This is a genomic window from Mesoflavibacter profundi, from assembly GCF_014764305.1.
GTDB classification, from domain to species: Bacteria; Bacteroidota; Bacteroidia; order Flavobacteriales; family Flavobacteriaceae; genus Mesoflavibacter; species Mesoflavibacter profundi.
In genome coordinates this window covers 447,501-908,873 of record NZ_CP061703.1, presented here as the reverse complement: position 1 = coordinate 908,873, position 461,373 = coordinate 447,501, and the positions used below count along the sequence as shown (strand labels likewise).

427 protein-coding genes, 7 tRNA genes, 2 rRNA genes and 2 riboswitches (1 of these 438 cut by a window edge) are annotated in these 461,373 nt (G+C 31.3%); of the genes, 226 read left to right on the top strand and 210 right to left on the bottom strand.

Annotation, left to right across the window (positions count from 1 at the left end; all coding sequences use genetic code 11):
* Positions 1 to 215: 215 nt before the first annotated feature.
* A complete protein-coding gene (locus tag IFB02_RS04255; RefSeq protein WP_106686760.1) occupies positions 216 to 506 on the bottom strand; it encodes a GIY-YIG nuclease family protein in 291 nt (96 codons plus the stop codon).
* 310 nt (positions 507 to 816) lie between these two features.
* On the opposite strand from IFB02_RS04255, the gene IFB02_RS04250 reads away from it, so the two are divergent.
* Both IFB02_RS04250 and IFB02_RS04245 read left to right on the top strand, forming a co-directional pair.
* Positions 817 to 1,527, top strand: coding sequence for a zinc metallopeptidase (locus tag IFB02_RS04250; RefSeq protein WP_106686761.1), 711 nt, complete (start codon positions 817 to 819; stop codon positions 1,525 to 1,527).
* A 96-nt stretch (positions 1,528 to 1,623) separates the two neighbouring features.
* Positions 1,624 to 2,349: a Bax inhibitor-1/YccA family protein gene (locus IFB02_RS04245; protein ID WP_106686762.1), complete on the top strand. Its 726-nt coding sequence runs from the start codon at positions 1,624 to 1,626 to the stop codon at positions 2,347 to 2,349.
* Positions 2,350 to 2,526: 177 nt separating this feature from the next.
* Here IFB02_RS04245 and IFB02_RS04240 read toward each other — a convergent pair whose 3' ends face one another.
* Positions 2,527 to 2,997 (bottom strand): Lrp/AsnC family transcriptional regulator, encoded by a 471-nt coding sequence (locus IFB02_RS04240; RefSeq protein WP_106686763.1) that lies wholly within the window; start codon positions 2,995 to 2,997, stop codon positions 2,527 to 2,529.
* 191 nt (positions 2,998 to 3,188) lie between these two features.
* The gene (locus tag IFB02_RS04235) at positions 3,189 to 4,553 is read right to left on the bottom strand and encodes a saccharopine dehydrogenase family protein (protein WP_106686764.1); all 1,365 of its coding nucleotides are present in this window, start codon (positions 4,551 to 4,553) and stop codon (positions 3,189 to 3,191) included.
* 110 nt (positions 4,554 to 4,663) lie between these two features.
* On the opposite strand from IFB02_RS04235, the gene IFB02_RS04230 reads away from it, so the two are divergent.
* Both IFB02_RS04230 and pckA read left to right on the top strand, forming a co-directional pair.
* Entirely contained in the window at positions 4,664 to 5,056 is a 393-nt protein-coding gene (locus IFB02_RS04230; protein WP_106686765.1) for a DUF423 domain-containing protein, read from the top strand.
* 63 nt (positions 5,057 to 5,119) lie between these two features.
* Positions 5,120 to 6,736 carry a phosphoenolpyruvate carboxykinase (ATP) gene (pckA, locus tag IFB02_RS04225; RefSeq protein WP_106686766.1) on the top strand — a complete coding sequence of 539 codons (1,617 nt, stop codon included), beginning with the start codon at positions 5,120 to 5,122 and terminating at the stop codon, positions 6,734 to 6,736.
* A 77-nt stretch (positions 6,737 to 6,813) separates the two neighbouring features.
* Here the strand turns inward: pckA and IFB02_RS04220 are convergent, their stop codons facing one another.
* Both IFB02_RS04220 and IFB02_RS04215 read right to left on the bottom strand, forming a co-directional pair.
* A complete protein-coding gene (locus IFB02_RS04220; protein WP_106686767.1) occupies positions 6,814 to 7,563 on the bottom strand; it encodes a uroporphyrinogen-III synthase in 750 nt (249 codons plus the stop codon).
* 22 nt (positions 7,564 to 7,585) lie between these two features.
* Positions 7,586 to 8,230, bottom strand: coding sequence for a DUF4271 domain-containing protein (locus IFB02_RS04215; RefSeq protein WP_106686768.1), 645 nt, complete (start codon positions 8,228 to 8,230; stop codon positions 7,586 to 7,588).
* A gap of 107 nt (positions 8,231 to 8,337) precedes the next feature.
* Here IFB02_RS04215 and IFB02_RS04210 point away from each other — a divergent pair, with 107 nt between their 5' ends.
* Genes IFB02_RS04210 through IFB02_RS04200 form a run of 3 tightly spaced genes read left to right on the top strand, consistent with a single transcriptional unit; the run spans position 8,338 to position 10,895 of the window.
* Entirely contained in the window at positions 8,338 to 9,063 is a 726-nt protein-coding gene (locus IFB02_RS04210; RefSeq protein ID WP_106686769.1) for a polyprenol monophosphomannose synthase, read from the top strand.
* A gap of 6 nt (positions 9,064 to 9,069) precedes the next feature.
* The gene (locus IFB02_RS04205; protein ID WP_106686770.1) at positions 9,070 to 10,419 is read left to right on the top strand and encodes a dihydroorotase; all 1,350 of its coding nucleotides are present in this window, start codon (positions 9,070 to 9,072) and stop codon (positions 10,417 to 10,419) included.
* Between the two features lie 2 nt (positions 10,420 to 10,421).
* Positions 10,422 to 10,895, top strand: coding sequence for a DUF4296 domain-containing protein (locus tag IFB02_RS04200; protein WP_106686771.1), 474 nt, complete (start codon positions 10,422 to 10,424; stop codon positions 10,893 to 10,895).
* Here the strand turns inward: IFB02_RS04200 and IFB02_RS04195 are convergent.
* Positions 10,860 to 11,864 (bottom strand): NAD-dependent epimerase/dehydratase family protein, encoded by a 1,005-nt coding sequence (locus tag IFB02_RS04195; protein WP_106686772.1) that lies wholly within the window; start codon positions 11,862 to 11,864, stop codon positions 10,860 to 10,862. The two genes, IFB02_RS04200 and IFB02_RS04195, sit on opposite strands and share 36 nt — an antisense overlap.
* A gap of 86 nt (positions 11,865 to 11,950) precedes the next feature.
* Between IFB02_RS04195 and tyrS the strand changes: the two genes are divergently transcribed.
* On the top strand, positions 11,951 to 13,261 hold the full coding sequence (tyrS, locus tag IFB02_RS04190; RefSeq protein ID WP_106686773.1) for a tyrosine--tRNA ligase: 1,311 nt from the start codon (positions 11,951 to 11,953) through the stop codon (positions 13,259 to 13,261).
* 32 nt (positions 13,262 to 13,293) lie between these two features.
* Here the strand turns inward: tyrS and IFB02_RS04185 are convergent, their stop codons facing one another.
* Positions 13,294 to 14,274, bottom strand: a complete 981-nt coding sequence (locus IFB02_RS04185; RefSeq protein WP_106686774.1) for a long-chain-fatty-acid--protein ligase — start codon at positions 14,272 to 14,274, stop codon at positions 13,294 to 13,296.
* A gap of 73 nt (positions 14,275 to 14,347) precedes the next feature.
* Positions 14,348 to 16,675, bottom strand: coding sequence for a T9SS type A sorting domain-containing protein (locus tag IFB02_RS04180; RefSeq protein ID WP_158256252.1), 2,328 nt, complete (start codon positions 16,673 to 16,675; stop codon positions 14,348 to 14,350).
* A 272-nt stretch (positions 16,676 to 16,947) separates the two neighbouring features.
* Between IFB02_RS04180 and IFB02_RS04175 the strand changes: the two genes are divergently transcribed.
* Positions 16,948 to 17,631 carry a response regulator transcription factor gene (locus IFB02_RS04175; protein WP_106686776.1) on the top strand — a complete coding sequence of 228 codons (684 nt, stop codon included), beginning with the start codon at positions 16,948 to 16,950 and terminating at the stop codon, positions 17,629 to 17,631.
* An 83-nt stretch (positions 17,632 to 17,714) separates the two neighbouring features.
* Positions 17,715 to 18,677 (top strand): sensor histidine kinase, encoded by a 963-nt coding sequence (locus IFB02_RS04170; protein WP_106687036.1) that lies wholly within the window; start codon positions 17,715 to 17,717, stop codon positions 18,675 to 18,677.
* Here IFB02_RS04170 and IFB02_RS04165 read toward each other — a convergent pair.
* Entirely contained in the window at positions 18,658 to 19,713 is a 1,056-nt protein-coding gene (locus IFB02_RS04165) for a glycosyltransferase (RefSeq protein WP_106686777.1), read from the bottom strand. The two genes, IFB02_RS04170 and IFB02_RS04165, sit on opposite strands and share 20 nt — an antisense overlap.
* A 184-nt stretch (positions 19,714 to 19,897) precedes the next feature.
* On the opposite strand from IFB02_RS04165, the gene trmB reads away from it, so the two are divergent.
* From trmB to IFB02_RS04130, 7 genes are all read left to right on the top strand, one after another.
* Positions 19,898 to 20,572: a tRNA (guanosine(46)-N7)-methyltransferase TrmB gene (gene trmB / locus IFB02_RS04160; protein WP_106686778.1), complete on the top strand. Its 675-nt coding sequence runs from the start codon at positions 19,898 to 19,900 to the stop codon at positions 20,570 to 20,572.
* 3 nt (positions 20,573 to 20,575) lie between these two features.
* A complete protein-coding gene (locus IFB02_RS04155) occupies positions 20,576 to 21,205 on the top strand; it encodes a LysE family transporter (protein WP_106686779.1) in 630 nt (209 codons plus the stop codon).
* Positions 21,202 to 21,531, top strand: coding sequence for an MGMT family protein (locus tag IFB02_RS04150; protein ID WP_106686780.1), 330 nt, complete (start codon positions 21,202 to 21,204; stop codon positions 21,529 to 21,531). The genes IFB02_RS04155 and IFB02_RS04150 overlap by 4 nt, the downstream gene beginning before the upstream one ends.
* 207 nt (positions 21,532 to 21,738) lie before the next feature.
* Entirely contained in the window at positions 21,739 to 22,878 is a 1,140-nt protein-coding gene (locus IFB02_RS04145; protein WP_106686781.1) for an Mrp/NBP35 family ATP-binding protein, read from the top strand.
* Positions 22,879 to 23,118 carry a NifU family protein gene (locus tag IFB02_RS04140; protein WP_106686782.1) on the top strand — a complete coding sequence of 80 codons (240 nt, stop codon included), beginning with the start codon at positions 22,879 to 22,881 and terminating at the stop codon, positions 23,116 to 23,118.
* Positions 23,119 to 23,301: 183 nt separating this feature from the next.
* Positions 23,302 to 24,354, top strand: coding sequence for an NAD(P)/FAD-dependent oxidoreductase (locus IFB02_RS04135; RefSeq protein ID WP_106686783.1), 1,053 nt, complete (start codon positions 23,302 to 23,304; stop codon positions 24,352 to 24,354).
* A 1-nt stretch (position 24,355) separates the two neighbouring features.
* Positions 24,356 to 24,688, top strand: a complete 333-nt coding sequence (locus IFB02_RS04130; protein ID WP_106686784.1) for a 2Fe-2S iron-sulfur cluster-binding family protein — start codon at positions 24,356 to 24,358, stop codon at positions 24,686 to 24,688.
* Between the two features lie 57 nt (positions 24,689 to 24,745).
* On the opposite strand, the gene IFB02_RS04125 is transcribed toward IFB02_RS04130, so the two are convergent.
* From IFB02_RS04125 to IFB02_RS04095, 7 genes are all read right to left on the bottom strand, one after another.
* Positions 24,746 to 25,639, bottom strand: coding sequence for a metallophosphoesterase (locus tag IFB02_RS04125; RefSeq protein ID WP_106686785.1), 894 nt, complete (start codon positions 25,637 to 25,639; stop codon positions 24,746 to 24,748).
* 9 nt (positions 25,640 to 25,648) lie between these two features.
* Entirely contained in the window at positions 25,649 to 26,344 is a 696-nt protein-coding gene (locus tag IFB02_RS04120) for an SGNH/GDSL hydrolase family protein (RefSeq protein WP_106686786.1), read from the bottom strand.
* A 1-nt stretch (position 26,345) separates the two neighbouring features.
* Positions 26,346 to 27,134: a DUF3050 domain-containing protein gene (locus tag IFB02_RS04115; RefSeq protein ID WP_106686787.1), complete on the bottom strand. Its 789-nt coding sequence runs from the start codon at positions 27,132 to 27,134 to the stop codon at positions 26,346 to 26,348.
* 98 nt (positions 27,135 to 27,232) lie between these two features.
* On the bottom strand, positions 27,233 to 28,411 hold the full coding sequence (locus IFB02_RS04110; protein WP_106686788.1) for an acyl-CoA dehydrogenase family protein: 1,179 nt from the start codon (positions 28,409 to 28,411) through the stop codon (positions 27,233 to 27,235).
* Positions 28,412 to 28,519: 108 nt separating this feature from the next.
* Positions 28,520 to 29,233, bottom strand: coding sequence for a tRNA1(Val) (adenine(37)-N6)-methyltransferase (locus tag IFB02_RS04105; RefSeq protein WP_106686789.1), 714 nt, complete (start codon positions 29,231 to 29,233; stop codon positions 28,520 to 28,522).
* Positions 29,226 to 29,756, bottom strand: coding sequence for a ribosome maturation factor RimM (gene rimM, locus IFB02_RS04100; protein WP_106686790.1), 531 nt, complete (start codon positions 29,754 to 29,756; stop codon positions 29,226 to 29,228). The genes IFB02_RS04105 and rimM overlap by 8 nt, the downstream gene beginning before the upstream one ends.
* A 69-nt stretch (positions 29,757 to 29,825) precedes the next feature.
* Positions 29,826 to 30,326, bottom strand: coding sequence for a 30S ribosomal protein S16 (locus IFB02_RS04095; RefSeq protein ID WP_106686791.1), 501 nt, complete (start codon positions 30,324 to 30,326; stop codon positions 29,826 to 29,828).
* 177 nt (positions 30,327 to 30,503) lie between these two features.
* Here IFB02_RS04095 and IFB02_RS04090 point away from each other — a divergent pair, with 177 nt between their 5' ends.
* The 14 genes from IFB02_RS04090 (at position 30,504) to IFB02_RS04025 (ending at position 43,933) form a co-directional block, all read left to right on the top strand.
* Positions 30,504 to 32,048 (top strand): DUF6252 family protein, encoded by a 1,545-nt coding sequence (locus tag IFB02_RS04090; RefSeq protein WP_106686792.1) that lies wholly within the window; start codon positions 30,504 to 30,506, stop codon positions 32,046 to 32,048.
* A gap of 148 nt (positions 32,049 to 32,196) precedes the next feature.
* Complete coding sequence (locus tag IFB02_RS04085) at positions 32,197 to 32,886, top strand: DUF6252 family protein (protein WP_106686793.1); 690 nt, start codon at positions 32,197 to 32,199, stop codon at positions 32,884 to 32,886.
* 279 nt (positions 32,887 to 33,165) lie between these two features.
* A complete protein-coding gene (locus IFB02_RS04080; RefSeq protein ID WP_106686794.1) occupies positions 33,166 to 33,615 on the top strand; it encodes a ferritin-like domain-containing protein in 450 nt (149 codons plus the stop codon).
* Positions 33,616 to 33,764: 149 nt separating this feature from the next.
* A complete protein-coding gene (gene dnaE / locus IFB02_RS04075) occupies positions 33,765 to 38,150 on the top strand; it encodes a DNA polymerase III subunit alpha (protein WP_106686795.1) in 4,386 nt (1,461 codons plus the stop codon).
* Between the two features lie 125 nt (positions 38,151 to 38,275).
* Entirely contained in the window at positions 38,276 to 38,593 is a 318-nt protein-coding gene (gene trxA / locus IFB02_RS04070; protein WP_106686796.1) for a thioredoxin, read from the top strand.
* A 72-nt stretch (positions 38,594 to 38,665) separates the two neighbouring features.
* Positions 38,666 to 39,595, top strand: a complete 930-nt coding sequence (locus tag IFB02_RS04065) for a DUF58 domain-containing protein (protein WP_106686797.1) — start codon at positions 38,666 to 38,668, stop codon at positions 39,593 to 39,595.
* A gap of 66 nt (positions 39,596 to 39,661) precedes the next feature.
* Positions 39,662 to 39,735 (top strand) — tRNA-Asp (locus IFB02_RS04060).
* 416 nt (positions 39,736 to 40,151) lie between these two features.
* Positions 40,152 to 40,322: a hypothetical protein gene (locus IFB02_RS04055; RefSeq protein WP_158256253.1), complete on the top strand. Its 171-nt coding sequence runs from the start codon at positions 40,152 to 40,154 to the stop codon at positions 40,320 to 40,322.
* A 32-nt stretch (positions 40,323 to 40,354) separates the two neighbouring features.
* Positions 40,355 to 40,525, top strand: a complete 171-nt coding sequence (locus IFB02_RS04050) for a hypothetical protein (RefSeq protein WP_158256254.1) — start codon at positions 40,355 to 40,357, stop codon at positions 40,523 to 40,525.
* A 32-nt stretch (positions 40,526 to 40,557) separates the two neighbouring features.
* Complete coding sequence (locus IFB02_RS04045) at positions 40,558 to 40,728, top strand: hypothetical protein (protein ID WP_165569184.1); 171 nt, start codon at positions 40,558 to 40,560, stop codon at positions 40,726 to 40,728.
* 33 nt (positions 40,729 to 40,761) lie between these two features.
* Positions 40,762 to 40,932: a hypothetical protein gene (locus IFB02_RS04040; protein ID WP_158256255.1), complete on the top strand. Its 171-nt coding sequence runs from the start codon at positions 40,762 to 40,764 to the stop codon at positions 40,930 to 40,932.
* A 32-nt stretch (positions 40,933 to 40,964) separates the two neighbouring features.
* Complete coding sequence (locus IFB02_RS04035) at positions 40,965 to 41,135, top strand: hypothetical protein (RefSeq protein WP_158256256.1); 171 nt, start codon at positions 40,965 to 40,967, stop codon at positions 41,133 to 41,135.
* 100 nt (positions 41,136 to 41,235) lie between these two features.
* On the top strand, positions 41,236 to 43,251 hold the full coding sequence (locus tag IFB02_RS04030; RefSeq protein ID WP_106686798.1) for a tetratricopeptide repeat-containing sensor histidine kinase: 2,016 nt from the start codon (positions 41,236 to 41,238) through the stop codon (positions 43,249 to 43,251).
* Between the two features lie 4 nt (positions 43,252 to 43,255).
* The gene (locus IFB02_RS04025; RefSeq protein WP_106687037.1) at positions 43,256 to 43,933 is read left to right on the top strand and encodes a response regulator; all 678 of its coding nucleotides are present in this window, start codon (positions 43,256 to 43,258) and stop codon (positions 43,931 to 43,933) included.
* Positions 43,934 to 44,180: 247 nt separating this feature from the next.
* Here the strand turns inward: IFB02_RS04025 and IFB02_RS04020 are convergent, their stop codons facing one another.
* Positions 44,181 to 44,678, bottom strand: coding sequence for a DUF456 domain-containing protein (locus tag IFB02_RS04020; RefSeq protein WP_106686799.1), 498 nt, complete (start codon positions 44,676 to 44,678; stop codon positions 44,181 to 44,183).
* A gap of 119 nt (positions 44,679 to 44,797) precedes the next feature.
* On the opposite strand from IFB02_RS04020, the gene IFB02_RS04015 reads away from it, so the two are divergent.
* From IFB02_RS04015 to IFB02_RS04000, 4 genes are all read left to right on the top strand, one after another.
* The gene (locus IFB02_RS04015; RefSeq protein ID WP_106686800.1) at positions 44,798 to 45,157 is read left to right on the top strand and encodes a BlaI/MecI/CopY family transcriptional regulator; all 360 of its coding nucleotides are present in this window, start codon (positions 44,798 to 44,800) and stop codon (positions 45,155 to 45,157) included.
* 2 nt (positions 45,158 to 45,159) lie between these two features.
* Positions 45,160 to 46,905: a M56 family metallopeptidase gene (locus IFB02_RS04010; protein WP_106686801.1), complete on the top strand. Its 1,746-nt coding sequence runs from the start codon at positions 45,160 to 45,162 to the stop codon at positions 46,903 to 46,905.
* A 127-nt stretch (positions 46,906 to 47,032) separates the two neighbouring features.
* Positions 47,033 to 47,725: a PDZ domain-containing protein gene (locus tag IFB02_RS04005; protein ID WP_106686802.1), complete on the top strand. Its 693-nt coding sequence runs from the start codon at positions 47,033 to 47,035 to the stop codon at positions 47,723 to 47,725.
* A gap of 55 nt (positions 47,726 to 47,780) precedes the next feature.
* Positions 47,781 to 48,257, top strand: a complete 477-nt coding sequence (locus IFB02_RS04000) for a hypothetical protein (protein ID WP_106686803.1) — start codon at positions 47,781 to 47,783, stop codon at positions 48,255 to 48,257.
* 55 nt (positions 48,258 to 48,312) lie between these two features.
* On the opposite strand, the gene IFB02_RS03995 is transcribed toward IFB02_RS04000, so the two are convergent.
* From IFB02_RS03995 to IFB02_RS03980, 4 genes are read right to left on the bottom strand one after another with little or no spacing between them, the layout of a single operon-like run.
* Positions 48,313 to 49,053, bottom strand: a complete 741-nt coding sequence (locus tag IFB02_RS03995) for a Bax inhibitor-1/YccA family protein (RefSeq protein WP_106686804.1) — start codon at positions 49,051 to 49,053, stop codon at positions 48,313 to 48,315.
* Positions 49,053 to 49,925, bottom strand: a complete 873-nt coding sequence (locus IFB02_RS03990; protein ID WP_106686805.1) for a hypothetical protein — start codon at positions 49,923 to 49,925, stop codon at positions 49,053 to 49,055. Before IFB02_RS03990 ends, IFB02_RS03995 begins: the two co-directional genes overlap by 1 nt.
* A 49-nt stretch (positions 49,926 to 49,974) precedes the next feature.
* Positions 49,975 to 51,099 (bottom strand): glycosyltransferase, encoded by a 1,125-nt coding sequence (locus tag IFB02_RS03985; protein ID WP_106686806.1) that lies wholly within the window; start codon positions 51,097 to 51,099, stop codon positions 49,975 to 49,977.
* Entirely contained in the window at positions 51,099 to 52,109 is a 1,011-nt protein-coding gene (locus tag IFB02_RS03980) for a lysylphosphatidylglycerol synthase transmembrane domain-containing protein (protein WP_223878870.1), read from the bottom strand. Before IFB02_RS03980 ends, IFB02_RS03985 begins: the two co-directional genes overlap by 1 nt.
* A gap of 1 nt (position 52,110) precedes the next feature.
* Here IFB02_RS03980 and IFB02_RS03975 point away from each other — a divergent pair, with 1 nt between their 5' ends.
* The 18 genes from IFB02_RS03975 to IFB02_RS03890 all read left to right on the top strand — a co-directional run bounded on the left by IFB02_RS03975 (position 52,111) and on the right by IFB02_RS03890 (position 67,131).
* Positions 52,111 to 52,740, top strand: coding sequence for a cell envelope biogenesis protein OmpA (locus tag IFB02_RS03975; protein WP_106686807.1), 630 nt, complete (start codon positions 52,111 to 52,113; stop codon positions 52,738 to 52,740).
* Positions 52,740 to 53,294 (top strand): crossover junction endodeoxyribonuclease RuvC, encoded by a 555-nt coding sequence (ruvC, locus tag IFB02_RS03970; RefSeq protein ID WP_106686808.1) that lies wholly within the window; start codon positions 52,740 to 52,742, stop codon positions 53,292 to 53,294. The genes IFB02_RS03975 and ruvC overlap by 1 nt, the downstream gene beginning before the upstream one ends.
* 75 nt (positions 53,295 to 53,369) lie before the next feature.
* Positions 53,370 to 53,876 carry a hypothetical protein gene (locus IFB02_RS03965; protein ID WP_106686809.1) on the top strand — a complete coding sequence of 169 codons (507 nt, stop codon included), beginning with the start codon at positions 53,370 to 53,372 and terminating at the stop codon, positions 53,874 to 53,876.
* 5 nt (positions 53,877 to 53,881) lie between these two features.
* Complete coding sequence (gene hemW, locus IFB02_RS03960) at positions 53,882 to 55,009, top strand: radical SAM family heme chaperone HemW (RefSeq protein WP_106686810.1); 1,128 nt, start codon at positions 53,882 to 53,884, stop codon at positions 55,007 to 55,009.
* A gap of 4 nt (positions 55,010 to 55,013) precedes the next feature.
* Positions 55,014 to 55,760 (top strand): cyclase family protein, encoded by a 747-nt coding sequence (locus tag IFB02_RS03955; protein ID WP_106686811.1) that lies wholly within the window; start codon positions 55,014 to 55,016, stop codon positions 55,758 to 55,760.
* Positions 55,761 to 55,762: 2 nt separating this feature from the next.
* Positions 55,763 to 56,107: a DUF4260 domain-containing protein gene (locus IFB02_RS03950; RefSeq protein WP_106686812.1), complete on the top strand. Its 345-nt coding sequence runs from the start codon at positions 55,763 to 55,765 to the stop codon at positions 56,105 to 56,107.
* On the top strand, positions 56,107 to 56,718 hold the full coding sequence (locus tag IFB02_RS03945; protein ID WP_106686813.1) for a DUF4230 domain-containing protein: 612 nt from the start codon (positions 56,107 to 56,109) through the stop codon (positions 56,716 to 56,718). The genes IFB02_RS03950 and IFB02_RS03945 overlap by 1 nt, the downstream gene beginning before the upstream one ends.
* A gap of 109 nt (positions 56,719 to 56,827) precedes the next feature.
* Positions 56,828 to 56,965, top strand: a complete 138-nt coding sequence (locus IFB02_RS03940) for a hypothetical protein (RefSeq protein WP_158256257.1) — start codon at positions 56,828 to 56,830, stop codon at positions 56,963 to 56,965.
* A gap of 15 nt (positions 56,966 to 56,980) precedes the next feature.
* The gene (locus tag IFB02_RS03935) at positions 56,981 to 57,346 is read left to right on the top strand and encodes an MmcQ/YjbR family DNA-binding protein (protein WP_106686814.1); all 366 of its coding nucleotides are present in this window, start codon (positions 56,981 to 56,983) and stop codon (positions 57,344 to 57,346) included.
* A 114-nt stretch (positions 57,347 to 57,460) separates the two neighbouring features.
* Positions 57,461 to 57,739, top strand: a complete 279-nt coding sequence (locus IFB02_RS03930) for a hypothetical protein (protein WP_106686815.1) — start codon at positions 57,461 to 57,463, stop codon at positions 57,737 to 57,739.
* A 132-nt stretch (positions 57,740 to 57,871) separates the two neighbouring features.
* Positions 57,872 to 58,285, top strand: a complete 414-nt coding sequence (locus IFB02_RS03925; RefSeq protein WP_106686816.1) for a response regulator — start codon at positions 57,872 to 57,874, stop codon at positions 58,283 to 58,285.
* A 1-nt stretch (position 58,286) separates the two neighbouring features.
* A complete protein-coding gene (locus IFB02_RS03920; RefSeq protein ID WP_106686817.1) occupies positions 58,287 to 58,826 on the top strand; it encodes a heme NO-binding domain-containing protein in 540 nt (179 codons plus the stop codon).
* Positions 58,826 to 61,174: a PAS domain S-box protein gene (locus tag IFB02_RS03915; protein WP_106686818.1), complete on the top strand. Its 2,349-nt coding sequence runs from the start codon at positions 58,826 to 58,828 to the stop codon at positions 61,172 to 61,174. The genes IFB02_RS03920 and IFB02_RS03915 overlap by 1 nt, the downstream gene beginning before the upstream one ends.
* Positions 61,175 to 61,176: 2 nt before the next feature.
* The gene (locus tag IFB02_RS03910) at positions 61,177 to 62,310 is read left to right on the top strand and encodes an FIST signal transduction protein (RefSeq protein ID WP_106686819.1); all 1,134 of its coding nucleotides are present in this window, start codon (positions 61,177 to 61,179) and stop codon (positions 62,308 to 62,310) included.
* Positions 62,310 to 63,374 (top strand): sensor histidine kinase, encoded by a 1,065-nt coding sequence (locus tag IFB02_RS03905; RefSeq protein ID WP_106686820.1) that lies wholly within the window; start codon positions 62,310 to 62,312, stop codon positions 63,372 to 63,374. Before IFB02_RS03910 ends, IFB02_RS03905 begins: the two co-directional genes overlap by 1 nt.
* Positions 63,361 to 63,678, top strand: a complete 318-nt coding sequence (locus IFB02_RS03900) for an Hpt domain-containing protein (RefSeq protein ID WP_106686821.1) — start codon at positions 63,361 to 63,363, stop codon at positions 63,676 to 63,678. The genes IFB02_RS03905 and IFB02_RS03900 overlap by 14 nt, the downstream gene beginning before the upstream one ends.
* 13 nt (positions 63,679 to 63,691) lie before the next feature.
* Positions 63,692 to 64,399: a LytR/AlgR family response regulator transcription factor gene (locus tag IFB02_RS03895; protein WP_106686822.1), complete on the top strand. Its 708-nt coding sequence runs from the start codon at positions 63,692 to 63,694 to the stop codon at positions 64,397 to 64,399.
* Positions 64,400 to 64,683: 284 nt separating this feature from the next.
* Positions 64,684 to 67,131, top strand: a complete 2,448-nt coding sequence (locus IFB02_RS03890) for a DUF4114 domain-containing protein (RefSeq protein WP_191073065.1) — start codon at positions 64,684 to 64,686, stop codon at positions 67,129 to 67,131.
* Positions 67,132 to 67,230: 99 nt separating this feature from the next.
* Here the strand turns inward: IFB02_RS03890 and IFB02_RS03885 are convergent, their stop codons facing one another.
* Positions 67,231 to 69,300 carry a tetratricopeptide repeat protein gene (locus IFB02_RS03885; protein WP_106686824.1) on the bottom strand — a complete coding sequence of 690 codons (2,070 nt, stop codon included), beginning with the start codon at positions 69,298 to 69,300 and terminating at the stop codon, positions 67,231 to 67,233.
* 157 nt (positions 69,301 to 69,457) lie between these two features.
* On the opposite strand from IFB02_RS03885, the gene IFB02_RS03880 reads away from it, so the two are divergent.
* From IFB02_RS03880 to IFB02_RS03870, 3 genes are all read left to right on the top strand, one after another.
* The gene (locus IFB02_RS03880) at positions 69,458 to 69,733 is read left to right on the top strand and encodes an STAS domain-containing protein (RefSeq protein WP_106686825.1); all 276 of its coding nucleotides are present in this window, start codon (positions 69,458 to 69,460) and stop codon (positions 69,731 to 69,733) included.
* 29 nt (positions 69,734 to 69,762) lie between these two features.
* Complete coding sequence (locus IFB02_RS03875) at positions 69,763 to 71,028, top strand: oligosaccharide flippase family protein (protein WP_106686826.1); 1,266 nt, start codon at positions 69,763 to 69,765, stop codon at positions 71,026 to 71,028.
* Positions 71,029 to 71,140: 112 nt separating this feature from the next.
* Positions 71,141 to 72,364 carry a glycosyltransferase gene (locus IFB02_RS03870; RefSeq protein WP_106686827.1) on the top strand — a complete coding sequence of 408 codons (1,224 nt, stop codon included), beginning with the start codon at positions 71,141 to 71,143 and terminating at the stop codon, positions 72,362 to 72,364.
* Here IFB02_RS03870 and IFB02_RS03865 read toward each other — a convergent pair.
* Genes IFB02_RS03865 through IFB02_RS03855 form a run of 3 tightly spaced genes read right to left on the bottom strand, consistent with a single transcriptional unit; the run spans position 72,351 to position 78,165 of the window.
* Positions 72,351 to 73,865, bottom strand: a complete 1,515-nt coding sequence (locus IFB02_RS03865; RefSeq protein ID WP_106686828.1) for a glycoside hydrolase family 2 TIM barrel-domain containing protein — start codon at positions 73,863 to 73,865, stop codon at positions 72,351 to 72,353. The two genes, IFB02_RS03870 and IFB02_RS03865, sit on opposite strands and share 14 nt — an antisense overlap.
* Positions 73,859 to 75,076, bottom strand: coding sequence for a hypothetical protein (locus tag IFB02_RS03860; protein ID WP_106686829.1), 1,218 nt, complete (start codon positions 75,074 to 75,076; stop codon positions 73,859 to 73,861). Before IFB02_RS03860 ends, IFB02_RS03865 begins: the two co-directional genes overlap by 7 nt.
* Complete coding sequence (locus IFB02_RS03855) at positions 75,076 to 78,165, bottom strand: hypothetical protein (RefSeq protein ID WP_106686830.1); 3,090 nt, start codon at positions 78,163 to 78,165, stop codon at positions 75,076 to 75,078. Before IFB02_RS03855 ends, IFB02_RS03860 begins: the two co-directional genes overlap by 1 nt.
* A 167-nt stretch (positions 78,166 to 78,332) precedes the next feature.
* Here IFB02_RS03855 and IFB02_RS03850 point away from each other — a divergent pair, with 167 nt between their 5' ends.
* From IFB02_RS03850 to IFB02_RS03840, 3 genes are read left to right on the top strand one after another with little or no spacing between them, the layout of a single operon-like run.
* On the top strand, positions 78,333 to 79,514 hold the full coding sequence (locus IFB02_RS03850; RefSeq protein WP_106686831.1) for a response regulator: 1,182 nt from the start codon (positions 78,333 to 78,335) through the stop codon (positions 79,512 to 79,514).
* Between the two features lie 17 nt (positions 79,515 to 79,531).
* Positions 79,532 to 80,026 (top strand): family 2 glycosyl transferase, encoded by a 495-nt coding sequence (locus IFB02_RS03845; protein ID WP_106686832.1) that lies wholly within the window; start codon positions 79,532 to 79,534, stop codon positions 80,024 to 80,026.
* Between the two features lie 43 nt (positions 80,027 to 80,069).
* Positions 80,070 to 80,648 (top strand): PhnA domain-containing protein, encoded by a 579-nt coding sequence (locus tag IFB02_RS03840; protein ID WP_106686833.1) that lies wholly within the window; start codon positions 80,070 to 80,072, stop codon positions 80,646 to 80,648.
* A 53-nt stretch (positions 80,649 to 80,701) separates the two neighbouring features.
* Here IFB02_RS03840 and IFB02_RS03835 read toward each other — a convergent pair whose 3' ends face one another.
* The 5 genes from IFB02_RS03835 to IFB02_RS03815 all read right to left on the bottom strand — a co-directional run bounded on the left by IFB02_RS03835 (position 80,702) and on the right by IFB02_RS03815 (position 86,951).
* On the bottom strand, positions 80,702 to 81,802 hold the full coding sequence (locus tag IFB02_RS03835) for a DUF4407 domain-containing protein (RefSeq protein ID WP_106686834.1): 1,101 nt from the start codon (positions 81,800 to 81,802) through the stop codon (positions 80,702 to 80,704).
* 111 nt (positions 81,803 to 81,913) lie between these two features.
* The gene (locus IFB02_RS03830; RefSeq protein WP_106686835.1) at positions 81,914 to 84,118 is read right to left on the bottom strand and encodes a M56 family metallopeptidase; all 2,205 of its coding nucleotides are present in this window, start codon (positions 84,116 to 84,118) and stop codon (positions 81,914 to 81,916) included.
* Positions 84,119 to 84,120: 2 nt separating this feature from the next.
* Positions 84,121 to 84,486, bottom strand: coding sequence for a BlaI/MecI/CopY family transcriptional regulator (locus IFB02_RS03825; RefSeq protein WP_106686836.1), 366 nt, complete (start codon positions 84,484 to 84,486; stop codon positions 84,121 to 84,123).
* Positions 84,487 to 84,572: 86 nt separating this feature from the next.
* On the bottom strand, positions 84,573 to 85,433 hold the full coding sequence (locus IFB02_RS03820; RefSeq protein WP_106686837.1) for a DMT family transporter: 861 nt from the start codon (positions 85,431 to 85,433) through the stop codon (positions 84,573 to 84,575).
* Positions 85,434 to 85,562: 129 nt separating this feature from the next.
* Entirely contained in the window at positions 85,563 to 86,951 is a 1,389-nt protein-coding gene (locus tag IFB02_RS03815; RefSeq protein ID WP_106686838.1) for a dipeptidase, read from the bottom strand.
* Between the two features lie 120 nt (positions 86,952 to 87,071).
* Between IFB02_RS03815 and IFB02_RS03810 the strand changes: the two genes are divergently transcribed.
* The 4 genes from IFB02_RS03810 (at position 87,072) to IFB02_RS03795 (ending at position 91,743) form a co-directional block, all read left to right on the top strand.
* Positions 87,072 to 87,153: transfer RNA gene (locus IFB02_RS03810), tRNA-Leu, on the top strand.
* Between the two features lie 114 nt (positions 87,154 to 87,267).
* The gene (gene pgmB / locus IFB02_RS03805) at positions 87,268 to 87,924 is read left to right on the top strand and encodes a beta-phosphoglucomutase (RefSeq protein WP_106686839.1); all 657 of its coding nucleotides are present in this window, start codon (positions 87,268 to 87,270) and stop codon (positions 87,922 to 87,924) included.
* A 14-nt stretch (positions 87,925 to 87,938) separates the two neighbouring features.
* Complete coding sequence (locus IFB02_RS03800) at positions 87,939 to 90,224, top strand: glycoside hydrolase family 65 protein (RefSeq protein WP_191073064.1); 2,286 nt, start codon at positions 87,939 to 87,941, stop codon at positions 90,222 to 90,224.
* Between the two features lie 94 nt (positions 90,225 to 90,318).
* Positions 90,319 to 91,743, top strand: a complete 1,425-nt coding sequence (locus IFB02_RS03795; RefSeq protein WP_106686841.1) for an alpha-amylase family glycosyl hydrolase — start codon at positions 90,319 to 90,321, stop codon at positions 91,741 to 91,743.
* Between the two features lie 42 nt (positions 91,744 to 91,785).
* Here IFB02_RS03795 and IFB02_RS03790 read toward each other — a convergent pair whose 3' ends face one another.
* From IFB02_RS03790 to IFB02_RS03765, 6 genes are all read right to left on the bottom strand, one after another.
* Entirely contained in the window at positions 91,786 to 92,046 is a 261-nt protein-coding gene (locus tag IFB02_RS03790; protein WP_106687039.1) for a heavy-metal-associated domain-containing protein, read from the bottom strand.
* Positions 92,047 to 92,151: 105 nt separating this feature from the next.
* On the bottom strand, positions 92,152 to 93,501 hold the full coding sequence (locus IFB02_RS03785) for a glycosyltransferase 87 family protein (RefSeq protein ID WP_106686842.1): 1,350 nt from the start codon (positions 93,499 to 93,501) through the stop codon (positions 92,152 to 92,154).
* Between the two features lie 358 nt (positions 93,502 to 93,859).
* Complete coding sequence (locus IFB02_RS03780; RefSeq protein ID WP_370520724.1) at positions 93,860 to 95,293, bottom strand: cellulose synthase family protein; 1,434 nt, start codon at positions 95,291 to 95,293, stop codon at positions 93,860 to 93,862.
* Between the two features lie 56 nt (positions 95,294 to 95,349).
* A complete protein-coding gene (locus IFB02_RS03775) occupies positions 95,350 to 96,054 on the bottom strand; it encodes a glycosyltransferase family 2 protein (RefSeq protein WP_106686844.1) in 705 nt (234 codons plus the stop codon).
* Between the two features lie 42 nt (positions 96,055 to 96,096).
* The gene (locus IFB02_RS03770) at positions 96,097 to 97,680 is read right to left on the bottom strand and encodes a 4Fe-4S binding protein (protein WP_106686845.1); all 1,584 of its coding nucleotides are present in this window, start codon (positions 97,678 to 97,680) and stop codon (positions 96,097 to 96,099) included.
* Position 97,681: 1 nt separating this feature from the next.
* Positions 97,682 to 98,986, bottom strand: coding sequence for an NAD(P)/FAD-dependent oxidoreductase (locus tag IFB02_RS03765; protein ID WP_106686846.1), 1,305 nt, complete (start codon positions 98,984 to 98,986; stop codon positions 97,682 to 97,684).
* Between the two features lie 94 nt (positions 98,987 to 99,080).
* Between IFB02_RS03765 and IFB02_RS03760 the strand changes: the two genes are divergently transcribed.
* The 3 genes from IFB02_RS03760 (at position 99,081) to IFB02_RS03750 (ending at position 102,205) form a co-directional block, all read left to right on the top strand.
* On the top strand, positions 99,081 to 100,085 hold the full coding sequence (locus tag IFB02_RS03760) for a glycoside hydrolase family 113 (RefSeq protein ID WP_106686847.1): 1,005 nt from the start codon (positions 99,081 to 99,083) through the stop codon (positions 100,083 to 100,085).
* Positions 100,086 to 100,088: 3 nt separating this feature from the next.
* Entirely contained in the window at positions 100,089 to 100,847 is a 759-nt protein-coding gene (locus IFB02_RS03755; protein WP_106686848.1) for a metallophosphoesterase family protein, read from the top strand.
* A gap of 98 nt (positions 100,848 to 100,945) precedes the next feature.
* On the top strand, positions 100,946 to 102,205 hold the full coding sequence (locus tag IFB02_RS03750; RefSeq protein ID WP_106686849.1) for a POTRA domain-containing protein: 1,260 nt from the start codon (positions 100,946 to 100,948) through the stop codon (positions 102,203 to 102,205).
* Here the strand turns inward: IFB02_RS03750 and IFB02_RS03745 are convergent.
* From IFB02_RS03745 to IFB02_RS03705, 9 genes are all read right to left on the bottom strand, one after another.
* The gene (locus IFB02_RS03745) at positions 102,202 to 103,011 is read right to left on the bottom strand and encodes a TIGR04283 family arsenosugar biosynthesis glycosyltransferase (RefSeq protein ID WP_106686850.1); all 810 of its coding nucleotides are present in this window, start codon (positions 103,009 to 103,011) and stop codon (positions 102,202 to 102,204) included. The genes IFB02_RS03750 and IFB02_RS03745 overlap by 4 nt on opposite strands.
* The gene (locus IFB02_RS03740) at positions 103,004 to 103,783 is read right to left on the bottom strand and encodes a DUF547 domain-containing protein (RefSeq protein WP_223878869.1); all 780 of its coding nucleotides are present in this window, start codon (positions 103,781 to 103,783) and stop codon (positions 103,004 to 103,006) included. Before IFB02_RS03740 ends, IFB02_RS03745 begins: the two co-directional genes overlap by 8 nt.
* 67 nt (positions 103,784 to 103,850) lie before the next feature.
* A complete protein-coding gene (arsM, locus tag IFB02_RS03735) occupies positions 103,851 to 104,819 on the bottom strand; it encodes an arsenosugar biosynthesis arsenite methyltransferase ArsM (protein ID WP_106686852.1) in 969 nt (322 codons plus the stop codon).
* Between the two features lie 349 nt (positions 104,820 to 105,168).
* Positions 105,169 to 105,981 carry a purine-nucleoside phosphorylase gene (locus IFB02_RS03730; RefSeq protein ID WP_106686853.1) on the bottom strand — a complete coding sequence of 271 codons (813 nt, stop codon included), beginning with the start codon at positions 105,979 to 105,981 and terminating at the stop codon, positions 105,169 to 105,171.
* Positions 105,978 to 106,586 (bottom strand): TIGR04282 family arsenosugar biosynthesis glycosyltransferase, encoded by a 609-nt coding sequence (locus IFB02_RS03725; RefSeq protein ID WP_106686854.1) that lies wholly within the window; start codon positions 106,584 to 106,586, stop codon positions 105,978 to 105,980. Before IFB02_RS03725 ends, IFB02_RS03730 begins: the two co-directional genes overlap by 4 nt.
* Positions 106,587 to 107,078, bottom strand: a complete 492-nt coding sequence (locus IFB02_RS03720) for a rhodanese-like domain-containing protein (RefSeq protein WP_106686855.1) — start codon at positions 107,076 to 107,078, stop codon at positions 106,587 to 106,589.
* Between the two features lies 1 nt (position 107,079).
* Positions 107,080 to 108,150 (bottom strand): arsenosugar biosynthesis radical SAM (seleno)protein ArsS, encoded by a 1,071-nt coding sequence (gene arsS / locus IFB02_RS03715; RefSeq protein WP_191073063.1) that lies wholly within the window; start codon positions 108,148 to 108,150, stop codon positions 107,080 to 107,082.
* Between the two features lie 3 nt (positions 108,151 to 108,153).
* Positions 108,154 to 108,489 carry an arsenosugar biosynthesis-associated peroxidase-like protein gene (locus tag IFB02_RS03710; protein ID WP_191073062.1) on the bottom strand — a complete coding sequence of 112 codons (336 nt, stop codon included), beginning with the start codon at positions 108,487 to 108,489 and terminating at the stop codon, positions 108,154 to 108,156.
* 132 nt (positions 108,490 to 108,621) lie between these two features.
* A tRNA-Phe gene (locus tag IFB02_RS03705) sits at positions 108,622 to 108,697 on the bottom strand.
* A gap of 185 nt (positions 108,698 to 108,882) precedes the next feature.
* Here IFB02_RS03705 and IFB02_RS03700 point away from each other — a divergent pair.
* The 7 genes from IFB02_RS03700 (at position 108,883) to IFB02_RS03670 (ending at position 116,609) form a co-directional block, all read left to right on the top strand.
* Complete coding sequence (locus tag IFB02_RS03700) at positions 108,883 to 109,614, top strand: type III pantothenate kinase (RefSeq protein WP_191073061.1); 732 nt, start codon at positions 108,883 to 108,885, stop codon at positions 109,612 to 109,614.
* A complete protein-coding gene (locus IFB02_RS03695; protein ID WP_191073060.1) occupies positions 109,611 to 110,927 on the top strand; it encodes a hypothetical protein in 1,317 nt (438 codons plus the stop codon). The genes IFB02_RS03700 and IFB02_RS03695 overlap by 4 nt, the downstream gene beginning before the upstream one ends.
* 22 nt (positions 110,928 to 110,949) lie before the next feature.
* Positions 110,950 to 112,275 (top strand): tetratricopeptide repeat protein, encoded by a 1,326-nt coding sequence (locus tag IFB02_RS03690; RefSeq protein ID WP_106686860.1) that lies wholly within the window; start codon positions 110,950 to 110,952, stop codon positions 112,273 to 112,275.
* Entirely contained in the window at positions 112,275 to 112,829 is a 555-nt protein-coding gene (gene lptC, locus IFB02_RS03685; protein WP_191073059.1) for an LPS export ABC transporter periplasmic protein LptC, read from the top strand. Before IFB02_RS03690 ends, lptC begins: the two co-directional genes overlap by 1 nt.
* A 52-nt stretch (positions 112,830 to 112,881) precedes the next feature.
* Entirely contained in the window at positions 112,882 to 113,061 is a 180-nt protein-coding gene (locus IFB02_RS03680) for a hypothetical protein (RefSeq protein WP_106686862.1), read from the top strand.
* Complete coding sequence (locus tag IFB02_RS03675; RefSeq protein ID WP_191073058.1) at positions 113,061 to 114,350, top strand: hemolysin family protein; 1,290 nt, start codon at positions 113,061 to 113,063, stop codon at positions 114,348 to 114,350. Before IFB02_RS03680 ends, IFB02_RS03675 begins: the two co-directional genes overlap by 1 nt.
* Before the next feature lie 132 nt (positions 114,351 to 114,482).
* On the top strand, positions 114,483 to 116,609 hold the full coding sequence (locus IFB02_RS03670) for a peptidylprolyl isomerase (protein ID WP_191073057.1): 2,127 nt from the start codon (positions 114,483 to 114,485) through the stop codon (positions 116,607 to 116,609).
* A gap of 96 nt (positions 116,610 to 116,705) precedes the next feature.
* On the opposite strand, the gene IFB02_RS03665 is transcribed toward IFB02_RS03670, so the two are convergent.
* Positions 116,706 to 117,614 (bottom strand): GYDIA family GHMP kinase, encoded by a 909-nt coding sequence (locus IFB02_RS03665; RefSeq protein WP_191073056.1) that lies wholly within the window; start codon positions 117,612 to 117,614, stop codon positions 116,706 to 116,708.
* On the bottom strand, positions 117,615 to 118,913 hold the full coding sequence (locus IFB02_RS03660; RefSeq protein WP_106686866.1) for a hydroxymethylglutaryl-CoA reductase, degradative: 1,299 nt from the start codon (positions 118,911 to 118,913) through the stop codon (positions 117,615 to 117,617).
* 150 nt (positions 118,914 to 119,063) lie between these two features.
* Here IFB02_RS03660 and IFB02_RS03655 point away from each other — a divergent pair, with 150 nt between their 5' ends.
* From IFB02_RS03655 to IFB02_RS03645, 3 genes are all read left to right on the top strand, one after another.
* Positions 119,064 to 121,250, top strand: coding sequence for a S9 family peptidase (locus tag IFB02_RS03655; RefSeq protein WP_106686867.1), 2,187 nt, complete (start codon positions 119,064 to 119,066; stop codon positions 121,248 to 121,250).
* Positions 121,251 to 121,271: 21 nt separating this feature from the next.
* Positions 121,272 to 122,867 (top strand): peptide MFS transporter, encoded by a 1,596-nt coding sequence (locus tag IFB02_RS03650; RefSeq protein ID WP_106686868.1) that lies wholly within the window; start codon positions 121,272 to 121,274, stop codon positions 122,865 to 122,867.
* Positions 122,868 to 122,972: 105 nt separating this feature from the next.
* On the top strand, positions 122,973 to 123,512 hold the full coding sequence (locus IFB02_RS03645) for a thioredoxin family protein (RefSeq protein WP_106686869.1): 540 nt from the start codon (positions 122,973 to 122,975) through the stop codon (positions 123,510 to 123,512).
* Positions 123,513 to 123,519: 7 nt separating this feature from the next.
* Here IFB02_RS03645 and IFB02_RS03640 read toward each other — a convergent pair whose 3' ends face one another.
* The 4 genes from IFB02_RS03640 to surE all read right to left on the bottom strand — a co-directional run bounded on the left by IFB02_RS03640 (position 123,520) and on the right by surE (position 128,077).
* A complete protein-coding gene (locus tag IFB02_RS03640; RefSeq protein WP_106686870.1) occupies positions 123,520 to 125,544 on the bottom strand; it encodes a ComEC/Rec2 family competence protein in 2,025 nt (674 codons plus the stop codon).
* A 61-nt stretch (positions 125,545 to 125,605) separates the two neighbouring features.
* A complete protein-coding gene (locus IFB02_RS03635; protein ID WP_106686871.1) occupies positions 125,606 to 126,163 on the bottom strand; it encodes a C40 family peptidase in 558 nt (185 codons plus the stop codon).
* A gap of 7 nt (positions 126,164 to 126,170) precedes the next feature.
* Positions 126,171 to 127,286, bottom strand: coding sequence for a lipid-A-disaccharide synthase (lpxB, locus tag IFB02_RS03630; protein ID WP_106686872.1), 1,116 nt, complete (start codon positions 127,284 to 127,286; stop codon positions 126,171 to 126,173).
* An 11-nt stretch (positions 127,287 to 127,297) separates the two neighbouring features.
* Entirely contained in the window at positions 127,298 to 128,077 is a 780-nt protein-coding gene (gene surE / locus IFB02_RS03625) for a 5'/3'-nucleotidase SurE (protein WP_106686873.1), read from the bottom strand.
* 154 nt (positions 128,078 to 128,231) lie between these two features.
* Between surE and IFB02_RS03620 the strand changes: the two genes are divergently transcribed.
* On the top strand, positions 128,232 to 130,367 hold the full coding sequence (locus IFB02_RS03620) for a carboxy terminal-processing peptidase (protein ID WP_106687040.1): 2,136 nt from the start codon (positions 128,232 to 128,234) through the stop codon (positions 130,365 to 130,367).
* A gap of 7 nt (positions 130,368 to 130,374) precedes the next feature.
* Positions 130,375 to 131,469, top strand: a complete 1,095-nt coding sequence (locus IFB02_RS03615) for an ABC transporter permease (RefSeq protein WP_106686874.1) — start codon at positions 130,375 to 130,377, stop codon at positions 131,467 to 131,469.
* On the opposite strand, the gene IFB02_RS03610 is transcribed toward IFB02_RS03615, so the two are convergent.
* On the bottom strand, positions 131,466 to 132,089 hold the full coding sequence (locus IFB02_RS03610; protein ID WP_106686875.1) for a hypothetical protein: 624 nt from the start codon (positions 132,087 to 132,089) through the stop codon (positions 131,466 to 131,468). The two genes, IFB02_RS03615 and IFB02_RS03610, sit on opposite strands and share 4 nt — an antisense overlap.
* Positions 132,090 to 132,238: 149 nt before the next feature.
* Between IFB02_RS03610 and IFB02_RS03605 the strand changes: the two genes are divergently transcribed.
* On the top strand, positions 132,239 to 134,620 hold the full coding sequence (locus tag IFB02_RS03605) for a GAF domain-containing protein (RefSeq protein ID WP_106686876.1): 2,382 nt from the start codon (positions 132,239 to 132,241) through the stop codon (positions 134,618 to 134,620).
* Here the strand turns inward: IFB02_RS03605 and IFB02_RS03600 are convergent.
* Complete coding sequence (locus IFB02_RS03600; protein WP_106687041.1) at positions 134,601 to 135,857, bottom strand: Pycsar system effector family protein; 1,257 nt, start codon at positions 135,855 to 135,857, stop codon at positions 134,601 to 134,603. The genes IFB02_RS03605 and IFB02_RS03600 overlap by 20 nt on opposite strands.
* A gap of 56 nt (positions 135,858 to 135,913) precedes the next feature.
* Between IFB02_RS03600 and IFB02_RS03595 the strand changes: the two genes are divergently transcribed.
* Positions 135,914 to 139,624: a metallophosphoesterase gene (locus tag IFB02_RS03595; RefSeq protein ID WP_106686877.1), complete on the top strand. Its 3,711-nt coding sequence runs from the start codon at positions 135,914 to 135,916 to the stop codon at positions 139,622 to 139,624.
* Positions 139,625 to 139,634: 10 nt separating this feature from the next.
* Positions 139,635 to 140,906, top strand: a complete 1,272-nt coding sequence (locus tag IFB02_RS03590) for a DUF2254 domain-containing protein (protein ID WP_106686878.1) — start codon at positions 139,635 to 139,637, stop codon at positions 140,904 to 140,906.
* On the opposite strand, the gene IFB02_RS03585 is transcribed toward IFB02_RS03590, so the two are convergent.
* Complete coding sequence (locus IFB02_RS03585; RefSeq protein WP_106686879.1) at positions 140,895 to 141,701, bottom strand: hypothetical protein; 807 nt, start codon at positions 141,699 to 141,701, stop codon at positions 140,895 to 140,897. The genes IFB02_RS03590 and IFB02_RS03585 overlap by 12 nt on opposite strands.
* Positions 141,702 to 141,787: 86 nt before the next feature.
* Here IFB02_RS03585 and IFB02_RS03580 point away from each other — a divergent pair, with 86 nt between their 5' ends.
* Genes IFB02_RS03580 through IFB02_RS03570 form a run of 3 tightly spaced genes read left to right on the top strand, consistent with a single transcriptional unit; the run spans position 141,788 to position 144,212 of the window.
* Positions 141,788 to 142,465: a glycerophosphodiester phosphodiesterase gene (locus IFB02_RS03580; protein ID WP_106686880.1), complete on the top strand. Its 678-nt coding sequence runs from the start codon at positions 141,788 to 141,790 to the stop codon at positions 142,463 to 142,465.
* The gene (locus IFB02_RS03575) at positions 142,462 to 143,673 is read left to right on the top strand and encodes a BaiN/RdsA family NAD(P)/FAD-dependent oxidoreductase (RefSeq protein ID WP_106686881.1); all 1,212 of its coding nucleotides are present in this window, start codon (positions 142,462 to 142,464) and stop codon (positions 143,671 to 143,673) included. Before IFB02_RS03580 ends, IFB02_RS03575 begins: the two co-directional genes overlap by 4 nt.
* Positions 143,674 to 143,675: 2 nt before the next feature.
* Entirely contained in the window at positions 143,676 to 144,212 is a 537-nt protein-coding gene (locus IFB02_RS03570) for a DUF1697 domain-containing protein (protein WP_106686882.1), read from the top strand.
* Here IFB02_RS03570 and IFB02_RS03565 read toward each other — a convergent pair.
* Entirely contained in the window at positions 144,209 to 144,766 is a 558-nt protein-coding gene (locus IFB02_RS03565; RefSeq protein ID WP_106686883.1) for a TetR/AcrR family transcriptional regulator, read from the bottom strand. The two genes, IFB02_RS03570 and IFB02_RS03565, sit on opposite strands and share 4 nt — an antisense overlap.
* A gap of 204 nt (positions 144,767 to 144,970) precedes the next feature.
* Here IFB02_RS03565 and IFB02_RS03560 point away from each other — a divergent pair, with 204 nt between their 5' ends.
* The 4 genes from IFB02_RS03560 to IFB02_RS03545 all read left to right on the top strand — a co-directional run bounded on the left by IFB02_RS03560 (position 144,971) and on the right by IFB02_RS03545 (position 148,898).
* The gene (locus tag IFB02_RS03560) at positions 144,971 to 146,050 is read left to right on the top strand and encodes a diphosphomevalonate/mevalonate 3,5-bisphosphate decarboxylase family protein (RefSeq protein WP_106686884.1); all 1,080 of its coding nucleotides are present in this window, start codon (positions 144,971 to 144,973) and stop codon (positions 146,048 to 146,050) included.
* 27 nt (positions 146,051 to 146,077) lie between these two features.
* On the top strand, positions 146,078 to 147,007 hold the full coding sequence (locus IFB02_RS03555) for a mevalonate kinase family protein (RefSeq protein WP_106686885.1): 930 nt from the start codon (positions 146,078 to 146,080) through the stop codon (positions 147,005 to 147,007).
* A gap of 55 nt (positions 147,008 to 147,062) precedes the next feature.
* A complete protein-coding gene (locus IFB02_RS03550; protein WP_106686886.1) occupies positions 147,063 to 147,983 on the top strand; it encodes a geranylgeranylglycerol-phosphate geranylgeranyltransferase in 921 nt (306 codons plus the stop codon).
* 72 nt (positions 147,984 to 148,055) lie between these two features.
* On the top strand, positions 148,056 to 148,898 hold the full coding sequence (locus IFB02_RS03545; RefSeq protein WP_106686887.1) for a pseudouridine synthase: 843 nt from the start codon (positions 148,056 to 148,058) through the stop codon (positions 148,896 to 148,898).
* A 35-nt stretch (positions 148,899 to 148,933) separates the two neighbouring features.
* Here IFB02_RS03545 and IFB02_RS03540 read toward each other — a convergent pair whose 3' ends face one another.
* Entirely contained in the window at positions 148,934 to 149,800 is an 867-nt protein-coding gene (locus tag IFB02_RS03540) for a sterol desaturase family protein (protein WP_191073055.1), read from the bottom strand.
* Between the two features lie 407 nt (positions 149,801 to 150,207).
* Between IFB02_RS03540 and IFB02_RS03535 the strand changes: the two genes are divergently transcribed.
* From IFB02_RS03535 to IFB02_RS03510, 6 genes are all read left to right on the top strand, one after another.
* Positions 150,208 to 151,605, top strand: a complete 1,398-nt coding sequence (locus IFB02_RS03535) for an arginine decarboxylase (RefSeq protein WP_106686889.1) — start codon at positions 150,208 to 150,210, stop codon at positions 151,603 to 151,605.
* Positions 151,595 to 152,533 (top strand): agmatinase, encoded by a 939-nt coding sequence (speB, locus tag IFB02_RS03530; RefSeq protein ID WP_106686890.1) that lies wholly within the window; start codon positions 151,595 to 151,597, stop codon positions 152,531 to 152,533. The genes IFB02_RS03535 and speB overlap by 11 nt, the downstream gene beginning before the upstream one ends.
* A complete protein-coding gene (locus tag IFB02_RS03525; RefSeq protein WP_106686891.1) occupies positions 152,523 to 153,497 on the top strand; it encodes a deoxyhypusine synthase family protein in 975 nt (324 codons plus the stop codon). The genes speB and IFB02_RS03525 overlap by 11 nt, the downstream gene beginning before the upstream one ends.
* 53 nt (positions 153,498 to 153,550) lie before the next feature.
* Positions 153,551 to 153,874, top strand: coding sequence for a hypothetical protein (locus tag IFB02_RS03520; protein ID WP_106686892.1), 324 nt, complete (start codon positions 153,551 to 153,553; stop codon positions 153,872 to 153,874).
* Positions 153,875 to 154,651, top strand: coding sequence for an RMD1 family protein (locus IFB02_RS03515; RefSeq protein ID WP_106686893.1), 777 nt, complete (start codon positions 153,875 to 153,877; stop codon positions 154,649 to 154,651).
* Positions 154,652 to 154,787: 136 nt separating this feature from the next.
* A complete protein-coding gene (locus IFB02_RS03510; protein WP_106686894.1) occupies positions 154,788 to 155,126 on the top strand; it encodes a hypothetical protein in 339 nt (112 codons plus the stop codon).
* Positions 155,127 to 155,162: 36 nt separating this feature from the next.
* Here the strand turns inward: IFB02_RS03510 and yihA are convergent, their stop codons facing one another.
* Positions 155,163 to 155,774 carry a ribosome biogenesis GTP-binding protein YihA/YsxC gene (gene yihA / locus IFB02_RS03505; protein ID WP_106686895.1) on the bottom strand — a complete coding sequence of 204 codons (612 nt, stop codon included), beginning with the start codon at positions 155,772 to 155,774 and terminating at the stop codon, positions 155,163 to 155,165.
* A gap of 33 nt (positions 155,775 to 155,807) precedes the next feature.
* Entirely contained in the window at positions 155,808 to 156,572 is a 765-nt protein-coding gene (locus IFB02_RS03500) for an alpha/beta fold hydrolase (RefSeq protein ID WP_106686896.1), read from the bottom strand.
* A 271-nt stretch (positions 156,573 to 156,843) separates the two neighbouring features.
* On the opposite strand from IFB02_RS03500, the gene mraZ reads away from it, so the two are divergent.
* The 17 genes from mraZ (at position 156,844) to IFB02_RS03415 (ending at position 174,532) form a co-directional block, all read left to right on the top strand.
* Positions 156,844 to 157,311: a division/cell wall cluster transcriptional repressor MraZ gene (mraZ, locus tag IFB02_RS03495; protein WP_106686897.1), complete on the top strand. Its 468-nt coding sequence runs from the start codon at positions 156,844 to 156,846 to the stop codon at positions 157,309 to 157,311.
* Positions 157,298 to 158,194, top strand: a complete 897-nt coding sequence (gene rsmH / locus IFB02_RS03490) for a 16S rRNA (cytosine(1402)-N(4))-methyltransferase RsmH (RefSeq protein ID WP_106686898.1) — start codon at positions 157,298 to 157,300, stop codon at positions 158,192 to 158,194. The genes mraZ and rsmH overlap by 14 nt, the downstream gene beginning before the upstream one ends.
* Positions 158,195 to 158,196: 2 nt before the next feature.
* A complete protein-coding gene (locus tag IFB02_RS03485; RefSeq protein WP_106686899.1) occupies positions 158,197 to 158,514 on the top strand; it encodes an FtsL-like putative cell division protein in 318 nt (105 codons plus the stop codon).
* Between the two features lie 64 nt (positions 158,515 to 158,578).
* Entirely contained in the window at positions 158,579 to 160,522 is a 1,944-nt protein-coding gene (locus IFB02_RS03480) for a penicillin-binding protein (protein WP_106686900.1), read from the top strand.
* Positions 160,522 to 161,985 carry a UDP-N-acetylmuramoyl-L-alanyl-D-glutamate--2,6-diaminopimelate ligase gene (locus IFB02_RS03475; protein ID WP_106686901.1) on the top strand — a complete coding sequence of 488 codons (1,464 nt, stop codon included), beginning with the start codon at positions 160,522 to 160,524 and terminating at the stop codon, positions 161,983 to 161,985. Before IFB02_RS03480 ends, IFB02_RS03475 begins: the two co-directional genes overlap by 1 nt.
* Positions 161,986 to 162,027: 42 nt before the next feature.
* The gene (gene mraY / locus IFB02_RS03470; RefSeq protein WP_027881023.1) at positions 162,028 to 163,260 is read left to right on the top strand and encodes a phospho-N-acetylmuramoyl-pentapeptide-transferase; all 1,233 of its coding nucleotides are present in this window, start codon (positions 162,028 to 162,030) and stop codon (positions 163,258 to 163,260) included.
* A 48-nt stretch (positions 163,261 to 163,308) separates the two neighbouring features.
* Positions 163,309 to 164,640 (top strand): UDP-N-acetylmuramoyl-L-alanine--D-glutamate ligase, encoded by a 1,332-nt coding sequence (gene murD, locus IFB02_RS03465; RefSeq protein ID WP_106686902.1) that lies wholly within the window; start codon positions 163,309 to 163,311, stop codon positions 164,638 to 164,640.
* 6 nt (positions 164,641 to 164,646) lie between these two features.
* Entirely contained in the window at positions 164,647 to 165,849 is a 1,203-nt protein-coding gene (locus IFB02_RS03460; RefSeq protein ID WP_106686903.1) for an FtsW/RodA/SpoVE family cell cycle protein, read from the top strand.
* A gap of 4 nt (positions 165,850 to 165,853) precedes the next feature.
* Positions 165,854 to 166,960: an undecaprenyldiphospho-muramoylpentapeptide beta-N-acetylglucosaminyltransferase gene (murG, locus tag IFB02_RS03455; RefSeq protein ID WP_106686904.1), complete on the top strand. Its 1,107-nt coding sequence runs from the start codon at positions 165,854 to 165,856 to the stop codon at positions 166,958 to 166,960.
* Positions 166,960 to 168,315 carry a UDP-N-acetylmuramate--L-alanine ligase gene (murC, locus tag IFB02_RS03450; RefSeq protein ID WP_106686905.1) on the top strand — a complete coding sequence of 452 codons (1,356 nt, stop codon included), beginning with the start codon at positions 166,960 to 166,962 and terminating at the stop codon, positions 168,313 to 168,315. Before murG ends, murC begins: the two co-directional genes overlap by 1 nt.
* A gap of 16 nt (positions 168,316 to 168,331) precedes the next feature.
* A complete protein-coding gene (locus tag IFB02_RS03445; RefSeq protein WP_223878868.1) occupies positions 168,332 to 169,024 on the top strand; it encodes a cell division protein FtsQ/DivIB in 693 nt (230 codons plus the stop codon).
* A 3-nt stretch (positions 169,025 to 169,027) separates the two neighbouring features.
* The gene (ftsA, locus tag IFB02_RS03440; RefSeq protein WP_106686907.1) at positions 169,028 to 170,353 is read left to right on the top strand and encodes a cell division protein FtsA; all 1,326 of its coding nucleotides are present in this window, start codon (positions 169,028 to 169,030) and stop codon (positions 170,351 to 170,353) included.
* A gap of 68 nt (positions 170,354 to 170,421) precedes the next feature.
* On the top strand, positions 170,422 to 172,413 hold the full coding sequence (gene ftsZ, locus IFB02_RS03435) for a cell division protein FtsZ (protein ID WP_191073054.1): 1,992 nt from the start codon (positions 170,422 to 170,424) through the stop codon (positions 172,411 to 172,413).
* A 114-nt stretch (positions 172,414 to 172,527) separates the two neighbouring features.
* Entirely contained in the window at positions 172,528 to 172,977 is a 450-nt protein-coding gene (locus IFB02_RS03430; protein ID WP_191073053.1) for a GatB/YqeY domain-containing protein, read from the top strand.
* A gap of 8 nt (positions 172,978 to 172,985) precedes the next feature.
* Positions 172,986 to 173,059, top strand: a tRNA-Arg gene (locus IFB02_RS03425).
* Between the two features lie 107 nt (positions 173,060 to 173,166).
* The gene (locus tag IFB02_RS03420; RefSeq protein WP_191073052.1) at positions 173,167 to 174,039 is read left to right on the top strand and encodes a zinc-dependent peptidase; all 873 of its coding nucleotides are present in this window, start codon (positions 173,167 to 173,169) and stop codon (positions 174,037 to 174,039) included.
* A gap of 73 nt (positions 174,040 to 174,112) precedes the next feature.
* Positions 174,113 to 174,532: a CBS domain-containing protein gene (locus tag IFB02_RS03415; RefSeq protein ID WP_106686911.1), complete on the top strand. Its 420-nt coding sequence runs from the start codon at positions 174,113 to 174,115 to the stop codon at positions 174,530 to 174,532.
* Positions 174,533 to 174,589: 57 nt separating this feature from the next.
* Here the strand turns inward: IFB02_RS03415 and rpe are convergent, their stop codons facing one another.
* The 7 genes from rpe to rpsO all read right to left on the bottom strand — a co-directional run bounded on the left by rpe (position 174,590) and on the right by rpsO (position 182,175).
* Complete coding sequence (rpe, locus tag IFB02_RS03410) at positions 174,590 to 175,252, bottom strand: ribulose-phosphate 3-epimerase (protein WP_106686912.1); 663 nt, start codon at positions 175,250 to 175,252, stop codon at positions 174,590 to 174,592.
* A gap of 172 nt (positions 175,253 to 175,424) precedes the next feature.
* Complete coding sequence (locus IFB02_RS03405; protein ID WP_053971370.1) at positions 175,425 to 176,288, bottom strand: sigma-70 family RNA polymerase sigma factor; 864 nt, start codon at positions 176,286 to 176,288, stop codon at positions 175,425 to 175,427.
* Positions 176,289 to 176,390: 102 nt separating this feature from the next.
* Entirely contained in the window at positions 176,391 to 177,593 is a 1,203-nt protein-coding gene (locus IFB02_RS03400; RefSeq protein ID WP_191073051.1) for a glutamate-5-semialdehyde dehydrogenase, read from the bottom strand.
* Positions 177,594 to 177,605: 12 nt separating this feature from the next.
* Complete coding sequence (gene proB / locus IFB02_RS03395) at positions 177,606 to 178,382, bottom strand: glutamate 5-kinase (RefSeq protein ID WP_106686914.1); 777 nt, start codon at positions 178,380 to 178,382, stop codon at positions 177,606 to 177,608.
* A 1-nt stretch (position 178,383) separates the two neighbouring features.
* Positions 178,384 to 179,190 (bottom strand): pyrroline-5-carboxylate reductase, encoded by an 807-nt coding sequence (gene proC, locus IFB02_RS03390; RefSeq protein WP_191073050.1) that lies wholly within the window; start codon positions 179,188 to 179,190, stop codon positions 178,384 to 178,386.
* 301 nt (positions 179,191 to 179,491) lie between these two features.
* On the bottom strand, positions 179,492 to 181,741 hold the full coding sequence (locus IFB02_RS03385; RefSeq protein WP_106686916.1) for a polyribonucleotide nucleotidyltransferase: 2,250 nt from the start codon (positions 181,739 to 181,741) through the stop codon (positions 179,492 to 179,494).
* Positions 181,742 to 181,905: 164 nt separating this feature from the next.
* Positions 181,906 to 182,175, bottom strand: a complete 270-nt coding sequence (gene rpsO / locus IFB02_RS03380) for a 30S ribosomal protein S15 (RefSeq protein ID WP_106686917.1) — start codon at positions 182,173 to 182,175, stop codon at positions 181,906 to 181,908.
* Between the two features lie 223 nt (positions 182,176 to 182,398).
* Here rpsO and IFB02_RS03375 point away from each other — a divergent pair, with 223 nt between their 5' ends.
* Positions 182,399 to 183,496: a sensor histidine kinase gene (locus IFB02_RS03375; protein ID WP_106686918.1), complete on the top strand. Its 1,098-nt coding sequence runs from the start codon at positions 182,399 to 182,401 to the stop codon at positions 183,494 to 183,496.
* Between the two features lie 53 nt (positions 183,497 to 183,549).
* On the opposite strand, the gene accD is transcribed toward IFB02_RS03375, so the two are convergent.
* From accD to tamL, 3 genes are all read right to left on the bottom strand, one after another.
* On the bottom strand, positions 183,550 to 184,407 hold the full coding sequence (gene accD, locus IFB02_RS03370; protein ID WP_106686919.1) for an acetyl-CoA carboxylase, carboxyltransferase subunit beta: 858 nt from the start codon (positions 184,405 to 184,407) through the stop codon (positions 183,550 to 183,552).
* A gap of 228 nt (positions 184,408 to 184,635) precedes the next feature.
* Positions 184,636 to 185,703, bottom strand: coding sequence for a class II fructose-bisphosphate aldolase (fbaA, locus tag IFB02_RS03365; protein WP_106686920.1), 1,068 nt, complete (start codon positions 185,701 to 185,703; stop codon positions 184,636 to 184,638).
* A 111-nt stretch (positions 185,704 to 185,814) separates the two neighbouring features.
* Complete coding sequence (gene tamL / locus IFB02_RS03360) at positions 185,815 to 188,343, bottom strand: translocation and assembly module lipoprotein TamL (RefSeq protein WP_106686921.1); 2,529 nt, start codon at positions 188,341 to 188,343, stop codon at positions 185,815 to 185,817.
* A 146-nt stretch (positions 188,344 to 188,489) separates the two neighbouring features.
* Here tamL and IFB02_RS03355 point away from each other — a divergent pair, with 146 nt between their 5' ends.
* Positions 188,490 to 189,206: a TrmH family RNA methyltransferase gene (locus IFB02_RS03355; protein WP_106686922.1), complete on the top strand. Its 717-nt coding sequence runs from the start codon at positions 188,490 to 188,492 to the stop codon at positions 189,204 to 189,206.
* A gap of 58 nt (positions 189,207 to 189,264) precedes the next feature.
* On the opposite strand, the gene porT is transcribed toward IFB02_RS03355, so the two are convergent.
* Together porT and ubiE are read right to left on the bottom strand one after the other, a co-directional pair.
* Positions 189,265 to 189,984 carry a type IX secretion/gliding motility protein PorT/SprT gene (gene porT, locus IFB02_RS03350; protein ID WP_106686923.1) on the bottom strand — a complete coding sequence of 240 codons (720 nt, stop codon included), beginning with the start codon at positions 189,982 to 189,984 and terminating at the stop codon, positions 189,265 to 189,267.
* A gap of 7 nt (positions 189,985 to 189,991) precedes the next feature.
* Positions 189,992 to 190,723 (bottom strand): bifunctional demethylmenaquinone methyltransferase/2-methoxy-6-polyprenyl-1,4-benzoquinol methylase UbiE, encoded by a 732-nt coding sequence (gene ubiE / locus IFB02_RS03345; RefSeq protein WP_106687042.1) that lies wholly within the window; start codon positions 190,721 to 190,723, stop codon positions 189,992 to 189,994.
* 117 nt (positions 190,724 to 190,840) lie between these two features.
* Between ubiE and trkA the strand changes: the two genes are divergently transcribed.
* Positions 190,841 to 192,190 (top strand): Trk system potassium transporter TrkA, encoded by a 1,350-nt coding sequence (trkA, locus tag IFB02_RS03340; protein WP_106686924.1) that lies wholly within the window; start codon positions 190,841 to 190,843, stop codon positions 192,188 to 192,190.
* 7 nt (positions 192,191 to 192,197) lie between these two features.
* Complete coding sequence (locus IFB02_RS03335; protein WP_106686925.1) at positions 192,198 to 193,703, top strand: TrkH family potassium uptake protein; 1,506 nt, start codon at positions 192,198 to 192,200, stop codon at positions 193,701 to 193,703.
* On the opposite strand, the gene IFB02_RS03330 is transcribed toward IFB02_RS03335, so the two are convergent.
* Positions 193,704 to 196,427: a T9SS type B sorting domain-containing protein gene (locus IFB02_RS03330; RefSeq protein ID WP_106686926.1), complete on the bottom strand. Its 2,724-nt coding sequence runs from the start codon at positions 196,425 to 196,427 to the stop codon at positions 193,704 to 193,706.
* A 762-nt stretch (positions 196,428 to 197,189) separates the two neighbouring features.
* Between IFB02_RS03330 and IFB02_RS03325 the strand changes: the two genes are divergently transcribed.
* Entirely contained in the window at positions 197,190 to 197,453 is a 264-nt protein-coding gene (locus IFB02_RS03325) for a hypothetical protein (RefSeq protein ID WP_106686929.1), read from the top strand.
* 49 nt (positions 197,454 to 197,502) lie between these two features.
* Here the strand turns inward: IFB02_RS03325 and IFB02_RS03320 are convergent, their stop codons facing one another.
* Both IFB02_RS03320 and IFB02_RS03315 read right to left on the bottom strand, forming a co-directional pair.
* On the bottom strand, positions 197,503 to 198,693 hold the full coding sequence (locus tag IFB02_RS03320) for a pyridoxal phosphate-dependent aminotransferase (RefSeq protein ID WP_106686930.1): 1,191 nt from the start codon (positions 198,691 to 198,693) through the stop codon (positions 197,503 to 197,505).
* Positions 198,694 to 198,700: 7 nt separating this feature from the next.
* Entirely contained in the window at positions 198,701 to 199,801 is a 1,101-nt protein-coding gene (locus IFB02_RS03315; RefSeq protein ID WP_106686931.1) for a fatty acid desaturase family protein, read from the bottom strand.
* Between the two features lie 134 nt (positions 199,802 to 199,935).
* On the opposite strand from IFB02_RS03315, the gene rsmG reads away from it, so the two are divergent.
* On the top strand, positions 199,936 to 200,565 hold the full coding sequence (gene rsmG / locus IFB02_RS03310) for a 16S rRNA (guanine(527)-N(7))-methyltransferase RsmG (protein WP_191073049.1): 630 nt from the start codon (positions 199,936 to 199,938) through the stop codon (positions 200,563 to 200,565).
* A gap of 45 nt (positions 200,566 to 200,610) precedes the next feature.
* Here rsmG and metK read toward each other — a convergent pair whose 3' ends face one another.
* Positions 200,611 to 201,864, bottom strand: a complete 1,254-nt coding sequence (gene metK, locus IFB02_RS03305; protein ID WP_191073048.1) for a methionine adenosyltransferase — start codon at positions 201,862 to 201,864, stop codon at positions 200,611 to 200,613.
* A gap of 341 nt (positions 201,865 to 202,205) precedes the next feature.
* On the opposite strand from metK, the gene IFB02_RS03300 reads away from it, so the two are divergent.
* The gene (locus tag IFB02_RS03300) at positions 202,206 to 204,785 is read left to right on the top strand and encodes a phosphoenolpyruvate carboxylase (protein ID WP_191073047.1); all 2,580 of its coding nucleotides are present in this window, start codon (positions 202,206 to 202,208) and stop codon (positions 204,783 to 204,785) included.
* Between the two features lie 232 nt (positions 204,786 to 205,017).
* On the opposite strand, the gene IFB02_RS03295 is transcribed toward IFB02_RS03300, so the two are convergent.
* Together IFB02_RS03295 and IFB02_RS03290 are read right to left on the bottom strand one after the other, a co-directional pair.
* A complete protein-coding gene (locus IFB02_RS03295; protein ID WP_106686934.1) occupies positions 205,018 to 206,322 on the bottom strand; it encodes an ammonium transporter in 1,305 nt (434 codons plus the stop codon).
* A 28-nt stretch (positions 206,323 to 206,350) separates the two neighbouring features.
* Positions 206,351 to 207,331, bottom strand: coding sequence for an outer membrane beta-barrel protein (locus tag IFB02_RS03290; protein WP_106686935.1), 981 nt, complete (start codon positions 207,329 to 207,331; stop codon positions 206,351 to 206,353).
* A 441-nt stretch (positions 207,332 to 207,772) separates the two neighbouring features.
* On the opposite strand from IFB02_RS03290, the gene gltB reads away from it, so the two are divergent.
* The 8 genes from gltB to azu all read left to right on the top strand — a co-directional run bounded on the left by gltB (position 207,773) and on the right by azu (position 221,460).
* A complete protein-coding gene (gltB, locus tag IFB02_RS03285; protein WP_106686936.1) occupies positions 207,773 to 212,278 on the top strand; it encodes a glutamate synthase large subunit in 4,506 nt (1,501 codons plus the stop codon).
* A 4-nt stretch (positions 212,279 to 212,282) separates the two neighbouring features.
* Positions 212,283 to 213,749 (top strand): glutamate synthase subunit beta, encoded by a 1,467-nt coding sequence (locus tag IFB02_RS03280; protein WP_106686937.1) that lies wholly within the window; start codon positions 212,283 to 212,285, stop codon positions 213,747 to 213,749.
* Positions 213,750 to 214,120: 371 nt separating this feature from the next.
* Positions 214,121 to 215,800: a dihydroxy-acid dehydratase gene (gene ilvD / locus IFB02_RS03275; RefSeq protein ID WP_106686938.1), complete on the top strand. Its 1,680-nt coding sequence runs from the start codon at positions 214,121 to 214,123 to the stop codon at positions 215,798 to 215,800.
* 30 nt (positions 215,801 to 215,830) lie between these two features.
* Entirely contained in the window at positions 215,831 to 217,564 is a 1,734-nt protein-coding gene (gene ilvB, locus IFB02_RS03270) for a biosynthetic-type acetolactate synthase large subunit (protein WP_106686939.1), read from the top strand.
* A 2-nt stretch (positions 217,565 to 217,566) separates the two neighbouring features.
* Positions 217,567 to 218,094 carry an acetolactate synthase small subunit gene (gene ilvN / locus IFB02_RS03265; RefSeq protein WP_191073046.1) on the top strand — a complete coding sequence of 176 codons (528 nt, stop codon included), beginning with the start codon at positions 217,567 to 217,569 and terminating at the stop codon, positions 218,092 to 218,094.
* Positions 218,095 to 218,105: 11 nt separating this feature from the next.
* Positions 218,106 to 219,605: a ketol-acid reductoisomerase gene (ilvC, locus tag IFB02_RS03260; RefSeq protein WP_106686941.1), complete on the top strand. Its 1,500-nt coding sequence runs from the start codon at positions 218,106 to 218,108 to the stop codon at positions 219,603 to 219,605.
* Positions 219,606 to 219,615: 10 nt separating this feature from the next.
* The gene (ilvA, locus tag IFB02_RS03255) at positions 219,616 to 220,878 is read left to right on the top strand and encodes a threonine ammonia-lyase IlvA (protein WP_106686942.1); all 1,263 of its coding nucleotides are present in this window, start codon (positions 219,616 to 219,618) and stop codon (positions 220,876 to 220,878) included.
* Between the two features lie 69 nt (positions 220,879 to 220,947).
* On the top strand, positions 220,948 to 221,460 hold the full coding sequence (gene azu, locus IFB02_RS03250; RefSeq protein ID WP_106686943.1) for an azurin: 513 nt from the start codon (positions 220,948 to 220,950) through the stop codon (positions 221,458 to 221,460).
* Between the two features lie 72 nt (positions 221,461 to 221,532).
* Here the strand turns inward: azu and IFB02_RS03245 are convergent, their stop codons facing one another.
* From IFB02_RS03245 to IFB02_RS03230, 4 genes are read right to left on the bottom strand one after another with little or no spacing between them, the layout of a single operon-like run.
* Positions 221,533 to 222,978 (bottom strand): Gfo/Idh/MocA family protein, encoded by a 1,446-nt coding sequence (locus IFB02_RS03245; RefSeq protein ID WP_106686944.1) that lies wholly within the window; start codon positions 222,976 to 222,978, stop codon positions 221,533 to 221,535.
* Between the two features lie 20 nt (positions 222,979 to 222,998).
* Positions 222,999 to 223,814, bottom strand: coding sequence for a 3-keto-disaccharide hydrolase (locus IFB02_RS03240; protein ID WP_106686945.1), 816 nt, complete (start codon positions 223,812 to 223,814; stop codon positions 222,999 to 223,001).
* Positions 223,815 to 223,817: 3 nt separating this feature from the next.
* On the bottom strand, positions 223,818 to 224,417 hold the full coding sequence (locus IFB02_RS03235; protein WP_106686946.1) for a gluconate 2-dehydrogenase subunit 3 family protein: 600 nt from the start codon (positions 224,415 to 224,417) through the stop codon (positions 223,818 to 223,820).
* 10 nt (positions 224,418 to 224,427) lie between these two features.
* Positions 224,428 to 226,152, bottom strand: a complete 1,725-nt coding sequence (locus IFB02_RS03230) for a GMC oxidoreductase (protein WP_106686947.1) — start codon at positions 226,150 to 226,152, stop codon at positions 224,428 to 224,430.
* Positions 226,153 to 226,266: 114 nt separating this feature from the next.
* Here IFB02_RS03230 and IFB02_RS03225 point away from each other — a divergent pair, with 114 nt between their 5' ends.
* The 15 genes from IFB02_RS03225 to argH all read left to right on the top strand — a co-directional run bounded on the left by IFB02_RS03225 (position 226,267) and on the right by argH (position 242,127).
* Positions 226,267 to 227,286, top strand: coding sequence for a helix-turn-helix transcriptional regulator (locus IFB02_RS03225; protein ID WP_106686948.1), 1,020 nt, complete (start codon positions 226,267 to 226,269; stop codon positions 227,284 to 227,286).
* A 114-nt stretch (positions 227,287 to 227,400) separates the two neighbouring features.
* Positions 227,401 to 228,381 (top strand): sugar phosphate isomerase/epimerase family protein, encoded by a 981-nt coding sequence (locus IFB02_RS03220; RefSeq protein WP_106686949.1) that lies wholly within the window; start codon positions 227,401 to 227,403, stop codon positions 228,379 to 228,381.
* Positions 228,382 to 228,403: 22 nt separating this feature from the next.
* Positions 228,404 to 229,633: a nucleoside permease gene (locus IFB02_RS03215; protein WP_106686950.1), complete on the top strand. Its 1,230-nt coding sequence runs from the start codon at positions 228,404 to 228,406 to the stop codon at positions 229,631 to 229,633.
* Positions 229,634 to 229,640: 7 nt separating this feature from the next.
* A complete protein-coding gene (locus IFB02_RS03210) occupies positions 229,641 to 230,786 on the top strand; it encodes a Gfo/Idh/MocA family protein (RefSeq protein ID WP_106686951.1) in 1,146 nt (381 codons plus the stop codon).
* Positions 230,786 to 231,841 carry a sugar phosphate isomerase/epimerase family protein gene (locus IFB02_RS03205; RefSeq protein ID WP_106686952.1) on the top strand — a complete coding sequence of 352 codons (1,056 nt, stop codon included), beginning with the start codon at positions 230,786 to 230,788 and terminating at the stop codon, positions 231,839 to 231,841. Before IFB02_RS03210 ends, IFB02_RS03205 begins: the two co-directional genes overlap by 1 nt.
* Before the next feature lie 10 nt (positions 231,842 to 231,851).
* Complete coding sequence (locus IFB02_RS03200; RefSeq protein ID WP_106686953.1) at positions 231,852 to 232,655, top strand: 3-keto-disaccharide hydrolase; 804 nt, start codon at positions 231,852 to 231,854, stop codon at positions 232,653 to 232,655.
* Between the two features lie 511 nt (positions 232,656 to 233,166).
* A complete protein-coding gene (locus tag IFB02_RS03195; RefSeq protein WP_106686954.1) occupies positions 233,167 to 233,790 on the top strand; it encodes a GNAT family N-acetyltransferase in 624 nt (207 codons plus the stop codon).
* On the top strand, positions 233,783 to 234,970 hold the full coding sequence (locus tag IFB02_RS03190; RefSeq protein ID WP_106686955.1) for an argininosuccinate synthase: 1,188 nt from the start codon (positions 233,783 to 233,785) through the stop codon (positions 234,968 to 234,970). The genes IFB02_RS03195 and IFB02_RS03190 overlap by 8 nt, the downstream gene beginning before the upstream one ends.
* Entirely contained in the window at positions 234,967 to 235,941 is a 975-nt protein-coding gene (gene argC / locus IFB02_RS03185; protein WP_191073045.1) for an N-acetyl-gamma-glutamyl-phosphate reductase, read from the top strand. The genes IFB02_RS03190 and argC overlap by 4 nt, the downstream gene beginning before the upstream one ends.
* 52 nt (positions 235,942 to 235,993) lie before the next feature.
* Positions 235,994 to 236,794, top strand: a complete 801-nt coding sequence (gene proC, locus IFB02_RS03180) for a pyrroline-5-carboxylate reductase (RefSeq protein ID WP_191073044.1) — start codon at positions 235,994 to 235,996, stop codon at positions 236,792 to 236,794.
* Positions 236,791 to 237,921 (top strand): aspartate aminotransferase family protein, encoded by a 1,131-nt coding sequence (locus tag IFB02_RS03175; protein WP_191073043.1) that lies wholly within the window; start codon positions 236,791 to 236,793, stop codon positions 237,919 to 237,921. The genes proC (IFB02_RS03180) and IFB02_RS03175 overlap by 4 nt, the downstream gene beginning before the upstream one ends.
* A gap of 67 nt (positions 237,922 to 237,988) precedes the next feature.
* The gene (locus tag IFB02_RS03170) at positions 237,989 to 238,927 is read left to right on the top strand and encodes an N-acetylornithine carbamoyltransferase (RefSeq protein ID WP_191073042.1); all 939 of its coding nucleotides are present in this window, start codon (positions 237,989 to 237,991) and stop codon (positions 238,925 to 238,927) included.
* Positions 238,924 to 239,700 carry an acetylglutamate kinase gene (argB, locus tag IFB02_RS03165; protein WP_191073041.1) on the top strand — a complete coding sequence of 259 codons (777 nt, stop codon included), beginning with the start codon at positions 238,924 to 238,926 and terminating at the stop codon, positions 239,698 to 239,700. The genes IFB02_RS03170 and argB overlap by 4 nt, the downstream gene beginning before the upstream one ends.
* A complete protein-coding gene (locus tag IFB02_RS03160; protein ID WP_191073040.1) occupies positions 239,697 to 240,761 on the top strand; it encodes a M20 family metallo-hydrolase in 1,065 nt (354 codons plus the stop codon). Before argB ends, IFB02_RS03160 begins: the two co-directional genes overlap by 4 nt.
* A 91-nt stretch (positions 240,762 to 240,852) precedes the next feature.
* Complete coding sequence (gene argH / locus IFB02_RS03155; RefSeq protein WP_106686961.1) at positions 240,853 to 242,127, top strand: argininosuccinate lyase; 1,275 nt, start codon at positions 240,853 to 240,855, stop codon at positions 242,125 to 242,127.
* Positions 242,128 to 242,199: 72 nt separating this feature from the next.
* Here argH and leuB read toward each other — a convergent pair whose 3' ends face one another.
* The 4 genes from leuB to IFB02_RS03135 all read right to left on the bottom strand — a co-directional run bounded on the left by leuB (position 242,200) and on the right by IFB02_RS03135 (position 246,683).
* Positions 242,200 to 243,318, bottom strand: coding sequence for a 3-isopropylmalate dehydrogenase (leuB, locus tag IFB02_RS03150; RefSeq protein ID WP_106686962.1), 1,119 nt, complete (start codon positions 243,316 to 243,318; stop codon positions 242,200 to 242,202).
* A 175-nt stretch (positions 243,319 to 243,493) separates the two neighbouring features.
* Complete coding sequence (leuD, locus tag IFB02_RS03145) at positions 243,494 to 244,081, bottom strand: 3-isopropylmalate dehydratase small subunit (RefSeq protein ID WP_106686963.1); 588 nt, start codon at positions 244,079 to 244,081, stop codon at positions 243,494 to 243,496.
* Positions 244,082 to 244,084: 3 nt separating this feature from the next.
* Positions 244,085 to 245,485 (bottom strand): 3-isopropylmalate dehydratase large subunit, encoded by a 1,401-nt coding sequence (gene leuC, locus IFB02_RS03140; RefSeq protein WP_106686964.1) that lies wholly within the window; start codon positions 245,483 to 245,485, stop codon positions 244,085 to 244,087.
* A gap of 22 nt (positions 245,486 to 245,507) precedes the next feature.
* Complete coding sequence (locus tag IFB02_RS03135) at positions 245,508 to 246,683, bottom strand: 2-isopropylmalate synthase (protein WP_106686965.1); 1,176 nt, start codon at positions 246,681 to 246,683, stop codon at positions 245,508 to 245,510.
* A 148-nt stretch (positions 246,684 to 246,831) separates the two neighbouring features.
* Between IFB02_RS03135 and IFB02_RS03130 the strand changes: the two genes are divergently transcribed.
* The 18 genes from IFB02_RS03130 to IFB02_RS03045 all read left to right on the top strand — a co-directional run bounded on the left by IFB02_RS03130 (position 246,832) and on the right by IFB02_RS03045 (position 269,684).
* Positions 246,832 to 248,379 carry a hypothetical protein gene (locus IFB02_RS03130; RefSeq protein ID WP_106686966.1) on the top strand — a complete coding sequence of 516 codons (1,548 nt, stop codon included), beginning with the start codon at positions 246,832 to 246,834 and terminating at the stop codon, positions 248,377 to 248,379.
* Between the two features lie 95 nt (positions 248,380 to 248,474).
* A riboswitch (SAM riboswitch) is annotated at positions 248,475 to 248,599 on the top strand.
* Positions 248,600 to 248,721: 122 nt separating this feature from the next.
* Positions 248,722 to 250,014: an O-acetylhomoserine aminocarboxypropyltransferase/cysteine synthase family protein gene (locus IFB02_RS03125; RefSeq protein WP_106686967.1), complete on the top strand. Its 1,293-nt coding sequence runs from the start codon at positions 248,722 to 248,724 to the stop codon at positions 250,012 to 250,014.
* Positions 250,015 to 250,096: 82 nt separating this feature from the next.
* Entirely contained in the window at positions 250,097 to 253,501 is a 3,405-nt protein-coding gene (gene thrA / locus IFB02_RS03120; protein WP_191073039.1) for a bifunctional aspartate kinase/homoserine dehydrogenase I, read from the top strand.
* A 2-nt stretch (positions 253,502 to 253,503) separates the two neighbouring features.
* Positions 253,504 to 254,670: a trans-sulfuration enzyme family protein gene (locus IFB02_RS03115; RefSeq protein WP_106686969.1), complete on the top strand. Its 1,167-nt coding sequence runs from the start codon at positions 253,504 to 253,506 to the stop codon at positions 254,668 to 254,670.
* Positions 254,671 to 254,700: 30 nt separating this feature from the next.
* Positions 254,701 to 255,108: an RrF2 family transcriptional regulator gene (locus tag IFB02_RS03110; protein WP_106686970.1), complete on the top strand. Its 408-nt coding sequence runs from the start codon at positions 254,701 to 254,703 to the stop codon at positions 255,106 to 255,108.
* 144 nt (positions 255,109 to 255,252) lie between these two features.
* On the top strand, positions 255,253 to 255,879 hold the full coding sequence (locus IFB02_RS03105; RefSeq protein ID WP_106686971.1) for a phosphoadenosine phosphosulfate reductase domain-containing protein: 627 nt from the start codon (positions 255,253 to 255,255) through the stop codon (positions 255,877 to 255,879).
* 9 nt (positions 255,880 to 255,888) lie between these two features.
* Positions 255,889 to 257,985 carry a HEPN domain-containing protein gene (locus IFB02_RS03100; RefSeq protein ID WP_191073038.1) on the top strand — a complete coding sequence of 699 codons (2,097 nt, stop codon included), beginning with the start codon at positions 255,889 to 255,891 and terminating at the stop codon, positions 257,983 to 257,985.
* On the top strand, positions 257,982 to 258,752 hold the full coding sequence (gene cobA / locus IFB02_RS03095; protein WP_191073037.1) for a uroporphyrinogen-III C-methyltransferase: 771 nt from the start codon (positions 257,982 to 257,984) through the stop codon (positions 258,750 to 258,752). Before IFB02_RS03100 ends, cobA begins: the two co-directional genes overlap by 4 nt.
* 2 nt (positions 258,753 to 258,754) lie before the next feature.
* The gene (locus tag IFB02_RS03090; RefSeq protein WP_191073036.1) at positions 258,755 to 259,351 is read left to right on the top strand and encodes a precorrin-2 dehydrogenase/sirohydrochlorin ferrochelatase family protein; all 597 of its coding nucleotides are present in this window, start codon (positions 258,755 to 258,757) and stop codon (positions 259,349 to 259,351) included.
* Positions 259,344 to 260,393 (top strand): NAD(P)/FAD-dependent oxidoreductase, encoded by a 1,050-nt coding sequence (locus IFB02_RS03085; RefSeq protein ID WP_191073035.1) that lies wholly within the window; start codon positions 259,344 to 259,346, stop codon positions 260,391 to 260,393. Before IFB02_RS03090 ends, IFB02_RS03085 begins: the two co-directional genes overlap by 8 nt.
* Positions 260,394 to 260,480: 87 nt before the next feature.
* The gene (gene epsC, locus IFB02_RS03080) at positions 260,481 to 261,212 is read left to right on the top strand and encodes a serine O-acetyltransferase EpsC (protein ID WP_191073034.1); all 732 of its coding nucleotides are present in this window, start codon (positions 260,481 to 260,483) and stop codon (positions 261,210 to 261,212) included.
* A complete protein-coding gene (gene cysM, locus IFB02_RS03075) occupies positions 261,209 to 262,099 on the top strand; it encodes a cysteine synthase CysM (RefSeq protein WP_191073033.1) in 891 nt (296 codons plus the stop codon). Before epsC ends, cysM begins: the two co-directional genes overlap by 4 nt.
* Before the next feature lie 59 nt (positions 262,100 to 262,158).
* Positions 262,159 to 262,275: riboswitch (SAM riboswitch) on the top strand.
* Between the two features lie 48 nt (positions 262,276 to 262,323).
* Complete coding sequence (locus tag IFB02_RS03070; protein ID WP_191073032.1) at positions 262,324 to 263,337, top strand: homocysteine S-methyltransferase family protein; 1,014 nt, start codon at positions 262,324 to 262,326, stop codon at positions 263,335 to 263,337.
* 3 nt (positions 263,338 to 263,340) lie between these two features.
* Positions 263,341 to 266,025, top strand: coding sequence for a methionine synthase (gene metH / locus IFB02_RS03065; RefSeq protein ID WP_106686979.1), 2,685 nt, complete (start codon positions 263,341 to 263,343; stop codon positions 266,023 to 266,025).
* Positions 266,026 to 266,154: 129 nt separating this feature from the next.
* On the top strand, positions 266,155 to 267,108 hold the full coding sequence (metF, locus tag IFB02_RS03060) for a methylenetetrahydrofolate reductase [NAD(P)H] (RefSeq protein WP_106686980.1): 954 nt from the start codon (positions 266,155 to 266,157) through the stop codon (positions 267,106 to 267,108).
* A 32-nt stretch (positions 267,109 to 267,140) separates the two neighbouring features.
* Positions 267,141 to 268,235 carry an acyloxyacyl hydrolase gene (locus tag IFB02_RS03055; protein ID WP_106686981.1) on the top strand — a complete coding sequence of 365 codons (1,095 nt, stop codon included), beginning with the start codon at positions 267,141 to 267,143 and terminating at the stop codon, positions 268,233 to 268,235.
* 153 nt (positions 268,236 to 268,388) lie between these two features.
* A complete protein-coding gene (locus tag IFB02_RS03050) occupies positions 268,389 to 269,132 on the top strand; it encodes a head GIN domain-containing protein (protein WP_106686982.1) in 744 nt (247 codons plus the stop codon).
* Between the two features lie 45 nt (positions 269,133 to 269,177).
* On the top strand, positions 269,178 to 269,684 hold the full coding sequence (locus tag IFB02_RS03045) for a hypothetical protein (RefSeq protein WP_106686983.1): 507 nt from the start codon (positions 269,178 to 269,180) through the stop codon (positions 269,682 to 269,684).
* Between the two features lie 10 nt (positions 269,685 to 269,694).
* Here IFB02_RS03045 and gldA read toward each other — a convergent pair whose 3' ends face one another.
* Complete coding sequence (gldA, locus tag IFB02_RS03040; RefSeq protein ID WP_106686984.1) at positions 269,695 to 270,588, bottom strand: gliding motility-associated ABC transporter ATP-binding subunit GldA; 894 nt, start codon at positions 270,586 to 270,588, stop codon at positions 269,695 to 269,697.
* Between the two features lie 283 nt (positions 270,589 to 270,871).
* On the opposite strand from gldA, the gene IFB02_RS03035 reads away from it, so the two are divergent.
* The 4 genes from IFB02_RS03035 to IFB02_RS03020 are packed head-to-tail and all read left to right on the top strand — an operon-like array spanning position 270,872 to position 274,804.
* A complete protein-coding gene (locus IFB02_RS03035; protein WP_106686985.1) occupies positions 270,872 to 271,699 on the top strand; it encodes a prephenate dehydratase in 828 nt (275 codons plus the stop codon).
* Positions 271,696 to 272,838: a pyridoxal phosphate-dependent aminotransferase gene (locus IFB02_RS03030; protein ID WP_106686986.1), complete on the top strand. Its 1,143-nt coding sequence runs from the start codon at positions 271,696 to 271,698 to the stop codon at positions 272,836 to 272,838. Before IFB02_RS03035 ends, IFB02_RS03030 begins: the two co-directional genes overlap by 4 nt.
* Positions 272,838 to 273,689 carry a prephenate dehydrogenase gene (locus tag IFB02_RS03025; protein WP_106686987.1) on the top strand — a complete coding sequence of 284 codons (852 nt, stop codon included), beginning with the start codon at positions 272,838 to 272,840 and terminating at the stop codon, positions 273,687 to 273,689. The genes IFB02_RS03030 and IFB02_RS03025 overlap by 1 nt, the downstream gene beginning before the upstream one ends.
* Positions 273,690 to 273,721: 32 nt before the next feature.
* Positions 273,722 to 274,804 (top strand): bifunctional 3-deoxy-7-phosphoheptulonate synthase/chorismate mutase type II, encoded by a 1,083-nt coding sequence (locus IFB02_RS03020; RefSeq protein ID WP_106686988.1) that lies wholly within the window; start codon positions 273,722 to 273,724, stop codon positions 274,802 to 274,804.
* Between the two features lie 60 nt (positions 274,805 to 274,864).
* On the opposite strand, the gene IFB02_RS03015 is transcribed toward IFB02_RS03020, so the two are convergent.
* Entirely contained in the window at positions 274,865 to 275,335 is a 471-nt protein-coding gene (locus tag IFB02_RS03015; protein ID WP_106686989.1) for a hypothetical protein, read from the bottom strand.
* 160 nt (positions 275,336 to 275,495) lie between these two features.
* Between IFB02_RS03015 and IFB02_RS03010 the strand changes: the two genes are divergently transcribed.
* From IFB02_RS03010 to rlmN, 10 genes are all read left to right on the top strand, one after another.
* A complete protein-coding gene (locus IFB02_RS03010) occupies positions 275,496 to 276,125 on the top strand; it encodes a carboxypeptidase-like regulatory domain-containing protein (RefSeq protein WP_106686990.1) in 630 nt (209 codons plus the stop codon).
* A 46-nt stretch (positions 276,126 to 276,171) separates the two neighbouring features.
* The gene (gene rsgA, locus IFB02_RS03005) at positions 276,172 to 277,122 is read left to right on the top strand and encodes a ribosome small subunit-dependent GTPase A (protein WP_106686991.1); all 951 of its coding nucleotides are present in this window, start codon (positions 276,172 to 276,174) and stop codon (positions 277,120 to 277,122) included.
* A complete protein-coding gene (gene dtd / locus IFB02_RS03000; RefSeq protein WP_106686992.1) occupies positions 277,122 to 277,574 on the top strand; it encodes a D-aminoacyl-tRNA deacylase in 453 nt (150 codons plus the stop codon). The genes rsgA and dtd overlap by 1 nt, the downstream gene beginning before the upstream one ends.
* Positions 277,575 to 277,576: 2 nt before the next feature.
* On the top strand, positions 277,577 to 277,762 hold the full coding sequence (locus IFB02_RS02995; protein ID WP_146131239.1) for a hypothetical protein: 186 nt from the start codon (positions 277,577 to 277,579) through the stop codon (positions 277,760 to 277,762).
* A gap of 51 nt (positions 277,763 to 277,813) precedes the next feature.
* Positions 277,814 to 279,715, top strand: coding sequence for a DUF3857 domain-containing protein (locus IFB02_RS02990; RefSeq protein ID WP_106686993.1), 1,902 nt, complete (start codon positions 277,814 to 277,816; stop codon positions 279,713 to 279,715).
* A gap of 4 nt (positions 279,716 to 279,719) precedes the next feature.
* Positions 279,720 to 281,687, top strand: a complete 1,968-nt coding sequence (locus IFB02_RS02985) for a transglutaminase domain-containing protein (protein WP_106686994.1) — start codon at positions 279,720 to 279,722, stop codon at positions 281,685 to 281,687.
* A gap of 140 nt (positions 281,688 to 281,827) precedes the next feature.
* The gene (locus IFB02_RS02980) at positions 281,828 to 282,154 is read left to right on the top strand and encodes a nucleotide pyrophosphohydrolase (protein WP_106686995.1); all 327 of its coding nucleotides are present in this window, start codon (positions 281,828 to 281,830) and stop codon (positions 282,152 to 282,154) included.
* Between the two features lie 48 nt (positions 282,155 to 282,202).
* On the top strand, positions 282,203 to 283,426 hold the full coding sequence (gene aroA / locus IFB02_RS02975) for a 3-phosphoshikimate 1-carboxyvinyltransferase (protein ID WP_106686996.1): 1,224 nt from the start codon (positions 282,203 to 282,205) through the stop codon (positions 283,424 to 283,426).
* Positions 283,427 to 283,530: 104 nt separating this feature from the next.
* Entirely contained in the window at positions 283,531 to 284,580 is a 1,050-nt protein-coding gene (gene queA, locus IFB02_RS02970; protein WP_106686997.1) for a tRNA preQ1(34) S-adenosylmethionine ribosyltransferase-isomerase QueA, read from the top strand.
* Between the two features lie 236 nt (positions 284,581 to 284,816).
* Positions 284,817 to 285,860: a 23S rRNA (adenine(2503)-C(2))-methyltransferase RlmN gene (gene rlmN / locus IFB02_RS02965; protein ID WP_106686998.1), complete on the top strand. Its 1,044-nt coding sequence runs from the start codon at positions 284,817 to 284,819 to the stop codon at positions 285,858 to 285,860.
* Between the two features lie 42 nt (positions 285,861 to 285,902).
* Here rlmN and IFB02_RS02960 read toward each other — a convergent pair whose 3' ends face one another.
* Positions 285,903 to 286,721 (bottom strand): T9SS type A sorting domain-containing protein, encoded by an 819-nt coding sequence (locus IFB02_RS02960; protein ID WP_106686999.1) that lies wholly within the window; start codon positions 286,719 to 286,721, stop codon positions 285,903 to 285,905.
* Between the two features lie 160 nt (positions 286,722 to 286,881).
* Between IFB02_RS02960 and IFB02_RS02955 the strand changes: the two genes are divergently transcribed.
* The 6 genes from IFB02_RS02955 (at position 286,882) to IFB02_RS02930 (ending at position 293,094) form a co-directional block, all read left to right on the top strand.
* Positions 286,882 to 287,025, top strand: a complete 144-nt coding sequence (locus IFB02_RS02955; protein ID WP_158256258.1) for a hypothetical protein — start codon at positions 286,882 to 286,884, stop codon at positions 287,023 to 287,025.
* Positions 287,012 to 289,609 (top strand): alkaline phosphatase family protein, encoded by a 2,598-nt coding sequence (locus IFB02_RS02950; RefSeq protein ID WP_191073031.1) that lies wholly within the window; start codon positions 287,012 to 287,014, stop codon positions 289,607 to 289,609. Before IFB02_RS02955 ends, IFB02_RS02950 begins: the two co-directional genes overlap by 14 nt.
* Positions 289,610 to 289,682: 73 nt before the next feature.
* Positions 289,683 to 290,660: a polyprenyl synthetase family protein gene (locus tag IFB02_RS02945; RefSeq protein WP_106687001.1), complete on the top strand. Its 978-nt coding sequence runs from the start codon at positions 289,683 to 289,685 to the stop codon at positions 290,658 to 290,660.
* Positions 290,661 to 290,738: 78 nt separating this feature from the next.
* Positions 290,739 to 291,299, top strand: a complete 561-nt coding sequence (locus tag IFB02_RS02940) for an RNA polymerase sigma factor (RefSeq protein ID WP_106687002.1) — start codon at positions 290,739 to 290,741, stop codon at positions 291,297 to 291,299.
* Complete coding sequence (locus tag IFB02_RS02935) at positions 291,286 to 291,999, top strand: hypothetical protein (protein WP_106687003.1); 714 nt, start codon at positions 291,286 to 291,288, stop codon at positions 291,997 to 291,999. The genes IFB02_RS02940 and IFB02_RS02935 overlap by 14 nt, the downstream gene beginning before the upstream one ends.
* A gap of 27 nt (positions 292,000 to 292,026) precedes the next feature.
* Positions 292,027 to 293,094, top strand: coding sequence for a coiled-coil domain-containing protein (locus IFB02_RS02930; RefSeq protein WP_106687004.1), 1,068 nt, complete (start codon positions 292,027 to 292,029; stop codon positions 293,092 to 293,094).
* Between the two features lie 58 nt (positions 293,095 to 293,152).
* On the opposite strand, the gene IFB02_RS02925 is transcribed toward IFB02_RS02930, so the two are convergent.
* From IFB02_RS02925 to IFB02_RS14000, 12 genes are all read right to left on the bottom strand, one after another.
* Entirely contained in the window at positions 293,153 to 293,836 is a 684-nt protein-coding gene (locus tag IFB02_RS02925; RefSeq protein ID WP_191073030.1) for a CPBP family intramembrane glutamic endopeptidase, read from the bottom strand.
* An 18-nt stretch (positions 293,837 to 293,854) separates the two neighbouring features.
* On the bottom strand, positions 293,855 to 294,718 hold the full coding sequence (locus IFB02_RS02920; RefSeq protein WP_106687006.1) for a hypothetical protein: 864 nt from the start codon (positions 294,716 to 294,718) through the stop codon (positions 293,855 to 293,857).
* A gap of 32 nt (positions 294,719 to 294,750) precedes the next feature.
* Complete coding sequence (locus IFB02_RS02915; protein WP_106687007.1) at positions 294,751 to 295,569, bottom strand: alpha/beta hydrolase; 819 nt, start codon at positions 295,567 to 295,569, stop codon at positions 294,751 to 294,753.
* A 14-nt stretch (positions 295,570 to 295,583) separates the two neighbouring features.
* On the bottom strand, positions 295,584 to 296,141 hold the full coding sequence (locus IFB02_RS02910; protein WP_106687008.1) for a hypothetical protein: 558 nt from the start codon (positions 296,139 to 296,141) through the stop codon (positions 295,584 to 295,586).
* Positions 296,142 to 296,175: 34 nt separating this feature from the next.
* Positions 296,176 to 297,276, bottom strand: a complete 1,101-nt coding sequence (locus tag IFB02_RS02905) for a hypothetical protein (RefSeq protein WP_106687009.1) — start codon at positions 297,274 to 297,276, stop codon at positions 296,176 to 296,178.
* 144 nt (positions 297,277 to 297,420) lie between these two features.
* Positions 297,421 to 297,909, bottom strand: a complete 489-nt coding sequence (locus tag IFB02_RS02900; RefSeq protein ID WP_106687010.1) for a hypothetical protein — start codon at positions 297,907 to 297,909, stop codon at positions 297,421 to 297,423.
* A gap of 881 nt (positions 297,910 to 298,790) precedes the next feature.
* Positions 298,791 to 299,516, bottom strand: coding sequence for a hypothetical protein (locus tag IFB02_RS02895; protein WP_106687012.1), 726 nt, complete (start codon positions 299,514 to 299,516; stop codon positions 298,791 to 298,793).
* Between the two features lie 393 nt (positions 299,517 to 299,909).
* On the bottom strand, positions 299,910 to 300,947 hold the full coding sequence (locus tag IFB02_RS02890) for a mechanosensitive ion channel family protein (protein ID WP_106687013.1): 1,038 nt from the start codon (positions 300,945 to 300,947) through the stop codon (positions 299,910 to 299,912).
* Positions 300,944 to 301,309 (bottom strand): hypothetical protein, encoded by a 366-nt coding sequence (locus IFB02_RS02885; protein WP_106687014.1) that lies wholly within the window; start codon positions 301,307 to 301,309, stop codon positions 300,944 to 300,946. Before IFB02_RS02885 ends, IFB02_RS02890 begins: the two co-directional genes overlap by 4 nt.
* 19 nt (positions 301,310 to 301,328) lie before the next feature.
* A complete protein-coding gene (gene trxA / locus IFB02_RS02880) occupies positions 301,329 to 301,631 on the bottom strand; it encodes a thioredoxin (protein WP_317173492.1) in 303 nt (100 codons plus the stop codon).
* The gene (locus tag IFB02_RS14005) at positions 301,632 to 302,123 is read right to left on the bottom strand and encodes a J domain-containing protein (protein WP_191073029.1); all 492 of its coding nucleotides are present in this window, start codon (positions 302,121 to 302,123) and stop codon (positions 301,632 to 301,634) included. It lies immediately after the preceding gene.
* Positions 302,124 to 302,143: 20 nt separating this feature from the next.
* A complete protein-coding gene (locus IFB02_RS14000; protein ID WP_191073028.1) occupies positions 302,144 to 302,590 on the bottom strand; it encodes a DnaJ domain-containing protein in 447 nt (148 codons plus the stop codon).
* 357 nt (positions 302,591 to 302,947) lie between these two features.
* On the opposite strand from IFB02_RS14000, the gene IFB02_RS02865 reads away from it, so the two are divergent.
* From IFB02_RS02865 to IFB02_RS02850, 4 genes are all read left to right on the top strand, one after another.
* Positions 302,948 to 303,424, top strand: coding sequence for an Hsp20/alpha crystallin family protein (locus tag IFB02_RS02865; protein WP_106687015.1), 477 nt, complete (start codon positions 302,948 to 302,950; stop codon positions 303,422 to 303,424).
* A 90-nt stretch (positions 303,425 to 303,514) separates the two neighbouring features.
* Positions 303,515 to 303,949, top strand: a complete 435-nt coding sequence (locus IFB02_RS02860) for an Hsp20/alpha crystallin family protein (RefSeq protein ID WP_106687016.1) — start codon at positions 303,515 to 303,517, stop codon at positions 303,947 to 303,949.
* A 190-nt stretch (positions 303,950 to 304,139) separates the two neighbouring features.
* Positions 304,140 to 304,622, top strand: coding sequence for a hypothetical protein (locus IFB02_RS02855; RefSeq protein ID WP_191073027.1), 483 nt, complete (start codon positions 304,140 to 304,142; stop codon positions 304,620 to 304,622).
* Between the two features lie 67 nt (positions 304,623 to 304,689).
* Positions 304,690 to 305,475, top strand: coding sequence for a patatin-like phospholipase family protein (locus tag IFB02_RS02850; protein ID WP_317173491.1), 786 nt, complete (start codon positions 304,690 to 304,692; stop codon positions 305,473 to 305,475).
* 597 nt (positions 305,476 to 306,072) lie between these two features.
* On the opposite strand, the gene IFB02_RS02845 is transcribed toward IFB02_RS02850, so the two are convergent.
* The 83 genes from IFB02_RS02845 to xerA form a co-directional block, all read right to left on the bottom strand.
* Positions 306,073 to 306,720 carry a hypothetical protein gene (locus tag IFB02_RS02845; RefSeq protein ID WP_106687019.1) on the bottom strand — a complete coding sequence of 216 codons (648 nt, stop codon included), beginning with the start codon at positions 306,718 to 306,720 and terminating at the stop codon, positions 306,073 to 306,075.
* A 157-nt stretch (positions 306,721 to 306,877) separates the two neighbouring features.
* The gene (locus tag IFB02_RS02840; protein WP_106687020.1) at positions 306,878 to 307,378 is read right to left on the bottom strand and encodes a sortase family protein; all 501 of its coding nucleotides are present in this window, start codon (positions 307,376 to 307,378) and stop codon (positions 306,878 to 306,880) included.
* A 164-nt stretch (positions 307,379 to 307,542) separates the two neighbouring features.
* Positions 307,543 to 307,845, bottom strand: coding sequence for a type II toxin-antitoxin system RelE/ParE family toxin (locus IFB02_RS02835; protein WP_062623211.1), 303 nt, complete (start codon positions 307,843 to 307,845; stop codon positions 307,543 to 307,545).
* A complete protein-coding gene (locus tag IFB02_RS02830) occupies positions 307,842 to 308,084 on the bottom strand; it encodes a type II toxin-antitoxin system ParD family antitoxin (RefSeq protein WP_028284019.1) in 243 nt (80 codons plus the stop codon). The genes IFB02_RS02835 and IFB02_RS02830 overlap by 4 nt, the downstream gene beginning before the upstream one ends.
* A 188-nt stretch (positions 308,085 to 308,272) precedes the next feature.
* Positions 308,273 to 308,908, bottom strand: coding sequence for a hypothetical protein (locus IFB02_RS02825; protein ID WP_106687022.1), 636 nt, complete (start codon positions 308,906 to 308,908; stop codon positions 308,273 to 308,275).
* Positions 308,909 to 309,063: 155 nt separating this feature from the next.
* Positions 309,064 to 309,600: a YcxB family protein gene (locus IFB02_RS02820; RefSeq protein WP_106687023.1), complete on the bottom strand. Its 537-nt coding sequence runs from the start codon at positions 309,598 to 309,600 to the stop codon at positions 309,064 to 309,066.
* Between the two features lie 150 nt (positions 309,601 to 309,750).
* Entirely contained in the window at positions 309,751 to 310,620 is an 870-nt protein-coding gene (locus IFB02_RS02815) for a toxin-antitoxin system YwqK family antitoxin (protein ID WP_106687024.1), read from the bottom strand.
* Between the two features lie 152 nt (positions 310,621 to 310,772).
* Complete coding sequence (locus IFB02_RS02810) at positions 310,773 to 310,988, bottom strand: hypothetical protein (RefSeq protein ID WP_106687025.1); 216 nt, start codon at positions 310,986 to 310,988, stop codon at positions 310,773 to 310,775.
* 9 nt (positions 310,989 to 310,997) lie between these two features.
* Positions 310,998 to 311,336, bottom strand: coding sequence for a hypothetical protein (locus IFB02_RS02805; RefSeq protein ID WP_223878867.1), 339 nt, complete (start codon positions 311,334 to 311,336; stop codon positions 310,998 to 311,000).
* A gap of 165 nt (positions 311,337 to 311,501) precedes the next feature.
* Positions 311,502 to 312,215: a DUF6896 domain-containing protein gene (locus IFB02_RS02800; protein WP_191073026.1), complete on the bottom strand. Its 714-nt coding sequence runs from the start codon at positions 312,213 to 312,215 to the stop codon at positions 311,502 to 311,504.
* A gap of 264 nt (positions 312,216 to 312,479) precedes the next feature.
* Positions 312,480 to 313,037, bottom strand: coding sequence for a hypothetical protein (locus IFB02_RS02795; RefSeq protein WP_106687026.1), 558 nt, complete (start codon positions 313,035 to 313,037; stop codon positions 312,480 to 312,482).
* A gap of 196 nt (positions 313,038 to 313,233) precedes the next feature.
* A complete protein-coding gene (locus tag IFB02_RS02790; RefSeq protein WP_146131240.1) occupies positions 313,234 to 313,887 on the bottom strand; it encodes a hypothetical protein in 654 nt (217 codons plus the stop codon).
* A 230-nt stretch (positions 313,888 to 314,117) separates the two neighbouring features.
* Positions 314,118 to 314,564, bottom strand: a complete 447-nt coding sequence (locus tag IFB02_RS02785; RefSeq protein WP_106687028.1) for a hypothetical protein — start codon at positions 314,562 to 314,564, stop codon at positions 314,118 to 314,120.
* Between the two features lie 151 nt (positions 314,565 to 314,715).
* Entirely contained in the window at positions 314,716 to 315,156 is a 441-nt protein-coding gene (locus IFB02_RS02780) for a c-type cytochrome (protein ID WP_106687029.1), read from the bottom strand.
* A gap of 166 nt (positions 315,157 to 315,322) precedes the next feature.
* Positions 315,323 to 315,784 (bottom strand): hypothetical protein, encoded by a 462-nt coding sequence (locus IFB02_RS02775; protein ID WP_106687030.1) that lies wholly within the window; start codon positions 315,782 to 315,784, stop codon positions 315,323 to 315,325.
* Between the two features lie 172 nt (positions 315,785 to 315,956).
* Positions 315,957 to 316,535, bottom strand: a complete 579-nt coding sequence (locus IFB02_RS02770; RefSeq protein WP_191073025.1) for a hypothetical protein — start codon at positions 316,533 to 316,535, stop codon at positions 315,957 to 315,959.
* A gap of 155 nt (positions 316,536 to 316,690) precedes the next feature.
* Positions 316,691 to 317,239: a TlpA family protein disulfide reductase gene (locus IFB02_RS02765; protein WP_191073024.1), complete on the bottom strand. Its 549-nt coding sequence runs from the start codon at positions 317,237 to 317,239 to the stop codon at positions 316,691 to 316,693.
* Positions 317,240 to 317,397: 158 nt separating this feature from the next.
* Complete coding sequence (locus IFB02_RS02760) at positions 317,398 to 317,910, bottom strand: hypothetical protein (RefSeq protein WP_191073023.1); 513 nt, start codon at positions 317,908 to 317,910, stop codon at positions 317,398 to 317,400.
* A 645-nt stretch (positions 317,911 to 318,555) separates the two neighbouring features.
* Complete coding sequence (locus tag IFB02_RS02755; protein WP_106686641.1) at positions 318,556 to 319,089, bottom strand: hypothetical protein; 534 nt, start codon at positions 319,087 to 319,089, stop codon at positions 318,556 to 318,558.
* 159 nt (positions 319,090 to 319,248) lie between these two features.
* Positions 319,249 to 319,689, bottom strand: a complete 441-nt coding sequence (locus IFB02_RS02750) for a c-type cytochrome (RefSeq protein ID WP_106687029.1) — start codon at positions 319,687 to 319,689, stop codon at positions 319,249 to 319,251.
* Positions 319,690 to 319,853: 164 nt separating this feature from the next.
* On the bottom strand, positions 319,854 to 320,468 hold the full coding sequence (locus tag IFB02_RS02745) for a hypothetical protein (protein WP_191073022.1): 615 nt from the start codon (positions 320,466 to 320,468) through the stop codon (positions 319,854 to 319,856).
* 199 nt (positions 320,469 to 320,667) lie between these two features.
* Positions 320,668 to 321,594, bottom strand: coding sequence for a hypothetical protein (locus tag IFB02_RS02740; protein ID WP_191073021.1), 927 nt, complete (start codon positions 321,592 to 321,594; stop codon positions 320,668 to 320,670).
* Between the two features lie 158 nt (positions 321,595 to 321,752).
* Complete coding sequence (locus IFB02_RS02735) at positions 321,753 to 322,214, bottom strand: hypothetical protein (RefSeq protein ID WP_191073020.1); 462 nt, start codon at positions 322,212 to 322,214, stop codon at positions 321,753 to 321,755.
* Between the two features lie 175 nt (positions 322,215 to 322,389).
* On the bottom strand, positions 322,390 to 322,917 hold the full coding sequence (locus IFB02_RS02730) for a hypothetical protein (RefSeq protein WP_191073019.1): 528 nt from the start codon (positions 322,915 to 322,917) through the stop codon (positions 322,390 to 322,392).
* Between the two features lie 125 nt (positions 322,918 to 323,042).
* Complete coding sequence (locus IFB02_RS02725) at positions 323,043 to 323,864, bottom strand: leucine-rich repeat domain-containing protein (RefSeq protein ID WP_191073018.1); 822 nt, start codon at positions 323,862 to 323,864, stop codon at positions 323,043 to 323,045.
* Between the two features lie 157 nt (positions 323,865 to 324,021).
* Positions 324,022 to 324,432 carry a hypothetical protein gene (locus IFB02_RS02720; RefSeq protein ID WP_191073017.1) on the bottom strand — a complete coding sequence of 137 codons (411 nt, stop codon included), beginning with the start codon at positions 324,430 to 324,432 and terminating at the stop codon, positions 324,022 to 324,024.
* A gap of 491 nt (positions 324,433 to 324,923) precedes the next feature.
* Positions 324,924 to 325,718 (bottom strand): SseB family protein, encoded by a 795-nt coding sequence (locus IFB02_RS02715; protein ID WP_106687031.1) that lies wholly within the window; start codon positions 325,716 to 325,718, stop codon positions 324,924 to 324,926.
* 169 nt (positions 325,719 to 325,887) lie between these two features.
* On the bottom strand, positions 325,888 to 326,349 hold the full coding sequence (locus IFB02_RS02710; RefSeq protein ID WP_146131241.1) for a hypothetical protein: 462 nt from the start codon (positions 326,347 to 326,349) through the stop codon (positions 325,888 to 325,890).
* Between the two features lie 168 nt (positions 326,350 to 326,517).
* Positions 326,518 to 327,051 carry a hypothetical protein gene (locus tag IFB02_RS02705; protein ID WP_106686641.1) on the bottom strand — a complete coding sequence of 178 codons (534 nt, stop codon included), beginning with the start codon at positions 327,049 to 327,051 and terminating at the stop codon, positions 326,518 to 326,520.
* Between the two features lie 933 nt (positions 327,052 to 327,984).
* A complete protein-coding gene (locus IFB02_RS02700) occupies positions 327,985 to 328,230 on the bottom strand; it encodes a hypothetical protein (protein WP_106687048.1) in 246 nt (81 codons plus the stop codon).
* Positions 328,231 to 328,375: 145 nt separating this feature from the next.
* Entirely contained in the window at positions 328,376 to 329,407 is a 1,032-nt protein-coding gene (locus tag IFB02_RS02695; RefSeq protein ID WP_106687049.1) for an HNH endonuclease, read from the bottom strand.
* 147 nt (positions 329,408 to 329,554) lie between these two features.
* On the bottom strand, positions 329,555 to 330,001 hold the full coding sequence (locus tag IFB02_RS02690) for a hypothetical protein (RefSeq protein WP_146131332.1): 447 nt from the start codon (positions 329,999 to 330,001) through the stop codon (positions 329,555 to 329,557).
* 726 nt (positions 330,002 to 330,727) lie between these two features.
* Complete coding sequence (locus IFB02_RS02685) at positions 330,728 to 331,306, bottom strand: hypothetical protein (protein ID WP_106687051.1); 579 nt, start codon at positions 331,304 to 331,306, stop codon at positions 330,728 to 330,730.
* 157 nt (positions 331,307 to 331,463) lie between these two features.
* A complete protein-coding gene (locus IFB02_RS02680; protein WP_106687052.1) occupies positions 331,464 to 332,411 on the bottom strand; it encodes a tetratricopeptide repeat protein in 948 nt (315 codons plus the stop codon).
* Between the two features lie 188 nt (positions 332,412 to 332,599).
* Positions 332,600 to 333,097, bottom strand: a complete 498-nt coding sequence (locus tag IFB02_RS02675) for a hypothetical protein (protein WP_106687053.1) — start codon at positions 333,095 to 333,097, stop codon at positions 332,600 to 332,602.
* A gap of 144 nt (positions 333,098 to 333,241) precedes the next feature.
* A complete protein-coding gene (locus IFB02_RS02670; protein WP_106687054.1) occupies positions 333,242 to 333,652 on the bottom strand; it encodes a hypothetical protein in 411 nt (136 codons plus the stop codon).
* 124 nt (positions 333,653 to 333,776) lie between these two features.
* Positions 333,777 to 334,217: a hypothetical protein gene (locus tag IFB02_RS02665; protein WP_106687055.1), complete on the bottom strand. Its 441-nt coding sequence runs from the start codon at positions 334,215 to 334,217 to the stop codon at positions 333,777 to 333,779.
* A 446-nt stretch (positions 334,218 to 334,663) separates the two neighbouring features.
* A complete protein-coding gene (locus IFB02_RS02660; protein ID WP_106687056.1) occupies positions 334,664 to 334,951 on the bottom strand; it encodes a hypothetical protein in 288 nt (95 codons plus the stop codon).
* Between the two features lie 170 nt (positions 334,952 to 335,121).
* Positions 335,122 to 335,517, bottom strand: a complete 396-nt coding sequence (locus IFB02_RS02655; protein ID WP_106687057.1) for an Imm7 family immunity protein — start codon at positions 335,515 to 335,517, stop codon at positions 335,122 to 335,124.
* A 580-nt stretch (positions 335,518 to 336,097) separates the two neighbouring features.
* Positions 336,098 to 336,871, bottom strand: coding sequence for a hypothetical protein (locus IFB02_RS02650; protein ID WP_106687058.1), 774 nt, complete (start codon positions 336,869 to 336,871; stop codon positions 336,098 to 336,100).
* A gap of 352 nt (positions 336,872 to 337,223) precedes the next feature.
* Positions 337,224 to 337,637 (bottom strand): hypothetical protein, encoded by a 414-nt coding sequence (locus tag IFB02_RS02645; RefSeq protein WP_106687060.1) that lies wholly within the window; start codon positions 337,635 to 337,637, stop codon positions 337,224 to 337,226.
* 154 nt (positions 337,638 to 337,791) lie between these two features.
* A complete protein-coding gene (locus tag IFB02_RS02640; RefSeq protein WP_191073016.1) occupies positions 337,792 to 338,253 on the bottom strand; it encodes a DMP19 family protein in 462 nt (153 codons plus the stop codon).
* 203 nt (positions 338,254 to 338,456) lie between these two features.
* The gene (locus tag IFB02_RS02635) at positions 338,457 to 338,921 is read right to left on the bottom strand and encodes a hypothetical protein (RefSeq protein ID WP_106687061.1); all 465 of its coding nucleotides are present in this window, start codon (positions 338,919 to 338,921) and stop codon (positions 338,457 to 338,459) included.
* A gap of 623 nt (positions 338,922 to 339,544) precedes the next feature.
* Positions 339,545 to 340,066, bottom strand: coding sequence for a hypothetical protein (locus tag IFB02_RS02630; protein ID WP_106686623.1), 522 nt, complete (start codon positions 340,064 to 340,066; stop codon positions 339,545 to 339,547).
* 157 nt (positions 340,067 to 340,223) lie between these two features.
* Positions 340,224 to 340,466: a hypothetical protein gene (locus tag IFB02_RS02625; protein ID WP_146131235.1), complete on the bottom strand. Its 243-nt coding sequence runs from the start codon at positions 340,464 to 340,466 to the stop codon at positions 340,224 to 340,226.
* 139 nt (positions 340,467 to 340,605) lie between these two features.
* Positions 340,606 to 341,070: a DUF6896 domain-containing protein gene (locus IFB02_RS02620; protein WP_106686621.1), complete on the bottom strand. Its 465-nt coding sequence runs from the start codon at positions 341,068 to 341,070 to the stop codon at positions 340,606 to 340,608.
* 575 nt (positions 341,071 to 341,645) lie between these two features.
* A complete protein-coding gene (locus IFB02_RS13930; protein ID WP_223878866.1) occupies positions 341,646 to 343,277 on the bottom strand; it encodes a YecA family protein in 1,632 nt (543 codons plus the stop codon).
* Positions 343,278 to 343,443: 166 nt separating this feature from the next.
* Entirely contained in the window at positions 343,444 to 344,196 is a 753-nt protein-coding gene (locus IFB02_RS02610) for a hypothetical protein (RefSeq protein ID WP_106686620.1), read from the bottom strand.
* 636 nt (positions 344,197 to 344,832) lie between these two features.
* Complete coding sequence (locus tag IFB02_RS02605) at positions 344,833 to 345,291, bottom strand: hypothetical protein (protein WP_106686619.1); 459 nt, start codon at positions 345,289 to 345,291, stop codon at positions 344,833 to 344,835.
* Positions 345,292 to 345,730: 439 nt separating this feature from the next.
* The gene (locus IFB02_RS02600) at positions 345,731 to 346,156 is read right to left on the bottom strand and encodes a hypothetical protein (RefSeq protein ID WP_106686618.1); all 426 of its coding nucleotides are present in this window, start codon (positions 346,154 to 346,156) and stop codon (positions 345,731 to 345,733) included.
* Between the two features lie 155 nt (positions 346,157 to 346,311).
* Positions 346,312 to 347,082 (bottom strand): hypothetical protein, encoded by a 771-nt coding sequence (locus tag IFB02_RS02595; protein ID WP_106686617.1) that lies wholly within the window; start codon positions 347,080 to 347,082, stop codon positions 346,312 to 346,314.
* A 124-nt stretch (positions 347,083 to 347,206) separates the two neighbouring features.
* A complete protein-coding gene (locus IFB02_RS02590) occupies positions 347,207 to 347,953 on the bottom strand; it encodes a YqjF family protein (protein WP_106686616.1) in 747 nt (248 codons plus the stop codon).
* A 223-nt stretch (positions 347,954 to 348,176) separates the two neighbouring features.
* A complete protein-coding gene (locus tag IFB02_RS02585; protein ID WP_028284032.1) occupies positions 348,177 to 348,614 on the bottom strand; it encodes a PaaI family thioesterase in 438 nt (145 codons plus the stop codon).
* Between the two features lie 171 nt (positions 348,615 to 348,785).
* Complete coding sequence (locus IFB02_RS02580; protein ID WP_106686615.1) at positions 348,786 to 350,930, bottom strand: KAP family P-loop NTPase fold protein; 2,145 nt, start codon at positions 350,928 to 350,930, stop codon at positions 348,786 to 348,788.
* A gap of 156 nt (positions 350,931 to 351,086) precedes the next feature.
* Entirely contained in the window at positions 351,087 to 351,527 is a 441-nt protein-coding gene (locus IFB02_RS02575) for a hypothetical protein (RefSeq protein WP_106686614.1), read from the bottom strand.
* Between the two features lie 205 nt (positions 351,528 to 351,732).
* The gene (locus IFB02_RS02570) at positions 351,733 to 352,389 is read right to left on the bottom strand and encodes a hypothetical protein (protein WP_206078155.1); all 657 of its coding nucleotides are present in this window, start codon (positions 352,387 to 352,389) and stop codon (positions 351,733 to 351,735) included.
* Between the two features lie 155 nt (positions 352,390 to 352,544).
* Positions 352,545 to 353,261 (bottom strand): hypothetical protein, encoded by a 717-nt coding sequence (locus IFB02_RS02565; RefSeq protein WP_191073015.1) that lies wholly within the window; start codon positions 353,259 to 353,261, stop codon positions 352,545 to 352,547.
* A 159-nt stretch (positions 353,262 to 353,420) separates the two neighbouring features.
* On the bottom strand, positions 353,421 to 353,915 hold the full coding sequence (locus IFB02_RS02560; RefSeq protein ID WP_191073014.1) for a hypothetical protein: 495 nt from the start codon (positions 353,913 to 353,915) through the stop codon (positions 353,421 to 353,423).
* Between the two features lie 140 nt (positions 353,916 to 354,055).
* Positions 354,056 to 354,973, bottom strand: coding sequence for a hypothetical protein (locus IFB02_RS02555; protein ID WP_191073013.1), 918 nt, complete (start codon positions 354,971 to 354,973; stop codon positions 354,056 to 354,058).
* Positions 354,974 to 355,137: 164 nt separating this feature from the next.
* Positions 355,138 to 355,890 (bottom strand): DUF4365 domain-containing protein, encoded by a 753-nt coding sequence (locus IFB02_RS02550; RefSeq protein WP_191073012.1) that lies wholly within the window; start codon positions 355,888 to 355,890, stop codon positions 355,138 to 355,140.
* A 157-nt stretch (positions 355,891 to 356,047) separates the two neighbouring features.
* On the bottom strand, positions 356,048 to 356,932 hold the full coding sequence (locus tag IFB02_RS02545) for an energy transducer TonB (protein WP_191073011.1): 885 nt from the start codon (positions 356,930 to 356,932) through the stop codon (positions 356,048 to 356,050).
* A 159-nt stretch (positions 356,933 to 357,091) separates the two neighbouring features.
* Positions 357,092 to 358,042: a hypothetical protein gene (locus tag IFB02_RS02540; RefSeq protein ID WP_191073010.1), complete on the bottom strand. Its 951-nt coding sequence runs from the start codon at positions 358,040 to 358,042 to the stop codon at positions 357,092 to 357,094.
* Positions 358,043 to 358,187: 145 nt separating this feature from the next.
* Positions 358,188 to 359,024 (bottom strand): LapA family protein, encoded by an 837-nt coding sequence (locus tag IFB02_RS02535; RefSeq protein WP_191073009.1) that lies wholly within the window; start codon positions 359,022 to 359,024, stop codon positions 358,188 to 358,190.
* A gap of 162 nt (positions 359,025 to 359,186) precedes the next feature.
* The gene (locus tag IFB02_RS02530) at positions 359,187 to 360,005 is read right to left on the bottom strand and encodes a hypothetical protein (RefSeq protein WP_191073008.1); all 819 of its coding nucleotides are present in this window, start codon (positions 360,003 to 360,005) and stop codon (positions 359,187 to 359,189) included.
* A 158-nt stretch (positions 360,006 to 360,163) separates the two neighbouring features.
* Positions 360,164 to 360,589 (bottom strand): energy transducer TonB, encoded by a 426-nt coding sequence (locus IFB02_RS02525; RefSeq protein ID WP_191073007.1) that lies wholly within the window; start codon positions 360,587 to 360,589, stop codon positions 360,164 to 360,166.
* 182 nt (positions 360,590 to 360,771) lie between these two features.
* Positions 360,772 to 361,872, bottom strand: a complete 1,101-nt coding sequence (locus tag IFB02_RS02520; protein ID WP_191073006.1) for a toxin-antitoxin system YwqK family antitoxin — start codon at positions 361,870 to 361,872, stop codon at positions 360,772 to 360,774.
* Between the two features lie 159 nt (positions 361,873 to 362,031).
* The gene (locus IFB02_RS02515) at positions 362,032 to 362,709 is read right to left on the bottom strand and encodes a hypothetical protein (protein ID WP_191073005.1); all 678 of its coding nucleotides are present in this window, start codon (positions 362,707 to 362,709) and stop codon (positions 362,032 to 362,034) included.
* A gap of 144 nt (positions 362,710 to 362,853) precedes the next feature.
* Positions 362,854 to 363,627, bottom strand: a complete 774-nt coding sequence (locus tag IFB02_RS02510; protein ID WP_191073004.1) for a hypothetical protein — start codon at positions 363,625 to 363,627, stop codon at positions 362,854 to 362,856.
* Positions 363,628 to 363,786: 159 nt separating this feature from the next.
* Positions 363,787 to 364,368 (bottom strand): hypothetical protein, encoded by a 582-nt coding sequence (locus IFB02_RS02505; RefSeq protein ID WP_191073003.1) that lies wholly within the window; start codon positions 364,366 to 364,368, stop codon positions 363,787 to 363,789.
* Between the two features lie 144 nt (positions 364,369 to 364,512).
* Complete coding sequence (locus IFB02_RS02500; protein WP_191073002.1) at positions 364,513 to 364,920, bottom strand: hypothetical protein; 408 nt, start codon at positions 364,918 to 364,920, stop codon at positions 364,513 to 364,515.
* A gap of 151 nt (positions 364,921 to 365,071) precedes the next feature.
* A complete protein-coding gene (locus IFB02_RS02495) occupies positions 365,072 to 365,653 on the bottom strand; it encodes a hypothetical protein (protein ID WP_191073001.1) in 582 nt (193 codons plus the stop codon).
* A 139-nt stretch (positions 365,654 to 365,792) separates the two neighbouring features.
* The gene (locus tag IFB02_RS02490) at positions 365,793 to 366,329 is read right to left on the bottom strand and encodes a hypothetical protein (RefSeq protein WP_191073000.1); all 537 of its coding nucleotides are present in this window, start codon (positions 366,327 to 366,329) and stop codon (positions 365,793 to 365,795) included.
* Between the two features lie 837 nt (positions 366,330 to 367,166).
* Positions 367,167 to 367,802 carry a DUF3885 domain-containing protein gene (locus tag IFB02_RS02485; RefSeq protein ID WP_191072999.1) on the bottom strand — a complete coding sequence of 212 codons (636 nt, stop codon included), beginning with the start codon at positions 367,800 to 367,802 and terminating at the stop codon, positions 367,167 to 367,169.
* A gap of 159 nt (positions 367,803 to 367,961) precedes the next feature.
* Entirely contained in the window at positions 367,962 to 369,185 is a 1,224-nt protein-coding gene (locus IFB02_RS02480; RefSeq protein ID WP_191072998.1) for a DUF3883 domain-containing protein, read from the bottom strand.
* Between the two features lie 141 nt (positions 369,186 to 369,326).
* Positions 369,327 to 370,148 (bottom strand): leucine-rich repeat domain-containing protein, encoded by an 822-nt coding sequence (locus IFB02_RS02475; RefSeq protein ID WP_191072997.1) that lies wholly within the window; start codon positions 370,146 to 370,148, stop codon positions 369,327 to 369,329.
* A gap of 128 nt (positions 370,149 to 370,276) precedes the next feature.
* Positions 370,277 to 370,960 (bottom strand): hypothetical protein, encoded by a 684-nt coding sequence (locus IFB02_RS02470; protein WP_191072996.1) that lies wholly within the window; start codon positions 370,958 to 370,960, stop codon positions 370,277 to 370,279.
* A 158-nt stretch (positions 370,961 to 371,118) separates the two neighbouring features.
* Complete coding sequence (locus tag IFB02_RS02465) at positions 371,119 to 371,676, bottom strand: SMI1/KNR4 family protein (RefSeq protein ID WP_191072995.1); 558 nt, start codon at positions 371,674 to 371,676, stop codon at positions 371,119 to 371,121.
* Positions 371,677 to 372,312: 636 nt separating this feature from the next.
* A complete protein-coding gene (locus IFB02_RS02460) occupies positions 372,313 to 373,275 on the bottom strand; it encodes a hypothetical protein (RefSeq protein ID WP_191072994.1) in 963 nt (320 codons plus the stop codon).
* Positions 373,276 to 373,719: 444 nt separating this feature from the next.
* Complete coding sequence (locus IFB02_RS02455; RefSeq protein WP_191072993.1) at positions 373,720 to 373,959, bottom strand: hypothetical protein; 240 nt, start codon at positions 373,957 to 373,959, stop codon at positions 373,720 to 373,722.
* A 174-nt stretch (positions 373,960 to 374,133) separates the two neighbouring features.
* Entirely contained in the window at positions 374,134 to 374,694 is a 561-nt protein-coding gene (locus IFB02_RS02450; RefSeq protein ID WP_191072992.1) for a hypothetical protein, read from the bottom strand.
* Positions 374,695 to 374,869: 175 nt separating this feature from the next.
* Entirely contained in the window at positions 374,870 to 375,526 is a 657-nt protein-coding gene (locus IFB02_RS02445; RefSeq protein WP_191072991.1) for a hypothetical protein, read from the bottom strand.
* A gap of 150 nt (positions 375,527 to 375,676) precedes the next feature.
* Positions 375,677 to 376,282, bottom strand: a complete 606-nt coding sequence (locus tag IFB02_RS02440; protein ID WP_191072990.1) for a hypothetical protein — start codon at positions 376,280 to 376,282, stop codon at positions 375,677 to 375,679.
* Between the two features lie 39 nt (positions 376,283 to 376,321).
* Positions 376,322 to 377,506 (bottom strand): site-specific tyrosine recombinase/integron integrase, encoded by a 1,185-nt coding sequence (xerA, locus tag IFB02_RS02435; RefSeq protein ID WP_191072989.1) that lies wholly within the window; start codon positions 377,504 to 377,506, stop codon positions 376,322 to 376,324.
* A 121-nt stretch (positions 377,507 to 377,627) separates the two neighbouring features.
* Here xerA and dnaG point away from each other — a divergent pair, with 121 nt between their 5' ends.
* Positions 377,628 to 379,586 carry a DNA primase gene (gene dnaG / locus IFB02_RS02430; RefSeq protein WP_191072988.1) on the top strand — a complete coding sequence of 653 codons (1,959 nt, stop codon included), beginning with the start codon at positions 377,628 to 377,630 and terminating at the stop codon, positions 379,584 to 379,586.
* On the opposite strand, the gene IFB02_RS02425 is transcribed toward dnaG, so the two are convergent.
* Together IFB02_RS02425 and nadE are read right to left on the bottom strand one after the other, a co-directional pair.
* Positions 379,581 to 380,207: a response regulator gene (locus tag IFB02_RS02425; protein WP_191072987.1), complete on the bottom strand. Its 627-nt coding sequence runs from the start codon at positions 380,205 to 380,207 to the stop codon at positions 379,581 to 379,583. The genes dnaG and IFB02_RS02425 overlap by 6 nt on opposite strands.
* 106 nt (positions 380,208 to 380,313) lie before the next feature.
* On the bottom strand, positions 380,314 to 381,102 hold the full coding sequence (gene nadE, locus IFB02_RS02420; RefSeq protein ID WP_106686645.1) for an NAD(+) synthase: 789 nt from the start codon (positions 381,100 to 381,102) through the stop codon (positions 380,314 to 380,316).
* 86 nt (positions 381,103 to 381,188) lie between these two features.
* On the opposite strand from nadE, the gene gldB reads away from it, so the two are divergent.
* The gene (gldB, locus tag IFB02_RS02415; protein WP_106686646.1) at positions 381,189 to 382,160 is read left to right on the top strand and encodes a gliding motility lipoprotein GldB; all 972 of its coding nucleotides are present in this window, start codon (positions 381,189 to 381,191) and stop codon (positions 382,158 to 382,160) included.
* Positions 382,160 to 382,492, top strand: coding sequence for a gliding motility protein GldC (gene gldC, locus IFB02_RS02410; RefSeq protein WP_165569182.1), 333 nt, complete (start codon positions 382,160 to 382,162; stop codon positions 382,490 to 382,492). The genes gldB and gldC overlap by 1 nt, the downstream gene beginning before the upstream one ends.
* Before the next feature lie 140 nt (positions 382,493 to 382,632).
* Here the strand turns inward: gldC and IFB02_RS02405 are convergent, their stop codons facing one another.
* Positions 382,633 to 384,990, bottom strand: a complete 2,358-nt coding sequence (locus IFB02_RS02405; protein WP_106686647.1) for a T9SS type A sorting domain-containing protein — start codon at positions 384,988 to 384,990, stop codon at positions 382,633 to 382,635.
* A 98-nt stretch (positions 384,991 to 385,088) separates the two neighbouring features.
* Positions 385,089 to 386,717 carry an L-glutamate gamma-semialdehyde dehydrogenase gene (pruA, locus tag IFB02_RS02400; RefSeq protein ID WP_106686648.1) on the bottom strand — a complete coding sequence of 543 codons (1,629 nt, stop codon included), beginning with the start codon at positions 386,715 to 386,717 and terminating at the stop codon, positions 385,089 to 385,091.
* A gap of 164 nt (positions 386,718 to 386,881) precedes the next feature.
* On the opposite strand from pruA, the gene IFB02_RS02395 reads away from it, so the two are divergent.
* The gene (locus tag IFB02_RS02395; protein WP_223878865.1) at positions 386,882 to 387,871 is read left to right on the top strand and encodes a DUF6695 family protein; all 990 of its coding nucleotides are present in this window, start codon (positions 386,882 to 386,884) and stop codon (positions 387,869 to 387,871) included.
* Here the strand turns inward: IFB02_RS02395 and apaG are convergent.
* Positions 387,868 to 388,254 carry a Co2+/Mg2+ efflux protein ApaG gene (gene apaG / locus IFB02_RS02390; RefSeq protein WP_191072986.1) on the bottom strand — a complete coding sequence of 129 codons (387 nt, stop codon included), beginning with the start codon at positions 388,252 to 388,254 and terminating at the stop codon, positions 387,868 to 387,870. The two genes, IFB02_RS02395 and apaG, sit on opposite strands and share 4 nt — an antisense overlap.
* Before the next feature lie 90 nt (positions 388,255 to 388,344).
* Positions 388,345 to 389,601 carry a type IX secretion system plug protein gene (locus tag IFB02_RS02385; RefSeq protein ID WP_191072985.1) on the bottom strand — a complete coding sequence of 419 codons (1,257 nt, stop codon included), beginning with the start codon at positions 389,599 to 389,601 and terminating at the stop codon, positions 388,345 to 388,347.
* Between the two features lie 162 nt (positions 389,602 to 389,763).
* Here IFB02_RS02385 and IFB02_RS02380 point away from each other — a divergent pair, with 162 nt between their 5' ends.
* The 17 genes from IFB02_RS02380 to IFB02_RS02300 all read left to right on the top strand — a co-directional run bounded on the left by IFB02_RS02380 (position 389,764) and on the right by IFB02_RS02300 (position 414,956).
* A complete protein-coding gene (locus IFB02_RS02380; RefSeq protein ID WP_191072984.1) occupies positions 389,764 to 391,119 on the top strand; it encodes a Na(+)-translocating NADH-quinone reductase subunit A in 1,356 nt (451 codons plus the stop codon).
* Complete coding sequence (locus IFB02_RS02375) at positions 391,119 to 392,333, top strand: NADH:ubiquinone reductase (Na(+)-transporting) subunit B (protein ID WP_106686653.1); 1,215 nt, start codon at positions 391,119 to 391,121, stop codon at positions 392,331 to 392,333. The genes IFB02_RS02380 and IFB02_RS02375 overlap by 1 nt, the downstream gene beginning before the upstream one ends.
* 3 nt (positions 392,334 to 392,336) lie before the next feature.
* Positions 392,337 to 393,092, top strand: coding sequence for a Na(+)-translocating NADH-quinone reductase subunit C (locus tag IFB02_RS02370; protein WP_106686654.1), 756 nt, complete (start codon positions 392,337 to 392,339; stop codon positions 393,090 to 393,092).
* A gap of 2 nt (positions 393,093 to 393,094) precedes the next feature.
* Complete coding sequence (locus tag IFB02_RS02365; RefSeq protein ID WP_106686655.1) at positions 393,095 to 393,739, top strand: NADH:ubiquinone reductase (Na(+)-transporting) subunit D; 645 nt, start codon at positions 393,095 to 393,097, stop codon at positions 393,737 to 393,739.
* 36 nt (positions 393,740 to 393,775) lie between these two features.
* Positions 393,776 to 394,510, top strand: a complete 735-nt coding sequence (gene nqrE, locus IFB02_RS02360) for an NADH:ubiquinone reductase (Na(+)-transporting) subunit E (protein ID WP_106686656.1) — start codon at positions 393,776 to 393,778, stop codon at positions 394,508 to 394,510.
* Between the two features lies 1 nt (position 394,511).
* Positions 394,512 to 395,822 (top strand): NADH:ubiquinone reductase (Na(+)-transporting) subunit F, encoded by a 1,311-nt coding sequence (gene nqrF, locus IFB02_RS02355; protein WP_106686657.1) that lies wholly within the window; start codon positions 394,512 to 394,514, stop codon positions 395,820 to 395,822.
* 190 nt (positions 395,823 to 396,012) lie between these two features.
* On the top strand, positions 396,013 to 399,303 hold the full coding sequence (locus tag IFB02_RS02350) for a M43 family zinc metalloprotease (RefSeq protein WP_191072983.1): 3,291 nt from the start codon (positions 396,013 to 396,015) through the stop codon (positions 399,301 to 399,303).
* Positions 399,304 to 399,323: 20 nt separating this feature from the next.
* Entirely contained in the window at positions 399,324 to 400,148 is an 825-nt protein-coding gene (locus IFB02_RS02345; protein WP_191072982.1) for a T9SS type A sorting domain-containing protein, read from the top strand.
* 115 nt (positions 400,149 to 400,263) lie between these two features.
* Positions 400,264 to 400,641 (top strand): Na(+)-translocating NADH-quinone reductase subunit F, encoded by a 378-nt coding sequence (locus tag IFB02_RS02340; protein WP_106686660.1) that lies wholly within the window; start codon positions 400,264 to 400,266, stop codon positions 400,639 to 400,641.
* Between the two features lie 3 nt (positions 400,642 to 400,644).
* Complete coding sequence (locus IFB02_RS02335; protein WP_191072981.1) at positions 400,645 to 401,625, top strand: FAD:protein FMN transferase; 981 nt, start codon at positions 400,645 to 400,647, stop codon at positions 401,623 to 401,625.
* An 84-nt stretch (positions 401,626 to 401,709) separates the two neighbouring features.
* The gene (locus IFB02_RS02330; protein WP_106686662.1) at positions 401,710 to 404,610 is read left to right on the top strand and encodes a sensor histidine kinase; all 2,901 of its coding nucleotides are present in this window, start codon (positions 401,710 to 401,712) and stop codon (positions 404,608 to 404,610) included.
* A gap of 55 nt (positions 404,611 to 404,665) precedes the next feature.
* Positions 404,666 to 405,424 carry a LytR/AlgR family response regulator transcription factor gene (locus IFB02_RS02325; protein ID WP_106686663.1) on the top strand — a complete coding sequence of 253 codons (759 nt, stop codon included), beginning with the start codon at positions 404,666 to 404,668 and terminating at the stop codon, positions 405,422 to 405,424.
* Between the two features lie 97 nt (positions 405,425 to 405,521).
* Positions 405,522 to 408,059: a T9SS type A sorting domain-containing protein gene (locus IFB02_RS02320; protein WP_106686664.1), complete on the top strand. Its 2,538-nt coding sequence runs from the start codon at positions 405,522 to 405,524 to the stop codon at positions 408,057 to 408,059.
* A 334-nt stretch (positions 408,060 to 408,393) separates the two neighbouring features.
* A complete protein-coding gene (locus tag IFB02_RS02315) occupies positions 408,394 to 410,376 on the top strand; it encodes a tetratricopeptide repeat-containing sensor histidine kinase (protein WP_106686665.1) in 1,983 nt (660 codons plus the stop codon).
* A gap of 2 nt (positions 410,377 to 410,378) precedes the next feature.
* Positions 410,379 to 411,128: a LytR/AlgR family response regulator transcription factor gene (locus tag IFB02_RS02310; protein WP_106686666.1), complete on the top strand. Its 750-nt coding sequence runs from the start codon at positions 410,379 to 410,381 to the stop codon at positions 411,126 to 411,128.
* 98 nt (positions 411,129 to 411,226) lie between these two features.
* A complete protein-coding gene (locus IFB02_RS02305) occupies positions 411,227 to 414,100 on the top strand; it encodes a LamG-like jellyroll fold domain-containing protein (protein ID WP_158256248.1) in 2,874 nt (957 codons plus the stop codon).
* Between the two features lie 4 nt (positions 414,101 to 414,104).
* A complete protein-coding gene (locus IFB02_RS02300; protein ID WP_106686668.1) occupies positions 414,105 to 414,956 on the top strand; it encodes a hypothetical protein in 852 nt (283 codons plus the stop codon).
* 48 nt (positions 414,957 to 415,004) lie between these two features.
* Here the strand turns inward: IFB02_RS02300 and IFB02_RS02295 are convergent, their stop codons facing one another.
* From IFB02_RS02295 to map, 3 genes are all read right to left on the bottom strand, one after another.
* Positions 415,005 to 415,373 (bottom strand): DUF423 domain-containing protein, encoded by a 369-nt coding sequence (locus IFB02_RS02295; protein ID WP_106686704.1) that lies wholly within the window; start codon positions 415,371 to 415,373, stop codon positions 415,005 to 415,007.
* An 8-nt stretch (positions 415,374 to 415,381) separates the two neighbouring features.
* Positions 415,382 to 416,146 carry a class I SAM-dependent methyltransferase gene (locus IFB02_RS02290; protein WP_106686669.1) on the bottom strand — a complete coding sequence of 255 codons (765 nt, stop codon included), beginning with the start codon at positions 416,144 to 416,146 and terminating at the stop codon, positions 415,382 to 415,384.
* 109 nt (positions 416,147 to 416,255) lie between these two features.
* Positions 416,256 to 417,074 (bottom strand): type I methionyl aminopeptidase, encoded by an 819-nt coding sequence (gene map / locus IFB02_RS02285; protein WP_106686670.1) that lies wholly within the window; start codon positions 417,072 to 417,074, stop codon positions 416,256 to 416,258.
* A gap of 119 nt (positions 417,075 to 417,193) precedes the next feature.
* Between map and IFB02_RS02280 the strand changes: the two genes are divergently transcribed.
* A complete protein-coding gene (locus IFB02_RS02280; protein ID WP_106686671.1) occupies positions 417,194 to 418,465 on the top strand; it encodes an acetyl-CoA hydrolase/transferase family protein in 1,272 nt (423 codons plus the stop codon).
* Here IFB02_RS02280 and IFB02_RS02275 read toward each other — a convergent pair.
* The 4 genes from IFB02_RS02275 to IFB02_RS02260 form a co-directional block, all read right to left on the bottom strand.
* Positions 418,462 to 418,860 (bottom strand): BT0820 family HAD-type phosphatase, encoded by a 399-nt coding sequence (locus IFB02_RS02275; RefSeq protein ID WP_106686672.1) that lies wholly within the window; start codon positions 418,858 to 418,860, stop codon positions 418,462 to 418,464. The two genes, IFB02_RS02280 and IFB02_RS02275, sit on opposite strands and share 4 nt — an antisense overlap.
* A gap of 116 nt (positions 418,861 to 418,976) precedes the next feature.
* Positions 418,977 to 420,494: a 2,3-bisphosphoglycerate-independent phosphoglycerate mutase gene (gpmI, locus tag IFB02_RS02270; RefSeq protein ID WP_106686673.1), complete on the bottom strand. Its 1,518-nt coding sequence runs from the start codon at positions 420,492 to 420,494 to the stop codon at positions 418,977 to 418,979.
* An 84-nt stretch (positions 420,495 to 420,578) separates the two neighbouring features.
* Positions 420,579 to 421,337 (bottom strand): M48 family metalloprotease, encoded by a 759-nt coding sequence (locus IFB02_RS02265; protein ID WP_106686674.1) that lies wholly within the window; start codon positions 421,335 to 421,337, stop codon positions 420,579 to 420,581.
* A gap of 96 nt (positions 421,338 to 421,433) precedes the next feature.
* Entirely contained in the window at positions 421,434 to 422,372 is a 939-nt protein-coding gene (locus IFB02_RS02260) for a GNAT family N-acetyltransferase (RefSeq protein WP_106686675.1), read from the bottom strand.
* 53 nt (positions 422,373 to 422,425) lie between these two features.
* Here IFB02_RS02260 and IFB02_RS02255 point away from each other — a divergent pair, with 53 nt between their 5' ends.
* Both IFB02_RS02255 and IFB02_RS02250 read left to right on the top strand, forming a co-directional pair.
* Positions 422,426 to 422,851 (top strand): GNAT family N-acetyltransferase, encoded by a 426-nt coding sequence (locus IFB02_RS02255; protein WP_106686676.1) that lies wholly within the window; start codon positions 422,426 to 422,428, stop codon positions 422,849 to 422,851.
* A 49-nt stretch (positions 422,852 to 422,900) separates the two neighbouring features.
* Positions 422,901 to 422,973: transfer RNA gene (locus IFB02_RS02250), tRNA-Gly, on the top strand.
* 34 nt (positions 422,974 to 423,007) lie between these two features.
* Here the strand turns inward: IFB02_RS02250 and pepE are convergent.
* The gene (pepE, locus tag IFB02_RS02245) at positions 423,008 to 423,715 is read right to left on the bottom strand and encodes a dipeptidase PepE (protein WP_106686677.1); all 708 of its coding nucleotides are present in this window, start codon (positions 423,713 to 423,715) and stop codon (positions 423,008 to 423,010) included.
* 113 nt (positions 423,716 to 423,828) lie between these two features.
* Between pepE and IFB02_RS02240 the strand changes: the two genes are divergently transcribed.
* The 5 genes from IFB02_RS02240 to IFB02_RS02220 all read left to right on the top strand — a co-directional run bounded on the left by IFB02_RS02240 (position 423,829) and on the right by IFB02_RS02220 (position 428,849).
* Entirely contained in the window at positions 423,829 to 424,644 is an 816-nt protein-coding gene (locus IFB02_RS02240; protein WP_106686678.1) for a carboxypeptidase-like regulatory domain-containing protein, read from the top strand.
* Positions 424,628 to 425,422 carry a peptidase associated/transthyretin-like domain-containing protein gene (locus tag IFB02_RS02235; RefSeq protein WP_106686679.1) on the top strand — a complete coding sequence of 265 codons (795 nt, stop codon included), beginning with the start codon at positions 424,628 to 424,630 and terminating at the stop codon, positions 425,420 to 425,422. Before IFB02_RS02240 ends, IFB02_RS02235 begins: the two co-directional genes overlap by 17 nt.
* A 58-nt stretch (positions 425,423 to 425,480) precedes the next feature.
* The gene (locus tag IFB02_RS02230) at positions 425,481 to 425,981 is read left to right on the top strand and encodes a DUF6702 family protein (RefSeq protein WP_106686680.1); all 501 of its coding nucleotides are present in this window, start codon (positions 425,481 to 425,483) and stop codon (positions 425,979 to 425,981) included.
* A 63-nt stretch (positions 425,982 to 426,044) separates the two neighbouring features.
* The gene (locus tag IFB02_RS02225) at positions 426,045 to 428,354 is read left to right on the top strand and encodes a M1 family metallopeptidase (protein ID WP_106686681.1); all 2,310 of its coding nucleotides are present in this window, start codon (positions 426,045 to 426,047) and stop codon (positions 428,352 to 428,354) included.
* A 165-nt stretch (positions 428,355 to 428,519) separates the two neighbouring features.
* Positions 428,520 to 428,849: a thermonuclease family protein gene (locus IFB02_RS02220; RefSeq protein WP_106686682.1), complete on the top strand. Its 330-nt coding sequence runs from the start codon at positions 428,520 to 428,522 to the stop codon at positions 428,847 to 428,849.
* A gap of 33 nt (positions 428,850 to 428,882) precedes the next feature.
* Here IFB02_RS02220 and IFB02_RS02215 read toward each other — a convergent pair whose 3' ends face one another.
* From IFB02_RS02215 to IFB02_RS02200, 4 genes are all read right to left on the bottom strand, one after another.
* Positions 428,883 to 429,431, bottom strand: coding sequence for a DUF4136 domain-containing protein (locus tag IFB02_RS02215; RefSeq protein ID WP_106686683.1), 549 nt, complete (start codon positions 429,429 to 429,431; stop codon positions 428,883 to 428,885).
* An 18-nt stretch (positions 429,432 to 429,449) separates the two neighbouring features.
* Positions 429,450 to 431,444, bottom strand: a complete 1,995-nt coding sequence (locus IFB02_RS02210) for a urocanate hydratase (protein WP_191073165.1) — start codon at positions 431,442 to 431,444, stop codon at positions 429,450 to 429,452.
* A gap of 14 nt (positions 431,445 to 431,458) precedes the next feature.
* The gene (locus IFB02_RS02205) at positions 431,459 to 431,626 is read right to left on the bottom strand and encodes a DUF5522 domain-containing protein (protein ID WP_158256249.1); all 168 of its coding nucleotides are present in this window, start codon (positions 431,624 to 431,626) and stop codon (positions 431,459 to 431,461) included.
* Positions 431,627 to 431,690: 64 nt separating this feature from the next.
* Entirely contained in the window at positions 431,691 to 436,652 is a 4,962-nt protein-coding gene (locus IFB02_RS02200; RefSeq protein ID WP_106686684.1) for a GEVED domain-containing protein, read from the bottom strand.
* Between the two features lie 205 nt (positions 436,653 to 436,857).
* On the opposite strand from IFB02_RS02200, the gene IFB02_RS02195 reads away from it, so the two are divergent.
* Positions 436,858 to 437,181 carry a hypothetical protein gene (locus tag IFB02_RS02195; RefSeq protein WP_106686685.1) on the top strand — a complete coding sequence of 108 codons (324 nt, stop codon included), beginning with the start codon at positions 436,858 to 436,860 and terminating at the stop codon, positions 437,179 to 437,181.
* On the opposite strand, the gene IFB02_RS02190 is transcribed toward IFB02_RS02195, so the two are convergent.
* Together IFB02_RS02190 and IFB02_RS02185 are read right to left on the bottom strand one after the other, a co-directional pair.
* Complete coding sequence (locus tag IFB02_RS02190) at positions 437,182 to 438,738, bottom strand: hypothetical protein (RefSeq protein ID WP_191072980.1); 1,557 nt, start codon at positions 438,736 to 438,738, stop codon at positions 437,182 to 437,184.
* 155 nt (positions 438,739 to 438,893) lie between these two features.
* Positions 438,894 to 440,582, bottom strand: a complete 1,689-nt coding sequence (locus IFB02_RS02185) for a hypothetical protein (protein ID WP_106686687.1) — start codon at positions 440,580 to 440,582, stop codon at positions 438,894 to 438,896.
* 261 nt (positions 440,583 to 440,843) lie between these two features.
* On the opposite strand from IFB02_RS02185, the gene IFB02_RS02180 reads away from it, so the two are divergent.
* Genes IFB02_RS02180 through hemL form a run of 3 tightly spaced genes read left to right on the top strand, consistent with a single transcriptional unit; the run spans position 440,844 to position 443,864 of the window.
* Positions 440,844 to 441,770, top strand: coding sequence for a 1-aminocyclopropane-1-carboxylate deaminase/D-cysteine desulfhydrase (locus IFB02_RS02180; RefSeq protein ID WP_106686688.1), 927 nt, complete (start codon positions 440,844 to 440,846; stop codon positions 441,768 to 441,770).
* Positions 441,767 to 442,576: a glucosaminidase domain-containing protein gene (locus IFB02_RS02175; RefSeq protein ID WP_106686689.1), complete on the top strand. Its 810-nt coding sequence runs from the start codon at positions 441,767 to 441,769 to the stop codon at positions 442,574 to 442,576. The genes IFB02_RS02180 and IFB02_RS02175 overlap by 4 nt, the downstream gene beginning before the upstream one ends.
* Positions 442,577 to 442,580: 4 nt before the next feature.
* A complete protein-coding gene (gene hemL, locus IFB02_RS02170; RefSeq protein WP_106686690.1) occupies positions 442,581 to 443,864 on the top strand; it encodes a glutamate-1-semialdehyde 2,1-aminomutase in 1,284 nt (427 codons plus the stop codon).
* Positions 443,865 to 443,937: 73 nt separating this feature from the next.
* Here hemL and IFB02_RS02165 read toward each other — a convergent pair whose 3' ends face one another.
* The 3 genes from IFB02_RS02165 to IFB02_RS02155 all read right to left on the bottom strand — a co-directional run bounded on the left by IFB02_RS02165 (position 443,938) and on the right by IFB02_RS02155 (position 446,504).
* A complete protein-coding gene (locus IFB02_RS02165) occupies positions 443,938 to 444,294 on the bottom strand; it encodes a hypothetical protein (RefSeq protein WP_106686691.1) in 357 nt (118 codons plus the stop codon).
* Positions 444,295 to 444,431: 137 nt separating this feature from the next.
* The gene (locus IFB02_RS02160) at positions 444,432 to 444,920 is read right to left on the bottom strand and encodes a hypothetical protein (protein WP_191072979.1); all 489 of its coding nucleotides are present in this window, start codon (positions 444,918 to 444,920) and stop codon (positions 444,432 to 444,434) included.
* Between the two features lie 75 nt (positions 444,921 to 444,995).
* Positions 444,996 to 446,504, bottom strand: a complete 1,509-nt coding sequence (locus tag IFB02_RS02155; RefSeq protein ID WP_106686692.1) for a hypothetical protein — start codon at positions 446,502 to 446,504, stop codon at positions 444,996 to 444,998.
* 151 nt (positions 446,505 to 446,655) lie between these two features.
* Between IFB02_RS02155 and IFB02_RS02150 the strand changes: the two genes are divergently transcribed.
* The 3 genes from IFB02_RS02150 to IFB02_RS02140 are packed head-to-tail and all read left to right on the top strand — an operon-like array spanning position 446,656 to position 447,810.
* Positions 446,656 to 446,814, top strand: coding sequence for a hypothetical protein (locus IFB02_RS02150; RefSeq protein ID WP_158256250.1), 159 nt, complete (start codon positions 446,656 to 446,658; stop codon positions 446,812 to 446,814).
* A 1-nt stretch (position 446,815) separates the two neighbouring features.
* Positions 446,816 to 447,283, top strand: a complete 468-nt coding sequence (locus tag IFB02_RS02145; RefSeq protein WP_106686693.1) for a hypothetical protein — start codon at positions 446,816 to 446,818, stop codon at positions 447,281 to 447,283.
* A 44-nt stretch (positions 447,284 to 447,327) separates the two neighbouring features.
* Entirely contained in the window at positions 447,328 to 447,810 is a 483-nt protein-coding gene (locus IFB02_RS02140) for a hypothetical protein (RefSeq protein ID WP_106686694.1), read from the top strand.
* 60 nt (positions 447,811 to 447,870) lie between these two features.
* Here IFB02_RS02140 and IFB02_RS02135 read toward each other — a convergent pair whose 3' ends face one another.
* Entirely contained in the window at positions 447,871 to 449,427 is a 1,557-nt protein-coding gene (locus IFB02_RS02135; RefSeq protein ID WP_106686695.1) for a hypothetical protein, read from the bottom strand.
* Between the two features lie 21 nt (positions 449,428 to 449,448).
* On the bottom strand, positions 449,449 to 451,143 hold the full coding sequence (lysS, locus tag IFB02_RS02130; protein WP_106686696.1) for a lysine--tRNA ligase: 1,695 nt from the start codon (positions 451,141 to 451,143) through the stop codon (positions 449,449 to 449,451).
* Between the two features lie 165 nt (positions 451,144 to 451,308).
* Between lysS and IFB02_RS02125 the strand changes: the two genes are divergently transcribed.
* Complete coding sequence (locus IFB02_RS02125) at positions 451,309 to 451,467, top strand: YqaE/Pmp3 family membrane protein (RefSeq protein ID WP_106686697.1); 159 nt, start codon at positions 451,309 to 451,311, stop codon at positions 451,465 to 451,467.
* 39 nt (positions 451,468 to 451,506) lie between these two features.
* Positions 451,507 to 452,217: a lipoyl(octanoyl) transferase LipB gene (gene lipB, locus IFB02_RS02120; protein WP_106686698.1), complete on the top strand. Its 711-nt coding sequence runs from the start codon at positions 451,507 to 451,509 to the stop codon at positions 452,215 to 452,217.
* A gap of 36 nt (positions 452,218 to 452,253) precedes the next feature.
* Here the strand turns inward: lipB and IFB02_RS02115 are convergent, their stop codons facing one another.
* The 3 genes from IFB02_RS02115 to IFB02_RS02105 are packed head-to-tail and all read right to left on the bottom strand — an operon-like array spanning position 452,254 to position 456,355.
* A complete protein-coding gene (locus tag IFB02_RS02115) occupies positions 452,254 to 453,303 on the bottom strand; it encodes a nucleoid-associated protein (protein ID WP_106686699.1) in 1,050 nt (349 codons plus the stop codon).
* A gap of 8 nt (positions 453,304 to 453,311) precedes the next feature.
* Positions 453,312 to 455,720 (bottom strand): DUF3352 domain-containing protein, encoded by a 2,409-nt coding sequence (locus IFB02_RS02110; protein WP_106686700.1) that lies wholly within the window; start codon positions 455,718 to 455,720, stop codon positions 453,312 to 453,314.
* A 35-nt stretch (positions 455,721 to 455,755) separates the two neighbouring features.
* Positions 455,756 to 456,355: a ribonuclease HII gene (locus IFB02_RS02105; RefSeq protein WP_106686701.1), complete on the bottom strand. Its 600-nt coding sequence runs from the start codon at positions 456,353 to 456,355 to the stop codon at positions 455,756 to 455,758.
* Between the two features lie 125 nt (positions 456,356 to 456,480).
* Between IFB02_RS02105 and IFB02_RS02100 the strand changes: the two genes are divergently transcribed.
* The 5 genes from IFB02_RS02100 to IFB02_RS02080 form a co-directional block, all read left to right on the top strand.
* Positions 456,481 to 458,448 carry a putative porin gene (locus tag IFB02_RS02100; RefSeq protein WP_106686702.1) on the top strand — a complete coding sequence of 656 codons (1,968 nt, stop codon included), beginning with the start codon at positions 456,481 to 456,483 and terminating at the stop codon, positions 458,446 to 458,448.
* Between the two features lie 517 nt (positions 458,449 to 458,965).
* Positions 458,966 to 460,489, top strand: a 16S ribosomal RNA gene (locus IFB02_RS02095).
* 65 nt (positions 460,490 to 460,554) lie between these two features.
* Positions 460,555 to 460,628: transfer RNA gene (locus IFB02_RS02090), tRNA-Ile, on the top strand.
* A gap of 75 nt (positions 460,629 to 460,703) precedes the next feature.
* Positions 460,704 to 460,777, top strand: a tRNA-Ala gene (locus IFB02_RS02085).
* 105 nt (positions 460,778 to 460,882) lie between these two features.
* Positions 460,883 to 461,373 (top strand): 23S ribosomal RNA (locus IFB02_RS02080) (it continues 2,327 nt past the right edge of the window).
* The 16S and 23S rRNA genes sit together here with 2 tRNA genes alongside, the layout of an rRNA operon.

Below are 461,373 nucleotides of genomic sequence, written 5' to 3'. Positions count from 1 at the left end.
TAGATTTAATCCCAATACGTCAGTTCGAGTGGCGCGACCTAAGGAGCGTTGTGTAGAGAACTTTTGTAGTGGATAAAACTATTTAAATATTTAAGTCATAAAACTTCTCGATACAATTTGCTCGTACCTCACAAATCACTCGAAGTGACGGTAGGTTTAATTCCAATACGTCAGTTCGAGTGACGCGACATAAGGAGCGTTGTATCGAGAACTATTTATTTAAATTTCTTTTTAGCCAAATTAGGAAGCTTTTCAAATTCATCATTAATCAATGCTTCTTTTTTAGCTTTAGACCATTTTTTAATTTGCTTTTCTGTTTGAATTGCTATACTTATATCGGAGAATTCAGCATAAAACTTAAGTTCGATAGGTCTTCGTTTATAGGTATAACTTTCAATATGTTTTCCAAGCTTATGTTCTGTAATCCGTTGTTCTAAATTAGAAGTAATTCCTGTATAGTAGGTATTATCAGAACATTTTAAAATATATACATAAGAGATTTTCATGTATAAAAGATATGAAACTTCTCGATACAATTTGTTCGTGTCTCACAAATCACTCGAAGTGACGGTAGTTTTAATTCCAATACGTCAGTTCGAGTGACGCGACATAAGGAGCGTTGTATCGAGAACTTTCCGCAATAGTTGAGGCAACCTAAAAACTTATAGATACAATAATTCACTTGAAGTGACAAGCTTTCCTATTATGGTTGTCCGCAAAGTAAAATTAATCAAATACTAATCTGACAAAATTACCTAACACTAAATTGGCTTACTTTTTGTTATATTTAAATTCTAAATATAAAATTTAAAAATCATGTTTACAGGATATATGGGTTACTACATACTAATAGGTGTTATTGCTTTAGTAAGTGGTATGGTAAGTAGCCAGTTAAAACGAAAATTCGCACATTACTCTAAAGTGCACTTACGTAATGGGATGACAGGCGCTCAAATAGCAGAAAAAATGTTAGCCGATCATGGTATACAAGACGTAAAAGTAATTTCTACAAGAGGTCAGTTAACAGACCATTACAATCCGGTAGATAAAACCGTTAATTTAAGTGAAGTGGTTTACAATCATGCCAATGCTGCAGCTGCAGCAGTTGCAGCGCACGAAGTTGGTCATGCTGTACAACATGCAACAGCATATCAATATTTAACAATGCGATCTAAATTAGTACCAGTTGTGCAAGTAACTTCAAGTATGTCACAATGGGTTATTATTGGTGGTATAGCATTAATGGCTTCTAACGCTTTAGGTGGTAGCGGTTTTTATGTAGCAATAGCAGGACTTGTTATGATGGGATTTGCAACGCTATTTAGTTTTATCACTTTACCAGTAGAGTATGATGCAAGTAATCGTGCATTAGCATGGTTAAAAGCAAAAAACATGGTAACACCAGAAGAATATGCAGGTAGTGAAGATGCTTTAAAATGGGCAGCAAGAACCTATTTAGTTGCAGCTATTGGTGCTTTAGCATCGCTATTGTATTGGGCTTTACAAGTATTTGGAAGTCGAGATTAGAATTCTAAAATAAAATAGTTATAAATAAGCCGAATAAAATACTTTTTTGTTCGGCTTATTTGTTTACTTTTAAACTAACAATCAAACTATAATTTTATGGAAAACAATCAAGAAAGTCCGTTTAACCAATTTGAAAGTAGAGCATTGGTTAGTGCTGCTTCAGAAGTAGATCGCGTAGCATTTTACAAGAAAACTTACAGTCATGTTGCAGGTGGCGTTTTAGTATTTATACTTTTTGAGTATTTACTATTACAAAGTGACGCCATTGTAGAATTTATGTTATCTATGATAGATGGATACAAATGGCTATTAGTACTTGGAGGATTTATGTTAATTACTACCTATGCCGAAAGTACAGCAATGAAAACTGCCGATAAAAACAAACAGTATTTAATGTATGGCTTATACATATTAGCGCAAGCTATTATCTTTATTCCTATGATATATATTGCAGCTTTTTATATGGAAACTGGCGCTCAAATATTACAACAAGCAGCTTTAGTAACCTTATCCTTATTTACAGGATTATCTGCAGTAGTCTTATTAACAAAAAAAGACTTTTCGTTTTTAAGAGCAGGATTAACCATTGGATTTTTTATTGCTTTAGGATTAATTATTGCAGGAATGATTTTTGGTTTTGATTTAGGATTATGGTTCTCTGTAGGTATGTGTTTATTAGCAGGTGGATCAATCCTGTATCAAACTTCAGAAATTGTAAATAAATACACAACCGAAGATTATATACCAGCAGCATTAGGCTTATTTGCCTCATTAATGTTACTATTCTGGTACATTTTAAGAATATTTATGTCAAGAGACTAGATTACAATTTGGGCGTTACCCACTTTTGCTTTTAATGGCAAAAGTGAGTCAGGCTTTCGCAAGTCGCAATCAAAGATGTGCTCCGACAGTTGCTCAATCCTTAACGCAAAAAAACACCTCAAAATATTAAAATTTTGAGGTGTTTTTTTATTCGATTTATTCTAAAATTGTATCGTTTTAGATTTTAATTTGTCTTTCAATCTGTTGATCTAAAGAAATAAATGTTTCGGTTCTAGATACACCTTCTATAGATTGAATTTGACTATTTAATAAATGCATTAAATGCGAGTTGTCTTTACAAAGGATTTTAATTAAAATACTCCAGTTACCCGTTGTGTAGTGGCACTCTAATACTTCTGGTATTTTTTGTAATTGTTTTACGGCTTGCGGATTACTAATAGCTTTATCTAAATAAATTCCAACAAACGCCATAGTAGTATAGCCTAAAACTTTCGGATTAATAACAAACTTAGAGCCTGCAATAAGTTTAGATTTTTCTAGCTTACGCAAACGTTGGTGTATTGCTGCACCAGAAATACCAACTTGTCTAGCAATTTCTAATACTGGTGTACGCGCATCTTCCATTAGTGCACGAAGTATTTTTTTATCAATACCGTCTATAATAAGGTTGTTATTTGAAGTTTTCAAAAGAGTTAAGCTTATAGTTTAAAAGATAAAAGTAAGTATTTTGTTTTAAACTAAAACTTTATTTTGTGTAATTACCTTTGGCAAGCGCGTTAGGGATAGTATTGAAAATCCCACAGCGAGGTAAGAGCGAGGAATTGTAAAGAATAGCCCGACCGTACCGATTTGTTCGGTACGGTAACGCTATAATAATTTTAGATATTTAAAGGGTTGTAACCTAAATAAGGAACTTTGGTTTCTTTAAAAATAATACCGTAATCTTCTAATTCTTTTAAAATTGGTGTGTATACCTCTTTATGTATTGGTAATTGTACACCTGGTGTTGTAATTTTTTTATTCAAAATGGCTAATGTTGCGATAGCTACTGGTAAACCAACGGTTTTAGCCATAGCGGTATAGGTTTGGTCTTCGCCTACACAAACCATAGTGGCGTCTATTTGGTGTTTTTTACCATCTAATTCGTAACCAAATTTGTGGTACATCACAAGCATATCTTTATCTTCTTGTGCTAATGTCCAACTATCCATTAAAATCTTCTGTAGGATTTGCGCTGGTGTTGCTTTTTTAAGTTGTACCATTTTATTTGGGTTAAAAATATCAAGTTCTACAAATTTATCCCAAACAATATCATCTTGATCAATCTTTAACGCATGTCTAAATTTTAGCTCTACAGAATCTGTTGGACTATATGGTAAAAAAGAATTTACAAAGTCACGATAACTCATGTTTTCGCTATCATCTATAGTGTAGCTATCGTCTGTCATACCTAATAAAACAAATGCTTGCCAAGCACGAGAAAAACCTACACGACGCATTGTACCTCTGTATAATGTTCTAATATTGTCTAATCCGTAAACGCTTTGATATTTTAAAGAATCGCGGTTAGCATAAGCTTCAAAACGTCCAAAGCCTTCAACATCTAAAAACTCTGTACGTCTAAATAGTCTGTGGTAAGGAATATATTTATAGGTGTTTTCTTGTAAAAATTTTGCTGCGCCACCTTGTCCTGCAACAACTACGTTTCTTGGATTCCAAGTAAATTTGTAGTTCCAAAGATTGTTATCACTTTCTGGTGCTACAAGTCCGCCACAAAAGGACTCAAACAGTATCATTTTTCCGCCATTATCACGAATACGATCTATAACTTGCATAGCACTCATATGATCAATACCAGGATCTACACCAATTTCGTTCATAAATACTAAGCCTTTATCTTTAGCTTGTTGGTCTAGTGCTTGCATCTCATCACTTATATAAGATGCTGTAACCATATTTTTACCGTAAGTCAAACAATCTTTTGCTACTTCTATATGAAATCTAGCAGGTAACATAGAGATAACGATATCTGCATTTTTAACAGCATTTTCTCTAGAGGTTTTATCAAAAACATCTAACGTTATTGCTGTAGCATTTTGGTGATTGCCAATCATTTTTTTTGCATTATCTAGATCCAAATCACCAACTGTTATGTGTAAATTTTCAGAATCAGATTTATCCAAAAGATATTTAAATAAGTAAGAGGTTGATTTACCGGAACCTATAACTAAAATATGTCGCATATGTAGAAAAACTGTATTGTAATTTTTTGTAAATTATTTTTAAAGTAAATAGTATTTTAATACGAATTTAATAAATACTTACCGTATTTTTGCGTTAAGATTAAGTAATTATGAATAAAAGAATTTTAATACTTGCTGCTATTTTAGGACTAACTAGTGTAATTATTGGTGCTTTTGGTGCTCATGGATTAAAACAAGTATTAAATGCGGATCAATTACAAACCTTTGAGGTTGGTGTACGCTACCAAATGTATCATGCTTTATTTTTATTGTTTATAGGACTAACAGATAAGATTACACTAAAAGCAAAATCAGCAATATTTTATTTAATACTTGTTGGTGTTATCTTTTTCTCAGGTTCGATTTATGGTCTTGCTACAAATGATTTAACAGGATTTGATTTCAAAAAAATAGCTTTTATAACTCCTATTGGTGGTAGCTTATTAATTGCTTCTTGGATAATAATTTTACTTAATTTTTTTAAACTAAAAGAGAATAAATAGCTTTTAGTTAGCGTTAATTTATATTAAATTTTACCTTTGCACTTTAAACAACACAAACAAATTATGGTAAACCATACACAATCTACGAAAACGATTTCGTTAGAACAATACGGAATCAAAGATGCTCAAGTTAATTATCAACTGTCTCCAGATCAATTACACGACGTAACCATTGAAAAAGGTCAAGGTGTAGAAGCGTCTTCTGGTGCACTAGCTGTAAACACAGGAGAATTTACTGGAAGATCTCCTAAAGACCGATTTATAGTAAAAGATAGTATTACTGAAGATAAAGTTTGGTGGGGAAATATTAACATTCCGTTTGATTCTGATAAATTTCAAAAGCTTTACGACAAAGTCACTAATTATTTATCTGGTAAAGAAGTATTTGTAAGAGATGCTTATGCTTGTGCAGATGATAATTATAAATTAAACATCCGTGTGATAAACGAGTATCCTTGGAGTAATATGTTTGCTTATAACATGTTTTTACGTCCAACTGAAGAAGAATTATCTAACTTTTCTCCAGAATGGACCATTGTAAATGCTCCAGGTTTTATGGCAGATCCAGAAGTAGATGGAACACGCCAACATAACTTTGCAATTTTAGATTTTACACGTAAAATAGCTTTAATTGGCGGAACAGGTTATACTGGCGAAATCAAAAAAGGAATATTTTCTGCTTTAAATTTCATACTTCCGGTATTTAAAAACACGTTGCCAATGCACTGTAGTGCAAATGTAGGAGAGAATGGAGAAACAGCAATTTTCTTTGGTTTATCTGGTACAGGAAAAACCACTTTATCTGCAGATCCAAATAGAAAATTAATTGGTGATGATGAGCATGGTTGGACATCAGAAAACTCTGTATTTAACTTTGAAGGTGGTTGTTATGCTAAAGTAATTGATCTATCTGAAGAAAAAGAACCAGATATTTTTAGAGCAATAAAAAGAGGCGCAATCCTGGAAAATGTAATCATGGACGATGAAGGCGTTGTAGATTTTGAAAATACTTCAATTACTCAAAACACACGTGTTAGTTATCCAATTTATCATATTGATAACATCCAAAAACCGTCTATTGGTAAAAACCCAAAAAATATATTTTTCTTAACTGCAGATGCTTTTGGAGTTCTGCCTCCAATTTCTAAACTAACACCAGCACAAGCGGCATACCATTTTATTTCTGGTTATACAGCTAAAGTAGCTGGAACAGAAGCTGGAATTACAGAGCCTGTACCAAGTTTTTCTGCTTGTTTTGGTGCACCATTTATGCCTTTACATCCTACAAAATATGCAGAGATGTTAAGCAAAAAGATGAAAGAAGCTGGCGTAAACGTTTGGTTAGTTAATACTGGATGGACTGGCGGATCTTATGGTGTAGGAAGCAGAATAAAACTAAAATACACCAGAGCTATGATTAATGCTGTATTAAATGGTGATTTAGGATTATATAATTACAACGATTATCACATACATTCTGTATTTGGTGTAGCGCAACCTAGAAGTTGTCCAGGTGTACCAACAGAAGTTTTAAGTCCAAGAGCAACTTGGAATAATGATAAAGAATATTACAAAACAGCCTTTAAATTAGCTAATGCATTTAGATCAAATTTTGAGAAATTTGAATCTTATGCTAGCGAAGAAATAAGACGTGGCGGACCGCAACGTTATGCTGAATAGTAATAAATAAAGTGTTAAACAAAAAGCGCTATCTAATAATTTTAGATAGCGCTTTTTAATTTATTTTAAAAAGGTAATTACTTTCCTTTATTTACTTCTTTAATATATTTTTCTAAAGCCATAGTCATAGAAGGAGTTTCTGGTGTTGGAGCAGAAATATCTACTCTTAAACCTTTAGCTTCTACAGCTTTTATTGTGGTATTTCCAAACACAGCAATCCTAGTGTTGTTTTGTTTAAAGTCTGGAAAATTATGGAATAAAGATTCGATTCCAGAAGGACTAAAAAACACTAAAATGTCATAATACACATCTGCTAAATCAGATAAATCACTAATTACAGTTCTATAAAAAATAGCTTCTTTCCAGTTAACACCAAGTCCGTTTAAAGTTTCTGGTACTTCTGGTTTTAATTTATCTGTAGTTGGTAATAAAAATTTCTCGTCTTTATATTTTTTAATCAGTGGAGAAAGTTCAGCAAAAGTACGTTTACCAACATAAATTTTACGTTTTCTGTAAACTACGTATTTTTGAAGGTAAAAAGCAACAGCTTCAGATTGACAAAAATACTTCATTGTATCTGGAACTTTAAAGCGCATTTCTTCTGCAACTCTAAAAAAGTGATCTACAGCATTTCTACTGGTTAAGATAATAGCGGTATAGTTGTTTAAATCTACTTTTTGCTGTCTAATTTCTTTTGATGACACACCTTCTACGTGAATAAAAGGTCTAAAGTCGATTTTTACTTTCTGTTTTTCTGAAAGATCAAAATAAGGCGAATTTTCTATTTTAGGTTCTGGTTGTGAGACTAAAATTGTTTTCACTTTCATATAGCGTATCATTTATTTAGACCTACTTTATTGCTATAAATTGATAAACAATAATGTATGGTGCAATTTCGAGAGCGCAAAGATACAAAATAAAATAAAACAAGCTTTGCTTAAGTAGATTAAGATTTTTGCTATAGTATGTTAACAAAATAATTGTGTAAATCGCTAATACGCTTATTCCTAAAATATATAGCAGATTTGCGCTATAGTCAACGTAATAGATTAATATGGCATTAACAGGTAATAGGATAAGTCCTAAATAATTTCTGTAGCTAATTTTATTAAATAAGTAGCTGTTAATTAAATGGTCTATTTTAAAAACACTAGCTAACAATCTTTCAATTAATACTTTAACAATAAAAAAAGAACCTAGTAAAATAGCGTATTTTAATATTAAAAGTTGACTTAAAACAGTGCTAGACAAAGCTTTTTGAATTATATAAATAAAAATACCGCCATTAAGTATTAGGTTTATAAATAGTAAAGCGTCAAAGGTTTCAAAAAAGTGTTGTTCTTTAATATAGGCTTTAATATATCGATTAGTTAGTATAAGATTAGAAAATATATCAAAGCGTTTCCCAAAAAGTAATTTACTTATGGCAATACATAAAAGACAAGCAATAAAAATTGCTGTAATAATATCTGTATTATTAATTTGTCTTAGCATGCGGTAAAATTATTATATTTAATAGGTAAAATAATTAATTATTAAGGTTTTTTTATAAACATTTAAGGCTATAAAATGTACATTTGCTAAAAAATTAAAAGCTATTAATGCAGGACGCAATTGTCATTATCCCTACTTACAATGAGATTGAAAACATAGAAGCTATTTTAAAAGCTGTTTTTAATTTACCAAAACAATTTCATGTTTTAGTAGTGGACGATAATTCGCCAGACGGGACAGCAGCAAAAGTTAAAGATTTACAACAGCTTTATAAAGATCGACTTTTTTTAACGGTAAGAAAAGAGAAGTTTGGTTTGGGTACAGCATATATACATGGGTTTTATTGGAGCTTAGAAAAAGAGTATCAATATATTTTTGAAATGGATGCAGATTTTTCTCATAACCCAAATGATTTAGAAAAACTGTACCAAGCCTGTCACAATAACGGTGCAGATATAGCAATAGGTTCTAGATACGTTAAAGGTGTTAATGTTGTGAATTGGCCTTTAGGTAGAATAATTTTATCCTATGGCGCATCATTTTACGTGCGATTAATTACAGGAATGCGAATTAAAGACGCGACCGCAGGATTTGTTTGCTATAAAAGAAAAGTTTTAGAAACTTTAGATCTAGAAGATATTAGGTTTGTTGGTTATGCATTTCAAATTGAAATGAAATTTAAAGCCTATCTAAAACGTTTTAAAATTGTAGAAGTACCTGTGATTTTTGTAGATAGAACAAAAGGTGAATCCAAACTTAGCTCAAGAATAATATCCGAAGCTATTTTTGGAGTAATAACAATGAAATTAAAAAGTATATTTAATAAGAAATAAGGCAGTATGTACCAAAAAACCACTTTAATTAAGAATGCAAAAATTGTTAACGAAGGTAAAATTGTTAATGGCGATATTCTAATAGAAGGCGAGTATATATCAAAAATTGCCGAATCTATAAGCCCAAAATCTGCAGATGTAAATGTTTTTGATGCAGAAGGACAATACGTATTACCTGGCGCAATAGACGATCAAGTTCATTTTAGAGAACCAGGATTAACACACAAAGCAAACATAGAAACCGAGTCTAGAGCAGCTATTGCTGGTGGAATTACATCGTTTATCGAGATGCCAAATACAAATCCTCAAACTACAACAGTAGAAGCTTTAAACGATAAGTTTGATCGAGCATCTAAAACAGCTTGGGCAAACTATTCGTTTATGTTTGGTGGTACAAACGATAATCTAGATGAAATTTTAAAAATAGATAAAAAAGACGTTGCAGGATTAAAACTATTTTTAGGGTCTTCTACAGGAAATATGCTGGTAGATAATCCAGAAGTTTTAGAAAAAATATTTAAAAGCACAGATCTTTTAATCTCTGTGCATTGCGAAGATGAGGCTACAATAAAAGCAAATCTTGAAATTTATAAAGAACGTTATGGAGATGATATTCCTGTGCATTTTCATCCTATAATTAGAAGTGAAGATGCTTGTTATATTTCGTCTTCTAAAGCAATAGAATTAGCTAAAAAAACAGGAGCAAGACTACATGTTTTTCATTTATCTACAGGTAAAGAAACTCAGCTTTTTGATAACAAAACACCATTAAAAGATAAAAAAATAACAGCCGAAGTATGTATACATCACCTTTGGTTTAGCGATAAAGATTACGAAAATAAAGGCACGTTAATAAAATGGAATCCTGCAGTTAAAACAGAAAAAGATCGTGATCAATTACTTAAAGCGTTACTAGATGATAAAATAGATGTAATAGCAACAGATCATGCTCCGCATACTTTTGAAGAGAAATCTAACGTTTACACTAAAGCGCCATCTGGCGGACCATTGGTACAACATGCTTTACCTGCGTTATTAGAAATGTACCATGACGGCGATATTTCAATAGAAAAAATTGTTGAAAAATTTTGTCATAATCCAGCAATTCTTTTTGAAATAGAAAAACGAGGATTTATAAAAGAAGGCTATTATGCAGATTTAGTTATGGTAAATTTAAATAATCCATGGACTGTAAATAAAGATAATATACTTTATAAATGTGGTTGGTCACCATTTGAAGGAACCACTTTTAAGTCAAGAATAACGCATACATTTGTAAATGGAGGATTAGCTTATAAAAACTTTAAGTTTTATGATACTAGATATGCAAAACGTTTAACTTTTGATAGAGATTAGTCATGAAAATTAAATTAGTTGTTTTCTGTTTACTCTCATTAATATTATTGGGTTGTTATGGTATAGAAAAGCCTAAAAAACCTGATAATTTAATACCAGAAGATAAAATGGTAGATGTTCTAGTAGAAATTGCAATTGTTTCTGCAGGAAAAGGAATAAACAAAAGAACGCTAGAAAATAAAGGGATAACTCCTGTTGCATTTATTTACAAAAAGCATAATATAGATAGTCTTCAATTTGTAAACAGCAATAATTACTATGCTTACGATATAGAAACTTTTGATAATATCTACAGCAAAGTAAAAGATAGTCTAACTTTATTAAGAGATAAATACAAAGAACAGCAGAAAAAAGAAGACAAACAAAAGGCTAAAAATAAAGGCAAACAAAATAATAAAACAAGCAAAGAGAAAAGACCTAGGTTTATTAAAGACTCTTCTTTAATTACTAAGAAAAAAATTACAAGTAAGCTCTAAACTTTTATCTATAGGTTTAAAAGATATATCAATAGATTCTTTAAGTTTTGCATTGCTATAGTTAGAGATAGATACAGCGCTATTTGCGGTTTGCCTAGAAAGTATTCTTCTTTTATTTATCAATTTACCTAATAACCAATCCAATCGCCAAGCTAGTTGTAATAACCATTTTTTTGCTTCTATAGTTGGTGGTTTTACACCTAATACATTTGCTGTTTTTGTAAAAAAATCTTTAAAAGATAAATGCTCTGCAACTACAATAAACCGTTGATTAACAATCTCGCTTTTCATTAAAGTTACCATAGAATAAACGACGTCATTAACATCTACAAAAGCTGTTGTGCCTGTTGTGTAAAATTTTAATCCGTTATAAGTTTTAGAAATTAAAGATCCGCTACCTTCTTGCCAAATACCAGGACCAATAATTACTCCAGGATTAACAATTACTGCGTTTAAACCTTCTTGTGTACCACGCCAAACCTCTAATTCTGCACCGTATTTAGTAATGGCATAACCGCTATGGTCTAATTCTTTATTCCAATCGTTATCTTCTGTAACAATTTTAGAAGTTCCTGTGTCACCTAATGCAGCAATAGAACTTACATAACATAATTTTTCTACCTTATTACTAATGCAAAAATTTACAATATTAGCAGTACCTTTAATGTTAGTTTTTTTAAGTAAATCAAACATATTTGGATCAAAACTAACCAATGCAGCACAGTGGTAAACGTAGGTGATATCTTTAAAAGCTTCTGTAAGTTGAGGTATGTTATTTAAGTCGGCTTCAACCCATTCAATTTTATCAAATAAAGCATCTACATTTTTGGTATAATAACTAAAGATGCGTTTAACGTTTTCAAATTTAGAAGTGCTTCTGTAAATAGCGCGTACAGATTGGTTTTCATTTAATAAATGAAATAACAAATGCGCGCCAACTAATCCTGTTCCTCCAGTGACTAAAATCATGCTACTAAAGTAATAAATATAAGATATTGTACACTTTTTATAACACTATTTTTATCTTTGCGAATTCACTATTAAAATGAATTAAAATGGCAAACGCATTTGTAGAAGAATTACGTTGGAGAGGAATGGTACACGATATCATGCCTGGTACAGAAGAGCAACTTGATAAAGAAATGACCACTGCTTATATTGGATTTGATCCAACATCAGACTCTTTACATATTGGTAGTTTAGTGCCTATAATTTTATTAGTGCATTTACAAAAAGCAGGTCACAAACCAATAGCTTTAGTTGGTGGCGCAACAGGTATGATTGGAGATCCTTCTGGTAAAAGTGATGAGCGTAATTTGTTAGACGAAGCAACTTTAAATCATAATGTTGCTGGTATAAAAAACGTATTGTCAAGATTTTTAGATTTTAATTCAGATGAAAAAAACGCACCAGTTTTAGTGAATAACTACGACTGGATGAAAAACTTTAGTTTTATAGATTTTGCTCGTGATGTAGGAAAGCGTATTACCGTTAATTACATGATGGCAAAAGACTCTGTAAAAAAACGTTTAAGCGGAGATGAAGGTAGCGTTGGTATGAGTTTTACCGAGTTTACCTACCAATTAATACAAGGATATGATTTTTACCACTTGCATAAATCCATGAATTGTAAATTACAAATGGGAGGAAGTGATCAATGGGGAAACATAACTACAGGAACAGAACTGGTAAGACGTATGAATGTTGGTGATGATACAGCAAAAGCTTACGCTATGACTTGCCCGTTAATTACAAAAGCAGACGGATCTAAATTTGGTAAAAGTGAAGGTGGTAACGTATGGTTAGATGCCGATAAAACTAGCGTTTACAAATTCTACCAATTCTGGTTAAACACAACAGATGAAGATGCAGAAAAGTATATCAAAATCTTTACATTTTTAGATAAAGACACAATCGATACGTTAATTGCAGAACATAAAGAGAATCCAGGTTTTAGAGCTTTACAGAAAAAATTAGCCGAAGAAGTAACAACGTTTGTACATAGTAAAGAGGAATATGAAAATGCAGTAAAAGCATCACAAATCCTTTTTAGTAAAGACTTTAAAAATGAAATTAAGCAATTAAATGAAAATTTATTCTTAGAGGTTTTTGAAGGTGTGCCACAAGCCGAAGTTGGTAAAGATAAAATTGAAGCAGGATTAGACATGATTGCTGCGCTGTCTGCCGAGACTAACTTTTTAGCAAGTAATGGTGAAGCACGTCGTGCTTTAAAAGAAAACTCGGTATCTGTAAATAAAGACAAAGTTGGTGAAGATTATGTGATAACCACAGAAGACTTGATTAATGATAAATATGTTGTCATTAATAGAGGTAAGAAAAAAACATTTATTATTAAGATTGTATAAAAAAAAGGCTTGTTTACACAAGCCTTTTTTTATTATAAAACCATAAGATTACAACCTCTTATATCACTATTATCAAAACGACCAATAATTTCAAAATCGGAGTCTGTTAGTAGTCTTCCTAAATCTTGTGTCGCAATAAACGAACAGGAGTTAATATTTGCTAAGTCAATAACATTTATTCCACCAGTTCTTTTGGTGTGATGCACAGTAAGCGCATCTTCGGTATCTCTTGTTAAAGTTTTCATCCAAGGTGGACAAGTAAAAACACCATTGCCTTTAGAATAGGCTTGGCTTAAAAGTTCGGTCATACCATATTCACTATGTATTTGATCAACTCCAAAACCAGTTTTTAGTAGTTGATGTAATTCTTCTCTTATCAATTCTTTTCGTTTACCTTTCATGCCACCAGTTTCCATAATAATGGTGTTTTTTAAGTTGAATTGATAACGTTCAATCAAATCTAAAAGCGCAAAAGACACGCCAATTAGTAGCGTCTTTTTACCTTCATTTTCAAGTTGAAGTAAAGTGTCTTTTAATTCATCTAAATTGTTTAAATAAAATCCACTTTTAGGCTGTTTAGAGTCTTTAATTAAATGGTCAACCATGTAGACTAAAGAAGAGCCTTCGCGCTGTAAATAATTAGGTAATAATGCTAAGATGGTATATTCTTCTACATTACCATAAAAATGAGAGAATCCTTTTTTAAAGCTGTCTTCGTAAATTTTTAAATCGGTCACATGATGTTTACTGGTAATTTGTCCTGTTGTACCACTGCTAGAAAAAGTAATTTCAGTTGGCGCTTTACTACTTATTACCTCACGAGATTTAAAAAACTGAATAGGTAAAAACGGTATTTGATGTAATTGGTTAACATCACTTGGATTTTTATACAATAAATCACAAAAAGAACGATAGACGCTATTATTTTCATATTGAAATTTAAACACGTTTAATGCTTGTGTTTTAAAAGCTTCTTCTGTAGTAATGTTAAAAATGTCTTTTGTGAGATTCATAGGAATACAAAAGTATGTAAAATAAAAAAGCGTTGCTACTAGCAACGCTTTTTAAATTTATATCTAATAAAGATTATTCAATAACTAATTTCTTAGTAGTTGAAGCTCCGTTTTGTTCGATGTTTAATAAGTATACACCAGACTTTAAGCTAGATACATTTAATGTGTTGTTGCTTAATGTTTTAGTGATTACTTTTTTACCTAATAAATCAAATACTGTTACGTTTACAGCTTCATTAGAAGTAGTAACAATGTTAACTACACCTGTATTTGTTGGGTTAGGGTAAATGCTGAAGTTAGCTTTATTGAATTCTACATTAGATAAAGTACTTCCATCATTTGCTGCTCCTGGAGTAAATTGTACAGGATTAGTAGTATGAGATAAGTGAGGTACAAAAGCACCAGTATAATCTGGTTCTCTCGCAATAGATTGATTGTTTCCAGCTTCGCTACCATAAGTGTAAGTTGCAGCAGTTACACCACTAGCATTTCTAATAGTAACAGTGTCACCACCATTGTTTAAACCTAATCCACCAGTAGAAGCTACTTGAGTCATAAAATCTATTCCAGTTGGAGTACCACCACCAAATACAGTTATAAATGTATTAGGAGCTAAAATTGTTCCAGCAGGGAAAACGTGTCTATCTGAAGCACCATCAGCGATTACATAATCTGTTAAATCAATATCTGCAGCACCAATGTTGTAAAGTTCTATAAATTCATCTTGAGAAGTACTTACAGTACCATCTCCGTTAGCATCACCAGTTGTAGCATCAGGATCTGCTAAAATTTCATTTATTACTAAAAATGAAGGGTCACAGTTTGTAGCTGCAATTGTTCCAGAAATTGTAGTTCCGTCACAATCACCACCATTAATTGTTAAATCCCAAGAATCACCTTCTCCAAGACCTGTAATAGTAATTGTACCATCTGCAATTGTAGCAGGATCATCTCCTCCAATTGTTCCTGCAGAAGTAGTAGATAATGAAGTAATTGTTCCTTCAACACCAGCATAAGGAATTTCTACAGTTACCATATCGTTTCCAGCTCCAGTAGTGTTACCTAAACATACATAGTTTTCAGTACCTAAAGTTACATCACAAACAGCACATGTAGATGTAGGTCTTGTTCCTAAAGTTGGGCAAGCACCAAATGCTTCTAAAGCTACGTTAGAAAGACTCCATCCAGAGTATCCATCTGTACCATCATCTAAGTATTGTATTCCTACAAAAACATCTGTACCAGTAGCAGCAGATAAATCTACACTGTAAGATCCAGCAGTAGATATAGTTTGAGCTGTAGTCCAAGTTGATCCTGTAGGACAACCAGAATAAGCAGCAGTATAAGCTACATTTAAATCTGTAATACCAAAACTTTCAGCAGCATCAAAAGCTAAAGCTAAATCTGTTACACCTGTCATATCTAAAGGACCGAAGATTAACCAGCTTTCTACTGGTTCTGTACATCCACCACCACAATATGCGTTAGCAGAATAAGTTCCTGCAGATTCAGACCAAGTACCATTATTATTACTACTTGTATTTGTAGTAACAGCAACTAATTCAAATAATTCAGCACCAGCACTTAAATCGAAACAAGTATTAGGAATTGGATCACATTCTGCAGCAGGTACAGTTCCTGATGTAGATATTGCACCACAATCTCCACCTGTAAAGTTAATATCCCATGCATCACCTTCAGATAAACCTGAAATTGTTATTGTTCCATTAGATACAGTAGATGGATCATCTCCACCAACAGTTCCAGCAGATGTTGTAGTAACAGCAGTAATTGCAGCGTCTACACCTGTGTAAGGTATGTTAATAGTTACGCCATCATTATTGTCTCCAACAGTATTAGAGTTACATGTATATGAAGATGTTCCTAAAGTGATTCCACAAGCTGTAGAAAATCCAGTCCAAGAAATATCATCTATAATAACTTGTCTAGAAGTAACGTTAGCAATTTCAATAACAACATTACCAGCAATGTTTATACCAGTTACTGTAAAAGTTTGTTCATTAAAATCATCAAAAGGAGTAGATAATCCTTGAGAAACTCCATTTACAAATAATTCTACTTGTCTGTCTCCAGCACCAGTAAATCCTTTATAAAGTTTAACAGAAAAATCACCAATTCCTCCAGATATAGAACTTGAAGTTATTTTACTACCGTCAGAAACTCTTCTTAACATAAGAGCAGGTAAGTTAATTCCAGATCCATTAGTATCGTTATTACCATCTCTTGAAGCTACATAAGTCCAAGTGATACCGTTATTTCCAACAAAGTTGTTATCAGCATAACTTGATGTCGCGTTACTGTTGGTAAAATCTTCTAATCCTTGCGCATTAGCAAAGCTAAAAGATATTAATGTTAATAATAAAAAGTAAAGTTTTTTCATAATTATAATTGTAAAATTAGAACTACAAATATACATAGTTTTTTGGCATAGCAGTAACATTTGTGAAGACTATAACACTTTTTACAATTATATAACATTAAATCTTAACTTATTGGTTAGTAAAATATTGTATATTTCTGTTTATTAAAAACTTGAAACTGTATTAAGTTGTTTTATATATGTTATTTTATTGTTATCAATGATTAAAAAACAGCTTTTAATATTAATAATTTTATCTTTACGTTAAAATTTTCAATCTCAATACTATTCTAATGAATAAAAAGGACATAAAAATCTTATTAGTCGATGACGAACCAGATATTTTAGAAATCGTTGGATATAATTTAAGTGCAGAAGGTTACCAAGTTGTAACTGCCGAAAATGGTGTACAAGCCATAAAAAAAGCTAAAAAAGAAAAACCGCAACTTATCATATTAGACGTTATGATGCCAGAAATGGATGGTATTGAAGCTTGTGAAGCTATTAGAAAAGTACCAGAGTTAAGCAGTACTATTATTACTTTTTTAACAGCAAGAGGTGAAGATTATTCTCAAGTAGCTGGGTTTGATGCTGGTGCAGATGATTATATTACAAAGCCAATAAAACCAAAAGTACTAATTAGTAAAGTAAAGGCATTATTAAGACGATTAAAGCCAGACGAGGCAAACAAATCTATCCTTAAAATAGGAAAATTAACTATTAATAGAGACGAGTACAAAGTTATACTTGGTACAGACGAAATTATTTTACCAAGAAAAGAATTTGAACTCTTATCTTTGCTAGCCTCAAAACCAGGAAAAGTATTTAAAAGAGAAGATATTTTAGACCGTGTTTGGGGTAACGAAGTAGTCGTTGGAGGACGTACTATAGATGTTCACATAAGAAAACTAAGAGAAAAAATAGGCGATGATAGCTTTAAAACTGTAAAAGGTGTTGGTTATAAATTTGTCGAATAAAATATTTTTATTTGAAACTTAAAAAAACATACAAATTTGCATTAAAAACATCGTTTTTAATCACCATTTTTTTAACGCTCTTAATGAGTGTTTTTTTGTATATCTTCTATACAATAAACTTTAAGCATTTACTGTTTTTTGCAATATTTACTTACGGATTTTCTTTCTTAATCATTCAATATAGAGTAGAAAAATTTATATACAAACGTATAAACAAAATATATAAAGATTTAACGCTTTTAGAGTCTGCTAGTTTTAGAAAACATAGTATAACTACAGATATGGCAACGCTTACTAAACAAATAGATCAGTACGCAAAAGATAAAAAGTTAGAAATAGAGACTTTAAAAGTACGAGAAGAATATCGTAAAGAATTTATAGGTAACGTTTCGCACGAATTAAAAACACCACTTTTTACTGTTCAAGGTTATATAGAAACATTACTTGATGGCGCGATAAAGGATAAAAAAGTTGCCGAAAAATATCTTGAAAGAGCCAATAAAGGTGTAGAACGGTTAATCTATATAGTTAAAGATTTAGACATGATTACCAAGTTAGAAGTTGGTGATTTAAGATTAAATATTTCGACCTTTGATATTGTAGAGCTCGTAAAAAGCGTATTTGATCTACTAGAGATGAAAGCTGCTAAGAAAAAAATCACACTAACGTTTGATATGGATTACAAGCAGCCAATATTAGTAAAAGGTGATGAAGAAAGGATTCAGCAAGTATTAACTAATTTGGTTGTAAATTCTATTAAATACGGTTTTCAAAATGGAACGACTGAAATAAGTATTGAAAAGCTAATAAAAAACAAAGTAATTGTTAGAGTAACCGATAATGGTGAAGGTATTGGCAAAGAGCATTTGCCTAGATTATTCGAGCGTTTTTATCGTGTAGACAAAAGTGGATCGCGTAAAGAAGGCGGATCTGGTTTAGGGCTTTCTATAGTAAAACATATTATAGAAGCACACGACGAAAAAATTTATGTAGAAAGTGAAGTAAACGTTGGTAGCGAATTTTCTTTTACTTTAGAAAAAGCTTAAACAAACTCTCAAAGTCTGTATTACAATCTAAAGCATTAAAACCAGTAAAATTATTAAGCCTATCAAGTTGTTTTAAAGAAAAGTCTTTTTGATTACAACTAGGTATAATGCCTTGCTTTTCTAAATTTTCAGCTAAATATTCTTGTTCAAATTGTCCAGGTGTAGGTATAAAAAATGCTTTTTTACCCAACTTGGCTAGATCCATCACAGTAGTGTATCCAGAGCGTGATATAACTAAATCACAACAATTTAAAGCGTGTTGCAAATCAACGGAAGTCATAAAATTATAAATAGTAAACTGCTGTTTTTTTTCAATCTGTTGCTTATCTTCAATTTTACCTTTAACAAATAAGATATTACCTTCAAAATTAGTTAACTCTTCAAATAATTTCTTCTCTAATAATCCGCGTTGTGGCTCAGGACCAGAAAGTAAAACCATAATATCAAATTCAGAATTTAAACGTTCTTTTTCAAGTCTACTTAAAACGCCAATATATTTTATAGGCAACACTTTTTTATTAAAGTCGTGACCAAGTTTTCCGCTTAAATTAGGTGAGTTTTCAAAATCCGGGACCCAACACTCGTCAAACTTCTTTAAATAATAATCATGTAAAGATGTGCTTAATTTTGTAGTATTACCGCTAAGAACATTTAATTGATGCGTCATAAAAACAGAAGGGACAGATTTACTAAAAACACCCATTCTGTTATCAGTTATTATACCATCAATACAAAGCTCTTTAACAATGGTGTCAACAACTTTTTGTTCTTTATATATAGCAGATTTTATTTTAGGTAATTGCCTAAATAAGCGCCATTTAAAGCTATTTTTAGTTTTACTGTAAGTAACATTGTAACTAGGTAACTCAATAAATTTTAAAGCATTAAATTCTTTTTTAAGCAAATTTAAAGCAGCGCCATCACTAGCAATAATAGGTTCAAAATTTTGATCAATAAGTGCATTAATAATAGGTATGCAACGCGTCGCATGACCAATTCCCCAATTTAAAGGTGCAACAAGAATTTTTTTCTTCATTATAAAAATTTGGGCGTTACCACAAGGGTCAGGCTGTTCGTTATATCTTTTTTTGCCATTTATCGAAGCAAAAAAAGGATGTCACTACCATCCTTAACGCAAAAAGACTAATTTCAAAGATAAGTATAATACTGCTAAGGTATATTTCCTTAATTTTACGCCATAAATAACAAATAGTTAAAAAGTGGGAAGCAAGAATAAACTAAAACGATTTAAAGAAAACGAAACCTTTTCAAATGTATTTCAACCAACAAGATCAGAGTTAGTAGATCAAACCTACCAGTATAAAGGATTTTGGAACGAAAAAGTTTTTAAAAATAATAATCCAATAGTTTTAGAGCTTGGTTGTGGTAAAGGCGAGTATAGTGTAGCATTAGCACAAAAATTCCCAAATAAAAACTTTATAGGAATAGATATAAAAGGAGCACGTTTTTGGCGAGGCGCAAAAACCGCAGTAGAAGAAAATATTCCTAACGTTGCCTTTATACGTACACAAATAGAATTAATAGAATACGTTTTTGCAAAAAATGAAGTAGACGAAATTTGGATAACATTTCCAGATCCTCAAATAAAATATAAACGTACAAAACATCGTATGACAAATTCGGCTTTTTTACAGCGTTATAAAAATGTTTTAAAACCAGACGGTATAATGAATTTAAAAACAGATTCCGAATTTATGCACGGTTACACCTTAGGTCTATTACATGGCGAAGGTCATGAAGTTTTATATGCTAACAACGATGTGTATAGACAAGAAGGAAGTCCAGAAGAAGTTACAGCGATACAAACCTTTTATGAGAGTCAATATTTAGAACAAAACAAACCAATTACGTATATTAGATTCAAAATTAATTAACCTTTGGACCTTACTATCACATTTTTTTTAAGTCTTCTAATCGCATTAGTTGGTGTAATTCCGCCAGGATTACTTAACATGACAGCAGCTAAAATAAGCCTGAAAGAAGGATATAGTCGTGGATTAATTTTCTCTTTAGGAGTTTGTATTGTCGTTATTTTTCAAACATTAATAGCTGTAATATTTGCTAGATACTTAAGCATGCATCCAGAGGTAATTAAAGTGCTGCAACGTGTTGCATTTGTATTATTTGTTCTAATAGCAATTTATTTTTTTGTACTGGCAAAGAAAAAACCACAACCAAAAATAGAACAATCAAAACGTAGTAAGCAAAGTAGGTTTTTTTATGGCATGTTGTTATCTGCATTAAATGTGTTTCCAATACCATATCAAGCATATATGAGTTTAACTTTAGCAGGTTTTGGTTGGCTTAATTTTAATAATATAGGTATCACTTCTTACGTAGCAGGCGCAGCTACAGGTACATTTGTAATGCTATATGTGTATGTGTTTTTATTCGAAAAAATAAAAAGTAAAAAAATAAAATCACAAAAAAACATGAATTATAGCATAGGAGCAATAACAGCAATTATAGCTATAGTAACACTAATCAATATTTTAAAAGATTTATGAAACCAGAAACCTTAAGTTTTTACGAAAAGGTTTATGAGGTCGCAAGATTAATACCTTATGGTAGAGTAACATCTTACGGTGCAATAGCAAGCTACTTAGGCGCAAAAAGAAGTGCAAGATTAGTAGGTTATGCCATGAATGGATCACACAACAAAGACGTGCCAGCACATCGTGTAGTTAATAGAAAAGGATTACTTACAGGAAAACATCATTTTGAAGGCACAAACCTAATGCAGCAGCTGTTAGAAAGTGAAGGTATAAAGGTAAAAGAAAACCAAATTCGAGATTTTGAAACAGTCTTTTGGGATCCACAAAAACACCTATAAAAATTGCTTATATGGCAATAAAAAAACTTCTTTTAAACTAGTATTTATCTTCACTCAATAAGTAGTATATTTGCAGTCTAAATAAAATTAGAAACTAATAAGCTGGTTTTTAGATTAATATTTATAAAATCTAATAAGAAAAGTAAATCTTTAAGATAAATTCCGACTTAATAATCATACAAAATCGTAAGACGATAAAATAGACTTATGAAATTAGAAAAAAAAGATATACTTAAAGCATTAGAAACAATTACAGTACCAGGAGAAGGACAAAATATGGTCGAAAGTGGCGCTGTAAAAAATATTGTAACATTTGGTGATGAGGTTATAGTAGACATAACCATTAAAAATCCATCCTTACAAGCACGTAAAAAAACAGAAGTAGAAATACTACAAGCTATTCATAAACACGTTTATGAAAAAGCAAAAATTAAAGTTAATGTTAAAGTAGATGCGCCAGAAAAGCCGCAAGCAAATACAATAAAAGGAAAGCCAATTCCAGGAATACAAAACATTGTAGCAGTAGCGTCAGGAAAAGGTGGCGTAGGAAAATCTACAGTTACCGCTAACCTAGCAATAATGTTAGCAAAAATGGGCTTTAAAGTTGGAGTTTTAGATGCAGATATTTATGGACCATCAATGCCAATTATGTTTGATGTAGAAATGGAAAAACCATTATCTGTTACAGTTGACGGTAAATCTAAAATGAAACCTGTAGAAAATTACGGTGTAAAAATATTATCTATAGGCTTTTTTACAAAACCAGATCAAGCAGTAATATGGCGTGGACCTATGGCTGCAAAAGCCTTAAATCAAATGATTTTTGATGCCGCTTGGGGAGAATTAGATTTCTTACTTTTAGACTTGCCACCAGGTACAGGAGATATTCACTTAAGTATCATGCAATCCTTACCAATAACAGGAGCAGTTGTAGTAAGTACGCCACAAAACGTAGCTTTAGCAGATGCTAAAAAAGGAGTGGCAATGTTCCAACAAGACAGTATTAATGTTCCAGTTTTAGGAATTATAGAGAACATGGCTTATTTTACTCCAGAAGAACTTCCAAATAATAAATATTATATCTTTGGTAAAGAAGGCGCAAAACATTTAGCAGAAGATTTACAAGTGCCTTTACTAGGAGAAATTCCTTTAGTACAAAGCATTAGAGAAGCAGGTGATGTTGGTCGTCCAGCAGCAATGCAAGTAGCAACACCAACAGAGAAAGCTTTTGAAAAATTAACGCAAAATGTGGTGCAAGAAGTGGTAAATCGTAACGAAAATTTACCAGAAACCGAAGCAATTAAAATAACAACTATGGCAGGCTGCTCTGCAGTAAATAAAAAATAGATGACAACACAAGAGTTAAGACTAAACGTAGAAAAAGCATTAGAAGAAATCCGTCCTTTTTTACAAAATGATGGTGGCGATATAGAATTAATTTCCATAGAAAACAACGAAGTTACAGTGCAACTACAAGGCGCATGTATCTCATGTAGTGTCAACCAAATGACATTAAAGTCTGGTGTAGAAATGACAATAAAAAAATACGCGCCTCAAATAGAAAAAGTTACAAATATTAGTGCTTAAGGCGTTACCACAAGGGTCGCGCTATTCGTTATATCTTTTTTTGCAAATAGATTTGTACGACAATCAAATTTTTAGAAGCAAAAAAAGGATGCCACTACTATCGCTAACGCAGGCGTAAAGCTGACAAAAATCATAAGCCACAACAGATTAACCTTTTACATTTGTGTAAAACAATTTTAAAAGATGATTAAAACAGATATACTAATCATAGGCGCAGGACCAACAGGACTTTTTGCAGTCTTTGAAGCAGGATTACTAAAACTAAAATGTCATTTAATAGACGCATTACCACAACCAGGTGGACAATGTTCAGAGATTTATCCCAAAAAACCAATCTATGATATACCAGCGTATCCAGAAATTTTAGCAGGAGATTTAACGCATAAATTAATGGAACAATGTAAGCAGTTTGAACCAGGATTTACGTTAGGTGAGCGAGCAGATACCATAGAAAAACAAGACGACGGTTCATTTATTGTTACCACAAATAAAGGCACAAAACACCATGCGCCAGTAGTTGCTATTGCTGGTGGATTAGGTAGTTTTGAGCCACGTAAACCTTTAATTGATAATCTAGCAGATTACGAAGATAAAGGTGTAGAGTACATGATTAAAGAACCAGAAATCTATCGTGGTAAAAAAGTAGTTATTGCTGGAGGCGGCGACTCTGCTTTAGATTGGAGTATCTTTTTAAGTGATGTTGCCGAAGAAGTTACGTTAATACATAGACGTAATGAGTTTAGAGGTCATTTAGATTCAGTAGAAAAAGTACAAGAATTAAAATCTGCAGGAAAAATTAATCTAATTACTCCAGCAGAAGTGATTGGCATAGAAGGTAACGGTAAAGTAGAAGCGGTAACCATCAAACAAGACGCAAAAACTTACAATAAAGAATGTGATCATTTTGTGCCTTTATTTGGTTTGTCTCCTAAACTTGGACCAATTGCAAATTGGGGATTAGAAATAGAAAAAAATGCCATTAAAGTAAACAATGCGTTAGATTATCAAACTAACATTCCTGGGATATATGCTATTGGTGATGTAAACACATATCCAGGTAAATTAAAGTTAATACTTTGTGGTTTCCATGAAGCTACTTTAATGTGTCAATCTGCTTATCAAATTATTAATCCAGGTAAACGTTATGTATTAAAATATACTACTGTTGCTGGTGTAGATGGTTTTGATGGTTCACGTAAAGAAGCACCTAAAGCAGTAGTAAAAAAGATTGAATAAAATGGAACAGGACATAAATATTAAAATTACTGATCGTGATGGTGTTACACACGAAGTGGTTGCGCCAACAGACATGGCTATGAATTTAATGGAAGTTGTACGTAGTTACGAGCTTGCTCCAGAAGGAACTATTGGTGTTTGTGGTGGTATGGCAATGTGTGCTAGTTGTCAATGTTATGTTTTAAGTGATACCGAATTACCAGAAATGCAAGATGATGAAGAGGCAATGCTAAGTGAAGCTTTTTACGTAAAAGATAACTCAAGATTAGGTTGTCAAATACAAATCACGCCAGAATTAGAAGGCTTAGAAGTAGAATTGGCTCCTGAAAGTTAAATACTTATTTGAGATTCAAAATTATAAAATAGATTCCTGCTTTATGCAGGAATTTTTTTATCTATAATCTATCAATCTTCTTGGTCCTTCTAGCAATACTCTAACAATTTGAAGTGTGCCATCTTCTTTGGTAGCAATTTGCCATTTTATTAAAGAGATTGAACCGTTTTCTATTTCAATACCAGTGATGCTTCTAGGATGTACGCAACTACCATCGTTAAAAAAAGCAATGTCACCAGGTTCTGGAAAACGCGGTCTATGTGTATGACCAACAATGGTCATTAGATTATTGTTGTCTGTAATCCATTTTTTGGTACGACGTTCTACTTTAATTAGTTCTTTGTAGTTTTTTGCAGGACTTGTTGGATCTGCTATTCCCATAACATTTAATGGTTTCCATAAAATTCTAACTAAAAACCGACTCCATTTCCAGAAATTGTAATTCCACCAATCTGCTTGATGACCATGTGTTAAAAAGATCTCTTGATTAGTGTCTTTGTGTTTTAAAACTATAGCTTCATGATATTTAATATCGCCAAAAAGTTCTACTTCTTCGCCAACTTTTGGGTCAAAATAAGTGGATAGATTTTTCTTAACCGTATCAGGATTACGATACACCATATCATGATTTCCCCAAATCATATGCAAACGATTCTTTTTGTGAAATAGTTGCATTAATTCATAAACGTTTTTATGTGCGTTTAAAATTGAAGAGAAAGATATGTTTTCCCAAAGCTCATCACCATCGCCTAGTTCGGCATAATTAAAACCTTCTACGTAGTAGTGTTTTAATGCGTGGTAATAGATGTTTCGGTTATTGGCAAAATCGTCTGCAAAACTATTATCGCCTCGATGACAATCGCTAAATAGTATAAATTTGGAGTTGTCATCAAAAGGAACAACGTGAGCATTTTGATAAGCTTTGTCTAATCTTTTCTTTGCTGAAAACATAATCTTACGCTAAAGTTTTTCTAAAGCGTAAGGTAATAAACGTTCAACAAATAAACTATAGGCTTTTTTGGAAGGATGTAAACCATCAGAAGCGACCAAATCTGTATCTTCTAATCCATTTCTAGTAATATCTGTAATGTTTACAAAAGTAATGTTATTAGCGTTGCAATAATTTTCCGCGAAAGCGTTATAAGTATCAATTTCTGAAGAAATAGTTGTGTTTTCTTTTCCAAAAGGAGTGTAAGTATAATCAGGAATTGAAACGACAATAACTCTTTTTTTATCGCCTTTCGCTTTAGTTATAGCTATGTCTACAAGTTCTGGAAATTCTTTTTCATAAATTGAAAAATCTTTTCCTTGATATTGATTGTTTACACCAATTAATAAGGTGACTAAATCGTAGTTGTTTGGTAGATTTTCATTGCTAATTCCGTTTAATAAATTGGTCGTAGTCCAGCCTGTTGTTGCTACAATCTTTAAATTGAAAGAAGTGTCTTTTGTATTGTTACTCAAACTGTCTTTGAGTTGCTCTGGAAATCTGCACGTTTCGCAAACACTTTCTCCAATGGTGTAGCTGTCACCAAGAGATAGTATATTATAATTGTTATTTTGCGATTTGGCTTCGTTCTTTAAAACTTTATTAGTTGATGTACAACTAAGCAATAGAATTACTGCAATACTAAAAAGATAAAATAGAAATTTCATACTATAAAGATACTACTTCTTTACTTTCTAAAATTTCACTTTCTATACCATTCCAAAGTGCGATACGCTTTTCTAGAGCTAGTATAGATGTTTCTTCTACTTCTTTCCATTTTCTTTGGTCATTTTCGCAAAGCTCTTCAATCATTTGCAACGCCATAGGACCATGTTCGTCTGCGTCTAATTCGATATGTCTTTCAAAGTAATACACTAATTTAGAAAGGTCTTTTTCAGGGAAATTTTGCTGAAAATTCTTTAAAATTTCTGTAAACATATTCGGGATTAAATCTTCGCGACCAAAGGTAAATGCAGCAGCAATTTGATGTGGTTGACCTTCGATAGCAACGTTAAACGTAAATTCTAAAAAGTCTTGTAGTGATTGAGGTAATTTGCTGTTTCTTATAGCAACAAATATGTTTCCTAAGCTTAAAGAAGATTCTAAGAATAGTTCTATTTGATTGGTTGATACGCCATAAGTTTTCATAGCGTCTAGATACATCTCGTAATGGCTTTTGTGATTACCGTTTATATCTACATCTGTTTCTTCGGCTAAAACAATTTCGTTTATTAAATACCTTGTTTCTGGATGTTTTGTTGGTATCCATGGTAAAGTCGTGCAAGTTAATTTGTTTTGCAAGGCTTTAAGAAGTGACATAAAATCCCAAACAGCAAATACATGATGCTTTAAGAATATCTCTAAATCTATATTTGTTGTTATGTTTTGGTATAAACTATGATTTAATAATTGATTTTGAAGCGGAGCAATTTTTTCTTTTACGTTCTTTATAGACATTTTCTTTTTCATTTTTTACAAAAATAAAAAATGCATCTTTAAAAAAAGATGCATTTCATATTTATTAACTATTTAGATTTATATAAAATCTATAGTTTTTATTTAAAAGCGTTTAATCCAGTGACGTCTAAACCTGTGATTAATAAATGAATGTCGTGCGTACCTTCGTAAGTAATTACGCTTTCTAAATTCATCATATGACGCATAATGCTGTATTCTCCAGTAATACCCATTCCGCCTAACATTTGTCTAGCTTCACGTGCAATTTTTATAGCCATATCTACATTGTTACGTTTAGCCATAGAGATTTGAGCAGAAGTTGCCTTACCTTCATTACGTAACACACCAACACGCCAAGCTAATAATTGTGCTTTGGTGATTTCAGTAATCATTTCGGCTAATTTCTTTTGTTGTAATTGAAATTGACCAATTGGCTTACCAAACTGCATACGCTCTTTACTGTATCTTAATGCAGTATCATAACAATCCATTGCAGCACCAATTGCGCCCCAAGCGATACCGTATCTTGCAGAATCTAAACAACCTAATGGAGCACCAAGACCAGATTTGTTAGGTAATAAATTTTCTTTAGGCACTTTTACATTATCAAAAATAAGCTCGCCAGTTGCACTAGCACGTAACGACCATTTGTTGTGTGTTTCTGGAGTAGAAAATCCTTCCATTCCACGTTCTACAATTAAACCGTGTATACGACCTTCTTCATTTTTAGCCCAAACAACAGCAACTTGTGCAAAAGGTGCGTTACTAATCCACATTTTAGCACCATTTAAAAGATAATGGTCACCCATATTTTTAAAATTAGTAACCATTCCGCCAGGATTAGATCCATGATCAGGCTCGGTTAAACCAAAACAACCCATCCATTCTCCAGATGCTAATTTTGGTAAGTATTTTTTGCGTTGCTCTTCGTTACCATATTTAAAAATAGGATACATTACTAAAGACGATTGTACAGAAGCAGTACTACGTACACCAGAATCGCCACGTTCAATCTCTTGCATGATTAAACCATAAGAGATTTGGTCTAATCCTGCGCCGCCATATTCCATAGGAATATATGGACCAAATGCGCCAATTTCGGCTAATCCGCCAATGATTTGTTCTGGGAATTCTGCTTTTTGTGCATACTCTTCAATAATAGGAGAAACATCACGTTTAACCCATTCTCTAGCAGCATCGCGTACTAATTTATGTTCGTCGCTTAATAAATCGTCAAGATTTAAGTAATCTGGAGCTTCAAATAAATCTGGTTTCATTAGATAAGTATAGTTTTAAACTGTTGCTTAATGATGTATGTAACAGTAAATTGTTTAAATTTTATAGTTAACAAAAGTAACGAAATCGTTTTCATTGCCCAATTAAAACTACATTTTTAAGTAGAAATCTTTAGTAAGATTTATGTAGTCTTCTGTGTATTGGTGTCTTTGGGTTTCTATAATTAATTCTTCTTTTTGTATTTCACTTTCGTGGAAACTAAAGCCAATCAAACTTCTTTTTATATCAGCGTTTGGGTTGCCTTTTACGTTAAGGATTTGGTTAGGAAATAAACCTACTTTTTGAGCAAGATTGATAAATCGGTCTTCTTCACTAAAAGGTATAATTACTGAAAATCTTCCGTTGTCTTCCAAAAGATGAGCTGCACAAACCACAAGGTGTTCAAAAGGCATCGCGTCTTGAAAACGCGCCATATCACGTTGCTTGTTATCGGTTTTAAAATGGTCTGCGTAAAACGGTGGATTACTAATTATTAGATCATATTTATCTTCAATTTCTTCAGCAAATTCTTGTAAATCTGCGTGATAACAAAATAATCGGTCTGGCCAAGGAGAGTTTTCGAAGTTTTCTACGCACTGTTCGTAAGCATTTTCGTCTATTTCTAAACCGTCAATAACTTGTGCATTACTACGTTGTGCTAACATTAATGATAAAATTCCTGTCCCAGCACCAATGTCTAAAATAGAAAATGGATTGTCTTTTAATGGTGTCCAAGCACCAAGTAAGACGCTATCTGTGCCAATTTTCATGGCGCATTGGTCTTGTTTAACTGTAAACTGCTTGAATTGGAAAGGGTTATTCATTGATATATAAATCTATAAGTCCTTCTGGTGTTTCTACAATAATGGTTTTGTTAGGTTTGTCAACTTTTATGATAAACTCATCATTCATTGGGATTAAAATTTCTGTCCCATTTCTATCAATTTCAAATAGTGCTTGAGCTGTGCTATCATTTACACCAGAAATTATCCCAACGTTTCCGTAGTTTTTATCTTCTACTTTAAAACCAATAATTTCATGGTAATAAAATTTATCATCTTCTAATTCTGGTAAAAAGCTTAATGGTAAGTATAATTCGCTTTTAATTAAGCTATCTGCATCATCTTCTGTATCTACATCTTCAAATTTGATACGTAATAATTCAGATTTGTGAAGTTGAGAGCTTTCTATAAAAAAAGGGACTAAGTTGCCTCTTAAATTTACAAGAATCGAGTCTAAATTTTCAAATTGTTCAGGCTCGTCTGTGTCTAATTTTGCAAGTATTTCGCCTTTAAAACTGTACTTTTTTACAATTTTACCAACGTAAAAGCATTCATTTATATCCATAAGGAAAGTTTTAAACATAAAAAACTCCGATAGTTATTATCGGAGTTTAAAAGTATAAAAAAATAATTTTTATTCTTCTTCGTTTGTAGCGTCAGCTTCTTCTGTAGCTGCCTCTTCAACAACTGGTGCAGCTGCTGCGATACGAGCTTCGTTTACTGCTTTTTCAGCTTCAAAAGCTTTTGCTTTAGCGTCTGCTTCAGCTTTAGCTAAGTTATCTTTCTTAGCGTCAACTTTTCCAGCTTTTTCTTCTAACCAAGCATTAAATTTCTCTTCTGCTTGCTCTTCAGTTAAAGCACCTTTTCTAACTCCGCCAGCTAAATGGTTTTTTAGTAAAGCACCTTTATAAGATAAAATTGCTCTAGCTGTGTCTGTTGGTTGTGCACCATTTTGTAACCATTTTACAGCACCATCAACATCTAAATCGATAGTTGCAGGGTTAGTGTTTGGATTGTAAGTTCCTATTTTTTCTAGGTATTTACCATCTCTTTTGGCTCTAGCATCTGCTGCTACAACCCAGTAAAAAGGTTTTCCTTTTTTACCGTGTCTTTGTAATCTAATTTTTACAGGCATAAAAAATTAATTTGTGAGGTACTCGACCTCTATTATTAATAAGTGCGCAAAGATACTATAATTTTTTATATGAGTATTCTTTATTTTCAATTATTTATATAGAAAAAATATTCTATTTTTGGTAGCTAAAGTATACTTTAACAAGTGTGCTGCTTATTAATCAATAAATTTATTAAAATGAAAAAAGTAATTACGCTGTTATCTTTAGCGTTATTAATGTTTAATTGTAGTAATGATCAAGAATTTAATGTAACATCTTTTCAAGCTGAAAAAAGTGGTGTTATTTGGGATGCAAATTTTTACTCAGCTCAAGTAGATGAAAATGGTGTAATTACAATTGAAGGTTCTACTGGTTTAGAGACAATAACAATTGTAGCTTATGGACAAGATGCAAGTGGTTGCTCTAATCTTTTTAATAATAGTCAAGGTGTATGTTATGATATGCAGTATAATGCATCTTTTGCTAATTTTACAGACCAAAATAATGTACTTTGGAGTACAAATAAAATACCAGATCAAAGTGTACAATTGTATAGACCAGATGGAGTAGTTAGTATAGTTGATGGTAGTTTAGAAGAAGGTAAGTTGTCAGGACATTTTTATTTTAATGCTTTTAACCCAACAGGATTAACTTCTATAAGTATTACTAAAGGTGTGTTTTATAATATTCCTTTTACTACAGGTCCAACTACCAATTATTTTACTTGCGTAGATGCAGAAGACCAAGTGCAGCAAGCTATGATAGCATATAATAATGCAGACTTAATGGATAGTGCATTATTTGAACAATTATGTAATGCATATGTCAATGCGTTATACACACAAATAGAATATTGTGGTGATGTTAATGGTACAATCCAAGCGACAATAGATCAAGTAAATGCCAACAATTGTCAATTAACTTGTGATCAAATAGCTTCTAATACATCTACTGCACAATCAGATTACAACAATGCGACTTTAGGAAACACAATTGATATGTGTACAAGATACATCCAATATTTAAACGAGCAGATTGATACTTGTGGTGATCCAAATGGAGATTTACAAGCGATTATTGATAATTTAGATTGTGGTGATGATGATGGCGATGGTGTACCAAACTCGGTAGAAGATTTAAATAATGATGGCGATTTATCCAACGATGATACAGATGCAGATTTAAATCCTAATCATTTAGATGATGATGATGATGATGATGGTATATTAACAAGTGACGAATTAAATCTTGATGCAAATGGTAATCCAGCAGATACAGATATGGATGGAATACCAGATTATTTAGATTTAGATGAAGATAATGACGGCATACCAACTGCAGATGAAGATGTTGATAACGACGGTAATCCATTAAATGATGATACAGATGGTGATGGAATACCAAATTATTTAGATAATGATGATGATGGCGATGGTATTTATTCTATTTACGAAGGAACTATAGATACAGATATGGATGGTATTGTTAATTATTTAGATAGCGATGATGATGGTGATAGTATTCTAACTCAATTTGAATTTGTAGACTCAAATGCAGATGGCAATCCAATAGATTCTCAAGATTTTGATTCAGATGGTATGGATGATTATTTAGATAATGATGATGACAACGATGGTTTGTTAACCATTGACGAAAATCCAGATCCAAACGGAGATGGTAATCCAGATGATGCACAAAATTCAGATGCAGATTCTGCTCCAGATTATTTAGATGCAAACTAATTATTTAAAAAGAAGCCTAGAATAGGCTTCTTTTTTTATGCGTTTATATCCCTAAATTTGTAGTTGGTCTAATATTACAAGTTTTTAAACCGTTTTATTACAAGTTATCAATATTAATTACAATTTTTGTTTGTATAATCCATTATAAATGAAAAAAGTAATAGTACTGTTATCTCTTTTTTTAACCTTCATCGCTTGCGAAGACGACTTAGTGTTTAGCAATCCGTCTTTTACTGCAAATAAAAATGATGTATCTTGGCAATCTACTAACTTTAAAGCGTCAATAGACGCTTTTGGGTTTTTAAGCATTACTGCAATTAATGGAGAAGAAATAATTAATCTTAAAACTGCAGGCGCATCTAACGGAACTTTTACAGTAGGTAATACAGCAACTCAAGCAGTATATCAAGATCAAAATGGTGTAACTTATTCAACCAATAATATACCAGATCCAAGTATTCAATTATATCCATCTGAAGGACAAATTAATATTGAAGAGTTTAATAGTATAGAAAAAACAGTATCAGGTACTTTTTATTTTCATGCATTTGATAATACAGGATTGCAATCGGTAGTTTTTAACAAAGGATTTTTTTATAACGTGCCAATACTATTTATAGCTCAACCAGATAATGGACAGCAAGACTTAGCTTGTCTAGCAGCTCAAGCTACAACATCTACAACTCTTACAAATCTTAATGCAGTAGATGTAAATGGGTCACAATATTCGCAATATTGTACCGCTTATAAAGTTGCACTTCAAATTCAAATTCAAGAATGTGGTGATGACGGAACTTTACAAAATATTATCACAAGTTTAGGCGACTGTTCTAATTAAAACTTAATAAAAAATTAAAATTTTAAAGCTAGATAAATTGTTATCTAGCTTTTTTTGTTAAAAGCTCTTAAGGTTATCACAAACCTTGTTAAACTGTTGTGTTACCTTAGTTTAGTGTAGTATCTTAATGGTAAGTAAGACGTAAATAACACGCCTTATCTAACCAAAACCAACCTGATTATTAAATTATTTAAATGTGTTTAATAATTTAAATAATCATTAGATTTTAAAATCTATAATATGTTAAACCAAACACATGAAATTTAAAAAGAAACGATTATGAGTTATAGTGAACAAATTTCAGAAAAGTTAAACGAATTACTAGTAAAAAATTATGATGCCGAAAAAGGGTATCTAAACGCAATGGACAATGTTGAAGACAAAAATCTTAAGATTTTCTTCAAAAGAAGAGCATCAGAGCGTAGTCAATTTGCTAAAGAATTAAGGACCGAAATTTTAAGATACGGTGAAGTGCCTGAAGATTCAGAAAGTTTTAAAGGAACAATGCATCGTAATTGGATGACTTTAAAATCTACTTTTTCTTCAAACAATGAAGAAAAAATTTTAGAAGAAGCCATTAGAGGTGAAGAAGCAAGTCTAGAAGAGTATGATAAATTAATGAAAGAAAATAATTTACCACCAACAATAGACGAGCTTATTTTTAGACATCGTAATGCAATACAAGCAGCGATAAATACAGAGAAAGTACATGAAGAATTAGTGTCGTAACTAAATTTAGTTAATTATAGTTTGAAAAAAGTCAGCATTTATGCTGGCTTTTTTTATTAAACTCATTCAAGTTTCATTTTAAAAAAGAGAAAATTCTACGTACTTTTATATGCTCTATTTTTTCAACAAAAAACATCAGATAACATCATATGTATTTAATCTTTGATACTGAGACAACAGGATTACCAAAGCGTTGGGACGCACCAATTACAGATGTAGATAATTGGCCTAGATGCATCCAAATAGCATGGCAATTACATGACGAGATGGGTAACTGTATTGACCATCAAGATTATTTAGTAAAACCTGATGGATTTGATATTCCTTATGATGCCGAACGTATTCATGGTATTTCTACCGAGTTGGCGCAACAACAAGGTATTTCTTTAGCAGAAGTGTTAGAAAAATTTAATATCGCGTTAAGTAAAACCAAATTTGTTGTTGGTCAAAATGTTGGTTTTGACTTAAACATTATGGGCGCAGAGTTTGTGCGTAATAATGTAGATAATGTATTACAAGAATTACCGGTTTTAGATACTTGTACAGAATCAACAGCACAACTTTGTCAGATTCCTGGTGGACGAGGCGGAAAATTTAAATTACCAACATTAACAGAGTTACATCAATTTTTATTTGACCAACCATTTGCCGAAGCGCATAACGCAACAGCAGACGTAGAGGCAACAACACGTTGTTTTTTAGAGTTAGTTAGACGTAAAGAATATACTAAAGAACAATTAGATGTTCAGCCAGATTATTTTGAGCGTTTCAATAAAGAAAATCCGCAACCTATAAAGCTAATAGGATTAAAGCACTTAAATCTTAAGAGAGAAAGTGATAAAATCCGTGAACAATTAAAAAAGCAGGAATCAGGCGGAATTTCTTCCACAGAAATAAAAGAAAACATAGAAGACCTTAAAGCAGTAGATTTTGCGCATTTGCACAATCATTCGCAGTTTTCGGTACTTCAGTCTACTATAAGTATAACAGATTTAGTCAATCTTGCAGCAAAACGTGATATGCCAGCTGTAGCGCTTACAGATCATGCCAATATGATGGGCGCATTTCATTTTGTAAGAGCAGTAAATGGGCATAACAAATCTGTAAAAGCAAAAAATAAAGAAGCAGAAGAACAGGGTAATCCGCCAGTAGCTAAAGAGATTAAAGCAGTTGTTGGTTGCGAGTTTTTTGTCTGCGAAGACCATTTGGATAAAACCAGAAAAGACAATGGTTACCAAGTTGTATTGTTGGCAAAAAATAAAAACGGATACCATAACTTGGCAAAACTATCGTCTCATGCATTTGTTAATGGGTTTTATTACGTGCCAAGAATTGATAAAAAACTAATCGAACAATATAAAGAAGATGTAATTTGTCTTACAGGAAACCTTTATGGTGAAGTGCCAAGTAAAGTGTTAAATGTTGGTGAAGTTCAAGCTGAAGAAGCGTTGCTTTGGTGGAAAGAAACCTTTCAAGACGATTTATACATAGAGGTAATGCGACATGGTCAAGAAGACGAAAATCGTGTTAACCAAACGCTTATCGAGTTTTCTAAAAAACATAATATCAAACTTGTCGCTACCAATAACACTTATTATGGCGATAAAGAAGATGCTAATGCGCACGATATATTATTGTGTGTAAAAGATGGCGAAAAGCAATCTACACCAATAGGTCGTGGTCGCGGTTATCGTTATGGATTACCAAATCAAGAATACTACTTTAAGTCTTCTGAAGAAATGAAGCAACTCTTTAAAGATTTGCCAGAAGCTATTACTAATATTCAAGAAGTAATAGATAAAGTAGAATCGTTTGATTTAGCAAGAGATGTCTTATTACCAGCGTTTGATATTCCTGAACAATTTAAACACGAAGAAGATGAAATTGATGGAGGAAAAAGAGGTGAAAACGCCTATCTAAAACATCTAACTTATGAAGGTGCAAAAAAACGCTATGGCGAAATCACAGAAGATATTAAAGAGCGTTTAGATTTTGAGCTTGAAGTTATTGAAAACACAGGTTATCCAGGATATTTTTTAATTGTAGAAGACTTTATTCGTGAGGCCAGAAATATGGACGTATCCGTAGGTCCAGGTCGTGGTAGTGCAGCAGGATCTGTAGTTGCCTATTGTTTATGGATTACCAATATAGATCCAATAAAGTATAATCTACTTTTTGAGCGTTTTCTTAATCCAGATCGTATTAGTATGCCAGATATTGATATCGATTTTGATGACGAAGGAAGAAGCCGAGTAATGGATTACGTTATCGATAAATATGGTGCAAATCAAGTAGCGCAAATTATAACTTACGGTACTATGGCGGCAAAAAGTAGTATTCGTGATACAGCTCGTGTATTAGATTTACCACTTTTTGATGCCGATAGAATTGCAAAGCTTATTCCAAATATGTCTAAACTAAATAAGATTTTTGGTTTAGATGAAAAACAACTGGGACAAAAATTTAGAGCCGAAGATTTAGAAAAAATCACACAACTTTTAAATATTTCTGAAGGATCAGATCTTGAAGCCGAAACAGTAAATACAGCAAGAGCGTTAGAAGGCTCTGTAAGAAATACAGGTATACATGCATGTGGTGTGATTATTACACCAGACGATATTACCAAGTTTGTACCAGTTTCTACCGCAAAAGATTCAGATTTATACGTCACTCAATTTGATAACTCGGTTGTAGAAAGTGCAGGACTTTTAAAAATGGACTTTTTAGGGTTAAAAACATTAACCTTAATAAAAGATACTGTAAAAATTGTAAAGGCAAAACATGATATTCAGTTAGATCCAGAAAGTTTTCCTTTAGATGATGAAAAAACTTTCGCATTATTCCAAAGAGGAGAAACCGTTGGCGTATTCCAATACGAATCTCCTGGAATGCAAAAACACTTAAAAGACCTTAAACCAACGGTTTTTGACGATTTAATTGCGATGAATGCATTATATCGTCCAGGGCCAATGGAATATATACCAAGCTTCGTAAGAAGAAAACACGGTGACGAAGATATCGAGTATGACTTACCAGCAATGGAAGAATACTTAAAAGAAACTTACGGAATTACAGTCTATCAAGAGCAAGTAATGCTACTGTCACAAAAGTTAGCCGATTTTACAAAAGGTGAAGCCGATGTCCTTCGTAAAGCAATGGGTAAAAAGCAAATTGCGGTACTGGATAAGATGAAACCTAAGTTTATCGAGCAAGCAAGTGCTAATGGTCATGATGCTAAAAAACTTGAAAAAATCTGGAAAGACTGGGAAGCATTTGCAAGTTATGCCTTCAATAAATCTCACTCTACATGTTATGCTTGGATCGCTTATCAAACGGCATATTTGAAAGCACATTATCCAGCAGAATATATGGCTGCAGTGCTGTCTAATAACATGAACGATATTAAACAAGTTACTTTCTTTATGGAAGAATGTAAACGAATGAAATTACAGGTTTTAGGACCAGATGTAAACGAATCGTTTTATAAATTCTCTGTAAATAAAGATAATGCGGTACGTTTTGGTATGGGAGCAATTAAAGGTGTTGGTCATGGTGCTGTTAAAACAATTGTAGAAAATAGAAAAGAAGATGGACCATATTTATCAATATTTGATTTAGCAAAACGAATAGATTTACGTGCTGCAAATAAAAAAGCGTTCGAAAACCTAGCGTTAGCTGGTGGATTTGACGAATTAGGTAATACACATAGAGCACAATATTTTTATAAAGATGGCGGTGATTTAACCTTTTTAGAAAAAGCTATAAAATATGGTGCAAAGCATCAAGAAAACGAAAATTCTGCACAAGTAAGTCTTTTTGGTGGTGAAAGTGAAGTTCAAATTGAAGAGCCAACAATTCCCGAATGTGAAACTTGGGGAACAATGGAAAAGCTAGCTAAAGAGCGAGAAGTAGTTGGTGTATATATATCAGGTCATCCATTAGATGATTTTAAAATAGAAATGAAAACCTTTTGTAATGCAGATTTATCGGTATTTCACGATCTTGAAAAATACGTTAATAGAGAATTAAGTTTTGGTGGTGTAGTTACAGATGTGCAACACCGCGTTAGTAAACAAGGAAAAGGTTGGGCATTATTTACAGTAGAGGATTATAACGAAACCTATGAGTTTAGAATTTTTGGGGAAGAGTATCTAAAATTTAGACATTTTTTACTTCAAAATAATTTCGTTTACGTGAAAGCATTTATTAGAGAAGGTTGGGTTAATAGAGATACAGGTAAGAAAAGTGATCCAAGACTTCAGTTTAATAGTTTTCAATTGTTACAGGATGTATTAGATAATTATGCTAAAAAATTATCTATTCAATTAAATATTAAAGAGTTATCTGAGGAAAAAATTAATAAGTTGCAACAGTTAATTCAACTGCATCCAGGTAATCAAGCGTTAAATTTTGTTGTTTACGATAATAGAGATCAAGTTAAATTAACTATGCCAAGTCGTAAGCAAAAAGTGAAAGTAAGTCAAGAATTGCTTGACGAATTAGAAAATGAGCAAGTTTATTTTAAACTAAATTAATATTTAAAATAATCTAAAACAATACAGTGATAAGTAAAACAAATTGTACAACTGTAAGGTTTGGCAAAATTTTTGACTAATTTTGTATATAAATTAGATAAAAAATTCAATTAAATTATAAGATTATGGCATTAGAAATTACAGATGCAAATTTTGAAGAGCAAGTATTAAATAGTGATAAACCTGTAATGGTAGACTTTTGGGCAGCTTGGTGTGGACCATGTCGTATGGTTGGTCCAATAATAGATGAATTAAGCACAGAATATGAAGGTAAAGCTGTTGTTGGTAAATTAGATGTAGATGCTAATCAAGAATTTGCTGCAAAATATGGAGTACGTAATATACCTACAGTATTAGTTTTTCAAAACGGAGAAGTAGTTGGACGTCAAGTCGGAGTTGCGCCTAAAAATGCATATGCTGAAGCTTTAGATTCTCTTCTATAGAATTTTAATAAATATTATACTCAAAGGTTTGTCGTAAAGGCAAACCTTTTTTATTTTAGAAAAAAATACCCAATGGAAATAAAAAAAGAGCTTAATAAAACTGGAGGATTTAAAAACCTTGAGCATTTAGCAAAACAAGTTGTAGAAGGTTTTATCTCAGGTATGCATAAAAGTCCGTTTCATGGGTTTTCAGCCGAATTTGCTGAACATAAAATATATAATTTAGGTGATAGTACTAAGCATATAGATTGGAAACTATTTGCGAAAACAGATAAGTTATATACAAAAAAATATGACGACGAAACCAATTTACGTTGTCATATAATAATTGATAATAGTAGCTCAATGCATTATCCATTAATCGAAAATTTATCCATTAAAAGATTAAACAAAATAGCATTTTCTGCTTTGGCAAGTGCATCTTTAATGCAAATTTTAAAAAAGCAAAGAGATGCAGTAGGTTTAAGTGTTTATAGTGATGTTTTAGAGTTTTATTCACCAGAAAAAGGTAGTGAAAGACATCACCAAATGTTGTTGAACACACTAGATGAATTGGTTAACAAAAAGCCTGTTAATTCAAACACTAATACGTATAAATTTTTACATCAAATAGCTGAGAAAATACACAGAAGATCTTTAATATTTGTATTTACAGATATGTTACAATCTGATATTGAAGAAGAAAATCTTTTTGAAGCATTAAGTCATTTAAAATATAATAAGCACGAAGTTGTATTATTTCATGTATTAGATTTGAAAAAAGAGCTGAATTTTAATTTTGAAAATTCGCCCAAAAAATATTTAGATTTAGAAACTAATGACTTTGTTAATTTATATGCAGATCAGGCAAAACAAAATTACATTTCTGGATTCTCGAAATACATTAATAAACTGAAAAATAAGTGTTTAAATTATAAAGTTAATTATGTTGAAGCAGATATTAATGGGGATTTTAATACAATTTTATCAACCTATTTACTAGAAAGACAAAAATTAATTTAAAAAAAAGTTTAAAAAAGTTTGTCATATTAAAAAAGCATTTTATATTTGCACTCGCAATAAAGCAACGGTCTGGTAGTTCAGCTGGTTAGAATATCTGCCTGTCACGCAGGGGGTCGCGGGTTCGAATCCCGTCCAGACCGCAAAAATTGCTTAAAGCTCCATTTCATTGGAGCTTTTTTTGGCAATAAAATTTAGTTGTGTTGTTTGATAGAGATCAATTCTCTATCAGTGGTTTAAGTAGTTAAACCGATGGAAAGCTTTCCTTTTTTCTTTTTAGAAAATAGGGATGCTTTTTTGTTTATACACGCTTTATCTTCATTTTTTGTATTTCATCGATTTATTTACTAATTTTAAGAGACTAATTTTACATTCGCATTTGCTTTTAAGTGTCCCTAAATCAGTAAACTACACTTAAATAATTATCCATTATACTAAATACAATATCCCTCATTGTATGTAATATTAGTACCTATTTCTATTAAGATATAGGTAAACAGTTATGCGTCAATTTAACTAATAACAAGTATAATAACATAAATCAATATTCACTAAAATTATGAAATCCCTTAAAATGACAGTAATCGTGTTAGTAGCAATCGTTTTATTAACCGGAGTAAGCACTTTAACTAGCGACACTACACCTACGAATAAAGAGGTTAAAAAAGTACAGGTAGATGTTACAGCAATGAAAGATAAAAAAGGAGTAACGCCACCAACAAACGGTTAAACAATTAATTAATTCAATAAAAAATAAAGAACATGAAATCCCTTAAAATCACAACAATCGCATTAATAGCAATCGTATTATTAACCGGAGTAAGCACTTTAACAAGCGACACTACACCTACCAATAAGGAGGTTAAAAAAGTACAGGTAGATGTTACAGCAATGAAAGATAAAAAAGGAGTAACGCCACCAACAAACGGTTAAACAATTAATTAATTCAATAAAAAATAAAGAACATGAAATCCCTTAAAATCACAACAATCTCATTAATAGCAATCGTATTATTAACCGGAGTAAGCACTTTAACAAGCGACACTACACCTACCAATAAGGAGGTTAAAAAAGTACAGGTAGATGTTACAGCAATGAAAGATAAAAAAGGAGTAACGCCACCAACAAACGGTTAAAAATTAATTAATTCAATAAAAAAAATGAAGAACATGAAATCCCTTAAAATCACAATAATCGCATTAATAGCAATCGTATTATTAACCGGAGTAAGTGCTTTAACTAGCGAGACTACACCTACCAATAAAGAGGTTAAAAAAGTACAGGTAGATGTTACAGCAATGAAAGACAAAAAAGGAGTAACACCACCAACAAACGGTTAAACAATTAATTAATTCAATAAAAAATACAGAACATGAAATCCCTTAAAATCACAATAATAGCATTAATAGCAATCGTATTATTAACCGGAGTAAGTGCTTTAACAAGCGACACTTCGCTTACAAATAAAGAGGTTAAAAAAGTACAGGTAAATGTTACAGCAATGAAGGACAAAAAAGGAGTAACACCACCAACAAACGGATAGAATTTTTTAAATAGATATATAAAACCCTTTTTAAACTTAAAAGGGTTTTTTTATTTACTATTTTTTTTATTTTTAGAATAAATTATCAATCCATTAAAATTTGAGATATTTTATCTTAATTTCATTTTTCCTCCTTAGTATAACTCTTGTTGCTCAGAATGATCAAGAATTAATAGACTCTGTTGTTAAGTTAAGGAAAGCTTCAAAAAATTCGCAAATAGAACTTAAAGACAGATTCAACTATGCAAGAAAAGCTATTGCTTTATCAAAAGAAATAGGTGTAGATTCAACTATTTTAGAAAGTAATAGATCTTTATCGTATTTATTTTTAGTAGAAGAAAATTACGATTCTTTATATCGAGTAAATTCAGAAAATTTAAAGTTAGCTTCAAAATTACAGGATTCAATAAAAATGGCTTATGCAAGTCATAATCTTGCGTTTCATTATTATAATAATAATAAAAACGATAGCTCATACTATTACTTTTATAACGCAAGAAAAATTTACAGTAATTTAAAAGATCGTGTAAATGAGGTTAGTACCATTTTAAGTATGGCTAACATACAGGAGTCTGAACGAGATTTTATTGGAGCAGAAAATAATGCAATTAATGGAATTAAAATTTTAGAAGCCTTACCAAGTTCTGATAATAAAAATTACAGTCTTTGGGCGTTAAATAATTTAGTAGGTATTGTAAATAGTCAAATACAACAATTTGATCGATCTATAGAATATCATGATAAAGCCTTAAGTTATGCAAACAAAATAAAAGATCCAGATTATCAAAATTTACAGGATTATTCTACAATGAATATTGCTTTAGCTTATCGCAGAAAAAAGGAATACAGTAAGGCAATTTCTATTTTACAAAGTATAAAAAACATAGGTCAACTAAAACTATCTGATCCATCTAGTTATGCTTCAATAATATCTAATATAGCTTATTCCAAGTTTTTGTTAGGCGAAACAACTACGCAAATAGAAAACACCTTAAAAGAGGCTTATCAAACTGCAGCAGACGAAAACGATGATATGGAGCAATCAAGTATCTGCGCATTTTTATCAGAATTTTATTTATCAAAGGAACAATCAGATTCAGCTAAAAAATTTGCAGATCTAGCTTATAAATTTGCAATTAAAGCAGACGAAAATCAAGATATTCTAAATGCACTCATTCTAAAGAGTAAAACTGAAACAGGAGCTTCTTCTAAAGATTATCTATATAAACACATAAAATTTAATGACAGCTTAGTTTTAAATGAAAGAGTTGCGCGAAATAAATTTGCTAGAATAGAGTTTGAAACAGATGCTATACTACAAGAGAAAGAACAAATCACTAAACAGAGACAGTGGTTAATCTTTATATCTATTGGATTATTAGCAACACTATTTTTCTTATATGTCATAAAATCTCAAAGAGAAAAAAATAAAGAACTTCAATTAGAAAAACAGCAACAACAAGCTAACGAAGAGATTTATGGGCTTATGCTATCGCAACAAGATAAAATAGACGAAGCTAGAACAATAGAAAAAAATCGAATCTCTCAAGAAATTCATGATGGTATTTTAGGTAGGCTTTTTGGTGCTAGACTAAGTTTAGACAGTTTAAATAATTTAAACACAGAAGAAGCTACATTAAAAAGAAGTAATTATATACACGAATTAAAAAACATTGAAGAAGATATAAGAAAAGTATCGCACGAGTTAAATACAGATTTTGTTAAATCAGGTTATTTAGATATGATTAAATCTTTAGTTGATGCGCAAATGATGGCTTACGGTATAGCATATACCTTTAATGCAGACTCCAATATAAACTGGGATAATTTAGATAATAAAATTAAAATTCATCTCTATCGTATCTTGCAAGAAACAATGCAAAATACCTATAAGCATGCAAAAGCCAGTAAAGTTGATATCACTTTTAGTTTAGAAAAAAATACATTAAATTTAAGCATAGTTGATAATGGAGTAGGATTTGATGCTAATAAGTCCAAAAAAGGAATTGGATTAAAAAACATTAGTGATAGACTTAAAGAAATTAAAGGAAAACTAGATATACAAACACAACTACAACAAGGAACAACAATACACATTTACGTCCCAAATGTCTAAACAAATGAAAAATCAAGAACTTAAAATATTAATGGTAGATGATCATCCAATGATCATAGAAGGATATATGCATACATTAATGGCTACAAAAAAAGAATCGCAAACTTTAGAAATAGATATAGCTTCAGATTGTGATTCGGCTTTAAAAGCTATAAATAGATCCAAAAACATAGGACAACCATATGATATCTATTTTTTTGATATAAGTATACCAGAATCTGAAGATGGATTATATAAAAACGGAGAAGATCTAGCAAAACGTGTTAAGCTTACAGATCCAGATGCAAAAGTTGTTATACTAACAATGTATGAAGAAGTTTATAGAATACACGATATTATTAGAACTATAAACCCAGAAGGCTTTTTAATAAAAAGCGATTTAACTTCTAGCGAATTAGCTAGTGCGTTTCAAGCCATTCAAAATAATCCACCATTTTATAGCGGTACAGTAAACAAAGTTTTAAGAAAAAGTCTTCAAAATCCTATTTCTTTGGATTTAATTAATCATAAAATGCTACATCTATTATCTTTAGGAATAAAGACAAAAGACTTAGTAAAACATTTAGATTTAACTTTAAGTGCGATAGAAAAAAGAAAGAAAAACCTTAAAGAACTATTTTTTGTCGAAGATGGAAAAGACGAAACTCTAATTAATATAGCGAAAGAAAAAGGCTACATATAATATTAATTACAATTTTTTTTAATTTTTTTCATCTAAAAAAAACGCCTCAAAACTCAAGCTATAGCTAAGACTTACGGTTTTTACCGTAATTATTATACGGTTAAAACCGTAAGTGTCTTAATTACAATTAATTATATTTGTATAACTATTAATTTTAGTATTTTTCCCTTTCAAACCTTAGTTTGATTAATAGCATTTACATTTACACACAGTATAAAGCAACATCGCCCGATGTTGCTTTATTATTTTAAAATAATAAGTGTTTGTTTTCCCAAAAAATGGACACAAAATATCCAAGATAAATTACAGCGACAGTAAACTTTAAAAAAGTTCCTGTAATAAAACCTAGAAAAGAGCCAAATGCAGCTTTTAAAGCTGTATTTGTGTCTGCTTTATTAGATAATTCACCTAAAAATGCACCTATAAAAGGACCTATAATAATTCCGCCAGGAATAGGAGTAAATAATCCAAAAAATAAACCAATAGTAGTTCCTATCATTCCAGCTTTAGAGCCACCAAATTTTTTAGTTCCAATTGCAGGAATAATATAATCCATTGCAAAAATTAATATAGCAATTAGTAAAGTAATACCTATAAATAAGGAATTATTTGGTACATATTCTGTTAGATGTAATAAAAGCAATCCAATCCCACTTAAAGGCGGACCAGGTAAAATAGGTAGCACACTACCAACTAAGCCTAAAAGTATAAAAGCAAAGCCTATAATGGTTAAAAATATATCCATAAGTTTTTGTTTATAAGACGACTATAATCTTTTAATGTTACATTTTTTAACTAAAAAATTAGTTCAAACTAAATATTTAGTTATATTTGTTTTATTCAACTAAAAGATTAGTTATAAAAATGAAAGCACTAACAAAAGCAGAAGAAGATATCATGCAAATACTTTGGCAACTACAAAAAGCCAACGTAAAAGATATAATTAAAGTACTTCCAGAACCAAAACCAGCATACAATACAGTGTCTACAATTGTTAGGATTTTAGAATCCAAAGGATTTGTAGATTATGAAAAAAAGGGGAAAGGTCATGTGTATTTTCCAATACTTAAAAAGCAAGATTATAGCAACCAAAGTTTAAATAAGTTAATGGAAAATTATTTTCAAGGTTCATTTAAAAGTATGGTTTCTTTTTTTGTGAAAAAAAATGATATAGATATAAAAGAACTAGAAACTATTTTAAATGAAATTGATAAAAGCAAATAGTTATGGTTACTTTCATTATTCAAATAGTAGCATTTCAATTTATATTTTTATTGGTTTATGAAGTGCTTCTAAAAAAAGAAACGTTTTTTAATTATAACCGTTGGTATTTATTATCAACTTCGGTGTTGTCGTTACTCTTGCCTTTAATTAAAATTGAAAGTTTTACCAAAACCATACCTAGTAAATATGTTGTTGTTTTACCAGAAGTTGTTTTAGGTACCGTTAAAAAAACACCACAAATAACTACAGAAGTAACAAGTGTTGCTAATCAATCATCAGTATTAACGCTAAACAATCTTATTATTTTAGGAAGTGGTATCGCATTTGCTTTTTTTGTTTTTAAGCTTTCAAAACTTTTAAAATTATGGTCTAATGCAAAACAAGTAAAATATAACGGCTACCAAATTTTATCCTTACCAAATACAACAGTTGCTTTTTCATTTTTTAACTATGTATTTATTGGTAATCAGTTAACAAACCAGCAAAAAGAAAGCGTTTTAGCGCATGAGCTAATTCACGTAAAACAAAAACACAGTATAGATTTATTATGGTTTGAAGTACTAAAAATTGCACTTTGGTTTAATCCATTAGTTTACATCTATAAAGGATATTTAACCCAAGTGCACGAGTATATTGCTGATCAAAATGCTATAAAAACCGTCAATAAAAAAGACTATTATCAACGTTTATTACAGCAAATTTTTGATGTAAACTCGTTGCCTTTCATCAATCCATTTTTTAAACAATCATTAATCAAAAAACGAATTATTATGTTACAAAAATCAAAATCAAAACCAGTTTATTTATTTAAGTACTTGCTACTTATACCAATGATTACAGCAATGTTGGTGTATTCTTCATGTTCTCAAGACGAAACCAATAAAGTAAATACAGAACAAACCACATTAACGGAAGAAGAGTTAGTGCAGAAGTATTTGAAAGAATTTGAAAATAAGTATGAACATCCTTTGGATGCAATTGTAAAAGAGGAAGTCTTGAAAAGTGAAAATTACTTAAATACTTTAGATAGTTATGCAAAAACAAAAGCTTCATTTATTTTGATGAATAATTATTTTGAAGAAAAAAATGGTAAAAAACCAACATATGCTGATAACTTTGAAAATGAAACCTACCAAGATTATTTAAATAGAAAACAAACACAAAAAGCTAAAGACCAATGGACAAACTCACCCAAAAGAGGTGCTTTAAGATTATTGGTAGAAGATTTAGACAATTTAACTAATGAAGAAGAGGCTTTTAAACAATCAAAATTAACACAGATTACTAACGAAGAATGGTATCATACTTTGGTAATATCAGATGGTTACAGACATATAAAAATTGAAGTTAGAGAACCAAATGAAGAAGATGTCGATATAGACAAAATAGACGTTCCATTCTCTGTTATAGAACAAGTTCCATTAATAGAAGGTTGCGAATCAGTGTATAATCTTAAAGAACAAAAAGAATGTTTTTCAAACAAAATTAACGAACATGTTATGAAAAACTTCAACATAGCACTAGCTAATAATTTAGGTTTAGAAAAAGGTGTAAAACGCATTTTTGTAAGTTTCAAAATCGATGTAAATGGAGCTGTAGTAGATGTTAATGCTAGAGCGCCACATCCTGAGTTAGAGACAGAAGCTATTAGGGTAATTAAATTATTGCCAAAAATGGTACCTGGAATACATAATGGAAGAGTAGTAAATGTACCTTATAGTTTGCCAATTACATTTAGTATAAAATAACAATTTTTAAATAAATGTTTTAAACCGAAGTTTAGACTTCGGTTTTTTTGTTGTGGTATATTATGAAGTCTAAATCTTTCATTTTCAACAATAAATCTTATTTTTGATTTAAGTAAAAATTAATTAGATGAAAAAATTACTATTTCTATTTATTTACATCGCTACAACTATACAAATATCTGCACAACAAGATTTAGATTGTAAATCAATATGCACTATAAATAAAACGGTATATGAAGACGCATATTTAGGTGTTGTGTTTGGTACACCATGTGACAGAGATATTGATAAAGGTGTAATAATTATAAAAGTAGTAGATCATACACCTGCAAAATCTAATGGCTTGCAACCTTATGATATTGTTCTTAAAATTAACGATCTAGAAGTTAATAGACGTGGCGATGCTATAAAAGCAATTGCTGCTTACCAACCATTTGATATGGTTAGATTTACAATTTACAGAGAAGGACGTACATTTATTAAAACCATAACTTTAGGAGCTAAAAACACAAAAATAGTTCAAGAAAAAGTATGTTGTGACAACACAATTACATCGTTATCTAGCGATAATATTAATGTTCATCCTGTACCTGTTGCTAAAGATTTGTATATAGATTTTAAAGAAGTAATACAAGATACGTATCAATTTTCAATTTATATGAATAATGGCGTATTGGTAAAATCTTATAAAAAACAGCTTAGCGATAGACAACTACAAGAAGTCATTAATGTAGAAAAGTTTGATGATGGCGTATATATTTTAAAAATTACACATAACAATCAATCGTATTCAAAGTTATTTGTTGTTAAAAGAAATTAGTGACTACTATAGATTTTTTTAAAAAAATTGTATTTTTCGGCTATACTAGTTTATTATGAAACAGATAGCTGTTTTACTAATGGCGTTTTTAATGGTGTCTTGTAAATATTTTGAAGCAAAAAAAACATCTAAAGACGCGATATTAAAAAAAGAATTAAAAACCTTTAATTGGAATGAGGTAGATACCTATCCAAGCTTTCCTATTTGTGATTCTTTACAAACATTATCCAACAAAAAACAGTGTTTTGAAACTACTTTAGCAAACCACATAAGTACACAATTAGCTAAGCAAACCTTTGTAGTAACTCAAGATATTAACGATACTATTGTTTTAGAACTATTAATTACAGAAAAAGGACAACTTCAAATAAAGCAATTTACAGCAGATTCTTTAACGCTTGCAGAATTACCTAACATAAAACAAGTTATAGAAACTAGTTTAGATAGTTTACCTCCAATTTATGCAGCAATAAAAAGGGGTCAACAAGTTAAATCACAATTTAAATTACCTATTATTCTTCAGGTTAATTAACACAGTCTTGTGAGTTTAAGACATTTAAAGTTTTAAGAATTACCAATTATAATTATCACTTCGGAAATTTTAAAGCAAACTTTTTCATCAGTCTTAAAATTTCAACATACAACCAAATAAGTGTTGCTAATAATCCCCAAGTCGCAAGCCATTCTTTGTATTTTGGAGCGCGATGTTTTTGTCTTTCAATAAAATCAAAATCAAGTAATAAAGATAAAGAAGCAAAAACAGCAGCAAAAATGTTAAAACCAATAGCAAACCATGATGTGCCCCAAATAAAGCTTTTAATACCAAAAAAACTTAGTATCCAAGAGATTAAATAAGTAACAAAAATGCTGGCACAAACTGTAATAATAATACTTCTTAATTTTTTGGTTACTACTATTATTCGTGTTTGATATAGTAATAACATGACAAAAAAAGTAACTATCGTAACACCAACAGCTTGATAAGGTATTTCAGGGAATTTAGCTTGCGCGTATGCAGTGATTCCGCCAAGAAAAAAACCTTTTGCAACAGCATATAAAGGCACTAAAATATGTGCCCAATGTTGTCTTACAGATAAAACTATACTAATAATTAGTGCTGCAATTCCGCCACCAGGAGCAAACCATTTTATGTTTGTTCCTTGCGTATGTAATTTCCAAATACCAACAACAATTGCGGTAATTACAATTAAACAATATACAGTTTTTAGCATTATGCCTGTTACTGTCATTTTTTTAGGGTTGGATTGGTTGTCTTCCCAAAAATAACGGTCAAAAACAGGATTAGAAGTTTTATCTAAAAAAGCCATTATAAGTTAAATTTGTAACCAAGAGCAAAATCTGTAGAAAAGTGATCACCGTTTTCTATAAAGGCAGCAAATAAAGAGTCGTAAATAAATGTAATATATCCGTTGCCAACTTTAAAGTCTGCACCAAGACCAAAAATTAAAGGCGCATCAAATTCTGTGTTAGACACTTCATTAGTTACAAAAGTTCCTGGGTTTTCTGGGTTTTCTATCACAAATGATGCATCTACCTTTGTTAAGGTTGCAAACTTGGTTTGAGCGTAAATATTAAAGCCATTTGTATTAACAAATCTAAATCTATAACCTAAAGCTAATTGTGCAGCTTTATAATCAAAATTATCGGTTTTAGAAGTGTATCTAAAATTAACAAAACCTGCATGTTTTGGTTGTGATTTATCTTGAACCAATTCTAACTCGGTACCAAAAAACACCGCGCTTTCATTTTCTGGATTGGAAGTAAAAGGATTGTTGGTTAACCCGCCAAAAACACCAAGTCTTGTTTTAAACTTAACTTTTTGTTCTGTAGATACATAAGTTTCATCTTGACTTACATTGTATTTATTGATAAACTGCTTTAAACTAAATAATGTAAATTTAGTTTTAGAAGCATTCATACCGGTTAAATCCGTTAAAGTTGCTTGGTATTCGTTTTGGTATTTGTTATCTGTACCTTTTGTGTTTTTTAGTTCAGTAATTTTGTTATTTGCGTCTTTAACAAAGTATCTAAATTGCCCATCAAAACTATTCCAAAGTAAATCTAAAGTACCATCAACTTCGGTATTAAGCTCTAAAGTTTCGTTTTTAATTGTATAAGATTGTTGTGCTATACATAAGCTAGCAAAACATAGGCTAAGTAGTAAGATTAAGTGTTTCATCTATAATTAAATTTGGTTCTACGCTAAAGTAGAAATTTTTAATTAAAAACTATTTCTTAAAGCGTCTGTTTTTCCATTTGTAGGTTGAAAACGAGCCAACAACAGCAACATAAACACTAAAAAAGGGATACAATAAACTTGACGGTAAGTAGTATTTTAATGCTTGTTCTTTGCTGAAAAACACACTTGTCTTATAGATTAGAAGAAAATCTATAAGCAGTTTTAAAAGAAACAAATAGGTAAACGTTTTAAACTGAAATAACCCTAAAGCTACCAACACAAAACCTATAACGACAACCGAATTTGCTAGCAATACTAACAGTCCAACTAATTTGGCGAAGTTGTTATTATAGTTAGACGTTTTATTTGCCCAACGTATGCGTTGCGCAAGTAAACTTTTAAAATTTGGTTGCGCAAGCGTTTGTACAGTAGCCTGTTTGCTTTTTAAATATTTAACCGAATTTTTATCTGTTTTCAACGCTTTTTCCATTAAAAAAATATCATCACCACTTGCAATGGTATCATTGCCTTCAAAACCGTTTATATCATTAAAAAAAGATCTTTTATACCCTAAATTAGCGCCATTACATAAAAACGGTTTGTTAATCCCAAAACCAGCAATGGTGCTTCCTGTTAAACTTAAAAAATCTAATAGCTGAAAGTGTTGTAAAAACCCATTAACTTGATGATAAGTAACTGGTCCAACAACCATTTTAACGTCATTTTGCTGAACAAAAACATCCAAACTATCTAACCAATATTTTGGCAAAACACAGTCGGCATCGGTAGTGATTATCCAATCGTATTTTGAAATTTTTATTGCTGAAGAAATCGCGTCTTTTTTAGGCGAATTGGATTGTCTTTCGTTTTCTATTAATGTAATATCTAAAGCTGAAGTTGACATAAACTTACTAACAATCTCTTTTGAAATATCTTCAGAATCGTCATTAACTAAGATGATTTCAAAAAGCGAATTTTGGTAATTTAACTCTGCAATAGAATTTAATAGCGCTGGTAAATTTTCGGCTTCATTTCTAAAAGGAATAATTACTGTAAATGTTGTCTTTGCAGGACTATCATTCAGTTTAAAAACAGTTACTTTATCAATAGCAAAAGCAAATTTTCCTATTAAAAACAAATACAAAAGCAATATAATAACAGCAATTACAAGCATTAATCTAGCGATTTTAAAACATTAAAATTTAGCACATAATAACTACCAAAAACACTTGGCAAAGCAAAGTTAAGTAGCCACATTAGTAAAACACAACTTAAAATAGGTAATTGGTTAATACCAGCTAAACCGAAAATATATAAGGCTACACTACCTTTTATTACTACATCAAACAGTGAAATGGAAGGTATAATAGATGCTAAAAGATACATGGATGTAATTAAAATCATAGCATCAAAATAATGTAAATCTACACCTAAAAGCGACAAAATAAAGTAAAACTGGAATGAAAATACAGCATATCGAAACACCGATAGTAATAGTCCAAAACCTAAATAATGTACACCTAAATTTTTAACATAATCAAGGACCTTTTCTAAAGAAAATCCTTTCATCTTAAATCGGTTTTGTTTGATGCCTAAAAACCCAAATAAAGTTATAAACGCAAGAATAGCAATGCCTCTAAGTATGCGATAACTAATATCTATTTCAAAATTGGAGTATAAAAAAAACAATCCAATGCTTCCAAAAATAACGGTAACACTCATTTGTAGCATATTGCTTATTAGTGTTAAAAGCAGTACTTTTTTACGATGCGTTTTTGCAAAGTAAATCGCTTTTGCGCCGTATTCTCCAATGCGATTTGGTGTAAATATAGACGCAGTAAGTGCGCCTAAACTTTGTTCGGTAGCTTCTAAAAAAGTTATTCTTTTAATTTTCGAGATTAAAAATCGCCATTTAGTGATTTCTAAAAACCAATTAAATACGCTTAAAACAAGTAAAATAATGATGTTTTTAGTTGAAAACAGTTCGTTTTTGTCTAAAAAACGCAAGAAATCTTCAAATTTTAAATCAGGATTATTAAGTAGTTTTTGGTAGATAAAGTAAAATGCGCCAACAACTATACTTAATTTGATAAGTACAAAAAAGAATTGCTTAGTTTTGTAAGGCAAGCTACTATTCATCTTAATTTTAGTGAAAGTAGTTGCAAAATAAACTAAAAAACACATAATGTTATCAAGATTTAAAATCATTTGTTTATTTGGCTTTATTGTTTTTGGATTAACCACAACAAAAGCACAAATAGAAACTAGTAGATGGAAAGCATTAATCGCTTTAGGTGTAAATAGTCCAAGTCAAGATGGATTTGTAAAACCTTTTGAAGCTAACGGACTTAATTTTCCTACCATTAATTTAGGTGTGCAACACATGTTTAATAAGCAAATGGGCGCAAAGTTGGATTTTGGATATAATAGATTTGAACAAGCCGAAAACACGCCAGAATTTAAAGTAAACTACACTCGTATAAATGCACAGTTTGTTTACGATGCTTCACCAGATTTTACATTTTTACCTTACGGAACAGGTATTGTTTTTCATGCTGGTCCTGGATATTCTATGATTAAACCTTTAAATGATTACGGTGATAACAAAATATCTTACTTAAATGTTATGGCTGGAACAGAATTTCATTATGCTTTAAGTAGGACTGTTTCTGCATATTTTGACGCATCTTATATTTTAGGTTTTTCTGATGAATTTGAGCCAGTTTCTACCGGTTATGGATCGTTTAATGGTAATCTATTAACTTTTACAGTTGGCGTTGCTGTATCTTTAAGTGGTTGTGCAACTTGTTATTAATGGCAAAAGAACAAATTATATTAGGTATAGATCCAGGTACAACCATTATGGGTTTTGGCTTGATTAAAGTTGAAAATAAAAAGATGTCTTTTCTTCAACTTAACGAGCTAGACTTAAAAAAATACGACGACCATTACCTAAAACTTAAATTAATTTTTGAAAGAACAATAGAATTAATCGATACGCATCATCCAGATCAAATTGCAATCGAAGCGCCTTTTTTTGGTAAAAACGTACAGAGTATGCTTAAGTTAGGTCGTGCACAAGGTGTTGCTATGGCGGCAGGATTAAGCAGAGAAATACCAGTTACCGAATATTCGCCAAAAAAAATTAAAATGGCAATTACAGGTAATGGTAACGCTAGTAAGGAGCAAGTAGCAAAAATGTTGCAAAGCTTGTTAAAGCTAAAAAGTTTGCCAAAAAACTTAGATTCTACCGATGGATTAGCAGCAGCAGTTTGTCATTTTTACAATCAAGGTCGCGTAGAAATTGGTAAAAGCTATTCGGGTTGGGCAAGTTTTGTAAAACAGAATGAAGGTAGAGTAAAGAAGTAGATCAGTCATTCCTGCGTAGGCAGAAATCCACTTTTAATTTTTTTTGATATGAAATATTTGCGACTATTTTTTTTAATGATTTTTCTGTCTAGTTGTAATAATGAAATAAAAAAAACAACATCAGAATTTAAAACTATTTCAATAAAATCTGGACTAAAAAATCAACATATAGATTCGGCGAGATTTAGAACTTTAGTTGAAGGGAATATAAAGAGATACGAGTACAAAACTTTTGAAAATGATAGTACTTTTCACCAATTCATTGAAAAAGAAATTGAAAATGATAGTGTTTTGATAGTGGCAGGAACTAATTGTAAATTAATAAGCTCTCATAATTATCAATTTAATTCAGAAGAAATAAAAATACAAGCTTATTTATATAACATTTCTAACCTTTCTGATGATGAGTCTATATTTTATTTTAACAATAAATATGGTGTAATTGCTGAGTATTCTCTTGCTTGGCCTGACACCAAAGTACTTTATAATCAGGAAGAATTGAAGCTTCTTCAAGATTCAATTCATAAAGATTTTAATAGATTTCTTTTAATTGATAAAATGGTAAAAATGTCTAAGTATTAACTGATATGTCCGGCATCTACATTCACATACCTTTTTGCAAACAAGCCTGTTATTATTGCGACTTTCACTTTTCGACGTCGTTAAAAAAGAAAGATCAATTAATTTCTGCTTTAGCAAAAGAGCTTCAACTTCGTAAAGATGAATTTAAAAATACAACCGTAGAAACTATCTATTTTGGTGGCGGAACGCCAAGTCTATTGTCTATTGAAGAGTTACAATTTTTAATAGATACGGTACATAAAAATTATGCAGTTGTAACTTCACCAGAAGTTACATTAGAAGCAAATCCTGATGATCTGTCTGAAGAGAAAATTATAGAATTATCCCAATCTCCAATCAATAGACTAAGTATTGGTATACAATCTTTTTTCGAGAAAGATTTAAAATTAATGAATCGCGCTCATAACGTAGCAGAAGCAAAAAAATGTTTAGAAATTGCGACGCAATACTTTGATAACATTAGCTTAGATTTAATCTACGGAATTCCAAATAGCACATCAAAAGAATGGTTAGACAACATTAAAACTGCACTAAGCTTTGGTGTGCCACATATTTCTAGTTACGCACTAACTGTCGAGCCTAAAACAGCATTGGCAAATTTTATTGATAAAGGAATAATTGACGATGTTGATGATGAGGTTGCACACCAACAATTTCATCAACTTATAGAACAATTAGAAGAAGCAGGTTTTGAGCATTATGAGCTGTCCAACTTTGCAAAACCAGGTTATTACAGTAAAAACAATAGTGCCTATTGGTTAGGCAAACCATATATTGGTATTGGTCCATCTGCACATAGTTTTAACGGTGATCAACGCGCTTGGAATGTGAAAAATAATTCTGTTTATATAAAAAAAATAGAAGCCAACCAATTGCCTTTAGAGATAGAAACCTTATCACAAAATGATAAGTATAATGAGTTTGTCATGACAGGTTTGCGTACAAGTTGGGGAATTTCATTAAAAACCATTAGCAGTCGTTTTGGTGATCATTATAAAGATTTCTTATTAAACCAAGCACAATTTTATATCACCAAACATTTATTGTATATTGATAATGACAGCTTAAAAGCTACCAAAAAAGGAAAATTTTTAACCGACGGAATAGCAAGTGAGCTATTCATGTTAAATTAATTAAATGAAAGCAGTAATTACAATTAATACCATAAAATATACAATAGATTTATCCAAGCCTTTAGATATATCCATGCCAATTCGCGCTTCTAAAGATAATGCAAACGCGTGGTACATAGAAGAACCTAAAATAGAGCCTGCGCAAATAGGCGAATGGACAGCAAGCGTAAAAGAAGGTGCAGCAATAAACTTTAATAACATTCAGTTTAATCCGCATGCGCATGGTACACATACCGAATGTGTTGGACATATTACAGATAAGGTTTACAGCATCAATAAATGCTTAAAACAGTTCTTTTTTAAAGCAGAAGTCATTACCGTTGCACCAGAAAAAATAGACGAAGATTACGTGATATCTAAAACGCAACTTCAGTTTTTGTTAAAAAAGCGAAAGCCAGAAGCTTTAGTGATTCGTACAATGCCAAACACTAAAGACAAATTGTCTAAGCAATACTCTAACACCAATTGGACATATTTAACTGAAGATGCAGCAGAATTTATAAAAAAAATTGGTGTACAACATCTATTAATAGATTTACCAAGTATTGATAAAGAGAAAGACGATGGTAAATTATTAGCACACAAAGCCTTTTGGGATTTAGACGGTAAGATTAGAAAAAATGCTACTATAACCGAGTTTATTTATGTGAAAAACAAAATAGAAGACGGTAAATACATTTTAAATTTACAAATTGCTTCTTTTGAAAACGACGCGACACCAAGTAAACCTATACTTTATAAAATAGAATAAAAATGAAATCCATTTTAAAACTAGAAGAGTTATTACAATTTGCATTAGGTATTTATTTGTTTTCTACCTTAAGTTACGCTTGGTGGTGGTTTTTGGTATTAATTTTGCTACCCGATATTGGTATGTTAGGCTATTTAGTAAATACAAAAACAGGCGCATTAACTTATAATGTGTTTCATCATAAAGGATTAGCAATTTTAATATTATTAATTGGAATTTATTTTGAAATCGAAGTCATGCAATTAATAGGAATCATTCTGTTTTCTCACGCTGCTTTAGACCGAGTTTTTGGTTATGGTCTTAAATATGCCGATAATTTTAAAAACACACATTTAGGACATTTATAATGGAAATTTTTATCTCTCTTATTATTGGTGGTTTAGTAGTTTTAGGCATAACTACCTATGTGAAGCATTTAAAAAACAAGAAAAAAGTAACATCACAATCGGTTATACTTTTAGATAAAATTAAAAAAGTATGCAAATTTATTACTGTAGAAGGCGATTTTGCCGAAATCTACCATTACGAAGATGTTAAAGAACGCTTTTTAAAACTAGTCTCAAGTCGTAAAAAAGCATTAGTTGTAATTAATGCGAAAGCACATGTTGGATTCGATTTTAATAAAATAAGTCTAGAAGCAGATCAAAAAACAAAAACAGTGATTATTAAAAGTTTTCCGCAACCCGAAATACTTTCAATAGAAACTAATATAAATTACTACGACAAAAAAGATGGTTATTTTAATAAGTTTGAAGCTGCAGATCTTACCATCTTAAATGAAGAAGCTAAGCAACATATTATTGAAAAAGTGCCTGAAAGTGGTTTATATAATGTAGCAAAACAAGAAGCGATAGAGTCTTTACAGCTTGTAGAAAATATTGTTCAAACCATAGGTTGGACACTAAATTATCAAGCCATAACGATAGATCAATCGTCTAAACCATTAATAGAAAAGTAAATTAGCAGTAAAATTTAATCTGCATTTTATCGAAATTAACAGTCCTGTTTTTTGAGGTTGCTTAAATTATCGTTATCTTTTAAGTATTAATAATCAAAACAATAGAGCTATGAATCGATTATTACTTTACCTAAATGATACTTTAGAAAGTTTGGATATTCCTCCAATAGTAAAGCAAGAACCAAAAAAAATAAGACGTACTTACAGGAAAACTTCAAAAAAAATTAATTTAGAAGAACTAAAATAAGTTTTTTAAAACCTAATGGTGTTAGAACAAATTTATCAACACTGCTTAAACAAGCCAAAAACAGAAGAAACTTTTCCTTTTAACCAAGATACTTTAGTATTTAAAGTGTGCGGTAAAATGTATGCATTATTGCCATTAGACAAATGGGAAGCAGGTGACGCTTCAATAACCCTAAAATGTGATCCAGAATTAGCATTACAATTAAGGGATAACTACGATTGTATTGTTGGTGCATATCACATGAACAAAACACATTGGAATACCATTTATCTTAAAGATAATCAGGTTTCTATAAAAACTTTGTTAGAATTAATAGATCATTCCTACAAATTGGTAGTAAGTAAATTACCAAAAAAGTTAAAAGCAACTATAACGTTGTAAAAATTCATTAATCTACACAAATTGTCCATTGGTCGACACTTATTTTTACTTTAAAGAAATATAAAAATCACTTCAAACAATGCTGTTAATTTTGTCCTGTAAATTAATAGTCAAATGCGTTTAAAACAATTTTTTAAAGTATTCTTTCATCATCCAGATTATGGCAAAACACCAGTTGTAGCCAAGGATAATGTTGTACAGCAGTGCAAAACAGAGATTTGTAATACCTTACATTTCAATTTAAAGCAATTAGAATTTATAAATTGTTTAGAACAGCATTTAGACAAAAGAAAAGAAAAAGATTATGCTTTAGAGTTTCTTTTAGAGTTAAAAGCATTAAAATTTTCGGTACAACAAAACACCATTAACTCTATTCGTTATTGTAAGAGTTAACTTATAAACACATAAAACCATTCGTCGACACTTAAACGCTACTCGTCTACACTTAATATTGTCTAAACGAAATTAGCACTACGTCTGTCTAACATTAAATTAATTTTCAGTCTGATAACAAAAACCCTCGTGATGCAACAAAAACTTAACGTGCTTCTTATAGAAGATGACATGATAGAGATTATGAAATTGAACAGAACAATTTCTACATTAAACTTAGATCATAATATTATAGAGGCTAATAACGGGGAAGACGCATTAAAAATTTTAGAAAAAAAAGACAACTTACCTGATATAATTTTATTAGATTTAAATATGCCAAAAATTAATGGTATAGAGTTTTTAAGCATTTTAAAAAACGACGATCTTTTAAAATACATACCTACAATTATTTTAACTACATCTAACAATCAAAAGGATTTGTTAGAATGTTACAAAATAGGCGTAGCAGGTTACGTAATAAAACCATTAAAATACGAAGATTATGTTAGTAAAATAGAAAAATTACTAGCCTATTGGAGTGTAAACGAGTTAATTGTAGTGTAAAATGAAAGGTATTGTATTTACAGAGTTTTTAGAGTTAGTAGAAGATAAATTTGGATTAGAAATGGTAGATAGTATCATTGCTAATTCTAACTTAGAATCTAACGGAGTTTATACCGCTGTAGGTACTTACAGTTTTTCTGAAATGCTGCAATTATTGCAAAATTTAAGTGATAATACAGGAATATCTATAGATAATTTATTGCTGGTTTATGCCGAGCATTTTTTTGGTGTTATAGAAGACAGTTATCCAGGATTATTAGCAACCTATAAAGATGCAATAGAAATGCTATCTTCTATAGAAAATCACATACATGTCGAGGTAAAGAAAATTTATCCCGATGCAGAGCTGCCTAAATTTGAAGTTGTAGAAAAAACAGACAAATCGTTAACAATGATCTACAAATCAAGTAGAGCTATGCATCATTTTGGATTAGGATTAATGAATAAAACCTTCGAGCATTTTAATCAAACAGCAACCATTGTTCTAGAAAAAATAAAAGACGATGGTACAGAAGTAAAGTTTATTATTAATAAAAATTGATGAGTCAAGATAATCAACAGCTTAAACTACTACAACGCGCTTTAGAAAGAGAAAAAGCTGCAAGAAAAGCTGCTGAAAAAATCCTTGAAGAAAAATCAAGAGAACTTTATACCACTTCACAACAACTTCAAAACCTTTTAGACGAAAAATCTAATCAGCTACAAGGTGTTTTCGAGAATATTATAGACGCTTACGTTGTAATGGATTTACAAGGTAATGTCTTAAAATTTAATGAAGCTGCAACAAAACTATTTGGTTATAACATAGAAGAAGAGCAAGTTAATGTTGTAGATTTAATCTATAAAGAAGATTATGAGTATGCCATGTCTTCTTTTTTTCAATTATATACAAATGGTTTTTTTAAAGATTATGAAGCTAGAGCATACACAAAATCTAAAGCAGTTAAATGGGTACACATTAATGCCAGTATAATTTACGATAAGCAAAAAAAACCTATTGCAGCTCAAGGTATTGTTAGAGATATTACAGAAGATAAACGACTAAAAAAACAATTTGAAGACCAAAAAAACCAATTAAGTATTATTATTAATAACTCTCCAATTGGGATTTCGTTATCCAGAACAGAAGATAAAGGATTATTACTTATAAATCAATCTTTATCCAATATGTTAGGTTATACTAGAGAAGAGTTTAATAAAATGCAAGTACAAGATATTACTCATCCAGAAGATGAAGAAGTATCTAGAAACTATAGAGAGCAGTTATTTAATGGAGACATAGATCGTTTTAATTTAGAAAAGCGCTATATAAAAAAAGACGGAAGCATACTTTGGGCTAAAACAAATGTTATTGCGGTAAGAAATGCATCTGGAGATATAGATTATCAAGTTGCTACAATCGAAGATGTATCTAAAGAATATCACGCCAAACAAAAGCTAATAGAATCTGAAAACAGACTGTTTACCCTAATTCAAAATCTAGATAGTGGTGTTTTATTGGAAGACGAAAACAGATCTATTGTACTTACAAATACTAAGTTTTGCGAGTTATTTAAAATTCCTTTAAAGCCTGAAGAATTAATAGGTCAAGATTGTTCTAATGCAGCACAACAAAGTAAAGGATTGTTTAAAAATCCAGAGCAATTTGTGCAAAGAATAAACGATGTTTTAAAATCAAAAGATACTGTACTAGCAGACGAGCTTATTATGTGCGACGGTAAAATTTTAGAAAGAGATTTTATCCCAATTATAGAAAACAATAAGTATCGCGGACATTTATGGTCGTATAGAGATGTAACTTTAAAAAGAACATACAGTAAAACATTAGAAGCGCAAAAACAAAAATACTACAGCATAATCGCTAATATGGATTTAGGATTAATCGAGTCTGATTTAGACGGTAGAATTACTATGGTAAATCAAAGTCTTCTAAAAATGACTGGTTATAATGAAGAAGAAATTCTTGGTAAAAGAGGTCGAGATATTTTTCCTGTAAATTCTAACGATCACAAAGTAAAACAGATTATAGATAAAAGAAATAATACAGAAACTACTACTTTTGAGCTTGAAGTAAAACGAAAAAATGGTGAAAAAAGATTTTGGTTTGTAAGTGGATCTTCAAATTTAGATTCAGAAAATAACAAAACAGGAAGTCTTGATGTGGTTTTAGATATAACCGATTTAAAAACATTAGAGCTTCAAAAAGAAAAACTGTTACAACGATTAGAAAAAAGTAACGACGAGTTGCAAGAATACGCTCATGTTGTATCGCACGACTTAAAATCGCCTTTAAGAAGTATTCATGCATTAATTAGTTGGCTAAAAGAAGATAATAAAGGTAAACTAGATCAAACCAGTCTTAACAATATAGATTTAATAGAAGGCACATTAGAGAAAATGGAGCAATTAATATCAGATGTATTAAATTACTCTAGTGTAGGATCAGAAATTTCTCAAAAAAAACAAGTCGACTTATGCAAAATGGTAAAGCATATTTTAGGTATGCTTTACATTCCGGAGCATATTACGATAGAAGTAAAACAAGACTTACCTACTGTAAATGGTGATGCGACAAAGCTTCAGCAATTGTTTCAAAATTTATTAAGCAATGCCATTAAGTTTATAGATAAACCAAAAGGTTTAATAGAAATAGATGTACAAGAAAAAGGTGCATTTTATCAATTTTCTATTAAAGATAATGGTATAGGAATAGAAAAGAAGTTTCATGAAAAGATTTTTAAAATATTTCATGCCTTAAATAAAAGTAAAGATTCTACAGGTATTGGCTTATCTATTGTTAAAAAAATAGTCAACTTACATGAAGGCGAAATTTGGCTAGAAAGTGAACCTAAGATAGGTACAACATTTTATTTCACCTTAAAAAAATAAAGATGAAAACTGTTCAGCTTAAAAAAAAAATACATCAAGATTGGCAATACTTATCACCTAAAATAACTTTAGTAAATCCTCTAGTTTTAGTATTTGGTAATAGATATATGTTAGAAAATCAAACAATCTATTCCCAAATAAGAGCTATGTTTCCTGATGGACATTTGGTGTTTGGATCTACAAGCGGTGATATAACAGCAAAAGAAGTAGACGATCAATCCATTACTATAACGGCAATACAATTTGAAAATACCACTTTTAATATTAAAACCTGTAACTTATTAGATTCGGGTTACGATAGTTTTAAAACAGGAGAACATTTAATCAATCAGTTTAATCCCGATAGATTAAAATATGTATTTATATTATCTGAAGGTAGTTTTATAAATGGTAGCGATTTAACAAAAGGGCTAAACGCCACAATCCAAAAAGACATATTAATTTCTGGCGGATTATGTGGCGATGCTGCACGATTTGAAAAAACTTTAGCCTCTTATAACGAAAATCCAAAACCAGGAGAAATTATTGCAATAGGATTTTATGGTGATACTTTTGAAGCGTCTTGCTCTATTTATGGCGGTTGGACACCATTTGGACCAGAACGTATTGTCACAAAATCTACCTCTAATATTTTATACGAATTAGACGGAAAACCAGCATTAGATTTATACAAAAAATATTTAGGCGAAAAATCAAAAGATTTACCAGGCGCAGCATTATTATATCCTTTAAACGTTAAAATAGAAAACGAAAAACAATCTTTTGTTAGAACAATTTTAAATATAAACGAGGAAGAAAATGCAATGATTTTAGCAGGAGATATACCAGAAAATTCTAGAGTCCAATTAATGATGACCAATGTAGATAATATTGCAAATGCATCAGAAATGGCTGCTAAACAAGCATTAGAACAAAGACAAAACAAACAACAATTAGCAATTTTGGTTAGTTGTATAGGCAGAAAGTTGGTTTTAGATCAACGTGTAGAAGAAGAAATTGAAGAAGTAGTAAATGTTGTTGGAAAAGATACAGTAATAACAGGCTTTTATTCTTATGGCGAAATAGCGCCATTTTATAAAGAAACCAATTGCCAATTACACAATCAAACCATGACAATTACTTTAATAAGCGAATAATGAACTCTTTATTAAAACGTCAAGTACGCAAATATTTATCAGATGACTTAGCTAATAGTCAAGATTTAAAAAAGTTTTTAGAAGCTATAAATAGTTCTTATTTAAACTTTGAAGATCAATTTGCAATGCAACAACGTGCTATGACTATAAGTTCTGACGAGCTTTTTGAGGCTAACAAACAATTACGCGAAGAAGCAATTGCACAGCAAGCAGTAATAGATAAATTAAAACGCGTATTAGACTCTTTAAAATCGTATAATTTACAAGACAAACTTAAGGTAGAACAAGTGGATTTTGACGGTTTAAAATTAATAGAATTTATAGATAATCAAACCACAGAAATTGTTAGGATTAACAAGCAAAGAGAAGAGTTGCTGTCAGAATTAGCCTATCAAAATCAAGAGTTAAGCGATTATGCGCACATGGTATCTCATGATTTAAAATCTCCTTTAAGAGCAATAGATACATTAACCGCTTGGCTAAAAGAAGATTTTAAAAATAGTATTGATGTAAACGGTAATAAACAACTTGATTTAATAAGAGAAAATGTAGAAAAAATGGATACCTTAATTAATGGTATTTTAGAATATTCTACCATTGGTAAAAATCAAGAACAAATTTACGATGTAGATACAAATCTAATAGTAGACGATGTGTTGCAAATTATACAAGCACCAAAACAAGTAACCGTTATAAAACACAATTTACCTGTAATTAATGGTGATAAATATAGATTGCAACAATTATTTCAAAATCTAATAAGCAACGCCATAAAGTATAATGATAAGGCTACTCCAAAATTAGAAATAGGCGCAGAAGACAAACAGCAGTATTGGCAATTTTATGTAAAAGATAATGGTAAAGGTATAGATCAGGCTTATTTTGATAAAATTTTTAAAACCTTCGAAAAGTTAGAAAACAATCCAGATTCCTCAGGAATAGGCTTATCCATAGTAAAAAAAATAATAGATTTATATGAAGGGAAAATTTGGTTAGAATCTACTTTAGGTGTTGGTACAACCTTCTATTTCACTTTAAAAAAAGATTTAAATGGAACAACCTAACTTATCTTACATAGATAGTCTTTCTGGCGGAGACAAAGACTTTAAACAAAAGCTTATAGATATTATAAAAAAAGAATATCCAGAAGAAAAGGATATTTACCTTACCAACATAAAAAAAGGCAATTATAAGCAAGCAGCAAGCAATGTGCATAAACTTAAACATAAAATTAGTATTTTAGGCCTAGAAAAAAGTTATGACATCGCTGCAAACTACGAAGCAAACTTATTAGAAGATAATACAGATTTAAAACAAGAGTTTGAAGCTTTATTAAATGTTATAACTAATTATTTACAACAGTTATAATTAGTTTACACCAATGAATTGTATTATTATAGATGATGAAGCTACAGCAAGAGCAATTATTAGTCAATTATGTAGTAACATACCAACTTTAAACGTTTTAGAAGAATTTCCTAATGCAATTCAAGCCATAAAATATTTAAATCAAAATGAAGTAGATTTAATATTTTTAGATATTCACATGCCAGATTTTACCGGTTTTGATTTTATAGATACTTTAAAAAATCCACCAAAAATAGTATTAACAACATCCGATGCTAATTTTGCAATTCAAGCTTTTGAGTATGATTGTATTGTCGATTATTTAGTAAAACCTGTTACACCTCAACGTTTTGGAAAAGCCATACAAAAGGCAAATGCAAAGTCTATTTCTACACCAAAAAAGGCGACTCCTAAAACAGAAGATTCTTCTGGAGACGATCTATATGTAAACATAGATAGACGATTAATAAAAATAGATATACCTAGCATTTATTTAGTCGAAGCTAAAGGTGATTATATTCACGTTAAAACCGAAACAAAAAATTATACCGTACATTCTACATTAAAAAAAATACAAGAAAAATTACCAGAAAATCTTTTCTTAAAAGTCCACAGATCTTATATAATCAATGTAGATAAAATTATAGATATAGAAGATAATAGTGTACTAATAAAAAAAGATGTTATACCAGTAAGTAGGTCTAATAGACCAGAGTTAATGAAGCGATTAAACCTTTTGTAAAACTATTAGTCGTAGCTTTAATGTCATTCGTCTAACCAAAAATTCCATTCAACGAAAGTTAAACCGTTTAACTTGTAAAGTAAAATATATTTGTACTCGTAATTCTCCCAAAGAATTATAGATTGATAGTTTGGATGGAGGCAAAAGAATTTTTCTTTTGTCTCTTTTTTTTTGTTTAAAATTTAAATACATACCATTGGTCTACACAAATACTTCAACTGGTCGAAAATCAACACATTAGAACTAGTTTCAAATCTAAATTTGTATAACAAACCTATTGGATTATGAAACAGTTATTTACCCTTTTAATTCTGACTTATACAATACAGTTACAAGCGCAGACGTACCAATATCTTGGTACTTACACAACAGATGGAACACCAAATTATTTAGAACCAATTGGCGATGTTGTTAGTGTAGAAACCTTAGAGATGATTAGTAATTCTTTACCAGAAAGTTATCCTGTACCAGAATACAATCCGCATTATATAACTTCTGGATATGACACCAATTTAGAAATTGAAGCTAATGCAGATGTTTGGGTTACTTTTGTGTCTGAAGGCGCAGGTTACAAAAATGTATTAGGATATTACACCTATGATGTAAATAATCCACCAACTACAACACCGCAACCAGAAGATATTACTATAATTTTTCCAAACGTATCTGCTTTAGGAAGTGGTGGCGGATTACTAGTCGGAGATAAAGTAAAAATAGGAAGTTTTACAGCAGGAACAGGAATTGGTTGGGTTTTATTAGCCAATGCTTGGAATAGTAATACAAGTACTGTTGGTAATGGTTTATGGCAATTATATTCTAATCCAGAATTTAATCCAGAAGCACAACCAGAATTACAACACCATAATGTATTATTAAACGATCCAGATAATCAAAGAATTATTTTAGGTTTTGAAGATATAAGAAGAGATTATGGTTCTTGTGATAACGATTTTAACGATGCTGTTTTTTACGTAACAGCCAATCCTTATACAGCGTTAAGAACGACTAATTATGCCGATGTAGCAAGTGCAACAGATGTTACCTCTGCAAATGATGGCGGATTAGAAAGTAATGGTAATCTTGCAACTTTAATAGCTAAAAGAAATTTTAAGCGTACTAAAACAGGCGAAGTTTATAACACTAAAAGATTACAAAATAAATTTGAAAAGTCTAGTAATATGCAATTGCGTAATAGTAATGCGCTAGTATTAGCTAATCTAATACCAGATACAGGCATGTATGGTGTAGAACAAGCTTATGAGTCTAGTCCAGAAGATTTACTAGGAATAACAAACGCTGTAAATATTTTTTCGGCAGATTTTTATAAAGAAGATCTAAGATTAGCAGCCGTACTTGCAACAGAAACAGAAGGTTCTATTTATGACCATTCAAAAGTGATTTGTGATAGGTTAAACAGTTCGGTTTTAGAAGATATAAGAACTGTAATGGTTAAAGGACATCAGATGATTAGTTCTAAAATATTAAGACAAACAGGAGAAACAGAATTCACGTTAAGTTTTTCTGTTAAAAAAGGAATGAATAATTATGAGCTGTTTAGCTTTTGGAATATTGACCAATATCCAGAAGGTGATTATTACAATTTTCAAATTTGGGGACATTCATTTTCTCAGGTTTTCTTCATAGCAAATTACGTGTTGGATCAATTAAATTTAGATAAACCAGTAGTTAGCCAAATGGTTAACGATGTATTACCTCCGGTTTTTGTAAGTTCTGGTTATTATTCTAATGGTCAAATTCATTTAAATCTTATAAACAAAACTGCAGCTTCTTCGTTAAATTTTAATGCTAGTATTGCACCAACAGAAGTTAATGAACGAGAAGATGTTTCGCAAACGGTTGCTCTTAATGGTGATTGGCATCAATCCATAACTTTACAAACAGGTAGTTTATTTGACATAGGTTTTTCTTTAAGTACATCGCAATCTGCACAAATAGATGCACTTTATTTAGCAGATGGACCTTGGGGAATAGATTATTTAGAGGATTATGCATCTATAGATTCGTTTACAATTACTAACCATTTAGATGAAACACAATTAGACGAACATTTTGTAGAAAGACAACCAACAATAACAGGAAACGTTACAGGAAATGTAAACCTATTTAGACATATTTTACCAGGTGATCAAACGTTAAATATTTTGCCTTTTCAAGCTTTAGAATTTGAAATACAAAACAATTTACCAATTGAAATTGTTTTGATGCCTAAACATATGGCAGATTGGAATAATAGATTAAGATATACTATACCTGCAAACGCAAATCCTAAAACGTATAATATTGCTTTTACAGAATTTAAAAACGCAAATAATCAAACAGAAAATATAGAAGATATAAAAACAGTTGTTTTTTCTGTGATTGGTGATTACAGTTCTAGCAAAGCATTTAATTTATCTGTAAACCATTTAAAATTTACCAGTAAGCAAGAAGCGATTAGTAAAAATCTAACTGAAGATCTTGATGTTGTAAAAGTTTATCCAAATCCAGTAAAAGATAAGACTAATTTAATATTTAATCTAAACACTTCTCAAGTAGTAAATATTAACGTTTACGATCAATTAGGTAAGCGTGTTTTTAGAAAAGAATTAGTAGGACAACAAGGTTTAAATACGATTAATTTAAACTTAAACAATCTAAATACAGGATTGTATATCTGTACAGTTACTAGTATTTACAAAAAATTTAATCCAGTAAAGTTAATAGTGAACTAATTTTAAAATTAGGTGTTAATTGTATGGTAACCTAAGAATTAATAATAGCGTATTTTGGTTGCATACATTTAGGGTAAAAACAATTGTTTTTACCCTTTTTTAATTGGTCTTAAATTTAAAAATAGGATGATTAAATAGTAACCATTTAAATCGTAAGCCAACTTCGGTATAAGTAAATCCTGCAGCAGTTGCAGATGCGATGTTACTTCGTGTTCCAAAAAGGTTTGCTAAACATCTATTAGAAAATTTGTAACCTAATTTTCCTTGAATTCTATATGTGCTTTGACTTTTATTATTGCCTATAAACTGTAAACCAGTTGCTGCAGTTAAATCGTAAAACCAAGTTTTTGGTTTTGTAATATATTCATCTTTATTAAGGTTAATAAAAACTTCGGTAGCATTAAATTGTTCTGGAGAAAAATATATGGTCGGAACTTGATTTTTAAATGTAATATATTGGTAATTTAATCCTGCTTTTAAGTTAGGTTTAGCTAGTAAATTATAGTACAAAGAAGTAAATAATAAATGCCTTGTGTTGTTGTCACTTTGGCTAGTATAAAAATATTGAGTAAACCATCCTAAATTAAAATTGGTGTTTAAACTATAGTTAAGATAATAGTTGTTTTGGATGATTTTTCGGTTAAGTAATTCTGCATTAAAATTTTGTAAATCTCTCTTATAACCAATTTTTAATTGTTGTAATTTAAAAGGTTTAATATCTAAAGAAACATCCGATAAAAATTCAGAATAATTTACGGTAGAAGCATTTGCATTAGTAAGTCCTGCAATTGCATTTGCTACAATTGTGTTGGTTAAATTATAGGACACGCCTAAAGTAAAATCGTTAGATGTAGCATTAAAATTAGTGATTGAATTGTCGGTGCGACGATAGGTGTAATTAGTGTTTAATTTTAGTTTTGTGCTTAAAGGAAAATTAATAATATTACTTAAACTAATTGCTTTGTTATCTCCGTTGTCAAAAGAATAAGAAGATTTTGCTTCATAGTAAGGCGTAAAATTAGTTTCGATAGTAGTTTTAAAATTTAATGCATCTTTCTGGTTGTTATAATATTTTAATGTTTGATCTGCATAATAATAAGCTTGATCAATTTGGTTTAGCGCTTTTAATGTATTGGCTTTGCCTAAATTACCATCAAAAGAAGTGCTATCGTTTTTTAAAATTGAATTGTAATCTTTTAAACTGTTTTTAAAGTCACTTTTATAAATATTTAATGTAGCATCTAATGCCAAAACCCAATTTTTATTTGGGTTTGATGCTTTAAGTGAAGTTATTAAGCGATTAGCTTCTTTATACTTTTTATTCCAAATTAAGGCTTGTATGTAACGCTCGGTAGTTTGATTACTTATAATTTGATGTGTTGTATCGGTTAAGCTTTGATAGGCAGTTTTACTAATGTTTAAAGCTAGTTTTTCTTTTCCTTTTAAGTGGTTTACTAATGCTAATCCGTTTAAGGCTTCTAAAGTATGTTTTGTATTATTTTTTAATTGATTGTAGGTAGCTTCTGCTTTTTCTAAATTATTAAGTATTAAATACAGATTAGCTAAATTTAATAAAGTGTCTTTATCGTTATCAAAAAGTTCCAGGTTTTTAAGTAATAAACTTTCGGCTTTTTTATAAGATTGATTTTGTTGATTTTGATACGCATAACCTAAATAGATGTATTTTTTAGACGTCAGCGCGTTGGGATTATTTACTTCGACTTCTAACGCTTTGTTTACATAGGTTATGGCTTGTTCGTATTCTTTTAAATTAGATAACGTATTTGCATAACTTAAAAGCGCAGGAAAACTATTTGGTTGTTCTTTAATTAGATTAGAAAAATAGGATTTTGCAGATGCGAAATTTTTATTCCATAGCAAAGCTTCGCCATAATTCAATTTTATTTCAAAATCGTTAGTATAATCTTTAGTTAATTGGGTGAAAATATCTAGCGCTTCTTCTGGTTTTCCGTTAAGTCCTATTGCTCTTCCATAACATAGTTTTGCTGTTTTATTGTTAGGAAATTGGTTTAAAATGTCTTTAAAAAATATTTCGGCTTTATTGTATTTACCAGTTTCTAAATAGGTAAAACCTTCTTGCATGTTTTGAGCAAATAGCAAGCTAGAAAACAATATAAAGGGAATAATGAAGTATAGTTTTAATCTCATAATTTTCATCTAAATAACTAGTTACAAGTTAAGTATAAAATGCGCTTCATTCATCTACAGTAAATGGCAATCCGTCGAAATCTAAAGGAGTTACATAGACTTACTTTAGATATTTGTGATATACAATAATCAAAACTAACAATTTAAATCTATTATTATGGCATTAACTATCACAAGACAAGAAAATACGTTTAAAGTAGAAGGACAATTAAACACTGCAACTGTAAGTAATTTTAAAACTCATCTTGTGTTAATGCTTAATTGCTTAAGTCAAATTACTATAGATATAGATAAGGTTTCTAAAATAGATACAAGCGGATTAGACGCAATTAAAACACTTTATAATAATGCAAAAGCATGGAATAAACATTTTGCTATTGTAGGCGAAGGTTGTAAAGATATTTATGAAGAGTTAAGATTAACTTCTGTTTAATTATAGTCTAACTATTAAATCTATTTGTTATGCAAGTCACTACCAATTTTAAATTAAAATCTATAGCTCCAGAACAGTTATTTATGTTAAGTGTATTGATTGTTAATGGTGGTAACTATTTGTATAATTTATTATTAGGTAGATTATTAGGTCCATCTCAATTTGCAGATGCAGCAGTTTTAATCACCTTTTTATTAGTCTTGTCTTTTGTAGCAATGACTTTTCAATTAGCGACTGCAAAATTTTCTGTGGTATTGCAATCTAATGTGTTGCAAAATTTTTTTTCTAAAGTCTACAAATACGCAACCATTATTGGAATAAGCTTTGGATTGTTAATCATCGTATTTGCAAAACAATTGCAGTTACTATTTAATACGTCTACTTCTAGTATGTTTACCATTTTTGGTATTGGTGTACCAATATATTTTTTGATGAGTGTAAATAGAGGTTTTTATCAAGGTAAAAAAGACTATAAATCTTTGTCTGTTACTTACCAATTAGAAATGTTAAGTAGACTTTTAATTACTTTAGGATTAATATTTGTGTTAAACATTCAATCTTCTGTAGTTATAGCGATAGGTATTTTATTATCCTTTGGATTTGGATTAGTGCCTTTTAAAAGTAAATATTTCACCTTTAAAAAAGTTGAAATTTTAGATCAAAAACTTTCTAAACAAGTCATTAGGTTTTTTGTAATAACTGCATTTTATGAGTTAACACAAATTATTATTAATAATAGTGATATACTTTTAGTAAAGCATTATTTTGATTCTTACCAAGCAGGACTTTATGCGTCTTTAGCATTAATAGGTCGCATAGTTTACTTTATAGCATGGATGTTTGTAATGTTATTGTTGCCAGAAGTTGTACAGTTAAAAAAAGATGGTAAATCTACTGCGCCAATATTATTTAAATACATTATGTATATAGCTATAATTGCTAGTGTAATAATAATAGCTTGTGCATTGTTTCCTAAACTAGCAATACTAATGCTTTTTGGTGATAGCTATTTAGCAATTGCGCCTTTATTATGGAAATACGCTTTAGCTACAGGCTTATTTGCAATCTCAAACATTTTTGCATATTACTACTTATCCTTAGATAAATATATACCAGTAATACTATCTGCAATATTTGGTATTTTACAAGTTGTGCTAATTGTAATTTATCATTCTAATTTACAAGAAGTTGTATACATGCAAATTATTACAATGGTTTTGTTGTTAATAGTTCAAGTCACATTTTTTTTTACAGATCAAGAAATTAAAGACAAGTATCAAAAGCAAAATCTATAGATAATTACCATTGGTCTACAGATAAGTGTATCCTATCTTAATCTAATGAAAATAAAGTAATTAAATCTTCAAATTTGTAGTGTAAACAATTAATAACTAAAATTAATTAATTATGAAACTAGCAATCGTAACCGCATATCCGCCAAGTAAAGTGACGTTAAATGAATATGCCTATCATCTGGTTAAACATTTTAGACAAAAAGAATCTATTACAGAAATTGTTTTACTTACAGATAAAACAGAAGGACAAAAAGATATAGATTTCGAAGAACAAGGATGTAAAGTTTCGGTGATGGAATGCTGGCAATTTAATAGTTATAAAAATGTGTTTACAGTGTCTAATGCACTAACACAATCTAAACCAGATGCTGTTTTATTTAATCTTCAATTTATGAAGTTTGGCGACAAAAAAATACCTGCAGCATTAGGCTTAATGTTACCATTAATTTGCAAACTTAAAGCGATTCCAAACATTGTTTTATTACACAATATTTTAGAAGAAGTAGACCTTGCAAAAGCTGGATTTACAACTAATAAATGGTTGCAAAAAGCTTATAATTTTATAGGATCGACGCTAACTAGATTAATACTTCAAGCAGATCATGTAGCAGTAACTATGCATAAATATGTAGATGTTTTAGAAGCAAAATATAAAGCAAAAAACATTATTCAAATACCACATGGTACTTTTGAAGTTACTAAAACTCACCCCAATTTTGATCTACCAGAAGGATCATTACAAATTATGACCTTTGGTAAGTTTGGTACCTATAAAAAAGTAGAACCAATGATCGAAGCTGTGCAACTGGTAAGAGAAAAAACAGGATTAGATCTAGAAGTTGTTATTGCAGGAACTGACAATCCTAACGTACCAGGATATTTAGAACAAGTAAAAAAAGCATACCAACATGTACCTCAAGTTAGGTTTACTGGTTATGTAGAAGAAAAAGACGTCCCAAAAATATTTAATGAAAGCGCAGTTGTTGTTTTTCCTTATACATCTACAACAGGAAGTTCTGGTGTGTTGCATCAAGCTGGAAGTTATGGCAAAGCAGTAGTTATGCCAGATTTAGGTGATCTTGCGTTGTTGGTACAAGATGAAGGTTATAAAGGCGAATTTTTTAATCCAACATCTGTAAACAGTTTAGCAAATGCTATTGAAGCTATCGTAACAAACCCAAATTATCGTATAGCTTTAGGACTAGCAAATTATAAAGCAGCAACAGCTTTTCCTATGCAAAAGGTTACAGATATGTATCTATCTGTATTTAATAATATAATGTGTAAATGTAATGCCCAAAAGCCAATAATTATCGAACCTACTACTGCGAAGTAATATGATTAAATGATAGCTTTTTTGCCCCATTTTTGTTAATAAATCCAAAGTGCTTTTGGGCATTTTTTCGCCAAGGAAGTTTACCTACAACTTCCTTTGGTATTTTTTTAAAATCATAAAGCGTCCAAGACATGTATTGTAAATTATTTTTTGCAATAATGTCTTGGGCTTTTTTGTGATAATTGGCTTGATCTTTCTCGTTATTTCCAAACGGATTCCAAAATCCGCTGTACGAAGACATTCCAAATTCTTGTAAAACAATAGGTTTTTCGGTTCCTTTTTTAAGCAGGTTTATTTTAGTGTCTAATTCAGAAAGATTTTCATAATAATGAAACGAAATAAAATCTACTTTATCCTCTAATAACAACGCTGTGTTTGTATTAGACCAGCCAATTGTAACGGGATGATTATTATCTGCAGATTTTACAATGTCTATCATATTAGTAAGCCAAGCGGTAACGTTTTGTTTTCCTCGACTTTCAAAATCTAAATTAGGTTCGTTTTTAATATCCCAAGCCAACAATGCTTTGTGGTCTTTAATTTTGTTTACAATACTTAACGCATGTTTTTGGTTTAAAGACCAGTTGATAATGCTGTAATCACCATAAAAATCAAAAAGCGTTACAATAACTTTTAATTGTTGTTGTTCGGCTTGATCTAAGGTTTCTTTTAGCTTTTTTAATTTTTCAGGGTTTACATGTTCTTTTCCAAAATCTTCATAAGGAACAAATATTCTAACCGCATTTAATCCTGTGCTTTTTATTAGTTTAAAATCTTTAGCAATAGTGTCTTTAGAAAATAATTCGCCATACATATCCCAAGCAGAATTTTGCGGATAATAATTTATTCCTTTTATATTTAAACTATCTGTATTTATTGTAACAGAAGAATTTTTAAAGGCTTCAGAATTTACTTTTTGTTTATGTCTAATACGCCAAAAACCATCTTCTAAAAGCATTATAAATTTATAGGACGTTACTTCTTTGGTTTTTGTTATTAGCGTGTTTGATTTGTAAACGTGTTTATATTCGATAACATTGTTATCTGTAATTACAGCAAGTTGTCCATCTTCACTAAAAAATTCTAATGTTGGATTGTGATTTAAGGTTGTAGCGTCTATGTAAATATTGTGTTTTGTATTGTAGGCTATAAAATCATAAATGTTTAATCGTGCATTTTTTGTGTAATAATCTTCAATACCTGTTGTTTTATTGGTTTTATAAGCCAGATGTTGCACAAACCAAGCATCTAAATAATCTTTTTCTAAAGATTTTAAATTTTCTTGATCTATTGGTCTGCCTAAGTTGTTTAAAGGATTCCAATTTAGTTGTGGCGTATAATTTGTGGTTTGCTTAATCTCAGTATGAAGCATATTGCTTCTATCTGCGCCAGTATTTAAATAACTAAATATTGCACTTATTCCTGCGATAATTAAAGCTACAACCATAATATATGATAAAATTAGTACGGTACGCATGATATGTTTATTTAAACCTACCATAGTTTTTTATTTTTGAAAGTGTAGGTTTTACCTGCAGCCTTAATTGTAAAATTATAATTGCTAGATTTATAAATTGCAGGATTTAACTCAAAACTTACAGTACCATTAAACGTGTTTTTTACTAGTTGATCTATGTTGTTATTGTTGTTATATATAGTTAGTGTTACTTGTAAACCATCAGGTATTTTTTGATCCATAAAACTTGTGATTGGTCCAACAGTAATTGTTCTATTTTGATTAGAAAATGTAACATCAAAATCGGTTACCGCTTGTAAGTATTTTAAAGTTATAGAATTGCTTTGTGCTATTCCTTCAATAAATGCTTGTATTTGCCAGTTTTGTTCGTGATCAGGACTAATCATTTTAGCACTTGCAATACCATTTATTGTAGTTCCAGAAGTATGTAAACTATTGTTGTTTTCATCTTTAATAAAAAATGAAACGTAAGTACCATCACTTACTATATTATTGTTTTTGTCTTTAATTATTGACGTGTAAAATGTAGTGATTTGATTTCCATCTGCATAAGGATGAGGTCTTTTTACTTCGATAGTAAAATTTGTAGGTATTGCAGCAGTAACATCTACTGTAAATTCTTTAGAATACGTGTGATCGCAATATGAAGAAATTAGCATACGACCACTTTCTTTTTCCGAATAAAAATTTTTGAAAGCAATTAAATTATTCGTCTTTATACTATCTGTTGTTATTGTCGTTAAAAATTGCTTTTTAGTTGTAACAGTTTTACCGTTAGATGCAGGATTGTCTAAGCTGTCTGTAGGTATTACGACTAACATACTGTAGTCTGTTTGACCAGCTTCTATACTTGGCGGACCAAGATAACTCTCTAAAGTTTTTGTATTAGATTGTGGTGTGATCTTAAACGATCCAGAAACATCTTTTGAAGTATTTATTATCTTCCAGTATAAAATTCCGCTTTTGTTGCACATCAATTTAGGTATGCTATAGTTTAAAGTAGAATTTTTTAAACTAGGCGTTATTACTGTGCTACCATAACTATTGCTACAGTAAAGTAATGGTTGCGCGTTATTGTTGGACTTAAATTTTAATACAATATCTTGCCCAGCGATATAGGATTTTTCTACTAGAACAATGTCTATATCTCCTTTTTTACTAAAGATTTTAACTTTAGTAAAAGCAAAGCAAATTACAACTATTACAAGTAGACTATATAGGCGTGTTTTCTGCATTAATTTGGGCTACCAACATAAGTATTGGTTTCAATTTTTATAAATTTAAAGTTAGTATTATTTACTTTTTGAAAGTGCGTTGTTGTGTGATTTTTTATTCTGTTAGGTACAATTTTTTTAGCAATAGATGCATTAGGCAATCCATTTACAAAAATATTATCCATTGATTGGTTAATTATAGTGTAATTAAAATGGTCTAATAAAGGATAATTAAAGTGTTGTTGTCTTTGCTGTCTTATACCTTCTTTTATAAAATGATGATCAACCCAAACAAGCTCTTTGTTAGCATTGTAATAAGAAATTAATAATTGCGGAATCGTAATTTCTTGTATGCCACTATTAAAAATATTTCCGCTAATGTTAGTATTATCTACAGTAATTTGACTAACCACAGCGTTTTTAAATAAATCATTTCCGCTAACATTACCAGCAACTTGAAGGTTAAACTTGGTAGGTTGTTCTTCAAATTCGATAGGCGTAAATTGATCAGGATTAAAGGTGTTTGGAATAGAATCTTTTGTTTTTGTCCAGGCTATACCTTCAAAATTAATTCTAAAACTTGACGTTTCTTTAGGTAATAATTTATGTTTTACAAGATACTTAGCGTTGTAAGTGGCTAGCATTTTGTTTGCATCGTTATACAATGTACCTTTTAAAGTAACATCTGCTGGAATATTGTCTATATTTTGGATTTCGCCAACAATAGCATAGCTGCCATTAGCTTTAATTAATTTGGCGGTTAAGACTTCTAAAACAGGTTGTTTTAAAATGTCTTCATGGTGAGTTTGTTCTGTAGTAATTCGTCTTCTTCCTTGATTAAAATATTGTGTTGTCGCGCTTGTGTAAAGTTGATCTGGCGGTAAATCGTTATTTAAATCTTCAGGTTGTAAATACCATTTTCCTTTCAATTTAATTAAAGATTTATATTCGGTTTTATTAATTTTTTCTAATGGTGTTATCCATTTTGTATTTACAATTGCAGTAGCAATACTATCGTTGTTATTAGTAATAGACGTAGAAATTGCATCTAGTTTTGCATAACTACTTAATAAGCCATCTGTAACAGAAATTTCTAACATGTATTGGGCAATATCTATATTGCTTTTTGGATTAATTAAGCTGTGAGCATCTTCAAAAGCTTTAAAATCTAAAGCATCGTAATACGCAAGGATTACATTTTCTGGACTTCGATGTTTATCATTTTTCAAATAAAAAACATACAAACTATAACAGGTTATTATTGCCAGAATAATGGACCAAATATGTGTAATAGTTAATAGTGGTTTGTTAAATGAGGTGTAATTTACCTCAAACTTTAAAAAGTCTGGAATAGGCTTAAATCTTGTTTTAAGCATATTAACCCAAAGCATTTGTATATTCAAGAAAAATGCTATTAAAACAGTAATAAAAGGGACAATTCCCCAATGTATTTTTAACCATTTTGCAACGTCTTGTTTTGGTAAAATAGAAGACATTGGCGGTATGTTTAACCGTTCCCAAACCATAATGCCATTTTCTAGTTGTCTTAAGCGTTGCCAACCACAAAAAAACAGGATAGGATCGTAAAACTTATCGTTGGAGAAAATATATTTAAGATTGTATTTTTCTGGAGTTGTTAAAAATTGTTGTAAAGAGCCAATACCAGCAACGCCTTTAAATTTAGAATTTTCTAATCGTTCTATTGGTCGTGTTGTGAGTTCTGGTAATCGTCTAGCTGAATGGTAATTACCATCTACCGTTAAAGCATTAGTTTGTGCGCTTAACCAAGCCATTTGATCGCCAAAACCAAGAGTTAAAAATCGCCATTTATCATGGTCGTCTTGATTTAAAAAATTAACTATTGGCAACATTTTTATTTTTTGAGGCTGTGATGGTCTAAAATAACCAAGACTCATCGTGAATATCGTCATAAACACAAATAACCCAGCTAGAATTCCGCCAATAATTCTATGATAAACAGCACCAAATTTAGATTGGATTAAAGTTTTTAAATCACCTTGAACAAACCTGTAAGCAAATTCACCTAATAAAGGTAAAGACATAATAGATGCCCAAAGTGTAAAACGGTCTAGTGTAAGAATATTAAAAGCAGTTTCGCCTAAAATTTTTCTAGGAATAAAGGTTGTGCCACCAGTTCCTAAAATAGTTAACAAAGTGATGGATAGACCAAAAAACAAATAGCGTTTACTATAAAATCTATAGAAGATATAAGGAAAAAGAATGAGTAAAATTCCCCAAGGAATAAAGAAGAACACCAAACCGGAAGATGTGACTTCTAAAAAATTATCTCTAGATCCATGTGGTATTGGTACTTGAGTAATAGGATTAGTTTTAGAGTTTAACCAATAGGGTAGAATACAACCAACTATTAATACTAAGGACGCTATTCCAAAAACAATAATTCGTTTAAAAAGCTTGAAAAAACTGTTTAAAAATACCTTGAATGTAACTTTTTTATAAGAACCAGTTTGCCCTTTAGACACATCCATTATTACCATTCCTATTAAAGGAAAAATAAAGAAGATCATTCCAAAAATTGGTGTTACATGATGCGAAGTAACGGTTACCGCAATTAAGGATAACGCTGTTGCTAAGTACCATTTTTTACCAGTTTTAAGCCATAAATATATTTCTGGTAAAGCGTGCATCAGTACAGATATACCAACAATACTTGGTAGTTGACCAAAAATATGTAAGGTTTCTAAAAAAGAAGACGAGAATACAGCCAACACAGTCGCATAACCAGCAACTGTTTTGTTAGAAGTAATTAATAGCGAAAAACGATAAACACCAGTAACAAATAAAATAATAGCAATTAAAGCTACAGTAAAAAGTCCAAATTTTAAACCGCCAATTAAAGAAAGTAATGCAATAGATTGGTGTACAAGTGGCGGATAACTTTGTACTGTAAAACCTGTGTACCATTTATAGTTCCAGGGTTCAAACCAACTATTGGCATAATGATCTGCAAAAAACAAATGTATTAACGCATCATAAGTAGTTTCTAGTGTAAAAAAAATAGCACTACCATGAAAAGCTAACGCCAAAAGTAAAGCAGAAATTAAATATTTATTAGAAGTTTCTTTCATTTAAATGTCTATGTTGTAAAGATATACATTTTATAAACGCCTAGTTTTATTGTCTATCTACAGTAATCTACCATTCGTCGACACAAAAGGTCAAGTCAAGACCAACTACAATTTCATCATAGCAATCTGCTGTAATTTTGAAACACAAACCTTTAAAACCTCATGTTATGAAAGTATTAGCAATAGACGATCAACAATTAGTATTACTACCGTTACAAAAACGATTAATACAATTAGGTTATGATGTTAACATTTTAACAGATGCTAATAAGGCAAAAGATAGTATTAAAAATTTTAAACCAGATTTAGTAATTGTAGATATAAATATGCCTACAGTTTCTGGGTTAGAAATTATAAAATTTATAAGAGAAAACTATCAAAATAACATGTCTATTATGGTGCTTTCTGGAGATACAAAAGATGCTACCATTACACAAGCTTTTGAGTTAGGTATAGATGATTACATGAAAAAACCATTAAGTCTAAACGAAATTTGTGCTCGTGTAAAGCGATTAATCGGCGCGCCAAAACAAGTTAAAACAGAATTACCTAATGTAATAATACAAGAAAGATGTGTTGGAGTTGTAATCCCTTGTTACAATGAAGAAGAACGCTTACTAAGTAAAGAATTTTTAAGTTTTGTTGAAGAAAACTCTGGCTATCATCTGTGTTTTGTAAACGATGGAAGTAAAGATAATACACTTCAAGTATTAAAAGCACTACAAAAAGGTAGGGAAGATTTTATAACAGTTTACGATTGTGATAAAAACGGTGGTAAAGCCGAAGCTGTTAGACTTGGTATGCTACATATGGCAAAAAAAGAAGATTTAGATTTTATAGGTTTTCTAGATGCAGATTTATCAACAGATTTAAAAGACTTTGATCAGTTAGTAAAAACTATAGAACAATCAGACTTTAAGATTGTAAGCGGATCAAGAATTTCTAGAATGGGCGCAAATATCACTAAAGAGTCTGCTAGAAAAATAATTAGCTTAACCATAAACTACATTATAAGAAAAATCTTAAAAATGGATTTTAAAGACACGCAATGTGGCGCAAAAATCTTTAGAAAGGATGTTATCAACATCGCCTTTAAAGACAAATTTGTAACACAATGGATTTTTGATGTCGAAATTTTTAAAAGAATGAGTTTGCATTTTGGATTAAAACAAGCAAAAGCAATGCTATGTGAACAACCATTAAGACGTTGGATACATGCAGATGGATCTAAATTATCAATGAAAGATTCTGTTAAAATCGTAATGCAATTAGCACAAATAGCATGGGTTTATAGACCTAAAAAAAAGACTTTAACAACAGCTAATACAATAGACTTAAAAATAGTTTAATATTAAAAAGAAAAAGAATGAAGATTGGCATTATTATTATTTTTCATAACAATGAAAATGAAATAGATACCAAATATTTTATCGAGAAGATTAACCAAGCTCCAGGATTAAAAATATGCTTTGTTAATAACGATAGTAGAGACTATACTTACAACAGATTAAAAATGGTTAAAGAAGCATGTGATAATGTGTCTTTAGTAAACATAAAAAAATCAAAGTCAGATATCTCTGCAGTTAGAGCAGGAGCACGATATATGAACAATAATTTTAATTTAGATTTCTTAGGGTATGTATCTATAAATCTTTTAAATACAAATTACCATGGTATAAAAGGATTAATAAAAACAATAACGCAAAATCAACAAGAAATATTAAATTTTAATTCGGAAAACGATTTAAAAAAACCAGTAAAACAAACATTATTTCAAAGCCTATTTTCATTAATAGATTATCTTAAATCTATAGAAGTAAAAGATAGCTTTATTAAAATACAAAGCATAAGTAGGTTATAATAACTAAGATAGTATATTTGCGCAATAATAATTATCGAAAATCATGAGCGTATTACAAATGCTTAAAGATCGAAGTAATGATACTTGCGAGCTTTGTTCATCAAAAACTAATTTAAGTCAATATACAATTCCGCCATCACTTAATGAAAGCGTAGATACTTGCGTTTTAATTTGTGATACATGTAAGTCTCAAATTAATGCAGATGTACCAATGGATCCAAACCATTGGCGTTGTTTAAACGATAGCATGTGGAGCGAGCATGTTGCGGTACAAATTATGGCTTGGCGCATGTTACAACGTTTACGTGCCGAAGGTTGGCCAAAAGACCTGTTAGATATGATGTATTTAGATGAAGACGCTTTGGCTTTAGCACGCGCAACAGGAGAAGATAAAGACGAAAGTGAAAAAATTATACATCGTGATGTTAATGGTGTTATCCTTGAAAACGGAGATAACGTTGTTTTAATAAAAGACCTAAAAGTAAAAGGATCTAGCATGGTTGCTAAACAAGGAACAGCAGTTAGAAACATACGTGTAGATCATGAAAATGCTAATTATATTGAAGGTAAAGTTGGCGGACAACAAATAGTGATTATCACAGAATATGTAAAAAAGAATTAAAATTTTTAATATGAAAAAAGCCCGATTTTCTAATTGAAAAATCGGGCTTTTTTTTACAATAATTTTTGCTGACTTTTATAAAATGCATCTGCTTGTAACTGCATAAGTTCCCTAGCTTTTTTGCGTTTAAATTGATATAATTCGTCTTCTTCAGACAAGTCTCTATATACTTTATCGTTAATTGTAAAATCGGTTTGTAAAGCTAGTTTACGTTCTTCAACACGTTGTTGTACTACTATTTTTACAGCAGTTTCTTGATCTTCTAATTTAAAATCATATTCACTTTTAGGTGAAATTAATTTTGCGAAAATTGGCGCAGTTTCAATAGCTAAAAACAACAAGAATATAAAAAACGAAGGTAACCAAGGTAATTTGTTTAAAGCATTAATACGAGCCATTAAACCATCAAAACCATCAATTATAGGTTGTGTATTATTAACTTGTGTTTGATAGTTGTTTTGAAGTTGTTGTAATTGGATTTCAATAGCTTCAATTTTTGTTTTGTTCTCTGTTTTTAGTTGTTGTAATTGGGCTAATGCAGCATCGTGTTTGTCTCGCTTTTCCTTGTAAACTGGACCTTTACCCAGTTTTTTTGTTCCTGCAGTACCTTCGGCTTCGCTAATGTAAGTGTCGTAAAGTGCATTGACTTCGGCTTCTTTGGTGTCAATTTCGGACTTTAAATCTTCGATGTTTTGCTTTAGTTCTGTTTCTTTAGGAGAAAATTGAAGCGCAATTTGTTCTTGATTTTCAAGTGTCATTGCATTTTTTTCTTCCAATAAAACCTGATTGATTTCTTTTTCAAAAATCTTCATCTCTAAAGGTTTTGATATAACTATAGCAATAATTAAAGCTAAAATTAGTCTTGGAAGTGCTTGCAAAAATTCATCTAAAAAAGAATCTCTTTTCTTTAGTGTAGACACGATAAAACGATCTAAATTAAAAATAAGTAATCCCCAAATTAGTCCGAAAAATATGGCTGTAAAAAGATTGTCAAAAACAGTATAAAGCGCATAACCAGAAGCGATAAATGCCATTAGCGCTGTAAAAAAAACTGTTGCGCCAATTCCTGCGAATTTGTTTTTTTCGTTTGAAGAGGCATTTTTTAAGATGTTAATATCTGCGCCAGAGCAAATAATAAAAAAGTGTTGTAACATGATGTGATTGTGTTTTGATTGATGATGATGCTAATTAGAACGTAAATTACACTGAAATGTTACATTAATTGATTAAAATACCATTCAATTTTATTGAATGTTTTTTTTATTTTAATCATTTACAACTTTGCCATTTACAATTTTTATGGGTTTATCTGAAATATGAACTATTGATACTCCATTATTAGTGCTTGAAGAAATATTTAAGTTTTTATTTTCTTTTAAAAGTTTTATTGCTTTATCAGAGGTTATTGTTTCATTATTATAATAAAAAGTGGCATCTTTTTTAGCCATTTCAATAACAATATCTAAAGGCGATTTTGGTTTTGGTGGCGCAGCTATTTTTATAGGTTTACCATCTACTATTTTGTATTTTTTGTAGTATTCTTTACTAATCTTTTTGTACTTTTCTTTTTGCTCTTTTGTCGCATTATGCGGAACTGGTGGCGGCGGAGGCGGAATTAATTCATTATCTTTTTTATTAGGTTTTTCAGTTACAATAACATGCATATGCGCAACTTTACTACCGTCTTCAAGTTCAATGTCAAAGTATTGTATAGTAGTACCATCTTTTGCTTCAAATAAATATTTTATAGCTTCTTTATTAAGCAAAGTGCCTTCAACTTTTATTGTTGGTTTACCAGGTACTTTAAATTTAAAATTTAGCACTTTCTTTTCTGTCGTTACAGCAACTTGACTTGCTCGTATCAATTTTTTATTGGCATAAATAGGATCACCTTTAAAAACTGAAAAACCTAGCATAGGGTATTGTTTGTCTTGTGAAGTTTCTTTTCCTACAATTTTAAAAGTATAGTCTTTATTTGATGCTACTTTATGTGTTTTGTCATTGATAGTAATTCCATGACTTAACTCTATTGATTTACATAAGCCTTCTAACTCTTCAGTTACCTTTTCTAAAATAGAATAATCTAGACTTTTACCTTTTGAATTTATCTGTAATTCAACTTCATCTTTACCAAACAAGTCTATAAAATCTGTTCTTATTTTTTCTAAACTAGTTGACTTACCATTTAGCCTAAGAAATAACGGATTTTGATTGATTTCTAAGGTTTGTTTATTATTCTTTTCTAAACCAATATTATCTTCTAATTTAAAAGGAGTATTTCTTTTAGACCTAATAATTTCTTGATTATATGCAACAATTCTATGGTAGCCATAATCTTGAACATTATTAAAAATAAACCAAACTTCTTTATCAGAGATTTCTTCTGGACTATCGACATGTATGTTTATTACTTTTTCTCTTTCACTTTTAGAAATATCTTGATGTAATTGATTTATGGTCTTTACAAAGTTTTTCTTGTTAGCTAGAAAACCATCTATTAAATATTGTCCTTCCTTAATAACTTTAATGGATATGCTTCTAGCATAAAGCTTTTCAGTTTCATTATATTCATTTTTGGGTTCAATATTTTTTTCAACCTCTTTAGTTTGACTAAAACTAAATAAAAGCAATGCCAATACAGGTAGTATTAATAGGCTTCTAAGCCATTTTGTTCTTTGTGTTGTTTGTGTGTTCATAATTGTTAAACGTTTTTTGATTGATGAATAATTAATAGCATTAACCAATGCTAACTCTTTTTGGTTTGATGAGAACTTTAACAAGAGATTTTGATAAATCTTTAAGTTGAAACCACTTTTTAAAACATGCTGATCGGCCAAAAATTCGTGGTTAAGTTTAATGTCTTTTTTTATAAAATAGAGTAGTGGATTAAACCAAAAAATAACCTGTAAGATTTCTAAAAACAAAATGTCTAAACTATGTTTTTGCTTAGCATGTGCTTGTTCGTGTAATAAAACTTCTTGTGGAATATCGTTATTTTCAAAAGCAAATTTATTAAGAAAAATATAGTTGAAAAACGTATGCGGAATGGCAAGTTTTTCAATTAGGACATTAATAAAAATAGATGTTTTAACCTTTTGATGCCTTTTAATTTTAGATGAAATTTTAATTAGATTTAAAATAAATCGCGTTGAAAATACAATTACACCAATTGCATAAAATGTCCATAAAAGAGTTGGTAAAAATGTGTTGGGTTGTTCTTCTGTAATTGTGGGTAATTCTGCACGAAAATATGGTGGTGTAGTCATACTTTCTGGATTGTAAACACCAAAATCTAAAGTTGGTTCTACATATTTAATAAATGTAATAAAAGGTATGATTGCCGATAGTAAAAGCGCAGCTAATAGATAAAATCTTTTAAAATGATGATGGTTTAACGGCTCTAAAACTATTTTGTAAAATAGCATTAAAATAGCCAAACATGCCGATGATTTTAATAGCAGAATACCCATGATTATTTGTTTTTAATTTGATGGTCAATAATTGCGCGTAGTTCTTCTAATTCTTCTTTAGTTAAATCTGTTTCTTGAGTAAAAAACGAAGCAAATTGCGTACTACTGTTATTAAAAAAGTTTTTAATCAAACCATTTACATGCTTAGAAAAATAGTCTTTCTTTTTAACTAAAGGATAGTATTGTCTAGAGTTTCCAAATTTGTTATAAGCCACAAAACCTTTGTCTGTCATGCGTTTTAATAGCGTCGCAACCGTAGTGTTTGCTGGTTTTGGTTCTGGATAAGCGTCTAGCAAGTCTTTCATAAACCCTTTTTCTAATTGCCATAAATAACTCATTAATTCTTCTTCAGATTTTGATAACTGCATGTTCTATGTTTTTAGAGTAACTTCTACAAATGTAGAGTATAAAAATGAATTCTACAAATGTAGAATAAGTTTTGAGTGAAAATATTTTATTTCTTTCGTGTTCTAAGACTTTCTATGATGACTGTAGAAAGGATTAATAATCCGCCAAAAAAGGTGTTCCAAGTAGGGATTTCATTTAAGAAAAAGTAAGCAATAATGATCCCAAAAATAGGCTGTGTACTACCAATAATACTTGCTGTACTCACTTTAAAATGATTTAAACTTTGTACAAATAAAGTATGTCCTAAAGCTGTAGTGACTAACGCTAAAATAATCACATAAGGATATTGGGTTACCATATTAGAGCTGTCTAAGAAAATTAATACAGGCGATAACATTATACCTATAATTAGTAATTGATAAAACATTAAATGACTACCATGATAAGTAGTTACATACTGTTTCATTATTAAAATTCGAAGCGCATAACACAAAGCAGAAACCAATCCGAAGAATATGCCTATAAATGCTTCGTTTTCAAAGTCTATTTCTGGAGATAAAATATAAATGCCTAAAAGTACCATTGCACCAAGTATAAGGTGCATGATATCAAATTTAGTTTTAGAATATAATGGCTCTAAAAGCGCTGTAATTATTGGGAATGTAAATAGTGATAACATACCAATTGCAACACTAGATTTTTGCAGTGCAATAAAGTAAGTAATCCAATGTAATGCCATAAAGATGGATGCAATTATAAAACCACCTAAATCTTTTTTTGAAAGAATGTTTAATTTGATGTTTTTATACTTGCAATAACCCAATAAAATAAGCATTGCCAAAATGCTTCGCCACCAAATTGTTACTGGAGCAGGCATATCTATGTATCTACCTAAAGCACCAGACGTACTTATTAAAAAAGTAGCAAAAGTAAGTTCTAAAACATGCTTAAAATGTTGGTCTTTCACTTTGGGTGAGTTGTGTTAGCGATTGTAATGACATCCTTAATTTTGCTGCCATATATGGCAAAATTAAGATATAATGAAAAGCGCGACCACCTTTTGCCATTAGAAGCAAAAGGTGGAAACACCCAAATTTTATTTATGTAGCTCTGTAAAATATTGATAGAAATACGGAATAGTTTCTATGCCTTTTAGATAATTCCATACTCCAAAATGTTCGTTTGGACTATGTATTGCATCGCTATCAAGACCAAAGCCCATTAAAATGGTTTTGCTTTTTAGTTGCTCTTCAAAAAGTGAAACAATAGGAATACTTCCGCCACTACGTTGTGGTATAGGTGTTTTTCCAAAAGTTTGTTCGTAAGCTTTACTTGCAGCTTGATAACCAACACTATCTATTGGCGTTACGTAACCTTGTCCGCCATGATGTGGTTTTACAATTACTTTTACACCTTCTGGAGCAATGTTTTCAAAATGTGTTTTAAATAGTTGGGTGATCTCTTCCCAATCTTGATTTGGTACTAATCGCATTGATATTTTTGCATAAGCCTTGCTTGCAATAACGGTTTTTGCACCTTCGCCAATGTATCCGCCCCAAATTCCGTTAACGTCTAAAGTTGGTCTAATGCTGTTACGTTCGTTAGTTGTGTAACCGGCTTCACCATAAACAGCATCAATATCTAATGATTTTTTATAAGCGTCTAAAGAAAAAGGTGCTTTTGCCATTTGTGCACGTTCTTCTTGGCTTAATTCTTCAACTTTATCATAAAAACCAGGAATGATAATGTGGTTATTTTCATCATGAAGTGAAGCAATCATTTTAGTTAACACATTAATAGGATTGGCAACAGCGCCACCATATAATCCAGAATGTAAATCGCGATTTGGACCAGTAACTTCAACTTCTACATAACTTAAACCACGTAAACCTGTGGTAATAGAAGGCACATCTTTAGCAATCATACCAGTATCTGAAATTAAAATCACATCGTTAGCTAATTTTTCGCGATTTTCCTTTACAAACTTTCCAAGATTAACGCTACCAACTTCTTCTTCACCTTCGATCATAAACTTAACGTTACATGGTAAGCAATTATTTTTGGTCATAAACTCCATTGCTTTTACGTGCATGTACATTTGACCTTTGTCATCACAAGCGCCACGTGCAAAAATTGCACCTTCAGGATGTAAGTCTGTAGGATTAATGACAGGCTCAAAAGGAGGCGAATGCCATAAGTCTAAAGGATCTGGCGGTTGTACATCGTAATGACCGTAAACTAAAACGGTTGGTAAATTTTTATCAATTATTTTATCTGCATAGACAATAGGATAACCATCGGTTGGGCAGATTTCTACGTTGTCACAACCTGCTTTTTTTAAACTTTCTGCTACAGCATCTGCAGTATTAAAGGTATGTTCTTTGTAAGCAGAATTTGCACTAATAGAAGGAATTTTTAAGAGTTCTATTAGCTCGTCAATAAAGCGTTGTTTGTTGTCTTTTACGTATGTTGAAATGTTTTGCATAAGAGAATTTTATGATTTATGTAAAAGTACAAAAAGCAAATCAAAAAAATCTGCTATTAACTTGTTTGTAAATTGAAACTATTGATTATATTTGCAATCCGAAATTAACGGAAACAAGTTGCAGGCGTGGTGGAATTGGTAGACACGCTAGACTTAGGATCTAGTGCCGCAAGGTGTGAGAGTTCGAGTCTCTCCGCCTGTACAGAGTAAAAAAGCTAACTTATTAAGTTAGCTTTTTTTGTTTATTAAAACATCCATAGGTTTATTGCTACACATATTTTCTTTTTTACCTAACTTTAACGACAAACTTTATTAAATGAATAAAAAAGGCTTCATATTCGATTTAGATGGTGTAATCGTAGATACAGCTAAATATCACTTTTTAGCTTGGCAAAAACTAGCAAAAAGTATTGGTATCGATTTTTCACACGAACAAAATGAACAACTTAAAGGTGTAAGCAGAGTTAAATCTCTTGAAAAAATATTAACATGGGGAAATAAAACTATTTCCGAAGACAAATTTAATGCCTTAATGGCATCTAAAAATGATGATTATTTAAGCTTTATCGCTAAAATGAATCACAACGAAATACTTCCCGATGTACCAAAAGTTTTAAATTATTTAAAAGAACAAGATCAACCTATTTCTTTAGGATCGGCAAGTAAAAACGCACGTCAAATTCTTGAAAAAGTAGATTTACTAAAGCAGTTTGATGCTATTGTAGATGGCAATGACGTAAGCAAGGCAAAACCAGATCCAGAAGTGTTTTTAGTTGCAGCAAAAGCATTAAACATAAAACCAGAAGAATGTATCGTTTTTGAAGATTCGGTTGCTGGTGTACAAGCAGCAAATACTGCAAATATGATTTCTATCGGGATAGGAGAACAAAACGTATTACATGAAGCAGATTATGTCTTTTCAGATTTTACCGAAATTGACACTGCGTTTATAGATAAATTAATAAAAAGATAAATTATTCATTAACAATGAATCAAGATTATATACAACCAAATAATTGGTCAATCATAGAAGAAGGTTTTGACGCGGATCGCGTAAAGTCTTCCGAAAGTTTATTTAGCATCGGTAATGGCGCAATGGGGCAACGTGCTAATTTTGAAGAACAATACTCAGGACCAACCTTTCAAGGTAGTTACATCGCTGGTGTGTATTATCCAGACAAAACACGCGTTGGTTGGTGGAAAAACGGATATCCAGAATATTTCGCTAAAGTACTTAATGCACCAAGTTGGATTGGTATTAACGTCACCATTAATGGTGAAGCTTTAGACCTTTTTAAAGCAAAACGCGTAGACCACTTTCGTAGAGAATTAAACATGAAAGAAGGCTGGCTATCTAGACGTTTTGAAGTAACACTTCAAAATGATTTAAAAGTTGAAGTTAACATCGTTCGTTTTTTAAGTTTAGATTTAGATGAAGTTGGCGCCATAAAATTTAACATAAAACCATTAAACGGAAGTGCAGCTATTCAGTTTCAACCTTATATAGATAGCGGTATTACAAACGAAGATTCTAATTGGGATGATAAGTTTTGGAATACCACAAATATTGAAGTTATAAACGACCAAGCATTTATAGAAGCGCATACCATGAAAACCAATTTTCATACCTGCACCTTTATGCAGTCTCATGCGTTTATAAATGATGAAAAGCAAGATATTACACCAGAAGCAACTTCAACTGAACATACAATTACATTCTCATACAATGTAAACGTTGAGCAAAATCAAACAGCGAGTTTAGTGAAATTTGGAGGTTACACCGTAGATAGATATCATGAAAAAGCTAAACTAATAGACGCTGCAAAAACGGCTTTATCTAAAGCAAATACAAAAGGTTTTGATGCGCTTTTAGAAGACCAAAAACAAGCTTGGACAGAGATTTGGAACATGTCAGATATCACGATTGATGGTGATGTAAAGGCACAACAAGGTATTCGTTTTAATATCTTTCAACTTAATCAAACTTATTTAGGTAAAGATTCTAGACTAAACATTGGTCCAAAAGGATTTACTGGCGAAAAATATGGTGGTAGTACCTATTGGGATACAGAAGCGTATTGTATACCGTTTTACATGGCGACCAAAGATCAAAAAGTAGCACGTAACTTATTACAATACCGTTATAATCATTTAGAAAAAGCTATAGAAAACGCTCAAAAATTAGGGTTTAAAAATGGTGCTGCGCTTTATCCAATGGTAACCATGAATGGTGAAGAATGTCATAATGAATGGGAAATAACCTTTGAAGAAATTCATCGTAACGGATCAATAGCATTCGCAATTTTTAACTATTACAGGTATACTGGTGATTTTTCATACATTCCAGAAATGGGATTAGAGGTACTTATCGGTATTGCTAGATTTTGGCACCAACGCGCAACGTTTTCAACACATAAAAACAAATATGTTATTTTAGGTGTAACAGGTCCAAATGAATATGAAAATAACGTAAACAACAACTGGTACACAAACTATATTGCAAAATGGTGTATAGATTATACTTTAGAAACTTTACAAAAAGTTGAAGATGGTTACAACGAAGATTATAAACGTGTTGTTGGTAAAACCAAAATTAGCGACCAAGAGTTAACACAATGGAAAAAAGTAGCAGACAATATGTACTTCCCGTTTTCTGAAGAACATAATGTTTATCTACAACAAGATGGCTTTTTAGATAAAGAATTAATCACTGTTTCAGATTTAGATAAAACGCAAAGACCGATTAATCAAAAGTGGAGTTGGGATCGTATTTTACGTTCGCCATACATCAAGCAAGCAGATACTTTACAAGGATTTTACTTTTTTGAAGACCATTTTACAGATGAAGAATTAAAACGTCATTTTGATTTTTATGAGCCTTTTACAGTGCATGAAAGCTCGTTATCGCCTTGCGTACATAGTATTCAGGCTGCAAAGCTAAATCAAATGGAACAAGCCTATACATTTTACTTACGTACATCGCGTTTAGATTTAGACGATTATAATAAAGAAGTAGAAGAAGGTTTACACATTACTAGTATGGCTGGAACTTGGATGAGTATTGTTGAAGGTTTTGGCGGTATGCGTATAAAGGATAATAAATTAACTTTTGAGCCTAAAATTCCTGAAGAATGGAATGCATATTCGTTTAAAGTAAACTTTAGAGATAGAATTATTAAAGTAAATATATCCAAAAACAACTTTGATTTTGAGTTGATTACAGGAGAAGCTATAGAAATAATAGTGAATAATCAAGCTAAATATTTACAATAATATGTCTTAAATTGTTTCTGTAAGTTCAATTTAAATCATGTGATAACTAATGTTATTTATCACGTATTTGCTAACAACATAAATAAAATTTTATATGAAAAAAATATTCTTACTATTAACCGTAGCATTGTTTTTTGCTTGTAAAGAAGAACAAAAACAAGTGGAGACAGAAGCTAAACAAGAAGATACATTTAAACCCATTACTGATGCAGATATTGAAAGCGGTGTAATCTATGAGGCTAACATCCGTCAATACTCTCCAGAAGGTACCTTTAATGCGTTTACAAAAGATATTCCTGTTTTAAAAGACTTAGGTGTAAAAGTAATTTGGGTAATGCCAATTAACCCGATTTCTGAAGTTAAAAGAAAAGCAACTGATGGTCAATTTACCAGCGATATTGAAGACGAAAAAGAACGTGCAAAATATTTAGGTAGTTACTATTCAGTGTCAGATTATAAAGCGATTAATCCAGAGTTTGGTAATCTAGAAGACTTTAAAAACTTAGTAGATACGGCACACGATAACGGAATTTATGTAATCGTAGATTGGGTACCAAATCATACAGGTTGGGATCATCCTTGGATTACAGCTCATCCAGATTGGTATACTCAAAATGAAAAGGGAGAAATTATAGATCCAATCAATCCTGATACTGGTGAATCTTGGGGATGGACTGATGTTGCCGATTTAAATTATGACAATATGGATATGCGTAAAGAAATGCTTAATGATTTAAAATACTGGTTAACTGAGGCTAATATTGATGGTTACCGTATGGATGTTGCGCACAAGGTTCCTAAAGAATTCTTTGATGAAGTAACAAAAGAATTAAAGCAAATTAAGCCTGTATTTATGCTAGCTGAAGCAGAGCAACCAGAATTGCTAGAAAAAGCGTTTGATATGCAATATGCTTGGGAAGGCCATCATTTATTAAATGAATTAGCTAAAGGCGAAAAAAATGCAGACGATTTTCAAGCGTATATTAAAAAGCAAGATACAGTGTTACAAGACGATGATATCAACATGAATTTTGTAACAAATCACGACGAAAATTCTTGGGCAGGTACTTTAAAAGAACGTATGCCAAATAAAAAAGAGTTGTTTACAGCTTTAACTTACACTATGCCTGGTATGCCTTTAATTTACTCTGGTCAAGAGTATGATTTAGATCATAGATTATTGTTTTTTGAAAAAGATAGTATTCCAAAAACTAAAGGAGATTACTTTACTTTATTACAGCGTTTAGGTGAATTAAAAAATACAAATTCAGCCTTAAATGGAGGTAAAGACGCAGCTGCTTACAATGCAATAGATGCAGGATCAAATGTCATTGCATTTAGCAGAACGAAAGGTGATGATGAAGTTGTTTTTATCGCAAATATTTCTAATGAAAGTGTTATAACAAACTTGCCTCAAAAAGGAAGTTATTTAGATTACATTGCTAATCAACCAACCGAATTAAAAGGAGATGCAATTGAGTTGGCACCAAACACTTATAAAATTTATGTAAAGCAATAGTATTTGCTTTGCTAATAACAAAAGCGCCTTTTGGCGCTTTTTTTATAAACTAAATAGAGATTTTGGAATGGCGTGAAAACCAGTTTTGTTAATCTCTTGTTCTATAGATTTTACATCAACAATCTTAGTAGTATGAATGGTGAATTGTTTAGGATATTCTTCTTCATTAATAATCACATCTTTTATTCCGTCTACATTTAAAATAGCATTCTTAATTAGTGATAAATCATCATGTGATTTTGCGTCGGTTTCAAATGTTTTTCCATGATTTCCAGGAATAACATTTTCAGATAATAAACTCATATTATGTATGTTTTTAATTAATTTTTTTGGTTTAATTAAAGTTACAAATTCAATAGATACCAAAGTCCTAATAAATTTAACACTTGCGTTAAATTGTTGTTATAATTACTGGTTTCGGGATAATTTAGGTTGTAATAATTCATATAGAAAGACAAGATAGACAATCAAGTATTCTATAAAAACAATCCAAAGGTTCTCGGTATTATTTGTGTTTATATAAGCTAGATAACTTAAAATAATAGTCACACTCCAAACTAACGGATATTTATAATTGGAGAAAATACTAAATAACACTAAAGTAGAAAGATACCATGGATGTACTGTTGTGCTTAAAAATAGATAAGTTGTAAAGGCTAATAAGCAAGTCGTAAATACTTGTTTAAGCGTTTCGGTTTTTCTAACAAAACTTAAAATAAGTATTATCAACAAAATAGTAATCGATAAAAATTTACCAATTATAGCAATTTGATTATAACCAGTTAATTTATAACCAATATGTCTTGCTATGTAATATATACTTGCATTAAATTCAAAATTATTAAACCATAAAGCTATAGTTTGGCTGTAATTATCTATAAACTGAGTAGTAATATAAGGAAGACAAGTAATTAGTACAGTTAGTGCAATTATACTATAAAATTGAATGGTTTTTTTAATATTATAATGTTTTAAAAACCATTTTAGTAGTACTGGTAAGAATATTAACGGAATTAATTTTATTGAAATTGATAATCCAATACACACTCCAGCAAGACTTATTTTATTTTTATAAATAAGATATATACCTAAAATGAAAAAGAATAACATAACACCTTCAAAATGAAGATTGCCTGTAAGTTCTATAATTATAAACGGATTTAATGCATACCAAAATATATTAGATTTAGGTAGATTAAAAGCCAACAATAGCTTGCTGCCAATTAGAATTATACCTAAATCTGCAAGTATAATTAGTAGTCGTAATCCAATTACTGAACTTAAAATACTTTGACCAGGACACAAATTAGCGATTATAAAACATAATTGATTTACTGGTGGATAATTACTGTAGTTTGCATTACTAAGCCAACCCATTTTGTTGTATAAAAGGTGTTTGTTAGGAATATTAATGGTTTGGTCAACAAGTTGCGTTGGTGTAAATAAATATGGATTTAGATTATTCAGGTTTAAATATCCGTCCCAAATAAAGCGATAAAAATCTTGAGAAAGGTTAGGTATGGCGACAATAAAAATTAGTCTACTTAATATTGAAACTACTAGTAAAAACTTAAAGTTGTATCCAATAATTTGGATTAATTTAAAAGCTAAATAACATAATGCAATAAATAATGTAATTAGCTTTACATAATCTGACCTTGTTAAATTATATGCAAAACTAAAATAAAATAACAAACTAGCTAACGTAAGTAGTATTGGTATTTTATTTAATTTGAAAAATGTCGTGTTAATTTGCATTAATCAAATATAGCTAATAAAGAAACCTGTTTAGCATTTTGATTTCAAAATCATAATAAAGCGTCAGTTCGAGTGATTTTGAGGAACGAAAAATTGTATCGAGAACTTGTTTAAATTAAAAAAAGCAATTCGGGATTCTGATTTAACTTATTTTGAAACGTAAAATCCACTATAATTGACAAATTTTATACTAATACAAAATAGCTAAAAGAGACATAAATTAATCCTTATTCTAGGTTTAGAACTTGTTGTTGGCAAGTATCTGCGTTAGCGATAGTAATGGTTAGCTTTTGGCGAGGCACGCATCGAGCCAAAACTAGTAATGGATAGCGCGACCACTTGTGGTAACGCCCAAAAACTAAGCTTTAGATGTTAAAGATTTAAAGAAAACAAATCCAAAACCAATAGTAAGCATTAAGTGGAAAGGAAATAATCCAAAATCGCCACCTTGATCACCAACAATAAATGCACTGTACATTCCAAAAGCAAAATAGATCATTAAAATACCTTCAAAAATAACATTTGTGCTAATGTTTTTACGTAGGTATTTGTTGCCTTTCCAACTGTCTTTAAGTGAGCTAATGTTAAATTTTGGCGTACGTACAAACTCGCTACGTTTACCAATATGTCCTTCTAAAACCGCAATAGAATTATGTAAAGAAAAGCCCATTGCGATAGAGAAAAACGTAAAAAACATACCAATATATTTGATGAAATCTTTAAACGTATTGCCATGACTACGTTTGTACATTATCCAATAACAAACAAAAAAGATGATTGTACTCATCACAAAAAAGCTCATAATGTAAAAATATGGTCTTAAATGAGCATATTCGTTTTTAATGTAAAGCATTGGTATACTTAAAATACCAACAATTAATACATTTAAAAACATGGTACTATTTAATAAGTGTAAAATACCGTGTAATTTGGTTTTAGCAGAAATATTCTTGCTAGTCAAAACGCGCCAAAGCATTTTTCTAAAGTTTTCTGCGCCACCTTTATTCCATCTAAATTGTTGTGATCTTGCTGCACTTATTACAACAGGTAATTCAGCTGGAGTCTCAACATCTTCTAAGTATTTAAATTCCCAGTTTTTAAGCTGTGCACGGTAACTTAAATCTAAATCTTCGGTAAGTGTATCGCCTTCCCAATTTCCTGCGTCAATAATACAATCTTTACGCCATACGCCAGCAGTACCGTTAAAGTTGATAAAATGACCTTTGCTATTACGACCTACTTGCTCTAATGTAAAATGCGCATCTAAAGCAAATGCTTGAATTTTTGTTAATGTTGAATAATCACGGTTGATATGTGCCCAACGTGTTTGTACAACACCAATTTTATCATTTTTAAAATACGGAATGGTTTTTTGTAACCAGTCGTGATCTGGAAGGAAATCTGCATCAAAAATGGCGATAAATTCACCTTTTGCAATTTCTAATCCTTCTTTTAATGCGCCAGCTTTAAACCCTTGTCTGTTAGTTCTGGTAATATGTTTGATGTCTAATCCTGTCGCTGCTAACTTATCTACGTGTGCTTTGGTTGTAATTACGGTTTCGTCAGTAGAATCATCTAAAACCTGAATTTCTAACTTGTCCTTTGGGTAATCTATCAAAGCAATGTTATCTAATAATCTATCCATAACGTACAACTCGTTAAATACAGGAAGTTGAATAGTTACGTAAGGTACTTCTTCTGGATTATTTAAATTGAATTTAGGGCATTTATCCTTTTTACGTTGAGCCGCTAGATAATTAAACATTAAGTTTAATTGTGCTAAGGCATACATGAAAATTAATATTAACGAAATGCTGTAAATGACTATTAATGTGGTTTCTAAAATCACTATTTAAAACTATATTTAAAGATCCAGGACAAAATTTTTACGCCTGCAAATATACTACCTTTTATCGTTCCTGAAACTTTTGAGACACCAATTCTATTTCTGTAGTTTACAGGTACTTCTGTATAACTTAGTTTTTGCTTTAATGCTTTTAACTGCATTTCTACTGTCCAACCGTAGGTTTTGTCAACCATATTAAGGGCTAGCAGCTTTTCATACTTTATGGCTCTAAAGGGACCAAGGTCTGTAAATTTAGCGTTAAAAAAAATTGACATTAATTTGGTTGCAAGCCAATTTCCGAAGATTTGTTGTGGCGTCATAGCACCATCTTCTCTTAATTCTTTAACACGACTACCAATAACTAAGTCAATATTATCTTCAATAATAGGAGCAATTATTTTAGTAAGTTCTTCAGGATAATCACTATAATCGCCATCTAAAAATACAATAATATCAGGTTTTTTTAATGGATTACTAAGCGAAGTGGAAGCAATATAATCCATACCTTTTAAACACGCATAACCGTAACCTTTTCTGTTTTCTGTTAATACGGTTGCACCTGCTTGTTTTGCATTAACTTCTGTAAGATCTGTAGAATTGTTGCTAACTACAATAACTTCTTCTACTAAAGAAGGAATGTCTTGTATCACTTTTGCAATTGAGTCTTGCTCGTTAAAAGCAGGAATAATGACTTTTATTTTGGGCATTTAGGCATTTAATCTTAGCGCAAAAATACAATTGTTTTTGGATTATTTGTTATTTATTAAATCCATTAAATCTACATCGTTTCCAAGAAGGATTTCGTTAGGGTTTATACGTCCTTTCATGCTTTCGTTTTCTAATTTTAAAACGCCTCTTGGGCAAACTGCACTACAAATACCGCAGCCAACACAACTAGAACGTACAATGTTTTCGCCTTTTTGAGCATAAGCACGGACATCTATTCCCATTTCGCAATAGGTAGAGCAATTTCCGCAAGAAATACATTGACCACCGTTGGTAGTAATTCTGAATTTTGAAAATAAACGTTGCTGAAATCCTAAAATTGCCGCCATAGGACAACCAAATCTGCACCAAACACGACTACCAAAAATAGGGTAGAAGCCTGTGCCAATTACACCAGAAAAAATAGAACCGATTAAAAATCCGTAGCTTTTTCTTAAGCTTTCTGATTTAAATAAAAATAACGAATTGTCTTTACTAAAATAGTGCAAAACAAATAAAGACATGATAATCACAAAATAACCAATCGCGCCATATTTGGCATCTTTAGCTAATTCTTCTCGTTTAAAAAGAAATGTTCCAACAAAAATCAAGGTCAAAAATGAAGCAACTAAAATTAAAAACGACGATTTTGTAAGCCAATATTTACTGGTGTCATTACCCAAATAACTATGAATAACTGCTGTAGTCATTAACACTACAAACACTAAAACCGAGTGAATTACCCAACGCTCAACTTTCCAAGCAAATTGAGATTTATCGCTTAATTGTCTGAAGTTATCACCAGCAGTTTCGGCTAAAGCACCACAACCACAAACCCAAGAACAGTACCAACGTTTACCATACTTATACGTTAAAATTGGTGTAATGACAAAAATTGAAACAATCCCAAAAATTAGCATGGCTAAACCAATATTTCCAGCGCTTATAAAAGCTTTAATGCGGTAACTTTCGAAGTTATAATAATTAAGAGGCCAAATATTTTTTAAATCGTAGTACGGTAAATCATTGTTCATAACGTACATAAATTCTGGGATTAAAAATGCAAAAGCTAATTGAAAAAACATAACCGATATAGTCCTGATTTGCTCATATCGATTGTGTCTATATTTTAAAATAAATTTGTAGCCAAAAACTAAAATCGCAACCGTGTATAGCGTACCATAAACAAACCATTGACTGGCATTTCTTCCGCTTAAAAGCTGACTTAAAGGATCAAATAGCGCAACTAAACCAGTGTTTTCTTCACCTTTTTGAGCTAATCCTAAATATTGAGGATAAAAATAAAGCACAATGTAAAATAAGGTTAAAACAACACCAATTAGCCAACCAATTAATCCTCTAGCGGATAAAGATTTAAACCAAACTCCATCATTTTTTATACCTTTAGATTTGTCTAAATACAAACTATTAGAAAACCAAATTGTACCGATAAACATTAAGGTTAAAGCGAAAGTTAGCGTCATTGCTTTATTAGGAAATTGAACGTTAAATAAAGCTAACCCCAAAATAAAAAGCCCTAACATACCAACTGCTGAAGCTATTTTTTGAGTTTTTGTTAACCCGTATGAATTAGCCAAAGACATACTGTAATTTAATTTTAAGCTCATGTTAGTTAGTTTGTAAGGTGTTATTATAGCTTGCTTTTATCTCGTTTTCAAATCGCTTGTAGAATTCTGGATCAAAATTCGCAGTTTCTAAATGATTAATCACATAGTCTAAATCGCGTTTTTCGGTAAGCCATTTGTTAAAAACTTCGTGTCGTAGCCTTATGCCAAAGGTGTTGATGCCTAAGAACTCGTTAGTGTCTCTGTGATAAGCTATGGTAATACATTTGGTGTCGTCTTCATGTTTCCAATGAAAATGAGATTCGTAATCCGGTTTCCCTTTTTTACCATGAACCCAACCGTAGGTTTGATATTCAATATCTAAAAATTTTGCGCTGTTAAACCAATGTCCTGGTTTGTATTCCGTTTTATTGCCACAAATGGTTTGCGCTAAAGTTTCGCCCATCATGCGACCTGTATACCAAACTGCTTCAACTGGTCTGCGATTACCAATAGCTTCGCGCTGTTCGGCACAATCGCCGATTGCATAAATATCTTTAATGTTGGTTTCTAAAAAACGATTGACTAAAACACCTTTGTTGGTTTCGATTTTACTTTCTTTTAAAAATGAAATATTAGGCGAAACACCAGCAGTTAAGCCTACAAAATCACAAGGAATTTCTTCGCCAGTTTCTTCAATAATGATGGATTTTACTTTTCCGTTGTCATCAGAAATGATTTCTTTTAAATTAGTTGAAAGTCTTAAATCGATATGATGATTTTTTATGTGTCTATTTATCATTTGGCTTTCGCCTTCTGGTAAAACGCTATTCCAAAAACTGCTTTCACGAACTAAAAATGTTACCGAAATATTTCTAGAATTCAGCATTTCTGCTAATTCAATTCCAATTAATCCGCCACCAACAATGATGGCGCGTTTACAGGCTTTGTTGTTAGGTGCATAAATTTCAAGGTTTTCTAAATCTTGTTTACTGTATAAGCCTTGCACGCCTTTTAGATCTTCGCCTGGCCAACCAAACTTGTTAGGTTTGCTACCTGTTGCGATCACTAATTTATCATAGGTCATTTGGTCGCCTTCAGCAAAATGAAGCGTTTTATTGTCGGTATCAATACTGTTGACGTAGCCTTTTTTTAAGTCGATATTGTTTTTCTTCCAAAACCAATTTTCGTAAGGTTGCGTGTGCTCAAATTTCATATGTCCCATATAGACGTACATTAACGCCGTACGCGAAAAAAAGTAATCACTTTCAGCAGAAATAATAGTGATTTTTTTATCAGATAATTTTCTAATATGTCTTGCTAAAGTTACGCCAGATATACCATTACCTATTATGGCTATGTGTTCCATACAATTAGTTTAGTTAGGCTTTAAGTCGAAGCATTTGTTAAAACCTTAATTACATTATTCAACTTTGTTTAAATTTATAAATAAATTAACAGTTATGAAGCACTTTTCACTTTTATGTATGGTCTTATTATTGGTTTCGTGTAGCATGACTTCGCCTAAAACAGAAAAAATTAATGGTGTAAGTTTTGTGGCGTCTCGTGATAGTATTTCAGAAAAACATACAAAACCAGTAGTAAATTTAAATGCTAATTATGCTGCGATTATGCCATTTGGATTTATAAAAAGTTTAGAACAACCAGAAATTATTTATAATACCGATAAACAATGGTTTGGCGAAACTGATAAAGGTGTAAAACAGTACGTTAAAGCACTTAAAAAACAACAAATTAAAGTAATGATAAAACCTCAAATATGGGTTTCTCATGGTGCTTTTACTGGTTTTATAAAAATGAAAAGTGAAGAAGAATGGCAAGAACTAGAACAAACTTACGAAAACTTTATTTTAGATTTTGCTAAAGTAGCCGAAGACATCAACGCCGAAATGTTTTGTATTGGTACAGAACTTGAATATTTTGTAGCACATAGACCAAAGTTTTGGACGCAATTAATTAAAAAAATTAGAACGATTTACAAAGGTAAACTTACATATGCAGCCAATTGGAACGAGTTTACAAAAACACCTTTTTGGGCAGATTTAGACTATGTTGGAATAGATGCGTATTTTCCTGTAAGTGATTTAAAAACACCAACTGTAGAAGATTGTTTACAAGGTTGGAATGCGCATTTACCAGATATTAAAAATGTACAAAAAAACACAAAAAAGCCTATTTTGTTTACCGAATTTGGTTACCGTAGTTTTGATTTTTCTGGTAAAAAACCATGGTTAACCGGTAATTACGACGCTAATCCAAACCTAGAAGCGCAAGTAAATACCACAAAAGCTTTATTTAAAACCTTTTGGGAAGAAGATTGGTTTGCTGGTGGGTTTGTTTGGAAGTGGTTTCATAATTACGAGCAATCTGGCGGCGCAAAAGACAATATGTTTACACCACAAAACAAACCAGCGGAAGAAATTATTAGGCAGTATTATAAAAAATAATCTATGAGAACATTAGTGTTTGGAGATATACATGGCGGATTAAAAGCGCTAATTCAACTTTTAGAACGTGCAAAAGTTTCAGAAGAAGATCGTCTTATTTTTTTAGGAGATTACGTAGATGGATGGAGCGAATCTGCTCAAGTAATTCAATATTTAATAGCATTGTCTAAAACTAATACTTGTATTTTTATAAAAGGAAATCATGACGCTTGGTGCGAAGATTGGCTTAGAGAAAACTTGATAAATCAATCTTGGTATCAACATGGCGGAAAAGAAACTATTGAAAGTTATAGTTTTTTTTCAGATGAAGAAAAGCAGCATCACTTACAGTTTTTTGAAGCAATGCAAATGTATCACTTAGATGAACATGATAGGTTGTTTATTCATGCAGGATTTACATCTGTTCATGGTGTTGAAAGAGAATACCAAATTGAAAATTTTTATTACGATCGTACACTTTGGGAAATGGCAATAACCATGGATAAACGCATAGAAAAACACTCAGAATTATACCCAAACCGTTTAAAACATTACACCGAAATTTTTATTGGTCATACACCAACCATAAGATTTTCTCAAGATCAGCCAATGCATGCTGTTAATATTTGGAATGTAGATACTGGCGCAGCATTTACGGGTAAATTATCTGCAATAGATTTGGATACAAAACAGGTGTTTCAAAGTGATGAAGTTTATAAAATGTATCCTAACGAATCTGGTAGAAATACTAATCCTTATCGTTTAATTAAAAGAAAAAAATAATTTAATGTTTACTTAGTTAGGTGCTTAAACGTAAGGTTGTATAAATAGTTAAGACTAATAATCATCAAAATAAGTGATACTAACTAAACATCTTTAATATGTCTATAAAATATTTACAAACCATTTTATTTTCATTGCTATTTACAACCGCTTTTTCTCAAAATGTTTCAAATTTTAAAATAGAAGGTAATAAAAAACTAAAGACTTCTTTTATAAATAAAGTCTCTCGGCTTTCAGAGCAATCTGTGTTAGATTCAACTTTAATAGAAGAAGATATTAAGCTTTTAAAACGACTTCCATCTATTGCTCATGCAAATTATACAACTAAAAAACTAAAAGACGGATCTTATGAAGTGGTTTATATTGTAGAAGAAAATTTTACAATAATTCCTTCAGTAAATGTGTATACATCTAATGATGATGAGTTTGCGTACAGATTAGGATTGTACGAGTTTAACTTATTTGGTCAAAACATGACCTTTGGAGGTTTTTATCAAAAAGATATTTATAGCTCTTATGGTGTAAATTTTAGAGCGCCTTTTTTGTTTAATAGGAAATTTGGTCTTGCAGTAAATCATATGGATTGGCAAACACAAGAACCAGTGTTTTTTAATTCAGGAACTGTAAATTATAAATATCAAAATACATCTTATGAAATACTTGGTTTATATCAGCCAGATTTTAATAATCGACTAGAACTAGGATTAAACTTATTTAAAGAGAATTACGATTATCTAGAGGATCAAACCATATCAAACCAATTTAAAAATATTAGTGCTAATAAAGTGATGATTAAAGGACTTTATGAGTATAATAACCTTGACTTTGAATACCAATACGTAACTGGTTTCAAAAGTTTGCTAAATCTGCAATATGTAATCTCTAATAATGATGTCTTGCCAACATTTTTAATAGGTTGGAACGATCTTAACTATTACAAAAAAGTAGGAGAAAAAGGGAATTGGGCATCAAGATTACGATTAGGTTTGGCTACTAATAATGATAGTGCTTTTGCACCGTTTTCTTTAGACAATAATTTAAATATTAGAGGTGTTGGTAACACCATAGATCGTGGTACAGGCGCAATAGTTTTAAATACAGAATACAGACGTACTTTATATGAAAAAGGTTGGTTTGTGTTGCAAGGTAATGCATTTGTAGATGCTGGAAGTTGGCGAAATCCTGGTGGAAATTTTAGTGATTTTGTGGCTTCAGAAAATATTAGAGTTTTTCCTGGTTTAGGATTACGTTTTATACATAAAACTATTTTTAATGCTGTATTTAGAATTGATTATGGTTACGGAATTTCTAAAAACGATGCAAGAGGATTTGTGTTTGGAATTGGACAATATTTTTAAGAAATGTGCTTCTTGTAATACTTGTGCAAATCTATAGCCGAAGCGCCAAACCACTTTTTTAAATATATCATCCAAAAATGATATTGAAGTTTAAACACACCATGTTTTTTATATAACCTTGAAGAGGTAATTATAGGAGAATTAATAACAGTAAATTGATTGCAATCATATAACTGACTTATAAAAATATTGTCTTCGTAAATGATATAAGACTCATCAAAACCACCAATTTTGTTAAACAATGCTTTTGTAACAAATAAACTTTGGTCGCCACCACGACACGCTTTAAAATTAAATTTTGTAAACCAACCAGCCAAACGTAGCCACCAATGGTTACTATCAAATTTTAATCTAAAACAACCAGCGTGATTATCCTTTTGTATCTCATTTAAAATGAATTGATCAAAGTGTTTTGGAGGAAATGAATCGGCATGTAAAAAATATAATATAGTTCCTGTAGCAGCTTTTGCGCCAACATTCATCTGTTTGGCACGACCTTTTTTAGAATTCAGTAAGACAATTTTTGTTTTATCTTCAGCGTCAGTTCGAGTGGAATTTTCTGTTGAAAATTTTGTATCGAGAACTTTTCCTGCATCTCGATACAATTCTTCATTACAATCAGAATCACTCGATGTGACGTTGGTTATTTTTTCAACTATTTCAACCGAATTATCAGTACTTCCGCCATCAACAATAATAAGTTCTAATTGTTTTTTTTGTTTAGCGTTTTCAATAAGATGTTGAAGCAATTTGCCAATGTGTTCTGCTTCATTTAGCATAGGAATTATGATAGAAATTCTATTCATTTAAATTCCAGTTATAATCTTTGTAGTTAATTTTTGCGTCTTCAGAAATTGTAGTCGTAGTATATCGATTTATAAAATCAATAACAGTTCCGTTAGTTTCAAAATCTTTGCTAAACCACTTGAAAATTTTAGAGAGTTTTAATTGATTTTTAGTGATTTCATTTTTAGTGTTATCCGTCAGAAATGTTTTAGTAGCTTTAGTTAATTGAGCATCTAAAGTATTTGCTTTAAAAGCTTTGTTTTGAAGTTTAGGACAAGAAATTGATGCGCAAACAATAGCAAAATGAATACGAGGTTCGTTCATTTTTCTTAGAATATCGTGTTCAATTTCATCTAAATTATAACTGAGATTTGCAGTTTTCCATAATCGTTGTTTCCAAGGATTTTTTATGTCTTTGATAGATTTGATTGGGTAGTTGCGTACAATTAAATCTACAGTTAAGGCATTATAAAGATTAATCCAATAGGCTAGTTTTTCGTTTTTTGAAAGCTTATTAAAGTTTTCATTTTTATTGACTAAACTCAAAACATAAATGTAATCCAATAGTTTTTTGTGGTCGGATTTAAAACCTTCATAATTTACATTTCCATTGTCTGAAACATACTTTTTTAATAGTTCATCCCAAAGTAGGTGAATGTTGTTTGAAGTAGTTTTTTTTAACTCTTGGTTAAAATTATCCACTTGTTTTATTGAATCATTTGCTTTCTCTTTTTTTTGTTCTAAATCTTGAGAAAAGCCAAAAAACGTCCAACTAAAAATAAATAGGTACATAAAACATTTCATAATAGTTTTTTATTTTTTAGTTAAACGTTTTTAATGGTTAAATGTCGATTATCGACTAGCAGCATCCGCCACCATCGTAATGGAAGGTAGATTCGCTAATAAAAATATCATCTCTGCCAAGACTAGCTAAAGCTCCAGCAGTTTTATCGCAAATTGCTAACGGTTGATTTTTTAATAAAACGTGACCAGCTTTATCATCAAAATAATCCTCTTCACCATAATAAATAGCAGCTTTACCAGTAAAAATACATGGTCCATCTGCAGGCATTGGATCTTTTATAGCTGCAACTTCTATAGATTCTATATAGATTAGCTCGTCTGTTGGGTAATGTTTAGGATCTAAAATACGGTAAGGTTTTCTGGCTCTAATTTCGATAGTCCCAAAACCAGCATCGGTTAAAGCTTTTACATACTCAGCAATTGGTAAACTACCGCTTAAGCAAAGAGCACGTAATCTTTCGTCATTACGTAACGTATCATTCATTGGTTGCTCACAAGTTGGATCACTCATCACTAAACGACCATGAGGTTTTAAAACACGGTACATTTCGTCTATCGCTTTTTTTAATTCTTCAGCTTTAAAAATATTGAATAAGCAGTTTTGCGCTGCAACATCAATGCTGTTATCTTCAACAGGTAAGTTTAAAGCATCACCTTTTTTAAGGTCTACAAATTCACTTTTAAACCAAGAGTTTTGTGCTTCGGCTTCTTTAAAATTTTTACGTGAAGCATCTAACATTTCATCTACAACATCTACACCAATAACACCATTTTTTTGACGAGAAAAATAGGCGAATTGTAATAACTCCATTCCGCCACCAACACCAACGTAAAGTATTTTTGGGCTGTTAGTTAAATCTCGAGGATGAACGGTTGATCCGCAACCGTAATTCATCTCTTGCATGATTTTTGGGATTTTTAATCCTGGTAATTCCCAAATAGGATTTGTAGTACAACATAAGCCAACATCTGGTGTTAGTGCAGCTTCTTTGTAAACGTCTTTTGTGGTGTTTAAGTAACTCATAATTTATTTTCCTGCGTATGCAGGAATCTTTTTAACTGTTAATATCTTTTAAACGTTCATTTTGTCTTGATACAAAGCGAACCAAAAAATCATATTGAAATGAGGAATTTTTTATTCCTTTTAGAGGAATAAAAACCTAAAATTAAATCTAAATTTTCTCCAAGGTTTCAAAAATTATTAACGCTTTAATTTTAATATTCTGCATTTCAAAACTCAATGTTGAACATTGAATAGGGACTAGACTTTTTATCAAAAAAAAGTTATCCCAATATTTTAAGTTTTCTATCTTTTATCTTCAGTATTCAGTGTTAGTTTTGAATGCAAACTTTCTGCTAAATACTACCAACTATTAAAGTGTTTCTATTAATTCTTTAAAGATTGTAATCATATCAGGTTCGGCTTTATTTGCCATAGCTATGATTTCTTGTATATCTACTGGTTTTAGATTGTCAGGATCACATTCGTCTGTCAACACTGAAACAGCAGCAGCTTTTAAATTTAAGTGATTAGCGACTATAATTTCTGGTACGGTACTCATCCCAACAGCATCTGCACCAATTAATTTTAGCATTCTGTATTCTGCACGAGTTTCTAATTGCGGACCAACAACGCTAGCGTAAACACCTTCGTGTAAATTAATGTTGTTACGCTTAGCAATGTCTTTAATTTTGGCGTTAATTTCTAGATTGTAAGGCGCACTCATATCTGCAAAACGCTCGCCAAGTGCTTCTACACCTTGAAAAGCTAATGGCGAACTACCTTGTAAGTTAATATGATCGTCGATTAACATTATCTCACCTTTCTTATAATTTAAATTAATAGCGCCAGCAGCGTTAGAAACTAATAATGTTTTAATGCCTAATTTTTCCATCACTCTAACAGGGTAAGTTACATCTTGTAAAGTATAGCCTTCGTAGATATGAAAACGACCTTGCATGACAATTACTTTTTTTCCAGAAAGTGTACCGTAGATCAGTTTGCCTTTATGAAACTCGACTGTTGCAGTTGGAAAATGCGGAATATGATTGTAACTAACTTCGTGTATTATATCTAAGTGATTAGGTAATTGTCCTAATCCTGTACCTAAAATGATACCAACTTCTGGGTTGTCAAAACCTTTGTCCTTTAGGTATTCTACAGTTTTTTTTAAACTTTTTATCATTTGTTGATTAATAATTTTAAATCGTTATGTTTTTCTAAATCCTCAAAAAAATCAATATCGTTAAGGGTTTCTAACAAAAATACAGATTCTTCTTTTAAATCTTTTAAAGTGTCTTTTAAAACGGAATCTGTTCCCCAATTTTTATTTCTGAATAATTTAGGGTGAAATTGTTTCATTCCTAACAAATAATAGCCACCATCTTCAGCTGGTCCAAGCACGACATCATTAGTTTCTAAATCTTGAAAAGCTTGGTTGATGTGTTCTGTTTTTAAATCGTAAAGATCGCTACCAACAATAATAATTTTTTGATAGTTGTTTTTGAAACCATGTTTAAACGCATTTGCCATTCTTGCGCCTAAATGCTCTCCGGTTTGTTGGTGTTTTTGGTAAATAGTGCTGTCCCAAATATCATTTTCTCTAATTTTCACAGAGTAATAGACGGCTTTATCGCAATTTAATGGTCTTAAAACACTTTCGGTATGCTCTAATAATTTTTTATATATCGCTAAAGCGGAAGGATTGCCAATAGTTTTAGCTAACCTTGTTTTTACTTTTCCTAATTCTGGATTACGTGTGAATGTTATGATGAGATTTTTCTGATTCATTTAAAAAACTTTTTCACCTTTGATTAACCATTTAGACCAATTTTTGTCGTAAACATGTACTTTTTCGGTTGCTTTTTCATTTAAATCAAAAACTGAAAAATTGTTATTTTTCCATTCAAAAATACCGCCGTACAGATTGAACACATTGGTGTAACCTTCATCTTTTAATTGCTGAGCAATTTTTGCAGATCGTACACCAATAGAGCAATACACGACAATTATTTCGTTTTTATCAGAAATAAGTTGAGCTGTTTTTTCTATGTCGAAATTTTCAAAATCTACAAATACAGCATCTTTTAGATGACTTACTTTATATTCTTCAAAACTTCTAGCGTCTAAAATTTTAGCTTTTGTTTTTGGCATCGCTAATTCTTGAACACTTATATAAGGGATATTGTAATGATTGTGTTTTTTTAATACGTCATCTAAAGTTTTTTGAGCAAAACTTTGAAATCCTATTAGTGTGAATATGTATAAAAAAACTACTTTCATTTTAAGCTACTGTACCTTGACAACTACTTCCTGCGCCAGCAGTACAGCCATAACAATGTTGAGAAATTATGATGTCTCTGTTTTGTAAAATCTCTTCGTTATAATCGCTAATATGTTTGGCTTTACTAGCGACTTTTAAATCTAGCATTTGGTTAAAATCACAGTCGTATAAATAGCCGTCCCAACTTACTGATATAGTGTTTGTACACATCACATTGGCAACAGCTGTAGGATTAAATGCGTCTACTAAAGCATACATGTAATCTTCGTAATTATCACTAGCAATAAGGAAATCTAAAAATCTACTAATTGGTAAATTAGTAATGGCAAATAAATTATGAAATTGAATCCCAAAATCTTCAAGTAAAGCTTTTTTAAAGTCCTTTTCCATCGCAGCTTGATTAGCAGGTAAAAAAGCGCCAGATGGATTGTAAACCAAGTCTAATTTTAGATTGCTGTTTGGCATACCATAACCAATTGCATTTAAGTCTTTTAATGCTTGTATAGATTGGTCAAAAACACCTTCGCCACGTTGCTTGTCTGTTTTTCCTCTTGTCCAATGTGGCATTGACGATACTACATGTACATTGTGTTTTTTAAAGAATTCTGGCAAATCGTGATATTTTTTATTAGCTCGAATAATAGTTAAGTTAGAGCGAACAATAAAATCTTTAATTCCTGCTTTGGCAGCTTCTTCTACAAACCATCTAAAATTAGGATTCATTTCTGGTGCACCACCAGTTAAATCCAAAGTATGAGCACCAGTTGTTTTTATCACATCTAAGCATTGCTGCATAGTTTCTTTAGTCATAATTTCTTTTCGATCTGGTCCTGCGTCTACATGGCAATGCTCACAAACTTGATTGCACATATACCCTACATTAATTTGTAAGATTTCTAAAGGTTTTGGTTTAAGAGGAAATTGATTGCTTTCGGCAATTTTATCTTTAAAAGTAGGTAATTCGCCATTAGCAAAAATGCCATTAGACAAAATTTCTAGCTGTTTGTTGGTTTTAGCTAATTCACTTTCACGTTTTTGTAAAGATTGGTTTTTTAATTTTTTTTTAGACATAAATTAACCTTCTAATTTATTTACTTTATTCATCATTTGTACACCATGCACTAAAGATGCACCGCCACGAATTGCGCCTGCAACATGTAATGCTTCCATCATTTCTTCTTTTGTAATCCCGCGTTGTAATCCGTCGCCAGTATAAGCATCTATGCAGTAAGGACATTGAATCGTGTGAGCAACAGCTAAAGCGATTAAAGATTTTTCTCTTTCAGTAAGTGCACCTTCTTGAAAAACAGAATTGTAATAATCAAAAAATTTGGCGCCAAGCACTTCATTCCATTCAGAGATTTTTCCAAATTTTCTTAAATCGGCAGGATCATAATAGGTTTTTGACATAGTTAGTGTTTAAAATAGTTACGTAAAAAGTGAAATTACAGTTTTATGTCGAAAAAAATAAATACTTATTACAATTTTGGAAAATAAATTGTCAAAAACCAAAAAACCCGAACAATTTGTTCGGGTTTTTAGTGGTGGTGCCTCCAGGAATCGAACCAGGGACACAAGGATTTTCAGTCCTTTGCTCTACCAACTGAGCTAAGGCACCAGTTGCATTATTGCGGATGCAAATATATGTTCATTTTTAATATTGACAAAACAATTTTAATAAAAATTATAAATCTATTTATTTTATTCTAGTTTAATGGTTATAAGGCGTTCTGTTTCAATATTATAAATTAATTAAGAAAATAATTGAATGCGTTTTGTATTTTTAGCACTTTATTTTTAAAGATGAATTTAATCGTAGATGTAGGTAATACCTATATTAAACTAGCTGTTTTTAGTGAATTAACTTTAGTTGAAAAAATAGTAGTTACCGAAGAAGACTTGATTGTTAAGTTAAATGATATTAAATCTAAATATGACGTTATATCGCATGCTATAATTTCTTCAGTCAATAATTTTTTAGAATCAGGATTAAAATTTTTGAAAGAAAATTATAGTGTTCTTGTTTTAGATCATAACACTAAAATTCCATTTAAAAATTTGTATTCTACACCTAAAACTTTAGGTATAGATAGAATTGCTTTAGTAGCAGCATCAGTAAACTTATATAAAGATAAAAATGTATTGGTGATAGATGCTGGTACTTGTGTTACGTTTGATTTTATAAATGATAAAAATGAATATTTAGGTGGTGCTATTTCACCAGGAATTAGAATGCGATATAAAGCATTACATAATCAAACAGCAAAATTACCGTTATTAGAAACAGAAGTGCCGCAATTTTTAATTGGAGATTCTACTTCAAATTCAATTCATAGTGGAGTAATTAATGGAATTGTTAAAGAAATAGATGGTGTTATTCAAGAATATTCAGAAAAATATACCGATTTAACAATAATTTTAACAGGAGGAGATACTTATTTTTTGTCTAAACAATTAAAAAGTAGCATATTTGCCAACTCAAATTTCTTGCTGGAAGGCTTAAATTTTATTTTATACAACAATATAAACGAATGATTAAAAAACTTTTAATAGTTTTTATTGCTTTAGTAGCAATTCAAAGTAATGCGCAACAAGGAGGCGGATCGCCTTATTCTTTTTATGGAATAGGAAGTTTAAAATTTAAAGGATCTGTAGAGAATAGAAGTATGGGAGGAATGTCTGTATATAAAGACAGTATCCATATTAATTTTGCAAATCCTGCTACATACGGAGACAATAATATAGCAACTTTTGCTAATGAAAGTCATCCAGTAAAATATACTGTAGGAGGAAGTCATAATACATCTTCTTTAAAATCTCAGTCAAGTTCGGATAATTCAACTACTACGTCTTTTGATTATTTGGCTTTATCAGTACCAGTAGGAAAATTAGGTTTTGGATTTGGTTTATTACCATATAGTACTGTTGGATATAAGTTAGAAACTACAAACGCTTCAGGAAATCCTGCAAATAGATACGAAGGAGAAGGAGGTATAAATAAAGTGTTTTTATCTGCAGGTTATCAAATTTCAAACGCTCTTAGTGTTGGAGTAAATGCAGATTATAATTTTGGAAAGATAGAGAATAGCGCGATAGAGTTTGCCTATAATACAGAAGGAGGAATATTATCTTACCAAGCCAAAGAATATAATAGGTCAGATTTAAGTGGTTTAAATTGGAACTTTGGATTGCATTACAAAAAACTATTCACAGATAAATTAGAATTTCAAGGTTCGTTAACGTATTCGCCTCAAGCAAATTTAGTCTCTAAAAATGAAAGAACATTCTCTACAATTGTGTTAGATTATAGTACAGGAGCAGAAGGAGAAGTTAATGCAATTGAGGCAGATTTAGCAAGTAACGGTCTTGATGAAACAACATTAATTTTACCATCTAAATATAGCGTTGGCGCAGGTATAGGAGAGCCACGTAAATGGTTTGCAGGTCTAGAGTATAGTGCGCAAAAAACAAGTAACTTCAATAACCCATTATACGATAATACAGGTACTACTTTTGAAGATGCTTCAAAAATATCTATTGGTGGATTTTATATTCCTGAGTATAATTCGTTTTCAAATTACTGGAAAAGAACAGTTTATAGAGCAGGATTGCGCTTTGAGAATACAGGTTTAAACATTAATGATCAAAGTATAAAAGAGTTTGGCATGTCTTTTGGAGTAGGATTACCAGTTGGAACACCAAGAAACCCATTCTCTAATGCTAATATAGGTTTAGAGTTTGGAAAACGAGGAACAACAGATGCTAATTTAGTTAAAGAAAACTTTGTTAATATTAACATTAGTCTATCGCTAAATGACAGATGGTTCCAAAAAAGAAAATACGATTAAAACAAGATAAATATTAAAGATTATGAAAACTAAGATTACATTAATCATCGCTTTGTTCTTTGGGTTAAGTTTAGGATTTGCTCAAAACGAGCAAGAATGCGGTACAAAACTGTCATTAATGGCAGAAGCAGCAAAAGCAGGTAGTTTTGATTCTGCTTATGAGCCTTATAAATGGCTAAGAGAAAATTGTCCAAAATATAATTTAGCGATATACCAATACGGAGAAAAAATATTAGAAAATTTTATCGAAACTAAAGCAGATAAAAAAACTTATATAATTGAGTTAACAGAGCTTTGGAATGATAGAGCACAATATTTTCCTAGTAAAACAAAGGTAGGAGATGTAATGGTAGATGCTTGTTTATTAAAGTACGATAATAAAGATGTTTTAGGTTTAAATTCTCAACAACTATATGATTGTTTTGATAACGCTTACAAAACAGATAAAGAAAACTTTAAAAGCACAAAAGGATTATATGTTTACTTTAAATTAATGGTAGATCTTTATGATGCAGGTCAAAAAACAGATCAAGAATTATTTGATAAGTATGATGATGTTGTAGAAAAAATTGAAGATGAAGTAGAGTATAACTCAATCCAATTAAATAAGTATTTAGCAAAAGAAGAAGCTGGAACAGCTTTATCTGCAAGAGATGCTAAGTATAAAAAATATCACGGACAGATGATTGATGCTTTTGATAAAGTAACTGCTGGTGTAGATAAAGAATTAGGAGATAGAGCAAACTGTTCAAACTTAATCCCTTTATATACTAAAAACTTTGAGGCAAATAAAGATAACTCAGTTTGGTTACAAAGAGCATTAAATAAAATGTTCCAGAAAGAGTGTACAGACGATCCTTTATTTATTAAAATAGTAGACAGAAAGTACGAATTATCTCCAGATGCAGATACAGCTTACTACTTATACTTAAAAACAGGAGAGCAAAAGTACTTAGATCAAGCAATAAGTTTACAAACAGATCCATTTAAAAAATCTAAGTTAGTTTACAAGATTGCTTTAGGATTAAAGAAAAAAGGAAGTTTTGGGCAAGCTAGACAATATTTTACAGAAGCTTTAAAATTAAACCCATCTAACAAAAACCCACATATGCATATTGCAGAAATGTATGCAAAAAGTGCAAACAATTGTGGTACAGATAGCTTTAATAAAAGAGCAGTATTCTGGTTAGCAGCTCAAGAAGCTAATAAAGCAGGAAACTCTAGTGCAGCGTCTAGATATAACGCATTAGCACCAACAAAGTCAGAAATCTTTAATAAAGATATGGCAGGAAAAACAATTAATATTGGATGTTGGATAGGTAGAAGCGTTTCAGTGCCTAAATTATAATGCAAAAAAGCAATATACATATTATCATAAACTCGGTCATAGCTTTTGCTATGACCTTGTTTTTTAGTTGTAAGGGTAAGTTAGACGATGTAAAAAAGTTAAATTTATCAGACAACGAGCCTGTAGGAATATCAGATAGTATAAATGTAAAATATACAGATTCTGGTAGATTAGCAGCCAATCTAGTTAGTCCTAAAATGTACGATTATAGTAATCTTAGTTTTTCTTACAGCGAATTTCCTGACGGAATGGTACTTTATCTTTACGATAAACAAAACCAGCAAACTACCATAATTTCAGATTATGCAATAGTATATAACGATACAGATTTAATCGATTTAAGAGGAAACGTTATTGCAGCAACTCCAGAGTTGGATACACTATATGCAGATCAATTATATTACGATCAAACTAAACAATGGTTATTTACTAATCTACCGGTTACTTTTAGATCTAAAGACTATGTGACTAATGGAGAAGGTTTTGACTCTGATAGAGATTTTACAAAAGCCGAAGTCTTAGGCGTAACAGGACAATTTGCTGTTACAGAATAGCCAATCGCCTTTTACTTTTTTACTATATTTACATTAAATTATAACTTGTTAGATGAAATTATTTAAAATATTTCAGTTTGCCTATCTTGTATTCGCATTGTTATTTCTGTACGATGCGATAACAAATTGGGGAGAATCTCGTGCTTATGCCTCTTTGTTATTAGGTGTATTAGCTGTTTTTATGTTTTTCTTCAGAAGAAAATTTAATAACAAATTTGATAAAAACAGATAATGGTTACGTCAATAATAATAATTATTTGTTCGTTACTGCTATCTGCATTTTTCTCGGGTATGGAAATTGCCTATGTGTCCTCTAATAAGATACATATAGAAATAGAAAAAAAACAAGACGGTTTTTTAGCCAATATACTCACTAAAATAACTGCAAAACCATCAAAATTTATAGCCACAATGTTAATTGGTAACAATATAGCATTGGTGATTTATGGTTTGCGTATGGGGGAATTATGGGATGAATGGTTGAAAAGTTCTATTTCGATAGATAATCCTTTTGTAACTTACATGCTTACAGATCTAGAGCTATTAACCCAAACCATAATTTCAACATTAATAATATTATTTACTGCCGAATTTTTACCAAAAGTTTTCTTTCAGATTTACGCAAATTCATTGCTAAAAATATTAGCCTTTCCGGCTTATTTGTTCTATTTACTATTCACATTTATATCAGATTTTGTTATTTGGATTAGTGATGTAGTATTAAAAAAGTTTTTTAAAACAGAAGGCGATCAAGTACAATTAGCCTTTACAAAAGTAGAGTTAGGAAACTATATTAGTGAGCAAATGGAAAGTGTAGAAGAGCATGAAGATATAGATACCGAAATCCAGATTTTTCAAAACGCTTTAGAGTTTTCAGAAGTAAAAGCAAGAGAAGTCATGGTGCCACGTACAGAGATTACTGCACTAGAGTTACACGATTCTGTAGACGATTTAAGTAAATTGTTTACAGAAACAGGCTATTCTAAAATATTAATTTATAAAGAAACTATAGACGAAATTTTAGGTTACGTTCATTCTTTCGACTTGTTTAAAAAACCAAAAAATATAGGCTCTATGATTATGCCAGTAGAGTTGGTTCCAGAAACTATGCTAATTAAAGACATACTAAATGTACTAATAAAAAAACGAAAAAGTATTGCTGTTGTAGTAGATGAATATGGAGGAACATCTGGAATAATGACTGTAGAAGACATAGTTGAAGAGTTATTTGGAGAAATCGAAGATGAGCACGATAGTGTAGATTTAATAGAAGAACAAAAAGATAGCGACAACTATATTTTTTCTGCAAGATTAGAAGTAGACTATATAAATGAAACTTACAAAATAGATTTACCTGAAGGCGAAAACTACGAAACTTTAGGTGGTTTAATTGTAGATTTTACAGAAGAAATTCCGCAACAAGACGAGATTGTAACCATAGACAGTTTTGAATTTAAAATCTTAGAAGCTTCTAATACAAAAATAGATTTAGTCGCCTTAAAAATTAAAGACCAAGACTAGCCTTAATTCCTTTTAAATCAGACAAAATAATATAAGTTCTAATTATTAAGGATTTATTATAAAAAGTACTTTTATTATTGAATAGAAAATGGTATTTTCGCCCACTATATTTCATAAAATTTATCATAAAAAATGGCAATTTTAAATAAAATAAGACAAAAGACAGTAGTATTAATATTAGTTATTGCGCTGGCTTTATTCGCATTTATCTTATCAAGTTTATTTGATAACAAAGACGTTTTATTCGGTAAATCACCAGACGTTGTTGCAACTATTAACGGTAAAGACATAAGCAGAGTAGAGTTTATGACACTTGTAGAGCAACAACAACAGCAAATGGGACCAAATGCAACTTCTTCTCAAGTTATGAATCGTGTTTTTGATGCAAAAGTAAGAGAAGCAGTAATGGAAGGACAATTTGATAAATTAGGATTATCTATAGAGACAGACCAGATGAGAGACATTTTAAAAAATGCACTTTCTACTAGTCCAGAATTTTTAAACGAAGCTGGCGTTTTTGACGAGTCTAAATTAAAAGTTTACATAGATAATTTAAAATCTACATCTTCTCAAGCTTACCAAAACTGGGTAAATTACGAACAACAATTAGCTGTTGGTGCTTTACAATCAGACTACTTTAATATGGTAAAAGCTGGTGCAACTGCTACGTTAGCAGAAGGCGAATTAGAGCATAAATTAGAAAATGATAAAGTAGATATTAAGTATGTACAAGTACCATTTAGCTCTATTGCAGATAGTACAATTACAGTGTCTAAATCAGAAATTAAAGACTATATTTCTAAAAACAAACAGTCTTATCAAACAGAAGCTAGTAGAAGTTTTCAATATGTGTTTTTTAAAGAAGTAGCTTCTGCAGAAGACGAAACGAAAATTCAAGAAGACTTAAAGAAGTTAATCAATGATAATGAAGTTTATGATGAAACTGCTGAAAACAAAAAACGTACAGAAATTGGTTTTAAAAACACAACAGATGTAGCAGATTTTGTAAACGCTAATTCTGATGATATTAAATTTAACGACAGATTTTTAAAGAAGTCTGCATTACCAGAAACATTAGCAGATACGATTTTTAACAAAGAAATTGGATTTATTTATGGACCTTACAAAGAAGGTAACTACTATAAATTATCTAAGTTAGTTGGAAGAACAACGTTACCAGATTCTGCAAAAACTAGACACATTTTAATACCATTTGTAGGTGCAGCAAGAGCACCAGAAGATGCAAGAACAAAAGAAGAAGCTGTTGCATTTGCAGATAGCTTATTAGCAGTGTTAAAATCTGATAAATCAAAATTCTCTCAGTTTGTTACAGATTATTCTTCAGATCAAGGAAGTGTAGAAAACGAAGGAAGATACGATTGGTTTGCTTATGATAGAATGGTTCCAGAATTTAGAGACTTTGCTTTTGAAGGTAAAACTGGAGATTTAGGAGTTGTAGAAACCACTTATGGTTTACATATCATGGAAGTAGAAGGTCAAAAAGGATCTTCAGATATGGTAAAAGTAGCAACAATAGCTAGAAAAATTGAACCTTCTGAAGAAACTAATGATAAGATTTTTAGAGACGCTTCTACTTTTGAAGTAGCTTTAGAAAACCAAAACTTTGCAGAAGTAGCAAAAGCATCTAATTACGATGTGCGTCCTATGACAGCAAAAGAATTAGACGAAAGTATACCAGGAATTGGTAATCAAAGACAAATTGTAAGATGGGCTTTTGAAGAAGGTACAGATGTTGGAGATTACAAACGTTTTCCTGTTTCTGGAGGTATAGTTATAGCGCAATTAACATCTAAATCTGAAGCAGGTTTAATGAGTGTTGAAGATGCTTCTGTAACAGCATTACCAGAAATTAGAAAAAACAAAAAAGCAAAAATGATAATGGATCGTGTTAATGCATCTACATTAGAGGATTTTGCTAAATCTGAAAACCAAAATGTAAGATCGTCTTCAGCGATTAATATGAAAAACCCAACAATTGCTGGAGCAGGTAAAGAGCCAATGGTTGTAGGTACTGCATTTGGATTAGAAGAAGGACAAACTTCTGGATTAATTAAAGGTAATACAGGTGTATTTATGGTTCAAACTACTAAAAAGACACCAGCTGTAGAATTAGAAAACTACCAGCCTTTTGCTAATCAAGTAAGTACTCAAAAGTTAACTTCTGTACAAAGTAGATTATACAATGCTTTAAAAGACACTGCAGAAATTGAAGATAACCGTGCTAAAACAGTTCAGTAATTATCTTTAAATAATAAAATAAAAAAGCCTCTTGAAAAACAAGAGGCTTTTTTTATTTTATAAAGGTTATAGAAAATTTATAATAAGGAGAATTGTTTATATAATCATATCCTTATAAGCTATGATAGTACTTAACCCTTTACTGTTAAAATAATCTGTAGGATTTGACTTTGATGCAACTAATATAAAATCTCCGCCCCAAGCGCCAAGACTTTTGATGCTACCTTTAAAGTCTTTAAAAAATTGGTCTTTTTTTGGAGTTTGGTTAGTGACTTTAGCTATTAATTGCTCATGTGCTGTTAGTAGTGATTCAAAATTGTCTAAAGTTTCACAATTAATAATTTGATTGGTAATATGATTAATACCGATTATAGTTTCGTCTAAATTCGTTCTATTAGCTTTGTAATGCGCAATACCATCTCGGCTATTTTGTTTCTTATTTAAATAAACAAAATATAAGTTGTCTTTAAAACTTGGATTAAAGTTTACGGTTTTAATAAGTCTTTGTTTATCAGTTAATTGGTAGGTTAATGGATTATCATGTTGTGCGCAGGCAATATCGTAACCACTTCCGCCAAAAGTTAATTCTAATAATTTGTAAGCATCTACTTTTGCCCAATTCGCAATATTATTTATTAAAGTAGAAGATGTGCCTAAGCCCCAATTTTTAGGGAATTCTAGTCTTGTAGAAATTGTATAACCTGTAGTTTTTAAAAATGAAGGATTCAGTTGTTTTACAGCTTCAAAAATTTGTAGCAATCTATCAGATACTTCTGGATTTGAAGTTTTTTCAACTAAAAAACTTTCATTATCAACAAAAAAAGTAGCATTAAACCAGGATTTGTTGTCATGGTCAAAGCTTTCCCAGATAATACTATTACGTTCTGTTTTTTCCACTTTAAGTGATTGACCAAAAGTGGTAGGAATAGCTAGCGCTTTTGCGCCATCTAAGACAACGTATTCTGCTGTTAGCAATAGTTTACCATGACTATTATAATTTTGCATTTATGCTCTTAGTTTTTCTATTTGTTCTACAACTGCACTGTGCGAAACGGTGTTTTGTTTAAAGTGATTAATTATAATTTCTTTTTCTTTTGTAGTCGCTTCATATTGATTTAAGATATTCATTAAATGCATTTTCATGTGTCCTTCTTGTATACCTGTAGTTGTTAAACTTCTTAACGCAGCAAAGTTTTGAGCTAATCCAGCAACAGCAACAATTTGCATAAGTTCTTTTGCAGTAGGATTATCCAATTGTTTAAGTGCCAATTTTACTAAAGGATGTAAACTTGTTAATCCACCAACAGTTCCTAAAGCTAAAGGAATTTCAATCCAAAAGCTAAATATTCCATTTTCTATTTTAGCATGTGTTAAACTAGAGTATTTACCATCTTTTGATGCATATGCATGCACACCAGCTTCTACAGCTCTAAAATCGTTACCAGTAGCTAAAATTACTGCATCTATACCGTTCATCACACCTTTGTTGTGTGTGACAGCTCTGTAAGGTTCGATTTCGGCAATTTTTACGGCTTGTACAAACTTTTCGGCAAACGTATTTGGGTTAATATCTTTTTCGGCTAATTCTTCAACTTTACAGCTTACTTCGGCTCTAACTAAACATTCTGGAACGTAGTTAGACAGTATGCTCATAATAATTTCAACAGGTACTAATTGTTGCTTTTCAGCTTCAGCTTTAAAAGTTTTTGCAAATTGTTCTAAACAAGAATTTATAAAATTTGCTCCCATTGCGTCTAAAGTTTCAAAAGTAGCGTGCAATTGGTAGTAATGATCTAAATCTACTGTTTTGTCTATTAATTTAATGTCTAAAATTCCTCCGCCACGCTTTTCCATGTTTTTAGTTATTGGTTTAGCGTCTTGGATTAGCTTAGGTTTTATGTGATCAAAAAAAGAAAAAAGCTGGTCTTTTTCGCCTTCAAACATAAAATGTACTTGACCAATTTTTGTAGTACTAATAACTTGGGTTTTAAATCCACCACGAGATTGCCAGAACTTGGCAGCTTTACTAGCAGCAGCTACTACCGAGCTTTCTTCAATAGTCATAGGAATTGTGTAAACTTTGTCGTTTATAACAAAGTTTGGAGCAACGCCAAATGGTAAATAATAATTAGTGATTGTATTTTCTATAAACTCGTCGTGTAATTGCTGAAGTTTTTCATCTTCATTCCAATACTGAGTTAGAGTTTGTTTTGCGTTTGTTGCATTAGAAAAATGATTGTTTACTAACCAATCTACCTTTTGTTCTTTAGATAATTTTGAAAATCCAGAAACAATTGTTGCCATCTATAACTTATTTTAAGAACTGCAAAGATAAGATTAAGCTTTTAAATTTATTAGCTATTTTAAATTATGCCTATTTAACTGTTAATATTTACGGTTTTTTGGCTATTTTTTAGTAAACTTGACATCCTATTATTAAATATTTAATTTTAAATGAAATTACTTAGAATTTTATCCCTATTTACGGTTTTAATAACTTCAACTTTAACCGCTCAAAACAAGCAAATTACATTAGAAGAAATTTGGAACGGAACTTTTAGAACCGATGGGTTACAAGCATTACACTCTTTAAACAACGGTAAACAATATTCTGTATTAAATTTTGACAGAGCAAACCGCGCAACTACCATAGATATATTTGATTATAAAACATTAGAGAAAACAAAAACTTTAGTTAGCTCGGCAGATATAGAACAAATTCCCTATTTTACAGATTACACGTTTAGTAAGGACGAATCTCAAGTTTTATTAGCTACAGAAGAAGAAGCTATTTTTAGAAGATCTTCTTTAGGAAAATACTATGTGTTTAATACAAAAACAGGAGAAACAACTTTAGTGACAGAAGATAAAATTCAAGAACCAACATTTTCTCCAGATGGAACCAAAATAGCATTTGGATTAAATAATAATCTATTTGTAAAAGATTTAAACTCTGGAAAAATTAGCCAGATTACAACAGATGGTGTTAAAAATAAAATTATAAACGGAATTACAGATTGGGTATACGAAGAAGAGTTTAGTTTTGTTCGTGCTTTTGATTGGAATGCAGATAGCAACAAAATTGCATTTATTAAATTTGATGAGACGGATGTTCCAGAATTTTCTATGGATGTTTATGGTCAAGATTTATATCAAACACAAACAGTTTTTAAATACCCAAAAGCAGGTGAGAAAAACTCTAAAGTATCATTACACATTTACGATTTAAAAACAAATTCTGCAGAAGTTGTAAAAGTGTCTAAAAACTATGAAGATTTTTATATTCCAAGAATTAAATGGACCAATGATCCAGATGTTCTAAGTGCTCAATTTATGAATCGTCATCAAAACCAATTAGATCTTTGGTTTGTAAATGCTAGCACAAAAGAAGCAAATATTGTTGTTGCAGAAAATGATAAAGCTTACATAGATGTTACTTTTGATCTTACCTTTTTAGACGATGATAGTTTTATTTGGACTAGCGAAAAAGATGGTTATAACCACATTTATCACTACGACAAAAACGGAAAGTTAATTAATCAAGTTACTAAAGGAAATTGGGAAGTAACTAGCTACTATGGTTACGATGAAAAAACCGATAGAATTTTTTACCAATCTGTAGAAAACGGAAGTATTAACCGAGATGTTTATGCTATAAAATTAAACGGAACTAAAAAGCAAAGATTAACAGATAAAACAGGAACAAACAATGCAGATTTTAGTGCAGATTTCACCTTTTTTATAAATACTTATTCAAGCTCTGACACACCATATCTTTATACTTTAAATGAATCTAAAAAAGGAGAAACTTTAAAGGTTATTAAAGATAATAAGGATTTAAAAGAGCAACTTAAAGATTATCAAATTTCAAAAAAAGAATTTTCTACTATTAATGTAAATGGTAACGATTTAAATATGTGGATGATCAAACCAGCAAATTTTGATAGTTCTAAAACTTATCCACTATTTATGTTCCAATATTCTGGACCAGGATCTCAACAAGTTGCTAATCGTTGGAATAGTGCAAACGATTATTGGTATCAAATGTTAGCACAGCAAGGATATATAGTTGCTTGTGTAGACGGAAGAGGAACAGGATTAAAAGGTGCTGACTTTAAAAAAGTTACTCAAAAAGAATTAGGAAAATATGAAGTTGAAGATCAAATAGAAGCTGCAAAATTACTAGGACAAAGAAACTACATAGATGCATCTAGAATAGGAATTTGGGGTTGGTCTTATGGCGGATTTATGTCAAGTAATGCATTGTTAAAAGGTAACGATGTGTTTAAAATGGCAATAGCAGTAGCGCCAGTTACAAGTTGGAGATTTTACGATTCTATTTATACAGAGCGTTACATGACAACACCTCAAGAAAACCCAACAGGATATGATGATAATTCGCCAATTAATCATGTAGAAAAATTAAAAGGAGATTATTTGTTAATCCATGGTACAGGAGATGACAATGTGCATGTACAAAATACAATGAGAATGGTAGAAGCTTTAGTACAAGCAAACAAGCAATTTGAATGGATGATTTATCCAGATAAAAATCACGGTATTTATGGAGGTAACACAAGACTTCATTTATATACAAAAATGACTAATTTTATAAATCGTACATTAGGCGATAAACTATAAAAACTAACTAAATTATATATTATGGAATTTAAATTTGGAGGTTCAGAAACCAATCAAAAGACCGTATTAGGTCATCCGTCAGGATTATTTGTGCTGTTTTTTACAGAAATGTGGGAACGCTTTTCTTATTACGGTATGCGTGCGCTTTTAGTATTATTTTTAATTTCCGCTTTATCTGATGGCGGATGGGGCTGGGAAAGAGCAGATGCAACTCTATTATATGGTTGGTATACTGGTTTAGTTTATATTACTCCAATTATTGGTGGCTATATTGCAGATAAGTTTACTGGTTACAGAAATGCAATTGTTATAGGAGCCTTTTTAATGACTTTAGGACATGCTAGTATGGCATTAGAAGGATTTACTAGTTCGTTTTTTTATCTAGGTTTATTTTTATTAATAATTGGTAATGGAATGTTTAAACCAAATATTTCTTCTATTGTTGGACAGTTGTATAAATCACAAGGGAAAGAGAAAGATGCTGGATATACTATATTTTATATGGGTATAAATGCAGGTGCGTTTTTAGGGATTTTACTTTGTGGATATATAGGAGAATCTCCTGATTGGGGCTGGCATTATGGTTTTGGACTTGCTGGTATTTTCATGTTTTTTGGTATGTTACAATTTTATTATGCTCAAAAAATATTTGGTAAGATAGGTTTGGCACCAAATAAAGTAGGAGACCTTGATGATACTGTAGAAAACAGCATAGAAAAAATTGGTGATGATATCGAAGAAGTAGTTGAAGATGCTAATAACTCTAAAGTTGTTAAAGACAGATTAATTGTAATTGGTGTATTTGCATTCTTTACTATATTTTTTTGGTGGGCATTTGAACAAGCAGGTAGTTCTATGACAATTTTTGCTAATGACTATACAGATAGATCACTTGAAGGTAGTGGAGCGTTAACATTTAAAATTATCAATACTATTTTAACTGTTGGCCCAATGCTAATTATTACTTATGTTTTATCTATGCTATTTAAGCAAACATTTGGTAAATATTCTCTTTCTAATATACTTTTAGCGTTTAGTTTTTTAATTATTTGGATTATTGTAATTTATATGCTTTACAAGCAATTTAATGATCCTGCTCCAGAAGTTCCTGCTTCTTGGTATGGGATTTTAAATTCCTTTTTTATAATTGCATTTGCTCCATTATTTTCTAAAATTTGGGAAAGTAAATACAATCCTTCTGGACCAATAAAGTTTGCTATAGGTTTAATATTATTAGGTATAGGATTTGGAATTCTTGCTTACGGATCGACAGGAATTCCGTTAGGAGCTAAGACAGCATCAGTTAGTATGGTTTTCTTAATATTAGCTTATTTATTTCATACATTAGGAGAGTTATGCGTTTCTCCAGTGGGATTATCTTATGTAAGTAAGTTAGCACCTTTAAAACTGGTTGGAATGATGTTTGGTATTTGGTTTGTTGCTAATTTTATTGCTAATTTAACCGCTGGTTGGACAGCTAGTTATTTAGATCCAATTGTAGAAGAATATGGGATGTCAAACTTTTTCTTAATTTTTACAGCAATTCCAATTTTAGCTGGAATAATAATGATGTTACTAAATTCTACATTAATTAAAAAAATGCACGGAGTTAAATAACTAATCGCATATTATTATAAAATAAAAGCGTCTCAATTTAGAGGCGCTTTTATTTTTTGTAAATTTGGTATGTCTTTTGCGACTAGAATTATAAATTTTTATTAAATGAAAAATATACTTACCGTTTTAATTTTTATTCTTAGCTATAATGGGATAGCTCAAGAAATAAACTGGATATCTTTAGATAAAGCTTTAGAATTACAAAAAACAACACCAAAAAAGATTTTTATTGACGCTTATACGGTTTGGTGTGGACCATGTAAAATGTTAGATCGTAACACCTTTAAAAATAAAGATGTTGTTGATTATATTAATAAAAATTACTACGCTGTAAAGTTTAACGCGCAAGGAGATGAAGAGGTAACTTATAAAGGGAAAACTTATACTAATCCTGGATATAATCCTGCAAAAGCAAAAACTAGAAATTCAAATCATCAATTATCAAATGCTTTAGGTATTAGAGCATTTCCTACATTAGTTTTTCTAGATGAAGACGCTAATTTATTAGCGCCAATAGTAGGTTATAAAGACGCAAAAGGATTAGAAATGTATTTAAAGTTATTTGCGCAAAACGATCATTTAGATATGAAAACTCAAGAAGATTTTGATACTTATGCTAAAAATTTCAAAGCAGAATTCAATTAAAATCCAATTAGTTAAATAGATATGCTCCCATTTTATCGGTTCGATAAAATGGGATTTTTTTTATCTCACAAGTAGTTTCCCATCTCTTTAAATAAGATTTATAATTACTACCATCAGCAATAATAAGTTTTGGTTTTATACTGTCTATTAATCTTTTCAAATTTACTTTTGGTGATTGTGTTAATAAGACAATATCAGGCTTTAATTCTTTTACATTATAAACGCCTAAACTATCAATTAAAAGTAAGGTTTGATCTTTAATACTATAAACAGATTGTAAGGGATAAGAAGCTTTTATAGATACATTATTTTTCACACTATAACTTCTAATTATTATGTTAGTTTTTGCGTCTTTTAAATTTGAATAAACCGATAAATCTCCGCCATTAATTTCACCAATTAAAGTGAATTTATTTTTATGAAACACATAAAATTTATCATCCTGCTTAACTCTATAATCAATAATGTAATTCATTTGAAATCCAATACATATTAATCCAATTCCTATAACCCAAACCAATTGCTTAGTGGTGATAAGTTTATAACAGAAAAAAAGAAGTATGTAACTTAATAGCACCTGAAAGCTATTAAACGAAATATCTTGAAAAAGAAATTGTTCTTGGCTAGAAATCCACTTAAAAAATAAGTTCATTAAATGTATAATAGAACCATAAATTTCAGCTAAAAAATGAGGTAAGATGTTAATTAATGCTAGAAAAATTATTAAAATACCTAAACCTAAAATTATGCCTAAAAGCGGAATTACAACTAGGTTTGATAACCAAAATAAACTTGGAAATTGATGGAAGTAGTATAAACTAATTGGGATTATTCCAAATTGTGCAGATACAGTAACGGTTAGTGTTTTCCATAATATATCTAGTAGTTTATATTTAAATGATAAAAGCGGTTCAATTAAAGGTTGTATACTAACAATAGAAAATACTGCGGCGTAACTAAGCTGAAATCCTACGTCAAAAAGAAAGTTAGGTTTAAATAGTAGAAGTATAAATATAGAAATTCCTAAAGTGTTGTAAATATTTGTACTTCGTTTTAAGTTTAATCCAATAGCTACAATACTAAACATGGTTGTTGCTCTAATAATAGAGGCAGATCCGCCAGCAATTAAAGCATATAACCAAAGCAGAATAAATATTAAAGCTGTTTTAAGATATAAACCATGTTTAAAACGCTCTAAAGGTTTTAATAAGAGGTTTAGAATTAGTAGAATAATACCAACATGTAAACCAGAAACCGCTAATATGTGTATCGCGCCTGCATTTGTGTAATTATCGTAAACGTCTTTTGTAATATATTGTCTTTGACCAAGAAGTAAGGCGTTAATAATAGATAATTCGTCTTTAGAAAAATTATATTCTTTAAGTTTCCTATTAATTAAATGTCTAAAATTAAAAGCTATACCTTTTAAAGTATACGTTTTAGTTTCTAATTGAATAATATGTGATTTAGAGACATAAAACTGATAGTGAACATTTTGATTTTTTAAGTAGTCTTTATAACTAAATTGATCAGGATTTAAAGGTGCTTTTATTTCTTCTAGGTTAGTTTTTGTTAAGTAAATATGGTCAATAGAAAATGGGTTAAGAACAGAATCTAACTTAATATTAAGTAATGCTTTTCCTGTTGTACTATTATTATCAATGCTTAAAATATCTACGTAATACCTTTCGTTAAACGCGTTAGGTTTTAAATAGGTATTAATTTTAAAAGTAACAGTGTTGGAAGCGTTTGGTCTTAATTTTTTAGAAAAATCACTAGATTTTAAACTGTTATTCTGTGCAGTAAATGTGAAAATTCCTAAACAAATTGTGGTTAAGTACGTAGCAAAATCAAACCAAAATGTATTTCTGAATTTAGTTTTAAAAATGAAATACGTTACAGTAAGTAATGCAAAACTAAATAGAAATAAACAGCAAGATTGAAGTATTGTAAGATGTAAAAATTTAGATAGAATAATTCCTGCAATTAATGCAATGCTTAATCGTATTATGCTGAAATTTAGAAGCTTCACTCTTCTAATATATAAAAAAACGAATATTTATTCTATTTTTTAGTAAGAAAAAAACTACTATTTAGAATACACGACGAGCTTGAACAAAAGCAAAATACCAGTATTTTTCAGATAATAAAGATTTAATAACACCTTTGCTTGTGCTAGAATGTATAAATTCTACTCGACCTAACCTAGAAGATGTTACTAATCCAACATGATTGACTTTGCGACTATTTTTTTTGGTTGCAAAAAAAAGCAAGTCACCTTCTTTAACGTCTTTTAAATCAATCCAATTACCATAAGTAGATAATTGTCCTGTTGTTCTTGGTAAGCTTATATTTTCTTCAGAGAATGCAGTGTAAAGTAATCCAGAACAATCCATACCTTTTTTAGTTGTACCTCCATATTTATATTTTACGCCTTTATAAGCTTCGGCATTAGAGATAATGTTACTTATTAAAGCACTACTATTGGTTTTACTGTGTCTAGGATAAGTTGTAACAGTCTTAGGTGTTTTAGTATTGCTCTTTACTGTTTTGGTTGTTTTAGTTCGTTTTTTAGTAACTACATGTCTTTTTTTGCTACTACCACAAGAAAACAGAAACAGAACAAGTAGGATAAGCGTTATTTTTTTCATCTAAAATTTAAGAATTTAGGGACTCAAATATAAGATTTGCTGTGTTTAAACTTGCGCCTTTTCCGCCTAATTTTTTTTCTAAATCATAGTAGTTGATAAAAAATTTAGTGCGTTCATACTCATCTAGAAGAAGATTTAATTCCGTTTTTAAACGTTTAGCGTTAAAGTCATTTTGTATTAATTCTGTGACTGCTTCTTTTTCTAAAATAAGATTTACTAAACTAATATAATCAAGGTTTACAACGCGTTTTCCTATTTGATAAGAGATCCAACTTCCTTTATAACACACAACTTGCGGTACTTTAAAAAGTGCAGTTTCTAGTGTTGCAGTACCAGATGTCACTAAAGCAGCAGTAGATAAACTTAGTAAATCGTAAGTACGATTACTTATAAAATGTACGTTTTTATTTTTAATAAAGGTTTTATAAAAGTCATAGTCTTGACTTGGTGCACCAGCAATAACAAATTGATAATCTTTAAAATCGTCTACAATACTAAGCATTACAGAAAGCATTTTTGTTATTTCTTGTTTTCTGCTACCAGGTAATAATGCAATGATAGGTTTGTCGCTTAAATTATGTGTTTTTCTAAATTCTATATCATCAATTTGAGTTCGGTTTGAAATAGCATCAATTAAAGGATGACCAACAAAATGAACAGGATAATTATGTTTCTTTTCGTAAAAATCTTTTTCGAAAGGAAGAATAACATACATCTGATCTACATCACGTTTTATAGCTTTTATTCTACCTTCTTTCCAAGCCCAAATTTGTGGCGAAATGTAATAATGAGTTTTAAATTGTTTCGCTTTGGCCCATTTAGCAATTCTTAGATTAAATCCTGGATAATCAATAAAAATAACAACATCTGGATTATAGTGTTCTATATCTTTTTTACAAAATGAAAGATTTTTGGTTATAGTGCGTAAATTCATTACAACCTCTATAAAACCCATAAAAGCAAGCTCTTTGTAATGTTTAACTAAGGTACCACCAACAGATTGCATTAAATCTCCGCCCCAAAATCTAAAGTCGGCATTAGTATCTACATGTTGTATAGCTTTCATTAAGTTAGACCCATGTAAATCACCAGACGCTTCTCCAGATATGATGTAATATTTCATGTTTAAATAGGTTAATTATCGTTTAATTGCCAAGAATTTAGTTGTTGCATATAGTGATGTGCAGTTAAATCAAACTGTACAGGAACAACAGAGATATAATCGTGTTCTAATGCCCAAATATCTGTATCTGTGCCATTATCGTAATTTACAAATTTACCAGTTAACCAATAGTAATCTTTACCATGTGGTGTTTTGCGTTTATCAAATTTTTCTTTCCAGTTAGCTCTTGCTTGTCTACAAACTTTTATGCCTTTAATATCTTTTTCTTTAAGGTCTGGAATATTAACATTTAATACTACACCTTCAGAAATGCCATGTTTTAAAGCATTTTTAGTAATCTGTTTTACATATTTTTTTGAAGCTTCAAAATCTGCATCCCAATTGTAGTTTAAGCTAGAAAACCCAATTGCAGGAATACCTTCTATACCAGCTTCTATAGCAGCACTCATAGTACCAGAATAAATAACGTTTATAGAGCTGTTAGAACCGTGATTTATACCAGATACACAAATATCAGGTCGTCTATCCAATACTTCGTTAATAGCAATTTTTACACAGTCTGCAGGCGTACCAGAACAGCTATATTTTACAGTTTTGTCACCTTTTTTAGATACTTTATCAAGATGTAACGTGTTATTAATGGTTATTGCGTGTCCCATGCCACTTTGTGGACTGTCAGGCGCAACAACAACTACATCTCCTAAAGACTCCATGACTTCAATTAGGGCTAAAATACCAGGAGCAGTAATTCCGTCATCATTAGTTACTAAAATTAGTGGTTTTTTACTCATAATTTAACTGTGTTTTACCTTATGCTAAAATACGTAAAAACTATCGTAACCGCCTAATTTATTCAGTTTAACAAAAAATTAGTTTAATTTGATTTTATTGGCATAGTTTTTTCTTTACTTTAGTAGAAATTTCCCAAAAATTTAAACGATGAAAATGAAAAGGAATTACAACATTTTACTACTAGTCTTATTGCTAGCATTTGGTTCTTGTAGTTTTACAACCAAAGTAGACGATAATCCAGATAAAGATAAATTACTAATACAAATAATAACGTTAGCACTAGATCAGCTTCATTTTGAGCCAAAAACAGTGGACGATAATTTTTCTAAAGAAGTTTTTGTAGATTATTTAGAGCAAGTAGACCCTTTAAAACGTTATTTTTTAAAGTCTGATATAGAAGATTTTAAAAAATACGAAACTCAAATAGACGATCAATTAAAAAATTACGACATCACTTTTTTTAATGAGGTTTATGAGCGTTTAATAAAACGTCAAGACGAAGCTAAAGCGTATTATCAAGAAATATTAGAAAAGCCTTTCGATTTTTCTAAAGATGAAACTTACGATGCGGATTATGAAAATCTACCATATGCAAAAAATAAAAAAGAATTAAAAGACCGTTGGAGACAACAGCTTAAATTTAATACACTGTCTAATTTTGAGGCATTAATGACTCAGCAAGAAGATGATAAAGCATCTAATAAAGAAGACCTTGAAATTAAAACACCTAAGCAATTAGAAGAAGATGCAAGAGCAGAAACTTTAAAAGCTTTAGATAATTATTTTACAGACTATATCAAAGATATGCAACGTAAGGATTGGTTTTCTATGTATGTTAATACTATTGTAGAAGAGTATGATCCGCATACATCTTACATGGCGCCTGTAGACAAAGATAGATTTGATCAACAAATGTCTGGTAAACTAGAAGGTATTGGAGCTAGGTTACAGAAAAAAATGGACTACATTAAGATTGTCGAGCTTATTTCTGGTGGACCAGCTTGGAGAGATGGACAAATAGAAGTTGGTGACTTAATTTTAAAAGTTCGTCAAGGTGATGAGAAAGAAGCTGTAAGCGTTGTAGGTATGCGAATTGATGATGCAATAAAGTTAATTAAAGGACCTAAAGGTACAGATGTTGTGCTTACAATGAAAAAAGTAGATGGTACTATAGAAGACATTAAAATTACTAGAGATCTTGTAGAATTAGAAGAAACTTACGCAAAATCTTCAATTGTAAAAAAAGATGAAAGAATGTACGGTGTAATCAATCTACCAAAATTTTATGTAGATTTTAATGATTATAAAGAGCGTAATGCAGCTTCAGATATCAAACTAGAGATAGAACGATTAAAAGAACAAGGTATAGAAGGACTAGTAATAGACTTGCGTAATAATGGTGGTGGATCTTTAAAAACTGTTGTTGATATGGCAGGATTATTTATCAAAGATGGTCCTATTGTACAGGTTAAAGAAACAGGATCACAAAAAGAAGTATTAAAAGATACAGATAAAAGCATAACTTGGGACGGACCTTTAGTAATAATGGTAAACGAGCTTTCTGCTTCTGCTTCAGAAATTTTAGCTGCTGCGATGCAAGATTATAAAAGAGCTATTATTATTGGTAGTAAGCAAACTTATGGTAAAGGTACTGTGCAAAATGTATTAGACCTTAACCGAATGGTTAGAAACAGTTCTCATGGAGATTTAGGAGCTTTAAAATTAACACGTCAAAAGTTTTATCGTATTAATGGTGGATCCACACAGTTAGAAGGTGTTAAAAGTGATATTGCGGTTCCGGATAGATATAGTTTTATAGATATAGGAGAACGTGATCAAGAAAACCCATTACCTTGGGATAAAATTACACCTGTTAATTATGAGGTTTGGGATAGTTATTTTGATTATGATACAACTATCCAAAATAGTAAAAACAGAATGTCTAATAACACGCAATTAAAGTTAATTGAACAAAGTGCTAAATGGGCAAAAACGCAAATGGAAGATAAAACTTACTCTTTAAACTATACTAAGTATAAAGCAGAGTTAGATTTAAATGAAGAGCAAGCAAAGCAATTTGATGCTATTTCAGATTACAAGACCAATTTAACTTTTAGTTCTTTACCATACGAGCAACAAATGTTTACTCAAGACACTGTTTTAAAGCAAAAAAGAGAAAGATGGCACGAAAATTTAAGTAAAGATGTATATGTAGAAGAAGCTTTAAACGTGTTAGACGATTTAAATAATACATATCGTATTAATAAAGTAGCTACAATAAAAGATTAAAAAATAAATGAGTAATAATACAGGCTCATTAACACAATTAGCGCTTCAAAAGTTTAAAAAAAACTTTTGGGGCGTTTTTAGTTTTCTATTTGTAATATTGGTTGGTATAATCGCTGTGTTTGCTTATGTGTTTGCACCAGATAATTCTGCAAATGCTAATCAAATGCATGTGTCTATACACTCTAAACAACCAGGTTTTAAGGTTCAGATGTTAACTATACCGTCAAATGTAGAGCAAGAACAATCTTTTTTAAGTAAAGTGTTTTTTGGTCATAAAACTTCTGATACAGAAGTTCCAATTTCATCTTACAAATTAGAAAATGATAAGCTTGTTTATACTGAATATGCCTCAGATGGATTAATTGGGCAACAAAAAACCATCAATTCAGACTTTATAATTAATAATCCCGAACAAAAGTTTATTTCTGAAAGAACTTTTTATTTAGGAACAGATAAATACGGACGTGATTTGCTTAGCCGATTGTTAGTTGGTGCTAGAATTTCTTTTTTTATAGGTTTTGTTGCAGTATTTATTTCGCTTTTAATAGGTGTTTTTATGGGAAGTGTTGCAGGATTTTATGGTGGTAAAATAGATGCTGCAATTATGTGGATAATTAATGTAACGTGGTCTATACCAACTTTACTTTTGGTAATTGCAATTACGTTGGCTTTAGGCAAAGGGTTTTGGCAAGTGTTTATTGCTGTAGGATTAACCATGTGGGTTGAAGTTGCAAGAGTAGTAAGAGGTCAAATAATTAGCACAAAGCAAATGCAATACGTTACCGCAGCAAAAGCTTTAGGTTATAACGATTTTAGGATTATAACAAAGCATATTTTACCTAATATTATGGCGCCAGTTATTGTGATTTGCGCAGCAAATTTTGCAGCAGCAATTTTAATAGAATCTGGATTAAGTTTTCTAGGTATTGGTGCGCAACCGCCTATGGCAAGTTGGGGCGCAATGATTAAAGATCACTACAATTATATTATTTTAGGTAAACCTTATTTAGCAGTTTTACCTGGATTATGTATTATGCTTTTAGTAATGTCTTTTATGTTAATAGGAAATGCGCTTAGAGATGCTTTAGACGTAAAAGTTTAATCTAAATAAGTAAAGCTATTCCAAATTGTAGAAATATCTAATTGGTCTTTAAAGTCTTCAAAACTACTAATACTTTGATCGTCTCTTGCAGCCATAATCATAATAATATGAGTGTTTTTATATGGGTTAGGTTTTAAAATTATATTAAAGTGATATGTGCCAATAAAACTAGGATCGTTTTTACCGTTAATATTACCAATCGCCTGTAATGCAAGATAATTATTGTTGTCAAAATTAACATTATCAATTTTAGATTGACTCATTTTATAACCACCACTTTCTAGTAAAGATTGTATTTGACTAAAAAAAGTTTTACCTGTGGTTTTTAGTGTTAAGCTATCTGCATTAATGTATCCGTAAGAGTACATTTGTACAACAATGCTATCTGAATTTTTTTTCTGAAACATGCCATAGGAAAAAGATTTTTTACCAGGTTTAGGTCTTTCAATTTGTAAATTTTCAGGAATTTCTGAAGTAAAATGAACTTCAGGTTTTTTTATTTGTGCGCAAAATTCTGGAGTGACCTCGTAAGTTATTGTCTTTTTTTCGACTTTATTTTTACAACTAAAAGTTGAAATTAATAGCACAAAACAAACTACTACAGATAAATTATTTTTCATTTTAAACTAATTTTATGTAGCAAAATTGGTTATTAAGCGTCGTACATTCAATACGCCATTTGTCGTATTTAAAGCTACAATAAACTAAACCAATGTTAAATCAAAGGTTTTAAATTTTATAATGATTAATTTTACATAAATAACTCTTTATGCTTAAAACTTTACAAAGTAATATTGTATTTCCATTTTCGGTTAAGATTAGCTTTAATAAGCTACTTAATCAATATGACCAATTGGCAAAGAGTGAAAATGCTTTAATTGCAAGTAAAGCAAATGAGATACTTAATGTAGCTAAACAGTCGCCTGTTTTAAGAGATGGTTTTACAGATTTAAGCTATCTAAATACATACGATCAAGACATAAGAGTAATTTTACAAGATGTTTTTAGTCATGTCCTTACGTTAAACGAAATTAAATTTGCAACTGTACCATTAGGAAATGCTGTTTTAGCTTCTACACAACGTTTTAAAAACATTGTTAAAGATGCTGGAGATAATTTTGATTTATTAATAAAAAACATGCCTGAAGAAGATTTGTACATCTTTGGTTGTACGATAATTATAAGCATGTATTATGGCTATACTCTTAATTTTAAGCGACCAATTTATTACGATATACCAGATAAAAATGGAATTTTAAAAACATATAAAGTCTTATACAACGCAGATTTTATAGAGATTAATCCAACAAAAGATGCGCCAAAATTTACGCATCAAGACTATGAAGAGCTTTTAGATAATTTTGATGATATCGAGTTGTGGAAACAAAAATTTCCGCCAAATAGTTATCAATTTAAAGGATTTGTAGTCTCTAGTTTATTTGATGTTACAGACGATCAATCGATATCAAACATTAAATCTACTTTAATAGAAATGAATAAACAGAAAAAAGAAAGTTTTATGGAGAACTTTCAAGATGTTTTTCAGCGATTGTTTAGTAGAAAAGATATAAATGTTGGATTTTCTGTGTTTAATAAAGAAAATAATGCTTTAGAGCAAGTTTATGGTTCTAATGTGAAAAGTTATTTACTAAACAAAGCAGATTCTATTTGTTGTAGCGATGCGCTATGCTTGTTTTCTTATGAAAAATTAATAGAAGAAAAAAGTTATTACAGTATATCAGATGTAAATAAACTGTATCAACAAACACAAGGTAAAGAGCCACAAATTGCAGCATTGCACGATCAAGGTATACAAAGTGCAATATTTGCGCCCATTGCAGAAGAAGGAAAATTATTAGCAGTTTTAGAATTAGTATCCAATCAAAAAGGCGCTTTAAATAGTATAAATGCTAATAAGTTGATAGATGTTATGCCTTTTATTCTAACAGCTTTTAAACGCGCAAAGGAAGAAGAAGAAAATCAAATAGAAGCTATTATACAAAGAGAATGTACTTCTATTCATCCTAGTGTAAGATGGAAGTTTGAAGAAGCAGCAAAAGCGTTTAGAAAAGAACAACAAGAAGGAAAACCTAATCCAAATTTCAAACGCATTAGATTTAAAAATGTCTATCCGTTATTTGGTCAAATAGATGTGAAAGGATCTTCTAAAGCAAGAAACGAAGCTACTTTAAAAGACTTGTTATTACAGTTAAAATTGGTAAAAAACATTATAGATCAGGCAATAGCTTTAGAAGATTTGCCAATTTATAATCAAATATTATTTCAGTTAAAAGATTTTGAAACCACTTTAAAAGATAATTTTAAGGTAGATACAGAACAAAAAATCACTCAATTTTTACATACTGAAATAGAGCCAATTTTTAAATTTCAACTACAACAACATCAATCCTTAAAAGAAGATATCGAAGATTACTTTAGTAAAATAGATGACAATCTAAATGTGATATACTACTACCGTAAAAATTTTGACGATACAATAAGCTTAATTAATAAAAATATGGCTTCGATTATAGATAGAAAACAAATCGAAGCACAGCAAATGTATCCGCATTTTTTTGAAAGATTTAAAACCGATGGTGTAGAGCATAACATGTATATAGGAGAAGCGATTACTAAAGAAAACTCCTTTAACGAAATTTATCTATACAATCTAAGACTTTGGCAAATGCAAGTGATGTGCGAAATGGAAAATGTATATTACAATTACCAGCATCAATACCCAAAAGCACTAGATGTAGCTTCAATGATATTAGTATTTAATCAACCATTAACTATACGTTTTAGAACAGACGAAAAACATTTTGATGTAGACGGAACCTACAATGCACGTTATGAAGTTGTAAAAAAACGTGTAGATAAGGCTAATATAAAAGGAACCGATCAAAGAATTACGCAAAAAGGGAAATTAACTATTGTATATTCTCAACAAGAAGATGAGGTAGAATATTTGCAATATGTAAAGTTTTTACAAGCCAAAAAACGCCTTGCAAATAATCTAGAAATTTTAGAGCTAGAAGACTTACAAGGCGTTACAGGATTAAAGGCTATAAGAGTAGATATCTTATATAGCGATCTTAATGAGGATAAATATTATACCTACGACGATTTAATTACGAATAATAAATCTTAGTTTTATTTTGTGTAATAATAGATGTAGTTGGATCTAAAACATCATCAATATTAGCAGCAGGATTATTTTTTACAGCAATAGCAAAAGCTATTAAAGAGGTAATTATACCTACCATAAATACTGTGTAAGTGATACGTAAAAGTCTGTATTTACGCTCTAAAACCTTACCTAAAAAATATAAGTCTTTAGTCAAAGATTTATAAACATAATCTTTGTCTTTTAGTAATTCTTCTATTGCCCATTCGTACTCTTTTAGGTCCATTTTATGAAAATTACCAAAAAACGTTAAGTTTACCTCTTTATTTGCGACATCTTCCTTAGTAAATTCGCCACTAGTTACATTTGGTCTAGTAGCAATAATAGACATAATCATAGAAATTACACTAAAAACAGTAAAAATTACAGTTGGCCAAGTTAGGTAAGGATTAGTGTCTAACTTAGAAATTAGATTAGCTAATACTACCGATATTATAATAGCATTTACAGATAATAATATGTTGGCTTTTGTATCTGCAATATCACTAAGTTTTATGTGGTTTCTTAATGCAACTCTATAAAAAGTTTGTATACCACGTTCTGGACTTTCGTTTTTATATTGTGCTTTATATTTAGCTTTTATTTCTTCTTTTTTAATCTTTCTGCGTTGTTTCTTTTTGGTTTTTATAAGTTTTGCAAGATTTTTCTCTTTTCTTGGTTGCCAGTTTTTTAAAGCATAATCTGTGTAATACTTGTGTTTTTTGGATAGCATTATGATGTTTTCATCTAACCATTCATTAGGAGAGTATTTTGCAATACCATTAATTTCAAGCTCTTTTCTTAAAAATTCACTAGCTTCGTTAAAGTATTTTTTTCCAAAATGAGAAGCGTCTGCATCACGTAAAATTTTATCTAATTGCGTTTTAGGTTCGTTATCAACCTTGGTTGCCATAATGCAGTCTTTTACACCATTTATAAGGTCTTGACTTGCGCCTTCTTCTTTTAAAAATTGTTCTGCAATTTTTACGCTTTCTTCTTCGTGTCCATCTCTAGTCTTTGTATAACCTGTATCATGTAGCAATGCAGATAGTAACAAAATTTCGGCATCATTAACATTAATTTCAGAATTTTCAATTATTTCTTTTGTACTTTTAAAAACACGTTTTGTATGGGTATGATTATGATATACTATTGTATTTGGTAGCTCATTTTTTAGCAATTCAAATACAAAAGCTTCGGCTTTTTCTACCAGTTCAGTCATAGTATTAGTTTTATTCATATCCAAATTAACCAAAAAAATTAACCACATTACTTTTTATGCCAAAAAATAACATAATTCTAACGTTTTTAGCTCTTGTAGTACTTTATGGATGTGCTAGTTATAAAGCGCAATACAAAGATAAAGATCAAGCTATCCAAGCCTTACCAAATAAACCTGTACATAAAACTTTTTACTTAATTGGTGATGCAGGTAAATCGCCAATAAATGGTTACTCTAAAGGATTAACAGCGTTTAAAAACTTTATTAGTGATAAAAATACTAAGGAAGATTTTGCGGTTTTTTTAGGTGATAATATTTATCCAGATGGTTTGCCAGATAAAGACGATAGTGATTATCCGGAAGCAAAAAATAATTTGCAAGCACAAGTCAATAGTCTAGATAATTTTAAAGGCGATGTGTTGTTTATTCCTGGTAATCACGATTGGTATGCAGATGGTTTAAAAGGTGTTAAACGCGAAGAAAAGTTTATAGAAGACGCTTTAGGTAAAAATTCGTTTCAGCCAGAAAACGGTTGTCCGTTGGAAGTGATAGAAGTTAGTGATAAGGTAGAAATGATTGTAATAGATACACAATGGTATTTAGAAAATTGGAACGACAATCCAACAATTAATGACGAGTGTGAAATCAAAACAAGAAAACGATTCTTTTTAGAATTAGAAGGCGAATTTAAAAAAGCACAAAACAAGCGTGTTATCGTAGCTATGCACCATCCAATGTACACTAATGGAACACATGGTGGTTTTTACGAAAAATCTAAACATTTGTATCCAACACAAAGCAAATTTCCTTTACCTATTTTAGCATCTTTATTAGTACAAGTTAGAACACAAGGTGGCGTTTCTATTCAAGATCGATATAACGAAAGGTATAACGAATTAATGAATCGTATCGAAACTCTAGCTTTAGAGTATAATAATATAGTATTTGCATCTGGTCACGAGCATACATTACAATACATAGAAAACAATGGGATTAAGCAAATCGTATCTGGTTCTGGAGCTAAAGAATCTGGTGCTGCACTAAGTAAAAATGGTTTATTTTCTTACGGTAAGCAAGGATTTGCAACCTTAACAGTATTTGAAGATGGAAGTGTTTGGACTAGTTTTTACGGCGAAGAAAACGAGCAACCAAAATTGCTGTTCACTCACGAAGTTTTTACACCTTATGAAACAGAATTTGATACAACTACATTACCAGATAGTTTTCCGCAAACCATAGAAGCATCGGTTTACAGTAAGGAAGAAACCGATAAATCTGGTGTTTACGAAGCCTTTTTTGGCGAAAGATATCGTGATTTATACAGCACAAAAGTAAAAGTACCTGTAGCTACATTAGATACGCTATATGGCGGATTAGAAGTTGTTAGAGAAGGTGGCGGACATCAAACAAGGTCTTTAAGATTAAAAACAAAAGATGGTAGAGAATTAAACATGCGTGCTTTACGTAAAAGTGCAACCCAATATCTGCAAACAGTATTGTTTAAAGACAATTATGTAGAAGACGATTTTGATAAAACAATGATAGAAGATCTTATCTTAGACTTCTACACAGCAGCACATCCTTACGCGTTTTTAGTAGTTCCAGATTTAGCAGATGCTGGAAAAATTTACCATACAAATCCAAAGTTATATTACATTCCAAAGCACAAACATCTTGGAGATTATAATACCAATTATGGTGGCGAATTGTATATGATAGAAGAACGTCCTGAAGAAAATTATACTAACGAGCGTAACTTTGGATATGCAGATGATATAGAAAGTACACATGATATTATTGAAAAAGTTAGAGAAGACGAAAAGTATAAAATAGATGAAAACGCTTACGTAAGAGCAAGGTTGTTTGATATGCTAATTGGAGATTGGGACAGACATCAAGACCAATGGAGATGGGCGCAATTTGACCAACCAAACGGTGATAAGTTATTTAAACCAATACCAAGAGATAGAGATCAGGTATTCTCTAATTTTGATGGTGCTATTTTAGACGTAACACGTTTTTTATCTGGCGCATCTAAACAACTACAAGTTTATGACGCAGAATTAAAAGATGTAAAATGGATGAATAGCGCTGGAGTAAAATTAGATAAAGTTTTAATTCAGCAATCAGATGAAGATGTTTGGATAAAACAAGCCAAATTTTTACAAGAAAACATCACAGATCAAGTGATTGAAAAAGCCTTTACTAAAGTGCCAGAAGCATCTAAAGATCAATCTTTAGAAGAAATTAAAAAACTATTAAAAGGTCGAAGAGAAAATTTAGAAGATATCGCTAAAAGATATTATAATTATTTAAACGAATTAGTGATTCTTACAGGAACAGATAAAGACGATTATATTGTTATTGATAGAATTGAAGATAACAAAACAAAAGTCTCTATTTACAGAATAAAAGATGGCGAAAAAGCAGATGTTATCGTAGATCGTGTTTTTGATAAAAAGACAACTAAAGAACTTTGGGTTTATGCATTAGATGATGACGATGTAATAGAAGTAAAAGGTAAAGCAAGTAACTTAATTTTTACTAGAATTATTGGAGGACAAAACAACGATAAGTATATTATTAAAAATGGAAGACGCGTTCATGTTTACGACCATAAAAGTAAGCCTAATGAAGTTGTAGAAAATAATGGCGCAAAAATTAGCTTTACAGATATTTACAATAATAATTTATTCGATTTTCAAAGAAACATAGTTAAAACAAACACTTTAGCACCAAGTTTAGGATATAATCCAGACGATGGTATTTTATTAGGTATTCAAAATGTTTATACAGTAAAAGGATTTAGCCGAAATCCTTACACGCAACAACATAAATTTAAAGCAGGTTATTATTTTGCAACAAGTGGTTTTAGTTTAGATTATTATGGCGATTTTGCCAATTTTACAAACGAGTGGAATTTACACGTCGCAGGTAAAATAACTAGTGAAAACTTTACTAATAACTTCTTTGGTTATGGTAATGAGACAATAAATTTAGACGACGATTTAGGACTAGATTTTAATCGCGTAAAAACCAGCACATACGCTGTAAATTTTGGATTATCTAAAAAAGGTAATTTTGGTAGCGATTATGGTGTAAGTCTTTTAGGTGAAGCAATAGAAGTAGAAGAAACTCCAGATAGATTTATAGAAGTTGTACAGCCGCAAAACACATCACAAGACTTTTACGGAAGACGATTTTTTGCAGGTTTACAAGGTGATTTTAATTACGAAAGTTTTGATAGTAAAATTACACCAACAAGAGGTATGACCTTTAATATTTCTGCAGGAGGAAAAACCGAAATTGATAACAGTAAATATACTTATGGTTTTATAAATAGTAGTCTAGGATTTTATAATGCGTTAATAACTAGTCGTAAATTAGTTTTAAAAACAGATATACGCACACAACTTAGATTTGGTGACGATCTAATCTTTTATCAAGCAGCAAATTTAGGAGGACAAACAGGATTAAGAGGATTTAGATTACAAAGGTTTACAGGACAAAATAGTTTAGCAGGTAGTGCAGATGTACATTACAGATTTGGATCTTTTAAAACTAAAACCTTACCATTACAAATAGGGATTTTTGGTGGTGCAGATGTAGGTAGAGTTTGGACTAAAAACGATAGTTCAGATAAATGGCATAACGATTATGGTGGCGGATTTACAATTACTGCAGCCGATAGTATTGCTGGTACTTTTAACTTTTTTAATAGTGTAGAAGGTTGGCGATTTTCGTTTGGATTTGGACTTAACTTTTAACCATTTCTAAATGAAAAATTACTTTGCAGGATTATTAAAATATATATATAATTTAGAAGGTAAAATAGCGTTCTATCCAACATTATTTAGTCTTTTTGGTCTCGCAATATCGTTTGCAACTTATCATGCAGAGTCTTTAGGTATTTCTTCTTATTTATTTGAAAACATACCGCAATTAGTTATCAATAGTACAGATACAGCACTTAATATATTAACCACGTTTATTGCTGGATTAATATCTATTATGGTGTTTAGTTTTTCTATGGTAATGGTGTTGCTTAATCAAGCATCAAGTAATTTTTCACCTAGAGTTTTACCAGGTTTAATATCTAATAAAAGACACCAAAAAATTCTAGGTATTTATAATGCAACCTTATTGTATTGCATTTTTACTTTGGTTCAAATAGAGCCTAATCAAGAAAAGTATCAATTACCAGGATTTTCAGTCTTGTTAGCTATTGGTTTTATGACCATTTGTTTAGCTGCGTTTATATATTTTATACACTCAATTTCGCAAGAAATTCAAGTAAATAATATTATTTTAAACATCTACATTAAAGCAAAAAATAGAATAGAAAAGCTTATAATTTCTGAAGAAAAGCATAGCGATTCATTTGTTTCAACAGACCAATGGAATAGTTACAAAACAGAACTTACAGGTTACATGCAAGATGTGGTTTTGGATTTGTTATTAGATTTTGCAAAAACAAACAATTGTAAATTTGAGGTAATCGCCATAAAAGGGAATTTTGTTTTTAAAGATGAAATTTTATTTAAAAGTGATACCAAATTAACAGAAGAGCAGTTAAAAAGAGTACATTCTTTTTTCAGGTTTTCTAACAGTCAACGTATTGAAGAAAATTACGTTTTGGCCTTTAAGCAAATTACCGAAATTGCTGTAAAATCTATGTCTCCTGCAATTAATGATCCAGGGACAGCATTAATCTGTATAGATTATTTAACACAGTTGTTTAGTGTGCGATTAAATAAAAAAGATCAGATTGTCTTGTGTGATAAAAATGATAGTTTGGTTAAGGTTAATTCTGTAGATTTTAAAGCGTTATTATATTCGGTTATAACACCAATAAGAACTTACTCCAAGCATGATACAATTGTAGTTTTAAAGTTATTTAAACTATTAGAAGTATTGTATAAAGACGCTAAATCAAACTATAAAACTAGTATTAAAGAAGAAGTTGTGACGTTGTATAACGATGCTAAAAATTCAATTGAAAATACAACCGATTTAGATAAAATAGAAACGGCTTATTTACAGTTTTAAGGTATAAATATTATTATCTTCTTTACCAGAGTCTTCGTCGGTAATCACTACAGTGTTATTATCTTTAAAACAAATACCTTCTTTTTGCGAGTTATGGTTAAATTCAATCTTCTCGATATCTCCTTCAAAAAAATGGTCATCTTTAAAATTTGAAAGTTTCCATAATTTATCGTGGTTTAACAGTACAACAGTTGCATTATCTTCACTTATAGCTGCAGATGTTATTCTATTGTTTTTTCCTTTTAGATTATATTCTGTTACTAAAGTTGCAACGTGTGTTCCAATAGTGTTTGGGACTTTTAAAACTTTAAAGTTTTTAGTTTCTTTTGTGAAAATATAAAACTGATTATTAAGCAGAAAAAACGATTCAAAATCCTCTGATTTTACATTGTCTGGTAAAGTAAATTGTATGGTTTTTGCAATAGTTTCATCTTCAACATTATTTATATTTTCAATTTTATAAATAAAAAAGTTTTTTCTCTTTCTGCTGTTATTACCAAAATCGCCTATGTAAAGATTACCTTCTTTATCGCTAGTTAAATCTTCCCAATCTACATTTTTAATGTTTTTTATATCAATATCTCTTACAATATTACCTTTAAAGTCCATGCCATAAACATTATTTTTATTACCAGCATCTTCAATTGTCCAGACTATATTAGGATTACCACAAATTTGTGCGGCAGATGCTTCGTCCAAATCACTGTCTATCGATCCAACAGTTGTTAATTTACCGCTTTGGCAAGACATAAAAAGTAAAATAAAAATGCTTACAGGTTTTAAGTTAAAAATCATAAATTGTCAAATATTATAAAGGCTTGTAATTATTAGTAAATTTCAGGTTTTTTAAACAAAATAGGTCATAATAATTTGATAAAATTATGTCAAAAATCCTTAAAATAGGTCATAGAGGAGCTAAAGGACATCTAGTTGAAAATACCTTAGAATCCATAAATAAAGCATTGCAATTAAATGTAGATGGAATAGAAATAGATGTGCATGTTTGTAAAAGTGGTGAGTTGGTTGTGTTTCATGACTTTACTTTAGACAGAATGACAAATGCAACAGGAGAAATAGGTAAATATACTTTAACCCAGCTTAAGCAATTTAAAGTAAACGATAACTATCAAATACCAACACTTGTTGAAGTATTAAACTTAATTGATAACAAGTGTTTACTTAATATCGAATTAAAAGGAGAATATACAGCAAAACCAGTTGTAGATTTATTATCTAAATATTACGATAAAAATATTGATAATATAGTGTTAAGTAGTTTTTTGAAAGAGGAATTAACGCTAGTAAGTAAATTAAATCCTTCTATTGCATTAGGTGTGTTAACTAAAGCCAGTGTTAATCAAGCATTAAAATTTGCAAAAACTATAAATGCGAAATCTATTCATCCTAATTTTGCATTATTAAGTCAATCCAATGTGGCTAAAGTACAAGAAGAAGGATTTAAAGTTTATACTTGGACAGTAAACGATCAAGATTCAATTAACAGAATGAAAACTTATGGTGTTAATGCAATTATAAGTGATTATCCAGATAGAATATGAAACAGTACGATGTAATAATTGTTGGTGGCGGCGCAGCAGGTTTTTTTTCTGCAATTAACATTGCTGAAACTTATCAAGATTTAAAAATTGCAATCTTAGAACGAGGAAAAGACGTTTTATCTAAAGTTAAAATTTCTGGTGGTGGAAGATGTAACGTTACAAATGCCGAGTTTATCCCAAAAGAGTTAACCTTAAATTATCCAAGAGGAGAAAAGGAGTTATTAGGACCGTTCCATACATTTATGACAGGAGACACTATGCAGTGGTTTGAGCAACGCGGTGTAGAATTAAAAATTGAAGATGATGGACGAATATTTCCGGTTTCAGATAGTTCTCAATCTATTATAGATTGTTTTCTGTATGAGGCAAAAAAACATAACGTAGATGTATTAACTAATCAATCTGTAAGCGACTTTACCCAAGTAGAAGGTAATTGGCAAGTCACAACAAAAACAGATGTTTTTAATTGTGAAAAATTAATAATTGCAACAGGAAGTAATCCTAAAATTTGGAATTATTTAGAGCAATTAGGTCATCATGTTATTGCTCCAGTTCCTTCCTTATTTACATTTAATATTAAAGATCAAAGAATAAACGATATTCCAGGTGTAGTTGCACAATATGTGACTGTAAAAGTTTTAGATACAAATTTAGAAAGTTCTGGTCCGTTATTAATTACTCATTGGGGAATGAGTGCTCCGTCTATTTTAAAGCTTTCAGCATTTGGAGCTTTAGAATTAGCAAAACTAAATTATAAGTTTCAAATAGAAATTAACTTTATAAATCAAAATTATGATATTGCAATATCACAATTAAAACAGTCAAAACAAAACAATCCTAAAAAACAAGTTGTAAATCAAGCTTTGTTTAATTTACCTAAAAGACTATGGAAGACTTTAGTTTTAGCTGCTGAAATACATGAAGATACCAAATGGGCAGATCTAAATAAACAACAACTAGAACAGCTTGGATTGCAACTAACAAAAGCAGTATTTGATGTATCTGGTAAAAGTACATTTAAAGAAGAATTTGTTACTGCTGGCGGTATAGATCTAAAAGAGCTTAACTTTAAAGATTATCAAAGCAAGCAATTAGATAATTTATATTTTGCAGGTGAAGTAATTAATGTAGATGCAATAACTGGTGGATTTAATTTTCAAAATGCTTGGACTGGAGCGTACATTGTTTCTCAAAATTTATACAATTAATTATGGCAACATACATCGCTTTTTTAAGAGGAATAAATGTTGGAGGACATCATAAAATATTAATGAAACAACTAACTAATGTATTAGAGAATAATCATTTTAAAAATGTAAAAACCTATATACAAAGTGGTAATGTTGTATTTACTTATAATAATAGTAGTTGTTCAGATTTAGAGATTATATTAAGTAAATTAATACTTCAGGCTTTTGGACATACTATTACTGTACTAGTAAAAACCGTACAAGATTTAAAGATTATTATAGAAGATTTTCCTTTGTCTAAAGAAGTAATAGAACAGTCTTACTTCTTAATGTTAAAAAACAAACCATTAGAACAAGATTTTGAAAAATTAAATTCAATTTCTTATCCTAATGAAGTGTTTAAATATTGCAATACTACAGTTTACCTATACTGTAGCCATGGTTATGGTAAAACTAAACTAACTAGTAATTTTTTCGAGAAACAACTTAAAGTTGCTATAACTGCTAGAAATTTTAAAACGATTAATAAAGTTTTACAATTAGCAGAAGCTATTTAGTGTTTTCTTACACAATCCCAAGCCATTTCCATGGTTTGATTAATAACATCGTTAGTAATTTCGATTGCGTTTTTCTCCTTTAATTTTATGGTAGAAGTAATACAACCAGCTGTAGTTAACATTAAATGTCTTAATTGAGCATCTTTTAAATAACCTTCTTCAATTCCTTTTAAGAAAAAGTCTTTAACATCTGTAATATATTCTCTAACAGATTCTGATAACTCTAAAGAGATTAATGGTGGTACAGCAACAAACTCCATAAACTTAAACGCTAAAGGATTACCAACGTAATAGTTAAAGAAGTTAAGGCAAACAGTTTCAAACTGTTTTCTGTACTCATCGTCAGGTAAATTTGCCATTAAAACAACACCAAAATCTTGGTTAATCATTTTGTAAATTTCTTCTAAAATTTCCTGCTTGTTGTTAAAGTAATGATAGATAGTTCCAACTGCAACATTTGCTTCTTTGGCAACTTGAGACATAGGTGTTGCATACACACCTTGTTTTACCACCAGTTCTAACATGGTGATAATTATTCGCTGTTTTTTATCCATAAGGATACTTAGTTTCTGTAGGTAGAAAGAAAGAAATTAGTCAATAGGGAGATCTTTCTACAGGGTTAATAAAACATTTACATTTACACATTTAATGGATAACCAATTTATTTAGAGTTAAATAAAATTGAGTGTCCATTCAGCGCTAAAACTACTAAAATTATAGAATAATAAAAACTATCTTTGTAAAAAATTTCGACAACTATGCTTATTGAGCAATTTAATACCTATTTAATAGACAGCGAATTACAGGACGGAAGTGTAAGTTGGCAATCGCCAAGTAATATAGCATTAGTCAAGTATTGGGGAAAAAAAGACGGGCAAATTCCAGCAAATACATCTGTTAGTTTTACCTTAAATAATTGTAAAACAATTACAGAACTTTCTTTTTCAAAAAAAGAAAATAATGATAAATTTTCTTTCGAAATTTTTCTAGATAATGAAGCAAAACCAGAATTTAGTCCTAAGATAGAAACCTTTTTTAAGCGTATAGAATCTTACGTACCCTTTTTAAAAGACTATCATTTTATTATTAAAACTGAAAATACATTTCCGCATAGTTCTGGAATTGCATCTTCAGCTTCTGGAATGAGTGCTTTGGCATTATGTGTAATGAGTATTGAAAAATTACATCATCCTGATATGCCAGAAGACTACTTTAATAAAAAAGCGTCTTTTTTAGCTAGATTAGGGTCTGGAAGTGCTTGCCGAAGCATAGAAGGCGATTTAGTTGTTTGGGGAACGCATCCAGAGATTGAAGGTAGTAGTGATTTATTTGGAGTGAAATTTCCTTATGCAGTACACCAAAATTTCAAAAATTTCAACGATACCATATTATTGGTAGATAAAGGCGAAAAGCAAGTAAGTAGTACCGTTGGACATAACCTTATGCATAATCATCCTTTTGCTTTAAAAAGATTTGATCAAGCACAAGAAAATATCACAAAAATAAAATCGGTTTTACAATCTGGAGACTTAGAAGAGTTTATTAAAATAGTAGAAAGTGAAGCACTTACCCTACACGCAATGATGATGACAAGTTTGCCGTATTTTATATTAATGAAACCAAATACTTTACAGATAATTAATAAAATTTGGGAATTTAGAACTAAAACCAAACTTCCTGTTTGCTTTACATTAGATGCAGGAGCGAACGTACATGTTCTTTATCCCGAAGCTTGCACAGATCAAGTTTTAGAATTTATTAAAACAGAGTTAGTTGCGTATTGTCAAAACGGACATTATATTTGCGATAAAATTGGTTTTGGAGCAAAAAAGCTTTAAATTTATATAACCATTGTATTAATAGCTATGAAAGGTCCTTTATTTTATTCTAAGATTTTACTTTTTGGAGAGTACGGTATTATTAAAGACTCTAAAGGGTTATCTATACCGTATAATTTTTATAACGGTGCGCTAAAAACCGAAAAAAATCTTACAGATCAAGCTAAACAATCCAACAATAGTTTAAAAAGGTTTGCAGATTATTTGGCAAACATTAATAAAGACTTAGTTGCGTTTGATATAGCTGCTTTAAATGCAGATATAGAAAATGGGATGTATTTTGACTCTTCAATACCACAAGGTTATGGTGTAGGTAGTAGTGGTGCTTTAGTAGCTGCGATTTACGATAAATATGCTGAAGATAAAATAACGGTATTAGAAAATCTAACTAGAGAGAAGCTATTAAAACTTAAAGCTATTTTTTCTGAAATGGAATCTTTTTTCCACGGAAAATCATCTGGGCTTGATCCATTAAATAGTTATTTAAGCTTGCCAATTCTTATAAATTCTAAAGAAAATATTGAAGCAACAGGCATACCAACTCAAAGTACTGATGGTAAAGGCGCTGTGTTTTTATTAGATTCTGGTGTTGTTGGAGAAACTGCGCCAATGGTTTCTATCTTTATGGAAAACATGAAGCAAGAAGGCTTTAGAAAGATGCTTAAAGATCAATTTATAAAGCATACAGATGCTTGTGTTGACGATTTTTTAAAAGGAGACATCAAATCTTTATTTAAAAATACTAAGCAATTATCCAAAGTGGTTTTAAATCATTTTAAACCAATGATACCTGCACAATTTCATGACTTATGGAAGCAAGGATTAGAGACTAATGATTATTATTTAAAGCTTTGCGGATCTGGTGGCGGCGGATATATTTTAGGGTTTGCTCCAGATTTTAATAAAGCTCAACAAGCACTTAAAGACTACAAATTAGAAGTCGTTTATAATTTTTAAATAAAAAATATTTTAACTCTTAGTTCTACTAGGAGTTTTTTATAATCTAAATCTAATGTTTACCAGAAAACAAAAACATGTACTGCTTAAGTTTTTTAGTATGTTTTCTGTGGTTAGAGGTTACAATATATTATTTGTAATAATAGCGCAATACTTGGCTTCAATTTTCATTTTTGCACATGATAAACCTGCAAAGCAAGTGTTGTTGGATCTTAATTTACTTATGCTTGTTTTGGCATCAGCAGCAGTAATTGCTGGTGGATATATAATTAATAATTTTTACGACTCTGAAAAAGATTTAATTAATAGACCAAATAAAACTATGTTAGATAGATTGGTTAGTCAAAATACTAAATTGTCTTTTTATTTTGTACTCAATTTTTCAGCAGTAATTTTGGCAAGTTATGTTTCTTTTAAGCCAGTACTGTTCTTTTCAGTTTATATTTTTGCTATTTGGTTTTATTCGCATAAGTTAAAAAAAATGCCTATTGTAGGTAATTTGGTTTCTGCTATTCTTACAGTAATTCCTTTTTTTGTCATATTTGTTTACTATAAAAATTTTGACACAGTCATATTTGTACATGCTTCATTTTTATTTCTTATTGTCTCTATTAGAGAGTTAACTAAAGATTTAGAAAACATTAAAGGAGATCTAACTTTAAATTATAGGACAATACCAATTGTTTATGGAGAAAAAATATCCAAACAAATGATATCTGCTCTAGTTGCATTAACATTAATTCCTGCCTATTTATTGGTTACAAAATATCAAGTTGGTAAAATGAATTTTTACTTCCTGTTGTGTGAAATTTTACTAATAGCTTACCTTGTATTATTATGGAAATCTAATACAAAAACACATTATTTATGGCTTCATAATATTTTAAAATTTATATTGATTGCAGGAGTTTTTAGTATTGTGTTAATAGATTACGATTTAGTTTTAAATAGGTTAACGTTTTTGTTTTCAGTTTAAAATAAGTTACTCAGTAAATATTATTGAATGTTTATATAAAAATTCGTTGTAGCTTTGCAAAAAAATAAAATTATGAGTAGACATCAAGGAGCAAATGATAAGAGAAAAAACTCAGGAAGAGGAAGAGGAAACTCAAAAACTAAAACTTACGCAAGAGGCAATGCACCGGTAAAACCAAAAAAGGTTGCAAATACGTCGTCTTCAAATTCTGATTTAATTAGATTAAACAAATATATTGCTAATTCTGGTATGTGTTCTAGAAGAGAAGCAGATCAACATATAGCAATGGGCTTAGTTAGTGTTAATGGTAAAGTTGTAACCGAAATGGGTTACAAAGTCAGTATTGATGATGAGGTTAAATATGACGGCGCAAGAATTTCGCCAGAAAAAAAGGCTTATGTATTACTAAATAAGCCTAAAGGATTTGCTACAACTACAAGTACAGATAAAGGTAGAACAGTAATGGATTTGGTAGCAAATGCAACTAATTCTAGAATTAAACCAATTGGAAGATTAGGAAGAAATTCTATGGGACTTTTATTGTTTACTAATGATGAAAAAATAGTAAAAAAGTTCACTAATTCTAAAAATGGCGTACCAAGATTGTTTCATATAGAATTAGACAAAAACTTAAAATTAGAAGACCTTAAAAAGATACAACAAGGTTTAAAAATAGAAGATAAAACTGTAACTGTAGAAGAGATTAGTTACATAGATGGATCGCCTAAAAAAGAAGTAGGAATTAAGATTAAAAATACAGGAAATACTGTGTTAAGAACTATTTTTGATCATTTAAAATATGATATTGTAAAAATAGATTGTGTTGCAATTGCGCATCTTACAAAAAAAGATATTCCGCGAGGTAACTGGAAAATCTTGACAGAACAAGAAGTAAATACTTTAAAAATGTTATAAAAAAAAGCCAACTGAAAAGTTGGCTTTTTTTAGTTCTATTTTTTAAATCCGTAAGTGTTTTGACCAATAAAATCTTTAGGAAATTGGTTGTCCCCTTCAAAACCAATTTCAATAGTGCCACTATCTTCAGGAATATAATTGGTTTTAAAAATATAATCCCAGACACTTAGGCTTATTCCATAATTAACTCCGTTTTTTCCTTTAGGAATTGTGTAAGCATGATGATAAAGATGCATAACGGGATTGTTAAAAATGTATTTAAATGGACCGTAAGTCAACTTAATGTTAGAATGATTTAAATGTCCAATGGTTATTGCTGCAAAATGAACAATGTAAGCTTGTTCTGGTTCAAAGCCACCAAGAATCATTACTCCAAAAACTTTTAAAGGTTTGTATAATACGTTTTCCATCCAATGGTAGCGCAAATGCGCTGCAAATCCCATTTCTTTCACGCTATGATGTACTTTATGAAAATTCCATAATACCTCGTAACGATGTAATAATACATGAGTAAACCATTGTACAAAGTCTAAAATCACAAAGAAAATAAGTAGTTGTAAAATAGGATGCCAATTAGAGATATTAATTAAACTTAAGCTACTTGCTGTAATATTAAATTCAGAAAACAGTACACTTAATACTTTGTAAAAGCCACTAATTATAATGCTAAACACAAAAAAATTAAAAAACATGTAAAATACATCTAGCCAAAAATCTTTTCTAAAGACAGATTGATTTTTACGCCAAGGAAACACAATTTCTAATCCCCAAACTATTAAAGATATAAGGATTAATCCCCAAAAATAGTTGTTGTACCAAGCAACATCAAAGATTATAGATTTATAAGTCCAATTTAATGTGCCATTAAATCCATTAATAAAAGCATCTAAATATTTAGTCATGTAAATTGTTTTACCAAAAAATTAGTCGTCTAAATTAATAAATCTTACAACTAAAGTAAGTTACAATGGTTACATAAAAATAATTTCAAAAAAAAAATCAAAAAAGTTTTGTGTGTCAAAAAATAAATTACATTTGTCACATATTTAGCTGAACATTTTGAATACTGTTTCTATGTTCGGGCTTTTGAAAATTAGGAAGTCATATTCAAAAGCTGCTTACAGATTAAGCGACCGAATTTTAAAGCTAACTTCCGCATTCACTTCAATTTATGCTAGTCAGCATGAGCTTGGCTTTGTGCCAACTTATGACTTGAAAATTCAAATCTGAATTGTATTCTTATTATTTTTTTAACAGTAATTAAACACTGTTTTAATCCTTTATTACATACTTTATTAAAAAATAATTAATGAATACTAAATACATAGATTTAATTAATCAGACTTTTGATTTTCCACAAGAAGAGTTTGCATTAAACGACAAGACATTACAATTTCATGATATCAACTTAATGGAGTTGGTAGAGCAATATGGTGCGCCATTAAAGTTTACCTATTTGCCTCAAATATCAAATAATATAAATCGTGCTAAGCAATGGTTTGCCAATGCAATAGAAAAGCATGATTACAAAGGAAAATATAACTATTGTTATTGTACAAAAAGTTCTCACTTTAAGCACGTTTTAAATGAAGCTTTAAAAAATGATATTCATATAGAAACCTCTTCTGCTTTTGATATTGATATAGTAGAAACCCTTAAAAAAGAAGGTAAAATTACAAACGATACTTTTGTAATTAGTAACGGTTTTAAACGCGAGCAATATGTAACAAATATTGCTAGGTTAATAAATAATGGACATCATAATTGTATACCAATAATAGATAATTATGAAGAAATAGATTTATTATCAGAAGAAATAAATACCAACTTTAAAGTAGGAATAAGAATAGCTTCTGAAGAAGAGCCAAAATTTGAGTTTTATACCTCAAGATTAGGTATTGGATACAAAAACATTGTACCGTTTTATAAAAGCCAAATCAAAGACAATCCAAAAGTAGAGCTTAAAATGCTTCACTTTTTTATAAATACAGGAATTAGAGATAATGCCTATTATTGGAACGAGCTTTTAAAATGTTTACGCGTATATGTAAGTTTAAAAAAGATTTGTCCAACATTAGATAGTTTAAATATTGGTGGTGGATTTCCTATAAAAAACTCTTTAGCTTTCGAGTTTGATTACGAATATATGATAGACGAAATTATTAATCAAATTCAACAAACTTGTGAAGATGAAGGTGTAGACGTACCAAATATTTTTACAGAATTTGGAAGCTTTACAGTAGGAGAAAGTGGCGGAGCAATCTATAAAGTATTATACCAAAAACAACAAAATGATCGTGAAAAATGGAATATGATTAATTCATCTTTCATAACTACATTACCAGATACTTGGGCAATAAACAAACGATTTATAATGTTGCCAATAAATCGCTGGAACGATAGTTACGAGCGTGTATTGCTTGGTGGATTAACCTGTGATAGTGACGATTATTATAATAGTGAACAGCACATGAATGCTATTTACTTACCAAAATATAATAAGGACAAACCATTATATATAGGTTTTTTTAATACAGGCGCATATCAAGAAACTATTGGAGGATTTGGCGGTTTACAACACTGTTTAATACCAAGTCCAAAACATATTTTAATAGATAAAGACAAGGATGGAAACATCAAAACACAATTATTTTCAGAACAACAAAAAAGTGAAGACTTACTTAAAATTTTAGGTTATGCAAACTAAAACGTATGCAGGAATTCCTGAGGAATTCGCAAAATTAGAACAAGCAAAGATTGTTTTAATACCAGTACCTTACGATGGTACAAGTACATGGCAAAAAGGAGCAGATAAAGGACCAGAAGCCTTTTTAGATGCTTCGGCTAATATGGAGTTGTATGATATAGAAACAGATACAGAAGTATATCAACAAGGTGTGTATCTGGCAGACGCTGTAACAGAAAACAGTTCTCCAGAAGCAATGGTAGATGCGGTACATGAGGTAACCAAAAAGTACATTAAGAAAAATAAGTTTGTAACTATTTTTGGTGGCGAACATTCAATTTCTATAGGTACAATACGTGCATTTAACGATATGTTTCCTAACTTAACCGTATTACAATTAGATGCGCATGCAGATTTACGTAAAGAGTATGAAGGCTCAAAATGTAACCATGCTTGTGCAGTTTATGAGGCAAGTCAAACCACAAATCTAATCCAAGTAGGAATTAGATCTATGGATGCTATAGAAAAAACTGTAATGGACGAAGAAAAAACATACTTCGCTCACGAAATGGTAGACGATAGCGCTTGGATGGACAATGCGATAGATCAAATGACAGAAAATGTATTTATAACAATAGATTTAGACGTGTTTGATCCTTCAATAATGCCAAGTACAGGCACGCCAGAACCAGGTGGATTATTATGGTACGAGACCTTAGACTTTTTAAAACAAGTTTTTGAAGAAAAAAATGTAGTAGGTTTTGATATAGTAGAACTTTGTCCAAATAAAAATGAAAAATCTTCAGACTTTTTAGCAGCAAAATTATATTATAAAATGCTAAGCTATAAGTTTTTAGATGAAGATGTAGACGACGATTACGACAATACTTACGAAAACAATAAACATAAAAGTAACAGTACAAAATATAACGAAGACGATGAGTACTAAAGGACCAATTTCACAATTTATACAACACCATTATTTGCACTTTAATGCAGCAGCTCTTGTAGATGCAGCAAAAGGATACGAAGCACAATTAGATAAAAAAGCTAAAATGTTAGTGTCTCTTGCTGGAGCAATGAGTACAGCTGAATTAGGTAAAAGTTTTGCAGAAATGATTCGTCAAGATAAGGTTCAAATAATAAGCTGTACTGGAGCAAATCTAGAAGAAGATATTATGAATCTTGTTGCGCATTCACATTACAAACGTGTGCCTAATTACCGCGATTTAACGCCGCAAGACGAATGGGATTTATTAGAAAAAGGTTTAAATCGTGTTACAGATACTTGTATTCCAGAAGAAGAAGCTTTTAGAAGATTACAAGAGCATATCTATAAGATTTGGAAAGATGCCGAAGCTAATGGCGAACGCTATTTTCCTCATGAATATATGTATAAAATGTTACTTTCTGGAGTTTTAGAAGAATATTACGAAATAGATTTAAAAGACTCTTGGATGTACGCAGCAGCAGAGAAAAATTTACCAATAGTTGTTCCAGGTTGGGAAGACAGTACAATGGGTAATATTTTTGCAAGCTATGTATTAAAAGGAGAACTTAAAGCTAGCACAATGAAGTCTGGTATAGAGTATATGACCTTTTTAGCAGATTGGTACACAGAAAATTCTCAAAACGGAATTGGTTTCTTCCAAATTGGAGGAGGAATTGCAGGAGATTTCCCTATCTGTGTTGTGCCTATGCTTTATCAAGATATGGAGCGTACAGATACACCGTTTTGGAGTTACTTCTGTCAAATAAGTGATTCTACAACAAGTTATGGATCGTATTCTGGAGCAGTTCCTAACGAAAAAATAACTTGGGGAAAATTAGACATAGATACACCAAAGTTTATAGTAGAAAGTGATGCAACAATAGTAGCGCCATTAATTTTCGCTTACATTTTGGGTTGGTAAAAAAATTAATTTACATTTAATAAACAATACAACACAAACAGTCAACTTATCCCATGAGAAAACCAGACAATTTAAAACGCGTTATCGTAGATTTTAAAAAGCTAACACCCGAAATATTAAAACTTTTAGTAGATAAATATCCAGATGGTTATGACGAAGATCATATTATCGAATTTAGAAATGCTAAAAACGAATTGGTAGAAGCTGTAGAAGTAACAACAGAAGACACAAAGTACTTAGTAAAAGTAAGTACTAAGCTTGTAAAAACTATGGAAAATTATGACGAAGATGATTACGAAGACTTCGATAATGACGATCCAGATGCAATACAAGATCCAGATATAGAACCTAGCGAAGAGCAGGATGATGATTTTTAAATGTACAAAGTAGTCGCATATCAAGTAGCTAGTAGTATAAACATAAAATCTTGCAAACAGCAACTGTCTTATCAGTTGCTGTTTCAGGATAGTGATGAGTTATTCTACAAATACCAAGACAATGCATTTGTCTATATGTTTCAATATGGTATGGTTAGCTTTTTTAATATGTCTTCTCAAAATATAGAAGATTTATTAAAACAAATTAAACCAAATACATCTAATTATTTTTCAGAAAAACTCTCTGAAGCAACAGAAGTATTGGTAAAGCCTAACACTTTAAAAGTACAATTTAATCATATAGAATTACCAAATCTAGATCAAGAAATGATAAGATTAGTAATGTTATATGCTTCGCAAAGTGTAGCGTTAGATAGATATTCAGAAATCACAGAAGAGCTTTTAGAACAAACACATCAACACACGTTGTATTTAGAAAATAAAGGTAAATTAGATATTTCTGGGCATAAATTAAAACGTTTTATTGGTAAAACATTAAACATAAAAAACAAAATCTCAGAAAATCTGTATATTTTTGATTCACCAGATATAACTTGGGATAACGAACAATTAAATAAGCTAAATACAGATTTAAAAAATTCGTTTGATTTAAAAGTTAGATACAGGGTAATACATGATAGAATAGAAATAATTAAAGAAAATTTAGAATTATTTAAAGATATCATGGATCATAGAGAAAGTAGTACTTTAGAGTGGATAATAATTATTTTAATTGTAATAGAAGTTTTTGATCTTTTTGTAGCCAAATTATGGTAATCTAAAAAGTATATTAAATACGTATAAAAATATAAATCACGTGTCATTACACTAGGTTGTAATACTAAAAGCAATCGGACTTGAGGTGATAAACTTCCGATCAAAAAACCAACAACAATTTTTATATTTTATTACAATGAAAACAAAATTTATCACTGCTATTATTGCATTATTTGCAGCAATATCATTTGGGTTTTATAATCCTTTTACTAATCAAACAGTTACTGGTGTTTATCAAGGAGAAGAAGATTTTAACTATCAATTTTCTGTAACACAAAACGGGAAATCGTCAACAATGACCTTTCATTATGTTAATGATGAAGTTTTAGATAAGTACGATTTAGATACAGAAGACTTTATTGGCGAAACCTTCGCTATTACTTTTGAAAAATCTATCGAAGTTTATGAAGATGAAGATGGTAACGAAGAAGAATCCGAAGTTTTAACAATCTTAGATTTAAAACTAAAAGAATAAAATAAAAGACCGCAAAATGCGGTCTTTTTTATAATTTTAATCTTCTTGATTTGATAATTTTAGGTTTAAATCGTCAATATAATTTAAGACATCATCCTGACCAATAGATTTACTAGACGATGTAATAAAGTAATTTGGCATGTCTTCCCAAGTTTCTAATAGAATAGTTTTGTAATCCTCTACGTGTCGTTCTATTGCTTTTGGTTTAAGTTTATCTGCTTTGGTAAAAATTATAGAAAATGGTATACCGTTAAGCCCTAAATATTCCATAAACTCTAAATCTATGGGTTGAGGTTTATGTCTAATGTCTACCAATACAAAAGCAGTTACTAATTGTCTTCGTTTATCAAAATATTCGGTAATAAACTTCTGAAATACTTTTTTTGTGCTTTTAGAAACGCGTGCATAACCGTAACCTGGTAAGTCTACCAAAAACCAATTATCATTAATTAAAAAATGATTGATTAATTGTGTTTTTCCTGGTCTTCCAGAAGTTTTGGCAAGACTTTTTCTGTTGCATAGCATATTAATTAAAGACGATTTACCAACATTGCTTCGTCCAATAAAAGCGTATTCTGGTAAGTTGTCTTTAGGGCATTTAGCAACATCAGAGTTGCTCATTACAAATGTAGCAGATTTAATATGCATTAGATTTGTTTTTATTTCCGCGAAAGCGAAAAATTAAAACTCGCGTTTTTTTAGCCAAGCATGTAAGATGTCGTTAAAAGTATCTGGATGTTCCATCATTGCTGCGTGACCACATTTATCTATCCAAAATAATTCCGAATCTGGTAAAAGACTATTAAATTCATCTGCAACTTCTGGTGGCGTTACAGTGTCGTTTTTTCCCCAAATAATACAAGTTGGTGTTTGCATTTTTGGTAAGTCTTTTGCCATATTGTGTCTTATAGCACTTTTAGCGATGGCTAAGGTTTTAATTAATTTATTTCGGTCGTTTACAGTTTCGTAAACTTCGTCTACAATTTCTTTTGTTGCTACTTCTGGATCGTAAAAAACGTCTTGTGCTTTTTTCTTAATCACTTCATAGTCACTTCGTTTTGTATAACCGCTTCCCATAGCGCTTTCATATAAACCAGAACTTCCTGTGATTACAAGAGCTTTTACTTTTTCTGGATGTAACTTAGTATGGTAAAGTCCAATATGACCACCTAAAGAGTTTCCTAATAAAATAACATTATCTAAACCCTTAAAGTCTATAAAATCATATAAATATTTGGCAAATGCCTTCACGTTTGTTTTAAGTAAAGACATCGTATAAACAGGTAATTCGGGAATTATTATTTTGTAACCTTTTGTACTAAAATAAGAGGTTACGGCGTCAAAGTTACTAAGTCCGCCCATAAGTCCATGAAGAATAATAATTGGTTGTCCTGTACCAACTTCTATGTAATTAAACTTTCCTTCTTTTTTAAGTTCGTGCGTCATTAACAGTTAGTCATTTGCTTAGCAACAAATATAGGTATTTCATTTAAAACAAAACCCAATATAGCTTTTTACTTCTAAAATTTAAAGCACTTAAAATTTATTTTTCTTTCCCACTTTTTGATAAGTTGTTTGTCTTGCTATTTTCAATTATTTACATGCTTTTTAAATGTTAAAAAACCATAACTTATTAACAATGTGGTAAAATGTGGTAAAATGTGGTAAAATTTTCAATATATTTGATTTTTAAATATTAACCCAGTTCTAAACTGTTGTGAACTCATTTATAGGAACATACGAATGTAAGGTAGACGCAAAAGGTAGGCTAATGCTTCCTGCTGCGCTAAAAAAACAGATGGATGGTGTCTTGCAAGATGGGTTTGTAATTAAAAGAGCTGTGTTTCAAGAGTGTTTGGAATTGTATCCAATGACCGAGTGGAATGCTTTAATGCAGAAAATAAATAAGTTGAATCGTTTCAAAAAAAAGAATAACGATTTTATTAGAAGGTTTACTGCTGGAGTAAAAATGGTCGATGTTGATGCAAACGGAAGATTGTTAATACCAAAAGATTTAGTGGTTTTTGCCTCTATCTCTAAGGATATTGTAATGTCTTCTGCGGTTAATATTATTGAGATTTGGGATAAAACGAAGTATGAAAAAGCTATTGATGATGCAACTGTAGATTTTGCAGATTTAGCTGAAGAAGTAATGGGACAAGATGACGACGATGGGCTATCATAATCCAGTTTTATTAAAAGAAACCGTAGATGGTTTGGCGATTAAAGAAGATGGTATTTACGTAGACGTTACTTTTGGTGGTGGCGGACATAGTAAAGAAATCTTAAGTCGTTTAGGTGAAAACGGAAAACTATACGCTTTTGATCAAGATAAAGACGCTCTTAAAAATAAAATAGACGATAGCCGCTTTACACTAATCAATGAAAACTTTAGATATATAAAACGATTTTTAAGGTTTTACGGTGTAAAAGAAGTAGATGGAATTTTAGGAGATTTTGGTGTGTCTTCTCATCAATTTGATGTGGCAGAACGTGGTTTTTCTACACGTTTTGAGGCAGATTTAGATATGAGGATGAATCAAAGTAATCAACTATCAGCCTATCATGTGGTAAATGAGTATAGTCAGGAAGATTTGCGTGATGTGTTGCTGCAGTATGGCGAGTTAAGAGCTGCGCCAGCTATGGCAAGAGTGATTGTAGAAACTAGAATGAATGGTGAAATAAAAACTTCAGAGCAGTTAAAATCTGCTTTAAAAAAGTTTTTATCGCCAAAGCATGAAAATAAAATTTTAGCTCAAATCTATCAAGCGATTAGAATAGAAGTGAATCAAGAAATTGAAGTCTTAAAAGAGTTTTTAATGCAAACGCCAGAAGTTTTAAAACCTGGCGGAAGATTAAGTCTAATTTCTTATCACTCTTTAGAAGATAGATTAGTAAAACGCTTTATGCGAAACGGACTGTTTGAAGGTGAGCCAGAACGCGATGTTTTTGGAAGATTTGAGGTGCCTTTTAAAAAAGTAGGAAAATTAATAGTGCCAACAGCGCAAGAGATAAAAGAAAATAATAGAGCTAGAAGTGCCAAACTTAGAATAGCAGAAAAACTATAAAAGTGAAAAAAAGCATCTATAGCATATTAAGAGGAACGTTTTTAGTTAGCGAAGACTCGTTTAAAAATTGGCGTGTCATCTTGTTTATTTCTGTGTTGGCAATAATAATGATAGCAAGTTCGCATAGTGCAGATAAAAAAGTGTACGAGATAGCAAGACTTAATAACGAAGTGAAAGAATTGCGATCGGCACTTTATGACGGAAGAACAAGATTAATGCAGTTGAAAATGGAATCTTCGGTTGTAAAAAAAATGAAAGAAAAAGGTTTGGCGCCTTCTGTAATACCGCCAACCAAAATAATTGTAAAACCACAAAATTAAGTTCTCTATCGTGGCAGTTAACGAAAAGAACATATTAAACAGATTGTATTTTGTAGCGGGATGTATGTTCATCTTCGCTATTGCTGTTGTGGTTAAATTGTTAAGCATTCAATTTATTCAAGGTGATAAGTATAAGGCTTTAGTAGAAGAAAGCAATATAAAAGAAGTGTCCATTCCTGCCAATCGTGGTAATGTATATTCTGCAGACGGAAGTCTTTTAGCAACTTCAATTCCAAAATACGATATCAGGTTTGATGCCATTACGCCAACTGACAAACGGTTTAAAGAGTATTTAACGCCTTTAAGTGAAGCGCTTTCAAAATACTCAGGTAAGTCAGTTTCTTATTATAAAAAAGAATTGCAAAAAGCACGTGCAAACAAGAATAGATATTATTTGTTGGCTAGAAATATTGGGTATTCAGAGTATTTGAAATTTAGAAGTTTCCCATTGCTAGAATTAGGTCCGTATAAAGGTGGTTTAATTGTAGAACAGTATGTAAAACGCGAACATCCTTTAGGTGAAGTTGCGCAACGTACCATTGGTTACGAGCGTGTTGATGACGAAGGAAATATAACACGAGCAGGAATAGATGGTGCTTTTGGAAGTGATTATTTAAGAGGAACAGACGGAAAACGTATCAAGCAAAAAATAGGTAAAGGACAATGGAAACCAATTACGGTTGATAATGAAGTTGAGCCAAAAGATGGTTACGATGTTTACACAACTATAGATGTAAATATTCAAGATATCGCACATCATGCTTTGTTAGAGCAATTAGAGAAATACGAAGCAGAACATGGAACTGTAGTAGTAATGGAAGTGAAAACAGGCGAAATTAGAGCGATTTCAAACCTTGGAAGAACATCTAAAAATACCTATTACGAAAAAAGAAATTATGCGGTTTACGAATCTCATGAACCTGGTTCTACGTTCAAGTTAATGGCGTTAATGGCGGCTTTAGAAGATAAAAAAATAGATACTTCAGATGTTGTAGACACAGGAAATGGATATAAAGTGTTTTACGGTCGTGGTATTAAAGATTCTCATGGTAACGGTAAAATTTCTGCAGCTAGAGCACTGGAAGTGTCTTCAAATATTGGATTAGCAACTATTGTGGATAATGCGTATGCTAAAAATCCTAAACGCTTTTTAAATATTTTAAGTCAATGGAATTTAGATAAAAAGCTAAATATTTCAATTAAAGGTGAAGGTGAGCCGATGATTCCTAAACCTGGTGACGATAGATGGAGTCGTAATGCATTGCCATCTATAGCTTATGGTTACAATTTAAAAATAACTCCATTACAAACCTTAACCTTTTACAATGCTGTTGCTAATAATGGCGTAATGGTAAAACCAAGATTTATAAGAGAAGTAAGGGATTTAGATAAAAAAATTGAAGTGTTCGAAAAAGAGATTATTAATGAAAAAATCTGTTCGGATGAGACGCTTCAAAAAGCAAAAATCATGCTGGAAAACGTTGTAAAACGTGGTACGGGATCGTCTTTATATTCAGATTATTTTTCAATGAGTGGAAAAACAGGTACAGCTCGTGTAGAATATTGGATGAAAGATTGGGCAGAAAACCCAAGATATATTTCGTCTTTTGCTGGTTACTTTCCAGCAGATAATCCTAAATATTCTTGCATTGTTGTTATACATAAACCTAGTGTGAAAAAAGGATTTTATGGTGCAGATGTGTCTGGTCCAGTATTTAAAAAAGTGGCTCAAAAGATATTTACAGATACACCAATTATTGACGAGGTTGAAACTTTAGAAGCAAAAACTGCTAAAGTTGAAAAAGAGTATAAAACCTATTATGATATTGCTAATAGATACAAAACTATAATGCCAGATGTAAGAGGTTTGCCAATTATGGATGCAGTAGCATTATTAGAAAATATGGGATTAAAGGTAAAAATTGAAGGTGTTGGTGTAGTAGAAAATCAATCCATTAGTAAAGGAACAAAAGTTAAAAAAGATCAAACCGTAGTTTTAAAAGCATAGTGATTACATTAAAAGACATATTATACAAAGTCACTTTAGATACTGTTGTTGGAAGCACAAATGTTATGGTACGCAATATTCATTTTAATTCGCGTAGTGTAGCTATTAATGATGTGTTTGTGGCAATTAAAGGAACTGTTGTAGATGGACATCAATATATAGAATCGGCAATTAATCAAGGTGCAATTGCTGTGGTTTGCGAGGTTATTCCTGCAATTACAAAAAAAGGTGTCACTTACATAAAGGTGGACGATTCTAGTCGTGCGTTAGCAATAATGGCATCTAATTTTTATGGTAATCCTTCAGAAAATTTAAAACTAGTTGGTGTAACTGGTACTAATGGTAAAACTACTATTGCATCGCTTTTATATCAGTTATTCAAAAAAGCAGGATTTAAAGTTGGTTTATTATCTACCGTAAAAATTATGGTTGATAATAATGAATTTCCTGCAACGCATACAACGCCAGATTCGTTAACAATTAACGCGTACTTAAAGCAAATGAATGATGAAGGTGTAGAGTTTTGCTTTATGGAAGTCAGCTCACACGGAATCGACCAAAACAGAACATTAGGTTTAAAATTTGAAGGCGGAATTTTTACCAATCTGTCACACGATCATTTAGATTATCACAATTCTTTTGCAGAATACAGAGATGTTAAAAAACGTTTTTTTGATGAGTTGCCAAACACTGCTTTTGCATTAACAAATATTGATGACAAAAACGGAAGCATCATGCTTCAAAATACCAAAGCGAAACAATATAGTTATGCCTTAAAAAGCTATGCGGATTATAAAGCTCAAATTTTAGAAAATCAATTTAACGGATTACTGTTAAAGCTGAACGATAACGAAGTTTGGGTAAGATTAATCGGCACATTTAACGCTTATAATATTTTGGCAATTTTTGCTTGCGCGGAATTATTAGGTCTTGAAAAAGATGAGTTATTAAGATTTATTAGCGAGTTAGAAAGTGTTAGCGGAAGATTTCAATTCTTAATTTCTGATGAAAAAATTACCGCAATTGTAGATTACGCGCATACACCAGATGCATTGCAAAATGTGTTAGAAACCATAAATGATATACGTACCAAAAACGAAGAATTAATTACAGTTGTAGGTTGTGGTGGAGATAGGGATAAAACCAAGCGTCCAAAAATGGGGCATATCGCTTCGGCTTTAAGTACAAAGGTAATTTTCACTAGTGATAATCCACGAACAGAAGTGCCAGAAACGATTATTGATGACATTGAAAAAGGCGTAGAAGCTCAAAATTTTAAAAAAACAATATCAATTGTAGATAGAAAACAAGCTATTAAAACAGCATGTCAATTAGCAAATCCTAATGATATCATTTTAATCGCTGGAAAAGGGCATGAAACTTATCAAGAGGTAAATGGCGTAAGAACAGATTTTGATGATTTCAAAATTGTAAAAGAATTTTTAAAACAGTTACAAAAATAGTGTTTGCTTAATAAAGTTTAAGCAGCAAAAAATAAATAAAGAATGTTATACTATTTATTCGAATTTTTAGAAGAACAATACCAAATGCCAGGTGCAAGTGTGTTTCAATTTATCACATTTAGAGCCGCTTTAGCAATCATTTTGTCGTTGTTGTTTTCTACTATTTTCGGAAAAAAAATAATCCTTATGCTTCAAAAAAAGCAGGTTGGAGAATCGGTAAGAGATTTAGGTTTGCAGGGACAAATGCAAAAAGCTGGTACACCAACTATGGGAGGAATCATTATCATTTTAGCGACTTTGATACCTGTGTTATTATTAGCAAGATTGGATAATATTTATGTAATCATGCTAATTGTTACAACACTTTGGATGGGCGCGGTTGGTTTTACAGATGATTATATAAAAGTCTTTAAAAAAGATAAGGCAGGCTTAAGCGGTAAGTTTAAAGTAATGGGGCAAGTAGGTTTAGGTTTATTTGTTGGTGCTGTGATGTATTTTCATCCAGGAGTTACGATTAAGCAAGAAAAAATTAATCCGCAATTTGAGACTGAAAAAATCACTCAAAATTCACCGCGAGAGTTTAATCCAGAAGAGCAATCGCTTTTAACAACTATTCCGTTTGTAAAAGATAACGAGTTTGATTACTCAAAATTAATTACTTGGCTTGGCGATGATTATGCAAAGTACGCGTGGTTAATTTTTATACCAATCGTAATTTTTATAATAACAGCAGTGTCTAACGGTGCAAATCTAACTGATGGTATAGATGGTTTAGCAGCAGGAAGTAGTGCGATAATAGTTTTTGCGCTAGCCATTTTTGCGTTTATCTCTGGTAATATTGTTTTTTCAGATTACTTAAATGTCATGTACATACCAAGGTTAGGCGAGTTGGTAATTTTCACCTCTGCTTTTGTTGGAGCATTGATAGGGTTTTTATGGTACAACACATATCCGGCTCAAGTGTTTATGGGTGATACAGGAAGTTTAACAATTGGTGGTGTCATTGCAGTAATAGCAATCGCTGTTCGTAAAGAATTATTGATTCCTGTGTTATGCGGAATTTTCTTTGCAGAATCTTTATCAGTTATCCTGCAAGTAAGCTGGTTTAAGTACACAAAAAAGAAATATGGCGAAGGTCGACGCATATTTTTAATGTCGCCTTTACATCATCATTATCAAAAGAAAAACTATCACGAAAGTAAAATAGTGACACGATTTTGGATTGTTGGAATTTTCTTAGCAATCATTTCAATAGTTACGTTAAAGCTGAGATAATAAATTAAAAATGTCACACTGAGCTTATCGAAGTGACTCAATAAAAAAATGAAACGATTAGTTGTATTAGGAGCAGGAGAAAGCGGCGTAGGAACAGCGCTTTTAGCAAAAGAAAAAGGCTATGAAGTTTTTGTTTCCGATAAGGGAAAAATAAAAGAAAAATATAAAGAAGTTCTTATACATAATGAGATTGAATGGGAAGATCAACAACATACAGAAGCTAAAATTTTAAATGCAGATGTAGTTATGAAAAGCCCAGGAATACCAGATAAAGTACCTATAGTAAAAGCACTTTTAGAGAAAAGTATTCCCGTAATTTCTGAAATAGAATTTGCAAGCCAGTTTACAGGTGCAACAATAGTTGCAATTACAGGTAGTAATGGTAAGACAACAACGTCTATGTTAACACATCACTTGTTAAAACAAGAACTTAATGTTGGGTTAGCTGGTAATATTGGCGATAGTTTTGCTAAGCAAGTTTTAGAGCATAATTATGATAATTATGTGCTAGAGATAAGTAGTTTTCAGTTGGATGGTTGTTTCAATTTTAATCCAAAAATTGCAGTAATCACCAATATTGTTCCAGATCATTTAGATCGTTACGATTACAAATTCGAAAACTATATCGCATCAAAATTCAGAATAGCTCAAAATCAAACAAAAGACGATTATTTGATTTATGATGCAGATGATGAAGTGATTTCAGACTATTTAAAAAAGCATCCAATTCAATCTACATTATTACCATTTTCATTAACAAAAACAATTGAAAATGGTGCGTATTTGAACAATGAAAATATAATAATAACAATAAATAACAACAAGATAATTATGCCAACAAAAAACATTGCTCTAGAAGGTAAGCACAACATTAAAAATGCTATGGCGGCTTCTACAGTAGCACATTTATTAAAAATTAGAAAACAAACTATTCGTGAGAGTTTAGAAAACTTTCAAGGTGTAGAGCATCGTTTAGAGCAAGTACTTAAAATTAACAAAGTGCAATACATAAACGATTCTAAAGCAACCAATGTTAATGCAACATATTTTGCTTTAGAAAGTATGGATGCGCCAACGGTTTGGATTGTTGGTGGCGTAGATAAGGGTAATGACTATACAGAGTTATTTCAATTTGTAAACGAAAAAGTAAAGGCTATCATCTGTTTAGGAAAAGATAATGTGAAGCTTATGCAAAACTTTAGTTCTATGGTAGATATTATTGTAGAAACTGAGTATATGAGTGAAGCAGTAAAAATAGCCTATAAAATTGCTGAATCTGGAGATAATGTATTATTGTCACCAGCTTGTGCAAGCTTTGATTTATTTGAAAATTACGAAGATAGAGGAAGACAATTTAAAGACGCTGTAAGAAACTTATAGTAAATAATGCAAAACGATTTATTAAATAACATAAAAGGAGATAAGCTAATTTGGGCAATAGTTGCGCTGTTGGCGATATTTTCATTTTTACCTGTGTATAGCGCTGCTAGTAATTTGGCATATGTTGGTGGTAGCGGCAATACATTTGCATTTTTGGTAAAGCATTTTATGCATTTAATTTTAGGTTTTGCAATTATGTACGGCGTTCATAAAATTCCGTATAGATATTTTAGAGGTTTGTCAATGGTAATGATGCCTCTAGTTTTTGTGCTTTTAATAGTAACAATGCTTCAGGGAACAACAATAGAAGGCGCAAATGCTAGTAGATGGATACGTATTCCGTTTATTAACATGTCCTTTCAAACATCTACCTTGGCATCAGTAGTATTAATGGTTTATATTGCTAGATACTTGTCAAAAATAAAAGATAAAACAATATCTTTTAAGGATTCTATTTTACCATTATGGATTCCAGTTTTTGTTGTATTGGCTTTAATATTACCGTCTAATTTTTCTACAACAGCAATCATATTTGTAATGTCTGTTATGTTGTTGTTTTTAGGAGGTTACCCATTAAGATATCTTGTCGTAATGGGAATGGCAGGATTGTTAGGGTTAGTCTTCTTTATACTTATAGCTAAAGCCTTTCCAGATGCAATGCCAAACCGTGTTGATACATGGATGAGCAGAGTAGAAAATTTTGCAAACGGTGAAGATACAGAAGAAGATTATCAAATTGAAAAAGCTAAAATAGCAATCGCTTCTGGTGGCGTTGTTGGATTGGGTTCAGGTAAAAGTATTCAGAAGAATTTTTTACCACAATCTTCATCAGATTTCATCTTTGCAATAATTATTGAAGAATATGGACTTATCGGAGGATTGTTTTTAATGGTGTTATACCTCTGGTTGTTATTTAGAATTGTCATCGTATCCCAAAAAGCAGATACTATTTTTGGCAAATTAGTGGTGCTTGGTGTTGGGTTGCCCATTATATTTCAAGCAATGATTAATATGGCTGTAGCGGTAGAGCTTTTTCCGGTTACAGGACAAACATTACCATTAATTAGTAGCGGAGGAACAAGTATTTGGATGACTTGTATGGCAATAGGAATTATATTAAGCGTTAGTGCAAAACGAGAAGAAATAAAAGAAAAAGAAGCGAAAGACGATAGTGAAAATCCATTAGAAATTCTTTCAGAAACGATTTAAGACAGTGAATCAAAAATCAAAAACATATAAATTTATTTTAAGTGGTGGCGGAACAGGAGGACATATTTATCCTGCTATTGCAATCGCTAACGAGATAAAACAGCGTTATCCAGATTCTGAAATTTTGTTTGTTGGAGCAAAAGACCGAATGGAAATGGAAAAAGTACCACAAGCTGGATATAATATTAAAGGGTTGTGGATTTCTGGAATACAAAGAAAATTAACGCTTAAAAATCTATCGTTTCCTTTTAAGTTAATTAGTAGTTTATGGAATGCTAGAAAAATTGTAAAACAGTTTAAGCCAGACGTAGCAATAGGTACAGGTGGATTTGCTAGCGGACCATTATTGCAAGTTGCGGCTTCTAAAGGAATACCATGTTTAATACAAGAGCAAAACTCTTATCCAGGAATTACCAATAAGTTATTATCTAAAAAAGTAGATAAAATTTGTGTGGCTTACGATAATTTAGAACGCTTTTTTCCGGAAGAAAAAATAATTAAAACAGGTAATCCAGTAAGACAAGATTTATTAGATATTTCTTCTAAAAAAGAAGAAGCAATAAAGCATTTTAATTTAGTTGAAGGTAAAAAAACACTTCTAGTTTTAGGCGGAAGTTTAGGAGCAAGAGCTATAAATCAATTAATCGAAAGAGAATTAGATTACTTGCAAACCTTAAACCTTCAAATCATTTGGCAATGTGGTAAGCTGTATTATCAAACGTATAAATTATACGGTAATACAAAGCATGTACAAGTACATCAGTTTATAAACAAAATGGATTATGCTTACGCTGCAGCAGATTTTATTATTTCTAGAGCAGGAGCAGGATCTGTTAGCGAATTGTGTATAGTTGGTAAACCAACAGTTTTTGTGCCTTCTCCATATGTGGCAGAAGATCACCAAACTAAAAATGCATCGGCAATTGTTAGTCAAAATGCAGCAATTATGATTGCTCAAGAAGATTTAAAGGTAGACTTTAAAAATAAGTTTGGACAATTAGTAGCTAACTTAGAAAAACAAGAACAATTAAGTAATAATATTAAGCAATTAGCATTAGTTAATGCTACTAAAGATATTGTAGGCGAAGTTGAAAAACTTCTAAATAAATAATGAATTTAAACAACATACATAACATTTATTTTGTCGGTATTGGAGGTATTGGTATGTCTGCAATTGCGCGATTTTTTAAGTCGCAAAATAAACATGTAGCAGGTTACGATAAAACTAAAACAGACATTACGGATGCATTATCCCAGATGCAAATAGATATAGTATTTGAAGATTCTGTAGATAATTTAGATGTAAAGTTTTTAAATCCAGAGACAACATTAGTAGTATATACACCAGCAATACCAAAAGACCATAAGCAATTAACGTATTTTAAAAACAGTAATTATAAAGTACTAAAACGCTCAGAAATTTTAGGAATTATAACAGAAAATACGTTTTGTTTAGCAGTTGCAGGTACGCATGGTAAAACTACAACAACAAGTATTTTAGGTCATTTATTAAAATCTTGTAATGTAGAATTAACAGCGTTTTTAGGCGGAATTAGCGAAAACTACAACTCTAATTTAATCCTAAACGGAAGTGAAGTTTCAGTTGTCGAAGCAGACGAATTTGATCGTTCGTTTTTAACCTTAAGTCCAGATATGGCTGCTATTACTTCAATGGATGCAGACCATTTGGATATTTATGGAGATGCTTCGCAATTAGTACAATCGTTTAAAGATTTCACTAAAAAACTAAAACCTAACGGAAAGCTTTTTGTTAAAAATGGTTTACCAATTGAAGGAATTACTTATGGAATTGAAGATGATGCAGATTATTCCATTCAAAATATAAAAATAGAAAACGGGACGTATGTATTAGATGTAAAAACACCAAATACAACACTTAAAAATATAGAATTTAACCTACCAGGTAGACATAATTTGTCTAATGCTTTAGTAGCTCTGGCGATGTCTGTAGAATATGGTCTCCCAACCAATCAGCTCGCCAAAGCTTTAGCAACCTATAAAGGTGTAAAACGCAGGTTTACGTATCAAATAAAAACAGAAAATTTTGTATTTATAGATGATTACGCACATCATCCTGAAGAAATCAATGCTGTACATCAAGCAGTAAGAGAAATGTATCCAGAAAAGAAAGTATTGGCGGTATTTCAGCCACATTTATTTTCTAGAACACAAGATTTTGCAGCAGAATTTGCTAAAAGCTTATCGCAATTTGATCAAATTATGCTGTTAGATATATATCCAGCAAGAGAGTTGCCAATAGAAGGTGTAACATCAAGTTGGTTGTTGAGTTTGATAGAAAATGAAAATAAAGAATTAGTCAGTAAAGTAGATTTAATTTCAAAAATAAAGCAAAGTAATGCAGATGTCGTTTTAACCATTGGTGCAGGCGATATTGGTGCAGAAGTTTCAAAAATAAAACAAGCACTATTAGTACATGAAAATTAATTGGAATTACATAAAAATGATAGTTCTACTAATTTTAGTAGTGTTTTTGTATGCATTTTCTTCAGCTAGAAATACAAAGCGCCAAGTGTCTAAACCAAACATTCAATTCTTAGGTAATAAAAACCTGTTTATCACGCAAGAGGCTGTTAGTAAATTGTTAATACAAAATCAAGAAGGTGTGACAAATACGTCTAAAGAAACTTTAGATTTGAATGGTTTAGAGCAGACGCTAAATGCAAATCCAATTATCGAGTTTGCAGAGGTTTACGTAAATGTTGAAGGCAAATTAACTGCCGAAGTAATGCAAAAAACTCCTATTGCTAGAGTAATTAGTAGTCAAAATTACTATATAGATAGCAATGGTGGCATTATGCCGCTTTCTAAAAACTATACAGAACGTGTTCCAATTGTTACAGGATCTGTAGATAAAAACAATCTTGATATGGTGTATCAAATAGCAGATTTTGTATTAAAAGATAACTTTTTAAAGCAAAATGTTATACAAATACATCAAACAAAACAAAATACCATCATACTAAAATTAAGACAAACAAAGTTTGATGTTATAGTAGGAGATTTAAAACGACTAGAAAATAAAATAAATAATCTTAAAGCTTTTTATATTAAAGCTTCAAAAGATAAAAGTTTAGATAAATACAGTAAAGTAAACTTGCAATTTGGCAACCAAGTTGTTTGTACAAAAGCATAAGTTATGGAACAAAACATTGCAGTAGGATTAGATATAGGAACTACTAAAATAGTAGCCATGATCGGTCGTAAAAACGAATATGGTAAAGTAGAAATTTTAGGCATAGGTAAATCCAAAAGCTTAGGCGTACATCGTGGTGTAGTAAATAATATTACGCAAACCATACAATCTATTCAAATTGCTGTACAAGAAGCAGAAGCAGCTGCAGCAACCAAAATAGAAGATGTTACTGTAGGTATTGCAGGACAACATATTAGAAGCTTACAGCATAGCGATTACATTACTAGACCAAATAGTGAGACTGTAATAGATGAAGAAGATATAGAGCGACTAATAAACCAAGTACATAAGTTGGTAATGCTTCCAGGAGAAGAAATTATTCACGTATTACCACAAGAATATAAGGTAGATGGTCAAGCCGAAATTAAAGAACCAATAGGTATGTATGGTGGTAGATTAGAAGCTAATTTTCATGTCGTAGTTGGTCAAGTATCGTCAATTAGAAATATTGGTCGATGCGTACAAAGTTCTGGTTTAAATTTAGACGGAATCACATTAGAGCCTTTAGCAAGTGCAAATGCAGTATTAAGTCAAGAAGAAAAAGAAGCTGGAGTAGCTTTGATTGATATAGGTGGAGGAACAACAGATTTAGCCATTTTTAGAGACGGTATAATACGTCATACAGCAGTTATACCTTTTGGAGGAAATGTAATAACAGAAGACATAAAAGAAGGTTGTTCTATTATAGAAAAACAAGCCGAATTACTTAAAATAAAATTTGGTAGTGCATGGCCAGGAGAAAATAAGGATAACGAAATTGTTTCAATTCCAGGATTAAGAGGTCGTGATCCAAAAGAAATTACCTTAAAAAACCTGTCTAGAATAATACATGCCAGAGTTGTAGAGATTATAGAACAGGTATATGTCGAGATAAAAAATTACGGTCACGAAGAACAAAAAAAGAAATTAATTGCAGGAATAGTACTTACAGGTGGTGGTAGTCAATTAAAGCATTTAAAACAGTTAGTAGAGTATATCACAGGAATGGATACTAGAATAGGCTATCCTAACGAGCATTTAGCAGGAGATAGTGACGATGCAATAACTAGTCCATTATTTGCTACAGCTGTAGGATTAGTAATGGATGGTTTAAAACGTCAAGACCGTAAAAAAGCAGAAGCAATAATAGAAGAAGAAATTCAGGCAGTAATTGAAGAAAACGAAGAAAAGCCTGAAGAAGAACAAATAGAAGTACCAAAAAAACAACGCAAGTCGTTTTTAGACAAGTTAACCGAAAAAGTAAAAGACTTTTTAGATAACGCAGAATAAAAAAAGAATAAAAAGCGAAAGTAAAAAGTCGCTATAAAATAAGAATTGATCCAGTAAAAATAGAATTTATGAGCAACAACGAATTCGAAAGCATCGCATTTGATTTACCAAAAAATCAATCAAACGTCATCAAAGTTATTGGTGTTGGTGGTGGCGGTAGTAACGCCATTAACCACATGTTCCAACAAGGAATTAAAGGCGTAGATTTTGTAATCTGTAATACAGATGCGCAAGCATTACAAAATAGTGGCGTACCTAATAAAATTCAATTAGGAGTAAACCTAACAGAAGGATTAGGTGCAGGCGCAAATCCAAACGTTGGTGAACAAGCAGCTGTAGAGAGTTTTGAAGACATACAAATGATGTTAGATACCAACACAAAAATGGTATTTATCACTGCAGGAATGGGCGGAGGAACAGGAACAGGAGCTGCGCCAATCATTGCAAAAATGGCTAAAGATTTAGATATCCTTACAGTAGGAATTGTAACGATGCCATTTCAGTTTGAAGGAAAAATGCGTAACGAACAAGCTCAAATAGGAATAGAAAGACTTCGTAAAGAAGTAGATTCTTTAGTAGTTATAAACAACAATAAATTACGTGAAGTTTACGGTAATTTAGGGTTTAAAGCTGGTTTTTCTAAAGCAGACGAAGTTTTAGCAACTGCAGCACGTGGTATTGCAGAAGTAATTACACATCACTATACACAAAACATTGACTTGCGTGATGCAAAAACGGTTTTAAGTAATAGTGGTACAGCAATCATGGGATCTGCAACAGCTGCAGGACAAAATCGTGCGCACGAAGCAATTTCAAAAGCATTAGATTCGCCATTACTTAACGATAATAAAATTACTGGAGCCAAAAACGTATTGTTGCTTATCGTTTCTGGAGCTCAAGAAATTACTATTGACGAGATTGGAGAAATTAACGATCACATCCAAAATGAAGCTGGTCATGGCGCTAACATTATTATGGGTGTTGGTGAGGACGAAAGTTTAGAAGAGTCAATTTCTGTTACAGTTATTGCAACAGGATTTGATGTAGAACAGCAAAACGAAATCTCTAATACAGAAGCAAAAAAAGTAATTCATGCATTAGAAGATGATCAAAATATGGAGCAAGATTTAACAGGAAACGATGCAAATCCTGCTATTATTTTGCCCAATATAGAACTTGAAGAGAAAAAAGAAAATCCTATTGTAAAACATACTTTAGAGATAGAAGACGAGGAAGAAGAAATTGCGCCAAAAGCAAATCCATCTCTTTCTACTTTTGAAATGGACCAAATCAAGAAACAAACCGTAGACGAAAGAGAAATAATTCCAACAAGCGAGTTTATAAAAAACTTAAACGTTACTTACTATGAAGTAGATGTTAATTTAGACGAAAATCAAGAGTTTAACATTACTTCAACAGCAAAAGAAACTGAAACTCCTGAAATTAAAGAAGACGCACCACAAAACAAACAACAAACAATGTTGAGTTTTGATATGCCAATTTCGGAAGAGCCAACAATTGCTCCGGTAACAGAAGAAGATGAAGGACCAATAATTATGGATTTATCTCAAGACGTTGCAAATGTAGAAGTTAACGATTTTGTAGAAGTTATTCCAGTTACAGAAAATACCGAAACTGGAGAAAAACGTTATGCATTAGATGATTACGAAACTGTAGAATCTGCAATTAATGTTACTACAAAAGTAGAGGAAGAAGAAGAGATTGTTTTTGAAAAAAAGACCTTAGAGACAGAATCTAATACAACAAAAGAAGTAGCTACAGAAACTGAAATAGATCCAATGAATACGCCTATATCAGAGCTATTAAAAAGTAGAGCAGAAGAGCGTAGACAAAAAATGAAAAGTTTTAACTATAAATTTAATACTTCAAAAATTGACGATATAGAAAAAGTGCCAGCCTATAAACGTCAAGGATTAGAATTAGATAATAGTCAACATTCTTCAGATAATAGTATCTCAAGAACAACTTTAGGTGTAGATGAGAATGACGAAATTCAATTAAGAAACAACAATTCTTTTTTACATGATAATGTAGATTAATGGACTAAGTTTTAATCTTTAAAAACCCGAAATGCTCTTAGGCTTTTCGGGTTTTTTTATCTTGTCATCTAATCACTTTTAGTATCTTCGTAAATCAAAAAAAAGTAAAAAATAATGAGTTTATCAGCAAAAGTAATGGTAGCCTTAAAAGAGGCAATGAAAAGTAAAGATCAAACAGCATTAACAGCATTAAGAGCTGTAAAATCTGCAATTCTTTTAGCTCAAACCGAAAGCGGAGCAAAAGAAGACTTAACTGAAGAGCAAGAGCTTAAATTATTACAAAAACAAGTTAAGCAACGTAAAGATAGTGCTGCGGTATATATAGAACAAGGTAGAGAAGATTTAGCAGAGCCAGAATTAGAAGAAGCTAAGGTCATTGAGCAATTTTTACCGGAAGCGTTAAGTGAAGAAGAAATTGCGCAAATAGTAGAAGATATAATCACCAAAACTGGAGCAGAAGGCATGAAAGATATGGGAAAAGTTATGGGAATGGCAAGTAAAGAATTAGCTGGTAGAGCAGATGGAAAAACCATTTCTACAATTGTAAAAGCAAAACTAGCTTAAAACAAAATGGCTGCGTAGCTCAATTGGATAGAGCACTGGATTTCGGCTCCAGCGGTTGTAGGTTCGACTCCTGTCGCAGTCACAATTAATTCGTAAATATAATTTTACGATGTAAAATATTGTGTTTTTTAAGCTAGTTTTACTCAGCTTATTCAAGGCAAAAAAAAACACCTCTAAAATCGCTATTTAATGCTATTGCAATTATTATTTCAAACCAAACAACAAGAAGAGTTTGAAGCCTATTTAATATATAAGTTTATAATACCAATTGGAGTCGTATTAATCTTGTTATTTATTATTTATAGATTACAACGTTTATTTCAATTTTTATATGTTTCAAAATATAGAAAACCAGTGTTTAATCATTTTTATTTTAGATTAAAAAGATTAACACCATTACAGCTTTCTATATTAAAAAATCAATATTCATTTTACTCTAAATTAAGTCCAAAATATCAATCGTATTTCGAACATCGAGTGGCTGTTTTTATTAATCAAAATCAATTTATAGGTAAACAGGAATTAAAGATTACCGAAGAGATGAAAATTATAATTGCAGCAACAGCAACGATGTTAAATTTTGGATTTAGAAATTATAAAATAGGCTTGTTGGATAAAGTGTTATTGTATCCTGAAGCATTTTTTTCTAAGCTTAATCAAAATTTACATAAGGGAGAATTTAATCCGTCGTACAAAGCAATTATATTGTCTTGGGAAGACGTATTACACGGGTATTCTATAGAAAACGATAATTTTAATGTTGCTATCCATGAGTTTGTCCATGCTATGCATTTAGATTGTTTAAACCAAAAAGGTTTAAAAGCAGCGATATTTATTAATGGATTTTCAGATATAGCTCATTTTTTAGAAACCAATCCAAACTATAAACAAAACGTTGTAAACTCTAAGTATTTTAGAGCTTATGCGTATACTAATCAATTTGAATTTTTATCTGTTGTTATAGAGTCTTTTATTGAAACTCCAGAACAATTTAACTCTCAATTTCCAGAATTGTATGCAATGGTGAAACGTATGCTAAATTTTAATTTTGCTAATTATTAGATAGCTGATATTTGTCATAATTTTAGTAGAAATAATAAAGTAATTTTAATAGTGAATTTAAAGCTCTATTAAGATGAAAAAACGTACGCCTGTTAAAGATATAATGACAAGTAATGTTATAGCATTACAGACAACAGATGATTTAGAAACAGCTGAAAGTTTATTTAAAAAGAATAAAATTAGACATATTCCAGTAGTATCAGGTCATCAGATTATTGGTATGTTAAGTTATACAGATTTACTTCGTATTAGCTTTGCAGATGCAACAGATGAGTATGCAACAGAAGTAGATACCATTGTATATAATATGTTTACAATAGAACAGGTAATGGCAAAAAAACTTGTTACTGTAACAAGTGAAACTACAATTAAAGAAGTTGCAGAGATTTTAGCAGAAAAAGAGTTTCATGCCTTACCAGTATTAGAAAACGGAATTTTAGTAGGGATTGTTACTACAACAGATCTAATTAAATATTTATTAGATCAATACTAAAGTTGGTTTTGGGTTAATAATGATAAAGGCTACCAATTGGTAGCCTTTATCTGTTTTTTATGAGTTAGCTAATGCTTTTAAATCTTTAATTGTTTCCAATTGATTATCACTTTTAAACACATAACTTCCAGCTACAAGAGCATCTGCACCAGCATCTACTAATTGTTTTGCATTTTTATTGGTTACGCCTCCATCAATTTCAATAATGACGTTGGTATTTTTATCTGCTATTAGTTGCTTTAATTGCTTTACTTTGTTGTATGTGTTTTCTATGAAGCTTTGTCCTCCAAAACCAGGATTAACACTCATGATTAACACTAAATCAATATCGTTAATTATATCTTCTAAGACATTTATGTTGGTATGCGGATTTAGCGCTACACCAGCTTTCATGCCTTCTGCTTTAATTGCTTGAATGGTTCTGTGTAAATGCGTGCAAGCTTCGTAGTGAACTGTTAAGATATCGCTTCCTAAATCGGCAAAGGTTTTTATATATCTATCAGGATCTACAATCATTAAGTGTACATCAATAGTTTTTTTAGCGTGTTTAGAAATTGCTTTTAATACAGGCATTCCGTAAGAAATGTTTGGTACAAAAACACCATCCATTATATCTATATGAAACCAGTCTGCTTCACTAGAATTAACCATTTCTATATCACGTTGTAAGTTGCCAAAATCTGCTGCAAGCAAAGAAGGCGCAATTAATTTTTTAGACATTATTGTTGTGTTGTTTTGTTTAGACAAAAATAGCTATTATCCAAGAAGCAACAAATATTTATGTTGATGTTACAGTAAAAAATAAACCCGAAGTAATCAGCTTCGGGTTCTTTCATCAATCAAAAAACGAACAGTTATGATTAACTGTTTGTTGAGGTAAAAAACGTACTTATTATCCTAAGTATGTTTTTAATATTTTACTTCTAGACGTATGTTTTAATCTACGTATAGCTTTTTCTTTAATTTGTCTTACACGTTCTCTAGTAAGGTCAAAAGTTTCTCCAATTTCTTCTAAAGTCATTGGATGTTGATTACCTAAACCAAAGTATAGTCTAATTACATCTGCTTCACGAGGTGTTAAGGTTTCTAAAGCACGCTCAATCTCTGTACGTAAAGATTCATGTAATAATTCTTTGTCTGGGTTTGGTGATTCTCCAGAGTTAAGTACATCATACAAGTTAGAGTCTTCACCTTCTACTAAAGGCGCATCCATACTTACGTGACGACCAGAGTTTTTCATAGACTCTTTAACATCGTTAATAGTCATGTCTAACTCTTTTGCAATTTCTTCTGCACTTGGTGGACGTTCGTGTGCTTGCTCTAAAAAGGCGAAGGTTTTATTAATCTTGTTAATAGAACCAATTTTGTTTAATGGTAAACGTACAATTCTAGATTGTTCTGCTAATGCTTGTAATATAGATTGTCTAATCCACCAAACAGCGTAAGATATAAATTTAAATCCACGAGTTTCGTCAAAACGTTGTGCAGCTTTGATAAGACCTAAATTACCTTCGTTAATTAAATCTGGTAATGTTAAACCTTGGTTTTGGTATTGTTTAGCTACAGATACTACGAAACGTAAATTTGCTTTAGTTAGTTTTTCTAATGCAACTTGGTCTCCAGCCTTTATACGTTGTGCTAACTCTACTTCTTCATCTGCAGTAATAAGGTCTACCTTACCAATTTCTTGAAGATACTTGTCTAAGGAAGCAGTTTCTCTATTAGTAACCTGCTTCGTGATTTTAAGTTGTCTCATCTAAAAATAAAGTGATAATTTCTATGTGAATATTTTGCTATCAATAGTTATACGTACAGATGTTTCTTTTTGTTACAAAAAAATATATTTTTTTTAAAAATATTAATTTATACGTATATGTCCATCGCCAAAGACATAGTATTTATTGGTGACTAATTGCTTTAATCCTAATGGACCACGATGGTGTAATTTGTCTGTACTAATGGCAAGTTCTGCGCCAACGCCCATTTGTCCACCATCTGTAAATCGGGTAGAGGCATTATGGTAAACAGCAGCACTATCTACTTGTTGCATAAATTTTTTTGCTATATTTTTATTTTCTGTAATAATTGCTGCTGAATGACCGCCAGAATATGTGTTGATCATTTCGATAGCGCTATCTTCATTATTAACTTCGGCTAGCATAATTTTCATTGCTAAAAACTCTTCATACCAAACGTTGTTATCTTTTACTTGAGTTTCATTTGGAAGAATTTCACTTACATTTTTATCAACTAAAATATCCACGCCAAGTTTGTGTAACATGGTTTCTAACTCGTGTACTTTCTTTTCGTATTCAGGAATATTTTTGTCAATTAAAACTTTATCAAGTGCGTTACAACCAGAAATTTTATCGGTTTTAGCATTAACAATTACTTTTACTGCTTTTAACCAATCTGCGTCTTCTGCAACGTATAAAAAGTTGTTACCTCTACCGCTAATTAATACAGCGCAAGTCGCATTGTCTTTAACAAATTTAATTAAGCGTTCTCCACCACGCGGTACGATTAAATCTATTTTTTCTGGTGGGTTTTTTAAGAAATCTTGAGTTTCTTCTCTTTTTAAATGTAATAATTTAATCCAATTTTTTGATAATCCATTGTCTTCTAAAGCTTGATGCCAGCATTTTTCTAAAATAATATTACTGTTCACTGCTTCCTTACCACCTTTTAATAAGATTTTATTATTGGCTTTAAAGGCTAAAACAGCAGCTTCTATAGTTACATCTGGTCTAGACTCATAAATGATAAGAATAGTTCCAAATGGCGCTGTTTTATTGGTGACTTTAAGTCCGCTATTTAAAGTTAAATCAGAGATAGTTTGTCCTACAGGATCTTCTTGATCTCTAACTTCTTTTATAGCTTTTATCATACCATCAACCTTTGCATTGTCAACAACTAAACGGTCGTATAATGCTTGGTCTTCTTTATCAAAAGCGTCTAAATCTTTTTTGTTTTCGGCTATAATTTGATGTCGTTCTTTATCAATAATATTAATCATTGAATCTAGAACTTTATTTTTTATGTCTTTATCTAATAATTTCATTTTTCAATTTTTTTAGTGAATAAACTTTGTTCCTATTTCTTTATCGTCTACAATGTCTACAATTACATTTTCTCTTTTACCATTGGCGATGTATGTAGGAATATCTTTTTTTGCGGTTCCTTTGGCTATTTTTAATTTTGAAGCCATGCCACCACGACCTTCGCCTTCTTTTTTACCAGAAGCTTTTACGTATTTTTCTACATTTTGATCAACGGTGACTTCGGTAATTTTTTCTGAATCTTCATCATCTGGATGACCAGTATATAAACCGTCGGTATCAGATAAAATAATTAATCTATCAGCATCAATCAATTCTGCTACTAAACTTGCTAACTCATCATTATCTGAAAACATAGACATGCTTAGTGAAACAGCATCATCCTCATTAGCAATTGGTGTAACTCCTTCAGCTAATAAGCCTTGATAACAATTAATCATATTTTCGCGGTGTTTACCAGCGTCAAAATCTCTTTTAGTTGCTAAAACCTGAGCGCAACGCATACCATAATCGTGGAAAATACTGTAGTAATGACGCATTAATCGTGGTTGTCCAACAGAAGAATATATTTGTCGTCGTGTAGATTTGTCTGTTGCTTTAATTTCTCCTAAAACTTCTTTTCCAGCTATTGCTGATCCTGAAGATACTAAGACGACATTGATATCTCTTTCATTTAAAACAGAAATTTGACGGACCAATTCTCTTAATACTGGACCTAAAATTCTGTTGTCTTTATTGGTCAGTACGTTCGTACCTACTTTTACTACAATCTTTTTAATATCGTCTTCCATTTTATTTGTCTTTACCTAATTCTACAGCTCTATCAAAAGCAGCATAAGCAGCATCTTGTATTAGCTGTTTTACATTATTGTCTTCCATGCTATCTATAGCAGCTTGTGTTGTTCCGCCTTTAGAAGCTACACGATCTATCCAGCCTTCTGGTGATAAATTGGATTGATTAAACAGCTCTATTGCTCCTTCAAAAGTGTTACTTACTAATACTTTAGAATCGTAATCTGAGAAGCCCATTTTTAATGCAGCTTCTAACATAGATTGCATAAAATAGAATACATATGCTGGTCCACTACCAGAAATTCCTGTAGAGGCATCGATAAATTTTTCGGTATTCACATGAATAGAAGTACCTGTAGTATCTAAAAGGTTTCTAACCATGATTAATTCAATTTTAGAAACAGCTTCAGATTCAGTATAAGATGTGACACCTTTACCAACTTTTGCTGGTAAGTTAGGCATTGCTCTTACTACTTTTTTTGCATTTAATTGATCTTTAATTGTATCTATAGTTACTCCAGCCATTAAAGACACAAATATTTGTTGGTCATTAATTAGTGGTTTCATTTTAGAAAATAAATCTTCACTATGATATGGTTTTACAGCAATAAATATGATATCTGATTTTGGAAGACTATCTTCTAAATTATCATAAACATCAAACTGAGGTTGTTTATTAAGCGTTTTTATTTTTTTAGGATCGGTATCGTAAATTTTTAGATTATGTTTTCCTAATAATGTCGAATTTGACATTCCTTCAGAATACGTTAATCCCATATTACCTGCGCCTATTACTAATACTTTCATTTTTTAATTTTAAATTTTTGTCAGTACTAATAAAGCCACAAACACTATGCGACAGTGCCAAATAGATTATTGGATTTAAATTTTTTTGAGTTTGAAAAGAATTATTACATATCCTTAAAGAATTAACAGTGTAATGTGTTAATAATTAAGGATATGTAAAATGTGTTATGTTAATTAATTCTTAAATAGTGACAGGTTGTCGGTGACAATTAGTGAATTTAATCGCTGTATATTTTGAATAAACCATAAAAAAACCTCGCAATTAGATTGCGAGGTTTTTTTATTAAGGATAAATTATTTGTTAATCTTCCTTTTTATTGTCTCTTGGTTTTTTATCGTCACGACGGTTATCACGATTGCGATTGTCACGTCCTTTGTTATCACGATTTCCACCTTTGTTGTCTCTTGGAGCTCTTTCTTTATAACCTTCAGGTTTTGGTAAAAGTGCTTTACGAGATACTTTGTCTTTTTTAGTTCTAGCGTCTACACCAAAGTACTTTACATCAAATACATCTCCCATATTTACAACATCAGATACATTTTCTGTGCGTTCCCAAGCTAATTCGCTTACATGTAATAAAACTTCGTTTCCTGGTGCTTCTGTGTATTCTACAACAGCTCCAAAATCTAACATTTTAATTACTTTAACTTCGTAAACACTTCCAACTTGAGGCTTAAATAACATGGCATCGATACGCGCTAAAACAGCATCAATTCCTTCTGATCCAACACCTAAGATTTCAACAATACCTTCTTCTGTAACAGGATCTTCGTTAATAACGATAGTTGTTTCTGTTTCTTTTTGTAATTCTTGAATATTCTTTCCGCCAGGACCAATAAGTGCTCCAATAAACTCATTAGGTATACGTCTTGTTACCATTTTTGGAGCGTGACCTTTAACATCTGCATTAGGTTCAGAAATTGTTTCTGTTAATTTACCTAAGATGTGTAAACGACCATCACGAGCTTGTTTTAGTGCATTTACTAAAATCTCGTAAGATAATCCTTTAACTTTTATGTCCATTTGACAAGCTGTAATACCATCTGCAGTACCAGTTACTTTAAAGTCCATATCACCTAAGTGATCTTCATCTCCTAAAATATCAGATAATACAGCGTATTTACCAGATTCTGTATCGGTAATTAATCCCATTGCAATACCAGAAACAGGTTTTTTCATTTGTACACCTGCATCCATTAATGCCATAGTACCAGCACATACGGTTGCCATAGAAGAAGAACCGTTAGATTCTAAAATTTCTGAAACTACACGTACAGTATAAGGACAGTCTTCTGGTACCATACCTTTTAATGCACGTTGCGCTAAATTACCATGTCCAACTTCACGTCTTGAAGTACCTCTTATTGGTCTTGCTTCTCCTGTTGAAAATGGAGGGAAATTATAATGTAAATAGAAACGCTCTTCACCTTCAAAAGATGGCATATCTATTTGGTTTGCTTCTCTACTTGTTCCTAAAGTTACGGTTGCCAATGCTTGTGTTTCACCACGAGAGAAAATAGAAGATCCGTGTGTAGATGGTAAATAATCTACTTCACACCAGATTGGTCTAATTTCGGTAGTTTTACGACCATCAAGACGTAAACCTTCGTTTAAAGTTAAATCACGTACAGCAGCTTTTTCTGCTTTGCTGTAGTATTTAGAGATTAAGTCTCCATAATCTTCAATTTCTTCTTCAGAAAAAGTTGCGATTATTTCTTCTTTAATTTGGGCAAATGCAGCACCACGTTCTTGTTTAGAAGATCCTGCTTTAGCTACAGCATATACTTTGTCGTATGCCATATCATGGATCTTTTTAGCTAAGTCTTCGTCTGCTCTTTCTGCTTCGTACTCTCTAGTTTCTTTTTTACCAAATGCTTCGGCTAATCTAGTTTGAGCTTCACACTGTACTTTAATCGCTTCGTGAGCAGCTTTGATAGCTTCTGTCATTTCTTCTTCAGAAATTTCATCCATTTCACCTTCAACCATCATTACAGAGTCTGCAGATGCACCAATCATCATATCGATATCAGATTCTGCTAATTGTGCTAATGTTGGGTTGATGATAAATTCGCCATTAATACGTCCAACTCTTACTTCTGAAATTGGCGCTTCAAACGGAATGTCTGACAACTGGATTGCAGCAGAAGCAGCTAATCCTGCCATAGCATCTGGCATAACTTCTGGGTCATGAGACATTAATTGTATCATGATTTGTGTTTCGCTGTGATAGTCTTTTGGAAATAAAGGACGTAACACGCGGTCTACAAGACGCATAGTTAATACTTCACCGTCGCTTGGTCTTGCTTCTCTTTTGAAGAATCCACCTGGATAACGTCCAGCAGCAGCAAATTTTTCGCGGTAATCTACTGTTAATGGTAAAAAGTCTACGTCTGCAGCTTTGTAGTTAGATACTACTGTACATAATAGCATACATTTACCAGATTGTACAACAACAGAACCATGTGCCTGTTTTGCTAATTTTCCGGTTTCGATAGAGATTTCTCTACCGTCACCAAGGTCTATGACCTCTTTGTAAGTTTGTGGAATCATAAATTTTTTAATTCTAATTAAACAATGGTCGTTGTGTTGTTGTTGTGTGTAGTTGTTGTTTTGACCAATGAAAAACTATAATTAGCTTCTTCAAAATCCGTTAGTTATACTCAAACGAATGAGTTGTTATAAATGAAAAAAAGAGGCGCGAAGCCTCTTTTTGATTATTTTCTTAATCCTAATTCTTTTACAATTGCACGGTATCTCATGATATCCTTTTTAGTAAGATAGTCTAAAAGCGCACGACGCTTACCTACTAATTTTACTAGAGAACGCTCTGTATTAAAATCTTTACGATTTTGTTTTAAGTGCTCTGTTAAGTGGTTTATTCTGTAAGTGAATAATGCAATTTGTCCTTCTGCAGAACCAGTATTTGTTTTACTGTTACCGTGTTTTGCGAAGATTTCTTCTTTCTTTTCTTTTGATAAATACATTCTAATATTATTGTAAATGATTGTTATGTACACGAAAGTCTATCTTTCGAGCGGCAAATATAGGTATTTTTATTGAAAACAATACTTAATAATATATAATATGTCTGTATTTGATAAAAAATGTTATGCTTTAATTTTTTGTGCTTGTTAAATAAAAATTAAAATAATTCTTTGATACTAATCTTACTAGCTTTAATTTTATATTGCTATAAATCAATAAATTATGACTAAGAGTTTAAAGTCTATAAAAGGAAAACTCTTTGAAAATATCTTTACTCATGCCAAAGAAGGCATTGCTATTGTAGGATTAAAAGGAGATTGGATAAAAGTAAATGGTAGTATTTTAAATACATTAGGCTATACTGAGTCCGAATTGTATGCAATGACTTTTAAAGAAATTACACATAAAGACGATCTTAAAAAGGATTTAAAAAAGATGAATTCTTTACTAGATGGGAAAATAGAAAATTACGCAATGAATAAGCGTTATTTTCATAAAAATGGTCATGTTTTATGGGCAAGACTTAGTGTTTCTTTAGTGAGAGATGATGATCATAGACCTATTTATTTTATTTCTCAAATTTCAGATATTTCTAAACTAATAAATAGTGAGTTAAAGCTAAAATCTATGTTAGATATAGCAAAAGAACAAAATGATAAATTAAGTGATTTTGCCGAAATCATAACTCATAATCTTAAAACTCATGCTTATAATTTAAATACTTTAGTTAGCTTTATTGCTCAAGATTTACCAGAAATAATTGATAAAGAAGAGTTTTTAATGTTAAAAGATTCTGTTATTAATCTAAGCGAAACGGTTAGTCATTTAACAGATATAGCAAAAATAAAATCTCATAATTATTCCGATTTACAATCATTAAACCTTAAAGAATATATTGACAAATCTATTTATAATGTTAGCGCCTTAGCAAAAAATGCGAATAGCAAAATTGTTAATAAGGTAACCGAAGATTTTAAAGTTAAAGCAATACCGGCTTATTTAGATAGTATTATCTTAAACTTTCTTACTAATGCAATAAAGTACAGATCCTTAAAAAGACAACTTCAGGTAAATATTGATTGTAAATATGAAGGTAAATATATTGTCTTAAAAATTTGTGATAATGGACTTGGACTTGATTTAAAAAAGTTTGGAAACAAATTATTTAGTTTATATAAGACATTTCATTATAATACCGATGCAACAGGTGTTGGATTATTTATTACTAAAAATCATGTAGAATCTTTAGGAGGATTTATTGAAGTTAAAAGTGTAGTAGATATTGGAACAACTTTTTTTATTTATCTACTTAGAGGTTAAAAAAAAGACCTTATTTAATAAGGTCTTTTTTTAGTTTTTCTAGATTTTGAACATTAAGCTCTTAAAGGCTGGTTTGTTATTAAATCTATGTATTTATTGACTTGATTTTTTAATTCTCTACGATGTGTAATAAAATCTAAGAAACCATGTTCTAATAAAAATTCTGAGGTTTGAAATCCTTCTGGTAATTCTTGTCCTGTAGTATCACGAACAACTCTTGGTCCTGCAAACCCAATTAAAGCACCAGGTTCAGCAATGTTTATATCTCCAAGCATAGCAAAAGAAGCTGTTGTTCCTCCTGTTGTTGGATCTGTACATAACGATATATAAGGTAAACCAGCATCTGCCAACTGACCTAGTTTTGCTGAAGTTTTTGCTAACTGCATTAATGATAATGCTGCTTCCATCATACGTGCTCCACCAGATTTAGAAATAATCATAAAAGGTAATTGGTGTTTTAGCGCATAGTCTGCAGCACGTGCAATCTTTTCTCCTACAACACTTCCCATAGATCCACCAATAAAAGCAAAATCCATACATGCTATTACTAGATCTTTACCTTTAGATTTACCAACTGCACATCTAACTGCGTCTTTTAAGTTAGTTTTCTTTTCGGCAGCTTTTAAACGATCTGGATATTTTTTTGTGTCTTCAAAATTTAAAGGATCTTTAGATGTTAAGTTTGCATCTAACTCTTTAAATTTATTATCGTCAAATAAAATTTCAAAATATTCTTTACTTCCAATTCTTACATGGTAACCATCTTCTGGACTTACGTAAAAGTTTTTTTCTAATTCTTTAGAATCTACAATTTTACCAGTAGGAGATTTATACCAAAGACCTTTAGGAGTATCTTTTTTTTGTTCTGTTGTGGTTTGTATACCTTTTTCTTTTCTTTTAAACCAAGCCATATTGATTTATAATTTTAGTTTGCAACTTAATTATTTTTATTAATTAAACTGCTTATGCTATTAGTTAGTTTTTTTGATAATTAAGCTTACAAAATTACTGTTTTTATTATTTAATCTCAAAAAATACAATTATTTAACCTTTTAAAATTTAATGTTTCACAAAAAAATCCTGCTAATTATCCATATTTAATAGGATTAGCAGGATTTAATAATTAAGTGTTTAAAGTCTTAAAGCGTGTTAACGTTATTTAAGTCTTCAAAAGCTTTTTTAAGACGTTCTACAAAAGTTTGTTCACCTTTACGTAACCAAACACGTGGATCGTAGTGTTTTTTATTAGGAGAATCTGGTCCATCAGGACTACCAATTTGAGATTTTAAATAATCTGCTTTTTCGCCCATATAGTCTCTAATACCAGACATAAATGCATATTGCATATCTGTATCGATATTCATTTTAATAACACCGTAACCAATAGCTTCTCTAATTTCTTCTAAAGTAGATCCTGATCCACCATGGAATACAAAATCAATATGGTTATGCGGTAAATTATATTTTTCTGAAATATATTCTTGCGAGTTTTTAAGGATTTTTGGTGTTAACTTTACATTTCCTGGTTTGTAAACACCATGTACATTACCAAAAGCAGCAGCTATTGTAAATTGGTCACTTACTTTGCTTAACTCTTCATAAGCATATGCAACTTCTTCTGGTTGTGTGTAAAGTTTAGATTCGTCTACATCACTATTGTCTACACCATCTTCTTCACCGCCAGTTATACCAAGTTCTATTTCTAAAGTCATACCCATTTTACTCATTCTAGCAAGGTATTCTTTACAAATTTCGATGTTTTCTTCTAAAGGTTCTTCACTTAAATCAATCATATGTGAACTGTAAAGTGGTTTACCTGTTTCTTTAAAATGCTGCTCACTAGCATCTAAAAGTCCATCTATCCAAGGTAGTAATTTTTTTGCACAATGGTCTGTGTGTAAGATTACAGGAACGCCATAAGCTTCTGCCATTAAGTGTACGTGTTTTGCACCAGCAATACTTCCAGCAATTGCTGCTTTTTGACCATCGTTGCTTAACCCTTTTCCAGCATTAAATTGTGCGCCACCATTAGAGAATTGAATTATAACTGGTGCATTTAAAGCTGCAGCAGTTTCTAAAACACCATTAATTGTATTAGATCCTATAACGTTTACAGCAGGTAGAGCAAATCCTTTTTCTTTAGCTAATTTGAATATTTCTTGAACTTCTTTACCTGTTGCAACTCCAGGTTTAATGTTATGAGCCATTTTAATTTAATTTGTTGAATTAGTAATGTTTGTAAAAGTAAGGAAATTAGATGTTATTTTTAAGTTTTTAGGTATAAAACCACGCAAACGTTATCGCAAAATTAAGCCTATCTAGAATGGATAATTTATACCAATATTATAGACTGCGTTTGAAAAATTATAGTCTTTAAACCAACGATTTCCTTTTGGGTAAGCAGGATTGTAAGTTTTAAAACCTATATCGCCACGTAATACAAAGAAGCCAAAATCGTAACGCAAACCAAATCCAGATCCTACTGCGATATCTTCTAAAGATTGTAACCCAGAAAAGGTTGCTTTTTCTTCTTCTATATCGTCAAATACATTCCAAATGTTACCAGCATCTACAAATAAAGCACCATTTAAATCTCCAAATAAATTAAATCTTTGCTCTGCACTTAATGCTATTTTAAAGTTTGCTTCGTTAAATTCATTTGTGGTTTCTAAACTTCCAGGACCTAAATTGTATGCTGTCCAAGCTCTATTATCGTTTGCTCCACCAGCAAAAAAACTTTTAGAGAAAGGTATGTTTGTAGAGTTGCCATATGGTATAGCAATACCTACAAAACTTCTAATAGCTAATACGTTTTTGTAGCCTAAACTCCAGTGTTTTATATAATCAAATTCTGTTTTTACATACTGAGAGAATGCTACATTGAAAAATTCATATTGATCATTTTCATTTTTTTGAGCGCCTAAAATAGCAGATGCTGTAGATAAAAAATTTCCTGCTAATTCTAATTTTAATCTTAAAATTGAAAAGTCTTCATCTAATAAGTTTTCTCTTCTGTCTTTAACATAATTAAAGTTTGTCGAAAATATTAAGTTGTCTTCTGTTAGTCTTGTTTTTCTTTCGCCTATAGCATTTGCAGCATCTAAATCGTCTTGCGATAAATTAGCGTTGTAAACCCCATTTTTAACTTCGTTTAAAAAGAAATTGGCTTGTCCAGGAATACCTAAAACTTCGTTGTTTGAAATATATCCGCTGTTTTGAGCAATTTGATTTAATGTTTCAAAAGAGTTTTGATAGACATTAAAATAATTTGCTGTGTTTAAATTTTTTACAAATTGCACATTAAATAAATCCAACCTGTTGGTTACCGATCTGCTAGGATACCATTGGTAATTAAATATTCCAGAAAATGTTTGTTTATCTAAACCTATGTTGGTTTGACTTGATGCAGCAAGTGTTATTTTTGTACTAGGCACCATGGATTTAGGTATGATTTTTTCTGTATTAAAAGGGAAAAATATTCTTGGAAAATTAAGTTTTAGGTTTGCACCAAGTTCGTTAATATCAAAAAATTGATCACTATCATTATTTGCATCTTTTGAAGCACCAATGGATGCAAATCCAGAGATTTCTAATGTTTCGGCACCATTAAATACGTTTCTTATCAAGAGACTTGGGTTAAAAGAAAATCCAACTGTTTGTATGTTACTTTGTAAGGCTTCTGCACTTATACCAAGTTCGAATTTTTTTAAAGGTGTTAAGTAAATATTTGCTGTTAAGGTTGTATCTGGATTTTCTACATACTCTATATTAGGGTATTTAAACGTACGTAAGTTACTTATTAATCTAGAGGTTAACGGTCTGTCTCTATCTTTAAACAAAGTGTTTGGCGTTATAAATACAGCATTTGTTATAGCTTTAGGTTTGTATCTTAATTTACCAATGCTGTATACGTTGTAATTGTCGTAAGTTACCGAGTCTGTTATTGCAATATTTCGGTTTTTATAGCTACTATTAGTATAAATATTTACATCTTTTATAGAGTATACTTTAAAAGGTTCTCTTCTTGTTGAGTCTTCTTCTCTTATTAATCTGTTGTCTATAACAGTTTCTAATGTCATCGTGCTATTACCTCTTAAAGTGTCTGATACATATCTTACATAATCTTGAGAGAAATGGTAAACACCATTGTTACGCATTAGGTTGGTTATACGATCTTCTTCATTATAAAGAATATCATCTTTAAACTGTTTATTTGGTTTTATTAGGCTTTGCGATTTGTGCGCTTCAAAAATTTTACTTACTTCTGGAGAAGCAATACTTGTAGAAACAGTATCTATTATAAAAGCATTACCTGTTTTAATTTTATAATCTACGGTACCTTTTTTGTCTTCGCCTCTATTAATGTTATAATCTGCAGTTACATTAAACCAACCGTTAGATTTATAGTAGTTTTCTAACTGCTTTACAGATTTTTCTGTAAGTTTTTCGTTAATAATTACTGGTGCTTCACCTGTGTTTTTAATCCATATATTAAAGTTTTTTCTAGAACTGATAAATTTATCAAGTTGTTTTCTAGATAAGACTTTGGATTTACGTTCTATTTTTTTTGGATTATTGTAATATTTATCCATTAAAATAGAGTCTATATTTGGTCTTGCAAGATTATAAAAGTATAGTCTAATAGGTAAGTTTACTAGAGGTAATCTTGTGTTAGGTTGTTGGTATATGATATTTGAGATTGTATCGTTTTTAACCTCTTCACCATTGATAATTAAATTATTTTTAATTAATAGATGTTGATTGTCTGCAACACGTTTAACCGAATTACAACTTGAAGCAAAAAGGGCTATTATTAATAGCGTAATTGTAAACTGAAAATGTTTCAAAAAGAAAAATTTAATAGTAAAGGATTAATATTTTGATACCTAGATTACTTGTTAAACTCAAAAATACATTAAATATTCAATAAAGATGAAGTATATAGTTTAAACTGCTTATTTTTCTGTTACTTTTATAAAAAAATTAAGATAAAGTGCTTTCTAAAAATCAGATAAAAAATATTACCAAATTACAGCAAAAAAAGTATAGGCTAGAAGACGGTTTATTTATTGCTGAAGGTGTTAAAGTAATCAACGAATTTTTAAATTCGACATTAGAATTGGTAGATTTATTTACAACACAATCTTTTAATACTAGTAAAGAAACTATAATTACAGCACAAGAGTTAAAAAAAATTAGTGCCTTAAAAACGCCAAACACAGCGTTGGCAATTTTTAAAATACCTGAGTTAACATTAATAGATAATTCTGGTTTAATTGTAGCGTTAGACAATGTTAGAGATCCAGGAAATTTAGGGACATTAATACGATTGTGTGATTGGTTTGGAGTAAAACAATTGCTTTGTAGTAAAGCTACTGTAGACTGTTATAACCCTAAAGTTGTACAAGCAACTATGGGAAGTTTAACACGAGTAAAAGTATTTTATATAGATTTAGAACATTATTTAAACGAAACAAAACTACCAGTTTATGGCGCTTTTATGGACGGAGAAAATGTGTATAAAACCAGTTTACAAGACCAAGGAATATTAGTTTTGGGTAATGAAGCTAATGGAATTAATAAAAATGTAGAAGGTCTAATTACTAAACGAATAAGTATACCACGATTTGGTGATTTACAAATTACAGAAAGCTTAAATGTAGCTACTGCAGGCGCAATATTGCTAAGCGAATTTAAACGAAACGATTAGATGATATAAGTTGAAAGACCAGAGTTATTCTATCTGCTAGTAGAAAGTTGTAAATTTTTTACTGAACAGTAAAATTAATAAAAAAGCCTCTAGTTTGCATACTTTCTATATTGCTAGTCCAAGGACTATTTGGATCTTTATCTCTAATAATTTCGTCATTAAGAGCAAATACACCTCTAATAGAAGGCGTAAATTTAAACCTATCAAGGTAAAAATCTATACCCAAACCTAATTCGTAAAACTGCATGTTTTTTTTCATTCTAAATTCTCCAGCAGAATTGTCGTCTGGATTTTTTTCGTTACTAGAAAGGTTGATTGCAGTAGACAAACCAGTTAATATAAATGGTTTAATATTATTAACGCGTTTTGTAGAAATTTTTAATAATAAAGGAAAGTAAACGTAAGTAGATTTTACTTCTCTTAATAAATCAGAATCAGAAATTTCGTCTTCAAAATTTTCAAAATTAGCCAAAGGATAATTTAGATTTCTTTGAGAGATAACTAAACCTGGTTCTAATCTTAAATCAAAATGATCATTTATTCTTAGATTACCTATTAAGCCTACATTAAACCCAATAGTTCTTTCGGTTTGAATATCTCCTAAATTGTCTTTGTAATCAAATTTAAAATCTAAATTATTAAACCCAAGATAATAGCCCCAACTTAATCTAGCTTTATCTACGGTTTGAAGATTTTGTACTTTTTCTTTTGTAAATAATTGCGCGTTTGTAATTGAAACACTACATATTGTGAAAAGTATAAAAAATAGGTATTTCATGTAATTGTTAAGATTTTGACGCTATATAAATTGTAGCAACACCAAACGTTTGAGGTTTATCTTGCACATTTATAAACCCAATATTACGTAAAATATTGTTTAAAGCTTCACCGTAAGGAAAAACAGATGCACTTTCACTTAAATATTTGTAAGCTGTTTTGTCTTTAGAAAATAGTTTTCCAATAGTTGGTAAAATGTATTTAGAATATACTTTATAACCTTGTTTAAAAGGAAACTTTGTAGGAACAGATGTTTCTAAAATTACAAAAGTACCACCAGGTTTTAATACGCGTAAAATTTCTTTTAAACCATTGTTTAAGGTTTCAAAGTTTCTTACGCCAAAAGCTACGGTAATTGCATCAAACGTGTTGTCTTCAAAAGGCATATTTTCAGAATCACCAATAATCATGTCTATTCTGTTGTCTAATTTTTTGTCTTTAACCTTTTGCTTACCTACGTTTAACATACCTGGACTAATATCTAGACCTATAATTTTTTCAGCAGAAGTTTGAGCAAGATTAATAGCAAGATCGCCAGTACCAGTTGCAATATCTAAAATAGATTTAGGTTGTTGCTTTTTTATAATGTCTACAACATTATTACGCCATTTAATGTCTATTCCAAAAGAAATTACGCGGTTAAGTCCGTCATACTCTTTAGAGATAGTATCAAACATTTGGGTAACTTGTTCTTTTTTACCTAAGTCGCTGTTTTTGTAAGGATTTACTTTAGTCAAAATCAAAAATTTTGGCAAAGATAATGCTTTAGACTTGGTATTAAAACTTCAAAAGCATAATTATTTAAGGCTTAAATATTTAAAATAATTATCTTTGTATCCCTTATTTAAAGATTATTTATGAAAATAATTATAGCTGGAGCTGGAGAAGTTGGATTTCATTTAGCAAAACTATTATCTTACGAGTCTCAAGAAATTACATTAATTGATACAGATAGAGAAAGCTTATCCTACGCAGATAATCATCTTGACATTAAAGTGTTAAAAGGTGATGCAACATCTATTGCAATATTAAAAGAAGCTCGTGTAGAGACTTCAGATTTATTTATTGGCGTAACAGCTTCTGAAACAACAAATATTACCGCTTGTGTCTTAGCAAAGCAATTAGGAACTGTACGTACCATTGCAAGAATTTCTAATACAGAGTTTATCAAGCATAAAGATGAGGTTGGATTTACAAGATTTGGAATAGATGAATTAATCTCGCCAGAAAGTCTTGCAGCTTCAGAGATTGAATTGCTGTTAAACCAATCGGCTTTTAGAGATAGTTACGAGTTTGAAGATGGTGCGCTTACAATGGTTAGTTTAACCTTATCAAGAACAGCAAGTTTTGTTGGTAAAACGGTTAAAGAAGCAGGACAATTATTTTCTGAAATTCATTTTGTGCCAATTGCAATACAACGATTTGGTACACAATATACTATAATTCCTCGTGGTGATACCGAGTTTAGAGAAGGCGATAGTGTTGTCTTTATAACCAGTGCTGGCGGCGATCAAGAACTATGTAAGATGACCGGAAAATCTAATACACCAGTAAAGGATGTAATGATTTTAGGAGGTAGTAAAATTGGTTTTAAAACTAGTAGAGACTTATCTACTAATGGTTTCAATATAAAATTAATAGAAAACAATAAAGATCGTGCTTTTGATCTAGCAGATGACTTACCAAAAGTGTTAGTGATTAATGGAGATGGACGTAATGTAGAATTGCTAGAGGAAGAAAGTATTAGCGATATGGATGCGTTTATATCTGTTACAGGAAACTCAGAAACCAACATCATGTCTTGTCTTGTTGCAAAATCTAAAGGTGTTAAAAAAACAATAGCTTTAGTAGAAAATATGGATTATTTTGAGTTGTCTCAATCCATAGGAATAGATACCTTAATAAATAAAAAGCTACTAGCAGCAAATAATATATTTAGATACATTAGAAAAGGTGAAGTTATTGCTATGACTAAGCTAAATAACATGAATGCTGAGTTGTTAGAGTTTAGGGTAAAAGCGACATCAAAGATTTGTAACAAGTTAATTAAAGATGTACAATTTCCAAGGTCTGCAATTGTTGGTGGAGTGATAAGAAATGGTGAAGGGTTAATTGCACTTGGTGGATTTAAGATAAAAGAAGGCGATTATATAGTAGTATGTTGTTTGCCAAGGTCTATTAAAGAAGTAGAAAAATTATTCTTATAAAATAATCATGGGAAAAGGACTGCGCCTTAATTATAAAATTATCTTCTATTTTTTTGGATTGTTATTAGTATTTAATGGAGGATTTATGTTGCTATCCAGTTTGGTAAGTTTGATTTATCAAGATGGTGTTACATTACAAATTTTCTTATCGGGTATCATAACATTAATTTTTGGTTTATTTGGAATGCTACACCATAGAAACCATAATAAAGAAATGAACAAACGCGAAGGTTATATAGTTGTTGCGTTTGGTTGGGTAGTCATGTCTCTATCTGGAGCAATTCCTTATGTAGCAACAGGAAGTATACCAAGTTTTACTAGTGCGTTTTTTGAAACCATGTCTGGGTTTACAACAACAGGTGCATCAATTTTAAATGATATTGAAGTAGTGCCAAAAGGTGTTTTATTCTGGAGAAGTTTAACACATTGGATTGGTGGTATGGGAATAATTGTTTTAGCAGTAGCAATACTTCCGTTATTAGGAATAGGAGGAATGCAGTTATTTGCTGCAGAAGCACCAGGACCAAGTGCAGATAAGTTACATCCTAGAATAACAGATACCGCAAAGCGATTATGGCTAATTTATTTTGGTTATACTGCTGCAGAAACTTTGCTTTTAAAACTTGCAGGAATGAGCTTTTTTGATGCAGTTAATCATTCTATGAGTACTCTATCTACTGGAGGTTTTTCAACTAAAAATGCAAGTGTTGCCTATTGGAATGATAATCCATTAATACAATATATTATTATTGTGTTTATGTTTTTAGCAGGAACTAACTTTGTATTAAGTTATTATGCGTTTAAAGGAAAAATAAGCAAGATTATACAAGATGAAGAGTTTAAACTTTACTTTAAGTTTATTACAATTTTTACCTTAATTGCAGCTGTTTTGATATATTTTAGAGCAGATATTTCGTTATCTAGTATTTCTCATCCTCAAGTTTTTGGTCCAGCCGAAAGTGCTTTTAGACACGCTTTATTTCAAGTGTTAACAGTGGTAACTACAACAGGTTTTATTAGTGCAGATTTTACCTTGTGGACTCCTTTTTTAACTGTAATGTTTTTTGGTTTAATGTTTTTAGGTGGTTCTGCAGGTAGTACATCTGGTGGCGTAAAAGTTGTAAGACATTTAGTTTTAATAAAAAATGGTTTTTTAGAGTTTAAACGTACATTGCATCCAAATGCAATTTTACCTGTAAGATATAATCGTAGAGCAGTTTCTGGTATTATTGTATTTAATATTCTTGGATTTTTTATCCTTTATATGATTTCTTTTATAACTGGAGCTTTAGGGTTTTCTATGATGGGATTTGATTTCGAATCTTCTATAGGTATTGCTGCTTCCAGTTTAGGTAATGTTGGTCCAGCATTAGGTGTTTTTGGTCCTGTAAATAATTATGCTGCACTACCGCCAATAGGACTTTGGTGGTCAAGTTTTTTAATGTTAATCGGTCGTTTAGAATTATTTACTGTTCTTATTTTGTTAACGCCTTTTTTCTGGAGGAATAGGTAGTTAATATTTTAGGGTGAAATGCCCTGTTTTATTTATAACTTTATTTTCTGTTGTGATTAATTCGGCTTTAAACCAGTAATCGTCGCTTGGTAGTTTTTTTCCATTGTAAATACCGTTCCAACCTAAATCTATAGTTTTTAAACTCATCGCGTAAAGTCTCTTGCCATATCTGTTATATATTTCTATATAAGCACTTTTGTAAGTGTTAGAGTTTATGCCCTTTACCGTCCAAATATCTTTTACTCTATCATTGTTAGGTGTAAAGTATTTTGGAAATTGAATAAATGAAATTTGCTTACTAATATCTGCCTCACAATTATAAATATCTCTAACATAAACATCTATAATACCTGGTTCTACATTGTAAAATGTATAAGCATTGCTATTACCATAAAAATTTACATTATCTAAAGAAAACTCATAGTTACTTTCGCCTATAACATCTATATTTAAAGTTGTTCCATCTATATTTAAATTATTAAATGTAGGATAATTTGGAGCTTGTATGTTAAAGTTAGTTGTATAATAACAGGTTAAATTATTTTCTGTTCTAGATACTTCAACATTATAATTTCCAGGTTGTGTTATTTGAATTATTCTATTATTAGATATAACGTTACCTTGATTGTCATACCATGTCCAAGTGTCATTTTCTATACCTGCATCTAGTTGTATATATTCATCTTCAAAACACATTTGATATGTTGGTAAAATATCTAAATTAAAAGCGCTATTAACAATTAAATCAAAATTAGCAATTGCTCCACAGCTACCATTAGATTGGTTAATAATTACCCAAATTGTATTATTTATACTGTCGTAATCAAAATTATAAAGCGGGTTATTATTGTCATTAATCACGTTGGTACCAGATAGTGCATCTTGATAACTAGGGTAAAAGTTTATTTGTTCAATTGTTGGTAAATTTAATAAAGAAGCTATTTCTTGAGCTTTGTTTAATAAATTAAATCTACCAATATTGTTGTATTGGATGTTATCCGAATCTTCACAAGAAACAAGTGGATCAAGTTCTATTAATTGTTGAGTGTTAACTTCGATATTAAAGGAGTCTATATTTTTACAACCATAAATTGATGTTATGTTTACAAAAATTTGCTCTGGATTAGAGTTGTTTTGGTAAGACTCAGGATTGTCTATTGGGTTAATCTCATTGTTGGCGTCTTGAAAAGTGTTGTAAAATTTGATATCGTAGCTAGAATCATCTCTTGGATCGCCATTATAGAAATTTTCGACTTGATATAAATTGAATGTAGAAGTACCTGAATTATTTATATCGCATTGAGAAAAAACCATATTATCGTCTATTTCTGGTAAAGGGTACGCTTCAACTATCTTGTATAACTTTATAGTATTATTATTTACTGTTATTTCAGCTCTAACTGTATAGATACCTGCATTTAGGTAGTTGTGAGAAGGGTTTAAGGCGTTAGATGTATTACCATCACCAAAATCCCAATTTACTGATGAGATTGTGTCATATGCATCAAGATTAAAATTAAAAGTTTGGTCTACACATCTGTTTTCTGTGATAATTCTATTTCTCATAAAGGATGTAACAAAGTTAGGAAGTCCTTTTGTGCTGTGATTTACTAATGTTATTGCATGATTAATGTAGCCTATATCATTGTAGTTGTCAGGTTTATTTATCACACTAATTTTTTTAAAATAATGAGGATCGCTATCTAAATAATTAGCTATATATATTTTAGAGTTACTAGCTAATTGTAAGCCTCCAAATCTATAATCAGAGCTATAATCTATTAGTTCTTTTTCTGTAAAAGGCGCTCCGCTATTTAGTTCAAATTTATGTAAATAAGAGTAATCGTTAAAATTACCTGTAAAATATAGTACTTCAGAATCTGCAGAAAACTCTATGCTATCTACAGAAACAGGAGTAAAAATATAACCAGCATTTAATCCTTTAAAATAAGTAACGGAATTGGATATTATATCGTAATTATATATTTTAATAGTTGAAGTGTCACTACTGTCGCCTATTGCTATATATTGTCCATTTGGAGAAATTTTTAATCCACAGCTTTTATTTATATATTCATACTGAAGTATTACAGTGTCTTCTAGACTAACAGTTGAAGTAGTAAAATTACCAAAAACACCAATATTTATAATAAACAAAGCCTGATATGTTGTGTCGTTAAAAGGGTTTATTTTACCTAATCCAATTGCTTTTACAGAATTTGTTTGAGGTGAATAAACTGCACTAATTCTTTCTGTAGAAGAATTTGTTAGCTTTACATTTTTAGAAGTTACTACACCGTCAGGATTTGCGTCATCAAATACAACAGTAGTATAATAAATACCACTACTAGTGTAATGAGTTCTTGTGGTTAAAACAAAAAATCTTAATTCGTCGTTTGGATCAGGAATTATAATACTAGATTGAAAATTTGTTGTTTCTGCATTTAAATCTTCACCATTTGTCATTATTTGATGATTCCTATTCCATATTGTTTGCCCATTTGTATAAAATAGTAGCATACCATTTTCGTCAGAAATAGTTGAACAACCAGCTGGAGTATCCATCGCGCTGTCAGTTAATTGCGAAACTTGTCCGTAATTAAAATTTAATCCTGATTTATTACCAAAATACCAATTGTTAGTTTCATTTTGACAAAACGAAACTTTTATTGTAACAATAAATAATATTAAGATAACCATCAGGTCTTTAGTAGAGTACCTCATGATCAATAGCAATTTATACGAATATACAAATTAACTAATTGATAATGTTAGTTTTGAATAATAATTTGTAACATTTTTGAAAAAACATCTACCTATATATAAAGCATGATTTTTAGAGATTTCCATATTAAAATATAATATTCTGATATAGTAATTTAATATCTAACCTCTAAATTTTCAGAATAAAATTAGTAATTATGGGAGGAGAAGGATCAATGATGGCAGCAAATAACTCTTTAAAAAATAACAGGAGTATGTTGTCTAAATGAAAGGGAAAGTCTTTAGGTTTAATTGCCAAGTCTAACTATAAAACAGAGTATAATTTACCAAAAGCAAAACCAGAAGATATAAAAAGATTAAGAGATAAATTACAACAAGAACAACGTTTAAGTAGAATAAAAAGCATCATTTTGTTTTTGGTCATTTTTATAATACTTATCGTTATATTAATATTCTTAAATAATTAATTATGCCTTTAGGAGAGTATATGCAGTCTGTTTTAAAATCAAATAAATCTATTAGATTGAATAAAACTAGTCGATTTAAAGGTAAACACTTTCTTGAAGGTAAAGGTGAGTTGGATTTTAGTGATTTGCCTAAAGCTAGTCCAAATCAGTTAAAAGAAATAAAAGAAAAAATAAAATATGATCTTGAAAAAAGGCAAATAAAACGATTTATATTGTTCGGATTTATTTTGTGTATTGTGTTAATAATCATCTTTAAAATACTTTGATGATTTGTTTCATCTAAAATCTACATATTATGTTTGGCGGTTCTCCATCTTCGGTATTTAAAAATAATAGAGACTTATTAAAAAATAATAAGAGGGAGAAATTTGTCTATAAAAAAAGTATACAGAATAAAGTAGAAAAAGAAAAGTTTGATCACTTAATTTTAAATACAGAATATTGTCAACAAATTAGAAAGCAACTTAAAAGAGATAATAGGATAAAACGGATAAAACAAGTTGTTTTACTTACAATTGTAATGAGTGTTTTAATCGGTATACTTTATTATTATTCATAAAAAAAGACCTTAATTAAAGGTCTTTTTTTATTTATTATATAAGCTATAATTAGCTTACAGCTTCTTTAATTCTTTTAATAGCTTCAATAATCTGTTCTTGACTTGCCGCATAACTAATTCGTATACAATCAGGATTTCCAAAAGCATCACCAGTAACCGTAGCAACTAACGCTTCTTCAAGTAAGAATAACGAAAAATCTGTGGCGTTATTAATAGTTTTTCCTTTTAATGTCTTTCCGAAGAAATAAGAAACATTAGGAAAAACATAAAAAGCACCTTCAGGTATATTTGCATTAAAGCCTTCAATTTCAGATAGCAGTTTAAGTACAAGATCTCTTCTAGTTTTAAATTCGTCTATCATGTATTTTACTGCAGAAGGACTTTCGTTTAAAGCTGTAATTACAGCTCTTTGCGCAATACAATTTGCTCCACTTGTTATTTGTCCTTGCATTTTGTTACAAGCTCTTGCAATCCAGTCTGGAGCACCAATATATCCAATACGCCAACCAGTCATAGCAAATGCTTTTGAAACGCCATTAACGGTAATGGTTCTGTCGTACATTCCATCTATACTAGCCATACTTGTATGAGGCGAATCTGTATAATTTATGTGTTCATAAATTTCATCAGAAACTATATAGATATTTGGGTGATTTTTTAAAACGTTTGCTAAGCCTTCTAATTCTTCTTTACTGTAAATAGATCCACTTGGGTTACAAGGTGAGCTAAACCAAATCATTTTGGTTTTTGGTGTAATTGCAGCTTCTAATTGTTGAGGTGTCATTTTAAAATCTGTATCAATACTTGTAGCGACTTCTACAGGAACACCATCATTTAATTTTACAATATCAGAGTAGCTTACCCAATATGGGCAAGGTAGAATAACCTCGTCACCTTCATTTAACATCACAGCAGCAACATTTGCTAAGCATTGTTTTGCACCTGTAGAGACTACTATTTGAGGTAATGTATAAGTTAGATTATTATCTCTTTTAAATTTTGTGATAACAGCTTCTTTTAATTCTTGATAACCATCTACTGGTGTATAAGAATTATAGTTTTGGTTAATAGCATTTATGGCTGCTTCTTTAATAAAATCTGGAGTATTAAAGTCAGGTTCGCCTAAGCTAAGTCCGATAATGTCTTTACCTTCATTACGTAATTCGCGTGCTTTTGCTGCCATAGCTAAAGTCGCCGAAGTAGACATGTTTAAAATGCGGTTGGAAAGTTGTTGGTCCATTGGTTTTTTAAGCTTGAATAGCTGGTCTTTGCCCCATTTCTTTTAAAAACTTAAAATGAGCAATTACAGCTTTGCGTGTTGTTTTGTATTCGTTATATGGTAAATTAAACTCTTTTGCTGTGTTTTTTACAATTTCGGCGATTTTACCGTAATGTACATGGCTAATATTAGGGAAAATATGATGTTCTACTTGATGGTTAAGTCCACCAGTAAACCAATTTATTAGTTTGCTTTTTGCTCCAAAATTAACAGTAGTTTTAAGCTGGTGTATTGCCCATGTGTTTTTCATTGTGCCATCTTTTTCTGGTAAAGGCATTTCGGCTTCATCCATTACGTGTGCTAGTTGAAAAACAACGCTTAAGATTAAACCTGCTGTATAATGCATAATAAAAAATCCTAAAAGAACTTTCCACCAAGCTAAATCAAAAAACACTAGAGGAATAACTATCCAAATTGAAACATATACTAATTTAGAGATTACTAATTTACTCCAATTCCAAACCGGATTAGGAAACTTACCGTAAGATAATTTTCTATGCATGTAACGTTTCATTTGTTGCCAATCTGTTGTGATAGCCCAGTTTATAGTTAGTAATCCATAAAGAAGAATTGAGTAATAATGTTGAAATCTGTGGTACCATTTCCATTCAGAATGTTTAGAAAATCTCAAAATTCTACCAGCTTCTAAATCTTCATCATGACCATGAATATTAGTATAAGTATGGTGTAAAACATTATGTTGTACTTGCCAATTGTAAACGTTACCGGCTAATATATAAATGCTACTTCCCATCAAACGGTTAACCCATTCTTTATTAGAAAAAGATCCGTGGTTACCATCATGCATAACATTCATTCCTACTCCTGCCATACCAACGCCCATAACTATTGTTAGTAGTAATTGTGCCCAACCAGGAATGTTTAATGTCATTATTAAAAAATATGGAGCTAAAAATAAGGTAAACATTACTATGGTTTTTAGCCAAATACGCCAATCGCCAGTTCGTTTAATATTATTCTCTCTAAAATATTTATTTACTCTTTTGTTTAAAGTTCTAAAAAAGTTTGCAGAATCTGTTCTTGAGAAAGAAAGTGTTTGCTTTGTCATTGCTATTAAATTAATTTATTTATTATAACGCAAAAGCGAAATAAATCATATCCGGTAAAGATAAATAATTATGTAAAAGCAAAACTAACTTTTTAGTGTTAAATGTCTATTTTTGCTGAAATTTTAAAGAAATTATGGAGTTAATTTTAAAATATTTTCCTGATTTAACAGAAAAACAAATCGAGCAGTTTACTGCGCTAGAAAATTTATATAAAGACTGGAATCTTAAAATAAATGTTGTTTCAAGAAAAGATATTGACGAACTATATCTTAGACATGTTTTACACTCTTTAGCAATAGCAAAAGTTATAAATTTTAAGGATGGAAGTTCTATGATGGACGTTGGAACTGGTGGCGGTTTTCCAGGTATACCTTTAGCTATTTTATTTCCTAATTGTCAATTTCATTTAGTAGATAGTATTAATAAAAAACTAAATGTTGTTAGAGAAGTTGTAGCAGGTTTAAATTTAGAAAATGTTAAAGTTACTCATACCAGGGTAGAAGATGTAAATGAAACTTATGATTTTATAGTAAGTAGAGCTGTTGCTGCTATGCCAACCTTTGTAAGATGGGTAAAAGGAAAAATAGCTAAAGCGCAAAATAATGATTTAAAAAACGGAATTATCTATTTAAAAGGTGGTGATTTAACAGAAGAGCTTAAAGATTACCAAACTATTACAACTTACAATATTTCTGATTTTTATGATGAAGACTTTTTTGAGACCAAAAAAGTTGTTCATCTTCCAATGAAATGGAAAGGATAACAAAAAAGCCTTTTTCAGTTTTCTGAAAAAGGCTTTTTAATTGAATTATAATTCAAATGCTTCTTTTACTTTGTCAACATAGTCAAGTTTTTCCCAAGTAAATAACTCTACGTCTAATGTTATGCTTTCGCCATTAGGTTGTTCAAAGGTTTTGGTAACAGTTTCGTTTACTCTTCCCATATGTCCGTAAGCAGCAGTTTCACTATACATAGGACTACGTAATTTTAATCTTTCTTCTATAGCAGCTGGACGCATATCAAAAATTTTAGAAACTTTTTGAGCAATCTCTCCATCGGTCATATTAAAAGGACAAGTACCGTAAGTGTCAATAAAAATACCCATTGGTTCTACAACACCAATTGCATAGCTTACTTGTACTAAAACTTCGTCACAAACTCCTGCAGCAACAAGGTTTTTTGCAATATGTCTTGTGGCGTATGCAGCACTTCTGTCTACTTTACTAGGATCTTTTCCAGAGAATGCGCCGCCACCATGAGCACCTTTTCCGCCATAAGTGTCTACTATAATCTTACGACCTGTTAATCCTGTGTCGCCATGTGGTCCACCGATTACAAATTTTCCAGTTGGATTAATGTGGTATTTAATATCGTCATTAAATAATCCTTTTAACTCTTCTGGTAAAGTTGCAACAACTCTAGGTATTAAAATTTCAATAATATCCTTTTTAATTTTCGCTAGCATGGTAGTTTCGTCTGCAAAATCATCATGTTGTGTAGAAACTACTATAGCATCAATACGTTGCGGTACGTTATCATCACTATACTCTATGGTAACCTGACTTTTAGAATCTGGTCTTAAATATGTGATGTCTTTATTTTCACGTCTTAATAAGGCTAATTCTTTTAAAATTTTATGCGATAAGTCTAAAGCAAGAGGCATGTAGTTTTCAGTTTCTCTTGTTGCGTAACCAAACATCATACCTTGGTCGCCAGCTCCTTGTTCTTCTTTGCTAGCGCGATCTACACCGCGATTTATATCGTCACTTTGTTCGTGAATTGCACTAAATACACCACAAGAATTGCCGTCAAACATGTACTCTCCTTTAGTGTAGCCTATTTTATTAATAGTGTCTCTTGCAATTTTTTGAACATCTAAATAAGTGTTAGATTTTACTTCACCTGCAAGCACAACTTGTCCAGTAGTTACTAGTGTTTCGCAAGCAACTTTACTGTCTTTGTCAAATGCTAAAAAGTGGTCTATTAAAGCGTCGCTAATTTGATCTGCGACTTTGTCTGGATGTCCTTCAGATACGCTTTCTGATGTAAATAAATACGCCATTTCAATTTTTTTTATAAGGGTAGATTTGACATATGCGTCACAAAGGAAGTCGTTTACTGCCTTTAGCATTTTTTATTGAGGTTGCAATCAGTCAAATCTTTCCTCTTGATTTTTAGAGCGACAAAAATAGTAAAATTATATAATTACTAAACTTAATAAACACTTAAATTTTTATTTACGTCTTTGTTTTGCTTTTAAAAATTATTAAAAAAAGTTTAAATAAATTAGGGTTAATTTAATGCGAAAAGGTTTTCATTAATTTTATCATAAAAAATCGCAAAGTAATTCTTTAAATTGTAAAAGCTTCATTAACTTTAATCGTAAACTAAATACTGCTTAAAATGCCATTACAACCAAAGTTGACTAGATTTAATCAAAACGTATTGTCTAAATATCAAATTTACAATAGTATTTTTATGACTTTGCCTTTTGATACTATTACAAAAACAGGTGCTTTGTTGCCATTATTTCATGAAACTTGTCAAAAAGGTTTTGAAAACGGACAAAACCCAACCCAGATTGTAGAAACGTTTTTTGAAAAATATCAAGCACGTCGTAGTGATGAAAGTCAGAAAAATTTATTGTTTAGGTTTATTCAATATATAGAGCGTCAAGTTGTTTTATTTGATGCTATAGAAGATGCTGCATTTTCTACAGTAAATAATATGGATGGAATAGGGACATTAAGAAGTCTTAAAGAGTCTACAACAGCAGATGGTAAATTGGAAAAATTACGCAAATCTTTAGAAGATTTTAAAGTAAGAATTGTCCTAACAGCGCATCCAACACAGTTTTATCCTGGATCTGTATTAGGAATAATCACAGATTTATCTGAAGCAATTAAAAACAATAATTTACTTAGAATAAATGATTTACTTGCGCAATTGGGTAAAACACCATTTTTTAAGCATGAAAAACCAACGCCTTATGATGAGGCTGTAAGTTTGATTTGGTATTTAGAACATGTCTTTTATCAATCTTTTGGTAAGATTTATGATTATATCCAGCAAAACATATTTGACGATCAAGAGATTGAAAACAATATTATTAATGTTGGTTTTTGGCCTGGTGGAGATAGAGACGGGAATCCATTTGTAACTCCAGAAATTACATTAAAAGTAGCTAACAGGTTAAAAGAAACCATTATCAAAAATTACTATCGTGATGTAAGACGGTTAAAACGAAAATTAACATTTAAAGGTGTAGAAGAAGTTATTAATTATCTTGAAACCGAGCTTTACAACATGGTGTTGAAGCAAGAAACTGATTTAACTTTAGAAGGATTTATTGATAATTTGAAACAAATAAAATCCACTTTAATTAATAAACATCAGTCATTATATCTAGAAGAAATTAATAGTTTGCTTAACAAAATAAAATTATTTGGTTTTCATTTTTCAAATCTAGATATACGTCAAGATAGTAGAGCACATGATAAAGTGTTTAATACAATGGTTGATGCATTAATTGAAAATGGAAGCGATATATTCCCTAAAAACTACCATGATTTAAGTGAAAAAGAACAAGTGCAGTTGTTGTCTAAAATTAAAGGGAAAGTAGATTTGTCCTTAATTAAAGATGAAGATGCTTTAAAGGCGCTAAAAACAATTGAGGTAATAAAAACCATACAAGAAAATAACGGAGAGCGCGCAGCCAATAGATACATTATTAGTAATAATCAAACCACATTAAATGTAATGCAGCTTTTTGCGATGTTAAAATTAGTTGCGTTTCATGATAAGCTAACGGTGGATATTGGTCCATTGTTTGAAACTATAACAGATTTAGAAAACGCGCATTTAGTAATGGAAGAGTTGTATACAAATCCAGATTATAGTGCACATTTACAATCAAGAGGAAATAAGCAAACTATAATGTTAGGTTTTAGTGATGGTACAAAAGATGGTGGATATTTAATGGCAAACTGGGCGATTTATAAAGCAAAAGAACGTCTTACAGAAGTATCTAGAAATTATGATGTAACCGTAATTTTCTTTGATGGTCGTGGCGGTCCGCCAGCTCGTGGTGGTGGAAAAACACATAATTTTTATGCTTCTTTAGGTCCAACAATAGAAGATAAAGAAGTTCAGCTTACAATTCAAGGACAAACAATAAGTTCTAATTTTGGGACTTTAGACTCATCACAATATAATTTAGAACAATTAATAAGTTCAGGTTTGCACAATAGTTTAAGTGATGCAGATTTAAGAATGGTACCACAAAATAGGAAAGTAATGGATAATCTAGCAAATTTAAGTTATCAAGCTTATTCTAACTTTAAAAAGCATGAAAAGTTTATACCTTATTTAGAGCATATGAGTACCTTAAAATATTATGCAAAAACTAATATTGGAAGTAGACCTTCTAAAAGAGGTAAATCTGAAGGATTGGTTTTTGAAGATTTAAGAGCAATTCCATTTGTTGGTTCTTGGAGTCAATTAAAGCAAAATGTACCTGGGTTTTTTGGTGTAGGCACAGCATTAAAATACTATGAAGATAATGATCAGTTTGATAAAGTTGTTACTTTATATAAGTCTTCAAGTTTCTTTAAAACATTAATAGAAAACAGTATGATGTCTTTGTCAAAATCTTTTTTCGATTTAACAAAGTATATGAGTGATGATAAAGAGTATGGAGAGTTTTGGAATATTATTTATGATGAATTTAAAACAACAAAACGATTAATATTAAAACTAACAGGTTATCAAGAGTTAATGCAGGAAGAGCCAGCAGGAAAAGCATCAATAAATGTAAGAGAGGCAATTGTTTTGCCATTATTAACTATTCAGCAGTATGCGTTAAAGAAAATTCAAGAGTTGGAAAAGCAAGGTGTTACAGAAGGTGAAGAAGTAGAAGTTTATCAAAAAATGGTAACACGTTCTTTATTTGGTAATATTAATGCTAGTCGAAATTCTGCTTAAAAAAATAGTACTACAAGATTTTAAAAGTCGTTTAGCGTTTAGTGTTATTCGGCTTTTTTTTTATGTTTATTTAAATGGAAAAACCTCAAGATAATTAATCTTGAGGTTTAACACTAACTAACAAACTAAATAAAAATAGTTACTTAAAACCACTTAAATTATTTTTATAAACTTAATCAAGTTTAATATGTTTTTGCTGTAAAAATTACTGTTAGTAAATAATTTTTACTTTTTATCCTCTGTTTCTTTTTCCAGGATATGCTATTTCTCCGTGTTCAGAAAGGTCAAGACCAACTTCTTCTTCTTCTTTAGTCACTCTTAATCCCATAGTAGACTTTAATATCTTTAAAACTATAAAAGATAGAACTACAGACCAAACAGCATAAGCTACAACGCCAATTGCTTGAGCGCCTAATTGGCTAAATCCACCACCGTTAAATAATCCAATTCCAGTATCTCCATCTATTCCCCAAAGTCCAATGACTAATGTTCCCCAAGCTCCAGCGACACCATGTACAGATGCTGCGCCAATTGCGTCGTCAATTTTTAATTTTTTCTCAATAAATTCTATAGAAAAAACTACAATTACACCTCCAATTAAACCAGCAAATAAAGCTCCAATATCAGACATGTTTCCACAACCAGCAGTAATACTTACTAAACCAGCTAGAGCACCATTAAGTGTTTGAGGTAAGTTAGGTTTTCCGTACCAAATCCAAGTAGTAACTAAAGCTCCAATTCCTCCTGCTGCTGCAGCAAGATTGGTAATCAAGACAACATTTGAAGCGCCTATTGCATCATCTCCGCCCCAAGCTAACTGAGATCCACCATTAAATCCAAACCATCCTAACCAAAGGATAAATACACCTAACGTTGCTAAAATTTGGTTGTGTCCAGGTATTGGGATTACTTTTCCATCTACAAATTTTCCAATTCGTGGTCCTACCATAAAAGCGGCAACTAATGCAGCCCAACCACCAACAGAATGGACAATTGAAGAACCTGCAAAATCTATAAATCCTAATTCTGTAAGCCAGCCAGATCCTTGCCACTGCCATCCACCTGCGATAGGATAAATTAAAGCGGTCATTACAATCGAGAAAATTGCATAAGTTGAGTATTTAGTGCGTCCAGCTATTGCTCCAGATACAATGGTTGCTGCTGTTGCGGCAAACATGGTTTGGAAAAATAGATCTGCGCCTTCACCTTGCATTAATCCACTCCAGAAAAACCAGCCGTTAGATGTATCTCCATACATTAAAGAGTAGCCAACTAGCCAGTACGTAATCGATCCTACGCAAATATCTAGAAGGTTTTTCATAGCAATGTTTGCTGCATTTTTAGATCTTGTCATTCCGGTTTCTACAAGTGTGAATCCTGCTTGCATAAAGAAAACTAAAACACCAGAAAGTAGCATCCAAAGCATTCCTAAGTCTCCGTTAATCGCATTTACAGCATTTTCAATGTCTTGTGTCGTAGCACTTGTGCTGTCTTGTATTGTTAAAAGTAAATTTGGAAATAGGGTTAAATAATTCATTTTGTTTGTGTTTGTTGTTTAGTTAGTTTTAATTGAATTTATAGATAGCTGCTACAAGAAAAGCAGCAAGGCTTTCTGTTGGTGCTAAATCTGTATCTATAAAAATGTCTTCGGATCCAGAATCTAATCTTAATTCTGGTTTGATAATTAAATCATCTTCTATTGTGTAGCTACCTGTTAATGTTACTGCAAATACATTTAAATCATCTTCAACAAATTCACTTTGTGTCTGAAAAAATTCACCTCTTAATCCAAGAGTAAATGTTTCTGAAAGGCTATATTGAGGATAAAGTGCTGCACCATAAAATCCTTCACCATCATTATCTGCATAAGCTGCGTTAATACCAATAAAAAATTCGTCTGAAGCATCAAAACCGCCAGTATAATCAACTTCAAATCCTAAACCTGCGTCGTCATAAAGAAGGTTTAGATATTGGTCAGCATATCCTAATTGAGCGCCAACTGCATAACTTCCGTCAGGGTTAAATTCGGTAACATCTGTTTGGTTAAAAACACCAAGCATTAAACTAAAATCATCTGAAAGAGTAAAATCTGCTTTTAATCCAGTATGCGAAAATGGTCCGTTTGAAAACAAATATGATGTTGAGTAGTTAAAGTTTCCAGCAGGAGCAATAACCTCGTAACCTAAAAATGTATTGAATTTTCCAAATGTTAATGTGGTGTTTTCAGAAATATTGTAATAAGCATACATTTGGTTAATAATTGTGCTACTTGCAGCTTCACCTCTTGGGCCAAATACTAAATCTGCAACTGCACCTATTTTTCCTTTTTCATAGTTTGCGATAATATTTGCCATTCCCAGAGAAAAACCGGCTGTCTCGGCAAATGATGTGGAAGGTGCAATCTGATTATCGTCATTTGGTGCAGTCAAATTTGTTCTGTAGTAAGCATCTATACTACCATCAAAACTAAATTTTTTCTCAGAAGCTTCTTGAGCGAATCCTAAAGTGACTACAAGTGTGAAAAATGATGTGATTAAAATTTTCATAAAAGTTAGTTTTTGGTTGGTTAATTCATGTAAATCTATATAAAAACATTTTAAACCCTCTAAAATTTAGGGTGTTATGAGTTATTTTTATGAAAATTATAATTTATACCCTTTAAAATTTAGGGTTATATTTTTTTGAGCTTTATTTTTTATGATATTCTCATATGGTATTTTGAATAATTATCAGATTTATTCAATTTGTAGTAAATAAAATTCATCTTTTAGTTAAAAACGAAATCGTTTTCGCAATAATTAGTTGGTTTTTATGATAAAATCATATTATTTGATTGGTAAAAAATAGGCTTTCATTTTATTAAAATCTTAGTATTAAAGCGTCATATTAATTATTTGAGAAAAATGCTAATACTTTTTTTATAATACATTATGGTACAATATCTTAGTAAGTGTAATAACTAACTAAACTCTCTAAATTTTAAAAATATGCTAGTACAACAAGGACTTTATTTTCCAGAATTTGAGCATGATAATTGTGGAGCAGGATTTATTTGTAGTCTTAAAGGAAATAAATCAAATAACATCATACATAAAGCACTAGAAATTCTTGAAAAATTAGAACATCGAGGTGCTGTAAGTAGTGACGGAAAAACTGGCGATGGCGCAGGTATTTTAATAGATATTCCGCATGATTTTTTTGTGAAAAACTGTGATTTTATATTGCCAAAACCAGGAGAATATGCAGTAAGTAATATGTTTTTACCTCAAAAGGAAAATCAACGCAATTATTGTATAGAAGTTTTTAAAAACTATATAAAAGGTCAAGACTTAGAAATATTAGGTTGGAGAGATGTGCCTGTAGACACTTCTGTTTTAGGTAAAATTGCTGCAGAAACTGAGCCTTTTGTAAAACAAGTATTTATTGGAAAATCCGATAAAAAACAGTCAGATTTTGATTTCAATTTAAAACTTTTTACAGCAAGAAAACAAGCAGAACATGCTATTAGAAATTCAAAGTTATCTGAAAGTTCAAGATTTTATTTGCCAAGTCTTTCAACTAAAACCATAATATATAAAGGGCTATTAATTCCTGAAGATATAAAACTGTATTACACAGATTTACAAGATCCAACACTAGTCACACGTTTGGCGTTAGTGCATCAACGTTTTTCAACTAACACATTTCCAACTTGGGATTTGGCACAACCATTTAGATATATGTGTCATAATGGCGAAATTAATACGCTTCGCGGAAATGTCTCGCGTACATTATCACGACAAGAATTAATGGAAAGTGATTGGTTTGGAGAAAATATAAAAAGTATTTTTCCAATTGTAATACCAGGAAAATCTGATTCTGCGTCTATGGATATGGTTGTAGAATTATTACTAATGACAGGAAGAACGTTACCAGAAGTTATGATGATGTTAGTTCCTGAAGCTTGGGAAAAAAACCCTGAAATGTCTGAGACTAAAAAGGCGTTTTACGAATACAATTCCTGTATTATGGAACCTTGGGATGGACCAGCATCAATACCGTTTACAGATGGTAATTATATCGGTGCTGTCTTGGATAGAAATGGTTTGCGACCATCAAGATATTCTGTAACTAAAGATGGTTATGTAATTATGTCTTCAGAAACTGGAGTGATAGAAATTGATCCTAAAAACATAGAAAAACACGGTCGTTTAGAACCTGGGAAAATGTTTTTGGTAGATATGAATCAAGGTCGAATTATTAATGATGAAGAAATTAAAGCAGATATCGTTACCAAACATCCTTACAAAAAATGGTTAGATAAAAACTTAGTGCATCTAGCAGATATACCTGCTAAAAAAGGACCAATAAAACATAAAGAAGATACATTAGACAAAAGACAAGTTGTATTTGGGTATACACAAGAAGATTTAAATACCATTATTAAACCTATGGCACAATTAGGAAAAGAGCCAATAGGATCTATGGGAAATGATACACCAATTGCTATACTTTCTCAAAAACCACAATTAATTTACAATTATTTTAAACAGCTTTTTGCCCAAGTTACAAATCCGCCATTAGATGGTATACGTGAAAAATTAATCACAGATATTAGCCTGACTTTAGGTAGCGATACTAACATTTTCAAAATTAACGAAGATCAATGCCGAAAGTTAAAAATTCAAAATCCTGTCATTTCAAAACACGATTTAGATAAGATAAAAAACTATAAAAACAATCCAGATTTTGTAGTTAGCACGATATCGATGTTATATGAAGTTGATAAAGGCTTAAACGGTTTGGAAGCAGCGTTAGAGGATTTGGTAAAACAAGCTTCAAAAGCTATAGATAAAGGTGGAAATATTATCATACTTTCTGATAGAGGCGTAAACAAAAAACTAGCACCAATTCCTGCATTAATGGCGTGTTCTTATGTTAATCACGAATTATATAAAATAGGAAAACGTGCCAAGGTTAGCCTAATTATCGAGTCGGCAGAGCCAAGAGAAGTCCATCATTTTGCACTACTTTTTGGTTACGGCGCAAGTGCGATAAATCCTTACATAGTAAATGAAATTGTTTACAATCAAGTTGAAAATAAAGAAATTGAAAATCTAGATTACCTACCGGCTATTAAAAACTACAATAAAGCAATAGGAATGGGTATTTTAAAAGTGATGAACAAAATCGGTATTTCAACACTTAATTCTTATCGTGGATCTCAACTTTTTGAATGTGTAGGATTAAACACCAAAATTGTAAACGATTATTTTCCAAATACCATAACAAGAATACAAGGTGTTGGCTTACGCGAAATTGAAAAAGAAATTTACAAGCGTCACAAAAAAGCTTACAAAACAGATGAAGTCGATGCAGATTTAAATTTAGAATTTGGCGGGCAATATAAATGGAGACGTCATGGCGAAAAACATACGTTTAATCCATTAACCGTTGCTAAACTTCAAGAAGCTGTAAGAAGTAACAAGCACAAGACTTATAAAGAATATTCCGATTTAATTAACGAGCAAAGCAAGCAGTTAATGACCATTCGCGGATTATTTGAATTTACTAACTACGATCCAATTCCTTTAGAAGAAGTCGAACCGTGGACAGAAATCGTAAAACGTTTCAAAACAGGTGCGATGTCCTACGGATCTATTAGTAAAGAAGCACATGAAAATTTAGCGATTGCGATGAATCGCATTGGTGGTAAATCCAATTCTGGTGAAGGAGGAGAAAATGAAGAGCGTTTTTATAAAGACTTAAATGGAGATTGGAAAAACTCGGCAATTAAGCAAGTTGCATCAGGAAGATTTGGTGTGACGTCAAATTATTTAACCAACGCGTCAGAGATTCAAATAAAAATGGCGCAAGGTGCAAAACCTGGTGAAGGTGGACAATTACCTGGTCCAAAAGTAAATCCAGATATTGCAAAAACACGTAATTCTACACCTTATGTTGGTTTAATTTCTCCGCCGCCACATCACGATATTTATTCTATCGAAGATTTATCACAATTAATTTATGATTTAAAATCGGCTAATCGTGATGCACGAATTAATGTAAAATTAGTATCCGAAGTTGGTGTTGGTACCGTAGCAGCAGGTGTTGCAAAAGCAAAAGGCGATGTGATTTTAATTTCAGGTCACGATGGTGGTACAGGTGCTTCACCTTTAACATCATTAAAACACGCAGGTTTACCATGGGAATTAGGTTTAGCTGAAGCACAGCAAACTTTAGTAATGAATGATTTGAGAAATCGTGTAGTTTTAGAATGTGACGGACAATTAAAAACTGGTCGTGATGTTGCTATTGCTTGTCTTTTAGGAGCTGAAGAATTTGGTTTCGCAACAGCGCCATTAGTGGCTTCTGGCTGTATTATGATGCGTGTTTGTCACTTAAATACATGTCCAGTTGGTATTGCAACTCAAAATCCAGAACTACGTAAAAAATTCAAAGGAAAACCCGAACATGTGGTTAACTTCATGTATTTCGTGGCGCAAGAATTAAGAGAAATTATGGCGCAACTTGGTTTTAGAACCGTTAATGAAATGGTTGGTCAAGTTCAAAAATTAAACAGAATTAATACTATTAAACATTATAAGGCTTTAGGTCTAGATTTAACGCCAATTTTACATCAAGTAGATGCGCCAAAAGACGCCAAATTTTATAACACCGAAAAGCAAGATCATGCTTTAGATTCGGCTTTAGATTTTAAAATTATTAGTCAAGCACATCCGGCGTTATTCCGAAAAGAAAAAACAGTACTTGAATCAAAAATCACAAATCGTAATCGCGCTTTCGGAGCGATTTTAAGTAATGAAATTTCAAAAATTTATGGTGCGCAAGGTTTACCAGATAACACGTTAAAAATCAATTTCACAGGTGCTGCAGGACAAAGTTTTGGTGCATTTGCAACCAAAGGTTTAACCTTGGTCATTAATGGTAACTCTAACGATTATTTAGGTAAAGGATTGTCTGGTGCAAAAATAGCGGTAAAAGTTCCTGACGAGTCGACTTTAGTACCTGAAGAAAATATTATTATTGGTAACGTGGCGCTTTACGGTGCAACGTCTGGCGAAGCTTATATTAACGGAAAAGCTGGCGAGCGTTTTTGTGTGCGTAATTCAGGCGCAAGCGCTGTTGTCGAAGGTATTGGTGATCATGGATGCGAATACATGACTGGCGGACGTGCTGTAATTTTAGGTGAAGTTGGTCGTAATTTTGGAGCAGGAATGAGTGGCGGAATTGCATATATCTACGATTCAAAAAATACCTTTGAACAACATTGTAATAAAGAAGGTTTAAATCTTGATCCAGTTGAAACTGCTGAAGATATTTCAGAATTAAAAGACTTAATTGAGAATCATTACAACGCAACATTAAGTCCGTTAGCGCAACGTATTCTCGAAAATTGGCAAACAGAATTACCAAAATTTATTAAGGTATTACCTGAAGAATACAAACAAGCATTAATAAGAATAGCAGAAGAGCAAACTGTAAAAGCTTAAGATTATGGGAAAGACAACAGGATTTTTAGAATATAAAAGAGAAGACGAAGGTTATTTAAAAGTAGAAAATCGTCTAAAAAATTATAAAGAATTTACAGTGCCTTTAAAAGAGGAAAAACTCAAAAATCAAGGCGCTAGATGTATGGATTGCGGTATTCCGTTTTGTCATAGCGGTTGTCCGTTGGGTAATTTAATTCCTGATTTTAACGATAAAGTCTATAAAGGACGATGGAAAGAAGCAGCACAAATTTTACATGCCACAAATAATTTTCCAGAATTTACTGGTCGTCTATGTCCAGCGCCTTGTGAAGAAGCGTGTGTTTTAGGGATTAATGAAGATCCTGTTTCAATAGAAAATATTGAAAAAAACATTGCTGAAATCGCCTTTAAAGAAGGTTGGGTAGAAGCGCATCCGCCAAAGCATCGTACTGGTAAAAAGGTTGCTGTTGTAGGTTCTGGTCCGTCAGGTTTAGCAGCTGCTCAACAATTAAATAGGGTAGGACATTTGGTAACGGTTTTTGAGCGTGACGCAAAAGTTGGTGGTTTGTTGCGTTATGGTATTCCTGATTTTAAGTTAGAAAAGAAAATTATAGATAGACGTATTAAAATTCTTGAAGACGAAGGCATAACATTTAAAACCAATGCTCATGTTGGGCAAAATTTAAGTGTTGAAACGTTAAAAGCAGATTTTGATGCAATTCTTTTATGTGGCGGCGCAACAGTTAGACGAAATATTCCTATTAAAGGAAATCATCTAAAAGGTGTACATCAAGCGATGGAATTTCTGAAGAAAAATAACCAACATGTTGATGGATTGATAGGTGAAGATGAAATTATTTCAGCAAAAAATAAAAAAGTAATTGTCATTGGCGGCGGCGATACAGGTAGCGATTGTATTGGTACTAGTAATCGTCATGGTGCAACATCGGTAACAAATTTTGAAATTTTAAGTAAACCAACTAAAGTTCGTCCAGCACATCAACCTTGGCCATATTGGCCTATGCGCTTAAAAACAACAACATCACATAAAGAAGGTGTTGAGCGCTTTTTTAGTATTTCTACTAAAGAATTTTTAGGTGATAAAAACGGAAATTTAATCGGTTTAAAAACAGTTGAAGTCGAATGGATTTTCAAAGAAGGCCAAAGACCAGAATTAAAAGAGTTACCAGATACCGAAAAAACTTGGGACTGCGATTTGGCATTGTTAGCACTTGGTTTTACTGGTGCCGAAAAAACTTTAGCAGAACAATTTGGTTTAGAAATGGATTTTAGAACCAACATCAAAGCAACCGAAAAAGATTATGCAACTAATGTAAAAGGTATTTTTACAGCAGGAGATATGCGTCGCGGTCAGTCGTTAATTGTTTGGGCAATTTCCGAAGGTCGTCAAGCAGCACATCATGTCGATGCTTTTTTAATGGGAAAATCTAATTTACCATTAAAAGAAGAAGGTGATTTACCTAGAGTGTAATTTGGATTTTAATTAAATAATTTCAATATTTGATTATCAAGATGAACAAACAAATCGTAAATATCATTTCAAATATTAGCATTGTGATTATTAAATCACGGTGGTAAGGAATGGTATATATTATTTTAGAATAAATAAAAAAGCCTTCCTTTTTCAGGAAGGCTTTTTTGTTGGGTTTATTTCAGTTTAAAGTAAAATATAAAGGTCAAATATTAACAATTGGGCATCATACTTGCTTTATTTTAAACATCTGAAAATCAATATATTAAATAATTAAATTGAGTTATGGCTTTAGTCTATAATTCAATAACTAAAAAGTCAAGCATAGTCAAATTAGTAATTTAGAAAATCATAAATAAGAAACGGACTAAATGAGTCAACTAAATAAATACAGTAAAACAGTAACACAAGATCCAACGCAACCAGCAGCACAAGCAATGTTGCATGCAATAGGATTAACCAAAGAAGATTTTTATAAACCCATTATAGGTATTGCAAGTACAGGTTACGAAGGTAATCCATGTAATATGCATTTAAATGACTTAGCAAAACTCGCTAAGCAAGGCACAAAAAATGAAGACGTAGTAGGCTTAATTTTTAATACCATTGGTGTAAGTGACGGAATTTCTATGGGTACACCAGGTATGCGTTATTCTTTGCCTTCTCGAGATATTATTGCCGACTCTATGGAAACTGTAGTGCAAGCAATGAGCTACGACGGATTAATAACCGTTGTTGGTTGTGACAAAAACATGCCAGGCGCATTAATGGCAATGATACGTTTAGATAGACCAAGTATTTTGGTGTATGGTGGAACCATTGATTCTGGTTGTCATAACGGAAAAAAACTAGACGTCGTTTCAGCTTTCGAAGCTTGGGGAAGCAAAGTCGCTGGTACAATGAATGAAAGCGAATATCAAAATATAGTTGAAAAAGCTTGTCCTGGTGCTGGTGCTTGTGGCGGAATGTATACTGCAAATACGATGGCGTCAGCAATTGAAGCTTTAGGGATGACCTTACCTTTCAATTCATCAAATCCAGCTACAGGTGAAGAGAAAAAACAAGAAGCCATAAAAGCTGGCGAAGCGATGCGATTGCTAATCGAAAAAGATATTAAACCAAGTGATATCATTTCTCGCAAATCTTTAGAAAATGCTATTCGTTTGGTGACTATTTTAGGTGGATCGACCAATGCAGTGCTTCACTTTTTAGCAATTGCTCGTGCGGCAAATATAGATTTCACTTTAAAAGATTTTCAAAATATTAGTGATAACACACCTTTTTTAGCCGATTTAAAACCTAGCGGAAAATACCTAATGGAAGACGTGCACGCAGTTGGTGGTATTCCTGCAGTTTTAAAATATCTATTGAAAAAAGGCTTAATTCATGGTGACTGTTTAACCGTAACAGGAAAAACACTAGCCGAAAATTTATTAGATGTTAATGATTTAACCGAAGGTCAAGATGTGATAAAATCCATCGAAGAACCTATAAAAATCTCAGGTCACTTGCGCATGCTTTATGGCAATTTAGCTGAAGATGGAAGTGTTGCAAAAATCACAGGAAAAGAAGGATTACGCTTTCGCGGAAAAGCAAAAGTATTTGAAGGCGAATACGCAGCAAACGATGGTATTAGAGATGGTAAAGTAGAAAAAGGTGATGTAGTTGTCATTAGATATGAAGGACCAAAAGGCGGACCAGGAATGCCAGAAATGCTTAAGCCAACTGCAGCTATTATGGGTGCAGGTTTAGGTAAAGACGTAGCGTTAATTACCGATGGACGTTTTTCTGGTGGTACACACGGTTTTGTGGTTGGTCACATTACACCAGAAGCTCAAGATGGTGGTACAATTGCATTAGTTAAAGATGGCGATTTTATTACAATTGATGCTGAAACCAATACCATTCAACTTGAAGTTTCAGAAGAAGAATTATCACAAAGAAAACAATCATGGAAAGCACCAGAATTAAAATTTAATCGTGGTGTCCTTTATAAATATGCTAAAACAGTGTCGTCTGCATCCAAAGGTTGTGTTACCGACGAGTTTTAGAATAGAAACCAATTAACGCCATACTAATTTATGGAAACAAAAACGATAAAAAACAACGAGCAATCTACTTCAAAAACTATCCGCATTTCGGGTAGCGAAGCGGTTGTTCGAAGCTTAATGGCTGAAGGTGTAAATGTACTTTATGGTTATCCTGGCGGCGCAATTATGCCAGTTTATGACGAGTTGTATAAATTTCAAAACGAAATTCATCATGTCTTAACACGTCATGAACAAGGTGCAACGCATGCAGCTCAAGGTTACGCACGCATTTCGGGTAAAGTTGGTGTCGCTATGGCAACTTCTGGTCCTGGCGCAACTAACTTGATTACAGGTATTGCAGATGCGCAAATAGATAGTACACCAATGGTGTGTATTACAGGTCAAGTTGGATCGCATTTATTGGGTAGCGATGCGTTTCAAGAAACCGATATCGTTGGTATTTCAACACCTGTTACTAAATGGAATCATCAAGTCACAAAAGCTTCAGAAATTCCTGAAGTCATTGCAAAAGCATTTTACATCGCAAAAAGTGGTCGTCCTGGTCCAGTTTTAATAGATATTACCAAAGATGCACAATTTGAAGAATTCGATTTTAAATATGAAAAATGTACAGGAATTAGAAGTTATAAGCCAATTCCTGAAACTAATCCAAACACTTTACAAGCTGCTGCAGATTTAATTAATAATGCAAAAAAACCTCTTGTCGTTTGGGGACAAGGTGTGATTTTAGGTGAAGCTGAAGCTGAATTTAAAGCGGTTATCGAAAAAGCTGGTTTACCATCAGCTTGGACTATTTTAGGTGCTTCGGCAATTCCTTCAACGCATCCATTAAATGTCGGAATGGTTGGTATGCACGGTAATTATGCGCCAAATGTGTTGACTAACGAATGTGATGTTTTAATAGCAATCGGAATGCGTTTTGATGATCGCGTCACAGGAAATTTAACAACTTACGCTAAACAAGCAAAAGTGATTCATTTTGAAATTGATCCAGCTGAGGTTGATAAAAATGTAAAAACAGATGTTGCTGTTTTAGGGAATTCAAAAGAGACTTTGGCGGCAATTCTTCCGCTTTTAAAAGAAAATTCACATACAGAATGGCATCAAAAATTTAAAGATTTATACCAAGTTGAATTTGATAAAGTCATAAAAAACGATTTACATCCTACAAAAGATGGCTTGACTATGGGCGAAGTGCTTATAGAGATTAATGCACAAACCAAAGGTGAAGCAGCAATAGTTAGTGATGTTGGTCAGCACCAAATGATTGCGTGTCGTTATGCCGATTTTAACGTTTCTAAAAGTAACATTACATCTGGCGGATTAGGTACAATGGGATTTGCGTTACCAGCTGCAATTGGTGCAAAAATGGGCGCGCCAGAACGTGATGTGGTGATGATTGCTGGTGATGGTGGTTATCAAATGACAATACAAGAATTAGGAACTATTTTTCAAACCAAAGTACCTGTAAAAATTGTGGTGTTAAACAACAATTTTTTAGGTATGGTTAGACAGTGGCAACAACTGTTTTTTGATAAGCGTTATGCGTCTACAGAAATTGAAAATCCAGATTTTGTTGCGATAGCTAAAGGTTATCATATTAATGCCAAAAGCGTGTCTAAAAGAGAAGATTTAGCCGATGCAGTAAAAGAAATGATGGAAACTGAAGGTGCATATTTCTTAGAAGTTATAGTTGAAAAAGAGGATAACGTATTCCCGATGATACCAACAGGTGCAAGTGTTTCAGACGTAAGATTAGAGTAATTATGAGTGAAAATAAATTATATACCGTTTCTATTTATACCGAAAATAATATCGGATTATTAAACCGTATTTCGGCAATATTTCAACGTAGACACATTAATATTGAAAGTATAAATTCTTCAATTTCAGAAATTGAAAATGTGTCTAAATGGACCATTGTGGTTAAGTTAACAGAAGACCAAATGAAAAAAATCATTGGTCAAATTGAAAAACAGGTTGAAGTGATTAAAGCCTATTATCACACCGAAGAAGAAACCATTTATCAAGAGTCTTGTCTGTTCAAAATCAAATCAGATTTATTATTTGAAGAGCGACAAATTCAAAATATTATTAAAGAAAGTAACGCTAGAATTGTCACTGTAAATAAAGCGTTTTTTGTGCTTGAAAAATCAGGACGACGTAGCGAAATAGAATTATTACACAGAGAATTAAGTGCTTTTGGAATTTTGCAATTCACCCGTTCTGGACGAATTGCAGTCACCAAAACACCAATGGAAATAACTAAAATGTTGGAAGCTTTTCAACACTAAAACAAACTAAAATGGCAAATTATTTTAACACATTACCATTAAGAAAACAATTAGAACAATTAGGGAAATGCAGATTTATGGAAGCTTCAGAATTTGAAGACGGCGTAGCTGCGTTAAAAGATAAAAAAATAGTCATTGTAGGTTGTGGCGCACAAGGATTAAACCAAGGATTAAATATGAGAGATTCTGGTTTAGATATTTCTTATGCTTTACGTCAGCAAGCTATAGATGAAAAACGAGCGTCGTACAAAAATGCAACCGATAACGGATTTAATGTTGGGACTTATGAAGATTTAATTCCAACAGCAGATTTAGTATTAAACTTAACACCAGACAAGCAACATACAGATGTAGTTAATCAAGTGATGCCTTTAATGAAAAAGGGCGCGACGTTAAGCTACTCGCATGGTTTTAATATTGTTGAAGAAGGTACGCAAATCCGTAAAGATATTACGGTAATTATGGTCGCACCAAAATGTCCAGGAACCGAAGTGCGTGAAGAATATAAACGTGGTTTTGGTGTGCCAACATTAATTGCTGTGCATCCAGAAAACGATCCAGAAAACAAAGGTTGGGCGCAAGCAAAGGCTTACGCAGTTGCAACAGGTGGCGATCGTGCAGGCGTTTTAGAATCGTCTTTTGTGGCTGAGGTAAAATCTGATTTAATGGGCGAGCAAACCATTTTATGTGGCTTGTTGCAAACAGGAGCAATCTTGTCTTTTGACAAAATGGTTGCAGAAGGAATTGAAGCTGGTTATGCTGCAAAATTAATTCAGTTTGGCTGGGAAACTATTACTGAAGCGTTAAAGCATGGTGGCATTACAAACATGATGGATAGATTGTCAAACCCTTCAAAAATTAAAGCATTTGAATTATCTGAAGAATTAAAAACCATCATGCGCCCATTATTCGAAAAACATATGGACGATATCATTTCTGGTCATTTCTCAAAAACTATGATGGAAGATTGGGCAAATGACGATGTTAACCTTTTAAAATGGCGAGCAGCAACTGGCGAAACTGCTTTTGAAAAAACCGAATTAACTTCAGATCATATTACAGAACAAGAGTATTTTGATCATGGTGTGTTATTAGTCGCATTTGTAAAATCTGGAGTAGAACTTGCTTTTGAAACAATGGTAAGCGCAGGAATAATCGAAGATTCTGCTTACTACGAATCGTTACACGAGTTGCCATTAATAGCAAATACCATTGCGCGTAAAAAGTTATTTGAAATGAATCGAGTCATTTCTGATACCGCAGAATATGGTTGCTATTTATTTGATCATGCATGCAAACCTTTGCTAGCAGATTTTATGAAAACTGTTGATGCATCAGTAATTGGAAAGTCATTTTCAACTAAAACAGGTGTCGATAATATCGAATTAATCAAAGTGAATAACGCTATTAGAAATCATCCAATCGAAACCGTCGGTAAGCGTCTTCGTGCCGCAATGACCGCAATGAAAGTAATAAAAACCGAAGCTAAAGAAGAAAGTGTTTTAGCTTAAAAACAAACTAATGCAAACGCAAACCATCTATTTTCCTAAATTAAAAGCAGTAGAAGCTGCAGCCGAAAAATTACGAGATGTTGCAGCGGTAACGCCATTAACATCAAGCTTTAGATACTCTAAAGAGTTTGACTGTAATATCATGTTTAAACGTGAAGATTTACAGCAAGTGCGCTCTTATAAAATTAGAGGCGCTTATAATAAAATGTCTTCGTTATCGGCTTCAGAAGTAGAAAATGGTATTGTTTGCGCTAGTGCTGGTAACCATGCGCAAGGTGTAGCGTTATCTTGTAAATTATTAAAAATTAAAGGAACCATTTATATGCCTGCTCCAACGCCAAGACAAAAGGTGGAGCAGGTAAAAATGTTTGGAGAAGAGTATATCGAAATTGTTCTTGCAGGCGATACTTTTGACGATTCTTATCATCTAGCGATGAAAGAATGCGAGCGACTTTCAAAAGCATTTATTCATCCATTTAATGACGAAAAGGTGATAGAAGGTCAAGCTACTGTTGGGTTAGAAATTATAGACCAAGCACTACATCCAATTCATTATGTGTTTGTGCCTGTTGGTGGTGGCGGATTATCAGCTGGGTTATCATCAGTGTTTAAAGAATTGTCACCGCAAACCAAAATTATTGGTGTCGAGCCTTTAGGCGCGCCATCAATGAAAACGTCAATTGAAAATCAAAAAAACACACAGCTTAACCATATCGAAAAGTTTGTAGATGGCGCAGCAGTACAACGCGTTGGCGATTTAAATTTTGAAATTTGTAAGTCAAATTTAGATCAAATGGTAACCGTTCCTGAAGGTAAAGTGTGCCAAACGATCTTAGATCTATACAATAAAGACGCAATAGTAGTTGAACCTGCTGGCGCTTTGAGTATTTCTGCTTTAGATGATTTTAAAGAAGAAATAAAAGGTAAAAATGTGATTTGTGTAGTAAGCGGAAGTAATAATGACATTACTAGAACTGCCGAAATTAAAGAACGTGCGTTATTGCATGCTAATCTAAAACATTATTTTATTGTTACGTTCCCGCAACGTGCTGGTGCATTACGCGAGTTTGTTGTAGATATTTTAGGAGAAAATGATGATATTACCCACTTTGAATATACCAAAAAAACAAACCGCGAAAATGGCGCAGCAGTAGTAGGAGTAGAGCTAAAATCGGCAGACGATTTACAACCTCTTATTACCAAAATGAAACTTCATAATTTTTATGGTGATTACTTAAATGATAAACCAGATTTATTTCAGTTTTTAGTATAATTTATACATGTTTTTTCTTGCTTTATATAGTCTAAATCGTGTAATTTAGTACAAATTAAAATTATAATAATGAAACTAGGTAGAATAGCATTTGCCACAATTTTAGGACTGTTTTTAGTAGTTAGTTGTGGAGAAGAAAAAAAGGAGAAAAAAGGGTTTTCTTATGAGAGAACTTCAGAAACAAAAACAGAATCGACTTCTGAAAGTGATGTTGCAGATTTAACTATTACAGGAAATGACTTAATGAAATTTAATAAGTCTGAACTTAAAGCTAAAGCCGGTCAAAAAGTAAAAATTACATTAAGACACATTGGTAAAGCAGATAAAATGGTAATGGGACACAATGTTGTTATACTAAAACCAGGTACAGATGTAGCTGCGTTTGCTGGTAAAGCAGCAATGTCTAAAGACAATGATTATATTCCAGAAGGTACAACAGATGTTGTTGCGCATACCAAAATGATTGGTGGAGGAGAAACAGCTGTTGTAGAATTTACTGCACCAGAAGCTGGTGAATATGATTTTATTTGTAGTTTTCCTGGTCACTTTGGTATGATGAAAGGAAAATTTATTGTAGAATAAATTTATTTTTTTGATATAAGAGAAAACCCATTTAAGTTTAGACTTAAATGGGTTTTTGTTTGTATGCTTTAATTATAAATTTAAAGACCAGCCATCTCTGTATTCTCTTTTTACAAATTGATTAGCAGCTTCAAAATTTGTGATTTTCATGTTATTTCCGTCCCAAAGTAACTTTTTTCTTCCTGGATAATTATATCCATTTTTAGTTTGTTCTCTTAGGTTATAACTTCTTATGGCTAAATTACCCATTAATATAGATTCTGTTAATGGTCCAGCAAAATCAAAAGAAGAGGTAAGGGATTTATGTTTTTTACTTCCAAAGCCATCTTTACATGCGTCTACCCATAATTGATGATGTCCATTTTCTGGTAAATTAAATTCTTTTGTAGTCTCTTCAGGTAATATAATTTCTCCGGAGTTAAGATACACTTTAGGATTCATTCCGTAAGTTCCACACGTCATAATACCTTTTTCGCCAATCATAATTACTCCATTAGCGCTATCTTCATCACCAATTGGATGATCTGCAGGAATTAAATCTGGATGAAATGGTCTTAAGCCACCATCGGTCCATTCAACTTTAACGGGAATAGGGTTTTTTTCAGTAGCTTCAAATTTTAATTGAGTTCTTGAAGATGGTGGACATGATTCTGGATAGTAATCTGGAGTCCAATCTTTAGTGAAAATAGCACCAACACTACTTTCTACTTCAGTTGGATAGCCTAAGCCTAAAACTCGGTAAGGAGGATCGACTAAATGACAGCCCATATCTCCTAAAGCTCCTGTGCCAAAATTCCACCAACCTCGCCATTTAAAAGGATGATAAAGCGGATGATAATCTACCCAACTTGCAGGTCCAACCCAAGTGTCCCAATCTAAATTATCAATTAGCTTAGGTTGCTCTGTTGGAGTTTTAATACCTTGAGGCCAAACAGGTCTGTTAGTCCAAATATGAACTTTACTTACATTACCAATTAAACCTTTGTTAAACCAGTTAATCATTGTTTTTACTCCATCTCCTGAAGCACCTTGATTACCCATTTGGGTTACAATTTTATACTTATTTGCAGCTTGAGTTAATACTCTTGCTTCATAAATGTTATGTGTTAATGGTTTTTGAACGTAAACATCTTTGTTGTTTTGCATTGCAGCTAAAGTAATTACTGCGTGCGTGTGATCTGGAGTAGAAATTGTTACCGCATCAAAATCTTTTTGATTTTCTAAAAGTTTACGATAATCTTTATATTTTTTTGCATTAGGAAATTTTTTAAAAGCAGCTTCGGCTTGATTCCAATCTACATCACAAATAGCTGTAATGTTTGAGGTGTTATTATTCCAGGTATGAAGCATATCTGTGTAGCCTTTTCCTCCGGCGCCAATTACTGCGACATTAAGTTTATCACTTGGTGGAATATAGCCTTTACCCAAAACGTGTCTAGGAACTATAGATATACCAAAGGTTGTAAGCGCAGTACTTTTTATAAAAGTACGTCTGCTTAGTTTGGATGATTTTTTCATTTTTAATTGACTTTTAGATGTTATAGTTCTAAAATTTCTATGTTTTTGAACTCTATTGGATGACTTTCGCTTTGTAATGAAATGTATCCTTTGGTTAAGGGTTGTCCTGATTTATCCTGAATTTCTTTAGAAGTAGTGTCTAAATATTCGCCTCCAATTGTTGGGTTTTTGTAGCTTATTACATTAACGCCATCTATGTAATGAGTTATAGAATCTCTGTTTACTTCAACTTCTGCAGTGATCCATTGTTCATCATAATAGGTTTTGCAATTTGCAGGTATGCAATGTTCTGTAATTAATTGGTCATTCATTACAACATGAGTACCTGGCGTACAAAGGTTTCCTGAAGGTCGGTTTTCACCTTCTGTTACTCCGCCTAATAATTGCACTTCTAAAGAAATAGGGAAACCTTGTTGTTTTAACATAGTCTCTGGAGCTTGACAGTGTATCATGATTCCGCTATTTTTCGTAGCCCAAGATTGTCCACCTTTAGCTTGTTGACCCTTAAACCTGTATTGAAGTCTTAGTTTGTAGTAGGAATATGGAGTTTTGTAAAACAAATGTCCAAATTGATCTGTAAAGTTATCGTATTGATCGTAGCTTACTTTTATTACACTGTCTTCTGCTCTAAAGGTGTTATTGTAATTATCACCAAGTAAAAAACCGTTTATTTTTGGTGTCCATCCGTCTAGATTATAACCGTTAAATAACGATTTCCATTCTTTTTTTGAAGAAGAAACGCTTTTATCAATTTTAGTGTTTGTTTTATCTGCGTCTTTGCAATTGAATAAAACAATAAAAATGATAAAAGCGCTTATATTATAAAGGAATTTCATGCTTTACAGCGAATATGATTTTCCTCCTGTTAACTCTTGTAAATCTCCACAAAAATATTGTGATGGAACTGGATCGTAAACATTTACGTTTTCTCCAATTTTTTCTGTTGTAACGTAACCGTTAATTGCCATCCATTTAAGGTTATTTAAAAATTCTGAAGTTGTAGGTGTTGTAGATTCTGGATCTGCTTCTCTGTCCGGATCAACTTCGTCTTCTAATAACATGTGTTTATCTAATAGTGCTTTAAAATCTTCATCTTTTAAATCGTTAACAGCAGTTTCTGCATTTGGTTTTAAAAGTGATTCTATTTTACTAAAAGCAGTTTTTGCATTGGCTTGACTTTCGTCATCAAAAACTTCATTAATGTATTTGTCAATAAATTGAGGTACGTTTAACTCTGTAGCAGACGGTAAATTATCAGTCTTAGGTAATATAACATCTACTAATTTAGTTAATACAACACCTTGGTCTATTGTTAAAAATTCTGGTGTCCAAGTTTTTACATCGCTAGTGCAGCTTTGTAGGATACTAACAATTGTTGGTGTTGCTACAAAGAATCCTGTTGCTAGACCAATATTTTTTAATGCTTCTCTTCTTTTCATGATAAAAATTTTAAGCGTTATTTTTCTTTAATTGTTCTGCAGCATGGTTTGCAGCTCTTGCTGTAAAAGCCATGTAAGTTAACGATGGGTTTTGGCAACCAGCAGATGTCATGAAAGATCCATCTGTTACATAAACATTTTTACATGCATGAATTTGATTGTACTCGTTAAGTACAGAAGTTTTAGGATCTCTACCCATACGTGCTGTACCCATTTCGTGTATACCTAATCCCATAGCTCTTCCGCCAGCGTTATCGTATCCAACTACGTCTTTAAATCCAGCAGATTCAAGCATTTTAACAGCTTGTTCTTTCATGTCTTTACGCATTGCCAGTTCATTTTCGCCAAAGTCTGCATCAAATGTAATTGTAGGTAATCCCCATTCGTCTAGTTTATCGTAGTTTAAATACATACGGTTGCTATGGTCTGGTAGAGTTTCTCCAAAACCTAAAAGGTTAATATTCCATTCACCTGGTTTTAAAATAGCTTCTTTAAGTTTAGGACCGTATTTAAGTTCTGCTACAGTTTCAGACATGTTTGAGCGTGTTGCTCCACCTTGATAACCGTAACCACGTTTGAAATCTTTCATTTCTGTATTGCCTCCAACGTTTCTAAATCTAGGGATATAAAGTCCATTTGCTCTTCTACCTTTATTTATTTTGTCGTCAAATCCAACAGCTTTACCCATTGCGCCAACATGAAAATGGTGATCCATGATATTGTGTCCTAATTCTCCGCTATCATTACCTAAACCGTTAGGGAATCTGTCTGATTTAGATTGTAACAATATTGAAGCAGATGCTATTGCAGATGCACATAAGAATATTACTTTAGCTTTAAAAACATGAGTTTCTTTAGTTTCAGCATCTATTACTTTTACACCAGTAGCTTGTTTTGTTGTATCGTCGTAAATCACTTCATGAACTATAGAATTTGGTCTTAAGGTCATGTTTCCTGTCGCTTCTGCTGTTGGTAAAGTAGAAGAGACACTACTAAAGTATGCGCCAAAAGGACAACCTCTTGCGCATCTATTACGGTATTGACAAGTACTTCTTCCTAATCCAGGTTTTGATCCTTCTGTTATATGTGCAGCACGACCAATGGTTAATAATCTACCATCGTCAAAGTTTTCAGCAATTTTAGATTTTAATTCTTCTTCAACACAATTTAAATTCATTGGTTTTAGAAGTTTTTGATCAGGTAATTGTTTAAGTCCTAAATTTTCTCCAGAAACACCAATAAACTCTTCAACTTTATCATACCAAGGTGCAATGTCTTTGTATCTTACAGGCCAATCAACAGCAATACCTTCTTTTTTGTTGGCTTCAAAGTCTATATCACTTAATCTGTAGCTTTGCCTTCCCCACATTATAGATCTACCTCCAACATGGTAACCTCTAATCCAATCAAAACGTCTGTCTTCGTTATAAGGATGTTTTACATCGTCTACAAAAAAATGTTCTGTATCTTGATTGGTTACATATCCTGTACGATGTTGCTTTGGCTTGCGTTCTATGATTTCTCTAGTAGGAACGCCACCATTAGGCATATCCCAAGGATCTAAATTTGCAGTTGGATAGTCTTCTACGTGTTTAACCATTCTACCTCGTTCTAGTACTAAGGTTTTTAAACCGTTTTCGCAAAGTTCTTTTGCTGCCCAACCACCAGAAATTCCGGTTCCTACAACGATTGCGTCATATTCGCCTTCAATAGGATTTAAGTTGTTTATATTCATTATTGATAAAGTTATGTTAGTTATTTTGCGTTTTTGATAAATAAATGTACCTAAAATTACACATTTATCGCCAAATTAATTAATTTGCGTGTTAAAGTTGTTCAAAATTTTTCAGTGAAGATAAATATACAAAACATAACGCCTTTTGAAGCAGATGGAATTGTCTATCATGCAGATACCTGTTTGCCTCTTATTGACGCAGTAAATAGAAAAAAATTAAAGTTTAAAGCGCTAGCACGTTATACCTATCCTGGTGATAGATTAACAGATGATACTTTAGGGTTAAATAGTGTAGGGTATTGGGATGCAAACGAAACTCAAGATTGGGGATTAGATTGGCATAGAAATGAAGGATTAGAAATACATTTTTTAGAATCTGGTACAATGCCTTATGCGCAAGGTAATAATCAATTGGAATTACAACCCAATTACATGACAATAACAAGACCATGGGAAGCGCATAAAGTAGGCGATCCAGAAGTTGGTGTTGGTAAATTTTATTGGGTGATTATTGATTTGGATGTAAGACGACCACATCAAAACTGGAAGTGGCCAGATTGGATCATGCTATCACCTTCTGACCTAGAAAAGTTAACCTTAATATTAAGACAAAATGAAAAGGTTGTTTGGAAAACCGACAAGCGTATTAGGGATTGTTTTCAAAGATTAGGTAAGGCTGTAGATGCAGATGAAAATGGAAGTAATGCTTCTAGAATTAGGTTACTAGTAAATTACTTATTGATTTTGATATTAGATCTATTAGTTGAAGATGAAGTAGAATTAAATGAACAATTAACTGATAGTTCTAGAAGTGTGCAATTGTTTTTAAAAGAATTAGATAATAATTTAACCGAAGCTTGGACTATCGAGAAAATGGCTCAATCTGCAGGTGTTGGATTGACAAGATTTACACATCATTGTAAGCAGATAACTAATTTAACACCAATGCGTTATTTGATGATGCAGCGTTTAAAACTTTCTAAGGATATATTGATTAATAACGAACAAATGAGTGTCTCTGAAGTAGCGTTTGCATGTGGTTTTTCTACAAGTCAATATTTTTCTACAGTATTTAAAAAGCATGAAAAATGTACGCCATTAGAATATAGATTAAAACATTTGGTTGCAAACTAAAAAAGAAACCTTAAGATTTGTTTAAATTCTTTCACTGGTTAAATGTAAACAAATTTAAGGTTATGATTTTATAAATTTCAAATTGAAAAAACTAACTAATAAACAATAATAACAATGAAATTAACGTCTTTATTTAGCCGATTAATACTTGCTTCTTGCCTTTTTTCATTAGTAGTACTAGTGTCTTGTAAAGAAGATAAAAAAGAACAAGTAGATCAACCAATTACTGAAACAAAAACCGAAGATCCATTTTTTAAACTATCTCTAGCGCAATGGTCTTTACATAGAACATTTAACGACGATGGCGTAAGTCCATTTAAGTTTGCTGAAATAGCTAAAAACAATGGTTTTGAAGGCTTAGAATATGTAAATCACATATATGCAAAGCAAATAGATTCTTTAGGTTTTGATAAAGTTATAGATACACTTAAAACGCTAAGTGATACTCATGGTATGAAAAACCTTATTATAATGATAGATGGTGAAGGTGATTTAGCAGATCCAGACGAAGCTGTTAGAGATAAAGCTGTAGAAAACCATAAAAAATGGGTAGATGCAGCTCAAAAATTAGGCTGTCATTCTATTAGAGTTAATACGTTTGGTACTAACGATCCAGAGCTTTGGGTTCCTTCGGTAGTAGATGGATTAAAAAAATTATCAACTTACGCAGCAACAAAAAACATAAATGTATTATGTGAAAATCATGGTTGGTTATCTTCAGATGTACCGGTTTTAATGGATGCTATAAAGCAAGTAGACATGGAGAATTGCGGTACATTACCAGATTTTGGAAATTGGTGTGTTAAGCGTAAAGATGGAGCAATTTGGGGAGAATGTTTAGAAGAGTATAAAGATAAATATGAAGGAATTGAAACCATGTTAACCGAAGCTAAAGCTGTAAGTGCTAAGGCTTACGATTTTGATGAAAATGGAAACGAAACAACTTTAGATTTTCCAAGAATTATTAAGTTAGTAAAAGATTCTGGTTACACAGGATATATAGGTGTAGAATATGAAGGTAATCGTTTAAGTGAAAAAGAAGGAATAATTGCCATTAGAGATCTTTTACTTAAATCTGCAAAGACTGTAAAATAAACTAACTAATAACAGATATTAAATGAAATCAATTACAAAAGCACAACTGTCTTTTATGATGTTCCTAGAGTTTTTTATTTGGGGCGGATGGTTTGTTACACTTGGATCTTTTTTAAGTAATAATTTAGGAGCAACTGGTGCAGAATCCGGTATGGCGTTTTCAACTCAATCTTGGGGCGCAATTATTGCTCCTTTCATAATAGGGTTGATTGCCGATCGTTTTTTTAATGCAGAAAAAATACTTGGTGTTTTACATTTAATAGGTGCATTTTTAATGTATCAAATGTCTCAATCTACAGAGTTTTCTACATTTTATCCTTACGTCTTAGGATATATGATCGCGTATATGCCAACACTTGCATTAGTAAATTCAGTATCATTTAATCAAATGAACGATCCTGCAGCCCAATTTCCTAAAATACGAGTTTGGGGAACAATAGGTTGGATTATAGCTGGATTAGTTATAAGTTTTGTTTTTAAATGGGATTCTATAGAAAACATAGGTAACGGTATGTTGTCAAACACCTTTACAATGGTGGCAATAGCATCTGTAATCTTAGGTGTTTTTAGTTTCTTTTTACCTAAAACACCACCAAAAATCTCTAAAGACGAAAAAGTTACTATCAGTGATATTTTAGGCTTAGACGCATTAAAACTATTAAAAGATAAAAACTTCTTAGTATTTTTTATAGCATCTGTTTTGATATGTATACCACTAGCATTTTACTATCAAAATATCAGTCCTTTTTTAACAGAATATAAAGTTGAAAATTCAACAGCTTGGGCATCTTTAGGACAAGTTTCGGAAGTAGCATTTATGTTGTTATTACCATTTTTCTTTAAAAAATATGGTTTTAAAAAGACAATTTTATTTGGAATGCTAGCTTGGGCAATACGTTATACTTTATTCGCTTTTGGTGATGCTGGAGATTTATTCTTTATGCTAGTTATTGGTATTGCGTTACACGGTATTTGTTACGATTTCTTTTTTGTATCTGGTCAGATCTATACAGATTCTAAAGCTGGAGATAAAGCAAAAAGTGCAGCACAAGGTTTAATAACTCTAGCAACTTACGGTGTTGGAATGTTAGTTGGTTTTTGGGTTGCAGGACAAGTAGTAGATAAAAATGTACTTGCAGAAGGAAATCACAGTTGGTTAGAAATTTGGGAATTTCCGGCGTTATTTGCATTAGGTGTATTTATCCTTTTTGCAATTTTATTTAAAAATGAAAAAGTAGAATATTCAGAATAATATATAAATGAGTAATAAAATTAGATTAGGAATTCTTGGTGGTGGAGGCGACTCTTTAATAGGTGTTTTACATCGCGTTGCTTCAGCAATGTACGATAAATATCAAATTGTTGGTGGCGTATTTAACCCTAATTGGGAAGATAATATTGGCTTTGCCAAACAAATAGGATTGCCAACAGATAGAATTTATAAAGATTTTGATACGCTTGTTGAGGAAGAATTAAAACTTCCTGAATCACAAAGAATGCAAGTTGTATCTATTTTAACACCTAATTTTTTGCATTTTCCTATGGCTAATAAACTCTTAGAAAATGGGTTTAATGTCATTTGTGAAAAACCAATGACAACAACATACGAAGAAGCAAAATTATTAAACGCAACATTAAAAAAATCTAAAACTGTATTTGCAGTAACTTACACGTATACAGGTTATCCAATGATTCGTCAAATGAGAGAAATGATTCTAAATGGCGAGTTAGGAAAGATTCAAAAAATAGATGCGCAATATTATCAAGGATGGATTAATCCAATAATTCATGATAAAGAAAAGCGTAGTGCAACTTGGCGATTAAACCCTGAAAAATCAGGAATAAGCTGTTGTGTTGGAGATATTGGTACACATGCTTTTGATATGTTAGAATATGTTTCTGGATTAAAAATAGAATCTATTCTTGCAGACTTAAACTATCTATACCAAGATAACAAAATGGATATAGATGGGACAGTTTTACTACGTTGTTCTAATAACGTAAAAGGTGTTATATGTACCAGTCAAATAGCAACAGGAGAAGAAAATAGTTTTATCGTAAAAGTTTACGGTGATAAAGCAGGTTTAAAATGGGAGCAAGAAAACCCAAATTATTTATACCTGATGGAAGATGGTAAACCACTTAGAGTGTTAAAACCAGGTCATTCTTACAATTCAGATTTATCCTTAGATGGTACAAAATTACCGCCAGGTCATCCTGAAGGTATATTTGATTCTATGGGAAATATCTATAAAGGTGTAGCAAAAGCAATTAATAAAGAACCATATAATCATGGTGAATTCCCAACTATAATAGATGGTACAAGAGGAATGAACTTTATCGAAAAAGCTGTAGAATCTCATCAAAATGGAAATGTTTGGGTGAATATTGAAAATTTAGATTAATGAAAACAATAAAAGGACCAGCAATATTTTTAGCCCAATTCATGGACGATAAAGCTCCGTTTAATTCTTTAGACGGATTATGTAAATGGGCTTCAGATTTAGGTTATAAAGGAATACAAATACCAACCTTAGACAAATCAATAATAGATTTAGATATTGCTGCAGATAGTAAAACCTATTGCGACGAGTTTAAAGGTAAAATAAATAGTTACGGACTAGAGATTACTGAACTTTCAACGCATATTCAAGGTCAGTTAGTGGCAGTACATCCTGCGCATGATATAATGTTTGATGTATTTGCTCCAGATCATTTAAAAGGAAAGTACAAAGAGCGTACAGCTTGGGCAGTAGATCAAATGCACAAAGCAGCAAAAACTAGTTCTAATTTAGGGCTAAAGGCGCATGCTACATTTTCTGGATCTTTACTTTGGCCTGCAATGCATCCTTGGCCTCAACAACCAAAAGGTTTGGTAGAATTAGGTTTTAAAGAATTAGCAGATCGATGGAAACCAATTTTAAACACATTTCAAGATAATGATGTAGCAGTTTGTTATGAAGTGCATCCAGTAGAAGATATTCATGATGGCGATACTTTCGAGCGATTTCTTGAAGCTACAGGAAACCATAAAGCAGTTAATATATTATACGATCCATCTCATTTTGTTTTACAACAATTAGATTATATAAAGTATATTGATCATTATCATGAATTTATAAAAGCATTTCATGTAAAAGATTCAGAGTTTAATCCAACAGGAAAAAAAGGAGTGTTTGGTGGTTATAACGATTGGAAAGATCGTGCAGGACGTTACAGATCTCCTGGTGATGGACAAGTAGACTTTAAAAAAGTGTTTTCTAAATTAACCGAATATGGTTGCGATGTATGGGCAGTTTTAGAATGGGAATGCGTTATTAAAAGTCCAGAACAAGGCGCTAAAGAAGGAGTAGATTTTATTAAAAACCATATTATAGAAGTTACAAACAAAAGGTTTGATGACTTTGCTGGCGGAAATAAAACAGACCAACAACAATTAAAAAATATTTTAGGTATTTAAAATTATTAAAATGAAAAAAATAATCACAATCATAACTATAGCAACTTTGGTTTCTGCTTGTAATCAAGAGAAAAAAGAGGTAGTTGTAGATGAAGAAAAGGTAGAAGTTGTTACAGAAACGCAAAAAAAAGAACCAACAAAACCTGAGGAAACCGAAATTTGGGAACCTAAACCTAAAACAGTAACAGTAAGTTTAGACACAGGAATTCCTTCAGACGCAATCGTATTATTTGACGGTACAAACTTTGACCATTGGATATCAAGTGTAGATTCTACTAATGTAAAGTGGGATTTAAATAAAGATGGAAGTATGACTGTAAAAGATAAAACAGGAGACATACAAACCAAACAAAATTTTGGAGACGTACAATTACATATAGAGTGGAAATCTTCTACAGTTAGTACAGGTTCTAATCAAAGTAAGAGTAATAGCGGTGTATTTCTTCAAAATAGATATGAAGTACAAGTGTTAGATAATAACGATAACGATACATATGTAAATGGGCAAGTAGCATCTATTTATAAGCAATCAATTCCGTTAGCAAAAGCATCATCTCCAACAGGAGAATGGAATACTTACGATATCATTTATCACGCACCAAAATTTGATGCAGAAGGTAACAAAACTCAATCAGGAACAATAACAGTATTACATAATGGTGTTTTAGTACAAGATCATTATGTATTAGAAGGAACAACAGAATATATAGGATGGCCAAAAAATAATCCACATGGTAAAGGTCCTATAAAGCTTCAAGATCACGGTGATAAAAGTGGTGTAAGCTTTAAAAATATTTGGGTAAGAGAATTGTAATCTTCTCAAATAGTAAATTTGGTTAAAAAGGAATGCTTAAATAGTGTTCCTTTTTTTTGTGTTATAATCAATTAGAAGTCAGTTTTTTATTAAAATCATAAAAATTATTTAAAATAAGAAATTTTTAAACCAGTGTATTTGTTTTATTTATAGTTTAGCACTATGAATTTAACAAAAAATAAAAATAGGGAAATCCAACCCACACGCTCAACACTTCGTGAGCGACGTCGCTAATGCTCAAAACCAAGCAAGTTAGTTACACATTTTTATTTTTTACCACATTGAACAACCCTATACAAATATCATTTTTAAAACATCAAGTTATTATTCTTAATAACCACGTTTTAGTACGTCGACGTTTTCCTCGTCGCCCGTAAGGGTATGTCTAATTTTTCGGAACTTTAGGTGTGTCCAGTTCCTCTTTCAAAAAAATAATTCCTGATAAAAGGAATCTCAAAAAAACAAAAAACTAGAATTATTAATAAATATAACCGTAATCACGGTCTGTATTATGGAAATTGTTATTGCTAACAAATCGCATAGCGTTTATGCAGAAATTATTTGCGATACCATTGCCGAAGCTGCAAAAGTGAGAGGTACAGGTATCGCAAAACGAAAACCAGAATACATCATTACCAAAATGGAAAATGGTAATGCTGTTATCGCATTAGATGGCGAAAAATTTGCTGGTTTTTGCTATATAGAACAATGGAGTCACGGAAAATTTGTAGCAAATTCTGGACTAATTGTCCATCCAGATTTCAGAAATATAGGATTAGCTAAACAAATCAAAAAGAAAATTTTTGAACATTCACGTACCAAATTCCCAAACGCAAAAGTATTTAGTATCACAACAGGTTTAGCTGTGATGAAAATGAATAGCGAATTAGGTTATAAACCTGTGACGTTTTCAGAATTAACAGACGATCAAACCTTTTGGAATGGTTGTCAAACCTGTAAAAACTATGATGTTTTACAACGTACAGAACAAAAAATGTGCTTATGTACAGGTATGTTATACGATCCTTTAAAAGAGGAAAAAACAAGCAATCATAAATTCGATAAAAAAGTTTGGACGCGATTAAAAAGCATTAAGCAAACCAGATTTCTAAAAAAAGAAAATCAAAATGAGTAAAAAATTAGTCATCGCATATAGTGGCGGATTAGATACATCGTATTGCGCAGTTAGCCTATCAAAAGCAGGTTATGATGTGCATGCAGTAAGTGTAAATACAGGCGGATTTACAAAAGAAGAAATTAAAAAAATAGAAGCAAACGCCTATAAAATGGGTGTTGCTACTTACAAAAATATCGATGCAGTTGCGTCCTACTATAATAAAGTAATTAAGTATTTAATTTTTGGCAATATCCTTAAAAATAATACGTATCCATTGTCGGTAAGTGCAGAGCGAATTATCCAAGCGATTGAAATTATTAAATATGCTAAAAGTATAGATGCTAAATATATTGCGCATGGTAGTACTGGTGCAGGAAACGATCAAGTGCGTTTTGATATGATTTTTCAAACTTTAGCACCAGAAATCGAAATTATTACACCTATCAGAGATCAAAAATTAACCAGACAGGAAGAAATCGATTATCTAAAAGAAAATGGTATTGACATGTCTTGGGAAAAAGCAAAATACTCAGTTAACAAAGGACTTTGGGGAACAAGTGTTGGCGGATCAGAAACCTTGACTTCGGACAAACCTTTACCAAGTGAAGCCTATCCTTCACAATTAAAACATTCAGATCCTGAAAAAGTTTCATTAACTTTTTTAAAAGGTGAATTTGTCGCTGTAAACGGAATCGAAAACAGTCCAGAAGTAAATATTGAAGTCTTAAATACGTTAGCATCTGCCTATGCTATTGGACGCGATATTCATGTTGGCGATACTATTGTTGGGATAAAAGGTCGTGTTGGTTTTGAAGCTGCTGCTGCCTTAATCATCATAAAAGCACACCATTTATTAGAAAAACATGTGTTAACCAAATGGCAATTACAGCACAAAGATTATTTGTCGAATTTCTATGGAATGCATTTGCACGAAGGACAATATTTAGATCCTGTAATGCGAAACATGGAAGCTTTTTTAGAAAGTAGCCAAGATAAAGTTTCTGGTGATGTTGTAGTGACTTTAAAACCGTACCATTTCACATTAGACGGTATTTCTTCTAAACATGATTTAATGAGTGCGAAGTTTGGAAGTTACGGTGAAGAAAATAAAGGTTGGACTGCAGAAGAAGCTAAAGGATTCATTAAAATCTTTGGTAATCAAAACAAAATCTATCAACAAGTAAATCAAGAGTTATGATTAAAGCAGGAATAATTGGTGGCGCAGGTTTCACAGCAGGTGAGTTGATTAGACTTTTAATCAATCATCCTGAAGTAAACATAGATTTTGTGTACAGCACATCCAATGAAGGTAATACTATTGGTAAAGTACATCAAGATTTGATAAGTGAAGATTTAGAATTTTCTAATAAAATCAATCCAAAAGTTGATGTTGTCTTTTTGTGTTTAGGTCATGGCAATTCAAAAGCATTCTTAAGTGAAAACGAGTTTTCAACCAAAACAAAAATAATAGATTTAAGCAACGATTTTAGACTTGAAAAAGATAAGATTTTCAATGGAAAATCATTCGTTTACGGTCTACCTGAATTAAATAAATCGGACATAAAACAAGCGGATTATATTGCTAATCCTGGTTGTTTTGCAACTGCTATTCAATTAGCATTATTGCCATTAGCGAATGCAAAATTATTACTTGAAGATATTCATGTAAACGCTGTTACTGGCGCAACAGGCGCAGGAACATCATTGTCTGCGACTACACATTTTACTTGGCGTGATAACAATTTTTCGTATTACAAACCTTTTACACATCAGCATTTAGGTGAAATTAATCAGTCAGTAAAGTCACTACAAAACAACTTTAATTCAAAAATCAATTTTATGCCGAATCGTGGTGATTTTTCAAGAGGAATTTTCGCAACGCTTTACACAAAATTTGGTGGTAGTTTAGAAGATGCCAAACAATTGTTTAGTGACTTTTATAAAGACGCAAAATTCACTTTGATTTCAAATGAAGATATTCATTTAAAACAAGTGGTCAACACCAATAATTGCATACTTCATTTACATAAATACGAAGATAAATTATTGGTCACAAGCATCATTGATAATTTACTAAAAGGTGCGTCAGGACAAGCCGTACAAAACATGAATTTAATGTTTGGTTTTGAAGAAACAACAGGTTTAAAATTAAAGGCGAGTTATTTTTAAAAAGTATGAGTGAGTACTAAACACTGCCAACTAAACACTAATTACTAAACAAATGAAAATAGCAATCATAGGAACAGGAAATTTAGGGAAATCGATAGCCAAAGGATTAATCACCAATAATGCGATTACGACACTGTATTTAACAAAACGAAATGTAGATAGTATATCTGAATTTGACGGTTATAAAAACGTAACGATTACATCTGATAACGTTTTGGCTGTACAACAATCAGATATTTTGATTTTTGCGGTTCAGCCAGCACATTTCGAATCGATTTTAAACGACATAAAACCTTTCTTAACCGAAAAACATGTGGTGATTTCTACCATTACAGGTTATGCCATTCCTAAAATTGAAGCACAAATTGGGACTGATCAGTTTATCATTCGCGCTATGCCAAATACAGCAATTGCAGTTGGTAAATCTATGACCTGTTTATGTAGCAATACACAAGGTGAAAAACGGATTAAAATTGCGCAAGCTATTTTTAATCGTTTGGGACATTCGTTAGTAATTCCTGAAGCGCAAATGCAAGCCGCAACAGTAGTTTGTGCTAGCGGAATTGCCTTTTGGATGCGTTTAATTAGAGCGACGACACAAGCGGCAATTCAATTAGGATTTGACTCAAAAGAAGCCCAAGAGTTAGCGATGCATACCTGCGAAGGCGCAGCTAATTTACTAATCACAAATGGTAATCATCCAGAAGAAGAAATTGATCTTGTCACTACACCAAAAGGTTGCACCATTGAAGGTTTAAATGAGATGGAACACAAAGGATTGAGTTCGTCTTTAATTCAAGGTATGGTCGCATCGTTCAATAAAATTAACAACATTAAAAAGGAACAAATATGAGTTTGTTTAACGTTTATCCACTTTTTGATATTACACCTGTAAAGGCAAAAGACGTCTATGTTTATGACGAAAATAATGTCGAATATTTGGACTTATATGGAGGACATGCTGTGATTTCTATTGGGCATTCGCATCCAAAATATGTATCAGCAATTTCTAATCAAGTTTCAAAATTGGGCTTTTATAGCAATGCGATTCAAAATCCGTTGCAAGTCACTTTGGCTGATAAGTTAGAGACACTTTCAGGTTGCAAATATTACCAATTATTCTTGTGTAATTCTGGCGCAGAAGCGAATGAAAATGCCTTGAAATTGGCATCATTTCATAACAGAAAAAGTAAAGTGTTAGCCTTTAAAAATTCGTTTCACGGTCGTACATCTGCAGCAGTTGTAGCAACTGATAATCCTAAAATTGTGGCACCAATAAATGCGCAACAAGAGGTAGAATTTGTGGAGTTAGGTGATTTAATTTCAGTTGAAAACATTCTGAAAGCAAATCAAACTTGCGCAGTAATTATCGAGTGTATCCAAGGTGTTGGCGGATTGGACGAAAGCACTACCGAATTTTATCAAGGTTTAGAAGTGTTATGCAAACAATACAATACGATTTTAATTGCAGACGAAGTGCAATCTGGTTTTGGTAGAACAGGCGATTTTTTTGCTTTTCAAAAACACAATATTAAGCCAGATATTATTTCTATCGCAAAAGGAATGGGTAACGGTTTTCCTATTGGTGGTATTTTAATTCATCCCAACATCAAACCTAGCTTTGGTTTGTTAGGAACAACCTTTGGCGGCAATCATTTGGCTTGTGCAGCTTCACTTTCGGTTTTAGAAGTTTTAGAGGAAGAAAAACTGCTTAAAAATGCAAATGAAATCTCAGCTTATTTTATTGAAAAAGCTAAAGGATTACCAAGCTTGAAAAGTATAAAAGGTCGCGGTTTAATGTTAGGATTAGAGTTTGATTTTCCTGTTTCAGAATTAAGGAAACAACTGATTCACAAACATCACATGTTTACAGGAAGCGCCAAAAACCCTAATCTTTTAAGAATTCTTCCACCATTAACCATTCAGAAAAAACACATTGATGTCTTTTTCGAGGCATTGAAAATTGAGTTAAATACATAAAAACCTCTCGACTGCGCTCGAGGAGACATTTTACTGTCAGGTCGAGCGCAGTCGAGACCTTATTATTATGAAAAAATACACCGAAATAAAAGACATTCCTAACCTAAACGAAACTATAAAAGAAGCTATTTTATTAAAAATGAATCCTTATGATTTTCAAGAATTAGGAAAACATAAAACCTTGGTCATGTTGTTTTTCAATGCCAGCTTACGTACCAGATTAAGTACAGAAAAAGCAGCAAAGAATTTAGGAATGGATGTGATGGTTTTAAACTTTAATGATGCTTGGCAGTTAGAATTTGAAGACGGAACCGTTATGAATGCTAACACATCAGAACACGTTAAAGAAGCAGCGCAAGTCATTTCGCAGTACGCAGACATTATTGCGGTTAGAGCCTTTCCTACATTAACCGATAAAGCTAAAGACCAAAGCGAATACATTTTAAAAAGTTTTGAAAAGTACGCTACAGTGCCAATCGTTAATATGGAAAGTGCGACAGCGCATCCGTTACAAGCGTTGGCAGATGCGATTACCATTACCGAATTAGCAGAAAAATCAAAGCCAAAAGTCGTATTGTCTTGGGCACCACATCCTAAAGCGCTACCACAAGCAGTGGCAAATTCGTTTGTAGAAATGATGCAGAATTTAGAGGTTGATTTTACCATAACTCATCCTGAAGGTTACGAGTTGGACAAAAATATCACTAAAGAAACACCTATAAATTACAACCAAGAAGAGGCTTTACAAGATGCCGATTTTGTGTATGTGAAAAACTGGAGCAGTTTTAACGACTACGGAAAAGTGTTAAACCAAGATGAAAATTGGATGATGACAAAAGACAAGTTAGGCAATGCTAAATTTATGCATTGCTTACCTGTAAGACGTAATGTTGTTGTTGAAGATGCGGTTTTGGACAGCGAAAATTCAGTAGTGATAAAACAGGCTAACAATAGAACTTATGCTGCTCAAATTGTGTTGAAGCAGATTTTAGAAGGTTTAAGATGAAAACACTAAAAGTCATAAAAATAGGCGGAAACATCATCGATAACGAAGATGCATTACAAACGTTTTTAAAAGAGTTTTCCAAGATTGAAGGACTAAAATTATTAGTTCATGGTGGCGGAAAATTAGCAACAAAACTTGCGAATCAAATGCAAGTAGAAGTTAAAATGATTGATGGTAGACGCATCACAGACGCTGAAACTTTAGATATTATAACTATGGTTTACGCTGGCAAAATCAATAAAAATATAGTCGCACAATTACAAGCGTTTAACTGTAATGCAATCGGGTTTTCTGGTGCAGATGGCAATGCGATTGTGTCAAACAAAAGACCTGTAAAAAATATCGATTACGGTTATGTTGGTGATGTAAAACAAGTGAATACAACAACTTTAGAATTACTTTTGGAAAATGACGTAACACCTGTTTTTTGCGCTATTACACATGATAAAAATGGACAACTATTAAACACTAACGCAGATACAATTGCTTCGGAATTAGCTATAGCATTATCTCAAATTTTCAAAACAGAATTATATTACTGCTTTGATAAAAACGGTGTTTTAAAAGATGTTAATGATGATCATTCAGTGATTGAATCAATAACTTCAGAAAACGTTCAGCAATTGATAGACGATCAAATTATATCAGAAGGTATGCTGCCAAAAATTAATAATTGCATATATGCTGTCAAACATAATGTACAAAAAGTATGTATTGGAAAACCAGAAATGCTTTTCGATAAAAAATCAATCTACACAACCATTTCAAAATGATATCAACGCTAACAGAACAAGCTATTTCGTTGTTAAAACAACTGATAGAAACACCTTCGTTTTCATCTGAAGAAGACCAAACTGCGCAACATATTGAGCAATGGTTTCAGCTTCAAAACATACCATATCAACGCACAAAGAATAACGTTTGGGCAATCAATAAACATTTTGATGTGACTAAACCAACGTTACTATTAAATTCGCATCACGATACGGTAAAACCAAATAATGGCTACACTAAAGATCCGTTTAAAGCAATTGTTGAAGATGGTAAATTGTACGGTTTGGGAAGTAACGATGCTGGTGGTTGTTTGGTGAGTTTGCTGGCAACATTTGCTTATTTCTATGAGCAAAAAAATCTGAAATACAATTTAGTTATTGTTGCTTCAGCGGAAGAAGAAAGCAGTGGTGACAATGGTTTAAATAGCATGTTAAATGTAATTCCAAAAGTAGATGTAGCGATTGTAGGTGAACCAACCTTGATGCATTTGGCAGTTGCCGAAAAAGGTTTAGTGGTGTTTGATGCTGTAGTAAAAGGTACGCCAAGTCATGCAGCTCATCCTAACGATGATAATGCGATTTATAATACAATTTCAGTGTTGGAATGGTTCAAAAATTATGAGTTTACAAAAACATCCAAAGCTCTAGGTGAGGTAAAAATGACTGTCACGCAAATCAACGCTGGTAAGCAACACAATGCTGTTCCTGCAAATGTTGATTTGGTAGTTGATGTTCGTGTAAACGATAAATATTCCAATAAAGATATTGTAGATATTTTACAACAAGAAGCGCCTTGCGATAGCATTATTCCACGAAGTACAAAGTTAAATTCGTCTTCCATTCCAATGGATCATCCTTTGGTAAAAGCTGGAATTGAAATTGGAAGAAATACTTACGGTTCGCCAACCTTATCAGATCAAGCGGTCTTAAGTTGTCCATCATTAAAATTAGGACCAGGTGACAGTACGCGATCGCATAGTGCAGACGAATTTATTTATATCAATGAAATTGAAGAAGGCATAAGGATTTATATAGAATTGTTGAATCGCGTTATTTTATAAGAGGTCTGTCATTCCGCACTTGATGCGGAATCCAAAAAAGAAAATTAAACTAAAAAGAAAGCAGAGATTCCTGCTTTCGCAAGAATAAATTATGAAACTCTGGGATAAAGGCATAAGCATAGACAAAAAAATAGAACAGTTTACGGTTGGTAACGATCGAGAAATCGATTTACACATTGCAAAATACGACGTGCAAGCCTCATTAGCGCATGCTAAAATGTTGCAATCGATTGGTATTTTGACTGTCGAAGAACTGAAGCAATTAGAAAAAGGACTTCAGGATTTAGCATCACAAATTGAAAACGGTACGTTTACTATAGACAATCAGTTTGAAGACGTACATTCAAAAATTGAATTTGAACTCACCAAAACCTATGGTGACGTTGGTAAAAAAATCCATACAGCACGATCTAGAAACGATCAGGTTTTGGTAGCATTGCAACTATTTTACAAAGCCGAATTAAGCAATATAAAATCTAAAACAAAAGACTTTTTTGAAACGCTTTTAGAATTAGCTGAAACACATAAAAAAACACTATTACCAGGTTATACGCATTTGCAAGTTGCGATGCCATCATCTTTTGGGTTATGGTTTTCAGCTTACGCAGAAGTCTTAATTGACGATATGTATTTGTTAGATGCAGCGTTAAAAACCATTGATCAAAATCCGCTTGGTTCTGCAGCTGGCTATGGAAGTTCATTCGCAATTGACAGACAATTAACTACAGAACTTTTAGAGTTTTCAACTTTAAAATATAACGTTGTTGCTGCACAAATGAGTCGTGGAAAAAGTGAACGTACTATTGCATTAGCATTAGGTAGTTTAGCTAATACATTGGCGCGATTTGCTATGGATATTTGCCTGTATATGAGTCAGAATTTTGGCTTCATAAGTTTTCCGGATGAATTAACTACAGGAAGTAGCATCATGCCTCACAAAAAAAACCCTGATGTTTTCGAGTTGATTAGAGGAAAGAGCAATAAAATTCAATCCTTACATCATGAAATGGTTTTGATTACCAACAATCTGCCAAGTGGTTATCACAGAGATTATCAATTGCTGAAAGAAAATATGATTTCAGCCATTATGAATATGCAAGATATTTTGGAGATTTTTAACTATTCTATTAAACAAATAGAAGTAAAATCTATTGACTTAAACGACAAGAAATATCAATATTTATTTACGGTTGACAACATCAATACATTAGTTGAAAACGGAATGAGTTTTAGAGAAGCCTATCAAAAAATTGGAGGTGAAGTTCAAAACGGAACCTACAATCCAGATACGTCAAAAGAACATACACACATTGGAAGTATTGGTAATTTATGTTTGGAACAGATTAAAAATAAATTTCCGTATTAAAAAAAGAAACACCTTTATAAAAAAGGTGCTTCTCCACTAACTGAATTTATAAAATAAAACTCAAAACTTACATTATATAATTGTTGATTGTCCTAAATGAATATTAGTAAAATTCAAATTACTATCCTTAGGATTATGGATAAAATCTTCTATAAAATCTCCAACTTTAGACGTTGTGATATGATCAAAATTATCATTTAAATCTGGAGTTGTCACATGTAATTGTAACGATTTTTCTACACCAGCTTTAATAACATTTGCTTCTTTGTAAAGACCAAAATGTTCAAGTAACATAGCAGCGCTTAAAATAGAGGCAATAGGATTTGCAATACCTTTACCAGTTGCTTGCGGATAAGATCCATGTATTGGTTCAAACATAGCATGCTTGTCTCCAACAGAAGCGCTAGCTAATAAACCAATGCTGCCACCAATAACGCTAGCTTCGTCACTAATTACATCACCAAATAAGTTTTCGGTTAAAATAACATCAAACTGTTTTGGATTTAAAATCATTTGCATTGCAGCATTATCTACAAATAAAAAGTCTAATTCTACATCAGGATAATCTTTAGCTAGTTCAGTAACTACTTTTCGCCATAAACGTGATGTTTCTAAGACATTCGCTTTGTCTACCAAAGTCACTTTTTTCTTTCGGCTTTGTGCTGCTTTAAATGCTAAATGCGCAATACGTTCAATTTCTTCCCGAGAATATTCGCATAAATCTGAAGCTACATTTCCATCTTCACTTAATTGTTTTTCACCAAAATAAATACCGCCAGTCAACTCACGATAAATACTAATATCTGTACCTTCAATAATACTCTTTTTTAAAGGAGATTTGCCTAATAATGTCTCGTAAGCCTTAACAGGTCTGATGTTGGCAAATAAACCAAGTTCTTTACGTAGTTTAAGTAAACCTTGCTCAGGTCTAACCTTTGCCGAAGGATCATTGTCGTATTTTGGATCGCCAATAGCGCCAAACAAAATAGCATCACTAGACTTGCAAAGCGCTAAGGTATCGTCAGGTAAAGGATTGCCGGTTTGGTCAATCGCAATAGCACCAACAGGCGCTTCTTTAAATCTAAAGCTATGGTCAAACTCTTGTGCGATAGCTTTAAGTACTTTTATAGCTTGATGCGTAACTTCTGGTCCAATACCATCACCAGATAACACTGCAATATTTAATTTCATAGTATATGTTTTAAAGCAATTAGCTTTATTAGTTATTATTAATTTATTGGCGTTTCCCTATCGGGTCGCGCTTTTCGTTAAATCTTTTTACTCTGTTTTCGATACAATGCTTCTATCGTCGCATCACTCAAACTGACGTAAAAAGGATACCACTGCAATCGCTAACGCAGGCTAACTAGCTACGTTGGTTTTCAAACTGAGTGATTAATTCTTTTTTGCTTAATAAATAGTCAATATCATCATAACCATTAATTAAGCATGTTTTTTTATAAGGGTCAATCTCAAAATGATCTTTAAACGAAGTGTTGGCAACGCTTATCGTTTGGTTTTCAAGATTTACAATTAATTCGGTTTTAGGATTCTCTTTAATTTCATTTAAAAGTACTTTTAAAAAATCGTCACTAACTTGCACAGGTAATAACCCATTGTTAAGTGCGTTTCCTTTAAAAATATCTGCAAAAAAACTAGAGACCACAACTTTAAAACCGTAATCTGTCAAAGCCCAAGCAGCATGCTCTCTACTAGAGCCACAACCAAAATTATTACCAGCAACCAATATACTTCCGCTGTATTCTTTTCGGTTTAACGTAAAATCTGTATTAACAGATCCATCTTTATTAAAACGCCAATCTCTAAACGCATTTTCGCCAAAACCGTTGCGATCTGTAGCTTTTAAAAAACGCGCAGGTATAATTTGATCGGTATCTATATTTTCTATCGCTAATGGAATAGCTGTAGATTGTAATGTTGTAAATTTTTCCATGACTTAAATTTCTTCAGCAACAAAATTGGTTGCAGTTACATCAATAATTTTTCCTTCAATAGCTGTTGCGGCTGCAACTAATGGACTAGCCAAAATAGTACGAGATCCTTGACCTTGTCTACCTTCAAAATTTCTATTTGAAGTCGACACGCAATATTCGCCTTCCGGAATTTTATCGTCATTCATTGCTAAACAAGCACTACAACCAGGTTGACGCAACTTAAAACCAGCATCTTCAAAAATACTTTTTAAGCCTTCTTCAATTATTTGAGATTCTACCTGTTTGCTTCCTGGCACTAACCAAGCTGTTACATTATCTGCTTTTTGTTTACCTTTTACATATTGTGCAGCAATCCTAAAATCTTCAATTCTTGAGTTGGTGCAACTACCAATAAATACGTAATTAATGGTTTTATCTATCAGACTTTCACCTTTTTTAAAATCCATGTATTTTAAAGATTTTTCAAAAGACGCATCATTTAATTGTGGTATGTTATCGGTGATTTTTATTCCCATTCCTGGATTTGTACCGTAGGTAATCATGGGTTCAATATCAGCAGCATCAAAAGTGTATTCTTTATCAAAAATAGCACCTTCGTCTGTAGGTAAAGTTTTCCAATAGGCTACTTTGTCTTCAAAATCTTTTCCTTTTGGAGCAAATTCTCTGTCTTTTACATAGTCAAAAGTAGTTTGGTCTGGAGCAATCATTCCGCCACGTGCGCCCATTTCAATACTCATATTACAAACAGTCATTCTGCCTTCCATAGACATGTTTTCAAATACATCACCAGCATATTCGCAGAAGTAACCAGTTCCAGCATTAGTGCCTATTTGAGCGATAATGTATAAAATAACGTCTTTAGGCAAAACACCTTTTTTTAGTGTTCCGTTAACGGTAATTCTTAAGCTTTTTGGTTTGGTTAATAATAGGCATTGACTAGCAAAAACTTGTGCAACTTGGCTAGTACCAATACCAAAAGCGATAGATCCAAATGCACCATGAGTTGAAGTGTGACTATCGCCACAAACTATGGTCATTCCTGGTTGGGTGATACCAAGTTCTGGTGCCATAACGTGAACAATACCATTGTATTTATGACCTAATTCGTAAAGTGTAATATCGTTAGCTTTACAATTTTCTGAAAGTTGTTTTAATTGCTTTCTTGATAAATCATCTTTAACTGGTAAATGTTGGTCAACAGTTGGTGTATTGTGATCTGCTGTTGCAACAATTTGATTAGGTCTAAAAATAGGAATGTTACGCGCCTTTAGCTCATTAAAAGCTTGCGGACTTGTAACTTCATGTATTAAATGTTTATCTATATATAAAATTTGCGGACCATTTTCTATTGCATCTACCACATGTGCGTCCCAAACTTTATCAAATAATGTTTTTTTAGTCATTATCTTTAATATTTACGCTGTATTAAGCGCTTATAATTTGTTGATATACGTTGCTAGTTGCAATAATCTCGTGTATATCATTATCGTTAATTTCTTTTTTCTTGTCTGCAAAACTTAAAAAGTTTGCATACACGTCGTCTAACTGAAGTTTTGTTAATTCATAACCAACATTTTTAGCTCGGTATGCTAAAGCAGCTCTTCCGCTACGAGCAGTTAAAACAATTGCGCTTTCGGTTACGCCAACGTCTTTAGGGTCAATAATTTCGTAAGTTTCACGATTTTTAATTACACCATCTTGATGTATTCCAGAGCTATGTGCAAACGCATTTGCACCAACTATAGCTTTATTTGGTTGCGTGTAAATACCCATATTTTCACTTACCAATTGACTGATGCCGTAAAGGTGTTTTGTATTGATTGAAGTGTCTAAATTAAGATATGGATGTTGTTTTAAAACCATAACAACTTCTTCTAAAGCAGTGTTACCAGCACGTTCGCCAATACCATTAATAGTACATTCTATTTGTCGCGCACCATTAATAACACCTTCTATAGAGTTTGCTGTAGCTAGACCTAAATCGTTATGGCAATGACAAGAAAGTATGGCATTTTCGATGCCTTTTACATTTTCTTTTAAGTATTTTATTTTTGCGCCATATTCACTAGGTAAGCAATAGCCTGTTGTGTCTGGAATATTTAATACTGTGGCGCCAGCTTTTATAGCAGCTTCGCAAACTCGTGCTAAATAGTCGTTGTCGGTACGACCAGCATCTTCGGCATAAAATTCGACATCTTCAACAAAGGATTTTGCATACTTAACCGCTTCAAAAGCACGATCGATAATAGCATTTCTGTTTGATTTAAATTTGAATTTTATATGAGAATCTGAAGTGCCAATTCCTGTGTGTATTCTTGGTGTTTTTGCAGTTTTTAAAGCTTCTGCAGCAACTTTAATATCATTTTCTACAGCTCTTGTCAAGCCACAAACAGTTGCATTTTTAACTATGTTTGCGATAGCTTGTACCGATTTAAAATCTCCAGGACTCGAGACGGGAAAACCAGCTTCTATTACGTTTACGCCAAGATAATCAAGTTGTTCTGCTATGGTAACTTTTTGCTCTGTATTAAGTTTGCAACCAGGTACTTGCTCTCCATCTCTAAGCGTAGTATCAAATATTTGTATTGAGTTTTTTGACATTTTAAGAGGGAATTATTTTTCTTTTGAATTACTAATTTATACTTTGGTATTACCAATGCATAATAGCTATTTGATACGCTACGATGTTCAGATTAAAAAACCGAATTTAAAACACTGAAAATCAATACTATAAATCAATTATTAGTTGATGACTAAAGACCAAAAAGATAATTTATTTGCACTAGTTAAATCTTTAACCAAGTCCGAAAAGCGTCAGTTTAAACTGTATGTTGGTCGATTAGGAGTAAACAGTGATTCTAAGTTTTTAAATTTATTTACTGTTTTAGATAAATTAAAACAGTATGATGAGGTTTCTATTTTAAAATCTACAAAGATTAAAAAGCAGCAATTAGCTAATGTAAAAGCGCATTTGTATAAGCAAATATTAGTTAGTTTAAAATTAAACCCATCACATCAAAATATTAGATCTCAAATAAGAGAACAGTTAGATTTTGCTTCAATTTTGTACCATAAAGGCTTGTATAAACAAAGTCTTAAAATTCTGGATAAAGCCAAAGAAATGGCTTTAGTTAACGAAGAAAAAAACTTGGCTTATGAGATTGTCGAATTAGAAAAAGTAATCGAGTCTCAATACATAACACGAAGTATTAGTAGTCGTGCAGACGAGTTAACAATTCAAGCCAAAGCTATTAGCGAACTTAATGTTATAGCTAGTAAGTTGTCAAATTTATCGCTACAACTTTACAGTATAATTCTTAAAACAGGTTATGTAAAAAGTGAAGCCGAAAGCAAAGAAGTCACCACTTATTTTAAAGCTAGATTGCCTAAATACAAAATTAAAGATTTAGGATTTAGAGAAAAATTATGGTTGTATAATGCTTATTTGTGGTACAGTTTTTTATTACAGGATTTTAAAAATTGTTATAAATACGCATTAAAATGGGTAAACTTATTTTATGAAAATCCAGCGATGATTACTTTAAATCCTGTATTTTTTTTAAAAGGAAATAATTATTTGTTAGAATCTTTATTCTTCATAAAAAGTAAAGATAAGTTTGATGAAGCGTTACAAAAACTAAAAAGCGTTATAGAAACTAATCAATTACCTAAAGACGAAAACGTAGAAGCATTATCCTTTTTGTACTATAACATTAATACAATTAATGGTTTTTTTATTGACGGAAGTTTTAAAGAAGGTGTTGCAATTATTGACCAAATAGATAAAGATTTAGAGCGTTACAAAGATAGAATAGACGAGCATCACACCATGATATTCTATTATAAATTTGCAAGTTTACACTTTGGATCAGGTAATAATAAACAATGTATTTTTTACCTAAATAAAATTATTTCTAATAAATCTTTAACCATGAGAGAAGACTTATTATGCTTCTCTAGAGTATTAAATTTAGTCGCGCATTACGAGGCAGGATTAGATTATCATTTAGATACTTTGTTACGTACAACGTATAAGTTTTTAATACAAATGAATGAGTTACACGAAGTACAAAAAGAGATGATAAAATTTATTAGAAAACTTCAAGATATATATCCGCAAGACATAAAAAAAGCGTTTAAATCTCTACTAGAAAAGTTGAAAACTTATGAAAATCATCCTTTTGAACGTCGCGCATTTTTATATTTAGACATTATTTCTTGGTTAGAAAGCAAAGTGAATAATGTACCTGTAGATCAAGTAATTAGACAGAAATATTTACAGCAAAATGCTATTTGAAAAATAACTTTTAAATAATTTTTATTGAAAATAATTTGGAAAATTAAATTTTCTAATTGAATATTTGTACTCACAAAGTTCAATAACTTACTGAAATGTTATCAAGAAAGGCAGAGGGAATAGACCCAATGAAGCCTTAGCAACCCTTAGACTTACTAAGAAGGTGCTAAATTCTACTTGAAAGTGCGAATCATTTCTCGCATTCTCGGATAGATAACCAACACGTAATTACCCATCTGTAATTACTATTTTTTCTTATAACATTTTTCTATTAAGTACGCTTCTTACGAGGCTTATTTGGCTTTTGGTTTAATTCATTTATTAACTCAAAAACTTAGAAAAATGAGTACACAAAAATTTGCAACCCAAGCGTTGCACGCAGGTCATGACGTTAGTCAACATGGAGGAACAAGAGCAGTTCCTATTTATCAAACCACTTCTTATGTGTTTGATAATGCAGATGAAGCAGCAGGAAGATTTAATCTTTCGGTTCCAGGATTTATTTACACTAGATTAAATAATCCAACAACCGATATTTTAGAACAAAGATTAGCTGCTTTAGAAGGTGGTATTGCAGCAGTAGCAACTGCTTCGGGTACATCTGCAATTGCAACAACACTATTAACTTTATTAAGAGCAGGAGACCATATTGTAGCGTCTAGCAGTTTGTATGGCGGAACGTACAATTTGTTAAGTGTTACACTGCCAAGACACGGAATTACTACCACATTTGTAGACGCTTCAGATCCAGAAAATTTTAGCAAAGCAACACAAGAAAATACAAGAGCTATTTTTGTCGAATCTTTAGGAAATCCAAAATTGGATGTGTTAGATTTAGAAAGTATTTCAAAAGCAGCAAAAGCACATAAAGTGCCATTAATTGTAGATAATACTGTTGCTACACCTTATTTATTAAACCCAATTGAATACGGCGCAAATATCGTTATTCACTCGTTAACAAAGTATATTTCTGGAAACGGAACTTCTTTAGGCGGAGTAATAATTGATGCAGGAACATTTGATTGGACAAATGGAAAATTTCCTGAATTTACAGAACCTTCAGCAGGTTATCATGGTTTAGTGTACAGCGAAGCTATTGGTGCAGCTGCATTTATAGCAAAAATAAGAATTGAAGGATTACGAGATTATGGTAGTGCTTTAAGTCCGTTTAATGCATTTCAAATCATTCAAGGCTTAGAAACGTTACAATTAAGAATCGAAAAACATAGTAAAAATGCACTTCAACTAGCTAAATGGTTACAAGAACAACCAGAAGTTAATTGGGTTAACTATCCAGGTTTAGAAACCAGTAAGTACAAAAACTTAGCAAATAAATATTTGCCAAAAGGACAAAGCGGTATAGTTACCTTTGGTGTAGATGGCGGTTTTGAAGCTGCTAAAAAAATAGCAGATACAACAAAACTATTTTCTTTACTTGCCAATATAGGAGACACAAAATCACTTATAATTCATCCTGCAAGCACAACACATCAACAATTAGATCAAGCGTCTCAAGAAGCAACTGGAGTTACAAGTGATTTAATTCGATTATCAGTAGGAATAGAAAATATCGAAGATTTAAAAGCAGATTTAAAAGCTGCTTTTAAACACATTAAAAAGCCTGTTTTAGCTTAATAGCATTCATTTTAATTTTAGTTATTTATTAAAAAGTGGCTTTGTGTTAAAAGCACAAAGCTTGCTTTTTATGTCAAATTTTATGAAACATCTTAACTACATAGAATTATCAAATTTTTTAACTTCTACTTCTGTAAAGCAAAATATAACCTTGTCTTATCAAGTGTTTGGAAAGACGCTACATACAGCTCCAATAGTAGTAGTTAATCATGCTTTAACGGGTAATTCTAATGTGTCTGGACATGATGGATGGTGGCAAAGTATTGTTGGCGAAGGAAAAACTATAGATACCACAAAGTATACCGTTATAAGCTTCAATATTCCAGGAAATGGCTATGATAATAAACCTGAAAACTTAATTGAAAATTATAAAGATTTTGTTGCTAGAGATATTGCTAAAATATTTTTACAAGGTTTAAATCAGCTTAATATCACATCTATTTTTGCACTTGTTGGCGGATCTTTAGGTGGCGGAATTGCTTGGGAAATGGCAGTAATAAAACCTAATTTGTGCGAACATTTAATTGTAATTGCATCAGATTGGAAAGCGACAGATTGGCTAATTGCTAATTGTCAAATCCAAGAACAACTGTTAACTAATTCTTCAAATCCAGTTCACGATGCAAGGATGCATGCGATGTTGTGTTATAGAACGCCAGAATCTTTTAAAGCTAGATTTAAAAGAAGTAAAAATGAAGATTTAAAAATTTTTAATGTAGAAAGTTGGTTGTTGCATCATGGAAAAAAACTCCAAGAACGTTTTCAGTTATCTGCATATAAATTAATGAATCAACTATTAAAAACTATAGATGTAACCAAAGGTAGAGAAGACGCTATAACGGTATTAGATAAAATAGAATCTAATATTACCATTATTGGTGTAGATTCTGATCTTTTTTTTACTGCTGAAGAAAATAGAGAAACGCAAAAAAAGTTAGCAGCAACACATCCAAATGTGACTTATAACGAGATACATTCTGTACACGGTCATGATGCTTTTTTAATAGAATTTGATCAGCTTAAAACAATTATAGAACCCATATTTAAACCAGAATTGGTTAATCAAAAAATGAAAATATTAAAATTTGGTGGCAAATCTTTATCCAATGAAAATGGTTTAAAAGAAGCGCTACAAATCATAGAAGATAAAATTAAAGAACATCAAAAAATAGCTATTGTAGTCTCAGCTAGAGGTAATTCTACAGACCAATTAGAAGCTATTTTAGAAAAAGCAGCAACTAATCAAGATTACAAATCAGACTGGGAAGCATTTAAAGCTTATCAAACTCAACCGTTATCTAAAATAGATTTTAATGAAGAATTTAATGCTCTAAATACACTTTTTGAAGGTGTTTCTATGTTAGAAGATTATTCACCTAAAATAAAGGATCAAGTATTAGCTTTTGGAGAATTACTTTCAGTAAAATTAATTTCAGAATTACTAAAAAATAAAGGAATAAATGCAAATCCAACAGATGCAAGATTGTTTATAAAAACTAACAATCAATTTGGTAACGCGTTACCTATTCATGATATATCAAAACAAAAAGTACAAGAATATTTTAATACGCATAATGGTTCTACGGTGAATGTTGTTACTGGTTTTATAGGAACAAATCTTAAAGATCAAACTACTACTTTGGGACGTAATGGTAGTAATTATACAGCATCGTTATTAGCAAATTATTTAGATGCAGAAGAATTGCAAAACTATACGCATGTTAATGGTATTTACACTGCTAATCCAGATATTGTTCAAGATGCTAAAAAAATAACCGAATTGTCTTACGCCGAAGCTAATGAATTAGCAAATTTTGGTGCAAACATCTTACATGCAAAAACGATTATACCTTTAATAGAAAAAAATATAAACCTAAGAATTTTAAATACATTTAATCCTAAAGATACAGGTACATTAATAACTGCAAAACAAAGCAAAAACCAAGTAACGTCGTTATCTGTTTTGGATCAAGTAGCTTTAATTAATTTAGAAGGAAGAGGATTATTAGGTAAGGCTGGTATAGATGCAAGAATATTTAAAGCTTTAAGTGTTTTTGATATTAGTGTTAGTATAATTTCACAAGGATCCTCAGAACGCGGAATAGGTCTTGTAATAGATGCAAATAAAGCTAATCAAGCAGTTATAGCATTAGAAAAAGAATTTGAATTTGATATAAAATCTCAAGATGTAAGTAAGATAAGCGTGCAAAAAGAAGTCGCTGTCATATCAATAATTGGTTTGCCATTATCTTCATTTAATAAACCATTTAATGCATTAATAAGAAATCAAATTACACCTATATTATTTAATAATACGGTAACAGGAAGTAATGTAAGTTTGGTGGTTAAAAAAGCGCAATTACATAAAGCATTAAATGTAATTCATGGAGAAATCTTTGGCATTTCTAAAACCGTTAATTTAGCAATTTTTGGTCATGGATTAGTTGGTGGTACATTAATAGATCAAATTCTTTCATCTAAAGAAGAAATTGAAAAAAGAAAAGGCATAAAACTTAATATTTTTGCAATTGCAAATTCCAAACAAGCATTGCTTAATAAAAACGGTGTGACTTTAGATTGGAAGTCTAAACTATCTAAAATCAATACTAATTTTACAGTAAACGATATTATAAGTTATGCTAATCAACATCATCTAGGAAATTTAATAGCAATAGATAATACAGCAAGTAATACATTTTATAATAATTATGAAGCTCTAGTAACTGCTGGTTTTGATTTAGTATCATCAAATAAAATTGCAAATACAGTCTCTATATCGTATTACGATAAATTAAGAGATTTATTAAGAGCAAACAACAAGCAATACTTGTATGAAACTACAGTTGGAGCAGGATTACCATTAATAGATACAATTAAACTTTTACATCAATCTGGAGAAAATATAACCCGAATAAGAGGCGTGTTTTCTGGGACATTAAGTTATTTGTTTAATAACTTTTCTTCCAAAGACGTATCATTTAGCACAGTAGTTAAAGAAACTATTGATAAAGGGTTTACAGAGCCAGATCCTAGAGAAGATTTTTCTGGAAATGATGTAGCCAGAAAATTACTAATATTGGCAAGAGAGCTAGATTTAAAAAACGAATTTGAAGAAGTTAACATTCAAAATTTAATACCAGAACAGTATAGAGATATCACTGTAGATCAATTCAAAAATCAATTAGATGTTTTAGATCCAATATTCAACAAAATTAAAAACGCTCAACAACCAGGTCATGTTCTAAGGTATGTAGGCGATTTGTCTGGAGATTTACAACAAGAAAAAGGAAATTTAGAGGTAAAACTAGTCTCTATACCAGAAGATAGCGCACTAGGTCAAGTTAAAGGCGCAGATGCAATTTTCGAAATATTTACTCAATCCTACGGTGATCAACCAATAGTTATTCAAGGTGCTGGAGCAGGAGCAAATGTAACTGCACGAGGAGTTTTTGGAGACATTTTAAGACTATCTAATTTAAAACAATAATCATGAGTCAAAACCATTTTGAAACTGAAGCCATACGACAACAATTAGAGAGAACCCAATACCAAGAGCATTCTGTACCATTATATTTAACAAGTAGTTTTGTGTTTGAGGATGCAGAAGATATGAGAGCGTCTTTTGCTGAAGAAAAGCAACGTAACCTTTACAGTAGATTTACCAATCCAAATACATCAGAATTTGTAGAGAAAATTTGCACATTGGAAGGAGCAGAAGCTGGATACGCTTTTGCAACAGGTATGTCTGCAGTCTTTTCAACATTTGCAGCATTATTAAATGCAGGAGATCATATAGTGTCCTGCCGAAGCGTTTTTGGATCTACGCATACTTTATTTACCAAGTTTTTACCAAAATGGAATATTGAAACAAGCTATTTTAAAGTAAATGAAATAGAAAAAATTGAAAGTCTGATTCAACCAAATACAAAAATTATTTATGCAGAAACGCCAACTAATCCTGCAGTAGATATTTTAGATTTAGAAGTGTTAGGTCAAATAGCAAAAAAACATAATTTGTTATTAATAATAGATAACTGTTTTGCAACACCTTATTTGCAAAATCCAATTCAATTTGGTGCAGATTTGGTCATTCATTCTGCTACAAAATTAATAGATGGACAAGGTCGTGTTTTAGGTGGTGTAACTGTTGGAAAAGCCAATTTGGTTAGAGAAATTTATTTGTTCTCAAGAAATACTGGTCCAGCATTATCACCATTTAATGCTTGGGTATTATCTAAAAGTTTAGAAACACTTTCAGTTCGCGTAGATAGACATTGTGAAAACGCATTAAAGGTAGCTACCTTTTTAGAGCAACATAGCAATGTAGAATTAGTAAAATATCCTTTTTTAAAGTCTCATCCGCAGTATCATATCGCAAAAAAACAAATGAAAAAAGGCGGAAATATTGTTGGGTTTCAAATTAAAGGCGGATTAGAACACGGTAAAACATTTTTAAACAAAATTAAAATGTGTTCACTATCTGCTAACTTAGGAGATACAAGAACAATTGTAACTCATCCAGCATCTACTACTCACAGTAAATTAAGTGTAGAAGATAGAGCAGAAGTAGGTATTACAGATGGATTAGTAAGGATATCAGTTGGATTAGAAAACGTAGAAGATATAATTAAAGATTTGGAACAAGCTTTAGTTTAAGATTTAATAAGTTTGGTTATCTTTGAAGTTATGCTTTCAAAAAAAACCAAATACGGCTTAAAGGCGCTTACTTATTTAGCAAAACAAGAACCAAATACACCAGTTCAAATTAGTGCTATTTCAGAAAGTGAAAATATTTCTAGAAAATTTCTAGAAAGTATTTTATTAACCTTACGTAAAAATGGTTTTTTAGGCTCTAAAAAAGGTAAAAACGGTGGTTATTATCTGCTTAAAGATCCAAGACAAATTAAATTAGCACCAATCATGAGAATTTTAGAAGGTCCAATAGCAATGGTACCTTGCGTAAGTTTAAACTTTTACGAAAAATGCGATGATTGCCCAGACGAAACTACTTGTGCTGTTCACAAATTAATGATAGAAGTTAGAGACAATACATTAAGTATTTTTAATAACAAATCATTATCAGATTTGATATAATTCAAATAAAATCAATAGTTTAAAAAAATAGGTTTTCAATTTTATTAAAATTTTAAGCCTAAAAAATAGAACTTCTAAGATATTTTTCTGTAGTTTTGTTTTAAATCCTACTATTCCGATAGGAATATAGTAAATATAAAAAATATGATAGCTAAAAATATAGATATAGCATACTGGAATAAGCAATTAAAAGATAAATCACCAAATCAAATTATAGATTGGGCATTACAGTTAACATCAAATAAAATAGTAACTACAAGTTTTGGAGTTTATTCAGAAGTATTGCTAAGCACTATTACAAAACAGGATAAAACCATAAAAGTAATTTGGTGCGATACACTATATAATCAGCCTTCAACTTATAAACATGCACAACAATTAATAGATAAATACCAATTAAATATACATAAGTATCAATCCAAATTATCTAAAGATGAGATAGATGCAACTATAGGATTGCCAACCTTAGAGGACGATAATTTTCAGCAATTTTCAGAAGTAGTAAAATTAGAACCTTTTAGAAGAGCCTTAAAAGAACATCAGCCAGAATTATGGTTTACAAATATTAGAGTTAGACAAACCGAGTTGAGAAATAAAAAAGACATTTTAAGTTTAAGTAAAGATGGCATATTAAAAGTAAGTCCGTTTTATTATTGGACAGATCAAGAATTGGATCACTACATAAAGTCAAATAAATTAACTAAAAATACAGACTATTTCGATCCTGTAAAGGCATTACAAAATAGAGAATGTGGTATTCATTTACAATAACAAATAATCATGCAAAGTTTTAGAACCGAAATAGAAAATCCAGTTGTAGAGAAAGATATTATCGAGTTAGCTCGTAAAATCGAACTTTTTAAACACGGTAAATTAGACGAAGAAAAATTTAGAAGTTTACGACTTGCTCGTGGTGTTTATGGGCAAAGACAGCAAGGTGTACAAATGATTCGTATAAAATTGCCTTACGGAAAGGTGTTAAGTAAGCAATTACGCCGTATTGCAGATGTTTCAGACGAATATTCTCGCGGAAGGTTGCACATTACAACTAGACAAGACATACAAATTCATTACGTAGATCTTGATAGAACGCCAGAGCTTTGGGCAGAATTAGAACAGGACGATGTAACCCTTCGTGAAGCTTGTGGTAATACAGTAAGAAATGTAACAGCAAGCGAGACTGCTGGAATTGACGTAAACGAACCTTTTGATGTGTCACCTTACGCAGATGCATTATATAAGTTCTTTTTGCGTAACCCAATTTGTCAAGACATGGGACGTAAGTTTAAAGTCTCATTTTCAGCTTCAGAAGAAGATACAGGATTGTCTTACATGCATGATTTAGGTTTTATCGCAAAAGTTGAAAACAACGTACGTGGCTTTAAAGTGATGCTTGGTGGCGGATTAGGTTCGCAACCACGACATGCAGATGTGTTTTATCAATTTTTACCTAGTGATAAAATTATTCCAGTAATGGAAGGTGTTTTGCGCATTTTTGATCGTTATGGCGAACGTAAAAGTCGTGCAAAAGCGCGTATGAAATTCTTAATAAAAGATATTGGTTCAGAAGAATTTAAGCGACTTGTAGCAGAAGAACAAAAAGCAATAGAATTTACATCTGTTCCAATTGATGCAGAACATTATCCAGTTTCAAAACCTGTAAATGTTACAGCTCCAAAAGTTGATATAAAAGATCAAAAAGCTTTTCAAACTTGGAAAAACACCAATGTTATCAAACAAAAACAAGATGGTTATGTCGCGATAGGAATAAAGGTGTTGTTAGGTGATTTTTACACAGACAAAGCACGATTGTTAGCTAATTTAGTCGAAGATTATGCAGTAGGAGAAATACGATTAAGCTTACGCCAAAACATATTAATTCCGTTTGTTAAGGAAGATTTGTTGCCATTTTTCTATCAAGAATTATCCAAATTGGGTTTTGCAGAAGCTGGTTATAACAAAGCAGTAGATATTACAGCTTGTCCAGGAACAGATACTTGTAATTTAGGAATAGCAAGTAGTACGGGAATAGCTGAAGAATTAGAACGCGTGATTAAAACTGAATATCCGCAATATTTAAATAACAAAGATCTTGTAATTAAAATTAGTGGTTGTATGAATGCTTGTGGTCAACACAATATGGCAAATATTGGATTTCAAGGTATGTCAATTCGTACGCCAGATAAATTAGTTGCGCCAGCATTGCAAGTACTTTTAGGAGGCGCAAACAAAGGTAATGGACAAGGTGTTTTTGCAGACAAAGTAGTAAAAGTACCAAGTCGTCGTGCGCCAATAGCGTTGCGTCGTTTGTTAGACGATTTTCAACTTAATGCAAATAACTTGTCGTTTGAAGATTACTATCAAGACAAAGGGCAAATGTATTTTTACGATATGCTTACAGACTTATCAGACGTAAGCAATTTAACTCAAGACGATTTTATCGATTGGGGAAATACCGAAGTTTACGAAAAAGCAATTGGTATTGGCGAATGTGCTGGCGTAGTTATCGATTTAATTTCAACTTTATTTTTAGAAAGCGAAGAAAAACTAGAGCTAGCAAAAGAAGCATTAGAGAACAATGTGTATTCTCACGCCATTTATCACTCGTATAATGCGTTTGTAAATTCTGCTAAAGCAATATTGCTAACAGAAAATAAATCTACCAATTCTCAAGCAGGAATTATTAAACAGTTTGATGAAGATTTTGTAGCAACAAAGCGTATTCCGATAGACGTGTCATTTTCAGAGTTAGTATTTCAAATTAAAGAAAATGCACCAAGTAAAGCATTTGCAGAGCAATATTTTAAAAGTGCCAATGCATTTTTAAACACAGTAAAAACTTATCGTGAAAACGATACAAAAGCATTAGGATTATGAAAATACTTATCCCTAGATTAACAATAGTTGGTGCTGGACCTGGTGATCCAGAATTAATAACATTAAAAGCGATTAAAGCAATTCAATCGGCAGATGTTATTCTTTATGATGCATTAATAAACAAAGATTTTTTGGACTACGCTTCAAAACATACCGAGCTTATTTATGTAGGTAAACGTAAAGGTTGTTATAGTTACCAACAAGAGCAAATTAACGAGTTAATCGTCCAGCGAGCAAAAACAAAAGGACATGTTGTAAGATTAAAAGGAGGCGATCCTTTTGTATTTGGTCGTGGTGCAGAAGAGATAGATTACGTGAAGCCTTTTGGGATAGAAACTTATGTTGTGCCAGGTATTTCTTCAGCTTTAGCTGTGCCAGCATTTCAAGGTATTCCATTAACAAAACGTGGTGCTTCAGAAAGTTTTTGGGTAATCACTGGTACAACAAAATCTCATAAAATGTCAAACGATATTGTCCTTGCGGCAAAATCTACTGCAACTGTGGTAATCCTTATGGGAATGGGCAAATTACAACAAATTATGGATGTATTTTCTTCTGAAGGCAAATCAAATACTGCAGTAGGAATTATTCAAAACGGTACAACAAAAGATGAAAAATTTGGTGTTGGAACTGTAAATACAATTTGCGATGTAGTTAAAAAACAGCAACTGTCTAATCCAGCAATTATTGTAGTTGGTGATGTTGTAAAACAACGCGTTGCACTTAATTCAATCGCTAAACAAGTAAAAACTTTAAAAGTAGCATAACCATGAATGAAAGAAATAATTTATACCCAATTTTTATAAAAATGCATAGCATTAATACGCTAATTATTGGTGGCGGTTATGTGGCTTTAGAAAAACTAACGTTTTTGCTAAAATCTAGTCCAAACGCTAAAGTGACAATGGTAGCTAATTTTTTTAGACCAGATGTGATAACATTAGCAAAGCAGTTTGATGTTAAGTTAGTTAAGATGTCTTATCATGATTCGTTTTTATTAGGTCAAGATTTAGTCATTGCGGCGACAGATAAACCAGAAGTAAATCAACAAATTTACAACGATGCAAAAGCTAATCATATTTTGGTAAATGTAGCAGATACACCAGAGTTGTGCGATTTTTATTTAGGAGGTATTGTAACCAAAGGTCATGTAAAAGTAGCTATTTCTACCAACGGAAAATCGCCAACAACAGCAAAACGTTTAAGACAGTTTTTTGAAGATGTTATACCAGAAAACATAGACGATTTGGTGCAAAATTTAAACCGATTTAGAAAAACAATTAAAGGTGATTTTGAGCATAAAGTTCAGACATTAAATAATGTAACTAAAACATTAATTTCAGATAAATATAGATATAATGATTAAAACAGATATATTAATAATAGGCGCAGGACCAACAGGATTATTTACTGTTTTTGAAGCAGGATTATTAAAATTAAAATGCCATTTAATAGATGCATTAGCGCAACCTGGTGGACAATGTTCAGAGATTTATCCAAAAAAACCGATCTATGATATTCCTGGTTTCCCAGAAATTTTAGCGGGCGATTTGACTAAAAATTTATTAGAGCAAGGCAAACAGTTTGAACCTGGTTTTACCTTAGGAGAACGCGCAGAAACTATAGAGAAATTAGAAGACGGTTCGTTTATTGTAACCACTAATAAAGGCACAAAACATCATGCACCAGTAGTTGCAATTGCTGGTGGATTAGGTAGTTTTGAGCCAAGAAAACCAATCATAGATAATTTAGAATTTTTTGAAGATAAAGGTGTAGAATATATGATTAAAGATCCAGAAGTGTATCGCGATAAAAAAGTGGTGATTTCTGGTGGCGGCGATTCAGCTTTAGATTGGAGTATTTTTCTAGCAAACATAGCTTCAGAAGTTACTTTAGTTCACAGAAGAAACGAGTTTCGTGGCGCTTTAGATTCTGTAGAAAAAGTAAAAGAATTAAAGCATTTAGGTAAAATTAATTTAATTACTCCAGCCGAAGTAACTGCAATTCACGGTGATTTAAATGTTGAAGCTGTTACAATTCAAAAAGATGATGAAAACATTCGCTTAGAAACCGATCATTTTATTCCCTTATTTGGTTTGTCGCCAAAACTTGGACCGATTTCAAATTGGGGATTAGAGATAGAGAAAAATGCTATAAAAGTAGATACGTTAGATTATCAAACTAACATTCCTGGTGTTTTTGCAATAGGAGATGTTAATACCTATGAAGGAAAACTAAAGCTAATTTTATGTGGTTTCCATGAAGCAACACTAATGTGTCAATCGGCTTATAAAATTATTAATCCTGGTAAAAAATATGTTTTAAAATATACAACAGTAAGTGGTATAGATGGATTTGATGGTACAAGAAAAGAAGCGCCAAAACCAGTTGTTCAGGCAATAGATTAATACATTTTTAATATAATTGTTGTAATAAAATCTTAAAGCTTATGAGTTTACAAAAAGGAATAGTAATTTTATTCTTATTTAAGAAGCATGCAGATAAATTTACGAATTAAAGAAACCGTTTCCGACTTAACTAAGCAACTATTCTATGCTTTATTTGATGATAATTCAAAGCAAAAAGAACAATTAAAATATTTAGAACCCATATTTAAAACTGTTGTAAAAGAAATCACAGATAAACAACCAGATAACATTTGGGATGCTTTTGAAAGTAAACTACCAGAAATAAAAAGCAAAATAGAATTAGACGCAATTGCAACAGAAAAAAACGATCCTGCTTGCAAAAGCTTACAAGAAATCTATTTAGCATATCCTGGTTTTCATGCAATTGCAATCTTTAGAATGAGTCACGAATTATTTTTACTAGATGTACCAATTATGGCAAGGATGATGAGTGAATGTATACATGGAAAAACAGGTATCGATATTCATCCTGGAGCAACTATTGGCGATTCTTTTTTTATAGATCACGGAACAGGAATTGTAATAGGAGAAACTAGTATTATCAAAAACAATGTCAAAATATTTCAAGGTGTTACTTTAGGTGGATTGTCGGTTAAAAAAAGTTTGTCGCAAACCAAACGTCATCCAACCATAGAAGATAATGTAACAATCTACGCCAATGCAACTATTTTAGGAGGCGATATTGTAATAGGAAAAAATAGCGTAATTGGAGCCAATGTGTGGATTACGCAATCCGTTCCACCAAACTCTTTAGTGACCTATAAGTCAGAAATTAATATAAGCACAAGACCATCATGATACAAAGTCAATCAATTACTAATTTAATAGGAAATACGCCGTTAATTGAAGTGCAAAACATCCTAAAAAAAGATGGTGTAAGACTATTTTTAAAACTAGAAGGAAAAAATCCTGGCGGAAGCGTAAAAGATCGTGCTGCATTTAATATGATAAGCGAAGCTTTAAAACGTGGTGATATTAAACCTGGCGATACTTTGGTTGAAGCAACTAGTGGTAATACTGGTATCGCATTAGCTTTTATTGCGAAATTATTAGGCGTAAATATGATTTTAATAATGCCTGAAAATTCTACCGAAGAACGAATAAAAACCATGCGTGCTTATGGTGCTAAATTAATTTTAACGTCTTCTGAAGTTGGTATTGAAGGCGCTCGCGACGAAGCCGAAAGACTTCATAAAGAAAAAGGCTATTTTATGCTAAACCAGTTTGCAAATGATGATAACTGGAAAGCGCATTACAAAACTACAGGTCCAGAAATTTGGCGCGATACCAATAAACAAATCACACATTTTGTCTCTGCAATGGGTACAACGGGTACAATTATGGGCGTATCTACTTACTTAAAAGAACAAAATCCAAACATAACTATAGTCGGTGCGCAACCTAAAGATGGTGCGAAAATTCCGGGAATTAGAAAATGGCCAGAAGCTTACAGACCTAAAATATTTAATCCTCAAAAAGTAGATCAAGTTGAAGAAATAAGTGAAGAAGACGCAAAAAACACAGCTAATTTACTAGCAACACAAGAAGGCGTTTTTGCAGGTATGAGTAGTGGTGGCTCTGTAGCATCTGCTTTAAAAATAGCGCAAACTATAGATAAAGGTGTTATTGTGGCAATTATTTGTGATATAGGTGATAGATATTTGTCTTCAGATTTATTTGAATAAATATTGCGATTCAATTTTTTATTACGTTACTTTGTCCCATAGTTCATAATTAATATTGTTTGTTATCACGAAAGGCAGAGGGAATAGACCCGTTGAAGCCTTAGCAACCCTTAATTTTCTTCAATAAGAAATTAAGAAGGTGCTAAATTCTACCCATTTTTTGGGACAGATAACCCGAGAATTATTCTTCTCTCTTTTCATGATGACATTTTAAAAATTATAAAATGTCAGACATTTTCAAAATATTACAACACCGAATTTTAGTTTTAGATGGCGCAATGGGAACCATGTTGCAGCGCTATAATTTTACTGAAGACGATTTTCGTGGTTTAAGATTTAAAGATTTTAAACATCCGTTAAAAGGAAATAATGATTTATTATCGCTAACACAACCAGAAGCTATTGCCGAAGTACATAGAAAGTATTTCGAAGCTGGCGCAGATATAGTTGAAACCAATACATTTTCTGGTACAACCATTGGTATGGCAGATTACCATATGGAAGATTTGGTGTACGAATTAAATTTTGAATCGGCTAAAATAGCCAAACAAGTTGCCGAAGAATTTACGAAAGCGAATCCTGAAAAACCGCGTTTTGTAGCTGGAAGTATTGGTCCAACAAACCGTACCGCAAGTTTAAGTCCAGATGTAAACAGACCAGAATATCGTGCAGTAACCTTTGATGAATTACGCATTGCTTACAAACAACAAGTTGAAGCTTTAATTGATGGCGGAAGCGATATTTTGTTAGTCGAAACTATTTTTGATACACTAAATGCCAAAGCAGCATTATTTGCCATTCAGGAAGTTAAGGAAGAACGTAATATTGACATTCCGGTTATGGTATCAGGAACCATTACCGACGCTTCTGGTAGAACATTATCTGGACAAACTGTAGAAGCATTTTTAATTTCAATATCACATATTCCGTTGTTAAGTGTTGGTTTCAATTGCGCGCTTGGTGCAGACCAATTACAACCGTATTTAAAACGCTTATCTCACGAAACCGATTTTTACACATCAGCACATCCAAACGCAGGATTGCCAAATGCTTTTGGTGAGTACGACCAAACAGTCAAACAAATGCAACAGCTAATTGAAAACTACCTAAAAGATGATTTAATAAACATCATCGGTGGTTGTTGCGGTACAACACCAGAACACATAAAAGCGATTGCGGAAGTTGCTTCAAAATATAAACCTAGAACTGTCGGTTCGAGCGCAGTCGAGAACTTTTAATGTATGAAAGAGAACAAAAACCGATATCTTAAACTATCAGGTCTAGAACCATTAATAATAACACCAGAAAGTAATTTTATAAACGTTGGCGAGCGCACTAACGTTACAGGTTCGCGTAAATTTTTACGATTAATAAAAGAAGAAAACTATGCCGAAGCATTAGATGTTGCGAGAGACCAAGTTGAAGGTGGCGCGCAAATCATAGATATTAATATGGATGAAGGTATGCTTGACGGAAAACACGCAATGGTAACTTTCTTAAATCTTATCGCATCAGAGCCAGATATTGCACGCTTGCCCATTATGATTGATAGCTCGAAATGGGATATTATCGAAGCTGGTTTGCAAGTCGTACAAGGTAAATCGGTTGTAAATTCTATCAGTTTAAAAGAAGGCGAAGCGACTTTTATTCATCACGCAAAACTTATCAAACGTTATGGTGCAGCTGTGATTGTTATGGCTTTTGATGAAGATGGTCAAGCCGATACCTACGAGCGCAGGATAGAAATCTGTAAACGCTCTTACGATATTTTGGTAAATCAAGTTCAATTTCCACCAGAAGACATTATTTTCGACCCAAATATTTTTCCTGTGGCAACCGGAATGGAAGAGCATCGTTTAAATGCATTAGACTTTTTTAATGCCACAAAATGGATTAAAGAAAACCTACCTTATGCCAGCGTTTCTGGTGGCGTAAGTAATGTATCATTTTCGTTTAGAGGAAACAATGTTGTACGTGAAGCTATTAACGCAGCATTTTTATATCACGCGATTCAACACGGAATGAATATGGGAATCGTTAATCCAACCATGTTAGAAGTGTATGACGAAATTCCGAAAGATTTATTAGAACACGTAGAAGACGTACTTTTTGACAAACGAGATGATGCAACCGAACGCTTACTAGAATTTGCTGAAACCGTAAAAGGACAGAAAAAAGAAGATGTAGCAAAGGTGCAAGAATGGCGAAGTGAACCTTTGCAAGACCGTATTACACTCGCTTTAGTAAAAGGTATTGATGCCTTTATTGTTGAAGATGTTGAAGAAGCGCGACAAGCGGTAAACAAACCTATTCAAGTAATCGAAGGTCACTTAATGACTGGAATGAATGTAGTTGGAGATTTGTTTGGAAGCGGAAAGATGTTTTTGCCTCAAGTCGTAAAATCGGCTCGTGTGATGAAAAAAGCAGTTGCTTATTTACAACCTTATATTGAAGCTGAAAAAGACGATTCGCAACGCTCTAATGGTAAAATTTTAATGGCAACCGTAAAAGGCGATGTACACGATATTGGTAAAAATATTGTGAGTGTAGTTTTGGGTTGTAATAATTACGAGATTGTGGATTTAGGCGTCATGGTTCCGCCAGAAAAAATCATTGAAACCGCTAAAAAAGAAAACGTCGATGTTATCGGATTAAGCGGTTTAATTACACCATCGTTAGACGAGATGGTTTACGTTTCGCAAGAAATGGAAAAACAAGGATTTAATATTCCGTTGTTAATTGGTGGTGCAACAACGTCTAGAGCGCATTCTGCGGTAAAGATTGCACCTCATTATTCTAATACTGTTGTGCACGTTAACGATGCATCGCGAGCTGTAACCGTTGTTGGAAATTTGTTGCAAAAGGATAACACTGTTTACAAAGAACAAATTCGTGAGGAATATGAAAAATTCCGTGAGCAGTTTTTAAAACGTGGTAAGCAAAAGGAATATGTTTCTATTGAAGAAGCGCGTGAACGAAAGTTTAAAATCGATTGGAACACAACCGACATTGTAAAACCAAAACAATTAGGTATACAAGATATTCAAGATTTTGATATTACGATTTTAGAAGATTATATCGATTGGTCACCATTTTTTAGAAGTTGGGATTTACACGGAAAATATCCAGATATTTTAACCGACGACATCGTTGGTAAACAAGCAACCGAATTGTTTAAAGATGCTAAAATCTTGCTTCAAAAAGTGTTTGATGAAAAGCTACTGAAAGCTAAAGCGGTTTTTGGGTTATTTCCTGCAAATACTGTAAATGATGATGATATTGAAGTAACGGTTGAAAACCAAATACCAAACACCAAACACCAATTCCTAACACTGCGTCAGCAACTCAAAAAAAGAGAAGGCGTACCAAACTTTGCATTAGCCGATTTTATCGCGCCTAAAGACACAGGAATTCAAGATTATATCGGTTGTTTTTGCGTGACTACAGGTTTTGGAACCGAGCAATTAGCAAAAGAGTTTGAAGCGAATCACGACGATTACAATTCCATAATGATAAAAGCATTAGCCGATAGATTAGCTGAAGCTTTTGCAGAATATTTACACAAAGAAGTGCGAACCAAACATTGGAACTACGCTTCTGAAGACCATTTAACCAACGAAGATTTAATTGCCGAAAGTTATAAAGGTATTCGTCCTGCGCCAGGTTATCCAGCTTGTCCGGATCATTTAGAAAAAAAGACCATTTGGGATATTTTAAAAGTCGAAGAAACTATAGGTGTAAAACTAACCGAAAGTCTTGCCATGTGGCCAGCAGCAAGTGTAAGTGGTTATTATTTTGCAAATCCAGAAGCTAAATATTTTGGCTTAGGAAAAATAACCGAAGATCAATTAGACGATTATGCCAAACGAAGAAACATTAGCAAAGAAGATGCTGCAAAATGGTTAAATCCAAACTTGGCAGATTAGCGCGCGTTAGCGATTGCAGTGGTATCCTTTTTATTTGTCTCTTCGAGCGCAGTCGAGAAGTTGTCAAATAAAAAGATATAACGGAAAGCGCGACCCGATAGGGTAACGCCCAAAAACTAAACACTAACAATGAAAGTAACAGAACACATAAAAAACGCCAACGGAAAAACTTTGTTTTCGTTTGAAATTATTCCGCCAAAAAAGGGTAATAGCATACAACAATTGTACAATAATATTGATCCTTTAATGGAATTTAAGCCACCTTTTATTGATGTAACAACCTCTAGAGAAGAGTATGTGTATATTGAAAAGGAAGGACTTTTGGACCGAAAAATTACGCGTATGCGACCAGGAACGGTTGGGATTTGTGCAGCTATAAAACATAAGTACGATGTAGATACGGTTCCGCATGTATTGTGTGGCGGATTTACAAAAGAAGAAACCGAATACTTGCTTGTGGATTGCCATTATTTAGGGATAGAAAATGTAATGGCGTTGCGTGGCGATGCGATGAAACATCAGCAGTATTTTGAGGCTTCTAAAGGCGGACACCAATTTGCTAAGGATTTGGTTGGGCAAATTCAGAATTTAAATAAAGGAAAATATCTTCATGATGTTATCGAGGTTGATGATAAAGCAGATTTTTGCATTGGTGTTGCTGGTTATCCAGAAAAACATATTGAAGCACCATCGTTAAAAACCGATTTAAAACGTCTTAAAGAAAAAGTAGATGTTGGTGCAGATTACGTCGTGACACAAATGTTTTTTGATAATAAAAAGTATTTTGAGTTTGTAGACGCTGCAAAACAAGAAGGTATAAATGTGCCAATAATTCCAGGTATAAAACCCATTGCAGTAAAACGCCATTTACAGTTATTGCCACAAGTATTTAAAATAGATTTACCAGAAGATTTAATAGATGCAATTGATAATTGCGCAACTAACGAGCAAGTACGACAAGTTGGTGTAGAATGGGCTATACAACAATCTAAAGAATTACAAAACGCTGGCGTACCTGTTTTACATTACTATTCTATGGGAAAAAGTGATAATATTAAAGCGATTGCCAAAGCGGTATTTTAAAAACCATTACTTTTGTTTCATTAATTGTTAAGATGAAACTAAAACTAGCCCTAATTTGTTGTTGTATTACAACGTTAATTTTTGCTCAGGAAGACAAGCGTCCGTTCTCTTTAGACGCTAATTATTTCTACGGAAATATAGCCGAACACAACAGCGATATTTCGCATTTAATTAAAGGTCATCCAACTGGCGTAATATTAAGTTATAACAAAAAAACCTTTGGCGATCAAGCTTGGCAAAGCAGATATAATTATCCAGATTATGGCGCGTCTTTTATCTATCAAAACCTTCAAAATAAAACTTTAGGAAACAATTTTGGGTTATACGCACATTATAATTTCTATTTTTTAAAAAGACATTTAATGTTTAGAATTGGTCAAGGTTTAGCCTACAACACCAATCCTTACGATAAAGTAGAGAATTATCGCAATAATGCATTTGGGACACATTTATTAAGCTCGACATATTTGATGCTTAACTACAAAAAAGAAAACTTGTTTAAAGGTTTAGGATTGCAAACAGGATTATCTTTAATCCATTATTCTAACGCTAATGTAAAAGCGCCAAACAGCTCGGTAAACAGTATTACGTTTAATTTAGGTGTAAATTATGTGTTGGATGCAGATCAATTACCAGAATATATTCCAAATACAGAAGACAAAGCATTTACCGAAAAAATTAAATACAACATCGCTTTTAGAACAGGTGTAAACGAAAGCGATATCATAAACTCAGGTCAATACGCATTTTACATTGTGTCTGCTTATGCAGATAAAAGATTAAATCGTAAAAGCGCCATTCAATTGGGAACAGATGTGTTTTTTTCAAACTTTTTAAAGAAGCATATCGAGTATAAATCAGTCGCTTTTCCTTTAGATAATGTTAGCGGAGACGAAGATTATAAACGTGTTGGCGCATTTGTGGGACATGAGTTGTTTATTAGCAAAACGTCCTTAGTGACGCAGTTAGGTTATTACGTTTACTATCCTTTCGATTTTGAAGGTCGTGTCTACAGTCGTGTTGGTTTAAAACGTTATTTTGGAGATAAAATTTTTGGAGCCTTAACCTTAAAATCTCACGGAGCAAAAGCAGAAGCAGTAGAATTTGGCGTTGGAATTAGATTATAAAATTTGGGCGTTACCACAAGGGTCGCGCTTTCGGTAGTCGCTTTTTTGTGTTGCATACGTGCAACAACACAAAAAGAGCTCCGACAAAACCTCAATCGCTAACGCAGGTAAAACCAATGGTTAGCGTTTGACTATAAAGTAAAGAGTAAACAAATGAAAAAATTACTATACATAATTATCCTATTTTTTGTTTTTGGATGCAATCAAGAAGATGCGCCAGACTGTTTTCAAAGTGCAGGAGATATTATTCAGCAAACTTTTGAAGTTGGTACATTTTCAAAAATCACGGTATATAAAAATGTCGAGTTATTTATAACACAAGGAGCAACGCCAAGTGTTTTAGTAGAAACTGGTGAAAACTTAATTAACGATGTTGAGGTTTATGTACAAAACGACCGATTGATTTTAAAAGATAATAATTCCTGTAATTTAACCAGAGATTACGGTATTACCAAAGTACACGTTACTGTACCAAACCTAACCGAAATTAGAAATAGTAGCACTTTAGATGTGCATAGTGTTGGCGTTTTAAACTTTGAGGAATTAAAATTACTATCTGAAGACTATAACGGTGATTTTTATAACGTAGGTAATTTTAATTTAGAAGTAAATTGTACTACGTTAAATGTGGTAATTAATAATCTAACTACAAACACAATTTCTGGTACAACAGAACATTTAAATATAAGTTACGCATCTGGAGATGGACGTTTTGAAGGACGATATCTTGTGGCTCAAAACGTGACTATTTATCATCGTGGAAGTAACGATATTATTGTAAATCCACAACAAGAACTTAAAGCAAACCTAGTAAGCACAGGAAATGTAATTGCAGTTAATACTCCGCCAATTATTGATGTGACAGAGCAATTTGATGGTCGTGTTATTTTTGAGTAACATTCCTGCGAAAGCAGGAATATTAATTTCTAGTTAGCTTTTATAATGAAAACATTGGCAATTTTAATTATAATTATTGGAGTTTTATTAAAAGTCCTTTTAATAAAAAAAATCAGAATTGACAAAAAATCAGAATATGATTCTTACTCAAATGATAGATATCAATGGGGAATTCTAACATCTTTTTTGGAATTTAAAATATTGAGTAAATATGCTGGAGAAATTCCTTTTGGACCAGTATTCATTCATATAAAAACTGAACCAAAAAATATTTTTGATAAGACGTTTTTTAGTGACTGGTTTTATAGAGTTGAAAATGGCGTGTTTTTACAACGATGGAGTCTAAACCCTTTAAAAAGATCAAATCTGTCAAATGCTGAACGAGAACTAATATTTATAGATTTTGAAACTAAAAAAATTAAAATTATCTATTCCGATATAAAAACATTTTGGATGGATATTGAAAAAAATGACAACGATCAATTAATATTAGTATTGAATAATGGTAAATTAGAAGAAAGAATAAAAATTCCTAATCTTAATAATTTATGAAAAACTTTGCTTAACTCGTCAATTCCCTAAATAAACTCTCCAAACTCGCATTTTTCTGGTTTAACTGAAGAATCTTCAACTCATTATCATGTGCAAAATCAAATACATGAGAGCGCATATCTGTTGTTGTATCAAACACAATTTCATAAATAAAATCGTGAACATTTTTTACACTTTTAGCATGTGGAAGTTTAAGTAAAAACGCATCTTCTACGCGGTAATCAAATTCGACAATAACGGTTTGCTCTTGTCCTTCGCGTAATTCGCTTAATTTTTTATCGGCTACAATTTCACCTTTATTAATAATAATAACACGGTCACACATGGCTTCTACTTCCTGCATAATATGTGTAGATAAAAACACAGTTTTGTCTTTGCCTAAGCTTTTAATTAATTGTCTAATATCAACCAATTGGTTTGGGTCTAAACCAGTTGTAGGCTCGTCTAAAATTAAAACTTCAGGATTATGCAATAGCGCATTTGCCAATCCAACACGTTGTCTGTAACCTTTAGAGAGTTGTCCAATAGTTTTATGTGCTTCTGGTGTTAATCCAGTAAGCTCAATAACTTCTTCAACTCTAGATTTGTCAACGTTATATACGTTTGAATTAAATTTTAAATATTCACGTACATATTGGTCTAAATACAACGGATTATGTTCTGGTAAGTAGCCAACACTTTTCTGTACGTTTTTTTTGTTGGTTAAAACAGCATGACCATTAACCTCTGCATGTCCTGAAGAAGGAGAAAGGTAAGTGGTTAAAATTTTCATCATTGTAGATTTACCGGCGCCATTTGGACCTAAAAATCCAACAATTTCAGGACGTTGCACACTAAAAGATACATTATTTAATGCTTTTTGTTCTCCAAATTGTTTAGTGATATTTTCAACTTTTATTGACATGCTAAAATGTTTCTTCAAAAATAAACAATCTTTAATTTAAAAGCTTATTTGCTTTAAAATCTTTAAAACTTGTTATAAAACTCATAATTTCAGGCTTTAGTATTTTGATTTTTCAATTAATTGTCTACTTTAGCAATAACAAAAAAAATAATGAACACAATTTTAAATACATATTATAACTGGTTTTACTTCTTTTTTAACGAAAAGAACGAGACGTTGTATATGTAATTTAAACAGCATAAATTTAATACTAAGTCTCGATTTTATCGGGACTTTTTTTTTTATGACAAAAACAATAGCAATACAAGGTATACAAGGCTCTTTTCATCATATAGTGTCGTTAGATTATTATGATAACACACATAAAGTGAAAGAATGTTTAACGTTTGACGAAACAGTTGCGTCCTTATTTAATAATACCGCAGAGACAGCAATTATGGCATTAGAAAACTCTATTGCTGGTTCTATTTTGCCAAATTATGCGTTAATAGATAATAACGATTTACACATTGTTGGCGAGCATTATTTGGATGTGCAACATCAATTAATGGCGTTACCAAACCAAACAATTGCAGATATAAAAGAAGTACACAGTCATCCTATGGCGCTATTGCAATGCAAATCGTTTTTTAAAGATTATCCGCATATTAAACTAGTAGAAGATAAAGATACTGCAGATGTGGCAAGAAAAATTGAAGCACAGCAAATAAAAGGTGTTGCAGCAATAGCAAGTACTTTGGCAGCAAAGATTTTTAACTTAGACATTTTAGCCGAAAGTATTCAAACCATAAAACACAATCAAACCCGATTTGCTATTGTAAAAACGCAACCAATTAACAATCATAAAAACGAAATTAATAAAGCGTCATTAAAATTTGAATTAGACCATAAAAGAGGAAGTTTGGCAACAATTTTAAATGTGATGAGCGATTGTAAATTAAACCTTACCAAAATACAATCCTTACCAAAAATTGAAACACCTTGGAAATATTCATTTTTTGTCGATGTCACTTTTGAAGCTTATGAAGATTTTGAAAAAGCAGCATCAATTATGACAATAATGGCAACACATTTTAAAATTTTAGGAACCTATAAAAACGCAAAACTATAATGAAAGTTGCAGATCGAATACATAGCGTTCAAGAATACTACTTTTCTCGTAAGTTAAAAGAAGTCAATCAATTAATTAAAGATGGTAAACCAATTATAAATTTAGGAATTGGAAGTCCAGATTTAGAGCCACCAAAACAAGTGGTTGATGTTTTGGTAGATAGTTTAGTACATCCTGTGGCACACAAATACCAGAGTTACCAAGGATTGCCAGAATTAAGAACAGCAATTGCAGATTTTTATAATACCGAATTTAATGTTGCAGTAAATCCAGATACCGAAGTTTTACCACTTATGGGAAGCAAGGAAGGTATTATGCATATTTCTTTAGCCTTTTTAAATGAAGGCGATGCAGTTTTAATTCCAAATCCAGGTTATCCAACTTACAGCTCGGTAACACAATTGGTACAAGCAACACCAATGCATTATAATTTAAATGAAACCAATAATTGGCTACCAAATTTTGAAGCTATCGAGCAGCAAGATTTAAGTAAAGTTAAATTAATGTGGACCAGTTATCCGCATATGCCAACTGGTGCAAAAGCGACAAAAGCCGATTTAGAAACGTTAGTCGCATTTGCTAAAAAGCACGATATTTTATTGGTTAATGACAATCCGTATAGCTTTATTTTAAACGATAATCCAATTAGTATTTTAGAAGTTGAAGGCGCAAAAGATGTCGCTTTAGAGCTAAATTCGTTAAGTAAAACATTTAATATGGCAGGTTGGCGAGTTGGAATGGTTTTAGGACATGCAGCGCATATCAATGCCATTTTAAAAGTAAAAAGTAATATGGATTCTGGTATGTTTTACGGAATTCAAAAAGGTGCGATAGAAGCTTTAAAATGTTCGTCTGCTTGGTACAAAAGTTTAAATAAAATTTATAAAAGCAGACGCGAACTTGTTTGGCAATTAGCCGATAAATTAGATTGCACGTACGATAAAAATGCAACAGGATTATTTGTTTGGGCAAAGTTGCCAGAAGGAAAAACATCTGAAGCATTTATAGATCAAATTTTATATAGCAACAGCGTGTTTATTACACCAGGAACCGTATTTGGTTCGCAAGGCGAAGGTTATATCCGTTTTTCGCTTTGCGCGAAAGAAACCCAAATTAAAGACGCAATTAGTAGATTATAATGAAACATATATACATCATAGGAACAGGTTTAATTGGCGGTAGCTTGGCATTAGATTTTAAAAATGCGTTACCAGATTGTATCATTTATGGTATTGATAAAAACGAAGCGCATTTAATAGAAGCGCAAGAATTAGGTGTTATTGATCAAAAAGCAACTTATGAAGATTTACCAAATGCAGATTTGGTCGTGCTTGCAATTCCAGTAGATGTTGCGGTAAATGAGTTGCCAAAAGTACTGAATAAAGTGTCTGATTTTTCGGTAGTGATAGATGTTGGTTCTACAAAACAAGCTATTTGTAAAGCGGTAGATAATCATCCAAAACGTCGTAATTTTTTAGCAACACATCCAATTGCAGGTACCGAGTTTTCAGGACCAAAAGCAGCCATTCAACATTTATTTAAAAATAAAACAAATATTATTTGTGAAGTTGAAAAAACCGCATCAAAACTACAAGAACAAGTGTTGGATTTGTTTGTGAAAATAGGCATGCGTATGCGTTACATGAATCCAGAATCGCATGATAAGCACATAGCTTACGTGTCGCATTTATCACACATTAGTTCGTTTATGTTAGGAAAAACAGTAATAGAAAAAGAAAAAAACGAACGAGATATTTTTGATATGGCAGGATCTGGTTTTGAAAGTACAGTTAGACTAGCAAAAAGTAGCCCAGAAATGTGGACACCAATTTTTGAGCAGAATAAACAAAATGTCGTAGAGACTTTAGAAGAGTATATTCAAAATCTTTCAATGTTTAAACAAATGATTGTAGAAGACGATTTTCAATCGGTTTACAAAACAATGAAAGACACCAATTATATAAAACAAATTTTAAACGGAATACATTAATACAACCTGGTAGGTTAAATTCAGAAAAAGAAATGGAAAACAAGAAAGAATTAAGAACATGGTTGGACGATTTACAATTAGATCATCCTTTAGTAATTGCAGGACCATGTAGCGCAGAAACCGAAGAACAAGTTTTAAAAATTGCTCACGATCTAAAAGATACAGACGTAAGCTATTACAGAGCAGGAATCTGGAAACCACGTACAAGACCAGGTAATTTTGAAGGTGTTGGTGCATTAGGTTTAAAATGGTTACAAAAAGTAAAGGAAGAAACAGGATTAAAAACAGCTACCGAAGTTGCCAATCGTGCACACGTAGAATTAGCGCTAGAGCATGATATAGATTTATTATGGATAGGAGCAAGATCTACAGTTAGTCCATTTATCGTGCAAGAAATTGCAGATGCTTTAAAAGGAACAGATAAAGTGGTGTTAGTTAAAAACCCTGTAAATCCAGACTTACCGTTATGGTTAGGCGCGATAGAGCGTTTAGCGAGTGCAGATATTAAAAAGTTAGGCGTAATACATAGAGGATTTTCAACGTATGAAAAAACAAAATACAGAAACAATCCAGAATGGCAATTAGCTATCGAGCTACAAACTAAGTTTCCGGATTTACCGTTAATTAACGATCCGTCGCATATCACTGGAAAACGCGATATGATTTTTGACGTATCACAAACCGCATTAGATTTAAACTTTGATGGATTAATGATAGAAACTCATTTTGATCCAGATAACGCGTGGAGTGATGCTGCACAGCAAGTTACGCCAAGCAGTTTAGTGCAAATTATGAAAGATTTACGCATTAGAAAAGAAACTGATCCTGAAGCAGAATATAATAGCGAGTTAGCTAATTTAAGAGCTAAAATAGATGTAGTAGATAATCAAATTATCGAGCTTTTAGGAAAGCGTATGCAAGTTGCAGATGGAATTGGCCAACTAAAAAAGCAAAAAAACGTAGCAGTTTTACAAAGTAAGCGTTGGAATGAGATTTTAGGAAAAATGGTGTTAGAAGGCGAGCAAAAAGGATTAAGCGAAGAGTTTATTTTAAAGCTATTTAAAGCTATTCATCAAGAATCTATAAATCATCAAGAAAAGATTATAAAATCTTAAAAAACTAAAAAGCCTTTTTCAGTAGTTGAAAAAGGCTTTTTTTATGATGTTGTTTTTATATTATTTTACACGTTTAAATGTATATCTAGTAATAAAAATACCTTTTCCGTCACCTTTTCCACCTTCACTTTCTACACCAGTATTTACAAAAGCTAATTCCCAACCTTCACTAATCATTGTGTTGATTTTTGAAGTCATTACAGCATCGTTAGCTGCAATATTTTGAAATCTAATTCCTCCTAAATTATAGAAGTTTAAAAGCTTAGTTTCTTCGTAATTTTTAACTCTAATTTCATCTCTTTTAGACTTGTTTTTTTCATCAGAATCTTTATCGTCACTTCTTAACGTAGTAAATTCTTGGTAGTCTTTGTCTTCTGTAGCCATAATCATTCTAGAACGACCAAACCCATTTGGTACGATAGATTCTACAGCAGTAACAACTTTGTATTCTACTTGAGCAGGTTTGTTAATAAATGAGATTGAGGTGAAAGCAATTGCTATAATTGCAATTAAGAATAAAGATTTTTTCATAATAGTATTAAATTGATTGTTTGTTCATTTGCGAATATACATTAATTTATAATTTTTAATCAATTTATTTCCCTCAATCAAAATGGTCTTTCCCTCAATTAAGGTTTTATAAATTTTAAGTTAGTACTAAGTTTGGTTGTCTAATTAAAATCTAAGAATTATGAAACTAAAATTACTCTTAAGTCTATTGCTTTTATCTTCAATAATAATAAAAGCACAAACAATAAAAGGAATTATTACAGATGGTGAAAACAAACTTGAAGATGCTAATATTATTGTTAAAAGCACAAAAAAAGGAACAACATCTGATGCTAATGGTGAATTTAAAATTGAAGCAATAAAAAATGATACACTTTCAATTTCATATTTAGGTTACAGTACTAAAAATATTGTAATCACTGATAAAAATTATGTTGAAGTAATATTAAAAGTTGATAATACTTTGGATGAAGTTGTTTTAATTGGTTATCAATCTACAACTTATAGATGTTGTTACAGTTGCTTTGTAAAAGTTACTAAAATTACAGAAAACAATAAAGCTATAGTCAAGTCTAAGCTTTTTCCAAATCCTTCATCTACAGGTGTTTTTAGTTTACAACTATTAAAGAATTATAATCAAGTTGAAGTACAGGTAACCAACTTATCAGGACAAATCTTGCAACAACTTCAATATAAGAATGTTTTACAACCGTTAAATTTAGATCTATCAAATTTTAATTCAGGGATATATTTAATAAATATCTTAGCAGATGGAGAAAAGTTGCCTGTTAAAAAAGCTATTAAGCCGTAATGTATTTTGCTATAAAAATTGTTATTTTGTGACTTAATTATCATGAATGACAGGACGCGTTTATAAATCTACAGGAAGTTGGTACACCGTAAAGACCGAATTAGGTCAAACATACGAGTGTAGAATAAAAGGTAAATTTCGATTAAAAGGAATAAAGAGTACTAATCCTATTGCTGTTGGTGATTTTGTGGATTTTGAGTTAGATACAAAAAGTGATAATGAAACTGGTGTGATCAACAAGATTCATGATCGAGACAATTATATAGTTAGAAAATCGGTTAACTTATCTAAGCAAACTCACATCATAGCTTCTAATGTAGATCAAGTATTTTTGTTGGTTACCATTGATAATCCACCAACATTTACAAGCTTTATAGATCGTTTTTTAGTAACTGCAGAAGCTTATGACATTAAAGCAATTTTATTATTTAATAAAATAGATGCTTATAATCAAGATACAATAAACGAGGTAAGATATTTAGCACATGTTTACAGACAGATTGGTTACGAGTGTATTGGTATTTCAGCAAAAACAGGAAAAAATATTGATAAGGTTAAAAGTTTAATGACAGGAAAAGTAAGCATGTTTACCGGTCATTCTGGTGTTGGTAAATCTACTTTGGTTAATACAATAGAGCCTAGTTTGGATTTAAAAACCAAAGAAATTTCTTCGCAACATATGCAAGGACAACATACCACAACTTTTGCCGAAATGTTTGACCTAAGTTTTGATGCGAAAATAATTGATACACCAGGTATTAAAGGCTTTGGAGTTGTAGATATGGAAAAGGAAGAAGTTGGTGATTATTTTCCTGAATTTTTCGCTTTAAAGCACAACTGTAAATTTAATAATTGTTTACATGTTGAAGAACCTAAATGCGCAGTAAAATTGGCTTTAGAAAACGACGAAATTGCTGCTTCACGATACAGAAGTTACCTTCAAATATTAGAAGGAGAAGAAGAGCATTACAGAACGGATAATTGGGATAAAGAATAATGAAAGTTGTTTTACAACGTGTAAAAGAAGCAAGTGTAACGATTAACAACCAAGTTGTTGCGCAAATAGATCAAGGACTATTAATTTTAGTTGGAATTGTAGAAGAAGATACACAAGAAGATATAAATTGGTTAGTCAATAAAGCACTTAATTGTCGCATTTTTTCAGATGAAAACGACGTGATGAATAAGTCTGTAAAAGATTGTAATGGTGATGTAATAGTGGTAAGCCAATTTACATTGCATGCAAGTACTAAAAAAGGGAATAGACCAAGTTATATAAAAGCTGCAAAACCAGATGTTGCAATTCCTCTTTACGAGAGTTTTGTAAAAACTTGTGAAGCAGATTTGCAAAAACCAATTCAAACAGGACAATTTGGAGCAGATATGAAAGTCGCTTTAGTAAACGATGGACCAGTTACAATTATCATAGACTCGAAAAACAAAGAATAAAAATGAAACTAAAAATTAGAACTTTTATCATAGCATTTATTTTTAATGCTATAATGTTTTCTTTAATACATTACTTGGTAGATAATAGTCATTCCTTAAGTCAATTAATTAAAATGGGCTTGTTTTTTGGATTATCAATGGGCTTATTTTATACATTTTTAATGCCATTAATAACTAATAAGAAGTAAGTTTTTTCGGATAAATTTTAATTTATATATTGCTACCCAAACTAATCAATAATGATACAACCAATTAAGTTAGTTAGTATTTTATTACTAATTATACCTTCTACTTTATTTTCTCAAAACAAATATTTGTCTCATAATATAGATCAAAATCTATTAGATAATGCAAATGCAGTAGTCAGAGAAAATACAATAAATATATCCATTGAGGCTATAGATAAAATTGTATATTCAGAAAAAAGAATTGTTACAATTTTAAACGAAGAAGGCCAGAGTAAAGCCAAAGCAGTTGCTTATTACGACGAGTCTAGTAGTATAAAAAATATAGAAGCTTACATATTTGATGCAAATGGAAAACAAATAAAAAAAGTTAAGAAAAGAGATTTTCAAGATGTTAGCGTAGCAGACGGTGTTTCTATTTTTAATGATAATAGAGCGATGTATTTGGATTATACGCCTAACAGTTATCCTTACACTGTTGCATTTTATTTAGAACAAATTCATACAAACACTGCTTTTATACATAATTGGTATCCATTAGAAGGTTATTATGTAAGTACAGAATTATCTACCTATAAATTATCAAATAACACAGATTTACAAATCGGGATAAAAGAAACTAATTTAGAAGATTTCCCGATTAAGAAACAAGAAAATTTTAAATACGAAGCATCTAATTTACCTGCAATAAAAAAAGAAGCGCATAGTCCTAATTTTTCTAGATTAGTGCCTTCTGTTAAACCAACATTAAGGCAATTTAGTATGTTAGGTGTAGAAGGTCTTAATACCAACTGGAAAGATTTTGGTAAATGGATGAATGATAAGTTATTGGAAGATACGCAATATTTATCTCAAGATGTTATAGATCATGTTAAAGACTTAACCAAAGACGCAAAAACTTCTATTGAAAAAGCTAAAATTATATACAATTTTATGCAAAATAAAACTAGGTATATAAGTGTGCAAGTAGGAATTGGCGGCTGGAAACCTATGCTAGCAGAAGATGTTGATCGTTTAGGTTATGGTGACTGTAAAGGATTATCAAATTATACAAAAGCATTATTAAAAGCAGTTGGTGTAGAATCTTATTACACTGTAGTATTTGGTGGAGCAGATTTAAAAAACATTGATAAAGATTTTTCTTCTTTGCAAGGTAATCATGCGATTTTATCTATACCAAATAATGATGATTACATAACCTTAGAATGTACTAGTCAAACCAATCCGTTTGGGTATATAGCAAATTTTACTGATGATAGAGATGTTTTAATATTAACTCCAGAAGGTGGTAAAATAATACATACAAAGCAGTATTTTCCAGAACAAAATAAGCAAGAGACCAAAGCAAAAGTACATTTAGATATAAATGGTGGTATCTCTGGTGATGTAACAATAACATCTACAGGAACACAATACAGTAAGTACGAATCTATAGAAGTTAAAACAGAAAAAGAAAAGCAATTATATTATAAATCTTACTTTGATAATATTAAAAATTTAACAATTGAAAGTCTTTCTATAAACAATAATAAGGATAGCATTGTTTTTACAGAAAAATTAAATTTAAAGGCAACTAAATACACTACCAAAGCAGGAAATATTATACTTTTTAAACCAAACCTGTTTAATGTAATGGGTTACGTGCCACCAAAATATAAGACAAGAAATCATCCTTTTGAAATTGATAGAGGATTTTTAGATGAAGATTCTTATACGATAACAATTCCTGAAACTATAGCAGTAGAAGCGTTATACGAAAACATTACAATAACTAATAAATTTGGAGAGTACAATCTTTCCATTAAGCAAGTTAATCCAACAACACTAGTGTTTAAAAGAAAACTATTAGTAAATAAAGGACAGTATAGTAAGGAAGAATACGAAAACTACAGAACTTTTAGAAAGAAAGTAGCAAAATACGATAATTCAAAAATAGCTTTAAAAATTAATCAATAATTAAATGAAAAAAATTACAACATTATTTATCCTATTATTCTCAATAATAGCAAGCGCTCAAGATTTTAGATTTGGTAAAGTATCTAAGGAAGAAATATTAGAAAAAGAACATAATTTAGAATCAGATGTAGATGCAGCAATACTATATAAAGAAGAAAAGATAAATTTTGAATATTCAAATGCAGATGGATTTACTCAAAATAGAAGAGTATTTGAAAGAATCAAAATTTATACTAAAGAAGGTTATAGTTACGCAAACCATTCAGTTAAGACTTATAATAAAAATTCATCTTCAAGAGAAAAAGTATCTAATTTAAAAGGATATACCTATAATTTGGATTCGAAGGGAAATATTCAAAAAACTAAACTTAAAAACGAAAGTATTTTTAAAGACGAGTTAAATAAATATTGGGCAAAAACATCGTTTACAATGCCTGATGTAAAAGAGTATAGCGTTATAGAATATGAATATATAATTAAAACACCATTTATGAGCATAGATGATATTTATTTACAGAATGATATACCTGTAAATAAATTAAATATATTCATTGCTACACCAGAATATTTTAATTACAATAAGGTGGTTAATTTAAAGTCAAAAGTTCAACCAAGTATTACAGAGGATAAAAGAGTAAGAAGAGAATTAATTGGACAAAATCAAATAACTTTTGATGAGAACATTCTTAAAATAGAAATGGATAATATATCAAGTCTTGAAGACGAACCATTTATAGATAATATAGATAATTACCGTGGTAAAATAGCATTAGAGTATGCTTATTACAGAGCACCTAACGGTAAAGTCACTAATTACTCTACAAACTGGACAGAAGTTACAAAAAACATATACGAAAGCGAAAATTTTGGAGATCAGCTAAAAAAAGATAACTTTTATCAAGAAGATTTATCAAGAATTACACAAGGGATAAGTGAACAAAATCAAATTATAGATGCAGTATTTAACCATGTAAAGGAAAAAATAAAATGGAATGATTTTATAGGGTACTCTACAGATAAAGGAATTAAATCAGCCTATCAAAATGGAGTAGGAAATGTTGCAGAAATTAACTTAACACTTGTAGCAATGCTTAGATCTTTAGGCATAAAAGCAAATCCAGTATTAATTAGCACTAGAGATAACGGCGTTCCACTATTTCCTACAAGAAATGGTTTTAATTATGTGATTTGTGCTGTAGAAGATTCGGATAAACTAATATTTTTAGATGCAACTCAAAAAAATGCAAAGCCTAATATTTTGCCTTTTAACGCAATAAATTGGTTAGGTAGAATAATAAGAGAAGATAACTCATCAGATTGGGTAGAGTTATCACCTAAATTTATTTCTAAAACAATAACTTCTGTAAATTATAATTTTGAAGACGATTTAAATCTTTTAGGAATGCTAAGAGAACGCGTTACAGATTATAATGCTTTTAGTTACCGAAATAAAAATGGAGATAAACCTCAAGAAGATATTATTCAGAAGGTAGAATCTGATAATCCTGGATTAACAGTTCTAGAGTATACACAAAAAAGTTTAAATGAAAATAATAAACCAGTTACGTATAGTTACGAATTTAATTATGATGGAGCAGTAGAACAAATTGGAGATAAAGTTTATGTGTCACCATTAACTTTTTTAATTGATGAAGAAAATCCATTTACACAAGAAAACAGAAGTTATCCAATAGATTTTTTAGTGCCATTTTCAGATAAATATATTGTAACATTTAATTTGCCAGATGGATATATAGCAGAATCTTTACCAGAAAGTGCATCAGTAAAATTTAATAATAATGGAGCAGGATTCACATATATAATCAAGCAACAAGGCAATAAAATAAACCTAATGATAGATTTTAATATTAATCAAACACTAATATTGCCACAAGATTATCCAGATTTTAAACAATTTTATCAATTTGTAAAAGATAAAGAAGCAGAGAAAATTGTGTTAGTAAAATCCTAACTAAAATCAAAACCTTCAAAATTTTAAATTGAAGGTTTTTTTATTAGGTTAAAACACATAAAACAGTCTTGCTACACACAAATTCTATGAAAGTATAGCTATATTTGAATTTTATCATAATTAGAGAAAATAAAAATTGTATGAATCTTAAAAACGCACAAAAGGACGTAGATAACTGGATAAAAAACCATGGTGTAAGATATTTTAACGAGCTTACAAATATGGCGCAATTAACAGAAGAAGTTGGAGAAGTAGCACGAATTATAGCAAGGCGTTACGGAGAACAAAGCGAAAAAGAAAGCGATAAAAATAAAGATTTAGGAGAAGAGTTGGCAGATGTAATGTTTGTCGTTTTATGTTTAGCAAACCAAACAGGAGTAGATTTGCAAGATGCTTTTGATAAAAAACTAGACTTAAAGACAAAACGTGATCATGATAGACATCATAACAACGAAAAACTTAAGTAAAAACTTAAATCCAAGGTTTTAAATCGTAACTATTAAAACGAAATTAAAATGAATTTGCATCTCCATAAATCTACCATTACAAATCATAAGCACGTACAAATTACAGGATCTAAAAGCGAATCTAATAGACTGTTATTACTACAAGCATTATATCCGGAAATACAAATAGAGAACATATCGCAATCAGACGATAGTCAAGTAATGCAGCAAGCATTACAATCTAATCATAAAATTGTAGATATACATCATGCAGGAACAGCAATGCGCTTTTTAACAGCTTACTTTGCTACCAAACAAGATAGAGAAACAAAACTTACTGGATCCAGTAGGATGAAAGAACGTCCTATAGGAATACTAGTAGAAGCCTTAAAGCAATTAGGAGCAAAAATCGAATATAAAGAAAACGATGGTTATCCACCATTGTTAATCACAGGACAACAGCTAACGCAAAATAAAGTGACGTTAAAAGCAAATGTAAGTAGTCAATATATATCTGCATTGTTATTAATAGCACCAAAATTAGAAAATGGATTACAGCTTACTTTAGAAGGAACAATTACATCTATTCCATATATTAACATGACGTTAGACTTGTTGGCTCAAATAGGAGTAGAAACGTCTTTTAAGGATCAAGTAATTACTGTAAAACCATTACCAGAATTAAAAGAAAAAAAACACTTAGTAGTAGAGTCCGATTGGTCTTCAGCTTCATATTATTATAGTCTTATAGCGCTTTCAGAAATAGGTACAAGTGTAACAATTTCATCTTATAAAAAGGAAAGCTTGCAAGGTGATTCCGTATTAGCAAAGATTTATAAAACTTTTGGAGTTTCTACTGAATTCAATAAAAATTCGGTAACAATTTCAAAAACATCTAAAGCAACAGCAATAACAAATTTAGATTTACAAAAAGCACCAGATATAGCACAAACCATTGCAGTCACAGCATTTGGTTTAGGGTTACCTTGTCATTTAACAGGTTTACATACTTTAAAAATAAAGGAAACAGACCGATTAGTAGCATTAAAAACCGAAATAGAAAAACTTGGTGGCAGTGTAACTATTACTAATGATAGCCTAACTTTAGAAGCTTCAACTTCAATTTTAAAAGACGTACAAATAGAAACATACAATGATCACAGAATGGCTATGGCGTTTGCACCATTGGCTTTAAAAACAGATCTTATAATTAAAGATTATATGGTTGTATCAAAATCTTATCCAACATTTTGGGAAGATTTAAAACGTTTAGGTATTAATTATACGCTGTAAACTATTGTTATTACTACAATAAAAATAATAATTGCTCATTTACTTGACAACGCCTAGTTTCAGATTGTATATTTGCAACTTTGTAAATAAAATAAAGTAATTACATGAAATTATCACACTTTAACTTTGACTTGCCAGAAGAACTTTTAGCAGAATATCCAGCAGAAAATAGAGATGAGTCTCGTTTAATGGTATTGCACAGAGATACTCAAAAAATCGAACACAGAATGTTTAAAGACTTAATCGATTATTTTGACGAAAAAGATGTGATGATACTTAATAATACAAAAGTATTTCCTGCAAGATTATTTGGTAACAAAGAAAAAACAGGCGCACGTATTGAAGTATTCTTATTAAGAGAATTAAACGAAGAACAACGTCTTTGGGATGTATTAGTAGATCCAGCACGTAAAATACGTATAGGTAACAAATTATACTTTGGTGAAGACGAGTCTTTAGTAGCAGAAGTAATAGATAACACAACTTCACGTGGTCGTACATTACGCTTCTTATATGATGGATCGTATCAAGAATTTCGTCAAAAATTAAAAGACTTAGGCGAAACACCATTACCAAAATATATAAAAAGAGAAGTAGAGCCAGAAGACGAAGATCGTTATCAAACCATCTATGCAAAAAACGAAGGTGCAGTAGCAGCTCCAACAGCAGGATTACACTTCTCTAAACACCTTTTAAAGCGTTTAGAAATAAAAGGAGTAGACTTTGCAGAAGTAACATTGCACGTAGGATTAGGTACATTTAATCCAGTAGAAGTAGAAGATCTTTCTAAGCATAAAATGGATAGTGAAGAGTTAATCATTGGTCCAGAAGCAGTAAATATTATCAATAACGCAAAAGCAGAAAAACGTCGTGTTTGTGCAGTAGGTACAACAGCGATGAGAGCAATAGAAAGCTCGGTATCTTCAAGCGGAACATTAAATGAAATTGAAGGTTGGACCAACAAATTTATTTTCCCTCCATACGATTTTAGTATTGCTAATTCAATGATTACAAACTTCCATACACCAAAATCAACATTATTAATGATGATTTCTGCATTTGCAGGACACGATTTTGTAAAGCATGCATACGAAGAAGCTGTAAAAGAAAAATACAAGTTTTACAGTTATGGTGACGCCATGTTAATTCTATAAAAGAATAATAAATTTAATTTAACCTCTTTTTATGTAAATAAGAAGAGGTTTTTTTATGGCATTACCCTAAAGGGTCGCGTTTTCGGCAGTCGCTTTTTTGTGTTGCATATACGCAACAACACAAAAAGAGCTTCAACAAAGCCTTAACCGCTAATGCGCCAGCCAAAGACTATTACATTAAATAAATCAATCACTAACACAAAGGATAAATCATAATTTGTAGCTTTGCAAAATCTATGGAAATAAAGAAAAAAGACATACGCGCATTAACCAAAGATCAATTAAGAGACTTTTTTGTAGCTCAAGGTGATAAAGCCTTTAGAGGTAATCAAGTATATGAATGGTTATGGAGTAAAGGTGCGCATACTTTTGAAGATATGACCAATATCTCAAAACCAACGCGTCAAATGCTTGAAGACAACTTTGTAATTAACCACATTCAAGTAGATACCTTACAGCGTAGTAGTGATGGTACAGTAAAAAACGCTGTAAAATTACATGATGGATTAGTTGTAGAGTCGGTTTTAATACCAACTAGCACAAGAACTACAGCATGTGTATCAAGTCAAGTAGGTTGTAGTTTAGATTGTAAATTTTGTGCAACAGCACGATTAAAACGCATGCGAAATCTTAATCCAGACGAGATTTATGATCAAGTCGTAGCTATAGATAGAGAAAGTAGATTGTATTACGATAGACCATTAAGTAACATTGTATTTATGGGTATGGGAGAACCATTAATGAATTACAATAATGTGCTTAAAGCTATAGATAAAATTACATCACCAGAAGGATTAGGTATGTCACCAAAACGCATTGTAGTGTCAACTTCAGGTGTACCTAAGATGATAAAGAAAATGGCAGACGATGAGGTTAAATTTAAATTAGCAGTGTCATTACATTCAGCAATAGACGAGGTAAGAACATCTATAATGCCATTTAATGCGACGTTTCCGTTATCAGATTTAAGAGAAGCATTAGAATATTGGTATGCTAAAACAAAAAACAGAATAACTTACGAATATGTTGTATGGAAAGGCATAAACGATAAACGTAAAGATGTAGATGCATTAGTTAAGTTTTGCAAATTTGCACCAAGTAAAGTTAACTTGATAGAGTATAATCCAATCGATGATGGCGAGTTTCAGCAAGCTAATGCAGAAGCAATAGATATGTATCAAAATGTTTTGGAAGCTAATAATATTACAGTTACTGTAAGACGTAGTAGAGGTAAAGATATTGATGCTGCTTGTGGCCAATTGGCAAATAAGAGTAAATAAAAAAAAGCGATTTCAATTTTTATAACTGAAATCGCTTTTTTTTTAAAGTATAACTTTCTTTCTGATTACAGAGTTGTTTATTGTATTTTTTAATTCAATTATATATAATCCAGAAGATACATTTTTTGCTTCAATAACGGAAGTATGGTCATTAACAGATCCTTCTAATACTTTTTTTCCCGAAATCGAGTATAACTTATATTCTATAACTTCGTTTGGCAAATTATATAATCCAATACTTTTATTAAGCGCAACGATTTTAATTTCTTTTTCGTTAGCAAATTCATCTACACTAAGTGGTAAATCACCAGCATTTATTGCAGTGTTAGGTGTCGATTCATATGCATAATCTTTAAGAGTATAGCTATCACCAGATGCTGTAACATCTAATCTAGCCCAACCATAATGCGTCTGTCCAGCTATTTGAAAACGTAAACCTAAATATTTGTCAGTCACACCACACCAATTACTACCTCCAATACCATTATAGCAGCTTACGTAGTTCAATGTTCCAACATTACTTCCGCCATACCAAGCAGTTTGTCCAGCACTAATAGGATCTCCAGCATTTAAAGCAAAAGGGTAAATATAGCTAGGTTGTGATCCTACAAATGAATTTCCAGTTGTAGAATTGTAAGCCACAATTGCTACAGCAGGAGCAGCGTCATCAATGATAACAAAATCAAAATTTGTGTCATTGTCTAAATCTAAACCAATATTACTGTCATTACCAACAAAGTCAGGATCAATATCTGTATATATAATTTGACCATTAGCTTCTGCTACACCAGCAATTGCTATAGATAATGCACCGTACTTTGCTATTTTTTTAGATAAATTTTTGCGAGTAGTTTTTTTCATCGGTTTGTTTTTTAAAGATTAATGCCATATAAATATATAAATTATATTTTTATTGAATGATTTTTTATAAGTATAATGTGTTAACTTTTAATAAATTAGTGTTGTTTTTATAGTTTGTTACTGATTTGGATAATTTTAAAATGAAAATTTATATACTCATATGAATAAAAAGGATAGGCATTTTATAATAAATAAAGAAGGTTCTTTAGGTTTGTTAGCTTTGGGAGATATAGGGCTTAGATCATGGAGAAAGGTGAAACAAAATGATAAGATAAAAAAGAACTTGTTAGATGAGGAAGAATAAAGTGCTATTAATTGGATGGGATGCAGCAGATTGGAAAATTATAGGCCCATTGTTAGCAAAGGGGCAAATGCCAGCTTTAAAAAAGATTATTGATAATGGTGTTTACGGTAATATGAGCACTATGAATCCTCCTTATTCTCCTATGTTATGGTCTTCAGTAGCTACTGGCAAAACACCAGATAAACATGGTGTTTTGGGCTTTATAGAAGTAACGTCTAATTTAAATGGAATAAGACCGGTAACTGTAAACTCAAGAAAATCAAGAGCTTTATGGAATATTTTTCATAATCAAGGATTAAAAAGTAATGTAGTAGGTTGGTGGCCAAGTTTTCCAGCAGAACCAATAAATGGTAATATTGTTTCGGATGTTTTTCAAAAAGTAAAAAAAGATCCAAAAGCCAAAAATCCTATACGAAAAGGAACAGTTTATCCAGAATCTTTACTTAGAGAAATTAATGATTTAAGAATGTTCCCTTTTGAAATCACTAAAGAGCACATATTACCTTTTATTCCTCTAGCAGAACATATTGATCAAGACAAAGATAAAGGATTGCAGACCTTTGCTAAAATTATGGCAGAGAATGTTTCTGTGCATGCAGCAGCAACAAATTTATTAAGAACAACTGAATGGGATTTTACAGCGATATATTATGATTTAATAGATCATTTTTGTCATGCATTTATGAAGTATCATCCACCTAAACAAAATTTTATAGCAGAAGATGCTTTTCAAATATATAAAGATACCATAAATGGAGCTTATCGATTTCAAGATATGATGCTAGAAAGGACATTAGATTTGATTGATAATCAGACTACTGTTATAGTGATGTCAGATCATGGATTTGAATCTGGTTACAAAAGGATAACAAAAATGCCTAAATATCCAGCAGCACCAGCTTTAGAACATAGGCAATTTGGGATTTTTGCGGCATATGGACCAAATATTAAAAAAAACGAAAAAATTTTCGGGTTAGGTTTAATCGATGTGGCACCTACAATACTTAATATCTTTAATCTTCCAATAGGTAAAGATATGGATGGTAAACCTGCATTGGATATTTTCATTAAACCTAATAATCCAAAATATATAGATAGTTGGGATACTTTAAACGGTGATTTTGGAGAACATAAAAATAATGAATCTGAAGAAGATATTCTTTCCGATGCAGAAACAATGAAACAATTAATAGAGTTGGGTTATATAGATAAGCCTGATCAAAAAATTGAAAATGCTGTATTAAAGACCAGTTGTGATCTAAAACATAATTTGGCTAGAGTATATCTAGGGATTAAAAACTACAATAAAGCAAAACGAATTTTGTTAGAATTAATTAATGAAGAATACCCAATATATACTAGCAAAGATGTTGAAAAATTTGAAAAAGGTGCTCCTAATCCAATGGGTATAAAAAAAGGAGATTCTGTAATAGATTTGATACCTTTTTACATGGATTTATTATCAATAAGTTTTGCTGAAAAAGATTTTGAAAAAGCAGAGTTTTATTTAAATGAATTAAAAGTTAGAGATAAAAAATTTGAAATAAATACCTGTTTTGCAGAATCAAAGATATTATTAAACAAAGGTAAAATTAATGAAGCTTTAAAGCTATTAGAAGCAGCAAAAAACAAAAAACCAAATTCTGAATTATGGTATCAGATAGGGAAAATTTACAGACGATTAAGCAATTTTAATGAAGCTAAAATAGCATTTGAAAAAGCACTGTCATTTGAAGTTGATCGGGCTAAATTCCATCAAGCATTAGCTGAAACTTTAATCCGTTTAGAAGATTTTGAAGAAGCTGCAGAGCATGCTTTTTCTGCAATAGAATTAGTTAAATATTATCCAGAAGCTCATTACACTTTAGGTGAAGCTTTAGAAAAACTTGGAGACTTAGATAATGCTAAATTAGCTTATCAAACAGCATCAAGTTTAAAGCCTAAAACATACCATAAGGCAGAAATAGCTCTACAAAATATAGAAGAAAAGCAAACAGAAAAAAAAGATAAAGCTTTATTTAAATATAGAGAAAATCAAATAGTAGTAGTATCCGGTCTGCCTAGGTCAGGCACATCTTTAATGATGCAAATGCTAAATAATGGCGGTTTAAATGTATTGACAGATAAAAATAGAAAGCCAGACCAATCAAACCCAAAAGGATATTTTGAATTTGATCCAGCAATGTCACTACATAAAGACAATTTGTGGTTAGAAAAAGCTCAAAATAAATGTGTTAAGATTGTAGCGCCTCTATTAAAGTTTTTAGATCCCAAATACAGGTATAAAGTTATTTTTATGAATAGAGATTTAAATGAAGTTGTTAAATCGCAACAAATTATGCTAGGTAAAAACCCAGAAAATCTTCCAGTTCATCTTTTTCAAGCTTATCAAAAACATTTAAATCAAGTAGAAGTTTGGAAAGAAAAAGAGCCAAATGTTGAGTTGATTTATTTAGACTATAAAGATGTTATAAATCTTCCAGAGAAATCAATTAAAAAGGTAGTTGATTTTGTAGGGTTAGATTTAGATCAAGAAAAAATGATTGGTAGTATAGATAAGTCTTTATACAGAAATAAAAGTTAGTATTTCAAAATAAGTTCAAAGTATCTTACTTTATTCGTATTTTTGAAGCTTATAAACTAAGCTGTCATTTTTTTTGAAAATAACCGAACAAATAAAACAACCTATAGCGTTTGAAATGGATCTTTTCGAACAAAAATTTAGGTTGTCTATGTCTTCCAGAGTTGCGCTTTTAAACAGAATTACATATTACATTGTTAACCGTAAGGGTAAACAAATGCGACCAATGTTTGTGTTTTTGGTAGCAAAAATGGTAGCTAACGGTCAAGTAAGTGAACGTACCTATCGTGGCGCATCTGTTATAGAACTTATTCATACAGCAACATTAGTACACGATGATGTTGTAGACGATAGTAACAAACGTCGCGGATTTTTCTCTATAAACGCACTGTGGAAAAACAAAATAGCGGTTTTAATTGGTGACTTTTTATTATCTAAAGGGTTATTATTATCTATTGATAATAACGACTTTGACTTGCTTAAAATCATTTCGGTTGCAGTAAGAGAGATGAGTGAAGGTGAATTACTTCAAATAGAAAAAGCTAGAAAATTAGATATTACAGAAGATGTTTATTATGAAATCATTCGTCAGAAAACAGCAACATTAATTGCAGCTTGTTGTAGTTTAGGAGCAGCTTCTGTAAAACCAAATTCTGTAGAAGTAGAAACAATGCATAAATTTGGCGAATTGATAGGAATGGCTTTTCAAATAAAGGACGATTTATTTGATTACGGTTCTAAAAGCATAGGTAAGCCAATAGGTATAGATATAAAGGAGCAAAAAATGACATTACCGCTTATCTATGTATTAAATAATTGTTCTAAAAAAGATAAAAACTGGTTAATCAATTCAGTTAAAAACCATAACAAGGATAAAAAGCGAGTTAATCAAGTAATAGAGTTTGTAAAAGAAAACGGCGGATTAGAATACGCAGTTTCTAAAATGAAATCTTTCCAAAAAGACGCCTTAAATATTCTTGAAACTTTCCCTGAGTCAGACTACAAAGCCTCTTTAAAACTAATGGTAAACTATGTGATAGAAAGAAAAAAATAATTTTTTTTCATCCTTAGGCAACCTTTTTTAAAAAACTAGCGTCTTTATAGATATAAAGTCCAAACTAAACATGTAGTTATGAAGGTCGTAACACTATTTAATAACGAAGCCAAGCTTATAAAAAAAGCTGCTGCACAAAACAGAAAAGCACAACATACGCTTTTTGAGATGCATGCGCCTAAAATGTTAAGTGTATGTCGTTATTATATTAAAGATCTTCAAAAGGCAGAAGAAGTCATGCTAAACGGATTTTTAAAAGTGTTCACACATCTTAACCAATTTAAATCCTTAGGTAGTTTTGAAGGCTGGATAAGACGTATTATGGTAAGAGAATGCATAAGTTTTTTAAGGCAAGAAAAACAAATCTATTTTACAGAAGAGACTCATCCTTTTACCGAAATAGAAGATAGTACAACACAACAATACGATGTGGCGCACTTACAACATATGATAGACCAATTACCTTCAGGTTATAAAATGGTTTTTATTATGTATGCAATAGAAGGTTATAAACACTCTGAAATTGCTAAAGAATTAAACATTACTGAAGGTACATCTAAATCGCAATTATTTAAAGCTAGACAACTTTTACAGCAGCAAATAAATGCATTAAATAAGACAGAATATGGCTCCAAATAAATTTGAAAAACAAACAAAAGACGTGTTAGAACGTCGTACAATAATCCCAAGTGAAACTGCTTGGAATAAACTTAATAAGCAGTTAGATACAGAAGATAAAAAAAGAAAACAATCCTTTTGGTGGCTTGGTATTGCAGCAACACTTTTAGGTGTGTTATTAGCAGTTACAATCTTGTATAAAAAGACTGAAACACAAAAGCCTATTATAGTAAATCAAAAAATAAATAATCAAGAAAACACTAAGCCAACTTTAAAAACCAATAGCGTTAAAGATGTTATCCTTACAAAGCAAGAAGACGTAATTGCAACAATAAAAGAAGAAAACAAACCATCTAAAATAGATGTTGTACCAAACAAAAAATCTAGTTTAAATGATACAACAAAACCTTATTTAGCACATAAAGAACAAGTAAGTAAAGAACTTCTACAACCAGTAATAAAAGAGTTTAATACAGAAATTGCTGTAACATCACCAGTGACAAATCAAAATGAAGTGACAGAAGCTGATAAGTTACTGGAACAAGCCTTAAACCAATTTAAAGTAGAAAAATATCACACTGTAACTAATCAAATTAATGCTGAAGACTTATTAGAAGAAGTAGAAATGGCTTCAGAAAAATCTTTAAAACATAGACTGTTTCACGTTGTAAAATCAGGCTACGAAACCGTTAAAAGTACAGTTGTAAGTAACGACAAGTAAAATTTCATCAAAAAAAAACGAATAATTATGCAAAACATTATTAAACATTTAGCTTTATTAATTTCCATTTTTGTAGTTAGTCAAATACAGGCTCAAGACACGATTAAATTAGAAAAAACAGATGTATCTAAAATGATTTTAGATTACAAAGAACGAATAAAAAATGACGAACTTGAAAGTTTAAAAGACGAAGTAAATCTTATTAACGATCGTTTAGAAAATCAAGAAATTACTTTTGATGAAGCTGAGAAATTAAAAAAGGAAGCTGCAGAAAAACACGCGAAAAACATAGAAAATAGATATACGATTTTAGAGAACAAAATTGAATTATTAGAACGAAATGACGAGTTGCCTAATCCAGACCAAAAATCTACAGTATTTTCTATTTATTTAGGAGAAGGACAAAAAGAAATTGTTGAGGTAAAAGCAAAAAAAACACCTCCAAAATATGATATTAGAACATCAAACCAGCTATTATTTGCAATGGGATTTAATAACGCATTAATAGAAGGACAATCCTTGGATGATTCTCCATACAAGCTTGGTGGATCTGGATTTGTAGAATTAGGTTGGTTATGGAATACTAGAGTTTTTAAATCGTCTAATTTTTTAAGATTAAAATATGGTTTCTCTTTTCAGTGGAATAAATTTGATATAAAAGACAATCTGTACTTTCAAAAAGAAGCAAACCAAACTACTTTACAGGAGTTTCCTTATCAATTAAAGAAAGCTAAATTTAGAACTACAAATTTTGTTATTCCAGCATTTATAGAAGTTGGTCCTTATCTTAAAAAAGATTATAAAAATAGAGTACGTTATTTTACAGACGATCACTTTAAAATAGGAATTGGTGGTTATGCAGGTGTTAATTTGTCTGCTATGCAAAAGCTAGTTTACGAAGATGATAATGGCGATCGTGTAAAAGATAAAATTAAAACAGGCTATAATGCTAATAGATTTGTTTATGGTTTAGCAGCTTATGTTGGAGTTGGTGATTATAGTTTGTATGCTAAATACGATTTATCGCCTGTATTTAAAGATGCCACTTTTGACCAAAATAATATTTCTTTAGGATTAAGAATAGATTTGGATTAGTCTTTTATAAAACTTAGAATTTTAAAAAATCAGCCTTTATAATTAGGCTGATTTTTTTTTAATATCCTATTAGCTTGTCATTAATAAAAGTGTAATAATCTAACTTATCATAATACGCTAAGGTTAAAAAAATAACATCAATTATTCCGTGTGTTATTATGGATGTCCATAAATTGTAATTTGATTTAACGTAGATAATAGCAAATAAAACACCAAAGATAAATGTGATAATTAAACCAGTAGAGCCTTGATAAAAATGCGGTAAACTAAATAGTAACGCCGAAATTATTGTGATAATTTCGGTTTTATATTTCAATTTATTTAATACGATGTTTAATTGCCTAAATACAAAGCCTCTAAATAAAATTTCTTCTCCAATTGCAGCGCTAATTATGACATACATTACATATTTAATGTAAAGTGAATAATTGTTTTTAAGCACTTCAAAACTACTATAATCTACAGGTTTATTAACTAATTTATTAATACCAGGTTGTATTATAAAATCTATTAAAACTATAGTAATTATGGTGTATACAATAGCTGTTTTTAAAGTATTTAAAATAGAAGTATTGGGATTTAAACCAATTTGTTTTAAAGACTTATCTTCTATATACGTGTAAATTAGAATAGAAATAATTATAATAATAAATGTAAAAGGAAAACTGCTCCAAGGATTAAAAACAAATCCATAAATGCAACTTAAAACAATTAATGCTATTACCTTTTGCTTAGGTTTCATAATATTCATTGCTTGTAATTAGTCGTAATATTCAATTTGAAAAGCTGTTGTGTTGCTTCCTGTATCTTGACTAACATTTATTGGGTAATCGCTAGCATTGTAAGTGTATGTGTAATTGGTAGTTGTGTTTTCTGAATGTGCTACAGATGAAATGTTTTTAGTTGAATATGGAAAATCATATCCGCTAAAACCAGCATAACTAACACCGTTGGATTGATAGAAAAATTCAATAAAACGCTCTAAGTAAATCGAATTTAATTGATTGAAAAAAGGATTGTAATTATCGTCATAACCTATATAAATTTCAGATTGAAGACTATTAGAGTTATCGTATTTTTTTATTGAAGAAATGTTTTGGTTAGAATAGTATTCAAACACAGTAAACGAATCAGATTCGATTAATTTTGTGACTAGATTATTATCATTTAATTCTAAAGTAATAAAAGCATTAGAATCACCTTCAATTGTACCTGTTACATTTACGATGTTGCCATTATATGATAAATTAACATCTTCATAATTAGCCGTATATCCTGTAAGTAATCCGCTAGGCGAATAGGTAAAAGTATACGTGTCTGAATATGTAGACGGACCACTTTCTTGATAATTTATTTGAGTAATCAAATCGGATGCATTGTAGAGAATTTCTGTTGTATAATTTAAATTACCATCAATTCCTGTTATCGTAGTCAGGTAATTTTCGGTATTATAAGTATAATCCAATTTGTTAGTTTGACTAATAATTTCAGATTTTACTAATACGTTTTGTGAAGGATTTTGTGTTTGATTATCTATTATTATGCTATCTAAATCAGATTCTGTAGTACAGGAAACTATGATTAAGCAAAAGATAAAGCTAATAGTTGTTTTTATTGTTTTCATTTTTATTAGTTTAAATATGATTATAGAATGTTTTATTTAAAAATTACGCTAAAAGCATTGTAAACAGCAATGTGTAAAGCGTCACCATGTGTTTTGTCTTCTAAAAAGTTAAAATGTAGGTTTGTATTGTTACTGCTTAAATTTTCAAGCTTTTTGTGTAGTTGTTTTGCTGTTCTTTCCATTACTTCGCCTTCTTTTCCAACAGCAATGTAAACATGTTTACAATTGTTTAAAGTGGATAGATTATAAGTAAGTAAGTTTTCGTTATCCCACCATAAGCTTGGACTTACTATAATGTAGTTTGTAAATAAATCTGTTTTTTTAAAAAGTATTTCAGTAGCTAATAATCCGCCAAGCGATTGTCCAATTATTGTATTTGTACTATTAGTTCTGTAGTTATTATTTATGAATGGTTTAAGTTCTTTTTCAATAAAATTTATAAATTGATGACTGTGACCAGACGTAGGAAATTCTTTTTGATCTAAATTATTTTTAGAAGGATAGGTGAAGTCTCTTTTACGATCAACGTTACTAATTCCAACTACAATACTTTCTGGAACTAAATTAATCCAGGAAAAAGAACCAAATTGAACCAAGCCAACAATGTGTATAAAATCTTCGTCTTTAGAACCATCAAGTAAGTAAATAACAGGATATGTTTTTAAACTATCTTGTTTGTAACTGTTAGGTATATAAATATTTAATTCTCTGTTTTCATCTAGTAATTTAGAATGTATTGTTACAGTTTTACCAATAGTAAAATCTTTAGTATGTATTGTATTTGGTATGTTTTGACTATAACTAACTAAGCTAAAAAGTATAGTTAAAAGTAATGCACAGCAATTTTTCATGATTAGATATTTGTTTAAATATTTCTTTTAGAAAGATAGTGTTTAAAAACTTCTAAAATACATAAAAATGTTAAGGCTATAAGTATTCCTTGAATACATATTAAGCCAATTGGTAGTACTAAATATTCTAAAATATAATTGTTATTAGTAATTAAATTGTCCCGATGAAAACTAGTGAGTATAATAACAAAATGCTCAAAGAAAAAACCTAATTTTAAACTAAAAGCAACTAATATTACATACCAGAATTTACTTGATAATTTTCTAATAAATAAGGTTAAAGGCGCTATAATTGTAGTACTAAGCATTAACCAATAAGCAAACGCATAAGGACCAGTACTGCGATTGTATATGGCATATCTTTTAGGTTGATCCAATAATCCAATACCAAAAATAATACTATTAATAATAGTAAATACGATTAAGAAATTACAAGTGATTTTTAATGCTTTTTTTGTTTGAAATCTATTTGGATAAAAACCTTCTATCACTAAAAATGTAATAATAATAGGGACTAGACATGTTATAATGTTAACATCTATAATTTTAATGCATTTAGAAAGAATATCCATATAAAATAATGCTATTTAAGTGATAATACTCAGGTTAAATATTGGCTTCAATATCAAGTTGTTGCCTTAAATAGATGTTTAAATTTTCTTTTTTTATGCCTAAATAAGTGTTTATAGCTTTGTAATAATCTGTGTTAGTTTTACCACTATTTAAAAATTGACTTAGCAACTTCCATCCACCTTTTTCAAATATTTTTTTAGCAATTAATCCGCCAATTACATAATGATAGGATGTGATGTTGTCTATGTTTTTTAAAGTTAAAATTTCGTTTAAATCTATGTCTTTATGCAGTTTAAAATAGGTGTTAGCTTGTGTAATATGCCAAGATAAAGATTGACCACGACTACCACATAAAAATGTTGCAATTCCTTCTGAAGCCCAAAAATGAGAATTAGTATAGTTATGATCTATTAAGGCATGAAAAACTTCGTGTGTGTAATATTCGCCTAATCCACCACAATACACTTTATTACCAGATGCTTTACCTTTAGGCGTGTTATCACCGTTCATTCCTAAATAATAATCTATACCTTTTAGTTGTTGTATATTATCAAAATCTTCATCTAAATAATATTCTATGGTATTAGGAGTTACATTAAAATTTTTACAAGTTGAAATTATAAATTCATTTAATTTTAATGCTTTTTCATGATTAAATTTATGCGATTTTGGGTAGTAAAAATCTACAAATCCAACTGTAGTGCAGTCCCATTTTTTTCTGTTAATTGTTAAGGCATTGTACAACTTAAAAGTTCCGTTTTGTTCTATCACAACATAGTTTACGATAGCAAGGATATTAGGACTGTTATCGGGATTACAATAAGAGAACTGAACCTTGATTGTATAGTGGTTTTCTTTTTTTTTGATACTTAAAATATGAATTGGATAACCCATGTACAATGATGGTTCAAATTCGTTTTCTAAGAAATCAAAAGTGATATTTTCCTGTTGGACAGCAGTATTCCAATACGTGTTTTTTTCTTGGTTTTGCGGATTAGAGTTTAAGTAATCTTCCAACACAGATAATGCTTCGTGATAATCTGTGTTTAGATTATTAGTATCGAAATTATATGAAATACTTTGACCGTAAGTAAAGGTGTTTACAACAATTAACAGGAATAAAACTAGTTTCATGCTGTAAATTTAAATAAATCATAAAGAAGTTGTTATGAATTTTTTGATTTGAGTTTTTATAATGGTCTCTTAAATCCGTCAGTAATGGAAAAAGGTTAATGATTTTCGCCGTAATTGCGGTTAAATATTGTTAATAAACAGTTTTTACATCCCGACATAATCGGCTTTATTAATTTCTAAATTTCCAATTCGGTTATTTTTAATTTTTATTGAGTACCAAACAGTCCAAATGTTACCTGTATCAGGAACTCCTAAACTTGAATTCAAATACACTGTGTTTGCGTTAGTACTGTCTATTTCGGTTGTCAAAAGATTACATTCAGCGTAGAATTCAGGAATGAGTGAATTTTCAAAGGTAGCTCTATCGATTTGCATTTTGTCAACAATTGAGTCCGTTAAAAGTATTAAATCACTTATCATTTTGTGAGAATGGTCTAAATAAGTTTGTTCTCCGTTTTGAGATAAATTTCTAACAATCGAACTATCGTTTAAACTATAAGTTTTTACTTCAAGAGTATGTTTTAATTCAGATATTTTAAATTCTTCTTTACTAGAAATTGTGTCTAGAATTAAAGCCCAATAATTATGAATTGTATCCTTTTTCTTTTTAGAATGGATATTATCCGATCCCATTGTTATATCCGTGCTTGACTTAAATTCCGATTGAGTTTTGTCTGATTTATTGTGGACGCAACTTGATAGTATCGAAAATATTAAAATTAATAGTTGTTTCATAGTTGGGATTTAAAAAGTTTCGTAACGTTTTTGTGTAGGGCTAGTCGCAAAAAATCATCTATGATTTTTCGCGGTAGCAGAAAGATAGCAAATTGCAATGAAATTCCGCCGCAATTGAATTTATACATTGTTAGAAAATCGGCTTTATTTCAGTTTATCCATTGTTAAGTAAGCTTAATAAACTCGGTTAACTCATACGTAAACAATATTATCAAAATTGATAATTCGTTTTCATGTTTTTCTTTTTTTCTCAAAGTCAGTATGAAACAAACAATTGGAATTGCTATTAATAATTTCAGTACATTAGCGTAAGGATAGTGATTTAATTTCGAGAAAAACGAAACAAAAGCAAAAAGTCCTATAATCAAATTCAGCCATTTTCGTTTAAGTCCACTATAAATAACGAATATCAAGCTCAAAATTCCGAAACTGATAAACGAAATGTTTTTCAGAAGTTCATTTTCGATGAAGGACAGGATTAAACTAATAATTAGTCCAGCTAAAATTCCTACGATAAATTTCGGTTTAATTTTCTTAATGAGAAAATTCCGATTAAGATTCCAATTTCGATTATAATTTTTTACGAAGTTCATTTTCAGCTGTTTCTAACGTGTTTGTGTATAGTTTGTTGCTAAAAATCAGCTATGATTTTCCGTAGTAATACGAATATAGCGAATAAGATTGAAATTACGATTAGGATTTTCAGCCGCAATTAATTATACACGTTGTTACCCAACTTTATTTATCATTATGTTTATTCTTTTTTTCTTAAGCTCCACTTATTGTTTTCCACTAGGAATTTCATGCGTAGTTTCCACAATTTCGACTTTAGGATGTTCTTTAGTGTATTCATTTATTAATACCTCGCTTATTTTAGAGGCCTTATCTAAGTTATAAACAATATCCAACTCAAATATATGATTGATGTCTTTAATATCAATTAATTGAATCGTGAAACGATTTATTGTACGCCATTCTGGTACTATTTTTAATGATGCTGTCCAACGTAAATTTTGTAATTTATTAAATTTCGGTTGTAACTTATTTTTAAAAATATCCCATTTATTATCATTAACGTAATTTTTTATATTAGAAATTGAGTCTGCTTGCATAAGGTCTCTTGTAAAGTTATGCAACTCAATAAATCGCTTACGTTTTAACTTGTTTTCTTGATGCTGTATATTAAAAATAGCAAATAAACGATTATAATCTGAGCAGGCTTGTGAAAGATATAAATTTAGATATCCATCGTATAAATGATTTTTAATACCTTTCTTTTCCAATTTTTTCTGATGCCTAATACTTTCATTAGCTGGCTCAAGACCTTTTTTTATTGTTAACATACTTGCTTGTCTGGAATGCATGTCTTCTATTGCGGTTTCACTTTGTTCAATCTGTTGGCATATAAAATTAGCTTTAGAATTTAAATAAATGTCTGTTCCAGATTGAGCTTGTTGAGCAATTAATAATCCTGGAAGAAAAGGTAGAAGTAGTAGAAGTTTCATTTGGGTATTTTATTGATGTTTTAGATTGTGCTTATTTTCTGTGTTTAGTTTGAAGATAAAAAAATTAGTTCTATTTTTTGGGTTGGTCAAAATTACTTGCAACGGTCTTGTGTATGAAAAGTAGTGGATTTTTACCCACTAACTTTTCGGATTATAACTGACTTCTAATTTATTCATTTTGTTTCGATTAAGCGAATAAACCGCTATTTTTTATATACGTTGTTGTACACTGGCTTTTTTCCGTTCAGATTGTCATTCAGCGTTGGAAAAGACATACTCTTTTGCAATTTTGGGTTTGTGTTTTGGCTGTAGCGAATTGCAAATGTGTATGGCTTTAAGCGTTGGCTTTCATTTATTCACAATAAATTTAATTTTACAACATATAAACTAATCCTATTTCTGATGCTTTAAAGAGCTTGAAGATATTTCCAAAGTCCGTATAGGAAAAGGTATTACAATACCTTCTTCTTTAAAGCGTTTTTGTAAACATTGGATAAAAATATGACGGATTTTAAACTGATTTTCGTAAACATCTGTTGCTAACCAAACTTTCATATTTATACTGCTATCAGCAAACTCAAAAAATCTTACAGATGGTTCAAAGAGCTTTGGTAGTGGTGGAAATTCAGACAACACTTGCCTAGCAACTTCCAATGTAACTTGTTCCACTTGTTCTAAATCGCTATCATAATGCACTCCAACTATAATTTGAAAAAAGTGATTTTTTTGAAGGGTAAAGAAATTGGTTGTTATGGTACTAGATATTTTAGAATTTGGTATAATAACCACATTTTCTAAAAGCGTTTTTATCATTGTATTTCGCCAATTGATATCTAATACATAGCCTTCTTCACCAGAGTCTAATTTAATGTAATCACCTGGTTGCAATTGTTTAGCAGCCAAAATGTGCATTCCTGAAAATAAGTTACCTAAAGTGTCTTGTAAAGCTAATGCAACAGCAAGACCACCAACACCTAAAGCGGTTAAAATAGGTGCTATTTCAAGTCCAATTAAGTTTGAATAAACAATAAACCCTGTAATATAACATAGAATTCTAATAAGAATGTGGTATAATGAAGTTGTTTTAGTAAGTTTAGCCTTTGTATATCTGTCGTAGATAAATATGACAAACTCTGTAATGATATAAGTTACTGTAAATACATTTACGCTAATAACTATTTTATGAAACCAATCAGGCTTATTTGTCGTTATAGGTAACAACTCCAAAAGATTCAATAAAAGACCTATTGTAATAATAAATGATATATTTTTAAGTGACTTTAGTAATAATGCAAAATAGTTATAGTTTCTTTTTTGTATATATTTTACTAAAAATCCCAATATAGGTTTTAGTACAAAATACCCCAATAAACCTCCAATTATTAACGTAAAAATTAATAAAGAATAATAATTTAAAAACAATTCTTTCATTTAAACTCTGAATTTTCTAATAAGTCAATAAGTCTTATTTGTAATTTACTTACAAACATATTTTTTGGTGGTAAATTTTGCAACACAAGTTTAAAAGCTTGGTGGCTCAATTTAAAATCTTTAAATAGAAACCCATTTATTTGAGTATACACTGGAATGAAGTGTTGGTTAATATTCATATTGGCCATTTTCATTACTTCAATAGCTTCTTTTACAGCTTGGGAAATATCATCTTTACTTATACCTTTTTTTAACAAGTCGCTTGCTAAATAGTTCATTTGAGAAGCATAAACCATTTCTAAAAAATGGTTTAGTGTTTCACTATTGCTATTATAATTGTGTTTATATATTGTAACTTTCATTTTCTTTTTAATTTTGATGTTAACTTACAAGTTCTTTGAGTTGTTGCAAACTAACAACACCAGTTTGCCTCCAAATAGTATAACCATCTTTAAAAAGCATTAAAGTTGGTACACTTCTTACATTAAACCGTTGTGCGATTGATGGATTTTTATCAATATCAATTTTTATAATTCGAATATCGCTAGTTATTTTTGCTAACTCTTTTAATATTGGTGCTTGTGCTTTACAAGGACCGCACCATTCCGCAAAAAAATCAACTAAAACTGGTTTCTTATCCTTTATTAATGTATTAAAATTGCCTTTCATAACTTTAAATTTCAATTAAACAGTAGTTCTTCTTTTTTGAGTAGCCAAAGTTTGCAATCTCTTGAATAATTCTTCTTCCTCTTTAGACAGTGATTTAGGCAGTACAACTTCTATTTGTGCCAATAAATCGCCAAACGATTTGCTATTGTAAACTGGCATACCCTTTCCTTTTAAACGTAAGGTTTTACCATTTTGAGTACCTTTGGGTACGTTCATATTTACAATACCATTAATGGTTGGAATTTCTACTTTACCACCCAATAAGGCTGTATAGAGATCTATAGGCTTTTTGGTAATAAGATCGTTTCCTTTGCGTTGAAAGCGCATATCGTTTTGCACACGTAACACTATGTACAAATCGCCTGGGCTACCACCGTTTACTCCAGGTTGACCTTTTGCTTTTATTTTTAATTTTTGTCCGTCGTAAGAGCCTGGTTTTACAGTAATGCGTAATTTTTGTCCGTTAAGTTCAAAAGTACGTTTACTACCTTCATAGGCTTCAAGCAATGTAATTGGTATTTCGGCTTCTATATCGCTAACTTGAAAACTGCCTCTACCACGAGCAGATTGTCTTCTGCCAAAACCACTTGAACCGCTATTGCCGCCAAAAAAGGCGTAAAAAAACTTGAAAAACCGCTACCATCATCACCAAAAAACTCTGAAGGGTCTCCCTCGTAATAATAGGTGCGTCCGTTGCCGTTTTTTTGTTGGTTCGCGTAATGTTTCCAGTCACCACCAGCTTGCTCGTAGGCTTGCCAGTTTGCTCCCAAAGTGTCGTACTTTTCCCTTTTTTCAGGATTGCTCAATACTTCGTTAGCCTCATTGATTTCCTTAAATTTAGCCTCTGCAGTTTTATCATTTGGATTTTTATCTGGATGATATTTAGCAGCTAACTTACGATAGGCTTTTTTTATGTCTTTTGGTGTTACGTTTTTATCAACACCAAGTATTTTATAATAATCTTTGTATTCCATAACTCTTAAAAAAATTGGTGTCGTTATATTAATAATATTCTATGCTTATTATTACTTAAAACATTTTAATTCATATCTATTCTATTATCTAGGTTGGCAAATTATGTACCAACATAAATGTAGTATTACTAGTGTCAAAGACTCTAAAAAACTGATAATTTTAAATCTGAATAAATGCCAAAATGACATTATTCATAAATTTTTAGATGACAATATGACGCTTTTTTAATTGTTTTGTATATATAGAAATGAGTCGAATATATCATTTTAATTTTGGCATTCAATTTGCCTAGTGCATTTTGAAGTCAATCAAGATTTCACAATTTGTTTTAATGTTTAATTTAAATTTTTGTAATTATGAGCACTTTAGTTAATGTTCCTAAAAATGGAAGTTTATCAAATGTTAATTCAGGTTTAAACTATCCAACTTGGTCAAACTGGATCGATAGCTTTTTTAACAACGAGCTACCATCAGTATTTACTTCTAATTTTAACACTGGTATGACTTTACCAAAAGTTAATATTAAAGAAACTGGTGATGCGTATGTTGTAGAAATGGCTGTACCAGGACTCAAAAAGTCTGATTTCCAAATTGACCTAGACAACCACGTATTATCTATCTCTACAGAGATGAAAGAAGAAAATGAACAAAAAGAGGATAACTATACTCGTAGAGAATTTGGTTACTCTTCGTTCAAAAGAACTTTTACGCTTCCAGATAGTGTAGATGATAGTAAGATTGATGCGAAATACGAAGATGGTATTTTAAACATTCACTTACCTAAAAGAGAAGAGGCTAAACAAAAGCCAGCAAGAACCATAAAAATTTCGTAATTGGTTGGTTAGTTTTTTTTGATTGATTGAATTTGGGGTTGGTGTCCCAGCCCCTTACTTCTAAATTGTTTAACCTAAAATTTATTAAAAATGAAAGTATTTGGTAAAGAAGTGGGCAAAGCCATAAAATTCCCACCAATTATAGAAAAATTTACTGGTAAAGTTTTACCAAAACTAAAAGATGGAATTAATGAGTTGGTTTCCATACCATCAACCAACATTAGTGATGAGGAAACCGCTTTTGAGCTTTCCATTGCTTTACCAGGTTTAGATAAAAAAGATGTCACTATTGAGGTGCAAGGTAATGTCCTTATTATCAGTGGTGAAAAAACACAAAATAAAGAAATCAATGATAAATATTGGGTAAGACGAGAGTTTGTACGAAGTTCATTTTACAGAGCTTTTGATTTGCCATTAGACGCAGATGTTGACAGAATTAATGCAAAAATGAAAAATGGACTGTTGCAAGTTAAGATTGCAAAAAAGGAAAATGTGAATAAAAAACGTAGTTTAAAAGTTGCTTAAAAACATCTATTAAAAACTTCGGGTAAAATGAGAAATTTAGTATAAAAATTTAACTTAAAAAACTTGTTAACACTTGCTTTTATGGTCATTTCATTGCCATTTTATATAGTGTATTGGTTTGTAGATGAAAACCATAAAAAAATAAAATTTTCTTAATTACAAAAGGTTTAAACTTTAAAACTATTTAGAAATGAAAACATTCAGATATTTATTAATATTTATGCTTTCATCAGTTCTTGTAAGTTGCAATGCTCAAACTAAAACTGATAAAGTTGATAAAATAGAGGAAAAGCCTAAAATCGAACAACCTAAAGGTACTTGGAAAGTAGATAAAGAGTTTGACGAAAACGGAAACTTGATCAGATATGATAGTATTTATTCGTGGTCGTCAGGTGGTGAGTTTAAAGATTTACCGAAAATTGATAGAGATAGTTTGTTAAATAATTTTGAATCGAAGTTCTATAGACATTTTTCACAGTTTAAGAATGATGGATTTGAAGATATTTTTCAACCCGACTCATCATTTAGCAATCATTTTTTTAACGATGATTTTTTTAAAAGTGATTTTGGTGAGGACTTTATGGATATAGACAAAATAAGACAAAAAATGTTTAACAGACAGAAACATTTTTTAGAAAAATATCGCAAAGATTTTGAGAAAAAAAAGAGATAGCCTGTAATTAAAATACAGTATCTTAAAAACATAAAATGGGGATTAATTTGCCCCATTTTTGAATGAAATGATGATGAATTTAGATACTTTACAAAAGTCAAACGTAGGTCTTGTGCTTTCAGGTGGCGGTGTTAAGGGTATTGCTCATATTGGCTTACTAAGTGCCTTAATGGAACGTGATATTTTTCCAGAACACATCTCTGGTGTAAGTGCAGGTGCTATTGTTGGTGGTTTGTATGCAGATGGTGTTACTATTGATGATATGCTTACATTTTTTAAAGAAACACCATTACTAAAGTATAATTTTGTTACGTTAAACAAACCTGGACTGTTTGACACTGATAAGTATTTGCCTTTTTTCGAGTCATTTTTTTCAGGTTCAACCTTTGAAGATCTTGATAAGAGTTTAACAGTTGTTGCGACCAATTTACTCACTGGTAAGCCAACCTATTTTAATAAAGGGAAATTGTATTTACCGCTTTTGGCGTCGGCAGCATTACCACCTGTGTTTAGTCCTGTTACCATAGAAGACCAGATCTATGCAGATGGTGGTTTAATGAATAACTTCCCTGTAGAACCTTTACAAAACAATTGTGATATTATTATTGGTAGTTATACCACTTCTATGAAAACAGTAACAGCTAGTAACTTAAAAAGTTCACTACAAATTACTCAACGAGCAAATCTTTTAATGTTGCACGCAAATACGGTAGATAAACTTTGTGTCCCAGAGTTTTTGTTCGTTCCTAAAGGATTAGAAACCATTGGTGTTTTGGATAAAAAAGGTATAGGTAAAGCTTTTAACATAGGATATGATAGTGCCAATAGGGAATTGGATAAATGGATTGTGTAAAATGATTTATTATAAAGGTTTAAACAATTTTTAATTAACGATTATGGAAACTTTAGCAATTGGAATGTCGATGATATTACTGATTTATTTAGTTTTCCTGTACATCATCGATAAATATTTAATTTATGAGAACAAAATAAAAAAGAAAAAGACGTATTTCTTACAAAAGCTGTCGTCATTTTGGTCAGATGTTTTCAAAAGAATAAGTAGCAATCAAAATAAACGACAGTTTAATGTTTAAAAATTAAAACTACTAATAAAAAAGTCTCAAAGAATATTTCACTTTGAGACTTTTTTGTAAATGCTGTACAATAAAGTTAAATTATTTACTATTCTACAATTTGAACCATCTTGATTGTAGTTGGTAAAAACAGCTCTTTTGGTTTTTTGAGCGTTGGCTTTTGTGTCGGAAGAACCAAATGTGCTGTTTGTTCGGTTGGCTTTTCAGAGCTTGTGTACAACGGTCTCGTATAACCGTCAGTTACGGGATTAAAGTTAATAATTTTCGGTTAAGCACTGACGTTAGCAATTCCGAGTGGATTCGGACGTGGTCGAATCCGCCGTAATTGCGGTTATACATTGTTGTACGCTGGCTTTTCATATTATTATAATTAATTTCTTTCCGTTAACTTTTGCCTCTACAAGCTGTAAATTATTACTCCTTCTAAAAAGAAATCTATTTTTTCCCTTTTTCAGCTCTTTCTTAACTAGAAGCTTTGTGCTATGACCTTGCAGAAGATGATTTAATTCAAATTCAATATTCTTTTCAATTTCCGATTTCAATTTGACAACTATTTTTCCTTTTCTCCTTTTTATCTCAATGTTTTTTAATTCAGTTATTTCGTTCAATACTGGTTTATCAGGACGATTGATTAGTACAAAACCAAGATTACATCTTTGAGGATAGATTTCATCGGATTCGCAAAGAGATTGCGTAATGTTAAAATTTTCAGCTGGAATTAATTTTAAATTCTCAATTTGTTTATCAGAAAAGTCATTGGCAATTGAAAAAGCTCCACCATCAATTACTATTGTAAGCCAAAAGTCAATTTCACTTTGTTCCGATTCTTGCTCACATTTGACTCTGTTGATGATTTTGTTTTTACGCTCTTCAGCATTGAGCTCTTTAATTTCTGTAATCCATTTTTGTGATTCCTCGTAATTTTTAAAATCTCCACTGTTATTTTGTCCAAATGAAACTTGACTAAATATTATAAATAGAATGAAGATTTTAATGTTATTCATGGGTTTTCACAGCTTGGGTACAACGGTCTCGTATAACCGTCAGTTATGGGATTAAAGTTAATGATTTTCGGTTAAGAACTGGCGTTAGCAATTCCGAGTGGATTCGGACGTAGTCGAATCCGCCGCAATTGAATTTATACATTGTTACCCAACGTTTTTATTTTATTTTTCCAAGTTTTTTTCCAATCAGAAGCAAAATCATAGTCAAAATTCCAATCCCGATAAAAAAATATCCACCATATTTATCTTTGTTTCCTCTTATGAAGTATGCCTCTCCATTTTTGTCTATAAATTGAACAGTTTTATTTAAACTCAAGTTTTGATTCTTCTGCAAAGGTGTTTTGTCAGCATAATAAACTGTAATTTTATCTCCAATTTTCAGTTTGTCTATTTGTTCAAACTTAGGACTAAAATCACCTGTCCGCTTTCCAATAAATAAATCAAAAACTAGTTCGTAATCAGTTATGTGAATAAATCGGTGGTCTCTCTTTTTTAGATTCCCAAATGTATTTTCTAAAAAATCTATTTTTCCAGTTATGTTATTAAATTCATTTTTTTCTTTTCCACTTCTAACGGATAAATAAATTCCAAATCCAATTATTACAATACATCCTAAAATAAGTTTGTTAAATATTTCTTTTGGGGCTTTTTTTGTCATTTAAGTTCAGTTCTTCAAATGTTGGGTAACGGTCTCGGCTATGAGTAGTTGCGTGGTTTAGCACTTAACTTTGCAAGTATACACCAAACTGAAAATCCGCGAGGATTTTCAGAAGTAGGCGAGAACAAGCAATTACTTATAGCCATTGTTGTGTGCAGTTTTTTTTATTTCAGTCGTTTTTTAATATCCATTCGTTGGTGTAAAATTCTAACAATTTCCACGATATCATTTTCCACTTTTCTATAAAAAATTAAATGGGATTTTATTTTAGTCACTCGATAATTCTTTCGAGTTTGTTCCGCTGACTTTCCAGTCATAAAGTTGTCAGCTATAAATTCAATTTCCGTAATTATCAAGTCGTAATATCTGTCAGCTTGTTCTTTAGACCATTTATTGAGCGTATAAATCCAAATTTTATCTAAATCCTCAATCGCTTGTTGACTTATGCGATATTTGTTTTTGCTCATAAGTGTTTACGATGTAATTCTTTCAGATGTTGTTTTGGGTCAAAATTTTCAACAAATCCACTATTTTCCCCAACCTCGAGAGCTTTAATCAGTTCCCTTTCCTTTTTTTCTTCACGTTCTAACAAACGTAAAGCAGAACGAATTACTTCGCTAACCGAACCATATCTTCCAGAATTTACTTCTTCTCTTATAAAATCCTCAAAATGATTTCCGAGTGATATTGATGTGTTTTTTCCCATTTTGACTATATTTTTGCTCAAATATACCAAATCTTGGTAACGTAGCCAAATTGCACACAACGTGTTTGGCTATGATTTCGTTGCGGAAAATCATAGCTGATTTTCCGCCGTAACCGAAAGATAGCAAATTGCAATGAATTCCGATTAGGAATTCAGCCGCAATGAGCTATACACGTTGTTAGGCACAGTTATTTTAATTCAAATTTTTCTTTGTCAATTTCCTTTTCAGTCAATTCAATCGCCAAGTAAGTTATTTTAAATTCCTCTGTTTCGATCGAGAATTTTAGATAAGGTCTTTTGGCAAGCTCATAATATTCATTCAGATAAAAGTCGTTGTGGTCAGAATATAATTCGGGATTGATTTTCGGACTTTCTGAATTATAGCAATAATTTAAAGTCACATTTTGATTGAATTTGCTAATTGCTTTAAACTCATAACACTCACAATCTAAATCCAATATTTTCTGATTTTTGATTTTCCCTTTATTTAATAATTTCAGAGAGTTTTCTTTTGTGTCTAAAGAGTCAATTTGAGAACTGTTTTTATTCGTAAAATAGAGTTTAGCTTTATTCGCGAAGTAATATTGAGAATCAGCTCCGAATTCAGCACTATTCAGATGAACTCTGCGAAAGTTTCCATTTCTCGAGTAGTACATTAACAAACTATCTCCATATTTGTCATTCAACTGTTTTTGAAATCCGTCTGGCGCTAATTCTGTTGTTGTTATTTCAGTTGAGAACTTTATAATTCCCTCAAAATTATTCTGTCCATTTGAAGAGCAACTTGCTAAAATCAAAAAAGTTAATATTAATAATTTGTTCATTTTTTCTAATTGTGCCTAACGGTCTCGTATAACCGTCAGTTACGGGATTAAAGTTAATGATTTTCGGTTAAGTACTGACGTTAGCAATTCCGAGTGGATTCGGACGTAGTCGAATCCGCCGTAATTGCGGTTATACATTGTTGCCATTAGTACTTTTATTTCCATTTCCAATTCAGTTCGTCAACATATTCAGCTCCTAATTCGGTCACACGTTTTTTAAATTCCGTTTGATTTTCGATTGAGTGTTTTGGGACAATCAGAGATAAATCAGTTGTTAATTTTATGAAGAAATGTTCTTTCGTTTCAATCAGTTCTTTGAGTTCAGTTCCGTTTATTTTACTTTCAGATGTAAAATCTTTGGCATTCACAAAATTTTCATCAAAGTCAATTTTCACAGGTTTGTTAATTCGATTTTTATAATTTTCCTCAACGTGTTTTTGAAAATGTTTTTTATATCTCCTTTTAGAATACATTGGATAAAACACAAACCATAAAATTCCAATTCCAGCGAATACGATTCCAATTCCGTTATCTCCGTTTTTATTCGCTAAATAAAGTCCAAATAGAACATAAATGATTGGTACGATTATTCGAGAACGAAATCTTCTTTTTTTATGCAATTCAGATTTTGAAGAAGTATAAAGCTGATATTCTAAAAAATCCGAGTTTGTAAGTTGATAGTTTATAGTCATTTCGTATTAATGGCAACGTGTTTGTGTATAGTTTGTTGCGGAAAATCAGCTATGATTTTCCGATGTATCACGAATATAGCTCATTGCGGCTGAATTTCCGATAGGAAATTCAGCCGCAATGAGCTATACACGTTGTTGGCAATAGTATTTTTATTCAACGAGATTTCCATTTTCATCCCATTGTTTATATTCCTTTGTGTTAACGTTTTTAATTGATTGGATATTACCATTTGGATAATATCTTTTATGAATTCCAATTTCCTCTCCATTTAGAAATTCTAATTCATATTCTAAATTTTTATTACCAAATCTGCTGATACATTCGCCATTTGGCAATCCGTCAACAAAAGTTTGTTGATATGCTATTTCTCCATCGTTAAATTTTGATGTAATTGTTCCATTGAACAGAGATTTATTATTATTGAATAAGACAAATTTAGAATTAGAATATCCGCTGAAAGATTCTTTTCCGTTCTCATTAAAGTATTCTACAATCGTTAGGCTGTCAGATTTTACAGAATAATTTGTTTTAATCTTTCCGTTTAAATAGTAGTCGATATATAATTTGTCAGAACGTTTTAATTGAGGTTCGCCATTTAAATAAAATTCTGTAAAACTACCATCGGTGAAATCATCGATTTTCGTTCTGTTTCCATTTTCGCCGTAATTTGTACTTTGTTTTATTGAATTTCCATTATCGTAGAAACGTTTCCATTTAATCTGTCCATTTTCATACCAATCAGTGCATTCTCCGTGAACTTGAGAATTTTTTACTGGAATAATTGATTTCTTTTTTCCACTTTCATAAAAAAAGACTCGAATATCTTCTATTTCCGATTTCACAAACCTCAATCTTTCGATGGTGTTATTTGCAGAAAAAGATGTATCGATTTTACTAAATTCATCCGCTTTAATATTCAGATTATTTAATTCAATTTCGACAACGCTTTTTTCTTTTTGACAGGAAATTGAAAAGGTCAAAAAAATCAGAATAATTAATATTTGGTAGGTCTTGTTCATATTATTGCCAACGGTCTCGTATAACCGTCAGTTACGGATTTAAAGTTAATGTTTTTCGGTTAAGCACTGACGTTAGCAATTCCGAGTGGATTCGGACGTAGTCGAATCCGCCGTAATTGCGGTTATACATTGTTGTAGTGCGTTTTTATTTTTCAGTTTTCTTTTTCATTTTTTTCTGCTACAGCCCATTTTTTAATTTGTTCGTTTAAATCTCTGAATCCAATTCCGCCAAGTATCATTCCAATAGGCATTCCGATTAAAGTTCGCCAAAATTCTTTCGGATTTCGTCTATAGTCAGGAAGATAAGCCCAATATAAAAAGCCTCCGAAAAGTATTATTAAAACAGAAATGATTATGAATTTAGTCATATTTTTATTTTAGAGGCTAAACATTTTTATTATTACAAAAGACAAAATTCCAATTGAGGGAATTGATAATCCAATTAACACTAATTTTTTATTTAAGTTAGTCCAAGTTTTCCAGTGTTTTATTGTTCGTCCGATTACAGCAAATCCAAGTCCAATAGCAATTGCCATTGAAGGTAGAAAAAACGTAAAGTTAAAACCGAAATTATGTGGTGCGTAACCTTTCTTTATTCCAAATAAAGGTACTCTAAATTCGTTTATCAAAAGTGCTATAATTAAAATTCCTAAACTAGAAAACGCCATTCGAGTCGTCCATTTAATTTTCTTTATATGTCTTTGTGATAATTTCAATTATGATGTTTGGTCAAATGTGTTACAACGGTCTCGTATAACCGTCAGTTAGGGGATTAAAGTTAATAATTTTCGGTTAAGCACTGACGTTAGCAATTCCGAGTGGATTCGGACGTAGTCGAATCCGCCGTAATTGCGGTTATACATTGTTGTGCGTTCGTTTTTTTATTTTTTTAGTTCAAGGTATTTCCAAATATTAAATTTCGAGTTTTTCATTTGTCTATTTTGTTTTTTGTACTGTTCGTCTAATTCCTCACAAGACTTAATATTTACTTTTTCTCTATCTGTTACTACAATTCCATAATGATTTCCAATATTTGAGTCTATTCTTTCAAATTTACCTAGTGAAATCATTTTCTCAATTATTCGAACTCCATCAGCATAATCTTCATAAATGTCAACTGGTAAAGGTTTATAACTTGGTGTTGATTTAATATACTTTGTGAAAAAGTATGGGTCCAAGTCTCCAAACTCTAATCCAAAAACTAAAGGAACTTCTATAATTTGTCCTGTTGTTATATTTTCAAATCCGCAATGAAATCCGTGTACAAAGTATTTCCAGTTTTCTACTTTACCAATTTGTTTTTTTCCAGATTTTAGTATGTTAAAAGTACCTAAAGGAAAATCTTCATTTAACTTTAAGTTAAGCTTATTAACAAGCTTAAAAAGTAATTCCTTTCCTAATTGTCTATAGTCTTTTGCGCATTGTTCAAAGAAGTCCTGGTTGCTTTCAATTTCCTCATCTGTTATTAGTTTTGCTACATATATTTCGGGCTGAATAGTATGAATACCAACTTGGAATCCTAAAAGTTCTTTTTTTAGATTTTCTCCAATTTTTTCTCTTTTACTTTTAAGCTCATTCTCAAAAATAAGCTTCAATGTTCTTTCTCTTGGAATTGATTTAATTCTTTCGAGTGATGGCAATTCCTCAATTGAGTTTATTGAAATTATGTCAGTTTTTCTAATCAATGATTTAGGGTTTTCGTAAATGACGCACAACGGTATCGTATAACCGTAAGTTACGGATTAATATGCGTTAATTTTCGGTTTGGCACTGACGTTAGCAATTCCGAGTGGATTCGTACGTAGTCGAATCCGCCGTAATTGCGGTTATACAATGTTGTGGTGTCGTTTTTTTTACTTTTAATAGTCAAACTTATAAGAATTTGTTGTTTTTATTTTTGTCCAATTTTTAAATTCAAAGTTCACAATTACTTCTTGAGTTCCGTGGATTTTTTCTTTAAACTCAAAGCTTTCTTGATATGAAATTCCATATTTATTTAGGACTTCATCAATTTTGTTTTTTTCCAGTTCCGCTTTTTTATGTTCTTGTCTATATTTATTCAGTTTAGAGTAAGCAACTCCCAGAAATGAAAATCCAACTGCAATCATTCCAATTTTCAAGTACCATAGATATAAGCTAAATATTTTCCAGTCAGATAAAAAGTACCCAAGAAGTATTAAAAGAAAACCAATAATTATTGTGCCGTAGAAAGTCAGATGTGTTGACTTTTGGTTTCTGCGGATTATTTCCAATTCGAGATTAGCAATTTCTAACTTTTCTTGAAATTTTTTATCAAGATTGATTTTAGAACAAGTGTTGTTAAAGTCAGGTTTTTTATTGGTCAGTTTGCAGGTAATTCCTTTTTCAAGACTCGTTATTTGGTTTTCGCATAAATTACAATGTCGTGAAAAATTCATTAAAAATTCAGTTCGGTTTTAGTCAATTTTTGATTCCAGCGTTCGTTTTGGTAAATGCACCACAACGTGTTCGTGTATAGTTTGTTGCAGAAAATCAGCTATGATTTTCCGTAGTAATACGAATATAGCGAATAAGAATGAATTTCCGATAGGAAATTCAGCCGCAATTAATTATACACGTTGTTCTACGCAGTTTTTATCTAATTAATATTTTTCCATAATATCCATTTGTAATTTCAATTAGCTTTCCTGTTAAAGCACTAATTTTAATTATTTCCAAAACTCCGTGCTTTTTCCCATCCAAATCAATTTCTTGAGTTTTCTTGTTCCAAATCTCATAGATATATTCACTTTTTTTATTGTCAAATTTGAGTTTAGGATTTTCTCTCCCAAATTCCGTTTTCGTTAAGTGTTTATCTCCGATTAATTTGGCTTTCTCGACTGAAATAAAATCAGAAGGTCTTTTTTCCCAAACAAATTTTGGAATGAAATCCAGTTCAATTGGTTCGTAAAGTTCAAGCTGTTTATTGATTTTAACCCAAACACCAGAACGAATTCCGTCGACTTCTGGATAATTAAAATGCCAAAACACTAATATTGAAGTCCAATTTTTTCTAATTCGGCGGTTTTTTTTGAGCAGTTTTGAGTTTTCAAATCCAAATCTATTCGCAGGTAGTTTGTAATAAGATATATTTTCAGTCGGTTCGAAATATTGGAATAAATCCTCTCCAAAAGCTTCTCTTAAATACTTTTCGGACAAGTCCTTTATTTCTTCCGTTTTTAATCGTTGGGCGTTAAGTCCAAGCGAAAGAAAAAGTAAAAGGATGAAAATCGAATAGTTTCTGTTCATTTGTTTTTGTCCAAAATTCAGCAATTCCAGATTTGATTAAAAGTCAGAATGAGTAAACTTCCGTTTTCGTTTAGACAAATGCTCGTTTCAAATTGCGTAGAACGTGTTCGTGTATAGTTTGTTGCGGAAAATCAGCTATGATTTTCCGTCGTATCACGAATATAGTGAATAAGAATGAATTTCCGATAGGAAATTCAGCCGCAATGAGCTATACACGTTGTTGTAGCAAGTTATTTTTCTTTTAACTTTTCTATTTTCCGAATTTCTTTTTCGCTATTAAATTTCAGAAGCCATTCTTGAGGAATATAACTCTGGAAAAATTGCCATTTGTCAGATTTCAAATCCTCTTTTTTGAGTTTTTTCAGAATCATATTCAGATGGTCAATATTCCAAGACCAAAATTCTATATTTCTTATTTCGGTTTTTAGCCAGAAATCAAATTCTTTCAGTTCACTCCAATTTAGCTCAGTTCGGTATGTGCAATTCAGACATACAAGATTCCATTTTTTTTCAAAATCAGAAATATCCATAAAATGCTCAATTCCGTCGGGAACATTTTGATTAGTAGCAATCATTCTAGATTCGCATTTTTCACATTCAAGTTCAACTATTTTTGGATAATGCTTGTGAGCATATCTTACATGAGTTTTTCCTCCATTATCGATTGAACTATTCATTCTTTTAATTTGCTACAACGGTTTGGCTATGGTTTCGTTGCGTGAAAATCCGCGAGGATTTTCCGCCGTAAACCGAAGATAGCAAATTTGCGAGGACTTTCCGAAAGGAAAGTCAGAAGCAATGAACTATAGCCGTTGTTGTGTACAGTTTTTATTTTAAATATTCTATTAATGAGTTCAGTTCGTTTTCGGAATAATCAAAGTTGTGACTATTCCCCGCATTGTTAAATTCCTCTTTTAATTTTATTGCATAAATGTCTTTTGATTTTACTAATGAATCCTGTTTGGTTAGAAACAGTTTAAAATAGTCAATTCCGACATTTTCTATAGTCCGTTTTATGTATTCGTTTCCGATTGTCGAACGTCTTTTGTGGCAAACATTGCAGTCAGCAGTAAAAATTTCTTTTCCACGGTCAAATTCAGGCGTTGTCTTTTCGGTTTTAACTGCTGTTGGCTGATAATCAGTTTTCTTTTGGTCAAATTCCGTTATTCCATTTTTTCTAATCACAAAGATGAAAAGTCCAATGAGTAAAATCAGAATTACGCTTGTGGAAATTAAAATCCGAATTATTAATTTTCTCGGGTTTTTCATTCAGATTTGGGTTTTCTCAAATTGTAAACAACGGTCTCGTATAACCGTCAGTTACGGTTTTAAAGTTAATGATTTTCGGCTTAGTACCGACGTTAGCAATTCCGAGTGGATTCGGACGTAGTCGAATCCGCCGTAATTGCGGTTATACATTGTTAGGTGTAGTTTTTTAATCGAGTTCTTTTATTTTACGTTCTATTGAAAGTCTAAATTTTCTCAATTCAGTCGGTAAGTTTTCAGTTTCGAATTCATAATCATCAATCGTAATTTCTTTCTTTATAATTCCATCGCTTATTTCCACTATCAGTTTGTCTTCATTTTTATTTCCAGTAGTATAAAATCCGTTTAGATTTTTATCAAGTATTTCATTTGGTACTTGGACAATTAAATCTTTTACAAGTTCAAATTTCTCTTGCGACAATAACTCACCGACGAAAGTATATCCATTTTTAGTATATCTTTCAATGTGCCATATCTCTCTTTTATCCACTAATAATTCCGAGCGCGTTAGTTTGTAAATTTCATAAGCGCCATAGTTATCACTGAAGAATCTTCCAAAAATAAGATATTCTAAACCTTCAAGATTAGGTTTCTGTATGTTTTTAAAAATTCTATTTAACCACTTAAGCATATTCAGAATTTGTTCAATTGTCGGGATTTGGTTTAAATTACACCTAACGTTCTCGGCTATGAGTAGTTGCGTGGTTTAGCACTTAACTTTGCAAGCACACACCAAACTGAAAATCCGCAAGGATTTTCAGAAGTAGGCGAGAACAAGCAATTACTTATAGCCATTGTTGCCATTAGTTTTTTTTCATTTTTATTGTCAAAAATTCAGTTGAATCCGTTTCAATTCCGCTTGAGTAAATTGGAATCAGATTTTTGTTTTTAATCATATATTTTTGGGTTCTTTTTCCCCATCTTTTTTCTTTTACTTCCTCATCCAAAAGTATAATGCTGTCTTTTATTTTGTAAATCCCTCTGTCAATTGTTGTCCATTCGTAATCTCTTGTTCGCAACATATATTTTCCGTCTTTCAATAGTCTTAATTCAGTTCCAAAAGTATCCATTGCAATAAATTCAGGCTCTTTTTCAAAAAAGTCTTTTGGAAACCAAAACGAACTAATTGCTATAAAAGTAGAAAGCAAGAGAAAAGTCAGAATGATTTTAGCTTCTCGAACTTCAGTTTTTTTGCTAATTTTTTTTCCTTGTTTTACAATTTTGTAAATGAATATTGTAATTCCAAGAATTAAAAAGAAGACATATTTAAAAAAGTCAACTAATCCACCAAAAGAACCTTCAGTTCTTAATTCCGATTTTAGAACCAAAAAAAGGATAATTCCGATTGGAAAAAAAGCTCTAAAAATTGATTTGTAGTTCATTTTTCAAATTAATGGCAACGGTCTCGGCTATGTATAGTTGCGTGGTTTGGTTACTAATTTAGCAAAAGTTCTTGAACCAGAGGAAAATCTGTAGGATTTTCCGAGTAAGCACGAACCAAGCAATTATTTATAGCCATTGTTGGCAAATCGTTTTTTTAATTAAGTAATTTTTTAATTTTCCGCTCTATTTTCTTGAATATATTAAAAGTGAGTACATCATTTATATATTCAACTATACCATTCTGGTCAATTATAATATTATATGGGTAGTACTGAATTTTAAATTTATCTATAATTTTTTTGCCGTTAGGAATTATTTTGTAGTTAAGTTTTTGATTTTGAAGGAATTTTATCAATGAGTTTTTATTATTCCAAGTTACAGCAAAAAACTCTACAGGTTTTCCTTCAAATTCTTTTTTTAATTTGTTCAAATCAGGAAATTCTTCTACACATGGCTTACACTGAATAAACCAAAAGTTTAATACTATAATTTTGCCTTTTAAAGAGTTAAGATTATAATTTTTCCCATTAATATCTTCAAAACTTAGTTCAGTTAATGTCGAACCATCAATTTGTTTTTTTTGTTCTTTTTTTTCTTTTTGGATTATTTTTAAACTGTCTTCATCTATTCGAGTTCTATTTTCCTGACCATATATTTGTGAAAAAGAAATAGTTATAATTAAGAGAATTAATTTCGCTTTCATAATTTTCAAATGTTTGCCAACGGTCTCGTATAACCGTCAGTTACGGGATTAAAGATAATGATTTTCGGTTAAGCACTGACGTTAGCAATTCCGAGTGGATTCGGACGTAGTCGAATCCGCCGTAATTGCGGTTATACATTGTTGGCAGTTCGGTTTTTTTATCCGATTTCAAATATGTCATTAATAATTCGGTTGACCGTATTCTTTGTTCTTGGGACACTGTCGGTTTCCAAATATTTTTTTAGACCGTTTGCAATTCTGTCGAGTTTAGGTTTGTCCATAAGTTTTGGGTTTATTTCTCTCATCCAAAGTGACTGATTTAATCTTTCTCCAAGAGTTGTGCAAAACATTGTAGCATCAAGAGCAACCAAACTCCAAGGTCGTCCCATTTTAAGCCACTTTTCCGCTCTTTCCCAAGTGAAATTTGAGCTTGCAGATAAATGTCCCCAAGCTTGTGTTACATTTTCCACTCTTTGCACATTTTGTTCTACCCAATCTAAAACAGGTTCATATTTCAGGAAATTAAGCGGAACCATAAATTCAGTCAGATATTGATTCTCACAAGCGTTCAGTTCGGACGTGATTAGTTCAAAAGCATTTTTAGTATCGTGCTTTTCTATTATTCCTTCCATTCGAATTTGAAAATTTTCTACTTTTTCTCTATCGTACATAAGAGTGAGTTTAACTGACTGCCAACGTGATTGTGTATTGTTTGTTACGGAAAATCAGCAATGATTTTCCGCTGAGAACTAAAATAGTAAAAAGTTAGGAATTTCCGCAAGGAAATTCCGCCGTAATGAATAATACACGTTGTTAGCTTTTGTGCAAAACTCCGCTTAAGGATTCATTACGTTTTACTCATTTTAGTTTTTATTCGTTTCAAGAGTAAGCATTCCGTAAACTGGCTAAAACTCTGATCAATGCGATTCCGATTTGAGTGATTGATTCAGAAGCTGATTCTCAGATTCAGATTCCGCAAACGAGCTAAAAAGTCAGTCGTGGTTAAATTTCGCATTTGAGTAAGTTATTCAGTTACGCTTACCAAGTTCCGTTAATTTTGAAGTTCCGCACACAATTTTTCGGAATTATCTGCCTTAAGATTCTAAAAAAAAATCAGGAAAATTAACCAGGCATTTTTTCTGACCGTAAACTTGCTCATGCATTGAAGCTAACGTGTTTGTGTATGGTTAGTTGCGTGGTTAAGCAACTAATTTAGCAAACTTTTACGAACCCGAGAAAATTCCGCAGGAATTTTCGCAAGTAAGCACGTAAAAAGCAATTAATTATACACGGTGTTGTAACTAGTACTTTGTTTTTTAAGGTCTCCAATGTTCGTTAACAGGTTCAGTTTTTCCAATGTTTCCGAAGTCAAATGTAAGTCCACCACTATTTTCCTCTCCGATTTTCAGGCAAATTATTATGAGAAATATTTCATTTATACTTTCTTGGTCATTTGTAATTATTCTGATTTTATCATGATAAAAAATTTCTACAAGTGATTCATCTATTTCGGCAATTTGCTTTCCATTTTTAAATATTGATTTCTTTCGTCCTTTATGAATTTTAAGTTCATATATGTTTTCTTCAAATGCCATTTCGTAAAGTGAATGCCATTTGTTTTTTGCTGTAAGTATAAAGCTCTGTCTGTAATTGTTCTCTATAAAATAAGACATATTCCATTTCCAAATATTCCATTTTCGGACTATTGAATAAATGAGATTTTCATTGCGATGTATTTCGGCTTTAAATTTTCCAAATAGAGAAGACCAATTTCCGCTCAATATTATTCGACTATCTCCTTTTTTTGAAAGCTGAAAGTTATTGTCAAATTGTTCAATTAGAAATTCCATTTGCGGTTTTTTGGGTATTAGTTACAACGGTTTGGCTATGGTTTGTTGCGTGAAAATCCGCGAGGATTTTCCGCCGTAAACCGAAGATAGCAAATTTGCGAGGACTTTCCGAAAGGAAAGTCAGAAGCAATGAACTATAGCCGTTGTTGTGTACAGTTTTTATTTTAAATATTCTATTAATGAGTTCAGTTCGTTTTCGGAATAATCAAAGTTGTGACTATTCCCCGCATTGTTAAATTCCTCTTTTAATTTTATTGCATAAATGTCTTTTGATTTTACTAATGAATCCTGTTTGGTTAGAAACAGTTTAAAATAGTCAATTCCGACATTTTCTATAGTCCGTTTTATGTATTCGTTTCCGATTGTCGAACGTCTTTTGTGGCAAACATTGCAGTCAGCAGTAAAAATTTCTTTTCCACGGTCAAATTCAGGCGTTGTCTTTTCGGTTTTAACTGCTGTTGGCTGATAATCAGTTTTCTTTTGGTCAAATTCCGTTATTCCATTTTTTCTAATCACAAAGATGAAAAGTCCAATGAGTAAAATCAGAATTACGCTTGTGGAAATTAAAATCCGAATTATTAATTTTCTCGGGTTTTTCATTCAGATTTGGGTTTTCTCAAATTGTAAACAACGTGTTTGGCTATGATTTGTTGCGGAAAAATCCGCAGGATTCTTTCCGCCGTAGCCGAAAGATAGTAAATTGCAATGAAATTCCGATAGGAATTTCAGCCGCAATGGATTATAGCCGTTGTTAGCAGCTGCTTTTAGTCAAATTCAATTTTCTCATTATTTCGTTCAGCCCAATCAATAATCAGTTGCTTAATTCTTGATTTATCCTCTTTTTTTAAATCCGATTTTGTAGGTAAGCACCAATGATTTTCAGCCTCAAACCATAATCTCATTCCACCAACCTCTAATTCCCACTCAAATTCAATTAGTTTTCCATTTTCTACAAAGTAGATATATCCATTTCTTCCTTTATTCGAGAAATGTATTCCGTTTTCAGTCAGTAATTTTTCAATTCCGTCTTTTTTTCTTCTTTCCGTTTTCCATTCCTCATTTAGCTTTTCGGAAATATGTACTTGAAAATTATTTTCACTGACTTTATAGGTTGTCCAACCAAAAGGTAACTTGTAGTCCAAACCTGCTAAAGTCTTTTTCGACTGCTTTTTACAATAAGAACTAACTTTGTCCATTCCAATTATATTGGCAGCTCTACCTAATTCAGTCCAGAATTCCTCTGAAAAATAGTGCTCGGTTTCATCTGCCAATTCAACAAGACTTTCCAAAGCAAGCCCAAATTCATTTATTTCATAAAATTCAATACTGTTTTGAAATTGTCTATGGTTTTTATAGAATTCAGGAATGTAGTCAATCATTCGCTTTATTATCTTTTTAGGCGATGATTCCACTCTTTTATTTCTTATGAAGCTAAATATTCCCAATGTTCGTTCAAGTTGCTGCTAACGGTCTTGTATAACCGTCAGTTACGGATTTAAAGTTAATAATTTTCGGTTAAGAACTGACGTTAGCAATTCCGAGTGGATTCGGACGTAGTCGAATCCGCCGTAATTGCGGTTATACATTGTTAGCCACTGGCTTTTTTCTTTTATAATAAAAAAGATACATAATCCCTGGAACTATAATATTTATTAATGTATTCAATATAGTATTCTCACTTGATAACAATAAAATTACTGAAGTAATAAGAGAAATAATAACCATATAAAACACAACTTTAGTTTTTGCCTTAAATCCAAAATTTACAAGTAAATTAGATATTAGAACTAGTAATGTTGCAAACTGAAAGATTGTCGGAATAATTGGATTAGGCTCTTTAATCAATCCATATTCATTAGAAGTTAATTCTATTCTCAAATCATTAAATTTTTTATCTAAATCTGATAATTTTCTGATTTTGTTTTTCCATTCATAAACAACGTAGTTTTGAGTTTTATATGATTCATCGTAAGGATTGTCTTGTGGTTGATAGTTTATAGATAAAAGAGTGTCCTTTGCTTTATTGATTTCGTCTAATTCGTTACTAGCTAGTAAAAAATTGTTGAATGTTCTTCCAAATTTTGAAGCGTTTTCAGTATTTGCGTATTTATTTAAAGAAATTCTTAAAGAATCTCTTTTCACTAATAATTTGGTCAAGATTGAGTCATTGATTATTTTAGAACTAAGGTTATTAATAGTTCTAACCTTTCTTGGTAATACATATCCATACATTACATTTAGATATTTGAATGAATAAATATGCTCAGCATTGATTTTGGTATAAATTTCTTTATATGTCTCAATACTGTCAGTAAGTTTAATGGATTCTAATTGAATATCTCTTAATTTTGACTCCCATATTTCAAAATCAGATTTAGTAAGTTGATTAAGTAGAGTCTTATACTCAACTTCACATTTTTCTAAAAATTTATCGGGTTCAATTTCTTGGGCAAAAAGAAGTGAATTATAGACAAAAATCAGAATGATGGTTAATTGTATTCTCATTTTTTTCAGCTTGTGGCTAACGTGTTCGTGTATAGTTTGTTGCGGAAAATCAGCTATGATTTTCCGTTGTATCACTAATATAGCGAATAAGAATGAATTTCCGATAGGAAATTCAGCCGCAATGAGCTATAAACGTTGTTGTAGCACGTTTTTTATTTTCATAATTCAGGTATTCCAATGTTCAAATAGTATTCTTTTATTAATTCAGTTTGAGAAATTTTAAGAGTTTGTTCATCTCTTCCGTCAGCTTTCCAGTTTGTTAGAGAATAAAGTTCAAATTCCTTTGTGTTATTCATTCTGAAAGGTATGATAGCTTTATCAAAGTCAGTCCAAATTGTTACTTCAAGTTTTTCTAATTTAGTCAAATCACAGTTGTGATTTTTGAAATGCTCAGGTAACCAATTCAAATAATCGTTGAGTAATTCCTTACTTTCTTTAGTTTCCGCTTCTTTTGGTTTTATTTCCTTTTTTATAAAGTCAAAAGTCGCTTTGTTTTCTTTTCCAATTTTATGTAAGTTAATAAGTACATTTACAGCAAGTCGTCCGCTTTTCATATAGTCAATGCTCAAAAAAGAATGAGAAAAATTGTGAATTGCTGATTTATAATTTTTGTACCTCATAGGTTTTCCACAAATGTGCTACAACGTGTTTGTGTATGGTTAGTTGCGTGTTTAAGCACCTAATTTAGCAAATAAAAACCAAATAGAATATTCCGCAGGAATATTCGTAAGTAGTGTAAAACCAAGCAATTAATCATACACGTTGTTACCACACGTTTTTATTACGTAGTTGTTTTTAATTCAGTTTTTTATTTTCTAAAATGTCAAATCCGAAAAAACCTTTACGTGTTTCAAATTCAACAGTGTTATATGAATTCATTTTCTCATAGAATTGAGAATAGAAAACTAATTCTTTTCTTTTTCCTTTATATTTTATTGTGAAAACTGGTTGTTTTTCAGAACCTGTTTTTCCAACTCTTTCAGGAAGCCAAGTTCTGTCAATAATTTTATAAGATTCAGTTTTTACATTTTGGTCAGCAAAGTAATAATTAGTTAGCATAAAGATTGAACAAACAATAAATCCAAATCCGATTATATAATGCATAATCGAATATAGATAAAGTCCAATTCCACTATAGTCATAAGTCTTTTTATAGTTCTTAAAATCAAGAATGAAGGCTATAATTCCGATTACTATTATAATCCCAATTGGAATTATCAAATCAATTATTGTATTCCGATATATTTTTATTTGGAAAATCATTAAAATCGCACCAAAAAAGAATATTGTTGGATAGAAGATTTTTCGTTGTTTTTGCGTCATTTCTCAAATGTGTGGTAACGGTCTCGGCTATGAGTAGTTGCGTGGTTTAGCACTTAACTTAGCAAGTACACACCAAACTGAAAATCCGCGAGGATTTTCAGAAGTGGGCGAGAACAAGCAATTACTTATAGCCATTGTTGTGCGTAGTTATTTTTTAGTTTTTCAAATTCCTTTTCGTATTTCTCTATGCGATTTTGGTCTTTAGTCGACAATAGAAATGGTTTTCTTTTTCCGATAATCATTCTGTCATAAACCAACTTTCCGTTTGCATCTTTTATTTCAACTTCGTGAGAAGGTCTAAACATTGAACATTCAGTTTCGGTTAATTTAACTGATAGATATGCGTATTCCTTTGTCGGAAATTGGTTGGAAACTTCAAGTTTTTTTAAATTTCTCAAATGTGAAATCGGTTCAAGAGATTCGTCAGCAACTTTTATATTAGTTAATCGCAAATATTCCAATTGTGTCAATTTTGAAAGTGGATTTAAACTGTCAACTTTTAATTTTTTGTCAATTCCGCCATCTAAGGACAAGCTTTTTATTTGAGTGGCTTTCTCCAATTTTGACAAATCAGAAATTTTTGAATAATCTCTAATCGCTAGTTTTCTCAAATTTTGGTTAGATTGAATATTCCAAAGTTTAGTTGCTTTTGTATTCCATTCCGTAATTAGAGTTTCGCATTTATCTAGCTGTTCTAAACAACTTAAATCTTTTGCAAGAAATTGATAAAGACTTACATATTTTGGTTGATGAATAGAAAAAATCTGTTCGATATCTTTTTCTTTCGCTCCAATTAACCAAAGTTTTTCAATATTCAGTTCATTTAAGAGTTTTCGATTTTTTACATCCGCACGGATATGCAATTCCGTTTTAGAATTGTCAAAATTGGCTAAATCAGAAACGAAATCTGGTTTATTTTCAAATCTGTTTATTGTAATATCGTTCATTTTTCTAATTACGCACAACGTGTTCGTGTATAGTTTGTTGCGGAAAATCAGCTATGATTTTCCGTTGTATCACGAATATAGCGAATAAGAATGAATTTCCGATAGGAAATTCAGCCGCAATGAGCTATACACGTTGTTGGCAAATCGTTTTATATTTTCAAATAACTTTAATTCCGATTAATAAAGTGGCTACAATTATGATTAAAAGTCCGAATGAAAATAATTTGTCAGATTCTTTTACGTGTGGATTTTTTGCTCCAAAACCATCATTTATTTCGTTCGAATATCTCATAAAAAGTATGAAATCTCTTTTATGGATATTTTCACTAATCCGCTTAAAAATTCGGTCAAAAATCCAGTAGATTAATGGTACACAAAATCCGAAATACATAATTCGGTCATTCCTGAATTCAGTTTTAGAAGTTAACAGTCCAAAAATCCCTAACGCCAAAAGTCCGATACAAGTCAGCCATATTATTCTTGGATTCATCCATTTCTTTTTTCTTGTGTAAAGAATAAAGAAACTAATTCCAAGTGCAATTCCAATTCCGATTATGCTATTATCCAATTTGGTTAACAGTTTAGGTGATTATTAAACTTAAAACTCCAAGTACTAAAGTTATTAATAGCATTATTCCTGAAAATTTCCGCAAACTATTTGATTTCTGTTTTAATTTTTTGTTTTGCTTTTCGACTTTCCAACTTATTTTAAATATTGAGTTTAACATCAATTCATAAGAGTAAAATGAAAAAGGGTTAAGAATAGGAAAAAAAGGATATTTACTTTTGTCTGCTGAATAATATATCCAAAGGTTCATATAGATTCCAATACCAAATGAAAAGAAAGATAGAGCAAATGCAATAAAAATTATTCCAGAAAAAAATTCATTCATAATGTTTTCGATATTTTCCTTAAATGTTTGCCAACGGTCTCGGCTATGAGTAGTTGCGTGGGTTAGCACTTAACTTTACAAGTACATACCAAACTGAAAATCCGCGAGGATTTCAGAAGTAGGTGAGACCAAGCAATTACTTATAGCCATTGTTGGCAAATCGTTTTTATTTTTTATAAATCAGCGAGTCTTCAATTCCTTTTACGGTTTGTAACCAACCTTCGTCATTCAACATAAACATTTCAAGAGGCAATTCCAATTTCTCTCCTTCCATTGAATTTTGAACTGTTCCAATACAAGCTGCTCTTGAATTGTCTGAATAAGTGTCGAGCACAAATCCAAGCATTAAAATACTTTCATTATTTCTTACCATTGCATAATGATAAACTTCTTTAATCACACTTACTTTAGAAAAATTAGATTGAAATTTTTTCAATAAATTTCCTGAAATCGGTTTCATTGGTGTTCCAACTGTAACTTGCGTTTCTTCTTGAATTGTTTCTGTGTGAATATTTTCTCTGTTTCGTTCAAGTACAAACATTGTTGGTAAATCTGAATCTATAACAACTCTGTCAATACCGTGTGCTTGACAAAAGTCAACCACATCTTTTCCTTTCATTGCGGTATATTCAGTCTCTTTTCCAGTCCATTTTACAAGATTTTCTGGTGACGTAAAAGCTCCCAGAACTTTCAGTCCGTCTTGGTCGAAAACAGAAGTAAGTTTTAATGTCGAACCCTTTTCCAAAGTTTCCCAATTGTCTTTGGCTGCTCCATCATTTATAGATGACAATACTAACATGGAGTTTCCATACATAATTTCCTCTATTGCTTTTCCATAATTCTCTTGAGTTCTACTTTTTCCATATTTTTCCAATAACCTAATCAATTTGGTGTTATCAGGACTTTCATTATTTTCGGAAATTTTCTTTTTCGTTCCAAAAAGTTTGTCAAATATTCCCATTCAGTTTTCGTTTTGTTTAAATGTTTGCCAACGTGTTCGTGTATAGTTTGTTGCGGAAAATCAGCTATGATTTTCCGCTGTATCACGAATATAGCGAATAAGAATGAATTTCTGATTGGAAATTCAGCCGCAATGAGCTATAAACGTTGTTGTAGCACGTTTTTTATTTTCATAATTCAGGTATTCCAATGTTCAAATAGTATTCTTTTATTAATTCAGTTTGAGAAATTTTAAGAGTTTGTTCAACTCTTCCGTCAGCTTTCCAGTTTGTTAGAGAATAAAGTTCAAATTCCTTTGTGTTATTCATTCTGAAAGGTATGGTAGCTTTATCAAAGTCAGTCCAAATTGTTACTTCAAGTTTTTCTAATTTAGTCAAATCACAGTTGTGATTTTTGAAATGCTCAGGTAACCAATTCAAATAATCGTTGAGTAATTCCTTACTTTCTTTAGTTTCCGCTTCTTTTGGTTTTATTTCCTTTTTTATAAAGTCAAAAGTCGCTTTGTTTTCTTTTCCATTTTTGTGTAAGTTAATAAGTACATTTACAGCAAGTCGTCCGCTTTTCATATAGTCAATGCTCAAAAAAGAATGAGAAAAATTGTGAATTGCTGATTTATAATTTTTGTACTTCATAGGTTTTCCACAAATGTGCTACAACGTGTTTGTGTATGGTTAGTTGCGTGGTTAAGCAACTAATTTAGCAAACTTTTACGAACCCGAGAAAATTCCGCAGGAATTTTCGCAAGTAAGCACGTAAAAAGCAATTAATTATACACGGTGTTGTAACTAGTACTTTGTTTTTTAAGGTCTCCAATGTTCGTTAACAGGTTCAGTTTTTCCAATGTTTCCGAAGTCAAATGTAAGTCCACCACTATTTTCCTCTCCGATTTTCAGGCAAATTATTATGAGAAATATTTCATTTATACTTTCTTGGTCATTTGTAATTATTCTGATTTTATCATGATAAAAAATTTCTACAAGTGATTCATCTATTTCGGCAATTTGCTTTCCATTTTTAAATATTGATTTCTTTCGTCCTTTATGAATTTTAAGTTCATATATGTTTTCTTCAAATGCCATTTCGTAAAGTGAATGCCATTTGTTTTTTGCTGTAAGTATAAAGCTCTGTCTGTAATTGTTCTCTATAAAATAAGACATATTCCATTTCCAAATATTCCATTTTCGGACTATTGAATAAATGAGATTTTCATTGCGATGTATTTCGGCTTTAAATTTTCCAAATAGAGAAGACCAATTTCCGCTCAATATTATTCGACTATCTCCTTTTTTTGAAAGCTGAAAGTTATTGTCAAATTGTTCAATTAGAAATTCCATTTGCGGTTTTTTGGGTATTAGTTACAACGGTTTGGCTATGGTTTGTTGCGTGAAAATCCGCGAGGATTTTCCGCTGTAGAACCAAAGATAGCAAAATTGCAAGGAATTTCAGTTATGAAATTCCGAAGCAATGAATTATAGCCGTTGTTAGCAAAAGTTTTTTTATTCATTTATTTTGGGATATTCGATTTTTCACTTAACAAATCGAGAAATTCCGCTAGAGGTAATTCAGATTCCGATTTTTTAGAAAATAAAATTTTAATAATCGAAAAGTAACTAATTCCGCCTAATTGAGTTAGATAGTATTTATTCAATAGGTTTCTGGAATTTGTTTTAAATAGATAGAAAGGTCTTTGTTGAATTTCAAATGTTTTTAGGTCAGTAATAGATTCATATTCTACTCTTTTGTTATCAAAGTAAATTGCATTTTTTGAGAATTCAACTTTCTTTAGTGAAATGAATAAAATACATGTTAGAATTGCAATAATCCAAGTGCTATAATCCCAGAATCTACTTAAATTGAAATATTCAGTTATAATATAAGCTAATACGAGAGTAAACCAAGACAGAAAGTATTTTCGGAATATTATGTTCGATGATATTTTCTTGCGTTTCTCCATTCAAATTTTTGCTAACGGTTTGTGTATAGTTTGTTGCGTGTTTGGTTACTAAATTAGTGAAAAAAGAGCAAACTATAATTCAGCGCGAGGATTTTCCGTAAGGAAAATCAGAAGCAATGAATTATACACGTTGTTGGCAACTGTTTTATTAATCAGATTATTAATTTAAAATATATAATATGTTGAAATTCAATACACAAAAAATAAAAGATGAGCAAAGTAAAATAGATGAACTTTGTTTATTGTTAAGAGAAATACATAAATGTGAGAAAAAAATCCAAGCACTTGGTTTTAATTACACATTAAAAATACATCAAAACGATTTAATAAATTCCAAGTAATATTCGTTAGAGATATTTTTTAATTCAGAAACGTTTACATCTGGATTTTCATTTAAAAAATCATTATAAACTTTATTAATTATGTTGGTTATTTCATCAGAATTATTTTTAATAAACTCGGCTCTTTTCAATTTTCCGTGTACAGTTCCATCTGATGGTGGTATTCTTATTTTGAAATTATTTAATTCTTTTGTTAATAGATTTTTATATTTTTCCATAATTATGTTTTTAATGGTTGCCAACGGTCTCGTATAACCGTCAGTTACGGGATTAAAGTTAATAATTTTCGGTTAAGAACTGACGTTAGCAATTCCGAGTGGATTCGGACGTAGTCGAATCCGCCGTAATTGCGGTTATACATTGTTAGGCACTGGCTATTTTATTCCAGCGGAAATTTGCAACCATTTCATAACCTTTTTTTGTTAATAATTCATTTTCGTTAATATGTTCTGTTTGTATATCTACAAATCCGTTTCCAGTACATAATTTTTTTTCTAAATTTTTATAAATTTCTAAACCAGGTTCAGTTGGTCCTGGTAAACATATTGCAAATTGACGTTTAGAACTTTTCGTTTCAAGATTGAAAATAATTAAAAAACTTCTCAAATCTTTTGGTTCTTTTATGATGTTTACTCCTAACATTTCCTGAGGAAATTCATAGTTTATCCAAAATACAGGATGCAATATGTCTTTATCGGGATTTTGAATTTGCTCACGTATTTTATGAAGGTAACCATTAATAAAAAATCCATTTCCTAAAATACTAAATGCTTTTAAATAAGCGATTCTTAACAATGCAATTTCAGCTCTTTTTTCATCAGATTTTTCTACTTTTTTGAAATTGAATGATTCTGATTTATATTCAGGTTCAATAAATTCAGGATTGAGTAATTTATGCATTGGACTATATAAATTTCTTGGCGGAAATAAATCTTTAATAAATTGTTTACTCTCTTTAGGATTTGACCTTTTGGTGTCTAAATTGATTATAAAAGTACCGTCTTTATCTATCTTAACTTTCCCATTTACTTTATTCTCATTTAAACTAAATGTAGTGTCTGTTTCAGAATTAGGCAGGAATGAATGAAAGTCGATTTCAGTTAATCTTTTCAATAAATTATTGTCTAATTTATGTCCGCTTACTGAATTACATTCTTTACAAGTTAAAGCTCTTACTTTTCCGCCTAATGATTTTGGTGGAATATCTTCCAAAGTTAAAAAATTCTGTCCCGAATCGATAAGGTCTTTTTCAAAAAACACTTCAAAACATAATGGACATATATAACCATCTTTAAAATCAGGTTTAAATCTTATTTCTGGATGTTCCTTTACGTATTCAAGGTTTCTTGAAAATAAAGTGAATAACTTATGTTTTTTCTTTTGGTTAGCGTTCATCAGCTTGTGCCTAACGAGATTGTGTATGGTTAGTTGCGTGTTTAAGCAACTAATTTAGTAAACAAAAACGAACGCGAGAAAATTCCAAAGGAATTTTCCAAATAATCAACGACCAAAGCAATTAATTATACACGGTGTTAGCAAACGTTATTTATTCTTTTGGTATTGTTTAATTTGTTCCCAACGTTTTGGGTCAACCATTTTCCAATAGACTTCATAAAAATCTTTCTTTTCGGGATTGTGGTTTTTTATTAATTCACCAAAGAAGTTTGTCAGAGCAATTTTTTCTTCAGTCTGTTCCGTTAAAACGTCTCTTTCTTTTTCATCTAATATCATAACAGATGCGTAAATATGTTTCCATTCCTCAAGTCCGTTTGTCAGAACAGTATATTTTTTTCCGTTTGACAAGAGGTCAATATTATTCCACATTAGTATTGGTTCATTTCTGTTACTCGGGAAAATTTCCTTGTCCCATTTCCCATATCTATCGTACATCACTTTGTGCGTATACATAGCAGAATAAACACATTCATATCTAATTTCATTAATTCTTGTAGTGTCTTTTCCGTTTACAGTAACATATTTTTCATTCAAAATTTCCGTAAACTTATTTTTGTAAATTTTAGGGCATTTTGTTTCCTTAATTACTTTTTGAGATGAAGAACAACTCAAAAAAATAGAAAGTATGATTGTTAAGTAAATTCCTTTCATAGATTCGGTTCTAATGTTTGCTAACGTGATTGTGTATTGTTTGTTACGGAAAATCAGTAATGATTTTCCGCAGAGAACTAAATTAGTAAAAAGTTAGGAATTTCCGCTAGGAAATTCCGCCGTAATGAATAATACACGTTGTTAGCTTTAGTGCAAAACTCCGCCTAATGATTCATTACGTTTTACTCATTTTAGTTTTTATTAGTTTCAAGAGTTAGCATTCCGTAAACAGGCTAAAACTCCGATCATTGCGATTCCGATTTGAGTGATTATTTCAGATGCTGATTTTCAGATCCGATTCCGCAAACGAGCTAAAAAGTCAGTCGTGTTTAAATTCCGCATTTGAGTAAGATATTCCGTTTTGCTTGTCATTTCCGTTAATTTTGAAATTCCGCACACAATTTTTCGGAATTATCTGCCTTAAAATTCTAAAAAAAAATCGAGAAAATAAACCAGGCATTTTTTCTGACCGCAAACTTGCTCACGCATTGAAGCTAACGGTCTAGTATAACCGTCAGTTACGGGATTAAAGTTAATAATTTTCGGTTAAGCACTGACGTTAGCAATTCCGAGTGGATTCGGACGCAGTCGAATCCGCCGTAATTGCGGTTATACATTGTTACCCAACGTTTTTCTTTTTTTTAGTTTGGCTATTCTTTTTTCAATAGTATTCGAGTCGGTAATGAATTCCACTTGGTCAATACATTTAAGTTCGGATGATAGTAGAATTTTACCTTTTTCGTTATCAATTAATAAAATTCCCTCATCGTATCTCAATTCCGCTTCATTATCCACAATTTCATTTCTCGAAAGTATTTGAATTTGATCAATCTTAAATTCGTTAAAGTTAATACTTGAATTCAGTCCCTTTTTTATGCTACGATTTACATCTTTTTTAAAGTCGCTCGTTAATTTTTCGTGGTCAGCTAAAGTTAAATTCAGTTCGTAGTAATCTAATAAAGTTTCATTATCTTCTATCCATTGAGTACTCAAATTAAAATTCCGCGATTTTTCATTTCCAAACTCGTCTTTCCAAAAGAAAGGAATTTGAATATAAGTTGCTGTATATATTTTTTCAGTAAGATTTGCCCCAAGGAATGATGTTCTCGCAAACCGAATTCTTTTTCCAATTAATTCTTTCAGTTCCGCTAACTTGTTGTCATTTATATAATTTCCTAATATTTTCAATTTTGTTTTCAAATGTTGGGTAACGTGTTTGTATATGATATGTTGCGTGGTTTAGCACGTAATTTAGCAAATAAAAACCGAATAGAAAATCCGCGAGGATTTTCGTAAGTAGGCTCTCACTAGCAATGGATTATATACGGTGTTGGCAGCTGTAGTTTTATTCACAATATTCTTTCTTTATTTTTCTTAATAAATCAAAATCTGTTATTTCCAGTCCGAGCGATTCTGCTTTTTCAATTTTCTCACAAGCAGTTTTAAATGAATCTTGGTAATAATAGACCATAGCTAAATTTGCATAAAATGACCATTGAGTAGAATCCAATTTGATGCCTTGTTCATAATTTTTTATTGCTTCATTATCCTTCTTTATTTTGTAATATAATAGACCACGATTATTATAAAATTCCGGATAATTTGGGTTGATACTTATAGCTGTATCCATAAGTGCAATTGCAGTTTCTAATTCATTCACATTAGCATAAGCTTCTGATAATTCAAATAGCAAACTGACATTTTTAGGTTCTAGTTTTCTTCCTTCCTGATATACTTTTATTGCTTCAGTATAAAGTCCCTGTTTTTTTAATTTATTTCCTTTTTCATTAAGTTCCTCGGTTTCTCTAAGTTCAAAGTCGAATGGTATTGGTTTTACATAACTTTTAGGTTTTCCATATCTATCATACCAAGATTGAGGAATATAACGTCTTGGTGATTCGTTAAATTCAAAACCGAATAGAGGAATTGTCAATATTAAATACAGTAATGTGACAATTGTCAATTTTGTTTGCTTTTCTCTTTCGGTAATTAGATAAACCAGAGCAGAAATTATGAAAATTGGTAGAATGATTAATGTTGGATAATCTCCGAAAATATGATATAGATACTTTGTAAATAAGCAAAAAGACATTAATACTAATAAGATGTTTAAGACAATAATTTTTTTCGAAACTTTATTTTGAAATCCACTAATTGTCTTTTTTACATAAAAAATTAACAATCCTAGAAAGCCTAGAGTCAACAGAATATTTCCACCAACTATGTTGTATAGCCTAAGAAAAATTCCAATTGGAATAAGAAGAATAGTTATTATAAATAGATTGTTTTTCATAATTAGGACTATATGTTCAAATGATTACGGAATTTTTGACTATTGCTGCCAACGTGTTCGTGTATAGTTTGTTGCGGAAAATCAGCTATGATTTTCCGAAGTAGTACGAATATAGCGAATAAGAATGAATTTCCGATAGGAAATTCAGCCGCAATGAGCTATACACGTTGTTAGCATATGTTTTTAATTCAGTGTTGTTCAACCCAAACATCAATTTTCTTGTCGTTTTCGTCAATAGAAATTGCAAGAAAGTCAAAATCTATTCCAAATCCACTATAAGCACCAACGGGATAAAGCATTAAATTCAGCGTATCATTTTTCAATTCAACGTATCGTTTTTCCAATTCAAATGGTTTTCCGAGCAGATTTATTATTTCGGTTTTATTTAATTCTTTATTCAAATAGTTTTCTCGTAAATCGGTCAGCATATTCCATCTTGGATTTTTATGATTATTATCATTATTATGCTTCAACCATTCTTTTTGGTCAAACTTGGTTTTCAATTCACGTCTTTTTAGAAATTCATTATATTCTTTTTCCGCTTTTTCATTATCCATATTTCTCCAGATACTTCCAAAGCCGATATTAGTAGAATCTTTTTTAGATTCAGTTTCTTTTTCAGTTTTTGATTGTCCACAACTTACTAAATGTAATGTCAAAAGTAGAATTGTAATTGCGTTTTTCATAAATGTATGCTAACGTGTTCGTGTATAGTTTGTTGCGGAAAATCAGCTATGATTTTCCGATGTATCACGAATATAGCGAATAAGATTGAATTTCCGATAGGAAATTCAGCCGCAATGAGCTATACACGATGTTACCTACAGTTTTTATTTATTTTTAAATTCAGTTGTTATTCCGTTTAATATTTTCGGGTTTTCTTTTAATAATTCAGCACACTTTTTGACATATGTCTCAATAAATTCATTCCCTTTTTCAGCTATTTTTTTCAATTCACCAGTTTTGTCCAGTTTGTCAATTCGATAATAGTTTGTTGGCATTGAATCAGCATTAAATTCAGTCTGTTCAGAGTGATTTGTAATTCCGATTTCAGGTGAACTCCAAGAAAATTGAAAAATCAAACAGTTAAATTCAATTTCACCTTTTTGAGTTGTTATATAATATTCGTCTCTAATTCGGTTATTCTTAAACTTTGGAAAGTCAAATTCAGATTGAAGAAACGCAAAGTTTTCTAAAATCAGTTTCTTTGATAATTTCCAAGTAGGTTCAAGAGTTCTCATTTTTTCAAATTGTAGGTAACGTGTTTGTGTATAGCTCGTTGTGGAAAATCAGCTATGATTTTCCGCCGTAACCTAAAGATAGCAAATTGCAATGAATTCCGATTAGGAATTCAGCCGCAATGAGCTATACACGGTGTTGTAGCACGTTTTTATTTCCTTTTTCAGTTAATATTAAATATCTATTTTTTCCAAATGTTAAAAAATAAAATGGATATAAAAATCCAATTACTACAATCCAAATCAGAAAGTTCAAGTCAGTATTGAGAGCGTATTTTCCTAAATAATACAATAACATTATTCCAAGTAAAGTTGGTAAAATCCATTTTCCGTATTTAAATCCGCTCAATTTCAATGTTTTTGTTTCATTTTCGGTTAGATTCAGCTTTATTTTTGGACTTCTACACCAATCTATTTTCGCAAAAATTTCGTGTTCACCATTTTCAACTTCATATTCTTGAGTTTCTCCATCATTTATGGTTCCGACTTTTTCTCCGTTAATATAAATTTCGATTGCACGAGCTTTATTATTCCATTCAGAATTTCTCTCTATTCTAATTTTTGTCATAAAATTCAGTTTTTCTCAAATGTGCTACAACGGTTTCGTATAACCGTCAGTTACGGGATTAAAGTTAATGATTTTCGGTTTAGCACTGACGTTAGCAATTCCGAGTGGATTCGGACGTAGTCGAATCCGCCGTAATTGCGGTTATACATTGTTGGCAACTGGCTTTTTTTCATTCGTTAATTTCTTAATTATTATTCCGCTTATAAAAGTCGAGATTATTGTCAGAAATAAAATCATTCTATAATTCACGTTATTTTGATGATATTTCAAAACTCCATCATTCATTATTGGGTTGGTTATGGTTATTTTAATAAACTGACTTTCGAGAAAATAATACAGACAGTAAAAAGTCGGAATTACAATCAGGTAGAATATATTCAGTCCGATTATTTTTTTCAGAGAACTAATCTTTTGAGATGTGAAATAAAACCCGATTGGGATTAAAGTCAGAATGAAAGCAATGTTAAAATTAAAAATATTGGATAACCGATAACAGAAATGTAAAACTGATAATTTTTTCCCTCTTTGTTTTTTATACTCAAAATAGTAAATACAATACCGACAATTAAAATCAAATTTGCAACAAGAGATAAAATTCCAATATTTTGTTCAAACCTTCCAGGATCGTGAAATCCAACTGCAAAATTCATTACTAAATATGTTACTAATAAATTAATTATTATTAAATATATTAGTAATCTAAAAGCCCATTTTTTATATTTAGTTTCTTTCATTTTTTCTTTTTCAGTTTTGAGTAAGTGCTTGTTGCCAACGTGTTTGTATAAGTTTCAGTTGCGGAAAATCGGCAACGATTTTCCGTTTGAGACTGAAATATAGAAAATTGCAATGAATTTCCGTAGGAAATTCCGCCGCAATTGAATTTATACATTGTTGTGTGCTGTTATTATTCTTCAATCTCAGGATTTAAGGGTGAAAGATACGCATCATCTAATTCAGATACTTTTCCTTTTTTCATACACCAAACTTTAAATAAACTTTCGTTTCCTCTTTCAATATCTTCATCATCTTGAACGTACAATATTCCATAAGAGCCTTTTGATATTTCCGCAATCCACTTAAAGAAATCAATAACGTGTTCAGTTCTGTGATTATGATTTACCATAATAGATAAATGGTAAGTTCCATTCAAACGTTTCAACGAATAGATTTCATTTCCGTAATCAAGTTCCGTTGTTATTTTTTGCTCTATTTGCTTTACGATTGAATTCAAGAGTTCATCATTGTCATCTACTTCTCGATATGACTCTCTTATTATCGCCCAACCATTAAATTCAATCATTGTTTATTAGTTTCTCAAATTGCACACAACGTGTTTGTATAAGTTTCAGTTGCGGAAAATCGGCTACGATTTTCCGTTTGAGACTGAAAGATATAAAATAGCAATGAATTTCCGCAGGAAATTCAGCCGCAATTGAATTTATACGATGTTGGTTGCAGTTATATTTCAGTGTTATGAGATTCATTCCGTTTTGTTTTGCGTATTGCTATTCAATTCCACGTTTTGATTCCGCAATTTTTGGAATTCGATAGAGTAGAAGTGATCAATTCACGTTTTTTAATTCCGCACGAGTGAATTTCTGCGCACTTTTCCGTTTTAAATTTCAATTCGGCGTCACGTTTCGGTCTCGAGTTTTAAATTCAGTTTCCGTAATACTTTTTCGCGTAAAGTTCAGCTGTTTTCAAAGTTCGGAATTTACACGATTTTAGCGTTTAGTTTTTAATTCCGCTATTGCAACCAACGTGTTTGGCTATGATACGTTGCGGAAAAATCCGCAGGATTCTTTCCGCCGTAGCCGAAAGATAGTAAATTGCAATGAAATTCCGATAGGAATTTCAGCCGCAATGGATTATAGCCGTTGTTACCTACCGTTTATATTTATATTTTCAATCCAATTTTCCTCAAATTCCTCTCTTAATGAATCTTTGTTTCGTTCAGGATAAATTTGCGGATAAATATGTTTGAAAGCAAATCTATTTTGTCCTTCAGTTCTAAATTGTTGGAAATTTCCTTTCTCAGTTTGACTGTACATTATAAATTCTGTAGTGTCAATCATTTGTTCATTTCTACCATAGAACGTCTTACTTAAAAAATCAATTCTTGAATCTTGATTGAAATCGTACAATTCAAATTCAAATCCCGTTCTAAATCTTCCAAAGTAACTTTCACTTTTTGTTTTTAAATCATAAATTAATTGATAATTCACACTACAACCCAATCCTGTACAAGGTTCATTTGTAAGCACGAAACCAATTAGAGAGTCAGATTCATAAAGTTTGATTTGTCTAACATTGTTTGCAAAATTTACGCTATCAACACTTTTTCCCCAATTATAATTCAAAGTGACTTTTTTTGATGTATTTATTTTAGTACCATTGATTATAATTTCAAGTGAGTTATCTCTCTCCGACCATTTGATTTCATTATCGGCAAGTTTAATCGCAGACTTTTTATCCGATTTATAAGGGTTATTGAAAATTAGAGTTGGTTCATGTTTTTTAGATTCGAGATATTCAGAAATCATAGTTCCGTATTCGACTTTTTTTGTCAAGTCAGTTTTAGATTCAGTTCTTTTTTCTTTAGAACAGCTAAAAATCAAAAGCAGTATGAATGTTGATTTAATTACGGATTTCATCTAATGGTAGGTAACGGTTTTGGCTATGATACGTTGCGGAAAAATCCGCAGGATTCTTTCCGCCATAGCCGAAAGATAGTAAATTGCAATGAAATTCCGATAGGAATTTCAGCCGCAATGGATTATAGCCGTTGTTGTGTGTAGTTTTTATTTTTTATTCTTTATAAAACTTGATATTCCGATAAGCACAATTCCTAATATTGTCAAAATCCAAGCGCTTGCCCAAATCGCAAATCCACCTAAACCAGAGTCATTCGTAACCGATTCTATTTTATTCAGCTCGACAAAGTTTGAGATTCCAAAAACTATTAATAGAAGCCCAATTATTAGTAAAATTATTTTGAATATTCTTTTATTCATATTCCGATTTATACAATTCCAAAAAATTGGAAGTCAGCAGATTTATTTCCTTTTTCTTTTTTATTTTAAAGTCAATATATGTAATCAAAAAAGGAACAATGAAAAATGGAATTGGCAGCAACCAATTTCCATAAGCCAATGAAACTATTGAAAAAATAATTCCGATTCCGATTGCAATTTTCACAGCTATGTTTAATGGAAATTTAAAGTCAAAACCCAATTCAAATTTATTTTCATCGTTCAGGATTCCAATTATTCTGTGATTGCTTACAGATAGAATAGAAGGAAACTTTTTTCGTTCGAATTCAATTCTATTCGGACTGATATTTCCGTCATAAAATCCATTCAGAATTAGTTTATTCAGAATGTTAAATGATTTCTCGTTATTTGAAATGGTTTCCGTCATTTTTTAAATTACACACAACGGTCTCGTATAACCGTCAGTTACGGGTTTAAAGTTACATAATTTTCGGTTAAGCCTGACGTTAGCAATTCCGAGTGGATTCGGACGTAGTCGAATCCGCCGTAATTGCGGTTATACATTGTTGTAAGTAGTTTTTTTATTCAAAATCCGTTTTATTTTTTTCAACGAACTTAATTATCAATTCACTAATATTGTCTTCGTATTTATAAAATTCTGTATCAAGTTCTTCCCATAATTCCGCATTAGATTCTTTTTCTAATAAAATTTCTTGCCTTATTTCCCAATTTTTTGGAACAGGTAATGTCGGAAATAATTTTATGGCTCGATTTATAATATCAGCTGTTTTATCAGCTCCAATTTTCTGGTAAGCTTGAAGTATTTCGTGTGTATATTCTCCAGAGGAATTATAAAAGAACTGGTCAAATCCACCATTATTTACTTCTCTTTCCAATATGTCCACATAAAGAAAGGTTTTTTCTGATTCCGATAAGTTTTCTAACGAATCATCGTCTCCAATTTTGTTTCCGATTAATTCTCCAATTGCTATTATTTTATCCGTTTCATCTGTCAGATTTAATGCTTTCTCAATTTTAGTCATTTTTTGATTACAATTAGTAAAAATTGTTAGAATTAATAATATTTGAAGTGTGTGTCAAATTACTTACAACGGTCTCGTATAACCGTCAGTTACGGGATTAAAGTTAATGATTTTCGGTTAAGCAATGATGTTAGCAATTCCGAGTGGATTCGGACGTAGTCGAATCCGCCGTAATTGCGGTTATGCATTGTTGTACCCAGTTTTTATTTCCGATTTAATTGTTTATTCATCAATAAAATGTTCCACATTGCAAAAAAGTCAGAACCTTTAAACGCTGGAATTATAAACTTTTCAGAATTCATATTAGTGATAGTCAATTCGTCCCATTCAGCTTTTTTTACTTGTTCTCTTGTTGCTTTTCCAGTTTCACTAATTTCAACCAATGATTGTGGTCGCATTTCTTTTATTTCACTAATTGGTAGACTTTTAAATTTGTCATATTCGCCCCAAATTATTTTCCGAGTGGCAATTATAGTCCACTTGTCACTTTTAGGTTGTATAAATATCAGAACAGGAATTCCGATAGAGTGATTTTTAAATAGTTCTAAGTAATATTTTTGATCTTCGGAAGGCAAACTTTCGAATAAGAAAGAGTATTTAGTTGGAAGGCTATTTTTTCCAGCTTTCCACTTTAATCTTTTCGCTACATATTCATCTGTTTTCTGCATCTCTCAAATTGGGTACAACGTGATTGTGTATTGTTTGTTACGGAAAATCAGCAATGATTTTCCGCAGAGAACTAAAATAGTAAAAAGTTAGGAATTTCCGCAAGGAAATTCCGCCGTAATGAATAATACACGTTGTTAGCTTTAGTGCAAAACTCCGCTTAAGGATTCATTACGTTTTACTCATTTTAGTTTTCATTCGTCTCAAGAGTTAGCATTCCGTAAACAGGCTAAAACTCCGATTAATGTGATTCCGATTTGAGTGATTAATTCAGATGCTGATTTTTAGATTCAGATTCCGCAAACGAACTAAAAAGTCAGTCGTTTTTAAATTCCGCATTTGAGTAAGTTATTCCGTCACGCTTATCATTTCCGTTAATTTTGAAATTCCACACACAATTTTTCGGAATTATCTACCTTAAAATTCTAAAAAAAATCGAGAAAATAAACCAGGCATTTTTTCTGATCGTAAACTTGCTCACGCATTGAAGCTAACGTGTTTGGCTATGATTTGTTGCGGAAAAATCCGCAGGATTCTTTCCGCCGTAGCCGAAAGATAGCAAATTGCAATGAAATTCCGATAGGAATTTCAGCCGCAATGAATTATAGCCATTGTTGTGCGTTCGTTATTTTTTATATTCTAATGTTTTCTGAAATTCAGCGTTTCGTTTTTCCCATTCCGCTTTATCAATTTCATAGTGTCTTTTAAATTCTGCTAACATTTGGTCATAATCAACTTTTGAAAATTCAAATCCATTTAGCTTGTCAAACCATTCAACTCTCGAACCGACTTTTTCAGCGTCAAATTCTGTTGTTTTGTCAATTCCGATTTTATTCCACTTAATTGTATTTCCGCAATTTTTTATTTCCGCTACAATTAATGTACAAGAGAAATCACAGTCATCGGGACACATCAATATCGGACAAATTGAGGTCTCATTTTCATTCGGCAATATTCTTTTTTGTACTATTTCTTTTTCTTTTGGTATTTCCATTCCCAAAAGTAGAGTAGGTATTGTTCCTCTATAAAACTTGCCTGGATACAATTCCTCAAGTTTTTCATCAAGCCAGTAGTTGTCAATCCGATAATTTGCAAAATCATCAGCTCCATATTCGCTTTTATCTATTTCAACTTTTATCGTATTCATCGGTTTTCTCTAATGACGCACAACGGTTTGGGCTATGAGTAGTTGCGTGGTTTAGCACTTAACTTTGCAAGTACACACCAAACTGAAAATCCGCAAGGATTTTCAGAAGTAGGCGAGAACAAGCAATTACTTATAGCCATTGTTGTGCGTTCGTTTTTTATTCTTTATTAAACATATTTTCATACTCTTTTACGTGGTGAGGAAATTCCTCTTCGTAAAATGGATATGGAATTCCAAATATTGATATTTCATATTCTTCATTATCCATTCCTGTTATTTGATTTCCAACTCCTTTAATTTCAATTCCGTTGTCGCTCGTGATTTTGAGTTCAGAAATACTCATCGTAGAAATCATTTTGTCTTCTGGATAATCAGATGCGAGTTCGATTTGTTTATCCAAACAGTATTTTTTGAAGAACTCGTAAGGCGATTCAATTCCGCTAAATTCAATCAGTCCAAATACAACTCCCATAGGTGCATCAGCTTTTTCTAATTCAGTTGTTCCGATTAGAAGTCCGTTTAGTAGTATGATGTATGTTTTATTCAATTACTTTTTTGATTTTACCATTTACATATAGTTTTTCGACAATCAGCTTTAATTTCTGCCAATCCATTTCTTCAACTTCACTTTTGTATTTATCAACTGATTGCATATAAGACAAAAGAAACCAGGAATCGATATGTCCAAATTCAGGCGGATTACTTAAAACAACTTCCACTCTTTTTTGGTGTTTTCTATTGTAGAATCCACATTCTCCACCGTGAAAGCTAAAATTCCATCTTTTCGAAAGTTCACCTCTTCTCGGTATATTTTTATTGCTTCTAGATACTAGTCTTTCATAGTCTTCTTTAATTTCAATATTTAAACCATATTTTTCTCCAAGTTTAAACATAAGTTCTTTTCCTTCTTGACGATAATCAATTATGGCTTCTTGAAAAATATCAAGATTGATGTCATTATGTTCTTCTTTTTTGAGAAGATTATGAATCCATTTTTTTATCATTGATTACTGTTCAATTTCGGTTTTCGTAAATGACGCACAACGTATTTGTATAAGATTAGTTGCGCTGAAAATCCGCTAGGATTTTCAGATTAAGAAACTAAGATAGTAAAAATGCGAGGATTTTCCGTAGGAAAATCAGCAGCAATTAATTTTATACGGTGTTGCAAGTTGTAGCCTTTTCAGATGAGTTATTCCGCATGAGTGAAGTTCCGCGTTTGAGTAAATTCCGATTCGGGATTATTCCGCAAAGTTTAGTCAATCCGCAAGAGAGAGATTCCTCGTAATATTTGTTTAGTCAGCGTTTTTATAATTCCGCAAACAGGCTCAATTCCGCACGAGTAAAATTCCGAGTTTGAGTGTTTAGTTCCGCGCGTTGCTTTGTTCTAATTCAGATTAAGATTGTTATCGGATTTCTCCGCGTTTGAGTGAGTTCAGCTATTACTTGCAACGGTCTCGTATAAGATTAGTTGCGTGGTTTAAGTACCTAATTTAGCAAATAAATCACAAATAGAAAATCCGCGAGGATTTTCGTAAGTAGTCTATAACCAAGCAATTAATTTTATACATTGTTAGCCCTAGTTATTTTTTCCGTGACACTTTTTATATTTTATTCCGCTACCACAAGGACAACGTTCATTCCGTCCAATTTTCTTTCGTAAGTTTTCTTGTATTTTTTTAACTCCAGATATTTCTCCATAATAATCTTTGTCAAAAAATTGTGCCCAAGTATTGTCGAGTGCAACCATATTAGAATTAGGGAATTTTTGAAGTCCTTTTTTTAAATGAAAACCTAAAAAACCTAATTCATTATCGGCTTTAAAATATTGACTGTATTTTATTCTTCTTTCTATGTAGTCAATAAATTTTTCAGCAGTATTTAAGTATTTAGCAACGACTTCTAAATCAAAAACATTTAGAGCGACTGGGAATTCTTCATATTCTTCTCCTAGTAGGATATGAGTTTGATGAGTAATAGAAGGATAATCATCCAATACTATTGTCACAATGAAGCATTTATTAATGTTTAAATCAAAATTATAATCAGGATTGTCTTTTAACTCAAAAATAAAGTCATTTGGACTGCTCAAACATTTTGATGCCGTTAACCCTTGCTCATATGCATCTTTAACAGCCTTTTTGAAATCATTCTGTATTGAATTTAGATTTCCTTTTTTTGATAAAGCCGTTAACTTTTTAGACTTAACTTGAAAGATTATTGCCTTGTCGTTTAAAAATGCTAGAATATCAATATCTGTGACCATTGTACTTTTGGTCTTCTTTATTATTAAATTCTTTAGAGTGTTCGATTTGCCGAACACATTTTTAATAATATTTAGTGTGATTTCTTCTGCAATTTCTCCTCTGTTGTATAATGCTTTGGAAGAATACTTTTTATCAAGATTCATCCAATAGAATGGTGATTCATAAATTGCTTCTGATAAATCATACGGAACAGGAATGAATAAATTACCGTTTGGTAATTTAATTATTGGTTTTTCTGACAGAATATTGAAATCACCAATATCCGAGAAATTTTGATTTTGAGGTTGTGTTAAATCAAGTGTAAAGTTTTCGAGAATTCCTAAAAACTCTTTATTCTTTTTGATTATATCTTCAGTTGTTAAAGTGAAAACATCTAGTAATTTAGATTTATAAGTTTTTTCAGAGTCGAACTTTAATTTGTTTAATTTAGTTTGTTGAAGAGTTTTTATTGAATGATAAAAGTCGGATAGAATATCAAGGTTTATTGACTTTTCTTTTTGAAGCCATTCTTTATCATATTTATATTTTTCTGAAACCCACTTTGTATATTGATAGTCGTACGCGCCAGTTCCAGAATAAAACATTGTTTCTTGAAAGAATAAACCATTGTTAAAAAAGTCAAAAGGACTTTTTGATGGACTTTCTATCATTTTCGAAATATCAGGTATAAATGTGTAATGAAGTTGCTCCATTAATTCATAAACTTCATCAAATATTTTTATTTCATCATTGTATTCATACGCTTTGTTTGGATTCCAATTTCTTATCCATAATCCCATAAGAAATCTAACCTCATTATTATTGAAGTGTTCTTGAACATTTTTCGAAGCGAGTTCGTTGAGAGTTCCACAAAAATCTCTTAAAACAATTGCTGAAAGAACATATATAAAGTTGAAATTTGAAGTTATTTCGTTAAGCCTTTTTATAATTTGTTCTTTACTCATTCAATTTTCGATGGGTTTTGTGGTAATTAGGGCTAACGTGTTTGTGTATGATTTCGTTGCGTATTTCAGCAACTAAATTAGCAAATACAAACCGAATAGAAAATCCGCGAGGATTTTCGTAAGTAGGCGAGTACTAGCAATGAATTATACACGTTGTTAGGCAACGTTATTTTATTAAATTTTCCTTTTCCAAATATTCTCCAATACTCATTTCAAGAATTTCAGATTGCAATTCCAGAAAGCTTTCAGCTTGAAGAGCTATTCCTCTATGAAGTGCTTCTTCAAGTACATATTCAGAAGTTTTATTATTTTCTATATCCTGTTCTTTATTGCTCCATATTACAATGCTTGTTCTTTCATTACCAATTGTAAATCCACAAATAAATGGCTGATTATTATGAATGTAAATTAAAGGTGCTCCCGAAATTCCTCTCGGACACATATAAGAGAGTTCATAGTGTGCAGGTTTCTTCGGGAATTTATGATAATAGCCAACTAAAGTGATATGGCCTTTGTAGCTTCTAATTAATACTTCAGAATTTGCATTATCAAATCCATAAGCATATCCTGTGCTTACAACATTATTTAGCATCGCAAGTTTAGTTTTTAGCCAAGGATAAGCCTTTGCTCTGGCAATGTTTGCAATTAAAATTCCAGAATCATTTTCTTCAAATATTTCACTTTTTTGAACTTCGGTAAAACTTAAAGTTCCATTTTCATTCTGAAAACCAAGTGCCATAATCTCATATTCATTTGCATTTTTGATTGTATGAGCACAAGTAATGTAGAAATTGTTTTTAATGTAAAAGGCAGTTCCAAAAATGTTTATCGGTTCAAAATTTCCGTTTTCAGTTTTATTCCCTCCAAAAACAGGAAAAACGATGTCGTAAGCTGTTGGTTGATTTTGGTTTATCTTCATTTTCTAATGTTGCCTAACGTGATTGTGTATTGTTTGTTACGGAAAATCAGCAATGATTTTCCGCAGAGAACTAAATTAGTAAAAAGTTAGGAATTTCCGCAAGGAAATTCCGCCGTAATGAATAATACACGTTGTTAGCTTTTGTGCAAAACTCCGCTTATGGATTCATTACGTTTTGCACATTTTAGTTTTCATTCGTCTCAAGAGTTAGCTTTCCGTAAACTGGCTAAAACTCCGATCATTGCGATTCCGATTTGAGTGAGTAATTCAGATGTTGATTCTCAGATTCAGATTCCGCAAACGAGCTAAAATGTCAGTCGTGGTTAAATTCCGCATTTGAGTAAGTTATTCCGTTACGCTTACCAATTTCCGTTAATTTTGAAGTTCCGCACACAATTTTTCGGAATTATCTGCCTTAAAATTCTAAAAAAATCGAGAAAATAAACCAGGCATTTTTTCTGACCGCAAACTTGCTTATGCATTGAAGCTAACGGTCTCGGCTATGGATAGTTGCGTGGTTTGGTTACTAATTTAGAAAAAGTTCTCGAACCAAAGGAAAATCCGTAGGATTTTCCGATTAAGCATAGACCAAGCAATTATTTATAGCCATTGTTGGCAACTGGCTTTTCAATTCCGTTATACTTTTTGTTGTTCGTTAAGTTCAATGTTCTGTTCTGTATTTTGTTTAATATTTTTAATTATTAAGTAAGTCAGAATTATAGATGAAATTAGAAACGGAACACTTGTCCAAAAAGCTATTTTGTATAGTGAACTGTAATCCCAATTTCCAGAAGTCAGAAAATAGACTGTTATCCATAAGAGTGAAATTCCGATTATTCCAGTCAGATTTTTAATCCGATTAATTTTCACAAACAAGCTAATAATCAGCATTATTTTACCAATTAAGGACAAAAGTCCGATTGACATAATATTATCATCAAAATTTCCGCTTATTGTAAATTCGTAATTGTCAATTAAGTTTGGAATACTCGCAATATCAATCATTCCCATAATTCCAATTCCGTGTCCAGCTCCAATTATTATGAACGAATGGATTAGTATTGTAAATATTTTGATTTTCTTAATGTCGTTCATTTTTTAAATTTTACGGTTTTAAAATTCGTTTTCTATAAATTAATAAACCGATAAAAGTCAGTCCACAGAATATTGCCAAAACGTGAAATGTTTTTATTGTTCGGCATAAATTAACTCCAGAAACGAGAGAAATACAATCAGTCAATTCACGTGTCTCGTACTTTAAACTTACCATTGAATTAAAAGCCATAAATTCAAATAATGGAATTCCGATTATTAGTAAAATCAAAGCAATTATGTAGAACGGTTTTCTCAACGATCTTCTGTTTTCAGCTTGTTGCCAACGGTCTCGTATAACCGTCAGTTACGGGATTAAAGTTAATGATTTTCAGTTAAGAACTGACGTTAGCAATTTCGAGTGGATTCGGACGTAGTCGAATCCGCCGTAATTGCGGTTATACATTGTTGTAGCACGTATTTTATTCAGTTTCATAATCTTTTATTTCTCGTTCAGAAGTTCGAAATACAACTCTTCGTCGGGAATTGGGTCAGTCCACTTAAAATCTATATTCAATTTTCCAGATTCAGCATATTCCAATAAGATTTTCATTACCGCTTCTTTAGAACATAAGTGTCTTGATGAAAAAAAGAACGGCTCTCCACCAATATAGTGTGAAATCCATTTTATATCATCTTGGTTTTGAATAGGTGATAAATATGATGATATTTCCATTAAAAAATATGAGTTATGGTCAATTTTAAAAAACATAAGTCCGTTGGAATTATCTTTCCACAATGCTGAATCTCCAGAGCCAATTGTCCAATGTGAAGGTGGTAAATCTAAATATTCATCAAGTGTAGCCTCATTTTTCAAGTCAAAATCTTGAGATGAAGGATCACTAATTTTTGCTTTCAAATTTTTCATTTCTCATATGTGCTACAACGGTCTCGTATAACCGTCAGTTACGGATTTAAAGTTAATAATTTTCGGTTAAGAACTGACGTTAGCAATTCCGAGTGGATTCGGACGTAGTCGAATCCGCCGTAATTGCGGTTATACATTGTTGGCAACTGGCTTTTTTATGGTCGAATAAAGTCATAATTTCCGTTTATTTCATCCACATTCCAAGTCAGTTTAGGCAACTCTATATTTTTATTAAATTCTATTATTGTCAAAGATTGTAGTTTGTTAAACTTGTAATTCGTTTGAATGCGAGTGTTTGATAAAAAGTAACTTCCTTGAACAAATTCTCCTTTTACCTTTATTATTTTTTCTAATTCTTTCGAGTTAGTATTTACATAAAATTCCCTTGAGTCGGCAAATCCAGGTTTTAGTTTTAATTCCACAATTCCGTTATTTTTCAAAACTGCGTCCACAAAAACTGTTCTCGAATAATCTTTGTCCATTCGGTCAAAAATTATGAAAGCAAAAAATCCAAGAGCAAACAGAATAGAAGTCAATTGAAATTTTTTTCTATTCTCCGTTTTGTCAGTTAAATAAACAATTGACAATGGAATTAAACTCAAAAATATTAAATAGGGAAGTAGCAGAACTAAAATCAAAGTACTGTTCTGGAAATCAAAAATCAAATATTTTCCGACTTCGTTTGTTAGTAAAATGCTATATGAAATCGAAGTCAGTAAAGTCAATAAAATTCCGAATTTTGATTTGGCTAATACCAAAATTAGAGAAACAAATAAGATTGGATAAAGCAATAAATAAAAGTCAGTCGTATTGTCAATTCCATATGCAAAAACAGTTACAGTTTGAGATAGAAAACTAACCAGTCCGACAATTGTCAGAATGATTATTATTAATCGGATTTTTTTCTGTTTTTCCGTCTCTTTCATTTTTGTTTAGCTTGTTGCCAACGGTCTCGGCTATGAATAGTTGCGTGGTTTAGCACTTAACTTTGCAAGTACACACCAAACTGAAAATCCGCGAGGATTTTCAGAAGTAGGCGAGAACAAGCAATTATTTATAGCCATTGTTGTAGCCAGTTTTTTTATTTTTTATTTTTCCCCAAGCCAATACTTTTACTCCTTTTGAGTAATGAATTCTACTTGGTTTTTCATTTATTAATTTTTCAAATCTTGGATAATTTAATTCCAATTTTTGTAAGTCGATTTCATTAATTGGCCATTCCAAATGATGGATTTCAAACTCGTTTATCGAGTCGTTTGTATCTTGGAAAAGAGCATATCTTTCCGTTAACCATTTGTCCAATTCCGTTTTGTCAGTTGTTTCTTTTCCAATTTTAAATTCAATGTTAAGGTTGTCATTAAATTCCGAATTTTGGGATTGGTAATTTTGTTCAGTCCGTTTAATTTTTGAATATCTATATGGAAGTTCCGAAATCCCTTTTGCGACTTTACACGATAAACTTTTACCACCTTCGATACTCAAAAAGTAAACTCCTGTTTTATTATTTGATTTAACGTAAGTCCGAATATTTATCTCGTCAAAATCCGATATTGGTGAAAATGAAGGCAAGCTTTTTGGTCTAATTTTTTCCATTGTAAAAGCAACAACTGAAATCCAAGGTTTACCGTCAAAAAGGTCAATTTCCAATTCTTTAGGAACGAGCTTTTTCAATTCAGTTAAGTCAACTTGATAATGAAGAAATATTGCATTATTCCACTCTTGATAAAATTTCCAACTGTCAGTCGGAATTTTCCAAGGTCTGTGTTTTGTGGTATTTAATATCTCTCGGATTGTCATTTCTCAAATTGGCTACAACGGTTTGTGTAAGAATAGTAAGGGATTTCGAAGGACTGAACTTTCAATTTATCACTTAGCCAAATTTGCAATTTTTTCTTTAATTAATAGACATGCAAAATTGTAAATTTTGCGGACTTTGTAAAATGCACTTCACTTTGGGATAAGCACTAAAACCCTTATTATTTTTACACTTTGTTACCTGTAGGCTATTTTGTTTCAGTTCCTATTTTTCCGTTGATTTGTTAATTCGTATGAAATTATATACGCCTTTTCCTTCTGCAATTAATTCATCATTCTGAAAGGCTTTCATTTTCGTTACAAGTATTCTATTACCTAACCTAACTATTTTACCTTCCACAATTATTTCAGATGCTTCAGCACCTTTTAAATAATCTATTCTTAAATCAATAGTTACTAATTTATCTTCCAATGACGTAAAGTGAGTGCTTCCTGCAATACCACCAACAGAGTCCATTATTGTAGCAATAATTCCTCCGTGCCACCTGTTTGTTCTCATATCTCCAACAATTTCATCTCTAAAGGGAACTTTAACTTTTACAAACCCTTTTTCAAGTTCCAATAATTTTAGTCCTAAAAATTTATGAACTGGAATACCTTCTTCAATTATTTGTTTAATAAATCCTATGTTTTTTTCTATCATTTATTTTGATTCTAATTATTGTTCTTGGCTTACAGGTAACGGTCTAGTATAAGAATAGTAGCGGATTATTACGCACTAACTTTTCGGTTAAGCATTGGCCTTTTTATATTTACTTGGTTTGTTTTTAGCGATTAAACCGCTATTATTTTTATACATTGTTGTAAGCCGTATTTATTCTACAATTTCTGCTTCTTCAATTCCATCATCTTTTGAATACCAATGCTCAAATTGTCGTAAAATATTAATTTCAGACTGATTGTGGTCAAATCTTTGAAATTTCACTTCTTCTTGATGTAATTCATCCGAGAAATATTCATTGATTTTAGCGTGTAAATAATCTTTATTGAGAATATTTGTTATGTAATCGTACCCTTCTTTGTCAAAATTTGATTTATAGGGCTCTGGATGATTAGAGCTAGTTGCAGTCGGTGTTAAAGCTAGAAATAATTGTTTCAAATATTTTGGCTCTTCATCAATGTATCCTTTTAGGTAACTTTCTAAATCTTCAGGATTATCTTCATACCAAGTGCTTAATATATAGAAGATATTATCTGGAAACTTTACGAATATTGGTAATTCACCGCATTCCTCTAAAGCTCTTTTTCTTAGCACTGTTGCCAATTCTACATATTGCTCTGGTTTAAATATTTTTTCCTCTCCTTCACCAGACCTTAGCCAATTATTTATTTGATAAGCAAAGTCATAAGGAATTTCTTTTCCCATAAGTGTTTTTGACAGTTCGAAAACTTCGTCATTATCCTTGTGATTTTTTAGCAGATTATATATAAAAATTGAAGCTTGTGACTGTGCACCACCCATACCAAAACTAAAAAACGAATCACCTTTTGGAAACAACTCTGACATTACTGCAATTGTTAGAATCAAATTTTGTGAAGCTTTCCAAGAAAGACTGTCTTCATAAGTTCTTACTTTAAATAAAAAATTTTCAGGGGAACTTTGGTTTATAATGTCTTTCATTCCTTTAGCTATATCCTTAATCTCTATTGCCTCCAGAGATTGCATAAATTCCTCAAACATAACATCTGAAAGCTCTCCTTCGATTACTGCATAAGAAAAATATCTTTTAAAGTAACTCGTTGAAACAATTCTCTTTTCCTTTAACCATTGTTTGTGTCCTTCGTGCTGGAATGTATTATGGAAAGCCTCATTTAATCTAGGAAACAATGTCTTTAATAATTGGAATATTGCATCTTTCTCATTCTTAGTTAAATCAGAAGCAAGTTCATCTAAATGCTTTTTTAGTTCCTCTTTTTTTTCATTTACAGGTTGACCACCACCATAGTTTGAATGAGAGGAATATGAAGAAGTAAAGTAATGAGGAAATGATTTTATGAAAAGATAGTGTTTTGGATAAAAAACTTTTATTGCTTCAATAAGCATTAAGTCAACGTGATTTACCTCACCTTTTAAAAGTGGTATTGCAAATGATAATGAATTACCATATCTAATTGCTAACCTTGGTGTTTTTAGACGTAATAATATATTGTGTGAAAAAGCCGATACAAAGCGTTGCACTTCTTCTTTTGTTAATTCTAATGCGCTCTTATTGATTGCATTATCGACTAATTCAAAACAATATTTTTTTAAAGCATCTGGCTGAGCTTGAGGAATTTGTAAAGGTACTTGAATGATTTTTTCTAAGAAATTATGACCGGAATCTATATTCCCTTTTCCAAAACGCTCTCCTATTGCCGAAGCAACCATTTTTTCGTCAAAAGAAAGAACATAAGTAGTGTTAGTGAAATCTGCTGTTAATTTGACTAACCTAAATAGAGAATAGATTTCTTGTTTATCAAGTCTATCTATGTCATCAACGAAAATCACCAATTTGCTCTCACTTTCTTTTAGAAACTCATCAATTCTGTTTTTTAGTGTTTCCAAATCAACACTTGAAAGATTTTTGCCAATTTCAGAAATATCCTTCCCAATGATAGAACCAAATGTTCCATATTTTTCAATGAAACTACCTAGTTTCTCTTTTTTTGTGTCTAGCTCTTTACCGAGAACTTCAGCGACTTTGTTTAGAAAGTTCTTTATTAAACTTTCTTCATCATTATATCTCCAAGGATTTAAAGTTAGTGTGAGAATATTTTCTTTTAGGTCAAGTTCACTTTTAATAAAGTTTAAAACCGAAGTTTTACCTTCACCCCAAGCTCCATAAATTCCAATAACAATTCCCTCTTCATTTTCCCTTTGAACTATGGTTTCTGCTATTCTTTTAGAAAATCCGTATCTCTGAAATCTATCTTGATTTTCAATTTCGACTGGTTTATCCGATGAATAGTGTTCTGACATTTAGTTTTGTTTATATGGCTTACAACGGTCTCGTATAAGATTAGTTGCGTGGTTTAAGCAACTAATTTAGCAAATAAATACCGAATAGAAAATCCGCGAGGATTTTCGTAAGTAGGCTAGTACCAAGCAATTAATTTTATACATTGTTAGCATACGTTATTTATTTTCAGTTAGTTTTTCAAAATTCATTTCGTTTTCCCAACAATATCCAAATTCCGATTCGCACTTTACTTTAATTCCGTTTTTCGTTATTTCTCCGTTATATTTTAGTTGTCCTTTTGAAACTCCACTTGTTGAGTCCTTTTCTAAATTCTTTCTATTTTTTACGATTCTAAATCGAGTCGTTTCGTACAAGTTTCTTTTTCCGATTTCAAAACTGATTTTATCGTTTGCTAAATTCAGGTTTTCCATTCCGTTTCCATAAAAGAAAACTCCGTGTCCGCCGCTATCTTCAGTTCCGAAATAAAGTCCGTTATAATTTTCATTCAGAGTGTCAATAACGATGTAGTGATTTTCGGATTGTTCAGGTGTTTTATATTCATAAATTCCGATTAGGTCAGCATTTAGTTTTTCAGATGTAGTTTTTGATTCAGCCATTTTTTTGTCCGAATTACAACTTATAAAACTCAATATTAAAATCAGTAACGTGATGTTTTTCATAATGTATGCTAACGGTCTCGGCTATGAGTAGTTGCGTGGGTTAGCACTTAACTTTGCAAGTACACACCGAACTGAAAATCCGCAAGGATTTTCAGAAGTAGGCGAGAACGAGCAATTACTTATAGCCATTGTTGTGCGTTCGTTATTTATTTCCGGTCATTAATTTAGCAATTTCATTAGCATTATTAATTTCCATTTGGTTTAAAATTTTACTTATTCGGTTTTCAAATTCGATTTGACTTTTCCGACTTATTTTGATTTCAGACAAAAGCTCTTGTTCTGAAAACTTATTTTTTTCCGATATATCTGTAAAGTCTTCTAAATTGTAATCTGTGTAATCAGATATCGCAATGTAATTATCAGTTCTTTTATAAAAAATCCAAGGATGTCCAATCCATAATTGAGTCCATTTATTCAATTCAGCATTTCCAACTTGTTCCCAATTCTGAATGTTAGATATATCTCCGCAACAAGTCGGTTCAAGTATTATTTTTTCATTTTCTAAAACTACAATTCCGCCAATTATTTGTCCAACATATTCTTGGAAGTCAGACAAATCAACGTTTTTGAGTTCTTTTTTAATAATAGTCTTTAATTCAGATTCTCCAATCTTATTTATATCAACTAAATACGAGCCAAGTTCAATCGGTTGTAAATTTTGTAAATTACTATCAGAAATACATTTATACCAGAAGTCACTCCACGCTTTTGGGTTTTCAACTTTCGAAACAGAAGGCGATTCATATTCGTTTTCCGTATAATCCCAAGGTTCGATTTCGATTGTATTTAATAATTTCATTCTGATTTCAGAGGTTGATTTTAATGACGCACAACGGTCTCGTATAACCGTCAGTTACGGTTTTAAAGTTAATAATTTTCGGTTAAGCACATACGTTAGCAATTCCGAGTGGATTCGGACGTAGTCGAATCCGCCGTAATTGCGGTTATACATTGTTAGCCACTGTATTTTTTATCAAGTTCTCCTATAATTTTAATCAAATCTTTAATATACGGGTCATCCTTACTATATACCTTAATTATTCTATCAGCAAAACCCTTAAGATAGGATTCGTACATCAACTTTATATTTTGACTTAAAAAGGCCTTATCATTTACGAGAATTATATTTGATTCCACCAAATTACTTAACTCCAATAAGGATTTAAGTATAAATTGGAAGCTTAAAAGTATTCCATAAACCTCATATCGTTCAGCTGTATATCTATCCTCATTTTCTATTCGTAATACAAATTCATTGATAGCATTTAATCCTTTGTATACAATGTGATTAGTTGCTGTTATAGAGCCATCCATTCCATAATTTGGCTTTGGTTGGACAATAAACTCTAAACTCTCTAAATGATTTTTGAGAGATTCATATAAAGCAATATAATTATTGAATACTCTGTCATATGCATTTCTTTCCTTTTCATCATTTAGAGCTTGAACTTGAATACGATTGGCACGTAACTGTTCTTGAAATGAAATATAGACTAAAAAAGCACCGATTAGATTTATTATTGGTGCTGTAATTCCACCTATTGTATCTCCAATTTGTCCGGTGTTGGAAAAGTCCCATCCTTTGAATAAAGCTGGCTTGGTGAATAGATAAAGTGATAGAAATATTAATACAATTCCTATAAATAAAAATATTGAATTCCTTTTAGTCATCGTGTGTTTATATAGTGGCTAACGGTTTGTGTATGATTTCGTTGCGTGTTTGGTTACTAAATTAGTGAAAAAAGAGCAAACCATAATTCAGCGCGAGGATTTTCCGCAAGGAAAATCAGAAGCAATGAATTATACACGTTGTTACCACCAGTTTTTTATTTAAAAATATATGTTCCGAAATAAGAATGGAAAAAGTCCGATTAAAATCCCAATAATTAAATTCAGTTTCAGCGATTTAAAGTTCCATTCAGATTGATTTATTCGAGTTAGATATTCAGTCAGTTTATAAATTCCGAAACTAAATGTGATTCCGAGAGCAATTCTGCCTAATAAGTCTAAATCAAATTCATAAGCCAAAACTCTCATAAAAAGAGCGAATACAATATTTACTATAATTCCGATTGTTAGTGTTTTCAATACATTCAACCAACCTCTGCTTTTTCTTAATAATTGAATTCCAGAGTAAGTAAATAAAATTCCAAATATAAATTCTGCTATTATGCTTGAATTCGAACGCATAAAAACAAACAATAAAGAAGTGAAATTATATTTAAAAAAATCACTAATACTGTCATAGATAAATAAGATTCCAAGAATGATAAAAATGACTCCAAAAATCCGATTGACTTTATATGTTCGCGTTTCTTTTTTCAAATTGGTGGTAACGTGTTCGTGTATAGTTTGTTGCGGAAAATCAGCTATGATTTTCCGAAGTAGTACGAATATAGCGAATAAGATTGAATTTCCGATAGGAAATTCAGCCGCAATGAGCTATACACGTTGTTGTGCATAGTTTATTTTTCAGCTTTTATATATTTTGCTCCTATTCTTCCTGGAATAATATCCATTCCAACCAGCGTAATATTGTAATCAATTAAAATTTTATCTATAAACTCTTTGGCATTAACTGATGAGTATATTATAGGATTTAATAATTTTTTTGGTGGATAAAATATTCCGAATTTTCCGTAACCAAAATGTACGCCTACACAACTTGTGAGACTTTTCTCGGGTGTAAAATAAGATATAGCATAAGAACCAGTAGTTTCATTTCCAGACGGAATTGGGACAGCTTTTCCTTTTCCTTTTAGTTTTAATTCGATATTTCTTCCTAAAACCATTTCATAATATGATTGATATTGTAAAATTTTTACTTTTTCACCTGTTACATTATCTATATAATTTTTGTCATTTGTAGTTATTGAGAAACGTAAATTTCCTATAGAATCAATCTTACCTTCTTCTAAAACTCTTTTAAAAGCATTTGATAATGCATTTTCGGGTTTAATCTTATTAGCTAATTCAAATTGATAAAATTCTTGAAATTTAGAAAAACCTATTTTATTACCAATCCAACTATTTTTTACGTTTGTAATATTGCCATCTTTTATTTCTAATATTATAGGCATATTATTATCGTATCCACACAAAATAAAATCAGTGTTATTATTTGATTTAATATTTAATTTAAGTAAGTAGTCTGTAAATTGATTCCAATCTTTTCTTTCTAATTGATTTTCAGTGTAATAATTGTATGCGTCTTGAGCAAAATTTATATTGCCTGCATAACATAAGCATAATTGAGAATCTAGTAGTAATGATTTTATTTGAGATTCAAGCGGATTATTTCTTACCATTGATTCTCCAGTAATTTTACTGTCTGATTCAATATACAAATTTTCATCTATTATTTTAGCAACAATTAAAGTCATTTCAAGAGGATTATTTTAATTATGCACAACGTTATTGTATATGGTTTGTTGCGTGTTTTAAGCAACTAATTTAGTAAATATTTACCGACCAAGTAAATCCGTAAGGACTTTCGTAATTAGGTCATAAGCCAGCAATAAATTATATACGGTGTTAGCAACTGGCTTTATTCCCAATCATAATTTTCTGCTTCAAGATAATCATAATAATCAGAACCATTATCTAATAAAATGTGTTCCTTGTTTTCCTCAACCCATTCTAAATACTCATTAATTTCTTTTAGTTCAGTTGCAAATTTTATCTTAAAATCATTCAAACTATTTTCCTTTCGTGTGATTTTTTCAATTCTATTTAAATCGTAATTTATTTTGTTTGAATGATAAACAAATTGTTCAAATGTAGTTAAGTCGTAATTATCGGATTTTATCATCTGATTATCTTCTTTGACCTTTTCTAAAGACTGAAAAATAATATCCTCAATTTTTTTTTCAAACTGATAATTGCTTATTTGTATAAATTTATTCTTATTTGATTTCTTAAGTGAATTAGATTTATCAAACTCAATTTTAAACTGCTTATTTTTTTCACCATACTTTTCAAGCTTATCAATAATATGCCAATAAATTTTTTCCGTTTTTATATGAACAAGAAAAATTATAACTGGTATTTTGAGTTTGTTCCAATATTCGACATGAATTTTGTCAATATAAATGGAATACTTTTCTACAGTTGTAGTTTTAATTTGGCACTTGATAAATTGTCCAGTCGAATGATTAGAATCGTCAATAATTTCAATTTCAGCATCAATACCAATGTCAATATTGTTTAATCGACAAGGAAAACCGAAATAATTAATTACTCTTGAGGCTACTAGATGTTCTCCAGCGTCTCCAATTATGTTTGTTGAATGGTATTTCACAATGTTTGTTGTAGCTTGTTGCTAACGTGTTCGTGTATAGTTTGTTGCGGAAAATCAGCTATGATTTTCCGTCGTATTACGAATATAGCGAATAAGATTGAATTTCCGATAGGAAATTCAGCCGCAATGAGCTATACACGTTGTTACCCAACGTTTTTTAATCCACAATTTGAAAAGTTAGAGGCATTTTATAAGAAACATTAATAGGTTTTCCATCCCTTGTTCCTGGTCGAAAATCTGGCAGCAATCCAATAACTTCAATTGCATTTTGATTCATAATTTCTGGTCCTCCATTTGCGGTTATGTTTATTGCTTTTCCGTTTTTGTCAATTATAAACTCAATCATTATTTTTATTTTTCCAGTAAGTCCAACTTCAGCAGCAAGGTCAGTATTAAATTTTCTCATTACGTGTTGCTGAATAAACTTATTTGTACATTCTTTTCTTTTTTCAACGTCCCATTTTGATTTACAGTCAGACGCTAAAGGTGGATTTCCAATTTCATTAAATTCTACAATTTGAGATTTATCAATTTCTTTATTTACTAAATCTACCTTTGAGTAATCAACTCTTTCAGATATTTCTGTAGACTTGGTTTTAATTGCTTTTGGTTGTGAAGGCACATCATCGCTTAATTTTAGCATTTCCAATCTAATCATTGGTAATATGAAGTATGTTTTACCATTATTTTCTTGAAAAACAATGTGCATTGAAGAAAATCCGTCATTTTCTGTCCCAATTAAAATTTGGTCATTTTTTATTAACCAATTTTGATTTTCAAGAAAGAACAATTCTTTCATTCTGTCATCTGCTAGTTTCCCAAATTTAATTCTAAAAACTTTATTCCCTTTAAAATTGAATTGTGAGTTTAAAAAAGCATCTTCGACCATTTTTAATGCATCTTTTTGTGGAACTTCGTCAGAATTTGGAATGTTAACACTGACAGCTTTCCATTCACCCATTAATTTTTCGTCATTCAGATTTTGTGCTTTAACTAATAAGCTAAATAATAAGGTTGATGCTAATAATAATTTTAAATTCATAATTTTCTTTCAAATGTTGGGTAACGGTCTCGTATAACCGTCAGTTACGGATTTAAAGTTAATGTTTTTCGGTTTAGCACAGACGTTAGCAATTCCGAGTGGATTCGGACGCAGTCGAATCCGCCGTAATTGCGGTTATACATTGTTGTACCTCGTTTTTTATTCATAAATACATTCATTTCTTACTTGAATTCCTTTCGATTCTAACTTCTTTTTCATTTCCAACCAAGTTTTATCTTTTAATGTTCCTGCAGGATATAGTTTGTTTTTAAAATCATTAGTTATTACTCGCATACAGTTTGGTTGTTTGCCTTGTGTTTCGAAAACAATTTCTTTTATATCCGATATATCATAAATTTTCATTTTCCAAACAAAAATATGATTGCGAACAATTAAAAACTTTTTTGTCAGTTCAAAATAATGCATAAACCAAGAATGTAGTACAACCCAAAAAGTACCAAAAACACTAAAGAATATTATAGCTCCTAATTTTAAATTTGTTTCTTTCACTAAAAATAGAATAGTGAAAAAACCTATTAATCCCCAAAGTGAAATTCCTCTTAAACTTGTAAATTGATTTCCCTTAAAAATTTCAGAGTTTTCGAATCTAGGTTCGTTAGAGTTTATTTTCTTTGATGTATTTATTTTAAACTCTTGCTTGTTAATTATAACTTGCTCAAGAAATGATTTCACTTCATAGCTGTTTGAATACATATCATCAAATAAAATAATATCTCTGCCATCGTTAAATAAAATTGCAGTTCCCTCCATTGGAAAGTTTATTATAAAACGAAAGGGCATTTTACCTGTCAGTATCACGTCTTTTATGCTATTCAATCTGAAAGTTTCATTTCCAATTTTTAAATTATACTTGTCAACAGTTATTTTTGGTGAGTTTTTCCAATAAGAATAAACCATCCAAAAAGCTAAAAGACAAACTAAAACCCCAAAAATTGCCATTATGTATTTTTTACTTTCTGATTGTACATTCGACTCTTTTTCTATTCCGATGAAAATCATAAATGAGCCTAAAGCAAATAAAAAAAGAAATCCAAATGCTAACGTAGCATAGAATTTCAATGGATGTCTTCTTGTTTCAATTAAATTCATTCAGGTTTAGTCAAATGAGGTACAACGTGTTTGGCTATGATTTGTTGCGGAAAAATCCGCAGGATTCTTTCCGCCGTAGCCGAAAGATAGTGAATTGCAATGAAATTCCGATAGGAATTTCAGCCGCAATGAATTATAGCCATTGTTAGCGGTAGTTTTTATTATTTCGTATTCTGTATGTTCTTATTATATTTTCTAATTCTTTGTGAGTTACATTCAGAGAGTCAATTTCTAATTTTTCAAACTCGTCTTCATCGTAAAAATAAGTCAGATAGGATTTAGCTGATTTGCCATAACCTTCCTGAACTACTTCCTCACTTTCTATATTTGACCAATTTTTAAATTCCACATTTTTAGTTTGGATTCCTTTCGAGTCAATTATTATTTTTGGTTTTGTATCAAGTGCTTTTCGAGATTCCTTTATTGTACTGTAAAGTCCTATTCCAGTCATAATTGCACCCAAAATATATTGTTTGGTTTCTCCTTTAGTGAATAAATAAATTCCAACTCCAATTATTAAAATTGAAATTCCGAGTTCAAAATAGTTATATACTTTCGAATAATGAATTTCCATTTTAGGTGGAAGAGTGTAATCTTCTTTAAATTCATCTTCTTGCTCAAATTTCTTTTCAAGTTTTTTAAGTTTACTTTTATCCTCTTTATTCCTAATTTCCGTTTTTTCGAAAATATTTCCGTCATTCCAAATCAATTTTTCTTGGATAGCTCTTTTCTTTAATTCGTGAACGTTTCGGACATTGTCAAATGCCCAAATTCTCCATTTGGTAATCATAAAACTCCAAATTAACCAAGCTAAAATAAATCCTATTAAAAAAGCTATTCCAATTCCCCAACCAGGAATTAAATTCTGTTTCTCTAAGTATAGAGCCAATGCAGGACAGCCGATAATTGCGATAAATACAGGAACATTCACTATTAAATGTCCTCTTTTTATTGCTTTGTCAACTGTTATTTGTTGTCTCATTTAGATTTGCGTTTAAATTACCGCTAACGGTCTCGGCTATGAGTAGTTGCGTGGTTTAGCACTTAACTTAACAAGTACACACCAAGCTGAAAATCCGCGAGGATTTTCAGAAGTAGGCGAGAACATGCAATTACTTATAACCATTGTTAGGGTACGTTTTTATTATTGATATTTAATTTTCCTCGTTTTAACCATTTTCGTCTTTTTCTTTTTCAACTTTCCACTTTCCGTTTGAATATGGCTATATCTTTTTTTAGAAATCCAATTTCCTTTTTTGTCATACTTATATTCAATTGTATAACAAACATTATCATTGTCATTCCAATTTCTTTTGTAAAATATTAAGTCTCCTTGCTCATTATACCTATTCGAAGGTTTTTGTTTTTTGTCTCCAGAATAACTAATTGCTCTATTGTTAGAATTAACCAATTCATTTTTGTTGTTATATTGATTAACAACCACGACGTTATTTTCCAAATCGTATTCTGCCGTTTCATAACCAATTAAACTACCATTGCCATTAAAGTTCTCCAGCCTAATTAAGTTTTTTTCATTGTCAAAAAAATATTGCGCGATATTGGTAATTTGTTTTTGAGAGTTGTAATCTATCTGTACAAAATTTCCTATTGAGTCATATTTATATTCGGTGTGTTTTGTTTGATAACCAATTATATTTATCCATCTTTTGTTATCAAGCCTAACTCTTCTTTGCAAACTGTCATATTTATAAATATTTAGCCAAATCAACTTATTTTTATCATCGAATCTTTTTAGGCTTGTCAATTGCATTGACGTGTTGAAGTCCTTATGCTCAATTTCAGTTTTAATTCCGTCGGAATTATAAAAGCTTGTTTTTTCAATTATTTGAGCAAATTTGTCATTCTTGTCGTATTTGGTAGCATTAGTATTATAACTCGCAATTGACTGTGAAAATGTCAATTGTGATAAAAAAAATATGATCGATAATATTATAATTCTCATTAATGATATTCGTTTTCGTAAATGTACCCTAACGGTTTGGCTATGGTTTCGTTGCGTGAAAATCCGCGAGGATTTTCCGCCGTAAACCGAAGATAGCAAATTTGCGAGGACTTTCCGAGAGGAAAGTCAGAAGCAATGAACTATAGCCGTTGTTGTAGCTAGTTTTTTTCTTTTTTTAATTCTCTTTGTCGTTCCTTTTCCTCTTTCTTCAGACGTTTCTTTTTAGCACTATCGGTTTCTATTTCAAATACAATTGGCAATGAGTATTTTTGGCTGATTTTTTTTCCGTTGTATTCTGCTGGTGTCATTTTCGGAAGTTCATTCAAGATTCTAATAGCTTCTTTTTCAAATAAAGGATGAACTGAACGAGCTTTAATGTCAACAATATTTCCTTGTTCATTGATAGTGAATATAGTCAGCACTTTTATTTTGTCACCACCTTTATAGTTTAGTTGTTTTGCGATGCTGTCAAGTTTGTCTCTATTGTCAGTATTAAAAGATTCCGAAACTTTTTCAGATAAGTTATTTTGTCCAAATGCAAAATTTGTCAGAGTTAAGATTAAAATGATAATTATTTTTTTCATTAAAGGTTTGTTATAAATGGCGGTTTGGTCAAATTAGCTACAATGTGTTTGTATAAGATTAGTTGCGTGGTTTAAGCACCTAATTTAGCAAATACAAACCTAATAGAAAATCCGCGAGGATTTTCGTAAGTAGGCTCCTACTAAGCAATTAATTTTATACGGTGTTGTAGTACATTATTTTTTTAATATTTATAACTCAATAATTCAATTTCTTTATCATAGGGTGTAAATATTTTTGAGTTTTTTATTACAATTGGAAAATAGTCAAAACCTGGTTTATACTTATAAGGAAATGTAACAGCCTTTTTTAGGCTAAAAATTAGTTCTTTTATCAAATCAATTGATTCATTATCTGCTTTTGAAATAATCGATACATCAATTATTTTTTTATTATTTCCCGTTTCTATTTCCACTAAAAACCAATTGTCAATAATTGATTCGTTTAATTTTAGTTTGTAGAAGCGTTTTTTTATTTTTTCATAAAATTCATCATTTACTCCAATGTCTGTTTTTTGTTCACACCGAGAAGGTCCAATTATCTTTAGTCGTTCTAAAAATATGATTCCAGTAAATGTTGCATTGAAATGATTATAATACAATTCATTTCCTAAAGCTGGTGATATAGACATTCCTTTTTTGAAAGTAAAATTTTCAAAATATTCTTTTCCATAATTCGTGTTTGCAGCGTAAAAGTTCCATTCTCCGTCTGGTAATCCGCTTTTTACATTTCCGGTTAATTTGGATTTTTGAGAACCCGAAATAGACATATAAAGGCTATCAATAAATTTTCCATTTCCATTCTCAACAATAATTTCTCCTAGTTCAGTACGCTGTTCCAATAGGAATTCGTTATTGTTTTTATAAATCACTTTTTTTAATGATTTACCATTTTTTGAGAAGCTCTCCCAAATTCCTGTTCTGTTTCCTAAAGCATATTCAAATTCCATTTTCTTTTCCCCGTTTCTATAAAATGAATTGAATTTTCCGTTTAGTTTACCATTTTGATATGAGCCAGTTAAGAATAAATCATCATTATTGTAAAAAACTTTTAAAGAATCTTTGAATTGAAAAAGTCTGTCGTCAAATTCTGCAATTAAGTAATATTTAGAGCAATCTTTGTAGGAGATACGAAAAACTCCGTCTAAATAAATTTTGACTTTTCCGTCTTGAGTTTTTTCTATTAAATCATCAAAATTTTCAGATTCTTGTGCAGCTAAATCTGTGTAAAAACAAAACAAAAAAATCGTTAAAAGTTTGAATGTTATTTGAAAATATTTTTTCACTAATCATTTTGGTTTTAATGTGCTACAACGGCTTGTGTATGATTAGTTGCGGGAAAGGACGCAGTCATTTTCCGCCGTAAACCAAAGATAATTAATAAGATTGAATTTCCGAGAGGAAATTCAGCCGCAATTAATTATACACGTTGTTAGGCAACGTTATTATTCAATATAATTATTCCCTTTTATAGTCCAATCTGGTAATTCTTCATATTCTACAATTTTCCAATTATTACAATGGAATGTTCCTTTTACTTTAAAATCATTTTCAATAAAGCCAAAAGGATTTAGCAATTCTAATTCATAATTTCCCCAAACATTTTGAGCAATTTTATAATCAAATCTGCTGATTTTAATTTCATAATTTTTAATTGAAGTTGAATCTATTTTTTTGTTTTCAAATTGTGATTCTGTTGATGCTTTAAAAATCTTAGTTTTCTCTACTATAGAATCTCTCAAATAAAAAGTCAGAAATCTATATTGTCTAGGAATTCCCATTTGAAATTCGGTCGCATTTCTGTTTCCTTTTTTAAGTTCACTCAAAGAAGGGAATTCAGTTCTAATTTGAATTTTTAAGGTATTGTTTTTAATGTTTTTTTCGCAATTACAAAATCCTATTAAAGTGTCAATTTGTTTGTTCGAAAAAGTATATATTAAGTCTACTTTTTGAAGTTCCAAAGTCGAATCTCTTTTGAAAGTCGAGAATTTATTTTTCTTAACTATTACAGTATTAGTTTTTGGTTCAATATTAGGCTCATTTTTTTTCGGTTTAATATCTTTTTTACAAGAAAATAAACTCATTAATAATACTAAACTTAATATGTGAATACTGCTTTTCATTAATGTTGCCTAACGTGTTCGTGTATAGTTTGTTGCGGAAAATCAGCTATGATTTTCCGTTGTATCACGAATATAGCGAATAAGAATGAATTTCCGATAGGAAATTCAGCCGCAATGAGCTATACGCGTTGTTGCCTGTAGTTTTTATTTCACTTTAAATTCTTTTTCAAACGGAATGTCAAATTTTTGTTCTCTATGATAAAAACGTAAAATTCCGTTCATTTTATAATTTCCAGTTTGCAATGAATCTAATTCAATGTCTGCAAAAGAGAAGTTGTCTTTAAGTTTAAAATTAATTTTTTCTTCTTTTCCATTGAGTTCGATTTTATTAATCAAAATGTGTCTGTTTTCCTTAATCGGTTGTCCAAACCTCGAAGTCAAAGTAAGTTTAATTCCGTTGTCAGTTTTTCTTTGGATTATGCTATCTACTTTAACTTTATATAAGCCATCAATTGAATAAGTTTGTCGGCTAGCATATTCAAATGCATAAGCCATTGCAATTACAAGTCTGTTCTTTAAGTATTTTAGGCTTAAATCATTAGATCCAGTTTTCGGCTGTTTAAATTCTTGTAATAAATAGTCTTTTCTATTGTCTACAATTTTAGGAAGCTCATTTAGAATTTTGTCTGATTCCACAACAATGTTTTTCAGATTTTTTTCTTTATTCTCGATTGCTTTGTTAATTGTAGAAATTAATGATTCAAACCTTGAATCCAATTCATTTAGTTTTTCAATTTCTCGAGAAGGCATCTCCTCAATTATTCTATAATATTCTCCTTTATTCTTATTCAGAGTTCGGTTATTGAATTCATAATTGGCTAGTAAAAATGTGTTAATTTCAATCAATTCCTCTTTTTGGTCTTTACAAGAGACGAGAATTAAGGTTGCAAAAAATAAAACTAAAAATTGGTTTTTCATTTATTCAATAAATATCAAAGGTTTTTCGGTTTGGGCGAAATTACTGGCAACGTGTTTGTATAAGTTTCAGTTGCGGAAAATCGGCAACGATTTTCCGTTTGAGACTGAAATAAAGAAAATTGCAATGAATTTCCGTAGGAAATTCCGCCGCAATTGAATTTATACATTGTTGTGTGCTGGCTTTTTTATCATTAAACTTTTAATTCGATTCGGATATTTATGGTTTAGGTAAACTCCAATTCCAAAAAATCCCATTATTAACAAAAAAGGAAAGAGAAATTTCAATTCAGATTTCACGTCATCCATATCATAGAGTATATTGTTTTCTCCAGTTGCAATTTGAAAAACTTCAGGTTCCATTTCAGATTGTTCACTTTCCTTAATCCAGACAATAGCTTTTCCAGATTTTTTTAATTCTCTCACAATTAGCTCATACTTTTCATTATTCCAACTCTGTTCAATGTTTTTAACTAATTTATAGTTTCGAGTATCATTTTTAAGATTTAATATTAGTTCCGATTTTACGCTTTTGTGCCCTTTAGAACTAACTCTTGTGTAAAATGCTTTTACATTTTCAACTTCTCCACGTTTTTCAATTAGAGACTTTTCTGTTGTGAATAAAGTAGGCGCAAAAAAATAAAATGCACAACCAATGCAAGCAATTCCGAACCAAAGTAATTGTCCAGCGTAATAATCTTTCCACCATTTCTTTTTACTGCTCATTCGTTTTTCAGCTTGCACACAACGTGTTTGTATAAGTTTCAGTTGCGGAAAATCGGTAACGATTTTCCGTTTGAGACAGAAAGATAGAAAATTGCAATGAATTTCCGAAGGAAATTCAGCCGCAATTGAATTTATACATTGTTAGCTTTAGTACTTTTATTTTCATTCGTTAAATAATTTGTCAAACCTCCATTTCTCAACGTTTTTAATTCTAAGTATTCTGTCAGCGATTTCAGAATTATATGAACATCTTGAGTTATTAAATCCAATCCAATTTGGAAAGAACTTTTTCGCCATTTTAAAAATCGATTCATCAAATTTTTTAGAGCGCATAACTCCGACATTATTATTAGGTCCAACAATTAAATTCATTCTATGGTTAAGAACATACTTAAAGGCGTCTTGTAAATGATGATTTCGACAATCCCATAATCCTTCGTCTTCCCAAATAAACGCTCCTGACATGGTTTCGTATTCCATTTTTGGGTTGTCAATTCTAGATTCCGCTGGTAACGTTTCTTTATTTCTAATGAATGTTATCCAAATCCATATTTTTAAAATAAAATTCATTAATAGTTCTGAGTGATGTATTAAAGCTAACGGTCTCGTATAACCGTCAGTTACGGTTTTAAAGTTAATGATTTTCGGTTAAGCACTGACGTTAGCAATTCCGAGTGGATTCGGACGTAGTCGAATCCGCCGTAATTGCGGTTATACATTGTTACCCAACGTTTTTTATTGCACGTTTCTCAAGTTCAGCTTCTAATTCAAGTCGTTTTTTCTTGTAGCTTCTCCTTGCTTTATTGAACTGAACGTTTTTCTCGTCCTCAATTAATTGCGCTATTACAAATTCAATTTCTTCATCGGTTAATTCGTTCGGGTTTTTGAAATGTAAGTCAGAATCAAATTCAGTTGGTTGAGCTTTTTCGTTTTCGATTTCATTAATCCGTTCGATTGGTTTTTCAGTTTCTACTTCGGTCAATTCGTAATCAGCTTTTGGCAATTCCGATTTACCAACTATTTGCAAATAATCACTCAAAATCCGTTTTTCCACAAAGATTTTTCCTCCGCCAAATTTGTGTCGGTCAGTCATATCTTTTTTCACTCCCGAAATCCAATATTCGTCTCCGCTTTCCAAGTCAAAATAGTTTCCGCTAATTCCCATTCCGTTCAAACTTTGGAATGCTTTTCCGTCAAAGTAAATTGTCTTTCCGCTTTTTGAGAAGGAAACAAGTCCAATCCACGCTTTTCCATTGTCTGAAAATCCGCTTTTCAATTCTAAATATTTGATTTCAGTTCGCATTTCTTAAATGTTGGGTAACGTGTTTGGCTATGATATGTTGCGGAAAAAATCCGCAGGATTCTTTCCGCCATAGCCGAAAGATAGTAAATTGCAATGAAATTCCGATAGGAATTTCAGCCGCAATGGATTATAGCCGTTGTTAGCAACTGGACTTTGTTTTTTCCACATAATATTCATTCGATTCTAATCCGTAAAGTTTATTCCGTTTTAATTCAGGATTATCATTAATTAATTCAATTAAATTTTCGGCATTCGCCTCTTTGTTCCTTATATAATCTATTGAAAAGAACCATTCTGAAAAATAGATTAGTTCCGAAATTCCATATTCAGATGCAATTTTGCGAAACACTTTTCTAATTCCATTTGTCAATTCAGATTGTTTCTCATCGGTAAAACGAAACCAAGCACTAAAAAGCTCAAAAGAACCAGAAAATTCTATAAAATTAGGGTTGTCAAAATAAACTTTCAGAGATTTGTCAAATAATGGCAATTCAAAGAGTTCAATTCCTTTTGACTGTGTCAATTTCCATTCATATTTTTCTGATTCAAGACCTAAATTGGATTTTACAAAATCAAAGTCAAATTCAGTCGTATTTAGAATTTTGCGAATTTTTTCTTTTTCGATTTCAGTCGAATCCGATTTTCTTATTCCTATTATTTGAATCCAAACTGCCATTGTGGTTTTTCGGTCTTGTTGCTAACGTGTTTGTGTATGGTTAGTTGCGGGAAAGGACGCAGTCATTTTCCGCCGTAAACCAAAGATAATTAATAAGAATGAAATTCCGAGAGGAATTTCAGCCGCAATTAATTATACACGTTGTTGTAAGTAGTTTTTTATATTATTCCAACTAATGTTTATAATACTCGGTTCGAAAATAACTTGTTTTTTCTGAAATATAATTATCAAAATACTTTCAATTGATGAAATGACTGCAAGGTTCAAGCTTAGTTTTCCGAGTCCGTGTGTAGAATTCAGGATAAGTTCCGATAGATAGAGAAACAAACTTGTCAGCCATAAATATCCTAAGATAGTTTTCGTAACATAAAATCTTTTATATCTCAAATAGGATAATAAAAGGACAATGGTTTTGATCGTTAAAATCAGAATTATAGGCGACCAGAAATTCAGTCCAACATTTCTTAAATAAATCACACAACCAGAAATCAAAATCCAAGATAAGTAATAGATTAGAACTGATTTGGTCTTTTCAATTCGGCTATACTTTGATATATCAAAAATTAAAATCATCAACAAAATAATATTAGCAAGAATATCAACACTCATTGAATATTTAAAAGTAATAATCAATAATGCAAATAAAAGACTTAATACTATTCTTAAATTGTCGTTCACTTAGTTGGTTTTAAATTACTTACAACTGTCTCGTATAACCGTCAGTTACGGGATTAAAGTTAATAATTTTCGGTTTAGTACTGGCGTTAGCAATTCCGAGTGGATTCGGACGTAGTCGAATCCGCCGTAATTGCGGTTATACATTGTTGTAGCACGTTTTTATTTATTCAGTTGGTTTTTAATTTTTTCTCTGTCGTATTCCAAAATCCACTCATCAAATCGGTCATAAATATCATTCAACACTTTCTTTTCAGTTGCAAGAATATCTAAACCTCTGTCGTCATAAATATGGAATATCAATTTTTTGTCAATATTCATAAGATAAACTTCTTCTCGAATACAAGGTAGCATAGTTGGGAAGTCCGTATTACATAATCCGATAATTAGATTGTCAATATTGATATTATTTATATTTTCTTTGATTAAAAGCCTATTCCATTTCTCATTTGGTTCATACCTATTCGCAACTTTATCAAATACATATTCGGTTTTTGAATCCGCTTTTAGTAGTTTAAATATATAATTCGATTTCTTAATCCGTTGTTTTCTCCACTTGTAACTAAATACAGATAAATAGACTGTGTCGTTTTGTTCGAAGCAAAATTCAAATAGTTTTTTAGCTCTGTGATAAACTTCGTTAAAACAATTGTTATTATCATTGTCAACAGGATTTGTAAATTCCTTTTGCAAGTCAAACCTTAATCCTAAATCCCAATTATAAAAAAGTGGCATTTTGATTTTCAGTCCGTTGAAATTATCTTTTAAAAAATGTAAATATTCAGTTTTTAGGTTCAATAGATTTCGGTTTTCTCAAATGTGCTACAACGGTCTCGGCTATGAGTTGTTGCGTGGTTAAGGTACAAATTTAGTAAGTACACACCAAACTGAAAATCCGCGAGGATTTTCAGAAGTAGGCGAGAACAAGCAATTACTTATAGCCATTGTTGTACCCAGTTATTTTGTGTTCATATTTAGTTTATATAAAATCGGTTCTTTCACGATATTACTGTCGTTTAAGAAATCCGAACTTTTCACTTTCCATATTTTTGGTCTTTTACTACCAACCTCATAAATAATATAGAAATAATAGTTTTCTTTATTTTCTGCAACTTGTAATTCATTTGCTGAAAGAAAGATATTGCTATTTCCGATTTTTCTCAAAGTTGATTTAACTTCAATTAGCTTTTCAGTACCGTCTAATTCATAAGATTTTATGTCGTAGCCAACACTATCATCTCTTTTTGAAATTTGGTCAACCAATTTTGCTAAATCTTTTCTTCCATTTTTCTTTAAGAATTGTCTTTCTGCTCTTAAAACAATTTGTTCTCCTCTGTCTCCAATTCGTTTGAATTTTCTTGAACGATTTGAATAGTCAACCTTTGTTTCTTTATTCTTCTTTTTTTCTGTTGGTTCTGGAAGTTCGTCTGTTTGTAATTCAACATAGTCAAATTTCAAACTCTCAATCGGTGGGAAATCTTTTAGGTTAAACTTTTTGAGCTCTTTAGAAATATTTTCTTCCTTAATTTCGTCATTGGGTCTACCAAATGATGAATACAAGAATTTACTAAATTCATAAATACTCCATTCTTTCATTACTTTGTCACTGTTCTTGAAGTCAAGTAACAAAGCTTGTTTGTCTAATTCCGATTTCGAGTCATTATCTAAACCAAGATTGTTGATGAAGTAATTTAGATGTTTTGCAGAAAATATGTTTAGAAATTCATTTGGATAATAAACAGACAAAATTTTCCCCTTGAACATTGGCGAAATTGGATTTTTCTTTAAAATCGTTAAATCGTCTTTGTTTTCAATCAGTTCAATTATCGCTGAAAGAATTTTTTTAAGTGCTACATTTTCATCTGTTCCGTATTCTTTACGTCCAATTCGATATTTTGATTTTGAGTTTTTCCCAAATTTACCATAATATACTCCGAATTTGGTGGCGAAACTTCCGTGAATATTTCCCCATTCGTTTAGGTCATTTTCTATTCGGTTGCAGAATGTTTGTCCGCCTTTTCCTGTAACGTATTCATCAAGAGTTAATGTCCGAATTCGGCTGGTTGGATAATCAGAAGTAAATTTTTTCCGTAAGCTGTTAATTTCTTTAAACCCTGAATTAAAGTCAGCTCTAATTTTTTCAAATTCAATTTGGTAATCTCTTAATTCAGTTATTTTCATTTAAGTTCAATGGTTGGTTTTAATTGGGTACAACGGTTTTGGCTATGATACGTTGCGGAAAAATCCGCAGGATTCTTTCCGCCGTAGCCGAAAGATAGCAAATTGCAATGAAATTCCGATAGGAATTTCAGCCGCAATGGATTATAGCCGTTGTTGTGCGTAGTTATTTTTTAGTTTTTCAAATTCTTTTTCGTATTTCTCAATTCGAGTTTTGTCTTTTGTCGATAAAAGAAATGGTTTTCTTTTTCCGATAATCATTCTGTCATAAACCAAATTTCCATTTTCATCTTTTATCTCAATTTCGTGATAAGGTTGAAACATTGAGCATTCCGTTTTGGTCAATTTGACCGCAAGATTTGCATATTCTTTTGTTGGGAATTGATTGGAAAGTTCGAGTATTTTTAAATTCCTCAAATTTGCAATTGGTTCGAGAGATTCGTCTCCGACTTTTATGTTAGTCAGTCTCAAATATTCCAATTGAGAAAGTTTAGATAGTGGTTTTAAGCTGTCCACTTTTAACTTTTTATCTATTCCACCATCCAATGACAAACTTTTGATTTTAGTCGCTTTCTCTAATGCTGACAAGTCCGAAATTTTAGAATAATCTCTAATTGCCAATTTTTTCAAATTTGGATTAGATTCTATATTCCAAAGTTCAGTCGCTTTTGTATTCCATTCTGTTATTAGAGTTTCGCATTTATTCAAATTTTCTAAACAGCTTAAATCTTTTGCAAGAAATTGGTAAAGACTCACATATTTTGGTTGATGAATCGAAAAAATTTGTTCAATGTCTTTTTCTTTAGCTCCAATTAACCAGAGTTTTTCAATATTCAGTTCGTTTAATAGCTTTCTGTTTCTTACATCTGCACGAATATGCAATTCCGTTTTAGAATTATCAAAATCAGCCAAATCAGAAGTAAATTCTGGTTTATTCTCAAATCTGTCTATTGTAATATTGTTCATTCTCTAATTACGCACAACGGTCTCGTATAACCGTCAGTTACGGAATTAAAGTTAATAATTTTCGATTAAGCACTGACGTTAGCAATTCCGAGTGGATTCGGACGTAGTCGAATCCGCCGTAATTGCGGTTATACATTGTTGGCAACAGTTTTTAATCTTTTTGTTAATTCAGATATTGTCATTTTCTGAATTATATTATTTGCATTTGCACTTAAAATATCGTCATTTTCCAATTTTAAAACCATCAATTCAGATTGTTTTTTTAATTTAAGGAAAGACTCGTTTTTTTGTATTTCGACAAGTTTAGTGTCAAATCTTTTTTTCAAAGTTATTGTTCCGTTATTATTCAGCAATTCAAATCCAGAGTAATCTATTAAACGCTTAATTCCATTCAAAAATTTAACACCTAAAACACCGATAGCTATCATTCCGATTTCTATAATTAGTGAAAACATACTGAATTCACTTTCACTTGAAAAAGAACCAATCAAACCTAAAATTCCAAAAAATCCGATTATACAAAATATAATTCCTAATACAATAGCGATAATATCTATTAGTGTTGCTCTGCCTGTTCGAGTTACTTTGATTGATTCGCCAAATTTGTCGGCTTTAAATCCAATATCTTTTAAATAATCAAGATTTTTTATTTCGGAAACTTTTTCTTGAATAGTGTTTTCCAAATCCTCAATATTCTCATTTAGATTTCGTCGATTTAATTCTTCTTTCAAATTTAGTTGTGATTGGAATGTCAACTTTTTGTGAATTGCTAAAAGTTCAATTAATTCTCTATCAGTTTTTTGTTTGTACATAGTCTCTCTTAAATTGTTGCCAACGGTTTGGCTATGGTTTCGTTGCGTGAAAATCCGCGAGGATTTTCCGCCGTAAACCGAAGATAGCAAATTTGCGAGGACTTTCCGAGAGGAAAGTCAGAAGCAATGAACTATAGCCGTTGTTGTGCAACGTTTTTTTATTTCCATAAATGCTCATTTTCGTTTAACCATTTGTCTGCAAATTCAGATGGTCGAATTACTTTTAGGAAATCCGAAAAAGAGCTACTTATACTTTGTCCATTTTTTATTAATTCAGATGCGTCGTTTCCGCAATCGTGATAAATGTATATAACGCTTGGATTTTTAACTTTTGCGTTAATGTAAAAACCGTCTCCACCTTTGTTAGTTTCTTCTGCGATACAGATATAATTTTCTTTAATCAATTCAAAACCAGGAAATTCTTCGGTTGCAATAAATTCAATATTCTCAATGCTGTTAAATTCCGTTGGCATAAAAGGAAGTTCATTCTGTTTCTTGCTTTTAAGAGTTTCCCAGCCATAATTAAATGGAATTCCAATTTTTAATTCAGCAATTGGAAATTCAGTAAGTAATTCAACATACCAGTCTGGGATTTGATTCTTAACTTTTCTTTTAAGCTTTTGGAAAATGCTTTGTTCAGTTTTAAGTCCTACTTGATTTAATTCAGGATAATTCTTGAAAAGTTGTTCAATATTTTCTCTTATTTTTCTTTCCAATTTCCGTTTTTCTCAAATGTTGCACAACGTGATTGTGTATTGTTTGTTACGGAAAATCAGCAATGATTTTCCGCAGAGAACTAAAATAGTAAAAAGTTAGGAATTTCCGCAAGGAAATTCCGCCGTAATGAATAATACACGTTGTTAGCTTTTGTGCAAAACTCCGCTTAAGGATTCATTACGTTTTACTTATTTTAGTTTTCATTCGTCTCAAGAGTTAGCTTTCCGTAAACTGGCTAAAACTCTGATCAATGCGATTCCGATTTGAGTGAGTAATTCAGATGTTGATTCTCAGATTCAGATTCCGCAAACGAGCTAAAAAGTCAGTCGTGGTTAAATTCCGCATTTGAGTAAGGTATTCCGTTATGCTTACCAATTTCCGTTAATTTTAAAATTCCTCACACAATTTTTCGGAATTATCTACCTTAAAACTCAAAAAAAATCGAGAATATAAACCAGGCATTTTTTCTGAACGCAAACTTGCTCATGCATTGAAGCTAACGGTCTCGGCTATGATTTCGTTGCGGAAAAATCCGCAGGATTCTTTCCGCCGTAGCCGAAAGATAGCAAATTGCAATGAAATTCCGATAGGAATTTCAGCCGCAATGGATTATAGCCGTTGTTAGGTACAGTTTTTTATATTTCAAGTTTTATTTTATGTATTCTATCATTTTTTCCAAAAGGTTTCCCATTAATAATTGGGATTTTAAGAACTATTTTGTCGTTAATTTTTAAAATGAGAGTGATTTCGTTCACATTCTCTTTATCCCTAATTTCATTAAGTGACCAAATATTAAATACTGTTTCAAAATCCTCTTCAATTTTATAATCTTTTTTGCTATTAGAAATTATATCTAATTCTGAATTAAACCAATCATGTTTTTTATTACCAAAGGTTTTAATTATGTATTTATCGGAATTATCATATGCAAAGGTCAAAGTTCCACTATAGAAATCAGAGTTTTTCTCTTTTTGGTCAATTTCATAACCAACATAAAAGTCAATATTAGAATTCGGTATCAAACTTGAAATGATTTTCAAATTTGATTTTACAATGGACTTATTACTATAATCATAAAATTCATAAATGTCTTTTTCTAAACAACAACCAAATTGATATGTCTTATAAATTTTATTCTCTAACTCGATTTGATGGCATTCTTTTTCAATATTATAGAGAATATTATTTGGCTTATCAAAATGACTTAATTCTATTTTTATATTCTTTTCAGTTCCTTCGCTTTGGATAGATCCTTTAGTTTCAGTAATATATTTCGCAATAAAAACACCATTTGTATCATCAAGAGAAATATGTTTTATGCTATAAGTTGTTTCTTTAGTAAAGTAGTTGCCAAAAAAAACTGAATCATGTGGAATTACTTTAAAATAAGAGGTTCCTTCATCATATTTTTCTTTGTTAGTCCAAAATGTATCTTTCGTTTTCTTTTTCTCTAATTCCTTTTGGTATTGTTGAATGGAATCTAATAATGTTACATTATTCTTTTCTAACGTTGAAATTCTTTTGTTCAGTTCATTAAGCTTTGAATTATTACAAGAAGTATTAATTAAGGCAAATAATAAAATTAATATGACTTTCATTTTGTTCATATTGTACCTAACGTAGGCGTATAAATTTCAGTTGCGGAAAATCGGTACGATTTTCCGATTGAGACTGAAAGATAGAAAATTGCAATGAATTTCCGTAGGAAATTCAGCCGCAATTGAATTTATACATTGTTGGGCACAGTATTTTTATTCATTTTATTTAATTCAGCATCTTTTTTCCAAATGAAGAATAAACTTGAAATGAAATTGAATATTACTAAAAGCCAAGTCCATTCAGTTTTTGTTTTTTTCTCCACATTTTTATAATTCCTAAGTCGGTAAATCAGATATCCGATTTGTAGTAAAATCAGTCCATTTACAATTGGTGCTTGATATTCAAATTCGACAACGTTATTAGTAATCCATTTGAAAAAGTCAACACTCCAAAAAGTCAACATATAAGCAATTCCGATAATTGATGGAATTGTCAGTAATATTTTAGTCAGTTTCGTCATATTCTATAAATTCCCAAGGAATTTCCTTTTTGAAGGTTTGAATACATTCCTCCATTAATTCAAGTGAAATATTTTCTTTAAAAACTCGTATTGTTCTGGTCTTTTTTGTGTCGTCTCTGAAAATTTCCGCAATCAATTTGTCGTTTCGATAGATTTCAACTCCGATTCCGTCACGTTCATTTACGTCACTTGCGATTATCACTCTATCTTTATTTTCTTTCATTTGCGTTCTGTTCGGATATTGTGCCCAACGGTCTCGTATAACCGTCAGTTACGGATTTAAAGTTAATAATTTTCGGTTTAGAACTGACGTTAGCAATTCCGAGTGGATTCGGACGTAGTCGAATCCGCCGTAATTGCGGTTATACATTGTTGGCACCAGTTTTTTTATTCATTTTTACATTAGTCCTCCATAAATGTTAGGATTGGTCAAAATATTGGTAATGATGTTAGTCAAAACATCTCCACCCATTTTTTTCAGTCGTTCTTTTATTTTGGAAGTTGTTTTTTCAGGTTCACGCTCATAGTTTTTTAGAATCTCTTTCAGCTCTTTGTATTCTTTTCCAGTTATTTCGTCTCTAACTGCTTCTGTAAAAAGATTTAGAACTATCTGTTGAGTATTATTAATCGTAATGTTTGTATTTCCAGAACTTTTTCCGCTTTCTTTTACAGGTTCTTCGGGCATTAATTTAATCGCTCGTAAGATTCCCATCATTTTTTGGTGATTGTCAGGACTTAATTTTTTTGTGTTTTCTTTGAAATCCTCTAAATCACTCGGAAAATATGTTTTAATAAATCTTTGAGATGAAGATTGCCAATTTTGATATTCGACTTTTTCACTCGTTCTATATACGGAATAAGTTCTGATGACTCCGCTTCCAGGTGGAACATAACTAATGGTATTAGTCAATTTTTCTCCTTGTGAAATTAAGTCATCTAATAATTTATTTTTCTCCATTAATTTTCTCGGTATTCGTGATTTTCAAATTGGTGCCAACGTATTTGTGTATGATTTTTTGCGGGAAAAGGACGCGAGTCGTTTTCCGATGTTTCGGAAAGATAATTAATAAGATTGAATTTCCTCCGAGAAAATTCAGCCGCAATTAATTATACACCTTGTTGGCAAATCGTTTTTATTCATTATCAAATTCATTCGGTTTTGGTGGAGACCCTAACGGAATATTTGTTATATCATATTTCTCAAAAAGAATGTTGTATTTAAAATAGTCAGAACCGTTTTGAGAATTAATTTTTTTAAACTGCCTAATAATTTCTTTTAGAGCTCTTGTTGTCGTTTCAATAGGATATTTATCTTCGACGTAAAAATGGATTAGAGCTGGCTTCAGTTTGTTTTTGTTGTGTTGATAGTTATGGTTTTGAGACATTATTTCATCGAGTTTTGCTTTTAAGAATCGAATTGGTTTTTTCTTTTTGTTCTTTCCGTATTCAATTAACAAAGAGTCATTCCTAACAAATAATAAATTCCGACTGAAGTAGCATCCAATTTCGCTCGAAGTAGGACAGTCTGCCAAACCAGTTAGATAGAAGATAGTGTCGTTTTTTACAAAGCGTAATCCAGATGATTTTCCCTCACAGGTTAATTCACTCATTTTTTTTCTTAACTCCGAAAAATTTGAAACCGAATCTAAATTTATAATTCCGATTTTATTGTGAAATCTAAAATTTTTATAGTCCTCAGAGAAAAAGTCAGTTAGAGTTTTTTTTTCACCCAAATTTGAGCAAGAAATAAAAATGATTAGTAATATTAGTATATAGTCTATATTTTTCATGATGTTGACCAACAATCTTATGTAGTTTTAAGTTACAGAATTGAAGTTAATATTTTTTCGATGAATAAAATACATTAGAGATTTCGTATAAATTCTGATATATTCGAATTCGTGGTAATCGAGGTTTTATATTGTTGTTAAAACGGTTTTTTATCGTAATTCAATCATACTTACTCCATAATATCCATAAGTTCCTGAAGGAAGATGTTTCATATATTGATTTAAAAGTTTTTTGAAATCAATTTTCTCGTAAATTAAATTTAGTATTTTTTGAGCTGTTATTTGTTTTTCAGGGAAATCCTTGTTTTCCTTTCCTCCAGGATAAATAGCTTCGAAATTTAGCTTTCTATTCATCTTATCTGTTAGAATGATAATATTTGTTTCATCTCCATCTAAAGCTCCAACACAATTATATTCTCTTGAAAATAAACTTCCACAGCTTTTCAGTGTTTCAATTTTTAAAGTTTCAAACTTATTCATTAATTTTTCCGTTAATAATTCAGGAATTATTATTTTTTGAATAAAGTCTTTAGATTTTCTTCCATATCGAGTTAAAACATTTATTAAAGGTCCTTTGTAGTTTCCGTCTTTAAATTCAATTAATTCTATAGTGTGAATTGAACTGTATTCAACTCGGTAAATTCTTTTATGTAAAATTCTGTCAAATTCTGTTTTAAAACTTTCTTCTTTTTTAACCGTTTGTGAATTCACAAAGCTAAAGTTCAAAAAAAAGACTAAAATCAGTAGCTTTTTCATAATGTTTGCCAACTGGTTATATGTGGATAAATATAAACATTATCCTGTAAATTTATTAGGGATATTAGGAACATTTGTTGCCGAATTTAATTTTTTTAACTGAGCTATTGCGTTGTCTAATGGACTTTTAATGCTTAATAAATCCTTTCTAGCTACGTGTGTATAGATCATAGTTGTTTCTGGTTTTGCGTGACCAAGTAACTCTTGTATGTGTCTTATACCTACACCTTGTTCTAATAAATGTGTTGCATAACTATGTCTTAAGGTATGTGGTGACACATTTGATGTGATATGTGCTAATTGACAAGATTTTTTTAAAAACTTTCTTACAGAACTGTCAGAATATTGTTGTCCTTGCTCGCCTTCAAAAAAGTATAATTTAGGAGTGTAAGTCACTAAATAGTTTTCAATTAATGGAATAACGCTTTCTGCTAAAGTAACATACCTGTCTTTTCGTCCTTTTCCGTTGTTAACAAAAATTTGCTTTCGGCTAAATTCAATATGATTAATTTTTAAATTTAAAACTTCACTTATTCGTAACCCTGATGAATATAATAAGGCTAAAATTGTTCTGTGCTTAATATTTTTGGTAACCTGTAACAACCTTATTAATTCCTGATAAGACAATACAGTTGGTAATTTTTTAGATTTTTTTGGTCTTACCAATTCTAAATTATTAATATTAATGTCTTCTATAAAAACTATAAATAACTTTAAACCACTTATAAACTGTCTTTGTGTACTTATGCTGTAGTTTTTTTTAATGTAAATATCTTCTATAAAACGCTCTACATCTTTATTGTTTAGAAGTGCTAAGTTTTTATCGTTGTAATATTCCACAAAATCTGCAACTAATTGTGTGTAAACATCTATTGTGCTTTTACTGTATCGTTTTCCTCTTAAGTATTTAAAAAAATGGTTTAAGGTTGCTCTGTTTTTTGCGGTTAAATTTCTAATTCTTTTTTTAGGAAAATCTTTAGCATCAGTCTTTTTAAAAAGTAATTTGCTATCTATTTTTGTAATATCCTTAAATTTTTTAAAAATTAATTTTAAATTTTCAGGAGTATTTAAAATATACCAACAAGATAGTGTTTTACTCCATTTAGCTTCCGGAATCTCTCTAATTACCTTAAGTAAATTGTCGTTGTATGGGAAAATTATTTTTATTTGATGATTGTCTTTGAAGTAAATTCTATCTAATTGTATTGTTGGGTTGTTTTGCATTTTTATTGAAATTTAAACAATTTACAAAAATATTCGTTTAAATGAAATATTCTAAACACTTAATTTTAACTTTTAAAATATGTACTTTTACACTCTTAAAATTCTTTAAAATCACAATCCTTTGATATCTAAAACATCTATAGATCAAGTTTACGAAACAGCTAGGTTAGAAGAAGTAATTGGCGATTTTGTTCAACTTAAAAAAGCTGGAAGTAATTTTAAAGGATTAAGTCCTTTTTCAGACGAGCGTACACCAAGTTTTATGGTGTCTCCTGTAAAACAAATATGGAAAGATTTTAGTACAGGTAAAGGCGGTAATGTTGTTGCGTTTTTAATGGAACACGAGCATTTTACTTATCCAGAAGCAATCAAATATCTGGCGAAAAAGTATAATATTGAGATTGAAGAAACCGAGCAAACCAACGAGCAAAAAGAAGCGCAAAATAAGCGCGAAAGCTTGTATCTAGTTAGTGAATTTGCAAACACATATTTTCAAAATATATTGCACAATACCGATAAAGGCAAAGCTATAGGTTTAAGTTATTTTAAAGAACGCGGTTTTACCGAGCAAACAATTAAAAAGTTTGATTTAGGTTATGCTCTTGACGATTGGAGCGCATTTACAGATCAAGCTATCAAGCAAGGTTATCAATTAGAGTTTTTAGAAGAAACTGGGCTAACTATAGTTAAGGAAAATAAGCAATTTGACCGCTTTAAAGGTCGTGTCATGTTTCCTATACAAAGTATGAGTGGTCGTGTGTTAGGATTTGGAGGTAGAATTTTAACCAACGATAAAAAAGCTGCTAAGTATTTAAATAGTCCAGAAAGCGAAATTTATCATAAAAGTAAAGTTCTATATGGTATTTACCACGCAAAGCAAAGTATAGCAAAAGAAGATAATTGTTATTTAGTTGAAGGTTATACAGATGTAATTCAATTTTATCAAACAGGAATAAAAAACGTAGTATCCAGTTCTGGAACAGCCTTAACAAGTGATCAAATACGATTAATAAATAGGTTAACCAAAAACATAACCGTATTATTTGATGGTGATGCTGCAGGAATGCGCGCATCTTTAAGAGGAATAGATTTAATCCTGGAGCAAGGGATGAATGTAAAAGTTTGTACATTTCCTGAAGGTGAAGATCCAGATAGTTTTGCAAAAAACAACTCTTTAACCGAGTTGACTGAATACCTAGAAGCAAACGCAAAAGACTTTATACAATTTAAAGCTTCTGTTTTGTACGAAAGCTCTAAGAATGATCCTATTAAAAAAGCCGAAACGATTAGAGATATTGTAACAAGTATTTCTAAAATACCAGATAGAATAAAAACCGAAGTTTATATCCAAGAATGTGCAAGGATAATGGATATTAGCGAAGAAGTGTTGTTTTCTACCTTAGCGCAATTAAATAAAAAGGAATCTGATCAAGCTGTAGCTAAATCGCAACCAACACAAAAGGCGTTTAATGTAATAAAGCACGAGCAACCTGTTAGAAAAGTTGATGTGCAATATGAATTAGAACGAAAGATTATAGAAATTCTATTATTATACGGTGATAGAAAAGAAGAATTTGAAGATTCTATTTTAAAAGAAAAAGAAAATGGAGAATTAGGTCTAGAAAAAGTGGTGCAAGAAGCCAGAGTATTTGAAAAAATATATCTAGATCTTCAAGAAGATGAAATGGAGTTTTTAAATCCGCAATTTAAAGCCATTTATTTTAAAATAATAGAAACACTAAATCAAGATCCGCAGTTTAAAATTCAAAATTTAATAAACACAATAGATCCAGTTTTGGCGCAAGAAATTACTTCCATTTTAATGGAAGACGAACGTTACACGTTAGCAGATTGGAAACGTAATAATATTTTTCCTAAAGAAAAAACAGATACAGTATCTCAATTAGTTAGCGAAACTATTTTGACTTTAAGGTGCTTTTTAATAGATCAAAAAGTAGCCTACTTCCAGCAACAAACCTTACAAAATAAAACCGAAGTCAATAAAGAGATTCTAGAAGAAGTAAAAGATTATTCTGGTTTAAAAATGTTATTGTCTAGAAAGTTAAACCGAGCGTTATAAATTTAAATTCTTTGCTTGACTTACAAGGTCTATTAGATTAGAAACATTTAGTTTTTTCATTAATCTAGCTTTGTAAGTACTTACGGTTTTTTCATTTATATCTAACTCTTCAGCAATTTCTTTATTACGTCTTCCGCCAGATAGTAACTTAAGGACTTCAACTTCTCTGGTAGATAATTTTTTAAAGTAACCACCTTTACCACCTTTAGTTTTGCTTAATGCAATTTTACTAGAAAGACTTGGACTTAAATATACACCGCCTAGATGCACTTTCATAATAGCGTCTTTTAGTGTAAGTAAATCTGATGTTTTAGATAAAAATCCGTCTGCTCCAGCTTTAATAGTGCTAATAGCATAAACATCTTCTTGTTGACCACTAAAAATTATAGTTTTTATATTAAGATAATCTTTGCGTAATCGTCTTAAAACACTAATACCGTTAAGTTTTGGTAAATCAATGTCACACATTAGGATATCTACAGATGTGTCTTTTAAAGCTTCAAATATAGCTTCACCATCCGCTACTGTTTTTACAATTTTTACATCGCGCGAGTCTGCAAACACAAGCTCTAACCCTTTGGTTACAATAGGGTACTGGTCTGCAACCAATAGTTTAACCATGGTTTAAATTTTTTTAATGTTTATCTAAAAAGATAGATAAGCGAGTTTATAGAAAAATAATAATAGCGAGTGTAAAGTTATGTAAAAAATAGAAAACTCTCAAAAATTATAGTAGTTCATTGGGGATTTTGCAAACAGGGATAGGATTCATTTTATGTAAATTATTGGTATTGTAACGTTTATATATTTTAAAAACTTCATATTCTCTGCCAGAAAAATCAGATAAAGTCTTTCCTTGCTCGTTCATCTTCATAGCCCATTCAAGCTCGGGATAACTAGCGCCTATCTGGTCTTCGTCACTTCTAGCATCGCCAAAAAGTCCATCGCTAGGTGCAGCCACAATTATTGAGTTTGGCACGTGTAAAAATTCGCCAATTTTATAAACTTCACTTTTCATTAAATCTGCAATTGGACTTAAATCTACGCCACCATCACCGTATTTAGTATAAAAACCAACGCCAAAATCTTCTACTTTGTTTCCTGTTCCTGCTACTAATAACCCTAATAAACCTGCATGGTAATATAAAGTAGTCATTCTTAATCTAGCTCTAGTATTTGCCAATGCCATATCTACAGTAGCTTGTTTGCCATCTAAAGATACTTCGGTTTTAAATTCTTCAAAAACTGGAGTTAGATCAACTCTAATGTCTTCTACGTTGCTATAGCGTTCTTTAAGTTGTTTAATATGTTCTTGCGCTCTGCTTACGTGACTTTGGGCTTGGTGTATAGGCATTTCTATACATAAAACCTTTAATCCAGTTTCTGCGCATAGGGTAGAAGTTACAGCGCTATCTATACCGCCAGAAATACCAACAACAAATCCATTAACCTTAGCGTTATTAGCATAATCTTTTAACCAGTTTACAATATGTTTAACAACTTTTTCTGTTTGCATAATCTTAGAATTTAAGTTAAAGTGTAGTACCTTTGTTCTAACAAATGTAAAGCAAAGCAGCTATTAATAAAAATTATGTTTAGTATATGTCTTATAGATTGTATATTTTTTCGGTATTAGCATTATTTCTACTTTTTAATTGTAAAGACAATAATGATAAAGTAAGTGAAGAAGTAGCTAATATTAACGTAGACTTAAATGTAGAACGTTTTGATATTGCATTTACAGATACTCCTGCAAGTCAATTTAGTCAATTAAAAGATGCTTATCCGTTTATGTTTGCTTCGCAGTATGATGATTCTTTTTGGTTAGAACGAAAAGCAGATACTTTAGATATAGAAATAGCTAAAGAAACCAGAGAAAAATTTAAGGATTTTAAAACTGAAACTAACGAAATAAAATTAATGTATCAACATTTAAAATTTTATTTTCCTACCACAAAAATCCCAAGAATAATAACTTTTAATGATCGTGTAGTGCATCAAAATCGAGTTTTTGTAACAGATACAATTACATTAATAGAGTTGGATACTTATTTAGGGAAAAACCATAAGTTTTATCAAGGTATGCAAAAGTATTTAGCACAGCAAATGGAGCCAGAATATATCGTTTCTGATCTTGCAGATGCTTATGCAAAGCGATATATTTTAGATACCAATAGAAAGACGCTTTTAGATGAAATGATTTATCACGGTAAGATTTTATATTTTAAAGATAAAATTATTCCCTTTAAATCTAATGCCCAAAAAATCAAGTATACACCACAACAGTTAGAATGGGTGCAATCTAACGAAGACTATATTTGGAGGTATTTTGTAGAAAAAGAATTGCTTTTTAGCACAGATGCAAAACTGCCAAATAGATTTATAAATCCTGCGCCATTTTCTAAATTTTATTTAGAACAAATAGATAACGATTCTCCAGGTAGAGTTGGACGATATATAGGCTGGCAAATTGTAAAATCTTATGCCGAAAAAAATGATGTAAGTTTAGTAGAGCTTTTAAATACACCAGCTCAAACTATTTTTAATAACGCTAAATATAAACCAAACAAATAATGGCAAATATTACTTCTGAAATAAAATTAAATGTAGAATTAGATGAAAACCGAGTTCCAGAAAAATTACACTGGACAGCAAAAGATGGCGGCGTACAAAATGCTGAAGCTAAGGCTATGATGTTGTCTGTTTGGGACAGTAAAGCACAAGAGTCTTTACGTATAGATTTATGGACTAAGGATATGCCAGTAGACGAGATGAAAGTGTTTTTTCATCAAACATTGGTAGCTATGAGTAATACGTTTCATCGTGCAACACAAGACGAAAAAATGTCTGCTACAATGAAAGATTTTTGTGATTACTTTGCTGAAAAATTAGAACTTAAAAAATAGTAGCTAAAACACTGTTGGTTACTTAGGTAAAATTAGTCATTCCGAGTAGAACATATGATCTAATATTGATTAAAATCTACTCGAAATGACGCTAAATTAAATGTGATATTTAAAATTAAAATACACTAATGGTAGTCAAATTATTTAACTACTATTTTAAATTGACCTAGTGCATTAGTGTTTTCTGTAACACTTAAAAGGTAAACACCACTTGCAAAGTTTACTGGAATATTTGTGTTTTGACTAATATTTTTGGTTGTAGATAATAAGATCTTACCAGTAATATCTGTTACAGTAATTTTAGCATTTTTAATGTCTTTATTACTGTTAAGTATTATAGTATTCTTTATTGGGTTTTTTACTAGAGTTAACTTGTTTTCTTCAAACAAATTAGTGCTTAAAGAAGTTGGGTTAATTTCATTTTTAGCAAATGCAACATTTGGTTCTGTAAGTGTTACATGAGGCTCGTTAGAATCTGGCATGTACCAGTTGTCAAAAGGTGTTATGTTGTTTACGGCTAATCTACCTGTTACTAAATTAGTAGGTGTATGGTACCAATTAACTTCATTGTTAGTTATTTGTAGTGCCATAGCACTAACTGTTGGTATAAAGTTAAAATAGTCTATTTGTAATGCGTTAAAAAATGCATTAATAGTTGGATCGTCACCTAAACTTCCAGATAATCCACCAAGATCAAATAATCCACCGGAAGCAGCATCTATACCGTCTGTATAATTAAATGCTTGGCTATCTGCAGTATTTGTAAAGTCACCGCAAAAGCAATACCATGGTAGATCTAAAAATATGTAGCTTACTTCGTTAGTTGTACTGTTGTAAGGTGTTAATCTAACTTTAAAAGTGGCATCTGTTCCTGTTGCAACATCAGGGATAAAGGTGTTTAAAATTTCGCGGTCAGGTAAAATATCTGCACCAGTTTTATCTGGATATCTTGCGTTTATTCCGCTTCCGTTTATAATGCTTACTTTTCTAACGCTTTCTGGGTAACCAGAAGTTGTTAAACTATTCAAACTATTGTAAAAAACAGAATGAAATGGATGTGGCGTTGGTAAAAGTATTGTTGGGTCAAAATCTACATCACTACCAGCAGCTAAATGAGCTTCAAATTGATCAAGTAGCATTTGTCTAGCAGCAGGAGATTTTAGCATTCCGTCTATTATAGGTTGAATAGATACTATACTTTGGTCACCACCAAGTCCTCCAACATCTAATCCATAAGCAAGCCTGTTAAATAAACTTTGAAACCCAATAGGAACATTAGCACCTTGTTGAGGTGAATCAAAGCTAATCCATAACCTAGTATCGTGTGGCATGTTTTGGTTCTCCATATAGTTTAAAGCAAATCTAGAGATTAATCCGCCCATACTTGGACCTATTATTACATTTTCTTCGATACCTACTTTTTGAGCGTTTATAATGTTAATTAATTCCACAAGTAACATTGCGTTTCTTTCAATAAAATCTACGCCACCATCAATAGTTACACCATCAGATGCTCTTGTATACACAGGGAAATTTAAAACGACAATATCAAATCCTTCGGTTCTCATCTCGTCACCAAGGTTAGAAAACGTACCATTATCGTACGTAAAATCTAATAGACTGTATATTGCAGGAATGTCTCTAGAGTCACTAGGGTCAAAACCATCACAGACAATGATAGGCTTGTCTAAAATATTATCACTACTAAGGTAAATGTCGTATTCTCCAGTTCCAAAATTAGCTGCTTCACCGTAAGCAGTTAAGTCTGGTGTAATTGTAGAATTAAACGTAGTGATAGCCATGTTTTGTTGTCTATTTAAATCGGTAGCAGACAAGACAATATCTATGGTAGATTTGCTTATGCTTGAGCTTCCGTCTGTAAATAGAATTTTAGTGTCTAATGTTTTGCTTCCAGCAGTTTCAAATTCTATAGTAATTGCTTGATTAAAAGGAAGGTTAATAAAACCATTTCCAAAGTTTATGCTAACACTTGCAATTTGCTTATTTGTGGTATTATAAATGTTTTGATCATTAAGTATAAATTTAGTTTTTAAACCTTTATGTTTTAAAAATAAAGGCGCCGCAATACTTATGGTGTTTTTATTGAAAACCGAATTGTTTCCAGTGGTATTTATAATATTTTGGTTAGCATCTAACGCAATTCTACCATCAGAGAAAGCCTCAGGTTTTATGTTTTCAAAATCTACATTTAAAATTCCAATTGGCACAACTTGATTTTCGGTAGCGTATCTTAATTCTTTTTCATTGATTGCAGGAAATCTATTATTAAAATCTCCAGCTTTAATTAGATTGTAAGTTTGTAAAAAAGAATGAGAACTGTTTGTGTTTTGTTGATATTTATTGATGTTATGTAATGTAGAAATTGGAACTAAAATAGAAGTTTCTAGATTAGATTTGTCAATATTTTTTAATTTGTTTTGTGCATTTACATTTAAAGAAAAACAAAAAATTAACAAAAAAAAGTAGCGATATTTCATATATTCTTAATTTTTGGAGGCGAAATATACGAATTATTTAAAATAAAAAAAGCTGAAAGAAAAATCTTTCAGCTCAGTTTATCGAAAAGCGTAGAAAATTATTCGCCTAAAAACGGGTATCTGTAATCTGTTGGAGTTACAAAAGTTTCTTTAATCATTCTTGGTGAAACCCAACGTAATAAATTTAATGCGCTACCAGCTTTGTCGTTGGTTCCTGATGCTCTTGCGCCACCAAATGGTTGTTGACCAACTACAGCACCAGTAGGTTTGTCATTAATGTAAAAATTACCTGCACAGTTTTGTAATGCTTTAGTAGCTTCTACAATAGCATATCTGTCTTGCGCTAAAATAGCACCTGTTAAAGCATATTCACTTGTGTTGTCTACTAATTCTAAAGTTTCAGAGAATTGATCGTCTTTAAATACGTAAATTGTAATTACTGGACCAAATAACTCCTCTTGCATTGTAGTGTATTTTGGATCTGTAGTAAGTAAAACAGTAGGTTCTATAAAGTAACCTTTAGATTTATCATAGTTTCCTCCAACTAAAACTTCAACATCTTTATCTGCTTTTGCTTGATCTATATATTTAGCAAGTTTATCAAAAGATCCTTCGTGTATTACAGCTGTGAAGAAATTATTCATATCTTCTGGAGAACCCATTTTAAAAGATTTTACATCTTCAACAACATAATCTTTAACTTGGTTCCAAATACTTTCTGAAATGTAAGCTCTAGAAGCTGCACTACATTTTTGACCTTGAAACTCAAAAGCACCTCTAACAATTGCAGTAGCAACTTGTTTTGGGTTAGCAGATTTATGTGCAACAATAAAATCTTTTCCTCCAGTTTCTCCAACTATTTTAGGGTAAGTTTTATAGTTATGAATGTTGTTACCTATTTTTTTCCATAATTCTTTAAAGATAAATGTAGAACCAGTAAAGTGTAATCCTGAAAAATCTGGACTGTCTAAAACGGTATCTGTAATCATTACAGGATCACCAAAAACAACGTTAATAACACCATCTGGTACACCAGCTTCTTTAAATACATCCATAACAACTTTTGCAGAATAGATTTGAGAATCACTAGGTTTCCAAACTACTACATTACCCATCATTGCCATACAAGATGGTAAGTTACCTGCAATTGCAGTAAAGTTAAAAGGTGTAACAGCGTAAGTAAAACCTTCTAATGGACGATATTCTAACCTGTTCCAAGCATCGCTTGTGCTTTCTGGTTGATCATGGTAAATATCGGTCATATATTGTACGTTAAAACGTAAAAAATCTATAAGCTCGCAAGCTGAATCTATTTCAGCCTGATGTATAGTTTTAGATTGAGCAATCATCGTAGCAGCATTAATTTTTGCTCTGTAAGGACCAGCAATTAATTCGGCAGCTTTTAAAAATATAGCAGCACGTTGTTCCCATGGTGTATTTGCCCAAGTTTTTCTTGCTTCTAAAGCAGTGTTAATTGCTTCTTCAACGTGTTTTTTTTCAGCTAAATGATAAGTTCCAACAATATGTTTATGGTCATGAGGCGGAGACATTGTTCTTGTGTTTCCTGTTGTAACATCTTGTCCATTAATGTACATTGGCACATCAACTTGAGTGTTGATCATTGTTTTGTATGCTTCTAATACCGCTTCACGTTCTGGCGATCCTGGAGCGTAACTTTTTACAGGTTCGTTAACTGCAATAGGTACGTTAAAAAATCCTTTTCCCATAATTGAAATTTGAGTTTTAATTCTAAAATTTTGTCAAACAAAGGTACAATTTTAAAATCGTTTTAAAGGGTAATCCTGTATTGATATTAGTTATTTAATTCATGATTTTTTTTTGTAAGTTGCTTGAGGTTAATAGATCTAAGTATATCCATAAATAATTAATAATGAATGATGCTATAATTTTAACATTGGCGTATCCAGAAACCATTGTAATGGTCGCAGAAGAGTGGTATTCTCCTTATTTAAAATATTTTGGGATAGGAAAACAGGATTATGTTAGAGCAGGACATGCTGCAATGGTATTAATTAATAAGAAAACAGGAGAATTAGAATATCATGATTTTGGTCGATATATTACACCAGAACCAACCGGTAGAGTTAGAGGTAAACTTACAGATAACGAATTGGATTTTCCACTAAAAGCTACTATCGTTAATGATGACATTGAAAATTTAGATGAAATACTTTCGTTTTTAGGGACGCATCCTAAATTAACTCATGGCGATGGTATTTTGCTTGCTTCGGTTTGTAAGCGTGTAAATTATAATAAGGCTAAGCTTCATATTAAAAAAATGCAGCAAAAATCGTTTATTTATTATGCAGCTTTTAAGAAAGATGCTTGTAATTGCGCTAGGTTTGTAACCGATGCATTAATTGCAGGTGTAACTTGTGATGGAATTAGAAAACAATTAAAACGCAGTAAATGGTTTACGCCAAGTACGGTAGGTAATGTAATAATCGCTAATACAGAAAATCAAGTGTTTAAGGTTGATGAAACTGGAGAAATTTCAATCTTTAAAGGTTCTCAAACTTCTGAAAATATTAGATGTTTTTTAGATCGATTAAAAAATCATACGCCAAATCTAATTGGTACACAATTGCCAAAACCTATACATGGGATTTCTAAAAAAGCACAATGGTTATCTGGAATTGCTGCTGGTGCTTGGTTTGAATTAATAGATTTAGATGAAGAATGTCAATTTGAATTTAGACGAATTTCTCCTTACGGAAATATAGATGTACACGCTACTTTTTTAGTAGATGATAAAGCGTTTGATTATTACACGCAATGGGAATTTGTGCACTATTCTAATTGTAGTTATTTTCATGTCAAACAAAAAGATAAAGTGTACAGATTTGATAGATTGAATTAATTTATGGCGAATGGTGTGCTTAAATTAAATTTAGGAATTGCAACTTTAAACCCTTTTGTAGTTGTAAAATTAACCATATTGTAAAAACCACGCATTGCACCAAATGGAGACGTAAGTAAGCAACCTGAAGAATAGGTATGAGATTCGCCTGGTTTAATTACTGGTTTTTTGCCTATAACACCTTCGCCAGTTATTACTTCTTTTTTATTTAAAGCATCGTAAATAATCCATTCTCTAGAATTAAGCTGAACATAATCTTTGCTTTGATTTTCTATGGTAACTTGGTAACCAAACGCAAAGTGAATTTTATAATTTTTATAAAATGTCCCTTCAAAATTTGTTACTACAGAGATTTTAATTCCTTTTGTAATTTGTTGTACCATAATAGATTATGCCAATTCTTGTGGTGTAAAAATAAGAAATAATAGTCTAATTTTATGGTTTTAAAGGCTTTATATTGGGTTTTTTAACGATTAATTAGTAATTCCTACCGAGTTTTTTTCACCTAAACCTATAATTTGGTCATATCTAGCACCAAGTTCTCTGTAGTAAACTAATACTTTGTAGTTGTTTTCTGTTTGCCAAAAACTACCGCTTATTGCAGTGTGATCTATTGTTTTGTCTTTGTTTACTATAACATATTTGTAATTGTAGAAACCTTGCTTTAGTAAAAATGAGGTATTGTAAACACCTTCATCTTCAAAATATTCCATTTTATTAAAGTCTTCAATTTCATAATTATTAAAGTTGCCGTAAACGTAAATATGTTGTCCTTGTTTAAGTGCTTTGTATTGCAATGTAAAATGTACTCTAGCATAATCTGCTTCGGTATCTGGGTTATTAACATCTAATGCGGTGATTTTAAAATTTCCGTTAATATCAGGATTGTAAGTATATCTTTGACTAGCTCTAGATACATTTGTAAATAAATAGGTGTTATAAAGGTCTTTAAGATCTATAAATTGCACACCATTACTTGCAGCTCTAATTTCTTTATTTTCAAAATATAAAAACTCGTTTCCACCGTAAAAACTAGACTCTTCATTGTAGCGATAGGTAAGTTCATTCGCTAATATATATTGAGGTTTTAAGGTGGTAATAGCTGTTTTTAAATTGTTGTTTTGTATTACAACTGTTTTTACGGTTTGTTTAGGATTTACAAATTGTATTTGGCTAGAATTAATAGTGATATCAACAGATTGTTTCTGGTCTATTTCTTTTACATTTCTGGATCTTTTAATTGCTACACCAACATTTGCTTGTTGTTGGTAAACCATAAATTTTCTAGAAAAAACTATATCGTCATAATCATCATAGATTGTAATCATATAATTTCCAGTAACCTTTATCGCTTTAGTAAATTGGTTAGGTATAGATAATTTGTAATGCGAAAAAGTCTGTAAGGTGTTAAACGAGTTTTGATAATTTCTTATACGTTGCTCGTCAAAACCATCTAAATATTCAGATTCTACTAATTGCGATGGTGTCCAATCAAAGTTGTAGTGTTTAATTTCGTAGTAATAATCTTCTTCTTGACCGTTTAGTGCATCAAACTCTAGTATTAATTCTTCACCAAGTTTAATAATAGGTAATTGGCTTTCAGAAGTTCCGCCATTAAAATAGATTGTTTTTAAGTAATCTGGAGGCGTAATTTCAGTTGCTTTTTGAGCTGTTAAATTGTAACTAACAAAAAAGCAAAGAGTTATAATTTTAAATAATCTGTAAGACATCAAATAAATATTTTGGTAAATATAAGCAAAAAGAATGCCTAAGCATATTTGCTTATTTAGAATTAGTATAAATAAAGTTTTAAGAACTGTTAAAGGTTAGTTTTGAAGCATAAAGTTTGTATTTTTGCACCGATTTTTTTTAACTAAAATGACTTAAATAATATGTCAAACGACATTAAAATTAAAAAAGGTCTAGATATTAAGTTAAAAGGTGAAGCCGAAAAGGTGACTGAAAATGCTATAGTTAGCAACTTTTACACGATTAGACCAGAGGATTTTCACCAAGTTATTCCAAAGTTAGTAGCTAGAGTTGGTGATAAGGTAAAAGCAGGTGATACTGTTTTTTACGATAAAGCTAACGAAAACATTAAGTTTGTATCTCCTGTTTCTGGAGAAATTATCGAGATAGCTCGTGGTGAAAAACGAAGAATTTTATCTATCAAAATTCAAGCCGATAATGAGCAATCTTACCAAGACTTTGGATCTTTAGATGTAAATACTGCAACTGCTGAGGCAATCAAATCTAGATTATTAGAATCTGGATGTTGGGCATTTGTAAAACAACGACCTTACGATGTTATTGCAAAACCAAACAGTACGCCAAAGTCAATTTTTATTTCAGCGTATGCTAGTGCTCCATTAGCTGCAGATTTAGATTTTACTTTACAAGGTAAAGAGGCAGAATTACAAGCAGCAATAACGGCATTAAGCAAACTTACAGAAGGCAATGTTAATGTGTCTGTTGGAAAAAACAGTAATTCACCTTTCTCTAACATAAAAGATGCAACTATCCATAAGGTTTCTGGTCCGCATCCTTCTGGAAATGTAGGAACACAAATTAACAAAATAGATCCAATAAATAAAGGAGAAGTGGTTTGGACATTAAACGCGCAAGACCTTGTAATTATTGGAGAGTTATTTTTAACAGGAAAATTTAATGCAGAGCGTATTGTTGCTTTAGCAGGATCTTCTGTTAAAAAGCCACGTTATTTCCGTACTAAAATAGGAAGCGAAGTAGCAACAATGGTTTATGATAATGGCGTGGATAAAGACGGTAACGACCGTATTATTTCAGGTAATGTATTATCAGGAAAACAAATAAAACCAGATGGATTTTTAGATTACTACAGTAATATAATTACAGTAATTCCAGAAGGTGATGATTATGAGTTTTTTGGATGGAATAAGCCAATCTTTAATAAGATTTCTACATCAAGAGCATTAACGTTTTCTTGGTTGTCACCAAACAAAAAATACGATTTAGATACAAATACAAATGGAGAGCATAGAGCTTTTGTAGTAACAGGAAGTTACGAAGAAGTGTTCCCATTAGATATATATCCATTACAAATCTTAAAATCTTGTATGTATAAAGATTTAGATGAAATGGAAGCTTTAGGGATGTATGAGGTAGCACCAGAAGATTTCGCGTTAACCGAATTTATCTGTGTGTCAAAACAACCACATCAAAAAATAATTAGAGAAGGATTAGACTTAATGCTTAAAGAGATAGGATAATGGGTTTAAAAAGTAATTTACACAATTTAAAAGAAAAGTATAAAGGAACCAAAATGGCTCCTGCATTTAATGCAATTCATACTTTTTTATACTTGCCTAACGAGACTACTCACGGAGGAACTCATGTAAAGGCAGCAGACGACCTAAAGCGTACAATGAATACTGTTATCATGGCATTAGTACCATGTTTAATATTTGGTATTTTCAACGCAGGTTACCAACATTATGCAGCAATAGATGCAGCAGCAGGTATAACTAGAGAAGCATCTTTGTTTGGTAATTTCTTAACATGGGACAACTTTATTGTTGGAGCTTGGACAGTTTTACCTTTAGTTATAGTATCTTATGGAGTTGGTCTTTTAATCGAATTTATTTTCGCTGTAATTAAAGGTCACGAAGTAGAAGAAGGATACCTTGTAACAGGTATGTTAGTGCCATTAATCGTGCCAGTAGATATTCCATTATGGATGTTAGCAGTAGCTGTGATTTTTGGTGTTGTAATAGGAAAAGAAGTGTTTGGAGGAACAGGAATGAATATCCTAAACCCAGCATTAACTATTCGTGCATTTTTATTCTTTGCATATCCAACATGGATGTCAGGAGATAAGGTTTGGGTTCATGAAGCTGTAGAAAGAGCAGGAACACCAGACGCTATTTCAGGAGAGACATTATTAGGAGCATACGCTCAAAATAGTAGTTTAGCAGGAATAGATTATATGGATATGTTTTATGGTTTCATACCAGGTTCGGTTGGAGAAACTTCAAAATTATTAATCATTCTTGGTGCGTTATTTTTAATCTTTACTAAAATAGGAAGTTGGAGAATAATCGTTTCTACACTAGTTGGAGCTTTAACAATGGGATTAATTTTTAATGGTGTTGTAGAAGCAGGTTGGATAGGCGAAGGAAGCAAATTCTTTGGATTAATGAGTGTGCCTTTCTGGCAACATTTAATTATAGGTAGTATTTTGTTTGGAGCAGTTTACATGGCAACAGATCCTGTTACGGCTTCTCAAACTAATAAAGGTAAATGGATTTATGGATTCTTAATTGGTTTCATTTCAATTATGATTCGTGTGTTTAATCCGGCTTATCCAGAAGGTGTTTTCTTAGCAATCTTATTAATGAATGTTTTTGCACCAACTATAGATCATTACGTAGTACAAGGAAATGTAAAACGTAGAATGAAACGTTTAAAAGTTAAAACAGCTTAAGTCATGTCAAATAAAACAGATAGTAATATATATACAATTCTATTCGCTATTGGTATGGTAGTAGTTGTTGGTGCATTATTAGCATTTACAGCAGCTTCATTAAAGCCTACAATTGCCGAAAATGAAAGAATGGAAAAACAACAAAACATCCTTTATGCAATGGGTGTAAATGATAACGGAGAATCTGATGTTGCTTTTATCTCTACAGATAAAGTTGCCGATGCTTTTTCTAAATACATCACTAAACAAATTGTTATTAATGGTAACGATATTAAAGAAGATGAAAATGCTTATTTAATAGATGTAAAAAAAGAACAAGCTAAAGCAAAAAGTGGAGGCGTTAGAAGATTACCATTATTTGTAGGAGAAAAGGACGGAACGACTTTTTACATAGCACCTATTTACGGTAAAGGATTATGGGATGCAATTTGGGGATATGTAGCAATGGATCAAGACATGGTTGTTCAAGGTGTTTACTTCGATCATAAAGGTGAAACTCCAGGATTAGGAGCTAACATAAAACAACGTTATTTCATGGATGATTTTTACGGTGAAAAGCTTTTAACAGACAATGGTGTTTTTAAAGGTATTACTGTAGCAAAAGGTAATAACGATCCTAAAAATGAAATCAAAGACGATAATGAGGTAGACGCATTAGCAGGTGCAACAATCACAGGAGATGGTGTTTCTGCAATGATTAAAAATGATCTTAAATTATATCAGCCTTATTTTCAAACATTAAAAAATAAAGCGAACTAAATATGGGACTACTTTCAAAAAAAGACGCTAAATTAATTACAGATCCATTAGCAGATAATAACCCAATTACAATTCAAGTATTAGGGATTTGTTCTGCGTTAGCAATTACAGCAGAATTAAAAGCGTCGCTAGTAATGGGTATAGCTGTATTATTCGTTTTAGGTGTAGGCAATGTAGTGATCTCTTTAATGAGAAACATCATTCCTTCAAAAATCAGAATTATTGTACAATTAATTGTAGTTGCAGCATTAGTAATTATAGTAGATCAAGTACTTAAAGCTTTTGCTTATGAGTTAAGTAAAACACTTTCTGTATTTGTAGGTTTAATTATTACTAACTGTATAATTATGGGACGTTTTGAGGCTTTTGCTTTAGGTAACGGACCATGGAAATCTTTCCTTGACGGAATAGGTAATGCTTTAGGTTATGCAGTAATTTTAATAATAGTTGGATTTTTTAGAGAATTACTTGGTTCAGGAACATTATTTGGTTTCCCTGTATTAGGAGATCCTGTAGAAAAAACTGGCGTATATGCTTTAGGTTACGAAAACAATGGATTTATGTTAATGCCTCCTATGGCATTAATAATCGTAGGATTGATAATCTGGGTACAACGTAGTAAAAATAAAGCATTAATAGAAGATTAATAAGTAGCAGTATTTATACTGAAAACTCAAAATCATATGGAATATTTAGAATTATTATTTAAATCAATATTTGTAGATAACATGGTATTCGCAACCTTCTTAGGTATGTGTTCTTACCTTGCTGTATCTAAAAAAGTATCTACAGCAGTAGGTTTAGGAGCAGCAGTTATCTTTGTATTAGCTGTTACTGTTCCAGTAAACTGGCTATTAGATCAATATGTATTACAACCAGGAGCTTTATCTTGGTTAGGAGAAGAATATGCAAACTACGATCTTAGTTTCTTATCTTTTATAATGTTTATTGCAACTATTGCAACAATGGTTCAATTAGTAGAGATTGTTGTAGAAAAATTCTCACCATCATTATATAACTCATTAGGTATATTTTTACCACTTATAGCAGTAAACTGTGCGATTTTAGGAGGCTCATTATTTATGCAGTCTAGAGAAATACCAACTTTAAGTTTGGCTACAGTTTATGGTGTTGGATCTGGTATAGGATGGTTTTTAGCAATTTTAGCTATAGCAGCAATTAGAGAAAAAATTAGATATAGTAGTGTGCCTGCACCTTTAAGAGGATTAGGAATTACATTTATTATAACAGGATTAATGGGAATCGGGTTTTTAAGTTTTGGAGGAATGTTAACTGGTGGCGATGAAGAATCTGCTAAAAAGGATACTACAGAGCAAGTCCAAACAATTGACAAAACAAACAAAGACAAGGTTGCTCAAACTAACCAAAGCATAGTTAACAATACAACAGTAAAGTAACATGATTTTAGCAGCAAGTACATTAGGAACAGTTTTTACAACTGTCATAGCATTTTTAGTAATTACGCTAATTTTAGTTGCGTTATTATTATTTGTAAAACAAAAGTTATCACCTTCTGGACCAGTAACTATTAAAATTAATGGTGAAAAAGAAGTACAAGTATCTTCAGGAGGAACATTATTATCAACATTAGGTAATCAAAAAATATTTTTACCATCTGCTTGTGGTGGTGGAGGAACTTGTATACAATGTGAGTGTCATGTGTTACAAGGTGGAGGAGAAGCTTTACCTACAGAAACACCACATTTTACAAGAAAAGAGTTACAACATGGAGCACGTTTAGCTTGTCAGGTAAAAGTTAAACAAGACATGGAAATTACTATTCCAGAAGAAGTTTTTGGAATTAAAAAATGGGAAGCAACTGTTGTACGTAACTATAATGTTGCATCATTTATAAAGGAATTTGTTGTTGAGATTCCAGAGGATATGAATTACAAAGCAGGAGGATATATTCAAATTGAAATTCCTAAATGTGAAGTGAAATATTCTGACATAGATATTACAGCACATCCTGAAGAACATGAAACACCAGATAAATTTCAAGCAGAATGGGATAAGTTTGGTTTATGGCCATTAGTAATGAAAAATGATGAGACTGTTGAACGTGCATACTCTATGGCTTCTTACCCAGCAGAAGGTAGAGAAATCATGTTAAACGTTCGTATCGCTACACCACCATGGGATAGAGCTAAAAACGGTTGGATGGATGTAAATCCAGGAGTAGCTTCATCTTACATTTTTAATTTAAAGAAAGGTGATAAATGTGTGATTTCTGGACCTTATGGAGAATTCTTTATCAACGATTCTGATGCAGAAATGCTATATGTTGGCGGAGGAGCAGGTATGGCACCAATGCGTTCTCACTTATACCACTTATTCAAAACATTAAAAACAGGACGTAAAGTTACTTATTGGTATGGTGGTCGTTCTAAAAGAGAATTATTCTACTTAGAGCACTTCCGTGAGTTAGAAAGAGAATTCCCTAACTTTAAATTCTACTTAGCACTTTCAGAGCCTTTAGAAGAAGATAACTGGAAAGTTAAAAAAGATATCAATGACGAAGAAGGAGATGGTTTTGTAGGGTTTATTCACAATTGTGTGATCGATAATTATCTGAACCATCATGAAACACCAGAAGATATAGAATTATATTTCTGTGGTCCACCATTAATGAATAAAGCTGTTCAAAAAATGGGTGAAGATTTTGGAATACCAGATGAAAACATCAGATTTGACGACTTCGGAGGATAATTTAATAACACCTCGATATCATAAAAGCCAATGTCTAACGCATTGGCTTTTATTATTTTATCGGTAAAATACCGATTTTACCGAACAATTTTCAATCATAGAGTAATTTGTCGAAAACACTTACAATAAGTTGTTTTTTTAGGTTAAAGGGTTAATTTTGTCCGACTAAATACAAATTTCCCTAAATACTATGAGAAAAATTACTAAATTAATTTTTGTGTGTATTTGTGTTTTAAGTATCAACTTTAGTTACGGGCAAACTGGAGTAATTACTTCAAAAGATCAAATAAACACTGTAAAACCTACAAAAAAGAAGAATTCAAATTCTTCAAATGTAAATGGAAATCTACAATTAAATGAAGAAAATCAACGTTTTTTAAACGAAAACGGTGTAGTAAGATGTTTAACTGAAGAGTATAATGAACAACTTAGAGCTAATAACCCTAATAGAAGGTCTAAGCAACAATTTGAAGATTGGTTAGCTCCTTTAGTTCAAAGTTACAAGGCTGAACAAGCAGCTAGAGTTGCAAGCGGAAACGCTTCTGCAGCGCAAATGCCTGTTTATAATATTCCAATAATATTTCACGTAGTATCAGGTTCACCAGGTGATGCTGCAGATTTAGATGCTCAATATGTAAATGCTCAAATTGATCAATTAAATTTAGATTTTAGTAACCAAGCTGGAGCAGCTTCTGGTCCTTGGGCAGCAGTAGCAGCAGACGCTCAAATAGTTTTCGTTCCTGCGCAAGTAGATCCAAGCGGAAATCCTTTAGCAGAACCTGGAATTAATCGTGTGTATGGTTATCCAGGTCAATTATCTCAAGCAGATTTTGAAAACACAATTAAACCTGCAACAATTTGGGACCGTACGTTATATTGTAATAACTGGACTGGAAACTTAGGTGGTGGATTATTAGGGTATGCTCAATTCCCTGAAGGCTCTACTTTACCTGGAATGCCAACTACAGATGAGCCAAACAATACAGATGGTGTTGTTTGTTTATATACTTCAATAGGTTCAGTTGCTAATCCACATCCAAATGGTGGTGTTTATGCAGCTGGTAGAACATTAACTCATGAAATAGGTCACTGGATAGGACTTAGACATATTTGGGGAGATGGAAATTGTAATGTAGATGATTTTTGTAACGATACACCAACACAAGGTGGTTCTAGTAGTGGTTGTCCTACAACTGCTGATACATGTAATGATGGTGCAGGTGATCAAAGAGACATGGTAGAGAATTACATGGATTATAGTTATGATACATGTATGAATATTTTTACTGCAGATCAAGTAGCTAGAATGGTTACTGTAATGCAAAATTCTCCTGGAAGATCAGAACTTCCAAATTCTACTACAGGAAATGCTCCTTCACCTTCAGTTTCTTTTGCTGTTTCTTCAGCAAACGTTGTAGAAGGATCGGATTGTTCTTTTACAGATGTGACTGTAGATTTAAGTATTGCTCAAGGTCCATCTCAAAACGCTACAGCTAATGTATCGGTAAATGGTGGTACTGCAGATTCTAATGACTTCGTTTTACTTAATAATGTAGTTAATTTTAGTGCTGGAGCAACTGCAAACCAATCGGTAACTTTAAGAGTTTATAACGATGATTTTATAGAAGGAGATGAAACTATTGACTTAACATTTACGTTAAATAATAACGGTGGAGATGCTACTGTAGGAAATTCTGCTTACACATTAACAATAAATGATGACGATATTTTACCAACACAAGGTGGAAATTTACAAGATATTTTCTCAGACGATTTTGAATCTGGTTTTGGTCAGTGGACTGTAACAGGAGCACCTTCTGCTACTGATTTTGCTATAGGAAATAATACTACTTTTCCAGATGCAGGATATTTTAATCCAACAGGTAATGCTACTAATTACGCATATATAAATGATGATGATTGTAATTGTGATATGAGTGATGAAAGAATGGAAATTACAGGTGGAGTTGATTTAACAAATTATAGTTCGGCAGAAGTTTCATTTGATTATTCTTTTGATGATACTTACGGAGGTACTTTAACATTAGAGTTGTCTCTTGATGGAGGAGCAACTTGGCCTTTAGCTGCTCAATTAGGTACTACTGGAACTGGAACGGCTCAAAATGTGCCTTTTCAGACTATTACAATAGATTTGTCTGCTTACGTAGGCCAAGTTGTTCATCTTTCAATTCACTATAATGATGATGGTGGTTGGGCACAAGGTGTTGTAGTAGATAACTTTGCTGTTAGAGGACCAGGACCAAGAGCTGTTCAAACAGCAGTGAATTCAACTGTTTCAAACGATTTTTCAATTTTACCATCTGCAGGTACAATTTACCCATCAGATAGTGGATCTAATGATGTGATGTTAGGTATAACAAATAACGATGGTTTTGATTACGGATGTGTAGATTCTTCTGTATCTAGATCTGGAACAAATGCGCAATCATACAATGGTAGTGCAGGTACTAATTTAGTAATGGACAAAACGTTTACAATTACACCTACTAATACTACTAATTCAGGAAATAACACTGTAGAATTTTATGTAACTGCTGCTGAAGTAGCAGGTTTTACAGGAGCAACTGGGTTAACAGTAAATGATATTTATGCGCATAGAGCAGGAAGTGACGATGTAGTAGCGTTAACTGCAACTCCGTTTGGTTCAGACTATAGTTTATCAGGTGATTTTACAGGATTAAACGGTACATACTATTTAGGAGCTGAAGGAGCTTTTAGAAGTAGAGTTTCTCCAAGATTATTTTTGTCTGGAGCGTTTAATGGTACTTTAATGAATGACGATTTAAGATTAAATGGTTATATACCTACAACTTCACCATATTCAGATGCAATTACTTGTGATGCTGCAGTATTTAATGTTACGGGTAACGATGCTATTGTTGACTGGGTTTGGGTAGAGTTACGTGATGCAACTAATAATACGACAATATCTGCTAGTACATCTGCTTTATTACAAAGAGACGGAGATGTGGTTGATGTAGATGGTGTTTCTCCTTTAACATTAACAGTTCCAGGAAAAGATTACTTTGTTGTTGTTAATCACAGAAACCACTTAGGTACAATGTCTCTAAATACTGTTGCATTAACTGCTACAGCTAGTGTTGTAGACTTTACAAATGGTCTTTCTACTTTTGGATCTAATGGACAAACAGATTTAGGATCTGGAGTTATGGGATTATGGGCAGGAAATGTAGATGGAAATACTTCTATCCAGTATTCTGGTGCTAATGCAGATTCTCCAACATTACTTTCGTTTGTTTTAAATGATAGTGGAAACTTCTTAAACACTGCGACATACTCAGTGTCAGGATATAGTAATTATGATATTAACATGGATGGAAATACGCAGTATACTGGAGCAACTCCAGATACACCAAAAATTTTACAATTAGTATTATCACATCCAGGAAACTTCCTAAATACTACAACATACGAAATTACAGAACAATTACCTCAATAAATTAATCCATACAAACAATTATGAAACAAAATTATATCACAAAAATATTTTTAACCTTAGCAATTACATTGCTATCTTATAGTGCTAATGCACAAACAGAGTATACCTATACACTTATAGATAATGGTTCGTATAGTTATAGTGTTGCTGCTGTACCAAGCACTACAACATCTAACTTTCAAACATCTGTACAAGGATACGGATTTACAATCCTTGTTCCAGATGGAGTTACTTATACGATAGACTATTTTTTAGGTCAATCACCAACAGAAAATCGTTTTGACGCCAATCTTGTAGGAGGATCAGCAACAGAAGATGCTATTTTATTTTCGAATAACTTAAATGCTCCTGTTAATATTGCTGCTCCAAACGATGCTGCAAATCCAGTAATCTTCGTGACTTTAACTGTTACAGGAGATCCAACTTCAGGTAACATTAGAATTTTAGAAAATAATTCTACTGAAGCTGATACAGCAGGAACTCAGTTAGATGCTTACATGCAAGCAGATACTACAGATGATGCTACTGTAAACTATAGTAATAGAATTTTAACTCCAACAGGTTTATCAGGAACTATTTCTCATAGTTTTTCAACTTTAGGAGTAACTACTAATACGTTAGAGCAAATTAAGATTTTCCCTAACCCAACAAACGGAATTATTAATATTGCAGGTTTAGATAACGAGGTTGTTAAAGCATCAGTTTATTCTATTAACGGTCAATTAGTTTTAACTAAATCATCTAACTTAGATACTATTAATATTGCAGATGTTGCACCAGGTGTATACTTCTTAAATATAGAAACTACTACTGCTAATAAAGTTGTTAAATTAGTAAAGCAGTAAAATTTAGCATAAATTAATTTAAAGGTAATTTAAACCCAATACAGAAATGTATTGGGTTTTTTAATATATATAGTTTTAGCTTTTTATCGATTAAAATATCTGTTATTTTTGCAATATGGGAAAAGAATTAACAAAACAAGACCTTCATAATTTAGCAATGAATCATGTTGGTAAAGATTTAGAATCAAGAGGATTTGAATTTGTGGCAATAAATAGCAAGCTAAAAAGACATCCGCAATTTGTTTGTATAGACAAGAATAGTCAATATTATTTTGTGATTGTTAAAGCCGTGATATTACCCGAAAATCCGAATAATTACGATGTAATTTGGATGGAATCTTTTAAAAAACATGCCCAAAGCAAAAACGCAAAAGTATTATATGCTGGAGTAGGTTTAGGTAATCCAAACGGAGACCATTTGCCAGTATTTTTAAATGAAGAATATTTAATGGAATATAACGGGATTCAAGTAATAGAAACTAATTTAAATTAATCAATGTTCAGACAATTTTCTATAGTATTAATTTTACTTTTTTTATGTTCTTGTAAAAAGGAACATGAATTAATTAAAGTTCAAGGTCCAGTTTTTGGTACAGCCTATCAAATTCAATATTATGATAACAATGCCAGTAATTATCAAAAGCAATTTGATAGTTTATTTAAAGTATTAAATAATTCTATGTCTAATTACATTTCAACTTCAGACATATCTAAAATTAACAGAAGTATAAATGTAAAAGTTGATCACCATTTTAAGACAGTTTTTGAAGCGTCTAAAGTAATTTATAGGCAAACAGAAGGTGTTTTTGATCCAACTATAGGAAAGTTAGTCAACGCTTGGAATTTTGGCTCCGAAAACACTAAAACCGCTTTAGACAGTATTAAAGTAGATAGTTTGATAAAAACAGTTGGTTTTAATCGTGTTGGTCTTGAAAATAGTAAGGTGAAAAAACTTCCGAATACCTTTATAGATTTTAATGCAATAGCAAAGGGTTATGGTGTAGATGTCATAGCAGATTTTTTAGAAAGTAAAGGCATATCAAATTATTTAGTTGATATTGGAGGCGAACTTCGTGCAAAAGGAATTCATCTAAACAAACAAAAAGAATGGGCAATTGGGATAGAAAATCCAAATTTTGATGGTTCTCAAAGCTATTCTAAGATCATAGGTATTACAGATAAAGCTATGGCGACTTCTGGTACTTATAGAAAGTTTAAAGTAGACGAAAACGGTAATAAATACGCGCACATTATAAACACAAAAACGGGTTATCCAACACGAACCAATATTTTAAGTGTTTCTGTAATTGCAGATAAATGTATGATGGCAGATGGTTATGCTACAGCATTTCAAGCAATGGGAATAGAAAGAGTTGAAAAATTTTTAGCAAAGCATTTAGAATTACAAGCGTATTTAATTTTTGAAAATGAAAAAGGCGAGTTAGAAACGAAGTCTTTTAATGGTTTTCCTGAGTAGATTCAGAAAGATAAATAGACAAATCAGCAAAAAATCTTCACCAATCTACTTTTAAAGATTAATTTGTACAAAAATTACTCTTTCATGAACAAGTTATTGTTGTATTTCTTTTTTTTATGCTTTGCGTTTAACGCTTTAGCTCAAGAACCAGCAAAACTTCATTTGACCGAAAAAGATGGTCTTCCAGATATTGAGTTTTATAATGTTATTGAAGATTCTAAAAAATTTATTTGGCTTGCTGCAGATAAAGGTTTTTTTCGTTACGATGGTAAAAACTACCAGTCATTTACAAATTCAAAACAAAAAGGAAATTCCGTTTTTGGACCTTATGAAGACGCTTTAGGTCGCGTTTGGTGCAATAATATATCTGGACAATTCTTTTATGTCTCAGGTAATACCATGCATCATTTTATCGATTTGTCTGAAGAATTAAAAGGTGAACTTGCCGAATTTATTGTCACAGATTCTCAATTAATTATTTTCATCAGACACAATATTTTTTTGGTTGATTTAGAAACTAAAGCCATCCAAAAAAGCTTTAATAAAAAGGTAGAAATTGGTAAACCTTATAAGAATAATGAAGGATATTTATATACAGAAGATTGTAAAATTGTAAAAACCGATTTACAGTTTAAAAACAAACACTATCTACCGGTTATTATTTTTAAAAATTTTGAAAGACCAAAAGGAGTTTCACGCCTTATTAATATTGTTAAAAATGATAGTTTAGCATTTTATTTTTTCTCCCAGTACGATAAAAATAATTTATTCACATTCGATGAGAAATCAGGGATAAGTCAAAAAATAAAACTTCCAAAAACACTGGAGAACAGAATTATTGTTCATGTTTTTTTACATAATGACCAAGTCTGGTTTTCTACAGATTTTGGACTATTCATTTGTCAATTAAAAAATCAGGAATTAGTACTTCTAAATACATTTTTTTCATCTAAATACGTCACAAAAGTTTTAAAAGATAGCTTCAATAATTTCTGGATAACTACCAAAGGTGATGGTATTTACATTTATCCAAATATTAATGTTTTAAATTATAATCTAGCATTTGCAGATAAAAGTGTATCTGAAATAGAAAAGCTAAATGATTCAACATTAATTTTTGGAACTAATAAAGGTTATGTTGGTCTCATAAATGTAAATTCGGGTAAAGTAAAACCTATAGATACTACAGCTTATCGTGTCTCTAATATTTTTTATGAAGAAGAATCTAATGTTGCGATTATTTCAAAAGAAGACAGAACGTTAATTTATAATTTTAGAGACAAGATTTTAACTCAAGTAGACAACGAAACTAAAGGAGCGAAAGATATTGATTTTGGCAACGGAAAATTCTGTATTTCAATTTATAACAGTTTTGGTTTTATTGATGAAACTTTTCAAAAAATAGAAGTATTTATCCCAAAACGATCTTATGCAAATCACTTTTCAAAAACAAATAATGTGTTTTACAACGCTTCGGTAGATGGACTTTTCAGCATTAAAGAAAATAAAAATATAAAGGCTATAAACGATAATGGTAACCCCATTTTTGTAAAATCAATTACTCAAACTAAAGCTGGCGCTATTTGGGTTTCTACATTTAAAAACGGTGTTTATCAGATAGAAAATGATGAAATTGTAAATCATTTTACGGTTAAAGACGGTTTACTTTCTAATAAAATAACTCACATACAAGGTGATGATAATTCGCTTTGGATTGTAACAGAAAAAGGGATTCAATTATTGGACCTTAACTCCAAAATATTTAAAACCTTGACGATGCAAAACGGTATTCCTTCGTATCGTATTATGGATATAGAACCAGTTGGCGATCATGTATTTTTTGCATCAAACGAAGGATTATTTAGCGTAAATAAAAAAACAACTTTTAATACTACAATAACACCAGAAGTCTATTTTACTGCGGTAGATGTAAACTTTAAAAATCAAGAATTTTTACCAGCATATAACCTGTCGCACAATCAAAATTCAATTAAAATAGCTTTTAATACCAACGGTTTTAAAAGTCACGAACATACAAAATATCAATATAGATTAATAGGCGAAAATGATAATTGGCAAACAACGGAAGATCTTGTAAATACTGTAAATTATAACGGATTGCCAAGTGGTAATTATACCTTTCAAGTAAAAATAGCCAATAGTAATAGTACAGTAAAATGCATAGATTTTAATATTGCCAAACCGTTTTGGCGCACGTGGTGGTTTTATGCACTGGTAGGTGCAGTTTTAGCGAGTTTGTTGTATGCTTTTTATAGAAGAAAAATAAACAAACTCACCAGAGAGCAAAATGCAAAATTACAGAATGAAATGATGAGCAGGCAGCTTGTACTGTCACAGTTAGAAAATCTTCGTTCTCAAATGAATCCGCATTTCATCTTCAATGCACTCAATTCTATACAAGAATATATTGTGTTGAATGAAAAGGATTTAGCAAGTAGTTTTCTTATTAAATTCTCACGATTAATGCGAATTTATTTAGACCATAGCCAGCAAGACCAAGTATTACTTTCTGAAGAAATTAACGCATTAAATATTTATTTAGAACTCGAGAAAAATAGGTTTGAAGATGCATTAGATTATGAGATTGCTATATCAAAAGACTTAAAAACTAATCAGATTAAAATTCCTTCGTTGTTTATTCAACCTTATGTTGAGAATGCCTTAAAACACGGTTTGCTTCATAAAAAAAGCCACAGAAAACTCGATGTTACTTTTAAATTAGACGATTCTAAAACTAAATTTCTTTGTATTATAAAAGATAATGGTATTGGTGTAGAAGCTTCAGCGCGACTGAATGAAAACAGGAATCCACAACATCGTTCGTTTGCTACAAGCGCTAATAAAAAGCGTGTTGAGCTTTTAAATCATAAGCGAAAACATAAAATTGAAGTGGTAACCGAGAGTAAATCTTATGCAGAAGATTCTGGAACAACGGTAACCATAATTATACCTTTAAATCGATAATATTGTAAGTAATGTTACATTTAGAGGATTATAAATAATAGCCAATTATAAGTACATGAAAGCACTAATTATTGATGATGAAAACAAAGCAAGACGCCTTTTAAAATGCATTATAGAAGAGCTTTGTCCTGAGATAACAACTATTTTGGAAGCACCAGATTTAGAAATTGGCGTTGCATTAATACAACAAGAGCAACCAGAAATTGTGTATTTAGATATTGAAATGCCAGAATATTCTGGGTTACAAATTGTTGAATTTTTAAGCGAAGAAGAGATTAACTTTCAGATAATTTTCACTACAGCTTACAATAAATATGCAGTAGATGCTTTTAAAATTTCGGCAATAGATTATTTGTTGAAACCAATAGATAAATCCGAGCTTCAATCGGCAACTAAAAAAGCCATAGCTACTATAAAAAAATCGAGTATAAACAACCAACTAAACGATTTAAAAAATACCTTCAAGCAACTGTCTTTAAATAAAATAGCTTTAGAAGTGCCTAAAGGATTTATTTTTGTGTCGCATGAAGATATTGTGCTTTTTGAAGCTGATGGTATGTACACCAAAGTATATTTAGAAAATGGCGATACCGAGTTTATTTGTAAGCCAATAAAACACTTTGTAGAGCAATTAAGTAACCTCACTTTCTTCCATAAAACACATCGATCTTACTTTATAAATTTGAAGCATATTAAAGAATTATCAAAACGCGACGGACATCATTTAGTGATGAGCAATAATATGACTATTCCAATTTCAAAAGATAAACGTAACGAGTTTATGAGCATTATTAGGGAAACTTTTAATACCTAAAAGTACGTTCAGCAAAAAGTAAATCACTTTCAGAAAGAAAATAAGAAGTTTACTACTTTTTTCTAGAGTTTTGAAATCTAATTTCAAATCAAAAATTATGAAAACAAAATTACTAATGTTCTTATTTTTTTCTGTATCTCTCATTGTTAATGCGCAATGGAGTCAGGTTGGAAGTACACAGTTTACAAATTTTACAGATAATGTTGCAATGTCTTTTCATCCAACAAATGGGAGACCTTATGTTGTATATAATGATGTAACAGACGGTAATAAACCCAAAGTTATGCGATATAATGGTGTGTCTTGGGTTGCTGTTGGAGGTACAATATCTAATATGGCTTCTGCTAACCATGCTATTAAGTTTAATCCTGTAACAAATGAACCATGGATAGCTTACAGAAGAACAGCAGATGACCAAATGGATGTTTATAGTTTTGATGGTACAAATTGGGTAGCTAGAGGTGTTAATATTAATTTAGGATTTACAGATAACCCATTTCAAATTCAATTTAACTCGAGTGGAGATGCTAGAGTAGCAGGAAAAATAACTAGTAAAAAGTTAAGAATAATTCAATTTCCTAGTGGTACATTATCTGGTTCTGCATTAGAAGAAGTTTTAATTAATTCACCTCAATATGTTTTAGATCATAATTACGATTATGTTAATTATAACGATTATTTTGTTGCTTACGCAGGTACAGATAACTCTAGTGTTGTTGGAAGAAAACCTGTAGGTAGCAGTAGTAATGTTTCTAGTTTTGATATGTATGCGTATATAGGAGGAAGAACATTACGTAAAATTTCAGGAATTAATAATAAGACATTAGCAGCAGCTTATAGATTGAATGGAACTGTTGAAGAGATTTTGATATTTCAAAACACGTCATTAGTTAGTTATTACAATACGACCAAAGATGTGGTTAAGTTTAGAGAGAATTTAATTAATAATAAAAATTATTTAATGTACTCTGACTTTTCAGAAAATTTGTCTTTTAGTATAATAAATGATAATGGTACTATTAATAGTTCTTTACCATCGCCAGGTGTTTCTACATCAAGCGCCAATTTTTTTGCAGAGATGGAAATGAATCCTGTTACAGGTAATATGTTTATAGCATATATGGACTCTGGAAAGTTATCAGTACAAGAATTTACAACTGCACCAATTTTATCAAGAATATATGTAAATGCGAATGTTTCAGGAGGAAATGGTAGTGGAGATTCTTGGTCAAACGCTATGACTACTCTTAATTTTGCGTTAGGATCTGCAGATGTTAATACTTCTGAAATTTGGGTTGCAGCTGGAACATACAAACCAGGAAATAATAGAACAGACTCATTTAATATAGCTATTGATGGACTTCATGTTTATGGAGGTTTTAATGGTACGGAATCTTCAATTTCAGAACGTGATATTTTAGCAAATCCAACCATATTATCAGGCGATTTAAATGGTGATGATGCTGGACATGGTTCAGGTACAAGAGGAGATAATTCGTATCATGTAATGCAAATATCAAATGCTGATAATGCTGTGATTGATGGATTTAAAATCATGTATGGTCACGCCAATGGTTCAAGCACAAACGCTTATGGTGGCGCTATTAATATTTTGGGCCAAACATCTAATTTAATTATTAAAAACTGTGAGTTTGATGAAAACTTTGGGTTAAATGGCGGTGCAATACGCTCGTACTTGAATAACAATACAAGTATGACGTTTCAAAATTGTGTTTTTAATAATAATTTAAGTCGTTATGGTTCGGGTTTATATTTTCTAGTAAATCAAAATAGAACAGTTACCTTAGATATGGTTAATTGCTTATTTACTAATAACGTATCTTATGATTTTAGTGGTTCAGCTTTAGGTTACACCGGAAGTTCAGCTTGGATAAGGGCAAATGATACAGGAGCTAATTTAACAACAACAATAACCAATTGTACTTTTGCAAATAATGAAGATAATGGAACTTACTCGAGTTCTCTTAAAGGTACTTTAGCATTAAGTAGAAGGTCTGACGGAAATAGTACACACAATGCAACGATAAATAATTCAATATTTTATTTTAATGATCAAGGAGCATCAGGAGTCGTTGGACTTTCTGTAAACCCAGGACATGTTAATTATCCAAATACGGTTTTTGTAAATAATTCTATTAGTGAAGATAATTTTAACAATTTATCATACTTAACAAATACGTCAAATGCAGACCCATTATTTATAAATGCCAATAATAATGATTTTACATTACAGCCAGGTTCGCCAGCTATAGATACAGGAGATAACAGTTTAGTGCCATCTGGTATTACTTCAGATTTATTATTTAATCAACGTATACATAATGCAACTGTAGATTTAGGTGTTTATGAATATGGAGCAGCTTCAACCTTATCTGTTGATGACTTTGAATTAACAATAAATGATGTTAAAGTATACCCAAATCCAACATCAGATTATATAAATATTAAATCACCTATCAACATTAATTCAGTTGAAGTTTATGATATGTTAGGAAAGAAAATTATCGATTCTAAATACAAAACAATAAACTTAAAATCTATACCAAATGGCGTGTATCTAGTTAAAGTTATTACAGAAAACTCTATATATACTAAGCGTATTTTAAAAGAATAAACGATTTGCTATTAATCAATCTTAAAAGGGAAGTCAATTTAAAGGCTTTCCTTTTTTTTATACATAACTTGTAACAAAATTTACATCTAGGCAATACCAAAAAAACGCTAATTAGAGTAATTAGACCTAAAAGCACTAGTTTTTCCTTTAGTAACATTATTAAAAGTCAAGATATATCTTATAGAGCTATTTATTATGAAATTTTAATTGTTAACGCTTATGCCTATGTTTTTTTAGTTTTAATTTCTATTTTAGAAGTCCATAAAGCCATTTTAGAAATACTTTATTTTTATATAAATAGAAATCACCATCTTGCATAAATTATATATTAGTTATGCTAAAAACAATTCATTTATTAATTTTTCTGTTTGCGTTTCAATTAGTATCTGCTCAAGACACCAACAAAAAACTAGATAGCTTAAATGCAATACTTTCAAAAATTAAGAATGATAGTTTACGAAGTTTAGAATACCAGAAGTTGATTAATTTAAATAGAAAGGCAAATCCAAAACTTCATTATTTAATAATTAAGCAGCATCTTTGTGAATTACAGACTACTACGTCAAACAGTGGACGCGGTAAACTTTATAGAGAATTAGGAATTAACTACAGAAATCAAGGTAAGTTAGATTCTTCTTTAGCATACTACAACAAGGCAAAATTAATATTCGAAAAATTAAAAGATACCTTAAACATAGCAAAAACCCAAAGTAGTTTAGCTAATGTGTTGAAGGCAAAAGGCGATTATGAAGGCGCTATAACTAACATAAAACAGTCTATCAGTTTTTTTAAAAATTTTGAAGACAAATTACCACAAGCCATAGTACTAAACAAAGTTAATTTAGGCGGTATTTATGTGTTTATAAAAGATTGGGAAAATGCAGATAAGTATTTTTTAGAAGCTTTTAATCATCCATTTATACAAAAAACACCATCGGCTTTAAACAGTGTTTGTATAAATTTAGTGAGTACTAAAACTGAATTAAATGAATTTACAGAAGCTCTTAAATACGCCTCAATTGCTGAAAAAACAGAAAAAAGACCTAAAAGTTTAGCAAACCTAAATAACAATATTGGTATTATTTACGAAAAGCAAAATAACTATCAACGCGCTAATTCTTACTATAAAAAAAGTCTAGAACTTAATCAGCAATTAAATAATAAGAATGGCATCATTAAGAGTTATAATAATTTAGGGAATAATGCCAGAAAATGGAAACAATACAATCAAGCTGAAACGTATTTACTTAAAGCAAATAGATTATTGGAAGAAGCAGATAATTTAAATTCGCTTCATTTTAATTACCAAATGCTCTTTACATTATACTACGAAAAAAAAGACTATAAATCGGCTGTAAAATATAGTATTTTAGAAAAACAACTTAAGGATTCCATCATTACGATAGAGAAACAAAAAGCTATTGCCGATTTTGAAGTTGCCTACGAAACAGAAAAGAAAGAGCGAGAAAAAAATATAGCTCAGCAACAACTTCTAATTTCGCAATTAGAGAACACAAAAAATAAAAACTTACTTTATAGCGCACTTGTAATTTCTGGTTTATTATTAATTGCAGGTTTGTTTTATTACAGTAGGTTAAAAGCTAAGAAGAAAGCTGAAATAATCACGTTAGAATTAAAAGAAACACAAAAACGATTAGCATTAGAAAAGCAATATAAGGACAGCGAACTTAAAGCGTTGAAAGCACAAATGAATCCGCATTTTATATTCAATGCATTAAACTCTATTCAAGATTATATTGTGTTAAATCAGAAGAATTTAGCAAGCGATTATTTAGGTAAGTTTGCCGATTTAATTCGTAATTACCTTCATTTTAGTGATACAGGCTTTATTTCTATTCCAGAAGAAGTTCATAACCTAAAACTATATTTAGAGTTAGAAAAACTTCGGTTTGAAGATGCTTTAGACTATCAAGTTACTGTAGATGATAAAGCAAATTCAGAAGCCATAAAAATACCAACAATGCTTATTCAACCATATGTAGAAAATGCATTGAAACATGGATTGTTACACAAAAAGGATAACCGAAAATTAAGTATTTCTATTTCTAAACCTTCAGAAAAAATAATACAATGTATTGTACAAGATAATGGCATTGGTAGAGAAAAGTCCAAAGCTATAAATCAAAAACGTCAATATCAGCATAAATCGTTTGCATTAAAAGCAACTACCGAGCGTTTAGATTTACTTAACTATGGTAAAGAACGAAAAATAGGTGTAGAGATTTTAGACTTAAAATATGAGGATGAAGCTACAGGAACTAAAGTGATTTTAAACATACCAATAGTAAATAAATAATTATGAAGGCTTTAATTATAGACGACGAGAAAAAAGCAAGACAAGTACTGCAAATATTGGTAGAAGAAAATTGCCCAAAAATCACCACAATTTTACAAGCCGATAATTTAATGTCTGGCGTAGAATTAATAAAGCAACAAGCACCAAATATTGTATTTTTAGATATAGAAATGCCAGAACATTCTGGACTAGAAATTTTAAATTTTATAGAAAAAGAAGTTCATAATTTCGAGATAATTTTCACTACAGCTTACAGTGAGTATGCAATACAAGCCTTTCAACTTTCTGCAATCGATTATTTATTAAAACCAGTAAGACCAAGTCAAGTAAAGGATGCGGTAGACAAAGCGATTAAATTTTTAGGTAATTCGCAAATCAATAAACGTTTAACCGAATTAAAAAGCAGCTTAGAAGATGCTAATTTTAAAAAAATAGGATTGCCAAACAGTAACGGAATTAAGTTTGTAGACTTTACAGACATTATTATGTTTGAAGCAGATGGTATGTATACCAATGTTACTACACAATCAGAAGGAGATATTTTAGTAAGCAAACCTTTAAAATTCTTTGTAGACTTACTACAAAATATAAAAATGTTTTATCGTCCGCATCGTTCATTTTTAATCAACTTAGCGTTTATAAAAGAATACATTAAAAAAGATGGCGGTTATATTGTAATGGAAAATGATAAAACAGTTTCAATTTCTAACGATAAGAAAGAAGAATTTTTAACCATAGTTCAAAATATTTAGCTTTTAAAAGCTGAAAAGTCCATTTCAGAAATTTGCCACTAAATACAATGATGTTTAGTGGCAATTTTGTTTTCATATTAATCTTTAATTCAATAATCATGAAAACAAAATTACTCTATCTATTTGTTTTAATAACTACTATTAGTTGGTCGCAAGGTTCAACGGATTATGTAAAGTTCTATAGTTTTGATGGTGGTAGTTTAGTTAATGTAGCTAACCCTGGTACCTACGATATGACAGTCATGGGCTCAAATAACTATACTACAACTACTGATCGTGATGGTGATGTAAATGGTGCGCTAGACATCACCGCTGCAGAGTTTAACACAGGAGCATTTACAGGAAATCCAGAGGAGTTTACTTATAGCTTTTGGATAAAAACTACAACGCAGGATAATGCGTTCAGGACCATTTTTAGACATCGAGACAATAACTCGAGTAACTCTGGTGGTGGTGTACGCGCTCATCTTCGTAATGGCGCTGTAAATGCTTCATTTGCAGTGTCTTCACCTGTTGGAGCAACCTTTGTGACTGCAAATAGTACTTCTGTTGCTGATGGAAATTGGCATAACATAAGCGTCACTCTACATGTAGAAATGAATAACTCTTCTCAAAAAAGTTGGGAAATTAAAATATACGTAGATGGAATACTTAACGACACAAACGTACAAACTTTAAATGTCTCACAAAATCCTCAATTGTTTACCTCATCCAGAGATCTTATTTTTACAGATGCCTCAAATGATTCTAGCGAAGCACCTTATATAGGTGAGTTGGACGACATTAAAATATGGACGAGAGCTCTTTCGGATGCTGAAGTTTATGACTTAGCAACCATTTCCTCATTACCTAATGACGCAGTGCGAAATTATAATTTTTCTAATGGCAGTCTAGAAAACACAGGAACCATGTCAGGAGGTGATTTAATCACCACAGGAACGGCATATGCTAGTGTAACAGATTTTGATGGAAATATTAATAGTGCATTAGATATGAATGGTGATGTTTTTGACGGAGGAGTAACACCTATCACTAGCCAAAACAGTAGCTATAGTTTCTGGATAAAGGTAGAGCCAAGTTCTAATGGTACAGCAAGAGTGTTAACTCATTATGAAACGGGTCTTGGTTCGGTTGAAGTGTATATACAAAATAATAACCTTTTTGCTAGAATGGAGGATTCTGCAGGATATAGTAAAGTTTTTTCCACTCCCAATATCAATGACGGTCTCTGGCACCATATCGCCTTAACCATAGAGCAAGTCACTGCCAATAACATTAACGGCTATGAAGGTTCGTTTTACAAAGACGGTGTTTTGATTGCTACAGATGTAACAAATGGAATAAATAGTCAAACAGGAGGGAATAATTGGATTACGTTTTTTACAAATCCTGTATTTAGTCTTAGTGATACTCTAGCAAATGCTGTATTTTATCAGGATGCTATTGATGAGGTAAAAGTCTTTGATCGAGCGCTTACAGTTGCAGAAGTTACAGCTCTAGCGACAAACAATACTAATCCGCCACTTCCGCAAGTGTTTGTAGATGCAAGCGCTACAGGTAATAATGATGGTACAAGTTGGGCAGATGCTTACACGAACTTGTCATCAGCATTATCAACAAATCCTTCTACAGGCGCACCTGTAGAATTTTGGATAGCAGATGGTACTTATACTCTTACTTCTAATAATAGTACATTTACAGTAAGTCAAAATCAAAAATTATATGGTGGCTTCAACGGTACAGAAACACAACTATCACAACGAAACCCAGATGTTAATGAAACTATTTTGTCTGGAGATGTTAATGGTAATGATACTGGTACTTTAGATTTTAATTTACCTGCTTACCAAGACAACGCATTTCAAGTTGTTACATTGTCAGGAAATGATGTATTGTTAGATGGTTTAACTATTAAAGGAGGTAATGCTAGAGGCAATAATAAGTTTGGATCTGCAATTTTAATTCAAACACCTGTTAAAGTTGCTAGTTTTAATAAGTTGCTTATTGAAGATAACCGAGTAAATAATGCTGGAGTTGTTTATTTTGGTCATGCTTCAACCCAATCAGGAGCTTTTAATTATACCTTTACTAATTGTATTTTTAGAAATAATTTAGGACGGTTTGCTACAGTATTTTATGCTAGTAACCCAAGAGGAGCTTCTGCAAAAACAACTTTTTTAAATTCAGTATTCTATGATAATGTGGTTGCTAATGTACCTAACGAAGCAAACGGAATAAATTCTTTATTTTGGTTTAGAACAGACATTGCTACAAATCAAGTAGCAGAAATTATTAATTGCACAATTGCAAGTAATGATTTTAATGCAAGTAGTAATGCTGCAAGTATAATATCCGCTTCCAGAATTAATGGTAATTGTACAGCACGATTATATAACAGTGTCCTATGGGATAATAAAACAAGTAACGGCGCAGAACACATTACTTTAGGAACATTTAGTACGCAAACTGTAGCTACAAGAGTGGTACAAAATAGTATTGCGCCTAGTTTTAGTTCTGGAATTGCTCAAAACTCAAGTACAGCAGACCCAATTTTAGCTGTTTTTCCTGATAAATATAAATACCGTATTGCTAATACATCTTCACCAGCTATAGATTTTGGTAATAATACGTACTTGCCTTCTTCAATTATTCTTGACTTATTAGGTAATAATAGATACGTAAATACTGTTGTAGATGCTGGCGCATATGAGTTTGATACTTCATTATCCATCTCAGAAGTAAGTTTAAAGGATATTACTTTTAACGTTTACCCAAATCCTACAAATTCTATAATTAACATAAAGACTAATCACATAATTAGTAAGATAGATGTCTACAATTTATTAGGAACAAAAGTATTGTCTTCTAATAAAAATAAGATTGATGTAAGCGAATTACAAACAGGTATGTATTTATTAAAAATACAAACTGAGAATAATCAACAAATAACAAAACGATTTATTAAAAATTAATATTATGAAAAAAGTAGTTTTTATAATGTGCTGTATTTTCAGTACTACATTATTTGCGCAGAAAACGATTTTTGAAACATTAAAATCTCATGGAAAGGAAGCTAGATATCAACGTTATGGTGATATTTACAAAACCAAGAAAGGGAAAAATGCAGCTATGACTAGTTCAGGAAAATTAGTAGTAAAAATTAATTATGTAGATGATATTAACGCAGGCATTACAACACGATATATTTATAAAGGTAAATCTACTTTATTAGATAATTTTGATGGAGCAACAAATAGTGTTGTAAAGCAAATTGGGTTTCCAAACACATCAGTTTTACTTCATCAAACTAAAAATTCTGGTTATGTAGCTATGGGTAACTATCTTTTTTTTATTGAAGGCTTTTCTGAAGATTTTACCGATTTTAGAAAAATTTCAAGATTCTATATTTTAGATGGTAGTGCTAAAAAAGATAAGACATCTAAAAAGAAAAAAGGAAAATTTTGGAATAAGTTAAAGTCTTCGGTAGTTTATCAAACAAACGAAAATATTAACGAAGGAACTGGTCCTGAATACGAAGAGGCTATGGCAAGAGACTTAACAAGTGAAGTTAAGACGTATTTAAAAGAAATGAAAGCAAAGCAAAATGCTTATGTGCTTACAGTTAATGATAAAGCCGATTTAAAATTATTAAAAGAAACTGTTGAAGATTATGGTGTTTATGTACGTAAGAAAAACAAAGAGTTTTGGGATACACCAGAAGGTAAAGAGATAATACGAAATAATAAATATGCTAAATTAGCTACTAAACGACATTTAGAAAGTTGCAGGTTATCAAGCAATGCTTGCGATGATCCTTTACACGATTAAATGTAACCAAGAATTTAAAGGAAAGTCAATTTAAAGGCTTTCCTTATTTTATATAGCTTGTAATAAAATAAGTAACCAACCAATAACAAAAAGTAAACCGCCAATAGGTGTAATTGGACCTAAAAACTTTAGTTTTTTTCCTTTTGCATCACTTAAAATCAAACCGTAAATGCTAAAGGAAAAAAGTACAATGCCTAAAGTGAAACACCAATACATTGCAGAAGTTGAATACTGAAAATTAAACCCAAGAAGTAACAAAACAATAGCATGATACATTTGGTATTTTACACCAGTTTCAAAACTTTTAAGTTGATCATTTGATAAGATTTTCTTTAAAGCATGAGCTCCAAAAGCACCAAATATTATGGCTAACATGCCAAAAAATGCACCTGTAATGATAAAAGTTTGTTGTGTCATAATGGTTTCTATTTGTAACAAACAGGAATAATTTCACCTTTTGCTAAACGGTATTTATCAATTTCAGCTTCTGAAAAATTTGCAGTGTAATCCACTTCTTCAACTTTAAAACCTATACTTCTAAGTTTGTCAAAATAATCACGACCATAAATACGTACGTGATCGTATTGACCAAAAATTTCAGCACGTTCTTTTTTGTCTGTGATGGTGTTATCCTCAAAAGTTTTAGCGCGATTTAAGTCTTGCGGTATTTGCAAAATCGCCATTCCGTTAGGTTTTAAAACACGATACAATTCTTGCATTGCTTTAGTATCGTCTGGAATATGTTCTAAAACGTGATTACATAAAATAACGTCGTAAGTGTTATCTTTAAAAGGCAAATCGCAAATATCTGCTTTTACATCTGCTAATGGTGATAGTAAATCGGTTGTCGTGTAATCTAAATTTTTAAGTTGTCTAAAGCGTTTGTAAAATGCTTGTTCTGGAGCAAAATGAAGTACTTTTTTATTTGAAGTAAAAAAATCAGTTTCATTTTTTAAATAGAGCCACAATAGTCTATGTCTTTCTAAACTTAATGTAGAAGGCGAAAGTACATTAGGTCTTTGTTTACCGTAACCATAAGGTAAAAAAGTCTTAAATGCTTTTCCGTCTATAGGATCTATATGGTTATTTCCTTTTAAAACAAATGCTAAAATAGGTCTTGCGATATAGCTTAACCTAATTAGCAATGGTCTTGGAATAAAATTAAGTATGTATTTGAATATTTTTTTCAAGTTAATTTTGTCATTCCGCACTTGATGCGGAATCCATAATAGTTCTTTTGTATTTAAAGATCCTAAAAGAAAATTTAAACATTTTTAGTTTTAAAAGTTTAGTTTAAAATTATAAAACTAAAGCTTGCTGTCTAAATTCATTTTCCTCATCACTTTCAATACCTAAAGCATCATAGATGTAAGCAAAAGTAGATAATAATTCAGGTTTGCCATCTAAAATAGCAACGTCATGCTCGAAATGTGCACTAGGCTTTCCGTCTAAGGTTGTAATTGTCCAACCATCACGGTGTTGTTTTATGCGTTTTGTACCCATATTTATCATAGGTTCAATAGCAACTACCATTCCTTCTACAAATTTTTTACCTCTACCACGTTTACCGTAATTTGGCATTTCTGGATCTTCGTGCATGGTTCGGCCTAATCCATGACCAACTAATTCCCTAACAACACCATATCCATGATCTTCGCAATATTTTTGAATAGCAAAACCAACATCACCAACGCGATTTCCTAATTTAAGTTCACGTATACCAACGTATAAAGATTCTTTAGTTACTTGAAGTAATTTTTCAGTTTCAGGATCAATGTCTCCAACAGCAAAAGTATACGCATGATCACCGTAAAAACCATTTAAAATTGCACCACAATCTACAGATATAATGTCACCTTCTTCCAATGGTTTGTTATTAGGTATTCCATGTACTACTTGCGAGTTTGGACTCATGCAAAGTGTATTAGGAAAATCGTATAGACCTAAAAATCCAGGAATTGCACCAAGATCTCTTATGTGCTCTTCTGCGATTTTGTCTAATTCTAAAGTGGTAACACCTGGTTTTATTGCTTTAGCAACTTCGCCTAAAGTTTTAGATACAACTAATGCAGATTGGCGCATTAATTCTATTTCTTCTTTTGTTTTTACAATAATCATAAATAAAAATTATAGACTGCAAATATACTTAAAATAATATTCTATAAAGTTTGTAAAACATGACATTTAGCAGGATTTTAAAAAATGATGAATTGTAATTTTGTAGAAAAATTAACCCTATGTATTCACCAGTAACCGCAGAAGAAGCAGTAAAAGTAATTAAATCAAATAATAGAATATATGTGCAAGCAGCAGCAGCTGCACCTCAAGCTTTAATTAAAGCTTTGTCCTTAAGACACGAAGAATTGAAAAATGTTGAGGTTTGCCATTTACATACCGAAGGTGAAGCACCTTACGCAAATCTAGAGTTAAAAGACAGTTTTCATGTTAATTCATTTTTTATAGGAAAAAATGTAAGACATACTTTAAAAGCTGGAAATGGCTCTTACACACCTGTTTTTTTAAGTGAATTACCGCTTTTGTTTAAAAGAAATATAATTGATTTGGATGTAGCATTTATTCATGTGTCTGTACCAGATAGACATGGCTATTGTTCTTTAGGTGTTTCTGTTGAGGCAACTTTAGCAGCAATAGATAATGCTAAAATTGTAATAGCCCAAATTAATAAATACATGCCACGTACGCATGGTGCTGGAATTATTCATATTTCTGAAATTGATCAGTTTGTAGAACATCACGAGCCATTACCAAGTCATGATGCTTTACCACCAAATCAAGTTGAAGATAAAATTGGTGAATACGTAGCTAATTTAGTTAAAGATAGAAGTACATTACAAATGGGAATTGGTAGTATACCAAATGCAGTGTTAGCACGATTGACTAACCACAAAGATTTAGGTTTACATACCGAAATGTTTTCTGATGGTGTGATAGACTTAATACTAAAAGATGTTATTAACGGAAATTATAAAGAAATTAATCGCGGTCGTGCTTTAGCCACATTTTTAGTAGGTTCACAACGACTATACGATTATGTAGACGATAACCCGTTTGTAGAAATGCGAGCGTCAAATTACACTAATGATGTTTCAATTATAAAACAAAATCCTAAAATGGTTGCTATAAATTCTGCTATTGAAGTAGATGTGACCGGACAAGTTTGTGCAGACTCTATTGGTGCGCATATGTATTCTGGAGTTGGTGGACAAATGGATTTTATACGAGGCGCATCTTTAAGTGAAGGTGGTAAGGCAATTATAGCATTACCATCGATTACAAAAAATGGTATTAGCCGAATTGTACCATCTTTAAAACCAGGTGCAGGTGTAGTCACTACAAGGTCGCATGTACATTATGTAGTAACCGAGTATGGTGTTGCTAGTCTTTACGGAAAAACAATTAAACAACGTGTAAAAGCTTTGGTTAATATTGCTCATCCAGATCATAGAGAAGCAATAGATAAATCGTATTTTGAAATGATTGGTTGTTAAAATTTAAACCAGCCTTTTTTCTTAGGTTTTAATTGTTGAGGTGTTTCGTTGGTAAGCATTTGATAAATTTCTCCCCAACCTAAAATGCCACCAATATTACGATCGTCTATAAATAAATCGGCGTTAATTTTTCTGCTTACATCAGCTTTAAAAGTTTCTTCAGGAAAACTTTTATTTACAGCATAAAAATTAATGCCATTTTCTTTGCAAAAGTCTACAGCTTCTTCAAGTTTCTTACCATGTCTGTACGTCCAAAGTATTAAGCGATGTCCATCGTTTTGAAGACGTTTTAACGTCTCAAAAGCAAACAAACGTGGTTTGCCAATATTTGGGTATGCATCTTCTACAATGGTACCATCAAAGTCTACAGCTATTATTTTCGCTCTTAAATTCATTTATACTAATTAAGATACTGCAAAAGTAATGTTTTTTGAAGTCTTTTTTTAATCGAAATAGGGAATAAAAAAATCCGTTTTAAATTATTTAAAACGGATTAACTGTATGTTTTGTTCTAGACTAGAGATTTTTGAGTCATCGCTTCTGGTTGTGGTACATCCATTAGCTTTAAAATAGTTGGTGCCATATCACCTAAAATACCGTTTTCTATGTGTTTTAATTCGTTATCAATTAAAATAACAGGAACAGGATTTGTAGTATGTGCTGTATTTGGGCTACCATCAGGATTAATCATAGTTTCGCAATTACCATGATCGGCAATTAGAAGTGTTGTATAACCGTGATCTAATGCAGTTGTTACTACTTTTTCTACACATTTATCTACAGCTTCGCAAGCTTTTATTGCAGCTTCCATAACACCAGTGTGACCAACCATATCTCCGTTTGCAAAATTTAAACAAACAAAATCTGTTGTTTCGTTTTCTAATTCTGGTACTAAAGCATCGGTTAGCTCAAACGCACTCATCTCTGGTTTTAAATCGTAAGTAGCTACTTTTGGCGAATTTTTTAAAATTCGTTTTTCACCTTCAAAAGGTGTTTCGCGTCCACCAGAAAAGAAAAATGTTACGTGTGGATATTTTTCAGTTTCGGCAATTCTAATTTGTGTTTTATTATGCTTTTCTAAAACTTCACCTAAAGTATCTGTTAAATTTTCTTTGTTGAAAACCACGTTGATGCCTGTAAAAGTTTCGTCATAATTTGTTAAAGTCACGTAGTATAAATTCAGCTTGTGCATGTTTTGCTCATGAAAATCGCGTTGTGATAATGCTTCTGTTAATTCGCGACCACGATCTGTTCTAAAGTTGAAAAAGATAACAACATCATCTTCTTTAATAGTTGCTATTGGATTGCCAGCTTCATCTGTTTTAATAATTGGTTTGATAAATTCGTCTGTGATTTCATTATCGTAATTTGTCTGAATTTTATTAGATAAATCCTGCGTTTTTTCACCTAAACCATTAACTACAGCGTCGTAAGCTAATTTTACTCGTTCCCAACGCTTGTCTCTGTCCATTGCATAATAACGACCAGTTACACTTGCAATTTTTGTGTTTGTATTTGAAGTGAAATTTTCTAAATCTTCAATAAATCCTTTTCCAGATTTTGGGTCTACATCACGTCCATCTGTAAACGCATGAACAAAACTGTTTGTTACACCAGCATTTTGAGCAACTGTAATTAATCCTTTAATATGGTTAATGTGCGAGTGTACACCACCATCACTTACTAACCCTAAAAAATGAACGTCTTTATTATTTGCTTTTGCATAATTAAACGCATCTACTAATACTTGTTCTTTAGCAAGTGTATTATTTTCTACAGCAAGATTTATTTTTGCTAAGTCCTGATAAACAATCCGTCCTGCACCAAGATTCATGTGGCCAACTTCACTATTTCCCATTTGTCCTTCTGGAAGACCAACATGTAGTCCATCTGTACGTAACTGTGCATTTGGATATTTTGTATATAAACTGTCTATAAAAGGTGTATTAGCATTATCTATTGCCGATACTTTTGGGTCTGGAGATTTTCCCCAACCATCTAGTATCATTAAGATTACTTTTTTATTCATTACTGTAAATTTTATTATAACAAATATAAAAACAAAAGTCCTGCAAATGCAGGACTTTGTTGGTTTTCTACTAAATCGTTATAGTTATAATGAATACTTTTTAATAGATTCTCTAATTTTTTCAATTCTATTTTCTGGATCAGGATGCGTGCTCTGGAATTCTGGTACGCGGTTTGGTCCAGCTGCTTGTTTTAAAATTTGCATTACGCCTATCATTTCCTCTGGATCATAACCAGAACGCAGCATAAAACGTACGCCTAAATCATCACTTTCTAGCTCGTCACCACGTCCATTTTTTAATAAAGTTCCGTTACCAATTTGACTTACAAGTCCGCCCATATCACCGCCAACAGAACCTGCTGTAGATAGTCCTTGCCAAAGCTCGGAATTTGCAATACGCTCTGCGCTATGACGACCAATTACATGACCAATTTCATGACCTAAAACACCTGCTAATTGGTCTTCGTTTTCTAATTGTGCAAAAAGCGCATAAGTGATAAATATTTGTCCACCAGGTAATGCAAACGCATTAATTGTATTTTGATCGGCAAGTAAATGAAATTCGTATTGGTAAGGTGTATCTTTTGCAATACTGTTTTGTACTAATTTATTTCCAACTCTGTCTACAAATGCTTGGTATTCTTGATTAGGATATAATCCGCCATGTTGTGCAGCCATTTGTTCACGACTTTGTAAGCCCATTTGTATTTCTTGATCTGGTGTCATAGAAATGGCTTGGCGTTTTCCTGTGTATGGATTTTCTTCAATTTGGCTACAATATTTAAATCCGAAAAATGCAGCAATGACAAGTCCAATTAATAGTCTTCCTTTTAAATTTCTCATTGTTAGTAGTTTTGAATTTTCAATTTACAAAAGTTATAGATTAGTTGATACATTTTTTTTGGCTAAAAATTTTTTTAGACGAAATACAAAAAATATCTATAATCGTTTATACATGACGTAATGCGGACCAACTTTTGGGACTTCAAATTGATCTCCAATTATTGTAAATCCTAATTTTTTATAAAATCCAACAGCAATTAATCTGGCGTCAAACCAAAGTAGTTTAGCGCCTTTTTGTTTTACTATTGTTTGCGCTGTTTCTACTAATGATCTACCAAATCCATATCCTTGAAATTCTTCCAAAACACCCATTCCGCGTAAGCGATATTGATTTTGTTCTTCAAATTTTTCGTTGTTAAGTTTCATTAAACTTACTACACCAGATAGTTTGTTTTTAAAGTATAATCCTAAATGAAATGTGTCTTGGTGATCATCAAAAGTAAGTTTGCAGTCTTCAATAGGTCTGCCAGTTCTTAAAACAGGATGACGAACAGGATAGGTCTGTAAAGCGGTAATTTGTTTTATTTCTATATCTGGATTTTCTATTTTATATAAGTTTGCAGGCATACCAGTATAATTAAAGGTTTTTATATAATTCATGTTGCATTTTTCTAAGACTTTATGTGATGCATAATTGTCTACATGTGCATGTGCATATATGGTTTTAAGTTTAAGGTTTTTAAAACCATAATATATTGCCGCTTGGCAGCTTTCGGTAGCGTAACCATTGTTCCAATATTTTTTATAAAAGCGGTAACCAACTTCAACTTTGTTTTTATTTGGATGAAATTTTAATCCGCACCAACCTAAAAACTGATCTGTTTTTTTATCGCAAACTGCCCATCTTCCCATATTATGTTGTTCGTATTCTTTATAATTTAATAGGAATTGTTTTGCTTCGTTTATTGAAGTAAAAGGTTTGTCGTCGGTATATTTTAAAACTTCTGGATTTTTATTCAAAAGATAAAAATTATTAGCGTCTGTAACAGAAAACGGTCTTAAATATAATCTATTGGTTTGGGAAATAATTTTCATTTTGATTAAAAAGTAGTCCTTCAAAATTACTTATTTTTGAAATAAAAAAGTAAATGTCTTTTCAATTTAAATTAATAGCAAAACAAGATATAAATTGTATTATTCCTTTAATGCAAAAATTAACTAATAACGCTAACTCCGATGCTGTTTTAAAAGAACGCTTTGCCGAAATGGTTACTCAAAACTATGAGTGTGCTGGTGTTTATGAAGGCGATACTTTAATTGGTATGTCTGGAATGTGGTTTCAGACAAGACACTATGTTGGCAGAAGTATGGAAGTTGATCATGTGTTTATTGAAGAAAAATATCGCGGAAATGGTCTAGGAAAATTATTTTTTATATGGCTTTACGATTATGCTAAAAGTAAAGGTTGTACTACTTGTGAACTAAATACTTACGTGCAAAATTACCCGTCGCACAAGTTTTATTATAACGAGGGTTTTGAAATTTTAGGCTATCATTTTTTAAAGAAGTTGTAATTTTTTTGCAATTAATTAAAATCTTTGTTTATATTTGCCACCGCAAAAAGCGGGAGTAGCTCAGTTGGTAGAGCGTCAGCCTTCCAAGCTGAATGTCGCCGGTTCGAACCCGGTCTCCCGCTCAAAAAGCTTCATCATTTACAGATGAAGCTTTTTTTATTTCAATTCGTTTAAATAGGTATTAGGATCTACTTCGTAAGGTTCTTGATTGTGTTCAAATATTCTGGCTTGTAGGTTTCCTTTTAAACAGATGTTTTCTCCATTAACTTCTAACCAACTACCTTCTCTTAATCCAATAACAGGTTGGGTATTAAATTTATGGAATTCTTTTATTCTTGTTTCTCTGGTTTCGCCCATGTGTTTGCTATCAACGATAGGATCTAAATAATGTGGATTAATGTTAAAAGGGACAAAACTTAGTGCTTTAAAACTTGGCGGATACACAATGGGCATATCATTAGTTGTTCCAATAGTAAGACCGCAAATGTTACTACCTGCACTTGTGCCTAAATACGGTGTACCATTTTTTACTTTTTCTTGAATTGTTTTTATCAGGTCAAACTTATACAAGGCTTTGGTTAACACAAAGGTGTTTCCGCCACCAACAAAAATTCCTTGGGCATTTTCTAAAGCTTCTTTTGGATTACTAAATGTGTGTAAACCAATTATTTCTTTATTTATACTATTAAAAGCTGCTTTTACTTTATTGGTGTATTGATCATGCGTAATACCACTTGGTCTGGCATAGGGTATAAAAATTATTTGATCAATATTTTTAAAATGAGTTTTTAAATTATCTAAAAGATAGTCTAAATAATTTCCGCCATGTAAAGTAGAAGTGCTAGCAATAAGTATGTGTTTCATTTCAAAAAATGTTTTCGTAAATTTATATAAACCTTGATTTAACAAAAGTTTAGATACAAGTTAGAATTTAATTAAGACAATATGTGCTTATTTTACATTAAAACTAACCAATTATGAAATATTTTTTATCATTCTTCTTTTTATTTTTTACTTATACACTGTTTGCTCAAGACTCAACTAGAGTAGAAGTAAAGGGTAAGATTATTGTTAATACACCAGACATAGAAGGTGTTACAATTTATAATGTGTCTTCTAATAAAGGAACAGTTACTGATGCTAACGGAGAATTTAAATTAAATGTAATGCTTAATGATAAAGTAGAAATTTCTGCTTTACAATTTAAAGACTTTAGTTTAGTCGTAACCCAATCTATAGTTAAGAACAAACAAATGACAGTGTTTTTGGTAGAACAAATTAATAAACTAGACGAAGTAGTAATATTACCATATGATTTAACTGGAGTTTTAAAAGAAGATATACAAAGTGTTGAGGTTTTTAATCCCGATTTAGATGCGATTTATTTTGGTGTAAATGATATTTCTGTCTATCAATTTTCTGATGATCAATATAGTAAAGTAGAAAACTTAGCTATGATGAATCAAAATGACAGAATTAGATATCAAGCTAATGGAGTAGCTATTATAGAAGGATTAGTAAACTTGATATTTAAACCAAAGAAAAAAGATAAATCTGCTACAAAACAAGAGGCTTTAATAAGTAAAAAAACTTTGTCTAAAGTCTATGATCATCAATACTACACTACAAATTTTAAAATTCCTGAAGCTCAAGTAGAAGCTTTTATAGTTTATGTAGAGTCAAATAATTTTGATACTTCTTTATTGGATAAAAACAACGAAATGCAACTAATCGAACATCTAAATAAAAAAAGTAAAGCGTTTTTATCTAAGAAGAATGAGCAAAAAAATTAAAATACTTCCTTTCTTTATAATATTTACTACATTTCTGTTAGCACAAAAAGTTACTTTAAAAGGTAACGTTGTTGCTGCTGAAGATCTAGAAAATATTCATGTTTTAAATAAAACATCATTCACAAATGCAACTACAGATAGTCTTGGCTTATTTAAAATTAGTGCAAAACTTAACGACACTATAGTGTTTTCTAGTGTACAATATCAAATACTTGTAAAAGTTGTAACACAAGAAAACATAGAGAAAAAATCGATTACTGTTAATTTAGATGTTTATACAAACGCTTTAGACGAAGTGTTTTTAACAAAACCTTTATCAGGTAACTTAAACGATGATGTTTCAACCTCTAAAGCAAAAGCAACCTTAAATTTTTACGATGTAGGCATTCCAGGATATACAGGAAAACCACTAACCCAAAACGAAAATAGATTAAACGAAGCCGGAGGAAACGAAAAAACGATAGCTATTGGTTTAGGAGCAGCAGTAAATTTTAATAAATTACTTAATCAAATTACAGGAAGAACAAAACGGTTAAAAGAGCGCGTAAGATTAGAGTCTAACGATGTTTTATTAGCCAGAATTAAAAGTGAATTAAGTGAATCTTTTTTTAAAACTCATCCACTTCCAATATTAAAACGGGAAGAGTTTTTTTACTTCTGTCAAGAAGATAGCGCATTCTCACAACAATGCAGTAAAAGCAATCTACAAGCGTTACAATTTTTAAGCGACAAATATTATCAATACTTAAGTAATATTGAAGTAACAAAACAGGATTAATGGTTATTTGGAATGTTTTTTGACAACTAACAATTAAATTTGCAACAAATTATTATTAATGAAGACAATCAAACTAGTGCTAATATTAGGAATATTAGTATTCACTTCTTTTACAACCGTACATAAATATTACGTAAGTATAACACAGGTAGAATATGTGCAAGAAAAACAATCTATACAGATTATTTCAAGAATCTTTATGGACGATTTAGAACAATTATTACGTAAACGTTATAATGAAGAAATAACTTTAGATAACGGACAAGATGAAACGCTAATAAATCAATACATAAAAAAGTATCTATTAACAAAAATTGAAATAGAAGTAAATTCAGAAGAATTTGTTCCAAAATTTATAGGTAAAAAATACGATGGAGATATAGTACACTGCTACTTAGAAATAGAAAATATCAAGTCAATAAACCAATTTAGTATTAAAAATAAGGTGTTATTTGATGTATTTGAAGATCAAAAAAATGTGATTAGAACAAACATTAATAACAAACCAAAAACATTTGTATTAACTGCACAGAACGATAAAGGTTTGTTAAACTTTTAGCAAACCTTTTAGAACAACGTTAAAATTTGTTAATTTCACAGACTTTATAACTAATTAATTACGATGAAAAAATTAAAGTATTTACTGCTTTCAGCATTATTTATTTCGGCTAGTGCAATAGCACAAGATCAAGAAAAAGAAAAAACCGAAAGACAACCAGGTCATACTAACAATAACAAGTTTAAACAGTTGTATGACGAGTTTTCTACACCAAACATGTTTAGAACAGCGTCAGGAGCACCAGGACCAGCATATTACCAACAACAAGCAGACTATAAAATGGATATAGAGCTTGACGATGTAAATGCAAGAATATATGGTGAAGAAACTATAACATATACAAATAATTCACCAGATAATTTAGAATATTTATGGGTGCAATTAGATCAAAATATGCGAGCAAAAGATTCTAAAACACCATTAATACAAGGTGACGGAATTCCTCCAGCACAACAAGCATCTACATTTGCTAAAAACTACATGACAGATGGATTTGATGGCGGATTTAATATAGAATTTGTAAAAGATGAAAAAGGTAACCCTTTACCGCACATGATTAATAGAACAATGATGCGTGTAGAGATGCCATCTGCATTACAACCAGGAAATCAATTTGTATTTAAAATCAAATGGTGGTATAACATTAATAATCACGTAGATGGTAGAGGAAGATCAGGATACGAATATTTTGCCGAAGATGATAATAGAGCTTACGTAATCGCTCAATTTTACCCTCGTATGGCGGTTTATAACGACGTAGAAGGTTGGCAAAACTCTCAATTTTGGGGACGTGATGAATTTGCCTTACCATTCGGTAATTTTGAAGTTAATATTACTGTACCAGCAGATCACATGTTAGATGGAACAGGAAAACTAACTAACCGTAAAGATGTATTTACAAAAGAAATGATGCGTCGTTACGAACAAGCAAAAAAGTCTTACGAACAACCTGTAATAATTGTAACAGAAGACGAAGCAAGAGCTGCCGAAAAAACTAAATCTACAAAGAAAAAGACATGGAAGTTATACGCAGAAAATGTACGTGATTTTGCGTTTACATCGTCAAGACGTTACATTTGGGATATGATGGCTGTTAAAATAGGTAATAAAGACGTAATGGCTGTATCGTTATATCCTAAAGAAGGTAACCCGTTATGGGAAGAATGGTCAACAAAAGCAGTAGCAAGTACGTTAAAAACATATTCTCGTATGACGTTTGATTATCCTTATCATAAAGCAATATCTGTACATGCTAAAAATCAAGGTATGGAATATCCAATGATTTGCTGGAACTATGGTAGACCAGATGAAAATGGAGAATATAGTGATCGTGTTAAATACGGAATGATTAGCGTAATTATTCACGAAGTTGGACACAACTTCTTTCCAATGATTGTTAACAGTGACGAGCGTCAATGGACATGGATGGACGAAGGATTAAACACGTTTTCTCAATACGTAGCAGAACAAGATTTTGCAGAATGGTATCCTTCATCTTTATCACCAGGAATGGATAAATATCCATCACGTCGTGGACCAGCAGAAAAAATAGTAAACTATATGGGTGGAGATCAAAACTACATTGCTCCTATAATGACTAAAGGTTTAAACACATACCAATTTGGAAATAATGCTTATGGTAAGCCAGCAACAGCTTTAAACATACTAAGAGAAACTATAATGGGTCGCGAATTATTTGACTATTCATTTAGAACTTATGCGCAAAGATGGATGTTTAAACATCCAACACCAGAAGATTTCTTTAGAACTATGGAAGATGCTTCTGCAGTAGATTTAGATTGGTTCTGGAGAGGTTGGTTTTATACTACAGATTATGTAGATATTGCAATTAAAGATGTAAAAAAATACTATGTATCTAGTGAGCCAACACAACAAATCAAAGATATGGTAAAAGCTCGTGGTATGAGTTTAAGTGATTTACCTCCTTTAGTATACATGGTAGAAGAAGGTAGTGAAGAGTATAAAGAAGAAATGAAAACTAAATCACTAATGGAAGGATCTACGACATTAAAAGAATATGTTATGGATAACTTTACACCAGAAGAACAAAAGCAATTAAAAGAACCAAAGTTTTTCTATAATGTTACTTTTGAAAAACCAGGCGGATTAGTGATGCCTATTATAGTAGAGTATACTTATGCAGATGGAACTTCAAAAACAGAAACGTATCCAGCTCAAATTTGGAGACTAAATGATAAAGAAGTAAGCAAGTCTGTTGCATCAGAAAAGGAGATTGTAAAAATTACTGTAGATCCTAAATTAGAAACTGCAGATGTAGATACTTCTAACAATTCTTGGCCTAGAGAAGAGCAAACAAGTGAGTTTGATAACTTTAAGCAAAACAAGAATTAAAAGTATATATTAAGTTATAACTAAACCCTTAAAACTATGTTTTAAGGGTTTTTTATTTATAACAATATCCTGTAATTAGCTTATGTAATTTAGAAGAAGTTTAATACTTGATATAAACATATAAACATTATTTTATATATTTAAACAGCTATTAAACAATTAAATATGTACAATTACAAAGCAAAAATTATTGGTGTTTACGATGGAGATACCGTTACAGCAATGGTAGATTTAGGATTTTTACACTTCCAAGAAATGAAATTACGCCTTTACGGGATAGATACTCCAGAATTAAGAGGTCCAGAAAGAGAACAAGGTATAATTGTTAGAGATATCCTAAGAGAAATGATCTTAAATAAGGAAGTAACCATAAGATCATATAAAGATAAACAAGGAAAATACGGAAGATATTTAGCAAATATCATTACAGAAGATGGCTTAGAAGTTAACCAATGGTTAGTAGATAATGGTCATGCAAAAGAATATTATCCATAAAAAAAAAGCGACTAAAAAGTCGCTTTAAATATTTTATTGTTGCATGCTACCAGGAGGATATTTCTCCATGATTTTTGCTACAAATTCTTTAATACGTTCTTCTTTTTTATTCACATTAGAACTTAAGTAACCTGTACCTTGTCCTTGCCATACTAATTCTTTTTTCTTAGCATCAATAAGGTCTACAAATAGCACACCTTGCGTTCTAGTAGAAACGTTTGGCTGCATATTCCAGCCCCATCCCCAACCAGGTCTTCCCCATCCCCAAGCGCCAAAGCCCCAAGAATTGTTGTATACGTCTACACGTTGAGTGGATTTAGTGAAAATACTAATTAGCATGTCTGGATTTTCTGATTTTGTGTATCCTTTTGCTAATAATTCTGCTTCAATAGCACGAAGTATTCGTTTTTTATCAAGGTCGCTTATTTCAGCTTTATCTATACCAGATTTGAAGAAAGCAAACGTTTTGTATTGGTTAAAATCTACATCTCTATCATAATCTGCAGCAACTCTAACCGAGCTACAGGACGTGATTACTAAAGCTAAAATAGCTATAGGTAAAAGTTTAATAATTTTGTTCATGGCGATAATGTTTAAGGTTTAAATATTATTTAATAGCTCATCATCCACAATATTTGGTAAAGTTACTTTTAAGTTAGGTTCGGTTTGCATAGCACGTTTTATAGCAAAAATAGCTTCGTCGTTTCTTGCCCAACTACGTCTTGCAATTCCGTTATTAACATCCCAAAATAACATTTGTTTTAATCGGGTTGATGCTTCCTTAGTACCATCAAGAACCATACCAAATCCACCATTTATAACTTCGCCCCAACCAACGCCGCCACCGTTGTGTATACTAACCCAAGTAGCGCCTCTAAAGCTATCGCCAATTACATTTTGTATTGCCATATCTGCTGTAAAACGTGAGCCATCATAAATGTTTGAAGTTTCGCGATAAGGACTATCGGTACCAGATACATCATGATGATCTCTACCTAATATAACTGGACCAATTTCATTGTTTTTTATTGCTTGATTAAAGGCTTCGGCTATTTTCATACGTCCTTCGGCATCTGCATATAAGATTCGAGCTTGAGAACCAACAACTAGTTTGTTTTCTTGAGCACCTTTTATCCATTGAATATTATCAGCCATTTGTTGCTGGATTTCTTCTGGAGAATGCTGCATAATTTCTTCTAAAACTTGACAAGCAATTTTATCTGTTTTAGCTAAATCTTCAGGTTTTCCAGATGCGCAAACCCATCTAAATGGACCAAAACCATAATCAAAACACATTGGTCCCATAATATCTTGTACGTAACTTGGATATTTAAACTCTCGACCTAAAGTCGCGTTTTTTGCCATTATATCTGCTCCAGCACGAGATGCTTCTAATAAGAAGGCATTTCCGTAATCAAAAAAGTACGTGCCTTTTTCAGTATGTTTATTTATCGCTTTAGCCTGTCTACGTAAAGATTCTTGTACTTTTTCTTTAAATAAATCTGGTTGATTAGCCATCATGGTGTTGGCATCTTCAAACGTTAATCCAGCAGGATAATAACCGCCAGCCCAAGGATTATGTAAAGAGGTTTGGTCACTACCTAAATCAATATGTATGTTTTCTTTATCAAAAGTTTCCCAAACGTCAACTACATTTCCTAAATAGGCTATAGAAATAGTTTCTTTTTCAGCTTTAGCTTTTTTTACGCGAACGACTAATTCATTTACATCCGTAATTTTTTCGTCAATCCAATCTTGGTCTAATCTTACTTGTGTGATTTTTGGGTTGACTTCTGCGCAAACTGTAATACAACCAGCAATATTACCTGCTTTTGGTTGTGCGCCAGACATTCCGCCTAATCCAGAAGTTACAAATAGATTTCCTTTAGGTTGTTTTTTAATTTTTCTAAATCCGTTAAGTACTGTAATGGTTGTACCGTGAACAATACCTTGAGGACCAATGTACATGTAACTACCAGCAGTCATTTGACCATATTGTGTGACACCAAGTGCATTAAATTTTTCCCAATCATCTGGTTTAGAGTAGTTAGGAATCATCATTCCGTTGGTGACTACAACTCTTGGAGCTTCTTTATGACTAGGGAATAAGCCCATTGGATGACCAGAGTACATAACCAAAGTTTGCTCATCGGTCATTTCGGCTAAATATTTCATGGTTAATCTATACTGTGCCCAATTTGAAAAAACTGCACCATTTCCGCCATAAGTTATTAGCTCGTGCGGATGTTGTGCAACAGCGTAATCCAAATTGTTCTGAATCATTAGCATGATTGCAGCTGCTTGTTTAGATTTTGCAGGATATTCTTCTATTGGTCTTGCGTACATTTTGTAATCAGGACGCAAGCGATACATATAAATTCTACCGTAAGTATCTAATTCGTCTTTAAACTCTGGTAGTAAAGTTGAATGGTGTTTTTTATCAAAATAACGAAGCGCATTTTTTAATGCTAATTTTTTTTCTTCGTCATTTAAAATTGCTTTTCTTTTTGGTGCATGATTTAAAGAATGATCAAACGGTTTTGGTTGAGGTAAATCTTGAGGAATTCCTTCTAATATTTGTTCTTTAAATGATATACTTGTTGCTTGCATTACTTTTTTTTTATTGTATTGGTTGATTTATCATACCCATAAGGACAATGTCTGCAACCGCTTTGGCAGCAATACCCACGTTTAAGGTGATATTGCGCTGTAAAACAACGGTAACCTTCTGGTGTTAGATAATAATCGCCTTCTTCTACAGGAATGATTTTCTTCATATTTACAAAGATAAATTAAATATTGAAGATTTGCTTTAAGTAAGCTAGCAAGAAAAAAAGGTAGTTATAAAACTACCTTTTTTATTAATTTATATCCGTTTTGTAATGTGACTTCTACTAAAAGTGCACCATTGGATATTTTTAGGTTTTCTAAATCGAAACTATTAGTGTTAATATTGGATTTACTTATGATTTTTCGACCTAGCATATCATAAACTACAATGTTTTTAATAGGTTGTTGTGTAGAGTTTACTTTAATTATTTGATTAGATGAAATTATAGTTATTGAGCTTTCGTCTACATCAAATTGATTGGTACTTAATGCAAATTCGTTGTATCTTAATATGAATCTGTCATTAATTTCACCAGTATTAGCTGTGAATGTATACGGGCTATTTTTCAAATTATGTATAATTTGTAAGTGCGTATCTTCCAAATACACGTTAGTGTTTTCATCTGAAAAAGTACCGTCTAAGTCACTAATAGCAATGGTGTAAGAACCATTGTTAGTTAATTTTACACCTAATGGTACTTGATCGTTGTCTGTGAATGGTGTTGGACGACCTTGAATGGCCATCTTTTCTGTATTAATTAATGAGTATAAATGCTGATTTTCATCTAAATCTAAATACGCATCGTACATTCTATCTTTATCATTAGTCGCACCATCAACATAACCAACTAGTGTCTTGTTTGTAATACCATTGGTATTATTGATTAAGTCTAACCATACTCTATGTTTTTCTATGGTTGTAGCAGTGTTGCTTGGGTTTGATGTTCTGTAAAAATCATTATTAGCATATGCACTATTTCTCATAGAGTTATCAAAAGACACATTGGAAGATGTTGGAGTAGGAGCATCATTCATCAATACAAAAAATCCTTGTCCAGAACCAATGTAACCACTAAATGTAGCTGGACCTGATAATGTACCTGTACCATTATGTACAATAAAATCTAATGGTGAATAATTGTATGTATAATCGTTGTAAAATGGATCTGGATTTGCAGCGCTTAACGCTGTACCATGTGTCCAAATTCTTACCGAACCTTCTATGTTTGTATTTGCTGTTAAAAAACTATTTACATTTAAAGCAGAAGGATAAGGATTACCTATTAAATTCCAGTTGTCATCTTCGCTAGTTACAAGAGTTGTGCTTGGACCTGCATAATCTGCTCCAGTATATGTGCCTCTTTCTATAGTTTTGGTAATTGTTCCGTTTTGAGGAACACCAACAAATGTAGCTGTATAATCTTGAGGTGTACTTGTAAATGTACTTGGACCGCGTACTATGTAGCCTTTACCTTCAATCATATTTTCATTAGCATAATCCCAATCACCATAAGTGTTTGCAGTTGTTGGTAACCACTGATATATAAATCCTAAAGGTGTAGATGGCGAAATACTGCTAACAGGAAAATCTATTACTGGAGTTGACCAAAAGACATAATCTGTATTTCTTATGTTTGCTGTTCTTTCAACATTAATATTACCAGTATTAGCGACATCGTTTACTTGTATTAGACTCGCATTATTTTCTAAAGTGAAATTAGCAGTTGGATTTGTGTAAATAAAATCTACTACGGTTAATGTTCCGTCAGGTTGTATAGTAAGATTAGCATCTGCATCTACTCTTAAATTTAATCCATCACCATGATTAGCAGGTGATATAATTGGATCGTTAGTTGTGTCTGGAATAATCACACAATCTGCATTAGTAGGTACACCAATTGGAGACCAATTTAATGGATTTTGCCAATTAGTAGATATTGATCCTTGCCAAACTTTAGATCCAGAAACAGTAACTGTAGTTTCGTCTGTTTCTGTTATAGTAGATCCATCACAAAGTGTGTAAGTGACTTCTGCTGTGTATGTTGTGGTGTTTGTAGGACAAACATTAATAACATCTGTTGTACCAACAACAGGTCCAGAAGTACCAGAACCTTGATACCAGTTGATAGAGGTAATAGATGTACCGTTAGGAACAAAGCGCCAAGCTTCGTTAGTTACTTGCCAATTGGTGTCTAAACCATTTCTTCCTGGAGCAACATGAGCAATTGATGCATCATCATTTTGTATACCTACAATAGCATTACCACCATTCCAAGGAGAAGAATCGAAGTTGTCGATATTTTTTTCTTCAATATAAACTTCTATCACGTTTGTGTTTTCATAAAGAACAATCATACCTGTGTAAAGTAAAGTGTTTTCAGAAAACATTGGTACATCATGCCAAGCCGCAACTAAAGCTCTACAACCTGTATTTAAGGTAATTAATTCAAAACCAACTTCTCCGCCAACACTTGGATCTATATCATGATAGACACCATAAATTGCATTTGCAAATAAAGCACCAGTTGTACTAGGTAAATTATCACTAAAAGAATATCCAGAACCACTATCTGCTAAAGACGTATCAAAAGAAATTAACCCGTTTGACCCAATTACACAAGAACTATAGGTGTTATCATAAAAACAGAAGTCAAACGGAAGATTAATTTCAGAAGACCAACGGTCGTCTATATTTACACTTACAGGGTTTTTTAAACAATCAAATTGATATGGTGGATTATAAGCAATGGACTCTACTAAATAATCACTAGTATCACCTAATTGAAGATATGTCGCTTCTAGATCTACACAAGTAGAAGCAGATGCACAATTAATATTTGCAGGATCAGATCCACTTAAACCTAGTCCGCCAGAAGTGACAGAAGGGCAACCTAAAGACGTTGTTCCAGTACTATCTCCAAATGCGCATGAAGGAATTGTAAATTCTGTAGCGCCTTCCCAAGCACCTTCGCCTAATCCGCCACCACAATTGTTTCTTATCCAAACGTAGTACGTAACACCATCTGTTAATCCAGTTAATGTCACAGAAGTAGTTCCTGCAGCGACACTTCCTGTTGGAGTTGTAGTTCCGTTTGGTATTGGTGTTGCAGTAGTTGATAAGTAATATTGATAGCCGTTTGCAGGTGCAGGAGAAGATTCGTCCCAATAAATATCTGCAGTAGTTGCAGTAATAGGATTGGCATAAATATTTGTAGGAGCACCAGCACATGGTAAAGGTCCTAAGCAGTTTATGGTGTAGTCTTCAGTTTCGGTATAAGTTGAAGTTCCGCAGCTAGAAGGGTTTGTCGCACTGTAATTTGCAACGACTCTCATTCTGTAGTTTCCTGTAGCTGTACTAGTAGGAATATTTATCGTACCTGTTGCTGTACTAACATAAGAGCCACTTGCGTAAACTAATTCTCCGGTATCATCAAAGTCAAAATCATTATTCCAATCTACCCAAATATTTACTCCATGTGTTCCCGAATCTAATGCAAGATTAAAATCGAATGACAATCCAGAATTTTGACTTACTGATTGTGCAGAGAAATCTCCATAACCATTTGCTGAATAACCAGAATTGTTATTTGTAATATTTGTTGTTCCTCCTGTTGTTGAAAAATCGTCTATCCAATAAGAAGAACTTGTTGTTTCTGAAATACAATATCCAGTATAAAACGAATCGCTAACCCAATAACTAAAATCGCCACTACCACAATTAGATCTTACAAATACATAATATGTAGTATTTGGAGTTAATCCAGTAAACGTTTGATTGGTTAATGTTGTTGCAGTACCAGAACCTGTTGGAGTAGTATTAGTTGTAGAAATTACATACTCATATCCCACAGGTGTTGTGCCGCTTGATGGTGCAGTCCATACAGCATCTCCAGATGTTGTAGATGTAGTTGTTGCAGTTAAAGTATCTGGCCAATAGCAAGTTGGTGGAACATCTACAACAAGTGTATAATCTTCAGCTTCTGTATATGTAGAACTTCCACAACTAGTAGGATTAGTGGAGCTGAAGTTAGATACAACTCTCATTCTGTAATTACCAGTTGGTGTAGCACCAGGAATTGTTATTGTTCCTGTTGCTGTAGTTACGTATCCACCACTAGCGTATACTTGTTCTCCAACATCATCAAAGTCAAAATCTTGGTTCCAATCTACCCAAATATTTATTCCGTGTGTACTAGAACTCATAGTGATATTAAAATCGAATGATAATGCTGCAGATTGATTAACAATCATACTTGTAAAATCTCCATAACCACCAGCAGAATATCCAGATGTAGTATTGTTAATATTAAGATTAGCACCTGTAGTAGTGAAGTCTTCAATCCAATAAGAAGAACTTGTTGTGTTATATGTACAATAACCAGTTAAAAAAGATGTCATCGCCCAATTACTAAAATCACTACCACCACAATTTGATCTTATAAATACATAGTAAGTTGTGTCTGGTGTTAATCCAGTAAAAGAATTAGTTGTGAAAGTAGTCGCTGTACCTGCACCAGTTGGCGTTGTGTTTGAAGTTGAAATTACATATTCGTATCCAACAGGAGAAGTTCCTGAAGATGGTGCTGTCCACGATACATCTCCAGAAGTGTTTGATGTTACAGTAGCTGTTAAATTTTCAGGAGCGTAGCATGTTGGTGGTGCAGAAACAGTGATAATATAATCTTCTGCTTCAGAATAACTTGTACTACCACACGCAGCTGGATTAGTACTAGACCAATTGGCAACAACACGCATTCTATAATTTCCAGTTGCTGTTGCACCAGGAATTGTAATTGTACCTGTTGCACTAGTTACATAGGCGCCACTAGCATAAACATCTTCGCCAACATCATTAAAATCAAAATCATTATTCCAATCTACCCATATGTTTATTCCGTGAGTTCCAGAACTCGTATTTACCGTAAAGTCAAAACTTAATCCTGCAGATTGATTAACAGCTTGAGCTGTAAAATCGCCATAACCACCAGCAGAATATCCAGTTGAATTAGAAATATTAGTAAATCCTCCAGTTGTGTTAACTTCTGTTATCCAATACGAACTACTTGTAGTTCCAACAGTACAGTATTGACCATAACTAAAGGTTGAAAATAAAAATGAAATTAATAAAAGATAATAGTAATTTGCTTTAATAAAATTTAAGCACAAAAATTTGTAGACGTAGTTATTCCCCATTTAATTATTATTTACACACAGTTAGAAAAAATAATTACACATGTAATTATTGATTGAAATAATTTGCGATGAGGGAAAAATGGAATAATGAATTATATTTAACTAATTAAGTTAAAATAGGTTTAAATTAGAATCGCTATTAATCAAACGTTGCAATATTGTTATTTTTTTGTTAAATAGCAATAAAAAATGTAAAAAAGTAAGAATGTACTTAGTTTCAAAATTTTTGGTACCTAATGGATATGTAGCAATAACGCTATTTCCTGTTATAATATTGAAAAATAAATATTTAAAAAAAGATGTAGTTTTATTAAATCATGAGAAAATTCATTTAAGACAACAAATAGAACTTTTGATAATAGGCTTTTACATTTGGTATGTTGTTGAATTTCTTATAAGAATACTTAAGTATAAAACTTGGAGTGAAGCTTATTTAAATATTTCTTTTGAAAGAGAAGCCTACCAAAACGAAAACAACCTTGATTATTTAAAATCAAGGTCGTTATTTACTTTTTTTAGGTATTTGTGATTATTTATTGTTTAATTTATTTTCCTCGTTTCTTTTTGTGTTTTTTTCTATAGACTTTATACTTTGAATAGGTCTTGGAGCTATAGGTAATCTAACATCTTCATGTTTAGAAAGTATGTTTCCTTCTGCATCGGTTCTATTTATTCTAGTTGCCACTAATTGATAACTAAAGTTAACATTACTATTACCGTTTTTAAGTTCTTTAACCATAAAACCTTCAGAGGTTTTATTAGTAACATAAACACCATTGCAGTCACCTTCTAATTGTATAAACACTTTTAATGGATGATTTTGATCAACTACAATATTTTTTGATAAAATAGGATCTATTTTGATATAGGCTTTACCATTTGTTAATTTAGAACTTCCAAAATCTTGAAATAATATTTCTGGAGATTCAACAGCAAACATAATGTGTTCTTTATCGTTATCTATTCCATTAATTATTGTAGAAACATTACCATTACCAATAATTTTATAATTTGTAGCTAACCATCTTGCTCCTACATATGCAAAATCACCCGTATTACCATTACCATTTGTATCTGGTAGTGTATTTGGTGTACTTGCATTTGTATCTTGTCCACCTGAAAAATAACCACCAAAATATACATTTGTCCCTAAATAATTATCACTTCTACCAGCTAATAAGGCTAAAGGAGAATCGGCATCATTAGTACCTAAATTATTATCCATATCATAAGTGAAATAACCTCCATATCTTTGAGATCCAACTGCTCCAGTAGACATACCGTAAATACCAATTTGACCGGTTCCGGAGGTACCGGTTGAAAATCCTGTTAAAACAGAATATGAAGTACCATTAGCTAAGCCAACTAAACCTGTACCTGTACTTCCAGCAGATTGACCTACTGTACCAACACCAGAAGTAGCATTAGAATTATAACCATATGCGCCCCAACCACCTTGATCATTATTAGTGGCGTATAAACCTGTGCCATTACTTCCTTGTGATCTACCATTTAATCCTGTTCCTCCATCTACAGCAGAATATCCAACCACAGCAGTTACACTAGCATCATCTGTATATGAGAAAAACTGAGCCCAAGTTTGATCTATTAGATTCACCCCAATTCTTTGGGTACTTCCAATTCTCATTGCTTCCGTATTGTTTGTATAAATAAATAAACCTTGAGCGTCTGTTGTACCTAAAAAATTTGTACCTGCAGTTGTACCGCTATTACCAGTTAATGACCAATCTAATCCACCAGGTGAACCTGCAAAAGCAACCCAACGTGAGCCATTCCAATAATACAATCCTGGTGCTACGTTGTTAGGCGCTGTTCCAGAAGTTGCAGTATTGTAAACTACAGTTCCAGCTGGAATTGCTCCTCCTTGAGGATTTATAGCAGTTTGGGTATTAATGTTGACTAAAGCAACATTTGGGAAAACAATTCCTTGTGTGGTAGAGGATACATCTAAAGCGCCTCTTGGTGTTGTAGTATCTACACCAACTTGTGCAATACTAACAGTAGAAAAGCAAATTCCTAAAATTAGAAATGTCTTTTTTACATTATTAAAAATATTCTTATCCATATCATAAAGTTTTAAAGAAAGTTAAATAATTTTCTGTAAAACACCTAATATGAGACTGTTAAGGAAAATATTTTTTGTAAAAAAAGGCCTACAATAAAAATATTGAAGGCCTATAAACTCTATTAATACGAATGATTGTTCTAGTTGAAAATATTTTAATTTTTTTGTAATTCTTTAAGTTGAGAAGCTCTTAAATTTTCTTTTTTAGGCGTTCTTTTACCTTTTCTTTTTGTTTCGATAATATTTTTCATATTATTTTCCTTAATCGGATTTAATGGAATTTCTTCAGCAAATTGAATATTTCCATTTTCAGACCAAATACCTTTTCCTCCATCAGTTTCGTCATTATGCATTAATTGATCTAAATTATTATCAAAATTATTTGACAACACTTCAGGAGAAACATTTTCAAAGTTTACTTTTTTCTCTGCTATTGAAATCCAATTAAATGAAACATTAGAGTTACCATTATTGTTTTCTTTTACTGTAAAACCATCTTTGTCAACAGAAGTTATATAAACACCATTGCTTTCTCCAATTGGTGTTACTGTTACTATTATAGGCTTTTTTTCATCAATGGTTTCTGAATATTTTCTGTCAAAATAAATTTTAGATTCTCCTTGTGATAATTTTCCAACACCTTTATTTTGGATATCAATACTCATTGAAGTTGTTGCATATGTTACATTTTTACTTCCATCATTTTTCTTGTCTAAAACGATAAAACTTTCATTAGTAATCGTTTTTCCCATGTTGTAATTAGCAAATCTATCTCCTTTACTTATTGTACCATATTCATAACCTTTAATCCAACCTCCAACAACACCTCCATATATACCCATTCCGATAGAAGTATCAATATTATTATTTGCTAGTCTACCTCCAGCACCGCCATTACCTCTAGTTGTACCAAATGAATATACACCATAATCATTTCCATTATTAGCCCAATAACCTATAGCTGCTCTTCCAACTCCAAAATCGTCACCAAAAAGACCGCCACTTCTTCTAGTAAAACCGCCTCTTCCTGCTACTCCAAATTTATAAGCACCTTGGCTGGTAGGTGTTATTGAACCATCACCTTTAACACCAGCTATAACGTTATTGAAATCTGTACCTGCTGTTGTATTAGCTATTATACCTCTTACACCTGCTCCAATTGGGTTTGTACCATTATATTCACCTTGAACACCAGCATAAAAAGTATTGCCGCCAGTAATGCTACCGTATACTCCAGCACCATCTTGATCTGTGTATCCATTTATTGCCCAAGGAAAAAGAGCGTTTCCTTCACTTACACCATTCATTAAATCTCCAGGTAATACAGTTTCTAACGCACCGATAAAAAATTCACCTAAAGACGAAACACGAGCAGCATGTAATCCAGAAGTTCTTATGTCAAAATTTGTAGCATCGTAGGTACCAATAAAATGTGTTCCTTGTGTAGCAGTAACACCTGTAACACCAGTAACTCCACCATCAATTCCTCCATTTCCAATAATAGACCAATCTAATCCACCTGGAGATCCTGCTAAAGAAACCCATCTAGTCCCATCCCAATAATACATACCAGGAGATACATTGTTAGGTATAGCACCTGCAGTGTTTGTGTTCCAAACAGTTGTACCAGGTGTTAAAGCTCCACCTTGTGGGTTTACAACTGGTGCAGCAACGTTTAAAGCTGTTAAAGCAACTTGAGGAGGAATAAATCCTTGATCTGAAGATGAAATATCTAAAGCGCCTCTTGGTGTAGTTGTACCAACACCAACTTGTGCAAAAATCTGAGTTGAAAAGCAAAAAAATAGGGCAACTAGAAACCCATTGAATCGAGTATTTTTTTTCATGTCAATTTGGGGGAATTTACATTTATTAATACACGAATATATATTTAAAATTTTTATTTTTTGGATGAACTGTGGTTAAAACCGTTAAAATACATAGGAATTTTCTACTTATTTTTGTAAGTAATTGATTATTAATAAAATATTAAAATCGTGTTAATTTCTTAAATTAGTCGAGTGAATATTCGATTTAGTGTTTTTCATCCTATTGAAGACCACTAAGTTAAATATTATATGTTACATTTGAGTTAAATTTATATCAAAATGAATTTTTTTAACAGTACGCAAATTTCTTACAATCAATCTATAAATTTATCATTTGCTAAAAATGTGATCTTAGACGTTAAAAGAGAAGATCAAATTCATCCTTATATTTCGGGGAATAAATTCAGAAAATTAAAGTATAATATTTTAGAAGCTAGGTCAAAACAAAGTCCTTCCTTATTAACTTTTGGAGGTGCATTTTCTAATCATATTGCTGCAGTAGCAGAAGCAGGTAAATTGAGTAATATTAATACTATTGGTGTAATTAGAGGAGAAGAGTTGTCACATAAAATTGAAACAAACCCAACACTTAAATATGCAAAATTATGTGGGATGAAGTTAATTTTTGTGTCTAGAGCAGATTACAAGTTAAAAAACACGCAGAATTTTATAAATAAATTAAAACTAAAATTTGGTGATTTTTATTTAATCCCAGAAGGAGGAACTAATAATTTAGCAATTAAAGGATGTGAAGAGATTTTACAACCTAATGATAAAGTGTACGATTTTGTATGTTGTTCTGTTGGAACAGGCGGTACGATATCAGGTATTATCAACTCTACTTGTGATCAACAAAAAGTTTTAGGTTTTTCGTCTTTAAAAGGTGACTTTTTAAATAAAGATATTAGTAAATTTGCCAATACAAAAAATTGGGAATTAATTACCGATTATCATTTTGGTGGTTACGGAAAAATAAATGATCAATTAATAACTTTTATTAATTCATTTAAATCTAATACAAACATCCAATTAGATCCGATATATACAGGAAAAATGTTTTACGGATTATTTGAAATGATTAAAAATGGTTATTTTAAACCCAATACAAAAATATTAGCTATTCATACCGGTGGATTACAAGGGATTTCTGGTATGAATCTAAAACTAAAACAGCAAAATAAACCGTTAATTACATTGGATCAATGAACAAAATATTCTCCTATTTTTTAATAGCTCTTATATTGGTAGCTTGTGGATCTTCAAAAAAAGTGACCACAAAAAAAAGAAAATCATCACCAAAAGTTATTGTAAAAACAACACCTAAAGTTGAAACACCAAAAGAAAAGGAAGTTGTTGTTGAAGTTATAAAACCTAATACGCCGGAAGTATACGCTAATAAAACTGAAGAATATATCGCAATTTACAGTGATATCGCTCAGGACGAAATGCGTAACTATGGTATACCTGCTAGTATCACTTTAGCACAAGGTATTTTAGAGTCTGCTTCTGGTCAAGGACGATTATCTGTAGAAGCTAATAATCACTTCGGAATTAAATGTCATGGATGGACAGGTGCTAAAATTTACCATGACGACGATGCTTCTCAAGAGTGTTTTAGAAAATATAAAAACTCTAAATATTCTTTTAGAGATCATTCTTTATTTTTAAAAGAAAGAAAGCGATATTCTGTATTATTCACATTAGAAAAAGACGATTATAAAAATTGGGCTATAGAGTTAAGAAAAGCTGGCTATGCAACAGATAGAAAATACCCTGATAAATTAATTAGTTTAATAGAACGTTACCAACTACACAGATTTGATGCTGAAGTTTTAGGTAAAGCAACAGCTAATAACGATAAACATATTGTTAATAAAGGAGATACATTATATTCTTTATCTAAAAAATATAACATTTCTGTCTCAGAACTAAAATCACTAAACGGACTAGAAACAAACGATCTTTTTGTAGGTCAAGTCCTTTATGTAAAACCAATACCTAAAGATTTTTAATTTAATGATTTATAAAAGAAGTAGCGCATTATTTGTAGAAGCAGAACAAGTAATTCCTGGTGGAGTAAACAGTCCTGTAAGAGCATTTAAAGCAGTTGGCGGAACGCCAATATTTGTAAAAGAAGCCAAAGGAGCATATTTGTATGATGAAGATGGAAATACATTAATAGATTACATCGCTTCATGGGGACCAATGATACTTGGGCATGCGCACGAACCTGTAATAAATGCAGTTATAGAAAAAGCTAAAAAAGGAACCTCTTTTGGAATGCCTACAGAAATTGAAACTAAAATTGCAGAGCTAGCAGTATCAATGGTGCCAAATATTGATAAAATTAGATTTGTAAATTCTGGTACAGAAGCATGTATGAGTGCTGTAAGATTAGCACGTGGCTACACAAAAAAAGAAAAAATAATCAAATTTGCTGGATGTTATCATGGTCATTCAGATTCGTTTTTAATACAAGCAGGTAGCGGAGCCGTTACTTTTGGTTCGCCAAATAGTCCTGGTGTAACTAAAGGAACAGCAAAAGACACATTGTTGGCAACATATAATGATTTGGATAACGTCAAAGCATTAATTGAAGCTAATAAAGATGAAATTGCTTGTATAATCCTAGAGCCAGTTGCAGGAAATATGGGTTGTATACCACCAAAACCTGGTTTTTTAGAAGGCTTAAGAATGTTGTGTGACACAAATAATATATTATTAGTGTTTGACGAGGTTATGACAGGTTTTAGATTAGCAAAAGGTGGTGCACAAGAACTATTAGGAATTGATGCCGACATTGTTTGCTTTGGGAAAGTAATTGGTGGCGGATTACCAGTTGGTGCATTTGCTGCAAGAAATGAAATTATGAATCATCTTGCGCCTTTAGGTCCAGTTTATCAAGCTGGTACATTAAGTGGTAATCCATTGGCTATGGCTGCAGGATTAGCAATGCTTAAAGAATTAAATAGCGACGATGTTTTTGAAAGTTTGAATAAGAAAACACAATATCTACACGAAGGTTTAGCAAGAGTATTAAAAGCTAATAATGTAAATCATACCATTAATAGATTAGGTTCTATGATTTCGGTACATTTTTGTGAAGAAGAAGTTGTAGATTTTGAAACTTCTGCAAAAGGAAATAACGACACGTTTAAAAAATTCTTTCATGGTATGTTAAATGAAGGTGTATATATCGCACCAAGTGCTTTTGAAAGTTGGTTTTTAAATGATGCTTTATCTTACGAAGATTTAGATAAAACAATCGAAGCTTGTGATAAAGTCTCTAAGACTTTATAATTTGAATAAAATAGAACAAAAAAATCCGATGAAAACTTCATCGGATTTTTTTATTAAGTTATAATAATACTTACTACTCGTCTTTTATTTGATCTGTAATTTCAAGATATTTTACAAACTGTTCTTCGTTTAATGTAGCTTCAAGACTAGTTAATAAACGCTTATTAATTTTAGATTGTAGCTCGTTATAATCTGTAGTTCCTACTCTAAAAGAGTTGTTTAAAGTGTTAGTTTTATCATAATATTCTCTAAATGCATCAAACATTGCATCTTGTGTAGTTTGATCTGCTTTAAGTAATCTAGAATATTCGATAGTTTTTTGTTTAGCAGTTTGGTTTACATCTTCACTAAACTTTTGTTGTGCAGTAGCTGTTTGGCTAGTTAATAAAAAACCAAAAGCAAAAAGACAAAGCGTAAATAATTTTTTCATTTGTAGTAATAGTTAATTAATTGTCTTGTAAAGTAACGTTTTTTAAAGAAAATTTACAAATAAAAAAGTACTGATTAGATAATCAGTACTTTTTTTCTTTTAATGGTGAATTATTTTTAAAAAATTAACGCATTTGATTAATCTTTCGACATTTCAGACTCCATCTTTTTTTCTTCCATGCGTTTTCCATGTCTCATTTTAGATTTTAATCTTCCTCTTTGATGAGCTCTTTTTTCTTGCATGGTTTCCCACTTTTTATATTGCTCTTCGTTTAAGATGCTTTTCATTTTTTTCTTATGAGCAATTTGTGCATCTAATTTTTTGTTTTCAAATTTTAATCTGTCTTCTTTTGTTGGAGTTTTTCCTTCTTCTTTTGCAGCTTTACGTTGCTCCATAAAAGCTTTTCTTTCTTTTGCTTGTTCTAAATTTAAAGCCATTATTTTAGATTGTTGTGCTTCGGTTAAATCTAAATGTAATGTCATTTTTTTAGTTTGAAGCTCTGCCATTTCTTGTGGCTCTAATTGCATCATTTTGTGCTCACGTCCTTTTCTAGAGTCTTTGTTTTGTTCCTGTGCATTTGCTTGAAATGCTATCAACGCCAATGCTATTACTAATAATTTTTTCATCTATTTTGTTTTAAGTTATTTACTGCTTTGACCTCTAAAAAGTGAAAAGGTTTAATGTGTTTTTGTTTTTGTGAATTAATTAACAGGTTTAGCTAGTTCTACTAAGTTTAAAGTGGTAGTATATAAATCTTGTTTTTCCATTTTGCTTTTTAGCCAAGCATAAAAACTCATTACAAAAATATCTTCGCGTTCTGGTTCTATCCATTTAAAAGATTGTTCTACTGTTTCTTTAAAATTTTTAGTAGAAACAGATTCAGGTTGTTTATAATATGTTTCTACTAATTTTAAAAAAGTTAATACTCTTTGCTGACTAATTTGTTTTAGGTATGTACTATAATTTCTTTTAAAACTTAAAATTCTAGACTCTACTAAATTTATATTTCCTAATTCTATATTTAATATAATGTCTAATAAGTTTTTTTTAATAATCCAATCTTTTCCTGCTTTGCTTTCGTAATAGGAATCAGTGTGATAAAATTTTGAGGTTATTTTTTTTGAAGCTTTTAAATTTTGATTTTGAATATAAAACATTGCTAAACTTAAATGTATGTCAAGTGAGCTTTCAATATCATCATGTTTTATTTTGGTGCTCTTTTCTAAAAGTATAATAGCATCGTCTTGTTGGTTGGCGAAGTTAAATATGAGGCTTTTTAATAAGTTGTGTTTTAAGATAAAAGTATTGTAATACTTCTTTTTATGGTCTGTTAATTGGTTTTTCATTTTTAGGAGAAATTGTGATGCAGCTTCAAGTTTTTTATTTCTAAATAAGGTGTTAGCTATCATATATAATACCTGAATGTGATAATAAGGTTGCTTAATTTTATTTTTATGATGTTTAATTTTATCGTATGTTTTTAATAGAAAACTTTCAATCTTATAATAATCATTAGTAACAAAAGCTGAAAGACTTACAATACTCATTATTTGATATAAGGCTTTAAAAGTAACAGCGTTTTCTAAAGTAATATCATGATCTTTTAAGGTTTTATCTATGAGTTTTTCGAAATCAAAAATTTCGCCGTTATATGCATAAGCATTAAGTTGTTGTCTGATTTTTGCATAAACCATGTTTAATTGTCCCTCTAGATAAGTGTTTTTTTGATTAGTTTTAAATGCAGAAATTAGACTATCTAAATCGACTTTTGAATAAGTGTAGGAATATTGAATTTTGGTATGATATATTTCATTTAATATTGAAAACAATGCATGGTCTTCTGCAATAATTGTTGCCTTATCTAGTAAATGGTATGCTGTTTTATATTGTTTTTTAGACAAGCAAGCTCTAGCTACAATTAATAATTTAATTAATTGCATGTCTATTGAATTTTCTTCATCTAAATTTTTATTAGCTATAAAATCTATAACCGATTGATACAAGCGTTTTCTTAATGCATGATATGCAGCCTTATTTTGCTTTTTGTATAATGTGTTGCAAATTATTTTAGAGTCGTCAGTTTGTTGTAAAAGCTTAAATAGCTCAATGTTTTTTGTGTCTTTTCTTTTGTTCTTTTTTGAAAGGTAATTAATGAATTGTTGCTGCTCTTCCTTAGAAAAAGAAAAAACCAATTGATTTAAATCTGTCATTTAATCGTCAGTAAAAAATATTCTTATTTAATAAATATAATAATTATTGGGTATAATTATTAAAATATATCGTCAGTAATTAAATCAATTTGTGTTTTGTAACCCTTTATTGCGCCTCATCTTTGCTTTGTAATCAACAAAACAGAATATTATGAGATCAATAATTAAAACCTTCATTTTATTAAGCCTTTTAAGTACAGTAATATTTAATGCAAAGTCTATAAGACTTAAAATTTCTGAAAGTTATGATAATGTTGTAACGGCATTGATAGGATATAACGCTACAGATATTACTTGTTTAGGATATTAGCATGAAATCTAAACAACTAAATACTGCTTTTTTAGTCACCATTGGTGTTTCTGTTTTAGTATTTATATATCTGGTGTTTTTAGGGTATGACGAGATTAAAACGTTAAAGGATATTATAAAAATTATAGCCTCAATACTTTTTCCGTTGCCACTCTTATTCTTTACCAGATTTATTTTAATAGAACATTTTTTACCAAAAAACACTAATGAATATAAGTTGAAAAATCAAAAACCTGCTACTTTATTATTACTGTTTACAGTTATTGTGTTTATATGTTTTATGCAGTTAATAGAGTATCTAACTGGTCAAAAACTAGAAGACCATTTAATTTTTGCTCATCTTATAAATAGTACAACCATTAGTAGTTATGTCTTAAATTATTTATTGTATAACAATTTAAAAGTAAATGGAATTTTAAGTGGAATACTGTTATCCTTAGCGATACACGTATTTTTCTTATCGGTTTAATCAAATTATAGAAACAATTTTAAAAATCATCAAAAACAAATATTATGGATTTATTATCAAAAATTTCAAAACCGTCGGATAATACAACTAAAAGAGAAACATTATTTACGTATCAATCTATTATTGTAACTGGCTTATTAGCGTTTACAGCTATTGCATTTTTCACTTATAATGGGTTGCAGATAGAAAAAGGCATAAAGGTTATTTTTGCTCCTTTTTTATCGGTGGTACCATTGTTATTTATTTTGTCTATTTTAAGAGATATAAGAAATGGATTTAAAGAAGGAAACTACTCCAAACAAGAAATAATAAAGTTTGGTTTATTAACTATAACTATTACTGCAAGTTTTACAGGGATTACTTATTTTCTATCAAAAATTGATGCTTTAGAAATCTTATTAGCAGCAATAATGGCTATTTTAAGCGCTGTGTTTTTTTTAAAAAGTAAAATAAAAGACATCTTAGGAATGTCTATCATCACAGGAATTGCAGAAGGTATTATTGTATATATGATCTTTTTGTTTTGATGATTGGTAAGCGTTTGCTAACCTAATTAAACCTCGTAGCTTTTGTTGCGAGGTTTTTATTTAATATCTATTATTAATCTTATCGTCTACCCAACTAATAATTTTTTTTATTTCCCTGTCCTCAGGGAAAAGCTCAAGACCTTTATTTAATATATCTAATGCTTTTTTATTTAAATCATTTCTGTAGTAATATTTTCCTGCTTTGACATAGATATAAGTTACGTTGTCTTGGGGAATTAACAAGTCGTCATTTTTAACAAGTTTAGCAATTAGTTGATGAAAACTATCTAATTGTTTTTCAGCAAAATCTATTTTGTTGTTACTTAGATTTTCTTCTATACCTTTAGAGAAAAGAAATGCTTTATAAGTGTCTATTTTTTTGTCACCTTTTATGAAAGTATACTTTTTTTCATAGTTATCTATTAAATCAAAATTATCTTCTGAATATGGTAAAAGTCTTAATTTTTGATAAAGAGCAAGTCTTACACTTTCTTTAGAGAATTTATTTTTAGGATTAATTTTTAAAAGTGAATCTGATATTCTAAGTACTTCATCAGCGTTTTCATTAAGTCCATTCTTTCTTGTTAAATATTCATATAAGAAAGTTTTATTGTTGTTGTTAAGTTGCTTGTTTTTGAAATTAGATAAAATAGGTATTGTTTTTTCAATAAATGTTAAGTCATTATCATCATGATCTGTAATTTTATAAAGATAATGTTTGATGTCTATATCGTTAAAATCTTTGTCATATTCTAACATAGAAAAAGCTTCAGCAACTTTTTTTACATTTTCTAATGTATTTAATTCTGTTTTATCTAGATTTAGTATTACCAAACTTTTATTTAAAAACTTTGACAAAGCATAAGGATAAAAAGTTAATGACTTTTGAATGTTTATTTGTGCTTTTTTAAAGTCTTCATTCATGTAATATGTTAATCCTTTATTGTAGTATTGCATTCCTACTAAGGCTGATTTATCTAAAGACTCTTTACCATAAAAATAATTCATGTATGTTTTTCCAATACCTGTATTATCTACTTCTTGCTGGGTAACTAATTTTAGTTTTATTAGTTCTTCAACGACTTCTTCTACATCAGAATCTTTCGGTATGCTAAATCCATAGCTTCCTGGAGCAGTTGTCTCTAGTATTATTTTATGTTTTTTGGGGTAAGCAATTAAAAAGACATGACCAGGGTTTTCTTTAATTATATACGGAATTTTTAATTTATCAAAAACATAAACGTATATAGCTGTAGCCGTAACACAGTTGTAAGTTCCGTCTTCAAAGATTTGAGGAAAATAAGCAATTTCTTCATATTTAATGAATAAAGATTTATGAATAATGTCGTAGATTTTTTTTATTCTTTTAATCTCTTTCCTGTCACTATTCTCTTCTGGAGGCAGATTATTAATTAATGTATTAAGTGTTTCTTTGTATTTTTCAACAGATTGTTTTGTTGTATTAGAATCTATAACACTTAAAGAGGCTAAAAAATCATAATTTATAGAATCTTTCTTATACTCATTAATAATTTCAGCTTCATATGAGGTTGAATTTTGACTAATCACTAAATTAAAATTTAGAATAAGTAAAAAGAGTAAAAGAATTTTTTTCATAATTTTTTAGTATATCTATAATCACACCATCTCAACAAACAAACCTTCGTCTGTTTTGTTCACTTTCGCAACGCCTAATTTGGTTAAGCCTTTTATGGTTTTGTCCCATTTTTTATTACTTAATCCAGATTGAGATTTAAGCGCGTTAAGATCTATTGGGTTGTTTGCCTTTAAGATTGCAAAAACTGCTTTTTCTTCATCCGACATTGGTACTGCTTTTTTCTCAGGTTTCATTTGAGGAAAAAACAATACTTCTTGTATAGATTGGTTATTGGTTAAAAACATAATTAATCTGTCCATACCAATTCCCATACCCGATGTTGGTGGCATACCATATTCTAAAGCACGTAAAAAGTCGTAGTCTATAAACTCGGTAGCTTCATCGTCTCCTTTTTCTGCTAATTTTAATTGGTGTTCAAAACGTTCTTTTTGATCAATAGGATCGTTAAGCTCTGAATAGGCATTTGCGATTTCTTTACCGCAAACCATAAGTTCAAAACGTTCTGTTAATTCAGGATTATCACGGTGTTCTTTACACAACGGACTCATTTCCTTTGGGTAATCTGTGATAAATGTTGGTTGGATGTAATTGCCTTCACATTTTTCTCCAAAAATTTCGTCAATTAACTTTCCTTTACCCATGGTATCATCAACTTCAATACCCATGTCTTTTGCAGCTTGTCTAATTTCAGCTTCTGTTTTACCAGTAATATCAAAACCAGTAAAATGTTTTATAGAGTCTGCCATAGTCACTCTTGCGTATGGTGCTTTAAAGTCTATTTCGTGTTTGCCAAATGTTGCTTTTGTTGTTCCGTTTACAGCTGTTGCACAATGTTCTAATAATTGCTCGCAAAAATCCATCATCCAGTTGTAGTCTTTGTAAGCTACGTAAATTTCCATAGCGGTAAATTCTGGATTGTGTGTACGATCCATACCTTCGTTACGGAAGTTTTTAGAAAACTCATAAACACCTTCAAAACCACCAACAATTAATCGTTTTAAATATAACTCGTTAGCAATTCTCATATATAAAGGAATGTCTAAACTGTTGTGATGTGTTATAAATGGTCGTGCAGCAGCTCCACCTGGAATTGGTTGTAAGATTGGAGTTTCAACTTCAAAATAACCAGAGTTATTAAAAAATTGACGCATAGCGTTAAACAATTTAGTACGTTTTACAAATACGTCTTTAACTTTTGGGTTAACTACTAAATCTGCATAACGTTGGCGGTAACGTAATTCTGGATCGTCAAATTTATCATGAATATTACCTTCGGCATCTACTTTTGGTAATGGTAAAGGTTTTAATGCTTTACTTAATAAGGTAAAGTTTTTTACTAACACTGTTTTTTCACCAACTTTAGTGGTGAAAAGCTCGCCTTCTATACCAATAAAATCACCTATGTCAAGTAATTTTTTGTAAACAGTGTTGTATTTTGTTTTGTCTTCGCTAGTACAAATTTCGTCTCTATTAAAATATACTTGAATACGACCTTCGCTATCTTGTAGCTCGGCAAAACTGGCATTTCCTTGAATACGACGACTCATTAAACGACCAGCAATTGTCACCTGTTTACCTTCTTTAAATTCAGATTTAATGTGTTTAGAATTTTCGGTTACAGGATATAAATCTGCAGGATAAGGATTAATTCCAAGTGCTTTTAATTTGCCTAGTTTTTCTCTTCGTACAAGTTCTTGCTCAGATAATTGTGACATATGTATATGTATATAAATTTAGCTGGCAAAGATAATATATAATAGGAGCAAATAAAACTATTTTTTAAGTGTTTGGTTAGTATAGATTTGAAGTGATTTTTAAATAATGTAACATTATTAGAATAATCACGTCTTATAGTTAATCATCAATCAATTTTTTAAATTATGTCACTTTGGCGCGTATTATTATGCATTTTTTTTCCGCCTTTAGCAGTTTTAGATAAAGGATGCGGATCTATTTTAATTGTTTTTATTTTATGGTGTTTAGGTTGGATACCAGGTACAATTGCAGCCTTAATTATTGTAAACAATCCTAATAGATAAATTGTATCTTTGCATTTAAACTTATAAAGTATATATACATTGAACAAGTCTATTATATTAGAAGACCTTGGATTTAAAGATTATAAAGACACTTGGGATTATCAAGAGGTTTTATTTAAAGGAATTTTAGATACTAAAATTAAGAATAGAAGAGAAGCAGCTGGGTTAGAAACACCAAATTATTTTCTTTTTGTAGAACATCCGCATGTATATACATTAGGAAAAAGCGGAGATATGTCTAATTTACTTTTAGATGAAAAACAGCTAGAAGAAAAAGGAGCTACGTTTTATAAAATAAATAGAGGCGGAGATATTACCTATCATGGACCAGGACAAATTGTAGGTTACCCAATATTAGATTTAGATAATTTTTTTACAGATATACATAAATACTTACGCTTTCTAGAAGAAGTTATTATTTTAACTTTAAAAGAATACGGTTTAGAAGCTACACGTAGTGAAGGCGAAACTGGTGTTTGGCTAGATGTTGGTACACCGTTTGCTCGTAAAATTTGCGCAATGGGCGTACGTGCAAGTAGATGGGTAACAATGCATGGTTTTGCACTTAATGTAAATGCTAATTTGGGCTACTTTGATAATATTATTCCTTGTGGTATTAGAGGAAAAGCAGTTACCTCTTTAAATGTTGAATTAGGTGTAAAAGAAGTTAATGAAGCTGAAGTAAAAGAAAAATTACTTAATCATTTTGAAACTTTGTTTGAAGCTGAGTTTATAAAAGAAACAGTATAAATAAAAAGCGATTTGAATTTTCAAATCGCTTTTTTGTTATCCTTCTGCATTAAAGTAAACTTTATAATAATGCATTTTTTTGTCTTCATCATAACCGCGTTCTAGATGTTCGCTTGCTGCGTCTGGTGCATCGATATCTAATTTTATTTGAATGTGTGTATCTAGTTTAATTTCGGTTTTAATTTTCTTTTTTTCTTTATTTAGAACTTTTTCTGAAACATCAAATTGATTTCTGATAATTACGTTTTGTTCGGCTTCAAAATCTTTTTTATAGCTTTCAAATAAATCTATGTGTTTGTCTTCTTCAAAGATTTCTTCTTTAAAACGCTCTACATTTATAATTTCATTTTCTTTAAAAAAGTCTATGGTTTTGGCTAAAAAGTCATTTCTTTCTTTAGATCCGTAACTGGTTTTTATAACTTCTGTAGAGAACTCTTTACATAATTCTAAATAGTTTTGGGTATGACTATTATAATCGTCTGCATATTTTATGTTTAAAAACTTATCGGTCCAATATGCAGCATCGTAATTATTGTTGTCTACAGTTAGTACAACTTTACCTTCGGCATCACCTGTGTTTAAAATTAAACAACCTTTGTCTACTTTTTTGGCGTTAATTCCTTTTTGTACTAAAACGTCGTAACTGTTATTTTCTAAATAGGTTTGGAAGAAACTGGTTTTATTTTCAATTTTAAAAATACCTACAGCATCTATAACCATTTCGTTATATTCTATACCATCTATATAGGCAACAATTACATCTCCAGTTTTTATTTGCGCACTTGTAGATTGCTCGTATAAATGTTTTACTATGTTTACAGATGTGTCTACAAATGCTGTATCGTCGCTAAATATTTGTTTGGTATACGCGTTAATTTCGTTTAATTCGATATTAGCATGATGATTAAATCTATGACTTTGCACTAAACTGGTAAATGGTCTAAGTAAAAAGGGTAACATTAGATTGTAACTGTCTTCATCAAACTGAAGTTCGTTTTCAGAAAATGCATTTTTTGTATCATTATGTTTATTACCAACTTTGTGGATTATACATTTAAGTATGCTGGCTTTGTTACGGTTTATCATTAGTGCTATTAATTAATTTTATAAACTAATATGTTGTTTTTGTCTCCTTTGGTTACAAATTCTAGTTTGTTGTCCTTGTCTATTTGATCTAAATCTATTGCAGATGTACCGTATACCGGAAAGTTTTTTAGTAATTCTGCATTGCTATCGTATAAAAGTACTTTTTGGTTTTGCGTATCTGTTATAGAAATGTAGATTTTATTATTGATGTAAAATAGGTTGGCATTTGTGTAGTTAGCCAAATCTAGTTCTAATGTTTTGTCCTTTATATTTAAAAGATTATCCGATTGAGTAACCATAGTTTGAGTAGTACTTACAATGCTGTGGTTAGGTTTTAAATTTGTGTTTAGTATTTGTACACTTCCATTAGTAGAAATTAATACTAGTTTACCATCTTTAGTCGTAGTAGTAAATCCATTTTTATATTCAAAAACAGGTTGATTAGAGAAAGTCAAACTAGTTTTAGGCGTTACTCTTGTTTTACCACGTCGTGACACAATGTGTAATTTGTTTTCGGTTTTAATTACTATGTAGTCTTTAGTGCCAATTCTAATATGTTTAGGTGTAGTTAGTATTGGAGATTTAGTTTTATTAAAGTCAAAACCTTTTACGGGTTTACCTTTAATATCATAAACTAAAACTGAATTGTTTTGCGTAACAAATAATCTATATTTTTTTCTTTTATCATAATCAAACACTGCTAACGGTTGTGTGATTTCATCTTTAAATTTTAAAGGAAAATTATCAACATCTTTACCGTTTCTATCTAAAATGTATACATGGTTTTTTGTAGCAAAAGCTAATTGTAATCTGCCATTTTTATACATGTCTATTTGATTAACGCGACCTAAGATTGCTTCATCTATTTGTTTTGTCCATATAATTTTACCGTTGTTAGAGATTAAGTACAATTTATTATTAATGTCTTGGGCTATAATTTCTTTTTGTTTGCTTTGATGGTTTGTAACAAATTGCGGATTGTTTAAAATTTCGTTTTCTAATGAAATATTAAAGACTTCTGAAATTGTCTGATCACGATAATTCTGTTTTGCTTTATTTATTACAGCGTTAACATGAGCAAAATCACGATCGTAAATAAATTGTAATACTGAAGTTTTGTAATCTTTAAAGTTGAAATCTTTAGCGCTATTTAAATTTTGCTGAAAAGTATGAGAAAGACTTTCTGGAGTTAGTGCCTGTAATATCGAAGCGTCTGTGCTAACTTTTGATACAACATTTTTATAATATTCTCTACTACTAAATGTGGTTTGGTTTTGGTAATTAGCTATGACGTTTTCTAAAGCTTCAGTAGAATTACCAAATACCACAAATTGATCTAATATACAGTAGTTATTTGCTGTAACATTTATAATAAAAGGCGATAAACTGTCATTAAATATATTAGGATTATTGTAATTGTAAATAGTTACGTTGCGGTAGTCTTCTGCAATATTTTGTTGGTTTAGTAGCGCTTCTTTAGTAGCTATAATATCTTCGCTATTAATTATAAAAAGATTACTATCGTTAAAGTACACTTCGCCAAATTCAATACTATGTTTTAATAAAGGATTAACCAAAGTATCTTTTGTGTGATTAAAAGTATTTAGATTTTTATTAAACGTAAGGTAGTTTTTATACGTAATACTTAAAAAACCATTACTGTTTGATGGTGCAATATTGGCTATTGCATTACTTTGTGCATTTGTGTTTTTAAATACATTAATTAAACTTTTAGTGCTATCGGTACCTTTTGTAATACCGTTTAATATTATTTGATCTTGAGACACATCTGCATCTAAAGATATATAATTAGTAAACGAATTTAGGGTTAGCTTTTGATTGAAAAATGGTGTTTTAATTGTAGAGTTTTCATTTATAATAACAGAAAATGCTGCCGATTTATCTTGAATTGCTATACTGTTTTGAAAGTGTTTTGCTTTACTTTTTGATGTAGCTAGATTATATAGTAGTGTTTTGTTGTTACTACCAATAATAATACTATCTATTTTAGTAGTATAAAGTATAGACTTGTCTAAAGATAATTGTGTGAAATCAATTTTATTAAAACTAATGTTTTTTATGTTTACACTATCCGTTTTAATTAGCGAGTCAGTATATTTTGTGCTAAAACTAAATGTAAAAGTACTATCATTCTCTATACCTATATATATAGGATGTTTGGTTTTAATATTTTTTAAAACGTTAAGCGTCTTATATTGATTGTAAGTATTGGTGTTTTTAAACGAATTTAAAAAGCTATTATTAGATAGATTAGAAGTAAAGCCTTCTATATTATTAACGCTAAAAACAATAGAAGCGCTTTCTGAAATAAAATCTGTAGACTTATTTTTTTTAGAATCGTTATTGCAAGCTATAAATAAAATGCTACAAAGCAGTAGTTGCCAAAGATGTTTCATAAAATGGAATAGGATATTTGTACAAATATAGAAACTTACAAATCTAATTTCAATTGTTCAGGTAATAGTCTAAAAGATTTACGATGGTATTTTGTTATACCATATTTAATAATTGCTTCTCTGTGTTGTTTGGTTGGATAACCTTTATTTTGTTTCCAGTTGTACATTGGATATTCTTCATGAATTTTATTCATATATTCATCTCTATAAGTTTTTGCAAGAACAGATGCTGCTGCAATACTTAAAAATTTACCATCACCTTTTATTATAGTTTCATGAGGAATGGTTTTAAAAGGTTTAAACTTATTACCATCTACAATAATAAACTCTGGAATTTTTGCTAACGCTTCAATAGAGTTATGCATTGCCAAAATCGAAGCATTTAAAATATTAATCTCGTCTATTTTTTCTGGATAAATATGTGAAAATCCAAAACACAAAGCTTCATTTTCTATAATAGGTCTTAAAAGGTCTCTTTTTTTTTCGCTTATTTGTTTAGAGTCGTTTAGAATGTTGTTTTTAAAATCGTCATTTAAAATTACAGCAGCTGCAGTTACAGGTCCAGCAAGACAACCACGACCAGCTTCATCAGTGCCACATTCTAATAAATTTCCAGAAAAATTTAATTTCAGCATTTAATAAAATAAAAGTTTAATCGTTTTAATAAAAGATGTACCATTAATATATAGAGTAAATAACCATAAAGTTTTCCTATTTTTGGCATTACTAAATTATAAAGGACTAAAATAGTCAGCAATTAATGAAAAAAATAATTTTCACCTTAATAATAGTGCTAATTTCAAGTTTTGCATTTGGACAAAGAAAATTAGGAGGTAAAGGTACAGTAAAAACCAAAAAAGAAGATGAAGCTTTGATGGACTCTTTAAATTTTGGAAATTCTAATAAAAATGGTAAAAAAGTAAAGTTTGAAGATACAGAGATAATAGATTACTTAATTATTTCTTCGGCAAGAGATACAACCTATGTAGATACAACATTGTCAATTAAAAAGGAATACAAATTTAATTATTTACGTAAAGATGAGTTTGGTTTAATGCCTTTTGCTAACGTTGGTCAAACCTATAATAGTCTTACGTATAGTTTTAATGAAGAAAATTTAGTTCCAGAATTTGGTGCAACTGCAAAGCATTTTAATTATTTAAATGCAGACGATGTTAATTATTATCATGTGCCAACACCTTTAACAGAGATATATTATAAGACAGCTTTTACCCAAGGTCAGCAATTAGATGCTTTATTCACAGTAAACACGTCAAAACAATTTAATGTGTCAATAGCCTATAAAGGAATGCGATCTTTAGGATTTTACCAAAACACCTTGTCAAGCACAGGTAATTTAAGAATAACTTCAAGTTATAAAACTAAAGATAATAGGTATATAGTTAATATGCATTTTACATCTCAAGATGTATTGAACGAAGAGAATGGTGGATTAGCAGATGATAATATTGTCTTTTTTGAAACTGGAGACGAAGATTTTACAGATCGAGGTGTATTTGAAGTTAATTTTGAAAATGCTGAAGGATTATTTCTTGGTAAACGTTTTTATTTGAATCACACTTATGACCTTGTCAAAGGAAACGATTCAATTCAGAATAATAAAATTCAATTGGGGCATATTTTAAAATTAGAAGATAAAATATACACCTTCGAACAGACTAGACGAAATGATTTTTTTGGAGACGCCTTTAGAACGTCAAATTTAAAAGATAGAACTGAGTACGAAAACCTATATAATCAAGTAAAAGTAGACTACCATAATAATATAATAGGAAAACTACAATTAAATGCTAGTCATCAAAATTATAATTACGGGTATGATCAAGTGTTGTTTTTAGATTCTGGTTACATTCCTAATAGATTAAAAGGAGATATAGTGTCCTTAGGCGCTAAATATGCTAAGTCTTATAAAGGGTTTAATTTACAAGGAAATGCATCTATTAATATATTAGGAGATTTTGATTCCAATTCTATAACAGCAACAGCAGGGTATAAGTTAAATGAAGATCTAAACATTAATGCAGGTATAAGTCATCATAGTGTAGCACCAAATTTTAATACAATACTATATCAAAGTGATTATGTAAATTATAATTGGAGAAACAATTTTAATAATATTAAGACGCAAACGCTATCGGCTAAAATTAATTCTAATAAATATTTAAACCTACAAGCAGATCTCAGTACAATTACAGATTATGTTTATTTTTCCAAAGATGAAAACGAAGGAGTCAAACCTTTTCAAAATAATCAAACAATAACCTATCTTAAGGTAAAACTCCAAAAAGAAATAAAGTATAGAAACTTTGGTTTAGATAACACTGTCCTTTATCAACAGGTGTCAAATTCAAACAATACATTAAATGTTCCGCAAATAGTTACCAGAAATACATTATACTATTCAAATCATTTATTTAAAAAAGCAATGTATCTACAAACAGGAGTTATATTTAATTATTTCACTAAATATAATATGAACGCTTATGATCCATTGTTGTCAGAGTTCTATGTTCAAAATGAAAATCAGTTTGGAGGATTTCCAAGATTCGATTTTTTTATAAATGCGAAAATAAGACAGACAAGAATCTTTTTTAAAGCAGAACATTTTAATTCAGAATTTACAGGTTACAATTATTATTCAGCGCCAAACCAACCATACAGAGATTTTTCTATAAGATTCGGATTAGTTTGGAATTTCTTTATGTAGTATTATAAACCCTATGACAAACCATTAAAAGATCTATTAACTATGATAAATAATGTTAAGAAATAATAAAGAGGATATAGGTTTGAAAAAAAACAGAAATAAATTTAAGGTCTAAGTAGTTGTTAGTAAAGGGTTTTGGTTGTTGCTTAAAAAAAAGTCGAAAAAAAGATTAAAAAAAGTGTTGTAGAATTAAAAAAGGGTTTTATATTTGCAGCCCGAAACAATTACATGTTTAGCGAAAGCGGCGGTAGTTTAACGGAAAGTTCTAGAGGAAATATTGAAGTGCAAAACGAGTTAAAAATTATTTTTTAAAAAAAATTAAAAAATAATTTGCGAGATAAAAAAACTTGACATATATTTGCACCCGCTTAGGAGATAAACGCCTTAAGAAATAAAAAACAAAGTTCATAAACATATTGAATTGACAGCGTAAGTTTTAGTTGGAAACGGCTAAAGCAACAAAGAAGAATAAATCATTTGAAGTCAAGATTAAACAGTTAATAATATTTAAAATTTAACGATGAAGAGTTTGATCCTGGCTCAGGATGAACGCTAGCGGCAGGCTTAACACATGCAAGTCGAGGGGTAACAGAAAAAAGCTTGCTTTTTTGCTGACGACCGGCGAACGGGTGCGTAACGCGTATGCAATCTACCTTTTGCTAAGGGATAGCCCAGAGAAATTTGGATTAATACCTTATAGTATACTTACTTGGCATCGAGAAAGTATTAAAGATTACGGCAAAAGATGAGCATGCGTTCTATTAGCTAGTTGGTGTGGTAACGGCATACCAAGGCAACGATAGATAGGGGTCCTGAGAGGGAGATCCCCCACACTGGTACTGAGACACGGACCAGACTCCTACGGGAGGCAGCAGTGAGGAATATTGGACAATGGAGGCAACTCTGATCCAGCCATGCCGCGTGCAGGAAGACTGCCCTATGGGTTGTAAACTGCTTTTATACAGGAAGAAACATCTCTACGTGTAGAGGCTTGACGGTACTGTAAGAATAAGGATCGGCTAACTCCGTGCCAGCAGCCGCGGTAATACGGAGGATCCAAGCGTTATCCGGAATCATTGGGTTTAAAGGGTCCGTAGGTGGATAATTAAGTCAGAGGTGAAATCCTGCAGCTTAACTGTAGAATTGCCTTTGATACTGGTTGTCTTGAGTTGTTATGAAGTAGTTAGAATATGTAGTGTAGCGGTGAAATGCATAGATATTACATAGAATACCAATTGCGAAGGCAGATTACTAATAATATACTGACACTGATGGACGAAAGCGTGGGGAGCGAACAGGATTAGATACCCTGGTAGTCCACGCCGTAAACGATGGTCACTAGCTGTTCGGTTTTCGGATTGAGTGGCTAAGCGAAAGTGATAAGTGACCCACCTGGGGAGTACGTTCGCAAGAATGAAACTCAAAGGAATTGACGGGGGCCCGCACAAGCGGTGGAGCATGTGGTTTAATTCGATGATACGCGAGGAACCTTACCAGGGCTTAAATGTGGTTTGACAGCTTTAGAGATAGAGTTTTCTTCGGACAAATCACAAGGTGCTGCATGGTTGTCGTCAGCTCGTGCCGTGAGGTGTCAGGTTAAGTCCTATAACGAGCGCAACCCCTGTTGTTAGTTGCCAGCGAGTAATGTCGGGAACTCTAGCAAGACTGCCGGTGCAAACCGTGAGGAAGGTGGGGATGACGTCAAATCATCACGGCCCTTACGTCCTGGGCTACACACGTGCTACAATGGTAGGGACAGAGAGCAGCCATTTCGCGAGAAAGAGCGAATCTATAAACCCTATCACAGTTCGGATCGGAGTCTGCAACTCGACTCCGTGAAGCTGGAATCGCTAGTAATCGCATATCAGCCATGATGCGGTGAATACGTTCCCGGGCCTTGTACACACCGCCCGTCAAGCCATGGAAGCTGGGAGTGCCTGAAGTCCGTCACCGAAAGGAGCGGCCTAGGGTAAAATCGGTAACTAGGGCTAAGTCGTAACAAGGTAGCCGTACCGGAAGGTGCGGCTGGAACACCTCCTTTCTAGAGAACTGTTCTTGTTTTAATTGATTTATTCTTAAGCTGTTAATTTGTATCTATTATAGTAGAGTCTCATAGCTCAGCTGGTTAGAGCGCTACACTGATAATGTAGAGGTCGGCAGTTCGAGTCTGCCTGAGACTACTAATAGGAAATTCTAGAAGTTGAGTAGTAGTTAAGTTTTAACTACTGACTACTGTATACTAACTACTAGTGTATGGGGAATTAGCTCAGCTGGCTAGAGCGCCTGCCTTGCACGCAGGAGGTCATCGGTTCGACTCCGATATTCTCCACAATCAATTAGGTTTGATAAAGTTCATTGACATATTGAAAAAAATAATTTTAATAAATATTTATTTATTAATGTAACGAGTAAACTCATTAAAGAACAAAAAGTACAATAAGCTAAATAAGAGCGTATGGGGAATGCCTAGGCTCTCAGAGGCGATGAAGGACGTGATAAGCTGCGATAAGTTACGGGTATTGGCACATACAAATTGATCCGTAAATTTCCGAATGGGGCAACCTAATACATTGAAGATGTATTATCCGAAAGGAAGCTAACCCGGAGAACTGAAACATCTAAGTACCCGGAGGAAAAGAAAACAAAAGTGATTCCGTTAGTAGTGGCGAGCGAACGCGGATTAGCCCAAACCAGTATTGTTGCGGCAATATTGGGGTTGTAGGACCACAATATTCAAATTAAACCTAATTAGAATACTTTGGAAAAAGTAACCATAGATGGTGATAGTCCAGTATAGGTAAAGTTTAATAAGATAGTGGTATCCTGAGTAGCGCGGGGCACGTGTAACCCTGTGTGAATCTGTCGGGACCATCCGATAAGGCTAAATACTCCTGAGAGACCGATAGTGAACTAGTACCGTGAGGG

Bases quoted from the DNA above. Each gene is read 5' to 3' on its own strand.
- IFB02_RS02715 (WP_106687031.1), bottom strand. From the start codon at position 325,718: ATGGGAATATTTGACAAACTTTTTGGAACGAAAAAGAAAATTTCCGAA.
- IFB02_RS02940 (WP_106687002.1), top strand. From the start codon at position 290,739: ATGAAGGTCGTAACACTATTTAATAACGAAGCCAAGCTTATAAAAAAA.
- trxA (WP_106686796.1), top strand. From the start codon at position 38,276: ATGGCATTAGAAATTACAGATGCAAATTTTGAAGAGCAAGTATTAAAT.
- IFB02_RS02225 (WP_106686681.1), top strand. From the start codon at position 426,045: ATGAAAAAATTAAAGTATTTACTGCTTTCAGCATTATTTATTTCGGCT.
- IFB02_RS03750 (WP_106686849.1), top strand. From the start codon at position 100,946: ATGTCTATAAAATATTTACAAACCATTTTATTTTCATTGCTATTTACA.
- IFB02_RS03115 (WP_106686969.1), top strand. From the start codon at position 253,504: ATGAGTCAAAACCATTTTGAAACTGAAGCCATACGACAACAATTAGAG.
- IFB02_RS02785 (WP_106687028.1), bottom strand. From the start codon at position 314,564: ATGAATAGTTCAATCGATAATGGAGGAAAAACTCATGTAAGATATGCT.
- IFB02_RS02745 (WP_191073022.1), bottom strand. From the start codon at position 320,468: ATGATTGACTACATTCCTGAATTCTATAAAAACCATAGACAATTTCAA.
- IFB02_RS02335 (WP_191072981.1), top strand. From the start codon at position 400,645: ATGTTCAGACAATTTTCTATAGTATTAATTTTACTTTTTTTATGTTCT.
- IFB02_RS04025 (WP_106687037.1), top strand. From the start codon at position 43,256: ATGAAAAATCAAGAACTTAAAATATTAATGGTAGATGATCATCCAATG.
- IFB02_RS02575 (WP_106686614.1), bottom strand. From the start codon at position 351,527: ATGGCTGAATCAAAAACTACATCTGAAAAACTAAATGCTGACCTAATC.
- IFB02_RS03175 (WP_191073043.1), top strand. From the start codon at position 236,791: ATGAGTTTGTTTAACGTTTATCCACTTTTTGATATTACACCTGTAAAG.
- IFB02_RS03620 (WP_106687040.1), top strand. From the start codon at position 128,232: ATGAAAAGGAATTACAACATTTTACTACTAGTCTTATTGCTAGCATTT.
- IFB02_RS02275 (WP_106686672.1), bottom strand. From the start codon at position 418,860: ATGAATTTAAGAGCGAAAATAATAGCTGTAGACTTTGATGGTACCATT.
- IFB02_RS04205 (WP_106686770.1), top strand. From the start codon at position 9,070: ATGTACCAAAAAACCACTTTAATTAAGAATGCAAAAATTGTTAACGAA.
- IFB02_RS03070 (WP_191073032.1), top strand. From the start codon at position 262,324: ATGTCAGACATTTTCAAAATATTACAACACCGAATTTTAGTTTTAGAT.
- IFB02_RS04110 (WP_106686788.1), bottom strand. From the start codon at position 28,411: ATGAAACCAGATTTATTTGAAGCTCCAGATTACTTAAATCTTGACGAT.
- IFB02_RS03615 (WP_106686874.1), top strand. From the start codon at position 130,375: ATGAGTAATAATACAGGCTCATTAACACAATTAGCGCTTCAAAAGTTT.
- IFB02_RS03215 (WP_106686950.1), top strand. From the start codon at position 228,404: ATGAAATCAATTACAAAAGCACAACTGTCTTTTATGATGTTCCTAGAG.
- IFB02_RS04180 (WP_158256252.1), bottom strand. From the start codon at position 16,675: ATGAAAAAACTTTACTTTTTATTATTAACATTAATATCTTTTAGCTTT.
- IFB02_RS02935 (WP_106687003.1), top strand. From the start codon at position 291,286: ATGGCTCCAAATAAATTTGAAAAACAAACAAAAGACGTGTTAGAACGT.
- IFB02_RS02990 (WP_106686993.1), top strand. From the start codon at position 277,814: ATGATACAACCAATTAAGTTAGTTAGTATTTTATTACTAATTATACCT.
- IFB02_RS02960 (WP_106686999.1), bottom strand. From the start codon at position 286,721: ATGAAAAAAACTACTCGCAAAAATTTATCTAAAAAAATAGCAAAGTAC.
- IFB02_RS02185 (WP_106686687.1), bottom strand. From the start codon at position 440,582: ATGAAAAAAAATACTCGATTCAATGGGTTTCTAGTTGCCCTATTTTTT.
- IFB02_RS02565 (WP_191073015.1), bottom strand. From the start codon at position 353,261: ATGACTAAAAGGAATTCAATATTTTTATTTATAGGAATTGTATTAATA.
- IFB02_RS03760 (WP_106686847.1), top strand. From the start codon at position 99,081: ATGAAGCACTTTTCACTTTTATGTATGGTCTTATTATTGGTTTCGTGT.
- IFB02_RS02915 (WP_106687007.1), bottom strand. From the start codon at position 295,569: ATGAAAAATTGCTGTGCATTACTTTTAACTATACTTTTTAGCTTAGTT.
- IFB02_RS03765 (WP_106686846.1), bottom strand. From the start codon at position 98,986: ATGGAACACATAGCCATAATAGGTAATGGTATATCTGGCGTAACTTTA.
- epsC (WP_191073034.1), top strand. From the start codon at position 260,481: ATGCAGATAAATTTACGAATTAAAGAAACCGTTTCCGACTTAACTAAG.
- IFB02_RS03035 (WP_106686985.1), top strand. From the start codon at position 270,872: ATGACAAAAACAATAGCAATACAAGGTATACAAGGCTCTTTTCATCAT.
- IFB02_RS03950 (WP_106686812.1), top strand. From the start codon at position 55,763: ATGAAATCCATTTTAAAACTAGAAGAGTTATTACAATTTGCATTAGGT.
- IFB02_RS04135 (WP_106686783.1), top strand. From the start codon at position 23,302: ATGATTAAAACAGATATACTAATCATAGGCGCAGGACCAACAGGACTT.
- IFB02_RS02810 (WP_106687025.1), bottom strand. From the start codon at position 310,988: ATGACTAAATTCATAATCATTTCTGTTTTAATAATACTTTTCGGAGGC.
- argH (WP_106686961.1), top strand. From the start codon at position 240,853: ATGAAACTCTGGGATAAAGGCATAAGCATAGACAAAAAAATAGAACAG.
- IFB02_RS03555 (WP_106686885.1), top strand. From the start codon at position 146,078: ATGAAAGGTCCTTTATTTTATTCTAAGATTTTACTTTTTGGAGAGTAC.
- IFB02_RS02585 (WP_028284032.1), bottom strand. From the start codon at position 348,614: ATGATAGAAAAAAACATAGGATTTATTAAACAAATAATTGAAGAAGGT.
- IFB02_RS02325 (WP_106686663.1), top strand. From the start codon at position 404,666: ATGAAAGCACTAATTATTGATGATGAAAACAAAGCAAGACGCCTTTTA.
- ilvD (WP_106686938.1), top strand. From the start codon at position 214,121: ATGAGTCAACTAAATAAATACAGTAAAACAGTAACACAAGATCCAACG.
- IFB02_RS03775 (WP_106686844.1), bottom strand. From the start codon at position 96,054: ATGCCCAAAATAAAAGTCATTATTCCTGCTTTTAACGAGCAAGACTCA.
- IFB02_RS02890 (WP_106687013.1), bottom strand. From the start codon at position 300,947: ATGAAAGAATTGTTTTTAAATTATTATTCTTTATTAATTTTTACGTTA.
- IFB02_RS04220 (WP_106686767.1), bottom strand. From the start codon at position 7,563: ATGAAAGTGAAAACAATTTTAGTCTCACAACCAGAACCTAAAATAGAA.
- IFB02_RS03330 (WP_106686926.1), bottom strand. From the start codon at position 196,427: ATGAGGTACTCTACTAAAGACCTGATGGTTATCTTAATATTATTTATT.
- IFB02_RS03595 (WP_106686877.1), top strand. From the start codon at position 135,914: ATGCCAAAAAATAACATAATTCTAACGTTTTTAGCTCTTGTAGTACTT.
- IFB02_RS04250 (WP_106686761.1), top strand. From the start codon at position 817: ATGTTTACAGGATATATGGGTTACTACATACTAATAGGTGTTATTGCT.
- IFB02_RS02150 (WP_158256250.1), top strand. From the start codon at position 446,656: ATGAGATCAATAATTAAAACCTTCATTTTATTAAGCCTTTTAAGTACA.
- IFB02_RS04150 (WP_106686780.1), top strand. From the start codon at position 21,202: ATGAAACCAGAAACCTTAAGTTTTTACGAAAAGGTTTATGAGGTCGCA.
- rlmN (WP_106686998.1), top strand. From the start codon at position 284,817: ATGGAAATAAAGAAAAAAGACATACGCGCATTAACCAAAGATCAATTA.
- gldC (WP_165569182.1), top strand. From the start codon at position 382,160: ATGGCAAATATTACTTCTGAAATAAAATTAAATGTAGAATTAGATGAA.
- IFB02_RS03730 (WP_106686853.1), bottom strand. From the start codon at position 105,981: ATGATAAAAAGTTTAAAAAAAACTGTAGAATACCTAAAGGACAAAGGT.
- gpmI (WP_106686673.1), bottom strand. From the start codon at position 420,494: ATGAATAAAAAAGTAATCTTAATGATACTAGATGGTTGGGGAAAATCT.
- IFB02_RS02510 (WP_191073004.1), bottom strand. From the start codon at position 363,627: ATGAAAAACCAATTTTTAGTTTTATTTTTTGCAACCTTAATTCTCGTC.
- gldA (WP_106686984.1), bottom strand. From the start codon at position 270,588: ATGTCAATAAAAGTTGAAAATATCACTAAACAATTTGGAGAACAAAAA.
- IFB02_RS02110 (WP_106686700.1), bottom strand. From the start codon at position 455,720: ATGAAACATCTTTGGCAACTACTGCTTTGTAGCATTTTATTTATAGCT.
- IFB02_RS03405 (WP_053971370.1), bottom strand. From the start codon at position 176,288: ATGAGACAACTTAAAATCACGAAGCAGGTTACTAATAGAGAAACTGCT.
- IFB02_RS02760 (WP_191073023.1), bottom strand. From the start codon at position 317,910: ATGTACGATAGAGAAAAAGTAGAAAATTTTCAAATTCGAATGGAAGGA.
- IFB02_RS02795 (WP_106687026.1), bottom strand. From the start codon at position 313,037: ATGAATTTTTCACGACATTGTAATTTATGCGAAAACCAAATAACGAGT.
- leuD (WP_106686963.1), bottom strand. From the start codon at position 244,081: ATGGAAAAATTTACAACATTACAATCTACAGCTATTCCATTAGCGATA.
- IFB02_RS04195 (WP_106686772.1), bottom strand. From the start codon at position 11,864: ATGATTTTAGTCACTGGAGGAACAGGATTAGTTGGCGCGCATTTGTTA.
- ftsZ (WP_191073054.1), top strand. From the start codon at position 170,422: ATGAGCAACAACGAATTCGAAAGCATCGCATTTGATTTACCAAAAAAT.
- IFB02_RS02365 (WP_106686655.1), top strand. From the start codon at position 393,095: ATGGGACTACTTTCAAAAAAAGACGCTAAATTAATTACAGATCCATTA.
- IFB02_RS02540 (WP_191073010.1), bottom strand. From the start codon at position 358,042: ATGAATTTAATTGAAACAAGAAGACATCCATTGAAATTCTATGCTACG.
- IFB02_RS02445 (WP_191072991.1), bottom strand. From the start codon at position 375,526: ATGAAAAATATAGACTATATACTAATATTACTAATCATTTTTATTTCT.
- IFB02_RS04020 (WP_106686799.1), bottom strand. From the start codon at position 44,678: ATGGATATATTTTTAACCATTATAGGCTTTGCTTTTATACTTTTAGGC.
- IFB02_RS02385 (WP_191072985.1), bottom strand. From the start codon at position 389,601: ATGTCTTACAGATTATTTAAAATTATAACTCTTTGCTTTTTTGTTAGT.
- IFB02_RS02645 (WP_106687060.1), bottom strand. From the start codon at position 337,637: ATGACGGAAACCATTTCAAATAACGAGAAATCATTTAACATTCTGAAT.
- IFB02_RS03090 (WP_191073036.1), top strand. From the start codon at position 258,755: ATGAATGAAAGAAATAATTTATACCCAATTTTTATAAAAATGCATAGC.
- nadE (WP_106686645.1), bottom strand. From the start codon at position 381,102: ATGCAAACAGAAAAAGTTGTTAAACATATTGTAAACTGGTTAAAAGAT.
- IFB02_RS03195 (WP_106686954.1), top strand. From the start codon at position 233,167: ATGGAAATTGTTATTGCTAACAAATCGCATAGCGTTTATGCAGAAATT.
- IFB02_RS02375 (WP_106686653.1), top strand. From the start codon at position 391,119: ATGGGTTTAAAAAGTAATTTACACAATTTAAAAGAAAAGTATAAAGGA.
- IFB02_RS02300 (WP_106686668.1), top strand. From the start codon at position 414,105: ATGAAAAAAGTAGTTTTTATAATGTGCTGTATTTTCAGTACTACATTA.
- IFB02_RS02125 (WP_106686697.1), top strand. From the start codon at position 451,309: ATGTCACTTTGGCGCGTATTATTATGCATTTTTTTTCCGCCTTTAGCA.
- IFB02_RS02595 (WP_106686617.1), bottom strand. From the start codon at position 347,082: ATGAAAGAGACGGAAAAACAGAAAAAAATCCGATTAATAATAATCATT.
- IFB02_RS03675 (WP_191073058.1), top strand. From the start codon at position 113,061: ATGGTTACGTCAATAATAATAATTATTTGTTCGTTACTGCTATCTGCA.
- IFB02_RS03170 (WP_191073042.1), top strand. From the start codon at position 237,989: ATGAAAAAATACACCGAAATAAAAGACATTCCTAACCTAAACGAAACT.
- IFB02_RS03605 (WP_106686876.1), top strand. From the start codon at position 132,239: ATGCTTAAAACTTTACAAAGTAATATTGTATTTCCATTTTCGGTTAAG.
- IFB02_RS02205 (WP_158256249.1), bottom strand. From the start codon at position 431,626: ATGAAGAAAATCATTCCTGTAGAAGAAGGCGATTATTATCTAACACCA.
- IFB02_RS02495 (WP_191073001.1), bottom strand. From the start codon at position 365,653: ATGCGAACTGAAATCAAATATTTAGAATTGAAAAGCGGATTTTCAGAC.
- IFB02_RS03985 (WP_106686806.1), bottom strand. From the start codon at position 51,099: ATGCTTGTAATTGCTGTTATTATATTGCTTTTGTATTTGTTTTTAATA.
- IFB02_RS03700 (WP_191073061.1), top strand. From the start codon at position 108,883: ATGAATTTAATCGTAGATGTAGGTAATACCTATATTAAACTAGCTGTT.
- IFB02_RS02910 (WP_106687008.1), bottom strand. From the start codon at position 296,141: ATGGATATTCTTTCTAAATGCATTAAAATTATAGATGTTAACATTATA.
- surE (WP_106686873.1), bottom strand. From the start codon at position 128,077: ATGAGTAAAAAACCACTAATTTTAGTAACTAATGATGACGGAATTACT.
- IFB02_RS03515 (WP_106686893.1), top strand. From the start codon at position 153,875: ATGTACAAAGTAGTCGCATATCAAGTAGCTAGTAGTATAAACATAAAA.
- IFB02_RS03720 (WP_106686855.1), bottom strand. From the start codon at position 107,078: ATGAAAGTAGTTTTTTTATACATATTCACACTAATAGGATTTCAAAGT.
- IFB02_RS04055 (WP_158256253.1), top strand. From the start codon at position 40,152: ATGAAATCCCTTAAAATGACAGTAATCGTGTTAGTAGCAATCGTTTTA.
- IFB02_RS02475 (WP_191072997.1), bottom strand. From the start codon at position 370,148: ATGAACAATATTACAATAGACAGATTTGAGAATAAACCAGAATTTACT.
- IFB02_RS03245 (WP_106686944.1), bottom strand. From the start codon at position 222,978: ATGAAAAAATCATCCAAACTAAGCAGACGTACTTTTATAAAAAGTACT.
- IFB02_RS04185 (WP_106686774.1), bottom strand. From the start codon at position 14,274: ATGAATCTCACAAAAGACATTTTTAACATTACTACAGAAGAAGCTTTT.
- IFB02_RS02215 (WP_106686683.1), bottom strand. From the start codon at position 429,431: ATGAACAAAATTATTAAACTTTTACCTATAGCTATTTTAGCTTTAGTA.
- IFB02_RS02490 (WP_191073000.1), bottom strand. From the start codon at position 366,329: ATGGCAGTTTGGATTCAAATAATAGGAATAAGAAAATCGGATTCGACT.
- murD (WP_106686902.1), top strand. From the start codon at position 163,309: ATGAAACGATTAGTTGTATTAGGAGCAGGAGAAAGCGGCGTAGGAACA.
- IFB02_RS02570 (WP_206078155.1), bottom strand. From the start codon at position 352,389: ATGAAATTATTAAATACAATCGAAATCGAACCTTGGGATTATACGGAA.
- IFB02_RS04015 (WP_106686800.1), top strand. From the start codon at position 44,798: ATGAAAGCACTAACAAAAGCAGAAGAAGATATCATGCAAATACTTTGG.
- IFB02_RS14000 (WP_191073028.1), bottom strand. From the start codon at position 302,590: ATGGAATACAAAGATTATTATAAAATACTTGGTGTTGATAAAAACGTA.
- IFB02_RS02850 (WP_317173491.1), top strand. From the start codon at position 304,690: ATGATGATGAATTTAGATACTTTACAAAAGTCAAACGTAGGTCTTGTG.
- IFB02_RS03100 (WP_191073038.1), top strand. From the start codon at position 255,889: ATGCAAAGTTTTAGAACCGAAATAGAAAATCCAGTTGTAGAGAAAGAT.
- mraY (WP_027881023.1), top strand. From the start codon at position 162,028: ATGTTATACTATTTATTCGAATTTTTAGAAGAACAATACCAAATGCCA.
- IFB02_RS03445 (WP_223878868.1), top strand. From the start codon at position 168,332: ATGATAGTTCTACTAATTTTAGTAGTGTTTTTGTATGCATTTTCTTCA.
- metK (WP_191073048.1), bottom strand. From the start codon at position 201,864: ATGGCGTATTTATTTACATCAGAAAGCGTATCTGAAGGACATCCAGAC.
- IFB02_RS03220 (WP_106686949.1), top strand. From the start codon at position 227,401: ATGAAATTAACGTCTTTATTTAGCCGATTAATACTTGCTTCTTGCCTT.
- IFB02_RS02755 (WP_106686641.1), bottom strand. From the start codon at position 319,089: ATGGAATTTCTAATTGAACAATTTGACAATAACTTTCAGCTTTCAAAA.
- IFB02_RS02370 (WP_106686654.1), top strand. From the start codon at position 392,337: ATGTCAAATAAAACAGATAGTAATATATATACAATTCTATTCGCTATT.
- IFB02_RS02820 (WP_106687023.1), bottom strand. From the start codon at position 309,600: ATGACTATAAACTATCAACTTACAAACTCGGATTTTTTAGAATATCAG.
- IFB02_RS13930 (WP_223878866.1), bottom strand. From the start codon at position 343,277: ATGAGTAAAGAACAAATTATAAAAAGGCTTAACGAAATAACTTCAAAT.
- IFB02_RS03300 (WP_191073047.1), top strand. From the start codon at position 202,206: ATGCCATTACAACCAAAGTTGACTAGATTTAATCAAAACGTATTGTCT.
- IFB02_RS03565 (WP_106686883.1), bottom strand. From the start codon at position 144,766: ATGGATAAAAAACAGCGAATAATTATCACCATGTTAGAACTGGTGGTA.
- IFB02_RS02135 (WP_106686695.1), bottom strand. From the start codon at position 449,427: ATGAAAAAAATTCTTTTACTCTTTTTACTTATTCTAAATTTTAATTTA.
- IFB02_RS02650 (WP_106687058.1), bottom strand. From the start codon at position 336,871: ATGAAATCCGTAATTAAATCAACATTCATACTGCTTTTGATTTTTAGC.
- IFB02_RS02395 (WP_223878865.1), top strand. From the start codon at position 386,882: ATGAATGATGCTATAATTTTAACATTGGCGTATCCAGAAACCATTGTA.
- IFB02_RS04050 (WP_158256254.1), top strand. From the start codon at position 40,355: ATGAAATCCCTTAAAATCACAACAATCGCATTAATAGCAATCGTATTA.
- IFB02_RS04235 (WP_106686764.1), bottom strand. From the start codon at position 4,553: ATGCGACATATTTTAGTTATAGGTTCCGGTAAATCAACCTCTTACTTA.
- IFB02_RS02155 (WP_106686692.1), bottom strand. From the start codon at position 446,504: ATGACAGATTTAAATCAATTGGTTTTTTCTTTTTCTAAGGAAGAGCAG.
- IFB02_RS03680 (WP_106686862.1), top strand. From the start codon at position 112,882: ATGAAATTATTTAAAATATTTCAGTTTGCCTATCTTGTATTCGCATTG.
- IFB02_RS02105 (WP_106686701.1), bottom strand. From the start codon at position 456,355: ATGCTGAAATTAAATTTTTCTGGAAATTTATTAGAATGTGGCACTGAT.
- IFB02_RS02655 (WP_106687057.1), bottom strand. From the start codon at position 335,517: ATGATTGAATTTAATGGTTGGGCGATAATAAGAGAGTCATATCGAGAA.
- IFB02_RS03900 (WP_106686821.1), top strand. From the start codon at position 63,361: ATGGAACAACCTAACTTATCTTACATAGATAGTCTTTCTGGCGGAGAC.
- IFB02_RS04125 (WP_106686785.1), bottom strand. From the start codon at position 25,639: ATGTTTTCAGCAAAGAAAAGATTAGACAAAGCTTATCAAAATGCTCAC.
- IFB02_RS03020 (WP_106686988.1), top strand. From the start codon at position 273,722: ATGGAAAACAAGAAAGAATTAAGAACATGGTTGGACGATTTACAATTA.
- IFB02_RS04105 (WP_106686789.1), bottom strand. From the start codon at position 29,233: ATGAATAACCCTTTCCAATTCAAGCAGTTTACAGTTAAACAAGACCAA.
- IFB02_RS02635 (WP_106687061.1), bottom strand. From the start codon at position 338,921: ATGCAGAAAACAGATGAATATGTAGCGAAAAGATTAAAGTGGAAAGCT.
- IFB02_RS02240 (WP_106686678.1), top strand. From the start codon at position 423,829: ATGAAATATTTTTTATCATTCTTCTTTTTATTTTTTACTTATACACTG.
- IFB02_RS03545 (WP_106686887.1), top strand. From the start codon at position 148,056: ATGAGTAGACATCAAGGAGCAAATGATAAGAGAAAAAACTCAGGAAGA.
- IFB02_RS03525 (WP_106686891.1), top strand. From the start codon at position 152,523: ATGAGTACTAAAGGACCAATTTCACAATTTATACAACACCATTATTTG.
- IFB02_RS02535 (WP_191073009.1), bottom strand. From the start codon at position 359,024: ATGAGACAACAAATAACAGTTGACAAAGCAATAAAAAGAGGACATTTA.
- IFB02_RS02865 (WP_106687015.1), top strand. From the start codon at position 302,948: ATGAGCACTTTAGTTAATGTTCCTAAAAATGGAAGTTTATCAAATGTT.
- hemL (WP_106686690.1), top strand. From the start codon at position 442,581: ATGATTTATAAAAGAAGTAGCGCATTATTTGTAGAAGCAGAACAAGTA.
- IFB02_RS03695 (WP_191073060.1), top strand. From the start codon at position 109,611: ATGATTAAAAAACTTTTAATAGTTTTTATTGCTTTAGTAGCAATTCAA.
- IFB02_RS02680 (WP_106687052.1), bottom strand. From the start codon at position 332,411: ATGAAAAACAATCTATTTATAATAACTATTCTTCTTATTCCAATTGGA.
- IFB02_RS03015 (WP_106686989.1), bottom strand. From the start codon at position 275,335: ATGAAAAAATCTTTATTCTTAATTGCAATTATAGCAATTGCTTTCACC.
- IFB02_RS04230 (WP_106686765.1), top strand. From the start codon at position 4,664: ATGAATAAAAGAATTTTAATACTTGCTGCTATTTTAGGACTAACTAGT.
- IFB02_RS04035 (WP_158256256.1), top strand. From the start codon at position 40,965: ATGAAATCCCTTAAAATCACAATAATAGCATTAATAGCAATCGTATTA.
- IFB02_RS02705 (WP_106686641.1), bottom strand. From the start codon at position 327,051: ATGGAATTTCTAATTGAACAATTTGACAATAACTTTCAGCTTTCAAAA.
- map (WP_106686670.1), bottom strand. From the start codon at position 417,074: ATGATTATTGTAAAAACAAAAGAAGAAATAGAATTAATGCGCCAATCT.
- IFB02_RS02590 (WP_106686616.1), bottom strand. From the start codon at position 347,953: ATGACAATCCGAGAGATATTAAATACCACAAAACACAGACCTTGGAAA.
- IFB02_RS03965 (WP_106686809.1), top strand. From the start codon at position 53,370: ATGATTTTTCTGTCTAGTTGTAATAATGAAATAAAAAAAACAACATCA.
- IFB02_RS02775 (WP_106687030.1), bottom strand. From the start codon at position 315,784: ATGCTTAAGTGGTTAAATAGAATTTTTAAAAACATACAGAAACCTAAT.
- porT (WP_106686923.1), bottom strand. From the start codon at position 189,984: ATGAAATACCTATTTTTTATACTTTTCACAATATGTAGTGTTTCAATT.
- IFB02_RS02985 (WP_106686994.1), top strand. From the start codon at position 279,720: ATGAAAAAAATTACAACATTATTTATCCTATTATTCTCAATAATAGCA.
- IFB02_RS03795 (WP_106686841.1), top strand. From the start codon at position 90,319: ATGAAAAAAATATTCTTACTATTAACCGTAGCATTGTTTTTTGCTTGT.
- IFB02_RS02835 (WP_062623211.1), bottom strand. From the start codon at position 307,845: ATGAGCAAAAACAAATATCGCATAAGTCAACAAGCGATTGAGGATTTA.
- IFB02_RS03890 (WP_191073065.1), top strand. From the start codon at position 64,684: ATGAAACAGTTATTTACCCTTTTAATTCTGACTTATACAATACAGTTA.
- IFB02_RS02840 (WP_106687020.1), bottom strand. From the start codon at position 307,378: ATGACAAAAAAAGCCCCAAAAGAAATATTTAACAAACTTATTTTAGGA.
- IFB02_RS04140 (WP_106686782.1), top strand. From the start codon at position 22,879: ATGACAACACAAGAGTTAAGACTAAACGTAGAAAAAGCATTAGAAGAA.
- IFB02_RS03840 (WP_106686833.1), top strand. From the start codon at position 80,070: ATGAGCGTATTACAAATGCTTAAAGATCGAAGTAATGATACTTGCGAG.
- IFB02_RS03420 (WP_191073052.1), top strand. From the start codon at position 173,167: ATGCTATTGCAATTATTATTTCAAACCAAACAACAAGAAGAGTTTGAA.
- IFB02_RS02750 (WP_106687029.1), bottom strand. From the start codon at position 319,689: ATGAAAAACCCGAGAAAATTAATAATTCGGATTTTAATTTCCACAAGC.
- rpe (WP_106686912.1), bottom strand. From the start codon at position 175,252: ATGTCTAAAAAATTAATTGCGCCTTCTTTGCTTGCAGCAGATTTTGGC.
- IFB02_RS03650 (WP_106686868.1), top strand. From the start codon at position 121,272: ATGGAATTTAAATTTGGAGGTTCAGAAACCAATCAAAAGACCGTATTA.
- IFB02_RS03815 (WP_106686838.1), bottom strand. From the start codon at position 86,951: ATGCAAAACATTTCAACATACGTAAAAGACAACAAACAACGCTTTATT.
- IFB02_RS04255 (WP_106686760.1), bottom strand. From the start codon at position 506: ATGAAAATCTCTTATGTATATATTTTAAAATGTTCTGATAATACCTAC.
- ilvN (WP_191073046.1), top strand. From the start codon at position 217,567: ATGAGTGAAAATAAATTATATACCGTTTCTATTTATACCGAAAATAAT.
- IFB02_RS04200 (WP_106686771.1), top strand. From the start codon at position 10,422: ATGAAAATTAAATTAGTTGTTTTCTGTTTACTCTCATTAATATTATTG.
- rsgA (WP_106686991.1), top strand. From the start codon at position 276,172: ATGACAGGACGCGTTTATAAATCTACAGGAAGTTGGTACACCGTAAAG.
- IFB02_RS02670 (WP_106687054.1), bottom strand. From the start codon at position 333,652: ATGAGAACTCTTGAACCTACTTGGAAATTATCAAAGAAACTGATTTTA.
- murC (WP_106686905.1), top strand. From the start codon at position 166,960: ATGAATTTAAACAACATACATAACATTTATTTTGTCGGTATTGGAGGT.
- proC (WP_191073044.1), top strand. From the start codon at position 235,994: ATGAAAATAGCAATCATAGGAACAGGAAATTTAGGGAAATCGATAGCC.
- IFB02_RS02630 (WP_106686623.1), bottom strand. From the start codon at position 340,066: ATGAATACGATAAAAGTTGAAATAGATAAAAGCGAATATGGAGCTGAT.
- IFB02_RS03055 (WP_106686981.1), top strand. From the start codon at position 267,141: ATGAAACTAAAACTAGCCCTAATTTGTTGTTGTATTACAACGTTAATT.
- IFB02_RS02580 (WP_106686615.1), bottom strand. From the start codon at position 350,930: ATGTCAGAACACTATTCATCGGATAAACCAGTCGAAATTGAAAATCAA.
- aroA (WP_106686996.1), top strand. From the start codon at position 282,203: ATGAATTTGCATCTCCATAAATCTACCATTACAAATCATAAGCACGTA.
- IFB02_RS03240 (WP_106686945.1), bottom strand. From the start codon at position 223,814: ATGAAATTCCTTTATAATATAAGCGCTTTTATCATTTTTATTGTTTTA.
- IFB02_RS04090 (WP_106686792.1), top strand. From the start codon at position 30,504: ATGAAAAAAGTAATTACGCTGTTATCTTTAGCGTTATTAATGTTTAAT.
- pepE (WP_106686677.1), bottom strand. From the start codon at position 423,715: ATGAAACACATACTTATTGCTAGCACTTCTACTTTACATGGCGGAAAT.
- IFB02_RS03280 (WP_106686937.1), top strand. From the start codon at position 212,283: ATGGGAAAGACAACAGGATTTTTAGAATATAAAAGAGAAGACGAAGGT.
- IFB02_RS03130 (WP_106686966.1), top strand. From the start codon at position 246,832: ATGACTAAAGACCAAAAAGATAATTTATTTGCACTAGTTAAATCTTTA.
- IFB02_RS03910 (WP_106686819.1), top strand. From the start codon at position 61,177: ATGAAAACTGTTCAGCTTAAAAAAAAAATACATCAAGATTGGCAATAC.
- IFB02_RS03290 (WP_106686935.1), bottom strand. From the start codon at position 207,331: ATGAAAATTTTAATCACATCATTTTTCACACTTGTAGTCACTTTAGGA.
- IFB02_RS03995 (WP_106686804.1), bottom strand. From the start codon at position 49,053: ATGGCTTTTTTAGATAAAACTTCTAATCCTGTTTTTGACCGTTATTTT.
- IFB02_RS02455 (WP_191072993.1), bottom strand. From the start codon at position 373,959: ATGAAAGAAAATAAAGATAGAGTGATAATCGCAAGTGACGTAAATGAA.
- proB (WP_106686914.1), bottom strand. From the start codon at position 178,382: ATGGAAGACGATATTAAAAAGATTGTAGTAAAAGTAGGTACGAACGTA.
- IFB02_RS03590 (WP_106686878.1), top strand. From the start codon at position 139,635: ATGAAAAATTACTTTGCAGGATTATTAAAATATATATATAATTTAGAA.
- IFB02_RS03855 (WP_106686830.1), bottom strand. From the start codon at position 78,165: ATGAAAGAAACTTCTAATAAATATTTAATTTCTGCTTTACTTTTGGCG.
- IFB02_RS02825 (WP_106687022.1), bottom strand. From the start codon at position 308,908: ATGAACAAATTATTAATATTAACTTTTTTGATTTTAGCAAGTTGCTCT.
- apaG (WP_191072986.1), bottom strand. From the start codon at position 388,254: ATGGTACAACAAATTACAAAAGGAATTAAAATCTCTGTAGTAACAAAT.
- IFB02_RS03575 (WP_106686881.1), top strand. From the start codon at position 142,462: ATGAAACAGTACGATGTAATAATTGTTGGTGGCGGCGCAGCAGGTTTT.
- IFB02_RS04210 (WP_106686769.1), top strand. From the start codon at position 8,338: ATGCAGGACGCAATTGTCATTATCCCTACTTACAATGAGATTGAAAAC.
- IFB02_RS03690 (WP_106686860.1), top strand. From the start codon at position 110,950: ATGAAAACTAAGATTACATTAATCATCGCTTTGTTCTTTGGGTTAAGT.
- IFB02_RS02665 (WP_106687055.1), bottom strand. From the start codon at position 334,217: ATGACAAAAATTAGAATAGAGAGAAATTCTGAATGGAATAATAAAGCT.
- dtd (WP_106686992.1), top strand. From the start codon at position 277,122: ATGAAAGTTGTTTTACAACGTGTAAAAGAAGCAAGTGTAACGATTAAC.
- IFB02_RS03925 (WP_106686816.1), top strand. From the start codon at position 57,872: ATGCAACAAAAACTTAACGTGCTTCTTATAGAAGATGACATGATAGAG.
- IFB02_RS03430 (WP_191073053.1), top strand. From the start codon at position 172,528: ATGAGTTTATCAGCAAAAGTAATGGTAGCCTTAAAAGAGGCAATGAAA.
- IFB02_RS03655 (WP_106686867.1), top strand. From the start codon at position 119,064: ATGAAATTACTTAGAATTTTATCCCTATTTACGGTTTTAATAACTTCA.
- IFB02_RS02425 (WP_191072987.1), bottom strand. From the start codon at position 380,207: ATGGTTAAACTATTGGTTGCAGACCAGTACCCTATTGTAACCAAAGGG.
- IFB02_RS02955 (WP_158256258.1), top strand. From the start codon at position 286,882: ATGAATAAAAAGGATAGGCATTTTATAATAAATAAAGAAGGTTCTTTA.
- IFB02_RS03845 (WP_106686832.1), top strand. From the start codon at position 79,532: ATGAAGATTGGCATTATTATTATTTTTCATAACAATGAAAATGAAATA.
- queA (WP_106686997.1), top strand. From the start codon at position 283,531: ATGAAATTATCACACTTTAACTTTGACTTGCCAGAAGAACTTTTAGCA.
- IFB02_RS03785 (WP_106686842.1), bottom strand. From the start codon at position 93,501: ATGCAAATTAACACGACATTTTTCAAATTAAATAAAATACCAATACTA.
- IFB02_RS02790 (WP_146131240.1), bottom strand. From the start codon at position 313,887: ATGAACAGAAACTATTCGATTTTCATCCTTTTACTTTTTCTTTCGCTT.
- ilvA (WP_106686942.1), top strand. From the start codon at position 219,616: ATGCAAACGCAAACCATCTATTTTCCTAAATTAAAAGCAGTAGAAGCT.
- IFB02_RS04045 (WP_165569184.1), top strand. From the start codon at position 40,558: ATGAAATCCCTTAAAATCACAACAATCTCATTAATAGCAATCGTATTA.
- IFB02_RS03580 (WP_106686880.1), top strand. From the start codon at position 141,788: ATGTCAAAAATCCTTAAAATAGGTCATAGAGGAGCTAAAGGACATCTA.
- IFB02_RS03955 (WP_106686811.1), top strand. From the start codon at position 55,014: ATGAAAGCAGTAATTACAATTAATACCATAAAATATACAATAGATTTA.
- IFB02_RS02725 (WP_191073018.1), bottom strand. From the start codon at position 323,864: ATGAACGATATTACAATAAACAGATTTGAAAATAAACCAGATTTCGTT.
- IFB02_RS02925 (WP_191073030.1), bottom strand. From the start codon at position 293,836: ATGAAACCTAAGCAAAAGGTAATAGCATTAATTGTTTTAAGTTGCATT.
- rimM (WP_106686790.1), bottom strand. From the start codon at position 29,756: ATGGATATAAATGAATGCTTTTACGTTGGTAAAATTGTAAAAAAGTAC.
- argB (WP_191073041.1), top strand. From the start codon at position 238,924: ATGAAAACACTAAAAGTCATAAAAATAGGCGGAAACATCATCGATAAC.
- gltB (WP_106686936.1), top strand. From the start codon at position 207,773: ATGCTAGTACAACAAGGACTTTATTTTCCAGAATTTGAGCATGATAAT.
- IFB02_RS02700 (WP_106687048.1), bottom strand. From the start codon at position 328,230: ATGGAAAAATATAAAAATCTATTAACAAAAGAATTAAATAATTTCAAA.
- IFB02_RS03320 (WP_106686930.1), bottom strand. From the start codon at position 198,693: ATGGACCAACAACTTTCCAACCGCATTTTAAACATGTCTACTTCGGCG.
- IFB02_RS02830 (WP_028284019.1), bottom strand. From the start codon at position 308,084: ATGGGAAAAAACACATCAATATCACTCGGAAATCATTTTGAGGATTTT.
- IFB02_RS03560 (WP_106686884.1), top strand. From the start codon at position 144,971: ATGCTTATTGAGCAATTTAATACCTATTTAATAGACAGCGAATTACAG.
- IFB02_RS03830 (WP_106686835.1), bottom strand. From the start codon at position 84,118: ATGGGTATTCTGCTATTAAAATCATCGGCATGTTTGGCTATTTTAATG.
- IFB02_RS03880 (WP_106686825.1), top strand. From the start codon at position 69,458: ATGGCATTAACTATCACAAGACAAGAAAATACGTTTAAAGTAGAAGGA.
- cysM (WP_191073033.1), top strand. From the start codon at position 261,209: ATGATACAAAGTCAATCAATTACTAATTTAATAGGAAATACGCCGTTA.
- IFB02_RS03210 (WP_106686951.1), top strand. From the start codon at position 229,641: ATGAGTAATAAAATTAGATTAGGAATTCTTGGTGGTGGAGGCGACTCT.
- IFB02_RS03510 (WP_106686894.1), top strand. From the start codon at position 154,788: ATGAAAACAAAATTTATCACTGCTATTATTGCATTATTTGCAGCAATA.
- leuB (WP_106686962.1), bottom strand. From the start codon at position 243,318: ATGAAATTAAATATTGCAGTGTTATCTGGTGATGGTATTGGACCAGAA.
- IFB02_RS04000 (WP_106686803.1), top strand. From the start codon at position 47,781: ATGAAACAGATAGCTGTTTTACTAATGGCGTTTTTAATGGTGTCTTGT.
- ftsA (WP_106686907.1), top strand. From the start codon at position 169,028: ATGGAACAAAACATTGCAGTAGGATTAGATATAGGAACTACTAAAATA.
- IFB02_RS03125 (WP_106686967.1), top strand. From the start codon at position 248,722: ATGAGTACACAAAAATTTGCAACCCAAGCGTTGCACGCAGGTCATGAC.
- IFB02_RS02310 (WP_106686666.1), top strand. From the start codon at position 410,379: ATGAAGGCTTTAATTATAGACGACGAGAAAAAAGCAAGACAAGTACTG.
- IFB02_RS03235 (WP_106686946.1), bottom strand. From the start codon at position 224,417: ATGAAAAGAAGAGAAGCATTAAAAAATATTGGTCTAGCAACAGGATTC.
- gldB (WP_106686646.1), top strand. From the start codon at position 381,189: ATGTCTTATAGATTGTATATTTTTTCGGTATTAGCATTATTTCTACTT.
- IFB02_RS03050 (WP_106686982.1), top strand. From the start codon at position 268,389: ATGAAAAAATTACTATACATAATTATCCTATTTTTTGTTTTTGGATGC.
- IFB02_RS03825 (WP_106686836.1), bottom strand. From the start codon at position 84,486: ATGCAGTTATCAAAATCTGAAGAAGAATTAATGAGTTATTTATGGCAA.
- IFB02_RS03535 (WP_106686889.1), top strand. From the start codon at position 150,208: ATGAATACTAAATACATAGATTTAATTAATCAGACTTTTGATTTTCCA.
- IFB02_RS04165 (WP_106686777.1), bottom strand. From the start codon at position 19,713: ATGAAGAAAAAAATTCTTGTTGCACCTTTAAATTGGGGAATTGGTCAT.
- IFB02_RS03790 (WP_106687039.1), bottom strand. From the start codon at position 92,046: ATGAGTTTATTATCTGAAAATGTTATTCCTGGAAATCATGGAAAAACA.
- xerA (WP_191072989.1), bottom strand. From the start codon at position 377,506: ATGCAAAACAACCCAACAATACAATTAGATAGAATTTACTTCAAAGAC.
- IFB02_RS02200 (WP_106686684.1), bottom strand. From the start codon at position 436,652: ATGGGGAATAACTACGTCTACAAATTTTTGTGCTTAAATTTTATTAAA.
- IFB02_RS03480 (WP_106686900.1), top strand. From the start codon at position 158,579: ATGTTCATCTTCGCTATTGCTGTTGTGGTTAAATTGTTAAGCATTCAA.
- IFB02_RS02905 (WP_106687009.1), bottom strand. From the start codon at position 297,276: ATGAAACTAGTTTTATTCCTGTTAATTGTTGTAAACACCTTTACTTAC.
- IFB02_RS02610 (WP_106686620.1), bottom strand. From the start codon at position 344,196: ATGAAGATAAACCAAAATCAACCAACAGCTTACGACATCGTTTTTCCT.
- IFB02_RS03935 (WP_106686814.1), top strand. From the start codon at position 56,981: ATGGTGTTAGAACAAATTTATCAACACTGCTTAAACAAGCCAAAAACA.
- IFB02_RS02190 (WP_191072980.1), bottom strand. From the start codon at position 438,738: ATGGATAAGAATATTTTTAATAATGTAAAAAAGACATTTCTAATTTTA.
- IFB02_RS02350 (WP_191072983.1), top strand. From the start codon at position 396,013: ATGAGAAAAATTACTAAATTAATTTTTGTGTGTATTTGTGTTTTAAGT.
- IFB02_RS03780 (WP_370520724.1), bottom strand. From the start codon at position 95,293: ATGTATGCCTTAGCACAATTAAACTTAATGTTTAATTATCTAGCGGCT.
- IFB02_RS03725 (WP_106686854.1), bottom strand. From the start codon at position 106,586: ATGAATCAGAAAAATCTCATCATAACATTCACACGTAATCCAGAATTA.
- IFB02_RS03635 (WP_106686871.1), bottom strand. From the start codon at position 126,163: ATGAAAAAAATAACGCTTATCCTACTTGTTCTGTTTCTGTTTTCTTGT.
- IFB02_RS03315 (WP_106686931.1), bottom strand. From the start codon at position 199,801: ATGACAAAGCAAACACTTTCTTTCTCAAGAACAGATTCTGCAAACTTT.
- IFB02_RS03835 (WP_106686834.1), bottom strand. From the start codon at position 81,802: ATGTTACAACACTTTTTTATTATTTGCTCTGGCGCAGATATTAACATC.
- IFB02_RS02600 (WP_106686618.1), bottom strand. From the start codon at position 346,156: ATGAAAAATTTGAAAGCAAAAATTAGTGATCCTTCATCTCAAGATTTT.
- proC (WP_191073050.1), bottom strand. From the start codon at position 179,190: ATGAAAGTATTAGTAATAGGCGCAGGTAATATGGGATTAACGTATTCT.
- IFB02_RS02480 (WP_191072998.1), bottom strand. From the start codon at position 369,185: ATGAAAATAACTGAATTAAGAGATTACCAAATTGAATTTGAAAAAATT.
- azu (WP_106686943.1), top strand. From the start codon at position 220,948: ATGAAACTAGGTAGAATAGCATTTGCCACAATTTTAGGACTGTTTTTA.
- IFB02_RS02280 (WP_106686671.1), top strand. From the start codon at position 417,194: ATGTATTCACCAGTAACCGCAGAAGAAGCAGTAAAAGTAATTAAATCA.
- IFB02_RS03975 (WP_106686807.1), top strand. From the start codon at position 52,111: ATGTTATCAAGATTTAAAATCATTTGTTTATTTGGCTTTATTGTTTTT.
- IFB02_RS03400 (WP_191073051.1), bottom strand. From the start codon at position 177,593: ATGAAATTATTAGATAAAGACATAAAAAATAAAGTTCTAGATTCAATG.
- IFB02_RS03740 (WP_223878869.1), bottom strand. From the start codon at position 103,783: ATGTACCTATTTATTTTTAGTTGGACGTTTTTTGGCTTTTCTCAAGAT.
- IFB02_RS02140 (WP_106686694.1), top strand. From the start codon at position 447,328: ATGGATTTATTATCAAAAATTTCAAAACCGTCGGATAATACAACTAAA.
- rsmH (WP_106686898.1), top strand. From the start codon at position 157,298: ATGGGCTATCATAATCCAGTTTTATTAAAAGAAACCGTAGATGGTTTG.
- IFB02_RS02195 (WP_106686685.1), top strand. From the start codon at position 436,858: ATGTACTTAGTTTCAAAATTTTTGGTACCTAATGGATATGTAGCAATA.
- IFB02_RS02920 (WP_106687006.1), bottom strand. From the start codon at position 294,718: ATGAAAACAATAAAAACAACTATTAGCTTTATCTTTTGCTTAATCATA.
- IFB02_RS03945 (WP_106686813.1), top strand. From the start codon at position 56,107: ATGGAAATTTTTATCTCTCTTATTATTGGTGGTTTAGTAGTTTTAGGC.
- IFB02_RS03025 (WP_106686987.1), top strand. From the start codon at position 272,838: ATGAAACATATATACATCATAGGAACAGGTTTAATTGGCGGTAGCTTG.
- IFB02_RS02330 (WP_106686662.1), top strand. From the start codon at position 401,710: ATGAACAAGTTATTGTTGTATTTCTTTTTTTTATGCTTTGCGTTTAAC.
- IFB02_RS04130 (WP_106686784.1), top strand. From the start codon at position 24,356: ATGGAACAGGACATAAATATTAAAATTACTGATCGTGATGGTGTTACA.
- IFB02_RS02530 (WP_191073008.1), bottom strand. From the start codon at position 360,005: ATGAGAATTATAATATTATCGATCATATTTTTTTTATCACAATTGACA.
- IFB02_RS03875 (WP_106686826.1), top strand. From the start codon at position 69,763: ATGCAAGTCACTACCAATTTTAAATTAAAATCTATAGCTCCAGAACAG.
- IFB02_RS03385 (WP_106686916.1), bottom strand. From the start codon at position 181,741: ATGATTCCACAAACTTACAAAGAGGTCATAGACCTTGGTGACGGTAGA.
- IFB02_RS02160 (WP_191072979.1), bottom strand. From the start codon at position 444,920: ATGAAAAAATTATTAGTAATAGCATTGGCGTTGATAGCATTTCAAGCA.
- IFB02_RS04145 (WP_106686781.1), top strand. From the start codon at position 21,739: ATGAAATTAGAAAAAAAAGATATACTTAAAGCATTAGAAACAATTACA.
- IFB02_RS04040 (WP_158256255.1), top strand. From the start codon at position 40,762: ATGAAATCCCTTAAAATCACAATAATCGCATTAATAGCAATCGTATTA.
- IFB02_RS03660 (WP_106686866.1), bottom strand. From the start codon at position 118,913: ATGGCAACAATTGTTTCTGGATTTTCAAAATTATCTAAAGAACAAAAG.
- IFB02_RS04170 (WP_106687036.1), top strand. From the start codon at position 17,715: ATGAGTGTTTTTTTGTATATCTTCTATACAATAAACTTTAAGCATTTA.
- IFB02_RS02675 (WP_106687053.1), bottom strand. From the start codon at position 333,097: ATGAAAAACGCAATTACAATTCTACTTTTGACATTACATTTAGTAAGT.
- pckA (WP_106686766.1), top strand. From the start codon at position 5,120: ATGGTAAACCATACACAATCTACGAAAACGATTTCGTTAGAACAATAC.
- IFB02_RS04080 (WP_106686794.1), top strand. From the start codon at position 33,166: ATGAGTTATAGTGAACAAATTTCAGAAAAGTTAAACGAATTACTAGTA.
- yihA (WP_106686895.1), bottom strand. From the start codon at position 155,774: ATGCATATTAAATCTGCTACATTTGTAATGAGCAACTCTGATGTTGCT.
- IFB02_RS03570 (WP_106686882.1), top strand. From the start codon at position 143,676: ATGGCAACATACATCGCTTTTTTAAGAGGAATAAATGTTGGAGGACAT.
- nqrF (WP_106686657.1), top strand. From the start codon at position 394,512: ATGATTTTAGCAGCAAGTACATTAGGAACAGTTTTTACAACTGTCATA.
- IFB02_RS02765 (WP_191073024.1), bottom strand. From the start codon at position 317,239: ATGAAAGCGAAATTAATTCTCTTAATTATAACTATTTCTTTTTCACAA.
- argC (WP_191073045.1), top strand. From the start codon at position 234,967: ATGATTAAAGCAGGAATAATTGGTGGCGCAGGTTTCACAGCAGGTGAG.
- IFB02_RS02770 (WP_191073025.1), bottom strand. From the start codon at position 316,535: ATGAACTACAAATCAATTTTTAGAGCTTTTTTTCCAATCGGAATTATC.
- IFB02_RS02145 (WP_106686693.1), top strand. From the start codon at position 446,816: ATGAAATCTAAACAACTAAATACTGCTTTTTTAGTCACCATTGGTGTT.
- IFB02_RS02460 (WP_191072994.1), bottom strand. From the start codon at position 373,275: ATGAAAGTCATATTAATTTTATTATTTGCCTTAATTAATACTTCTTGT.
- cobA (WP_191073037.1), top strand. From the start codon at position 257,982: ATGAAAATACTTATCCCTAGATTAACAATAGTTGGTGCTGGACCTGGT.
- IFB02_RS02235 (WP_106686679.1), top strand. From the start codon at position 424,628: ATGAGCAAAAAAATTAAAATACTTCCTTTCTTTATAATATTTACTACA.
- IFB02_RS03755 (WP_106686848.1), top strand. From the start codon at position 100,089: ATGAGAACATTAGTGTTTGGAGATATACATGGCGGATTAAAAGCGCTA.
- IFB02_RS03105 (WP_106686971.1), top strand. From the start codon at position 255,253: ATGATAGCTAAAAATATAGATATAGCATACTGGAATAAGCAATTAAAA.
- lptC (WP_191073059.1), top strand. From the start codon at position 112,275: ATGCAAAAAAGCAATATACATATTATCATAAACTCGGTCATAGCTTTT.
- IFB02_RS02340 (WP_106686660.1), top strand. From the start codon at position 400,264: ATGGGAAAAGAATTAACAAAACAAGACCTTCATAATTTAGCAATGAAT.
- IFB02_RS03905 (WP_106686820.1), top strand. From the start codon at position 62,310: ATGAACTCTTTATTAAAACGTCAAGTACGCAAATATTTATCAGATGAC.
- IFB02_RS03920 (WP_106686817.1), top strand. From the start codon at position 58,287: ATGAAAGGTATTGTATTTACAGAGTTTTTAGAGTTAGTAGAAGATAAA.
- IFB02_RS02545 (WP_191073011.1), bottom strand. From the start codon at position 356,932: ATGAATTTAAAATTATTATTAGCATCAACCTTATTATTTAGCTTATTA.
- IFB02_RS03200 (WP_106686953.1), top strand. From the start codon at position 231,852: ATGAAAAAAATAATCACAATCATAACTATAGCAACTTTGGTTTCTGCT.
- IFB02_RS02260 (WP_106686675.1), bottom strand. From the start codon at position 422,372: ATGAAAATTATTTCCCAAACCAATAGATTATATTTAAGACCGTTTTCT.
- IFB02_RS03980 (WP_223878870.1), bottom strand. From the start codon at position 52,109: ATGTGTTTTTTAGTTTATTTTGCAACTACTTTCACTAAAATTAAGATG.
- IFB02_RS03335 (WP_106686925.1), top strand. From the start codon at position 192,198: ATGGGAAAAGGACTGCGCCTTAATTATAAAATTATCTTCTATTTTTTT.
- IFB02_RS03610 (WP_106686875.1), bottom strand. From the start codon at position 132,089: ATGAAAAATAATTTATCTGTAGTAGTTTGTTTTGTGCTATTAATTTCA.
- IFB02_RS02855 (WP_191073027.1), top strand. From the start codon at position 304,140: ATGAAAACATTCAGATATTTATTAATATTTATGCTTTCATCAGTTCTT.
- IFB02_RS02660 (WP_106687056.1), bottom strand. From the start codon at position 334,951: ATGAAAGAAACTAAATATAAAAAATGGGCTTTTAGATTACTAATATAT.
- IFB02_RS02265 (WP_106686674.1), bottom strand. From the start codon at position 421,337: ATGAGAAATTTAAAAGGAAGACTATTAATTGGACTTGTCATTGCTGCA.
- IFB02_RS02500 (WP_191073002.1), bottom strand. From the start codon at position 364,920: ATGAATTTTATTTTAAAAATATGGATTTGGATAACATTCATTAGAAAT.
- IFB02_RS03415 (WP_106686911.1), top strand. From the start codon at position 174,113: ATGAAAAAACGTACGCCTGTTAAAGATATAATGACAAGTAATGTTATA.
- IFB02_RS03930 (WP_106686815.1), top strand. From the start codon at position 57,461: ATGCGTTTAAAACAATTTTTTAAAGTATTCTTTCATCATCCAGATTAT.
- IFB02_RS02115 (WP_106686699.1), bottom strand. From the start codon at position 453,303: ATGATAAACCGTAACAAAGCCAGCATACTTAAATGTATAATCCACAAA.
- IFB02_RS02315 (WP_106686665.1), top strand. From the start codon at position 408,394: ATGCTAAAAACAATTCATTTATTAATTTTTCTGTTTGCGTTTCAATTA.
- IFB02_RS03745 (WP_106686850.1), bottom strand. From the start codon at position 103,011: ATGAATAGAATTTCTATCATAATTCCTATGCTAAATGAAGCAGAACAC.
- IFB02_RS02405 (WP_106686647.1), bottom strand. From the start codon at position 384,990: ATGAAATATCGCTACTTTTTTTTGTTAATTTTTTGTTTTTCTTTAAAT.
- IFB02_RS02735 (WP_191073020.1), bottom strand. From the start codon at position 322,214: ATGAGGTACAAAAATTATAAATCAGCAATTCACAATTTTTCTCATTCT.
- IFB02_RS03800 (WP_191073064.1), top strand. From the start codon at position 87,939: ATGAATCAAGATTATATACAACCAAATAATTGGTCAATCATAGAAGAA.
- IFB02_RS02450 (WP_191072992.1), bottom strand. From the start codon at position 374,694: ATGGAGAAAAATAAATTATTAGATGACTTAATTTCACAAGGAGAAAAA.
- leuC (WP_106686964.1), bottom strand. From the start codon at position 245,485: ATGACTAAAAAAACATTATTTGATAAAGTTTGGGACGCACATGTGGTA.
- IFB02_RS02780 (WP_106687029.1), bottom strand. From the start codon at position 315,156: ATGAAAAACCCGAGAAAATTAATAATTCGGATTTTAATTTCCACAAGC.
- dnaE (WP_106686795.1), top strand. From the start codon at position 33,765: ATGTATTTAATCTTTGATACTGAGACAACAGGATTACCAAAGCGTTGG.
- IFB02_RS02380 (WP_191072984.1), top strand. From the start codon at position 389,764: ATGTCAAACGACATTAAAATTAAAAAAGGTCTAGATATTAAGTTAAAA.
- IFB02_RS03915 (WP_106686818.1), top strand. From the start codon at position 58,826: ATGAGTCAAGATAATCAACAGCTTAAACTACTACAACGCGCTTTAGAA.
- IFB02_RS03940 (WP_158256257.1), top strand. From the start codon at position 56,828: ATGAATCGATTATTACTTTACCTAAATGATACTTTAGAAAGTTTGGAT.
- rpsO (WP_106686917.1), bottom strand. From the start codon at position 182,175: ATGTATTTATCAAAAGAAAAGAAAGAAGAAATCTTCGCAAAACACGGT.
- accD (WP_106686919.1), bottom strand. From the start codon at position 184,407: ATGGCTTGGTTTAAAAGAAAAGAAAAAGGTATACAAACCACAACAGAA.
- IFB02_RS02730 (WP_191073019.1), bottom strand. From the start codon at position 322,917: ATGACGCAAAAACAACGAAAAATCTTCTATCCAACAATATTCTTTTTT.
- IFB02_RS02740 (WP_191073021.1), bottom strand. From the start codon at position 321,594: ATGAGAATACAATTAACCATCATTCTGATTTTTGTCTATAATTCACTT.
- IFB02_RS03670 (WP_191073057.1), top strand. From the start codon at position 114,483: ATGGCAATTTTAAATAAAATAAGACAAAAGACAGTAGTATTAATATTA.
- IFB02_RS02525 (WP_191073007.1), bottom strand. From the start codon at position 360,589: ATGAAAAAAATAATTATCATTTTAATCTTAACTCTGACAAATTTTGCA.
- IFB02_RS03500 (WP_106686896.1), bottom strand. From the start codon at position 156,572: ATGACGCACGAACTTAAAAAAGAAGGAAAGTTTAATTACATAGAAGTT.
- IFB02_RS03085 (WP_191073035.1), top strand. From the start codon at position 259,344: ATGATTAAAACAGATATATTAATAATAGGCGCAGGACCAACAGGATTA.
- IFB02_RS03135 (WP_106686965.1), bottom strand. From the start codon at position 246,683: ATGTCAAAAAACTCAATACAAATATTTGATACTACGCTTAGAGATGGA.
- lpxB (WP_106686872.1), bottom strand. From the start codon at position 127,286: ATGAAATATTACATCATATCTGGAGAAGCGTCTGGTGATTTACATGGG.
- arsM (WP_106686852.1), bottom strand. From the start codon at position 104,819: ATGAGTTACTTAAACACCACAAAAGACGTTTACAAAGAAGCTGCACTA.
- IFB02_RS03710 (WP_191073062.1), bottom strand. From the start codon at position 108,489: ATGTCAAAAACCTATTATGATCCTGCCGATTTAAGAAAATTTGGAAAA.
- IFB02_RS03585 (WP_106686879.1), bottom strand. From the start codon at position 141,701: ATGATTTTTAACTTAAAACCTGTAAGCATTTTTATTTTACTTTTTATG.
- IFB02_RS02710 (WP_146131241.1), bottom strand. From the start codon at position 326,349: ATGAAGTACAAAAATTATAAATCAGCAATTCACAATTTTTCTCATTCT.
- ilvB (WP_106686939.1), top strand. From the start codon at position 215,831: ATGGAAACAAAAACGATAAAAAACAACGAGCAATCTACTTCAAAAACT.
- IFB02_RS02470 (WP_191072996.1), bottom strand. From the start codon at position 370,960: ATGTACAAACAAAAAACTGATAGAGAATTAATTGAACTTTTAGCAATT.
- IFB02_RS02230 (WP_106686680.1), top strand. From the start codon at position 425,481: ATGAAGACAATCAAACTAGTGCTAATATTAGGAATATTAGTATTCACT.
- IFB02_RS03520 (WP_106686892.1), top strand. From the start codon at position 153,551: ATGAGAAAACCAGACAATTTAAAACGCGTTATCGTAGATTTTAAAAAG.
- IFB02_RS02220 (WP_106686682.1), top strand. From the start codon at position 428,520: ATGTACAATTACAAAGCAAAAATTATTGGTGTTTACGATGGAGATACC.
- ilvC (WP_106686941.1), top strand. From the start codon at position 218,106: ATGGCAAATTATTTTAACACATTACCATTAAGAAAACAATTAGAACAA.
- IFB02_RS04120 (WP_106686786.1), bottom strand. From the start codon at position 26,344: ATGAAATTTCTATTTTATCTTTTTAGTATTGCAGTAATTCTATTGCTT.
- IFB02_RS03860 (WP_106686829.1), bottom strand. From the start codon at position 75,076: ATGCAGAAAACACGCCTATATAGTCTACTTGTAATAGTTGTAATTTGC.
- hemW (WP_106686810.1), top strand. From the start codon at position 53,882: ATGTCCGGCATCTACATTCACATACCTTTTTGCAAACAAGCCTGTTAT.
- IFB02_RS03990 (WP_106686805.1), bottom strand. From the start codon at position 49,925: ATGAAACACTTAATCTTACTACTTAGCCTATGTTTTGCTAGCTTATGT.
- IFB02_RS02180 (WP_106686688.1), top strand. From the start codon at position 440,844: ATGAATTTTTTTAACAGTACGCAAATTTCTTACAATCAATCTATAAAT.
- IFB02_RS03375 (WP_106686918.1), top strand. From the start codon at position 182,399: ATGACTAAGAGTTTAAAGTCTATAAAAGGAAAACTCTTTGAAAATATC.
- IFB02_RS03895 (WP_106686822.1), top strand. From the start codon at position 63,692: ATGAATTGTATTATTATAGATGATGAAGCTACAGCAAGAGCAATTATT.
- IFB02_RS03550 (WP_106686886.1), top strand. From the start codon at position 147,063: ATGTTTACCAGAAAACAAAAACATGTACTGCTTAAGTTTTTTAGTATG.
- IFB02_RS03865 (WP_106686828.1), bottom strand. From the start codon at position 73,865: ATGGTAGGTTTAAATAAACATATCATGCGTACCGTACTAATTTTATCA.
- metF (WP_106686980.1), top strand. From the start codon at position 266,155: ATGAAAGTAACAGAACACATAAAAAACGCCAACGGAAAAACTTTGTTT.
- IFB02_RS02345 (WP_191072982.1), top strand. From the start codon at position 399,324: ATGAAACAAAATTATATCACAAAAATATTTTTAACCTTAGCAATTACA.
- IFB02_RS02605 (WP_106686619.1), bottom strand. From the start codon at position 345,291: ATGAACGACATTAAGAAAATCAAAATATTTACAATACTAATCCATTCG.
- arsS (WP_191073063.1), bottom strand. From the start codon at position 108,150: ATGTCTAAAAAAAAATTAAAAAACCAATCTTTACAAAAACGTGAAAGT.
- pgmB (WP_106686839.1), top strand. From the start codon at position 87,268: ATGAATAAAAAAGGCTTCATATTCGATTTAGATGGTGTAATCGTAGAT.
- IFB02_RS02695 (WP_106687049.1), bottom strand. From the start codon at position 329,407: ATGAACGCTAACCAAAAGAAAAAACATAAGTTATTCACTTTATTTTCA.
- IFB02_RS02930 (WP_106687004.1), top strand. From the start codon at position 292,027: ATGCAAAACATTATTAAACATTTAGCTTTATTAATTTCCATTTTTGTA.
- IFB02_RS02295 (WP_106686704.1), bottom strand. From the start codon at position 415,373: ATGACACAACAAACTTTTATCATTACAGGTGCATTTTTTGGCATGTTA.
- IFB02_RS02995 (WP_146131239.1), top strand. From the start codon at position 277,577: ATGAAACTAAAAATTAGAACTTTTATCATAGCATTTATTTTTAATGCT.
- IFB02_RS03770 (WP_106686845.1), bottom strand. From the start codon at position 97,680: ATGAGCTTAAAATTAAATTACAGTATGTCTTTGGCTAATTCATACGGG.
- IFB02_RS03295 (WP_106686934.1), bottom strand. From the start codon at position 206,322: ATGAATTATTTAACCCTATTTCCAAATTTACTTTTAACAATACAAGAC.
- lysS (WP_106686696.1), bottom strand. From the start codon at position 451,143: ATGTCACAATTATCTGAGCAAGAACTTGTACGAAGAGAAAAACTAGGC.
- pruA (WP_106686648.1), bottom strand. From the start codon at position 386,717: ATGGGAAAAGGATTTTTTAACGTACCTATTGCAGTTAACGAACCTGTA.
- IFB02_RS03870 (WP_106686827.1), top strand. From the start codon at position 71,141: ATGAAACTAGCAATCGTAACCGCATATCCGCCAAGTAAAGTGACGTTA.
- IFB02_RS04065 (WP_106686797.1), top strand. From the start codon at position 38,666: ATGGAAATAAAAAAAGAGCTTAATAAAACTGGAGGATTTAAAAACCTT.
- IFB02_RS04215 (WP_106686768.1), bottom strand. From the start codon at position 8,230: ATGCTAAGACAAATTAATAATACAGATATTATTACAGCAATTTTTATT.
- IFB02_RS02980 (WP_106686995.1), top strand. From the start codon at position 281,828: ATGAATCTTAAAAACGCACAAAAGGACGTAGATAACTGGATAAAAAAC.
- IFB02_RS04095 (WP_106686791.1), bottom strand. From the start codon at position 30,326: ATGCCTGTAAAAATTAGATTACAAAGACACGGTAAAAAAGGAAAACCT.
- IFB02_RS02640 (WP_191073016.1), bottom strand. From the start codon at position 338,253: ATGACTAAAATTGAGAAAGCATTAAATCTGACAGATGAAACGGATAAA.
- ruvC (WP_106686808.1), top strand. From the start codon at position 52,740: ATGGCAAAAGAACAAATTATATTAGGTATAGATCCAGGTACAACCATT.
- IFB02_RS02950 (WP_191073031.1), top strand. From the start codon at position 287,012: ATGAGGAAGAATAAAGTGCTATTAATTGGATGGGATGCAGCAGATTGG.
- IFB02_RS02900 (WP_106687010.1), bottom strand. From the start codon at position 297,909: ATGGGATCGGATAATATCCATTCTAAAAAGAAAAAGGATACAATTCAT.
- IFB02_RS03010 (WP_106686990.1), top strand. From the start codon at position 275,496: ATGAAACTAAAATTACTCTTAAGTCTATTGCTTTTATCTTCAATAATA.
- speB (WP_106686890.1), top strand. From the start codon at position 151,595: ATGCAAACTAAAACGTATGCAGGAATTCCTGAGGAATTCGCAAAATTA.
- IFB02_RS02440 (WP_191072990.1), bottom strand. From the start codon at position 376,282: ATGAAAAAGCTACTGATTTTAGTCTTTTTTTTGAACTTTAGCTTTGTG.
- IFB02_RS03045 (WP_106686983.1), top strand. From the start codon at position 269,178: ATGAAAACATTGGCAATTTTAATTATAATTATTGGAGTTTTATTAAAA.
- IFB02_RS02620 (WP_106686621.1), bottom strand. From the start codon at position 341,070: ATGATAAAAAAATGGATTCATAATCTTCTCAAAAAAGAAGAACATAAT.
- trkA (WP_106686924.1), top strand. From the start codon at position 190,841: ATGAAAATAATTATAGCTGGAGCTGGAGAAGTTGGATTTCATTTAGCA.
- IFB02_RS02895 (WP_106687012.1), bottom strand. From the start codon at position 299,516: ATGAAACTTCTACTACTTCTACCTTTTCTTCCAGGATTATTAATTGCT.
- IFB02_RS02305 (WP_158256248.1), top strand. From the start codon at position 411,227: ATGAAAACAAAATTACTCTATCTATTTGTTTTAATAACTACTATTAGT.
- metH (WP_106686979.1), top strand. From the start codon at position 263,341: ATGAAAGAGAACAAAAACCGATATCTTAAACTATCAGGTCTAGAACCA.
- IFB02_RS03885 (WP_106686824.1), bottom strand. From the start codon at position 69,300: ATGAGATTAAAACTATACTTCATTATTCCCTTTATATTGTTTTCTAGC.
- tyrS (WP_106686773.1), top strand. From the start codon at position 11,951: ATGGCAAACGCATTTGTAGAAGAATTACGTTGGAGAGGAATGGTACAC.
- IFB02_RS04005 (WP_106686802.1), top strand. From the start codon at position 47,033: ATGAAAAAATTACTATTTCTATTTATTTACATCGCTACAACTATACAA.
- IFB02_RS02175 (WP_106686689.1), top strand. From the start codon at position 441,767: ATGAACAAAATATTCTCCTATTTTTTAATAGCTCTTATATTGGTAGCT.
- IFB02_RS03230 (WP_106686947.1), bottom strand. From the start codon at position 226,152: ATGAATATAAACAACTTAAATCCTATTGAAGGCGAATATGACGCAATC.
- IFB02_RS04175 (WP_106686776.1), top strand. From the start codon at position 16,948: ATGAATAAAAAGGACATAAAAATCTTATTAGTCGATGACGAACCAGAT.
- IFB02_RS03645 (WP_106686869.1), top strand. From the start codon at position 122,973: ATGAAAAATATACTTACCGTTTTAATTTTTATTCTTAGCTATAATGGG.
- fbaA (WP_106686920.1), bottom strand. From the start codon at position 185,703: ATGGCTCATAACATTAAACCTGGAGTTGCAACAGGTAAAGAAGTTCAA.
- IFB02_RS02885 (WP_106687014.1), bottom strand. From the start codon at position 301,309: ATGAAAGTTACAATATATAAACACAATTATAATAGCAATAGTGAAACA.
- IFB02_RS03665 (WP_191073056.1), bottom strand. From the start codon at position 117,614: ATGCAAAATTATAATAGTCATGGTAAACTATTGCTAACAGCAGAATAC.
- IFB02_RS03205 (WP_106686952.1), top strand. From the start codon at position 230,786: ATGAAAACAATAAAAGGACCAGCAATATTTTTAGCCCAATTCATGGAC.
- IFB02_RS04115 (WP_106686787.1), bottom strand. From the start codon at position 27,134: ATGTCTATAAAGAACGTAAAAGAAAAAATTGCTCCGCTTCAAAATCAA.
- IFB02_RS03110 (WP_106686970.1), top strand. From the start codon at position 254,701: ATGCTTTCAAAAAAAACCAAATACGGCTTAAAGGCGCTTACTTATTTA.
- IFB02_RS02100 (WP_106686702.1), top strand. From the start codon at position 456,481: ATGAAAAAAATAATTTTCACCTTAATAATAGTGCTAATTTCAAGTTTT.
- IFB02_RS02255 (WP_106686676.1), top strand. From the start codon at position 422,426: ATGTCTTTTCAATTTAAATTAATAGCAAAACAAGATATAAATTGTATT.
- IFB02_RS02515 (WP_191073005.1), bottom strand. From the start codon at position 362,709: ATGAAAAGCAGTATTCACATATTAAGTTTAGTATTATTAATGAGTTTA.
- IFB02_RS04245 (WP_106686762.1), top strand. From the start codon at position 1,624: ATGGAAAACAATCAAGAAAGTCCGTTTAACCAATTTGAAAGTAGAGCA.
- thrA (WP_191073039.1), top strand. From the start codon at position 250,097: ATGAAACATCTTAACTACATAGAATTATCAAATTTTTTAACTTCTACT.
- IFB02_RS03325 (WP_106686929.1), top strand. From the start codon at position 197,190: ATGTTTGGCGGTTCTCCATCTTCGGTATTTAAAAATAATAGAGACTTA.
- IFB02_RS03540 (WP_191073055.1), bottom strand. From the start codon at position 149,800: ATGACTAAATATTTAGATGCTTTTATTAATGGATTTAATGGCACATTA.
- IFB02_RS02815 (WP_106687024.1), bottom strand. From the start codon at position 310,620: ATGAACAAGACCTACCAAATATTAATTATTCTGATTTTTTTGACCTTT.
- IFB02_RS02555 (WP_191073013.1), bottom strand. From the start codon at position 354,973: ATGACTTTAATTGTTGCTAAAATAATAGATGAAAATTTGTATATTGAA.
- IFB02_RS03850 (WP_106686831.1), top strand. From the start codon at position 78,333: ATGAAAGTATTAGCAATAGACGATCAACAATTAGTATTACTACCGTTA.
- IFB02_RS02320 (WP_106686664.1), top strand. From the start codon at position 405,522: ATGAAAACAAAATTACTAATGTTCTTATTTTTTTCTGTATCTCTCATT.
- IFB02_RS03460 (WP_106686903.1), top strand. From the start codon at position 164,647: ATGCAAAACGATTTATTAAATAACATAAAAGGAGATAAGCTAATTTGG.
- IFB02_RS02845 (WP_106687019.1), bottom strand. From the start codon at position 306,720: ATGAATAACATTAAAATCTTCATTCTATTTATAATATTTAGTCAAGTT.
- IFB02_RS04085 (WP_106686793.1), top strand. From the start codon at position 32,197: ATGAAAAAAGTAATAGTACTGTTATCTCTTTTTTTAACCTTCATCGCT.
- rsmG (WP_191073049.1), top strand. From the start codon at position 199,936: ATGGAGTTAATTTTAAAATATTTTCCTGATTTAACAGAAAAACAAATC.
- IFB02_RS03190 (WP_106686955.1), top strand. From the start codon at position 233,783: ATGAGTAAAAAATTAGTCATCGCATATAGTGGCGGATTAGATACATCG.
- IFB02_RS02165 (WP_106686691.1), bottom strand. From the start codon at position 444,294: ATGAAAAAATTATTTACGCTTTGTCTTTTTGCTTTTGGTTTTTTATTA.
- IFB02_RS02860 (WP_106687016.1), top strand. From the start codon at position 303,515: ATGAAAGTATTTGGTAAAGAAGTGGGCAAAGCCATAAAATTCCCACCA.
- IFB02_RS03600 (WP_106687041.1), bottom strand. From the start codon at position 135,857: ATGACTGAACTGGTAGAAAAAGCCGAAGCTTTTGTATTTGAATTGCTA.
- nqrE (WP_106686656.1), top strand. From the start codon at position 393,776: ATGGAATATTTAGAATTATTATTTAAATCAATATTTGTAGATAACATG.
- IFB02_RS04010 (WP_106686801.1), top strand. From the start codon at position 45,160: ATGGTTACTTTCATTATTCAAATAGTAGCATTTCAATTTATATTTTTA.
- IFB02_RS03160 (WP_191073040.1), top strand. From the start codon at position 239,697: ATGATATCAACGCTAACAGAACAAGCTATTTCGTTGTTAAAACAACTG.